The organism is Streptomyces sp. NPDC058051, from assembly GCF_042885475.1.
Lineage (GTDB): Bacteria > Actinomycetota > Actinomycetes > Streptomycetales > Streptomycetaceae > Streptomyces.
On sequence record NZ_JBHVRW010000003.1, the window covers coordinates 173015 to 531732 of the forward strand.

299 protein-coding genes, 2 tRNA genes, 4 pseudogenes and 1 riboswitch (1 of these 306 cut by a window edge) are annotated in these 358718 nt (G+C 70.2%); of the genes and pseudogenes, 133 read left to right on the plus strand and 172 right to left on the minus strand.

Translation table 11 applies throughout. The features are described 5' to 3' along the window. Nucleotides 1-2726, minus strand: partial view of a nitrate- and nitrite sensing domain-containing protein gene (locus ACFVUT_RS06430; RefSeq protein ID WP_389644840.1) — the 5' portion only. It extends 232 nt beyond the left edge of the window; 2726 of the gene's 2958 nt are visible here — the first part of the coding sequence; its start codon is at nucleotides 2724-2726; the stop codon falls past the left edge of the window. A gap of 365 nt (nucleotides 2727-3091) precedes the next feature. Here ACFVUT_RS06430 and ACFVUT_RS06435 point away from each other — a divergent pair, with 365 nt between their 5' ends. After that, a complete protein-coding gene (locus ACFVUT_RS06435; protein ID WP_389644416.1) occupies nucleotides 3092-3877 on the plus strand; it encodes a hypothetical protein in 786 nt (261 codons plus the stop codon). Between the two features lie 269 nt (nucleotides 3878-4146). Here the strand turns inward: ACFVUT_RS06435 and ACFVUT_RS06440 are convergent, their stop codons facing one another. Next, nucleotides 4147-4644: a MarR family winged helix-turn-helix transcriptional regulator gene (locus tag ACFVUT_RS06440; protein ID WP_389644414.1), complete on the minus strand. Its 498-nt coding sequence runs from the start codon at nucleotides 4642-4644 to the stop codon at nucleotides 4147-4149. Nucleotides 4645-4868: 224 nt separating this feature from the next. Between ACFVUT_RS06440 and ACFVUT_RS06445 the strand changes: the two genes are divergently transcribed. Together ACFVUT_RS06445 and ACFVUT_RS06450 are read left to right on the plus strand one after the other, a co-directional pair. After that, on the plus strand, nucleotides 4869-5726 hold the full coding sequence (locus tag ACFVUT_RS06445; protein ID WP_389644411.1) for a lysozyme: 858 nt from the start codon (nucleotides 4869-4871) through the stop codon (nucleotides 5724-5726). A gap of 278 nt (nucleotides 5727-6004) precedes the next feature. Further along, complete coding sequence (locus ACFVUT_RS06450) at nucleotides 6005-6757, plus strand: polysaccharide deacetylase family protein (RefSeq protein ID WP_389644838.1); 753 nt, start codon at nucleotides 6005-6007, stop codon at nucleotides 6755-6757. A 183-nt stretch (nucleotides 6758-6940) separates the two neighbouring features. Here the strand turns inward: ACFVUT_RS06450 and lon are convergent, their stop codons facing one another. Beyond that, nucleotides 6941-9370, minus strand: coding sequence for an endopeptidase La (lon, locus tag ACFVUT_RS06455; RefSeq protein ID WP_389644408.1), 2430 nt, complete (start codon nucleotides 9368-9370; stop codon nucleotides 6941-6943). Nucleotides 9371-9618: 248 nt separating this feature from the next. Between lon and ACFVUT_RS06460 the strand changes: the two genes are divergently transcribed. Beyond that, the gene (locus ACFVUT_RS06460) at nucleotides 9619-10062 is read left to right on the plus strand and encodes a hypothetical protein (RefSeq protein ID WP_389644405.1); all 444 of its coding nucleotides are present in this window, start codon (nucleotides 9619-9621) and stop codon (nucleotides 10060-10062) included. A gap of 148 nt (nucleotides 10063-10210) precedes the next feature. Here the strand turns inward: ACFVUT_RS06460 and ACFVUT_RS06465 are convergent, their stop codons facing one another. Further along, nucleotides 10211-10876 (minus strand): nitroreductase, encoded by a 666-nt coding sequence (locus ACFVUT_RS06465; protein WP_389644835.1) that lies wholly within the window; start codon nucleotides 10874-10876, stop codon nucleotides 10211-10213. Between the two features lie 416 nt (nucleotides 10877-11292). After that, on the minus strand, nucleotides 11293-12111 hold the full coding sequence (locus ACFVUT_RS06470) for a rhomboid-like protein (RefSeq protein WP_389644402.1): 819 nt from the start codon (nucleotides 12109-12111) through the stop codon (nucleotides 11293-11295). Nucleotides 12112-12435: 324 nt separating this feature from the next. On the opposite strand from ACFVUT_RS06470, the gene ACFVUT_RS06475 reads away from it, so the two are divergent. The 4 genes from ACFVUT_RS06475 to ACFVUT_RS06490 all read left to right on the plus strand — a co-directional run bounded on the left by ACFVUT_RS06475 (nucleotide 12436) and on the right by ACFVUT_RS06490 (nucleotide 19245). Further along, entirely contained in the window at nucleotides 12436-13137 is a 702-nt protein-coding gene (locus ACFVUT_RS06475) for a spermidine synthase (RefSeq protein ID WP_389644832.1), read from the plus strand. Nucleotides 13138-13379: 242 nt separating this feature from the next. Next, complete coding sequence (locus ACFVUT_RS06480; protein ID WP_014154105.1) at nucleotides 13380-14117, plus strand: response regulator transcription factor; 738 nt, start codon at nucleotides 13380-13382, stop codon at nucleotides 14115-14117. Further along, nucleotides 14114-15190, plus strand: coding sequence for an ATP-binding protein (locus tag ACFVUT_RS06485; RefSeq protein WP_389644398.1), 1077 nt, complete (start codon nucleotides 14114-14116; stop codon nucleotides 15188-15190). Before ACFVUT_RS06480 ends, ACFVUT_RS06485 begins: the two co-directional genes overlap by 4 nt. Before the next feature lie 257 nt (nucleotides 15191-15447). Then, nucleotides 15448-19245 (plus strand): multifunctional oxoglutarate decarboxylase/oxoglutarate dehydrogenase thiamine pyrophosphate-binding subunit/dihydrolipoyllysine-residue succinyltransferase subunit, encoded by a 3798-nt coding sequence (locus tag ACFVUT_RS06490; protein WP_389644396.1) that lies wholly within the window; start codon nucleotides 15448-15450, stop codon nucleotides 19243-19245. A 170-nt stretch (nucleotides 19246-19415) separates the two neighbouring features. On the opposite strand, the gene fxsT (ACFVUT_RS06495) is transcribed toward ACFVUT_RS06490, so the two are convergent. From fxsT (ACFVUT_RS06495) to ACFVUT_RS06555, 13 genes are all read right to left on the minus strand, one after another. After that, nucleotides 19416-23015 (minus strand): FxSxx-COOH system tetratricopeptide repeat protein, encoded by a 3600-nt coding sequence (gene fxsT / locus ACFVUT_RS06495; protein WP_389644394.1) that lies wholly within the window; start codon nucleotides 23013-23015, stop codon nucleotides 19416-19418. Beyond that, entirely contained in the window at nucleotides 23012-24331 is a 1320-nt protein-coding gene (locus tag ACFVUT_RS06500) for a CHAT domain-containing protein (RefSeq protein ID WP_389644391.1), read from the minus strand. Before ACFVUT_RS06500 ends, fxsT (ACFVUT_RS06495) begins: the two co-directional genes overlap by 4 nt. After that, nucleotides 24324-26270 carry a hypothetical protein gene (locus ACFVUT_RS06505; protein ID WP_389644389.1) on the minus strand — a complete coding sequence of 649 codons (1947 nt, stop codon included), beginning with the start codon at nucleotides 26268-26270 and terminating at the stop codon, nucleotides 24324-24326. The genes ACFVUT_RS06500 and ACFVUT_RS06505 overlap by 8 nt, the downstream gene beginning before the upstream one ends. Nucleotides 26271-26277: 7 nt before the next feature. After that, a complete protein-coding gene (locus tag ACFVUT_RS06510; protein WP_389644387.1) occupies nucleotides 26278-27243 on the minus strand; it encodes an AAA family ATPase in 966 nt (321 codons plus the stop codon). Then, the gene (locus ACFVUT_RS06515; protein ID WP_389644384.1) at nucleotides 27240-27653 is read right to left on the minus strand and encodes a CU044_2847 family protein; all 414 of its coding nucleotides are present in this window, start codon (nucleotides 27651-27653) and stop codon (nucleotides 27240-27242) included. Before ACFVUT_RS06515 ends, ACFVUT_RS06510 begins: the two co-directional genes overlap by 4 nt. 85 nt (nucleotides 27654-27738) lie before the next feature. Next, nucleotides 27739-30732 carry an FxSxx-COOH system tetratricopeptide repeat protein gene (gene fxsT / locus ACFVUT_RS06520; RefSeq protein WP_389644381.1) on the minus strand — a complete coding sequence of 998 codons (2994 nt, stop codon included), beginning with the start codon at nucleotides 30730-30732 and terminating at the stop codon, nucleotides 27739-27741. Between the two features lie 80 nt (nucleotides 30733-30812). Then, nucleotides 30813-32204 (minus strand): aKG-HExxH-type peptide beta-hydroxylase, encoded by a 1392-nt coding sequence (locus ACFVUT_RS06525; RefSeq protein WP_389644379.1) that lies wholly within the window; start codon nucleotides 32202-32204, stop codon nucleotides 30813-30815. After that, nucleotides 32201-33418: an FxsB family cyclophane-forming radical SAM/SPASM peptide maturase gene (locus ACFVUT_RS06530; RefSeq protein ID WP_389644376.1), complete on the minus strand. Its 1218-nt coding sequence runs from the start codon at nucleotides 33416-33418 to the stop codon at nucleotides 32201-32203. Before ACFVUT_RS06530 ends, ACFVUT_RS06525 begins: the two co-directional genes overlap by 4 nt. 178 nt (nucleotides 33419-33596) lie before the next feature. Then, nucleotides 33597-33872, minus strand: a complete 276-nt coding sequence (gene fxsA, locus ACFVUT_RS06535; protein WP_389644373.1) for an FxSxx-COOH cyclophane-containing RiPP peptide — start codon at nucleotides 33870-33872, stop codon at nucleotides 33597-33599. Between the two features lie 245 nt (nucleotides 33873-34117). Beyond that, nucleotides 34118-37627 (minus strand): SAV_2336 N-terminal domain-related protein, encoded by a 3510-nt coding sequence (locus tag ACFVUT_RS06540; protein WP_389644369.1) that lies wholly within the window; start codon nucleotides 37625-37627, stop codon nucleotides 34118-34120. A gap of 7 nt (nucleotides 37628-37634) precedes the next feature. Continuing rightward, nucleotides 37635-38675: an AAA family ATPase gene (locus tag ACFVUT_RS06545; protein ID WP_389644366.1), complete on the minus strand. Its 1041-nt coding sequence runs from the start codon at nucleotides 38673-38675 to the stop codon at nucleotides 37635-37637. A gap of 232 nt (nucleotides 38676-38907) precedes the next feature. After that, nucleotides 38908-41019, minus strand: a complete 2112-nt coding sequence (locus ACFVUT_RS06550; RefSeq protein WP_389644363.1) for a trypsin-like peptidase domain-containing protein — start codon at nucleotides 41017-41019, stop codon at nucleotides 38908-38910. Then, nucleotides 41016-41729 carry a CU044_2847 family protein gene (locus ACFVUT_RS06555; RefSeq protein WP_389644360.1) on the minus strand — a complete coding sequence of 238 codons (714 nt, stop codon included), beginning with the start codon at nucleotides 41727-41729 and terminating at the stop codon, nucleotides 41016-41018. The genes ACFVUT_RS06550 and ACFVUT_RS06555 overlap by 4 nt, the downstream gene beginning before the upstream one ends. A 183-nt stretch (nucleotides 41730-41912) precedes the next feature. On the opposite strand from ACFVUT_RS06555, the gene ACFVUT_RS06560 reads away from it, so the two are divergent. After that, the gene (locus tag ACFVUT_RS06560; protein WP_389644357.1) at nucleotides 41913-42113 is read left to right on the plus strand and encodes a DUF6104 family protein; all 201 of its coding nucleotides are present in this window, start codon (nucleotides 41913-41915) and stop codon (nucleotides 42111-42113) included. Between the two features lie 83 nt (nucleotides 42114-42196). Here ACFVUT_RS06560 and ACFVUT_RS06565 read toward each other — a convergent pair whose 3' ends face one another. Next, on the minus strand, nucleotides 42197-43036 hold the full coding sequence (locus ACFVUT_RS06565) for a hypothetical protein (protein ID WP_389644354.1): 840 nt from the start codon (nucleotides 43034-43036) through the stop codon (nucleotides 42197-42199). A gap of 173 nt (nucleotides 43037-43209) precedes the next feature. Here ACFVUT_RS06565 and ACFVUT_RS06570 point away from each other — a divergent pair, with 173 nt between their 5' ends. Then, nucleotides 43210-44067, plus strand: a complete 858-nt coding sequence (locus tag ACFVUT_RS06570; protein ID WP_389644351.1) for a DUF4097 domain-containing protein — start codon at nucleotides 43210-43212, stop codon at nucleotides 44065-44067. A gap of 1 nt (nucleotide 44068) precedes the next feature. Further along, the gene (locus tag ACFVUT_RS06575; RefSeq protein WP_389644349.1) at nucleotides 44069-45088 is read left to right on the plus strand and encodes a helix-turn-helix transcriptional regulator; all 1020 of its coding nucleotides are present in this window, start codon (nucleotides 44069-44071) and stop codon (nucleotides 45086-45088) included. A 128-nt stretch (nucleotides 45089-45216) separates the two neighbouring features. Here ACFVUT_RS06575 and ACFVUT_RS06580 read toward each other — a convergent pair whose 3' ends face one another. The 4 genes from ACFVUT_RS06580 to ACFVUT_RS06595 form a co-directional block, all read right to left on the minus strand. Next, nucleotides 45217-45780, minus strand: coding sequence for a Clp protease N-terminal domain-containing protein (locus ACFVUT_RS06580; protein WP_389644346.1), 564 nt, complete (start codon nucleotides 45778-45780; stop codon nucleotides 45217-45219). Beyond that, complete coding sequence (locus ACFVUT_RS06585; RefSeq protein WP_389644344.1) at nucleotides 45780-45989, minus strand: sigma factor-like helix-turn-helix DNA-binding protein; 210 nt, start codon at nucleotides 45987-45989, stop codon at nucleotides 45780-45782. The genes ACFVUT_RS06580 and ACFVUT_RS06585 overlap by 1 nt, the downstream gene beginning before the upstream one ends. 145 nt (nucleotides 45990-46134) lie before the next feature. Continuing rightward, nucleotides 46135-47100, minus strand: a complete 966-nt coding sequence (locus tag ACFVUT_RS06590; RefSeq protein WP_389644340.1) for a zinc-binding dehydrogenase — start codon at nucleotides 47098-47100, stop codon at nucleotides 46135-46137. A gap of 269 nt (nucleotides 47101-47369) precedes the next feature. Then, entirely contained in the window at nucleotides 47370-48605 is a 1236-nt protein-coding gene (locus ACFVUT_RS06595) for an NADP-dependent malic enzyme (RefSeq protein ID WP_389644338.1), read from the minus strand. A gap of 537 nt (nucleotides 48606-49142) precedes the next feature. Between ACFVUT_RS06595 and ACFVUT_RS06600 the strand changes: the two genes are divergently transcribed. From ACFVUT_RS06600 to ACFVUT_RS06610, 3 genes are read left to right on the plus strand one after another with little or no spacing between them, the layout of a single operon-like run. After that, the gene (locus ACFVUT_RS06600; protein WP_389644335.1) at nucleotides 49143-50099 is read left to right on the plus strand and encodes an ABC transporter substrate-binding protein; all 957 of its coding nucleotides are present in this window, start codon (nucleotides 49143-49145) and stop codon (nucleotides 50097-50099) included. Between the two features lie 29 nt (nucleotides 50100-50128). Beyond that, entirely contained in the window at nucleotides 50129-51079 is a 951-nt protein-coding gene (locus ACFVUT_RS06605) for an amino acid ABC transporter permease (RefSeq protein ID WP_389644331.1), read from the plus strand. Beyond that, complete coding sequence (locus tag ACFVUT_RS06610; RefSeq protein ID WP_389644328.1) at nucleotides 51076-51837, plus strand: amino acid ABC transporter ATP-binding protein; 762 nt, start codon at nucleotides 51076-51078, stop codon at nucleotides 51835-51837. Before ACFVUT_RS06605 ends, ACFVUT_RS06610 begins: the two co-directional genes overlap by 4 nt. Nucleotides 51838-52083: 246 nt before the next feature. On the opposite strand, the gene ACFVUT_RS06615 is transcribed toward ACFVUT_RS06610, so the two are convergent. The 3 genes from ACFVUT_RS06615 to ACFVUT_RS06625 form a co-directional block, all read right to left on the minus strand. Beyond that, the gene (locus ACFVUT_RS06615; protein WP_389644325.1) at nucleotides 52084-52851 is read right to left on the minus strand and encodes a hypothetical protein; all 768 of its coding nucleotides are present in this window, start codon (nucleotides 52849-52851) and stop codon (nucleotides 52084-52086) included. Then, complete coding sequence (locus ACFVUT_RS06620) at nucleotides 52848-53336, minus strand: SigE family RNA polymerase sigma factor (protein ID WP_389644323.1); 489 nt, start codon at nucleotides 53334-53336, stop codon at nucleotides 52848-52850. The genes ACFVUT_RS06615 and ACFVUT_RS06620 overlap by 4 nt, the downstream gene beginning before the upstream one ends. 148 nt (nucleotides 53337-53484) lie before the next feature. Next, nucleotides 53485-54174, minus strand: coding sequence for a class I SAM-dependent methyltransferase (locus ACFVUT_RS06625; protein WP_389644829.1), 690 nt, complete (start codon nucleotides 54172-54174; stop codon nucleotides 53485-53487). A gap of 162 nt (nucleotides 54175-54336) precedes the next feature. Between ACFVUT_RS06625 and ACFVUT_RS06630 the strand changes: the two genes are divergently transcribed. Next, nucleotides 54337-54966 carry a CGNR zinc finger domain-containing protein gene (locus ACFVUT_RS06630; RefSeq protein WP_389644320.1) on the plus strand — a complete coding sequence of 210 codons (630 nt, stop codon included), beginning with the start codon at nucleotides 54337-54339 and terminating at the stop codon, nucleotides 54964-54966. Here the strand turns inward: ACFVUT_RS06630 and sodX are convergent. Next, the gene (gene sodX, locus ACFVUT_RS06635) at nucleotides 54870-55364 is read right to left on the minus strand and encodes a nickel-type superoxide dismutase maturation protease (RefSeq protein ID WP_389670927.1); all 495 of its coding nucleotides are present in this window, start codon (nucleotides 55362-55364) and stop codon (nucleotides 54870-54872) included. The two genes, ACFVUT_RS06630 and sodX, sit on opposite strands and share 97 nt — an antisense overlap. A gap of 155 nt (nucleotides 55365-55519) precedes the next feature. Between sodX and sodN the strand changes: the two genes are divergently transcribed. Beyond that, nucleotides 55520-55915 carry a superoxide dismutase, Ni gene (sodN, locus tag ACFVUT_RS06640; protein WP_389644314.1) on the plus strand — a complete coding sequence of 132 codons (396 nt, stop codon included), beginning with the start codon at nucleotides 55520-55522 and terminating at the stop codon, nucleotides 55913-55915. Between the two features lie 7 nt (nucleotides 55916-55922). Here the strand turns inward: sodN and ACFVUT_RS06645 are convergent, their stop codons facing one another. Both ACFVUT_RS06645 and ACFVUT_RS06650 read right to left on the minus strand, forming a co-directional pair. Next, nucleotides 55923-57077, minus strand: a complete 1155-nt coding sequence (locus ACFVUT_RS06645; protein ID WP_389644312.1) for a tyrosine-type recombinase/integrase — start codon at nucleotides 57075-57077, stop codon at nucleotides 55923-55925. 24 nt (nucleotides 57078-57101) lie between these two features. After that, nucleotides 57102-57602: a helix-turn-helix transcriptional regulator gene (locus ACFVUT_RS06650; protein ID WP_389644311.1), complete on the minus strand. Its 501-nt coding sequence runs from the start codon at nucleotides 57600-57602 to the stop codon at nucleotides 57102-57104. A 120-nt stretch (nucleotides 57603-57722) separates the two neighbouring features. Here ACFVUT_RS06650 and ACFVUT_RS06655 point away from each other — a divergent pair, with 120 nt between their 5' ends. The 5 genes from ACFVUT_RS06655 (at nucleotide 57723) to ACFVUT_RS06675 (ending at nucleotide 62680) form a co-directional block, all read left to right on the plus strand. Continuing rightward, nucleotides 57723-57917, plus strand: coding sequence for a helix-turn-helix transcriptional regulator (locus ACFVUT_RS06655; RefSeq protein ID WP_389644309.1), 195 nt, complete (start codon nucleotides 57723-57725; stop codon nucleotides 57915-57917). A gap of 269 nt (nucleotides 57918-58186) precedes the next feature. Then, nucleotides 58187-59512, plus strand: coding sequence for a DUF3631 domain-containing protein (locus tag ACFVUT_RS06660; RefSeq protein WP_389644308.1), 1326 nt, complete (start codon nucleotides 58187-58189; stop codon nucleotides 59510-59512). Between the two features lie 315 nt (nucleotides 59513-59827). Further along, nucleotides 59828-60397 (plus strand): hypothetical protein, encoded by a 570-nt coding sequence (locus tag ACFVUT_RS06665; protein ID WP_389644826.1) that lies wholly within the window; start codon nucleotides 59828-59830, stop codon nucleotides 60395-60397. Beyond that, the gene (locus ACFVUT_RS06670) at nucleotides 60387-62066 is read left to right on the plus strand and encodes a relaxase/mobilization nuclease domain-containing protein (RefSeq protein WP_389644306.1); all 1680 of its coding nucleotides are present in this window, start codon (nucleotides 60387-60389) and stop codon (nucleotides 62064-62066) included. The genes ACFVUT_RS06665 and ACFVUT_RS06670 overlap by 11 nt, the downstream gene beginning before the upstream one ends. Nucleotides 62067-62140: 74 nt before the next feature. Next, on the plus strand, nucleotides 62141-62680 hold the full coding sequence (locus tag ACFVUT_RS06675) for an NUDIX hydrolase (protein ID WP_389644303.1): 540 nt from the start codon (nucleotides 62141-62143) through the stop codon (nucleotides 62678-62680). A 4-nt stretch (nucleotides 62681-62684) separates the two neighbouring features. Here the strand turns inward: ACFVUT_RS06675 and ACFVUT_RS06680 are convergent, their stop codons facing one another. Then, nucleotides 62685-63995: a helix-turn-helix domain-containing protein gene (locus ACFVUT_RS06680; protein WP_389644300.1), complete on the minus strand. Its 1311-nt coding sequence runs from the start codon at nucleotides 63993-63995 to the stop codon at nucleotides 62685-62687. Between the two features lie 149 nt (nucleotides 63996-64144). On the opposite strand from ACFVUT_RS06680, the gene ACFVUT_RS06685 reads away from it, so the two are divergent. The 8 genes from ACFVUT_RS06685 (at nucleotide 64145) to ACFVUT_RS06720 (ending at nucleotide 72444) form a co-directional block, all read left to right on the plus strand. Further along, a complete protein-coding gene (locus tag ACFVUT_RS06685) occupies nucleotides 64145-64597 on the plus strand; it encodes an ATP-binding protein (RefSeq protein ID WP_389644297.1) in 453 nt (150 codons plus the stop codon). Further along, nucleotides 64585-65697 carry a radical SAM protein gene (locus tag ACFVUT_RS06690; RefSeq protein WP_389644294.1) on the plus strand — a complete coding sequence of 371 codons (1113 nt, stop codon included), beginning with the start codon at nucleotides 64585-64587 and terminating at the stop codon, nucleotides 65695-65697. Before ACFVUT_RS06685 ends, ACFVUT_RS06690 begins: the two co-directional genes overlap by 13 nt. Nucleotides 65698-65700: 3 nt before the next feature. Next, nucleotides 65701-65838, plus strand: coding sequence for a hypothetical protein (locus tag ACFVUT_RS06695; RefSeq protein WP_266640844.1), 138 nt, complete (start codon nucleotides 65701-65703; stop codon nucleotides 65836-65838). Nucleotides 65839-65915: 77 nt separating this feature from the next. Further along, nucleotides 65916-66725, plus strand: coding sequence for an aminoglycoside phosphotransferase (locus ACFVUT_RS06700; protein ID WP_389644292.1), 810 nt, complete (start codon nucleotides 65916-65918; stop codon nucleotides 66723-66725). Between the two features lie 210 nt (nucleotides 66726-66935). Next, nucleotides 66936-69161: an ATP-binding protein gene (locus tag ACFVUT_RS06705; protein ID WP_389644289.1), complete on the plus strand. Its 2226-nt coding sequence runs from the start codon at nucleotides 66936-66938 to the stop codon at nucleotides 69159-69161. A 12-nt stretch (nucleotides 69162-69173) separates the two neighbouring features. Then, entirely contained in the window at nucleotides 69174-69890 is a 717-nt protein-coding gene (locus ACFVUT_RS06710) for a response regulator (RefSeq protein ID WP_389644286.1), read from the plus strand. Then, complete coding sequence (locus ACFVUT_RS06715) at nucleotides 69887-70969, plus strand: ComEC/Rec2 family competence protein (RefSeq protein ID WP_389644283.1); 1083 nt, start codon at nucleotides 69887-69889, stop codon at nucleotides 70967-70969. Before ACFVUT_RS06710 ends, ACFVUT_RS06715 begins: the two co-directional genes overlap by 4 nt. Nucleotides 70970-71109: 140 nt before the next feature. Continuing rightward, entirely contained in the window at nucleotides 71110-72444 is a 1335-nt protein-coding gene (locus ACFVUT_RS06720; RefSeq protein WP_389644280.1) for a hypothetical protein, read from the plus strand. A gap of 211 nt (nucleotides 72445-72655) precedes the next feature. Here ACFVUT_RS06720 and ACFVUT_RS06725 read toward each other — a convergent pair whose 3' ends face one another. Continuing rightward, complete coding sequence (locus tag ACFVUT_RS06725) at nucleotides 72656-73483, minus strand: DUF5677 domain-containing protein (protein WP_389644277.1); 828 nt, start codon at nucleotides 73481-73483, stop codon at nucleotides 72656-72658. A gap of 252 nt (nucleotides 73484-73735) precedes the next feature. On the opposite strand from ACFVUT_RS06725, the gene ACFVUT_RS06730 reads away from it, so the two are divergent. Together ACFVUT_RS06730 and ACFVUT_RS06735 are read left to right on the plus strand one after the other, a co-directional pair. Next, entirely contained in the window at nucleotides 73736-74086 is a 351-nt protein-coding gene (locus tag ACFVUT_RS06730) for a hypothetical protein (RefSeq protein ID WP_389644274.1), read from the plus strand. Nucleotides 74087-74129: 43 nt separating this feature from the next. Then, nucleotides 74130-74865, plus strand: a pseudogene (locus tag ACFVUT_RS06735) (transposase family protein); the annotation flags it as partial. A 446-nt stretch (nucleotides 74866-75311) separates the two neighbouring features. Here ACFVUT_RS06735 and ACFVUT_RS06740 read toward each other — a convergent pair. Further along, nucleotides 75312-76247 (minus strand): zinc-binding dehydrogenase, encoded by a 936-nt coding sequence (locus ACFVUT_RS06740; protein ID WP_389644268.1) that lies wholly within the window; start codon nucleotides 76245-76247, stop codon nucleotides 75312-75314. Nucleotides 76248-76346: 99 nt separating this feature from the next. Between ACFVUT_RS06740 and ACFVUT_RS06745 the strand changes: the two genes are divergently transcribed. Next, nucleotides 76347-77009 carry a TetR/AcrR family transcriptional regulator gene (locus ACFVUT_RS06745; protein ID WP_389644265.1) on the plus strand — a complete coding sequence of 221 codons (663 nt, stop codon included), beginning with the start codon at nucleotides 76347-76349 and terminating at the stop codon, nucleotides 77007-77009. A gap of 525 nt (nucleotides 77010-77534) precedes the next feature. Continuing rightward, nucleotides 77535-78014 carry a VOC family protein gene (locus ACFVUT_RS06750; protein WP_389644262.1) on the plus strand — a complete coding sequence of 160 codons (480 nt, stop codon included), beginning with the start codon at nucleotides 77535-77537 and terminating at the stop codon, nucleotides 78012-78014. A 212-nt stretch (nucleotides 78015-78226) separates the two neighbouring features. Here the strand turns inward: ACFVUT_RS06750 and ACFVUT_RS06755 are convergent, their stop codons facing one another. After that, complete coding sequence (locus tag ACFVUT_RS06755) at nucleotides 78227-79735, minus strand: MFS transporter (protein ID WP_389644259.1); 1509 nt, start codon at nucleotides 79733-79735, stop codon at nucleotides 78227-78229. A 102-nt stretch (nucleotides 79736-79837) separates the two neighbouring features. Between ACFVUT_RS06755 and ACFVUT_RS06760 the strand changes: the two genes are divergently transcribed. After that, nucleotides 79838-80455 (plus strand): TetR/AcrR family transcriptional regulator, encoded by a 618-nt coding sequence (locus ACFVUT_RS06760; RefSeq protein WP_389644256.1) that lies wholly within the window; start codon nucleotides 79838-79840, stop codon nucleotides 80453-80455. A 48-nt stretch (nucleotides 80456-80503) separates the two neighbouring features. Here ACFVUT_RS06760 and ACFVUT_RS06765 read toward each other — a convergent pair whose 3' ends face one another. The 4 genes from ACFVUT_RS06765 to ACFVUT_RS06780 form a co-directional block, all read right to left on the minus strand. After that, on the minus strand, nucleotides 80504-81127 hold the full coding sequence (locus ACFVUT_RS06765) for a nucleotidyltransferase domain-containing protein (RefSeq protein WP_389644252.1): 624 nt from the start codon (nucleotides 81125-81127) through the stop codon (nucleotides 80504-80506). A 255-nt stretch (nucleotides 81128-81382) separates the two neighbouring features. Then, complete coding sequence (locus ACFVUT_RS06770; protein WP_389644249.1) at nucleotides 81383-82354, minus strand: NAD(P)H-binding protein; 972 nt, start codon at nucleotides 82352-82354, stop codon at nucleotides 81383-81385. Further along, nucleotides 82351-82710 carry a DUF952 domain-containing protein gene (locus ACFVUT_RS06775; protein WP_389644246.1) on the minus strand — a complete coding sequence of 120 codons (360 nt, stop codon included), beginning with the start codon at nucleotides 82708-82710 and terminating at the stop codon, nucleotides 82351-82353. Before ACFVUT_RS06775 ends, ACFVUT_RS06770 begins: the two co-directional genes overlap by 4 nt. Nucleotides 82711-82891: 181 nt before the next feature. Beyond that, on the minus strand, nucleotides 82892-83848 hold the full coding sequence (locus tag ACFVUT_RS06780) for a LysR family transcriptional regulator (RefSeq protein ID WP_389644243.1): 957 nt from the start codon (nucleotides 83846-83848) through the stop codon (nucleotides 82892-82894). Between the two features lie 246 nt (nucleotides 83849-84094). Between ACFVUT_RS06780 and snpA the strand changes: the two genes are divergently transcribed. Beyond that, entirely contained in the window at nucleotides 84095-84772 is a 678-nt protein-coding gene (gene snpA, locus ACFVUT_RS06785; RefSeq protein WP_389644240.1) for a snapalysin, read from the plus strand. Between the two features lie 63 nt (nucleotides 84773-84835). On the opposite strand, the gene ACFVUT_RS06790 is transcribed toward snpA, so the two are convergent. Next, a complete protein-coding gene (locus tag ACFVUT_RS06790; protein ID WP_389644237.1) occupies nucleotides 84836-85195 on the minus strand; it encodes a GntR family transcriptional regulator in 360 nt (119 codons plus the stop codon). A gap of 2 nt (nucleotides 85196-85197) precedes the next feature. Next, nucleotides 85198-86181: a DUF1648 domain-containing protein gene (locus ACFVUT_RS06795; RefSeq protein ID WP_389644234.1), complete on the minus strand. Its 984-nt coding sequence runs from the start codon at nucleotides 86179-86181 to the stop codon at nucleotides 85198-85200. 157 nt (nucleotides 86182-86338) lie between these two features. Here ACFVUT_RS06795 and ACFVUT_RS06800 point away from each other — a divergent pair, with 157 nt between their 5' ends. Beyond that, entirely contained in the window at nucleotides 86339-87643 is a 1305-nt protein-coding gene (locus ACFVUT_RS06800) for a hypothetical protein (protein ID WP_389644231.1), read from the plus strand. Between the two features lie 363 nt (nucleotides 87644-88006). Here ACFVUT_RS06800 and ACFVUT_RS06805 read toward each other — a convergent pair whose 3' ends face one another. Then, nucleotides 88007-90556, minus strand: coding sequence for an ATP-binding protein (locus tag ACFVUT_RS06805; protein ID WP_389644228.1), 2550 nt, complete (start codon nucleotides 90554-90556; stop codon nucleotides 88007-88009). Between the two features lie 262 nt (nucleotides 90557-90818). Between ACFVUT_RS06805 and ACFVUT_RS06810 the strand changes: the two genes are divergently transcribed. After that, nucleotides 90819-93833, plus strand: coding sequence for a tetratricopeptide repeat protein (locus tag ACFVUT_RS06810; protein ID WP_389670929.1), 3015 nt, complete (start codon nucleotides 90819-90821; stop codon nucleotides 93831-93833). Between the two features lie 425 nt (nucleotides 93834-94258). Here ACFVUT_RS06810 and ACFVUT_RS06815 read toward each other — a convergent pair whose 3' ends face one another. The 4 genes from ACFVUT_RS06815 to ACFVUT_RS06830 all read right to left on the minus strand — a co-directional run bounded on the left by ACFVUT_RS06815 (nucleotide 94259) and on the right by ACFVUT_RS06830 (nucleotide 98363). Further along, complete coding sequence (locus tag ACFVUT_RS06815; RefSeq protein WP_389644222.1) at nucleotides 94259-94693, minus strand: nuclear transport factor 2 family protein; 435 nt, start codon at nucleotides 94691-94693, stop codon at nucleotides 94259-94261. A gap of 196 nt (nucleotides 94694-94889) precedes the next feature. Continuing rightward, the gene (locus ACFVUT_RS06820; RefSeq protein WP_389644219.1) at nucleotides 94890-95558 is read right to left on the minus strand and encodes a DUF6304 family protein; all 669 of its coding nucleotides are present in this window, start codon (nucleotides 95556-95558) and stop codon (nucleotides 94890-94892) included. Between the two features lie 212 nt (nucleotides 95559-95770). Further along, complete coding sequence (locus ACFVUT_RS06825) at nucleotides 95771-96766, minus strand: family 2 encapsulin nanocompartment cargo protein polyprenyl transferase (protein WP_389644823.1); 996 nt, start codon at nucleotides 96764-96766, stop codon at nucleotides 95771-95773. Nucleotides 96767-96956: 190 nt separating this feature from the next. Continuing rightward, nucleotides 96957-98363 carry a family 2B encapsulin nanocompartment shell protein gene (locus ACFVUT_RS06830; protein ID WP_389644216.1) on the minus strand — a complete coding sequence of 469 codons (1407 nt, stop codon included), beginning with the start codon at nucleotides 98361-98363 and terminating at the stop codon, nucleotides 96957-96959. Nucleotides 98364-98541: 178 nt separating this feature from the next. On the opposite strand from ACFVUT_RS06830, the gene ACFVUT_RS06835 reads away from it, so the two are divergent. From ACFVUT_RS06835 to ACFVUT_RS06850, 4 genes are all read left to right on the plus strand, one after another. Beyond that, the gene (locus tag ACFVUT_RS06835) at nucleotides 98542-99009 is read left to right on the plus strand and encodes an Rrf2 family transcriptional regulator (protein WP_389644212.1); all 468 of its coding nucleotides are present in this window, start codon (nucleotides 98542-98544) and stop codon (nucleotides 99007-99009) included. Nucleotides 99010-99115: 106 nt separating this feature from the next. Further along, the gene (locus ACFVUT_RS06840; protein ID WP_389644210.1) at nucleotides 99116-100312 is read left to right on the plus strand and encodes a globin domain-containing protein; all 1197 of its coding nucleotides are present in this window, start codon (nucleotides 99116-99118) and stop codon (nucleotides 100310-100312) included. 138 nt (nucleotides 100313-100450) lie between these two features. Continuing rightward, entirely contained in the window at nucleotides 100451-101041 is a 591-nt protein-coding gene (locus ACFVUT_RS06845; protein ID WP_389644207.1) for an N-acetylmuramoyl-L-alanine amidase, read from the plus strand. Between the two features lie 330 nt (nucleotides 101042-101371). Continuing rightward, nucleotides 101372-102307, plus strand: a complete 936-nt coding sequence (locus tag ACFVUT_RS06850) for a 1-aminocyclopropane-1-carboxylate deaminase/D-cysteine desulfhydrase (RefSeq protein WP_389644820.1) — start codon at nucleotides 101372-101374, stop codon at nucleotides 102305-102307. Nucleotides 102308-102316: 9 nt separating this feature from the next. Here the strand turns inward: ACFVUT_RS06850 and ACFVUT_RS06855 are convergent, their stop codons facing one another. Next, on the minus strand, nucleotides 102317-103921 hold the full coding sequence (locus ACFVUT_RS06855) for a Na+/H+ antiporter (RefSeq protein WP_389644204.1): 1605 nt from the start codon (nucleotides 103919-103921) through the stop codon (nucleotides 102317-102319). Between the two features lie 36 nt (nucleotides 103922-103957). Between ACFVUT_RS06855 and ACFVUT_RS06860 the strand changes: the two genes are divergently transcribed. From ACFVUT_RS06860 to ACFVUT_RS06870, 3 genes are all read left to right on the plus strand, one after another. Further along, on the plus strand, nucleotides 103958-104218 hold the full coding sequence (locus ACFVUT_RS06860; protein ID WP_389644201.1) for a UBP-type zinc finger domain-containing protein: 261 nt from the start codon (nucleotides 103958-103960) through the stop codon (nucleotides 104216-104218). 231 nt (nucleotides 104219-104449) lie between these two features. Further along, on the plus strand, nucleotides 104450-104863 hold the full coding sequence (locus tag ACFVUT_RS06865; protein WP_073781878.1) for an anti-sigma regulatory factor: 414 nt from the start codon (nucleotides 104450-104452) through the stop codon (nucleotides 104861-104863). Next, a complete protein-coding gene (locus ACFVUT_RS06870) occupies nucleotides 104860-105813 on the plus strand; it encodes an RNA polymerase sigma factor SigF (protein WP_389644197.1) in 954 nt (317 codons plus the stop codon). The genes ACFVUT_RS06865 and ACFVUT_RS06870 overlap by 4 nt, the downstream gene beginning before the upstream one ends. 185 nt (nucleotides 105814-105998) lie before the next feature. Here the strand turns inward: ACFVUT_RS06870 and ACFVUT_RS06875 are convergent, their stop codons facing one another. After that, nucleotides 105999-106376: a hypothetical protein gene (locus ACFVUT_RS06875; protein WP_389644818.1), complete on the minus strand. Its 378-nt coding sequence runs from the start codon at nucleotides 106374-106376 to the stop codon at nucleotides 105999-106001. Nucleotides 106377-106621: 245 nt separating this feature from the next. On the opposite strand from ACFVUT_RS06875, the gene ACFVUT_RS06880 reads away from it, so the two are divergent. Both ACFVUT_RS06880 and ACFVUT_RS06885 read left to right on the plus strand, forming a co-directional pair. Further along, the gene (locus tag ACFVUT_RS06880) at nucleotides 106622-107590 is read left to right on the plus strand and encodes a diacylglycerol/lipid kinase family protein (protein WP_389644194.1); all 969 of its coding nucleotides are present in this window, start codon (nucleotides 106622-106624) and stop codon (nucleotides 107588-107590) included. A 320-nt stretch (nucleotides 107591-107910) separates the two neighbouring features. Then, the gene (locus ACFVUT_RS06885) at nucleotides 107911-108168 is read left to right on the plus strand and encodes a WhiB family transcriptional regulator (RefSeq protein WP_003953983.1); all 258 of its coding nucleotides are present in this window, start codon (nucleotides 107911-107913) and stop codon (nucleotides 108166-108168) included. 240 nt (nucleotides 108169-108408) lie between these two features. On the opposite strand, the gene ACFVUT_RS06890 is transcribed toward ACFVUT_RS06885, so the two are convergent. Next, entirely contained in the window at nucleotides 108409-109875 is a 1467-nt protein-coding gene (locus ACFVUT_RS06890; RefSeq protein WP_389644815.1) for a sensor histidine kinase, read from the minus strand. A 627-nt stretch (nucleotides 109876-110502) separates the two neighbouring features. Between ACFVUT_RS06890 and nagB the strand changes: the two genes are divergently transcribed. Continuing rightward, nucleotides 110503-111288 carry a glucosamine-6-phosphate deaminase gene (gene nagB, locus ACFVUT_RS06895; RefSeq protein ID WP_389644191.1) on the plus strand — a complete coding sequence of 262 codons (786 nt, stop codon included), beginning with the start codon at nucleotides 110503-110505 and terminating at the stop codon, nucleotides 111286-111288. Nucleotides 111289-111455: 167 nt separating this feature from the next. Here the strand turns inward: nagB and ACFVUT_RS06900 are convergent, their stop codons facing one another. The 4 genes from ACFVUT_RS06900 to ACFVUT_RS06915 form a co-directional block, all read right to left on the minus strand. Continuing rightward, on the minus strand, nucleotides 111456-112997 hold the full coding sequence (locus ACFVUT_RS06900) for a glycoside hydrolase family 3 protein (RefSeq protein ID WP_389644188.1): 1542 nt from the start codon (nucleotides 112995-112997) through the stop codon (nucleotides 111456-111458). Nucleotides 112998-113006: 9 nt separating this feature from the next. Next, nucleotides 113007-113837 carry a carbohydrate ABC transporter permease gene (locus ACFVUT_RS06905; protein ID WP_389644185.1) on the minus strand — a complete coding sequence of 277 codons (831 nt, stop codon included), beginning with the start codon at nucleotides 113835-113837 and terminating at the stop codon, nucleotides 113007-113009. Then, complete coding sequence (locus ACFVUT_RS06910; RefSeq protein WP_389644182.1) at nucleotides 113834-114820, minus strand: carbohydrate ABC transporter permease; 987 nt, start codon at nucleotides 114818-114820, stop codon at nucleotides 113834-113836. The genes ACFVUT_RS06905 and ACFVUT_RS06910 overlap by 4 nt, the downstream gene beginning before the upstream one ends. Before the next feature lie 86 nt (nucleotides 114821-114906). Further along, nucleotides 114907-116190 carry an extracellular solute-binding protein gene (locus ACFVUT_RS06915; protein WP_389644179.1) on the minus strand — a complete coding sequence of 428 codons (1284 nt, stop codon included), beginning with the start codon at nucleotides 116188-116190 and terminating at the stop codon, nucleotides 114907-114909. Nucleotides 116191-116468: 278 nt separating this feature from the next. Between ACFVUT_RS06915 and ACFVUT_RS06920 the strand changes: the two genes are divergently transcribed. The 5 genes from ACFVUT_RS06920 to ACFVUT_RS06940 all read left to right on the plus strand — a co-directional run bounded on the left by ACFVUT_RS06920 (nucleotide 116469) and on the right by ACFVUT_RS06940 (nucleotide 123380). After that, the gene (locus ACFVUT_RS06920; RefSeq protein ID WP_389644176.1) at nucleotides 116469-117233 is read left to right on the plus strand and encodes a GntR family transcriptional regulator; all 765 of its coding nucleotides are present in this window, start codon (nucleotides 116469-116471) and stop codon (nucleotides 117231-117233) included. Nucleotides 117234-117491: 258 nt separating this feature from the next. Then, nucleotides 117492-117746, plus strand: coding sequence for a DUF3311 domain-containing protein (locus tag ACFVUT_RS06925; protein WP_389644173.1), 255 nt, complete (start codon nucleotides 117492-117494; stop codon nucleotides 117744-117746). Continuing rightward, on the plus strand, nucleotides 117743-119380 hold the full coding sequence (mctP, locus tag ACFVUT_RS06930) for a monocarboxylate uptake permease MctP (protein ID WP_389644170.1): 1638 nt from the start codon (nucleotides 117743-117745) through the stop codon (nucleotides 119378-119380). The genes ACFVUT_RS06925 and mctP overlap by 4 nt, the downstream gene beginning before the upstream one ends. A 266-nt stretch (nucleotides 119381-119646) precedes the next feature. Beyond that, nucleotides 119647-119781, plus strand: a riboswitch (cobalamin riboswitch). Between the two features lie 141 nt (nucleotides 119782-119922). Beyond that, nucleotides 119923-122358 (plus strand): ribonucleoside-diphosphate reductase subunit alpha, encoded by a 2436-nt coding sequence (locus ACFVUT_RS06935; protein WP_389644167.1) that lies wholly within the window; start codon nucleotides 119923-119925, stop codon nucleotides 122356-122358. Beyond that, complete coding sequence (locus ACFVUT_RS06940) at nucleotides 122358-123380, plus strand: ribonucleotide-diphosphate reductase subunit beta (RefSeq protein ID WP_389644164.1); 1023 nt, start codon at nucleotides 122358-122360, stop codon at nucleotides 123378-123380. Before ACFVUT_RS06935 ends, ACFVUT_RS06940 begins: the two co-directional genes overlap by 1 nt. Here the strand turns inward: ACFVUT_RS06940 and ACFVUT_RS06945 are convergent. Further along, entirely contained in the window at nucleotides 123377-123589 is a 213-nt protein-coding gene (locus ACFVUT_RS06945; protein WP_389644161.1) for a hypothetical protein, read from the minus strand. The two genes, ACFVUT_RS06940 and ACFVUT_RS06945, sit on opposite strands and share 4 nt — an antisense overlap. Before the next feature lie 81 nt (nucleotides 123590-123670). On the opposite strand from ACFVUT_RS06945, the gene ACFVUT_RS06950 reads away from it, so the two are divergent. Together ACFVUT_RS06950 and ACFVUT_RS06955 are read left to right on the plus strand one after the other, a co-directional pair. Continuing rightward, entirely contained in the window at nucleotides 123671-124645 is a 975-nt protein-coding gene (locus ACFVUT_RS06950) for a GlxA family transcriptional regulator (RefSeq protein ID WP_389644158.1), read from the plus strand. A 131-nt stretch (nucleotides 124646-124776) separates the two neighbouring features. Beyond that, nucleotides 124777-126660, plus strand: coding sequence for a family 20 glycosylhydrolase (locus tag ACFVUT_RS06955; protein WP_389644155.1), 1884 nt, complete (start codon nucleotides 124777-124779; stop codon nucleotides 126658-126660). A gap of 66 nt (nucleotides 126661-126726) precedes the next feature. Here the strand turns inward: ACFVUT_RS06955 and ACFVUT_RS06960 are convergent, their stop codons facing one another. From ACFVUT_RS06960 to ACFVUT_RS07000, 9 genes are all read right to left on the minus strand, one after another. Next, nucleotides 126727-127464, minus strand: a complete 738-nt coding sequence (locus ACFVUT_RS06960) for a D-Ala-D-Ala carboxypeptidase family metallohydrolase (RefSeq protein WP_389644152.1) — start codon at nucleotides 127462-127464, stop codon at nucleotides 126727-126729. A gap of 227 nt (nucleotides 127465-127691) precedes the next feature. Next, a complete protein-coding gene (def, locus tag ACFVUT_RS06965) occupies nucleotides 127692-128330 on the minus strand; it encodes a peptide deformylase (RefSeq protein ID WP_389644149.1) in 639 nt (212 codons plus the stop codon). A gap of 105 nt (nucleotides 128331-128435) precedes the next feature. Beyond that, nucleotides 128436-129428 (minus strand): tetratricopeptide repeat protein, encoded by a 993-nt coding sequence (locus ACFVUT_RS06970; protein ID WP_389644146.1) that lies wholly within the window; start codon nucleotides 129426-129428, stop codon nucleotides 128436-128438. A 90-nt stretch (nucleotides 129429-129518) separates the two neighbouring features. Continuing rightward, nucleotides 129519-130817: an HD-GYP domain-containing protein gene (locus ACFVUT_RS06975; protein WP_389644143.1), complete on the minus strand. Its 1299-nt coding sequence runs from the start codon at nucleotides 130815-130817 to the stop codon at nucleotides 129519-129521. Beyond that, the gene (locus ACFVUT_RS06980) at nucleotides 130814-132268 is read right to left on the minus strand and encodes an HD-GYP domain-containing protein (protein WP_389644140.1); all 1455 of its coding nucleotides are present in this window, start codon (nucleotides 132266-132268) and stop codon (nucleotides 130814-130816) included. The genes ACFVUT_RS06975 and ACFVUT_RS06980 overlap by 4 nt, the downstream gene beginning before the upstream one ends. A 246-nt stretch (nucleotides 132269-132514) precedes the next feature. Beyond that, entirely contained in the window at nucleotides 132515-132835 is a 321-nt protein-coding gene (rsrA, locus tag ACFVUT_RS06985; protein WP_389644137.1) for a mycothiol system anti-sigma-R factor, read from the minus strand. Further along, nucleotides 132832-133488 (minus strand): sigma-70 family RNA polymerase sigma factor, encoded by a 657-nt coding sequence (locus tag ACFVUT_RS06990; RefSeq protein WP_389644134.1) that lies wholly within the window; start codon nucleotides 133486-133488, stop codon nucleotides 132832-132834. The genes rsrA and ACFVUT_RS06990 overlap by 4 nt, the downstream gene beginning before the upstream one ends. Before the next feature lie 426 nt (nucleotides 133489-133914). Next, nucleotides 133915-134565 carry an alpha/beta family hydrolase gene (locus tag ACFVUT_RS06995; RefSeq protein WP_389644131.1) on the minus strand — a complete coding sequence of 217 codons (651 nt, stop codon included), beginning with the start codon at nucleotides 134563-134565 and terminating at the stop codon, nucleotides 133915-133917. 29 nt (nucleotides 134566-134594) lie between these two features. Then, on the minus strand, nucleotides 134595-135410 hold the full coding sequence (locus tag ACFVUT_RS07000; RefSeq protein ID WP_389644129.1) for an SOS response-associated peptidase: 816 nt from the start codon (nucleotides 135408-135410) through the stop codon (nucleotides 134595-134597). A 77-nt stretch (nucleotides 135411-135487) separates the two neighbouring features. On the opposite strand from ACFVUT_RS07000, the gene ACFVUT_RS07005 reads away from it, so the two are divergent. The 4 genes from ACFVUT_RS07005 to ACFVUT_RS07020 all read left to right on the plus strand — a co-directional run bounded on the left by ACFVUT_RS07005 (nucleotide 135488) and on the right by ACFVUT_RS07020 (nucleotide 139082). Beyond that, nucleotides 135488-136201, plus strand: coding sequence for a M50 family metallopeptidase (locus ACFVUT_RS07005; protein ID WP_389644126.1), 714 nt, complete (start codon nucleotides 135488-135490; stop codon nucleotides 136199-136201). A gap of 106 nt (nucleotides 136202-136307) precedes the next feature. Further along, nucleotides 136308-137648, plus strand: coding sequence for a 3-phosphoshikimate 1-carboxyvinyltransferase (aroA, locus tag ACFVUT_RS07010; protein WP_389644123.1), 1341 nt, complete (start codon nucleotides 136308-136310; stop codon nucleotides 137646-137648). 3 nt (nucleotides 137649-137651) lie between these two features. Further along, nucleotides 137652-138668: a ribosome small subunit-dependent GTPase A gene (gene rsgA / locus ACFVUT_RS07015; protein WP_389644120.1), complete on the plus strand. Its 1017-nt coding sequence runs from the start codon at nucleotides 137652-137654 to the stop codon at nucleotides 138666-138668. Between the two features lie 90 nt (nucleotides 138669-138758). Beyond that, on the plus strand, nucleotides 138759-139082 hold the full coding sequence (locus ACFVUT_RS07020) for a DMT family transporter (RefSeq protein ID WP_389644118.1): 324 nt from the start codon (nucleotides 138759-138761) through the stop codon (nucleotides 139080-139082). A gap of 212 nt (nucleotides 139083-139294) precedes the next feature. Here the strand turns inward: ACFVUT_RS07020 and ACFVUT_RS07025 are convergent, their stop codons facing one another. Beyond that, nucleotides 139295-139909, minus strand: a complete 615-nt coding sequence (locus tag ACFVUT_RS07025; protein ID WP_389644115.1) for a TetR/AcrR family transcriptional regulator — start codon at nucleotides 139907-139909, stop codon at nucleotides 139295-139297. A gap of 122 nt (nucleotides 139910-140031) precedes the next feature. Between ACFVUT_RS07025 and hisN the strand changes: the two genes are divergently transcribed. Then, the gene (gene hisN, locus ACFVUT_RS07030; RefSeq protein ID WP_389644113.1) at nucleotides 140032-140832 is read left to right on the plus strand and encodes a histidinol-phosphatase; all 801 of its coding nucleotides are present in this window, start codon (nucleotides 140032-140034) and stop codon (nucleotides 140830-140832) included. Between the two features lie 164 nt (nucleotides 140833-140996). Beyond that, nucleotides 140997-141401, plus strand: a complete 405-nt coding sequence (locus ACFVUT_RS07035; protein WP_389644110.1) for a cyclic nucleotide-binding/CBS domain-containing protein — start codon at nucleotides 140997-140999, stop codon at nucleotides 141399-141401. A gap of 69 nt (nucleotides 141402-141470) precedes the next feature. Here ACFVUT_RS07035 and ACFVUT_RS07040 read toward each other — a convergent pair whose 3' ends face one another. Next, nucleotides 141471-142922 carry a catalase gene (locus ACFVUT_RS07040; RefSeq protein ID WP_389644107.1) on the minus strand — a complete coding sequence of 484 codons (1452 nt, stop codon included), beginning with the start codon at nucleotides 142920-142922 and terminating at the stop codon, nucleotides 141471-141473. Between the two features lie 160 nt (nucleotides 142923-143082). Here ACFVUT_RS07040 and ACFVUT_RS07045 point away from each other — a divergent pair, with 160 nt between their 5' ends. The 4 genes from ACFVUT_RS07045 to ACFVUT_RS07060 all read left to right on the plus strand — a co-directional run bounded on the left by ACFVUT_RS07045 (nucleotide 143083) and on the right by ACFVUT_RS07060 (nucleotide 146709). Then, entirely contained in the window at nucleotides 143083-143502 is a 420-nt protein-coding gene (locus ACFVUT_RS07045; RefSeq protein WP_389644104.1) for a Fur family transcriptional regulator, read from the plus strand. A 293-nt stretch (nucleotides 143503-143795) separates the two neighbouring features. Continuing rightward, the gene (locus ACFVUT_RS07050; RefSeq protein ID WP_389644102.1) at nucleotides 143796-144623 is read left to right on the plus strand and encodes an ABC transporter ATP-binding protein; all 828 of its coding nucleotides are present in this window, start codon (nucleotides 143796-143798) and stop codon (nucleotides 144621-144623) included. Next, nucleotides 144620-145489 (plus strand): ABC transporter permease, encoded by an 870-nt coding sequence (locus tag ACFVUT_RS07055; RefSeq protein WP_389644099.1) that lies wholly within the window; start codon nucleotides 144620-144622, stop codon nucleotides 145487-145489. The genes ACFVUT_RS07050 and ACFVUT_RS07055 overlap by 4 nt, the downstream gene beginning before the upstream one ends. 74 nt (nucleotides 145490-145563) lie before the next feature. Continuing rightward, entirely contained in the window at nucleotides 145564-146709 is a 1146-nt protein-coding gene (locus ACFVUT_RS07060) for an ABC transporter substrate-binding protein (protein WP_389644097.1), read from the plus strand. Between the two features lie 62 nt (nucleotides 146710-146771). On the opposite strand, the gene ACFVUT_RS07065 is transcribed toward ACFVUT_RS07060, so the two are convergent. The 4 genes from ACFVUT_RS07065 to ACFVUT_RS07080 form a co-directional block, all read right to left on the minus strand. Further along, nucleotides 146772-146845: transfer RNA gene (locus tag ACFVUT_RS07065), tRNA-Met, on the minus strand. 394 nt (nucleotides 146846-147239) lie between these two features. Then, nucleotides 147240-149393: a sel1 repeat family protein gene (locus tag ACFVUT_RS07070; protein WP_389644094.1), complete on the minus strand. Its 2154-nt coding sequence runs from the start codon at nucleotides 149391-149393 to the stop codon at nucleotides 147240-147242. A gap of 215 nt (nucleotides 149394-149608) precedes the next feature. After that, a tRNA-Met gene (locus ACFVUT_RS07075) sits at nucleotides 149609-149682 on the minus strand. A 52-nt stretch (nucleotides 149683-149734) separates the two neighbouring features. Next, the gene (locus tag ACFVUT_RS07080) at nucleotides 149735-152665 is read right to left on the minus strand and encodes a UPF0182 family protein (RefSeq protein ID WP_389644812.1); all 2931 of its coding nucleotides are present in this window, start codon (nucleotides 152663-152665) and stop codon (nucleotides 149735-149737) included. 128 nt (nucleotides 152666-152793) lie between these two features. On the opposite strand from ACFVUT_RS07080, the gene ACFVUT_RS07085 reads away from it, so the two are divergent. Beyond that, on the plus strand, nucleotides 152794-153360 hold the full coding sequence (locus tag ACFVUT_RS07085) for a PPA1309 family protein (RefSeq protein ID WP_389644091.1): 567 nt from the start codon (nucleotides 152794-152796) through the stop codon (nucleotides 153358-153360). 30 nt (nucleotides 153361-153390) lie between these two features. Here the strand turns inward: ACFVUT_RS07085 and ACFVUT_RS07090 are convergent, their stop codons facing one another. From ACFVUT_RS07090 to ACFVUT_RS07105, 4 genes are all read right to left on the minus strand, one after another. After that, nucleotides 153391-154479 carry a PDZ domain-containing protein gene (locus ACFVUT_RS07090; protein ID WP_389644088.1) on the minus strand — a complete coding sequence of 363 codons (1089 nt, stop codon included), beginning with the start codon at nucleotides 154477-154479 and terminating at the stop codon, nucleotides 153391-153393. A 191-nt stretch (nucleotides 154480-154670) separates the two neighbouring features. Then, the gene (locus tag ACFVUT_RS07095; RefSeq protein ID WP_389644085.1) at nucleotides 154671-154841 is read right to left on the minus strand and encodes a hypothetical protein; all 171 of its coding nucleotides are present in this window, start codon (nucleotides 154839-154841) and stop codon (nucleotides 154671-154673) included. Nucleotides 154842-154969: 128 nt separating this feature from the next. Further along, nucleotides 154970-155431: a molybdenum cofactor biosynthesis protein MoaE gene (locus tag ACFVUT_RS07100; protein WP_389644082.1), complete on the minus strand. Its 462-nt coding sequence runs from the start codon at nucleotides 155429-155431 to the stop codon at nucleotides 154970-154972. A 175-nt stretch (nucleotides 155432-155606) separates the two neighbouring features. Continuing rightward, on the minus strand, nucleotides 155607-156749 hold the full coding sequence (locus tag ACFVUT_RS07105; protein ID WP_389644079.1) for an SDR family oxidoreductase: 1143 nt from the start codon (nucleotides 156747-156749) through the stop codon (nucleotides 155607-155609). A gap of 191 nt (nucleotides 156750-156940) precedes the next feature. Between ACFVUT_RS07105 and ACFVUT_RS07110 the strand changes: the two genes are divergently transcribed. Both ACFVUT_RS07110 and ACFVUT_RS07115 read left to right on the plus strand, forming a co-directional pair. After that, nucleotides 156941-158389 carry a zinc-dependent metalloprotease gene (locus ACFVUT_RS07110; protein WP_389644076.1) on the plus strand — a complete coding sequence of 483 codons (1449 nt, stop codon included), beginning with the start codon at nucleotides 156941-156943 and terminating at the stop codon, nucleotides 158387-158389. Continuing rightward, on the plus strand, nucleotides 158386-158931 hold the full coding sequence (locus ACFVUT_RS07115) for an NUDIX hydrolase (RefSeq protein ID WP_389644073.1): 546 nt from the start codon (nucleotides 158386-158388) through the stop codon (nucleotides 158929-158931). The genes ACFVUT_RS07110 and ACFVUT_RS07115 overlap by 4 nt, the downstream gene beginning before the upstream one ends. A 93-nt stretch (nucleotides 158932-159024) precedes the next feature. Here ACFVUT_RS07115 and ACFVUT_RS07120 read toward each other — a convergent pair whose 3' ends face one another. From ACFVUT_RS07120 to ACFVUT_RS07135, 4 genes are all read right to left on the minus strand, one after another. Then, complete coding sequence (locus ACFVUT_RS07120; RefSeq protein WP_389644070.1) at nucleotides 159025-159780, minus strand: AIM24 family protein; 756 nt, start codon at nucleotides 159778-159780, stop codon at nucleotides 159025-159027. Between the two features lie 18 nt (nucleotides 159781-159798). Continuing rightward, a complete protein-coding gene (locus tag ACFVUT_RS07125; protein ID WP_389644067.1) occupies nucleotides 159799-160479 on the minus strand; it encodes an AIM24 family protein in 681 nt (226 codons plus the stop codon). An 11-nt stretch (nucleotides 160480-160490) separates the two neighbouring features. Continuing rightward, on the minus strand, nucleotides 160491-162146 hold the full coding sequence (locus ACFVUT_RS07130; protein WP_389644064.1) for a TerD family protein: 1656 nt from the start codon (nucleotides 162144-162146) through the stop codon (nucleotides 160491-160493). Nucleotides 162147-162253: 107 nt separating this feature from the next. After that, on the minus strand, nucleotides 162254-162877 hold the full coding sequence (locus ACFVUT_RS07135; RefSeq protein ID WP_389644061.1) for a M48 family metallopeptidase: 624 nt from the start codon (nucleotides 162875-162877) through the stop codon (nucleotides 162254-162256). Nucleotides 162878-163094: 217 nt separating this feature from the next. Here ACFVUT_RS07135 and ACFVUT_RS07140 point away from each other — a divergent pair, with 217 nt between their 5' ends. Both ACFVUT_RS07140 and ACFVUT_RS07145 read left to right on the plus strand, forming a co-directional pair. Beyond that, a complete protein-coding gene (locus ACFVUT_RS07140) occupies nucleotides 163095-164240 on the plus strand; it encodes a ThiF family adenylyltransferase (RefSeq protein WP_389644058.1) in 1146 nt (381 codons plus the stop codon). 41 nt (nucleotides 164241-164281) lie between these two features. Further along, a complete protein-coding gene (locus ACFVUT_RS07145; RefSeq protein WP_389644055.1) occupies nucleotides 164282-165676 on the plus strand; it encodes an ABC1 kinase family protein in 1395 nt (464 codons plus the stop codon). A 282-nt stretch (nucleotides 165677-165958) separates the two neighbouring features. Here ACFVUT_RS07145 and ACFVUT_RS07150 read toward each other — a convergent pair whose 3' ends face one another. The 5 genes from ACFVUT_RS07150 to ACFVUT_RS07170 all read right to left on the minus strand — a co-directional run bounded on the left by ACFVUT_RS07150 (nucleotide 165959) and on the right by ACFVUT_RS07170 (nucleotide 169980). Next, on the minus strand, nucleotides 165959-166174 hold the full coding sequence (locus ACFVUT_RS07150) for a hypothetical protein (protein WP_389644052.1): 216 nt from the start codon (nucleotides 166172-166174) through the stop codon (nucleotides 165959-165961). Between the two features lie 217 nt (nucleotides 166175-166391). Next, the gene (locus ACFVUT_RS07155) at nucleotides 166392-166715 is read right to left on the minus strand and encodes a hypothetical protein (RefSeq protein ID WP_389644049.1); all 324 of its coding nucleotides are present in this window, start codon (nucleotides 166713-166715) and stop codon (nucleotides 166392-166394) included. Nucleotides 166716-166747: 32 nt separating this feature from the next. Beyond that, a complete protein-coding gene (locus ACFVUT_RS07160; RefSeq protein WP_389644047.1) occupies nucleotides 166748-167116 on the minus strand; it encodes a WhiB family transcriptional regulator in 369 nt (122 codons plus the stop codon). A gap of 173 nt (nucleotides 167117-167289) precedes the next feature. Continuing rightward, nucleotides 167290-167622, minus strand: a complete 333-nt coding sequence (locus ACFVUT_RS07165; protein ID WP_389644043.1) for a hypothetical protein — start codon at nucleotides 167620-167622, stop codon at nucleotides 167290-167292. A 165-nt stretch (nucleotides 167623-167787) separates the two neighbouring features. Next, the gene (locus ACFVUT_RS07170) at nucleotides 167788-169980 is read right to left on the minus strand and encodes an ATP-dependent DNA helicase UvrD2 (protein ID WP_389644040.1); all 2193 of its coding nucleotides are present in this window, start codon (nucleotides 169978-169980) and stop codon (nucleotides 167788-167790) included. A 391-nt stretch (nucleotides 169981-170371) separates the two neighbouring features. On the opposite strand from ACFVUT_RS07170, the gene ACFVUT_RS07175 reads away from it, so the two are divergent. Then, nucleotides 170372-170626, plus strand: a complete 255-nt coding sequence (locus tag ACFVUT_RS07175; protein ID WP_389644037.1) for a mycoredoxin — start codon at nucleotides 170372-170374, stop codon at nucleotides 170624-170626. A 184-nt stretch (nucleotides 170627-170810) separates the two neighbouring features. Here the strand turns inward: ACFVUT_RS07175 and nudC are convergent, their stop codons facing one another. Together nudC and ACFVUT_RS07185 are read right to left on the minus strand one after the other, a co-directional pair. Next, nucleotides 170811-171758 (minus strand): NAD(+) diphosphatase, encoded by a 948-nt coding sequence (gene nudC / locus ACFVUT_RS07180; protein ID WP_389644034.1) that lies wholly within the window; start codon nucleotides 171756-171758, stop codon nucleotides 170811-170813. Nucleotides 171759-171802: 44 nt separating this feature from the next. After that, the gene (locus ACFVUT_RS07185) at nucleotides 171803-173197 is read right to left on the minus strand and encodes a dipeptidase (protein ID WP_389644032.1); all 1395 of its coding nucleotides are present in this window, start codon (nucleotides 173195-173197) and stop codon (nucleotides 171803-171805) included. A gap of 173 nt (nucleotides 173198-173370) precedes the next feature. Here ACFVUT_RS07185 and ACFVUT_RS07190 point away from each other — a divergent pair, with 173 nt between their 5' ends. Next, complete coding sequence (locus tag ACFVUT_RS07190) at nucleotides 173371-174153, plus strand: hypothetical protein (protein ID WP_389644028.1); 783 nt, start codon at nucleotides 173371-173373, stop codon at nucleotides 174151-174153. A 33-nt stretch (nucleotides 174154-174186) separates the two neighbouring features. Here ACFVUT_RS07190 and ACFVUT_RS07195 read toward each other — a convergent pair whose 3' ends face one another. The 4 genes from ACFVUT_RS07195 to ACFVUT_RS07210 form a co-directional block, all read right to left on the minus strand. Continuing rightward, the gene (locus ACFVUT_RS07195; RefSeq protein WP_389644025.1) at nucleotides 174187-177981 is read right to left on the minus strand and encodes a UvrD-helicase domain-containing protein; all 3795 of its coding nucleotides are present in this window, start codon (nucleotides 177979-177981) and stop codon (nucleotides 174187-174189) included. 162 nt (nucleotides 177982-178143) lie between these two features. After that, the gene (locus ACFVUT_RS07200; protein ID WP_389644022.1) at nucleotides 178144-181716 is read right to left on the minus strand and encodes an ATP-dependent helicase; all 3573 of its coding nucleotides are present in this window, start codon (nucleotides 181714-181716) and stop codon (nucleotides 178144-178146) included. A 76-nt stretch (nucleotides 181717-181792) separates the two neighbouring features. Next, a complete protein-coding gene (locus ACFVUT_RS07205) occupies nucleotides 181793-182056 on the minus strand; it encodes a hypothetical protein (protein ID WP_389644020.1) in 264 nt (87 codons plus the stop codon). Beyond that, nucleotides 182043-182507 carry an MGMT family protein gene (locus ACFVUT_RS07210; RefSeq protein ID WP_389644017.1) on the minus strand — a complete coding sequence of 155 codons (465 nt, stop codon included), beginning with the start codon at nucleotides 182505-182507 and terminating at the stop codon, nucleotides 182043-182045. Before ACFVUT_RS07210 ends, ACFVUT_RS07205 begins: the two co-directional genes overlap by 14 nt. 221 nt (nucleotides 182508-182728) lie before the next feature. On the opposite strand from ACFVUT_RS07210, the gene ACFVUT_RS07215 reads away from it, so the two are divergent. The 3 genes from ACFVUT_RS07215 (at nucleotide 182729) to ACFVUT_RS07225 (ending at nucleotide 189296) form a co-directional block, all read left to right on the plus strand. Then, a complete protein-coding gene (locus tag ACFVUT_RS07215; protein ID WP_389644014.1) occupies nucleotides 182729-185632 on the plus strand; it encodes a lysylphosphatidylglycerol synthase domain-containing protein in 2904 nt (967 codons plus the stop codon). Between the two features lie 185 nt (nucleotides 185633-185817). Next, on the plus strand, nucleotides 185818-187422 hold the full coding sequence (locus ACFVUT_RS07220; RefSeq protein ID WP_389644011.1) for an alpha/beta hydrolase: 1605 nt from the start codon (nucleotides 185818-185820) through the stop codon (nucleotides 187420-187422). Between the two features lie 293 nt (nucleotides 187423-187715). Then, on the plus strand, nucleotides 187716-189296 hold the full coding sequence (locus ACFVUT_RS07225; RefSeq protein WP_389644009.1) for an alpha/beta hydrolase: 1581 nt from the start codon (nucleotides 187716-187718) through the stop codon (nucleotides 189294-189296). 73 nt (nucleotides 189297-189369) lie between these two features. Here the strand turns inward: ACFVUT_RS07225 and moeZ are convergent, their stop codons facing one another. The 12 genes from moeZ to ACFVUT_RS07285 form a co-directional block, all read right to left on the minus strand. Next, nucleotides 189370-190548: an adenylyltransferase/sulfurtransferase MoeZ gene (moeZ, locus tag ACFVUT_RS07230; RefSeq protein WP_389644007.1), complete on the minus strand. Its 1179-nt coding sequence runs from the start codon at nucleotides 190546-190548 to the stop codon at nucleotides 189370-189372. 85 nt (nucleotides 190549-190633) lie between these two features. Beyond that, complete coding sequence (locus ACFVUT_RS07235) at nucleotides 190634-191638, minus strand: spherulation-specific family 4 protein (protein ID WP_389644004.1); 1005 nt, start codon at nucleotides 191636-191638, stop codon at nucleotides 190634-190636. Continuing rightward, a complete protein-coding gene (locus ACFVUT_RS07240) occupies nucleotides 191626-192591 on the minus strand; it encodes an NAD-dependent epimerase/dehydratase family protein (RefSeq protein WP_389644002.1) in 966 nt (321 codons plus the stop codon). The genes ACFVUT_RS07235 and ACFVUT_RS07240 overlap by 13 nt, the downstream gene beginning before the upstream one ends. Nucleotides 192592-192793: 202 nt before the next feature. Further along, nucleotides 192794-193948, minus strand: a complete 1155-nt coding sequence (locus ACFVUT_RS07245; protein ID WP_389644809.1) for a hypothetical protein — start codon at nucleotides 193946-193948, stop codon at nucleotides 192794-192796. A 700-nt stretch (nucleotides 193949-194648) separates the two neighbouring features. Further along, the gene (locus ACFVUT_RS07250; protein WP_389643999.1) at nucleotides 194649-196577 is read right to left on the minus strand and encodes a DUF3492 domain-containing protein; all 1929 of its coding nucleotides are present in this window, start codon (nucleotides 196575-196577) and stop codon (nucleotides 194649-194651) included. A gap of 190 nt (nucleotides 196578-196767) precedes the next feature. Next, nucleotides 196768-198453, minus strand: a complete 1686-nt coding sequence (locus tag ACFVUT_RS07255) for a dipeptide ABC transporter ATP-binding protein (protein ID WP_389643996.1) — start codon at nucleotides 198451-198453, stop codon at nucleotides 196768-196770. Then, on the minus strand, nucleotides 198450-199439 hold the full coding sequence (locus tag ACFVUT_RS07260; RefSeq protein ID WP_389643993.1) for an ABC transporter permease: 990 nt from the start codon (nucleotides 199437-199439) through the stop codon (nucleotides 198450-198452). Before ACFVUT_RS07260 ends, ACFVUT_RS07255 begins: the two co-directional genes overlap by 4 nt. Next, complete coding sequence (locus tag ACFVUT_RS07265) at nucleotides 199436-200419, minus strand: ABC transporter permease (RefSeq protein ID WP_389643991.1); 984 nt, start codon at nucleotides 200417-200419, stop codon at nucleotides 199436-199438. Before ACFVUT_RS07265 ends, ACFVUT_RS07260 begins: the two co-directional genes overlap by 4 nt. A 2-nt stretch (nucleotides 200420-200421) precedes the next feature. Further along, on the minus strand, nucleotides 200422-202146 hold the full coding sequence (locus ACFVUT_RS07270; RefSeq protein ID WP_389643988.1) for an ABC transporter substrate-binding protein: 1725 nt from the start codon (nucleotides 202144-202146) through the stop codon (nucleotides 200422-200424). Between the two features lie 229 nt (nucleotides 202147-202375). Continuing rightward, nucleotides 202376-202471, minus strand: a complete 96-nt coding sequence (locus ACFVUT_RS07275) for an Ms4533A family Cys-rich leader peptide (protein WP_389643985.1) — start codon at nucleotides 202469-202471, stop codon at nucleotides 202376-202378. A gap of 168 nt (nucleotides 202472-202639) precedes the next feature. After that, a complete protein-coding gene (locus ACFVUT_RS07280) occupies nucleotides 202640-203902 on the minus strand; it encodes a DUF3152 domain-containing protein (RefSeq protein WP_389643983.1) in 1263 nt (420 codons plus the stop codon). Nucleotides 203903-203910: 8 nt separating this feature from the next. After that, nucleotides 203911-204870: an alpha/beta fold hydrolase gene (locus tag ACFVUT_RS07285; RefSeq protein ID WP_389643980.1), complete on the minus strand. Its 960-nt coding sequence runs from the start codon at nucleotides 204868-204870 to the stop codon at nucleotides 203911-203913. A 109-nt stretch (nucleotides 204871-204979) separates the two neighbouring features. Between ACFVUT_RS07285 and ACFVUT_RS07290 the strand changes: the two genes are divergently transcribed. The 4 genes from ACFVUT_RS07290 (at nucleotide 204980) to ACFVUT_RS07305 (ending at nucleotide 206971) form a co-directional block, all read left to right on the plus strand. After that, nucleotides 204980-205195, plus strand: coding sequence for a hypothetical protein (locus ACFVUT_RS07290; RefSeq protein ID WP_326767686.1), 216 nt, complete (start codon nucleotides 204980-204982; stop codon nucleotides 205193-205195). 168 nt (nucleotides 205196-205363) lie between these two features. Continuing rightward, complete coding sequence (locus ACFVUT_RS07295) at nucleotides 205364-206005, plus strand: TetR/AcrR family transcriptional regulator (RefSeq protein ID WP_164639039.1); 642 nt, start codon at nucleotides 205364-205366, stop codon at nucleotides 206003-206005. Nucleotides 206006-206147: 142 nt separating this feature from the next. Next, nucleotides 206148-206375, plus strand: coding sequence for a DUF3107 domain-containing protein (locus tag ACFVUT_RS07300; RefSeq protein ID WP_389643977.1), 228 nt, complete (start codon nucleotides 206148-206150; stop codon nucleotides 206373-206375). 326 nt (nucleotides 206376-206701) lie between these two features. Then, nucleotides 206702-206971 (plus strand): hypothetical protein, encoded by a 270-nt coding sequence (locus ACFVUT_RS07305; RefSeq protein ID WP_389643974.1) that lies wholly within the window; start codon nucleotides 206702-206704, stop codon nucleotides 206969-206971. A gap of 81 nt (nucleotides 206972-207052) precedes the next feature. Here the strand turns inward: ACFVUT_RS07305 and ACFVUT_RS07310 are convergent, their stop codons facing one another. Next, nucleotides 207053-207787 (minus strand): ferritin-like fold-containing protein, encoded by a 735-nt coding sequence (locus ACFVUT_RS07310; protein ID WP_389643972.1) that lies wholly within the window; start codon nucleotides 207785-207787, stop codon nucleotides 207053-207055. Between the two features lie 484 nt (nucleotides 207788-208271). On the opposite strand from ACFVUT_RS07310, the gene ACFVUT_RS07315 reads away from it, so the two are divergent. Next, nucleotides 208272-210122 (plus strand): DEAD/DEAH box helicase, encoded by a 1851-nt coding sequence (locus tag ACFVUT_RS07315; protein WP_389644806.1) that lies wholly within the window; start codon nucleotides 208272-208274, stop codon nucleotides 210120-210122. A 209-nt stretch (nucleotides 210123-210331) separates the two neighbouring features. Further along, the gene (locus ACFVUT_RS07320; RefSeq protein WP_389643969.1) at nucleotides 210332-211174 is read left to right on the plus strand and encodes an alpha/beta fold hydrolase; all 843 of its coding nucleotides are present in this window, start codon (nucleotides 210332-210334) and stop codon (nucleotides 211172-211174) included. A gap of 23 nt (nucleotides 211175-211197) precedes the next feature. Here the strand turns inward: ACFVUT_RS07320 and ACFVUT_RS07325 are convergent, their stop codons facing one another. Then, nucleotides 211198-212085: an NYN domain-containing protein gene (locus ACFVUT_RS07325; protein WP_389643966.1), complete on the minus strand. Its 888-nt coding sequence runs from the start codon at nucleotides 212083-212085 to the stop codon at nucleotides 211198-211200. Between the two features lie 282 nt (nucleotides 212086-212367). Between ACFVUT_RS07325 and ACFVUT_RS07330 the strand changes: the two genes are divergently transcribed. Further along, nucleotides 212368-212520, plus strand: a complete 153-nt coding sequence (locus ACFVUT_RS07330; protein WP_327177840.1) for a hypothetical protein — start codon at nucleotides 212368-212370, stop codon at nucleotides 212518-212520. Between the two features lie 76 nt (nucleotides 212521-212596). Here the strand turns inward: ACFVUT_RS07330 and ACFVUT_RS07335 are convergent, their stop codons facing one another. The 3 genes from ACFVUT_RS07335 to ACFVUT_RS07345 all read right to left on the minus strand — a co-directional run bounded on the left by ACFVUT_RS07335 (nucleotide 212597) and on the right by ACFVUT_RS07345 (nucleotide 215004). Continuing rightward, nucleotides 212597-213202, minus strand: coding sequence for a MarC family protein (locus tag ACFVUT_RS07335; RefSeq protein ID WP_389643963.1), 606 nt, complete (start codon nucleotides 213200-213202; stop codon nucleotides 212597-212599). A 177-nt stretch (nucleotides 213203-213379) separates the two neighbouring features. Next, nucleotides 213380-214246, minus strand: a complete 867-nt coding sequence (locus ACFVUT_RS07340) for a PHP domain-containing protein (RefSeq protein ID WP_389643960.1) — start codon at nucleotides 214244-214246, stop codon at nucleotides 213380-213382. A 119-nt stretch (nucleotides 214247-214365) separates the two neighbouring features. Further along, nucleotides 214366-215004, minus strand: a complete 639-nt coding sequence (locus ACFVUT_RS07345) for a DUF6758 family protein (protein WP_389643958.1) — start codon at nucleotides 215002-215004, stop codon at nucleotides 214366-214368. A gap of 157 nt (nucleotides 215005-215161) precedes the next feature. On the opposite strand from ACFVUT_RS07345, the gene ACFVUT_RS07350 reads away from it, so the two are divergent. Next, nucleotides 215162-216394: an MFS transporter gene (locus ACFVUT_RS07350; protein ID WP_389643955.1), complete on the plus strand. Its 1233-nt coding sequence runs from the start codon at nucleotides 215162-215164 to the stop codon at nucleotides 216392-216394. Nucleotides 216395-216571: 177 nt separating this feature from the next. Here ACFVUT_RS07350 and ACFVUT_RS07355 read toward each other — a convergent pair whose 3' ends face one another. Continuing rightward, nucleotides 216572-217156, minus strand: a complete 585-nt coding sequence (locus ACFVUT_RS07355) for a suppressor of fused domain protein (RefSeq protein ID WP_389643954.1) — start codon at nucleotides 217154-217156, stop codon at nucleotides 216572-216574. A 409-nt stretch (nucleotides 217157-217565) separates the two neighbouring features. On the opposite strand from ACFVUT_RS07355, the gene ACFVUT_RS07360 reads away from it, so the two are divergent. Both ACFVUT_RS07360 and ACFVUT_RS07365 read left to right on the plus strand, forming a co-directional pair. Then, nucleotides 217566-218681, plus strand: a complete 1116-nt coding sequence (locus ACFVUT_RS07360) for a magnesium and cobalt transport protein CorA (RefSeq protein WP_389643950.1) — start codon at nucleotides 217566-217568, stop codon at nucleotides 218679-218681. Between the two features lie 12 nt (nucleotides 218682-218693). After that, on the plus strand, nucleotides 218694-219212 hold the full coding sequence (locus ACFVUT_RS07365; RefSeq protein ID WP_389643948.1) for a hypothetical protein: 519 nt from the start codon (nucleotides 218694-218696) through the stop codon (nucleotides 219210-219212). A 165-nt stretch (nucleotides 219213-219377) separates the two neighbouring features. Here the strand turns inward: ACFVUT_RS07365 and ACFVUT_RS07370 are convergent, their stop codons facing one another. Further along, nucleotides 219378-220145 (minus strand): hypothetical protein, encoded by a 768-nt coding sequence (locus ACFVUT_RS07370; protein WP_389643945.1) that lies wholly within the window; start codon nucleotides 220143-220145, stop codon nucleotides 219378-219380. A gap of 204 nt (nucleotides 220146-220349) precedes the next feature. On the opposite strand from ACFVUT_RS07370, the gene ACFVUT_RS07375 reads away from it, so the two are divergent. The 3 genes from ACFVUT_RS07375 to ACFVUT_RS07385 all read left to right on the plus strand — a co-directional run bounded on the left by ACFVUT_RS07375 (nucleotide 220350) and on the right by ACFVUT_RS07385 (nucleotide 223390). Beyond that, nucleotides 220350-221624 carry a magnesium transporter MgtE N-terminal domain-containing protein gene (locus ACFVUT_RS07375; protein WP_389643943.1) on the plus strand — a complete coding sequence of 425 codons (1275 nt, stop codon included), beginning with the start codon at nucleotides 220350-220352 and terminating at the stop codon, nucleotides 221622-221624. Next, entirely contained in the window at nucleotides 221614-222171 is a 558-nt protein-coding gene (locus ACFVUT_RS07380; RefSeq protein WP_389643940.1) for a DUF1003 domain-containing protein, read from the plus strand. Before ACFVUT_RS07375 ends, ACFVUT_RS07380 begins: the two co-directional genes overlap by 11 nt. 85 nt (nucleotides 222172-222256) lie before the next feature. Next, nucleotides 222257-223390 (plus strand): Mrp/NBP35 family ATP-binding protein, encoded by a 1134-nt coding sequence (locus ACFVUT_RS07385; RefSeq protein WP_389643937.1) that lies wholly within the window; start codon nucleotides 222257-222259, stop codon nucleotides 223388-223390. A gap of 223 nt (nucleotides 223391-223613) precedes the next feature. Here the strand turns inward: ACFVUT_RS07385 and ACFVUT_RS07390 are convergent, their stop codons facing one another. The 5 genes from ACFVUT_RS07390 to sigE all read right to left on the minus strand — a co-directional run bounded on the left by ACFVUT_RS07390 (nucleotide 223614) and on the right by sigE (nucleotide 228648). Beyond that, entirely contained in the window at nucleotides 223614-224273 is a 660-nt protein-coding gene (locus tag ACFVUT_RS07390; RefSeq protein WP_389643934.1) for a hypothetical protein, read from the minus strand. 119 nt (nucleotides 224274-224392) lie between these two features. Further along, nucleotides 224393-224875, minus strand: coding sequence for a sec-independent translocase (locus ACFVUT_RS07395; RefSeq protein ID WP_389643931.1), 483 nt, complete (start codon nucleotides 224873-224875; stop codon nucleotides 224393-224395). Nucleotides 224876-224974: 99 nt separating this feature from the next. Beyond that, on the minus strand, nucleotides 224975-226756 hold the full coding sequence (locus ACFVUT_RS07400) for a trypsin-like peptidase domain-containing protein (RefSeq protein WP_389643929.1): 1782 nt from the start codon (nucleotides 226754-226756) through the stop codon (nucleotides 224975-224977). 111 nt (nucleotides 226757-226867) lie between these two features. Further along, complete coding sequence (locus ACFVUT_RS07405; RefSeq protein ID WP_389643926.1) at nucleotides 226868-227893, minus strand: anti-sigma factor family protein; 1026 nt, start codon at nucleotides 227891-227893, stop codon at nucleotides 226868-226870. Beyond that, nucleotides 227890-228648 carry an RNA polymerase sigma factor SigE gene (gene sigE, locus ACFVUT_RS07410; protein ID WP_389643923.1) on the minus strand — a complete coding sequence of 253 codons (759 nt, stop codon included), beginning with the start codon at nucleotides 228646-228648 and terminating at the stop codon, nucleotides 227890-227892. Before sigE ends, ACFVUT_RS07405 begins: the two co-directional genes overlap by 4 nt. A gap of 180 nt (nucleotides 228649-228828) precedes the next feature. On the opposite strand from sigE, the gene ACFVUT_RS07415 reads away from it, so the two are divergent. Next, on the plus strand, nucleotides 228829-229494 hold the full coding sequence (locus ACFVUT_RS07415) for an O-methyltransferase (RefSeq protein ID WP_389643920.1): 666 nt from the start codon (nucleotides 228829-228831) through the stop codon (nucleotides 229492-229494). Between the two features lie 280 nt (nucleotides 229495-229774). Here ACFVUT_RS07415 and ACFVUT_RS07420 read toward each other — a convergent pair whose 3' ends face one another. Next, the gene (locus ACFVUT_RS07420; protein WP_003966491.1) at nucleotides 229775-229942 is read right to left on the minus strand and encodes a DUF3117 domain-containing protein; all 168 of its coding nucleotides are present in this window, start codon (nucleotides 229940-229942) and stop codon (nucleotides 229775-229777) included. A gap of 313 nt (nucleotides 229943-230255) precedes the next feature. Here ACFVUT_RS07420 and ACFVUT_RS07425 point away from each other — a divergent pair, with 313 nt between their 5' ends. Further along, nucleotides 230256-231068 carry an enoyl-CoA hydratase/isomerase family protein gene (locus ACFVUT_RS07425; RefSeq protein ID WP_389643917.1) on the plus strand — a complete coding sequence of 271 codons (813 nt, stop codon included), beginning with the start codon at nucleotides 230256-230258 and terminating at the stop codon, nucleotides 231066-231068. A 33-nt stretch (nucleotides 231069-231101) separates the two neighbouring features. Here the strand turns inward: ACFVUT_RS07425 and ACFVUT_RS07430 are convergent, their stop codons facing one another. After that, entirely contained in the window at nucleotides 231102-231689 is a 588-nt protein-coding gene (locus tag ACFVUT_RS07430) for a DNA-3-methyladenine glycosylase I (RefSeq protein ID WP_389643914.1), read from the minus strand. Continuing rightward, complete coding sequence (locus tag ACFVUT_RS07435; protein ID WP_389643911.1) at nucleotides 231686-232174, minus strand: DivIVA domain-containing protein; 489 nt, start codon at nucleotides 232172-232174, stop codon at nucleotides 231686-231688. Before ACFVUT_RS07435 ends, ACFVUT_RS07430 begins: the two co-directional genes overlap by 4 nt. A 128-nt stretch (nucleotides 232175-232302) precedes the next feature. On the opposite strand from ACFVUT_RS07435, the gene folP reads away from it, so the two are divergent. Further along, a complete protein-coding gene (gene folP, locus ACFVUT_RS07440) occupies nucleotides 232303-233175 on the plus strand; it encodes a dihydropteroate synthase (RefSeq protein ID WP_389643908.1) in 873 nt (290 codons plus the stop codon). A 387-nt stretch (nucleotides 233176-233562) separates the two neighbouring features. Here the strand turns inward: folP and ACFVUT_RS07445 are convergent, their stop codons facing one another. Together ACFVUT_RS07445 and dapE are read right to left on the minus strand one after the other, a co-directional pair. Beyond that, the gene (locus ACFVUT_RS07445) at nucleotides 233563-234312 is read right to left on the minus strand and encodes a TIGR00730 family Rossman fold protein (RefSeq protein WP_389643905.1); all 750 of its coding nucleotides are present in this window, start codon (nucleotides 234310-234312) and stop codon (nucleotides 233563-233565) included. 97 nt (nucleotides 234313-234409) lie between these two features. Beyond that, nucleotides 234410-235489 carry a succinyl-diaminopimelate desuccinylase gene (gene dapE, locus ACFVUT_RS07450; RefSeq protein ID WP_389643902.1) on the minus strand — a complete coding sequence of 360 codons (1080 nt, stop codon included), beginning with the start codon at nucleotides 235487-235489 and terminating at the stop codon, nucleotides 234410-234412. Nucleotides 235490-235550: 61 nt separating this feature from the next. Here dapE and ACFVUT_RS07455 point away from each other — a divergent pair, with 61 nt between their 5' ends. Further along, nucleotides 235551-236498: a hypothetical protein gene (locus tag ACFVUT_RS07455; protein ID WP_389644803.1), complete on the plus strand. Its 948-nt coding sequence runs from the start codon at nucleotides 235551-235553 to the stop codon at nucleotides 236496-236498. A 366-nt stretch (nucleotides 236499-236864) separates the two neighbouring features. Continuing rightward, the gene (locus ACFVUT_RS07460; RefSeq protein WP_389643900.1) at nucleotides 236865-237251 is read left to right on the plus strand and encodes an ATP-binding protein; all 387 of its coding nucleotides are present in this window, start codon (nucleotides 236865-236867) and stop codon (nucleotides 237249-237251) included. A 137-nt stretch (nucleotides 237252-237388) separates the two neighbouring features. On the opposite strand, the gene dapC is transcribed toward ACFVUT_RS07460, so the two are convergent. Beyond that, nucleotides 237389-238486: a succinyldiaminopimelate transaminase gene (gene dapC / locus ACFVUT_RS07465; protein WP_389643898.1), complete on the minus strand. Its 1098-nt coding sequence runs from the start codon at nucleotides 238484-238486 to the stop codon at nucleotides 237389-237391. Nucleotides 238487-238622: 136 nt separating this feature from the next. Further along, complete coding sequence (gene fdxA, locus ACFVUT_RS07470; protein WP_065490770.1) at nucleotides 238623-238943, minus strand: ferredoxin; 321 nt, start codon at nucleotides 238941-238943, stop codon at nucleotides 238623-238625. Between the two features lie 117 nt (nucleotides 238944-239060). On the opposite strand from fdxA, the gene ACFVUT_RS07475 reads away from it, so the two are divergent. Together ACFVUT_RS07475 and ACFVUT_RS07480 are read left to right on the plus strand one after the other, a co-directional pair. Then, nucleotides 239061-240062 (plus strand): GNAT family N-acetyltransferase, encoded by a 1002-nt coding sequence (locus tag ACFVUT_RS07475; protein WP_389643894.1) that lies wholly within the window; start codon nucleotides 239061-239063, stop codon nucleotides 240060-240062. An 18-nt stretch (nucleotides 240063-240080) separates the two neighbouring features. Beyond that, entirely contained in the window at nucleotides 240081-240938 is an 858-nt protein-coding gene (locus ACFVUT_RS07480; protein WP_389643891.1) for a tetratricopeptide repeat protein, read from the plus strand. Between the two features lie 151 nt (nucleotides 240939-241089). Here the strand turns inward: ACFVUT_RS07480 and ACFVUT_RS07485 are convergent, their stop codons facing one another. Further along, nucleotides 241090-243465: a HelD family protein gene (locus ACFVUT_RS07485; RefSeq protein ID WP_389643888.1), complete on the minus strand. Its 2376-nt coding sequence runs from the start codon at nucleotides 243463-243465 to the stop codon at nucleotides 241090-241092. Between the two features lie 143 nt (nucleotides 243466-243608). Beyond that, nucleotides 243609-245627 (minus strand): GTP-binding protein, encoded by a 2019-nt coding sequence (locus tag ACFVUT_RS07490; RefSeq protein WP_389643885.1) that lies wholly within the window; start codon nucleotides 245625-245627, stop codon nucleotides 243609-243611. 599 nt (nucleotides 245628-246226) lie between these two features. Here ACFVUT_RS07490 and ACFVUT_RS07495 point away from each other — a divergent pair. From ACFVUT_RS07495 to ACFVUT_RS07510, 4 genes are all read left to right on the plus strand, one after another. Then, nucleotides 246227-247096, plus strand: a complete 870-nt coding sequence (locus ACFVUT_RS07495) for a hypothetical protein (RefSeq protein ID WP_389643882.1) — start codon at nucleotides 246227-246229, stop codon at nucleotides 247094-247096. A 227-nt stretch (nucleotides 247097-247323) separates the two neighbouring features. Continuing rightward, on the plus strand, nucleotides 247324-248046 hold the full coding sequence (locus ACFVUT_RS07500; protein WP_389643879.1) for a class F sortase: 723 nt from the start codon (nucleotides 247324-247326) through the stop codon (nucleotides 248044-248046). Between the two features lie 140 nt (nucleotides 248047-248186). Then, nucleotides 248187-249047, plus strand: a complete 861-nt coding sequence (locus ACFVUT_RS07505; protein WP_389643876.1) for an alpha/beta fold hydrolase — start codon at nucleotides 248187-248189, stop codon at nucleotides 249045-249047. 210 nt (nucleotides 249048-249257) lie between these two features. Beyond that, entirely contained in the window at nucleotides 249258-251030 is a 1773-nt protein-coding gene (locus tag ACFVUT_RS07510; RefSeq protein WP_389643872.1) for a coagulation factor 5/8 type domain-containing protein, read from the plus strand. A 120-nt stretch (nucleotides 251031-251150) separates the two neighbouring features. Here the strand turns inward: ACFVUT_RS07510 and ACFVUT_RS07515 are convergent, their stop codons facing one another. The 8 genes from ACFVUT_RS07515 to ACFVUT_RS07550 all read right to left on the minus strand — a co-directional run bounded on the left by ACFVUT_RS07515 (nucleotide 251151) and on the right by ACFVUT_RS07550 (nucleotide 259138). Further along, a complete protein-coding gene (locus tag ACFVUT_RS07515; RefSeq protein ID WP_389643869.1) occupies nucleotides 251151-251762 on the minus strand; it encodes a response regulator transcription factor in 612 nt (203 codons plus the stop codon). Next, nucleotides 251759-252949, minus strand: coding sequence for a histidine kinase (locus tag ACFVUT_RS07520; RefSeq protein WP_389643866.1), 1191 nt, complete (start codon nucleotides 252947-252949; stop codon nucleotides 251759-251761). The genes ACFVUT_RS07515 and ACFVUT_RS07520 overlap by 4 nt, the downstream gene beginning before the upstream one ends. Then, on the minus strand, nucleotides 252946-253701 hold the full coding sequence (locus ACFVUT_RS07525; RefSeq protein ID WP_389643863.1) for an ABC transporter permease: 756 nt from the start codon (nucleotides 253699-253701) through the stop codon (nucleotides 252946-252948). Before ACFVUT_RS07525 ends, ACFVUT_RS07520 begins: the two co-directional genes overlap by 4 nt. Beyond that, on the minus strand, nucleotides 253695-254633 hold the full coding sequence (locus tag ACFVUT_RS07530; protein WP_389643860.1) for an ABC transporter ATP-binding protein: 939 nt from the start codon (nucleotides 254631-254633) through the stop codon (nucleotides 253695-253697). Before ACFVUT_RS07530 ends, ACFVUT_RS07525 begins: the two co-directional genes overlap by 7 nt. A gap of 404 nt (nucleotides 254634-255037) precedes the next feature. Next, nucleotides 255038-256855, minus strand: coding sequence for a hypothetical protein (locus ACFVUT_RS07535; protein ID WP_389643857.1), 1818 nt, complete (start codon nucleotides 256853-256855; stop codon nucleotides 255038-255040). A 430-nt stretch (nucleotides 256856-257285) separates the two neighbouring features. Further along, on the minus strand, nucleotides 257286-257732 hold the full coding sequence (locus ACFVUT_RS07540; RefSeq protein ID WP_389643854.1) for a DUF6113 family protein: 447 nt from the start codon (nucleotides 257730-257732) through the stop codon (nucleotides 257286-257288). Beyond that, the gene (mshB, locus tag ACFVUT_RS07545; protein ID WP_389643851.1) at nucleotides 257729-258628 is read right to left on the minus strand and encodes an N-acetyl-1-D-myo-inositol-2-amino-2-deoxy-alpha-D-glucopyranoside deacetylase; all 900 of its coding nucleotides are present in this window, start codon (nucleotides 258626-258628) and stop codon (nucleotides 257729-257731) included. The genes ACFVUT_RS07540 and mshB overlap by 4 nt, the downstream gene beginning before the upstream one ends. A 315-nt stretch (nucleotides 258629-258943) precedes the next feature. Continuing rightward, on the minus strand, nucleotides 258944-259138 hold the full coding sequence (locus ACFVUT_RS07550) for a hypothetical protein (RefSeq protein ID WP_389643848.1): 195 nt from the start codon (nucleotides 259136-259138) through the stop codon (nucleotides 258944-258946). Nucleotides 259139-259305: 167 nt separating this feature from the next. Between ACFVUT_RS07550 and ACFVUT_RS07555 the strand changes: the two genes are divergently transcribed. After that, nucleotides 259306-261438, plus strand: a complete 2133-nt coding sequence (locus ACFVUT_RS07555; RefSeq protein ID WP_389643845.1) for a prolyl oligopeptidase family serine peptidase — start codon at nucleotides 259306-259308, stop codon at nucleotides 261436-261438. Between the two features lie 42 nt (nucleotides 261439-261480). Here the strand turns inward: ACFVUT_RS07555 and ACFVUT_RS07560 are convergent, their stop codons facing one another. From ACFVUT_RS07560 to ACFVUT_RS07585, 6 genes are all read right to left on the minus strand, one after another. Then, on the minus strand, nucleotides 261481-262482 hold the full coding sequence (locus tag ACFVUT_RS07560) for a hypothetical protein (protein ID WP_389643842.1): 1002 nt from the start codon (nucleotides 262480-262482) through the stop codon (nucleotides 261481-261483). 197 nt (nucleotides 262483-262679) lie between these two features. Next, complete coding sequence (locus ACFVUT_RS07565) at nucleotides 262680-263912, minus strand: ABC transporter ATP-binding protein (RefSeq protein ID WP_389643839.1); 1233 nt, start codon at nucleotides 263910-263912, stop codon at nucleotides 262680-262682. Further along, nucleotides 263902-264879 (minus strand): ABC transporter ATP-binding protein, encoded by a 978-nt coding sequence (locus ACFVUT_RS07570; RefSeq protein ID WP_389643836.1) that lies wholly within the window; start codon nucleotides 264877-264879, stop codon nucleotides 263902-263904. The genes ACFVUT_RS07565 and ACFVUT_RS07570 overlap by 11 nt, the downstream gene beginning before the upstream one ends. Before the next feature lie 13 nt (nucleotides 264880-264892). Further along, nucleotides 264893-265867, minus strand: a complete 975-nt coding sequence (locus tag ACFVUT_RS07575; protein ID WP_389643833.1) for an ABC transporter permease — start codon at nucleotides 265865-265867, stop codon at nucleotides 264893-264895. Next, complete coding sequence (locus ACFVUT_RS07580; protein WP_389643831.1) at nucleotides 265860-266783, minus strand: ABC transporter permease; 924 nt, start codon at nucleotides 266781-266783, stop codon at nucleotides 265860-265862. The genes ACFVUT_RS07575 and ACFVUT_RS07580 overlap by 8 nt, the downstream gene beginning before the upstream one ends. A 115-nt stretch (nucleotides 266784-266898) precedes the next feature. Beyond that, nucleotides 266899-268530: an ABC transporter substrate-binding protein gene (locus ACFVUT_RS07585; protein ID WP_389643829.1), complete on the minus strand. Its 1632-nt coding sequence runs from the start codon at nucleotides 268528-268530 to the stop codon at nucleotides 266899-266901. Between the two features lie 442 nt (nucleotides 268531-268972). Between ACFVUT_RS07585 and ACFVUT_RS07590 the strand changes: the two genes are divergently transcribed. Continuing rightward, nucleotides 268973-269509 (plus strand): hypothetical protein, encoded by a 537-nt coding sequence (locus tag ACFVUT_RS07590; protein WP_389643826.1) that lies wholly within the window; start codon nucleotides 268973-268975, stop codon nucleotides 269507-269509. Nucleotides 269510-269622: 113 nt separating this feature from the next. Here the strand turns inward: ACFVUT_RS07590 and ACFVUT_RS07595 are convergent, their stop codons facing one another. From ACFVUT_RS07595 to ACFVUT_RS07625, 7 genes are all read right to left on the minus strand, one after another. Next, nucleotides 269623-270768: an ABC transporter ATP-binding protein gene (locus ACFVUT_RS07595; protein ID WP_389643824.1), complete on the minus strand. Its 1146-nt coding sequence runs from the start codon at nucleotides 270766-270768 to the stop codon at nucleotides 269623-269625. After that, the gene (locus tag ACFVUT_RS07600) at nucleotides 270761-271819 is read right to left on the minus strand and encodes an ABC transporter ATP-binding protein (protein ID WP_389643821.1); all 1059 of its coding nucleotides are present in this window, start codon (nucleotides 271817-271819) and stop codon (nucleotides 270761-270763) included. The genes ACFVUT_RS07595 and ACFVUT_RS07600 overlap by 8 nt, the downstream gene beginning before the upstream one ends. A gap of 11 nt (nucleotides 271820-271830) precedes the next feature. Beyond that, nucleotides 271831-272775, minus strand: a complete 945-nt coding sequence (locus ACFVUT_RS07605) for an ABC transporter permease (protein WP_389643818.1) — start codon at nucleotides 272773-272775, stop codon at nucleotides 271831-271833. After that, nucleotides 272768-273697 carry an ABC transporter permease gene (locus ACFVUT_RS07610; RefSeq protein WP_389643816.1) on the minus strand — a complete coding sequence of 310 codons (930 nt, stop codon included), beginning with the start codon at nucleotides 273695-273697 and terminating at the stop codon, nucleotides 272768-272770. Before ACFVUT_RS07610 ends, ACFVUT_RS07605 begins: the two co-directional genes overlap by 8 nt. A 167-nt stretch (nucleotides 273698-273864) precedes the next feature. Then, a complete protein-coding gene (locus ACFVUT_RS07615) occupies nucleotides 273865-275508 on the minus strand; it encodes an ABC transporter substrate-binding protein (protein WP_389643813.1) in 1644 nt (547 codons plus the stop codon). A 434-nt stretch (nucleotides 275509-275942) separates the two neighbouring features. Continuing rightward, complete coding sequence (gene typA, locus ACFVUT_RS07620) at nucleotides 275943-277814, minus strand: translational GTPase TypA (protein ID WP_389643810.1); 1872 nt, start codon at nucleotides 277812-277814, stop codon at nucleotides 275943-275945. 404 nt (nucleotides 277815-278218) lie between these two features. After that, on the minus strand, nucleotides 278219-280642 hold the full coding sequence (locus tag ACFVUT_RS07625) for an ABC transporter family substrate-binding protein (protein ID WP_389643807.1): 2424 nt from the start codon (nucleotides 280640-280642) through the stop codon (nucleotides 278219-278221). A 281-nt stretch (nucleotides 280643-280923) separates the two neighbouring features. Between ACFVUT_RS07625 and ACFVUT_RS07630 the strand changes: the two genes are divergently transcribed. Genes ACFVUT_RS07630 through ACFVUT_RS07645 form a run of 4 tightly spaced genes read left to right on the plus strand, consistent with a single transcriptional unit; the run spans nucleotide 280924 to nucleotide 284822 of the window. Then, nucleotides 280924-281172 carry a hypothetical protein gene (locus tag ACFVUT_RS07630; RefSeq protein ID WP_389643804.1) on the plus strand — a complete coding sequence of 83 codons (249 nt, stop codon included), beginning with the start codon at nucleotides 280924-280926 and terminating at the stop codon, nucleotides 281170-281172. Nucleotides 281173-281181: 9 nt separating this feature from the next. Then, nucleotides 281182-282033, plus strand: coding sequence for a hypothetical protein (locus ACFVUT_RS07635; protein WP_389643801.1), 852 nt, complete (start codon nucleotides 281182-281184; stop codon nucleotides 282031-282033). Next, complete coding sequence (locus ACFVUT_RS07640; RefSeq protein ID WP_389643798.1) at nucleotides 282034-284049, plus strand: fumarate reductase/succinate dehydrogenase flavoprotein subunit; 2016 nt, start codon at nucleotides 282034-282036, stop codon at nucleotides 284047-284049. Further along, nucleotides 284046-284822: a succinate dehydrogenase/fumarate reductase iron-sulfur subunit gene (locus tag ACFVUT_RS07645; protein WP_389643795.1), complete on the plus strand. Its 777-nt coding sequence runs from the start codon at nucleotides 284046-284048 to the stop codon at nucleotides 284820-284822. Before ACFVUT_RS07640 ends, ACFVUT_RS07645 begins: the two co-directional genes overlap by 4 nt. A gap of 117 nt (nucleotides 284823-284939) precedes the next feature. On the opposite strand, the gene ACFVUT_RS07650 is transcribed toward ACFVUT_RS07645, so the two are convergent. Genes ACFVUT_RS07650 through ACFVUT_RS07660 form a run of 3 tightly spaced genes read right to left on the minus strand, consistent with a single transcriptional unit; the run spans nucleotide 284940 to nucleotide 287627 of the window. Beyond that, complete coding sequence (locus ACFVUT_RS07650) at nucleotides 284940-285494, minus strand: isochorismatase family protein (RefSeq protein ID WP_389643792.1); 555 nt, start codon at nucleotides 285492-285494, stop codon at nucleotides 284940-284942. A 49-nt stretch (nucleotides 285495-285543) separates the two neighbouring features. Next, entirely contained in the window at nucleotides 285544-287061 is a 1518-nt protein-coding gene (locus ACFVUT_RS07655) for an MFS transporter (RefSeq protein ID WP_389644801.1), read from the minus strand. Between the two features lie 59 nt (nucleotides 287062-287120). Next, nucleotides 287121-287627: a MarR family winged helix-turn-helix transcriptional regulator gene (locus ACFVUT_RS07660; protein ID WP_389643789.1), complete on the minus strand. Its 507-nt coding sequence runs from the start codon at nucleotides 287625-287627 to the stop codon at nucleotides 287121-287123. A 171-nt stretch (nucleotides 287628-287798) separates the two neighbouring features. Here ACFVUT_RS07660 and ACFVUT_RS07665 point away from each other — a divergent pair, with 171 nt between their 5' ends. Further along, nucleotides 287799-288854: a LacI family DNA-binding transcriptional regulator gene (locus tag ACFVUT_RS07665; protein ID WP_389643786.1), complete on the plus strand. Its 1056-nt coding sequence runs from the start codon at nucleotides 287799-287801 to the stop codon at nucleotides 288852-288854. 239 nt (nucleotides 288855-289093) lie between these two features. Next, the gene (locus ACFVUT_RS07670) at nucleotides 289094-289885 is read left to right on the plus strand and encodes a class I SAM-dependent methyltransferase (protein WP_389643783.1); all 792 of its coding nucleotides are present in this window, start codon (nucleotides 289094-289096) and stop codon (nucleotides 289883-289885) included. A gap of 231 nt (nucleotides 289886-290116) precedes the next feature. Here the strand turns inward: ACFVUT_RS07670 and ACFVUT_RS07675 are convergent, their stop codons facing one another. Then, the gene (locus tag ACFVUT_RS07675; protein WP_389643780.1) at nucleotides 290117-291106 is read right to left on the minus strand and encodes an acetylxylan esterase; all 990 of its coding nucleotides are present in this window, start codon (nucleotides 291104-291106) and stop codon (nucleotides 290117-290119) included. 253 nt (nucleotides 291107-291359) lie between these two features. Here ACFVUT_RS07675 and ACFVUT_RS07680 point away from each other — a divergent pair, with 253 nt between their 5' ends. The 6 genes from ACFVUT_RS07680 to ACFVUT_RS07705 all read left to right on the plus strand — a co-directional run bounded on the left by ACFVUT_RS07680 (nucleotide 291360) and on the right by ACFVUT_RS07705 (nucleotide 298934). Beyond that, the gene (locus ACFVUT_RS07680; protein WP_389643777.1) at nucleotides 291360-292610 is read left to right on the plus strand and encodes a sugar ABC transporter substrate-binding protein; all 1251 of its coding nucleotides are present in this window, start codon (nucleotides 291360-291362) and stop codon (nucleotides 292608-292610) included. A gap of 5 nt (nucleotides 292611-292615) precedes the next feature. After that, nucleotides 292616-293608, plus strand: coding sequence for a carbohydrate ABC transporter permease (locus tag ACFVUT_RS07685; protein WP_389643774.1), 993 nt, complete (start codon nucleotides 292616-292618; stop codon nucleotides 293606-293608). Beyond that, on the plus strand, nucleotides 293605-294513 hold the full coding sequence (locus tag ACFVUT_RS07690) for a carbohydrate ABC transporter permease (RefSeq protein WP_389643771.1): 909 nt from the start codon (nucleotides 293605-293607) through the stop codon (nucleotides 294511-294513). The genes ACFVUT_RS07685 and ACFVUT_RS07690 overlap by 4 nt, the downstream gene beginning before the upstream one ends. An 85-nt stretch (nucleotides 294514-294598) precedes the next feature. Next, on the plus strand, nucleotides 294599-295801 hold the full coding sequence (locus ACFVUT_RS07695) for a glycoside hydrolase family 1 protein (RefSeq protein ID WP_389643769.1): 1203 nt from the start codon (nucleotides 294599-294601) through the stop codon (nucleotides 295799-295801). A gap of 228 nt (nucleotides 295802-296029) precedes the next feature. Then, the gene (locus ACFVUT_RS07700) at nucleotides 296030-298144 is read left to right on the plus strand and encodes a TPM domain-containing protein (protein ID WP_389644798.1); all 2115 of its coding nucleotides are present in this window, start codon (nucleotides 296030-296032) and stop codon (nucleotides 298142-298144) included. Nucleotides 298145-298220: 76 nt separating this feature from the next. Beyond that, nucleotides 298221-298934, plus strand: a complete 714-nt coding sequence (locus ACFVUT_RS07705) for a PspA/IM30 family protein (RefSeq protein WP_389643766.1) — start codon at nucleotides 298221-298223, stop codon at nucleotides 298932-298934. 155 nt (nucleotides 298935-299089) lie between these two features. Here ACFVUT_RS07705 and ACFVUT_RS07710 read toward each other — a convergent pair whose 3' ends face one another. The 6 genes from ACFVUT_RS07710 to ACFVUT_RS07735 all read right to left on the minus strand — a co-directional run bounded on the left by ACFVUT_RS07710 (nucleotide 299090) and on the right by ACFVUT_RS07735 (nucleotide 306289). Continuing rightward, entirely contained in the window at nucleotides 299090-301639 is a 2550-nt protein-coding gene (locus ACFVUT_RS07710; protein WP_389644796.1) for a SpoIIE family protein phosphatase, read from the minus strand. 191 nt (nucleotides 301640-301830) lie between these two features. Next, nucleotides 301831-302259, minus strand: a complete 429-nt coding sequence (locus tag ACFVUT_RS07715; RefSeq protein ID WP_389644794.1) for an ATP-binding protein — start codon at nucleotides 302257-302259, stop codon at nucleotides 301831-301833. A 224-nt stretch (nucleotides 302260-302483) separates the two neighbouring features. After that, entirely contained in the window at nucleotides 302484-302891 is a 408-nt protein-coding gene (locus ACFVUT_RS07720) for a (deoxy)nucleoside triphosphate pyrophosphohydrolase (protein WP_389643763.1), read from the minus strand. A gap of 89 nt (nucleotides 302892-302980) precedes the next feature. Continuing rightward, nucleotides 302981-303148 (minus strand): SPOR domain-containing protein, encoded by a 168-nt coding sequence (locus ACFVUT_RS07725; protein ID WP_389644791.1) that lies wholly within the window; start codon nucleotides 303146-303148, stop codon nucleotides 302981-302983. A gap of 543 nt (nucleotides 303149-303691) precedes the next feature. Then, nucleotides 303692-304444, minus strand: a complete 753-nt coding sequence (locus ACFVUT_RS07730) for a GntR family transcriptional regulator (RefSeq protein ID WP_389643760.1) — start codon at nucleotides 304442-304444, stop codon at nucleotides 303692-303694. A gap of 261 nt (nucleotides 304445-304705) precedes the next feature. Next, nucleotides 304706-306289: a S8 family peptidase gene (locus ACFVUT_RS07735; RefSeq protein ID WP_389643757.1), complete on the minus strand. Its 1584-nt coding sequence runs from the start codon at nucleotides 306287-306289 to the stop codon at nucleotides 304706-304708. Between the two features lie 679 nt (nucleotides 306290-306968). Between ACFVUT_RS07735 and ACFVUT_RS07740 the strand changes: the two genes are divergently transcribed. After that, the gene (locus tag ACFVUT_RS07740) at nucleotides 306969-309653 is read left to right on the plus strand and encodes a discoidin domain-containing protein (protein WP_389643754.1); all 2685 of its coding nucleotides are present in this window, start codon (nucleotides 306969-306971) and stop codon (nucleotides 309651-309653) included. Between the two features lie 29 nt (nucleotides 309654-309682). Here the strand turns inward: ACFVUT_RS07740 and ACFVUT_RS07745 are convergent, their stop codons facing one another. Continuing rightward, nucleotides 309683-310603 carry a DMT family transporter gene (locus tag ACFVUT_RS07745; protein ID WP_389643751.1) on the minus strand — a complete coding sequence of 307 codons (921 nt, stop codon included), beginning with the start codon at nucleotides 310601-310603 and terminating at the stop codon, nucleotides 309683-309685. Between the two features lie 156 nt (nucleotides 310604-310759). Here ACFVUT_RS07745 and ACFVUT_RS07750 point away from each other — a divergent pair, with 156 nt between their 5' ends. Then, nucleotides 310760-311248, plus strand: a complete 489-nt coding sequence (locus tag ACFVUT_RS07750) for a MarR family winged helix-turn-helix transcriptional regulator (protein ID WP_389644788.1) — start codon at nucleotides 310760-310762, stop codon at nucleotides 311246-311248. Nucleotides 311249-311303: 55 nt separating this feature from the next. Here the strand turns inward: ACFVUT_RS07750 and ACFVUT_RS07755 are convergent, their stop codons facing one another. The 5 genes from ACFVUT_RS07755 to ACFVUT_RS07775 all read right to left on the minus strand — a co-directional run bounded on the left by ACFVUT_RS07755 (nucleotide 311304) and on the right by ACFVUT_RS07775 (nucleotide 318091). Next, on the minus strand, nucleotides 311304-312680 hold the full coding sequence (locus ACFVUT_RS07755; RefSeq protein WP_389643749.1) for a collagen-binding domain-containing protein: 1377 nt from the start codon (nucleotides 312678-312680) through the stop codon (nucleotides 311304-311306). A 242-nt stretch (nucleotides 312681-312922) separates the two neighbouring features. Beyond that, on the minus strand, nucleotides 312923-314230 hold the full coding sequence (locus tag ACFVUT_RS07760; protein ID WP_389643746.1) for an IPT/TIG domain-containing protein: 1308 nt from the start codon (nucleotides 314228-314230) through the stop codon (nucleotides 312923-312925). 260 nt (nucleotides 314231-314490) lie between these two features. Then, entirely contained in the window at nucleotides 314491-315237 is a 747-nt protein-coding gene (locus tag ACFVUT_RS07765) for an IPT/TIG domain-containing protein (protein WP_389643743.1), read from the minus strand. 797 nt (nucleotides 315238-316034) lie between these two features. Then, on the minus strand, nucleotides 316035-316946 hold the full coding sequence (locus ACFVUT_RS07770) for a PmoA family protein (RefSeq protein ID WP_389643740.1): 912 nt from the start codon (nucleotides 316944-316946) through the stop codon (nucleotides 316035-316037). Continuing rightward, entirely contained in the window at nucleotides 316937-318091 is a 1155-nt protein-coding gene (locus ACFVUT_RS07775; RefSeq protein ID WP_389643737.1) for a Gfo/Idh/MocA family protein, read from the minus strand. The genes ACFVUT_RS07770 and ACFVUT_RS07775 overlap by 10 nt, the downstream gene beginning before the upstream one ends. A gap of 722 nt (nucleotides 318092-318813) precedes the next feature. Between ACFVUT_RS07775 and ACFVUT_RS07780 the strand changes: the two genes are divergently transcribed. Both ACFVUT_RS07780 and ACFVUT_RS07785 read left to right on the plus strand, forming a co-directional pair. Next, nucleotides 318814-319425: a TetR/AcrR family transcriptional regulator gene (locus ACFVUT_RS07780; RefSeq protein ID WP_389643734.1), complete on the plus strand. Its 612-nt coding sequence runs from the start codon at nucleotides 318814-318816 to the stop codon at nucleotides 319423-319425. Between the two features lie 203 nt (nucleotides 319426-319628). Then, entirely contained in the window at nucleotides 319629-321866 is a 2238-nt protein-coding gene (locus ACFVUT_RS07785) for an MMPL family transporter (protein WP_389643731.1), read from the plus strand. A gap of 217 nt (nucleotides 321867-322083) precedes the next feature. Here ACFVUT_RS07785 and ACFVUT_RS07790 read toward each other — a convergent pair whose 3' ends face one another. The 7 genes from ACFVUT_RS07790 to ACFVUT_RS07820 form a co-directional block, all read right to left on the minus strand. Then, nucleotides 322084-322740: a response regulator gene (locus tag ACFVUT_RS07790; RefSeq protein ID WP_389643729.1), complete on the minus strand. Its 657-nt coding sequence runs from the start codon at nucleotides 322738-322740 to the stop codon at nucleotides 322084-322086. After that, nucleotides 322737-324050, minus strand: coding sequence for a sensor histidine kinase (locus ACFVUT_RS07795; protein ID WP_389643727.1), 1314 nt, complete (start codon nucleotides 324048-324050; stop codon nucleotides 322737-322739). Before ACFVUT_RS07795 ends, ACFVUT_RS07790 begins: the two co-directional genes overlap by 4 nt. Before the next feature lie 18 nt (nucleotides 324051-324068). Continuing rightward, nucleotides 324069-324878, minus strand: coding sequence for an ABC transporter permease (locus ACFVUT_RS07800; RefSeq protein WP_389643726.1), 810 nt, complete (start codon nucleotides 324876-324878; stop codon nucleotides 324069-324071). Then, nucleotides 324875-325801, minus strand: coding sequence for an ABC transporter ATP-binding protein (locus ACFVUT_RS07805; protein ID WP_389643724.1), 927 nt, complete (start codon nucleotides 325799-325801; stop codon nucleotides 324875-324877). Before ACFVUT_RS07805 ends, ACFVUT_RS07800 begins: the two co-directional genes overlap by 4 nt. 268 nt (nucleotides 325802-326069) lie before the next feature. Further along, the gene (locus ACFVUT_RS07810; RefSeq protein ID WP_389643722.1) at nucleotides 326070-327194 is read right to left on the minus strand and encodes a catalase family protein; all 1125 of its coding nucleotides are present in this window, start codon (nucleotides 327192-327194) and stop codon (nucleotides 326070-326072) included. A gap of 55 nt (nucleotides 327195-327249) precedes the next feature. Continuing rightward, complete coding sequence (locus tag ACFVUT_RS07815; RefSeq protein WP_389643719.1) at nucleotides 327250-328599, minus strand: Dyp-type peroxidase; 1350 nt, start codon at nucleotides 328597-328599, stop codon at nucleotides 327250-327252. Between the two features lie 152 nt (nucleotides 328600-328751). Beyond that, nucleotides 328752-329342 (minus strand): hypothetical protein, encoded by a 591-nt coding sequence (locus ACFVUT_RS07820; RefSeq protein ID WP_389643716.1) that lies wholly within the window; start codon nucleotides 329340-329342, stop codon nucleotides 328752-328754. A gap of 508 nt (nucleotides 329343-329850) precedes the next feature. On the opposite strand from ACFVUT_RS07820, the gene ACFVUT_RS07825 reads away from it, so the two are divergent. The 5 genes and pseudogenes from ACFVUT_RS07825 to ACFVUT_RS07845 all read left to right on the plus strand — a co-directional run bounded on the left by ACFVUT_RS07825 (nucleotide 329851) and on the right by ACFVUT_RS07845 (nucleotide 334482). Further along, nucleotides 329851-330528 carry a GAP family protein gene (locus tag ACFVUT_RS07825; protein WP_389643713.1) on the plus strand — a complete coding sequence of 226 codons (678 nt, stop codon included), beginning with the start codon at nucleotides 329851-329853 and terminating at the stop codon, nucleotides 330526-330528. A 24-nt stretch (nucleotides 330529-330552) separates the two neighbouring features. Beyond that, nucleotides 330553-330746, plus strand: a pseudogene (locus ACFVUT_RS07830) (type II toxin-antitoxin system RelE/ParE family toxin); the annotation flags it as partial. Between the two features lie 76 nt (nucleotides 330747-330822). Further along, on the plus strand, nucleotides 330823-332004 hold the full coding sequence (locus tag ACFVUT_RS07835; protein ID WP_389643710.1) for a hypothetical protein: 1182 nt from the start codon (nucleotides 330823-330825) through the stop codon (nucleotides 332002-332004). A gap of 287 nt (nucleotides 332005-332291) precedes the next feature. Beyond that, the gene (locus tag ACFVUT_RS07840; RefSeq protein ID WP_389643707.1) at nucleotides 332292-333023 is read left to right on the plus strand and encodes a L,D-transpeptidase family protein; all 732 of its coding nucleotides are present in this window, start codon (nucleotides 332292-332294) and stop codon (nucleotides 333021-333023) included. A gap of 199 nt (nucleotides 333024-333222) precedes the next feature. Then, nucleotides 333223-334482 carry a prealbumin-like fold domain-containing protein gene (locus ACFVUT_RS07845; protein WP_389643704.1) on the plus strand — a complete coding sequence of 420 codons (1260 nt, stop codon included), beginning with the start codon at nucleotides 333223-333225 and terminating at the stop codon, nucleotides 334480-334482. Nucleotides 334483-334615: 133 nt separating this feature from the next. Here the strand turns inward: ACFVUT_RS07845 and ACFVUT_RS07850 are convergent. Continuing rightward, nucleotides 334616-334837: pseudogene (locus ACFVUT_RS07850) on the minus strand (Txe/YoeB family addiction module toxin); the annotation flags it as partial. Nucleotides 334838-334846: 9 nt separating this feature from the next. Then, on the minus strand, nucleotides 334847-336286 hold the full coding sequence (locus ACFVUT_RS07855; RefSeq protein ID WP_389643701.1) for an ATP-binding protein: 1440 nt from the start codon (nucleotides 336284-336286) through the stop codon (nucleotides 334847-334849). A gap of 76 nt (nucleotides 336287-336362) precedes the next feature. Here ACFVUT_RS07855 and ACFVUT_RS07860 point away from each other — a divergent pair. From ACFVUT_RS07860 to ACFVUT_RS07885, 6 genes and pseudogenes are all read left to right on the plus strand, one after another. Next, nucleotides 336363-336506 (plus strand): annotated as a pseudogene (locus ACFVUT_RS07860) (CPCC family cysteine-rich protein); the annotation flags it as partial. 25 nt (nucleotides 336507-336531) lie between these two features. Further along, entirely contained in the window at nucleotides 336532-336906 is a 375-nt protein-coding gene (locus ACFVUT_RS07865; RefSeq protein WP_389644861.1) for a hypothetical protein, read from the plus strand. A gap of 194 nt (nucleotides 336907-337100) precedes the next feature. Continuing rightward, nucleotides 337101-338357 (plus strand): helix-turn-helix domain-containing protein, encoded by a 1257-nt coding sequence (locus ACFVUT_RS07870; protein ID WP_389643698.1) that lies wholly within the window; start codon nucleotides 337101-337103, stop codon nucleotides 338355-338357. Nucleotides 338358-338676: 319 nt separating this feature from the next. Beyond that, nucleotides 338677-339468: a toll/interleukin-1 receptor domain-containing protein gene (locus ACFVUT_RS07875; protein WP_389643695.1), complete on the plus strand. Its 792-nt coding sequence runs from the start codon at nucleotides 338677-338679 to the stop codon at nucleotides 339466-339468. Continuing rightward, entirely contained in the window at nucleotides 339465-341453 is a 1989-nt protein-coding gene (locus ACFVUT_RS07880; protein WP_389643692.1) for a hypothetical protein, read from the plus strand. The genes ACFVUT_RS07875 and ACFVUT_RS07880 overlap by 4 nt, the downstream gene beginning before the upstream one ends. Next, a complete protein-coding gene (locus tag ACFVUT_RS07885; protein ID WP_389643689.1) occupies nucleotides 341450-342790 on the plus strand; it encodes a hypothetical protein in 1341 nt (446 codons plus the stop codon). Before ACFVUT_RS07880 ends, ACFVUT_RS07885 begins: the two co-directional genes overlap by 4 nt. 174 nt (nucleotides 342791-342964) lie before the next feature. Here ACFVUT_RS07885 and ACFVUT_RS07890 read toward each other — a convergent pair whose 3' ends face one another. Then, nucleotides 342965-344383, minus strand: a complete 1419-nt coding sequence (locus ACFVUT_RS07890; RefSeq protein WP_389644785.1) for an ATP-binding protein — start codon at nucleotides 344381-344383, stop codon at nucleotides 342965-342967. 234 nt (nucleotides 344384-344617) lie between these two features. Between ACFVUT_RS07890 and ACFVUT_RS07895 the strand changes: the two genes are divergently transcribed. The 3 genes from ACFVUT_RS07895 (at nucleotide 344618) to ACFVUT_RS07905 (ending at nucleotide 345518) form a co-directional block, all read left to right on the plus strand. Further along, nucleotides 344618-344773: a hypothetical protein gene (locus ACFVUT_RS07895; RefSeq protein WP_389643686.1), complete on the plus strand. Its 156-nt coding sequence runs from the start codon at nucleotides 344618-344620 to the stop codon at nucleotides 344771-344773. A gap of 219 nt (nucleotides 344774-344992) precedes the next feature. Then, nucleotides 344993-345262 (plus strand): type II toxin-antitoxin system Phd/YefM family antitoxin, encoded by a 270-nt coding sequence (locus ACFVUT_RS07900; RefSeq protein ID WP_389643683.1) that lies wholly within the window; start codon nucleotides 344993-344995, stop codon nucleotides 345260-345262. Beyond that, nucleotides 345255-345518, plus strand: coding sequence for a type II toxin-antitoxin system RelE/ParE family toxin (locus ACFVUT_RS07905; RefSeq protein ID WP_072483972.1), 264 nt, complete (start codon nucleotides 345255-345257; stop codon nucleotides 345516-345518). The genes ACFVUT_RS07900 and ACFVUT_RS07905 overlap by 8 nt, the downstream gene beginning before the upstream one ends. Nucleotides 345519-346033: 515 nt before the next feature. Here the strand turns inward: ACFVUT_RS07905 and ACFVUT_RS07910 are convergent. From ACFVUT_RS07910 to ACFVUT_RS07935, 6 genes are all read right to left on the minus strand, one after another. Next, the gene (locus tag ACFVUT_RS07910; protein ID WP_389643679.1) at nucleotides 346034-347512 is read right to left on the minus strand and encodes an AAA family ATPase; all 1479 of its coding nucleotides are present in this window, start codon (nucleotides 347510-347512) and stop codon (nucleotides 346034-346036) included. Continuing rightward, complete coding sequence (locus ACFVUT_RS07915; RefSeq protein ID WP_389643676.1) at nucleotides 347509-348747, minus strand: DUF262 domain-containing protein; 1239 nt, start codon at nucleotides 348745-348747, stop codon at nucleotides 347509-347511. Before ACFVUT_RS07915 ends, ACFVUT_RS07910 begins: the two co-directional genes overlap by 4 nt. A gap of 122 nt (nucleotides 348748-348869) precedes the next feature. Next, a complete protein-coding gene (locus ACFVUT_RS07920; protein ID WP_389643673.1) occupies nucleotides 348870-351839 on the minus strand; it encodes a type I restriction endonuclease subunit R in 2970 nt (989 codons plus the stop codon). Between the two features lie 25 nt (nucleotides 351840-351864). Next, nucleotides 351865-353082 (minus strand): restriction endonuclease subunit S, encoded by a 1218-nt coding sequence (locus ACFVUT_RS07925; RefSeq protein WP_389643670.1) that lies wholly within the window; start codon nucleotides 353080-353082, stop codon nucleotides 351865-351867. Continuing rightward, the gene (locus ACFVUT_RS07930) at nucleotides 353079-354617 is read right to left on the minus strand and encodes an N-6 DNA methylase (protein ID WP_389643667.1); all 1539 of its coding nucleotides are present in this window, start codon (nucleotides 354615-354617) and stop codon (nucleotides 353079-353081) included. Before ACFVUT_RS07930 ends, ACFVUT_RS07925 begins: the two co-directional genes overlap by 4 nt. Then, nucleotides 354614-356161 carry an N-6 DNA methylase gene (locus tag ACFVUT_RS07935; protein WP_389643664.1) on the minus strand — a complete coding sequence of 516 codons (1548 nt, stop codon included), beginning with the start codon at nucleotides 356159-356161 and terminating at the stop codon, nucleotides 354614-354616. Before ACFVUT_RS07935 ends, ACFVUT_RS07930 begins: the two co-directional genes overlap by 4 nt. A 667-nt stretch (nucleotides 356162-356828) precedes the next feature. Between ACFVUT_RS07935 and ACFVUT_RS07940 the strand changes: the two genes are divergently transcribed. The 3 genes from ACFVUT_RS07940 to ACFVUT_RS07950 are packed head-to-tail and all read left to right on the plus strand — an operon-like array spanning nucleotide 356829 to nucleotide 358570. Beyond that, nucleotides 356829-357209 carry a CPCC family cysteine-rich protein gene (locus tag ACFVUT_RS07940; RefSeq protein WP_389643661.1) on the plus strand — a complete coding sequence of 127 codons (381 nt, stop codon included), beginning with the start codon at nucleotides 356829-356831 and terminating at the stop codon, nucleotides 357207-357209. Next, nucleotides 357206-357937: a HEAT repeat domain-containing protein gene (locus ACFVUT_RS07945; RefSeq protein WP_389643658.1), complete on the plus strand. Its 732-nt coding sequence runs from the start codon at nucleotides 357206-357208 to the stop codon at nucleotides 357935-357937. Before ACFVUT_RS07940 ends, ACFVUT_RS07945 begins: the two co-directional genes overlap by 4 nt. A 3-nt stretch (nucleotides 357938-357940) precedes the next feature. After that, complete coding sequence (locus tag ACFVUT_RS07950; protein ID WP_389286733.1) at nucleotides 357941-358570, plus strand: DUF6000 family protein; 630 nt, start codon at nucleotides 357941-357943, stop codon at nucleotides 358568-358570. Nucleotides 358571-358718 lie beyond the last annotated feature (148 nt).

The window sequence follows — 358718 nt, forward strand, 5'->3', positions numbered from 1 at the left end:
TCCGCATCGGGCGCCGTGCTGGGCTTGACGACCTTGGGGGTCCGCTTGGGCAGCCCCTTGTCCGTGATGCGCTCCTGCGGCTCCGGCTGCCGGGGGCCGGGCAGGGCGTCGACGGCGGACACGGGCATGGTGTCCGGCGCCGGTGCGGGAGCCGGTGCGGGCACGGCGTCCGGAGCCGGTGCGGTGCGGTGCTCCTGGAACTCGTCGGCGGCGCGCTCATGACGGTCGGGGCCGATGGCGTACGGGTCGGGCGCCGTGAACTCGGGACCGTCCGTGTACTCGGGGACGCCTGCGGGCTCGGGGACGTCCGCGACCTCGGGGACGTCCGCGGCCTCCGGGACCACCGGGAGCCGTACCTGCATCGTGGTCTCGGCCGCGGTCTCCACGGCTGCCGGGGCGGGTGCGGGGACAGGGTCCGCCTCGCGTCCGGGCGCCGCGGCGGCCTCGGACTCGCGGATCGTCTGCTCGGCCGCGGCGATCAGCGGATCCCCGGGCTGGGCGAGCGTACGGCCCGGCAGTGCGTTGGAGTTGGCCTCGGCGACCGACCCGGGCAGATTCAGCGCGGGCGCCTCCCCGGGGACCTTCACCGGCGGCGGTGTGGCGACCGGCGGCGCCTTCGGCAGCAGGGTCCGGGGCAGGACGACGACGGCTGTGACCCCGCTGCCCTTGTGGTCGCGCAGCTCCACCCGTACGCCGTGCCGCGCGGCCAGCAGGGAGGTGACCTGGAGGCCGAGGCCGGCCCCGTCCGCACTCTGTTCGCCGACCTCGAAGAGGGCGGGGTCGCCGAGCCGGGTGTTGAGTTCGCCCATCCGTACGGAGGACATCCCGATGCCCTCGTCCTGGACGGAGAGCATCACCTCACCGGTCTCCAGCAGCCAGCCGGACAACTGGACGTGGGAGTCCGGCGGCGAGAACGCGGTGGCGTTCTCCAGGAGTTCGGCGACGAGGTGACTGAGGTCGTCCGCGGCGAAACCGGCGATCTGCGCGTGCGGCGGCAGGGACTGGATGGTCACCCGCTCGTACCGTTCGATCTCCGAGACGGCCGCGCGCAACACGTCGACCAGCGGGATCGGTCCCGCGTGCCCGTGCCCGTGCTCGGCGCCCGCGAGGACCAGCAGGTTCTCGCTGTGGCGGCGCATGACCGTGGCCATGTGGTCGAGCTTGAAGAGAGTGGCCAGCCGATCCGGGTCGTGCTCCCGCTCCTCCAGGCCCTCGATGACACCGAGCTGCCGCTCGACGAGGCCGAGGTTGCGCAGCGAGAGGTTGACGAAGGTGTGGTGGACCGTGTTCTTCAGCCGCTCCAGCTGTGCGGTCAGGTCCGCTGCCACGACCTGGAGTTCCGCTCGCTGGACGGTGAGGGCCTCGCGTCCGGCGATCAGCTCGGCGCGCTCGGCCTGCACGCTGTCGAAGCGGCCGTTGAACTCGTGCAGCAGTCCGTGCAGTTTGCCGTGCAGGGTGTTGATGGACCGTACGACCTGGGCGAACTCGTCGTTGCGCCCGGTGTAGCGGACCGGTTCGGCCGTGTCGGGTTCCGCGGCGAGACGGCCGGCTCCGATCCGCAGGACGGCGAGCGGCTGGGTGAGGGTGCGGGCCACGGCCGTGGACACGCCGACGGCGATCAGCAGGCAGCCGCCGAGCAGCGCGATCCGCAGTTCGAGCGCGGTGACGTCGTCGTCGCGCAACTGCTCCAGGCGCTGGACCTGTGCGGTGCCGAGCGCGGCCTCGACGCCCCGCATGCGGTCGATCCGGGCGGAGAGCGCCGCGTCGACCTTCTTGCTGTCCGCCTTCTGGTCGGAGTCCGACAGCTCGGGACGGTCCGTGAGGGAGTTGAGGTACTTCTCCGCGCTGTTGACCTCGGGCCCGGTGACGGTGGACGAGAGTTTGTCGCGGGCGGTGGAGTCCGCGGCCTGGTCGAAGTCGGCGAGCGAGGAGAGTTCACCGACCCGGGCCTGCTGGGCGGCGGCGCTCAGTTCGTCACGGGTGCGTTCGTCCTTGCTGCTCGCCTGGTCCCCGGTCTGCACGGGCAGCCCGGTGATCGGGTCGAACTGCGGGACCGTGACCGTGCGGGGCACGGAGAGCGCGGCGATCAGCAGCCCGCGGGTGGCCGACGCCTGTTCGGTGGCGCGGCCGAGGGCGAGGGGGGCGCGGGTGGCCGCGGCGGCGCGCGGCGGGGTCTTCTCGGCGAGTTCCTCGGCGAGGTCGTGGAGCTTGGCGATGACCTCGGAGTACGCCTGATGGGCCGCCGACGCGCTGCCCTTGCCGCTGAGCGCGTCGCGGCGCAGGGAAGGAATGGTGGAGAGGTCACGGCGCAGTGCGGCGGGAGCCGCGTCCCTGATCTCGTCCACCTGCTGGTCGACGCGCGCGCTCCGGCTGCCGGGGTCGCCCTTGCCCTCCGCCGCGGGGGCGTCGTCCTCGTCACGGCCGGCCGCGATGTAGGCGGTGACTTCGTCGCGCTCGTCCGCGAGGGCGTGGGCGAGCGCGATGGCCTGCTGGTTCAGCTCGGCGAGGGTGACGAGCCGCTGCGACTCGTTGAGGTCGGAGGAAGCGCTGAGGGCCGCGGGCGCGCCCGCGGCGATGACCGTGACGCCGACGACCGCGACACCGGCGACCAGCCGGCTGCGTACGCGCACGGTGCGCCGGGGGCTCTCGCTCTCGGCGGGTGCCGGAGGCGTCACCCCGGAACCGCTGTGCTTGCTGCCCTTGCTCCGAGGCCGCTTCTTCTGCACCGGTGCTCGCATTCTTGACTCGTCCGCCCTTGAAGCAGAGGTGACGCACGGTCACATGTGAACGAGCGCCCCGTCGCCTGGTACGGCTTCTGACCATTCCAGCGCTTTTGAGAGGGGGGCGCACATCAACCACTCCGCCACCTGAACGAGTGAACATCACTCCTGAGTTGGCGAACAAGTCTCCCCACCGAGCTCATCTCGCACACCTGGGCCGTCGGCTGGAACTTCCGCCCGGGCTTTGGCAGGATGCCCGCCCGCACGCCGTACGGAGGCTTTCCTTCCGCTCCGGGCATCCCCCTGACCTGCTGGTACAGGCCAATTCGGGGCAGTGCAGGGCTCGTGAAGGCGTCGTGCAGACTGTCCGCATGCGCATGGAACTCGCCACCGCCGCCGGCAGCACCGACCGCCCGAACGAGGACTGGGCCGCCACCGCCCTGCCCGCTTCCGGCCAAGGTGGGGCGCTGGTCCTGCTCGACGGAGTGACCCCGCCGCGGGGTGACGACGGTTGTGCGCACTCTGTGCCCTGGTTCACCACACGACTGGGTGGCTCACTGGTCGAACTGTCCGGTTCACGGCTGGATCTGACCCTCCAGGAGATCCTGGCCGAGTCCATTCGGCGCACCGCCGACGCACACCGCTCCGGGTGTGACCTTTCTCACGTGAGAACACCGCAGGCGACAGTCGTCATGGCGCGCTGGGACGCATGCGAGATCGAGCACCTGGTGCTCTCCGACTCCGTACTGCTGTTCGAGAACTCCGAGGGGGTCGTGCGCCCCCTCCTCGACGACCGGCTGGACCGCCTGCCGCCGGGCTCACTGATCAGCGAGGCGGTCGCCGACGCGCAGGTGCGGAACAAGGAGGGCGGTTTCTTCACCGCCGCGGCCGATCCCTCGGTCGCGGCCCGCGCGGTCACCGGGCGCACCCCGCTCGACGAGGTGCGGGCGCTGGCCGCGATGACCGACGGGGCGGCCCGCTGGACCGAGATGTTCCACGAGGGCGACTGGGCGGACTGTCTCGGCGTACTCGCCAAGGAAGGCACACAGGGGCTCATCGACCGCGTCCGGGCCCTGGAGGACGCCGACACGGAGCGCAGGCATCTGCGTCGCAGCAAGACCCACGACGACGCGACGGCGCTCTACGCGGTGCTCTGACGCCGCACGGCGGACGCACGCGGCCCACGCGGTGCCGTAACGCCGCACGGCGGACATGCGCGGCCCACGCGGTGCCGTAACGCCGCACGGCGGACATGCGCGGCCCACGCGGTGCCGTAACGCCGCACGGCGGACATGGAGTCCGGGCCGAGCGCCCGAAGGGCCGGCACCCGCGCGCCGGGAGGGGCCGGCCCGCGACCGCACCCGAGAAGGCGGCGGGCACAGGGCCCGGCCGGGCCCGGCCGCCGCGCACGCCGGAGCGGGCCGCGTCAGTCCTCGGCGCGGGCGTTCAAGTGGTGCAGCAACCGGGCCAGTTCGGCCACCTCGACCCGGTCCCAGTCGGCGAGCTTGCGCGCGTAGCGGTCGCGGCGGGCGTCCCGGACGCTGCGGTAGCGGGCCAGGCCCTCGGCGGTCAGATGGACGAGGGAGGCCCTGCCGTCCGCCGGATCGGGCTCGCGCGCCACCAGTCCGAGCGCCTCCAGGGCGTGCAGTTGACGGCTCATGGTCGCCTTGCCCACCCCGAAGTAGGCGGCGAGGTCGGTGGCCCGCTGCCGCCCCACGGACTCCAGGCGTACGAGAAGTCCGTAGGCGGCGGCCTCCAGTTCGGGATGCACCTCACGCGCCATTTCGCCGGAATTGGCGCGCGCCCGACGCAGAAAGACGGCCAACTCCCGTTCCAGGGCGAGGAATGCGTGGTCCACACCACTTTCTCCGGTCGCGCCGGGTTCACTACCGCTTTCGCTCCCGTGCACGTCAACACCCCTCATGAGCTTTCCTGCCACTGAAAGTTTCTTTCGCCGCTGGTCATCGCCGCAGCTTGGCCAGTATTTCGCAGGCATAGACCAACGGCGGCACCCAGGCCCTCTTCCGCGCACCGGTCTACGTGCGTAGCGTCATGCATGGCATGTCCACACCATGACATGCGGCAGGGGTGCGCCCGACGCCCCCTGGGATCAGCACGTCCCCCCACCAAGGCCTCGGAGGCACTCACATGCCGGTGCTCAGATCCGGATCCGGAACGTCCCGCCGCTCGCGCTTCGCCGCGGCCGGAACCCTGCTCGCAGCCCTCTCCCTCCTCCTCACCCTGCCCGGCGCGGCGAGCGCCGCGGGCACCCATGACGCCGCCGCGGCGGCCGAGACGCCCGAACGCGGCACGGCCACAATGGGTATGGGCGTCGTGGACCACGACGGCCAGGGCGGACTGCCGCGCGACACCCGCGCGACCCAGACCGAAGGCGTGGACGTCGCCAGCTACCAGGGCAACGTCGACTGGGCGACGCTCTGGAACAGCGGCGTGAAGTGGGCCTACACCAAGGCCACCGAGGGCACGTACTACACGAACCCCTACTTCGCGCAGCAGTACAACGGTTCGTACAACGTCGGGATGATCCGGGGCTCGTACCACTTCGCCACGCCGGACACCACGAGCGGCGCCACCCAGGCCAACTACTTCGTGGACCACGGGGGCGGCTGGTCTAAGGACGGCAAGACCCTGCCCGGTGTGCTCGACATCGAGTGGAACCCGTACGGCGACCAGTGCTACGGCAAGACCCAGGCAGCCATGGTGTCCTGGATCCGTGACTTCGTGAACACCTACAAGGCACGCACCGGACGCGACGCGGTCATCTACACCGCGACCAGCTGGTGGACGACCTGCACCGGCAACAACTCCGGCTTCGGCACCACCAATCCTCTGTGGGTGGCCCGCTACAACACCACCGTCGGCACCCTCCCGGCCGGCTGGAGCTTCTACACCATCTGGCAGTACACCTCGTCCGGCCCCTACGTCGGCGACCACAACCACTTCAACGGCGCCCTCGACCGCGTGCAGGCCCTCGCCAACGGCTGAGCCGGCCCACCGCGTTCCCCCCGCCCGCCGCGCCCGACCGGCACGGCGCTCCACACAGCAGAGCCCCCGATGACGCACCCGGTCACTGGGGGCTCTGCCCTGTTCTCCCCGCCCGCCGTTCCCCGCCCACCATTCCTCGCCCACCAGGCATTTTCGTCCGAGCCGCTCACGGAGGGGCCACTATGCACCCCGCGTATAGGCGCTGTGTATAGTCCTGGCTCGCCGCACATCGTGCGCCCTGTTCAGCTACGGAGGAGTGACCCGCGTTGCCCATCAAGATGCAGTCGACCGGCGCGAAGTTGACCGCCGTCCTTGTGACGGCGCTCACTCTGACGCTGAGCGGGTGCTCCATGCAGACCACCGCTCCGGCTTCCGCCCGCGGTGACGCGGGCTCGGACTCCAAGGGCTCCTTCGGCCCGGTGGACTGCCGCAAGGCGAAGTGCATCGCGCTGACCTTCGATGCCGGACCGGGCGAGGACACCCCGCACCTGCTGGACATCCTCAAGGAGAAGAAGGTGCACGCGACCTTCTTCCTCCTGGGCAAGAACCACGTCAAGAAGCACCCCGAGACGGTGCGCAGGATCGCGGCCGAGGGGCACGAGGTGGCCAACCACACGTGGTCCCACGAGATCCTGACGGACAAGAAGCCGGACGAGATACGGGCCGAGCTGGAGAAGACGCAGGACGCGATAGAGGAGATCACCGGCAAGAAGCCGAGGCTGATGCGCCCGCCGCAGGGCCGCACCGACGACACCGTCTCGGACATCAGCAAGGACCTGGGGCTCTCCCAGATCCTGTGGAGCGCCACCGCCAAGGACTACTCCACGACCGACTCGGCACTGATCAAGAAGCGCATCCTGGACCAGGCGAGCAAGGACGGCGTGATCCTGCTGCACGACATCTACAAGGGCACGGTGCCCGCCGTGCCGGGCATCATCGACGCGCTGCAGAAGGAGGGCTACACCTTCGTCACCGTCCCGCAGATGATGGCGCCCGCCGAGCCCGTCCCGGGAACCATCTACCGCCCCTGAGCCGAGGGACGGCGGGTGCCATGCGCCGCCTGCTCCCGCCGTCCGCCTCCGTTCACCACCGCCGCACCCCGCACCCCGCACCCCGCACCCCGCACGCACCGAACGGCCCGCCGCCCGTTTCCGGGAAGGCGGACCGTCCGTACCGGTCGCACACGTGGTGCCGCGCCCGTCACTCCGTGGCACCTACGCCGCGGCCGGGATCCTCTCCTCGGGCCTGGCCGCGGAGGCCGGTGCGAGGGCGATCTCCAGCACCTGGCGGACGTCCGTCACCGGGTGGACCTCCAGGGTGTCCAGGACCTCGGCCGGGACGTCGTCCAGGTCGGCCTCGTTCCGCTTCGGGATCACCACCGTGGTGATCCCCGCCCGGTGGGCCGCCAGCAGCTTCTGCTTCAGGCCGCCGATCGGCAGCACCCGTCCGGTCAGCGAGACCTCACCGGTCATCGCCACGTCCGTACGGACCAGCCGTCCGGAGAGCAGCGAGGCCAGCGCCGTCGTCATCGTGATGCCGGCGCTCGGGCCGTCCTTCGGGACCGCGCCCGCCGGGAAGTGGATGTGCGCGCCGCGGTCCTTCAGATCCGCGACCGGCAGTTCCAGCTCCGCGCCGTGCGACCGCAGGAAGCTCAGCGCGATCTGCGCGGACTCCTTCATGACGTCGCCGAGCTGACCGGTGAGCGTCAGTCCGGACGCCCCGGTCTCCGGGTCGGCCAGGGACGCCTCCACGAACAGCACGTCACCACCGGCGCCGGTCACCGCGAGTCCGGTGGCCACGCCCGGCACCGCGGTGCGGCGCTCGGCCGGGTCCTGTGCGGACTCGGGGACGTGGTGCGGCCGTCCGATCAGACCGCGCAGATCCGCTTCGGTGACCGTGAACGGGAGCTCGCGGTCGCCCAGTTCGTGCTGGGCCGCGACCTTGCGGAGCAGTCGGGCGACGGCCCGCTCCAGGTTTCGTACCCCCGCTTCACGGGTGTACTCGCCGGCCAGCTTCCGCAGGGCGGACTCGTCGAGCGTCACCTCGTCCTTCTCCAGCCCGGCCCGCTCCAGTTGGCGCGGGAGCAGGTGGTCGCGGGCGATGACGACCTTCTCGTCCTCGGTGTAGCCGTCGAGCCTGACCAGCTCCATACGGTCGAGCAGGGCCTCCGGGATCGCTTCGAGCACATTGGCCGTCGCGAGGAAGACGACGTCGCTGAGGTCGAGTTCGACCTCCAGGTAGTGGTCGCGGAAGGTGTGGTTCTGCGCCGGGTCGAGGACTTCGAGGAGGGCGGCGGCAGGGTCGCCCCGGAAGTCGGAGCCGACCTTGTCGATCTCGTCGAGCAGGACGACCGGGTTCATCGAACCGGCCTCCTTGACGGCCCGGACGATACGTCCCGGAAGGGCTCCGACGTAGGTACGCCGGTGGCCGCGGATCTCCGCCTCGTCCCGTACACCGCCGAGCGCGACGCGGACGAACTTGCGCCCCATGGCGTGCGCGACGGACTCACCGAGCGAGGTCTTGCCCACGCCCGGAGGACCCACCAGCGCCAGCACGGCACCGCCGCGCCGTCCGCCGACGACGCCGAGACCGCGCTCGGAGCGCCGCTTGCGCACCGCCAGGTACTCGGTGATCCGTTCCTTCACGTCCTGCAGCCCGGCGTGCTCGGCGTCGAGGATCTCCTGGGCACCGCGGATGTCGTAGGCGTCCTCGGTCCGCTCGGTCCACGGCAGTTCGAGGACGGTGTCGAGCCAGGTCCTGATCCAGGAACCCTCGGGGCTCTGGTCGGAGGCCCGCTCCAGCTTGTCGACCTCCTTGAGCGCGGCCTCGCGGACATGCCCGGGAAGGTCGGCGGCCTCGACGCGCGCCCGGTAGTCGTCGGACTCGTCCGCGCCGGAACCGGGACCGCCGTTGAGTTCGGAGAGCTCCTTGCGCACGGCTTCGAGCTGGCGCCGCAGCAGGAACTCGCGCTGCTGCTTGTCGACGCCCTCCTGGACGTCCTTCGCGATGGACTCGGCGACGTCCTGCTCGGCGAGGTGCTCACCCAGCCACTGGATGGCGAGCTTCAGCCGGGCGACCGCGTCCACGGTCTCCAGGAGCTGCACCTTCTGGGCCGTGGTGAGGAAGGGGGAGTACCCGGAGTTGTCGGCGAGCGCGGAGATGTCCTCGATCTGCTGGACCCGGTCCACGACCTGCCAGGCACCGCGCTTCTTCAGCCAGCTGGTGGCGAGTGCCTTGTACTCCGTGACCAGCTCGGCGGCGGCTCCGGGGAGCGGATCGGGGACGACCGCGTCGACCCGTGTCCCTTCCACCCAGAGCGCGGCACCCGGTCCGCTGGTCCCGGCCCCGATCCGCACCCGGCCACGGCCGCGGATGAGCGCGCCGGGATCCCCGTCCGACAGCCGTCCGACCTGCTCGACGGTGCCGATGACACCGGTGCCGGTGTACGTCCCGTCGATCCGCGGCACAAGAAGCACCTCGGGCTTGCCGCCGTCGCGGGCTGCGGCCTGCGCGGCCTCCACGGCGGCGCGCACATCGGTGTCGGACAGGTCCAGAGGCACCACCATCCCGGGCAGCACCACCTCGTCGTCGAGCGGCAGCACGGGCAGGGCGAGCGGAGTGACCGCATGGGACTCGGTAGCCATGATCTCCCCTTCGGCAGTCAAGTTGAGTTATGCAGACTCAATGCTGCTGAGCCGTCCGTTGTTCCCCGCGGCCCGTTCGCTGTGAGCGATCAGCCGAACGCTGTCCTTTGACGTGGATCCCTTCGCTTTGCAGCTTCATGCTTCGTCTGGCCTTTCGTCTTGCAGGGAGACCTTTCGCCGAGGGCTCGGGTCAGTGAGTCGTGGCAGGTTCGTCAGGGGTGGTGCCGGGTGGTGTCTCTTGGGCGCCGTTGGCCGACGGCACCGAGGCCGAACAATCCCGCTTCTTCGCGGAGGTCAGCAGTCCTGTTACCCATCCCTACAGCCCGCCCGGTCGCAGCGGCGACGCCATCGCGCACTGGTCCCTCGCAGACTCCTGGCGCCCGCCCAGCCGGCCCTTGACGACCTACACGCCCGGCCGGATGCGCGGCACCCTTCCCGGCCTCGCAGCGAACCGCCTCGCTCGGCACGACAAGAGCGCGATGTGGTTCAGTCGCACCCGGCGGGAACAGGGCCGCCAACTCCTCTTCCACGGTCACCTCAAGCCGGTACTTCTACGTGACCCCGACCCCCAGTACGAGAAGTGGGAAGGAACCGTCTGGCACAGCACACGCACCGACGACCTCATGCGCAAAGAGGTCGCGGAAAAGCGCCGAGGTCTCGAAGCAAAGAACCCTGGCTGTGTGCGTGAGTAGTGACACCGCCTGTCGGTCGGCGACGACACCACCGGGTCTCATCGGGTAGCGGTATCGACTCCTTCCGCCTCGCCCAGACCCGAGCCCGCAATGAGCGGAGCGACACCGACTGACGACCCGTCTGCTGTGAGGATCACTGATCAGCAGGTCACGCTCCGATGAAGCTCACCGTTTCTGTCATGTCGGCCCGCCCGGTACGCAGCCGTGGCACGCCTTCTTCCTCGAATCCCACCGAGACACCGCAGAACAGCACGAGTTCGTCATCGGCTCCGACCGTCTGGCTGACGGTCTCGCGATACATCGTCCACATCACCTGCGGGCAGCTGTGCAACCCCTCCGCCCTCAGTAACAGCATGACCGTCTGCAAGTACATCCCCGCGTCCCCCCACTGCCCCGGCCCCATCGTCCGGTCGAGGTAGCAGAACAGCACGACCGGTGCCCCGAACGCCGCCGAGTTCAAGGCGGCGATCTTCACGGGCCGGGCGGGGTCGTCACGCTCGATTCCCAGCGCTTCGTATCGCTGGGCGGCTGCGGCGGAAAAACGGTCCAGATACGGCGAGGTCAGTTCGGCCGGGTACATCGGATACTCCCGCTCATCACCCAGGTCTCCCACCAGTGCCCTGGCCGTCGCACGCCTCTTCAGCTCGGCCAAAGGCTCGCCGGTCACGACATACACATGCCACGGCTGCAGGTTCCCACTCGACGGGGCCCGCGTCGCTGCCGCCAGCACACGTTCGAGGACATCTCTGGGCACCGGCTCATCGCTGAACGCTCGCACGGCCCTGCGACTGTCCACGGCTTCATACACATCCACGCCTTCTGGTCCTCTCACTCCATGGCGGGCAGCGAAGACACGAGGATGATCATCGCACCCGGCGAGCAGGCCGGGCGGAGCTTTGGCGCTGCCAAAACTGACCGACATGCCTCCGCCGACCGATCACGAAGTGCTGCCGAAACTCACCTGCGTGCGCTGTCGGTGGTTCTCAGCGACAAAGCCAGAACCCACCCCTGCCACATCAGCGGACGGAAAACGAAGAGTCACCCTGCACAAAACCTGATGGCACAGCGCAACCCATCTCTTCGCCCCGCAGCTAGGACATCGGAGCTGACGCAATGCGAAACGGCACCCGACAAACGCACCCCGCTCGACAGGGGCCGGCCCTGCCTCGGTACGTCCCGTCGCCCCTCCCCGCACGCTGCGCCCTTCGGCTCAGGCCGTCCTCGCGTTGCTCATGGCCGATCCGGCGCCCCGGCCGGCAGCCGAGTGCCTCGCGGCGCCCGGCGCGAAGGACCCGCGCCCCTGGCCGCCGCCCCGCCGGCCGCACCGACCCGGCGCAGCAGCGGCCAGCAGGCCACGCCCAGCAGCAGCGCCAGCGGATGGCCCCAGTTGGTGAGGGGGTCGCCGAGGTCGACAAGATCGCGGAGCAGCATCGCACCGACTCCACCGAGCACCAGCGTCCGCGTCCAGGGCGCGAGCAGCCCGGCGAGCGCGCCCACGCTCGCCATCAGCCCGAAGCTGATGCCGTAGTCGAGCCGGTGCAGCGAGGACTCCGGCAGATGACCGGCCACCACGGACAGCCCGACCGGGATCTCCGTGGCGAGCGTCGCCACGACATGGCCGAGCAGGAACACCCCGGCGGTGCGCCATCCCCCGATGCGGCGTTCCAGGGCGGTCAGCACGAGGGCGAAGCCGACGACGTACGGGGAGGAGAGCCCGCCGACGACCCAGACGGCGCTGGCGGCCAGGACGAGCAGCGGGGTCTCGCCGAGATGGGCGACATCCGTGCTCGATGCACGCAGCACGGCGGAGACGGTGTCCGGATCGGCGTACTCCATGAAGAAGGACGTGGCGACGAGGACCAGCAGGTACCCGAGCGTGAACGGCGTACCGCAGGGTGTCGGCAACAGCAGCAGCCATCTGCGGGCCCTCCCTTCCGACCCTTCCGGGGGAGCCGCGGACTCCTCCGTACGGCGCGGGCGGGGAAGGGCGTCGAGCAGCGGCGCCGCGAGCTCTTCGTCGCGAACCGCTCTGTCCGTACCCTGATCCACCGCGCGAGACCCTTTCCGCTTTCCGCACCGACCCCCGAAGCAGCGTTTCCCCTCCGCGATCATCTCCCGCGTCGTCCATGTCATGAGCCACATGAGCCCCTCAGGAGCCAACCGGTCAGATGTCCGAGGGAAAGGGTGCGCGAGGGAATGAGGGCGCGAGGCGGGTCGATGCGGTCGGGGGCGGCCCGTGCGGTGGGCGGCATCGCGGCCGTGGGCGGCATCGCGGCCGTGGGACCGCGACGATCCGGCAATCCGCTGGCACCGTCCCGGGCGAACGGTCAGGATGACGGGGATCCCGTCCGCCACCCACCGGAGATCCGCACCATGCCCGACAGCCACACCCACGGTCCCGACATCCTCGCCCCCGTCACGCTCGACCGCCGCGAGGGCCCGTACGGCGAGGTCGCGCTGCGGCAGCGGGGGGAAGACTTCGAGATCATCGCCAACGGGTGCTTCCTCATGGACACCTCCGACGGGCGTTCCGAGCGCCTCCTGATCGACGCGGCCCTGGCCGCGCTGCCCGCGGGCCGACCCGCTCCGGCGGTGCTCATCGGAGGTCTCGGGGTGGGGTTCTCGCTCGTCAGGGCCGCCGCCGAACCGCGATGGGGGCGGATCACGGTCGTCGAACGGGAGCAGGCGATCGTGGACTGGCACCTGGAGGGACCGCTGGCCGGGATCTCCGGGCCCGCGCTCACCGATCCGCGGACCGCCGTCCTGACGACGGACCTCGTGTCCTACCTGCACACGACCACGGATCGTTACGACGCCCTGTGCCTGGACATCGACAACGGACCGGACTGGACCGTCACCGAGGACAACACGAGCCTGTACTCCCCCTCGGGCCTGTCGGACTGCCGGGAACGGCTGACACCGGGCGGTGTTCTCGCGGTGTGGTCCGCGCAACCGTCCGCCGACTTCGAACAGGCCCTGCGGAATGCCGGATTCGACGGCATCAGGACGGAAGAGATCAGCGTGGCCCGAGGTGTGCCGGACGTGGTGCATCTCGCACTTCGGACCGACCGGTAGCCCCCACCGGGCATCCGCGGCCCCCGGACGGCCGGGGGCCAAGCGCCACAAGGCCGACACTCCGCCACCTCTTCGCATCCAAGCCGTTACACCCTGCGTAGCCGAGAGCAGTCCGCTGCCTTTACGCTGCTGACCGGTAACGGGGATCACCCACGAAAAAACGGGGATCACCCAAGAAATCCACGAGCGAAGACCGTGCGTCCGGGGGAATGGCCCTCGTGAGAACGGGCAGGGGCGGGGCGATGGAACAGACACACACCACCCACAACGGTGTCGCGGCCACGCCTGGCGCACAGCGCCGGGTGCTGGTGGTCGAGGACGACGCCACGATCGTCGATGCCATTTCCGCCCGGCTGCGGGCGGAGGGCTTTCTGGTGCAGACCGCGCTCGACGGGCCCGCGGCCGTGGACGCGGCCGAGGCGTGGCAGCCCGATCTGATGGTGCTCGACATCATGCTTCCGGGCTTCGACGGCCTGGAGGTCTGCCGGCGCGTACAGGCCCAGCGGCCGGTGCCGGTGCTGATGCTGACCGCCAGGGACGACGAGACCGACATGCTCGTCGGCCTCGGGGTCGGCGCCGACGACTACATGACCAAGCCGTTCTCGATGCGGGAGCTGGCGGCCCGGGTGCACGTCCTGCTGCGCCGGGTCGAGCGTGCGGCGCTGGCCGCGGTGACGCCGCGCAGCGGCATACTGCGCCTCGGCGAGCTGGAGATCGATCACGCGCAGCGCCGGGTCCGGGTGCGCGCCGATGACGTCCACCTCACGCCGACCGAGTTCGATCTGCTGGTCTGCCTGGCCAACACCCCGCGCGCGGTGCTCTCCCGGGAGCAGTTGCTGGCCGAGGTCTGGGACTGGGCGGACGCCTCCGGCACCCGTACGGTCGACAGCCACATCAAGGCGCTGCGCCGGAAGATCGGTGCCGAGCGGATCCGTACCGTGCACGGTGTCGGCTACGCGTTGGAGACCCCTGCGCCATGACCCGGCCCGGTTCCGGACTGCGCCCCTTCTCGGTCAAGGCGAAGCTGGGCACGCTCGTCGTGGTCTCGGTGTTCATCACCACCGGACTGCTGATGGTGGCCGTGCGCACCAGGACCGAGCTGCGTTTCATCACGGTGTTCTCGGTGATCGCGACGCTGCTGATCACCCAGTTCGTGGCGCACGGTCTGACCGCGCCGCTGGACGAGATGACGACCGTGGCCCGGTCGATATCCCACGGCGACTACACCAGACGGGTGCGCGGCGCCGGCCGGCGTGACGAGCTCGGCGATCTGGCGCAGACGATCAATCGCATGGCGGACGACCTGGAGGCCGTCGACCGTCATCGCAAGGAGCTGGTCGCCAACGTCTCGCACGAGCTACGGACGCCCATCGCGGCGCTGAGAGCCGTGCTGGAGAACGTCGTGGACGGGGTGTCCTCGGCCGATCCGGAGACGATGCGTACGGCGCTCAAGCAGACCGAGCGGCTCGGCAGACTGGTGGAGACGCTGCTGGACCTGTCCCGCCTGGACAACGGCGTGGTCACCCTGAGGGCCTCGCGTTTCGAGGTGTGGCCCTACCTGTCGGGTGTGCTGAAGGAGGCGAACCTCGCCGCCTCGCACCGCCGACTGCCCTCCGGGTCCGGGAACCACGCCCGCAAGGACGTACACCTGCATCTGGACGTGTCCCCGCCCGAGCTGACCGCGCACGCGGATGCGGAACGGCTGCATCAGGTGGTGGCAAATCTGGTCGACAACGCTGTCAAGCACAGCCCGCCGCATGGGCGGGTCACCGTGCTGGCCCGGCGCGGAGCCGGACCGGAATCCCTGGCCCTGGAGGTCCTGGACGAGGGTCCGGGCATTCCGGAGTCCGAGCGGCACCGGGTCTTCGAGCGCTTCAACCGCGGCGAGGTGCCGTCGCCGCACGGCCCGGGCAGTGACGGCGGTACGGGGCTGGGCCTGGCGATCGCCCGCTGGGCGGTGGATCTGCACGGCGGACGCATCGGCGTGGCCGAATCCGCTCGCGGCTGCCGCATCCAGGTCACTCTTCCGGGGATCCCGCAACCGCGAGGTTGACATAGAGTTCGAACCGGAAGGGCACGTTCTACGTGTTCTGTTGAACGGGTACGGTCCAGGGGGCCGTAGCCACGGTCCCGCGTACCCGACGCAAAGCGGAACCATGCTTGTTTCCCGCCATTTCTTGCGCCGAAACCCGCCTTCCGATGTGACTTGCACGACGAAGACCGGCCCGGCCTGCATGGAATGGTCAGGGGGGCGTAGCCTTGATTTCCGCTGTCCATCACCTTGTGAAGCGGAAGAGGGCGGTTGCCGCCGTGTCGTCTCAGTCCCCCAGTAACTCGAGCATCTCGACCGACCAAGCCAACCCGGGTTCGAACCCGGCTGCGGCGTTCGGCGCCAATGAGTGGCTCGTCGACGAGATCTACCAGCAGTACCTCCAGGATCCCAATTCGGTCGATCGCGCCTGGTGGGACTTCTTCGCCGACTACAAGCCGGGCACGTCCGGCACGGCGGACAAGCCCGTTCCCGGCGCCCCGGCCGCGGTGACCCCGGCCCCGGCCACCGCCGCACAGGCCCCGGCCCCGGCCGCGCAGGCCCCCGCGCCCGTGGCACCGGCACCCGCACAGGCCGCTCCCGCCGTCGCACCGGCGGCCCCGGCGAAGGCCGCGCCGGCCCCCGCCGCGAAGGCCCCCGCCCCGGCCCCGGCCAAGCCCGCCGCGGCACCGGCCACCGAGGCTCCGGCCGGCCCCGAGTACGTGACGCTGCGCGGCCCGTCGGCCGCCGTCGCGAAGAACATGAACGCCTCGCTGGAGCTGCCGACGGCCACGTCCGTGCGCGCCGTTCCGGTGAAGCTGCTCTTCGACAACCGCATCGTCATCAACAACCACCTCAAGCGGGCCCGGGGCGGGAAGATCTCCTTCACGCACCTCATCGGGTACGCGATGGTGCAGGCCCTCAAGGCCATGCCGGCGATGAACCACTCCTTCGCGGTGAAGGACGGCAAGCCGACCCTGGTCAAGCCGGACCACGTCAACCTCGGTCTGGCCATCGACCTGGTGAAGCCGAACGGCGACCGCCAGCTGGTCGTCGCGGCCATCAAGAAGGCCGAAACGCTCAACTTCTTCGAGTTCTGGCAGGCCTACGAGGACATCGTCCGCCGCGCCCGCAACGGCAAGCTCGGCATGGACGACTTCACCGGAGTCACCGCCTCGCTGACCAACCCCGGCGGCATCGGCACCGTGCACTCGGTGCCCCGCCTGATGCCCGGGCAGGGCCTCATCATGGGCGTCGGCGCGATGGACTACCCGGCCGAGTTCCAGGGCACCTCCCAGGACACCCTGAACAAGCTGGGCATCTCCAAGGTCATGACGCTGACCTCGACGTACGACCACCGGGTCATCCAGGGCGCCGCCTCCGGCGAGTTCCTGCGGATCGTCGCCCAGCTCCTGCTCGGCGAGAACGAGTTCTACGACGAGATCTTCAAGTCGCTGCGCATCCCGTACGAGCCGGTCCGCTGGCTCACGGACATCGACGCCTCGCACGACAACGACGTGACCAAGGCCGCACGGGTCTTCGAGCTGATCCACTCCTACCGGGTCCGCGGCCACGTCATGGCCGACACCGACCCGCTGGAGTACCGCCAGCGCAAGCACCCCGACCTGGACATCACCGAGCACGGCCTCACCCTGTGGGACCTGGAGCGGGACTTCGCGGTCGGCGGTTTCGCCGGCAAGTCGCTGATGAAGCTCCGCGACATCCTCGGTGTGCTGCGTGAGTCGTACTGCCGCACCACCGGCATCGAGTTCATGCACATCCAGGACCCGAAGCAGCGCAAGTGGCTCCAGGACCGGGTGGAGCGCACGCGCACCCAGCAGCCCGAGCGCGAGGAGCAGCTGCGCATCCTGCGCCGGCTGAACGCCGCCGAGGCGTTCGAGACGTTCCTGCAGACCAAGTACGTCGGCCAGAAGCGGTTCTCGCTAGAGGGCGGCGAGTCCGTCATCCCGCTGCTCGACGCGGTCATCGACTCCGCCGCCGAGGCCCGTCTCGACGAGGTCGTCATCGGCATGGCCCACCGCGGCCGGCTGAACGTGCTGGCGAACATCGTCGGCAAGTCGTACGCGCAGATCTTCCGCGAGTTCGAGGGCAACCTCGACCCCCGGTCGATGCACGGCTCCGGCGACGTGAAGTACCACCTGGGCGCCGAGGGCACCTTCACCGGGCTGGACGGCGAGCAGATCAAGGTCTCGCTGGCCGCCAACCCCTCGCACCTGGAGGCCGTCGACCCCGTCCTGGAAGGCATCGCCCGCGCCAAGCAGGACATCATCAACAAGGGCGGCACGGACTTCACCGTCCTGCCCGTCGCGCTCCACGGCGACGCGGCCTTCGCGGGCCAGGGCGTCGTCGCCGAGACGCTCAACATGTCGCAGCTGCGCGGCTACCGCACCGGCGGCACCGTGCACGTGGTGATCAACAACCAGGTCGGCTTCACCGCCGCCCCGGAGTCCTCACGCTCCTCGATGTACGCCACCGACGTGGCGCGCATGATCGAGGCGCCGATCATCCACGTCAACGGTGACGACCCCGAGGCCGTCGTCCGTGTCGCACGTCTGGCCTTCGAGTTCCGGCAGGCGTTCAACAAGGACGTCGTGATCGACCTCATCTGCTACCGCCGCCGCGGTCACAACGAGGGCGACAACCCGGAGTTCACCAACCCGCAGATGTACACCCTGATCGACAAGAAGCGCTCGGTGCGCAAGCTCTACACCGAGTCGCTCATCGGTCGCGGCGACATCACGCTGGAAGAGGCCGAGCAGGCGCTCCAGGACTTCCAGGGCCAGCTGGAGAAGGTCTTCGCGGAGGTCCGCGAGGCCACCTCGCTGCCGGCTCCGACGCACACCCCCGAGGTCCAGCCCGAGTTCCCGGTCGCCGTGAACACCGCGGTCTCCCAGGAGGTCGTGAAGGTCATCGCGGAGTCCCAGGTCAACATCCCCGAGCGGATCACCGTCCACCCCCGCCTGATGCCGCAGATGCAGCGCCGCGCGGCCTCGGTGGAGAACGGCACGATCGACTGGGGCATGGGCGAGACCCTGGCCATCGGTTCGCTGCTGATGGAGGGCACCCCGGTCCGGCTCGCCGGCCAGGACACCCGCCGCGGCACCTTCGGCCAGCGGCACGCGGTCCTCGTCGACCAGGTGACCGGCGAGGACTACACCCCGCTGCTCTACCTCGCCGACGACCAGGCCCGTTACAACGTCTACGACTCGCTCCTCAGCGAGTACGCGGCGATGGGCTTCGAGTACGGCTACTCGCTGGCCCGTCCGGAGTCGCTGGTCATCTGGGAGGCTCAGTTCGGTGACTTCGTCAACGGCGCGCAGACCGTCGTCGACGAGTTCATCTCCTCGGCCGAGCAGAAGTGGGGCCAGACCTCCGGCGTCACGCTGCTGCTGCCGCACGGCTACGAGGGCCAGGGCCCGGACCACTCGTCCGCCCGCCCGGAGCGCTTCCTCCAGCTGTGCGGGCAGAACAACATGACGGTCGCCATGCCGACCCTGCCGTCGAACTACTTCCACCTCCTGCGGTGGCAGGTGCACAACCCGCACCACAAGCCGCTGATCGTCTTCACCCCGAAGTCGATGCTCCGTCTCAAGGCGGCCGCGTCGAAGGCGGAGGAGTTCACCGTCGGCGGCTTCCGCCCGGTGATCGGTGACGACACGGTGCACGCGAACGACGTCCGCAAGGTCGTCTTCTGCGCCGGCAAGGTCTACTACGACCTGGAGGCGGAGCGCCAGAAGCGCGGCGTCACGGACACCGCGATCATCCGTCTGGAGCGCCTGTACCCGCTGCCGGGTGCCGAGCTGCAGGCCGAGATCGCCAAGTACCCGAACGCCGAGAAGTACCTCTGGACCCAGGAGGAGCCGGCCAACCAGGGTGCCTGGCCGTTCATCGCCCTGAACCTGATCGACCACCTGGACCTGGCCGTCGGCGCCGACGTCCCGCACGGTGAGCGCCTGCGCCGCATCTCGCGTCCGCACAGCTCGTCCCCGGCGGTCGGCTCGGCCAAGCGCCACCAGGCGGAGCAGGCACAGCTGCTCGCCGAGGTCTTCGAGGCCTGACCGGCAGCAGCGGCATTCCGAAGGGTCCGCTCCCGCGAGACGATCGCGGGGGCGGACCCTTCGGGGTTCCCGGGCTCGCGCCCCGGCCGCCGCTCCCCGGGGCGCCGCGCTCCCCCGCCGCTGCTTCCCGGGACCGCGCGCTCCCCGCCGCGGCACTTGTGGCCCGGCCCTCAGATGACGAGCGGTTCGAACGACTGGAACGGCGGCTCGCCGGTCGTCGGCGCCGTCGCGTAGGCCGCCCGGCAGGCGACGGCCAGCGGATGACCGGTCCCCAGCGCGGCGGCAGCCCTGGCCTCGCACGCGCGGCCCAGCTCCCGCGCGGCAGCCCGCTGCCCGGTCCGGATCCGTACGAGCGTCGTGTTCAGCCCCCAGCCGATCGCCCACGGGTGGTCCTCCCCCACCTCACGGGCCATCAGCGTGCGGGTCTCCTCGATCCCGCGGCACGCGAGGTCGTGATCCCCGAGCGTCCATCGCATCAAGGCCGTGTTGCCCCGCGTTCCGATGGTGTACGGGTGTTCCGGGCCCAGCATCCTCAGGTAGCCGGCCACCACCTGCTCATGGAGCGCCCACGCCCGCCCGGGATCGCCGGCCTCCCGCTCCACGCAGGCGTCGCTCGCCGTGATCTGCAGGGTGACCGGGTGATGTTCACCGAGCACGCGCAGGCAGCGCTCCCGTACATCGGTCAGGAGGGGCAGGGCCACGGCCGCTCCCGCTCCCGCGTACCGGCACAGGGCCAGACTGTGCTGAGCGCGCAGGGTCTGGGGATTTCCGGCCCCGAGCAGCCGCAGATGACTGCGGACCGTCCGGCTCAGCTCCTCCTCGGCCTCCTCGTGGTGCCCGAGAAGCCGCAGATCGATGGCACAGTTGATCTCCGAGTAGAGGGTCGCCGACGCACCCGTCCGCAGCACGGCCCGCCGCAGGGCGAGGGTGCGCCGGTCGAGTGCCAGGGCCTCCTCGTACCGGCCGAGCAGGCGCAACGACACGGCCAGGTTGTTGTCCGCGTTCAGCGTGCGGCCGTCCTCCTGCCCGAAGAGGGTCAGGCAGCGGTCTCTGATCGAGGCGGAGAGGTCCAGGGCTTCCCGGTAGCGCCCCTGCCCGCGCAGATCGGCCGCGAGCCCGCCGACCGCCCGCAGGTGCTCCGGGTCCGCTTCCCTGCCCTCGGCGCGCAGGGAGGCGATTGCGGTGCGCTCGACGCTCTCGCTCGTACGGTAGTCACCGAGCGCGCGCAGCAGATTGGCGTAGTGGTGGCTGAGGTCCCAGATCCTCGGGTGCGTCTCTCCGAGCAGGGACCGCCAGGAATCCATCGCCGGCTCGGCGAGCCGTATTCCGCTGCCGTACTCACCCGAAAGGTACATGTAACGCAGGCAGTTGAGGACGAGCAGCTGCACCGACGGCTCGGTGCTCTCCAGCACTTCCGCCCATTTGAGGTGCGGGGTGAGGGCGGCGTAGACGGGCCAGGCGCCGATGTCGGCGGGATCCCCGGGGTCGGACACGGCCAGGGCGTGCTGGGCGGCGTCGCGATAGCGGGCTCTGTGCTCGTCGGAGATCCGACCCCGCACGAGCTGGTGGAACAACCGGTGGAGCTGCAGCGCTGCACCGTCGCCGACCGGCCAGGCGCCGGTCTCCAGACGGACGGCCGAGTGACGCAGCAGTTGGCGCATGGCTCGGAGGCGGGCGGAGTCGTCATCGGGCGAGCCGAACTGCTGCGCGCGGTTCAGCAGGTACCCGGGGATGGAGCCGGGGGCGAAGAAGGCGCAGAGGCAAAGGAGTTCGAAGGCTTCCGGATCGCTGTCCTGCAACTGGTTCAGCTGGATCGCCCAGGCGGTCCGGAAGACGATCGGGAAGTCCACGGAGACCTTGACCACGTCCGCGTCGATGCCGTCTGCGAGAAGTTCGAGGTACGCGTCGACGGTCAGCCCGGATTCGTCGAGCCAGCCGGCCGTCTGGTCGAGCAGCAGCGGCAGGTCCTCCAGTGCTTCGGCGAGCCGGCCCGCCTCGGCCGGGGTGAGACGCGGGGCCCGGCGGCTGACGAAGTCGACCGACTCCTGGCGCCCGTAGACCGGGACCTCGACGAGAGTGGTGTCGTGCTCGCCCCAGCCCAGATGGCGTGAGGTGATCAGGACATGGCCCGTCCCGGCCGGCACCAGATCCCGAATCTGTTCGGGGTCGTCGGCGCCGTCGAGGACCAGGAGCCAGTGCGCGTACGGTTCGCCGCGGCGCAGGGCGTCGGCCACCGCGCGCAGCCGTTCGCCGTATTCGGCACCGGTGGACAGGCCCAGTTCGGGGGCGAGTTCGGAGAGCCGCCTGCGGCAGAGTGAGCGGCGTTCGGCGTCCACCCACCACACCACGTCGTACGCGGAGCCGAAGCGGTACACGTACTCGGCGGCCAGTTGGGTCTTGCCGACGCCGGACATCCCGTACAGGGCGACCGTGCCGTGTCCCTGCTCGGCGTCGGCGAACAGCTGATGCGTGCGGTTGAGGAGTTCGTCGCGTCCGGTGAACCGGGTGTTGCGACGTGGCACCCCGCCCCACACCTCGGGGACGTCGGCCGGATACCGGGGTCGCGCCCCGGCCGTGGCGAGTTCGGGCCGTGCGTCGACGGGCAGGTCCAGCCGGTGCAGCAGCCGCCGTTCGGCCTCCGCCTCGCTGATACCGACGAGGTCGACGGGATGCAGCACGGCGGTCGCCGCGGGCAGCGCCGAGGTGGTGAGGGAGACGGCCGCGAAACGGTCCGGCTCGGGTGCGACGACCTCGCGCAGGGCCCGGCTCCATTGCTCGTGGCTGTCCTGGCCGGGCTGGATGTACCCGTCGCTGAGCAGCAGCAGGATGCGGCCGGGCGACAGGAGCAGGTCCCTGAGGATCTCCCTCGGTGGCACGTCCGGCGGCAGGTCTTCTCCGGCGGGCTCCCGGCGTCGGAGCACCACCCATGCTCCGCGGCGCTCCAGAAGGTCCGCGATCCACACCGCCCAGGCCCGGTTGGAACCGACGAAGCTGATCGTGACCGCGCTGTCGGTGCCGGGTTGCGGATCGGGCAGCCTGTCGGGCGAGGTCCGGGGCCGGTCATCCGGTCGGTGCTCCGAGCGGTCCTCGGGCCGCTCCTCCGGCCGGTTCGAGGCGTCCGGTGGCCGCATCCGCTCGGGCTCCGGATCCGGCGACAGGGACGGCGGGGCGGCCGTGGCCCCGCTCGGCGGTGACGGCGCAGGACGGTGGGTGAGCCCCTCCAGGAAGGCACGCAGTTGCCCGGTCGGCCGCACGGCCCCGGCCTCCGCCGACCGGTCCACCTCCGTCTCCCCCGACCCGTCGGACGGCCCAGCGGTGTCCGGGCGTGGCCCGGGCGGCAACCCGGGCAGACGTCCGGCGACCGCTCGGGGCGTCTTCGGCTCCGAGGCCGCTTCCCTGATGCGGCAGGGCAGTTCGGCCTTGCGGACCGGCATGCCCCACTGGTTGGAGATGGTCAGCCGCAGCACGGCGGGACCGGCGACCTCGCCCGCCGTGACGACGAATCGCGCGGGGCCGTACGTACCTCCGAACCGGTGCAGTACGACGCCGGGGTCGTCGAGCACTTCACAGACGAAGTGCGGAGCACCGTCCAGCGAGACGCTGAAGGCCAACTCCTCCTCTTCGTAGGGCCATGCCTCGCCGTCGTACTCGCTGTCGGCGCCGAGGGGGCCGCGCAGGTCGACGCTGACGCAGTGGACAAGCCCCGGCTCCACCTCGCGCAGCCAGCCCACGACCGGTTCGATCAGCAGAGGTCGCTCGTCACCGCTCATGGTGAGGCCTCCTCCCGCACCCGCGCGCCGTGCTCGTGGGGGCCGGTGAGGTGCAGCGTGCTGAGGGGATGGCCGTAGTACTGGAACATCAGGCTGTAGAGCAGTCGCAGGACATGGCGCTGTCCTGGTGCGTCGAAGGTGCCGTCGTCCCTGATCCTGAGGGGGATGCCGCCCCCGGCCCGGAGCGGGGCCCCGCCCCTGGCCTCGAATTCGGCGAGCGCCCCGGCACGGAAGTGACGCAGCGCGCGGGCCACCGGGCGTGCGGGATCCGCGGTCACGGCCTCCACCAGGTGACGGATCAGCTCACCGGCCTCGGCCTCGCCGACCTTTCCGGCGGTGACGATGCAGCCGCCTGCCCCCTTGCCGAGGAAGATCTCGGTGAAGCCGCGCAGATACTGCCGGCCGTCACCGTCGTAGTCGAGCAGACCTCCGGAGTGGCAGGCGTTGAGACAGACCAGGGAACCGTCCCTGCGCAGCAGGGTCATCTCCTGGTCGCTGTACTCGGCCCAGGTGACGTCGGCCAGGGTGAGTGTGCTGAGCTGATCGGCGAAGGTGCCGTGGCAGCCCATGTAGACCAGTCCGGTCCGGTCGGCGTCGTGCGCGTCGAGACTGTTCAGGAAACTGACGATGCCGGTGTGCGGTCGGTGGTCATAGCCCTGGAAGACGGTCATGTCGGAGCGCATGTCGTGGTGGAAGTACCCGAGGACGCCACCGGCGGGAGCAGCCGCGTCGGCCGGGAAGTCGTCCCGCCCGTGCCGCACATCGAGCCAGCGGGCCATGTCGACGAGCGCCCCCAGCAGTCCGCCGGCGAGCCCGGCCTCCGGTACGGCGGGCAGGGTCAGTGCCTCCCAGGGCAGGTCGAAGCCCGTCTGGTCGAGGAACACGATCTGGAGGGCGTCACGGTGGGCGGCGCGGCAGCGGTTGATCCAGTCGGTCAGCGGACGCTGGTGTCCGGACCAGCGGCGGATGGACCGCAGGAGTTCGGACGGCGGCTCACCGCCCTGGCGGGCATGGCGGAGGCTGATGGCCTGCGGCCGTCGCTGGCCCTCGCCCGAGCGGTACTCCAGCGCGGGCACTTCGGGGCAGTACGCCTCGAAACCGAATGCCTCCGGCGCCCCGTGCGGTGTGTGGTGACGTTTCACCTTGACCCGCGCGTACGTCGTGGTGGGGGGCGCCTTCGCGTGCACGGGCTGCGCGCCGAGCCCCTGTGGTTGTCCGGTCGGGGCCCCTTCGGGGACGACGGCCCGTGGCGCGGGCAGCGCCTGCCCCGCCAGTCGGCCGAGACGCCGGATGGCCCGCAGCGGCTCCTCACGCACGGTTCACCGCCCCGTCGTCCGGCTGTCCGACGATCACGCTGCCGCGCAACGCGCGGGCGAGCTCGGCCGGCAGGGCGGTGTACGGACGGCGTCCCGGGTCGACGACCACGCTGTGCAACCGGGTCCGGCCCAGGGAGCCGATCCGTCCGGCCGCCGCCAGCGCGTCCTCGATCCCGGCCCGCCCCACGGGGCCGCCACCCGGGCGCCGGCCCCGGTGCGCCGCGGCGAGCGGCACGTTGCCGCGCCCGTCGGTGACGACCACCAGGAGTGCCTCGACGAGTCCGGCACGGTGGTGGTGAAAGGCGTGGCGCAGGGCGCGACCGGCCTGTTCGAGGCCGTGCGCGAGCGGGGTGGCCCGGCCGGGCGGCCGGGTGAGCGCGGCGACGATCCGGGGATCCCGGGTGGAGCGGGCCGCGAAGGACTCGGCCCGCAGCTCGTCGGCGGCGGTCGCGCTGCCGACCTCCACGACCTGGACGGAGGCCCGGGTGACGTAGGCCCACTGCAGGAACGGTTCGAGTGCCGGGTGCCAGTCCCATCCCGGGTGGCAGGTGTGGTCGAGTACGAGGGTGAGCAGGGTCACGGGTTCGGGCGCCCGGACGTAGCCGCGCAGGTCCTGCGGAGTGATGACCAGCCGGTCGCGGTCCTCGCGGACCGCACGGCTCTTGGCGGCCTCCATCGCCGTACGGACGGGGGCGAGGTCCCACAGGTCACGGGCGCGCCGCACACCGACGACGGGCCCCCGCCCGCTCCGCGACGCGCCGGCCGGGCGTGGGACGGGGTTGCGCAGCTCGCTGCCGTCCGCCCGAGGGCCTGCTCTGTCCTCCGGATACGGTGTCCGGTCCGGCACGCGGCCTTGCGACAGCGGTGCGGTGGCCGCTCCGATGGGCTCTTCGGCTCCTGGGGCGTGGACGGGGGTACCGAGGGCGCCGTGCCGGTCCTGGTCCGTGCCGGGCACGGGTTCGGTCTCCTCCCGGCGGGGCCCGGGCAGGTCCGGGCCGGTGGGGCCGGGGCCGGGCCCGGGAGGGTCGAAGGGCCGGTGCACGGTACGGAGCCGGATGAGCCGGGCAGCGCGGTCGACGTGACGGGCGGTGACGTGGTGCGGGCCGGGGTGCGGAACGAGACCCTGCGGGGCAGAGCCGTGACCGGCGGCTCCCTCGGGGTCTGCCTCGGCCGCCTCCAGCCGGGCGAGGGCGCGGGCGGTGCGGGCGAGGGCGAGTGTCCTGCGGTGCCCGGTGCCGTCGCGCGTGTCCAGCATCTCCAGTACGCGTGGGGGGACTTCGGTGTGGAGGGGCAGGGGCGGGCGGGGCGACCGGGGGTCCAGGGCCGCAGCCCAGGCGGTGGGGAGCGGTCCGAGGGGTTCGGGTTCCGGTGCGGTCCGCAGGCCGGGGACGGCGAGGCGGAGCGGGAAGCGGTCCAGGAGGTGCGGCGAGACCCGTTCGACGTCCTCGGTGCGGCAGACGGCGAGCCACCGCGTGCGGGGTTGCCAGCGGTGGCGGAATCCGGTGTGCTCGACGGTGGCGACATCGGCTCCGAGGAGTTGGACGGCGGCGCGCGTCCCGGGCACGCTCAGCCGGGCCAGATCGGGCACGACGACGAGCGAGGCGCCGGTGCCCGTCTCGGTCAACGGCCCGGGTTCGACGGTGAACTCGATGCCTTCGGGGCTGCGGCGGACACGGGGGCGCAGCCACAGGTCCTCGTCGATGGTGGCCGCGTTGAGCGTCGACCGCTGCACCGGGGTGCCCGGCGGATCCCCGGCGGCCATCCGGAGCAGTCCGGTGAACACGTCGGTGACGGCGGTGAGACGGTCCGGCGGCAGGTCGAAGAGCAGGACTCCGGGCAGCCCCGGTTCGAGGGCGGCGCAGACGAGCACGGTGAGCAGCCGGCGGGGCAGTTCGTCGGATTCCTGAGCGCGCACGGGCTGCGGCGGCCGGGCGGACATCGGCGGCTCAGCCGAACAGGTCGCTGACGGCGGCGTCCTCGTCCTGTCCCCAGCCGAACGCCGAACCGTGGGCGGACTCGGGCCGGCGATGGCGCAGGGCGAGCGGCAGCACACGGCGCACATGCGCGGGCTCCACCCGCCCGGCGTCGTCCTTGGCTGCCAGAGCGCGGGCGGCGCGGGCCACGAGCAGGTCACCGCGCTGTCCGACGGCACCCGTCCGCGCGGCGGCCTCCGCGCAGAGCCGGATCACCGTCCCGTCCAGCCGGACGCGGTGCAGCCGGTCGCGCGCGGCGAGCAGCCCGCCGCGCAACCGCTCGTTGTCCTGCTCCGCGGCACGGATCCAGGCGGAGTCCTCGATGCGGAGCTCCTCCTCGAAGGTGAGCACCGTGTCGATCATCCGGTGCCGGTCCTCGATGCCCAGCTCGGCCGTCGGCACCATCAGACCGAAGCGGTCCAGCAACTGGGCGCGCAGGCTGCCCTCTTCCGGGTTCATGGTGCCGACGAGTCCGAAGGAGACGTGCGCGGTGGTGTCCAGGCCCTCCCGCTGGACGGACAGGACTCCGGTGGAGACGACGTCCAGGATGATGTTCACGATGTGGTCGTCCAGGAGGTTGACCTCATCGACGTACAACAGGCCCTTCTCGTGGGCCTCTTCGAGCAGTCCGGGCTGCCTCTTCGGTTCCCCCTGCATCAGGGCGTCCAGCTCCCAGCCGCCGAGCACCCGGTCGTCCGTGGCGTTGATCGGCAGGGTGACGGGCAGTGCGCCCCCGGACATCAGCGCGAAGGCGCGGACGACGGTGGACTTGGCGGTGCCCCGTTGTCCGGAGACGAGGACGCCCCCGATGCCCGGGGCGATGAAGTTGAGCTCCAGCGCGAGTTTCAGTTCGTCCTGGCCGACGATCCGGCTGTACGGGAGGATGGGGATCGGTCGCGCCGGCCGGGGCGGGACGGCGGGCGAGGGGGCCCCGCTCATGAAGCGTTCACCACGGTGGCGTCCGCCCGCCCCTCCTGGCCGGGCTGCCAGCGGAAGGTGACCTGTATCTGGGCTTCCGCCCCGGCCTTCACCACCGCCGCCACGCCTGCCTCGAAGGTGATGCCGACCTGGAGCTCGACCTCGTCGGGCCGCAGTCCCTCCCCCAGATCACCGAACCGGCGCATGGCCTGGGACGCGCATCGGCGGGCCAGGTCGAGCCCTTCCCCGTACAGATCCCTGGCCGCGTCGAGAGCCCGCCGTCCGGCGCCGCCGTCCCGGGTCTCCTCCAGGTCGTACAGCGAGTCGGCGTCGGTGGGCGGCGTTTCGGCGCTCCTGTACGCCTCGGCGTCCACGACGACCGGGATCGGACCGTCCTCCCCCGGCACCACGGATCCCACGATGACCGCCATCCGCACCCCTTCCGCGCACCAACAGGCATGTTCCGCAAGGGTACTGACGCATCATCACTCACCACGGTGCTTTGCCCGATCCGCGTCAGACCATCTGTGGCTCGAAGTCCCAGTACGGACGGTTGCGGGAGCGCGCCGAGATCGTGTGGACGTGCTGGGCGCCCAGCGTGGCCACCAGATCGTCCAACGCCTCCGACTCGACCTTGTCCGCGCGCTGCAGGTCCCGGACACCGCGCAGGTCGGCGGCGTGTGCGATCCGGGCCGAGAGGGTCAGCGGGTGGGTCCGGCCGAGGACCTCGATCGCCCGGTTGATGACCGAGTCCGTCAGCGCGGCGGCGGACTCCGGGTCGCCCACCAGGTTGCGCAGCGCGGAGGCGTTGACGGCGCAGCCCAGTGTCCAGGGGTGGTTCTCCCCCACGGCGTGCGTCATATCGGCAAGCGCCTCCTCCAGGAGGCTGTGCGCGTGGTCCCGCTCCCCCACGTTGCGGAGGATCAGGGCGTGGTTGGCGCGGGTTCCCGCCACATAGGGGTGGCCCTCGCCGAGCATGTCCACATATCCGCCGACGACCCTTTCGCTTATGGCCCTGGCCTGGTCGATGTCGGCGTGCTCGCGGGCGAAGAAGCTCTGGCTGGCCGCGAACATCGTCGTCAGCGGATCGCTCTCGCCCAGCACGCGCTCGGACCGTTCGAGAACCCGGGTGAACAGAGTCGCGGCCTTCGCGCGCTCCCCCTCACGGTACTGGCAGAGCGCGAGGTTGTGCTCGGCGCGCAGGGTCTGCGGGTTGTCGGGCCCCATGACCAGCCGGTGGACCCGGACGCTCTGGTTCTGGAGCGACAGGGCGTCGCTGTACCGGCCGAGCAGGCGCAGGTCGGTGGCGTAGTTGATCTCGGAGTAGAGCGTCCAGCTGTGCCGTGGGCGCAGCAGTTGGCGCCGGGAGTCCAGGGTGCGCCGGTTGAGTTCGAGCGCCTGCTCGTACCGGCCGAGCAGCCGCAGCGAAGCGGCCAGGTTGTTCTGCGCGTTGAGGGTGCGCGCGTCCTGGTCGCCCAGCAGCTCGCGGTAGGCGCCGAGGATCCAGGTCGACATCTCCAGCGCCTCGTCATAGCGGCCGAGGCCGCGCAGGTCGGCGGCGAGGCCGCCGGCGGCGCGCAGGTGTTCCAGGTCCCGCGGACCGCGTTCGGTGCGCAGATGGTTGGTGGCGGCCCGTTCGATGGCTTCCGTACCGGCGTAGTCGCCGACGGCACGCAGCACGTTCGCGTAGTGGTAGCTGAGGTCCCAGACCCTGGGGTGGTCCTCGCCGAGGAGCTCCCGCCAGGCCTTCATGGCCCGTTCGCCGAGCTTGATGCCCGCCCGGTACTCCCCCGAGAGGTACATGTAGCGCAGACAGTTGAGCACCAGGGTCTGCACCGCCGGGTCGGTGCTCTTGAGCACGTCGGCCCACTTCAGGTGCGGGGTGATCTCGGCGTAGGCGGGCCACAGGCGGGTGTCGGTGGGCCGGCCGGGGTCCGCGGCCGCGAGGGCGCGGCGGACCACGTCGATGAACTCCTCGCGGTCGCGTTCCGGCATGTCCTTGCCGATGATCTGGTGGACCATGCGGTGCATGTAGAGCGATTCGCCGGACGACGCCTCTTCGCCACCCGATTCGTGGGACTCCAGCCGGACCACGGAGTACTGGCGGAGCTGGCCGATCGCCTTGTTCCACAGCAGCGGGTCGTTCATCAGGCCGGCCAGCTGTTCGGGCAGCTCGCCGGGCGGCATCTCCCTCAGCAGCCGGACGGGGATGGAGCCGGGTGCGAAGAAGCTGCACAGGCGCAGCAGGTCGACGGATTCGGGAACGGTGTCCTTGAGCTTGTTCAGCAGTATCGACCAGGCGGTCTGGAAGGCGAGCGGGAAGTCCGCGGAAACCTTGACGACGTCCTGGTCGATGCCGCCTTCGAGGAGTTCGATGTACTCCTCGACCGACATGTCGGAGTCGTTGAGCCAGCCGGCCGTCTGGTCGAGGAGCAGCGGGAGGTCTTCGAGCGCGTCGGCGAGTTGGTCGGCCTCGACCGGGGTCAGGCGCGGGGCCCGGCGGCGGATGAAGGCGACCGACTCCTCGCGGTCGTAGACGGGGACCTCGACGAGGTGACTGTTGTGCTCGCTCCATTCCGGGTTGCGGGAGGTGATCAGGACGTGGCCGGGGCCGGTCGGCACCAGGTCCCAGATGTGTTCGGGTTCGTCGGCGCCGTCGAGGACGAGGAGCCAGTGGGAGTGCGGTTCGCCGCGGCGCAGCGCGTCGCGTACCGCGCGCAGCCGTTCGCCGTACTCGGCTCCGGTGGACAGGCCCAGTTCGGGGGCGAGTTCGGCGAGCTTCTGGCGGTAGAGGGCGCGCCGGTCGGCGGGCACCCACCACACGACGTCGTACTCGGAGCCGAAGCGGTAGACGTACTCGGCGGCCAGTTGGGTCTTGCCGACACCGGACATGCCGTGCAGCGTCACGACGCCGGCGCCGGATTCGGCGTCCTGAAGGGACCGGTACGCCGTGGTGAGCAGTTCCTCGCGGCCCGTGAACCGGATGTTGCGGCGCGGTACCCCGCCCCACACCTCGGGGGTGTCGGCCGGGTACCGGGGGCCCTGCCGGGCGTCGACGGGCTCGGGCAGCGGATCGTCGGCCAGGCCCAGGCGTACGAGGATCCGCCGCTCGGCTTCGTCGGCGCCGACGTTGGTGAGGTCGGCGGCGCCGAGGACCGAGGTGGCTCCGGGCAGGGCGGAGGTGGTGACGCAGACGGCGGCGAAGCGGTCGGGGTCCGGGGCGACGACCTCGCGCAGGGCCCTGTTCCACTCGTCGTGGCTGCGGGGGCCGAGCTGGAAGTACCAGTCGCTGAGGACCACCAGCACCCGGCCGCGGGCCAGTGTCAGATCCCGCAGCGGCTCCTCCAGCGCGACCTCGACCGGCGGATCCCATCGCTGCAGGACGGCCGTCACTCCGCGGCGTTCCAGACGGTCCGCGATCCACGCCGCCCAGGCGCGGTTGAAGCCGGCGAAACTGATGGTGACGGGCTGCGTCCCGGTTGCTCCAACTTCCTTGTGCGTTCCGGGCATTCAACCGTCTCCCTGCCTCGATGCGAGCCTTGTCAACATACACCGGGGCGGGGTGCTCCGGCCGGTATCGCGAGGGCCGCTCACTGCCTTCGCGAACCGTTCCTCTGCTGCCATATCACCCTGGCGGTGGCCACGTACGCCTGTGCGCGCGCGAGATGACCCGTCGGGGGCGGACAATCGTCCAGACGGTGGTAGAGCGTGATCATCTCGTTGACCAGCACGCGTCCTTCACGGGTCAGCGCCGCCGATCCGGCCAGCACCGGGAGTACGGCGCCGACCTGTTCGCGGCAGCGGGCGTGTTCGGCCCAGGCCAGGTCGCGGTGGGTGACGCGCTGCGCGCCGAGGGCGAACCGCTGCCAGTAGTCGGCCAGCGCGATGTGCGAGTAGGCGCCCTGGAGGAGGCCGTCGAAGGGCCTGGGGTCGGAGCGCCAGGGGGCGAAGTGGCGTGGTGCGGCGTCCTCGTGGTGGAGCGGGACGAGCGCGCCGAGCGCGGCCAGTTTGGTGTGCTGGAGCTCGTGGACGAGGGTGGAGGCGAAGTAGGCGGGGGTGGCCGGCTTGCTGCTGAGGACGGCGCCGAACGCCTCCCGCCTGGTGCCGCTGCAGTGCGCCGCGCCCTCACCGCCCGGCCCGGAGCCGGGCGGCGGCCCGAGCGGCACCAGGCAGCGCAGCAGGACGGACGCCTCGGTGACCCGGTGCTCGCCGCCGATGCGGAGCAGGGGTTCCAGCCCGGACCAGGACTCGGTCCAGGCCTTGCGCTCCTGGTCGTCGATGTGGGTGGCGGCGCTCAGCCCGTGGTGGCGGGGTCCGCCGCCGTCGGTGCGGTACGGGTCGACGTCGTCCAGGGGGACGGGGCCGGTGCCGGGCAGTACGGCGGGCAGGGCGAGCACGGGCAGCCAGCGCGGGTCGGCCGAGCCGGTCGTGCCGTCCCGCTGGGCGTGCACGGCGAGCGGTGGCCGGCCGTCATGCGGACGTACCGTCAGTTCCCCCGCCGAGAAGGCGATGTCGACCGGGCCCGGGGCCGTGCGGACGGCTCCCAGGGTGGGCAGCGGGAGGAGTCCGTCGTGTGCGGTGAGACGGGTCGTGAACGGCGCTCCCGCCCGGATCGCGGCCGCGGCGGCCAGTGCGCTCAAGTGGTCGAGATCGGTGCGGAGTTCGGGGCCGGGCACCGGGCCGGTGAGGCCGCGCAGGCAGCGCTGCGCCCAGGGGCCCGTGAGGGGATGGAGCAGGACGGTGCGCACGGCGTTCCGGTCGGCGCGTTCGGCCGTTTCCAGCAGCGCCCAGTCCTGGCGGAGCCGGTCGAGCGCCCGGCGCGGACAGACGGTCGCGGGGGCGGCCTCGGCTGCGTCGAGCAGGGCCCGCAGGAGGAGGAGCCGACGGGTGTCCTGGCCACGTACGAGTACGTGGAGCGTGTCGGCGTCGCCTTCGGTGCGGCCGAGCCGGCGCAGCATGTGGTCCGGGAGTGGGGGGCTCATCGGTGTGCTCCTGCGGTCGCGTCGGACAGCCTGCGCGCGATGTGGCGCACGAGCCGTTCGAGATCGGCGCAGTAGACGGACGGGTTGGTGAATCCGTTGTCTGCGCGGTATCGGTGTGCGTAGTGGCCGCCGCCGCAGACGGCCAGCAGCGGACAGGCGCGGCAGGCTGCGGCCAGTGCGCCGGCGCCTGCCTGGCGGGCCGCGACGCCGGGGTGGCGCAACGCGTCGTCGAAGGTGTGGTGGAAGATGTCGAGCCCGGTGGCGGCTGCCGTGTCGTAGGCGGACTTGAGGGAGTCCACCTGCTCGATCGTCCCGTCGGTCTCGACCACGATCGCGTTGACGGGGTCGAGACCGAGGGATTCGGTGGCGGCGGGCAGGCCCAGCAGCAGGGCGATGCACTCCTCGAAGAGCCGCACCCGGGTCTCCCGCCGGCCGGCCGGCCACCAGCGGTCGAAGACGGCGGTGAGCCAGTCGCCGTACGGGGCGGGGCGGCCCGGTCCGGGCCCCGCGGCCGGCGCCTCGGGCAGGCCCGGCGGAGGTGTCGTCCAGTTGCCGTGCGGCAGCAGCAGGTCCAGGGCCGGGGGGTGCAGGGCGAGCAGCGATTCGTACATCTCGACCGGGTCGGTCCGCGGGTCGACGACGGTGAGGATGCCCGCGTACGCGTGGGGGTACCGGTCGGCGAGGAGCCGGGCGCCGCGCGAGGCGGCGGGCCAGGAGGGGCGTCCCGCGTGGTCGGTGCGCCGGGTGTTGTGGGCGGCCAGACCGCCGTCGAGGCTGATGCCGATGCGTATGCCGTGCCGCGCGAGGGTGGCGACGCGTGCTTCGGTGAGCAGCGTCGCGTTGGTCTGCACGGTGGTGTGGACGGTGCAGTCGGCGGGCGCCAGGTCGCGTACCCGGTCGGCGAGGGCGGCCAGCCGGTCGGCGCCCGCGAGGAGGGGTTCGCCGCCGTGCAGCACGAGGGCGACGTCGCGCAGTCCGTGGGCCGCGGCGTGTTCGGCGATCCGGTCCGCGGTGCGGGCGAGGACGGCGGGTGCGGCGGCGGCCGGGCGGTCGCGCCAGGTGTGGTCGGGGCCCTCGTAGAGGTAGCAGTAGCGGCAGGCCAGATTGCAGCGGCCGTGCACCTTGACGATGAACTGCCCGAAGGGGACCGGGAGCCGGCCGGCCGGCCCGGTCTTTGTGTGCGGGACCGTGTGCGGCGTCGGCGGTCGAGACATTCCGGCACCCCCGTGCTGCATGTCCATGGGGACGGTCCCCGTCGCCGGCCCGGGGCGAGTATCCCTGGTACGCCGCGCGGACAAACCCGTCCCGGGCCTCGATGTCCTGTTCAACCGGGCCCCGGACCGAAATCGTGCGGCTGCGGTGCAGCCCCGCGGGGCCCCGGGACGCGTTGCCTCAGAACGCGTTGGTGAATCCCCACAGCATCTCCCGCGGCTGCTCGGCCCGGCCCCGCAGATCCGCGACCACCTCGGCGAGCACCGGGTGGTCCAGTGTCCGCAGCGCCTCCAGGTCCAGCCCCAGGAGGTCCGGCAGCGCATCCGCCCCGCCGTCCGGCCCTCCGTTGTGCGTCGACTCGCTCATCACGCCTCCCCGTACCGCGTACTGCCGCGTCGGGCCCGGGGTGACGCGCTCGCCCTTGAGCGCGTCCCGTCGAGCCCATGTCCCTGACACACGTCCATCCGTTCGCCCCGGACGTCTACCCGCGTCACCCCGGCGCGCGTGCCGTCCGAGCGGCCCCGGTGCGGGGCTCGCCGGCACCGGTCGCCTCTGTACCGATGCCCCGCACGGTCCGGCCTACGCCTGTCCGGGCTCACCGGCGACCGGCGTCGGTCGTACGCGGCGCGCGTCGTCCGGGCCGCGTCACACCGGCGTCGGGCCGCCGGACGGATCGCCGCCCGGTCGTTCCCCTCCGGCACTCACCGCTCCAGCTCGGCCAGCCGCGCGGCGGTCGACTCGCCCGCCGCGCCCCCGCCGTCCGGCAGTTTGCGCCACTCCTCGCGGGCCGCCCGGTACGCCTCGCGTGCGGCCCGGGGGCGTCCCGCCCTCTCGTAGGTCATACCCCGCCAGTGGTTGGCTGTAGCACCCAACTCGACCGCTTCTCGGAGCTGTTGCGGATTGTCGAACTCCGCTTCGGCGGTGTTCGCCGCACCGGCCGCGTCCCGGAACGCCTCGGCCGCCTCGTCGAGCCGGGCCGGACGCTGCAGCACCCGGGAGGCATCGAGATGCGACCTGCCCAGTTCCAGCCAACAGTGCGCCTCGGTCAGCGGATCGGCCGCATCCTCGGCCGCGAGCCCGAAGAGATGCTCGGCCTCCCGCAGGTCGACCCGGTCCTCGGTGGCCCGGTGCCGCAGCATCAGCGCCCGCCCCAGCATCAGCAGCCGGTCGGCCTGACGCGTGTTCCCGGCCACCGTCTCCGTACGGCAGTCCCGCAGCACCCGCACCGCGGAGCCGATGTACGCGCGTCCGTCGGGGCGTCGGGCGCGACGCAGCAGGGTGCCGCCCCATTCGGCGAGCAGATCGGCGTGGGCCGGCGCGTCGCGCGGGATGCCCTGTGACGCGCGGGCGAACCAGTCGGCCGCCTTGACGAGTTCGCCCGGATCCCCGGTGTGCTCGTAGCGGGCGACCCGGACCCGGCCGGCGCGGGTCTGGAGCGAGGCGCGCAGTCGCTGTTCCCGTACGGTCGCCAGGGCCCGCTCGACCAGGGTCGCGGCCTCGTCCGGCTCCTCGCCGGCGGCGAGCAGGGCGTCCACCAGATCCAGCAGGACGCGCACCTCGGTGCCCGTGGTGTGGCGCCCCCCGCCCTGTTCGAACGCGGTGCGCAGGGAACGGACCGCCCGGCCCGCGTACACCCGCGACTGCTCGGTGTCGGCGGTGGCCCCGGCCAGTTTCAGCAGGGTCCGGCCGTGTGCCAGCGGCAGGGCGGCGGGCCGGTTCTCCTGGTCGGGCCAGACATCGGCGAACGCCTCCAGCATGCCGTACGCGGCCTGCAGCGGCGCGGTGTCGCCGTCGAGCCGCCACTGCGCCTCCAGGGCACGGACCCGCTCCAGCGTGAGGCGGAGGGCGTCGCCGGGTTCCAGGTCGGGGTCCGAGCAGGCGGTCGTGTACTCGCGATCGGCCCGGCGCAGCAGTTCCAGTGCACCACGCCGGTCGCCGCGCCGCCGCCGGTCGTCGGCAGCGGCGTGCAACACCTTGGCCAGGACGGCCCGTTCGCGGACCGCGCCGGGGTGGGCCACGGACCGCTCGGCGGCGTACTCCGCTTCGCGGAGCAGGTCGGCATCGCCCTGGACCTCCCACAGACGCAGCACGCAACGGGCGTACTCCGCCCACAGCCCGGGGTCGGTGCCCTGCCGGGCCTCGCGCTCGGCGGCGCCGCGCAGCAGTTGCACGGCGTCGATCAGGTACTGCACCATGCCGGCCGATTCGAAGTGCCGCATGAGGACGACGGCACTCTCCACCGCCGCGTTCGGAGTCAGTACGGAGCCGCCGCTGCCGTCACGGCCGGCCCGGATGACGAACTGTTCGGGCAGGGGCATGAATCGCTCCAGTACGCGGACCGCGACCTCGGCGAAGGGATGGGGGACGCGCGACCCGCCGCCTGCGCCGCTCTCCCCGTTCTCGTCACCCTCTTCGCCCTCTTCGCCCCCTGCGTCGGACGCGCCGCTCCCCATGGCGTCCGTCGTGCCGTCGGTCCGCACCGGCCCGTACCGGCCCTCGCCGAGCTGCGCGAAGGCGAGAGCGGGGAAGTTGGGCCCGCCCTTGCCGAACCGCTGCTCGATGTACTGCGAGCAGTGCTTGAGCACGAGCAGCGCCTCGTCCCGGCCCAGTGGCCCGAGCAGCGCCTCCCGGACCCCGGGGACGAAGGCGTACCACTGACCACCGTCCGCACCGCCGTCCTCGCCGCTGCCCCGTCTCAGCAGTCCGCTCAGCAGTACCTCGGCGAGTTCGGAGGGGCCCGAGTGGGGCAGCATCGTGCGCTGCACGAGCTGCATCACCGGCAGGTACAACGGGGCCGCCGCGAGATAGACGGCCAGCTGCCCGGCCCCCGGCGAGGCGGCGGCGCGGAAGCGGCTGACCAGTTGGAGTGAGGACAACCCGCCGCCCGGACGCTGGGCCGCCGCCGCGGGCTGATCGGCCCGTACCCAGCCGACCGCTCCGGAGATCTGTCCCGCGCCAGTACCGGACAGCAGCCTCGCCCAGGCCGCCAACGCGTTCGCCACCGGCGGGAGCACGGGAACAGCGAGGGCGCCCGGATGGACCGCGGGCCCCGTCCCCGGCTGTTCGGTGACCTTCAGCACGGCGGCTCCGCCCGGCCCGTCGCCGCGTGACAGAGAACCGTAGGTGACCGGCAGCCGGGTCCGGTTCCACATCCGCTGCGGGAGGGGCTGGAGCACGGCGGTCGGGGCCTGGCCGGCCAGCTGGTGCAGGAGCCGGTGGGCCCGGCCGCTGTGCCAGAGCGGCCCGGCGCAGTCGCTGACCAGGACGGTGACGCGGCGCCCGGTCGGATCGCTCAACCGGTCCGCGGAGTTCAGCGGCGCCGCGGCCGGGTCGCGGCTGCGGCTGACCGCGGCGGCGCCGTCCGGCCCCTGGTGCAGATAACGCACCTGGACATCGCGAAAGGCGCCCAACTGACCGAATATCTGCTGGAGTTCGCTGAACATCCGGTCCCACACCAGCATCGAGGACGAGGCGTCCATGACGCACTGGAGAACCGCCTCGCCCCGGGAGACGCCGCGGAACACCGGCATGATCAGCCCGCCGGCGCGGGCACTGCGTTCCGCGGTCGCCGTTTCGTCGAGGACGTGGCGCAGCGGCGGCGCGGCCGGACGGTAGCGCTGCAAGGGGCGCAGGGCCCGCTGGAGTTCGAGCGGCGCGGGCAGGGCGGGTGCGGCGGGCACGCCCAGTGTGAGCGCGCCTGCCCGGACGGAGGGTGCGGTGCCGGGCCGGGGCGCGGACCGGCCCGGGCCGCCGGTCCCCGAGGCGCGCGGTACGGGGTGCAGGGCGACGCGCCGGTCGCCTCCGCCGGCCTCCTGCCGCTGCTCGGGCAGCCCGTCGGCCGGTGCCGGATCCTGGTTCCCGTCGGGCCGGGCGGACGGCGCGGGGTCCGGGTCCGGCGGCCGGTACGCCTCCGGGTTCAGCGCCGGTACGGCCGCGCCGTCCTCTCCGTCCTCGTCGTCCGGAGCGTCGGGGTGGCGGGTCCAACGGGCCAGCCAGAGGGCGTCGCAGAGCTGTTCGGCGTCGGGGTCGAGTCCGGCCTCGCGCAACCGGGCGACGAACACGGGCAGCAGACCGCCGCCGCGCTCCCCCGCCCGCTCCGGGGCCTCCCCCGGACCGTCGCCATACGGCTGGGGCTCCTCCCGGGCCCTGCCCGGCGCTCCGGCCGGGGTGTCTTCCCCGTCCGGCCCGTGCCGTGGCACGCCACTGGCCATCAGCCCATCACCTCGGCCGGTCGAGACGCTGGATGAGCAGGTCGGCGAGGCGGTCGCGGCCGGCCGGGGCGGCGGCGTCGGTGAGATAGATCGCGTTCAACAGCTGGTCGGTGGCGAGGAGTTCGCTGCGGGACCGTTCCAGGAAGTGGGCGATGAGATCGTCCCCGGAGCGGGCCGCCTCGTCGCCGAGGTGGGCGCGTACGAAGGTGGCGAGCCGCTGGTGGTCGGGGCGTCCGAGCTCCAGGTGGATGCAGCGGCGCATCAACGGTGCCGGGAAGTCACGCTCGCCGTTGCTGGTGAGCACCACGAACGGGAAGGCCCGGCACTGCACCCGGCCGCCCCGCACCGTCACCTTGTTGCCGTCGTGGTCGAGGACCTCCGCTTCACCGCCGGGCAGCCGTTCGGCGATCCGCTCCAGCTCGGGGATGGCGAATTCGCCCTCCTCCAGCACATTGAGCAGGTCGTTCGGCAGATCGATGTCGCTCTTGTCGAGTTCGTCGATGAGCACGACGCGCGGCCGGTCCGAGGGCAGCAGCGCGGTGCCGAGCGGCCCGAGCCGGACGTAGCTGCCGACGTTCTCCGCCGATTCGGCACCGGACGCACCAGGCGCACCGGACGCCGCGCTGTGTGCGGCGATCTGCACGTCCTGGAGCCGGGCGATGGCGTCGTAGTGGTACAGGCCGTCCTGGAGGGTCGTACGGCTGACGACGGGCCAGCGCAGGACCCGGCCGAGGCCGAGTTCGTGGGCGACGGAGTGGGCCAGGGTGCTCTTCCCCGCGCCGGGACTTCCGGTGACCAGCAGCGGCCGGCGCAGATAGAGCGCGGCGTTGATCATTTCGAGCTCTTCGGCGCCGGGCCGGTGGAGTTCGGCGATGTGCCGGTACGCGCCGAGCCTACGGTCGGCCGATCCGTCCCCGTCCGACTCACCGGCCTCCGGGGCTCCGCGCCCCGCGAAGTCCCGCCAGGGCGGCGGAGGCGGCAACTGCTCGATGCCGCCGTGCGGTTCGCCGGCCCCTCGGTAGATGAGCCACTCGCTGGGTTCACTCATTGCGTGGTCCTCGTCGTCGTCCGCACAGGGGCAGCAGTCGAACGTGCATCACCGTAGCGATCCGGCCCGCCACCCGTAAGGGAGTTCACGGCGCCGGTAAGGGAGTTCACAGCGACCGTACGGGAGTTCACAGTGTCGGTACGGAAGTTCACGGCGCCCGTAGAGGAGTTGGCGCCGCCCGTACGGGAGTTCACCGCGCGGGTACGGGAGTTCGCCACGCCCGTACGGGAGTTCACGGTGCCCGCAGCTCGTCGTCGGAGCCGGGCAGCGGATGGGTCGGGTCGTCGAGGAGCAGGGCGACACCGTCCGACCAGAACGTCTCCGCACGGCCCGCGTGCACCCTCCTTCTCAGTTCATGGAGGGCGCGCGGCAGCCGATCCGCCGTACGGGCCCGGGTGACCGTCTCTCCGGCCCGGCGGTGGAACTCCGTACAGAACACGGCCGGTTCGCCTCTCGGCCGCCGCCACAGCACCACTCCGATGCCGCTGTCCAGCACCCTTCCGAACCCCGCGACGCTCCGGGCGTCCGTCCGGTCGCCGTGCCGGCAGAGCAAAGGGACGGTCTCGTACGCCGTTGCGCGCAGGTCCTCCACCACCGGTACGGGTACCCGCATTCCGTCCTCGCAGTCCAGGACGGCGGGGAGCATCGTGGTCGTCATGGTGCGGTGCCAGCGTGCCGCGCGTTCCCCGGCCTCGTCGTCGGACAGGGCGGGGCGGGCGTCCGAGCAGCGGATGACCACCGGCCGCTGGACGCCGAGAGGCCGCCCGTCCGGGGACAGCTGCCAGCGCTCCACCTCCAGCCCCAGCAACGACTGCGGGACCGAGACCTGGAGGACCGCGGGACTGTCGCGTTCGTCGCGCTGCCGGAACGCCTCCGCGAGAGGGGCGGCGAGCAGGGATTCGAGCGCGCGCACGGGTACGCGACGGCCGGCCCCGATGACGGGCTCGGCGTCGCCGGACGGGTGGGCCAGGATCCGCCAGTCGCAGAACTCCGGTTCCCAGCCGAGGTGTTCCAGCTCCAGCAGGACGGCCGGGGCACTCGGCGGCGGCCGGTCCGGATCGTCCGCCTGATCAGTGGTGTACGGGTGTTCGGGGTCGTGCCGGTCGTGGTGGCGGAGCCTGACCATCTCACGGCGGAACGGGCGCGAGAGCCGACCTTCCGCCGTCTGTCTCACCCAGTCCCACAGGGCGTCCTCCGCGACCTTCACGGACGGCGCCACGTGGGAGCGTTCGGCCGCGATGACGCTCATGCAGTAACGCAGGATCACCTCCAGCGCTTCGTCGCCCTCGCGCGCGTCGTAGAGGATGCCGAGCCCGTCGCGCCAGCCGCGCGGGGCCGGCGCACCCGAGACCCGGTACCCGTAGCCCAGGCCGCCGAGGACGCCGAGCAGGCTGTGCGTGCTGACCGGTGGCGGGAGCTCGGCGAGCCGGCCGAGCAGGTCGACGCGCTGCTGCGGGCTGAGCGCCGGGCCCGCACCGGCGCCCAGGTCGCGCTGGACGTCCGACCAGGTCTCCTCGTCGCCGACGGGGTTGTTGTGCCGGTCCGCGTGGTAACGGTCGTGTGCGTGGAAGACGGCCTGATACGGGTCGTCGGACTCGGGGTCCTCGAACGGGAACCCGGACTCGACGTCCGCAGGCGGAACGCCGGACCCGGTGTCCCGCGCCCGGACCCGCACGGGCAGCGTGCGCAGCCGCTCGACACCGATCGCCGTGCCGCCGCTCGCGTCGTTGGAGCGTGACTTGAGTACGCCGACGACCTCGCCCCGGGCCAGATCGACGACCGGGCCGCCGGACATGCCCGCGTACAGCTGGCTCGCCTCGATCAGCACCTGCTCGTCGCCGTCGGCCCAGTCGTCGACGGTGCCCACCACCCGGCACTCCCGGCCGAGCCGTCTGAGCGCTCCGGATCCGCCGTCCGCCCAGCCCGCGAAGTAGTACGCGCCGCGGTTCATCCCGGTGGAACGTTCGCTGAGGTACACGCAGGGGTGTTCCACGGGGCGCAGCAGCCGGATGAGCGCGAGGTCGGGGGCGGCCCAGCCGCCCGTGCGGGGCCGTTCCTCGGGCAGAGCGACGACGACCGCGCCCTCGACACTGACCGCGTCGCCGCCCCGGGCCGTCTTGTACACCACGTTCACCTGGCCTCCCCTCCCCTCCATGGCCACGTGCGCGCACGTGAGGACCCAGCTCGGGGCGATGAAGAATCCGCTCCCCAGGAAGTCGCCGTCGGATCCGTCAGGGACATACCCGGGCTCCGGACGATGGATGCGCACCGTCGCGTCCTTCACGAGGCTCATCAGTGCGGTCTCGGGATCCCGCCACGCGCCCCCGCCCAGCGGCTGCGTCACGGCCCGGTTCCGCCGTCCGGCTGCGTGCCGCCCCCATGCGCCGGTGCGCCGGTGGATGCCCCGGCGTCCGGATCGGCAGCCGGATCGACGGCGGTCGGATCGGCAGCTGCCGGATCGACGGCTGCCGGATCGACAGCAGGCGCCGTCGAGGGCCGGGCGGGTTGCGCGGCGGGAGGAGTCGGTACTGAAGGAGTCCCTGCGGGTGCCGTGAGCTGCGTCGGCAGGCCCGTCAGGGGTGGCATGAGGGGCACGGGCGGCGCCACCGGCGGCATGGCGGGGGGTGGCAGCGAGGGGGCGGCGGGCGGCCCCGGTACCTGCGCGGGCACCTGCGCGGCGGTGCCGGGACCGGCGGCCGTCCCGCCGCTCCACGTCAGGGTGACCTTGATGGACCCCTTGGCCTCGCCGTCCGCGAGAAGGCCCACGACCTTGCCCGCCTTCGCGGTGAGTTCGATGCCGAATTCGACGCTGACCTCGTCGGGCCGCACGGCGCGCAGCGGCTCGGCGAGCGACCGCGCCACGCTGGTCACGACGCCTGCCAGGCCCTCGACCCGGGCCTGCGCCCGCCGGCCCATGTTCCCGGCCCCGATGTCCGTGAACGACGGACCGTCCGCTGCCGGTTCCACCAGCTCCTCGGCGCCGGAGATCCGCGCCCAGACCTCCGTGCCGTCCGGCATCTCGATGCGCGTGACGGGCGCACGTTGCTCCCCCATGAACCCCCCGTTCCCCAACTACCCGCAGGCTAACGGCAGTACGCGGCCGGCGCGAGCGACATGGACCATGACGCCCGAACACGTCCGGCCGGTTCTCGGCGGGCTCGCGCGTCGACAGCGGAACGGTCCCGACCCCGCGCTCCCGACCTTCGCGGGGCTGTCACCAGGCATTAGGCTTGCCGCATGTACTTCACCGACCGCGGCATCGAGGAACTGGAGAAGCGGCGAGGCGAGGAAGAGGTCACTTTCGAGTGGCTCGCCGAGCAGCTGCGTACGTTCGTCGATCTCAATCCCGATTTCGAGGTGCCGGTCGAGCGCCTCGCCACCTGGCTGGCCCGCCTCGACGACGAGGACGACGACGAGGACGACGACGAGGACGCGTAGTCACTCCGCCGCGCCGCACCGGCTCCGAACCGTCCGTACGCGAAGACGATGACGTCGAGGACGACGACTATGACGCCGCGTAGTCACTCCGCCGCGGCGGCCCCGGCCCTGAACCGGTCGTACGCGAGGCCGAGCGATCCGTGTGCCGTCAGCAGCACCCCCGCGAAGGCCCAGCCGCCACTGCGGCGGCTCAGCCCCCAGAGGGCGAGCGGCAGTCCGGCCGCCACCTGCGCGCCACCCAGCACGCGGGCCCTGGGGCCGCGCATCCAGGGCCCGAGGCGGCTGCTCTCGACCGCGTCGAGCTCGACCTTCACCGCCTCGCGCCAGCCCGTCCAGGTGATCGGTTCCGCTTCGGGCCGGTCGCCGGCCGCCGCGTAGAGCCGGTCGCCCGGCGTGTCCGGGTCCAGGCCGGGCGGCAGCGCGAGTCCGGTGCGGGAGAGGACGGCGAGCAGTCCGCGCAGCCGGATGCGGGCATCGACGTCCGGATCCTGCCGGGTCAGCTCTTCGAGCGCCTGGACGTCCAGCACGGGATCGAGGCCCAGCCGTCCGGCGAAGGTGTGCATGGCCTCGTCCTCACCGGCCGGTGTGCCGTCCGCGAGCCAGATGTAGCCGACGGGGCGGCGGAATCCGTACGCGAGCGTGGTGCCGGCCCGGTCGCCGTCCCACCACAGGGCGAGGACGGGCCAGGACGAGCCGACCGCGAGCGCGGTGGCCCAGCCCGTCACGACCTGGTCGACCGACTCCGTGTCCGCGCCCCCGGCACCGCCGTCCCGCCAGGGCCTTCCCTCGGGTACGAGGACGGACCACCCGTCTCCGGCGGGCGCGAGCAGCATCCGTTCGCGCAGCAGATGGGCCACCGGCCGCACAGCCTCGGGTTCGGCACGGCACAGCAGCAGCGCCCCCGCGGGGGATGTCGCGTTCATGCCCTACACGGTAGGGCAATATGCCCAGATATGACGCGCTTTGGTCACCCGGTGACGCGTGAGGCCACCCACCCTCCACCCCCTCCCCTTGACTTCCCATTTCCGCGATATATCGTGTTCCGCAAGAGACGCGATATGTTGCGTCAATCCGTGCTCCTCGGGAGGTCAGATCCATGGCTGTGTCGACCTGGGCCATCTCCGAGCCCCAGAAGCTGACCTTCGACGACCCCGTGACGTCGCTCAAGGTGCGCATCGTCGGAGGCGCCGTCAATGTCGTCGGCACCGAGGAGCCGACCGCCCGGCTGGAGGTCTCCGCGATCGACGGCCCGCCGCTGATCGTGACCCGGAACGGCGGCTCCCTCACGGTCGCGTACGAGGGCCTGCCGTGGAACGGCTTCCTCAAGTGGTTCGACCGCAGGACGTGGCACCACAGCGCGGTCGTCTCACTCACCGTGCCGGCCGGGGCGGCGGTGGAGGTGGGCGTGGTCGGCGCAGGAGCCGTCGTGTCGGGAATCCGCGGACGTACGGACGTGCAGGGTGTCACCGGCGGCACCACGCTCGTCGGGCTCGCGGGTCCGGTCCGGGCCGAGACGGTCTCGGGCAGCGTGGAGGCCCAGTCGGTCACCGGCGCGTTGCGCTTCCAGACGGTCTCGGGCGATCTGACGGTCATCGAGGGCGCCGGGTCATCGGTCCACGCCGACTCGGTCAGCGGCAACATGGTGCTGGACCTGGACCCGACCGGGAAGCCCACGGACATCCAGCTGGCCACCGTCTCCGGCGAGGTCGCCATCCGACTGCCGCACCCCGCGGACGCGACGGTCGAGGCGAACACCACGAGCGGTGCCGTCTCCAACGGCTTCGAGGACCTGCGGGTCAGCGGCCAGTGGGGCGCGAAGAAGATCACCGGCACGCTCGGTGCGGGCACGGGGAAGCTGCGGGCGACGACCGTCACGGGGTCGATCGCCCTGCTGCGGCGCCCCCCGGCCGAGGACGAGCCGTACGACGCCGAGCCGACCGAAAAGGTGCTCTGACATGTCCCCCGTATTCGCCCACGGCCGCCTCCGCCTCTATCTGCTGAAGCTGCTCGACGAGGCCCCTCGCCACGGCTACGAGGTGATTCGGCTCCTGGAGGAGCGCTTCCACGGGCTGTACGCGCCCTCGGCGGGCACGGTCTATCCGCGCCTCGCCAAGCTGGAGGCGGAGGGGCTCGTCACCCATGCCACCGAGGGCGGCCGCAAGGTCTACTCGATCACCGACGCGGGTCGCGCCGAACTGGCAGACCGCACGGGTGAACTGGCCGATCTGGAACTGGAGATCAGGGACTCCGTGTCCGAACTCGCCGCCGAGATACGGGACGACGTGCGCGGCGCGGCCGGCAAGCTGCGCAGCGAGATGCGGGCCGCGGCGCACGAGACCCGGCACACCTCCTCCGGCACCGCAGGCCGCGGAACCGGCCGGGAGACCGCCTTCGGCAACCTCGGCGACTTCGGCAACCTCGGCGACTTCGGCGACTTCGGCGACTTCGGCGACAAGGAGACGTGGCGCGCCGCGAAGGAGGAGCTGCGCAAGGCCAAGCAGGAATGGAAGGAGCAGGCCAGCCGGGCGAAGGACGAGTCGCGCCGCGCCCGCGAGGACGCCCAGCAGGCCCGCCGCCAGGCCAAGGAGGCCCAGGAAAGGGCGCGCGAGCAGATGCAGAACGCCGCGCGCCAGGTCCAGGAGCACTTCGCCCGGGGCGACTGGCCCACGGGTGTACGGGAGGGACTGGCCGAGATCACCGGCCAGTTGGGTGCCTTCGCCAGGACGGGCAACTGGCCCCCGTACGTCAAGCCGGAGCCCGCCGACGCCGACCCGGAATGGGGCAAGGAGGCCGCCGGCACCGGTGACCCGGCCCGCGATCTGGACCGTCTGCTCGACCGCTTCCGCGACGACATCCGCGACGCGGCCCGGGACCGGGGCGTCAGCCAGGAACAGCTGACGGAGGCCCGCCGCCATCTGTCGACCGCCGCGGCCCACATCGGAGCACTGCTGCGCAAGGACGGCACGGACAGCTGACGCGGGGCCGGGCGTCCGCGCCCGGCCCCCGCCCCTCGGACCCCGGACGGGCCGGTACCGCCGCGCCTCCGTTCCGGCCCCTCAGGCGCAGGACGGGCCGGGGCCACCCCTGCTCCCGCTCCAGCCCCTCAGCCCCCGGACGGGCCGGGGCCGCCCTCGTCCCCGTACAGGGCACGGTTCACGGTCTCGTACGTCGCGCCATGCGCGGCAAGCACGTCGGCGACCACACCTGGGCGGGCGGTGAGCGCCAGGAGGAGGTGCTCGTCGCCGATGAAGCGGTCCTTGCGCCCCACCGCGATCCGGAGCGTCTTGGACAGGACCTCCTTCGATCCGTGGGCGAACGGGCGACGTCCCGCCCCGCGCCGCCGTGTCCTGTCCAGCGCCCCTTCCCCGTGGGCCCGCTCGACACGGGCGACGATCTCGTCGACGTCGATGCCGATGCCGGCGAGTGCGTCCGTGTCGGCGCGGGTCAGCCCGCCCCGTCGGCGCGCCGCGACCAGATCGGCCTCGACCGTTGCGCGCCGGTCGCCGAGGCCCAGCGAGGTGAGCGCGAAGGAGGCCCGGCCTTCCTTCCGGTCCATCAGGGCGAGCAGCAGATGTTCCTCGGCGACCGATGCGGCGTCGGTCCGCTCGGCGTGCTCCACGGCACCGTGCACGGCGGCTCGCGCGTCCTTGGTGAATCGTTCGAACATCAACGCCTCCCGTATTTCTTGTGTACGGCCTGCCGGCTGACGCCCAGTTCGGCCGCGATCTCCTGCCACGACCAGCCCTTCACGCGGGCGCTCCTGACCTGTACGGCTTCGAGTTGCTCCAGCAGCCGTCGCAGTGCGGCAACGGCACGCAACCCCACCCGGGGGTCCTGGTCACCGGCACGCGTGGCGAGATCCGTCGCTTCACTCATGATGTCAATCTAGGTTGACACGCGAGGGTGTGTCAACCACGATTGACAACGGTGCCGCTGCAACGGACCGGCCACCCGCCGCCGCTGCCACCCCGACCGTGACGGGCTCGCCCGGGGCGCGGAGGGGGTCCGCCGCCCGCGCCGCTCACGAGCAGGTGAGCACGACCTTCCCGAACTGGTCGCCCGTCGCCAGCCGTTCGAACCCCTCACGCGCCCGGTCCAGCGGCAGCACCGTGTCGATGACCGGCCGCACCCCCGTCGTCGCGCAGAACGCCAGCAGGTCCTCCAGCTCGTCCTTGGAGCCCATGGTCGAGCCGACGACCTTCAGCTCCAGGAAGAAGATCCGGGTCAGCTCGGCGTGCGAGGGCCGGTCGCCGCTGGTCGCGCCCGAGATGACGAGCGTTCCGCCGGGGCGCAGCGATTTCACCGAGTGGGACCAGGTGGCGGCGCCGACGGTCTCGACGACCGCGTCGACCCGCTGCGGCAGCCGCGCGCCCGGCTCGTACGCCTCGATCGCACCGAGTTCGACAGCCCGCCTGCGCTTGGCCTCGTCCCGGCTGGTGGCGTAGATCCGCAGCCCGGCCGCCCGGCCGAGCACGATCGCGGCGGTGGCGACGCCGCCGCCCGCGCCCTGGACGAGGACGCTGTCGCCGGGCCGCACCCCGGCGTTGGTGAAGAGCATCCGGTACGCGGTGAGCCAGGCGGTCGGCAGGCAGGCGGCCTGCTCGAAGGTGAGTTCCTTCGGCTTGGGCAACACGTTCCAGCTGGGGACGGTGACCTGCTCGGCGAACGTGCCCTGGTAGCGCTCGGTGAGGATGGAGCGGGGTTCCTTCGGGCCGACACCGTGCCCGGTCTGTCCGATGACGGAGTGCAGGACGACCTCGTTGCCGTCCTCGTCGATCCCGGCGGCGTCGCAGCCGAGGATCATCGGCAGCTTGTCCTCGGCGAGGCCGACGCCGCGCAGGGACCAGAGATCGTGATGGTTGAGGGAAGCGGCCCGGACCGCGACGGTGGTCCAGCCGGGACGCGCCTCGGGGGCGGGGCGTTCACCCAGTTCAAGGCCGTCGAGAGGGCGGTCACGGTCGATGCGGGAAGCGTAGGCGGCGAACATGGCCCTGACGATAGGCCGGGGCGCGGGCCGGCGTAACCGGCTGCCCGTGTGACGCGCACCGCGTACGCGGAGGCGATGCGATCAGCCCCCGCGGCGATCGGGAAACGGCGATCGGGGAGCGGGGTCCGGAGAGCGGGGTCCGGAGAGCGGCCCCGCTCAAGGAAAGGGACAGGCGGGGGGAGAGGGCCCGTTGCCGGCGCACGGCCACCCGCAGGCACACCCCGCACCCGCCGTGCACCCGGCCGGGGCCACGCCCCCCGCCCCGGCCCTCAGCGCCGGGCCACGCCTTCGGCACGCGCGGCGGCGGCCACCGCGGCCGTCACCGCCGGCGCCACCCGCTCGTCGAACGGCGACGGGATCACGTAGTCGGCGGCCAGCTCGTCGCCCACGACGTCCGCCAGCGCGTTCGCCGCGGCGATCTTCATGCCCTCGGTGATCCGGGAGGCCCGGACCTGGAGCGCGCCCGCGAAGATGCCGGGGAAGGCCAGCACGTTGTTGATCTGGTTCGGGTAGTCGGAACGCCCGGTCGCCACGACAGCCGCGTACTTGTGCGCGATGTCGGGGTGGACCTCGGGGTTCGGGTTGGCCATGGCGAAGACGAACGCGCCGGGCGCCATCGAGGCGACGGCCGCCTCGGGCACCGTACCGCCGGAGACCCCGATGAAGACGTCCGCGCCGGCCAGCGCAGCCTCCAACGGGCCGGAGATCCCGGCCCGGTTGGTGATCTCGGCCAGCTCGCGCTTGACGTCCGTCAGGTCCTGGCGGTCCCGGCTGACGATGCCCTTGCGGTCGGCCACGGCGACATCGCCGAGCCCCGCCTCCAGCAGGAACTTGGCGATGGCCACTCCGGCCGCTCCGGCGCCGGAGATCACCGCGCGCAGTTCGCCGAGGCTCCGGCCGGACAGCTTCGCGGCGTTGCGCAGGGCCGCGAGCGTCACGACGGCGGTGCCGTGCTGGTCGTCGTGGAAGACCGGGATGTCGAGCCGCTCCTGGAGCCTGCGTTCGATCTCGAAGCAGCGCGGCGCCGAGATGTCCTCCAGGTTCACGCCGCCGAAGGACGGTGCGAGCCGGACGACCGTCTCCACGATCTCGTCCGCGTCGGTGGTCGCGAGCGCGATCGGGACCGCGTCGACGCCGCCGAACTGCTTGAACAGGATCGCCTTGCCCTCCATCACCGGGAGGGATGCCTCGGGGCCGATGTCGCCGAGGCCGAGCACCGCGGTGCCGTCGGTCACGACAGCGACGACCTGCGACTTCCAGGTGTAGTCGTGGACCAGTTCCGGATTCTCGGCGATGGCGCTGCACACCTTGGCGACGCCGGGCGTGTACGCGAGGGAAAGGTCGTCCTTGTCACGGACCGGAACGGTGGCCTGAACGGCCATCTTGCCGCCGCGGTGGAGCGCGAACGCCGGATCGAACGGCTCTTCGGCGCCGCCGTCGGCAGTGCTGTCAGTAGGGTTGTCGGTGGTGCTGTCGCTGCGAGGATTGACGATCTCCGCTGCCATGGTGTCTGACCCCTTAGGTCTTCATCGTTTGAGGGTGGCCACTCCTGGTTGAGGAGGGGTGGGCGGGCACCGCGTACGTCCCCTGCTCCCGGCGGTTGGCCCGCCCCGGCAGGGGGATATACGTACGCGCGGGCGCGCCGCACACGCGCCCTGAGCCCCGGATGAGGGGTGTAAAGGTCTTTCTTACCGGACAGACCTCATTACGGACGAGTCCATATCGGCGCGGTGACGTGACTCATAGTCGAATACGTGGACAAGTCGACCACACGGCGAGAAAGCGTCCCCCTGTCACAACGCGCCACAGATCCTCCGGCGTGGAGATGCAATTCCCTGAGATGGTCCGGCCCTGACGTATCGGAACCCTTGAGGTTCCTCTGAGGTTCCAAGATCGCCCGTTACCCGATTTTGACATGCCTGGCCCCTTGTTCGAGCAAATCCGAATGGCAAGATGCCGTAATCGCACAGGCCGGTGGCATCCGATGCCGTATGTCCGCAGCCGCCTCGCGCCACGCCCTCATCCGCCGGAGGAACCCGATCATGACCGCAAGCATCACTCGTCGTACGGCCGCGAAGTCCCGGATTGCGGCGGCCGGCGCCGTCGCGGTCGCGGGCACCCTGCTGCTGACCGCCTGCGGTGACCAGACCAAGAGCGGATCCAACAGCTCCGACTCGACGAGGACCGAGAGTTCCGCGGCCGCCGCACTGCTGCCGCAGGCGATCAAGGACAAGGGCGTCATCAAGGTCGGTTCGGACATCGCGTACCCGCCGGTCGAGTTCAAGGACGGGTCCGGCAAGACCGTCGGCATCGACCCCGACCTCGGCGCCGCGCTCGGCAAGGAGCTCGGCGTGACGTTCCAGTTCGAGAACGGCACGTTCGACACGCTGATCACGGGCCTGCGCTCCAAGCGCTACGACCTGGCCATGTCGGCGATGACCGACACCAAGGACCGCCAGGAGGGTGTCGACCCCGAAACGAGGAAGAAGGTCGGCGAAGGCGTCGACTTCGTCGACTACTTCACCGCCGGTGTCTCGATCTACACCAGGAAGGGCGACGACCAGGGCATCAAGACCTGGGCGGACCTCTGCGGCAAGAAGATCGCCGTCCAGCGCGGCACGGTCTCGCACGACCTCGCCAAGGCCGAGTCGAAGAAGTGTACGGGCGGCAAGACGATCGCCATCGAGACCTTCGACAACGACCTGGAGGCCCAGACCCGCCTGCGCAGCGGTGGCGCCGACGCCGGCTCCTCCGACTTCCCGGTGGCCGCGTACGCGGTGAAGACCTCGGGCGGCGGCAAGGACTTCCAGCTCGTCGGCGAGCAGGTCCAGGCCGCCCCGTACGGCATCGCCGTCGCCAAGGGCAACGACCAGCTGACCGAGGCCGTCCAGGCGGCCCTGGCCGCGATCATCAAGAGCGGCGAGTACGACAAGATCATCGCCAAGTGGGGTGTCAAGGAGGGCGCGGTCACCGAGGCCAAGCTGAACGGCGGTTCCTGAAACGGCTCCGGGGCTGAAAGGTTTCGTCTGTGACTGACATCAAGAAGACGGGCGTGGCCGACCAGCCGGCCATATCCCCCACCCCGCCGACCGGACCGGAGGCCATCAGGGCCATTCCGGTCCGTCACTACGGCCGGTACGTCTCGGCCGTCATCGCCATCGCCGCACTCGTCGCGATCATCTACGCCTTCAGCCAGGGCAGGATCAACTGGGGCGCGGTCCCCGACTACTTCTTCGACGACCGCATCGTCACCGGCGTCGGCAAGACTCTGCTGCTGACCGCCCTGTCGATGGTGATCGGCATCGTCGGCGGCATCCTGCTGGCCGTCATGCGACTGTCGCGGAACCCGGTGACCTCGTCGATCGCCTGGTTCTACATCTGGTTCTTCCGCGGCACCCCGGTCCTCGTCCAGTTGTTCGTCTGGTTCAACCTGGGCCTGGTCTTCACCTATATCAACCTCGGGCCGATCTACAAGGACTACTGGTCGAGCTTCATGACGCCGCTGCTGACGGCGCTGCTCGGCCTGGGCCTCAACGAGGCCGCCTACATGGCGGAGATCTGCCGTGCCGGTCTGCTCTCGGTCGACGAGGGGCAGACGGAGGCGGCGCACGCGCTGGGCATGAGCCACAGCAAGACCCTGCGGCGCGTCGTGATCCCGCAGGCGATGCGGGTGATCGTGCCGCCGACGGGCAACGAGGTCATCAACATGCTCAAGACGACATCGCTGGTGGCGGCCGTGCAGTTCTACGAGCTGTTCAAGTACGCCCAGGACATCGGACAGGCGTCCGGGGCTCCGGTCGAGATGTACTTCCTGGCCGCGGCCTGGTACTTGATCATGACGTCGGTGCTGAGCATCGGCCAGTTCTATCTGGAGCGGTACTACGCACGCGGGTCGAGCCGCAGCCTGCCGCCCACCCCGCTGCAGAAGGTCAGGGCCAACCTGCTGTCCCTGGGCCGCCCGAAGGGAGGCATGGCATGACCGCCATGGTGAAGGCCGAGGGTGTCCACAAGTCCTTCGGCGCCGCGCACATCCTCAAGGGCATCGACCTGGAGGTCGCCCCGCGTGAGGTCTTCTGTCTGATCGGTCCCTCCGGCTCCGGCAAGTCGACCTTCCTGCGGTGCATCAACCACCTGGAGCAGATCAACGCCGGCCGGCTGTACGTGGACGGCGAGCTGGTGGGATACCGCCAGAAGGGTGACAAGCTCTACGAGCTCAAGGACGGCGAAGTCGCCCTGAAACGCCGTGACATCGGCATGGTCTTCCAGCGCTTCAACCTCTTCCCGCACATGACGGCGATCGAGAACGTCATGGAGGCCCCGGTCCAGGTCAAGCGCCAGGCGAAGGCTGTCGCCAGGGCCCGCGCCGAGCAACTGCTGGACCGGGTGGGCCTGGCCGACAAGGCGCGGAACTACCCCTCCCAGCTCTCCGGCGGCCAGCAGCAACGGGTCGCCATCGCCCGCGCCCTGGCCATGGAGCCGAAACTGATGCTCTTCGACGAGCCGACGTCGGCGCTCGACCCGGAACTGGTGGGCGATGTCCTGGACGTCATGCGCTCTCTCGCGGAGGACGGCATGACGATGATCGTCGTGACCCATGAGATGGGCTTCGCCCGTGAGGTCGGCGACGCGCTGGTCTTCATGGACGACGGCGTGGTGGTCGAGTCGGGGCACCCGCGCGACGTGCTGACCAACCCGCAGCACGAGCGGACGAAGTCGTTCCTGTCGAAGGTGCTGTAAGTCGCAGGCGCTGTAAGTCGCAGGCGCTGTAAAAGGCCGAAGGGGCCGTAAAAGGGCCGAAGGCACTTTTGGGACGCAGGAGGAGGGCGCGTAGGGACCGGTGGTCCGGTCCGGGGCGCACGAGGAGGGCGGTACGGGCCGGTGGATCCGGTTCCGTACCGCCCTCCTCTCCGTTCCCCCGTTCCCCCGTTCCCCCGCCTCTCCCTACTTCTTCACTTCTTCACTTCTTCTACGGCTGCGCTTCTTCTACTTCTTCGGCAGCAGCTCGGGGCTGAGCATGAACGTGCGCAACTGGGCGCGGGTGAGCGGCGGCGTCTTGAGGAGCGGGCCCTGGGCCTGCTTGCTCTTGATACCCGTACTGTCGCGGACGGCCAGCAGTCCACCGTCCTTCAGGGTGAGCCGGCCGACCAGCTCGGTCCCCCACAGGGGCGTGCCGGCGTACGTCATCGGGTCGCTCCAGATGGTCAGCACCCGCCCGTCCGGAAGTTCTTCGCGGACGCAGTCCGCAGGGGCCGTCTCCCCGTTGGTGGGCTCGCACAGGTTCGCGTCCGGGTCGGATCCGCCGTGCTTCTTCGCGACGGTTTCGGCCGTCATCGTGCCGAGGGTGAGGTAGCCGACGCCTCCGTCCCTACGGACGGCGTACTGCCCGTCGAGCGGCCCCACCGGGTGTTCCTCGGCCTGCTGGGAGGTGGCGTTCTTGATGATGACGGCCAGTGAGACCTGTTCGACGCTCCCCACGTCCTTGGGCAGCAGCCCCACCAGTTCCTTGGCCTTGCCGCTGTTCCCGGCGAGTTCGGCCGGGGCCGCCACCGACGACTCCTGCGGCTTCGCCCCCGAGGTGAGGCCCGGCAGCGCGACCCCTCCGGCGGCGACCACGGCGAGCGCGGCCGTCGACACGGTGACCCGGCGCCGCAGACGCACCCTGGCCGCCCTGGCGTACACCGCCTGGGTGGAAATGACCGGCTGCCCGGCGTCCTCCGCGGCCCGCCCCAGCAGTTCTTGCACGTCGTTCATACCAATTCCTCCGCCATCTCGGCGCGCAGCGCCGCCAACCCCCGAGCCGCGTGGCTCTTGACCGTGTTCTCCCGCATCCCGAGCAGTTCGGCCGTGGCCTCGACGCTCAGGTCCTCCCAGTAGCGCAGCACCAGTACGGCGCGCTGCTTGGCCGTCAGCCGGGCGAGGGCCGCCCGCACCGCGAGGCCGGTGTCCGTGTCGGGCGTGCGGCCCGCGCGGTCGGGCAGTTCGCCGTACGCCTGTTCGCGCCGCCAGAACCGGCGGCGGGACGCGATGTAGGTGTTGACCAGGGTCTTGCGCGCGTACGCCTCGATGTTGTCGAGCCGCCCGTGCCGCCGTCCGCCGAGCACCACTTTGACCAGCGTCGTCTGGACCAGGTCCTCGGCCTCGTGCCGGTCACCGCACAGCAGATACGCGCTGCGGAACAGTGCTGTACGTCTGCCCTCGACGAAGGCGTGCAGCGCGGCATCATCAGCGATCCGCATCGTCAGCGCCCCTCTCCAGGTCCGCGGGTGCGGACCGTCTCACCCTTCCAGTGCGGTGGGACGCGCGGCAGGTTGCGGCGGACGGGCAGAAAAAAGGAAGCGGCGGTGCGGGCCCAGCCCGTACCGCCGCTTCCCGTGCGCGCTGCCGCTACTTCACCGCGAGAACCAGGGTGTCCGAAGGGGATGCCCAGACGGCCCGTGCCTCGGCGAACCCCGCCTCGCGCAGGGTGTCGGCATGCCACCGCACGGACGGCATGTCGCCGTCCGCGTGCTCGCCGTAGATCCTGAAACGCTCGGCGGTCGGCCCGGCGAGGGCCGGGTCCTTCGCGGCGAGGGCCCACCAGTCCGCCCAGTCGAGCGCCCCGGCGGCCTTGGCGCGGTCCATGGCGGCGTGCCGGTGGGCACGTTCGGCCGCGTTGATCCTGGGGGTTTTGGTGTCGATCATGTGGTCGGCGTTCATGAACACCCCGCCGTCCCTGACGAGGCCGCCGACGCGGCGGTAGAGCGCGGCCAGCGGCTCGGTGTGCAGCCAGTGCAGGGCGGTGGCGGTGAGGACGGCGTCGTACGAGTCGTAGGGCAACCGCTCGGCCCAGTCGGGGTCCTTGAGGTCGGCGCTGACGAAGGTGACGCGCTCGTCGCCGTCGAAGTAGCCGCGTGCGATGGCGAGCAGCGCCGGGTCGAGGTCGACGCCCGTACTGACCGCCTCGGGGAACCGCTTGAGCAGCCGGTCCGTAATACTTCCTGTACCGCACGCGAGGTCGAGCACTCTCGGCCGGGATCCCACCAGGGCCTCGACCATGTCCAGCATCACCCGGAACCGCTCCTCGCGATCGGGCATGTACCACTCCTGCTGGCGGTCCCAGCTCTCCTGCCAGGCTGCCCAGTCAGGACCTGCCGTCGTCTCCGCCACGAGGGACCTCCCATGTAATACCCTGGAACCACAAAAGACCATTACATCGTTCGCCGCACCAACTCTAGACCGACGCCGTAAGGACTACAAGTGGAACTGGCCTATTACTCGGACTATGCCGTGCGCCTGGTCAACACCGAGGAGCCGGCCCGCAACAAGGACTCCCTCAGCTCCGTCGACGCGGTCCGGGAGCTGTTCGGTGCCGGCGGGCAGGCGGCCCGGCGGGCGACCGACGCGGATGTGACCCGCTTCCGGTCCGTACGGGCACGACTGCGCGCGGTCTTCGAGGCGGCCGACGGCGGTGACGAGACACTCGCCGTCGACCTGCTCAACTCACTGCTGCTGGAGTTCCCGGTCAGCCCGCAGATCTCCGGGCACGATGTCCGCGACGAGGACGGCAAACCCGACTGGCACATGCACCTCGCCGACCATCCGTCGAACGTCACGGCGGGATACGCGGCGATCGCGGCCATGGGCCTCGCCTTCCATCTCACCTCGTACGGCGTGGACCGGCTCGGCCTGTGCGAGGCGGCGCCGTGCCGCAACGCCTACCTCGACACCTCGACCAACCGCTCCCGCCGCTACTGCTCGGACCGCTGTGCGACCCGCGCCAACGTGGCCGCCTACCGGGCCCGCAAGCGCCTGGAGACGGAGCGCGCCGCCGACACCGGCCGCACCGCGGAGACCGCCCAGGCCACCACGGCCCAGACCGACCGCTGACCCTTCCTCAGCGGCCGGTAGCGCGCCCGGACCCGGGCGAGCACGAACTCCTCGGGCACCGTCCCGTAGTCCGTGCTGTCACCGCCCGCGAAGCTGTTGTCCGCCAGCACCCACCAGCCGCCCCGGCGACGCTCGGCCGCCCGCTTGACGATCAGCAGATCCTGCTGGAACGGATGCCGCAGAATCACCACGTCCCCGGGGCGCACCGGCGCCCCGTACTGCACGAGCAGCCAGTCCCCGTGATGAAGCGTGGGCACCATCGACGGCCCCGTCACCTCCACCACCTGGAAAGGCACACGCGCAGCCAGCCCTCGCCCGCGCTGCTCCTGCGTCAGCTCAGGCAACTCCGGCACCTCCCGCATCTCTCCGGCACCTCCCCGGTCCGTCCCGTACAACATCCGTACAGCGTCCCGTACAGCGTTCCGCATATTCGGCCACTGGACCCATCCTCACCCCGGACTTTTGGCCTAAGCCCATGGGGGCACCCGCTGAAAACCGTCCCTCACGGAGTAATGTCCCACCTGAGAAGACGATCACGAGGAAGGACAGCTCCATGCTTTCCCGCCTGTTTGCCCCCAAGGTGAAGGTCAGCGCCCACTGCGACCTGCCCTGCGGTGTGTACGACCCGGCCCAGGCCCGCATCGAGGCGGAGTCCGTCAAGGCCGTCCAGGAGAAGTACCAGGCCAACGAGGACCCGCACTTCCGGGCCCGCGCAGTGGTCATCAAGGAGCAGCGCGCCGAGCTCGCCAAGCACCACATCTCCGTGCTCTGGAGCGACTACTTCAAGCCCCCGCACTTCGAGAAGTACCCGCAGCTGCACCAGCTGGTCAACGACGCCCTGAAGGCGCTGTCGGCCGCGAAGGCCTCCACGGACCCGGAGACGGGCCAGAAGGCGCTGGACTACATCGCCGAGATCGACAAGATCTTCTGGGAGACCAAGAAGGCCTGATCTTCGATCATGCCCTTTGACCTGCGATTTTCTTGGTTGCAGTGTCTCCGAGTCCGCACCCGGTCCGCAGGCCGCCGAGCACGGCGTCCATGACGGCCCGGGTGCGGTCTTCTGCGCCCGGCCACAGGTGGGCGTAGATCCGCAGCGTGATGACTGCGGACGCGTGGCCGAGGCCCAACTGCACCTGCTTGACGCTCGCGTCACCGGCGATGAGCGCGGAGGCGTAGAAGTGCCGCAGGTCGTGAGTCACCATGTGCGGCAGGGCGACGGGCTTGCGCCCCTCGCGCTCGGCCGCGTCGTTCTCCTCCGACTGGAGCGCCCTACGGGCACAGTTCCACTCGGTCTTCCAGCGCTGGTAGTTGAGCGGCTCCCCCTCCTCCATCGTGAACAGCCACTCCTGGGAGGGGCGTGCGGCGAGGTGCGCGAGGAGCGCGTCGGTGACGACCTCCCCGACCGGCACCGTACGCCGGGACTTCGCGGTCTTCGGCGGGCCGATCTTCCCCGACTGGAGCCGCTGCCGCTCCACGCAAATGCTGCCGGCCTTGAAGTCGACGTCCGCCACCTTCAAGCCCAGCAACTCACCTATGCGCAAGCCTGACCCGGCGAGCACGACGATGGCCGCGCGGATGTAAGGCGGCATCACACGCGCCATCGCCTCGACCTGTGCGACGGTGGGCGGGGCGACCTCCTCGTCCGGCATGACCGGAAGGGTGATCCGGCGGCACGGACTGGAGGCGATGACCTTGTCGTCCACGGCCGCCGTCATGAGACGCACGAGGACGTCATAGACGTTTCGCACACTGCCGGGGGCGAGCTGATCGGACAGGTGCTTGAAGAGCACCTGTATGTCATTACGGCGTATCGCCGCCAGTGAGCGCACACCCAACGCCGGTACAAGGTGGAGCCGCAGCGCATTGTCCGTGATGCGCTCACCCGCCTCGCTGGCGATGAGCGAGCCCTGCCACCTCTCGGCGTATTTCGCGAAGGTGATGCGACCGGCGCGCGGGTCGACGTACTGACCGGTGACCACGCTGGCCGTGACCTCGTCGAGCCAGCGCTGGGCGTCGACCTTCCGGTCGAAGTGGCGGGCGTGCTCCTTGCCGTCGAGGTCGCGGTAGCGGGCCCGCCATTTACCGTTGGGCCGCTTCTGGACGTTCGCCAAGTGACTTCTCCTTCGTGCTGGTTGTCAGTAGTGGCCCCCGTCCTCGATGTCGCCGCTGAGGACGCGGGCGTCTCGCTCGTCTCCCATGAGGCGGAGGCATTGCTCGTGGATCGCCCGCGAGCTGTCTGGATGGGCCTTGATGTGGTCGGCAACCGCGACCACAGCACGGTGCAGACGATCGCGGGCGTCACGGGTTTCGTAGAACGCTTCGACGGCTTCCTGAACGAGCCGTCGGCTGTCGACGTCGAGCCCTTCGAGGGGCGGTGACATCAGCTCTTCGAGGGGGAGCTCGAAGACGCGGGAGAAGGCGAGCGCTTCGTCGAGGTTGATCCGCCTGCGGGGTGATCCGTTCTCGATGCGCCAGACAGCCGTCTGGTTCATCTTCACGCCCGCTCTGGTCACCCGCTCGGCCAGCTCGGTCGTGCTCCAGCCTCTGACCTCGCGCTCCAGGGCCACGCGGCCCGCCACGTTGCCTTCGCTGTAGAGCAGCGGCACTTCGCCGCCCTCGGCCTTCTCGCTTGCCATCGAACCTCCATCACGACCGTCGCTATCCAAATTGAAACATGGGCTTCCCGGTTTGGCTAACCGCCGATCATGAGGTACTGATTATGCAGATCGAATCGCCACCTAGCCGAATGGGAACGCATGCGATACCTGACCACCGCCGAGGTCGCCGAGCGCTACCGCACCGCCGAGAGCACCGTCCGCTACTGGCGCCAGCTCAAGAAGGGGCCGCGCGGCATCAAGGTCGGCAAGCGGGTGCTCTACCCCGAGGCCGAACTGCTGCGCTACGAGCGCGCGCTGATCGACGGCGGAAACGAGTGGGGCCTCGCCTCATGAGCCGCTGGCCCGCCCGGACACAGGAACGGCCCTCGGCGCGCCTACGCCGAGGGCCGGAGATCCTCTTGCACGTCGCCCATCCCTGAACGAACTGGTGGGGGCGAGACCTTGCCCGTCTCGCCCCCACCCGAGAGGAACATCTATGAAGGACCCTACGTCCCCCGCCACCTCGAAGGCATCCGGTGTCGCCTGGCCACCGATCGCGGTCCCGGGCCAGGGCCTGCCCCACAACCGGCAGACACGCCCCGCCATCGGAGGCCCGCCCGCCGATGCTCCGCACCGGAGCTCACGCGATTCGCGACCTACCGAAGCCAGCGCCCCGACAACAGCGTCGGACAGCGCAGGCGATCCTGCTCCAGACGGACCAGAAGCCCAATAGGGCAGCGGGCCGGCAGGCGAAGGCGGCAGGCGAAGGCGGCACGTTGCTGGACGACCTCCGTACGGCGATCGGGCGGTACGTGGTGCTGCCGAGCGACGAGGCCCTGACCGCCGTCACCCTCTGGGTCGCGGCCTCCCACATCCAGCCTGGCCTCCAGCACGCGCCACGGCTGGCGGTGGTCGGGCCGACCAAGGGGTGCGGCAAGTCCCGCCTCCTGGACGTCCTCTACGAGACCGTCCACCAGCCGATGATGACGGTGAACACCTCCCCCGCCGTCGTCTTCCGCGTCATCGGCAAGAACCCGCCGACGCTGCTGGTGGACGAGGCCGACACCATCTTCGGCCCCAAGGCGGGCGACAAGGAGGACCTGCGCGGCCTGCTGAACGCCGGGCACCAGCGCAACCGGCCCGCCTGGCGGATCTCCGGGCCGGAGCACAAGCCGACCGCGTTCCCCACCTTCGCGATGGCGGCGCTGGCCGGTATCGGTGACCTGCCGGACACGATCATGGACCGGGCCATTGTCATCCGCATGCAGAAGCGCAAGCCGGGCGAGTGGATCACCCCGTTCCGATCGCGGTGCTCCGTACCGGAACTGCACGCGCTTCGCGACCGGCTGGCCGACTGGCTGGTCCCGCTGCGCGGCACTATCGCGGGCGCGGTGCCAAAGATGCCCGTGGAGGACCGCGCCGCCGACACATGGGAGCCGCTCGTCATCGTCGCCGATCTCGCCGGCGGGCAATGGCCCGCGCGGGCACGTGCCGCCTGTGTGGCGATGACGCGCAACGAGGTGGTCCAGGACGAGCAGACGACGCTGAAGACACGACTGCTGCATGACATCCGCCGCGTCTTTAACCAAGAGGGCGGCAAGGATGCACTGCGCAGCCAGGACCTGCTCGCGGTCCTCATCCAGGACGCCGAGGCCCCGTGGGCGGAGTACGGCACGAAGGGGCTGAACGCCTACCACCTGGCGAACCTGTTGCGCGATTTCGGGATCAGCCCGGCCAACTACCGGTTCGAGAACGGCAGGCAGGCCAAGGCGTACGCCCGCAACCAGTTCGTGGACGCATGGGCCCGCTACTGCCCCGACCCCGCCCTGTCGGCACCCACCGCCGAGGTCCCGGCACATCCGACCCGGGGCAGGCCGCCCGCCCCTCCGTCCGGGACGCTGCCCACCGGCCCGCCGGGAGGGCCCGCAGGCCCCAGGCCCATTCGCTGACACCAGGTCCGCATCAATCCGTCGCATCCGTCCCCGCGCAGGTCAGCTCGGGGACGGATCTCCTCGGCGTTACGGATCACTCCGTACCTGCCTCCGTCTCCGTACCTGTGCTGACCAGCCACGCGACGGATGCGACGGATGCGACGACGGGCCACCCCACACGACTGACGGAGCACCACCATGCCCGAATCGAACGCCGACGACCCCACCTCCCGCCGCCGCAGGAAGTTGTTCAGGCTCACCCGACGACCAGCAGCAAGCTGGAGCGAACGAGCCTCTAACGAGGCTTCGTCCGCGCTTGCCCCTGCCTCAGGGATGGCGGAGGACAAGGCCGAGCACCAGGGGGCGCCCGAGCCGAAGGAGGGGGTGGCCGAGGACTCCGGCCGGCCCGCAGCCGACTCCGCTCCTCCCAGTAGTCCGGCCGATGCCCCACCGCTCGTCGAGCAGCTCTCCTGGCGGGATCTCGACGCCCCTGCCCTGCCCGCGCAGATGAACCGCAAGCGCACCGTGGAGAAGCGCGACCAGGAGAAGACCATCCGCTTTACACGCACCGCAGTCCAGGTGATCAGCGCCGCCGCTCACCAGCGCGGTCAGAGGTTCACCGGATTCGTCGGGGACGCAGCCCTGACTGTTGCGCAGGGCAAGGCGGGGATGGTCGGCAGCCCGGAGGACGATCCTCTCCGCCCGCTGATCGAGGCCGTCGAGGCGCACACCGTCGCACTGAACCGCATCGGCGGCAACCTCAACCAGATCACCGCAGCCATCAACCGAGGAACCGTGCCCGAGCGCGCCGAGGCGGTTCTCGACCGCGTCGAGCAAGCAGCACAGAACAGCTTCCACCTCATCGACCAGCTCTTGGCGGAAGGCACGGTTCATGGTTCCTGACGTCTCCACCGGCTCCGACAGCCGCGGACTGATCGCCTACCTCTTCGGCCCCGGCCGCCGCGACGAGCACACCAACCCCCACATCGTCGCCGCCTGGGACATGGCCGGCGCTCCCGACCCAGGCCGCGACCCGGCAGCCACCTACACCCAGCTCGCCAAACGACTCGACCACCACGTCGACCTCCGCACCCGCGAGCTGGGCGGTAAGAAGCCACCGCAGCACGTCTGGCACTGCCCGGTCCGCACCGCGCCCGGCGACCGCTACCTCACCGACACCGAGTGGGCCGAAGTCGCCCGCCGCGTCCTGCACGCCGCGGGCATCGCCCTCGACGGCGATGAGAAGGCATGCCGATGGATCGCGGTCCGCCACGCTGACGACCACATCCACATCATGGCAACCACCGTCCGCGCCGACGGCCGCATACCTCGAATCCACCGGGGTGGGCAGAGGGCACAAGCCGAATGCCGAAAGATCGAGAAGGAATTGGGGCTCCGGCAACTCAAGAAAGGAGATGCCACCGGACCCAAGACTCCGACTGGTGCCGAGCGCGCCAAGGCGGAGCGCCAGGGCCGTGCTGTGACCACTCGCGCCTGGCTGCGCGAACAAGCCCACACCGCCGCTGCGGCGTCATGCAATGAGGAGGACTACTTCTCGATCTTGACCGATCTGGGTATCACGGTCCACACCCGCATCGGTCCCGAAACTGGTGACGTCATTGGGTACAGCCTTTCAACCTCCGGTGACACTGCTGCCGGTGAGCCGGTTAAATTCGGCGGCTCCAAACTCTCACCTGACCTGTCGATACACCGCCTGCGCGAACGCTTCACCTCGCAGCCAGACGCCCCCTTGACCGCGCCACCGGCCCATCCGTGGCGCCAGGCCGAATGCTCTCTGCGCATCGCACACGCTGCCCTCACGGACCCGAACGGTGACGTGCACCGGGCTCAGGGCGAAATTGCGGCATTCGGCGACTTCCTCCACACAGCAGCCCTGCACGCACCCCATCCTCTGCGCGCTGAGATACAGGCCGCGGCCAGCGCATTCAATCGCGCCAACCGGTCCATGATCCGCGCCGACCACCGGGCGGGGTACGCCCTGCGCAAGGCAGGACAGGAACTTCTCTATGGCACCAACAGCGCGGGCGACTTCGTCATCGCCGTACTCGCCGCCACCGTCCACTTGGCCCTCGCCGCCTCCCACTGGCACGAGCAGCGCGAGCACCACCAGCAGGCAGCCGCCGCCCAGCAGGCCCACGCCCGCCTCCGCAGCACCTACGAGGCACAGGCTGCACCCATCCTGTCCGAACTGATCCGTCGTACCCCGCCCACCGAAACCGTCGCGCGCTACGAGGGCGTCCTGCGGGCGACTCTCCCCGCCCAAGCCGACCGAATCCTGGCCGACCCCGCGTGGCCTGCTCTGACCACTGCCCTGCGCCGTGCAGAGGATGGCAGCTACTCGCCGGCCTCTGTTCTCACCGCAGCCGCTGAAGGACGTGAACTCGACACCGCCGACCACCCTGCCCAGGTGCTGATCTGGCGGCTCGACAACGCGTCAAGCCGACGACTCGCAGCCGCGAAGGCAAGCAGCACAATGGCTATAGAGCCGAGCACGCTGGCGGTCGTGCCTGCCGACACCAAAGTTCCTCCCTCTCGTCGGCGTGGGCGATGATGCCCCAACCTGGCGATCGGATTCTCGTCAAAGTGACATGCTGGATACTTCACTGAAACAAGGGAGTTGGGCTCATGCAGTGGACCGTCCATGGCGAGCGGCAGATCTACAACAACCCATGGGTGAATCTCTGGCTTGTCGACGTTCAGCAGCCTGACGGTCGGCGGTGGGAACACCATGTGGTTCGGATGCGGCACCTGGCCGTAGCCGCCGTGGTCGACGACCAGAAGCGCGTGCTGATGATGTGGCGGCACCGGTTCATCACCGACACCTGGGGCTGGGAGCTTCCGATGGGCCTCATCGAGGCCGACGAGACCCCGGGACAGGCTGCTGCCCGCGAGGCCGAGGAGGAGACCGGCTGGCGGGTGAAGGGCGTCAAGCCGCTCGTGTACGCGCAACCAGCGAACGGCATCACGGATTCCGAGCACTTCGTCTTTCGTGCCGAGCCCGCCTCGTATGCGGGCCCGCCGACCGAATTGAACGAGTCAGACCGAATCGAGTGGGTTCCGATCTCGGAGATCAGGGGCATGATCGACCGTCGCGAGATCGTCAGCAGTGGCAGCCTGGTCGGTCTGCTGTATCTGCTGCTGGACGAGGCAACCGGCGGCTCGTAAGGGGTCAGCCGAGGGCCTCACGCATGCGTTGCTCGAAGGCGAGGACGGGGGCTTCGCGTGCGTAGGGCAGCATTCGGCGGTGAAGCTCTTGGACGTGGCCGCTCACTCGTGGCGAGTCGATGGCTGCGGCGAGGTCGAGGGCGAGGCCGGCGCTGGTGCATGCCTCGTCGAGTTTGCCCAGCTGGAGCTGGGCGCTGGCCAGCCAGTAGGCGTGGAAGGCCCGGCCTCGCTGCTGGTCGGTATTTTCTCGACGCAAGCCCTCGGCGATGAGGGGTTCGGCGCGGGCTGGTTCGCCGAGGCGCGCGTAGGCGATGCCTGTGTCCACGAGGAGTTTCGTCTCGTCGAAGTACTGGACCCAGTCAGGCGCCTCGGCCTCATGTCCCCGTGAGCGTTCGTACTGCGCACGGGAGCGATCAATGGCCTGGTGGCAAGCCTGAGCATCTCGAAGGGCAGCGTGGGCGAACGCTTCACGCAAATGCAGCATCGACATGACGAGCGGCTGTTCCCCGGCGGCGCGGGCGGCGTCCTGGGCACGGCATGCAAGGGCCACGGCATCGCTCGGGTTGCCGTCGTAGGTGGCCAGAAGGCTCATGCAGGACAGCACATTGGCCATGAAGAGGCTGTCGCCTTGGGTGTGGGAAAGCTTGAGCGCCTGAGTGAAGTAGGTGCGAGCGGTGCTGTACTGACGGGCATCGAAGTAGGCCCAGCCGGAGAGCCGTGCCAACTCGGCCGCGACCCCTTGGAGGTCGTGCCGTAAGCCACCCTCGGCAGAGTCGAGGAGGCGGCCGACATAGCGCAGGTGCCCCACGACGGCCGGCCGCAGGGTCGCACCGCCGTGTGCGTTGTCTCGCCGCCAGTAGTCCTGGACCGAGGAGCGCAGGGCCGTGAGGGTGGAACGGGATGCACGGCCGTCGACCAAGGCAAGAAGGTCATCCAATTCCTCTGCCGTTTCGGTGCGCTGAGGCTCGCGCGGTACAGCAGGAAGTGGCTCGGGCGGCCTCTCCTCGGTGATGGAGGAGGCAGGGATCTCCCAAGGGCGGTGGGCCAGGCCGAGCATTGCACCGGGGATGCGAAGGCCGTCAGCGACGCGTTCGATCACGTCGATATGTGCCAGGCCGCGTCGCCCCGCCATGATCTCGCCGACTCTGCTCGGCGTCATGCAGCACAGTGCCGCGACCCGCGACGGATAGATCCCGGCCTTGACCTTGACCAGCCGGAAGATGCGGGCGAAGTCCCTGCTGCGACAGGCTTCCTGCCATTCCGCACTGGCCAGCAGTCCGGCCGGCAGAGCCCGGTGTTCCTGCGAGCGTGCCACTCATCCCCCTCACTCGCCCGTCCGGACGGGCTGCCATGGGACCGACTGCCAAAGAGATTACCCACGTTGGGTAACCACGGTGACCTGACTCTGTGATCGTCGCGGCAGTGAACTTGTGTCTCACAACCCGCCCGCGACGAGGGGACGCGATGCACGCGATGACGACGTACGACCGACAGACCACCCCGCTGCGGTGGCAGATGCAGTTCAGCCCGGTACGCAAGTGCGTGCCTCTGGCCCGCGCCCTCGTCTCCAAGACGCTCGCCAGCTGGGGATACGGCCAGGAGTGCATTGATCGGGTGGTCCTCGTCTGCGGAGAGCTCTCCGCCAATGCCGTCGAACACGGCGGCAGACGAGGGCACCTCTTCGAAGTTCGACTGACGGTTGACGGCCCGCACTGCCTGGTCGAAGTCTCCGATGCCGGCCGCACCCCTCCCCGCCCCATCCAGGCCGGGGAGGACGACGAAGGCGGCCGGGGCCTGCTTCTCGTCGCAGCGCTCTCTGAAGAAACCGGCCATCACGACCGCCACCCGATCGGCAAGACCGTCTGGGCCCGCCTGGGCCTCAGCAGCCCGAGCGAGGAGTCCGTATGCACGAGCTGATCGCTGCCCCGTACCTCGACCACCACCTCCTCGTACGGCCGGGCAACCCGAAGGCAGCACGCCTTCCCGCCTCCCGGTACGACGAACTGCACTCCGAATCGGGTACCTCAGCAGTGCCCGCGTGGCTGGCCGACGTGGCCCGTCAGGCTTGGAAGATCGATCTCAGCGACCGACGCCTCGATGAAACTGTGCTGGTTCGATCCCGCTCTCCGTATGCATACGGGCGCGCCTCGTACGAGCTGAACCTCGGCTGCAACTACGACTGCGAACACTGCTACCTCGGCCTGAAGCAATTCGCCGGCCTGGAGTGGCCTGAGCGTGAGCGCCTGCTGTACGCCATCAGGGACTCGGGGGTGCTTTGGCTCCAGCTCACAGGCGGTGAGCCGATGATCGACAAGCTGTTCCCCGAGACGTACCGGCTGGCGTACGAGCTGGGCATGATGGTCGAGATCCTCACCAATGGCTCGCGTCTTGCCGCACCGAAGAACCTCGCCCTGCTGACTCGCTTGAGGCCGAACCGGATCACACTCAGCCTGTACGGGGCCACTGCAGAGTCCTACGACGGGCTGACCCGGCGCCGGGGCGCGTACCGCATGTTCGTCAAAGGACTGGATGCAGCCCACGAAGCTGGGCTACCTCTCGATCTCGCCTTGATCACCACGCGGCACAACGCCCATGAGGCCGACCAGATGCGCGCCTTCGCCGGTCGGTACGACCTGCCGTACCGCGAGTACACCCACATGTCGCCGACCATCTACGGCGGCGCGGAAACCCTCGCAACCCAGGCCCCGGACCACCTCGAAGATCGCGAACCCTTCAACGGCTGCAACGCCGGCCACACCTTCTTCCACGTCGACCCGCACGGCATGGCGACCATCTGCAAGGTCGGCCGTGACGAGGCGATCCCCCTCATGACCACGGGAGTCGAGGGCCTGAGCCGCCTCGGCGGCATCGCCGACTCCCTGATGCTTCGCACTGGTGGCTGCACCGGCTGCCAGCTCTCCGGCACCTGCCGGGTCTGCCGGCCGCTGGCCAAGGTCTACCAGGAGGCGAAGGCACCACTGGACAGGTACTGCCAACACGCGACTACAAGGAGCTGAACCATGACCGCCGTAGCAGTCGAGATCGCCCCCATCCGCCCGCCGTCCGAGCCTGATGCGGAGATCATCCTCATCGACGACGTGGACGCCTTCGCTGCGGCCACCACGCCCGGCTGCGGGGACGACAACCCGTACAACTGACCATCCCTTCAGGGGCTTTCGGCGGCACCTCGCGCCGGAGGCCCCTGTTGGCGCGTAGATCTGGAAACCTGACGGCCATGCCCGCACCCTCCATCACCTTCGCCGGTCTCCCCTCTGGCGCTCGTACCGCCATCGAAGCCGAGATCGGCTCGATTCTCAGAATCGAAGACGTCAGCACCGGTCTTAACAGCTCCCTCTCCGCGCTCGCACACACCGCCGACGGAGTCGTCTTCCTCAAGGGCCTGCGCTCCGACCATCGCTGGGTCTGGACGCAGCAACGCGAGGCAGACATCAACCCGTACGTGACCCCGCTCGCCCCGCGCCTGCTCTTCCACGTCATCGCCGGCGGCTGGGATCTCCTCGGCTTTGAGGCCATCGACGGCCACCATGCCGACTACTCCCCAGGCTCCCTCGACTTGCCCAAAGTGACCGTGGCCCTCGGAGAGCTTGCCGCTCTTCCTTGCCCTGACATCGAACTCCGGCTCGCCGAACAGCGCTTGGCTGGTTACGTGGCCGACCCCGCCGATGCGGAAGCTTTCGCAGGGGACGCGCTGCTCCACACGGACTGGAACAACCACAACGTTCTCATCACCCACGACCGCGCCCACCTCGTCGACTGGGGCTGGGCCACCCGCGGGGCCGCCTGGATCGACCCAGCTCAATGGATCATCTGGCTCATCGCGGCGGGCCACACGCCCGCCAGCGCTGAGGCGCTGGCCGGATGCCTCCCTGCCTGGGAATCAGCATCCCCACGAGCGGTGAATGCCTTCGCCTTGGCTAGCGTCAACCTGTGGGCCCAGATCGCAGGGGCCGCCCCAGATGAGTGGACAAAGAGTCTGCTCGCTGCCACAAAGCTATGGCAACGACACCGGAATGGTCGCTCCTGACGGGATCCGCCTTGCGACTGCTTGACCGAGCGTCAGGGCCCTTCGCCGAGGGCACCGCCACGTTCACCACTCGCTGCGACCGAACGGTACCGGTTCCTTGTCAGCAGCTACGGGCAACACAGGTGTCAACGAGCTGATGGAGGTATGGGGCGGCGCACAGCAAATCTCATTGCTCACGTTCGCCGCAGGGGGGGACGGCTACGATTCTCGATGGCCCGCCCGATCGACCGAACGGTGTGCCTGCCCGCGCCGCATGGGAGGAACGCCTTGACGCCTCACCACCTCCGCTTCGCCCCACAGATTCTCGCCCGACTCGGTGAAGAACTGGTGCCACACGCCGACTTGGGCATCATGGAACTTGTCCGCAACGCCTACGACGCGGACGCCACCCACTGCCAGCTACGGACGAGTGAAGCCGAGCAGCCCGGCGGCACGCTAATCGTCTCGGACGACGGCGATGGGATGACTGCCGAGCAACTCGCTAGCGGATTTCTCCTTATTGGAAAGTCCGGAAAATCGTCGAGCACTCACACCGCTAAACTTCGACGCAAGGTAGGGGAAAAAGGACTGGGAAGAATTGCTGCCCTCCGACTCGGCAGGAAAGCCACCATCCGGACGCGCTCCGTGGATGATCCCGACTTCGAGCACACCCTAACCATCGACTGGGATCGAATCGACAGCGCCGAGGCAGTGGAAGACGTCCCGCTGGAAGTCGCAACCCAGCGATGCGAGGGGAATAGCGGCACAACCGTCGAGATCACTGGTCTCCGCCACGGAATCAGCCGACAGGACGCCGATCGTCTAGCACGGTCGGTTCTTATGCTTACAGGACCATTCACCTTTGCGGATGGATCAGGGTTTCGAGTTTCCTGTGATTCGCCAGAGTTTGATTACCTTTCGAAGGTAATCACGGGGGATCTGCTCCAATGGGCAGAATTTCGCCTGGTAGCCGAGCTGGACGAGCAGGGAAAGGCTTCCGCGACCCTGCATAACTGGCGTGGCGAAGTCATTAAGGCAGCAGAACATGATGATGTGAGCAGGAGGCGCCAAGGGCGCGGAAATCGTGATGCCCCTCTCACCTTCTCGGCGCCAGCGGCTAAATTCGAAATGTGGATGTTTAATCTTAATCCTGGAGCCTCCAAAGAGGTTCGCCTCACGCAACAACCCACACCAGATATTAAAACGTGGCTGAGGCAGGTGGGAGGGGCTCACCTGTATCACAGGCAACTGCGTGTACAGCCCTACGGGGATATTGGAAATGACTGGCTGCTTATCAACCTGAGGCGTGCCGCGAGCCCTGAGGCGCGCCCGTCCACAAATAACTCCGTGGGTCGCATTCAGGTGGAAGATTCGGACGACCTCCTTCAGCCGAAGACAGATCGCAGTGGCTTCGTCGACAACCTGGCTTTCCTCGAACTGCAGGAGTTCGCAAAGCGCGCTTTGGACTGGTCGGCGGATCAACGACTCGAACTTCGAGAGCAGCGTCGCATCGGCGCAGCGCCGAAAGCTCGTGATCGGGTCAAACAAGCCGAGAAGCAGTTCCAGAATCTGCTAGAGGCTATCAGCCCAAAGGGATCCGAGGCGCCGACGCTAGATGGATCCGCCGATTCCGCCGTACTTGAGTCCTTCACCGCCGGAGCATCGGAGGTATTTGACTCACAGCGACAGGAAATCGAAGCGCTCCGCGAAGACCTGCTCCTATATAGAACTTTGGCTACGGTCGGCACCAGTACTGCGGTCTTTGCGCATGAGGCGATGAAACCGGCAGCGCGCATCATCAATGAAGTCAAAACAGTCAGTCGTCGGGTTAAACAACATGTCTCAGAGGACGAGTATAAAGAGCGCTTCCACTCGTCGGTTGAGAACTCAATCGACAGCGCCAAGACTCTGGAGACTTTCGCACGACTTCCGTTGACTCTCCTCGCAAAGAACAAGCGGCAGATCACTGACGTCATTTTCGATCGAGAGTGTCCACCCATCGTTCGACTGTTCTCCCGCTATCTCGACGAGCGGGCAATTCAGATCGAATACGATCTAGATGCGGAGGGGGTAATCGTTCGCAGCACGATCGCTGACATCGAGTCGATCCTGTCCAATCTGATCGTGAATGCTGCGCATGCCTTTACTCGTACGGATGTCATCCGGCCCGAGCGCACAGTCCGTGTTCGAACCCGCCTGGTCGAGGAGGGAGGAACAACTCGCCTTTGTCTCTGTGTCGATGATTCAGGGCCTGGGATCAAGGGGATCTCGCTGAGCGCGATCTGGTTGCCGGGCAAAACAACGCGCGACAACGGGACCGGGCTGGGCCTCACAATCGTCCGAGACATCGTCGCCGACCTGGGAGGAACCCAAGAAGCTCGTGAGCACGGAGAGTTGGGCGGAGCACGTATCATGGTCTGGCTGCCGGCCCAAGCCGCTGGGAGCCAAAGTGCATGAGCTGGGGGGGCAGTGAGCGTACATCTACTGACAGAGGGATCGTCGGTCGTCGTCATCGATGACGACGTCAATGATGCAGCTAGCCTCATCCCGACACTGGAGGACGCGGGTTTCCGCGCGGAGATGATCACCCACTTCACGCCGGGCCAGGACGCCGACGCGTTTCTTGCCTCCCTTGGCAATCGCTATGACGCCGTGGTGTGTGACCACATCCTTGCCGGACGCGGCAACGTGCGCTTCACGGGAGCAGAGTTGGTCTGTAAAGCTAACCGACGCGCAGGTACGCCGTTGCCCGCCGTGCTCATCAGCAGTCATGTGAACACTGAACAGAACGGCGCGATCCTGCGCTGGCGGGAAGGCATCCCGAGCGTTGTCGACAAGACTGATGCCTCCGACGAAGTAGTAGACGCGCTCCAATACACCCTGAATGAGCTTGCAGGAAACCTTGCCCGGGAGCGTCGGGCGTTCGCGACACCGATTGAAGTCCTGGAGGTCCAGCCAGGGGGTGAGGAACCTAAGGCAAGGGTCGTCGTGGTCGGCTGGAAGATCGACTCCTCCGTGTGGATGCCGTTGCGCCCCATTGAGGAGGCTACGGGGCTCCGTCCGGAGGAACTCTGCGGTCGGTGGCTGGAGGCCGAGGTGAACTGCTACGCGAAGGATGCCTCCGACCTCTTCTACCGCAACATCATCCTCGCTCCCGATCTGCCGCAGGAGTGGCTCAGCGCATGACCGACCTGCCCCCCTCCCCGGCCTGGCCTCTCGGCCAGCAAGTTGAAGACGATTTAGCCGTTACTGTGCTGGACGTTGGGCACGGCAACTCTGCGGTGGTACGCGACGGCTCAACCTGCGCCGTCATCGACGCAGCCCCTGGCGACATTGTCCAGCGCGAACTCGATCGCGTTGGATGCCAGCACATCGAGCACCTGATCATCTCGCACTCGGACCAGGACCACGCCGGAGGCGGGCCGCAGATCTTGCTAGACCCGCTGCGTACGGTGGGCATCGCTTGGTTCAACCCTGATGCGAAGAAAAACACCCGCATCTGGGATCGGTTGCTCCGAGCCGTTTACACCCGTTATAGACGCGGCGGCTTCGGCGGACATCAGATGCTGCACACGGAGACACCGCAAACGCTACTTTGCGGCCGGGCAAGGCTCGAAGTCTGCCACCCAAGCTTGCTGATGGCCGGCACCGGCCCAACGGAGAACTCCGCGGCCTTCGGTAAACTGGACACCAACACTGTGTCCATTGTGGTCCGAGTGCACCTTGACGAGAAGCCCGCCGTGCTCCTCGCAGCCGACATGGACGCTGTGGCGCTCAAGCACATTCAGGAGAACGGCCAGCAGCTCTCGGCGCCAGTGCTGGTCTTTCCCCACCACGGAGGACTTCCAGGAAAGGCCGATCCGCAGTCTTTCGCCAAGGATTTGACGGCGTTGGTTGCCCCTCAGCTGGTCATCTTCTCCATCCGGGGTGGACTGCGACCAGCCAATCCGAATAAGGCGATCATGGAGGGCGTGCGGTTGGCAGCTCCGGCAGCCCACATCGCATGCACGCAACTGTCCGTGCATTGCCACGACGAGAAGCAACTCGTCACTGATCGGCACCTGGCGATTCTCCCGGCAGCGGGCCGCAAGTCCGGCAGGGCCTGTGCGGGCAGCGTGACCGTGTCACGCGTCGAGGCAGGACTGCGTTTTGACCCGCCGTTGGAGACCCACAAGTCGTTCGTCGACGGCGGGTCCGTCACTAACCCGCTCTGCCGACTCCCGTTCCCGGGCCCACGCAAAGCTCCCGACAGTGTCGGCATGTAGGAAGTGGCTGGTGGGACGTAGGACGACTGGATTTGGCGATCCGTTCCCAGTGGCCGAATCCCTGCTGCAGAATGACACCGCAGCCAATCCAGATACTTGATCCAGGACGTCATCCCTTCCGGATCAGCAGGAGGGGACACATGAGTATTGCCGCCTATGGCGCCTACGCACGCCAGCTTGAGACCCTGGTGACCGACGTGGCCGCAGGCCGCTGGAGCCGCGTGGCAGACGACGTGACGCATGCTCTCAACGGCCAGGCGTCGGCGGAGCTGCGACGTATGGTTCCACGAGCCGACCGCCGTGCTAGCGGATCCTTCTTCACCACCGGTGGAGTCCGGCAGTCGTACGAGCAACTGATAACGCGCAGCACGGCATCCGTGCGGAGCCGAGTGATATGGGACCCCACCTGTGGCGGCGGCGACCTGCTCATCGCCGGCACCGCGCAGTTTCTCCTGGGGGCGACGCCAGCGGAGACTCTCACTGTGTGGAACCGCCGAGTGCGGGGCCACGACCTGCACGATCCCTTCGTAACGGTGACGCGCATGCGGCTGGTCCTGACCGTGCTGCAACGCCATTACGCGGTCGGATCCGATGCCCCGCTCAACGAACAACGGTGGCGTAACGCCTTCCCTCAGGTGCAGGTTGGCGATGGTTTGGATGCCTTGCTTCAAGTGTCGATTAGCCGTGGCTTCGGAGGCCAACTTCTTCTGAACCCTCCGTACGGCATGGATGCGGCACTCCCCGGCTGCACATGGTCGACGGGTAAGACGTCCTTGGCGGCAACGTTCACTGCTCAGGCATCAGCCGCGATGGCTCCAGGCGGGAGGCTTTTCGCAGTCCTCCCCGACGTACTGCGCAGCGGAAGCCGCTACCGAACATGGCGGGGCCAGCTTACCGAGCGGTTGGTGTTGGAGGAGATCCGCCCACACGGCCTCTTCGACGACCACACCGACGTAGACGTCTTTCTGCTCGCGGCCGTACGGAGAGCAGGCGGCCACCCCGGTGCGGCCGCCTGGTGGCCGCCGTCCGCCGCTACCACGAACAGGAGCATTGCCGACCATTTCCGTGTCGGAGTCGGCCCTGTCGTCGACAACCGAGACTCTCACGACGGGCCGGAGGTTCCCTATCTCACGGCGAGGGAACTCCCGGGCCAAGGCGAGATGGGCCTTCCGCTGCGAAGGCGCCGCTTCGGCGGGCGCTTGCTCGATCCCCCCTTCGTGGTGATGCGCCGTACATCCCGGCCAGGGCAGGGGGCTAAAGGAGGTGCCCGTGGAACAGGGATCCTGATTAAAGGTGACCAGCCAGTGGCTGTGGACAACCACCTGATCGTGGCCGAGCCGTTGACAGGTGGCGCGGCCCGTTGCCAAGAACTACTGGAAGTGTTGGACGGACCGAAAGTCGTCCATTGGCTCGACGAGCGCATTCGCTGTCGTCACCTGACAGTGACCGTTGTCCGATCACTCCCCTGGGACTGACCTGGCGCCAGCCCTCACGTCACCACCGGCCTGCGACGTTCGCTCTGGGGGAGCTCACTGGACGGAACTAAGTCTCGTGCGTTGCATGATGCAGGCGCGTCACCTGATCAGTGCCCATGTTGAAAGCGCGCACTGAGGTTTTTCCAACCTGAGGGACGGTTGAAAAAATCTCCTTGTGTCTACGGCGTCTCTTTGCTGACCCTGCCATCTCCTAACCGAAGGCACTAGAACTTTCATCGTTGCGGTAGCCGGGAAGAAGATCAAACTCGGGTACCGCCACGATCTCCATCATCCGACGCGTCCACGAAAGTACCTGGTCGCTCGACAGCGGAACGGCATGCGGAAGCACCCGCCACAGCGATAGGAACATCATCAAGGTCATACTGGCACTCTCGATGATCTTCTTGCTGTCCGACTCGAAGACCTCTTCAACCCACTGCTCGCCCGCATTGTGGAAGAGGTTCTCGATCAAGCTCCGGGGAGCAGCATGAGCCTGCTCCGACCAGCTGGTGAAGAGATGCTCGTACTGGTGCGCCCGCATCTTGTCCGGCGACAGATCAGCCAGCACCCTCGTGGACTTGCGACTCCATGACGGGACCCATCGAGTCGTCCCATCGGCCCTGGGCTGCCCCTTGAACTGATCGAAAGTGCTATCCAGCATCTTCTCCAGGAACGCAAGCCGCTCCGCCTCCACGGGACGGCCCGTCTCCTTGTTGTACAGAAGCTGCCGATGCTTCTCCCGCATGAACTGAAGGACGCCGAAGTGGCAATACTCAAAGGTCGCTTCGAACCGACTGGGCTGCGCCCCGAGATACTCCATATTGACCAGCAGCTCGAACAACTGCCGAGTGATTCCCGCCGCATGCTCCCAATGCCCGTGCTCCAGGAGCGCCTGCACCGACTTCAAACTGTTGATTGCTCGTACCAAAATCTCGGTATCGAAGCGGATAAGTAGATCGTCGGGATCGACGGGCGTCGCAAGAACAAGTCCGTCGGCCGCCGCTGCTACCTCAGCAAGAAGCTTGTGCAGCGGCTTCAAATGCGTCAACGGTGCAACAACAACCCGAGGATCCCTGGACCTCGTAGTCCCAGCCGCCCTCGGCTTCTTCTTCCTGTTCCTCTTACTGCTCGCCATCCCGGCACCCTAGCCGCTAACTCCACGTTAAACAGAGGCATTTACCGCGGTCAGCCACGGGCATGCTTCCACGCGCAACAAAAACAAAAGCAAAGTGAATATAATCGAACAAAAGTAAACATGCGCTGCCCGCAGGAGAGTTGCGGGAGGCAAGTTGTGAAGGTAAGCGCCAACAAGCGCGTCATCGCCACCCAAGCCGCCCGCGCCCCGGCGTTGACGATATGCGCACCCGCGAAGGGAGAACGCCTCCCGTACCTCCTCGACCGGTTGCACCCTGCCGTCACCGAAGGCGACCGCGAACCCATCAAGACCGACGACCGGCTCTCCGAGGCGTACCGGAGGCTCTACGGCCTCGACGCCCCCAAGCACCACCAGTTGCAGGTCCAGAAGGTCGCCCAGGGCGACCTGGAGTTGCAGGATATGACCCACGCCGCCCAGGCGAAGACGCAGCTGATCAAGGAGACACGGGCAAGTACCCTGGCGATGGGCATGAAAAGCTCCTGGTAAATGGGTTCACGACCAAGATCACCAGTCCGTCAGAAGCTTTCGCGTGCTTGTCTACCCGTCCGGTATCCATCTGTCCAGCCGCACCCTGCAGCATCTCTCCGGTCACCTCGCAGGTCAACGTCGTCGGATCGGCTTCCGATGGCAACGCCTTAACTACGGGCCGGCAGGCCCTGCTCGTCCTGGCCCACCTGCGCAGTGGCGACACCTACACCCGCCTCGCAGCAGGTTTCCGCGTGGGGATCGCGACGGCCTACCGGTATATACACGAGGCTGTCGACCTCTGGCCGCTCTCGCGCCCACGCTGGAATAGGTCATGAAGGCCGTCCGGAAGAAGGTTTACGTGATCCTCGACGGCACCGTGCTGCCGATCGACCGCCTCGGCGCCGAGAGGCCGTGCTACTCAGGGAACAAGAAGCACCATGGGATGAACGTGCAGGCCCTCGCGGATCCAGCCGGCCGCCTTATCTGGGCCTCGGACTCGCTCCTCGGAGCTGTGGACGATCTGACCGCGGCTCGGGCCCATGGCACCCCAGCCGCCCTGGGTGCCGACGATGTCAAGTGCTGGCCGGACAAGGCGTATCAAGCGCAGTCCTGCTGTCCGCGTCCCGTTCCGGGACAAGAACCCGCGTGGCTGGCACCGCCATCACAACCGCGAACACGCCAAGATCCGCAGTCTCGGCGAACGCACTATCGCCACCCTCAAATGCTGGCGAATCCTGCGGAAGCTCCGCTGCAGCACCACCCGGATCACCGCGATCGCCCGTGCCGTCGTCGCCTTGGACTCACCACCTGATCAAGATGGAGAAGGCTCACTGAGTCGCTGCCGAGCCGACATCAGTCCGCACACAGTCCGCAGGACACTCGATCAGAACCGTCGGACCCCATCGCCAACCATCAGCAAAAGGCCAGGTCAGCGCCCCACAGGGAAGATCCCCGCAGGTCACTGACCCGGCCCGCTACTTGGAGACCAAGAAGGCCTGACCGCCGCGCTGTTCGGTTTCCGACTGGACGCCAGGTCAGAGCCATCACGAGAGAGGCCCGTCCGCTGCGAGCGGACGGGCCTCTCCTGGCTTCGGGAACCTTGGGGAGTGATGGGGCTTCGTGGATTTCCCCAGAGCCGCCCTTCTCCCTCACTTGGTCACATGGTCAGCCGGTAGCCCACTCGTCCGCCCCAGGAACCGAGCGCCGAGCGCCGAGCACCGGGCACCGGGCGCCCATCGGGACTTCACTGGGGGATGTCGAGGACCGCTTTGCCATGGAGTCGGCGTTCGAGCAGGGCCGAGACGGCGTCTGCGGCCTTGTCCCAGTTGCCGCGCCAGGAGATCTGCGGGTCGAGGTCGGCGGCGGCGACCTGGCCGGCGAGCCAGGTGAGGTCCGGGGCGAGATCGGTGCAAGCGAGCAGGAAGAAGGTGACGACCGAGCGGTCGTGCCTTCCTTGGTCACCGAAGAACGTGCCGTAGGGGAAGTTCTCGCCCTCACCCGTCGCAGCGTGCCCGACCGATACCAGCGTGCCCCGCTCGGCCAGCATGCCGAAGGCGTCGACGAGTTGCGTACCACCCACCAGGTCCACGACGCCGTCCACCGGGACGCCGACTTCAGTGGGGCCGGCGACGACCTCGTGGGCGCCCAGGGCCCGCAGGCTGTCGCCGTGTGCGTCCGGGTTGCCGGTGGAGGCGACCACGTGTGCGCCGCCGCTTCGGGCAAGCTGGACGGCGTACCGCCCGACGCCTCCCGTGGCACCGGTGATCAGGATGCGCCTGCCGATGATCGGGCCGAGGCGGTGCAGGGCCCGCAGGGCGCTGGCGCCGGCGATGGGGACGGTACTGAGCGCACCGAGGTCGGCGCCGGCCGGTGCCGTGCCGATCAGGTCGGTGTCGACGGCGCGGAGTTCGGCCCATGCGCCATCGGCGCCGAGCGTCACCACCGGCGTACCGGCTGCCGGACCCGACCCATCGGCAGCGGCCTTCTCGACCACCCCGGCGGCGTCCCAGCCGAGCACGGCCCCGTCGGGCGCGTGCTCCAGGCCGAGTCTCACCTCTCCGTAGTTCAGAGAGGTCGCTGCCACCCGGACCAGCGCCTGGTTCGGGGCGAGTTCCGGGTCGGGTGCTTCACCGAGCCGCAGTCCGGCGGGCGCGGAGCGGTCGACGAGTAAGGCGCGCATGGGGTGGCCTTTCGGAGGGGAATTCACGAACGGTCCCAATGTGCCACTCAGTGGCGTAAGCCCACAAGAGGCGTTTGCCACTTCGCTACACTGGCGGTCATGAGTAGCGCGCTTCCGCCGCACGACCCCGACGGACCGCTGTCCCTGCGTGAACGCAAGAAGCAGCGCACACGGCAGGCGACGGTCGACGCTGCCCTGGAGCTGTTCTCCGAGCGCGGCTTCGACGGGGTGACACTCGACGAACTCTGCGGGGCGGTCGAGGTCTCCAAGCGCACGTTCTTCCGCTACTTCACCAGCAAGGAAGACGTGGCCATGGCGCCGACGCAGGACCTGTGGCTGGCTTTCCTCGACGACCTCGAATCCCGCCAACCGGGCAATCGCCCACTCCTGGAGATGCTGCAGGACGCCCTGCTCGCGGCGCTGGAGCGGATGACTGCCGACGGGTGGAGCCGCCGCGTCCTGCTCAGCCGACGACTGGCCGAGAAGACCCCTTCCATGGATGCGCACGGCCTTCACTTCTGTGACAGCACCACCCGCACCGCACTCGCCACCCTGCACCGCCGACTCGACATCGCCGACCCGCACGACCTGCGCCCAAGACTCGCCCTGGACATGCTCGTCGCCGCGTTCCACTGCGCATTGAGCACGTGGACATCTCGGCCGGACACCCCCACCCGCGACGACCTCGCCGCCGATACGCGCAACGCCTTCTCCGCTCTCCCCGGCAGCCTGACACTCAGCGTCGCGTCACGGGCCGAGTAGGCACGTAAAGGTCCTGGCCGTCGCTTTCAGGGCGCTGCGGTGCTGCCGGGCCGCCCTGTCGGCGCTGTCGATGCCGGTCGGCTGCGGAGCCGGCGGGATTCGAACCCGCGGACGGGGTGGGCAGGTCCGCCCGGACCCCCTCAGTCGGCATGCGGGGGACCTCCCGCACGCCGATCGCAATGGGCCGCTCTGCCACGCCTCCGCAGCCTGCGGGACCGCGCGGTCCCGTTCCGGGATCGTAAGATCAACTCCCCGGAAGGGCCAACCGTTTACTCGGCACCAGGCCGTGTCGCCCGACGGGATCCCGCCATCGACGCGACCTCCCGGCGTTCGGCCGGCACGACACCCCTGTGCCGGCCCTTCCCGGTGTTCGGCCGATACAGGGGCGTCGTGCCGGCCTCTTCCCGGCCAGCAGGTGGTACCGATTTTCTTATATATGCGACCGATGAGTTTCCGGGACGGGATCAGTCGGTATGGGTGGACATGCGCGCACGACGGGACGTGCGCTCAGGACGGGAGACAGCGATGACCGCTCAGGGCTTCACCACATGTCTGTGGTTCGACGGACAGGCCGAGGAGGCTGCGGAGTACTACCTCTCCGTCTTCAAGAACTCCCGCCTCGGGAGGATCGGCCGCTACACCGAAGCAGGTCCCGGCCCCGCCGGATCGACGATGGCGGTCGAGTTCGAGATCAACGGCCAGAAGTTCGTCGGGCTGAACGGCGGGCCGCAGTTCACCTTCAACGAATCCATCTCGTTCCAGATCCGCTGCTCGGACCAGGACGAGGTGGACTACTACTGGAACAGCCTGACCGACGGGGGCGAAGAGGGGCCCTGCGGCTGGCTGAAGGACAGATACGGGGTCTCCTGGCAGGTCGTCCCCGAAGCGCTGATCGATCTGATCGGCGACCAGGACGCGGCAAAGGCCGCCCGGACCACCGCGGCGATGATGGTCATGAAGAAGCTGGACATCGCCACGTTGCGGAAAGCGCACGCCGAGGGCTGACGGCGCAGGGGCGCCGGACGGAGGTTCGGTCCGTCCGGCACCCTCGCCCCGCCGGCTCCCCGTGCATGGCCGCACCGGCTCCGCATCCCTGCCCCTCCGGCTCTGCGCGCCGGCATCCTGACGCCCGGCGCCCGGCAGTTGGGCCCGCTCCCACCCCCGTGCGCAGCCCGCCCCTCCTCACCGCCGCGCCGTCGCGCACAGCCCGCCCGTCCTCACCGCCGCGTGCCGCCCCCTGCGTGACGCGGCCCCAGGAAGGCGCCGGCAAGCAGGGCGCCGATCAGGACCAGGGCGGAGTTGACCAGGATCGCGGCCGCGACCCCCGACAGGACCCCCTCCGGGCCGGTGTCGCCGAGAGCGGACGTCCGGGCGGCGACCACGGCACTCATGACCGGGATGCCCAGGGTGATGCCGATCTGCTGGGTCATGGTGGCGAGACCGGTGGCCAGGCCCTGTTCCTCGTCCGGGAGTCCCGAGGTCGCGGTGACCATGAAGCCGACGATCATCAGCATGTTGCCGATGCCGCCGATGAAGGTGGCCGCCAGCAGGAGCCATATCCAGGCCCCCGACGTGCCGAGCGCCACCAGGGTGAGGGTGGCCACCGCCTGGACGACCCCGCCGGTGACGATGGTCGTCCGGCTGCCGAAGCGACCGACCGCGCGGCCGCCGAACGCGCCGCCGAGCACGGTGCCGAGGCCCAGGACGCCGAAGGCGAGACCCGTGGCGAGCGGTGAGTAGCCGAGGACTTCCTGAAGGTAGAGGGTGAGCAGGAAGACCAGCGAGGTCTCGGTGACGAAGGCGATCAGACCCGCGGTGTTGCCCCAGACGACACTGCGCCGCTTCAGGATGTGTAGGGGTACCAGCGGCGCCTCGGCCCTCTTCTCGATGGCCAGGAAGCCGATGAGGAGCGCAAGACCGGCGAGGAGTGCGGTCAGGGTGGCGGGCGCGGTCCAGCCGGACCCTCCGGCCCGGGTCAGTCCGTGGACGAGCAGGAGCAGCCCACCCGTGACCGTCACGGCCCCGGGGACGTCGAGCCGCGGACGCCGGGCGGGACGCGAGTCGGTGAGGGTGGCCGGGGCGAGGGCCACCACCAGGGCGGCCACGGGCACGTTGACGAAGAACGCCCAGCGCCAGGAGAGCAGATCGGTGAGCAGGCCACCGAGGATGGCACCGGCGGTGAATCCGGCGGACATCAGTGCGCCGTTGAGGCCCAGGGCACGCTCCCGCAGTGGGCCCTCCCGGAAGGCCGTGGTCAGCAGTGCGAGTCCGGCCGGGGTGACCGCAGCCGTGGCGAGACCCTGCAGCACCCGGGCCGTGAGCAGGACTTCGGGCGAGGTGGCGAGACCGCCCAGGGCGGAGGACAGACCGAGGACGACCATGCCGGCCAGGAACAGCCTCTTGCGGCCCACGAGATCGGCGACACGCCCGAACAGCAACGTGAAGCCGGCGGCGGCGAGTGCGAACGCGGTGGCGACCCATTGCAGGCGGGAGAGGGAGAAGCCGAGGCCCTCGCCGACGACCGGCAGCGCGACGTTCAGGATCGAGAAGTCCACGGCGATCATGAACTGGGCACCGAGAAGGAGGGTGAGGACCAGTTTCTGCCGTCCGGTCATGCGGATTTTCGAGGGCGGCGCGGAGGGGATGGTGTCGGTGGTGACGGGAGATTCGGTGGTGCCGGGAGATTCGGTGGTGCCGGGAGATGGGGCCCGGCTGGGTGCGGACATGACGACCCTTCCTCAAGAGAGGTTCTAATGGGACTATCGTTCCGTTAAGATCAGGCGTCACCGTAGCAGAAAGTGGCTCGTTAATGGAACAGGAGACCCGTTATGACTTCTGAGGGTGTGGAGCCGGGCACCGTACGGCCCGGTGGCCGTACCGCCCGGGTCCGTGAATCGGTCCTGCGGGCCGCGGGCGACGCCCTGGCCGAACACGGCTTCGACCGTCTGGACCTCGCCGATGTCGCGCGCCGCGCGGGAGTCGGCAAGACGACCGTCTACCGGCGCTGGTCCACCCCCACCGGCCTGATCGCCGACCTGCTCGACGACATGGCCGAGCAGTCCTCACCCCGTACGGACACGGGTTCCCTGACCGAGGACCTCAGGGCGAACGCCCGGCTGGTGGTCGCCACCCTCACCGATCCGCGGCAGGGTGCCCTCTTCAAGTCCGTGATCGCTGCGGCGACCTGCGACCAGCGCACGGCCGAGGCACTGCACCGCTTCTACGCCCTCCGCATCAAGGAGTGGTCCGGCTGCGTCACCGCTGCCGTCGAACGCGGGGAACTGCCCGCGGGCACCGACGCGGACGAGGTGATCCGCACCGTCTCGGCCCCCCTCTACTACCGGCTGCTGGCCAGCGGCGATCCGCTCGACGAAGCGGTGGCGGACCGCGCCGCCGAGGCGGCTGCCGCGGCGGCACGGTCGGGCACGTATGTGACGCGTACGTGATGAGATGCCGGACGCGGACGACCGCCCTCGTCCCCCGTCCTCGCCGCGTCAGTCGGACGGGCGGGCGCGCAGTCGCGCGGCCCATGGGTGGTCGGCGCCCTGGGCCAGGGTGATCGTCTCGGTCAGCCAGGCGCGCTGGTCCGGGGTGAGGGTCGGCAGTGCCGTCGCGAAGTCCTGTTCGTCCTTGGTGCGCGGGGACTTGGCCTTGTACAGGAGCTGCACCTCGGGACAGAGGTACGGGACGCCGTCCTTCGAGACCCGGCCGATCCGGTCGAGCGGGAGACGGATGCGGGAATCGCGGCGGAACAGCCAGTCGGTGCCCTCCGCGTCGTCGAGCATCAGCTGGATGCGCCAGGGCTCGGCGGGGCCGGGGCGGCACCAGATGTCGTGCACGTGGCGCGGCAGGACCTCGCCGGGCAGCCAGGGGCGCAGGGTGCCGGGCGGATCGGCGGCCCACCACTGCCAGCCCGCCAGGATCTCCTGGGCGGCGAGTTGGTCGCGGCGCAGCAGGAGTACGTCGATGTCGCCGTGATCACGGAAGGGGCGGCCCACGGCGAGTTCGACCGCGTAACCACCCGCGATCCACCAGGGGACGCGCAGCGGCGCGAAGAGGCGGGCGGCCTCTTCGAGTGGTGGTGGATCCCAGGGGCCCCACGGAGTCTCCGTACGCATCAGCCGGCGTCCCCTTCCCCTCCGGTACGGCCTTCCAGCACGGCCTTCCAGTTCCCGTCCGGCACGGCCTCCCGGTACGGCCTTCCAGTTCCCGTCCGGCACAGCCTCTCGGTACGGCCTTCCAGCTCGCGTCCGGCACAGCCTTCCGCCGCCAGTGCCAGCGCCAGCGCCTGTGCCCTGTCCCGTGCGGTCCGCCGCTGCCCTTCCGGGTGCGGCTCTCCGGCGTCGCACGTCGGAGAACCGGCGAGCCGGGGGTCAGTCCTTCATCAGCAGATGCCGGTAGCTTTCCGGATGCTCTCTCAGATAGGCGGCCAGACCCGTCGCAGGATGTCCGGTGAGGGCCGGTACGGCGTCCGAGACCGTGGACATCTCACCGGCGGCGATGGCCTCGTACGAGGTCACCCAGCCGGCCACCTCCCAGTCTTCGGCACCGTACTGCGCCCGTGAGGCATAGGCCTCCTCGCGGGTCTCCGGTACGTAGGTGACGGTCCGGCCGACGGCCCGTCCGATCTCCTCGGCTGCTTCGGCGAGAGTGAAGGCCCCGGGGCCCGTGAGGTCGTAGGTGACCCCGTCGTGGCGGGTGTCGACGCCTCCGGTGTCGGCCAGCAGCACGGTGGTCGCGGCGTCCGCGATGTCCTCGTGCGCCACCGCAGCGACCCGGCCGTCGCCGCCCGGACCACGCAGCACCCCGTCGGCACCGGTCATCGCGGGGAGGCCGGCGAGGTACAGGCTGTCGCGCAGGAAGGTGCAGCGGACTTCGGCGATCCGGATGTGCGCCTCGGTGTGCCAGTGGTCCCGGGCGAAGGTGAACGTGGCGTCCGGCGCGGCGCCGAGGAACGAGACGTAGACGATGCGTTCGACGCCTGCGGCGACCGCCGCGTCCACGGCTGTCGTGTGCTCGCGTACCCGGTCCGGGCTCTCGTGCGCCGAGACGAGGAACAGCGTGTGTGCCCCGGCGAGGGCGCGGCGCATGGCCTCCCCGTCGCCGTAGGGGGCGGGTGGTGCGGCGACGGCGCCGGGCAGTCGCGGCAGCCGGGACGGATCGCGGCCGAGGAGCCGCACGGGCACGCCGGCGCGTGCCAGCCGCCGGGCGACACGCCCTCCGACAGCACCGCTCGCCCCGGTGACAGCGATGATGGGGGCACCCGGGTCCGTGGGATCCGCCGGGTCCGTGGCATCCGCCGGGTCTGTCGGGTCCGCCGGACCGTTGGGGGGTGGAGGGGTCATGCGGGGTCGCCTTCCTTGAGCGGCCAGGGGCGTACCTCCACGACCGCGTCCACCGGAATGGGTCCGTAGACGTGCGGGAACTCCTCGCCGCCCGGCGCGACGGGCTCGTAGCGTACGGGTGCCGGCAGCCGGTCGGGGTCGATGACCAGCACCACCAGTTCCTGGTCACCGGTGCCGGCCCGGCTGCCGGAGCCGTACAGCATCTCGGCCACACCGGTGAGCTGGTGCGGCAGTGAGCAGTGGATGAAGCCCACTTCGTGCAGGGTGCGGCCGCGGGTGGACATCTCGTACGTCCCGATCCCGCGGGCCGCCTCCCACAGGGGGCCTTCGGTGAGGTGCAGCAGCAGTTCGGTCATGGGCCAAAGTTAGCCGCGCCGACGCGTTCTGCGGGCCATCAGCGTGGCCGCTGATGTGGCCGCCGATGTGGCCGCCGATGTGGCCGCTGGTCCAGCGGTGAACAGAACTCGCCCGACGGAGCGACCAGGCCACTCCCGCACAAGCCCTCCCCGCCACCCGGCGGAGCCGGGCAGCGGTCCTTCACTGCACGCGGGCGAACGGGCTGTCGTTGCGCAGCATCCACTGGTGGTACCCGGCCGCCCGCTGGGCCGCCTCCCGGTAGGCCGCCTCCAACTCGCCGTAGACCGTCGCCATGTCGGCGGCGCCCGGCCGGGAGACCAGCAGCAGGCGCACGGCGAGGGGGTCGTCGCGCAGCGGCCGGATCGCCATGTCCTCGCGCGGCCCGGAGGTGGGCTGGCAGGGGGCGACCGCCTCGCCGAGCACGACGAGCGAGGCGGCAGTGAGGTAGTCGCCGTGCAGGACGGTCGGCGCGAGGCCCGCCGCACCGAACACCCTTCGCAGCCCGTCCCATTCACCGTCCACCGTGGGGTCCACCATCCACCGGTCGGCGGCCAGGTCCTCAAGGTCGACCACGGGCCGGGCGGCGGCCGGATGGTCCCTGGCCATGGAGATGAACTGCGGTTCGCGGTCCAGAAGCACCCGCTGCTCCAAGCCGTCCGGGACAATCAGCGGACATCCCTCGACCTCGTGCACGAAGGCGACGTCGAGCCCGCCGGCCTCGGCGGTACGCAGCAGCGCGCTGGCCGAGACGTCCACCCGCAGCGAGATGTCCGTACCGGGCAGGCGGATCCGGAGCCTGCGCAGCCAGCCGCCGATGACCCGGCTCGCCGTGCAGCCGATGCGCAGCCGCGGGCCGGAGGCACGGGCCGCGTCCGCCTCCGCCTTCGCCTCGCTGACCAGGGTGGACATCCCGTCGACCAGGGGACGTGCCCGGCTGAGGACAGCGAGGCCGAGCAACGTCGGTCGGCAGCCGGTCCGTTCGCGGCTGAACAGCGCGGCGCCCAGGGTGTTCTCGATCCGTCGCAGTTGGGTGGTCAGGGAGGGCTGGCTCACGCCCAGCCTGCGGGCCGCTCGGTGCAGGCTGCCCGCGTCGGCGATGGCGCAGAGCGCCCTGAGGTGTCTCACCTCAAGCTCCATGCCGTCGAGCGTAGGACGGCGGACGGCCCGCGCACCAGATGCCCCGGCGCCATCAACGGCCCTCCGCCCAGCGAGTGTTGGCGAGGGCGCCGACGAAGGTGCCGACGAGGGTGATAGCCCGGAGCTATCGCCGGTTGACATCATCCGCCACGGCCTCCGCTCCCCGACACTCTCTCCGTACCGCACCCCGTCCGCGTCCGATGACCGGACGGGTTCATCGGACAGGTAATCGGCAGGAGACCCCCCATGAGACACCCCAGGACCGTCATGTCGGCCGTGGTCGGCCTCGGCTTCGGCCTCGCAGCCGCGCTGGGCACCGCACCCGCCCTCGCCTCCACGCCCGCGCATACGGCGCCCCCCGCCGCGGCCTCACCGGCCCAGGCGGGCTACGCCCCCCACTCCGGCTCGCACGAGAACGCCGCCGCGAACAAGGCGTTCTTCGAGGCGGTCGCCAAGTCCGTCGCCGAGAAGCAGGCGGCGAACCCCGGCGCCCAGGCGGTCACCATCGTCTACAGCACGGCCAACGCTCCGAGTTTCCGCACGCAGATAGCCAACAGCGCGCAGATCTGGAACAGCTCCGTCTCCAACGTCCGGCTCCAGGAGGGCTCGAACGCCGACTTCGCCTACTACGAGGGCAACGACCCGAGTGGTTCCTACGCCAGCACCGACGGGCACGGCAACGGGTACATCTTCCTCGACTACGCGCAGAACCAGCAGTACGACTCGACCCGCGTCACCACGCACGAGACCGGTCATGTGCTCGGCCTTCCGGACCACTACTCCGGTCCGTGCAGCGAGCTGATGTCGGGCGGTGGTCCGGGCCCGTCCTGCACCAACCCGTATCCCGACGCGAACGAGCGCAGCCAGGTGAACTATCTGTGGCAGTTCGGCTTCGCGGCCGCACTCGCGCGCAGCGGCTCCTGACCGCAACCCGTCCGCCCAGGGACACCGGGGGCCACCTCGTAGGACGGGGTGGCCCCTGCGGGCCTACGGAGTGTGGAGTGCGGTACGGACCAGGGCCAGCAGTTCGTCCTCCGTCATCCCCAGTTCACGGGCGTCCGCGACGACTTCCCGTACGCGCTCCTGCAGCCGGGCCCGGTGCGGGGACGCGCCGCCGGTGACGACCGCGCCGCGCCCCCGGCGCAGTTCGATCAGCCCCTCCTCGCGGAGCTGTTGGTAACCACGCAGCACCGTATGGACGTTGACCCCGAGGGAATCGGCGAGCACCCGGGCGGCGGGCAGCCGCTCGCCCGGTACCACCGTCCCCTCGGCTACGGCACGGCGCACGGACGCGGCGATCTGATCGCCGAGTGGCACGGTGGAGGTGGGATCGACCCGGAAGAGCATGGTCAGCGCTCCGCCTGTCGCCGGTCGATCAGGGTGTTGAGGAGTGCGGCCCCGGTCGCCGAGTCGTCCACGGTCACCGCGAACACCCGGCCGCCGGCCAGCGTCGCCACGATCCCCTCACCGGAACGGATCATGAGACCGCTCCGTCCGGGACGGATGCGGTAGCCCCAGCCGCCGTACTCGGCAAGGGGGTTGATGTCCCGGCTGGTCGCCGACTCGATCCGGTCGAGCGGCACCTTGAGGCGCGGCCAGGGCAGCATCCCCGAGATGGTGATACCGCGCCGGTCCACCACCACGTAGGGCCGGGCGAAGACGGCGAGCAGCGCGCCGAGGATGAGTGGAGGCAGCGCGGCGACCCAGCCCGAGGCGAACAGCAGCACCATCCCGACGACCACGAGCCCGAGAGCGATCACCGGCAGCCACCAGCCCCCGGCGCTGCGCGCCCATCCGGCGACCTCCCCGTCGGCGAGCGCGATCCGCGCACCGTCCTCGGCCCGTTCGGTCGCCTCGGGCCGCTCCGGCGCGGGCGCGAGGGCGGCCAGCACGGCTCCCAGCCCTCCCGCGACCACGGCGACGCCCAGAGCCACGGCGAGCTGCCACATCGGGAACGAGACGCCGTACGCCTCCCCCTGGGCATTCTCCGCGGCATCCACGTTGGCGATCAGCGCGGCGGCCATCACCCAGCCGAAGAATCCGGCGACGGCGTATCCACCGGCGACCAGCCACCGGTACTCCCGCCCGTAGTACGTCCCTCGCGTCGCCATGAGGCCCCACAGCACACCGGTCACGGCGAACAGCAGGACGCCGGTCACGACGTACCAGACCTGCCCGGCGTGCCCGTCCGCCTGGCCATCAGCCCGGAAGTGGGAGGCCAGTTGCGCCGGAAGCCGGTCACGGAAGACAGCGAGCAGCACCAGATCGACGCCGAGCGCGAGCAGGAACGGCAGCACGACGAGAGTCGCGCGGCCCACGTTCTTACGCATCATGAAAACCTCCATTGTTCGCATGCTAGTAGAACAATGAGGAGGCAGCAAGGTTGTGGCAAGCGCCGGGCAAGCCTCCGCCGCACCTCATCGGGCAACTCTGGGCAAGGAAACGTCCGAAGCTACGACGGGGGATTCGATGTCTGCTGTGGAGAGGTCCGTGGACCTGACACCCACGCCCGTTCCGGCGCTGGTACCTACGCCCGCGCGCCTGCCCGCCCCGGCCGCGGCGCCTGTGCCGCGCACCCCACCGGTACAGCGCGATCCCGGGCAGTGGCTGACCCTGCCGGGGCGCAAGAAGGTCCTGATGGTCGTGCACACCGAGGTGTACGGGCAGCGCCTGAGGGACTTGCTGCCGCTCCTGGAGGCCGATCTGCGAATCCAGGTCGCCTTCACGATCGCCCCGCACGCGTTCAACAGCGGTGCGGTCCACTCGCTCCCCGGTCTCGGACCGACCGTCATGCCGTGGGAGGAAGCGATACGCACCACGTTCGACCTGGCGGTGGCCGCGGGCTCCCAGGGCATGGAACAACTGCGCGCCCCGCTGCTCCGGATGCCGCATGGCATCGGCCACATGAAACTGTCCCGGTCGGCAGACGGCCCCGCCGGTGCGCCCCGCAGCGTCGGCGGACTGGGGCGCTCCTATCTGATGTGGGACGGGAAGGTCGTCCCGAAGGCGTACGCTCTGGCCCACCACGAGGACCTCGCGGCCCTGGAACGGTGGTGCCCCCAGGCACTGCCGGTGGCAAAGGTGGTAGGCGACGCAAGCCACGATCGCATCACGGCGAGTCTGCCGCTGCGCGAGCGCTTCCGCAGCGCCCTGGGGCTGCGTCCGGGCCAGAAACTGGTACTGGTCTCCTGCACCTGGGGGCTCGGTTCGTCCTTCAATCGACTGGACGCGCTGCTGCCGAGGCTGCTGTCCGAACTGTCCGAGCAAAAGTTCCGCATTGCTCTGCTGGTGCACCCCAATGTGTGGTCAGGGCACGGCCGTCGTCAGGTGGGAGCCTGGCTCAACGCCTTCCACCGACGCGGGATCACCGTGATCCCTCCGGAAGCCGACTGGCGACCGGCCCTGATCGCGGCGGACTGGCTCATCGGCGACCACGGCTCCGTCACCCTGTACGCCACGCTGACCCGCGCGGCGATCCTGCTGGCCCGGTTCCCGGAGGCGGACATGAATCCGATGTCGCCGGGAACCGAACTGGCCCGGATCGCGCCGGCGCTCTCCCCCGCGCATCCCCTTCCGGAACAGTTGGCGTACGCCGCGGCCGAGTACCCCGCCGAGGAGTACCGGCGCATTGCCGCTCGGATCTCGTCCGAGCCGGGCCGGTTCCACCAGCGGATGCGACGGCTGCTGTACCGCATGATGGGACTCGGCCAGCCGGCCTTCGCCCCGGTGATCGAGCCGCTGCCGCTCCCCGCTCCCCTGGGACAGCGCACGGAAGGGGCGGAGGTCGGGGCATGACAAGGTCCTGCCGACCGTACGCGCACCCGGTGGTCGCGGCCGACGCGCCGATCACCGCGGACACGTGCGGGGCCCTGGCCGTCGACATCGACGGCCAGGCAAGCGAGGCGTGGCGCCAGTGTGCCGATGTGCTCCATGCCGGCCGTCCGCGTCCGTATGCCGAATCGACGCGGCTGGCCCTGCGGTTGCTCAGGAACTATCCGGGCTGTGTGCTGGCCGTGGTCCGACGTGAGGACGGCGGGTGCACCACGGCCACCCGGCTCCGCACGGAGGCAGCCGCGACCTCGCTGCCGCCCGCGGCCGGGAGCCGCGCACAGAAGTTCGCGGCGTCGCTCGGCGGACTCCCTCTGCCACCGGCCGCCGTCACTCCTCGGTACGGCGATGCCCGGCGAGTTCACGCAGACGGCCCTCCAGACGTCCCACGTCGGCCGCGCTGACCGGTGTGTACCGGGCCAGGGACTGCTCGTACCAGTACCTGGCCCCTGCCGGATCGCCGCCCTCGGCCGCCATGTCGCCCAGCATCTCGAGTACCCGCCCCTGCCAGTGCACGGAGCCGCTCTCCTCGAACTCCCGGAGGGACTGGAGGAGTTCGCGCTCCGCCTGCTCGCGCTCGGAGTCGTCCCTCCGCGCGCGGGCACGGGCGAGATGGGCAAGCGCACGTGCCGCGTCGTAGGGGTCGTCGACGGCGAGCAACTGGGCGCGTGCCCGGACGAGAAGGGGGAGGGCCTGCTCGGGACGGCCGTCGGCCAGTGCCACATCACCGAGGCAGAGCCTGGTGAGAGCGGATCCGCGCTCATGGCCGATGGTCTCGCGCAGCACCAGGGCACGCCGGAAGAAGTGCGTGGCCTGCGACAACCGGCCCGCGAGCCGGTGAGCCTGCCCCAGGCCGTGCAGCGCCTGGGCCTCACCCTTGCCGTCGCCGTCCCGCCTTGCCGCGTCCCTGGCCTCTTCGAACCAGGTGATGGCTTCGTCGTGGCGGCCCGCGTTGCGCAGTCCCGTCCCGCCGGAGGTGAGCATCCGGCTCTCACCCTCCCGGTCGCCGTCGCGGCGGGCGGCTGCGAGACCGATTTCGTGTGCCGTGATCCAGAGGTCGTACGGGCGCAGCCGGAGGAAGAGCGGCCACATGGCGTCCGCCAGTTGCCAGGCCGTGGCGTCCCATCCCTGTTCCGCCGCGGTGCGCAGCGCGACCATTAGGTGCAGCCGTTCGCTGTCGAGCCACTTCAGCGCCCCGGCCGCGTCGGTGAACGCCGGTGGCTGTTCGGGCTCGAAGGCGTAGCACCGGGCCAAGGTGCGGTGGCTGGGCGACAGGAGAGCCTCGGCGGCGGTGGCGGTGGCCAGATAGAGGTCGACGAAACGCCGTACGGTCTCCCGGCGGTCACGGGCATCCTCCGTGCGGGCCGCGAGGTCACCCGCGTGCGCCCGGACGAGGTCGTGGAAGCGGTAACGGTCCAGTCCGCTCGTGTGGTCCGGTCCGAGGTCCTCCAGCAGGTTGGTCTCGGCCAGGGCGTCCAGCAGCCGGTCGGCCTGCCCGGGGTCGACGGCACAGGCAGCGGCGGCGATCGGACCGTTGAACACGGTGACCGGTACGACCCCCAGCCTGCGGTAGCCGAGGGCCAGTTCGGGTGGTAGATGACGGTAGGAGGCGTCCAGGGCCGCACGTACCGCGTGCCGGCCTTCGACGCGCAGTGCCTCCAGCCCGCTCACACCGTCCCGGCCGAGCGCCCCGGCCATGGCCGCGAGGGGCTGCCTGGGACGTACGGCCATCCTCGCCGCGACCACGCACACCGCGAGAGGGAGCCCCGCGCACAGGTCCACGACCTGCCGTGCCGCCTCGGGCTCGCGCCGGACACGTCCGGCGCCGATTCTTCGGCTGAGCAGTTCGACAGCGTCGCCGGAGTCCAGCACTCCGAGCGGCTGAAAGACGGCGCCGTCGATACTCAGTCCGGTCAGGCGCAGTCTGCTCGTGACGGCGACCAGACTGCCCGCGCCGCCGGGAAGCAGAGGACGCACCTGGGCGGCGCTGAGTGCGTTGTCGAGCATGACGGCCACTCGGCGGCCATACGTACGGGAACGCCAGAGTGCGGCCAGTTCGCTCAGGTCCAGAGGGAGTTGGGTCACGCCGAGGGACCTGAGGAACTGGCCCAGGATCTCCGCCGGGGCGGCCGGTTCGTCGGCCGTGGTGTGACCGCGCAGGTCGGCGTAGAGCTGTCCGTCGGGAAATTCGGCGGCCAGATCGTGCAGCCAGCGGGAGGCCAGTGCGGTCTTCCCCACCCCGGCCGGTCCGCTGATCACGGCGACTCCGGGAGCGTCACGCGCCCGCCGCGCCAGGTCGTGCAGCGCCGCCAGTTCCTGCTCCCTGTTGATGAAATGCACCGGAACCGGCAGGAGTTGACACACAGCTGACGCGTCGGCGGACGATGGCACGGGCGTGGCGGGAGCGACAGGTGCAGTGTGGACGTGCACGTCGCCGTGGATGCCATGGGCCTGGATGACCGTGCCGGTGACGGTCGCGTGGTCGCTGACGGTGTTGCGCGCGGCAGCACCGGCGCCGGTTCCGGGAGCGGCCTCGGCGACCGGTGATCGGCTCCTGTCGCTCTCCGCGCGGCCGGGCAGTCGTGCGCCGTCGCGATCCTCTCCCGGCCTGCCGGGGACGGCCAGCCAGTGACGTAACTCCCGTGCCATCGGACCGTGTCGCGCCGCCTGTCGTGCCAACCCCTCGGCCAGTCGGCCGATTCCCGCGTGCTCGCGGCCCGAGGCCCCCGCCGCCTCCCAGGCGCGGACCAGTTCCCTCGCGCCCGGCTCGTCGCGGCTCGCTCCGGCGTGGACGATATCGGCGAGATCCTGCCACAGACGCGGCCGGGCAAGGGCCGCATTCAAGGCGGTTCTGAGCTCGGCAGCCGTCACCGTTTCCATACCTGTCCGCCTTCCCCCATACATCCGGAGCGGGCTCGATACCACGATGTCCCTGGATGGCAGGAGATTTACCCTCGCCACAGCTTTCCCAAGACCCAGGCTCTCCAGGAACAAAGCATTTGAGCCACCACATTGATCACATGACGCCATCTTTTGAACGATGTTGACATCGTGTCATCCTTTGGCATGCGCTTATTCCTTTGGTGCCGGCGGTTCGGCCGGCCCGGAGGCCAACGAAAGCCGACCGGCGATTGGGGCGCTGGTGGATTACGAGATCCTCGTACTCGGACCCGTCGAATTATGGGTGAACGGGCGGAGTGAACCTCTCGGTACGGCCAAGGAGAGGACCATGGCCGCCGCGCTCGCCGTCGACGCGGGCCGTCCGGTCACGATCGACACACTGATCCACCGCCTGTGGGACGACGCCCCGCCGGGAAAGCCCCGGGCGAGCCTGCACGCGTACGCCGCCAGAATCCGGCGACGGCTCCGCGGACCCGACGGTGACGGCCCCGACCACGTCGTCCAGCGAGCCCACAGCTACACACTGACCGTGGACCCCGGCCAGGTGGACAGTCACCGCTTCCAGAGCCTCAGCGCCGAGGCCCGCGCCTTGTCCGACAGCGGGGACGACACCCGGGCGCTCGCCCTGCTCCGCCGGGCCGAACGCCTGTGGAGGGGCGATCCGCTCGCCGGACTGTCCGGGCTCTGGGCGGAGAGTGTCCGCACCAACCTGATCGAGAAGCGCCTTGCCACCACCCTGACCCGTACGGGCATCGAACTGCGGATGGGACACTATGCGGAACTCGCACCGGATCTGGCCACACTCTTCGAGCAGTACCCGACGGACGAGACCGTCGCCGGTCACCTCATGATGGCGACCTACGGCTGCGGAAGGCTCGCCGACGCGCTGCGTGCGTACGACACCGTCCGGCACCGACTGAGCGAGCGGTTCGGATCGGACCCCGGCGAGGCTCTGACCCGGCTCTACCGGCACATCCTGAACCGGGCACCGCTGTCCGAACTGCTCAGCCGCCCCGAGCCGGCCGCCGGGGCGCCGAACTCCCTTCCCCGGCAAGGAGAGATGGTGGGCAGGGAGCGGGAGATGTCCGCGTTGCAGACACCGCCGACGGACGGAGCGGTGATCGCCCTTCAGACGATCAGCGGCATGGCGGGTGTGGGCAAGACCCACCTCGCCCTGGCCGCGGCCCACCGGTTCGCCGGACAATATCCGGACGGACAGATCCACCTCGATCTCGGGGCGCACTCCAGGGACCGGCGACCGCAGCCGCCCGAATCGGCCCTGGGCGCCCTGCTGAGGGCCTTCGGCGTCCCCGCTGCGTCCCTCCCCTCCGACCTCGGCGAACTCGTCTCGCTCTGGCGCACCCTGCTCAGCACCCGCCGGGCGGTGATCGTCCTCGACGACGCCGCCGACTCCGAACAGGTACGCCCGCTGCTTCCGGGCTCCTCGTCCTCCCTGGTCATCATCACCAGTCGCCGCAGGCTGACCGGACTGCCCGGTGTCCGATCACTCTTCCTCGACGTACTGCCGACCCAGGACGCGAGCCGACTCTTCAGACAACTGGCGGGCGAGGACCGCACTCCCGATCCTGCCGACGTCACAGAAATCGTACACCTGTGCGGATATTTGCCGCTCGCCGTGGAAATCGCCGCCGGGCGCCTGGTGTCCCGCCCGTCCTGGACCACGTCCCACCTGATCAAACGCCTGTCGCGCGAACACGGTCGACTCAGCGAGATTCGGGACGGATACAGGGAGATCGCTGGTGTATTCGAAATGTCCTTCGCCACACTTCCACCCGATCAACGCACAGCTTTTCGAAAGCTGAGTCTTCACCTCGGGCAGGATTTCGACCTGTATGCAGCCGCGGCCCTCACCGCTCTGCAACTCGGCTCCGTGGAACGCATTCTGGAGGCACTCCTCGACGCGCATCTCATACAGGAACCCTCGCCGGACCGCTATCGGTTCCACGATCTGATCGGAGAGTACGCGCGCACTCCCGGCTCCACCGACGAGCAGGAGGATCGGCGTCTCGCCGTCCATCGACTGATCGATTTCTATGTGCAGGCGGCCGAGCAGGCCGATTGGACGATCCATCCCCGACGTTGGCCGGATGAACCGCCGCCCGCACCCACCTCGTTGCTCCCGGAGTGGCCCGACGCCGCCGCCGCGACACACTGGCTGACCCAGGAACTCGCCGCGCTCCTCTCGGCGGAGCAGTACGCCCGTACCAACGGCCTCGCCCACCAGGCCGGTCGGCTCGCCCGCGCACTGGCGGGCTTCCTCGACGCGGCCGGGTACTGGAGCGCGGCCCGGCGCATGCACGAGCCCGCCGCCCTGTACTGGCGCGGCACGGGAGACGCCCGCGCCGCGACCCGCGCCCTGGTCGATCTCGGCGCCGCACTGACACGCTCCAGCGACTACGAGCCCGCGCTCGCCGCGGGCATCTCGGCCATGGAGCTCGCGGACACCCTCGACGACCCGGTGGCCGAGGCCGAGGCCCGGCACCTCCTCGGTGTCATCCACTGGAATCTCGGGAGCTTCGAGGACGCGCTGTCCTTCCAGAACCAGGCCCTGGAGAGACGGCTGAAATCCGGCGATGACCTTCAGCTGTCAAAGAGCCGCAACAACCTGGGGATCACACACCTTTACATGGGGAACTATGTCGAAGCCCTGGAGTGCTTTGCATCCGCACTCAGTGGATTCCGTCGGGCCGGAGATGTGCAGGAGGAATTGAAGGTCCTCAACAACATGGCCGACCTTCATTCCTGGACCGGCGATCAGGAATCCTCACGCCGTCTACTCAAGAAAGTTCTCAATAGCCCTCATGCGGCAGCGAATCCTTTGACCCGGGCAACCAGTCAGGTAAATCTGGCGAACACCATGAATACGACGGAAGATCTTTATGGCGCGTTGGACCTCTACCGTGACGCCCTGCTGACATTCAATCGTCTCGGCGACCGTCGCAATGCTTCCATCACTTTGCACCGCATGGGCCTCGCCTTCGAAGCAGCCGGAAACGATCACCAGGCGGCCACCCATCACGAGCTCGCCCTCGACCTGGCGACAGGCATCGGTGCTGCACACGACCGCCTTCAGGCGCTGTGCCGACTCGGTGCGGCGGAGCGCCGGCTGGGCCGCAACCGCCTGGCGCTCACGCATCTCACGGAGGCCGTCGATCTCGCCGACCGTATCGGAGCGGCCGAAGAGGGCGCCCAGGCGCAGGCAGCCCTCACCGCACTGCGCGCACCATTCGACTGAGCACGAGAAACAGGTAACGGATATCCTATATCGCAATGGGCGCCGGTCAATGCCGTTTGCCTGCGCGGCCTCTTTTGGTAAGGATGACTCCCAGACGGCATCGACGCCGTCCTAGTTCACGCAGATACCTTGGAGCACCAGCACCATGAACGACCGCGCTCTCAAAATTCTGGCATATGCCTGTGGCATTTCTCTCGTCGCCTTGATCTGCTTGCCATCGTTTATCGCCCCCACGACCGGGATAGACCAGACCACCGTCGCCTGACGACCACTCCGTAATCTGTGGCGGTCAGGGCACGTCCTCGGATGCGGTGTATCGCAAGGCGAAGGGACGTCCGCATACTCGATGTATGCGGGCGCTCCCGACAACACGGTGAGGTGCCGCAGCGGTCGTGGCACCCCCGCCAGGGATCATTGGACAGCCCTCAGGCACGCAGATGGCGGCTGGGGTCGCCGACCAGATGGATGCGAAGGCGGCGCTCCGTGAATCGCCAGCACCCGTCGCGGCGTTCGAATCGGTCGCTGTAACGTCCGGCGGTCACGGGCTGCAACGGAAATCCGGGCAGACCTTGAAACACGGTGATGTAGGAACGCGCAACGGCGGTTCCCGCTTCCTCATCGACGTCGACGGTGAAGTTGGTCGTGGCGTGGTGGGTGCGCAACGAGCCGTCCTCGTAGAGGATCACGGCATCCCTGAGTATCTTCTCGACAGCTTCCCGGCCATGGGCCGGTGCGCCACTGCCGACGAACGCGGCGTCCGTGAACAGTTCGCCGACACCGGCGAAGTCTCCGGTGTCGATCAACTCGGCGTACGTGACGATCAGATCCGCTATGGCGGTCGTATCCGCAGCTGCGCCCATCGCCCGAGGGTACGAGTCCGCTACCCCCGGGTGACCGGCGCTCCCAACCACCAGGACGGCCGGGCTTCCTGCGAAGCGGTCCGGCGGCAGGGCTCCCGCTTCGGCGGTATCAGATGGCGGCCGATGGTGATCTACCGACCGCCCCGTTCCGGTACGGCTCCGGCACAGGGCAGCATGAGTGGTCAGGCAGCGGAGATCAGGCGAGCTCCAGCGGGAACGCACCCCGGTGCCCGGTACCGGCGCCCCCCTCCGGGCGGGGTTCGTACTCGCGGCAGCTCCAGATCTCCTGGACGAAGCCGGTCCGCCGGTCCCACAGCTCCCGGACATCGCCCTCGCCGGCCGCTCCGCGGTAGGCGTCCTTCGCGCCCCGGAAGCATGCGAGACCGCCGGAGAGGCCGCGGCCGGGGGCCGGGAAGTAGTCCGAGAAGGCACAGGCGATGCAGGTCTGGAGGCGCATCCCCGGCGGCAGGGCGCGCTGGATCGTGGCGAGGGCTGAGGCGAAGTCGCTCTCGGCGCGATGCGATCCATAGGCCGCCCCACCGAACTGCAGCTCCAGGTAGAGATACGGATCGGGTCGGCGCAGCGACAGCAGGCAGCTGAGGGTGGCCTGATGGACGGCTTCGTCCCAGAGGACCGGGAGCGGCAGGTCCCATTCCAGGACGCAGTCGCCCAACGCGCCGTCCACCAGCGCGAACCGGTCACCGGCCGGTGGTGTTCCGGCCACCGGGGTGAGGCCGTCGAGGCTTTCGCCCTCGAAGTCGATGCCCCTGATACGGAGGCGGAGTTGCTGCCCGTCGGTGGTGAGGATGACAGCATCGGAACCCTGTCGGTCCCGGTACCACCCTGCCCATGACTCATCTGTCATGGGCACGGACTGTAGCCCGTGCCCATGACAGTCGCCCTGGCGGCCTCCCTTTCGTCTCACGGGCCTTGCGACCTGGGCACTTTGCCCCGTTCTCCTTTCTCCACCCCTTCGCCGTCTCCCGGCTCTTCGCTCCCTTCTCCCCACCCCCTCGCTTCCTCGGCCCCTCGGCCCCTGTTCGCGTACCGCTCCCCCCGCCCCCCTCCCCCGCGCGGTCAGTACGTCCGGCGGGTGACGAACTCCGCAAGCGTCAGGAGGTCGCCCGCCGCGGCCAGGTCGGGGACTGCCCGGGACAGGTGGTGGACCGCACGGGCCATTCGCTCCGCCGCTGCGGCCTGGGCCCAGTCCCGGCCGCCGGCCCGGTCGACCGCGTCGGCAGCGCGCCCCACCTCACCCGGTGTGGTCATGGACCCCCGGTAGAGCGCGGCGAGTTCGTCGGCCGCGGGTGTGCCGGAGGTCAGTGCGGCGACCACGGGCAGGGACTTCTTGTGGGCGGCGAGATCCGCCCCGACCGGCTTCCCGGTCTGCGCCGGATCCCCCCAGATGCCGATGAGATCGTCGATGAGCTGGAAGGCGAGTCCGGCCTCACGGCCGAATCCGTCCATCGCGCCGACCACCCGCTCTCCCGCGCCCGCGTACAGCGCTCCCAGCGCGCAGGCGCAGCCGAGCAGGGCGCCCGTCTTGGCGGTGGCCATGGTGAGGCACTCGTCCAGCGAGACCTCGTCCGGGCCTCGGTCCTCGAAGGCGCAGTCGGCCTGCTGGCCCGCACACAGCTCGATGACACATGACGAGAGTCGTGCCGAGGCGCGGGCCGAGGCCGGGTCGGTGTCCTCGGCAAGCAGCCGCTGGGCGAGGGCGAGCATGGCGTCACCGGCGGTGATCGCGTCCGGAATACCGAAGACCACCCAGGCCGTGGGCCGGTGCCGACGGGTCCGGTCCTCGTCGATGACGTCGTCGTGCAGCAGGGTGAAGTTGTGGGCCAGCTCCACGGCGACGGCGGCCCGTACCGCCTGGTGCGGGTCGCCGCCCAGCGCTCGGGCGGCGGCGAGGACGAGCGTCGGCCTGATGGCCTTGCCCGCCCGGCCCGACGACGGGGTGCCGTCAGCCCGCTGCCAGCCGAAGTGGTACATCGCGACGCGGCGGATCGACGGCGGCAAGGAGTCGACGGCGGCGCGCAGTGGGGGATCGACGAGGGCTCGGCTCTGTTCCAGGAGGGCTGCGGCGTCCTGCCCGTGCGTGGCGAGGGCGGCCGGATCGTCGTCGGCCGGGGCCCGGGGCGTGGGTGGTTGGGGTACGTGGTGGGTCTTCACGGGGGCGTCCTCCCGAGGCTGCCCCGAGCACGGTTGCCCGGTGGCGGAGGTTGACGGGGGCCGGACACTGCCCGTCCGGGCCCCCGATGGGCTACCGCCAGCGGCTGACCTCGACGTTTTCGAGTACGCCGAGAGCGTCCGGTACGAGGATGGCCGCGGAGTAGTAGGCCGTCACCAGGTAGGAGATGATCGCCTGCTCGTCGATGCCCATGAAGCGGACCGACAGGCTGGGCTCGATCTCGTCGGGGATGCCGGACTGCTGGAGTCCTACGACACCCTGCTCGTCCTCACCTGTCCTCATGCAGATGATCGACGTGGTCCGGGCGTCGCTGACCGGGATCTTGTTGCACGGGAAGATCGGTACGCCCCGCCAGGCAGGCACATGCTGTCCGCCGACGTCCACACTCCCCGGCACCAGACCTCGCTTGTTGCATTCGCGGCCGAATGCGGCGATGGCTCGCGGATGGGCGAGGAAGAGCTTCGAGCCGCGGCGGCGCGAGAGCAGTTCGTCCATGTCGTCGGGGCTCGGCACGCCGTCGTGGGGCTGGAGGCGCTGCCCGTAGTCGCAGTTGTTGAGCAGACCGAACTCGCGGTGGTTGATCAGCTCGTGCTCCTGGCGCTCGCGCAGCGCCTCGACCGTGAGCCGCAACTGCTGCTCGGTCTGGTTCATCGGCTGGTTGTAGAGGTCGGCGACCCGACTGTGGACCTTCAGCACGGTCTGGGCGACGCTCAGTTCGTACTCGCGCGGCGCCGATTCGTAGTCCACGTACGTGTGCGGGACGACGGCTTCGCCGACATGGCCGGCGGAGAGATCGATCGCCGCCTCGCCGTACTTGTTGGTGCGCTGCTGCGGAATGCTGAGCAGCCCGGCGAGATGGTCGCGGAGCGCGTCCGCGCGCTCGGCGAGGTTCAGCACATCGGCCCGGCGCAGCGTCAGCACCGTGCAGGCGGTGACGGCTCGGGCCGTGTACTCCCAGACGGCGTCACCGTCGATGAGAGCCTGGTCGCCGAAGTAGGCCCCGTCGGCGTGGACCCCGAGCACCGTCTCGTCCCCGTACGGGCCGGTGCCGATCTTCTCGACCTTGCCGTGCACCAGCAGGAAGACGCGGTCCGCCGCGTCCCCCGAGGCGGCCAGCACCTGGCCCGCCGCGATGTCGCGCTGCTCACACCGCCGGGCCAGCTCGCCCAGCACCTCCTCGTCGCCGAACTCCCGCAGGGCGGGCAGCTCTCCGAGTTCGGCGGGAATGACCGTGACCCGGTCACCGGTCTGCACGAAGGTCACCCGGCCGTCGCCGACCGCGTAGCTCAGCCTGCGGTTCACCCGGTAGGTGCCACCTTGTACCTGCACCCACGGCAGCATCTTCAGCAGCCACCGTGAGGTGATCTCCTGCATCTGCGGAGCGGACTTGGTGGTCGTCGCGAGGTTCCGCGCCGCCGCCGTGCCCAGACTCTGCTGCGGCGGCACCGGCACGTTCTGAACCTCTTCACCAACGGACATCTGACGTCCTCTCGATCATCGGCTGACCTGCGAGAAGAAGCCTTTCAGCACGAAGAGTCGGCACGCCATTACACAAAAGAGTGTGACTATTCGGGCTTTGGGCTGGGCACAACGCTCAGCGATACCCGTCAGGGCCCTTAAGTTGCATCTTCGATGCAACTTATCTAGCGTGGCCGCCATGCGGCTGACGAGATTCACCGACGTGGCGCTGCGCGTACTGATGCGCCTCGCCGTCGTGGAGAACGAGGAACCGCCGACCACCCGGGAGGTGGCGGCGACCATGCAGGTGCCGTATACGCACGCCGCGAAGGTGGTCGCCAAGCTCCAGCATCTCGGCCTCGTCGAGGCACGCCGGGGTCGCGGCGGCGGTCTCACCCTCACCGGAGCGGGCCGGTCCGCATCGATCGGCGGGCTCGTCCGGGAGCTGGAGGGGCCCGGCGACGTCGTCGAGTGCGAGGGCAGCACCCCCTGCCCCCTGCGCTCGGCCTGCCGACTGCGCGGCGCGCTGCGCCGCGCCGAGGAAGCGTTCTACGCCTCGCTCGATCCCCTCACCGTCACCGAACTCGTCAGCTCCCCCACCGGACCGCTGCTGATCGGACTCAGCGGCAGCCGGCCGGGACCGGCCCGGGGGCCGGGCAGCCCCTGAATCACCGCACACTCCACCGCACCCACCCGCCGGGCGCCATCGCCCGGTTCCCCCCTGCCCAAAAATACGAATCCAAGATACCAATTCAAGAACCGAGGAGTCACCGATGCTCTCCGAGACCTCGACCGCCACCGTCCGCGCCACCCTCCCCGTCGTGGGAGCGGCCATCGGAGACATCGCCGATCTCTTCTACCGCAAGCTCTTCGAAGCCCACCCCGAGTTGCTGCGCGACCTCTTCAACCGCGGAAACCAGGCGTCCGGCACCCAGCGCCGGGCCCTCGCGGGCTCCATCGCCGCCTTCGCGACCCAGCTGGTCGAACACCCCGACACCCGCCCCGATGTGATGCTCGGCCGGATCGCGCACAAGCACGCCTCCCTGGGCGTCACCGCGGCGCAGTACGAGATCGTGCACACCCATCTGTTCGCCGCCATCGCCGAGGTGCTCGGCGACGCGGTCACCCCGGAGGTCGCCGCCGCCTGGGACGAGGTCTACTGGCTGATGGCGAATGCCCTGATCGCGATCGAGGAGCGGCTGTACGCCCAACAGGGCGTCGTCGCCGGTGATGTGTGGCGCGAGTGGGAGGTGGCCGCCCGGATCGAGGAGACAGCGGACGTCGCCACCTTCCAGCTCCGCCCGGCCGACGGCGCACCCGCTCCCGCCTTCCGCCCCGGCCAGTACGTGTCCGTACAGGTGGAACTCCCCGACGGGGCCCACCAGATCCGTCAGTACAGCCTCTCCAGCGCCCCCGGCTCGCCGCTGCGCTCGATCACCGTCAAGCGGGTGCACGGCGGGGACACCCCGGACGGCGAGGTCTCCCGCCACCTGCACGCACAGGTCGAGGCCGGCGACCGGCTGCGGGTCTCCGCACCGTACGGCGATCTCGTGCTCGACTCAGCCGACGCCCCCCTCCTGCTCGCCTCCGCGGGCATCGGCTGCACCCCGATGCTCTCGATGCTGGAACATCTCGCGGCGGCCGGTCACCGCGCCCCGGTCACCGTCGTGCACGGCGACCGCTCCCCCGCCGATCACGCGATGCGCACCGACCACGCCGGGCTCACCGGCAAACTCCCCGACGCCGCCGCCCACTTCTGGTACGAGAACCCGGAGTCCGGCCACCGGGCCGACCGCACCGGCCGGGTCGACCTGAGCGGCCTCGCGGTCGCCCCCGGCACCCACGCCTACCTCTGCGGCCCCCTGCCTTTCATGCGCGCCGTACGCGCCCAGTTGCTGGCCAAGGGTGTCCCCGCCGCCGACATCCACTACGAGGTGTTCGGCCCCGACCTCTGGTTCGCCCAGAACTGAACCCGGCCCGCCACGCGCGGACATGACCGAATCGGCTCGCACACGGCCCGAACAGCCGCTTCGGAGATGGCCCGGAGACCGACATTCCGGTACAAGCGGAGACAAGGCCCGATCGCCCACGCGCAAAAGGAGTCGGCCATGTCATCACCCATGTCCGCGAGCACCTTTCTGGAAGTCCTGACGAACGAGGGGCTGACCGTCGTCCAGACAGGCGGCTGGCGTACGCACAACCGCAACCACAAGGGCTCTTGGGGCCCGGTCAACGGCGTGATGATCCATCACACGGCCACCAGGGGCACCGACTCCACCGTCAGCATCTGCCGCGACGGCTATCCGCAGCTGCCGGGGCCGCTGTGCCACGGCGTGATCGCCAAGGACGGCCGGGTCCACCTGGTCGGCTACGGCCGCGTCAACCACGCCGGGCTCGGCGATGACGACGTACTGCGCGCCGTCATCGCCGAGAGGCGCCTCCCGTCCGACCACGAGGCCAATACCGACGGAAACCGGCACTTCTACGGCTTCGAGTGCGAGAACCTGGGCGACGGCGAGGACCCCTGGCCCGCCGCCCAGCTCGAAGCCATCGAGAAGGCCGCCGCCGCTGTCTGCCGGCACCACGGCTGGACGTCGCGTTCGGTGATCGGTCACAAGGAGTGGCAGCCGGGCAAGGTCGATCCGCGCGGCTTCACCATGGACTCCATGCGGGACCGGATCCACGAACGTCTGAAGTGACCCGCAGCCGACTCCTCGCAGGAGCAGCGGCGGGTGCACAAGAAGCTGGTCCCGGCCGAAGGCCGTGGCTGAGGCCCTGGCCGTAGCCCTGGCCGAAGGCCGTGGCTGAAGCCCTGGCCGTAGCCCTGGCCGAAGGCCGTGGCTGAAGCCCTGGCCGTAGCCCTGGCCGAAGCCGAGGCCCTGGCCCCGACCCTGTCCGCAGCCCTGTCCGCAGCCCTGTCCGTAGCCGTACGGGAGCGCGCGACGACCGGTCGCGACACGAGTCCGCGGAACCGGGGCGTACCCGGAGGCCGTGAGGGCGCGATCCGCCGTCCCGGCGACAATGGCGGGGTGAGCCAGCCCGCAGATCCCGCCCTCGCACTCCGGCCCCGGCCGCCGTCCCCGCTGGAGGAAGTCCACGACAGCAGGTTCGAGCGCGCCGGCGTCCGGTTGCTGCTCAAGCGGGACGACCTGATCCACACCACCATTCCCTGGGACACCGACGTACTCGGTCCCGTGGAGCTGTGCCCCGCCGGCAACAAGTGGCGCAAGCTCTCGCCCAACCTGGAAGCCGCCGCCGGGCGCACGGTGCTGACCTTCGGCGGCGCGTACTCCAACCATCTGCGGGCCACCGCCGCCGCCGGGCGGCTGCTCGGGTTCCCCACCGTCGGGGTCGTACGCGGGGACGAACTGGCCGACCGCCCGCTCAACCCCTCGCTGGCCCGGTGCGCCGCCGACGGGATGACCCTGCGTTTCGTGGACCGTGCGACGTACCGCGCGAAGGCCGATCCAGAGGTCCTGACGCGGCTGCTGAGCGCCTTCGGGGACTGCTTCGTCATCCCGGAGGGCGGCAGCAACGCCCTGGCCGTACAGGGCTGCACGGAGCTGGGCCGCGAGCTGCGCGGGCAGGCCGATGTGGCCGCGGTGGCCTGCGGCACCGGTGGCACCCTCGCCGGACTGGCCGCGGGCCTCGCGCCGGGGCAGCGCGCCCTCGGCATCCCGGTGCTGCGCGGCGGCTTCCTCGGCGACGCGGTGCGGGATCTCCAGCAGGACACGTTCGGCGGACCCGCCGGGTCATGGTCCCTGGACGAGCGTTTCCACTTCGGCGGGTACGCCCGCACGACCCCGCGGCTGCACGCCTTCGCGGAGGACTTCGAGCAGCGGCACGGGCTGCCCGTCGAGCGGCTCTATGTGGCCAAGCTGCTGTACGCGCTCACCGCACGGGCCGAGGAGGGCTCGTTCCCTTCGGGAACCACCGTCGCGGCCGTCGTCACGGGGCGGCCGTAGGGCTCCCGCTCACGGCGCCTCCGACTCCTCGCGGTAGGCCGCCGCCTCCTCCAGGTCCAGCCGCCTGAGCAGCGTCCTGAGCATCTCGTCGTCGATCTGCCGCTGGTCCCGCAGCCTCACGAAGACCTCGCGCTCGGCCTCGATCATTTCCCTGGCCAGACGGCGGTACGTGTCGTCCGCCGTCTCCCCGGTCACCGGATTGGCGGCCCCCAGCCGCTCCCACACGGAGTTGCGGCGGCGCTCCAGGACGGTACGCAGCCGGTCGGTGAGCGGTCCGGGCAGCGAGTTGCGCCGATCGGTGAGCAGCTCCTCCAGGCGCGCCTCGGCGGCCGTGGACGCCTCGCTCTGCGCCTGGGCCTCGGCCAGCGTCTGCGCCGTCGCGTCGCGCCCCGGAAGCTTCAGGACGCGTACCAGCAGCGGCAGGCTGAGCCCCTGGACGACGAGGGTGCCGATGACCGTGGTGAAGGTCAGGAAGAGCACCAGGTTGCGGGCCGGGAAGGCCGTCCCGTCGGCCGTAACCATCGGGATGGAGAAGGCGATGGCGAGCGAGACGACCCCGCGCATCCCCGCCCAGCCGACGATCAGCGGCCCCGTCCAGTTGGTCTCCGTCTCGCGGTCCCGGATCCGTTTCGAGAGCCATCTGGGCAGATACGTCGCCGGGTAGACCCAGAGGAAGCGGACCACGACGACGGCGAGGAACACGGCCACCGCGTACCAGAGGGCGTCCGCCACGGCGTAGGTGCCGAGCCCCTTCAGTACGAACGGCAGTTGCAGGCCGATCAGCGCGAAGACCGCGGACTCCAGGACGAACGCGACCATCTTCCAGACGGCCGCCTCCTGGAGGCGGGTCGCGAAGTCGACCTGCCAGGACCGGTGGCCCAGATACAGCGCGACGACGACCACGGCGATCACCCCGGAGGCGTGCACACGTTCGGCGGCCGCGTACGCCACGAAGGGGATCAGCAGCGACAGCGTGTTCTGCAGCAGGGCTTCCTTGAGATGCGTGCGGAGCCAGTGCAGCGGCACCATCAGGGCCAGGCCGACCGCGACACCGCCGACCGCGGCGAGGAAGAATTCACCGATGCCGGCGCCCCAGCTGATGCCCTCCCCCACGGCTGCGGCGAGCGCCACCTTGTAGGCGGTGATCGCGGTGGCGTCGTTCACCAGGGACTCGCCCTGGAGGATCGTCGTGACCCGGCCGGGCAGCCCGACACGGCGGGCGATCGCCGCGGCCGTGACGGCGTCCGGCGGGGCCACGACCGCGCCGAGCACCAGCGCCGCGGTGAGCGGCAGGTCGGGCACGAGACGGTACGCCAGCCAGCCGACCGCTACGGTCGCGAACAGGACGTACCCCACGGACAGCAGCGCGACCGGCCGGAGATTGGCGCGCAGATCGAGGTACGAGCTGTCGACGGCGGCCGTGTAGAGCAGCGGTGGCAGCAGCAGCGGCAGCACGACGTGCGCGTCCAGGGTGTACGTGGGCACCCCGGGCACGTACGAGGCGATCAGCCCCGCCGCGACCAGCAGCAGGGGGGCCGGCACAGGGGTGCGGCGGGCTGCCCCCGCCACGGCCGCGCTGGCCGCTACCAGTGCCACCAGCGGCAATGCGTCCATCTTCACGGTCCTCGCATCCGTCGTAACCTGACAATCATGAGTGACTGTCCGCACGTGTCCGAACTGCCGCGCCCCGAGCCGGTCCCGCTCAGCGGCACCTGCCTGGGATGCCTGGAGGCCGGCACCCACCCGGTGCAGCTGCGGCTCTGTCTGTTCTGCGGCCACGTCGGCTGCTGCGACTCGTCGCCGTTGCAGCACGCCACCGCGCACTTCAAGGAGACCGGTCATCCGGTGATGCGGAGCTTCGAATCGGGCGAGAACTGGCGCTGGTGCTTCGAGGACGGTTCGATCGTCTGACGCCTGGGTACGTCAAACCGGCGCCGGTTGTTCGTAATTGACCACGGCAAACCTCTACCCACCGTGTGTGCTCATGGGCTTACCATGAGTGACAGCCATGGGCTGGGGGTTCGGCGACACGGCATCATGGATCGCGATAGCGTCGCGGGACCAGAACCGAAGACGTACCACATGGGTCCGGGGCGCCCTCCCCGGATCCTCGAAAGAGTTTGTGCCACCTTGGAGGTGAGGGTGTCCCAGATCGCAGGCGAGCCCGGGAATCAGGACTTCGTAGAGGTCCGGCTGCCCGCTGCGGGTGCCTACCTGTCGGTGCTGCGCACGGCCACGGCCGGTCTCGCAGCACGCTTGGACTTCACCCTCGACGAGATCGAGGATCTTCGTATCGCGGTCGACGAGGCCTGCGCGATCCTGCTTCAGCAGGCCGTGCCCGGCTCCGTCCTCAGCTGCGTATTCCGGCTCATCGAGGATTCTCTTGAGGTGACGGTGTCAGCCCCGACGACGGACGGCCGGGCCCCTGAGCGGGACACCTTCGCCTGGACGGTGCTCTCCGCACTGGCCGGAAAGGTCGACTCCTCGGTCGCCGACGACCGTACTGTCAGCATCAGCCTCTACAAACAGCGCGGCGCGGGACCCGGGCCGGCGTGAGCAACGGGAACGGGGACGGTCCTGTGCGGGACGAGACGATCCGACCAGGGGTGGTGCGCGCAGCAGGCATCCCGGAGCAACAGGCCCTGCCTCATCCGGAGGACGGGGTCGAAAGGCCTGCGGGCCGTACGGTCGCGGTGGAGCAGTCGCAGGCGAAGCAGGCGGGCCAGATGAGCGAGCACGGGCACCACGATCCACACGACCGCAGCGGGGCGCGGGCGCTCTTCATCGAACTGCGCGAGCTTCCCGACGGGTCGCCCGAGAAGGCGGAGCTGCGCAACCGGCTGGTGCGGATGCATCTGCCGCTCGTGGAGCACCTGGCCCGCCGGTTCCGCAATCGCGGCGAGCCGCTGGACGACCTGACCCAGGTCGCCACGATCGGCCTGATCAAGTCGGTGGACCGGTTCGACCCGGACCGCGGCGTGGAGTTCTCTACGTACGCGACCCCCACGGTCGTCGGCGAGATCAAGCGCCACTTCCGGGACAAGGGCTGGGCGGTCCGGGTGCCGCGCCGGCTCCAGGAGCTGCGGCTCTCGCTCACCACGGCCACGGCCGAGCTCTCCCAGCAGCACGGCCGCTCGCCGACGGTGCACGAGCTGGCGGAGCGGCTGAGCATTTCCGAGGAAGAGGTCCTGGAGGGTCTGGAATCGGCCAATGCGTACAGCACGCTCTCGCTGGACGTGCCGGACACGGACGACGAGTCCCCGGCGGTCGCGGACACCCTCGGCTCCGAGGACGAGGCGCTGGAGGGCGTCGAGTACCGGGAGTCGCTCAAGCCTCTGCTGGAGGATCTGCCGCCGCGCGAGAAGCGGATTCTGCTGCTGCGCTTCTTCGGCAACATGACCCAGTCGCAGATCGCCCAGGAGGTCGGCATCTCACAGATGCACGTCTCCCGGCTGCTGGCCCGCACCCTGGCGCAGTTGCGCGAGCGGCTCCTCGTCGAGGAGTAGGGCGAGGGACCGCGGCCGGGGCCGGTCACGGGCGCGGTGCGACCGAGCGCGGCACCGGGCGTGGACCGGTGGGTGAACGGGCGGCAGGTCCCCGGTGGACAGGCGCGTCCGCCCATGGACCGGCGCCGCCGGAAGACCGTGCCGCCCCGGAAACCCCGGGGCGGACGCCTCAACCGGGCAAGCGGTCAGGCGTCCGGTGTGGTGCCCGGCCGGCGGATGCCCAGCGCCTCGACCGTCGTCGGCCTGACCAGCTGGTAGAGGGCCGTCAGGACCACTGCGGCAAGGACGATCCCGGTCGGGATCAGCACGCCGTGGGACCTCAGCAGCGTCCAGGCCACCGGGAGCGCGATGATCTGCGTGATGAGCGCGGGGCCGCGGCTCCAGCTGCGCCGGCGCAGCAGACCACGCGCGGCGAACAGCGGGATCAGGCCGAGCGCGACCAGCGTGAGGCCCCCCATCTCCGCCTGCTGCGGGCTCTCGGGGCGCCCGAGCAGCCCCATCACCAGCATGTAGATCCCGCCTGCGACGAGCGCCACCCCTTCGAGGGCGGTGAGTCCGGCCACGAGAGTGATCCTGCTCGGTTTCGCCGGTTCGACGGGAGTCGAGGGCGACGACGAGGAGGGTGTGTTCTGCTGAGTACTCACCCTTGCAGGTTGACATCCCGGCCCCGCGAAAGCGAAGCCGGGGTCGGCGGTGGCACGGGGATCCCTGCCCCGGTCCCGTCCGAACGCATGCGGGACGTCACCGAGCGTGAAGGTCAGGGGACAGGACTTCAGAGGGATACCACGCGGTAGGTAGTCTGGCCGTCATGCGCGCACTCCTCGTGGTCAATCCAGCTGCTACCACCACCAGTGCGCGGACGCGTGACGTGCTCATCCACGCACTGGCCAGCGAGATGAAGCTGGAGGCCGTGACCACGGAGTACCGGGGCCACGCCCGGGACCTGGGGCGGCAGGCCGCGGACTCCTCGGAGATCGACCTGGTGGTCGCCCTGGGCGGAGACGGCACGGTCAACGAGGTCGTCAACGGACTGCTCCACAACGGCCCCGACCTGGACAACCTGCCGAGGCTCGCCGTGGTTCCCGGCGGATCCACCAATGTTTTCGCGCGCGCACTGGGCCTTCCCAACGACGCGGTGGAGGCGACCGGCGCGATCCTGGACGCACTGGCCAACCGCACCGAACGGACGGTCGGTCTCGGACTGGCGGCCGGCACCCCGGACAGCGAGGACGAGTCGGTCCCGGAACGCTGGTTCACCTTCTGCGCCGGACTCGGATTCGACGCGGGCGTGGTCGGCCGAGTCGAACAGCAGCGCGAACGCGGCAAGCGGTCGACGCATGCGCTGTACGTACGCCAGGTGGTCCGGCAGTTCCTGGAGGAGCCGCACCGACGGCACGGGATGATCACGCTGGAGACCCCCGGACAGGAGGCGGTCACCGACCTCGCGCTGTCCATAATCTCCAACACCGCTCCCTGGACCTACCTGGGGAATCGCCCCATGTACGCGTCCCCGAAGGCCACCTTCGACACCGGCCTGGACGTGCTCGGACTGAAGCGGCTCTCCACCCCGGCGGTCGCTCGCTACGGGACTCAGCTGCTCACTTCGAGTCCGGAAAAAGGCCCGTCCGGCAAGCACGCCGTTTCACTGCATGACCTCACGGACTTCACCTTGCATTCAAAGGTTCCACTGCCCTTCCAGATGGACGGAGACCACCTGGGAGTGCGTACGAGTGTGACGTTCACAGGCGTACGCCGTGCACTGCGTGTGATTGTGTGAGCGGAAGGGTCCAAAGTCCTTTAACTCGAACGTTTGGGCTGGGCTCCACCCCATGGAAGTACGGCTGTGACCTAGTCGACACCGAGGAATCAAAAAAAAGTTTCCGGAAGGGGTTGTATCCGCCGCCGAGGTTTGCGAATCTCTACGTGGCGATCGGGACGGCCCGCAACAACGGCCTCCACTGAGAGCCAGAACCCCTCCTCACATCACAGGACCACAACCAGTTCACCTGGGCGTCGGCCCTACGCCTGCGGGGGGATTCGTGAAAGCGTTCACATTCACAAGCAACAGTTATGTAATACCAAGGAGAGGTAGCAGCCATGGACTGGCGTCACAACGCCGTTTGTCGTGAGGAAGACCCCGAGCTGTTCTTCCCCATCGGCAACACCGGTCCTGCGCTGCTGCAGATCGAGGAAGCCAAGGCCGTCTGCCGTCGCTGCCCCGTCATGGAGCAGTGCCTGCAGTGGGCGCTCGAGTCCGGCCAGGACTCCGGCGTCTGGGGTGGCCTCAGTGAGGACGAGCGCCGCGCCATGAAGCGCCGTGCCGCTCGCAACCGGGCGCGTAACGCCAGCGCCTGATCCGACGCCACCGCTACGAGCCTCGGCCAGGCGGCGCGTACAGAGCGTACGCACCATCCCGCCCCACGAGTCGCAGCGCGCAGTACCCCCGAAGCGCATGCATGAACAGTGAGCCCGGACCGTGATAGACGGTCCGGGCTCACTGCTTCGCGCGTTCTGCCTGCCGCGTGCCGTACCGGCAGTCCGTCGGCGATCGGCGGGCGGGCTCGCCGCCGCGTGCGCACCGGCGGCCGGTCGGTGCTACTTCTCGGCGCGCACCGGGATGTCGAGCACGACATGGGTGCCGCGGTCGGGGGCCGGGACCATGTCGAAGGTGCCGCTCAACTCGCCTTCCACCAACGTCCGCACGATTTGCAGCCCCAGGTTGCCGGCGCTCTGCGGGTCGAACCCCTCGGGCAGTCCGCAGCCGTCATCCTGGACCGTGATCAGCAGCCGCTTCTCGACGGACGAACCGCCACGCACCGCCGACACCTCCACCGTGCCGGACTCGGCGAGGCCGAAGGCGTGTTCCAGGGCGTTCTGCAGGACCTCGGTGAGCACCATCGCCAGCGGCGTGGCGACTTCGGCGTCGAGTATGCCGAAGCGTCCCGTGCGGCGACAGGTGACCCTGCCCGTGGAGATCTCGGCAACCATCGCGATGACCCGGTCGGCGATCTCGTCGAACTCGACGCGCTCGTCCAGATTCTGGGACAGCGTCTCATGAACGATGGCGATCGAACCGACGCGCCGCACGGCCTCGTTGAGCGCCTCGCGTCCCCGCTCGGAATCCATCCGGCGGGCCTGGAGCCGCAACAGGGCGGCGACGGTCTGGAGGTTGTTCTTCACCCGGTGGTGGATCTCCCGGATGGTGGCGTCCTTGGTGATCAACTCCCGCTCGCGGCGACGCAGTTCGGTGACATCCCGGAGAAGGACCAGGGAGCCGATCCGGACCCCCTTGGGCTTGAGCGGGATCGCCCGCAGCTGAATCACCCCGCTCGCGCACTCGACCTCGAACTCCCGGGGCGCGTAACCACTGGCCAGTTTGACCAGGGCCTCGTCGACCGGGCCGCGGGACGGGGCGAGTTCGGCGGTGATCCCGCCCAGGTGCTGGCCGACCAGGTCGGAGGCGAGGCCGAGGCGGTGGTAGGCGGAGAGGCCGTTGGGGCTGGCGTACTGGACGACTCCGTCGGCGTCGAGCCTGATCAGGCCGTCCCCGACGCGCGGCGACGCGTCCATGTCGACCTGCTGGTCCGGGAACGGAAAGGTCCCGGCGGCGATCATCTGGGCGAGATCGGAGGCCGACTGGAGGTAGGTGAGCTCCAGCCGCGACGGCGTGCGGACGGTCAGCAGGTTGGTGTTCCGGGCGATGACCCCGAGCACCCGGCCCTCACGGCGCACGGGAATCGACTCGACGCGCACCGGCACCTCCTCGCGCCACTCCGGGTCGCCCTCACGCACGATCCGTCCCTCGTCCAGCGCCGCGTCCAGCAGCGGGCGACGGCCGCGCGGCACCAAGTGGCCGACCATGTCGTCCTGATAGGAGGTGGGGCCGGTGTTGGGCCGCATCTGGGCCACGGAGACGTAACGGGTGCCGTCGCGGGTGGGAACCCACAGCACGAGGTCGGCGAAGGACAGGTCGGAGAGCAGCTGCCACTCCGAGACCAGCAGATGCAGCCACTCCAGGTCGGTGTCACCGAGAGCGGTGTGATGGCGGACGAGGTCGTTCATGGAGGGCACGTGTGCGAGGGTACCCGCGGAAGGACGATGGATCCGAACCGAACGGGGCAGCCGTACGTGTAAGGGGTGGGGCCCGAAAATTGCGGTGCCCCGATGGATGGACACAGGAGAATGGTCTAGTCCACAATGCTGTCATAGGAACGTCCGCTCTCCCCGCACAGGAGGGCGGATCGAGGAGCCCGCGCTCTCTGCCCTGACTGCGCAGGCACCTCCCCCGGCCGGGGGCACCGCACACCGCCGGCCGAGCAACTCCGGGCTGCGGTGCCGGACGGGCTGAGGGTCCCGTCCCGGCGCCGCGGCCCGCGGGTGTCTCAGGGCCCCGCCCGCACCCCACCGCATCCCGCCCCGCGATCGACAGGTCCCGGCACCCCCGTCGGTGCGCCGGCCGTCCGCGTCGCCGACCGGGCCGGATCACGGCCGGATCACCCAGCGCGTCGCAGGGGCCTCCCGGCCCCGGGACCACCGCTCGCCCCGGTCGGCCGCGGGCTCCGGATCTCCCGCCGACAGGCTCCGGTCGCAAGGGTAAAGGCCACTGTGTCCCCGTTACCGGATTCTGCTAGATTGGACCCAGATTGGTCTATACCACATGATCCACCTCTTCAGATCGGCAGGCCACGCGTGGAAGTTGTCATCGTCCCGGACGCCAAGGCAGGCGGCGAACTCATCGCGGAGGCCATCGGCGCCCTGCTGAGCCGCAAGCCCGACGCCCTTCTCGGCGTTGCGACCGGCTCTACCCCGCTGCCCATCTACCAGGCGCTGGCGGCCAAGGTCCGCTCCGGCGCCGTGGACGCCTCGCGCGCCCGCATCTGCCAGCTCGACGAGTACGTCGGGCTGCCGGCGGGCCACCCGGAGTCCTACCGCTCCGTGGTGCTGCGCGAGGTCGTCGAACCGCTCGGGCTGTCCGAGGAGTCCTTCATGGGCCCCGACGGCGCCGCCGAGGACGTCCTGGCCGCCTGCCAGGCGTACGACAGGGCACTCGCCGAGGCCGGCGGGGTCGACCTTCAGCTCCTCGGCATCGGCACCGACGGACACATCGGTTTCAACGAGCCGTGCTCCTCGCTGGCGTCCCGTACCCGGATCAAGACGCTCACCGAGCAGACCCGGATCGACAACGCGCGCTTCTTCGACAACGACATCACGCAGGTCCCGCACCACGTGATCACCCAGGGCATCGGCACCATCCTGGATTCCCGCCACCCGATCCTGCTCGCCACCGGTGAGGGGAAGGCGGACGCCGTGGCGCAGACGGTGGAGGGGCCGGTGGCCTCGATCGTGCCCGCGTCGGCGCTGCAACTGCATCCGCATGCGACCGTGGTGGTGGACGAGGCCGCGGCGTCGAAGCTGAAGCTGGCCGACTACTTCCGGGCCACCTATGCGGCGAAGCCGCTGTGGCAGGGGCTGTAGTCGTCCCGGACACGGGAAGAGGGCCGGGGCACCCGTCGGGTGCCCCGGCCCTCTCGTCCGCCCTCGCGTGCCCTGTCGTCACACGTCCTGCGGGCGCTCGTCCTCACGCGCCGGACAGGCCGGTCCGGGCGTGAGGCGACCCTGCGGGCCGGATCACGCGCCGCTCGTCAGGCCCGGGGGCCGTCCGTGCCCCTGGCGATGATCTCCGCGGCCGCCAGGCCGCAGACGCGGGCCGCTCCGTGGGTGGCGATGTGCAGGGCGCCCGTGGGGGCCGCCTGCGGGACGCCCATTTCGACGACGACCGTGTCGGGACGCTGCGCCACCAGGGTGTCGAGGGCTTCGGACATCCAGGCGTGCCGGTGGACGTCGCGGACGACGACGACGATGCGCCGCTCCCCCGCGGCCCGCAGCACGGCGGCCGCGGGTGCCTCGGTCTCGCCGCTGTACGTGCCGGTCTCCGTTCCCGGCAGCAGCCGGCCCAGCTCCGCCCCGACGCCCCAGGGGGTCTCGTCGCCGACCGCGATGTTCGACGCGGACGTGAACGCGGCGACGTAGGCGGGCTCGGTCAGCGGCTCGGCGGAGCCGGTCGCCTTCACCGCGCGGCGGGCGGCGACCAGGCCGATGTCGGAACCGACTCCGGTGCCGGGCGCGGTCCCCTCCTGCGCTGCCGTGCCCGGCTCCGAACCGGCCCCCTTGGCCCTCTGCGTCCAGGACGCGAGGGCGCGTACCCGTGCGGCCGCGTCCGCGAGCCGCTCCTCGGCGAGCTCACCGCTGCGCACCGCCGTGACGAGCGCGTCGCGCAGCCGCTGCACCGTGCCGTCGTCCTCCAGCCCGCCACCGACGCAGAGCGCGTCGGCCCCTGCGGCGATCGCGAGGACGGAGCCGCGCTCGATGCCGTACGTCCCGGCGATGGCCTGCATCTCCACGGCGTCGGTGACGATCAGGCCGTCGTATCCCAGTTCCTCGCGCAGCAGACCGGTGAGGATCTGCGGGCTCACCGTCGCGGGGCGGTCGGGGTCGAGTGCGGGCAGCAGGATGTGGGCGCTCATCACGCACTGGGAACCCGCGGCGATGGCGGCCCTGAACGGCACCAGTTCGCGGGCGTGCAGCGTCTCCAGGTCCACGTCGATGCGCGGCATCGCGTGGTGCGAGTCGATCGCGGTGTCGCCGTGCCCGGGGAAGTGCTTGGTGCAGGCGGCGACTCCGGCGGCCTGGAGACCTTCGATGTACGCGGCGGTGTGCCGGGCCACGAGCCCGGGGTCGGCGCCGAAGGACCGTACGCCGATGATCGGGTTGCCGGGGTTGGAGTTGACGTCGGCGGACGGCGCCCAGTTGAGGTTGACGCCGCACTCGGCGAGCCGGCGGCCCAGTTCCTGGGCGACCTCGCGGGTCAGCGCCACGTCGTCGACGTGGCCGAGCGCGAGGTTGCCGGGGAAGGAGGAGCCGGTGCGCACCTCCAGGCGGGTGACGTCACCGCCCTCCTCGTCGATCGCGACGAGGAGGTCGTCGCGCCCGGCCCTGAGCTGGGCGGTGAGCGCGGCGACCTGCTCCGGCGTCCGGATGTTGCGGCCGAACAGGGCGACGGAGGCGAGGCCCTCGTCGACGCGGCGCAGCACCCAGTCCGGTGCGGTGGTGCCGGTGAACCCGGGCTGCAGGACGGCGAGGGCGTCGCGGGTGACGGTGTCCGTGGTGGATATCAGGGTGGTCATGGAGCGGTGTTATCCCTTCACGGCGCCGTCGGTGAGGCCGCTGACGGCCTTGCGCTGCAGGTAGATGAAGAGGACCAGGATCGGGATCGCGAAGAGCGAGGAGGCGGCCATGGTCGCGCCCCAGTCGTCACCGAAAGCGGTCTGGAACTGGGAGAGCCAGAGCGGCAGGGTCTGGGACTCGATGTCCTTGTTGAGGATGAGGACCAGCGGGAATTCGTTCCAGGCGGTGATGAAGCCGAAGAGCGAGGTCGCCATCAGACCCGGGCCGAGCAGCGGGAGGATCACCTTCATGAAGGCCTGGGGGCGGGTGCAGCCGTCGACCATGGCCGACTCCTCCAGCTCCTTGGGCACAGCGGCGACGTAGCCGCGCAGCGTCAGGATGGTGAAGGGCAGGACCATCATCATGTAGAAGGCGGTCAGCGGGACCAGGCTGTTCAGCATGTCCGCGTCGCGGACCAGCATGTAGACGGCGATGACCATGACTTCCCAGGGCGCCATCTGCGCGACCATGAAGGTCAGCAGGATGCCCCGCCGGCCCTTGAAGCGCATGCGCGCCATCGCGAAGGACGCCAGCAGCGCGATCACGAGTGAGGCGAGCACGGAGACCAGGGTGACGGTGAGCGAGTTGGCCACCAGGGTCCAGAAGTGGTCCGCCCGGACGGCCTTCTTGAAGTGCTCGAAGGTGATGTCGGTGGGGAACCACACCGGGGTGTCGGTGATGATGTCGCCGGTCGGCTTGAACGCCGTGCTGAACATCCAGTAGACGGGGAAGGCGAAGCCTATGAAGAGGACGACAGCCGTCGCGTTGGGCCAGATCCGGCCGAACAGTGAGCGCCTCACAGCTCGTCCTCCTCTTGCTTCAGTACCGTGCGCAGGTAGTAACCGGTCAACACCAGCAGGACAATGATCGTCAGGAACGAGATGGCGGCACCCATGCCGAAGTGCTGGTTGCCGACACCTTCGACGAAGGCGTAGACGGGCAGGGTCTCGGTGAGCCGGTCGGGGCCGCCACCGTTGATCGCGAAGAGCTGGGCGAAGGACTTGAAGACCCAGATGACTTCGAGGAACGTCGTGGCCAGCAGGAACGGCTTGAGGAACGGGAGCGTCACCGAGGTGAAGCTCTGCCAGGTCCCGGCGCCGTCGAGCGAGGCGGCCTCGTACAGTTCCTTGGGGATCGTCGTGGACGCGGCGTACAGGTTGATCGCCACGAACGGGATGGACTGCCAGACGATCAGCAGAGTGACCAGCGAGAAGGTGGAGAACTGGCTGCTCGTCCAGTTGTAGTCGGCCATCGAGTGCCAGCCGAGGCTGTCGAGCACGTAGTTGACGACACCGAAGCGCTGGGCGAACAGCCACTGGTACACCGTGGTCGCGGCGATGATCGGCATGGCCCAGGCGAGCACGAGGCCCAGCATGAGCAGCAGACGCATCTTCTTGCCGAGGCGGGCGAGCAGCAGGCCGACCAGCGTGCCGAGCAGCATGATCAGGACGACGTTGGCGGCGGTGAAGAAGACCGACCGCTCGACGACCTTCCAGAAGTCCGAACCGCCGAGGACTTCCTTGTAGTTGTCGACGCCGTTCCACTCGGTCAGGTGTTGGATCAGCTGGCGCGGGTTGAGGTTCTGGAACGACAGCATGCCGTTCTTGACCAGGGGGTAGCCCAGCAGCAGCGCCGTGGCGAGCAGCGCGGGCACGAGGAGCAGGTACGGGGCCGAGCCTCCGCCCCGCTTCTTTCGCGAAGCGGCTGGGCCGCCGGGAGGCGCGTCATCCTTGCGGACACCGGCTGCCGGGACCGAGTCCACTTGTTCGGTCTGCACTGACATGCTCGCCATCTCTTCTTGGGCCGTACACATTCAAGACACGCGGGTGCGCCGGGGGGCGGTCGGTGCCCGCCCCCCGGCGCGTGCGATCAGCTCTTCTGCGAGAGACGCTTGTTGATCTCGGCCTCGACCGCCTTGGCGGCGTCCTCGGGGCTCTTGCCGTTCAGAACCGCGGTCATGTAGCTCTTGATCGGGTTCGGCGCGTTCTCGACTGCGGCCCACTCGGGGATGAGCGGGGTGGTGCCACCGGCGGTGGCGGCCGGGGCGGCGGCCTCGGCGGCGCCGTTGCCGGTCAGGTTGGAGTTGAGCGACTCCTTGTTCGGGATGACGCCGTTCTCCTTGGCCAGCTGGCCCTCGAACTGGTCGGACAGGGAGAGCTTCAGGAACTCCTTGGCGAGGTCCTGCTTCTTGCTGCCCGCGGCGACCGCGAAGTTGGAGCCACCGAGGAAGACGCCCTCGGGCTTCTCGGCGGTCTCACCCGGGATGGTGAAGTAGCCGATGTCGCCCTCGATCGCCTTGTTGGCGGCGATGGCCGTACCGGCCTCCCAGCCCATGCCGATGAAGGCACCGACGTTGCCCTTGGCGAAGACCTCGGCCTGCTGCGGGGTGGCCTCGTCCTTGTCCTTGGGGGCCTTGGAGTAGGACTGGTACTTCTTGTAGAGCTCCATGGCCGCGGTGACCTTGGGGTCGGAGAGGTTGGAGACGTACTTGTCGCCTTCCTTCTTCACCAGGTCGGCACCCTGGCCGATGGTCAGACCGTCGAAGAAGTACCAGTTCTGGCCGGGCAGGTAGATCGGCTCGGCCTTGCCCTTCTTCTTGATGGCGTCGAGGTCCTTGAAGAACTCGTCACGCGTCTTCGGGGTGTCCGTGATGCCGGCGTCGGACCAGACCTTCTTGTTGTAGATGACGACACGGTTGGCGAAGTACCACGGGGCCGCGTACTGCTTGCCGTCGAAGACCGAGGACTCGTTGAGGGACTCGGTCCAGTCGCCGCCGATCTCCTTCTTGAGGTCGCTGAGGTCGGAGAGGCCACCGGTGGCCGCGTAGGCGGGGGTCTGGGTGTTGCCGACCTCGATGACGTCCGGCGGGGTCGACTCGGAGAGCGCGGTGGTGATCTTCTGCTGGATGCCGTCCCACTTCTGGGTCTCGAACTTCAGCGTGGCGCCGGTCTTCTTCTCGAAGGCCGCGGTGAGGTCCTTGGTCCAGCCGGGAGGCGTGGAGCCGTCCATGGCCCAGACCGTGAGGGTCTCACCCTTGTAGCTGTCCGGACCCGTCTTCTTGCTACTGTCGCTGCCGCCGTCGTCCGACCCGCACGCCGCAAGGCCGATCATCATGCCCGCGACGCCGACCGCCGCGATGAGCTTGCGCTTCACGCCAAACCCTCCTCAGGGATACTGCAACCCCGCCCACCGCGAAGACATTCGACGAGTACTGCTGGGGCTGGACCTGGTCTTTAATGGTTTAGACCAGTACCGGGAGCTTGGCCTAGACCTTTAGGGGTGTCAAGGGTGTATAAGAAGTGCACTCGCGTCCGTTATAGGACCGACACCTAAGGGAGGGCGACGAGCCGTGGCCGGACCGTGCCACCATGTGAACGCGACAGACGGAGGAGCCGGTGACGGCAGCAACGCAAGCGTCGGGAAGGCGGGCCATGAGCGCCGACGGGGGCAGCACGGGGAACGAGTCGGGCACGGCCACGCGGACGGCGCGCGTCCCGAAGTACTACCGGCTGAAGCGGCACCTCCTCGACATGACGGACACCATGCCCCCGGGCACCCCGGTGCCGCCCGAGCGGACCCTGGCCGCCGATTTCGACACCTCGCGCACGACCGTGCGCCAGGCGCTCCAGGAGCTGGTCGTCGAGGGCCGGCTGGAGCGCATCCAGGGCAAGGGCACCTTCGTCGCCAAGCCGAAGGTCTCGCAGGCCCTGCAACTGACCTCGTACACCGAGGACATGCGCGCCCAGGGACTGGAACCGACGTCCCAGTTGCTGGACATCGGTTACGTCACGGCGGACGACACCCTCGCCGGGCTGCTCGACATCACGGCCGGCGGGCGGGTGCTGCGGATCGAGCGGCTGCGGCTCGCCAGCGGGGAGCCGATGGCGATCGAGACCACGCACCTTTCGGCCAAACGCTTCCCGGCGCTGCGCCGGTCGCTGGTGAAGTACACCTCGCTCTACACCGCCCTGGCGGAGGTGTACGACGTCCGGCTGGCCGAGGCCGAGGAGACCATCGAGACCTCGCTCGCCACCCCGCGCGAGGCCGCTCTGCTCGGTACGGATGTGGGCCTGCCGATGCTGATGCTGTCCCGGCACTCGCTCGACGGGCGGGGCGAGCCGGTGGAGTGGGTGCGGTCGGTCTACCGGGGCGACCGGTACAAGTTCGTGGCACGCCTGAAGCGGCCGACGGACTGAGCCACGGCGCGGCGGCCGGCCCTGCCCGGCCCCTCTCCGCACGACCGTCGCGGCCCTCGTGGGATCTTCCCCACGGGGGCCGTTCGCATGCCCCGGTACGGACCGGAGTCCGCACGGCTGACGACATTCCGAACATACGCACCCACCACAGGACCGTTTCCGGAACGCAATACGGACAGGGGGTGACGCTGAACGGGAACCTCCCCTAGATTTCCTGCGCATTACACCAGGTGATCAGCGAGGGGACGGAGTCACCGTATGCCGGCAGATCCAGAAGGAAAACCACCCGTCATCACGCCCGTGCGCGTCGTCATCGCCCTCTGCCTCGTCGCGCCGTTCGTGGCGATGCTCTGGGTGAGTTCCTACGCCAAGGTGGATCCGACCTTCATCGGAATCCCTTTCTTCTACTGGTACCAGATGCTCTGGGTGCTGATCTCCACCGCACTCACGATGACCGCGTACAAGCTGTGGCAGCGTGACCAGCGCGCCCGCAAGGGGGGTGCGTCGGCATGAAGGACGGCGTGAACGGCGTCGCTCTCGGCGTCTTCATCTTCTTCTTCGTGGCCGTCACGGTCATGGGCTTCCTGGCGGCGCGCTGGCGGAAGGCCGAGAACGAGGCGAGCCTCGACGAATGGGGCCTGGGCGGACGGTCGTTCGGAACCTGGGTCACCTGGTTCCTGCTCGGCGGCGACCTGTACACCGCGTATACCTTCGTCGCCGTTCCCGCGGCGATCTACGCGGCGGGCGCGGCCGGCTTCTTCGCGGTGCCCTACACGATCCTCGTGTACCCGCTGATCTTCACCTTCCTGCCGCGGCTGTGGTCGGTCTCGCACAAGCACGGGTACGTGACCACCTCGGACTTCGTCCGGGGGCGCTTCGGTTCGAAGGGGCTCTCGCTGGCGGTCGCCATCACCGGCATCCTCGCCACGATGCCGTACATCGCGCTCCAACTCGTCGGCATCCAGGCGGTGCTGGACGTGATGGGCGTCGGCGGTGGCGAGAACACCCACTGGTTCATCAAGGACCTGCCGCTGCTGATCGCGTTCGCGGTGCTCGCCGCGTACACCTACTCGTCCGGGCTGCGGGCACCCGCGCTGATCGCGTTCGTCAAGGACGGACTGATCTACCTGGTCATCACGGTGGCGATCATCTACATCCCGATCAAGCTCGGTGGCTTCGACGACATCTTCGCCAAGGCCGGCGAGGCGTTCGCGCAGAAGAATCCGGACACCGGCGCGCCACGCGGTGCCCTCGCACCGGGCGAGGCGGGCCAATGGGGTTACGCCACCCTGGCGTTGGGTTCGGCCCTGGCCCTCTTCATGTATCCGCACTCGATCACGGCGACGCTCTCCAGCCGTAGCCGCAACGTGATCCGGCGCAACACCACGATCCTGCCGCTGTACTCGCTGATGCTCGGCCTGCTGGCCCTGCTCGGGTTCATGGCGATCGCCGCCGGAATCAAGGTGGAGAACGGGCAGTTGGCCATTCCGCAGCTGTTCGAGACCATGTTCCCGGACTGGTTCGCGGGCGTCGCGTTCGCGGCCATCGGCATCGGCGCGCTGGTGCCCGCGGCGATCATGTCGATCGCCGCGGCGAATCTCTTCACCCGCAACATCTACAAGGACTTCCTGAAGCCGGACGCGACCCCGGAGCAGGAGACCAAGGTCTCCAAGCTGGTGTCGCTGCTGGTGAAGGTGGGCGCGCTCGCCTTCGTCCTCACCATGGACAAGACGGTCGCGATCAACTTCCAGCTGCTCGGCGGGATCTGGATCCTCCAGACGATGCCGGCCCTGGTCGGCGGCCTGTTCACCCGCTGGTTCCACCGCTGGGCACTGCTCGCGGGCTGGGCGGTCGGCATGGTGTACGGGACGGTGGCCGCGTACGGCATCCATAGTCCGACCCAGGAGCATTTCGGCGGCTCGTCGAAGAAGATCCCGGGCATCGACGAGATCGGCTACATCGGCCTGACCGCGTTCGTACTGAACGTGGTGGTGACGGTGGCCCTCACCTTCGTCCTGAACGCCCTGAAGGCGCCCGCCGGGGTGGACGAGACCTCCCCGGCCGACTACACGGCCGACGCGGGCGACAAGGGCGTCCAGGTGGAGCTCCCGCCGGCCACGGCAGGAGCTCCGGGCAGCGGCCACTGACAGCCGCCACCCGGACCGCGTCGACGGCCCGTCGCACCCCTCCCACAGGGGGCGCGACGGGCCGTCCGTCGTATCCGGGGACATCCGGGAGGGTGCACGGCTCGTTCCACCGGCCCTTCCTGCCGCCCCATCCGGTCGCACGGCTCGTTCCACCGCCCCTGCCTGCCGCCCCATCCGGTCGCACGGCTCGTTCCACCGGCCCTGCCTGCCGCCCCATCCCGGATGACGTGACACAACATGTGGGGGCTGCTCCATCCAGCGGCCCCCACATGTATGCTCATGCTCGCTGTCGCCGCAGGGGAATCCGGTGCGAATCCGGAACTGTCCCGCAACGGTGTACCCGGTGTGCTTTTGCGCACCCTCAGGAAGTCCGAGGACCTGCCGACGGCGCATCCGGCTCGACCGAACCGGATGCCAGACGTCCGGGCCTCGCGGATGGGCCGGCGGACGCCGTGACGGAGTGCTGCCCCGAACCGGGCCTGCCGCCGTCCCGGCGACCCCGTTCCCCCGCCGGCCCCGAGCCGAGCGAGGGAGAGCACCACGTGACCATCGCGCCAGCCGATCCGGCTTCAGTCGCCGTGTCCGAAGCGGCCGAGTCCGAGGCAACCGCACACGACGGTCCGGGGACCGCGCTGCTGCGGACCCTGACGGACCTCACCGCCGATCTGCCCGACACCGACCCCGGCCGCGTCGCCGCCGCCGCGCTGCGCGGCCGCAACGCCCGGTCGGACGAGGCCGAGTTGCGCTCGCTGGCCACGGAGTCCGCCGCGGGGCTGATCTCCGAGGACCCCGCCTACTCCCGGCTCGCCGCCAGGCTGTTGACCCGCACCATCGCGGACGAGGCGTCCGGCCAGGGCGCGGTCTCCTTCTCCGCCTCCGTCGCCGTCGGGCACCGCCAGGGCCTGATCGCGGACCGTACCGCCGCGTTCGTCGCACGGCACGCTGCCGCGCTCGACGCCCTGGTGGAGCGTTCGCTCGCCGACGGCGCCGACGACCGGTTCGGCTACTTCGGGCTGCGGACCCTGTACAGCCGCTATCTGCTGCGCCACCCGCACACCCGCCAGGTCGTCGAGACGCCGCAGCACTTCATGCTGCGCGTCGCCTCCGGGCTCGCCGAGAACGAGTCGGAGCAGGCCCTGGACGACGTCGCGTCGCTGTACGGGCTGATGAGCCGGCTCGACTACCTGCCGTCCTCCCCGACCCTGTTCAACTCCGGCACCCGGCACCCGCAGATGTCCTCCTGCTACCTGCTGGACTCCCCGCTCGACGAACTCGACTCGATCTACGACCGTTACCACCAGGTGGCGCGGCTCTCGAAGCACGCGGGCGGTATCGGCCTCTCGTACTCCCGGATCCGCGCCCGCGGTTCGCTGATCCGCGGCACCAACGGGCACTCCAACGGCATCGTGCCGTTCCTGAAGACGCTCGACGCCTCCGTGGCCGCCGTCAACCAGGGTGGCCGCCGCAAGGGCGCCGCCGCCGTCTACCTGGAGACCTGGCACGCGGACATCGAGGAGTTCCTGGAGCTGCGCGACAACACGGGTGAGGACCAGCGGCGTACGCACAATCTCAACCTGGCGCACTGGATCCCGGACGAGTTCATGCGCCGGGTCGACGCGGACGGCGACTGGTCGCTGTTCTCGCCCGCCGATGTGCCCGAACTGGTCGACCTGTGGGGAGACGCGTTCGACACCGCGTACCGGGCCGCCGAGGCCGAGGGGCTGGCCCTCAAGTCGCTGCCCGCCCGTGAGCTGTACGGCCGCATGATGCGCACCCTCGCGCAGACCGGTCAGGGCTGGATGACCTTCAAGGACGCCTCCAACCGGACCGCGAACCAGACCGCCGAGCCGGGCCGCGTCGTCCACTCGTCGAACCTGTGCACCGAGATCCTCGAAGTCACCGACGACGGCGAGACGGCCGTCTGCAACCTGGGTTCCGTCAACCTCGGCGCGTTCGTCGCCGGCGGCTCGCTCGACTGGGAGCGGCTGGACGCCACCGTCCGCACCGCCGTGACCTTCCTCGACCGCGTCGTCGACATCAACTTCTACCCGACGGAGCAGGCCGGCCGCTCGAACGCCCGGTGGCGCCCCGTCGGCCTGGGCGCGATGGGCCTGCAGGACGTCTTCTTCCAGCTCCGCCTGCCGTTCGACTCCCCCGAGGCCCGCGCGCTCTCCACGAAGATCTCCGAACGGATCATGCTCGCCGCCTACGAGGCGTCCTGCGAGCTGGCCGAGCGGTCCGGTCCGCTGCCCGCCTGGTCCGAGACGCGCGCCGCCCGCGGTGTGCTGCACCCCGACCACTACGACACCGAGCCGAACTGGCCGGAGCGGTGGGACGCGCTGCGTGCCCGGATCGCGAGGATCGGGATGCGCAACTCGCTGCTGCTCGCCATCGCGCCGACAGCGACGATCGCCTCGATCGCGGGTGTGTACGAGTGCGTCGAACCGCAGGTGTCCAACCTCTTCAAGCGCGAGACGCTCAGCGGTGAGTTCCTCCAGGTCAACGCATATCTGGTGAAGGAGCTGAAGCAGCTGGGCGTGTGGGACGCGCGGACGCGTGAGGCGCTGCGCGAGGCGAGCGGCTCCGTCCAGGGCTTCGCCTGGATCCCCGAGGACGTGCGGGCGCTGTACCGCACGGCGTGGGAGATCCCCCAGCGCGGTCTGATCGACATGGCGGCGGCCCGTACGCCGTTCCTCGACCAGAGCCAGTCGCTGAACCTCTTCATGGAGACGCCGACCATCGGCAAGCTCTCCTCGATGTACGCGTACGCCTGGAAGCGGGGGCTGAAGACGACGTACTACCTGCGTTCCCGCCCGGCGACCCGGATCGCCCGCGCCGCCCCCGGCCGGACCGCGGCCACCGCCCCCGTTCCCGCCACCGCCCCCATTCCCGTTCCCGTACAGCAGGCGCCGATGGCTGACGCCGACGCGATCGCCTGCTCCCTCGAAAACCCCGAGTCCTGCGAGGCCTGCCAGTAATGAGCTCCACCGGAAAGACCGAGAAGAACCTGCTCGACCCGGGCTTCGAACTGACCCTGCGGCCCATGCGCTACCCGGACTTCTACGAGCGCTACCGCGACGCGATCAAGAACACCTGGACCGTCGAGGAGGTCGATCTCCACTCGGACGTCGCCGACCTCGCGAAGCTCTCGCCGGGTGAGCAGCACATGATCGGGCGGCTCGTCGCGTTCTTCGCGACGGGTGACTCGATCGTCGCGAACAACCTCGTCCTCACGCTCTACAAGCACATCAACTCCCCCGAGGCGCGGCTGTACCTGAGCCGTCAGCTGTTCGAGGAGGCCGTGCACGTCCAGTTCTATCTGACGCTGCTCGACACCTACCTGCCCGACCCGGACGACCGGACAGCGGCGTTCGCGGCGGTCGAGAACATTCCGTCGATCCGCGAGAAGGCCGAGTTCTGCTTCAGGTGGATGGACTCGGTCGAGAAGATGGACCGGCTGGAGAGCAGGTCCGACCGGCGGCGCTTCCTGCTGAACCTGATCTGCTTCGCGGCGTGCATCGAGGGGCTGTTCTTCTACGGCGCGTTCGCGTACGTCTACTGGTTCCGCTCGCGGGGCCTGCTGCACGGTCTCGCCACGGGCACCAACTGGGTGTTCCGTGACGAGACGATGCACATGAACTTCGCGTTCGAGGTCGTGGACACCGTCCGCAAGGAGGAGCCGGACCTCTTCGACGACGAACTGCGGCAGCAGGTCACCGACATGCTGAAGGAGGCCGTCGCGGCGGAGTTGCAGTTCGGCCGCGATCTGTGCGGTGACGGCCTGCCGGGCATGAACACCGAGTCCATGCGCCAGTACCTGGAGTGCGTGGCCGACCAGCGGCTCACCCGGCTGGGCTTCCCGGCGGTGTACGGCTCCGAGAACCCGTTCTCGTTCATGGAGCTGCAGGGCGTTCAGGAGCTGACGAACTTCTTCGAGCGCCGGCCGTCCGCCTATCAGGTGGCGGTGGAGGGCTCGGTCGCCTTCGACGACGATTTCTAGATCCTGGCCCAGCTTCTGAGGTAGGGGCGCCGCGCGGCCGTCACGGGCTGTGCGGCGTCCGCCCTTTCCGGGGGCGTGTCCCCCCGTTCCCGTTCCGCTTCCCGCAGCTGGCGGTCGATACGGCGCTCCCTGAAGAGCCCGGCGAGGGCGGGCAGCAGAACGAGAGCGACAAGTGCGGATACGCCCAGGATGTTCAGGAATATGTTCATGGCTCTACTCTCGTCCGCGCGGACAGAATCCGGCAGTGGCAGGACTGTCATAGAGCGTCGAATTACTGCCACACTGGTTCCATGCTGAAGAATGTCGCCGCCCTGCTGCTCGACGAGGTCCATCCCTTCGAACTAGGTGTGCTGTGTGAGGTCTTCGGCCTCGACCGCAGCGACGAGGGCCTCCCGGTGCACGATTTCGCCGTGGTCTCCGCCGAGGGCCCGGTGCTCCGGACCCACGCCGGCTTCACCATCACCACGCCGTACGGCCTCGACCGTCTGGAGGAGGCCGACCTCATCGCCGTGCCGGCCGGCAGCCACTTCGCCCGGCGGGAGTACGCGGAGGAGATCCTCGACGCGCTGCGCCGGGCGGTGGACCGGGGCGCACGCGTGATGAGCGTCTGCTCCGGTGCGTACGTGCTCGGCGCGGCCGGGCTGCTGGACGGGCGGCGCTGCACCACGCACTGGCGCCACGCCTCGGAGCTGGCCCGCCGCTTCCCCCGGGCCGTCGTCGAACCCGACGTGCTGTACGTGGACGAGGGCCCCGTCATCACGTCGGCGGGCACGGCGGCCGGGATCGACGCGTGTCTGCATCTGGTCCGGCAGGCGTACGGCCCCGCTGTCGCCAACGCGATCGCCCGCCGCATGGTGGTGCCGCCGCACCGGGACGGCGGGCAGGCGCAGTACATCAAGCGGCCGCTGCCCCACACCCGGTGCGACACGGTCGGCGACACGCTCGCCTGGATGGAGCGCCACCTCGACCAGGAGATGACCGTCGAACAGCTCGCCGCACAGGCGCACATGTCGCCGCGTACGTTCGCCCGCCGCTTCCAGCAGGAGACGGGCACCACTCCGTACCGTTGGCTGCTCCGTCAGCGGGTGCTGCTGGCACAGCACCTGCTGGAGACGTCCGACGAAACGGTGGACGCGATCGCCGGGCGGACCGGCTTCGGGACGGCCGCCGCGCTGCGCCATCAGTTCGTACGGTCGCTGGGCACCACGCCGAACGCCTACCGCCGTACCTTCCGCGGTCCGAACGCCCTTTCCGAAGTCGCCTGATCAGCAACGGACCTGATACCCGATCATTCGTCCAACCGTCCGCCACGTCTGTCCATGGACCGCGGCTCACGTGACCGAAGAGGGTCGGTCGCATGGACATGCGGAGGGCAAGACGAAGGACCATCGGGGCCGTGGTGGCTGCGCTCGCCGCCGCGCTGCTGCCCTGGCAGAGCGCCTCGGCCGAGGACTCCTCGGCCACCGCACCTCCGCCCGAGGTGCTGCCTACACTGCGGCAATGGCAGGCCGCCGAGGGCGAGTTCGTGCTGACCGACCGGGCGCGGATCGTGCTGGACGGGGTACGGGACAGCCGTACGGCCGCCGATGCGCGCCGTTTCGCCGGTGAGCTGCGGGGGAAGGCGGCGGTGACGCAGGGCCGGGCGTCGGCCCGCTCCGGTGACATCGTGCTGCGCCAGGATCCTTCTCTGAAGGGCGCCTTGGGTGCGGAGGGCTACCGGCTCGACGTCGGCGACCGGGTCACCGTCACCGCCGCGACCTCCACCGGCGTCTTCTACGGTTCCCGGACCGTCCTCCAACTGCTGAACGACGACGGACTGGCCGCGCGCGGTTCGGCGACCGATGTGCCCGCATACCGTGAACGCGGGGTCGGGGTGTGCGCCTGCTACATCAACGTCTCCCTCCCGTGGTTCGAGCGGATGATGAAGGACATGGCCTCCCAGAAGCTCAACCAGCTGTGGATAGAGGCCAAGGTCAGGAGCGACACCGACCCGGCGTCGGCGTTCTGGGGCTACTACACGAAGGCGCAGGTCCGCACGCTGGCCGCGCTGGCCGAGAAGTACCACATCGAGCTGGTGCCGGAGATCAACTCCCCCGGCCACATGGACACGTATCTGGAGAACCACCCGGAGCTCCAGCTCAAGGACAGCGACGGGGTCGCCTCCCCGCCCCGGCTCGACATCTCGCGGCCCGAGGCGCTGACGTACTACACCTCGATGGTCGACGAGGCGCTGGAGGCGTGGGGCACCCGTACCTGGCACATGGGCGCCGACGAATACATGCTCGGCTCCTCGTACCCCGACTATCCGCAGCTGCAGACCGCCGCCACGGCGAAGTTCGGCGCCGGCGCGACCCCCGACGACCTGTTCGTCGACTTCATCAACCAGGTCAACGCGCATGTGAAGGCCGACGGCCGGTCGCTGCGGATCTGGAACGACGGTCTGGCCGGCCGGAACGGCGTCGTGCCGCTGGACCGCGACATCACCGTCGAACACTGGCTGGGCGGCGGCACCATCCAGAAACCGTCCGCGCTGCTGGCCGAGGGCCGACCGGTCATGAACTCCGCCTATGCGCTCTACCTGGTGCGCGGCGGCTACACGACCGACACCCGCGCGCTCTACGAGAGCGACTGGACACCCCTGCGCTTCGAGGGCGAGACCCTGCCCGCCCCGGCCGCGAACCTCACCGGCGCCAAGATCACCCTGTGGCCGGACAGTGCGGCGGCCGAGACGGAGAACGAGGTGGAGGCGAAGACCTTCATGCCGCTGCGCTTCCTGGCGCAGGCCACCTGGGGCGGCCCGAAGCCGAGTGAGACGTACGCCGGATTCGAGGCACTGGCCCGGAGGATCGGTCATGCGCCGGGCTGGTCGAACACCGACCGCACCCCGCTCGCCGACGGTACGTACCGGCTGACCGCGGGCTCCGGGGCGCTGGCCCCCGGGGCGGACGCGGGCGTGTCCCTGGTCCGCGGCAGCACGGCCTCCTGGACGCTGACGGCCACCGCCGACGGGTACTACACGGTGCGGTCGGCCGAGACCGGGCAGTGCCTGGACGCGGTGCGCGGAAAGAAGTACCTGGGCGCCCCGCTGGAGGTGGGGGCCGAACTGTCGCTCGGGGCCTGCTCGGCGGCGGCGCGTACACAGCGCTGGCAGCTGGACACCGGCGCCGGGGCGCTGACCCTGCGCAACGCCATTTCGCAGCTCCGCCTGACGGAGCGGTCCGCGGACGGCGTCGCGGTCCAGACGACGGGTGCCACGCGGTTGACGGCGAGGACCGCCTGACGCGCGTGGCGCGGAGAAGGGCCCCGGGTGCCGGTCCGGCCGACCGGCACCCGGGGCCCTCGTGCGTCAGATGCCGCAGTTGGGCGCCGACCAGTAGTGGCTGGGGCCCTGGTTGACGTGGATGTGGTCGTTGTGGCCCGGGTAGCCGGGGCCGAGGATTCCCCTGAACCCGTGGTAGCGGGCCTGCTTGGCGAGGGTGCACAGGGCGTGCGGTCCAGCGCCGAGGTCGGCCGCGTCCCCGTACAGATGGCGGCTGTTGGACGCGCCGCCGACCGCGCTGTTGCAGGACGTCGACCGGAAGCCGCTGGTGATCCGGATCGGCTGGTCACCGAGCGCGTGCCGCAGCGCTTCCAGCTTCCACATGGTGCTCAGGGCGTTGGCCTTCGCCGTCCCCGCCGCGACGGCACCACCCGCCCAGGTCGAGTTGCACTGGTTGTGCTCGGCGTAGGTGAAGTGGGCCGGGGTGCAGTCGTTGTCCTGGAGGGCGTAGAGCTTGGCCTGGGTGTTCGGGCCCGCGATGCCGTCGGCGGCGAGGCCGTAGGCGGCCTGGAAGCGTTTGACGGCGGCGGTGGTGGCCGGCCCGTAGGAACCGTCGATGGCGAGCACCGAGTTGTAGCCGGGATAGCCGGCCACCCGGATCTGGAGCTGGACGACGTCATTGCCGGTGGCGCCGGGGGACAGCGTGCGGGTCCAGGTGTAGCAGCCGTCGGCCTGCGCGGTGCCGGCGGTGACCACGGCCCCGCCCAAGGCGAAAGCCATGGTCATGACAAGGCCGAGCAGGAGTCGTGCGGTACGTCTGAGCATGTGGGGGCTCCCTACCACTACAGAGATGTGGTGAGAGAGCTTGTCGGACGAGTCGACGCGCGTCAACTACCCATGGGAGAAGGCCAGTTGACGATCAACCCAGAGCCGAAGAACGGTGGGCCCGGACTCCCTGCGAGGGAGTCCGGGCCCACCGGGGTGACGAGCGCCGTGGAGTCGCCCGCACCATGCCGCGTCCGCCTTCCGACCGAAGGCCACTCGACAGGTTCTCAGTCGTTCGGCACGATCTCGTAGCGCGGAGTGTTCTCCGCCATCTGCCGCAGCGCGTCCTTGCGGTCCCGCTTGGAGAGGCGGTCGATGTACAGGTACCCGTACAGGTGGTCGGTCTCGTGCTGGAGGCAGCGGGCGAAGTAGCCGTTGCCCCGCACCTTGATCGGGTTGCCCTTGGCGTCCTGGCCGCGGACCACCGCGTAGTCCGGGCGGGCCAGCGAGGCGTACGCCGTGGGGACGGAGAGGCAGCCCTCGTTGGAGTCGTCCAGGATCCGGTCCTCGGGCGGAAGCTCCTCCAGCACCGGGTTGCAGACGGCGCCCACGTGCCGCACGCCGTCGTCGTCCGGGCAGTCGTAGACGAAGACCTTCAGGTCGACGCCGACCTGGTTGGCGGCCAGGCCCACGCCCTCCGCCGTCCGCTGGCTCGCGAACATGTCGTCGATCAGCCGGCCCAGCTCGTCGTCGAACTCGGTGACGTCCTTGCACTCCGTGTGCAGCACCGGGTTGCCCACGACCGTGATCGGACGGGAGGTGCCACGCTCGCGATGTGCCGTCTCGCGCGCCTCACAGTCCTCCGTGTCCACGACGAATCCCTCGTCGTCGACGCTGATCTGCTCGTCCGTCTCCTGCTGCGCCATGTCCGCCGTACGCCTTCCTCAAAACCTGAAACCCGGACGTCCGATGGACCGGGGCCCGGGCACCCGAGCACCGCGACCGGTGCCCGTACAGCCTACGGGCACCGGTCAGCAGACTTCTTCGAGATCCCGCCACTCACGGCTGTCCGGGCTGTCCGCCACCCAGCCGTCCAGCAGGCCGCGCACCAGCCCGGCCGGGGCCGCTATCCCGCACTCGCGCTCCGGCACCCACAGCTCACCGGCCGTGCGGTGCCCCAGCGGACCGGGGTGTCCCGGCTCGCTGTGGTCGTGCGGGTCGAGATGCTCGCCGTCGCCCTCGTCGCTCTCCATGCGGCTCTCCGAGCAGGCCCGGCAGAGCAGCCGCACGGAGGACGACCAGTCCTCGGCGGCGAACCCGGCGTCGGACGCCAGCCGCTCCAGGGCGTCCCGGTCCGCCTCGGTGGCCGCTTCGAGCAGCACGACCCAGGTGGGCACCGGGGACGGCGCCCACAGCTCGATCTCGTCGAACACGGGGTAGGAGGGGCCGGCCGCGGTGACCCGCTCCCCGTTCGGCACGCCGTCGTGCAGGACGACCTCGCCCCAGCGGCGGCCGGACGACGGCAGCGGGATGGAGAGCACTTCCATCCGCGCCGGATCGAGCCGACGGCCCCACACGACCTCGGCCTCGCCCTCCGGCGACAGCCGCACCGCGGCGCTGCCCAGCTCCATGCCGGTCGGCTCGCTGTTGGCCGCGGAGGTGTGCGGGCCCGCACCCGGCACCTTGAGGCCGTACGCCTGCCAGGCGCGGCGGGCCAGCGGCCAGTCCTGCAGTGCGGTGGCGGCGATCCCGACGTTCCACCAGTCGGGAGCGCCGGATTCCTTGTCGAGCAGCGCGACGGCCCGCAGGCCGGCGGCTCTCGCCTGTTCCCAGTCATGCCGGAACTTGTGCAGCAGCGCCAGGTTGAACCACGACTCGGAGAGCCAGGGCTCCAGGTCCGCCGCACGCGTCAGCAGCGCGCCCGCGTCCTCGTACCGGCCGTCGCCGATCAGCGTGAACGCGCGGTCCGTGGCCTGCCGCCAAGAAGCGGAGGGCCGATGCCGTACCTTCCCGAAGATCCTCACGATTCCCGCCTGTCCCGACTGGACACCCTCGTTTTCCGCTCTCTTCGCATCCAACCATGCCGGGCCGGACACCCGCTCATTACCCATGGGTTACCCGGGCGGGACGGGAGTCAGACCGCCCCGGGCCAGAACCCGGGCCAGTGATTCCACGACTTCGGGCTGGTAGTCGTGCCCGGTGCCGAGCCTGAGTTCTTCCAGCGCACCCAGCGGCCCGGTGAGACTTTCCCCGCAGAGGTCGTCGTATGCGTTGACCGCTCTGACGATCCTGGCGGACAACGGCTGCTCGCGGTAGGGGTCGGCCTGCCGCTCCACCACGACGGCGACCCGGGTGTCCACCCCGGTCTGCCGGACCACGGCTCCGCCCAGCAGCGCGATGCGGCGCTGCTCGGCGGCGGGCAGGGGGGCGGTCGCCCCGTCCGGGACCGGGTCGACGAGCGAGAGCTGGCCGATGTCGTGCATCAGGGCCGCGTATTCCAGCACGGTCAGCTCGCTGCCGGAGAGCCCCAGCTCACGTCCGACGGCCGTGCAGAGCACCGCGACCCTGCGGGCGTGCCCGTGCGGGGTGTATCCGGCGATCTCGGTGGACCGTGCGAGCGAGGCGATCGTCTGCCGATAGGTGGTGCGCACGGCGGCGAACCGTCGGAACGAGATCTGGGTCAGGAGCAGTGGTACGCACAGGACGGGCAGCGCCCACAGCCCGGCGACGGCGACGCCGAGGGCCATCACGACCCCGGTCGCGCAGACCGCCGAGCCGATGCCGATCAGGCCGCGCAGCTCGTCGCGGAGCAGCGGCCCGTAGGGCGGAGGAGTGCCTCCTCTGCTCCTGAAGCCGTGCGGGACGCAGCGCGAGCGCAGCAGCAGGGCGGCGAGCACGGCGTCGCACAGAGCGGTCAGGACGAGAAGCAGGAGCATGAGGAGCACGTAGGACGGGCCTTCGCCGAACCAGTCGGCGGCGCGGCCGGAGTTGTGCAGGGGCTGGAAGCACACGGCGGCGAAGGTGACGGTCAGGACGCGGCGGGCCACCCGGTCGGGGGTGGGGCCGCTGCCGCGCGCCACATGGGGCACGCAGGCGACGAGCTGGGCCGCGACGAGTACGGCGATGACCTGGAGGACGCCGTGGGTGGTGGGTGCGCCGCCGCTGCGGCCGAGGAGGGCGTACGCCAGTGCTCCGGCGGCTCCGAGCGGCGCGGGCTCGCGCTCGCCGGGCAGCGCGCCCCAGCGGGCCAGTTCGCCGACGGTGATGAGCACCCCGAAGGCGAGCGCGTGTCCGGGTTCGTGGACGCCGTCCCAGAGGGTGTGGCCGAGCCCGGCGGCGGCGAGCACCACGGCCGCGCCGTGGACGGCGAGGACGGCGCGAGGCGGTCGCGCCGCGGTCCGGTCCGCGCTCACCGGCGACGGTCCGCCGACGGCCGGGGACCGGGCGTGGCAGGGTCGGGCCCGTGCGGCGGCCGAGGCTGAACGGGGACTCGGGCGGCTGCCGCACCGCCGTCCGCCGCCGTGGGCCGCGGTGGCCCCACCCGCGCCTCGTCCGCCGTCACCGCGGTCATCGCGCTCGTCGCCGACCATCCGTGCCGGTCCACCGCCCGCACCAGCGCCCGCACCATCTGCGGGTCGAACTGTGTGCCCGCGCACCGCTCCAGCTCCTCCAGCGCCGCGGGCACCGGCCTCCCTCGCCGGTACGAGCGGGTCGATGTCATCGCGTCGAAGGCGTCCGCCACGGCGACGACCCGGGCGAACTCGGGGATCTCCCGTCCGCTGAGCCCGTACGGATAGCCGCTGCCGTCGAGCCGTTCGTGGTGGTGGAGGATCGCGGCCCGTGCCTCGCCGAGGAAGCCGATGCCCCGGACGATCTCGTGCCCGTATTCCGGGTGCAGCTCGATCACCCTCCGTTCCTCCGGGGTGAGCGGTCCGTCCTTGCGGAGCACGCGGGTGGGGACGCCGAGCTTGCCGACGTCGTGCAGGATTCCGGCGAACCGGAGGACCTCCAGCCGGCCCTGGTCCATGCCGAGTTCGCCGGCGATGAGGACGGATGCCCGCCCGACGCGTTCGCTGTGGCCGCGGGTGTACGTGTCCTTGATGTCGACGGCCTGCACCAGGGCCCTGATGGTGGCGCGGTGAGCGGCGTGCTCCCGGTGGTACTGGGCGAAGACCCAGCAGGAGAGGTACATCGGCAGCAGCACGATGAGCGCGGACAGCGGCCCGTACGGACCGCGCCACAGGACGGCCATCATCAGTCCGGCGAGTCCGTGCACCAGGTGCGGTCCGAGCGAGCGGGGCAGCAGTCCCTTCCAGGCGCGCCGCAGGGGCAGCCGTTCGGCCGCGACGAGGATGGAGCCGTCCAGAGCGGCCAGGACGAGGCTGAACGCCAGGGCGGCGGCGCAGGCGGGAAGCACGGCGTAGGGAAGGTCCGGGAGCCGATCGGTGCCTGTGCCGGTGCCACCGAGCGCCGCGGTGCCGCCGAGCAGGCCGTGTACGGACGAGGCCGCCCAGACGGTGACGGCGAGCTGCGCGGCCCGCCAGATCCGGCGCGCGGTGACGGGCGCGGTCTCCACCCGGCCGATGAGTGATCCGGGGATCGCGACCAGGGCCGCCGCGGCGGGCGGCAGCAGAAAGGCGGCGGCGAGCAGGAGCGGAAAGAACGATCCGGCACTGACCGGCACGGAGCCGCCGAAGAAGGGGCGGCGCCCGGGGAGTTCGCAGGCCAGATGGAGCGCGGTGAGCAGCCCGACGGTGGCCCACGGAATCCCGGCGCCCGTCCTCAGCACGGGGAGCACACAGGAGAGGGCGCCGATCACGGCCGCCAGAATGTATGCGCGCGCCGCCCCGCGTGTGGTCCTCACCCGCCCCGCCCGCCCCCCACGATGGTCAATGGAGGCGCCAGGCTAGCGAGTTGCGGATCCCGCCGAGCCTCAACGAGCCCGATTAGCACATTCGGGTGATAAGCGCGGGATCCGGGTGCTGCCTGGGGGCGGGGCGGCGGCGAGGCGGGGGCGGGGCTGCGTGGGACGGCCGGCCGGGGTCACTTCCCGGCGGCTACGCGGGGCGACCGGAGGACGTCGTTGCTCCTCGGCGGTGCCCGGACGTCATTACTCCTTGGCGGCGGCGGGCCGGCCGGCCTCGGAGGCCGTCACGTCCTGCTCGGGCACTGCCTGCCCCGAGCGGATGAGATCGATCCGGCCCAGCACCTTGGAGCGCAGATCGGTCGGTACGTCGTCCTGGCCGCAGCAGCGCTTGACGAGCTTCTTCACGGCCTGTTCCAGGCCGTACTTCTCCAGGCACGGGGAGCACTCCTCGAAGTGCACCTCGAACTTGGTGCAGTCGCTGTCGGGCATCTCGTGGTCGAGAAACTCATACAGATGATCGAGGACTTCTGAGCAGTCCGTCTCGTGCGGCTCTCCGCAGCTCATGAGCCCGAGCCTTTCCGATCGTCCGACTCTCCGGCACCGGCGGGGACGAGCCCGCGCTCGCGGGCGTAGTCCTCCAGCATGCCGCGCAGTTGGCGGCGGCCCCGGTGCAGTCGGGACATCACCGTACCGATGGGAGTCCCCATGATGTCCGCGATCTCCTTGTAGGCAAAGCCCTCGACATCGGCGAGATACACGGCGATGCGGAACTCTTCGGGGATCGCCTGCAGAGCGGACTTCACATCCGAGTCGGGCAGGTGGTCGAGAGCCTGCGACTCCGCGGAACGCAGTCCGGTCGACATGTGCGACTCGGCCCGCGCCAGCTGCCAGTCCTCGATCTCCTCAGCGGCACTGCGCTGGGGTTCGCGCTGCTTCTTGCGGTACGAGTTGATGAACGTGTTGGTGAGGATGCGGTACATCCACGCCTTGAGGTTGGTGCCCTCACGGAACTGGTGGAAGGAGCCGTACGCCTTGGCATACGTCTCCTGGACCAGGTCCTCGGCGTCCGCGGGGTTGCGCGTCATGCGCAGCGCGGCCGAGTACATCTGGTCGAGGAAACCGAGGGCGTCCCGCTCGAAGCGCGCGTTGCGCTCGGCGGCCGTCTCCTGCGCGCGGCCGTCGTCGGTCCCTGTGTCGGTCCCAGTGACCGGACCCACCTCCTCCAACGCTGTGGCGGATCCGATGCCGGAACCGCTCGAATCGGAGAATAGTCGACCTTGCTTCGAGACGGGCTGTCGATCCGATCCGCTCAGTGCCCGCTCGGAAGTGGTACTGGCCGCGTGAAGGACCGTCCACTCCAGGTCAGCGGCGTTCGAGCGGCGCGGGCAGATGGTCGAACCCATGCGACGGACTCCCTCTCCACTTACGACGTTGATGTACCGATGACATGCACAACAGCGGCCCCTCGTTCAACATTCCCGGGGGAGGCGATCCGGTGCCGCCGCCGACGGGCACGACCGGCGGAACCCGCAGGGGGTGTACGTCGTACGACTGGCAGAACCCGCACAGGACGTACGTCGTACGACCGGCGGAAACCGCGGCGAGTGCACGTCATAGGACCGGCAGAACCCGCAGGGCACACGTCATACGAGGGTGGACAGCCACTCCGTCACGGCGGTGGTGAGGATCTCCATCGCCTGATCCTCGGTCAGGCCGGCCTTCTTCGGTACGGCGAACCCGTGGTCGCCGAAGGGCACCTCGGCGATCTCGTACTCCCCCGGAGGGAATTCGGCGGGCCGCCCGAACGGATCGTTGCCCCCCTGTACGACGAGGGTGGGTACGCCGGAGCCGAGGAGCTCGTCCTTGCGGGACTTCTCCGGCTTTCCCGGCGGATGCAGCGGGAAGCTGAGCGCGAGGACGGCGTGGGCGCCGAGTTCCGCCGCCGTGCGGCAGGCCACCCGTGCCCCGGCGCTGCGTCCTCCCGCGACGACGGGCAGGCCCGCGGCCGTGAGCGCGGGCCACACGCCCCGCCATCCGGTGTCCAGCGTCCTCGGGGCGGGCGCGAGTTTCTTGCCGGCGACCCGCCACGGCTGCTCCACCAGGGCGACGGTCACCCCGTGGACGGGCAGCGCGGCGGCCAGGGCCCGGAGGTCACGGGCCTCGACGCCGCCGCCCGCACCGTGGCTGACGGCGAGCACCAGGCAGGCGTTCCCCGCGGGCAGCCAGGTGATCCTGGCCGGCCCGGCGTCCGTGTCGACCGTCTCGGTCCTGCGGCCTGTCTGTGCGGTACTCACGTGCCCCATCCTGCCCGGTCACCCCGGGGTCAGAACAGCGTGCTCGCTTCCGGCGCGGCCAGTTCCGCCAGCAGCTCGGGACCGTTGTTGCGGACGTTGCTGACGGCCGTGGCCACCGGATAGGCCCGCATCAGCCCGCCCGGCGGCGGCGCGAGCAGCGCCCTCAGCTCCTCGACACCGGTGTGCGACGGGTCGAGCCAGGCGTCCCACCGGTCCGGGGTCAGCATCAGCGGCATCCGCGGGTGGATGTCGGCGAGCGCGGCCGGGCCCTCGGCGGGGGCGACCGCGAGCGGGGTGGTCTCCGCCTCGGTCGTGATCACCGAGCAGGTCGCCCACCAGGCCATCGGGTGGTCGTCCGGCAGGGTCCGGTCGCGCCAGAACTCGTACAGCCCGGCCATCGCGAAGACGGATCCGTCGGCCGGTGTCACGAAGTAGGGCTGCTTGCGCGGCCGCTTCCGCTTCCCCTTCTCCTCCAGCTGCCGTTCGTCCGCACCGGTGACCCACTCGTAGTAGCCGTCGGCGGGCAGGATGCAGCGCCGGGAGACGAAGGGGCGGCGGAAGGACGGCTTCTCGTGGACCGTCTCCGCACGGGCGTTGATCATCCGTGCGGCGCCCTCGGGCGACTTCGCCCAGGACGGCACGAGCCCCCATTTCAGAGCACGCAGCTGGCGAACCGGACGCGGGTCGTCTGCGTCTTTCACAGGACGTTCCAGTACGGCGTAGACCTCCTTGGTCGGCGCCACGTTCCAGTCGGGCGCCAGGCTCTGTGCCGGTTCCCACTTCTCGACCCGGAAGAGTCCGGTCAGGTCCTCGGGCCGCCGACTCGCTGCATACCGTCCGCACATAAGTGCCAGACTGCCACGACCGTCCCGACGACAAGACGCCGATACCGAAGCCGATGCCGCAAGGAGCCGCCCACACCATGAACAGCACCGATCTGGGCAATCTGTGGGACCGCGTCTTCGGCACCCAGCCCGCACCCGAGCAGTGGCTGGTGGTGGTGACCGGAACGCTCGCGCTGATAGCCGTCGTACCGAACCCGATATGGCGGCTGACCCGCAACGCGGTCACCATCGCGCACGAGGGCGGGCACGGACTGATCGCCCTGCTCACCGGACGGCAGCTGTCCGGCATCCGGCTGCACTCGGACACCAGCGGGCTGACCGTCAGCCGCGGCAAGCCGACCGGCATCGGGATGATCCTCACCGCGGCGGCGGGCTACACCGCCCCGCCGCTGCTGGGCCTGGGCGGGGCGTGGCTCCTGGTCGACGGCAGGATCACGCTGCTGCTGTGGCTGGCCACCGCGCTGCTCGCGGTGATGCTGGTGATGATCCGCAATCTGTACGGGGCGCTGACGGTGATCTTCACCGGGTCGGCCTTCCTGCTGGTGTCCTGGCTCGCCTCGGCCGCCGTGCAGTCCCTGTTCGCGTACACCGTCGTCTGGTTCCTCCTGCTCGGGGGCGTGCGTCCGGCCTTCGAGCTCCAGTCGAAGCGGCGGTACGGCGGTGCGCCGGACTCGGACGCGGACCAGTTGTCGCGGCTGACGGATGTGCCGGCGGCGCTCTGGTTGTTCCTCTTCCACGCGGTGTCGCTCTGCTCGCTGATCGGCGGCGGGCGCTGGCTGCTCGGCATGTGAGGACGACCGCCGCCACCCGCCGGCACGTACCACACGTTCGTTACTCACCGGTTTCTTCTCATTTGGTCGAGATTCGGGATTGCGGTGTGCCACTAAAGTGAGGTCCATGACCGAAAGTTCCGTGCACCCCGCCCTCTGGCCCGCCCCCCGAGCGAGCGGCCCCGTCGACGCCACCGTCACCGTGCCCGGGTCGAAATCGGTCACCAATCGCGCTCTCGTGCTCGCCGCTCTCGCCGCCGAGCCCGGCTGGCTGCGCCGCCCGCTGCGCTCCCGCGACACCCTGCTGATGGCCGAGGCGCTGCGCGCGATGGGCGTCGCCGTCGAGGAGACGGTGTCGTCCAGTTCCTCCGCGGCGGGCGGCCCGGACGGCTCCGGCGAGGCATGGCGGGTCATCCCGGCCGGTCTGCACGGCCCGACCACGATCGACGTCGGCAATGCCGGAACGGTCATGCGCTTCCTCCCGCCGGTCGCGGCGCTCGCCGACGGTCCGATCCGCTTCGACGGCGACCCCCGTTCCTACGAACGCCCGCTGAACGGCGTGATCGACGCGCTGCGCGTGCTGGGCGCCCGGATCGACGACGACGGGCGCGGCTCACTGCCGATGACCGTGCACGGCAGCGGGGCGCTGGACGGCGGACCGGTGGCGATCGACGCCTCCTCGTCCTCCCAGTTCGTCTCGGCGCTGCTGCTGTCGGCGCCGCGCTACAACCAGGGGGTGGAGGTGCGCCACACCGGCGACAGGCTGCCCTCCCTGCCGCACATCCGGATGACCGTCGACATGCTGCGGGCCGTCGGTGCCCAGGTCGACGAGCCGGAGACGGGCGGCGAGCCGAACGTCTGGCGGGTCTCCCCCTCCGCCCTGCTCGGCCGCGATCTGACGATCGAGCCCGACCTCTCCAACGCCCAGCCGTTCCTCGCCGCCGCGCTGGTCACCGGCGGCCGGGTCACCATCCCCGACTGGCCCGAGCGCACCACCCAGCCCGGTGACGCCCTGCGGGAGATCTTCACCGCGATGGGCGGCAGCTGCGAGCTGACCGAGCGCGGCCTCACCTTCACCGGTTCGGGGCGTGTCCACGGCATCGACGTCGACCTCGGCGAGGTCGGCGAGCTCACCCCGGGCATCGCTGCGGTCGCGGCGCTCGCCGACGGTCCGTCCACCCTCAGCGGCGTCGCCCATCTGCGGCTGCACGAGACGGACCGGCTCGCCGCGCTCACCAAGGAGATCAACGATCTCGGCGGCGATGTCACCGAGACCGCCGACGGACTCCGCATCCGGCCCCGGCCGCTGCACGGCGGTACCTTCCATACGTACGACGACCATCGGATGGCAACCGCGGGGTCGATCATCGGCCTGGTCGTCCCCGGAGTGGAGATCGAGAACGTGGCGACAACCGCCAAGACCCTGCCCGACTTCCCGCAGATGTGGACCGGAATGCTCGGGGCCTGAGACATGCGCCGCTACGGCAAGAACCCCGACGAGGACGACATCCGGATCCGCCCCAACCGCAAGGGCAACCGACCCCGGACCCACATCCGCCCCAAGCACGAGGACGCCGAGGAAGGCATGGTCCTCACCGTCGACCGCGGCCGTCTCACCTGCCTCGTCGACGGCCGTACGGTCATGGCGATGAAGGCCCGTGAACTGGGCCGGAAGGCCGCCGTGGTGGGTGACAAGGTCTCCCTCGTCGGCGATCTGTCCGGCGACAAGGACACGCTCGCCCGCATCGTCCGCATCGGTGAGCGCCACTCGGTTCTGCGCCGGACCGCGGACGACGACGATCCGTACGAGCGGGTGGTCGTCGCCAACGCCGACCAGTTGGCGATCGTCACCGCACTGGCCGATCCGGAACCCCGCCCGCGGATGATCGACCGCTGTCTGGTCGCCGCGTACGACGGTGGGCTCTCGCCGCTCCTGGTGCTGACCAAGTCCGATCTCGCCTCCGCGGACAAGCTGCTGGAGGCGTACACCCCGCTGGGTGTCCCGTTCGTCGTCACCAACCGTGAGGAGCTGGAGAACGGCGACGCGGCCGAGCGGGTCCGCGAGCAGCTGAACGACCGGGTGACCGCCTTCGTCGGGCACTCCGGTGTCGGAAAGACGACGCTGGTCAACGCATTGGTACCGAAGGACCGGCGGCGTACCACCGGGGTGGTCAACGCCGTCACCGGACGTGGCCGGCACACCACCACGTCGGCGCTGGCGCTGCCGCTGCCCGACTATCGCGGCTGGGTGATCGACACCCCCGGGGTGCGTTCCTTCGGGCTGAACCACATCGACCCGACCCGGGTGATCCACGCGTTCTCGGACCTGGAGCCCGCCGCCGCGGACTGCCCCCGCGGCTGCACCCACGACAGCCAGGAACCGGAATGTGCCCTGGACGCCTGGGTGGCGGCCGGTCACGCCGATCCGGCGCGGCTGGAGTCGCTGCGGCGGCTGATGGCCACCCGGGAGCGACGCGAAGGCGACTGATCCGGGCACGTTTGCGATCTGGTGTCGTCGGTAAGTGCATAATCACACCCAGCGAGGCAAGGCGGTCACCGACGTGGGAGGGCACTGACGATGGCGTGGCTGCTGGTCGTGGTCGCGGGATTTCTGGAGACCGGCTTCGCCGTCTGCCTGAAGCTCTCACACGGTTTCACCCGGCTCTGGCCGACCATCGCGTTCTGCGTCTTCGCCCTGGGCAGCTTCGGTCTGTTGACGCTGTCGCTGAAGAAGCTCGACGTGGGGCCCGCCTACGCCGTGTGGACGGGGATCGGCGCGGCGGGCACCGCGATCTACGGCATGGTCTTCCTCGACGACGTGGTCTCCACCCTCAAGCTGGTCTCGATCTCCCTGGTGATCGTCGGTGTGATCGGGCTGCAGCTCTCGGGCTCGTCCCACTGACCGAACGGCGGCCGTCCACCACCGCTCCCCACGCGCGCCACCGAGCACGCAGTCGACACGCCGACGCTCCATCACCGCACGCCGAGCGCTCAGCCGGCGGGCCCCACTGCCCCACTCCGCACACCGGGCGCCCACCTGGCAGACCCCACTCCCCCACCTCACGCCCCGAGCGCTCACCCAGCGGGCCCCGCTCCACCCCGCACACCGAGCGCTCAGCCACCGGACCGGCGCCCCACCACCTCGCGGACCAGCGGTGCCGGATCCCTCTCGGTTCCGGTGGGAGCCGGGACCAGCGCGTAGCTCAGTGCGAGCCGCAACGCGATCTCGCAGGTCTCGGCCGGCACCACCGGATCGTGCGGCGACCGCCCCTCGTCGAGGGCTGCCACCGTCCGCGCGGCGGCTTGGCCGAGCAGTTCGGCGGGCGTCGGCATCCCCGCGTCGGCACGCCGCTGGGCGGGTACGAGCGAGTCGGTCGGCGGCGCGGGGCGCTCGGGACGGGGTAATCGCTCGCTCCAGCACCCGGTGAGCAGCCCCCTGACCAGGCCGTCCGCACGGACGGCCCGGACGGTCCAGGCAGCGGTGGCGGCCAGCCTGTCTTCCGTACCGCCCGCTGATCCCAACGCCTGTTTGACTCCGGCCAGATAGCCGTCGGCGGCGCTGCGGACGAGGGCGCGGGCCAGGCCGTCCTTGCTGCCGAACTCGTTGTAGAGGGTCTGCCGGGAGACTCCGGCGGCGGAGGCCACATCGACCATGCGCACCGCCGACCAGGGCAGGGTGGCCAGCGCCGAGCGGGCGGCGTCCAGTAACGCGTCTCGCGCTGTGCGCATCGTCGCCTCCCGTGCCAAGGGCTCCGCGTCCCAGAGTTGACGCGCTCCCGGAGGCTGTCAATGGCCCCGGCGGGCCGCGGGGTCCTGTGGCTCTGTTCACCCGCGGTCGATACTGTGACGACATGCCCGATTACCACGATGATCTGCGCCTTGCCCATGTACTGGCGGACGCCGCCGACGCGGCGACGATGGACCGGTTCAAGGCTCTGGACCTCAAGGTCGAGACCAAGCCGGACATGACACCGGTGAGCGAGGCCGACAAGGCCGCCGAGGAACTGATCCGCGGCCATCTCCATCGGGCGCGGCCTCGCGACGCGATCCTGGGCGAGGAGTACGGAATCGAGGGCACCGGCCCGCGGCGCTGGGTCATCGACCCGATCGACGGCACCAAGAACTATGTCCGCGGTGTGCCGGTCTGGGCGACGCTGATCTCGCTGATGGAGGCAGGGGAGGACGGCTTCCAGCCGGTGGTCGGCGTGGTGTCGGCCCCGGCGCTGAACCGGCGCTGGTGGGCGGCGAAGGGCGCCGGGGCGTTCTCCGGCCGCAGTCTTACCTCCGCGACCCGGCTGCGGGTGTCGAAGGTCGGGCGGATCGCGGACGCCTCGTTCGCGTACGCGTCGCTGAGCGGCTGGGAGGAACAGGGCAGGCTCGACGGGTTCCTGGATCTGACCCGGGCCTGCTGGCGCACGCGCGGGTACGGGGATTTCTGGCCCTACATGATGGTCGCCGAGGGATCGGTCGACATCTGCGCGGAGCCGGAACTCTCGCTCTGGGACATGGCCGCGAACGCGATCATCGTCCAGGAAGCGGGCGGGACGTTCACCAGCCTGGACGGGGTGTCCGGCCCCAGCGGCGGAAACGCGGCGGCCTCGAACGGACCCCTTCACCACGAACTGCTGGGCTATCTGAACCAGCGCTACTGAACGGAATCGCGCCCCCGAGGGGCATCGCGCACCACCGCACGCCCCTCGGACGATCCCTTCTCCCCTTGTTCCCGTCGCGCATCGATGCAACGCTGAGAGTTCCCCCGCTTGTGAACTTGTGAACCGACTCACTCAGTCGCTTCACGTAGGAGGTGGCTCTCTTCATGCTCGTCCGTGACGCCATGAGCACGCTGGTCCTCACCATCGGCCCCGCCCACACACTCCGCCAGGCCGCCCGACTCATGTCGGCCCGCCACATCGGAGCCGCGGTCGTCCTCGACCAGGACACCAGCGGGCTCGGCATTCTCACCGAGCGCGACATCCTCCACGCGATCGGTTCCGGCCAGAACCCCGATATCGAGACCGCCGCCACCCACACCACCACCGACGTGGTCTTCGCCGCGCCCACCTGGACCCTGGAAGAGGCCGCGGAGGCCATGACACACGGCGGTTTCCGCCATCTGATCGTGCTGGACGACCACGGCCCCGTCGGCGTCGTCTCGGTACGCGACATCCTGCGCTGCTGGACGCCCACCAGGCGCCGCCACCACAAGGAACTCGTCGGCTGAGCCCCGCGAACGACCGGCGGGCCGGCCCTCTCCGAAGAGAGGCCCGGCCCGCCGTGGTGCAGGCACCGCCTAGCCGCGCAGAGCCTGGACCGCGGCCTCCAGGCGCTTGCCGAAGTCGCCGTCCGCCTGACGGAAGTTGTTGATCGCACGCTCGGCGATGTCGTCGCGCGACACCTTGGCGATGAACCCCGCGAGGTTGCCGATCAGCCGGGCCTTCTCGTCCTCGGAGAGGAGCCGGTAGAGGTTTCCGGCCTGCACGAAGTCGTCGTCCTCGGCGTGGCGCGGAGCCTCGTGCGTACCGGTTCCGCCCGTGACCGAGGCGGGCTCCCACAGCGGCCGGTCCGTCTGCGCCGGACCGCCGAAGCTGTTCGGCTCGTAGTTCTTCGCGCCCTTGTGGCGGCCGTCGTACAGGTACCCGTCACGGCTGTTGGTGCGCGCCTCGGTGGCGTGCGGACGGTTCACCGGAAGGTGGTCGGCGTTGATGCCGACGCGGTAGCGGTGGGCGTCGCCGTACGCGAAGAGACGGCCCTGGAGCATCTTGTCGGGCGACGGACCGATGCCCGGCACGAAGTGCGCGGGGCTGAAGATCGACTGCTCGACCTCGGCGAAGATGTTCTCCGGGTTGCGGTTGAGCTCCAGCTTCCCGATCTCGATCGGCGGGTAGTCCTCGTGCGGCCACACCTTGGTGAGGTCGAACGGGTTGAAGCGGTAGGTGGCCGCCTCGGCCGCCGGCATGATCTGGACCTGCACCGTCCAGGACGGGAAGTCGCCGCGCTCGATCGACTCGCGCAGATCGCGCTGGTGGCTGTCCGGGTCCTCACCGGCGAGCACGTCGGCCTCGGCCTGGGTGAGGTTCTTGATGCCCTGGTCGGTCTTGAAGTGGTACTTGACCCAGAAGACCTCGCCGGCCTCGTTGTTCCACTGGTACGCGTGCGAGCCGTACCCGTTCATGTGACGCAGCGTGGCCGGAATGCCGCGGTCCCCGAAGAGCCAGGTCACCTGGTGGGTGGATTCGGGCGACAGGCCCCAGAAGTCCCAGACGTTGTCCGCCTCCTGCGAGCCGGTGTAGGGGTCGCGCTTCTGGGTGTGGATGAAGTCCGGGAACTTGATGGCGTCCTTGATGAAGAACACCGGGGTGTTGTTGCCGACGAGGTCGTAGTTGCCCTCTTCGGTGTAGAACTTCAGGGCGAAGCCGCGGGGGTCGCGCACCGCGTCGGCCGACCCGAGGTTGCCCGCGACGGTCGAGAAGCGCAGGAAGGTCTCGGTCTGCTTGCCGACCTCGGAGAGGAACTTCGCGCGCGTCCACCGCGAGACGTCCCGGGTCAGCGTGAACGTGCCGTACGCGCCGGCGCCGCGGGCGTGCACGACGCGCTCCGGTATGCGTTCGCGGTTGAAGTGCGCGAGCTTCTCCAGCAGTGACTGGTCCTGGACCAGGACCGGACCTCCGACGCCCGCGGTCTGACTGTTCTGGTTGTCCGCGACCGGCGCCCCGGCCTCCGTGGTGAGCGGTCCCTGCGTCACGTGCGCCTCCTGCGTCGATCCTGCATATTTCGCCACGTTCTGTACGGGCTGTTCTTCGGCGTATATCGAGTTGATCCTACAATGGACTAAGTCCAAGTCAAGCTGGCATCCAATGTCACACTTGTTCGGAGTCCGGCCTCCCGCTGTTAGGCTTGTTCTCATGAGTGACCTGCTGGAACGACTTCGCGGACGCGGCTGGCGCATGACCGCCCAGCGGCGCGTCGTGGCCGAGGTCCTCGACGGCGACCATGTACATCTGACGGCCGACGAGGTCCACGCCCGGGCCGTCGCCAAGCTGCCCGAGATCTCCCGCGCCACCGTGTACAACACCCTGGGCGAGATGGTGACGCTCGGTGAGGTCATCGAGGTCTCCACGGACCGCCGGGCCAAGCGGTACGACCCGAATGCACACCGCCCCCACCACCACCTCGTCTGCGCGCGCTGCGGCACCATCCGCGACGTCCACCCGGCGGGTGACCCGCTGGCGGATCTGCCGAGCGACGAGCGGTTCGGTTTCACGGTGTCCGACGTCGAGGTGACCTACCGCGGCATCTGCCCGAACTGCGCCGCGACGGCCTGAGCCGACTCCCTGCCACGGAGGCACCCGCCGAGGACGACACCTCGCGCGGGCAGGCGTACGCGGAGGACGACACCTAGTGCGGGCAGGCGTACGCGGAGGACGACACCTCGTGCGGGCAGGCGTACGCGGAGGACGGCACCCGCGAGGGCAGACCCCGCGGAGGCGGGCACACCTCCCCACACCCTCACCACGCGCACACCCCCTTCCCGAATCTGACGGGTAGTCATATCGTCGGCGGCGATCGCGTCCGCCCCGCGGCGGATCCGCACCTCGATACGCGCGAGGAGAGACCCGTGGGAGATCCGCACCCGACACCAGCCACGCCCACAGCCGCAGCCACCGCCCCGACCACCCGTCCCAAGCTCCGCGCCGAGGCACTCACCCGCTCCTTCGGGCTCGGCGCCAAGGCCCTGCCCGCCCTGGGCCCGCTCGATCTCTCCCTCGCACCGGGCGAGTTCACCTGTGTCGTCGGCCCCTCCGGCTGCGGCAAGTCCACGCTGCTCAGGATCGCCGCCGGACTGCTCCGTCCCAGCTCCGGCGAGCTGTCCATCCGCACGGCCTCGCCCCGCCCCACGGCGATGATCTTCCAGGACTACGGGATCTACGACTGGAAGACCGTGCTCGCCAATGTCCGGTTCGGCCTCGACATCCAGCGGGTACCGCGCAGGGACGCCGATGCCCGGGCACGCGACTGGCTGGCCCGGATGGGGCTCTCCGACTTCGCGGGGGCGTATCCGGCGGCGCTCTCCGGCGGAATGCGTCAGCGGGTCGCGATCGCCCGCGCCCTCGCCGTCGAACCCGAGATGCTGCTCATGGACGAGCCGTTCGCGGCGCTCGACGCCCAGTTGCGCACCATCCTTCAGGACGAGCTGCTCGACCTCACCCAGACCACCCGTACCACCACGCTGTTCATCACCCACAGCCTCGAAGAGGCCATCGTGCTCGGCGACAGGGTGCTGGTGATGTCCGCCAGACCGGGGCGGATCATCGCCGAGCGCCGACCGCCGTTCGGCCGGCCACGCACCGGCGAGGTCCGGTCGGCGCCCGAATTCACCGCGTTGAAGAGCGAGCTCTGGGAACTCCTGCGCGGCGAGGTGCGCAGGGAGGCGATCCCGGCATGACCGCCACCGTGAACGCCACGAAACCCGACGACGGCGTCCTCATCCGCAGACCGGGCCCGCAGGAACTGCACCCGGCGCGCACGCATCGCAGGCGCCGCGCTCTGGAACTCACGCTCGCCGTCGCCGTACCGCTGCTCCTCGTGCTCCTCTGGCAGCTGGCCGCGGCACAGTCCTGGATCGACGACCGGGTCTACCCCGCCCCCTCCACCATCCTGGCGGACGGCTGGGACCGGGCGGGCGCCGGTGAACTGTGGCCGGATGTGTGGGCCACGCTCAAGAGAGTCCTCGGCGGCTATGCGATCGGCACCGTCACGGGGTACGCGCTCGGGCTGCTGATGGGCTCGCTCTCACTCGTACGGGCGGCGTTGGAGCCGTTGCTCGACGCGCTGTACGTCGTGCCGAAGCTGGCTCTCCTGCCCGTCTTCCTCAACATGTTCGGCCTCGGTGAAGGGCCGCAGATCGCCCTGGTCGCCACGACGGTCTTCTTCTTCGTCTGGATCTCCACCATGGCGGCCGTGCTCGCCGTCCCGGTCGGCCACCGGGACGCCGGACAGGTCTTCGGCGCCTCACCCTGGCAGATGTTCCGCCATGTGCTGCTGCCCGCGTCGCTCCCCGCGGTCCTGGTCGGAGCACGCATCGCGGCGGGGGTGGCCGTGCTCGTCATCGTCGCCTCCGAACAGATCGCCGCAGCCGACGGCCTCGGCCATCTGATCTTCGACTCCCGGGCGCTGTTCCAGAACGACGTGATGTTCGTCGGCATCGTGTGTGTGGCGGTCCTCGGTGTCGTCTTCTCCGAAGCGGTGCGGATCGCCGGGCGGCTGCTCACGCCATGGGCCCCGCGCGACCGTGGCCGCGGCCAGTCCTGAAGCTCCTCCGCCACGCTCCCCCGGCGTCCTCCAGGATCGCCACCGGCTCCCCACGTTCTTCGTACGGAGGCACTGTGCGTACACGTACCCCCTTCACCTGCACCGTCGTACTCCTCACGGCATCCCTGCTCGGCGCGGCGGGCTGTGCCCAAAACGACTCCGCCGACGACAGCGGTGCCACCGCCGCGCCGCGCACCGTCAAGCCGGTCGCGGGCTGTGGCACCGGCAGTTGGACCGACCCGGCCGACCTCGCCCCCGACCGGAGAACGGCCCGCTGTGACAAGGGCGCTCCGGCCCCTCAACCGCTGGAGAAGAAGCGGAAGATCACCGTCGCCACCGGCACCCTGAGCGCGGAGTACGTCGCTCCGCTCCAGGTCGCGGTGGCGAAGGGCGAGTTCGCCAAGGAAGGACTGGACGTCGAACTGAAGGTGCTGCCCACCCCGGACGCCCTCCCGCTGCTCGCCAAGGGGAATGTGGACGCGCAGTGGGCGGCGCCCGAGGCGGCCGTGATGAACGGCATCAACGGCGGCTTCGACATCAAGTGGGTGGCGGGGAACTTCTCTCCCGACCCCACCTCCAAGAGCGGCCTGTGGGTGCGTCTCAAGGACGGCGAGAGCGCTGATCATGTCGATATGGCAGGCCGGAGGATGGGCACGATGATCGGCAAGGGCTCGGTCATCGCGTACCCGATGGACACCTCCCTGAAGAAGCACGGTGGCGGCCTCGACAAGATCAGCTTCCAGCAGCTCGGCTCCGCGGACGTCCTGACCGCGCTGCGGAACGGCGGCGTGGACTCGGCCTGGCTGCTCGACCCGATCTGGCGCACGGTGGACGGCGACAGGAAGTACGCGTTCCTGGGCGGCCAGCCGGTCGGCGAACCGCTCGGCGGTCTCCTCTTCGGCCCGACGTTGCTGAACAAGGACCCGGACGCGGGCGTCGCGTTCCTCCGTGCCTACATCCGGACGGTGAACACCTATTTCGCCGGCGACTACAAGGCGGACCCCGGCTTCGTGGCCGAACTGGCCACACTCATGAAGACCGACGAGGCCACCCTGCGGTCGACCCCGTCGATGCGCATGGACTGGGAGATACGGAAGGGTACGACGGACCGCCTCCAGAGGGCCTACGTCGACGCGGGCGTCTCGAAGGGCACCCCGGTGCCGGAGACGAAGGCCGTCGACCGGGCGTTGTACGCGGAGGCGGTGGGCCACAGACTCTGAGGCGCACGCGGGAACACGCACGGAAGGCCGGATCCTTCAAGGATCCGACCTTCCGTCTTCAGTAGCGGGGACAGGATTTGAACCTGCGACCTCTGGGTTATGAGCCCAGCGAGCTACCGAGCTGCTCCACCCCGCGTCGTTGTGGTTCCACCGTACGTCACCGCCCCGGACCAGCGCAAATCGATGGCCGCCCCCCACCTGCGGCCGGGCGCCGGGACCGCCCAGAAGGATCGGCCCCTCGCACGGGAAGCATCGGCCCCTCGCGCGGACAACCCGTGCCTCGCGTGGAAGGCCCGCCCCGCGCGCTCGCACGAGGACAGCCCTCGGCCCCACGCCGGACCACGAGCCGGAAGGCACGTCTCCCGCACGAGCGCCGGAGCGCGGCTTCCCCGACGCCCGCCCCGCACACTCGCCTCACACGACAGCCCGCACACTCGCCTTACGGCGGCACCTCGCACACTCGCCTTACGGCGGCACCCCGCACGCTCACCCGCCCCGACGCCCCGCCCACTCGCCTTCGCGTGCTCGCCCTATGCGGTGAGTTCCTGGTGCAGGGCCTCACGCAGCCGGGCGGCCCGCTCGGCGACCTCGGCCGGGCCCAGCTCGACCGCGCGTGCGCACCACCGCTGCCCCTCGGTGAGCTCCCCGCGGCGCGCGGCCAGCAGGGCAAGACGCAGGGCGGCCCGGCCGTGACCGTCGTTCGCCGCTCGACTCCACCACAGCGCGGCCTCGCGCTCGCTGCCCTCGCGGGCCAGCAGCAGCCCGAGGTTGAAGGCGCCGTTGCGGCTGCCGGACTCGGCGGCCTCGCGATACCAGCGGGCCGCGCTGTCCACATCGCCACGGGCCGCCGCGAGCATGCCCACCCGCACCTGAGCGCGGCGGTGCCCCTGCTCGGCAGCCCGCTCGTACCACTCCTCGCACTCGGTCTTCTCCGGCATCGGCTCGCCGAGCGCGGGAGGTCCGGGCGGCGGCTGCCGCGAGTCGAGCACCCCGGCCAGCCGGAAGGCGGCCTCGGCGCTGCCGCCGCCCGCCGCGCACCGCAGGTGGCGCTCGGCCTCCTGCTCCTCGCCCTGGTGCAGCAGAGCCATGCCCACCTGGAGCGCGGCCTCGGTGTGGCCCGCCGCCGCGGCCCGCTCGTACCAGACCAGAGCCGCACGCTCCTCGCCGCGTCCGGCGTACAGGATGCCGAGATTGAAGGCCGCGTCGACACTGCCCGCTTCGGCCGCCTTGGAGAACCAGGGCTCGGCACCGGTCGCGTCGTCCGCCTGGAGCAGGAGCACGGCCAGTGCGTTGGCGGCCTCCCGGTGACCCGCGTACGCGGCGCGGCGGTACCACTGCTCAGCTTGCGGCGTACGGTCCTGGGCCGCGCAGAGCAATCCGAGGTTGTAGGCGCCGTTGACGTCGCCCGCGTCCATGGCGGCGCGGTACCAGCGCTCGGCGGTCTGCTGCTCGCCACGGGCGGCGTGCAGGGCGCCGAGCGCGTTGGCGGCGTTGCCGTCGCCGTCCTGGGCGGCACGCAGCCACCACACGGCGGCGCTCTCCTCGTCGCCCGCGTCACGCAGCAGGAACCCGAGTGCACAGGCAGCCCGCGCCTCGCCCGCCTTCGCCGAGATGAGGTACCAGCGGCCGGCCTCCTTGGACTCGCCCCGCTGTTCGAGGATGGCGCCGAGGTGCAGGGCGGCATGGCGGTGGCCGCGCGCGGCAGCCTGTCGGTACCACTGCTCGGCCTCGCGCACGCGCCCGGTCGCCGTACCGCTCACGGGGCCGTCGCCCTTGTGTCCCCCGGACCGGACAGCGGCGCCCGGACGATCGGCCGCACCTGTGCCGTGGCCGGGCCCGGGCGCCAGGCCGGGGCGACCGAAGGCGTCGTGCGGATCCCCTGCGGCGTTGCGGTCCAGCATGCGGGCCAGGCGGTACGCGGCCTCGCGGTGCCCCTGCTCGGCGGCGGCACGCAGCCAGCGCTCGGCTCCGACGTCGCTGCGGTGTTCCAGCAGGTCGGCGAGGGCGTACGCGCCGAGCGCATGACCCTGCTCGGCGGACTGCCGCAGCCAGTACTCGGCGCCGGGCTCGTCGCCGCGCTCGCGGTAGTGACGGCCGAGGGCGTGTGCGGCGGCGGCCGAACCTGCGACGGCCGCGATACGCCACCAGCCGGCCGCGTCGTCGGTGTATCCGCGCTGGTGGAGAAGGACACCCAGGTTGTTGGCCGCGGCCCGGTCGCCGTCGGCGGTGGCGGCGCGCAGATAGGGTTCGGCGCCGTTCAGATCGCCGCGGCGCAGCAGCAGGGCGCCGAGGACGCTCATGGACGTGGTGTCCCCGGCGTCGGCGGCGCGGCGATGGCGCGCCTCGCTCTCGGCGCTCTCCGGGCTCTCGGCAGGGTCGATGGCCCCGGCGCCCGCAGCCCCGGCTCCCCGGCCGGCTCCGTCGGCCACGGAGCTCTCCGCACCCTCTGCACTCTCGACGGTCGCAGCACACCCCGCAGTCTCGGCAGTCTCGGTCGTCCCGGTGGTCTCGGCCGTCCCGGTCATCCCGGTGGTCTCGGCCGTTCCGCTGGTCTCAGTGGTCTCGCTGTTCTCTACGACGGCAGCAGCAAAAGCCTCATTCGTCACGCTATCCGCCCGATGAACGCGACACTGCACAAACCGCCCTGTCTCCAACAGAGTTGCCCTGTCCCCCATAAATACCATCGTCGCACCGCCTACGACCCGCGTACATCCGGTATATCGCGGCCGGTGAGGTCACTTCAGCGTTTTGTCGACATGCCCACAGGGAGATAAGTCAAACACGCCCAGGGCTCAACGCGTGCCCCGCGAACCGCCCCTTCACACTCATCGCACAAGAAACTCGTCACAACACGATGAAGGCCCGGATCCTCGAAAGGATCCGGGCCTTCATCTTTCAGTAGCGGGGACAGGATTTGAACCTGCGACCTCTGGGTTATGAGCCCAGCGAGCTACCGAGCTGCTCCACCCCGCGTCGTTGTGTGGAAACCGTACCACGACGCGGGGGTGAGCCTTTACCGGGTTACTCAACCACCGCCGTCGGCATTGGATGCTTTGTCGGCTTTATCTGAACTACCCGCGTTATTGGCGCTACCCGACGCGGGCTGGGCCGCCGCCGCGCGCCGCAACGCGTCCTGCAGATCCGCCTGAGCCTTGCCGTAGGCGCTCCAGTCCTGCTTCTTCAGGGCTGCCTCGCCTTCCGCATAGGCCTTCTGCGCATCCGCGATCGCCTTCTTCAGCGCCGCGTCGCCGGTGGCCGGCGGCTGTGTGGTCTCGCCGGGTGGGGTCGTCTCCGTGGGCGGCTCGGTGGTGCCCGAGTCCGTCACACCGAAGACCGAGTTGAGCGCCTCCCCGAGACTGTTCTCGAAGACCGTCTTCGACCCGTACGAGGCGGCGACCTTGCGCAGCAGCGGATAGTTCTGTGTGCCACCGCGCGTGTACACCGGCTCGATGTAGAGGAAGCCCCCTTCGAGCGGCACGGTCAGAAGGTTGCCGTACTCGATGTCGGAGTCGGTTCCCTTGAGGTTCCTCACGAACTCGGCTACATCGTCGTTGCCGTTGAGCTCGCTCTGTACCTGTCCGGGGCCCTTCACCGTGGTGGTGACTCTCAACAGTCTTATCGTGCCGTAGTCCTTGCTGGCCGCGTCCGCGTCCACCGCCATGAACGCCCCCAGGTCGGGCCGCCCCTTCGGAGTGAACGTCGTCGTCAGCGAGAACTTCTGGGCCGTCTGGTCCGGCATCTTTATGCTCAGGTAGTACGGCGGGACGGCGCCGGACTCCTTGTTGGTCGGGTCGTCCGGGACCTGCCACGCGTCGCTGCCGCTGTAGAACTGGGCGGGGTTGGTGACGTGGTAGCGGGTGAGCAGTTCGCGCTGCACCTTGAACAGGTCCTGCGGATACCTCAGGTGGTCCATCAGGTCCTGCGGGATGTCGGCACGCGGCTCCACCGTCCCCGGGAAGGCCTTGCGCCAGGTCTTGAGGACCGGGTCCTCGGTGTCCCACTCGTACAGCTTGACCTTGCCGTCGTACGCGTCGACGGTGGCCTTCACCGAGTTGCGGATGTAGTTGACCTGGTTCTGCTGGGCGACGACCGCGCGCTGGTTGGTGGTCAGCGAGTCGGCCGTGGTGTCACCGAGCGTCGTACGGGAGGCGTACGGGTATCCGTTGGTGGTGGTGTACGCGTCGACGACCCACTGTATGCGGTGGTTCACCACGGCCGGGTAGGCGTCGCCGTCGATGGTCAGCCATGGGGCGACCGCCTCGACGCGCTCCTTGGGCGTGCGGTTGTAGAGAATCCGCGAGCCCTCACCGATGGCCCCCGAGTAGAGGATCTGCGGCTCACTGAACGCCACGGCGTACGCGGCGCGGTTGAAGGCGTTGGCGAGACTGACCCCGCTGTCGCCCTGGTAGCTGGTGGTCTTCTCACCGTCCTCCTCGTAGTCGAGCTCCTTCTGGGGCCCGCCGACGATGGAGTACTGCTCGGTCTTCTCGCCGTAGTAGATCTGCTGCTCGTACGTGCCCAGCTCGCCCGTGGTGGGCAGGCCGGACTCGGTGAAGTCCGGGGAACCCTTCGGGTTCTTGCCGGTCGTCGTGCCCCGGGCCGCGATGGCGCCGTAGCCGTGGGTGTAGGTGAAGTGGTCGTTGATCCAGTTGCGCTTGGGGATGCCGTCGAGGTTGAGCTCGCGCAGGCCGATGACCGTGTCCTGGTCCTTGCCCGAGGCGTCCTTGTAGCGGTCGACGTCCAACGTCTTGGGGAACTGGTAGTAGTTCCTCTTCTGCTGGAGCTGCTGGAAGGCCGGGGAGACGACGTTGGGGTCCATCACGCGGTAACTGGCGGCATCATCCGCGCTCGCACGCAGTTTGGCGTCGTCGGTCGTCGTGCTCTTGCCCGAGTAGTCGTCGACCTTCGCGTCGTCGATGTCGTACGCGTCACGCGTCGCTTCGATGTTCTTCCTGATGAACGGCGCTTCCTTGGCCTGCTCGTTCGGCTGGACCTGGAACTTCTGCACGATGGCCGGGTACAGCCCACCGATCAGGATCGCCGAGAGCACCATCAGACCGAAGCCGATCACCGGAAGCTGCCAGGTACGGCGCCAGAGCGTCGCGAAGAAGAGCACGGCGCAGATCGCGGCGATGCAGAACAGGATGGTCTTCGCCGGAAGGTAGGCGTTGGCGTCGACGTACCGCAGACCGGTCCAGTTGTCCGTGGCCTTGAAGTCGCTGGACTTCACGGCCAGGCCGTACCGGTCCAGCCAGTACGCCACGGCCTTCAGCGAGACGAAGACACCGATCAGCACCGACAGATGACCGGTGGCCGCACCGGTCGCCCGCGCGCCGGGGCTGGTGATCCGCAGCCCGCCGTACAGGTAGTGGGTCAGCGCGGCGGCGATCAGCGACAGCACCGTGGCCGCGAAACCGAAGCCCAGCAGGAAGCGGTACCACGGCAGGTCGAAGGCGTAGAAGGACACGTCGAGATGGAACTGGGGGTCCTTCTGCCCGAACGCCACGCCGTTCACGTACATCAGCCAGGTACGCCACTGGCCGGAGGCGGATGCTCCGGCGATCAGTCCGACGAGCGCGGTGATCGCGAGCAGCACCCACTTCTTGTACGGGGCGAGGCTCATCCGGTAGCGGTCCAGGCTCTGCTGTTCCAACGACATCGCACTCAGCGGCGGCCGGAGCCGGTGCGCGAGCCAGATGTTCAGGCCGACGGCGATCGCCATCAGCAGCCCGAAGACGAGGAACAGCCCGATCTTGGTCCACAGGGTGGTGGTGAAGACGGATGAATACGCGACCGACCTGTACCAGAGCCAGTCTGTCCAGAACCCGGCGAACATGACGAACGCCATGGCGAGAACCGCCAGGACGCCCAGTGTCATGAGCAGGGTACGGGCACGCCGGGACGGGCGGCCGACTCTGATCCGTGGCCCGGTCGGGCCTCCGCCGCGGTCCGGCATCTGGAAAGCCAACGTGCGCACCTCGAAGTTCGCGGGTCGTGTGGAGCGGGCCCAGCGATCGTAGAGCCCACCTATGCAACTTACTGAGGCTTTACCTAGTTCCCGTTTCCGGGGCGGAAGGAGGCAGGATGTTGGCCATGCCCAACGTTTCCCCCTCAGGCCCCCCGATGGCCGCGAGCCCCCTCACCGTCGCCGTGCTCGAAATCGACGAGTACATCTCCGGCCTCGGCTGGGACCAGCCGGCCCGGCTCTTCGCCCTCGTCGACACCGCCCGGTTGCGGGCCCAGGAGCCCGGCCTCGCCACCCAGCTCGGTCTCGACAGCTCCGACACGACCGCCCCACTCACCCCCGTCGAGCAGGAGGAGCTGCCGCCGGGCACCGCCCTGGACGAGTTCCTCGCCACGATCGCCTGGCCCGACGCGGTGATCGGTTGCGCGATGACGGTGGAACGGCTGATGCTGCCGCCGTCCGCCGAGTCCTCCGTGCCGGAGGGGCTCAGCGATGACCAGCTGACCAAGTGGGTCGCGAAGCACCCAAAGCGCCAGGAGGTGCGGATGACCGTGGCCGTCCTCCGGGACGGTACGCGCGAATCGGCCGTACGGCTGCGGGAGAAGGACTCCCCGAGCGAGGTGCGGACCGGCGCGGGCCTGGTGCCCGGTCTGGCCGACGCACTGGCCGCGACCTTCGAGGTCTGACCCCGCCGCGCCCCTCGCCGAGGGGCGCGGTCAGCCTGCCGAGCAGCTGGGCAGACCGGCCGTGTCCCCCGCCCGGATCTTCTCCAGCGACTTCTTCGCGTCGTCGATCGTCTTGACCTTCACCAGCGTGAGACCGCTCGGGGTGTCGGAGGCGGCGGCCTTGCAGTTGTCCTGCGGCGTGAGGAAGTACCGGGCGCCCGCGTCGCGCGCGCCGACCAGCTTCATGTTGATGCCACCGATCGGGCCGACCTTGCCCTGGTCGTCGATGGTGCCGGTCCCGGCGATGAACTTGCCGCCCGTGAGCCCGCTCGGCGTCAGCTTGTCGATGATGCCCAGGGAGAACATCAGGCCGGCGCTCGGACCGCCGACGTCGGCGAGCTTGATGTCGATCCGGAACGGGAACGTGTGGTCCGTCCCCGCCTGGATGCCGACGATCGCCCGGTTCTCCTTGGGAGCCTTCGTCGTGGTGATGACGATCTTCCGGCCGCCCTCGGGCTCCTTGCCGGCCTTCTCGGCCGCCTGTGCCGTCTTCGCCGGGATGATCGTGAACGTGACCTTCTCGCCGGGCTTGTGGCGGGTGACGAGCTTCGCGACGTCCTCGGGCTGCTTGACCGCGGTGCCGTCGACCTGCTTGATCACATCGCCGGCGTGCAGCGTGCCCTGGGCCGGGCTGTCCTTGACGACCGTGGAGACCACGACGCGCGACGACACCGGAATGCCCAGCTCGGTCAGGGCGGCGACCTTGGCGCTCTCCTGGGACTGGCTGAACTCCTCGGCGTTCTCCTGCGTCGACTGCTGCTCGGTCTTGCCGTCGGGATAGAGCGTGTCGTGCGGCACGATCACGCTGTCGTGGGCCAGCCAGCCGTAGACGGCTTCGACGAGGTTCATGTTGTAGTCGGCGCCGGTCACCCTGACCGTGGTCATGTTCAGGTGGCCGGACGTCGGATACGTCTTGTGTCCGGCGATCTGCAGGACCGGTTCGCCGTCGACCTTGCCGAGCGTGTTCACGGTGGGCCCGGGAGACATTTCCGAATACGGCACTTTGATCAGCACGCCTGCGCAGAGCAGCGCGATGAGGATCAGCGTGGAGGCGAGCATCGTCGCGGTGCGGCGTGGCATGGAACGACAGTACGGGAAGCGCCTGTCAGTGCACCGTCGGGGCCGGTCCGTACGGGCACGGAAACGAGGCGGGCGGAGCTGTTCCAGGCGTCGAAGGAAGCGGCCGATCCGTACGGCGCGAGGACCCGCCGGGAAGAAGCCGGCCACCGCAACCACTGTGCGGATTGGCGACTGCGTACGTTCGGCAGAGGTCAGACAACATCGGAACCGGAGTGCGATTTCTCCATCGCCTCACGGAATCGGGCATACCCCGCGAGCTCCGATACATCGCCGGTCGTGCGATTACGGGTGGCCCAGCTACCCCATATCGCAGCGCCGAGCGCAGCGAAAACCGGAATCAGCAACCAGGCGAGTGCCGCCATGACGACCTCCCTACCCCATGAGCGACCGCAACTGACCGATCAGCAGATTAACCGTCTGCAGGACCAACGCTCACGGCAGGGGTGCGGTTACGCAAATCGGGGCGCACAACCACCCGATCGGCTTGCGCTCAGCAGGCCCCGACCCACCCCTCGGTGCCGTCCGAGAAACGCTGGTTCTTCCAGATCGGAACCTCGTGCTTGAGATCGTCGATCAGCCTGCGGCACGCTTCGAACGCCTCGGCGCGGTGCGGACAGGCGACGGCGACGACCACGGCGAGGTCACCCACTCGGAGGTCACCCACTCGGTGGACGGCGGCCAGCGCCCGGACCGGGAAGTCAGCAGCGACCTTCTCGGCGACCCGGCGCAACGCGTCCTGCGCGGAGGGGTGGCACGAGTACCCGAGCGCGCCGACGTCCTGTCCTTCGTCATGGTTGCGCACCGTGCCCACGAAGAGCGCCGTGCCGCCCGCGGCGTCGTCCCCGACCGCCCGGAAGACCTCGTCGACCGACAGCGGCGTGTCGCGGATGGCCAGCAGTCGGACGGGGTCGGTTGCCGCCCGCTCGCCGGGGTGGTCATGCGTGGGAGCCATGGGTTCATCGTGCCGCACCGCACGGACGTCGCGGAACAGCGGTTCCACCGGCGGACCGTCCCTGACCGCGGAGCCTCCTGCGGACGCCCCGCAGCTCCCGGGCCTGTCGGCTCCGCGCCGCCCACAGCACCGCCGAGGACTGCCGTCGCCGCCCGGAGGCGGTTCCACGGCAGTCCTAGAGCCGACGGCGGGCCTTGCGGGCGCGGCGGACCAGCGCGGCGGTGCCGAGCAACGCCACGGTCGCACCGGCGGCACCCGCCGCCGTGGCGTCCTTGCGGCCGAGGCGGCGTCCGGCGACGGTGTGCCGGCCCTCGACCTCTTCGAGGAGCGCGGCGAGCACCTCCTCGTTGGTCCAGCTCGGCCGCCAGCCCGCGTCGTGCAGCCGGCTCACGCTGACCACCCAGGGGTGCATCGTGTACGCCAGATCTCCCGCCGGGGACGGGGTGAGGCCGATCCGGTGCAGCCGGGCGGCTGCGCCGAGTGCCACGGCGGAAGGCAGTTCCATCCGGCGGATGCCGCTGAGCTCCTCGACCTCCTCCTGTTCCAGCCAGCCGTCGCAGCCGACCGCGAACTCGCCGTCGATCTTCTCCAGCGCGGCGCACTCCAGGGCCGTGACCAGGTCGTCGACGTGGCAGAACTGCCAGGTGGGGTGCGATCCGGCAACGACCAGAAGACGCGGCGACTCGAAGTAGCGGGTCAGCGCCGTGTCCGTACCGCCGACCAGGACGGTGGGCCGGACCACGGTCACATTGAGTCCGGGGTGGGCGCGGGGCGCGCGCCGGCCGAGGCGTTCGATCTCCAGGAGATCCCCGACGCCGGTGGCCTCGGCCGTGGCACGCAGCTCGGCGTCCTCGGCGAGCGGGATGTCGTTGTCGGGCAGCGCTCCGTAGACCATCGCCGAGGTGCACAGCACGACCCGGTGGACCCCGACGGCCGCGGCGGCCGTCAGCACCGTCTGGGTTCCGCGCACGTTGTAGGCGGTGCGGGCCGCGGGGTCGGTCTCCAGGTCGAGGTCGACCGCCAGATGCACGACGACATCGGCGCCGCGCAGCTTCTCCGCGATGGCGGGATCACGTACGTCGAGGATGTGCCAGGTCGCCTCGGAGACCTCTCCGCGGCGTTCATCGATGGCGATGACCTGCTTGATCTCCTCGGATGCCGCGAGGCGTGCGGTGAGCAGCGCACCGACGCCCCCCGCGGCTCCGGTGACCGCGACGACGGGGCCACGGCTCCGGGAGCGGCTCTTCGCGGGCTTTTTCTCGGTCGAGGGGTCGGACAGGTTTCGCGCTGCGCGAACCTGAGGATCTGGGGAACTCACCGGGCGTCTCCAGCGGTTGTCTTCAGTACGTACCCGAATGACGCGTACGTACCAGGTGGCGTCCATCCTGCCGCAGGCCGGGAGCCGGCGGAGCACTGAGGCCCCAAGGGGCTTTTGGTGTCTACGCTGGATGGTGATGTCGGGCAGTCGCCGTCGGTTCGATCCGGCGGCCCTACGAGCCGAGGAAACCCGTGAGTGACACCCCATTCGGATTCGGCCTTCCGCCGGAGGAGCCGGAGAACGGCGACGAGGGCAAGAAGAAGGACCCCACCGGAGGTGGGCAGGGTTCCGGCGGGCCGGCCAACCCGTTCGGCTTCGGGCCCGGAGCGGGCGGGGACAACCCGTTCGCGGCGATGTTCGGCTCGATGAACCCCAATGACCTCGGTGCGGCCTTCCAGCAGCTCGGCCAGATGCTGAGCTACGAGGGCGGTCCCGTGAACTGGGACATGGCCAAGCAGATCGCCCGCCAGACGGTCTCGCAGGGCACGCCGGACGGCTCCAAGGACGCGAGCGTCGGCCCGTCGGAGCGGTCCGCGGTCGACGAGGCGCTGCGGCTTGCCGACCTCTGGCTGGACGGGGTGACGTCATTGCCCTCCGGCTCGGTCTCCACCGTGGCGTGGAGCCGTGCGGAGTGGGTCGAGGCGTCGCTCCCCGCCTGGCAGAAGCTGGTCGACCCGGTGGCCGAGCGCGTCGGTCTCGCCATGGGCGACGTGCTTCCCGCGGAGATGCAGGCGATGGCGGGCCCGCTGATCGGCATGATGCGGTCGATGGGCGGCGCGATGTTCGGCCAGCAGATCGGGCAGGCCGTCGGTGTGCTGGCGGGCGAGGTGGTCGGTTCGACCGACATCGGGCTGCCGCTGGGCCCGGCGGGCAAGGCCGCGCTCCTTCCGCTGAACGTGGAGAGGTTCGGCAAGGACCTCAGCGTGCCGCAGGACGAGGTACGGCTGTATCTCGCGCTGCGCGAGGCCGCCCACCAGCGGCTCTTCGCCCATGTTCCGTGGCTGCGCTCACACCTGTTCGGCGCCGTCGAAGGGTACGCGCGCGGTATCAAGGTCGACACCAGCAAGCTGGAGGACGTGGTCGGTCAGTTCGATCCGTCGCAGCCCGAGCAGTTGCAGGAGGCCCTTCAGCAGGGCATGTTCCAGCCGGAGGACACTCCGGAGCAGAAGGCGGCTCTGGCCAGGCTGGAGACGGCGCTCGCGCTGGTCGAGGGCTGGGTGGACGCGGTGGTGCATGAGGCCGCGAAGTCCCGCCTGACCTCGGCGGACGCACTGCGCGAGACCATGCGCAGGCGCCGTGCCTCGGGCGGCCCCGCCGAGCAGACGTTCGCCACGCTCATCGGCCTTCAGCTGCGTCCGCGACGGCTGCGTGACGCCTCGCGCCTGTGGGCCTCTCTCACGGACGCCCGCGGTCTCGACGGGCGCGACGCCCTGTGGGCGCACCCCGACATGCTGCCGACGGCACACGACCTGGACGATCCGGACGGCTTTGTGCACCACGAGCAGCTGGACTTCTCCGAGCTGGACAAGATGCTCGGCGAGGCCGCGAAGGGTCCGCAGAAGCCCGAGGCCGATACCGGCGAGGCGGACTCCGAAGGAACCGACCCGAAGAGCGACGGCAAGGGCGACAGCGACCAGTGAGCCTGTACGACGACGCCGTTCTCGTGCTGAAAAGCTACGAGCCGGGGGATCCGGCCCAGGAGGAGCTGCGCCAGGTCTATCTGGACCATCTGGCCCGGCATCCCGACGCCATGTGGAAGGCGTGCGGAGCCGGGCATCTGACGGCCAGCGCACTGGTCATCGATCCGGATCGCGGCCGGGTTCTGCTCACCCTGCACCGCAAGCTGCGGATGTGGCTCCAGATGGGCGGCCACTGCGAGCCTCAGGACACCGCGCTGGCGGCGGCGGCGCTTCGTGAGGCCACCGAGGAGTCCGGCATCAGCGGCCTGACACTGCTCGCGGGCGGACCGGTGACGCTGGACCGCCATCCGATCCCCGCACCGTGTCACTGGCATCTGGACGTGCAGTACGCGGCGCTGGCGCCGTCGGGGGCGACGGCGCAGATCAGCGACGAGTCGCTGGACCTGCGCTGGTTCACGTACGACGAGGTCGCGACGGTGGCCGACGCCTCCGTCGTAAGGCTGCTGACAGGCGTCCGAGCCGTTCTGGAGCAGCGCGCGTAAGCGCGATACGCGGCACGGGTGAGGGGCGGTCTCCAGAGAGACCGCCCCTTACTTACCGCCCGTTACTTCTGGTCCGTCGCGGTGCGCCGCTGCTCAGTTCCAGGCGTTGTTCTGGTTCTGGCCGTGGGCCCCCTGCTGGCCCATTCCGTACTGCGCCCGGATGCCCTGACCGATCTCGTGGTTCTGCGGAGGCAGCACCTCGCTCGGCTGGACCAGGGCGAAGCCCTGGCCGAGGAAGCTGAGTTCCCAGCCCTCGCCGGTGCTGCCACGGCGTCGCCAGACGCCCGAGGAATGCGTCTGGGCCTGCATCTGCACACGCAGCGAACTGGACCAGGCGACGATCGCGTCCGCGTCGGCGTTGACGTACTTGTCGGGCGTGACCTGCATCATCAGCGGCCGGCCCGAGGTCATCAGGGCGACCTTGCCGGTGCCGGAGATGTTGAGCTGGTACTTTCCGGTGCCCGAGATGCCGTACTGGCTGTCCACGGCGATGACCTCGGTGTGCAGCGAGGAGTCGAGCGCCAGGACGTAGGCGCTGTCCACCGTCATGCCGTCGTGGTCGACGTCCACGACATGGATGTACTGCGCGAGGTTGGCGAAGTAGACGGTGCCCTGCCCGGAGCAGCGCATCAGTTCGAGACCTTCGCCGGTGCTCGCGCGGGCGCGATGCTGGGCGTGCGACTGGTACTCGCCGTCGAACTCCATCAGTCCCTGGTACGCGACCATGGCGCCCTTGCGGGCGAGGACATCGTCCTGACCGGTCAGTGAGACCCGCAGAAGCTGCGGGTTCTGGACGGCGTACCGGTCCGAGGTCTGCTGTTCCGTGTAGTTGAAAAGCGGACTCTGCATGGTGTGTTCTCCTCCCCCTCAGTTCCGGACCCGCAGGCGGTCGGTACTGTCCTCGCTCGGCTGTACGACGACGATGCCCTGCCCGGAGAAGGCCATCTGATAGGCCTCACCGCTGCCCCGTCCGATGAGCGAGCCTGCCTTGAAGCTGCGCTTTCCCTTCACCTTGAGGTTCGGGGACCACGCCACGAGGGCGTCCGGGTCGACGTAGGTCTCGTCCTCGCCGCGTCCGCAGTCGACGACGATCGGTGTGCCGCGTGAGGTGATGGCGACCCAGCCGGTACCGGAGATGCAGACGTTCCACAGGCCCTGGCCGGCGAACTTGGCAAGGCCCTTGACCCGCTCCACGCCCCAGGTGAGATGGCCGTCGAAGGCGAGGACATTGGTGCCGTTGACCGAGAGGGAGTCGTTGTTGAGGTTGATGACGACCACGTCGGCGCCGTAGTCGGCGAGGTAGAGCAGCCCGTCGCCGGAGCACTTCATGATCGGTGTGCTCTCGCCGGTGATCCACTGGGAGGCGATCTGACGGACGGCGGGCGGGTTCGGTTCGTACTGGATGAAGCCCTCGTAGGCGACCATCGATCCGGTGCGTGCGTAGAGGTCCTGCCCGGTGGCCATGGCGACCTTGAGCATCGTGCTGCCGTGGTTCTCCATGCGGGCCGTGACGGGGGTCGGGGCGTATCCCGCGAGTTGCTGGTTCATGACGGGCTCCCTCAGACCTCGTAGGGCTGAACGACGATGAAGTTGCCGGGGGCACCCCGGAACTGAAGGTTCACGGTCTCTCCGCTGTGTCCCGGGTAGGCGTTGCGGCGCAGCCGGACCTGGCTGGAGATGATCACCTGGGAGGCGGACGACCAGGCGACGACGGCATTGCAGTCGGCGAAGGTCGTCGGCGTCACGGGCAGGACGATGGGTACACCGTGGGTCTTGACGACGACCGTGCCGGTGCCCTGGAACTGCATGGTGAACAGGGCACCACCGGGGATGCCGTGCCCGTCGATCCTGCGGACCTCGTACTGCAGCGTCTCGTCGAAAGCGAGGACGTTCTCCGCCGAGACACAGATGCCGTCGCCCTGTAGCTCGATGGCGTGCAGATGGGAGCTCTCCTCGGCGAAGAAGACCTGCCCACGGCCGGTACAGCGCATCAGCTGCATCTCCTGGCCGGTGGCGTTGCCGACGAGGCGGCCCGCGAAACCCGCACCCTTGTAGCTGAAGTCGACCTTGCCCTGGTACATCACCATGCTGCCCTGGCGGGCGAGTACGGGCATGCCTCCCATAGTGAGGTCGACCCGCATGAGCTGCTGGTTCTGCGGGGTCCAACGCTGTCCGGTGGCCGTCTCCTTGTACTTCTGGAGCGCGGCCTGGAGACCGGCGCCGGCCTGCGGCACACCTTGCGGAACCCCTTGGGGCACGCCGGGCGACTGCTGACCATACGGAGCCGGGGCCTGCTGACCGTACGGAGCTGCGGCCTGCTGGCTGTACGGGGCTGCGGGCTGCTGGCCGTACGGAGCGGCGGGCGGCTGGCCGGGGATCTGGCCGAACTGCGGCTGCTGGGGCGGTTGGTTCGGCTGCCCGTACGGAGCCGGTGCGGGGGCGGGCGGCGGGACCGTGGCACCGTGCGGAGCCAGCGGGGCTGCCATCGTCGGTGCGGCATGCATCTGCTGCTGCGGCGTGGGAGCCGGAGCGGCCGGACCGCCGAAGGAGGGCGCCGGCGGCGGGACGTGGGGCGCCTGCGGCGCGGCCGGGGTGCCGAAGGAGGGGGCGGGAGCCGGTGCGGACGCCTGGCCGGGCGGGGCGAACGACGGGGCGGCGGCCTGCGGCTGAGGTGCTGCGGGCTCCTCCTCGGCGACCTCGCCGCCGAAGTTCTTCAGCAGCGCCTCAAGGCCGCCGTCGAAGCCCTGGCCCACGGCGGCGAAGCGCCAGACGTCCTTCAGGTAGAAGTCGCCCAGCATCACCGCACGCTCGGTGGTGAACTCCGAACCGGTGAAGGCGTACCTGACGACTTCCTCGCCGCCCGCGACGATCCGGATGTAGCCGGGTCCGACCTGGGACATCTGCCCGGCGCCGTCGACCGTCGCCGTGAACGACAGCTTGTGGATGTGCGTCGGAATGCGGTCCAGGGTGACGCGGAACGACTCGGTGTCACCAGCCTGGGCGCCGAGTAGCTGAATCGACTCCTCGGGCGATTTAGGCTGATTGAAGAAGATGAAATAGCGGTCGTCGGAGAGCTGTTCATTGGCATCGAGGCCGAAGCAGCTGATGTCAAAGGTGAGTCCCGGACCGGCGATCTGCACGCCTACGTACAGGTCCGTCCCCGGCGTGAGATCGCTGATCTTGGCCTTGTGGCCGCGTTGGAATTCCCTGGCCATGCGTAACGACCGTCCCCCATCCCGAATGTGTATGCGTCGCGTCAGGCTAACCGCAAACTCCGGCATTGGGCCAAGTCGGTACACACCCGGTACAGAACCGCCGAGCGTCACTCACCACGGGCCGCGGGCAGATGCGGCAGCCGGTCGGCCGCCACCACGCCCTCCAGGTACCCGCGGGCCCGCTCGGTGCGGGGATACGCCTCCAGCAGCCTCCAGAAACGGGGTCCGTGGCCGGGGACGAGCAGATGGGCCAGTTCATGAACCAGCACGTAGTCGACGACGTACTCGGGCATGCCCTGCAACCGGTGTGACAGCCGGATACTGCCCTCCGCCGGGGTGCAGGAACCCCATCGGGTGTTCTGATTGGTCACCCACCGCACCGACGCGGGCCTGGCACGGCCCGCGAGGTACTGGGCGGACAACCGCTCGGCCCGCTCGGCGAGTTCGCCGTCGCCGAGGATGCGTTTGCTCTCCTGGGCGGCGAGCTTGTCGAGCATCACATTCACCCAGCGCCGTTCCTCGGTCGCGGACATCCGGGCGGGGATGAGCACGATGGTGCGGTCCCCTTCCCGGTACGCCGAGACCGTTCTGCTGCGGCGGGAACTCCTGCGGACCTCGACCGCGCTCGTCGCCGAGGCGCGGGGCGGACGCTCTGCCGCGCTGCGCTGGGGGGTTCCGGCACTGCGCACGGGAGTCTCCCCGGCATATCCGGGTGACGGGTCGGCGGGCACACCCCGACGTTACCCGGTGCCAGTGGAGGAAGTCCCGCCTCCGGGACGGTTCGCTGCCGATCCGCTTCGCCGCGCACCATTTGAACGACTAATACCGCGTACCTGTGGATAACTTTCTGCACGTTTCGGCGCCGGCCTGCATTCTGACGAAGGATCTCGCGGGATCCGGGCCACAGCCCACACACAGAAATCAGGGAACACGGACCGGGGGAAGACCATGTATCCGATGTTGAAGCCCGCACTGCGCCGCGCCTGGCGTGGCCGGGGCACCGTGCAATTCGGGGTGACCCCCGCGCATGCGGTGAAGCTGGGTCCGATGGATATCGCCACGGGCTGCTTCCTCGAACTGCTCGACGGCACGCGCGGCCTGCCGATGCTGCGCGAGGAGGGCCGCGCCCTGGATCTGTCGGGTGGTCAAGTGGACACGCTCGTCGACCTTTTGACGGATGCGGGCCTGGTCGACGATGTGCGGGCTGCCGGACCGGAGACCGATGCGTTGCGCGACCGGCCCGGGGTGCTGGAGCGGCACCGCCCCGACCTGGCGTCGCTCTCCGTCGTCCATCCCGAGCCGGGCGGCGGGATGCGGCGGCTGGCGGCCCGCCGGGCGATGCGGGTCCAGGTGCGGGGGGCCGGCCGGGTCGGTGCGGCGATCGCGGCGGTGCTGTCCGGGTCGGGGGTGGGCCGGGTGGAGGTTCTGGACGGCGGGTGCGCCGAGCCGTGCGACGTATCGCCCGGAGGGCTCCCCCCGACAGCCGTCGGCGAGCGCAGAGACACCGCTGCCCGGCAGTTGGTGCGCAGATCCGCCTCGGGGCCGGCTCCCCGGGGGCCGGAGGCGGCGGGATCCCCGGCGGGCGGTGAGCCGGGACTGTCGCTGGTTGTGGTCGCCCCTCGCGACGGCCTCGCCGTGTACGCCCCCGACCCGCGTCCGGCAGAGCCGTGGATCGCTTCGGGAACCCCCCATCTCTATGCCGGAGTACTGGAGGCGACGGGTGTGGTCGGGCCCCTGGTCCTGCCCGGGGGTACGGCGTGCGCGGGGTGTCTGGCGCTGGGGCGCGCGGACCGCGACGAGCAGTGGCCCAGGATGCTCGCTCAGTGGCAGTCGGGGCGGCGCACCGCCGTGCAGGCATGTGACCTGGGGCTGGCGACAGCGGTGGCCGGTTTGGCGGCCGCCCACGCACTGTCCTTCCTGGACGGGGACCTTCCGGCCAGTACGGGGACGCGCTGGGAGGCGGCACTGCCGCTGTTGGACTGGCGGTCCGAGCGGATCGGGGCTCACCTCGGCTGTTCATGCGGAGCGGCTGGGCACACTGTGAGGGAGCGTGCCTCCGGGGTCGAAGCGGCACACGACACAATGGCCGGGTAACCGCCGCACGCGGTACGGCAGTCTGGGATTTGGAGGGGCTCATGTCTGATCTTCCCCGGAAGGCGGTCACCCGTACCGCCAAGCTGGCCGCCCTGCCACTGGGTTTCGCCGGCCGTGCCACGTGGGGTCTGGGCAAGCGGATCGGCGGAAAGTCCGCGGAGCTGGTCGCCCGGGAGGTCCAGCAGCGCACCGCGGACCAGCTCTTCAAGGTCCTGGGCGAATTGAAGGGCGGGGCGATGAAGCTGGGGCAGGCCCTGTCCGTCTTCGAGTCGGCGCTGCCCGAGGAGGTCGCCGGACCGTACAGAGCGGCGCTCACCAAACTGCAGGAAGCCGCCCCGCCCCTGCCCAGCGGCACGGTGCACGCGGTGCTGGCGGAACGGCTCGGCGAGGAGTGGCGGGAGCTGTTCCTCGAATTCGAGGACAGGCCGTCGGCCGCCGCGTCGATCGGTCAGGTGCACCGGGCGGTGTGGCACGACGGGCGGGACGTCGCGGTGAAGGTGCAGTATCCGGGCGCCGGGGAGGCGCTGCTCTCGGATCTGGCCCAACTCAGCAGGTTCGCCCGGCTGCTCGGCCCGCTGATTCCCGGAATGGACATCAAGCCGCTCATCACGGAGCTGCGCGACCGGGTCTCGGAGGAACTGGACTACGAGCAGGAGGCACGGTCGCAGCGGGACCACGCCGAGGAGTTCGCCGCCGACCCGGATGTCGTGATCCCCGGTGTGGTGCACCAGTCGGACCAGGTGCTGGTGACGGAGTGGATGGACGGTGTTCCGCTGGCCGACGTGATCGCGGAGGGCACGCCGGAACAGCGGGACCGGGCCGGTCAGCTTCTGGCGCGCTTTCTCTTCTCGGGCCCGGCGCGCACCGGGCTGCTGCACGCGGACCCCCATCCGGGCAATTTCCGGCTGCTGCCCCCGGACGATGAGGCCGGCGAGGCCGGTCAGTGGCGGCTCGGAGTCCTTGACTTCGGCACAGTGGACCGGCTGCCGGGTGGTCTGCCGCACCCCATCGGGGACTCCTTGCGGCTGACGCTGGCAGGTGACGCGGACGCGGTGTACGAGTTGCTGCGCGCGGAGGGCTTCGTCAAGGAGTCGATCGACCTCGACCCGGACGCTGTGCTCGACTATCTCCTCCCGATCATCGAACCGGCGCAGGTGGAGGAGTTCACCTTCACCCGGGGTTGGATGCGCAATCAGGCGGCGCGGATCGCGGACCCCCGCTCGCCCGCCCACCAACTGGGCAAGCGACTGAATCTGCCGCCTGCCTATCTGCTGATACACCGGGTGACGCTGAGCACGATCGGAGTGCTGTGCCAACTGGGGGCGACGGTCCGGCTCCGCGACGAACTCGAATCCTGGGTGCCGGGGTTCCTGGCGGTGCATGAGCAGGAGTCCCCGGTGCAGGAGTTGGCGGGTGAGGCTGCTGCAGGCGCGTAGGCCGGTTCCCGACCCCAGCACCGGGACCGGGTCGCAGATCAGGCCCCCGCACCGGCACCGGCACCGGGGCGTCGATCAGGCCCCGGCACCGGTCACGGGCGTCACTCGCGACCACCGGCACTGGTCACGGGGCGTCACTCGCAACCCGGGTGCCCGGCACGCGTTCTCGCTCACGCCCGGGGCGCGGCACCCCGGGGCGCATGTCCTGCGCTCCTGCGCGCCAGGCCCACGTCCTGCGCGGCCGTGTCCCGGGGCCGCCGTGTCCCGTCGTCGCCCCGGCTGTCACCACCGGGCTGAGTCGAGACGGCTCTCGATCGCCCTGATGTGGGTGCGGGCGCACCCTCCGCAGAAGTACCGGCGTCGGCCGTTCTCCACAGAGCAGATCCAGGTCGGCGGTGCGTTCTCGCTGTCGGCGGGGGTACGGCACAGGGCGCAGAGGACCACGGAGGTGTCCCCCTGCGCGGGTTGCGAAATCCGGTGATGAGTCTCCTCGTCCACCTCGTGACGATAACTCCGCCGCGGCTGGGCCGCACGGCAACCACACAGCACGACCGCGCAGCACGACCGACCGCGCAGCACGACCGCGGGGGCCGGCCCGTTCGGACCGGCCCCCGCGGAAGGGGTACTGACTATCGGTACTGACTGCTGCCGGGCGGAGCGGTTGCCCGGCAGCGGATGTTGCTGGTGTTCGGCCTGGCAGGCGCCGGGAGGGGCACTAGTGCATGACGGCCATGGCCAGCGCTCGGCGGGCGCGCATCGAGGCGCGCTCCGCCCTGCGCTGCATCCGACGCGAGGCGACCAGGCGCACGGCCTGGCGTTGCGTGTCGGCCTCCCTCAGGCGGTCGTGCATATGGGCACGCGCCATGGCTTCTGGGATGAGTTGCATCTCGCGGGTCCTGTTCTGACGCGAGTCGTTCGCGCCGATGATCGTGACGTTCGGTGTTGCGGAGCCGACGGGCTCATTCGTGGGGACGGACATGGGTGCCTGATTTCGGGGATCGTGGGTGTGGGGGCGGTCGATGGTTCCGATGCGTTTCATGGGTGTGGGGGCCGTGACCCCCAGTCCGGCGGTCACGCCGCGACCGGGTTCTTGCGCGGACGGCCACGCGGCCGCTTGCGGGCAACGACAACGCCCTGGATGAAGAGCTCACCGCCCCAGACGCCCCACGGCTCGCGACGCTCCTTGGCCCCGGCGAGGCAGGCCTGGACGAGCGGGCAGGTGCGACAGAGGGACTTGGCGTACTCGACATCGGCCGGCGACTCCGCGAAGAAGACCTCCGGGTCGTAGGAACGGCAGGGGACGGGCACGCCGAGGTTCTCGATGGCGTCGTCGAGCGCGGTGAGCGCGGTGAGGGGGATCAAGGTGGAGTCCTCCGTGGGGCCGGGCGGCGGGATCGTTTCGGAAGGCGGTACGGACGGGGCGTGCGTTTCGAGTTGCACGGTGGGTGGTGTCCTCGTCTGGTCGTTCCGGTCTGTTGACCGGGGGGCGGCTGGTACCGGGTGCTGCTTGTCCCGAGGCTCCTTCGCGCTGTCTCGTCCGTTTGGACAAAACAAAAGGGCCGCGGATCCCGAGTGGGGTTCCGCGGCCCTGAAGGCGCCGGCCTGATGCTGAATCAGGCTGGATGACTCCAGGGTTCAGGCCCACGGAAGGCCCACATCGTGTGATGCATCGTCTGCTTCTTGGTGCCGAATTCCGCTCCTGCACCGACGGCCGCGAAGGCATAGGCCTGGGCCTGTCCCTTCACTACTGCTGCTGCCGGTGCCTGGGTCGGTCGCTCATTGCGCTCCCGCACGGGGAGACCTGACAGGGACAGCGGGCTGACGGCGGAAATGCCGGACAGACCGGTGCCACGCAGCGAGGCCGCCGAAGAGCGGGCGAGGCCGAGCGAGCAGGCGGAGACGACCGAAAGATCGGTCATTTTGTTGGTCTTGATGATGCTGATCACTTCAATCGCCTCCTCTCGGCGTCTCGGGCGGACCGGTGGATCGGTCCTGCCTATTCGGATAAGTACAGCACAGGACCAGGGCTTCAGAGAAGTCGCTGTTCCCGTGGTTAAGAACCTATGGTGATGACTGGGGCGGGCGCAAACTATTTTTCCGACGAGTTTTTCTCACATCTCGTCAACGGCGTCACCGAGCTCGTCCCCCACCGTCTCACCTGCGCACATGGCGAGGACCGCGGTCCCGAACCGGTCCAGCTTCCGCGTGCCGACCCCGGAGATCATCGCCAGTTCGCCCGCGCTGCCGGGCACCGCCTCCGCGATGGCCATCAGCGTCTTGTCGGTGAACACGCAGTACGCGGGCTGGCCGATCTCCTTCGCCCGGGCCGCCCGCCAGTCGCGCAGCCGCTCGTACAGCGCCTCGTCCATGTCGGAGGGACAGTCGTCGCAGCGCATCAGCTTCATCTCGCCCGCGTCGGTGAGGGTCTTGCCGCAGACCCGGCACCGGGCAGGCCCGCGACGGCCGCGCTTGGCGACCGGCCCCGGACCCCGTTCGACACCGCCGCCTCCGGCCGCGCCGCGCGTGCCGACAGCCGCCGAGCCGGGACGCAGTCCGTTCAGGAACCGGCTCGGGCGTCGTCCGGCACGGCCACCGGGTGAGCGGGACAGCGACCATGACAAGGACAGATGGAAGCGCGCCCGGGTGGTGCCGACGTACAGCAGCCGACGCTCCTCCTCGATCTGCTCGTCGGTCTTGGCGTAGGTGATCGGCATCATGCCCTCGGTCAGCCCGACCAGGAACACGGCATCCCACTCCAGGCCCTTCGCCGAGTGCAGCGAGGCGAGTGTGACCCCCTGGACCGTGGGGGCGTGCTGGGCGGCTGCGCGCTCGTCGAGCTCCGCCACCAGATCCGAGAGCGTCGCCCCCGGCCTGGCCCGCTCGAAGTCCTCGGCGAGCCTGACCAGTGCGGCCAGCGACTCCCAGCGGTCGCGCACCGCGCCGGAACCCGCGGGCGGTTCGGTGGTCCACCCCTTGGTCGAAAGCACCGCGCGCACCTCCGCAGGCAGCCCCTCCGCGTCGTCGAGCAAGGAGTCGTTGTCCCCCGCGCGGGCCGCGCCGCGCAGGGCGACGCCCGCCTCCCGCACCTCCGCGCGCTCGAAGAAGCGCTCCGCGCCCCGCAGCTGGTACGGCACCCCCGCGTCCGCGAGGGCCTGCTCGTAGACCTCGGACTGGGAGTTGACCCGGTAAAGCACGGCGATCTCACCTGCCGGGACGCCCGCGGCGATCAGATCGCGGATGCGGCGGGCGGTGCCCTCGGCCTCCGCGGGCTCGTCCGCGTATTCCGTGTAGCCGGGCTCGGGGCCCGGCTCGCGCTGGGAGACGAGTTCCAGCCGGTGTTCGGCGGCGCGGCCACGGGCTTGGCTGAGCAGCCCGTTGGCCAGATGAACGACCTGAGGGGTGGAGCGGTAGTCCCGGACCAGCTTGACCACCGTCGCGTGGGGATGACGGGTGCGGAAGTTCAGCAGATGGTCGGGGGTGGCTCCGGTGAAGGAGTAGATCGTCTGGCTGGCGTCACCGACGACGCACAGGGTCTCCCTGTCGCCGAGCCAGAGATCGAGCAGCCGCTGCTGGAGCGGGCTGACGTCCTGGTACTCGTCGACGACGAAGTGCTGGTACTGGCGGCGGACATGGTCGGCGATGTCATGGCGGTCCTGAAGAATGGCGACGGTGAGAAGCAGCACGTCCTCGAAGTCGATCACCGAGCGGTCGCGCTTCAGCTGCTCGTACATCCCGTAGATCTGGGCGATCTCGGCCGGATCGCGCGGGGCGTCGCGCTGCGTCTTGGCGACCACGGCCGGATAGTCGGCAGGCACGGTCTGGGTGACCTTGGACCACTCGATCTCACTGGTGACGTCGCGCAGCTCGGTGCGGTCGAGCCGGATGCCGCAGCGAGCCGCGGCCTCGGCAACCAGCTGGACCTTGCGCTCCAGCAGCCGGGGCAGCTCGCCACCGACCGCTCTCGGCCAGAAGTACTGGAGCTGGCGCAGGGCGGCGGAGTGGAACGTCCGTGCCTGGACCCCGCCGGCGCCGAGCTGGCGCAGCCGCCCCCGCATCTCGCCCGCGGCCCGGTTGGTGAACGTGACGGCAAGCACACTCGCCGGCTGGAGTATCCCGGCGCGCACCCCGTAGGCGATGCGATGGGTGATCGCACGCGTCTTGCCCGTACCGGCTCCGGCCAGGACGCACACCGGGCCGTGCAGGGCCGTCGCGACCTCGCGCTGCTCGGGGTCCAGGCCGTCGAGCACGGCGTCGGCCGACTCGGGAACCTGCGGGAAAAGGGAGGAATGCGTTGCTGCTGTCACCCCGCCATGCTGCCAGGTCGGAAGAGGCGGGCGCGGAGGTTGTCCACAGGGGGACCGCATCTGTCGTACTAATGCGGGGCGACGGCCCGTCGACACAGGAGTGACACCGACCGGACACAGGAGTGACGGCCGGACACGGGAGTGACGGTCGACTGGCGCCTGAGGGACGGCCTACGCCGACACCGGAGAGTCGGGCCCCTGACGCGCGGCGTCAGCGGGGCGCCAGCGGGCCGATGCTGGGGTGGTGCTGGGGTGGTGCCGGGAATGGTGCTCGGCTCACGTACGTTCCTCTTCCGTGCGGTGACGCACTTTCCAGCTTCTCCGCGTGACGGATGAGACTGAGAAGACCGACGGGTCTGACACGACCGAAGAAACAGAGGAGCGCGAGAATATGCCGGGCACTGTGACGATGTACAGCACCACGTGGTGCGGCTACTGCCGTCGGCTCAAGGGCCAGATGGACCGCGAAGGCATCGCGTACAACGAGATCAACATCGAGCAGGACCCGGACTCCGCGGCCTTCGTGGAGAAGGCCAACGGGGGCAACCAGACCGTTCCCACCGTCCTCGTGGTCGGCTCCACGGGTGTCGAGGCCGTCATGACGAACCCGTCCCTGGCCCAGGTGAAGCAGGCGCTCGCAGCCTGACCACACGGTTCCGCGGCGTGGTGACGCCCTCTCCGGTCGCGGCCGGAGAGGGCGTCGCTGTACGCGCCCGCCCGGTGCGCGTCCGGGGCACGTGCTGCCGGGCGGTCCCGTACCTGTCCAAGGGCACGCCGCCGCCGTACATGTCCTGGGGGTGCTGCACGCCCCTCGTGCGGTGCGCCGCGGGTCAGCCGACGGCGCCGGGCTTCGGGAGCGGCTTGCCGTACCAGAGTTCGATCAGGCGGGCCGCGATCGAGATGCCGAACGGGGGCATGACCTCGCCCGACTCGAAGGCCGCCGTCAGGTCCTCGCGGGAGAACCAGCGGGCCTCCTCGATCTCCTCACCGTCCACGTCGATCTCCGCCGACGTGGCCCGTGCCATGAAGCCGAGCATCAGGCTCGACGGGAACGGCCAGGGCTGGCTGGCGATGTACTCGACCTTGCCGACCGTGATGCCCGCTTCCTCGAACACCTCACGGGCCACGGACTGCTCGATCGACTCACCCGGCTCGACGAAGCCCGCAAGCGTCGAGAAGCGGCCCTCGGGCCAGTGCACCTGGCGGCCCAGCAGGGCCCGGTCCTGGTCGTCCGTCACCAGCATGATGACCGCGGGGTCGGTGCGGGGATAGTGCTCGGCGCCACAGGCCGGGCAGCGGCGGATGTGCCCGGCGGCCGCGATGACCGTGCGCTCGCCGCAACGCGAGCAGAAGCGGTGCAGGCGCTGCCAGTTCTCCAGGGCCACCGCGTGCACCATCAGACCCGCGTCGCGGGGGCCGAGCAGCAGTCCGGCCTCGCGCAGCCCCGCCGGACGGGCCGGCTGGTCCATCCGGCCGGGCAGGGAGTCCTTCTGGAGTGCGAAGTAACTGACGCCGTCCTCGTCGGTGCCGAGGAAGTAGCGGTGGGTCTCGGTGAGCGGCGCCTCGAAGGCCGGGGTCATGACGATCTCCGTGCCCCCGTCGGCCGTGTCGTCGATCAGCACCTGCCCGCCGGAGACGACGAACACACGGGTGGTCGGGTGGCTCCACGCGGCGGACAGCCATGCCTCGTCGAGGCGGTGGTGCGCCGCGCGGTCGATGCCGCTGGGCGCGGTGAGACCGATGGGCCGGTCTGCGGTGGCGTTGTCGAAGGTGCTCACAGGTGCTTCCTACTCCCCCGGGACGGATCGGGTGTTCAGAGGATTCAGCGGAGGGCGGCGGCCAGCTCGCCCCAGAGGTGGGCGGTTGTCTCCACGCCCTTGCACAGGAGGTCGATCTCGACCTTCTCGTTGGGGGCGTGCCAGCCGTCGGACGGTACGGAGATGCCCAGGAAGAGGACGGGTGCGCCGAGTACGTCCTGCAGGTCGGCGGCCGGTCCCGAGCCTCCCTCGCGGGTGAAGAGGATCTTCTGGCCGAAGGCCCGTCCCATGGCGCGGGCCACAGCCTGCAGGGCGGGGTGGTCCAGCGGGGTCAGACAGGGGCGGGTGGCCGGAGCGAAGGTGATCCGGTGCCGGACACCGGCCGGGATCTGTGTCCCGGCCCAGGTCCGCACGGCCTGCTGGATGTGGTCGGGGTCCTGGCCCGCGACCAGCCGGAAGCTGATCTTCACCAGGGCGGAGGACGGGATGATCGTCTTGCTTCCGGCGCCCTGGTAGCCGCCGCCGATGCCGTTGACCTCCGCGGTGGGGCGGGCCCAGATGCGTTCCAGCGTGGAGTAGCCCGCTTCGCCCGACGCCGCTCGCGACTTGGCGGTACGCAGCCAGGTGGCTTCGTCGAAGGGCAGCTCGGCGAAGAGCGCGCGCTCGGCGGCGGTGAGTTCCGTCACGCCGTCGTAGAAACCGGGGATCGCGACCCGGCCGTCCGCGTCGTGCAGCGCGGCGACGAGCCGGGCCACCGCCGTCGCCGGGTTGGGGACCGCGCCGCCGAACGAGCCGGAGTGGATGTCCTGCTCGGGGCCGTACAGCTCGATCTCGCACTCGGCGAGGCCGCGCATGCCGGTACAGACCGTGGGGGTCGTCTCGTCCCACATGCCGGTGTCGGAGACGATCACGGCGTCGGCGGTGAGCCGGGCTGCCCGCTCTTCGACCAGGGCGCGGAAGTGCGGTGAGCCGGACTCCTCCTCGCCCTCGACCAGCAGCTTGAGGTGGACGGCGGGGGTGGTGCGGCCGGTCGTGGCGAGGTGGGCCCGGACGCCGAGGGTGTGGAAGAACACCTGCCCCTTGTCGTCGGCGGCGCCCCGCCCGTACAGGCGGCCGTCGCGGATCACCGGCTCGAACGGGTCGGTGTCCCAGCCGTCCTCGCGGGCGGCGGGCTGCACGTCGTGGTGCCCGTAGACGAGGACGGTCGGAGCGTCCGGGTCGGCGGACGGCCACTCGGCGAAGACCGCGGGAGCGCCGGGCGTCTCCCAGATCTCGGTGACCGGGAAACCGGTCTCCCCGAGTTTGGCGCACAGCCACTCGGCGCTGCGTCGTACGTCCCCGTCATGGACCGGTTGAGCGGATACGGACGGGATGCGCAGCCAGGCGGCGAGGTCGTCGAGGAAGGCTGTGCGGTGCTGCTCGGTGTACGTACGGACAGCGTTGTCCGGGGTCTCGCTCATGGCCTTGAGCCTAGTGCCTCGCCCAGGGAGGTCCGCCCGCGCGCGACGCCGGGCCGCACTGCCCTCGCTGTGGCCGGATATCTGTCGGCAGCGCCGCTCCTCCCGTTGAATGGTTTCCGTCGAAGGCTCCGCGGGACAGCGCTCGGCGCCCGGCCGCGAGGGAGGAGAGGGAGTTGAGCAATTCAGGCGGGGGAACGCCGCCGATTCGGCGGGCCGGGGAAATAGCGGCGTGGGTCTCGGCGATCACCGCTGTCTTCGGTCTGCTGCTGGCAGTGTTCGGGGTTCCGCTCGTCGGCGGCTCCTCGGTCAACCGGAGCATCGCCGACCATGCCGGCGCCCCAAACACCTCGTCCACGCCGGCTCCGCCGGAGACGGACGCCCCCGGCGCCCCGGACGCGACCGTCGACCCCGACACCGCGCCCTCGGAGTCCTCACAGCCCTCGGGGTCGTCACAGCCCTCCGTCCCGCCGCAGCCCTCCCCGCCGGCCGTGCCCAAGGGCTGGCACCGTGTCGACGAACCCGGCCTCACGGTCGCCTTCGCCGTGCCGGACGGCTGGAACCGGAAGGAGCGCAACGGCATCCAGAGCACCTGGACCTCCCCGGATCGCGCTCATGACATGAGCGTCAAGCGGGACACGTCGTACGGGGCGACCGCCCAGGCGGCCTCCGCCGGGCAGCTCGACTGGTACCGCGACACCGCCAGGTCGTCGATGGCCGGTCTCAAGGTCGTCACGCACACCACCCGGCAGAACGGCCGCGACGCGCTCTGGCTGGAGATCGACTACCACTGGGCGGGTCAGAGCGGGCCCCGAAAGCGTGTCGAGGTCTTCGTGGCGGGCACGGCGGGCCGGGTCTACCAGCTGCTCCTCGACACCGCCGCCGACTCCGGGAAGCTCGCCACGCAGCGGCGACTGTTCGCGACCGCGCGCGCCCAGCTGCTGATCGACAGGTCTTAGGACAGCAGGCGCGTCGGGCCGCGACGATGCCGGCTACCCCGTGGGAGGTGGTTCGTCCAGCAGGAGCCGTTCCAGCTCCGCCCGGCCCGGGAGGCGGGTGGGGCGGACGGTCTCCCCGCTGCGTACGTACAGGAACGTGGCGGTGACGTCGGTGAGCGGCAGATCGTGCAGCTCGGCCCAGGCCAGGCGGTAGACGGCGAGCTGGAGGGGGTCGGCGGTGTGGGCGCGGGCGGTCTTCCAGTCGACGATCTCGTAGGTGTCCCCGGTGCGGTACACCGCGTCGATACGGCCCCGGATCACACGGCCGGCCAGAGTGATCTGGAACGGTGTCTCCACGCGGTACGGGGTGCGGCGGGCGTACGGGGTGCGCTCGAAGGCCTCCTTGAGTGCGGCGAGGTCGCGCTCGTCGGCGATCTCGGCGTCGCTCTCGTCGCCGCCGGGCAGCTCGTCCGGCCCGAGCATGGGCAGCGGCAGTTCCTCGAAGCGCGACTCCACCCAGGCGTGGAAACGGGTGCCCCTGCGGGCCGCGGGCTGCGGGGGCCTCGGCATGGGACGGGCCAGCTCCTGGGCGAAGCCGTCGGGGTCGTCGGCGAGGCGCAGCAGCTGGGTGGCGGAGAGCGAGGCGGGCACGAGGACGTCGCGCACGGTGGCGCGCGCGCGACGGAGTTCGCCGGTGAGGGCGTCGAGGTCACGGTCCCAGGAGGCGAGCGTGCGGGACTCCTCGGGGGTGAGGCGGCGCTCCCCGGCAGGCTGGGGCACGAGACCGTGCTCTTCGGCGGGCGGGGGCGTGCGCGCGGCCGGGACGGACGGCGCAGGGGCCGGGCGCGGGCTCGGGGGCGCGGGCGCGGTGTGGGCCGGCGGGGGCTCCGTCGACAGTGCCTCCCAGTCGCCGGTCTCTTCGGGGAATGCCTCGTCGTCGGCGAACGAGCCGTTGTCCGAGAACGCCTCGTCGTCGGCGAACGAGCCGTTGTCCGAGAACGCCTCGTCGCGGGGGAACAGGCCGTTGTCCGGGAACGCCTCGTCGTCCGGGAACGGGCCGCCGTCCGGACCGTCCGCGTACGGGTCGCCGTACGGCTCGTCGGTGTACAGACCGTCGTCGGCGCAGGAGCCGTCGTACGGATCCGGGGCGTCGGCCGCTGTCCCGTACGCGTCCGGTGTGCTTCCTGTCGCGGCCAGGGCCTCCAGGTGTGCCATCACCGTGTCCGCAGCGGCCCGGCGGCGGGTCAGGGCGGTGCCGTCCAGGGGGAGCGGCCACGCCCGGTCGACGTCCTTCTCGGCGAGCGCGGGGTTCTCCTCGTCCTCGTCGGGTTCGTCCGCCCATGCCTCGATCTCGCCGTACCCTGCCGCGCAGTGCTCGTACAGCTCGTGCAGGAAGGCGGACGGGCCGCGCGGCTTCTTCTGGGTCGGGCCCCACCAGTGCCCGGAACCGAGCAGCAGGGTGCGGGGGCGCGTGAAGGTCACGTATCCCAGGCGCAGCTCCTCGGTGTGCTGGTGCGCCTTCATCTCCTCCTTGAAGCCCTTGAGCCCCTTGGCGTCCCAGGAGTGGACGGCGGGGAGGGTGGCCGTGTCCCCGCGCAGGGCGTGCGGGAGGACCTTGGGCTGGGAGGTCCACGCGTCGCGGGACTGGCTGCTGGGGAACTGGCCGGTGACCAGGCCGGGCACCGCGACGACGTCCCACTCCAGACCCTTCGACTTGTGGGCGGTGAGGACCTTGACGGTGTTCTCACCGCCGGGCAGCGCGTTGTCCAGGCCCTTCTCGTACTGGACGGCGGTGCGCAGGAAGCCGAGGAAGGCGAGGAGGGTGGCGTCGCCGTCGGTGGCGGCGAAGCGGGCCGCGACGTCGAGGAAGTTGGCGAGGGTCTCGCGGCGCCGGGCCGCCAGCGCGTGCGGTGACGCGGAGAGCTCGACCTCCAGGCCCGTGGTGGCGAGGACGCGGTGCAGTACGTCCATCAGGGGGTCGGCCAGCGAGCGGCGCAGGTCGCGCAGTTCGGCGGCCAACCGGGCGAAGCGGACACGGGCGTCGGCGGAGAACGGAAGTCCGTCGTCCGCCCCGCCGCCCGACGCGAGGAAGGTGTCCAGCGCGTCGGCGAGCGAGATCACTTCGGCCGGGTCGGTGCCTTCGACGGCCTCGGCGAGGCGGCGGTCGACGTCGAAGCCGTCCTCGTCGCCGGGGGCCGCGCGGTGCACGAGGAGACGGGCACGGCGGCCGAGGAGCGCCAGGTCGCGGGGGCCGATGCGCCAGCGCGGGCCGGTGAGCAGCCGGACCAGCGAGGCGTTGGCACCGGGATCCTGAAGGACCTCGCAGACCGCGACGAGGTCGGCGACCTCGGGCAGGTGCAGCAACCCGGACAGTCCGACGACCTCGACCGGGATGTCGCGGGCGACCAGCGCGGCCTGGATCTCCGGGAAATCGCCCGCTGTGCGGCACAGGACGGCGATCTCGCCCGGCGCCTTCCCGGTCCGCACGAGGTGGGCGATCGAATCGGCGAGCCAGTCGATCTCCTCGGTGTGGGTACGGAGGAGCGCGCAGCGGACGATGCCGTCGCGCTCGGCGCCCGGGGCGGGGCGCAGCGCCTCGACGCCCTCGTGCATGGCGCGCAGCGGCTCGGCGAGGCCGTTGGCGAGGTGGAGGAGGCGTCCGCCGCTGCGGCGGTTCTCGCTGAGGGAGTACCGGGTGGCGGGCGTTCCGTCGGCGTGCGGGAAGTGGAGCGGGAAGTCGTCGAGGTTCGCGACGGAGGCACCGCGCCAGCCGTAGATCGCCTGGCAGGGGTCGCCGACGGCGGTGACGGCATGACCGGTGGGCCCCGCCCCGGCCCCTTCGCTCGCCCCTTCCGCCGCCCTTTCCCCAGCCCCTTCCCTCGCCCCTTCCCTCGCCGTCGTGACCGCCGCCGTGGCTGCCTCCCCGACTGCCTCCGTGACTGCCTCCGTGACTGCCTCCGTGACTGCCTCCCCGGGGCCACGGCCGAAGAGGGCGGAGAGCAGCAGGCGCTGGGCGACCGAGGTGTCCTGGTACTCGTCGAGCAGGACGACCCGGAACGTGTCGCGCAGGATCGCGCCGACCTCCGGTCGGGTGAGGGCCAGCTCCGCGGAGAGGGCGATCTGGTCGCCGAAGTCGAGGAGGTCGCGGCTCTTCTTGGCCTCGCGGTAGCGGCTGGTCAGCTCCAGCAGCTCGCGACGGGCCCGGGCGGACTCGGGGATCTTGCGCAGTTCGGCGTTGGTCAGCCGGGCCGTCTCCAGCGTGCGGAGCAGTTCGGTGTCGTGGTCCGCGAGCTGTTCGGGGCGTACGAGATGCTCGGCCAGCTCGGCGTCCAGCGCCAGCAGATCGCTGACGAGCGTGGGGAACGACCTGGTCAGGGCCGGATAGGGGCCGGGGGCCTCGCGCAGTACCCGGGCGGCCAGCTGGTAGCGGGTGGCGTCGGCGAGGAGACGCGTGGTGGGTTCGAGTCCGATGCGCAGGCCGTGCTCGGTGAGAAGTCGGCCGGCGAACGCGTGGTACGTGGAGATGCTGGGCTCGCCCGGGGGATCGTCCGGATCGATGACGTCCGGATCGGTCACACCGGCCGCGATCAGGGCCTTGCGGACACGCTCGGCGAGCTCACCGGCCGCCTTGTTGGTGAAGGTGAGTCCGAGGACCTGTTCCGGGGCGACCTGGCCGGTCCCCACCAGCCACACCACGCGCGCGGCCATCACCGTCGTCTTGCCCGACCCGGCTCCGGCCACGATCACCTGCGGGGCGGGCGGCGCGGTGATGCAGGCCGTCTGCTCCGGGGTGAACGGGATCCCGAGGAGTTCCTTCAGCTGCTCGGGATCGGTGATACGTGAGGACACCCCACAGAGGCTAACCGGGCGCACCGACAACGAGCCGGGGCTGCCGCACCGCCCCGGACCCGGCCGAGGGCACGCAGGCGCTCGGACACCCCGGCCGTAGGCGGTAGGCGGTCAGGCACCCAGACGGTCAGACGGTCAGACGGTCACTGCAGGATGTGGCGCTCATTCCAGAATGTGGCGGCCCTCCGGCTGTGCGCTGCACGCGGCCCGGAAGGCGCAGTGTGTGCAGTGCGTGCCGGTCGTGGGGGTGAAGCGTTCGTCGAGAACCCGGCCGGCAGCCGTGGCCAGCAGGTCGGACACCCATGCTCCGGAGAGCGGTTCCTGGGCCTGCACCTTGGGGAGGGCTTCGCCCCCCTCCTTCTTGGGTGCGGGCTGGCGCAGTTGTACGAGTTCGGCGCCGCCGGGCAGAGGACGACGGCCGTCGAAGATCTCGTCGACCGCTCCCTCCTGTACGGCCAGCTGGTACACGGCGAGCTGGGGGTGGCGGGCGACCTCGTCCTTGGTCGGGGACTGCTTGCCGGTCTTGAAGTCGACGACGTACGCCCGGCCCTCGGCGTCCTGTTCGACGCGGTCCATGGAACCGCGGATGCGTACCTCGTACTGTCCCGCTGCCAGCGTCACGTCGAAGTCGTGCTCGCTGGCGGCGGCGGTGCGGCCGACCCGGTCCATGACATGCCAGCGCAGGAAGCGTTCCAGGGCGGCCCTGGCCTGTTCCTTCTCCTGCTGGGACTTCCAGGGGGCGTCGAAGGCGAGACCGTCCCAGACCGAGTCCAGCCGCTCCATCAGGACGGCCAGATCGGCCGGGGTGCGTCCGGAGGCCACTTCGTCGGCGAGGACGTGGACGACGTTGCCGAAGCCCTGCGCGGCTGTCGCCGGGGCATCCGCCTTCACCTCGCGGCCGAGGAACCACTGGAGCGCGCAGGCGTTGGCGAGCTGGTCGAGCGCGCTGCCCGAGAGGGCCACGGGCTGGTCGCGGTCGCGGAGCGGGACGGCGGAGCGGGTCGGCTCGTACAGGCCCCACCAGCGGTAGGGATGCGCCGCCGGTACGAGCGGCTGGCCCTCGTCGTCGGTGAGGGCGGCGAGGCGGGCGAGGCGATGGGCCGCCTCCTCGCGCAGCGCGTCGGAGGCGTCGGGGTCGACAGTGGTGGCGCGGAGCTCGGCGACGAGCGCGGCGACGGCGAGCGGGCGGCGCGGCCGGCCGGTGATGTCGCGCGGTTCGACGCCGAGCTCGGTGAGGAAGCGCGACGGCTGGTCGCCGTCGTCGGCGGGCGCCTTGACCGCGGTGACGACGAGACGTTCGCGGGCACGGGTCGCGGCGACGTAGAAGAGGCGGCGCTCCTCCGCGAGGAGCGCGCCGGGGACGAGTGGTTCGGCCAGGCCGTCGCGCCCGATCCGGTCCGCTTCGAGCAGCGAACCCCGGCGGCGCAGGTCCGGCCAGAGCCCCTCCTGTACTCCTGCGACGACGACGAGGCGCCACTCCAGGCCCTTGGACCGGTGCGCGGTCATCAGCCGTACGGCGTCGGGGCGCACCGCGCGCCTGGAGAGGGTGTCGGCGGCGATGTCCTGGGCGTCGACCTCTTCCAGGAAGTTGAGGGCGCCGCGCCCGCCGGTGCGCTCCTCGGCGCGGGCCGCGGTGTCGAAAAGCGCGCAGACCGCGTCGAGGTCGCGGTCGGCGTTGCGGCCGCCCGAGCCACCGCGCAGCGCGGCACGCTCCAGCCGCCCCGGCCACTGGGTGCCGGCCCACAGCTCCCACAGGGCCTCCTCCGCGGTACCGCCTCCTTCGAGCAGCTCACGCGCCTTGCGCAGGAGCGCGCCGAGGCGCTGGGCGCCGCGGGCGTACGCCGGGTCGTGTGCGACGAGGCGTTCGGGTTCGGCGAGTGCGCGTGCCAGGAGGTCGCCGGAGGGCGCGGGTACACGATTCCCGGCGGCCCGCTCCTCGTCACGCAGGGCCCGGCCCAGTCGGCGCAGGTCGGCGGCGTCCATGGAGCCGAGGGGGGAGGCCAGGAGCGTGAGAGCGGTCTCGGTGTCCAGCCAGGAGGACTCCGCGAAGGCGGGCGCCTCCCCGCCGGACCCGGCAGATGCCTCATCGAACACTGCAGATGCCTCGCCGGGAGCCCGGCCGGGAGAAGCGGAGGCTTCCAGGACCGCAGTGCCCGCGTCCACCGAGTCCGCGTCCCCCAAGTCCGCGTCCACCGAGTCCGCGTCCACCGAGCTCGTGGCCTCCGCGCCCGCCGAAGCCGGAACCACTGTCTCCGCACCCACCGAAGCCCGGACCGCCGGGACCGTCGTCTCCGCGCCCGGCGCACCCGGGCGCAGCGCCGCTGTGGCGACCGCGCGGAGCGCCGTCAGGAGCGGCGCCACCGCCGGTTCGTGGCGCAGGGGGAGGTCGTCGCCATCGATCTCCAGGGGGACGCCCGCCGAAGTCAGCGCCCGGCGCACCGAGGGGATGGTGCGGCCTCCGGCCCGTACGAGCACGGCCATCTCGTTCCACGGGACGCCGTCCTCCAGGTGCGCGCGGCGCAGCAGATCGGCGATGTTGTCGAGCTCGGCGGAGGCCGTCGGGTAGGTGTACGCCTCGACGCTGCCGCCTTCCCGGACCGCACCGAGCTCCCGGTGGGCGCGGACCTTCGCCGAGGGCAGCCGGGTCAGCGGCATACGGCGGGTGAGCAGCCGGGTGGCGGCCAGCAGTGGTCCGCCGGACCGGCGCGAGGTGGTGAGGACTCCGACGGGTGCCGGGGCGCCGTCCGCCCGCCGGAACATCTCCGGGAAGTCGAGGATGCCGTTCACATCGGCACCCCGGAATGCGTAGATCGACTGGTCCGGGTCACCGAAGGCGATCAGGTCCCGCCCTCCCCCTGTGCCCGGCGCACTCCCCCGGTTGCCTGCCAGCGCGCGCAGCAGCCGTACCTGCGCGGGGTCCGTGTCCTGGTACTCGTCCACGAACACCGCGTCGTACTGTCCGGCCAGCAGCTCCGACACCTCGGGGCGTTCGGCGAGCAGTACGGCCCGGTGCACCAGTTCCGCGTAGTCCAGCACTCCCTGCGCGTCCAGCACGTCCAGGTACTCGGCGAGGAACTCGGCGGCGGCGCCCCAGTCCGGCCGGCCGGTACGGCGGGCGAAGTCGGCCAGTGCGTCCGGGCCGAGGCCGAGCTCACGGCTGCGGGCGAGCACCGCCCGTACCTCGTCGGCGAAGCCACGCGTGGTCAGGCAGGCCCGCAGCTCGTCGGGCCAGCGGATGTGCGCGAAGCCGTGCTTCTCCAGTTCGAGCTGGCCGGCGAGCAGGTCGCGAACGGTCACGTCCTGCTCCGGTCCGGAGAGCAGCCTCATCGGTTCGGCGAAGAGGTCGGCGTCCTGATGGGCGCGAACCAGCGCGTAACAGAAGGAGTGGAAGGTGGTCGCCTGCGGGCCGCGGGCGGCACCGAGCCGGGCGGCCATCCGGTCGCGCAGTTCCACGGCGGCCTTGCGGCTGAAAGTGAGGACCAGGATGCGGGCCGGGTCGCCGCCCCGCGCGACACGTGCGGCCACCGCCTCGACGAGCGTGGTCGTCTTGCCCGTGCCGGGTCCGGCGAGCACCAGGAGCGGGCCACCGGGATGATCAACCACCGCGCGTTGTGCTGCGTCCAGAAGAGGGGGTTCCACGGAGCCCGGCGGAGTACGCACCAGTCGGTACGCGCCCGCGGTCCGCTGCCGTGCGTGACGGTGCGGACTGTTCCGGGTGGAGGAGGAGGAGCTCACGTGGATCGCCGGTCCTGGGGGGTGTGCTGGTGATGAAGGTGCGGTGCGTGCCGCGAACTGTCGACGCTACGCCGACTCAGGCGCGGTACGGGGCGAGTCCGCTGCGTGCCTCGTCACGTTCCGCACGGTACGGAGCGGGTCCGCCGCGTCCCTCGTCGCGCTCAGCGGCACAGGTGCCGCCGCGTCCCTCGTCGCGCTCAGCGGCACAGGTGCCGTCGAGTCTCTCGTCGCGCTCAGCGGCACGGGTGCCGTCGCGTACTGCTTCGTGTTCCGCATCACGCGCCTGGCCCGGCGCCACCCGTTGCGCCCCCGAATGGCCGAAGCTGTCAGATGTGAGCACCTCCGCCCTCGTTCCTGTCCGCGTCCGTGTCGCCGGTCACGCCGTCCCACCGCGCCCGCTTCATGTCGAGTCGCGGCAGATGGCCCTCCGCGGCGCGCGACGCCTCGCGCAGCGGCGTGCTCTCCTCGCGGTAGTGGCCCAGCGCCCGCAGCTCGTGGCCCGGCAGCAGCGCCCCGTCGGCGCGCACCACGCGCCACCACGGCACCGCGGCCCCGTACAGCGCCATGACCCGGCCGACCTGGCGCGGGCCGCCGTCGCCCAGCCACTCGGCGACATCCCCGTACGTCATGACACGGCCTGGTGGAATCAGCTCGGCGACATCGAGCACCCGCTCCGCGTACTCCGGCAACTCGTCGCTCGGCCGAGCGTCACTCGGCCGTTCGTCGCGCGGCCGTTCGCCGCCCGCTGGGTCGTTGCTCGTCCGGTCGCCGCTCGTCCGGTGTTGGCTCATCCGCCCCATCCTGCCGTACGCCACCGACAGCCCGGCCCGATCCGTGCGTGCCCTTCCACGAGGCGTGCGTGCGGATGCAAAGCAGCGTATGTTGCGCTTCGCGTGTCCGCGCAGTGCACCCTGATGCCCTCGTCTGTCGCCGGGTCGTGCCACCATCATGCGGACGGTGACCGGTGATACGAGAACACGAAGACCCATCAGAGGCGACGAAGGAGCAGGGCGTGCAGCCACCGAAGGCGGCGGACGCCCCGGACGCGTCGGGCGGGCCCGCCGACAAGCCCGGACGGAGGCAGGGAGCACCGCCCGGTCCGGACCACGCGACGCCACCCGGTCCGGAACAGGGTGCACCGCCCGGTCCGGAACAGGGAGCGCCGCCCAGCCCGGACCACGCGACGCCACCCGGTCCTGAACGAGGAACGCCCCGCGCCGAGCCGGAGGAGTCCGGTCCGCGACGGGGAAGGGTTCCCGAGCACCTGTCCGGTTCGACGCTGTCGACCGTCGCGGCGGACCAGGCCGACCGTGTCTCGGGGGACGAACCGCTGCTCCCGGCCCGGGTGCACCGCCCCTCGGATCTCCTGCGCCTCCTCATCGGGGTGCTGGCGATCGCCATTCTGTTCTCGATCGCCGCGTTCGCCCACGGCACGACGACCGGCCTCGAACAGGACATCAACAAGGGCACCGGCCAGGCGCCCGACATCCTGATCAAGCTCGCCGGCCTGGTCTCCAGCATCGCCGTGCTGCTCGTCCCCGTCGCCTTCGCCATCGAGCGGCTGATCAAACGGGACGGACTGCGGATCGCGGACGGCGTGCTCGCCGCCGTACTCGCGCACGGCGTCACGCTCGCCGCCGACCTCTGGGTGGCCAAGTCCGCGCCCGGCTCCATCCAGGACGCCCTGACCCAGCCGCAGCCCGGCGACGCGCTCACCGATCCCGTGCACGGCTATCTCGCCCCCGTGATCGCCTATATGACGGCGGTCGGCATGGCGAGACGGCCACGCTGGCGGGTCGTGCTGTGGGTGGTGCTGCTGCTCGACGCGTTCGCCATGCTGGTCGGCGGTTACACGACCCCGTTCTCGATCATCCTCACCGTACTGATCGGCTGGACCGTGGCGTACGGCACGCTCTACACGGTCGGCTCGCCGAACGTACGGCCGACCGGTCAGCATCTGATGGCCGGTCTGCGTCATGTCGGCTTCCGGCCGGTCACCGCGATGCGGGCCGAGGACGCCCCCGACTCCGGCGACCAGAGCGACCGCGGGCGTCGCTATCTGGTCACCCTGGAGGACGGGCCACCGCTCGATGTGACGGTTGTCGACCGCGAGCAGCAGGCCCAGGGCTTCTTCTACCGGGCGTGGCGCAGGCTCACCCTGCGCGGCATCACCCAGCGCCGCTCCATCCAGTCGCTGCGTCAGGCGCTGGAGCAGGAGGCGCTGCTCGCGTACGCGGCGATCGCCGCCGGGGCCAACGCGCCCAAGCTGATCGCCACCTCCGAGCTCGGACCCGACGCCGTGATGCTGGTGTACGAACACATCGGCGGCCGCTCGCTGGACGCGCTGGAGGACTCGGAGATCACCGACGAGCTGGTGCGCGGCGCCTGGCGGCAGGTGAAGGCGCTCCAGTCGCGGCGGATCGCGCATCGCAGGCTCACCGGGGACGCCATCCTGGTGGATCGTTCGGGCAAGGTGTTCGTCACCGATCTGCGCGGCGGCGAGATCGCAGCCGGTGACCTGGTCCTGCGCATGGACGTCGCGCAACTGCTCACCACGACCGGTCTGCGGGTGGGCGCCGAGCGGGCCGTCGCCGGTGCGCTGGAGGTGCTCGGTCCCGATGCCGTCGCGGACTGTCTGCCCCTGCTCCAGCCGATCGCGCTGAGCCGCTCCACCCGTGCCGCGCTGCGCCGGCTCGCCCGGGAACGCGCGCAGCGTGAACGTGAGGCGGTGCTCGACGCGTCGGACGCGGCCAAGCGTGCCAGGGCGCTCGAACACGGGGCGGCTCAGGATGCCTCCGCCGCCGGTCCGGTCCCCGACCGCAAGGCCGCCCGCAAGTCGCTGCGCAACCAGAAGCAGGCCGAGAAGCGGGCCATGGACGACGCGCTGGACGAGGCGCGCGAGGAGGACCTGCTCGCCCAGATGCGGCAGCAGGTCCTGCTGATCCGGCCGCAGGCGCCGGTCGAACCGGTACGGCTGGAGCGCATCAAGGCGCGCACCCTGGTCAGCTGCATCGCCGGTGCGATCGCGGCGTACTTCCTCATCTCGCAGTTCACCCAGGCCGACTTCGGTGCGGTCGTCGAGCAGGCGGAGTGGGGATGGGTGGCGGCGGCCGTCGGCTTCTCGGCCCTCAGCTACGTCGCGGCGTCGATGAGCCTGCTGGGCTTCGTGCCGGAACGGGTGCCGTTCGGCAAGACCGTGCTGGCGCAGGTCGCCGGATCCTTCGTGAAGATCGTCGCCCCGGCCGCGGTCGGGGGTGTGGCGCTGAACACCCGCTTCCTCCAACGCGCCGGGGTGCGTCCGGGGCTCGCCGTGGCGAGTGTCGGAGCCTCGCAGCTGTTCGGTCTCGGCTGCCACATTCTGCTGCTGGCGGCGTTCGGCTATCTCACCGGCACCGAGAAGACCCCGTCCTCGCTCACCCCTTCCAGGACCGTGATCGCCGGGCTGCTGACCGTCGCGGTACTGGTGCTGGTGGTGACAGCGGTTCCGTTCCTGCGGAAGTTCGTGGTGACGCGGGTGCGGTCGCTCTTCGCCGGAGTCGTACCGCGCATGCTGGACGTGGTGCAGCGGCCGCAGAAGCTGCTGACGGGCATCGGCGGAATGCTGCTGCTGACCGGGCTGTTCGTGATGTGTCTGGACGCGTCGGTCCGGGCGTTCAGCGGTCCGGATGTGCCGCGGCTCAGTTATGCGAGCATCGCGGTCGTCTTCCTGGCCGGCAACGCGCTGGGGTCGGCGGCGCCCACACCGGGCGGCATGGGCGCGGTCGAGGGCGCGCTGACGCTGGGCCTGATCGCGGTCGGCCTGCCGAAGGAGGTGGCGGCGCCGGCCGTTCTGCTGTACCGCCTGCTGACGCTCTGGCTGCCGGTGCTTCCTGGCTGGCTCTGCTTCAACCATCTGACCCGCAAGGGTGAACTCTGACCCCTGAGGCGAGCGTCGGCTCCCGGGGCGAGCGCCGGTCCACTGAAGCAAGCGAGCCCTGGTCCCCGGGGAGTGCTGGTTCCCACCGCCTGCCCGTCAGGCGATCGGGCGAGCGGTGGGCCCCCGGCCACCCGCTTGGACCGGTGCCTCGTGCACCGGTCCGGATCCCGCCTCACGATGAGGCCATGAGGACCTCCCCCGCCCTGCGCGCCGCCGCTCTCGCCGCCGCCGTCACCGTGCTCCTGCCCCTCACCGCCTGCTCGAAGAGCGGCCGCGGGGGCGACCCGGGCGGACCGGGGCGCTCTCCGGTTGCGGCGAACGCCGCCGAGGCGAGCAGCACCGGTGGCCTCGCCTCCCAGAAGCTGACGTGGAAGTCCTGCCCCGCCCCGACCCCGGAGCAGGGCAGCGGAACGGCCCCGTCGCCCCTGCCCGGCGGTACCCGCTGGGAGTGTTCCTTCATGAAGGTCCCGCTCGACTACGCGAAGCCGGGCGGCGAGACGATCGAGCTGGCCCTCATCCGGGCCAGGGCCAAGAACCCGGCGAAGCGGATCGGCTCCCTCATCTTCAACTTCGGCGGCCCCGGAGCCTCCGGCGTCGCCACCCTGCCCGCCTTCGGCACCGACTACGAAAAGCTCCGCGCCCGCTACGACCTGGTCAGCTTCGACCCGCGCGGGGCGGGCGCCAGCGCGGGCGTGGAGTGCGAGACCGATCAGCAGCTCGACGCCCGTTACGAGACCGACGGCACTCCGGACACCACCGCCGACGTGAACGCCCTCCTCGAAAACACCAAGATGTTCGCGTTGGCCTGCAAGAAGAACTCCGGCAGAGAACTCCCTTACGTCGGCACGACCAACGCCGCCCGCGACTTGGATCTGATGCGCCAGGTCCTCGGCGACAAGAAGCTGTACTACTTCGGCATCTCGTACGGCACGGAACTGGGCGGCGTCTACGCCCACTTGTTCCCGAAGAACGTCGGCAGGGCGGTGCTGGACGGGGTGGTCGACCCGACCCTGGACTACGAGCAGTCCTCGCTCGGCCAGGCCAAGGGGTTCCAGCTCGCGCTGGACAACTTCACGAAGGACTGCGCGGACCGCGGCGCCGCGTGCAAGCTCCCCGGCTCCAACGGGAAGGAGATCGAGCAGGGGATCTCCGAACTGCTCGGCCGTCTGGAGAAGAAGCCGATCCCGGGGCTCGGGAGCCGGCAGCTGACGCAGACCCTGGCCATCACCGGCATCGCGGCCTCCCTCTACTCCAAGGAGACCTGGCCGCTGCTGGAGCAGGGAGTGGACGAGGCCGACGGCGGGAACGGCGCGCTGCTCCTCGCCCTCGCGGACTCGTTGAACGGCCGTTCCAACGACGGCCGTTACAACAACCTCATGGCCGCCAACACCGCTGTCAACTGCGTCGACTCCAAGCTGCGCTACACCGCGGACCAGACCAAAGCGAAGCTTCCGGAGTTCCGGTCCGCCTCGCCGGTCTTCGGTGACTACCTCGGCTGGGGCCTGATGACCTGCACCGGCTGGCCGGTGGCCGGCACCTGGGACACCCCGGACGTCAGCGCCCCGGGCGCCGCCCCGATCCTCGTCATCGGCAACACCGGCGACCCGGCCACCCCGTACCAGGGAGCGAAGGCGATGGCCGACGCGCTGGGCAAGGGTGTCGGTACGGAGGTGACGTACGAGGGCCAGGGGCACGGCGCGTACAACAGCGGCGACGCCTGTGTGCAGCAGGCCGTGGGCGGCTACCTGCTGGACGGCAAGGTTCCGGCGGCCGGAACCGTCTGCGAGTAGGCCACCTCCGCAAACCACCCGGCCCCGGCGCACTCCCGCCCCGGACGGACCGCCCCGGCCCCGGCGCACGCCCCACCCCCACAGACCGCTCAGCCCCGGCGCACACCCCACCCCCACAGACCGCTCAGCCCCGGCGCACGCCCCACCCCCACGGACCGCTCAGCTCCGGCGCGCACCCCACCACCCCTACGAACCGTCCGAGGGCTGTCCCGCAATCCCCTGCGGGACAGCCCTTAGCATGGGCGCACTTTCTGTACGTCGTACGTACAGGCACATCGGGGAGGGACGTACACGTGGTCGGACACGCACGCGCCGGGGCTCTGGCCGGCGCCGCACTGCTGCTGACGGGGCTGCTCGCGGGCTGTGGCGGGGGGACGGACGACAAGCCTGCCGACGGAACGGACCACGGTGCGGCGTCCTCCCCCGGCCGGTCGTCCGCCACACCGGGCGGGCAGTCCACCGCACCGGGGCTGCCTGCCGCGCTCACCTCCCAGCGGCCGGACTGGAAGCGCTGCAAGGCCCCGGCGGGTGGCAGCGCGCCCGGTGCCGACTGGCGTTGCGCGACCGTCGAGGTGCCGTTGGACTACACGAAGCCGGACGGCGACACCATCGGGATCGCGCTGATCCGCAAGGAGGCCCGGGACAAGGGCCGGCGCCTCGGCTCGATGCTGTTCAACTTCGGCGGGCCGGGTGGTTCGGGGGTCTCGATACTGCCGCAGGCCGCCGGCTCGTACGAGCAGCTCAACGCCCGCTACGACCTGGTCAGCTTCGACCCGCGCGGGGTCGCGGGCAGCGCGGGGGTGAACTGCCGGACCGACAAGCAGTCGGAGGACGCCTACCGCGATGTCGACATGACTCCGGACACAGCGGCGGAGGAGGCGGCGTTCATGAAGGACGGCGCGGACTTCGGCGCCGGCTGCGCGCGCCGCTCCGGGAAGGTCCTGCCGTACGTCGGTACGACGAACGCCGCCCGGGACATGGACCTGATCCGTGGCGTACTCGGCGACAAGAAGCTCACCTACTTCGGCATGTCGTACGGCACCGAGCTCGGGGGCACCTACGCGCACCTCTTCCCGAAGAACGTGGGGCGCACCGTCCTGGACGCCGTCGTCGATCCGACCGCGGACACGATCGGGCACGCCCGCAACCAGGCGACCGGCTTCCAGCGGGCACTGGAGAACTACCTCAAGGACCGCGGCCAGGACCCCGAAGCGGGTACGCAGCGCATCGCCCGGCTGCTGAAGCAGATCGACAAGAAGCCGCTGCCGACCGCTTCCGGCCGCGAGCTGAACGAATCGCTGGCCATCACCGGCATCGTCATGCCGCTCTACTCCAAGAGCAGTTGGCCGTATCTGACGCAGGCGCTGGACGAGGCCGAGAAGAGCGGCACCGGCACCATGCTGCTCCAGCTGGCCGACGCGTACAACGGCCGTGACGAGAAGGGGCACTACGACACCCAGAACCACTCGCAGCGCGCGATCTCCTGCGCGGACAGCAAGCTCCGGCCGACCGTCGCCGAGGCCAGGGCCATACTGCCCGAGTTCCGGAAGCTGTCTCCGGTGTTCGGCCCGTTCCTGGCGTGGGACACGGCGGGCTGGTGCGCGCAGTGGCCGGTGGAGGGAGAGCACGTGACCCCGGAGGCGAGTGCTCCGGGCGCCGGTCCGATCCTGGTCGTCGGTACGACCGGCGACCCGGCGACGCCCTACGAGGGTGCGCAGAAGATGGCGGACGCGCTGGGTGAGGGCGTCGGCGTCATGCTCACCAACAAGGGCGAGGGACACGGCGCGTACGGCGAGAGCACGTGCGTGACATCGACCGTGAACGCGTACTTCCTCGACGGGAAGGTCCCGGCGGACGGGAAGACCTGTTCCTGACACGGAACGCGTGGGTATGCCGAGGGGGCCGGTCCGCAGTGCGCGGACCGGCCCCCTCGGCATGCTGAGTGTCTCAGTACACCGGCTTCTCGGGCTCGATCTGGTTGACCCAGCCGATCACGCCACCGCCGACGTGCACCGCGTCGGCGAACCCCGCCGACTTGAGGACCGCGAGGACCTCGGCGCTGCGGACACCGGTCTTGCAGTGCAGGACGATGCGCTTGTCCTGCGGGAGGTCCTGGAGGGCGTTGCCCATCAGGAACTCGTTCTTCGGGATCAGCCGGGCGCCGGGGATCGAGACGATCTCGAACTCGTTCGGCTCACGGACGTCGATGATCTCGATCTTCTCGTCCGCGTCGATCCACTCCTTGAGCTGCTTGGGAGTGATCGTGGAGCCGAGGGCCGCCTCCTGGGCCTCTTCGGACACGACGCCGCAGAAGGCCTCGTAGTCGATGAGCTCGGTGACGGTCGGGTTCTCGCCGCAGACCGCGCAGTCGGGGTCCTTGCGGACCTTGACCTGGCGGTACTGCATCTCCAGGGCGTCGTAGATCACCAGTCGGCCGACCAGCGGGTCGCCGATACCGGCGAGCAGCTTGATGGCCTCCGTGACCTGGATGGAGCCGACCGAGGCGCAGAGCACCCCGAGCACGCCGCCCTCGGCGCAGGAAGGAACCATGCCCGGCGGGGGCGGCTCCGGGTAGAGGCAGCGGTAGCAGGGGCCGTGCTCGGACCAGAAGACGGACGCCTGGCCGTCGAACCGGTAGATCGAGCCCCAGATGTACGGCTTGTTCAGCAGGACGGCTGCGTCGTTGACCAGATACCGGGTCGCGAAGTTGTCCGTGCCGTCCACGATCAGGTCGTACTGGGCGAAGATGTCCATCACGTTCTCGGCTTCGAGCCGCTCCTCGTGAAGGACCACGTTCACGTACGGGTTGATGCCCAGCACCGAATCCTTGGCGGATTCGGCCTTGGAACGGCCGATGTCGGACTGGCTGTGGATGATCTGGCGCTGCAGGTTCGACTCGTCGACCTCGTCGAACTCCACGATGCCGAGCGTGCCGACACCGGCGGCGGCCAGGTACATCAGGGCCGGCGAACCGAGACCGCCGGCGCCGACACAGAGCACCTTCGCGTTCTTCAGCCGCTTCTGTCCGTCCATCCCGACATCCGGGATGATCAGGTGGCGGGAGTACCTGCGGACCTCGTCGACGGTGAGCTCAGCAGCTGGCTCGACCAGGGGTGGCAGCGACACAGGAACCTCAACAATGCAGGTGGTCGGTTTCTACGTACTTCATCTACGTACGGTTCTACTCCCCGTAACACTGCCACGCCCCTCCTCATTCCGAGATACCGGGTCCGATCCGCGAGACGATTTCGTCCCAGTAACTGGGCAGCGCCGCAAATGGATCCATTTGCCCGCGTTCCCCCCTCGGCCCGTGCTGACGGTCCGGCCCGAGCCTGCCGTCCTGCGCAAATCCGTGGTCCGGCCCGGGCCCACCGTCCCGCGCGAGTCCACGATCCGATCCGGGCCCACCGCCTCGCGCGTGTCCACCGTCCTGCGCGAGTCCGCGATCCGACCCGTGTCCGCGATGCGGTCCGGGCCGGCCGTCCCGGTCCGTGAAGAAGATGGTGCCCGCGCCCTGCCAGCGGGCGATCCGCATGGCCTCATCGAGATGGCTGCGCGGAACTCCGTGGACGAAGTGCGCGAACCGCTCCGGCGGATAGTCGGCGGTCCATTCCGCCACCTGGGACCAGCGGTAGTCGGTCCACGGTCCGCTGAAGGTGACCAGTTGGTCGGCGGCCTCGGCATAGCCCGGATGCGGATGGGTGCCCAGTCCGAGCACCAGCTGTCCGCCCCTCACCTCGCGGTCGACGTGGTCGAGGAGTGTGGCGAGTGTGCCGGTGAGACGGCGGACCGCCGGAAGATCGGCGCGCCCGGCCGGGCACCGGGCCAGATAGAAGCCGTCGACGCGGTACCAGCCGAGGAAGGACTGCGCGTCGGCGATCAGCTCCCCGTAGCGGCGGCTGCCGAAGGCCAGATCGAGATGGCCGAGCAGCCGCCCGCCCGCGGCCCGGACGGAGTCCTGCGGGGCCCCGCCGTGCAGGGCCCTTTCCCGTGCGTTGCGGAGTCGGCCCGCGGCCTCCAGGCAGTGCGGGTCGGGGCGGGCGCCGGGGCCGTTGTCGATGTTGAGAACGGCCCAGTGCAGGGGCGTGCCGGGGCGGGTGAGCTCGGCCCACTCCGTGGGGGCGAGCAACGGATGCGCGTAGCCGGGGACGCCGAAGCCGAGCTGTTCGGCCTCGCCGGTACGGCGGGCGGTGTCGGTGGGAGTCAGATACGGCATGCCGCCTCCATCCAGATGTCGGCGAGGGACTCCTCCAGATTGATCCGGGGGCGCCAGCCGAGCCGGTCCCTGGCGGTGCGGACGTCGGCCTGCTGCCAGGCACCGCAACCGTCCGGGTAGGGGGACGGGGTCGCCGCGAGGTGCTCGATGACCGATTCGCTGGAGGCGCGCGGGGCACCGATGGGCAGCCGGGGCGGGGGTGAGTCGAGCTCGTGGAGTGCGCCCGCGTATCCGGCGACCCGGGAGAGGACGGCCGCCGCGTCCCGCAGGCGCACGGCGCGACCGGTACCGATGTTGACGACACCCTGCGCGGCGGAGAGCGAGGCGGCGTGCACGGCGCGCGCGACATCGCGTACGTCGACGAAGTCGCGCTGCACGCCGAGGCCGCTGAGTTTCAGTTCGCCGTCGCCGGACTGCATGGCCCGGCGCATCGCCTCGGCGAGCCTGCCGAGCGGTGAACCGGCCGGGGTGCCGGGGCCGACCGGCGAGAAGACCCGCAGCACGACGGCGTCGAGGCCGGAACCGAGGACGAGTTCGGTGGCGGCGAGCTTGCTGACACCGTACGGACCGCCGGGGCGGGGAATGGCGTCCTCCGCGGTCGATGAGCCGGGCTGCGAGGGTCCGTACTCCGATGAACAGCCGACCTGGACGAGCCGGGCCGTACAACCGCTGCGCCGCATCGCCTCGCAGACGGTGGCGACGGCGACGGTGTTGTGGCGGGTCAGGTCACGGGCCCCGCCGCGGGTGGCGCCCGCGCAGTTGACGACGACTCCGGGGTGGACGGCGTCCAGGAAGCGGGTCAGCGCACCGGGGCTGCCTCCGGCGAGGTCGAACCGGACGTCGGCGTCGTCGCCGCGGCCGAGCGCCGTGAGGTGCACGGCGGGGTCGGCCAGCAGGCGGTCGGCCACGAACCGGCCGAGGAATCCGTTGGCTCCGAGCAGCAGCACCCTCATCGCGCGCCCCCTTGGTGCCGACGGCGGCCTGCCGGTGCGGGGGATTGGGGGGTCATGTCCGGTGTCTCCTTGAGAAAGAGTGGTGCGGTACGGGAGAAGGACCCGCGGCGTCGGCTCCGCGGGGCGTGCGGTTGGTTCCTGTGCGGGTGGTGCGGTGATGCGGCGGTGCGGTGGTACGGCGGTGTGGTTTCGGGCGCGCGGGTTATGCGCGGGTGCGGGTCTCGTCGCCGGGTGTGTGGGCGGATGCCCGGGAGAGGGCGACGGTGGCGGTGATCAGCAGCCCGAGCGCGGCAGCGCCGCAGGCGACTGCGGGCACGGCTCCGGTGCCGGCCGCCACGACGAGGACGTCGACGGGACGGGCGAGGAAATGCAGACCGGGCAGCCGGCCGGCCAGGATCAGGGCGGGTGCCAGTGCTTCGAGGGCGCAGGCGGTGGCGAGGCCGACAGCGGCGGGTTCGGGGAAGCCGTGCACCGTGAGCAGCCGGGCCAGCAGGAGCAGCACACCGAGCGCGGCGGCCCCGCCGAAGGCGCCGCCTCCCCCGTATCCCAAGTGCGCGACGTACAGCAGCACGACGAGAACGCACAGGTGGAGTGCGACGGCTCCGAACAGCAAGGGGCGCACGCCGGCGGCGAACTCCTCCAGCGCGCGGCTGCCGATGAGTTTGCGGTGCGCGTGTACGGAGAAGAGGTGCGCGCACCAGGCGGCCGGGGCGACGGAGAGGGCCAGCCCCAGCAGCGGTGCGGGGGTGAGCGCCCACGGTCCTTCGGGGCCGCCGCTGAGGACCTGGTCGAGCAGCTCCTCGCCGTACAGGACGTAGCCGAGGAGCCAGCAGCCGTACACATGGGTGGTGCCCGGCGGTCGGCCTTCGGCCCGCAGGGGGCCGCTCCGCAGGGTGAGGGCGAGTCCGGCGACGGCGACGAGTGTTCCGGCGAGGGCGATCGCCAGCCGTCCCTGACCACCGAGCACGCCTTCGGTGAGCCTCAGCGCACCCAAGGTCGCGATGCAGGCGGCACCCGGTACCAGCGCGCGGAGCGACCAGGCAGCGCGCGTCTCGGTGTCGCGCTCCGGCGCGCGGGGCTCTGCCGCGGGCTCCCCCGCGACGGCGGGAACCCGGGCGAAGAGTTCCTCGGCGAGCGAGAAGACATCGCGGTGCCGGTAGTGGGCGGCGGCGCGGTCGGTGACGCCACGGGCCTCCAGTCCGGCGGCGATCTCCAAGGGATCGACGGCCCGCTCGCACAGTTCACGATGACGGTGCATCAGCGATTTCACGGGATCGACGGGCCCGCGGCGCGAGGGACCGAGCCGGCGCGCCGGAACGGCCCGCGCGATCTCGGGGGCGCGAGAGAGCGGGGGCATCGCGACCTGCTGCGAAGCGACCCGTTCCTCCGCGCCTCTCCCGGTGGCGGCCTTGCCGGCGGTGGTCTTCTCAGCCACGCTCGGATCAGCGGCTCTCGGATCAGCCGTTCTCGGATCAGCCGCGCTCGTCCCGCCCATGCTCTTCTCAGCCATGCCCGGCTCAGTCGCGCTCGTCCCAGCCATGCCCGGCTCAGTCGCGCTCGTCCCCGCCGTGTCTTCCGGCGCGAGGGCGAGGGCGAGGTCGGTGTCCGGAGCCGATACGGGGGCGGCCTCGGCCGATACGTCCCCGGCCTCGGTGCCCCGAACGGTCGCGTCGCGAACGGCCGCGCTCCGACCAGCCGTGTCCCGACCAGCCGTGTCACGAACGGCCCTGTCTCGACCAGCCGTGTCACGAACGGCCCTGTCTCCGGGGGCGTCGGCCGCCTCGTCCGGAGGCCGGAGCGACGCCGTCGCTGACGGATCCTGGCTCGGCGGCCCCCACACCGGCGCGGGCGTCTCGGCTGCGGGGGTCCGGGAGACCAGGCCCCGGGAGCGGAGGTCCCAGCTTCCGCCGCTGGTCGGCGTGGCGGGGGCGTCGCTCACCCCGGTCGGGCGGCCCATGGTGCTACCTCCGTGATCGATTCCTCCGTGGTCGTCGCCGGCCGCGCCGGGCCGCCCCGGTCCGCCGTTGCGCCCCGGGCCGGCCGTACCCCGTTCCTGTTCACCCATCGCCGCCACCCGCTCTCCGCGATCCCGCGCAGACGGCCGGGGGCTCGGTGGCCCAGCCGGGTGTGCGGTGGGTCGTGATCGCCGGAGCAGGAGCCGAGGCCGTCCACGGACCCAGGACATGTGCCTCGGGCGGAGTGGCGAACGGACGCGGTACGCCGTCGCCCTTCGCCGGGTCGGCCGCTCTGCGCACCGGCGCCTGCGAGATCAGCTCCAGATAGATGCCGTGAAATGCCGCGAGGTTCTGTTCGACGGTGAAGAGTTCGAGCGCCCGGGCGCGCGCCGCCGCTCCGAGCCGCGCGCGCCGTTCGGGGTCGCGCAGCAGCGCGAGGCAGGCGTCGGCGAGCGCCTTGGGGTTGCGCGGGGGGACGACGAGCCCGGTGCCGCCGATGACTTCGACCACCGCGCCGACGTCCGTCGACACGGTGGCCCGGCCGCAGAACATCGCCTCGACGAGGCTGATGGGGAAGCCTTCGACCACGCTGGAGAGGACGACGACCCCGCCCGCCGCGTAGGCCTCCGGCAGATCCGGCACCTCGGCCGTTCCGATCTCCTCGAAGGAGACCGGGTTGTCGCCGACGGCGTGCGCGTCCGCTGCCTCGTCGGGGAACAACTGGGCGGCGAGGGCCCGGCAGTGCGCGAGGTAGGTGGCCCCTTCCGCGCCCTGCTCCGGAGCACCGATGATGCGCAGCCTCGTGTCCGGCTCGGCCTTCCGTACGTCCGAGAACGCGTGCAGCAGTGCGATCAGGTCCTTGGCGGGCTCGATCCGGCCGACCCAGACCAGCGTGTCGTCCAGGCCGCTGTCCCCGCTCTCCCCCAGCGCCGCGAACCGGCCGGACGCCATGCCGGGGTGGACGGTGCGCAGCTTCTCGCGCGCGGCACCGAACCGCTCCTGCCAGCGGCGGGCGTGGGTGTTGCCCGGGGTGATGATCGCGGCCTGCCGGTACACCTCGGTGGCGAGCCGTCTGTGGAAGTTGGCGAGCAGGGCGCGCACCGGCGCACTCAGCGGGGAGTCGGTCGCGGTGAGGTAGTGCGCCCGCACCTGCGTCCCGTGCTCGGTCACCAGCAGCGGAACCCCGAAGAAGCGCTTGGCCAGCAGTCCCGGCAGTGCCGCGGCACCACCGGTGGTGGCATGGCAGAGGTCGACCGCGCCGAGACTCTCCTCGTCGTACCAGTCGAGGGAGAGCGGACGCAGCACACGGTCGAGTTCCCGGGCGAAGACGAGCAGGTCGGGCACGGTGGCGGTCTGGACGGTGCGCCCGGTGCCCGGGGCCCGGCAGGCGGCTTCGAGCACGCGGACTGCGGCCTCGGAGCGGAGAGCGGCGGAGAGCCCTCCGTGCTCCCGGGCCAGTTCGGCGAGTCCGTACAGGCCGTCGGTGAACCGGATGTCCGCGATGCCGGCGGCCGCACGGGCACCGCCGGGCGTACGCCGGTCTTCGCTCCGCCCGCCGGGAACCACGCCCGCGCCGGCGCTCACGCCCCCACCCGCGCCACCGCCACTGCCCGCGCCACCGCCACCGCCACCGCCACCGCCACCGCCACCGCTCACGGCATCGTCCTCGCCGCTCGTGGTCTCCGCCATACAGACGGAGGCGGCGAGAGCCGTGAAGTGCGCCGTGAAGCGCTGGCGTTCGCGCCGTCCGTACGCGCGTCCGCCCCTGCCCGTCACCATCCGGGCGAGCAGCCCCTTGGGGGTGTGGGTGCGCAGCACATGCTCGTCGGCCGTCCACAGCGGTGCCGTCCGCACCCGGCCCACCTGCGCCGGGAGCTGGACCCAGCCCTGCGCCTCCTGCTCGGCGGAGCGGCTGAGCGCGTAGAGATCGAACTCGTGCTGCGCGAGTCCGCGCACCAGACGGTCGCACCAGAGCCTGGACTCACCGTTCGCATACGGATAACCACCATCGGTGAGGAGTCCGATCCGCACGAGTGCACCCCCGATCTCCTGTGTGGGCGGCCACCGCTGGAACGGCGACTCACAGCGGGACGACCGTAAGCGGATACGCCGGTGGTGCGACGGACGGTTGTCCGTCGCACCACCGAAAGGGGTGAACCGTCGTAACTTTCCCACCCCGATAGCGTTCTGTCGCGCTATGAGGGCGCCCGGTCACGCAGGGTCAGGTAGCGGCCAGCTCCTTGCGGGCTGCGCGGCGCACCGCCGCGAGCGCCGGATCGAGCGCGGGCACGGCCGCGAGGAGCTGCTTGGTGTACGGATCCCGCGGGTCCGAGTACACCTGGTCCACTCGGCCCTCCTCGACCACCCGGCCCCGGCGCATGACGGCGACCCGGTCGCTGACCTGCCGGACGACGGCGAGGTCGTGCGCGATGAAGACGAGGGCCAGGCCCAGCTCCCGCTGCAACTGCGCCAGCAGGGCGGTCACTTGGGCCTGGGTCGTCACGTCGAGCGCGGACACGGCCTCGTCGCAGACGATCAGTTCCGGCTCGGCGGCCAGCGCCCGTGCGATCCCGACGCGCTGACGCTGGCCGCCGCTGAACTCGTGCGGGTAGCGGTCGTACTGCTCGGGGTCGAGCCCGACCCGCTTCAGCAGATCCCGTACCCGCGCCCGGATCACGGCCTCGTCCCGCTCCCCGGAGGCCCGCAGCGGGTCGGCGACCGATTCGCCGATCGAGCGGCGCGGATTGAGGGAGGAGACGGGGTCCTGGAAGACCATCTGCACCCGGGCCCGGCGGCTGATCCGCCCCGAGGTGGGCTCCAGCAGTCCGACGAGCATCCGTCCGAGGGTGGTCTTGCCACTGCCGCTCTCGCCGACGATGCCGAGGGTCTCACCGCGCCGGACGGCGAGCGAGACACCGTCGACGGCCGTCAGGGCGGACTTGCCCCTGCCGAACACCTGCCGGACATCGACGGCCTCGACGAGCGGCTCACCGACCACGAGCGGTTCACCGACCACCAGCGCCCCGCCCGCGCCGGATGCCCGGCCCGAGCCCGCCGCCTTCACGCCCGCGGCCGGTTTCACGCCCTCGGCCTTCACATCCCCGCCCGGATGCACGTCAACTGCCTCCCGGCGGGCCGAGATGCGGGGTACCGCGGTCAGCAGTGCACGCGTGTACGGTTCGCGCGGCGCCACCAGCACCTCGCCCACCGGCCCCCGTTCCACCGCTCGCCCCGACTGCATGACCAGCACCTCGTCGACCGACTCGGCCGCCACGCCCACGTCGTGCGTGACCAGCAGCAGCCCCATGCCCGTCTCGTGCCGCAGGTGGTGCAGCAGATCCAGGATCTGGGCCTGGACGGTGACGTCCAGGGCCGTCGTCGGCTCGTCCGCGATCAGCAGCTGGGGCTCGCAGGCCAGAGCCATCGCGATCAGTGCCCGCTGCCGCATCCCGCCGGAGAACTCGTGCGGCCGGAACCGGGAACGCCGTGCCGCGTCGGGGATCCCGACCCGGTCCAGCACCTCGACGGCCCGGGCCCGTGCCGCCCGCCGGGAGGCACGGTTGTGGACCCGGTACACCTGGGCGATCTGGTCGCCCACCGCGTAGTACGGATCCAGTGAGGACAGCGGGTCCTGGAAGACCATCGCGGCCTTCGCGCCCCGCAGGGCCCGCAGCTCCGCGTCGTCCGCCGCGTTCACGTCCACCCCGGCGACCCGGATCGAGCCGCCGACCCTGGCGCCGGTCCCCCGGTGCAGTCCGAGCAGGGCGTACGCCGACGCGCTCTTGCCGGAGCCGGATTCGCCGACGACACCGAGCGCGCCGCCCGCCTCCAGCGAGAACGACAGCTTCTCCACCGCTCGCACGTCGCCGAACGCGATCGAGAGATCCGTGACTTCGACCAGGCTCATGCCAGCACCACCCGTCGGTCGGCCATCGCCTGCAGAACGTCCGCGACGGCATTGGCAAGGACGACGAAGAACCCGGTGACGAGCACCAGACCGACGACCACCGGAAGGTCCACATGCTTCACGGCGTCGACGAGTTCGCGTCCGACCCCCGGAATCCCGAAGAGGGATTCGGTGAGTACGGCGCCGCCGAACATCGAGCCGATGTCCAGTGCGCCGAGCGCGATCACCGGCGCCAGCGCACCCCGCAGCGCGTGCCGCCCGACGAGCGCCCGCTCGCTGACCCCGTACGCCCTGAAGGTGCGCACATGGTCCTCGGCCAGGGTCTCCAGCATCGACGCCCGGGTCATCCGGGCGTACGGGGCCGCGGACACGAGCGCCAGCGAGATCCAGGGCAGGAGGAGGTTCCAGGCCCACTGTTCCGGGTTCTCGGTCAGGGGCACATAGTCCGGGAACGGCAGGATCTGGAGCGCCGTGACCAGGACGATGATCAGCAGCAGGCCGATGACGAAGACCGGGGTGGCCATGCCGGCCAGGGTGATCGCGGTGAGGACGCGTTCGGTCAGCCGGCCGCGCCGCCACACCGAGAGCAGCCCGGTGCCGACACCCAGCAGCATCCACAGCACGAACGCGCCCACGGCGAGTGAGGCGGTGGCCGGGAGCTTGGCCAGGATCAGCTCGGTGACCTGCTGGTCGCTCTGGTACGAGAGCCCGAGGCACGGGGCCTGGCAGTGCAGCACCCCGGTTCCGGTGGAGTAGTCGCGGCCGACGAAGAGGGCCTGGAGGAAGTGCGCGTACTGCGTGTACAGCGGGTCGCCGAGGTGCAGCTGTTCGCTGACCTGTGCCACCTGTGCGGGTGAGCAGCGCGGGCCGCAGGCGATCTGCGCGACGTTGCCGGGGGCGACGTAGAAGGCCGCGTAGACGACGACGCTGAGCGCGAGCAGCACGAAGAGCGCTCCGCCGAGGCGTCTGAGGAGGAACCATCTCATGCGTCGGCCTCCTTCTTCCGGCCGGTGCCGATCCTCAGCCGGGACGCGGCACGGGGGTCGAGTGCGGTGCGTACGCCCTCGCCGAGGACGGTCAGCGCCAGCACGGTGACGAAGAGCAGCAGGGCGGGGATCAGCAGATATGTGGGCGCCGCCTGGTACCAGGTGTCGGCGTCGCTGAGCATCTGCCCCCAGGACGGGGTGGGCGGCTTGATGCCGACACCGAGGAAGGACAGCGCCGCCTCGACGACGATGTCGGCCGGGAAGAGCAGCACGGCATAGGTGATGACCGGCGCGGCGAGCGCGGGCAGCAGTTCGCGCCTGGCGATCTGCCAGGAGTTCCATCCGCTGAGCCGTGCGGCGGCGACGTGGTCGAGCGATTTCAGGGCGAGCGTCTGGGCGCGCACGATCTTCGAGATGCCGGACCAGCCGACCAGACCGATGATCAGGGCGATCAGGACGGGGCGCGGGAAGCTCGTGGGGACGACGGCGAGCGCGCCGAGCGCGATCACCATCACGGGCAGCGCGACCACGACGTCGGTGATCCGGCTGAGCGCCTGGTCGACGAAGCGGTTGCCGAGCCCGGCCGCGAGGCCGACGCAGAGCCCGATGATCACCTGGAGCAGGGTGGCGGCGAGCGCGACGCCGAGCGAGACGCGTGCCCCGTAGACGACGCGTGCGAACAGGTCGCGCCCGGTGAGCGGTTCGACGCCGAGCCAGTGCTCGGCGCTGATCCCGCCGAAGGAGCCGAGCGGCACCCCGCCCGTGGCGGAGTCGACGAGATCCGGGTGGTAGGTGGTGGGGTCCTGGCCCTCGATGCCCGCGAGCAGCGGTGCGGCGAGGGCGACGAGGACCAGCAGGGCGACGACGGCAGCCGCCACGAGGGCCGCGCGCCGGGTGCGCAGACGCCGCCAGAACGGATGGGCGCCGGAGGCGGGGGCCGTGACGGCCCCCGCCTTCTCGGCCGGCAGAGCTTCGGCCATGGTTACTTGACCGCGACCTGCGAGATGTCGAGCACGCCGGTCCAGTCGCTGATCACGACGTTCTTGATGGACTCGCCGTACAGGCGCTTGTAGACCGGGTGGAACAGCGGCACGGTCAGCGCCTGCTCACCGACCTTCTTGTCGAGCGCGCCCCAGCGTTCGGCGGCGGCGCTCAGGTCGGTCAGCTTGTTGATCTCGTCGATCTCCTTGTTGACCGCGGGGTCGTTCAGCTGGGCGGAGTTGAAGTTGTAGCCGGCCTTGACGATCTGGCGGCCGTCGAAGATCGGCGCGAAGAACGGGCCGCCGGACGGCCAGTCGGCACCCCAGCCGCCGAGGAAGAAGCCGGGCTCGCTCTTCACGTTGTAGACCGTGTCGGAGTAGTCGTTGCTCTCCAGACCCTGGAGCTTGACCGTGATCCCGGCCTTCTTCAGTGCCTCCTGGATCGCGGTGGCGATCTCCGGGCTTGTGGCGAAGTCCTTGTCGTTGGAGTGCGTGAGGGTGACGGTCAGCCCGTCGGGGTAGCCGGCCTCCTTCAGCAGTTCCTTGGCCTTGGCCGCGTTGCCGGACTTCCCGGCCGGGAAGTGGTCGTACGGGGTGTAGCCGAACGCCTTCTGGTCGGGCAGGAAGGTGGTGGCGGGCTCGGCGAGCGAGGAGCCGCCGGCCGCGTTGACCACGGAGGAGCGGTCGACGGCGTACGAGATCGCCTGGCGCACCTTCGGGTTGTCGAACGGCTTCACCTTCGGGTTGAAGGCGATGTAGTTGGTGAAACCGAAGTGGCCCGTGCCGACCCGGGCGGCGAGCTTCTTGTCGCCGGTGACCTTGGCGAGTTCGGCCGGGCCCAGGTTGGTGTCGGTGGTGACGGCGGCGGCGTCGGCGCCCTGCGACGCGGACAGGCGCTGGTTGATGACGGCGGAGTCGAGCCCGGAGCGCACGTCGATCCGGTCGGGGTAGGCCTTGCGCTCGTCGTCGGTCGCGGCCGACCAGTACGGGTTGCGTTCCAGGATCAGGCGCTCGCCGTCACCCTCGTTCTTGACGACCTTGTACGGCCCCGAGGAGAGCGGGTGCTCCTCGTACTTGGTGCCTGTGTCCTTGGCCTTCGGCACCGGGGTCGTCTGGGTCTGCGTGGCCAGGAAGGGGAATTCACCCTCCGGCTTGTTGAGGTGGAAGACGATCGTCTTCGCATCGGGCGTCTCGATCGAGTCGAGGCCCTTCTTGTCCTTGTACGGGCCCTGGTAGTCGGCCCCGCCGATCAGCCAGTCGCGCAGGTAGGGCGCGCCGCCGGAGAGCTCGGCGGCGAAGGAGCGCTCGATGCCGTACTTGATGTCGGCACTCGTGATCGCGGTGCCGTCCTCGTACTTCAGACCGTCCTTGAGGGTGTAGGTCCACACGGTGGCGTTCTTGCTGGGCGTGCCCACGTCGGTCGCCAGGTCGGGGACGACCTTCGCGCCCGCCTCGCCGTCCTCCCGGTTGCGGGTGGTGAGCGTGCGGAAGACGAGGGAGGGGACGTTGCCGCCGCCGGAGGTGTAGAGGCGCGCGGGGTCGAAGTCGTCCTGCGGCTTGCTGTTGAGGACGGTGAGCGTGCCGCCCTTCTTGGGCGTGCCCGCCGCGCCGGAGCCGCCCTCGGTGTCCTTGCTGTCCTGGGGCCCGCAGGCCGCGGCGCCGGCGGCCACGACGAGTACTGCTGCGGCCGCTGTCACGCGGCGCGATATGACGGACGGTTGACGCATCGGAAGGTGACCTCTCGGAGTACTGCCTGAAGAAAGGGGCGGAAACGGATGTCCGCGCAGGCGGCAACGAGAGCGCGTGCACACAGCCGGTCGACACGTGGAAGAAGGGACCGGAACACACGACAGTGCCGCACCTGCGGACGGAATACGCCCGGGCGCGGCAGCCAGGAGTGGCCGTCCGGACCGGTTCAGGGTTCGGACGGGGAGCCGACGCGCGCTCGGGCGGGCGTCAGCAACAGTGGATGTCGGCGACGCTGTGCCGGGTCACGCCGATCAGCGCCAGCTCTATGGCGGCGCGTTCAGCGGTGACGGGGCTGCGTGACATGTCGAGAAATATGAATCAGCGCCCAGGGGATGTCAACGCGGGACGAGACGGCAATCCCAGTATGTGGACGACATGGGTGCGTGGACGCACGGTCCGGCAGATGACGGCGGGCGACCGGCCCGGGCGGGAGGACGGCCGGGCATACGCCCCGGCTCGCCCCATTTTGACTCAACTGCTCGGATACACCCAAGCGTTGGGCCGGCACTTGATCCCGTCGATGTCCAGGGACTTGGTCTGCTGCTGCATCACCGGAGCGAGGGCTCCCGGCGTGCGACACGTCACATGGTTGTGGCCCAGCCGGTGGCCGACCTCATGGTTGATCAGCATCTGCCGATAGGCGAAGAGCCGGTCCGGACCGAACGTCGACGACCCCTGTGCCCAGCGGTAGGCGTTGATCATCACGCGTTCGGTCGACGCGGAGTCGCACGAGACGTTGTCCACGGTCGTGTCCAGGCCCGATTTTTGGCACCAGTCCCCGGTGGTCCCGGGGCTGGCCAGGGTGATCACGAAATCGGGGTCACCGGTGGAGATCCGCTCGAACGTCATGGCGCCGTCGTGTGCCCAGCTGCGGTCGTCGTTGAGCGTCTCCTGGACCGCCCGGGCGAAGAGCGCGGCATCGAGGCCGAGCCCCTCCTCGACATCGATCCGGTACCGGTACGTGTGGCCCTTGCCCGGAGCCTTCGCCGTTCCCGCGACCGCCTCGAACTTCCCCGAGCCGTGGAGTTCCGGGGACAGCGGATAGGCCTTGGCCATCTTCTGCGCGTACGAGAGGGGCTTGACCCGTGTCGTCTCCGGGGTCGGCCGGTCGTCCGAGCGGGAGGCGCCGTCGGTGTCCTCCCGGTCGACGCCTGCGGACTGTGCGGCGCCGCTCGCGGCGCCGTCGTGGGCGACCTGCCCGGCCACGACCACCGCGAGCACGGTGGTCACCGCCGCGGCCGCGATACCGGTGAAGGTGCGGCCCTTGGCGCCCTTGCCGTCCCTGGCGGGCGCCGGGGCTCCGGTGTCGTCCGGCGGCTGCTCGTCCCACGCGCCGACCGAGCTGTACGGATCGGCCGGCCGGGCCGGCGGAACGGAGGGCTCGCGAGGCGCGGGGGGTGCGGGAGGCGTGTCGAACGCCTCGACGAACTCGCGCCGCGGCCCGGGAACCAGTGGCCGGGTACCGGTCCGCTGCGGGCGCACGGCGACCGCCCGCTGACGTGCGGTCCCCCAGCCGCCGCCGGGTTCCCGCTGTTCGGGGTGGCCGCCGCGGACTTCACCGGTCTGCCCGGACGGACTGTGCCCGTCCGCACCGGCCGGAGCACCGGCCGGTCTCCGGCGCCGCCCGTTGCCGGGCCCGGACTCCATGCCCTGGCCTTCGCCACCCACGTTCGCGGACGCGGCCCCGGTGTCGGACCCCTTGGGTGCGGGGCCCTTTCGACTATGTCGTCCCACTCCCCGGATCAGCTCCCGCCGCGTTCGTCGAGCAGTTCCCGGAACGCCTGGGCGACCGCCTCCGGGTACTCCATCATCGCCACGTGCCCCGCGTCGGGCAGGGTCAGCAGCCGCGCGTCGCGGAAGGCCGCGGACGCCTTGCGTGCCATCCGGTAGGAGACCAGATGATCCCGTCCGCCGTACACGAGCTGGGTCGGCGCGAGCACCCGCTCGGCCTGACGCCACAGCCCGTGCTGCCCGCCCAGCGTGTACGCGTCGACGATGCCGCGCGCCGACCGCGCCATCGCGTCCCAGAAGTACGGCAGTCGCAGCCGGCGCTCCATTTCGGCGACCGCTTCACGGAAGCCGGCTTCGGAGACGCGCGCCGGATCGCCGTAACAGAGTGCCATGACACCGCGCGTGCGTTCCTCCGCGGTCCACTCCCTGGTCATCCGCGCGAACAGCGTCGCGACGCCCGGAACGGCGAGCAGCCCGGTCGGCACGGCGGGCCACTGCACCCGGATCTCGGGAAGCGCGGGCGAGACGAGGGTGAGGGTGCGCACCAGGTCGGGACGGACCGCGGCGACCCGGGTGGACACGGCGCCACCGAGCGAATTGCCGAACAGGTGGACGGGGCCGCGTTCCTGGGCGTCGAGGAGCCGGATCACGGCACGGGCATGCCCCGTGACCGAGTAGTTGCCGTCGTCCGGCGGCGGCGAGTCACCGAAGCCGGGCAGGTCGACCGCCTCGCCGTCCACCAGGTCCTGGAGCAGCGGCATCAGCGCCGACCAGTTCTGCGACGAGCCGCCGAGCCCGTGCACATAGAGCGCGGGCGGCAGTCCGGCCCGCTCCGGCGGCCTGGACCGGACGGCCAGCGTCAGTCCGGGCAGCGCGACGGAGCGCAGCTTCTCCCCTTCCGCGACCCTGACGGCGCTCACCGTGGGGGCCGGCACGGCGGCGTTGACTCCCGGCAGCTCGGTCGAAGACATGCGGCAATGTTACGAGACGATCACACCACGGTTCATGTGTTCGCGGTCACAGACCGCGTAGCGGCTTGCGGGGGTAGCTCCTAGGCTCGAAGCGAGGAAGGGAGTCACCATGACGGTCGACCCCAGCGACCCGGAGACCTTCGAGGACATCCAGCCGGACGAACCGGACCAGGAGACACCGCGGGCGGACGCCGCCGAACAGCGGGCCGATCTCCAGCAGCGGCGGGACGAACCGCTGACGGACATCGACCGGGACAGCGCCAACGAGGCGGACGCGGCGGAGCAGGCCCGTGTGGTCACCCAGGATGAGGATGATTACCGCTGATACGCCCGGCTTTGCCCCATCGGTCGGCGAATCTGCGGCTACCGCAGCCGTCCGGTCCGTGAAATTCTGCGTCCGCGCCGCGCACACCCGGGTTACCCAAAAGTACGATGGCTGTGTGGCGCAGCGTGCACAGAGAGGCTGTGTCCGATCACATATTTGGGAGGCGGCGTGACAGCCATCGAGCAGACCGAGGCGGCGCGCCCGCGAGGCACTCGACTGCCTCGCCGCGCCCGACGCAACCAGCTGCTGGGCGCCGCGCAGGAAGTATTCGTGGCGCAGGGATACCACTCCGCCGCGATGGACGACATCGCCGAGCGGGCCGGAGTCAGCAAGCCGGTGCTCTACCAGCACTTCCCGGGCAAGCTGGAGCTCTATCTGGCCCTGCTCGACCAGCACTGCGAGTCGCTGCTCCAGGCGGTCCGCACGGCCCTGGCGTCGACGACCGACAACAAGCTGCGGGTCGCCGCGACGATGGACGCGTACTTCGCGTACGTCGAGGACGAGGGCGGCGCCTTCCGGCTGGTCTTCGAGTCGGACCTGACCAACGAGCCCGCGGTGCGCGAGCGGGTCGACCGGGTCTCGCTCCAGTGCGCGGAGGCCATCTCCGACGTCATCGCCGGTGACACGGGACTGTCCAAGGACGAATCGATGCTGCTGGCGGTCGGGCTGGGCGGTGTCTCCCAGGTGGTCGCCCGTTACTGGCTCTCCAGCCAGTCGTCCATTCCGCGGGACACGGCGGTGCAGCTGCTGACGTCACTGGCCTGGCGGGGCATCGCGGGCTTCCCGCTGCACGGCATCGATCAGCACTGATCCGAGCGGCCGGAGGCGGTCTGTGCCCGTGTTCGCTGCGGGCGTGGCCCGCCGACCGCTGGCGGTTCCCCTCAGCGGGCTAATGTGTGCTGCGTACGGCGCGGTTCACCGCGCAGGGACTGACCGTCGGAGGGACATAGCCGTGGAGGTCAAGATCGGGGTGCAGCACACTCCCCGGGAGATCGTTCTGGAGAGCGGACTTTCCGCCGCAGAGGTCGAGAGCAGCGTCGCCGACGCTCTCAGCGGTAAGGCGCAGCTGCTCAGCCTCACGGACGAGAAGGGCCGCAAGGTCCTGGTGCCGGCCGACCGGATCGCGTACGTGGAGATCGGCGAGCCCAGCACGCGCCGCGTGGGGTTCGGCGCGCTCTAGGTGTATTGATCACGAGCGTTGTTGACGCAGGGGTCTTGATCAATACACCTAGTGCCGCGGCAGGAAAGGTCTGCGCGAGCCGGTGAACCTTTCCGGTCGCGGTACCGGGCGGCACGCTCGACGCGTTGACCGTGGCAGCGGCCCGGTGGGGGATTCCCCACCGGGCCGCTGCCCGTTCCCGTTCCGGCCCGGTTTCCGGTTCCGCCTGTGCGGCGGCCGGGCGATTCCTGTGCGTACTCCATGCGAGGAGGGTTGCGTTCCGCACCCCTCGGGTAGTACCGCTAACGACCGCTTTACCCGCCCCGCAACTCGCGAGGTGATCACCTGTGATCCTGGAACCCCTCGGCTCCGTCGTGCTCGGACTCGCGCTGGCCTGGACGGCGCTCCGCTCGCTCCCGCACCGGCTCCCGTCCCGGTCGACCGTCTTCGCCACCGGCGCTCTGGGCGCCCTGTTCGGCGCGTTCCTGATGCGCTCGGTGCTGGGCCCGGGCCACGTCGTGGCCACGCTGGTCGGTGCGGCGCTGGTCGGGGCCGTGACGCTTTCCCTGCTGGTCCGCCCCAGTAGCCGTCGGCTGCGTCGATCAGCGGCGGCCTGAGGCCGGCCGTCCGGCACCCCGGGCAGCGACCAGCCCGTCCGGCACCCCTGGGAGGGTGGCCGGACGGTCCCGGTGAACCGACTACGCGGCCAGCCCCAGTGCGGCCATCCGCTTGGTGTGCGCCTCGGTGATCCGCGAGAACATCCGTCCGACCTCCGCCAGGTCGAACCCGTCGGCCACGCCGCCCACCAGCATCGTCGACAGCGCGTCGCGGTCCGCCACCACCCGCTGTGCCTGCGAGAGCGCCTCGCCCATCAGCCGGCGTGCCCACAGCGCGAGCCGCCCGCCGACGCGCGGGTCGGCCTCGATCGCGCCGCGCACCTTCTCGACGGCGAAGTTGCCGTGTCCCGTGTCGTCGAGCACGGCGAGGACGAGGGAGCGGGTGTCCGAGTCGAGCCGGGCGGCGACCTCGCGGTAGAAGTCACTGGCGATCGAATCGCCGACGTACGCCTTGACCAGGCCCTCCAGCCAGTCCGACGGCGCTGTCTGGCGGTGGAAGTCGTCGAGCGCCTTGGCGAACGGCTCCATCGCGCCCGTCGGCTCCACCTCGATCGCGGTCAGCCGGTCCGTCAGCCGCTCGAAGTGATGGAATTCGGCGGAGGCCATCTTTGCCAGCTCCGCCTTGTCGGCCAGGGTCGGCGCGAGTTTGGCGTCGTCGGCGAGCCGCTCGAAGGCTGCCAGCTCCCCGTACGCAAGTGCTCCCAGCAGGTCCACGACCGCGGCTCGGTACTGCGGCTCCACGGATGCGGTGGCCCAGTCCTGGGCGGCGATACCGGTGAGCACGGGGGTTGCGTTGGCGTTGTCAGGCGTCTCCATGAAGCGCAGAATAGCCCGCCCGGCGGGGGATGGAAGGGCCTGGTCAGCCGGTGCCATCACACCGTTCCGATGAATTCGCCCAACACACATGCGCGATTCCGGGGTACAGTGGTATTGCGCCTACTGAGTATTTTGGATGTACCTGTGGCGCGAACATTGGTGAAAACGAATGAGGATGCTCGGTCGGTGGCCCGATCGGCTCCGACCCGACAGCCCTCCGCGCGGGTCGTACGCCACGTACGACCGCAGATGAGGGGCCCCCTCAGCGGCACGAGCGCTCGAGCGACGGCAGTGGTCCCGCGCCACCCGGCCCATCCGCGGCCGGATGACCAACCCGGCACGGTACGACCCCCAGCGTTCGCCTCGGACCGCGTCTCACAGAAGAGGCAGCACCCTGACTACGTTCCGAGAACTCGGGATTCTTCCCGAGACGGCCGAGGCCCTTGAGGCAGTCGGCATCGTGTCCCCGTTCCCCATCCAGGAGATGACGCTCCCCGTCGCGCTCTCCGGTTCCGATGTCATCGGCCAGGCCAAGACCGGCACTGGCAAGACCCTCGGTTTCGGTCTGCCGCTGCTGGAACGCGTCACCGTCCCCGCAGACGTCGAGGCGGGCCGGGCCGCGCCCGAGCAGCTGACCGAGGCGCCGCAGGCGCTGGTCGTCGTCCCCACCCGTGAGCTCTGCCAGCAGGTCACCAACGACCTGCAGACCGCCGGCAAGGTGCGCAACGTCCGCGTTCTCGCCATCTACGGCGGCCGTGCGTACGAGCCGCAGGTCGAGGCCCTGAAGAAGGGCGTCGACGTGATCGTCGGCACCCCGGGCCGCCTGCTCGACCTGGCCGGACAGCGCAAGCTCGACCTCTCGCACGTCCGCGCGCTCGTGCTCGACGAGGCCGACGAGATGCTCGACCTGGGCTTCCTGCCCGACGTCGAGAAGATCATCACCATGCTTCCGCCGAAGCGGCAGACGATGCTGTTCTCGGCGACCATGCCGGGCGCCGTCATCGGCCTCGCGCGGCGCTACATGTCGCAGCCGACGCACATCCGCGCCACCTCGACCGACGGCGAGGGCGCGACCGTCGCGAACATCTCGCAGCACGTCTTCCGGGCCCACTCGATGGACAAGCCGGAAATGGTCTCCCGCATCCTGCAGGCCAACGGCCGCGGACTCGCGATGATCTTCTGCCGTACGAAGCGCACGGCCGCCGACATCGCCGAGCAGCTGGAGAAGCGCGGCTTCGCGTCCGGTGCGGTCCACGGCGATCTCGGCCAGGGCGCCCGCGAGCAGGCGCTGCGCGCGTTCCGCAACGGCAAGGTGGACGTCCTGGTCTGCACCGACGTGGCGGCCCGCGGTATCGATGTCGAGGGTGTGACCCACGTCATCAACTACCAGTCGCCGGAGGACGAGAAGACGTACCTCCACCGCATCGGCCGCACCGGCCGCGCCGGCGCCAAGGGCATCGCGATCACGCTGGTCGACTGGGACGACATCCCGCGCTGGCAGCTGATCAACAAGGCGCTCGACCTGAAGTTCAACGACCCCGTCGAGACGTACTCCACGTCGCCGCACCTCTTCGAGGAGCTCGACATCCCGGCCGGCACCAAGGGCGTCCTGCCCCGTGCCGAGCGGACCCGCGCCGGTCTGCGGGCCGAGGAGATCGAGGACCTCGGCGAGACGGGCGGCCGGGGCCGCAAGTCGTCGGCGCCCGCCGTCCGCGAGGAGCGTGCGCCGCGCACACCGCGTCAGCGCCGTCGTACCCGGAGCGGCGAAGCGGTCGCGGAGACCGGCGGCGCCGTGGTCGCGGAGACCGCAGCCACCGCCACGGTTCCGGCCCCGTCCACCGAGGTGGCCGACGACCCGTCGCAGCCGCGCACACCGCGTCGCCGCCGCCGTACCCGCGCCGGTGCCGCGGAGGTCGCGGCCGAGGCGGCGGTGAGTGCGGTGGAAGCGCCCGCGGCCGTCGCGACGAAGGCCGAGGACGAGCCCGCCGCGACCGAGGCCAAGCCGCGCCGCCGCCGCACGCGGGTCGCCGTGAAGCCGGTCGCGGAGGAGGTCGACTTCCAGATCGCCCCCGTCGCCGAGCCGGTGGCCGAGGTGAAGACGGTCACCAAGCCGCGTCGCCGCCCCCGCGTCGTCAAGCCGGCCGAGGACGAGGTCGACTTCCAGATCGCGCCGATCGCCGAGCCCACGCCGGAGACCAAGCCGCGTCGCCGTCGTGCGCCCGCCAAGCCGAAGGCCGAGGCCGTGGTCGCGGCCGAGGCCCCGGCCGCCGAGGGCGAGGCGAAGCCCCGCAGGCGACGGGCGCCCCGCGCGGCTGCCGCCCGGACCGAGGGCTGAGCAACGCGACACCGATCGCCCGGGGCGCTGCCCCGGGCGATCGGTGTCGTTGCTCGCGCTCCCGCGGCCGTGACGGCCCGGAGGGCACCAGGAGTCTTGAATGTGCCGGACGGGCTTGAGGACATCCTCAAGCCCGTCCGGCGTTCGAGGACATCCGTACGAGGACATCGCTTGGCCCGACCGGCGTTCGGCGACATAACCTCGTCCTCATGAGTCGGCCTCCCACCTTCACCCCGCCCCCCAGCGCCCAGGCCCGTCAGCTCCGCACCCCGCGCGGGGATTTCGCCGTGCTGGACGCCTCGCCGCGCACCGCGCCGCGTGGCACCGCCCTCCTGCTGCCCGGCTACACAGGCAGCAAGGAGGACTTCATCGCACTGCTCGAACCGCTCTGCGCCGCCGGGTACCGGGCCGTCGCCGTGGACGGTCGCGGACAGTACGAGACCGAGGGGACGGTCCGTCAGAATGCCTACGATCAGAGCGAGTTGGCTCTGGACGTGCTCGCGCAGACCGCCGTCGTCGGCGACGGGGAAACCCTGCATCTGGTCGGGCACTCGCTCGGCGGGCAGATCGCCCGCGCCGCCGCGCTCGTGGACGCCACGCCGTTCCGTTCGCTGACCCTGATGTCGTCCGGACCGGCCGAGGTCGCCGAGGCTCAGCAGCTCAAGGTGAAGATGCTCGGCGACGCGCTCGCGGCGCTGAGCATGGCCGAGGTGTGGGAGGCCATGCGCGCCCTCGACCCGCCCGAGGACGCGACGACGGACGGCGAGGCACTGCGCCGGCGCTGGCTGCGCCACCAGCCCGCCCAGCTGATCGCCACCGGCCGTCAGCTGGCTTCCGAGCCGGACCGGGTGGCCGAACTGGCCGCCACAGGGCTGCCCGTCCATGTGCTCTCCGGCGAGCGCGACGACACCTGGCCGGTGCCACTGCTCGACGACATGGCCCGACGGCTGGGCGCACACCGCACCCGGATCGCGGGCGCCGAGCACTCCCCCAACACGGACCGTCCGGAGCCGACGGCGGCCGCGCTCGTCTCCTTCTGGAACAGCCTGTAGGCCGCGTGACGGGTCGCGGGGCTTCAGTACTGCGCCTGGAGGTGCTGCCAGAAGCCGTCCCGCAGCGCGCGCCGCAGATGCGCGTGGCCACGCAGCGAATGCTGGAGCAGCCGTTCGGCCTCGACCAGCAGGTCCTGGTCGACCGAGCCCGGCAGATACGGGTGTCCGGGCAGCAGATCGGCCAGCGACTCGCGGCCCCGGGCGACCAGCCAGGCCGCGGCGATCTGCGCACCGACGAAGCGGACGTTCTCGCGCGAGGGGGCGGGCGTGTCGTCCTCGTAGGTGGTGACGGGGCGTCTGGTGACGTAGGGGCGGCAGAAGTCCAGGTCGAAGGTGCGCTGGCTGTCGACCTCCCAGAGCAGTGGTTCGGCCTGGTTGCGCCCCTCCGCCGCCTCGATGCCCCACAGGTGGACCCGCGCCCCGTAACCCTGCGCCGCCTCGACCGCGGACACCAGGTCCTCGTCCCCGCCGACCAGGGCCGCGTCGCTGATGGCGCGGTGCCGGGCGAGCGATTCGAGGTCGGTGCGGATGAGTGAGTCGACGCCCTTCTGCTGGTTGTTGGCATTGAGGTTGCCGAGTCTGACCTTGACGTCGGGGAGTTCGGCGATGGACTGCTGCTCGACGGTATGGATGCGCCGTCGGGCTCCGTCGTACCAGTACACGCGCAGCAGCCTGCTGTCCGCGAAGATCGTGCGGGCCTTGTCGATGAAGGCCTCGATCATCCCCTCCGCGTCGAGGTCGAAGGATCGACGGTCCTCGGTGCCGGTGACGAGCAGTCCGGCCGCCGCGTACACATAGCCCGCGTCCACGAAGATCGCGTGGGTCGACGGGGTCTTCGACACCTCGGCGAGCACGCGCTGGAGCAACTCGTTGGTGCGGTCCAGCCGCTCGCTGATCTCTGCCTCGCTCACTCGGGCCTCGCCGTGGACCTCGTGGCGAGCCTCGCGGCGGACCTCGTGGCGGACCTTTTCGCGTGCCTCGCCGGGGGCCGAGTCGCCGGATCGTGCGCGGTGACCTGCTGATACTTAGACATCCAAAACTTTTCCTTAGCGTAGGGAATGTTTGCAGGAGACAAGCCGTTGTACACCTTGTGGAGCGCGAGACAGCGGTGTTGAGCGCTCTCATCCTTGCGGACGGGTCACCCGTCCTCCCATGTAGTTCTCCAGCAGGAGGATCAGACGAAGGGAAGCCGTATGCGCTTCGAGATCATGCGACTCGACGATGTCGACGGTACCGCCGTGGACAGCACCGTCGTGGACGCCGCCTCCGTCAACCGGATCGTGCAGCAGGCCGCAGCCATGGGTCAGCGCATCTACATCCGCCCGGCCGAATCGCCGGCTTCGTAACGCACACGACGCACAAAGACGAAGCGCCCCCGTACGGAAGGTCCGTACGGGGGCGCTGTGGTGTCCGGGGACACGGTCAGGAGTTCTGGACGACCTGGGTGACGCCGTTGATGATCTGCTGTACGGCGATGGCGGAGAGCATCATTCCGGCGAGCCTGGTGACCAGCACGACACCGCCGTCCTTGATGACCCGGATGATCAGCAGCGAGTAACGCATCGTCAGCCAGAGCACGACGTGCATGGCGATGATCGCCGACCAGACCGAGAGCTGGCTTCCCAGGCTGTCGGCGTGCTGCACCGCGAGGATCACCGACACGATCGCACCGGGCCCGGCGAGCAGCGGCATGCCCAGCGGTACGAGCGCCACATTGACGTCCTTGGTCTGGGTCGGCTCGTCGGTCTTGCCGGTGAGCAGGTCGAGCGCGATCAGCAGCAGGAGCAGTCCGCCCGCGATCATCAGGGCGGGTACGGAGACATGCAGATAGTCGAGGATCTGCTGGCCGAGCACGCCGAAGACGGCAATCACGCCGAAGGCGACGGCCACCGCCTGCAACGCCATCCTGCGCTGCATCCTGGCGGGGCGGCCCGCGGTGAGGGCGAGGAAGATCGGAGTGATCCCGGGGGGATCCATAATCACAAATAGCGTGAGAAAAAGGGATCCGAAGACAGCGACGTCGAACACAGTGAGCCTTGCGAGAAGAGAGCGGAAAACAGCGTGAAGGAGGGGCGCCCCGGAGCCATGACGGCGGTCTGACGCCCCGGGAGCCGGGGAGGAAGGGAGGGGACGCGGAGGTGGGCCGGGCGGCGGTCCGCGTCCGGTGACGAGGGCGCGCACGCCTCGGCGGCGGTGCGTGCGGCGTTACGCGGCGCGGGGTCCGCCGGCGCCCGGCACCGGGAAGGCTCCCGTGGCGCGCCGGGTGATCTCGCCGTAGATCTCGGGGTCGGTGGTGTACGCGCCGAGCGCGACGGTCTTGCGGCTGCCGTGGTAGTCGCTGGAGCCGGTCGTCAGCAGCCCCAGCTCCCGGGCGAGCCCGCGCAGCCTGGCCCTGGTCGGCTCGTCGTGGTCCATGTGGTCGACCTCGATGCCGTCGAGGCCGGCGGCGGCGAGCTTCGCGATCGACGCCTCGGGCACCACCTCACCGCGCTTGACGGCGAGCGGGTGGGCGAAGACGGTGACGCCTCCGGCGTTCTTGACCAGCCGGATCGCGTCGAAGGGGTCGAGTTCGTGCTTCTCGGCGTACGCGCGTCCGCCGTTCGCCAGCCACTCGGGCGTGAAGGCGTCGGAGACGGTCTCGACGACGCCCAGCTCGACGAGCGCGGCGGCGATGTGCGGCCTGCCGACCGATCCGTCGCCGGCGATCCTCGCGACCTGCTCCCACTCGATCGGCACGCCGAGCGCCTGCAGTCTGCCCACCATGGTCCGGGCACGCGGCACCCGGTCGTCCCGCACCAGCTCGCGTTCGCGGGCCAGTTCGGGCTCGTCGGGGTCGAAGAGGTACGCCAGCATGTGCAGGCTCACGCCGTCGATCCGGCAGGAGAGCTCGGCGCCGGGGACGAGGGTGAGCCCTTCCGGAAGGGCGGCGATCGCCTCGGCGTGCCCGCGCACCGTGTCGTGGTCGGTGAGGGCGACGACGTCGAGGCCCGCGGCGGCGGCGTTCCGCACCAGCTCGGCGGGGGTGTCCGTACCGTCCGACGCGGTGGAGTGGGTGTGCAGGTCGATGCGCACGACGCGTACTCCAGTGCTCGGGCCGGACAGGGGGACGTCCACAGGATAACCGGCGTTCGAACAGCGCCCGGCCGGCCCCGGATGTCCTGGCGCAGCCCCTAACACACGGCAGACACGGCCTAACCGAGCAGGCGCGGTGTGAGCGCCCCGCACGGCACGAGGTCCATCTCGCCCCCGGCCTCGCGCAGATCGGCGAGCACCAGCTCGTCGTACATCAGAAGCCCCGACTGTTCGGGCCAGACGATCGCCCAGAGCCAGAGCCCGCGCGCCTCGCCCGCGAAGACCGCCCGGTCCTCCGGGGCGTCCTTGACGTGCCACAGCGGGGTGGGGCGTCCGGCGGCGAGCATCTTGACGTCCGGCGGGCCGTCGACGTCCAGGTAGGGGCCGGGGTCGAGGCCCTCGATGCCGGCGTAGCGCGCTCCGAGTCCGACCCCGAGTTCCTCGGTGACGAGCAGCAGCTCGCCGATACCGCCGACGGGGCCGGGGCCGGAGCAGGCGACGACGGTGGCGCGTCCGCCGCTGGGCTCGTCACCCGCACTCGCCGCACCCGTGAACAGCCACCCCACCGGCAGCGGCCACGGCATCCAGACCGGGACCTGGGCGCGCTGCACCACGACACCGAGCGCCTCGACGCTGGGCGGGACGACCGGTTGCAGCGGCTGCACGCTGCCGTGCACCGCGCACTGCCAGGTGTCGGCGAAGAGACCGGGCGCCCTGACCCGGCCTCCGCACTTCGGGCAACTGGGTTCGCCCCTCATAGCGACCAACGGTCCTCCAGGACCGCCGCCTCGTCAAGGATGATCACCCGTCCGCAGCAGGGCCCCGACCGGCACATTTAGATGTAGCTTGCATTCATTAGATCCTCTAACTTATTCTGTGTATAACACAACGATCTACTGGAGAGCGAGAAGTCCCATGCAGGGAGAGGATCCGTTCGATCAGGGAGCGGGCAGCATCCTGCGCCAGCCGAAGGCCGTCTGGGCCACGGCGGGCGCCTCCGTTGTCGCGTTCATGGGAATCGGCCTGGTGGACCCGATTCTCCCGTCCATCGCCAAGGGCCTGGAGGCGACTCCGAGTCAGGTGTCGCTGCTCTTCACCTCCTACTTCCTGATCACCGCCGTGGCGATGCTGGTCACCGGCTTCGTGTCCAGCCGGATCGGCGGACGCAAGACGCTGCTGGCCGGCCTCGCGCTCGTCGTCGTCTTCGCCGCACTCGCCGGCACCTCGTCGTCCGTCGCCGAACTTGTCGGCTTCCGGGCCGGCTGGGGGCTGGGCAACGCGCTCTTCGTCTCGACCGCGCTCGCGGTGATCGTCGGCGCGGCGGCGGGCGGCAGCGCGGCGGCGATCCTGCTCTACGAGTCGGCACTCGGCCTCGGCATGGCCTGCGGCCCGCTGCTCGGCGCCCTGCTCGGGGACGCCAGCTGGCGCTACCCGTTCTTCGGCACGGCCGTTCTGATGGCCGTCGGCTTCCTCTGCATCACGGCGTTCCTGAAGGAACAGCCCAGGCCGGCCGCGAAGACGTCACTGCTCGACCCGGTCAAGGCCCTGGGTCACGGCGGCCTGGCCTCCGTCGCCACCTCGGCGTTCTTCTACAACTACGCGTTCTTCACGATCCTGGCGTTCACCCCGTTCGTGCTGAACATGACGCCGTACAAGTCGGGCGCGGTCTTCTTCGCCTGGGGTCTGCTGCTCGCCGTCTTCTCGGTACTCGTCGCCCCCCGGCTGCAGAAGCGCTTCGGTTCGCTGAAGGTGCTCGGCGCCTCACTGGTGCTGCTCGCCGTCGACCTCCTGGTCCTGGGATACGGCAACCACACCGCCGCCATCGTCTGCACGATCGTCTCCGGCGCCTTCATCGGCATGAACAACACGGTCTACACGGAGCTGGCGCTGGGCGTGTCCGACGCACCGCGTCCGGTGGCGAGCGCGGGCTACAACTTCGTCCGCTGGTTCGCCGCCGCGGCCGCTCCGTACCTCGCCCCGAAGATCGAGGAGTGGAGCGACATCCACATCCCGTTCGTGGTCGCCGCGATCGCGGCCGTCGTCGGTGCGGTCGTCGTCTGGATCCGGCGTACGGCGCTGACGCACGAGGCGGAGGAACTGGAGCCGAGGCACGCCACCGAGGACGGCGTCACGGCCTTCGCCAACTGACCGCGGCGCCCACCCGATTCCGCCCCGCCCACGGCTCCCCTCCTGGCCGCGCGGCGGGGCTTCCCGCCTGCCCGGCACGACGCGGGCCCCGGTCCGGCGTCACCGAGCCCACGTCCCGGTCCGGCGTCACGGAGCCCCTGTCCCGGTCCGGAGCGGCGGACACACCCGGGTCCGGGATCAGTCCAGCGTCACGGAACCACGCAGCGGATCGCGCAGATCCGTACCGTGCGAGAGCCATCGCTCCCGGAGCTCCTGCGCACCGTGGACCCGCTTCCACGCGGCCTCGTTGTGCGTCATCGGCAGCAGCGGCAGGAACCGCACCGGCTCCATCCGCTCGTCCGCTTCCAGATCCTCCACGAGGCCGCCCGGCTCGGCGACCAGTACGGAGCTGAACGGCGCCCCGGGCCAGAGCGGTTCACCGACGTCCAGCGAGGCACCGGGCGTCACGACCACCCCTTCGACCTGCGGGGTGGCGGCCAGCACGGCCAGCGGACGCAGCACCTTGTCGGTGTCGGCGAGCCCGGCGCGCACGGAGAGGATCAGCTCGGCGCGCGGACCCTTCACCGGGTCCGCGACGGCCGCGGTCGGATCGGCCATCGGCTGCGCGGACATGCCGAGCGTGGCGTAGCGCACCACGTCGCCGTCGACGAAGCGGAGCACGTCGATGCGGTCCGTCCCGAGAAACGTCACTGCGGCACGAGCGTCCGGTTCGCCGAGGGCCGTCAGCAGCCGGGCCTCGACCAGAGCAAGAATTTCTCCCATCCAGCGAGCATAGGACGCGTATGGAACGGGCAAAGTAAAGGATTGGCCCTCAGTCGGCTGATAGTCTTGGCCGCTGGTCGGGGCAGCACGCAGAAGCGTCGCTCTCAGCCCCGACGACACGTCATCCCCCAAGGGGGACCGGCTGGAGGAGGTGGGGCTGCCATGGATCGAAGTCGATCGGGTAGTACCAACCGCTCTTCCGACCTTCACCTCTCTCCGGTGATCTGAGGCCTTCCCGGTCAAGGCCCGCGGCATTGCGCACGACGGAAGAGCACTCCTTTTTTGCCTGTCTGTAGCGAACGCCGTCATCGCGCCGATGCGGTGCCGCCCGCTTTGCGGACGTGAGCACACGTCCTCGTTCCGGGCTGTTCCACGTGCCCGACGACGGCCCTCCGTGAAGGAGTCAGCCATGTCGATGATCCGCGACCTGCGCGCCGCCGTGCGGCCCTCTCTGCGCAAGAGCAACCCCCTGCACAGCAGTTACGACACCACCCGTGACCCGTCCACCTCCAGCGCGGTCGTCGACTGCGCGGTCTACCGCGACGGACGGCGCGTGGAGAGCTCCTCCTGCCGCACACCGCACGAGGCGATGATCCAGGTGCGGGAGGAGGGCGGCTTCGCCTGGATCGGCCTGCACGAGCCGACCGAGGAGGAATTCGCCGGTATCGCCCGGGAGTTCGGCCTCCACCCGCTCGCCGTCGAGGACGCCGTCCACGCCCACCAGCGGCCGAAGCTGGAGCGGTACGACGACACGCTGTTCACCGTCTTCAAGACCATCCACTACGTCGAGCACGCCGAGCTCACCGCGACCAGCGAGGTGGTCGAGACCGGCGAGGTGATGTGCTTCACCGGCCGGGACTTCGTCATCACCGTCCGGCACGGCGGCCACGGTTCGCTGCGCGCGCTGCGGCACCGGCTGCAGGACGACCCCGAGCTCCTCGCCAAGGGGCCCTCCGCTGTCCTGCACTCCATCGCCGACCATGTCGTGGACGGCTACATCGCGGTGGCGGGCGCCGTCCAGGACGACATCGACGAGGTGGAGATCGAGGTCTTCTCCACCCCCGCGAAGGGCAGCCCGCGCGGCTCGGACGCCGGCCGGATCTACCAGCTCAAGCGTGAGGTCCTGGAGTTCAAGCGGGCCGTGTCGCCGCTGCTGCGGCCGATGCAGCTGCTGAGCGAGCGGCCGATGCGGCTGATCGACCCCGACATCCAGAAGTACTTCCGTGACGTGGCCGACCACCTGGCGCGGGTGCATGAAGAGGTCATCGGCTTCGACGAGCTGCTGAACTCGATCCTTCAGGCCAACCTGGCGCAGGCGACCGTCGCGCAGAACGAGGACATGCGCAAGATCACGTCCTGGGCGGCCATCGTCGCCGTACCGACGATGATCTGCGGCGTGTACGGCATGAACTTCAAGCACATGCCCGAGCTGCGCTGGCGGTACGGCTACCCCCTGGTGCTGGTCGTCATCGGAGTGGTCTGCTTCTCCATCCACCGCACGCTCAAGCGCAACGGCTGGCTCTAATAGAGTTCGGGCATGACTGCTGCTGCCGGTGACGTACCGGGCCGGGCCCTCGTCGAGGAAGCCACCAAGAAGTCCGGTCTCATCTGGGTGCGCGGCACCGGGCCCGCGCGGGCCCTGTGGCACGTATGGCACGAGGGGGCGGCCCATCTGGTCGGCGACGGCCCCGGTGAGCAGCCGCTCCCGGCCGGCCTCGGCGACGGGTCCAGCGCCGAGGTGACCGTGCGCAGCAAGGACAAAGGCGGCCGGCTGGTCGCCTGGACGGCAGCCGTGACGGAGCTCGCGCCCCACTCGGAGGAGTGGGAGGCCGCCGTCGCCGAGCTGAAGGGCAAGCGGCTGAACGCACCGGACACCGAAGAGATGACGGAGCGGTGGGCACGCGAGTGCCGGGTGCTGCGACTGGCGCCGGGCGAAGTCCGTACCCGGCTGCCGGACGGCTCGCTGGCCGCGGCGCCCCTGCCGACGCCCGCGACCACACGGCGTCCGGTGCCCGCCGGGCTGCCGCGCCTGCTGAAGCGGGGACGCAGGAGCTGACCGGCGCGAGGCGCGGCCCGCCCGGTGCCGCGCGTAGCCCCTGGTCGACCCACCCTCACCGATCCCGAACCGCGGCCCGGCGCCCGCCGGCGCGGGATGCCGTCCTGGGCAGCGCCACCGGTCAGCCCGCCGATGCCCCCGGACCGCGGACTGTGCAGCCCGCTGTCAGGACGATGTCTTGGGCAGTTGCTTCCCGTAGTCGACCGTGTCGGTCTTCGCCGGGGCCTCCAGCGCGAAGTCGTGGCCCCAGTCCGACAGCGTCACGGTTCCCCCGCCGCCCCCGCGTGCGAAGCGCAGCGGATACGGAGTGCCCTCCAGCGAAACATCGAGGGTGCCGCCCTCGCCCTCGCCGCCCTTGATCTGAACGGTCCGGGTCTCGTCCACCTTCTCCCGGTCGCCCTTGTTGACGGTGCCGTGCAGCGTGAGGAGGCCGTCGAGCAGGACCTGCTTGTCCGTGAAGCCGCGCAACTGCTTGTACGTGGGGTCGTCCTCGGGCACCTTCACGTACTTGTTCTGGAGCTTGTCCGCCGCCGCGCCACCCGCTTCGCTCTCGGCTCCGGACTCCTCGTCGTGGCTCCAGAACCCGGAATCCGCCTTCAGATAGAGCTCGTCACCGATGCGCAGCAGCTCGAAGGTGCTGTCCTTCGAGACCACGGAGCCGACGCCGCCCTTCTCCCTGAGCCGCATGTTCAGCTTGTACGTGCCGCCCTTGCTGACCAGCGTCCCGGCGAGACGCACCGCGTCGGCGGAGTCCGCCGCGGCCTGTGCCTTCTTCTCGATCTCCGTGGCGGCGAGCTTGCCGACGCCGTTGGTCCCCTGGTCCGGATCCTCGCTCCCGCACGCCGTGAGAGCCGCGGTCAGCCCCGCGCACAGCGCGACGGCGAGGGTGGTCCGGCGACGCCGGGCCCGGACGGGCGGGACGGAAGAGGTCACGGGCGCACTGCCTCTCATCTGCATGGTGCGGGGTGGCAGACGGCAGCGTACCTGTGCCGCACACGCCGTCCGGCAGAGAGCCGTACGGACGGATCCGCCGGGGCAGCCCGGAGCGGTACGGGCTAGCCTGATTCCGTCATAACGGTTAATTAGCTGTCAAACGGACCGGACAGCGAAGTCGTACACGGAAGAAGGAGGCGCATCATGGCGGCCGGCGCCCCCCGCGTCTTCGTCTCGCACCTCGCCGGCGTCCCGGTCTTCGACCCCAACGGTGATCAGGTGGGCCGCGTCCGCGACCTCGTCGCGATGCTGCGGGTCGGCGGCAGGCCGCCCCGGCTGCTCGGCCTGGTGGTCGAGGTGCTCAGCCGCCGCCGCATCTTCCTCCCGATGACCCGGGTGACGGGGATCGAGTCCGGCCAGGTCATCACCACCGGTGTCGTCAACATGCGGCGCTTCGAGCAGCGGCCCACCGAGCGCCTGGTGCTCGGGGAGTTCCTCGACCGGCGGGTGCGCCTGGTGGAGACCGGCGAGGAGGTCACCGTCCTCGATGTCGCCGTTCAGCAGCTCCCGGCCCGGCGCGACTGGGAGATCGGCAAGTACTTCGTCCGCAAGGGCAAGGCCGGGGCACTGCGGCGCAAGGGCGAGACCCTGACGGTCGATTGGTCCGCGGTCAGCGGATTCTCGCTGGAGGAGGACGGGCAGGGCGCCGAGTCCCTGGTCGCCACGTTCGAGCAGCTCCGGCCGACCGACGTGGCCAACGCGCTGCACCATCTGTCGCCGAAGCGGCGGGCCGAGGTCGCGGCCGCGCTCGACGACGACCGGCTCGCGGACGTCCTGGAGGAGCTCCCCGAGGACGACCAGCTGGAGATCATCGGCAAGCTCCAGGAGGAGCGCGCCGCCGACGTCCTGGAGGCCATGGACCCGGACGACGCCGCCGACCTGCTGTCCGGACTCCCCGAGGAGGACAAGGAACGGCTGCTGACCCTGATGCGGCCGGACGACGCGGCGGACGTGCGGCGCCTCATGTCGTACGAGGAGCGGACCGCGGGCGGCCTGATGACCACCGAGCCGATCATTCTGCGACCGGACGCGACGGTCGCCGACGCGCTGGCGCGGGTCCGGCAGGCGGATCTGTCCCCGGCGCTCGCCGCGCAGGTGTACGTGTGCCGCTCCCCCGACGAGACCCCGACCGGCATGTACCTGGGCACCGTGCACTTCCAGCGGCTGCTGCGGGATCCGCCGTACGCCCTCGTCAGTTCGATCGTCGACAGCGACCTCATTCCCCTCACGCCCAACACTCCGCTGCCGGTCGTGACGAGCTATCTGGCCGCGTACAACCTGGTCTCGGTGCCGGTCGTGGACGAGAGCGGATCGCTGCTCGGCGCGGTGACCGTCGACGACGTCCTCGACCACCTGCTGCCCGAGGACTGGCGGGAGACCGACTTCCATGGTGAGAAGGAGATCCCCAGTGGCCGGTGAGGACCGTGCGAAGGGAGCGCCGGCGGGGGCCTCGGGGATCGCGCGCCCGTCCCGTTCCCGGCTGGACCAGCCGAAGGCCCCGCGGCGCCGGCTGCTGCCCGACTACGACCCCGAGTCGTTCGGCCGGCTCTCCGAACGGATCGCCCGGTTCCTGGGCACCTGGAGCTTCATCGCCTGGATGACCATGGTCATCATCGTCTGGGTGGTGTGGAACGCCTTCGCGCCCGTGGCGTGGCGGTTCGACGCGTACCCGTTCATCTTCCTGACGCTGATCCTGTCGCTCCAGGCCTCGTACGCGGCCCCGCTGATCCTGCTCTCGCAGAACCGGCAGGCCGACCGCGACCGGGTCACCTACGAGCAGGACCGCAAGCAGAACGAGCGCTCCATCGCGGACACCGAGTACCTCACCCGGGAGATCGCCTCGCTGCGGATGGGCCTCGGCGAGGTCGCCACCCGCGACTGGATCCGCTCCGAACTGGAGGACCTCGTGAGGGACCTGGACGACCGGCGGACCCCCTTCCCGGCCGAGAGCGACGAGGACGGCTGACGGGGCTACTCGCGCGTAGCGCGGGTCCGGTGACACCCCCACCACTCTTGCGGGGAGCGCCGCGCGCACCCGTACTATCGACAGTATGGCTACGGAAGACGCGGTGCTTGAGGCACTGGCGACAGTGAACGACCCGGAGATCCACCGCCCGATCACCGAACTCGGCATGGTGAAGTCGGTCGAGATCGATGCTGACGGTGCAGTCGCTGTCACGGTCTATCTCACGGTCTCCGGCTGCCCGATGCGCGAGACGATCACCAAGAGCGTGACCGACGCGGTCGCCCGCGTCGAGGGCGTCTCGCGGGTCGATGTCACGCTCGACGTGATGAGCGACGAACAGCGCAAGGAGCTCGCCTCCTCGCTGCGCGGCGGCACCGCGGAGCGCGAGGTGCCGTTCGCCCGGCCCGGCTCGCTGACCCGGGTCTACGCGGTCGCGTCCGGCAAGGGCGGCGTCGGCAAGTCTTCGGTCACGGTGAACCTGGCGGCCGCGATGGCGGCCGACGGCCTCAAGGTCGGTGTGGTCGACGCGGACATCTACGGGCACAGCGTGCCGCGGATGCTCGGCGCGGACGGCAAGCCGACACAGGTCGAGAACATGATCATGCCGCCGTCGGCGCACGGCGTGAAGGTCATCTCCATCGGGATGTTCACCCCGGGCAACGCCCCGGTGGTGTGGCGCGGACCGATGCTGCACCGAGCGCTCCAGCAGTTCCTCGCCGATGTGTACTGGGGCGACCTGGACGTCCTGCTGCTCGACCTGCCGCCGGGCACCGGTGACATCGCGATCTCGGTGGCACAGCTCGTGCCGAACGCCGAGATCCTGGTCGTCACGACCCCGCAGCAGGCGGCGGCCGAGGTGGCCGAGCGGGCCGGTTCGATCGCCGTGCAGACCCACCAGAAGATCGTCGGTGTCGTCGAGAACATGTCGGGACTGCCGTGCCCGCACTGCGACGAGATGGTCGACGTGTTCGGTACCGGCGGTGGCCAAAGGGTCGCCGAGGGCCTGACGAGGACGGTCGGCGCGGACGTGCCGGTGCTCGGCTCCATCCCGATCGACGTGCGGCTGCGCGAGGGCGGCGACGAGGGCAAGCCGGTCGTCCTGTCCGACCCGGACTCCCCGGCGGGCAAGGCGCTGCGCACCATCGCGGACAAGCTGGGAGGCCGTCAGCGCGGCCTGTCGGGCATGTCGCTGGGAATCACCCCGCGCAACAAGTTCTGAGCGATCACCCCGCGCAACACGTGCTGAGCGGGCGCGGACATCGCCGGACGGGCCGCGGTACCGCGGCCCGTCCGGACCGGGGCCCGGCCCCGGGACCGGGCGCCGGCGTCGCCGGGTGCGCCCGGTACCGCGGCCCGTCCGGGCACCGGGGTTCGGTCCTGGGCGCCCGTCGCCACCGGGGTGCGAGAGAGCGGTCGGCCGCGATCGGCCGCCGACCCACCCGCTACGCGTACGCCGTGATGTCTCGGATCACCGAGAATCCCAGCCCGTACGCACTCATTCCGCGCCCGTACGCCCCGATGTGCACCCCTCTGGGCGCCGACCCCGCCAGCACCCAGCCGAACTCGGACTCGCGGTAGTGGAACGCCACCGGGGCACCGTCCACCGGCAGTGACAGCGTCGACCACGCGGGGCCGTCCAGATCGTCGGCGAGTTCGAACGCCGTCTCCGTCTGCTGGTCCAGCCAGTCGTCACGCAGTGTGTGATCCATCTGCGGGGGCCATGTGCAGGCGAGCAGACCGGACCCGGCCAGCCAGGCCGCGGAGGAGACCGTGGTCGCGTCCAGCACCCCCGTACCGTCACCGCTGTGCCGCACCGGGCTGCTGGCCACCGTCACGACGACAGCGAATCGTTGCTTCTCGGCACCCGCGTCGGCCCGTGCCGACGGCTCGTCGCCGTGTCCGACGGAGCCGTGCTGCACCGTGCCGTCCGCCGCGGTGCCCACCTGCGCCAGCCGGCGCGGCCCGGTGAAGGCCTCGTCCAGTCCGTACCAGGGAAACGGAGCTGCCAGAAATCCGTCGACGGTACACCGGGCCGCCGGCATGGCCTCTGCGGTGGCTGTACTCGGCCCGTCCTCCGCGTCCACCTGACTGCTCGTCCCCATCTGCCCGGCCGCCTCCTCGATCCGTTGGGTCCGGAGCGGCCCGCCCCCCACGGGCGTCCCTCACATCCGGACAGATGGAGAATAGCCATACCGTCCGGACGAGTCGGGATTGACCGGCGTCAGGTGGCGTCTGCGTCGAACGGCGGACGGTCGTCCTTCGCGGGCTGGTCACGCTTCTTGAGCAGGTCCGGAGCACCGCCGGAGCCGTTGGTCGCGGTGATCGGCGAACTCGACACGCCGCCCCGGGAGTCCGCGGACTCCACGGCGGCGCTCTCCCGGCCGTTCACCGCGTCGGTGACCTCGGCGAGATCCTTGCGCAGATCGAAGCTCTCGCGGATCTCCTTCAGCCCCAGATCGTCGTTGCCGTCCATGAGCTGCTTGCGGACGAACGTCTTGGGGTTGAGGTCCTCGAACTCGAAGTCCTTGAACTCCGGGCCGAGCTCCGTGCGGATGTCCTCCTTGGCGCTCTCCGAGAACTCACGGATCTTACGGATGAAGCGCGAGGCATCCTGGATGACCTTGGGCAGCTTGTCCGGGCCGAAGATCAGCACGCCCAGGATCACGAGCGTCACCAGCTCAAGTGGGCCTATGTCATTGAACACCCTGTTGCTCCTCGTGTTCTCCGAGACCAGGTCGGTTGTGGTCCGGACCCGGCCCACGGTACCGGTCGGGACTGCCCGCGCGGTAGCGTGCCGTGGCCGTCACGTGCCGGTTGCCGAACCGAGCGTCAAAGAGATGGACAGGTCTTTACCACCGCGGGTCAGGCCGAGGTCCAGATGGTCGCCGGGCCGGTGGGACCGGATCTTCACGATCAGTTCCTCGCCGCTGTGCACCCGCCTGCCGTCGACCTCGGTGATGACGTCCCCCGGTTTGATCCCGGCCTTGGCCCCGGGCCCGCCGGGCGTCACCGAAGACCCGCCGGCCGTGCCCTTCGCGCCGACCTTGGCGCCATCTCCGGTGTACTCCATGTCCAAGGTGACGCCGATCACGGGATGCGTGGCCTTCCCGGTGTTGATCAGCTCCTCGGCGACCCGCTTGCCCTGGTTGATCGGGATGGCGAAGCCGAGACCGATGGATCCCGCCTGCCCGCTCTCGGCGCTCGAACCGCTGTCGGCGGCACGTATGGCGCTGTTGATGCCTATGACATGGGCATCGGCGTCGACGAGCGGGCCGCCGGAGTTGCCCGGGTTGATCGGGGCGTCGGTCTGCAGGGCGTCGACATAGCTGATGTCGCTGCCGTCGCCCTTCTCGCCGCCCGCGGTGATCGGCCTGTCCTTGGCGCTGATGATGCCGGAGGTCACGGTGTTGGACAGGTCGAACGGGGCACCGATGGCCACCACGGGGTCGCCGACCCGCACATTGTCGGAGTTGCCCAGCGGCAGTGGCTTGAGGCCGGAGACACCGGTGACCTTGACCACGGCCAGGTCGTACCCGCTGTCCTTGCCGACGACCTGGGCGCGCGCGGTCTCGCCGCCGCTGAACGTCACGGTGATGTCGCCGGAGGCCCCGGCCGGGGCGACGACATGGTTGTTGGTGAGGATGTGCCCGGAGCCGTCGAGAACGAAGCCGGTGCCCGTGCCGGATTCGGTGGTACCGCGCACATGGAGCGTGACCACGCTGGGCAGGGCACTGGCGGCGATGCCCGCGACGCTGTCGGGGGCGCGGCCGCCGCTGTTCCGTCCGGTCTGCTGGAGCTCGACCTGGGTGAGGCCGCCGTTGCGCTCGATGTAGGCACCGATGCCGCCGCCGATACCGCCCGCCACCAGAGCGAGCAGCAGCGCACCGACGAGGAGGGAGCCTCGGCGGTTCTTCCTGCGCCCGCCGTCGGCCCCGAGCGGCGGGCCCGCATGGGTCAGGGGCCGGCGGGGCGCGCCCCAGGGGTCGTACTGAAGCCACTGCGACTGCGGTTGCGGTTGCGGTTGCTGAGGCACGTGCGGCGGGGGCGGAAAGCCGAGGGCCGCCGTGGCGGGGGCGGGGGCGGCGGGGATGCCCCCGCCGTTCGTCCCCGCGTACTGCGGGGGTATGGGGGTGCCGTGCGCCGGGGTCGGGACCGGTCGCTGTACGGGCGGTGCGGGCGCCCAGGGGCCGGGCCCGCCGTACGGCGGCGTGCTGTACTGATCGGGCTCGTGCAGGGGCGCGCCGGGCTGCTGCCCGGCCGGGACGGGCGCCACAGGCTCCGGGCCGGGCGTTCCAGGCACCGGCTCGGGTGCCACGGGCTCGGGTGCGGGCGTTCCCGGCACCGGCTCGGGCGCGGACGGCTGGGGCGGTGTGCCGGCCGCGGGTGCGTCCGTGAGGTGCGGCGCCCCGGCCGCGGGCGTCGGCGGGAGGCCGGGCGTGTCGGCCGCGGGTGCTTCCGCGGCGTCGGCCGCGGGCACCGCGTCCTCGACGGGGGACGGCTCGTCCGGCGTGGTGCGGGTGGTGGATCCCGGCGTGGGCCGACTCCACCACTTCGCCTTCGGTCCGGTGGACTTACCGTCTTCCATACTCTCCCCGCAACTGCCGCGACTGGCCTCTGCACGCCCCGGCAGGGGGCGCCCCTCCCGGAATTCCTCCCAGAATTCAACCAGGTTCGCGCATGTCTGCGCAGACTCCGGTCAGCGCTGGGCGGAAAGTGGCAGACGGCGGTCGGCGGGGGTGGGCAGCGCCGAGGCCGACGGAGGAGGCGTCCAGGACGGCTGCGACGAAGGCTGCGGCAAGGACTCCGAGGGCTGTGCGGCGAGCCGCCCGAGCACCCGGGCGAAGAGCGGGGTGGTGCCGGTCGGGCGTATCAGAGGGGGCGTGGAGACATTGCTCAGGAGGTGCACGGCGAGGGCGTTCCCCGCGAGATTTCCCGTGGAGAGCAGGGTGGGGGCGGGGGCGACCGCCGTCGTCGCGGGCTCCGGTACCGGGGACGGCGGGGCAGCGGCGGCGGTCGAGCGGTCGCTCGCCTCCGTCGCGCCCAGGGCGCCCTGGCTGCCGCCGCCGCGACGGCTCGCCGAGGTGCCGCTCTCGCTGCGGGTCGTGGCGTCGAGCGGGTTCACCGCGTTTCCGCCGCCCGCGGCCCGGGCGGGGCCGGACCCCGCACCCGTCGGCAGGGCTCCGCCCAGGGCGATGGCCGCCAGCGACACGGCACTGGCGGCTGCGAAGGCGAACCTCCGGCCGCGCCGGGGCGACCGCTCCGCCTCGCGGCCCACCTCATGGATCCGGAAGCCGGAACGGGCGGAGCCTCCCGGCAGGACGGCCGTCGAGCCGTGCGGGGCCGGAAGGAAGCCGAATCTCCCCAGCGGTGCGTCCTGCGGCGATTCCGAGCGGCTACCGGACGGCTGGATCACGGGGAAGGGCCCGTCGGCGAAGCGCCCGGAGCCGCCGAATGGTTTCCCCCGGTTGTCGTCGTCACCCCCGGGTCCTCCGGGAAGGCCCTGCAGGCGGGCGAGGAAGCCCTCGGACGGCGAGGGCGGGGCCGACTGTGCGAAGACACTCTTCAGGCGCCGCTGGGCGGCAGCCTCGGCCTTGCACTTGGTGCAGGTCGCGAGGTGGGCGAGCACCCGCTCGCGGGCGTCGTGTTTCAGTTCGCCGTCGACCAGCGCGGCGAGCCGGTCCCCCAGGTGCTGTTCCGCGGGGGTCGGGACTGTGCCACTCACGCCGTTCCGCCCTCCCCTGCAAGGAGCGCGCCGGCCAGCGAGCGGTCGGCACGGGCCTCGGGCGAGCGGTGCTGGAGCGCCTTGCGCAGGTGCGAGCGGCCGCGGTGGATGCGGCTGCGCACGGTGCCGAGCTTCACGCCCAGCGTCGCGGCGATCTCCTCGTACGAGAGGCCCTCGATGTCACAGAGCACGACGGCAGCCCGGAATTCGGGCGCGAGGGTGTCCAGCGCCTGCTGCACATCCGCGTCGAAGTGGGCGTCGTTGAAGACCTGCTGCGGGGACGGCTCACGGCTCGGCAGCCGCTCGGCGGCGTCGTCACCGAGGGAGTCGAAGCGGATCCGCTGCTTACGACGGACCATGTCCAGGAACAGGTTGGTCGTGATGCGGTGCAGCCAGCCTTCGAAGGTGCCCGGCGTATACGTCGACAGCGACCGGAACACGCGCACGAAGACCTCCTGCGTCAGGTCCTCCGCATCGTGCTGGTTTCCCGTCAGCCGGTAGGCAAGGCGGTAGACACGACCGCTGTGCGTGCTGACGATCTCTTCCCATGAGGGCGGCGTCCACGCCTGGGATTCCGCATCTGAGGCGAAGGTCGCGGTCGGTGCGGAGTCGTTGGAAGAACGGTCAGCGATGTTGGTCACGGATTTCGGCTCACCCGCCGATCCGAGGAAGCGCCGCAGCGCTCCTCTCCGATCCACAGGCGCAGCCGCACCTCCCCTATCGGCTCTGGTGGTGTCCAGTGGAGCCCCTACCATAGCCACCTCGCCCGTTAGCTCCGGATAAGCCTTTTTCCTGTTGGGGCCGGGGATCACCCCGTCCTCACAGCCCGTGGCTCCCGGACCCGACCTGCGGGCCGATTCCACGCGCTCTCCCCTGTCTCTCCATAACGCCTGGTCCCATCTGCGGGTTCCCGGGTGCAGCGGATACAGTCACGGTTGCGCCAACTACGGGGACAGGAGAGCGTCATTACCGCCAACCGGCAGACGAGCTGGGCGTTCGCCGACGCCTTTGTCGCCGAGGACGAAGCAGTGCGCTGGGCCCGGGACCGGGCCCGGGAGGCAGGGCTCCGCTCGGTGTCACCAGGTACCGGCGCCGCGCTGCGCCTGCTCGCTGCCACGACGGACGCCAAGGCGGTGGCGGAGATCGGCACCGGGACGGGCGTGTCCGGGCTGTATCTGCTGCACGGCATGCGGCCCGACGGCGTGCTGACCACGGTCGACCCCGAGCCCGAGCGCCAGCAGTTCGCCCGTGAGGCGTTCCGGGCTGCGGGGTTCGCCACCAATCGGGCCCGCTTCATCCCCGGCCGCGCCCTGGACGTACTGCCGCGGCTCGCGGACGGCGGGTACGACCTCGTGTTCTGCGACGGCGACCGGCTGGAGAGCCTGGACTGCCTCGCTGAATCGTTGCGCCTGCTGCGACCGGGCGGCCTCGTCTGCTTCGAGGGTGTCTTCGCGGACGGCCGTACGGTCGACTCGGCGGCGCAGCCCGCGGAGGTGCTGCGACTGCGGGAGCTGCTGCGTGCGGTGCGGGAGAGCCAGGAGCTGATGGCCACGTTGCTGCCGGTGGGCGACGGCTTGCTGTGCGCGGTACGGCGGGGCTGACGGGGCTGACGGGGCTGACGGGGCTGACGGCGTGATCCGGGCCTACGCCCGGCGCCCGGCCGGACAGCGCGAGCGGACGAGAATCCTGCCGATCGGGAATCGCGCCCGGCCGGGAATCCGCGCATGACCGGGAATCGTGCCTGCCAAGATCCGTGCCCGGCCGAGATACTGCCCGCCAAGATCCGTGCGTGGCCGGGGATCGCGAGCGGCCGGCCGCAGACGCATCACTGCCCCGGCACGGACATCGTGCAGGGGCAGTGTGAAGTGTGGGCGCCTCTGGTCAGCCGACGACCTTCTTGAGGGCGTCGCCGAGGGCATCGGCCTCGTCCGGAGTCAGCTCAACGACAAGCCGACCGCCGCCTTCGAGCGGAACGCGCATGACGATGCCCCGCCCCTCCTTTGTCACCTCGAGCGGGCCGTCGCCCGTCCGCGGCTTCATGGCCGCCATGCTCGTTCCCCTTCCTGAAACCAGCTCATAACAACCGGCGGCCCCATGACAGGCGCTGTGTCACCGGCATCGAACACGTTGCTTCCTGCCTATTATCCCGCATGACCGGCCCCGATGACCAACATCGGTCGGCATCGCTTGCGCAACGCGCTCACTCAAAACCACCCAATTCGGCGATCCAGCTGCGATACTCCGTCCCCTTCGCCCCTCCAACGGGGCGCAATTGTTAGACGCAGGTCACATGTTCGCTCCGGCCCAGGTCGGCCATGCTTGCCTGGACAGGCATTGCCCGAGGCGCGGAAGGGACAGCGAAATGGCCGATCAAGTGGCGGACAGTGTGCTCTACGAAGTGAGCGACGGACTCGCGACGATCACGATCAACCGTCCCGACGCGATGAACGCCATGAACACCGAGGCGAAGGTCGCGCTCCGTGACACGCTGAGGTCCGCCGCGGCCGACACCGCCGTACGGGCTGTCCTGCTCACCGCGACCGGGCGGGCCTTCTGCGTCGGCCAGGATCTGAAGGAGCACGTCGGCAAGCTCGCCGAGGCCCGGGAGTCCGGTGGCGGCAACGCGCTGAGCACCGTGCAGGAGCACTACAACCCGATCGTGCGGGCCATCACCGAGATGCCCAAGCCGGTCGTCGCCGGGGTGAACGGCGTCGCCGCCGGTGCCGGTTTCGGATTCGCGCTCGCCTGCGACTACCGGGTGGTCGCCGACACCGCCTCGTTCAACACGTCCTTCGCCGGGGTGGCCCTCACCGCCGACTCGGGCGTCTCCTGGACGCTGGCCCGTCTCATCGGCCAGAGCCGCGCCGCCGACCTGCTGCTCTTCCCGCGCTCGATCTCCGCGCAGGACGCCCATGCGCTGGGCATCGTGAACAAGCTGGTGCCCGCCACCGACCTGGCCGCGGAGGCCGCCGCCGTGGCCCGCACCCTGGCGTCCGGTCCCACGGTGGCGTACGCGGCGCTCAAGGAGTCCCTGGCCTACGGCGCCGCCCACACGCTGCGGGAGGCACTGGAGAAGGAGGACGCGTTGCAGACGAAGGCGGGGGTGTCCGAGGACCACGCGATCGCGGTGCAGGCGTTCCTGGACAAGGAGCGGCCGAAGTACCTCGGCCGCTAGGCCGGAGGGGCTCACCGGCTCCGGCGACCTGATCTACGCCCCGGTGCCGCGGGCCACGCAGTCGGCCAGGTGGTCGTCGACCAGGCCGCACGCCTGCATCAGGGCGTAGGCCGTTGTGGGACCGACGAAGCGCAGGCCGCGCTTCTTGAGGTCCTTGGCCAGCGCCGTGGACTCCGGGGTGACCGCGGGCACGTCACCGAGGGTGCGCGGGGCCGGGCGGCCGGCCGGGTCGGGGGCGTGCGACCAGATCAGTTCGTCCAGCTCGTCGGCGCGCCAGCCGGCGAGCACCTTGGCGTTGGCGAGGGTCGCCTCGATCTTCGCCCGGTTGCGGATGATGCCGACGTCGGCGAGGAGGCGCTCCTTGTCCGCGTCGGTGAAGTCCGCCACAGCGGGGATCTTGAACCCGGCGAAGGCGGAGCGGAAGCCCTCCCTGCGGCGCAGGATCGTCAGCCAGGAGAGCCCCGACTGGAACGCCTCCAGGCAGAGCCGTTCGAAGAGGGCGTCGTCCCCGTGGACGGGGCGGCCCCATTCGGTGTCGTGGTACCTGAGGTAGTCCTCGGTGGAGAGGCCCCACGGACAGCGCAGGGCGCCGTCCGGAGCCGCTACCGCGCCGCCGCTCATCGCCGGGGCTCCTCTCCGGGCCGCTCCGTCTGCCGCGGCTCCTGTACGGGCGCCTGCCCCGGGGCCTCCCACGGTGCTCTCGGACGGTCCTCGGGCCGCTCGCCCGTCAGCTGCGGTCGCTCCCCCGGTGTCTGCGGCCGGTCCTCCGGCCGCTTGAGGAGCCGGTCGCCGCCGACCGCGGTCGCCTGCGCGCCGGCCAGCGTCGACTCCAGTTCCGCGATCCGCGCGTCCCGCTCGGCGAGCTCGGCACCGAGCCGGGCGAGCGCCTCGTCGACATCCGTCATGCGGTAGCCGCGCACGGCCACCGGCAGTCGCAGCGCCTCGACATCCGCCCGGCTCACCGGGCGCGACGCGGGCAGCGGGTCGGTGAGGTGCTCGGGCGCCACATCCTGCAGAACGGCACTCTTCCCCCCGCCGACCACCGCGAGGGTGACCGCGGCCACGACCACCACCATCGCCAGCAGCAAGAACCAGAACACGTGCATCTCCCCGGAAGCGGAAACCTGTCCAGGTCCGATCGTGCCATGCGGCAGTGACAGTTAGGGTCGCAGGCGACCCACGGGACGATCCACCAGGCGGCCCGTGGAGCGATCTACCAGAGGAGAAACACGGGATGCGAAGCGGTGCGCTCAGGCTCGGGCGGCGTGAATTCGGTGCGCACGAGCCAGTGATCATGGCGATCGTCAACCGCACCCCGGACTCCTTCTACGACCAGGGCGCGACGTTCCGGGACGAGCCGGCGCTGGCCCGGGTCGAGCAGGCGATCGCGGACGGCGCGGCGATCGTGGACATCGGGGGTGTGAAGGCGGGGCCCGGTGACGAGGTGACCGCCGAGGAGGAGGCCCGTCGCACGGTGGGGTTCGTCGCGGAGGTGCGGCGCCGCCACCCGGATGTGGTGATCAGCGTGGACACCTGGCGCCACGACGTGGGTGCGGCGGTCTGCGAGGCCGGCGCGGATGTGCTGAACGACGCGTGGGGCGGCGTCGATCCGAAGCTCGCCGAGGTCGCCGCACGGTACGGCGCGGGCCTGGTCTGCACGCACGCGGGCGGCGCGGAGCCGCGGACCCGGCCGCACCGGATCGCCTACGACGACGTGATGGCGGACATCCTGCGGGTGACGGTGGGGCTGGCCGAGCGCGCGGTGGCCCTCGGGGTGAGGCCGGACGGCATCATGATCGACCCCGGTCACGACTTCGGGAAGAACACCCGGCACTCGCTGGAGGCGACGCGCCGGCTCGGCGAGATGGCGGAGACCGGCTGGCCGGTCCTCGTATCGCTGTCCAACAAGGACTTCGTCGGCGAGACGCTCGACCGGCCGGTGAAGGAAAGGGTGATCGGGACGCTGGCGACGACGGCCGTGTCGGCGTGGCTGGGGGCGCAGGTGTACCGGGTGCACGAGGTCGCGGAAACGCGGCAGGTGCTGGACATGGTGGCGTCGATCGCCGGGCATCGAGCGCCGGCGGTCGCGCGGAGGGGCCTGGCGTAGCCAGGGCGCAGCCGGGGCGTAGCCAGGGCGCAGCCGGGGCGCAGCCGGGGCGCAGCCGGGGCGCGAGACGACCGGCCTGTCTGCCCGAGGTCCGAGAGGCGGTCACCGCACCCCGCGGCTCGGAGAGACGGCCGGTTCGGCCACGGGCGAGGCCAAGGGAGCGACCAAGGACGAGGCCAAGGGGGGCCAAGGACGAGGGGCGGGGCGCCCACGGGTCGGACTCGGCGCCTCCGGCCCACCCCTTCCCGCCTTCCCGCGTCCGGGGCTCCGGGGCCCGCTCAGGACCCGCTCAGGACCCGCTCAGGACCCGCTCAGGACCCGTTCAAGGCCCTCTCAGAACTCCCTGCTCGGCCGCCGGACGGGCCCCGACCGGTGTCCCTCCCGGCGCTACCGGCCGACCTCCTTCGTCACGAGGTCGACCGCCTCGTCCACGTCGTCCGTGACGTGGAACAGCAGCAGGTCGTGCGCGGACGCCTTGCCCTGCGCCACCACCGTGTCCCGCAGCCAGTCCACGAGCCCGCTCCAGTACGCGGTGCCGAACAGCACGATCGGGAAGCGGGTGACCTTGCCCGTCTGGACGAGGGTCAGGGCCTCGAAGAGCTCGTCCAGGGTGCCGAGGCCGCCGGGCAGGACGACGAAGCCCTGGGCGTACTTCACGAACATCGTCTTGCGGACGAAGAAGTAGCGGAAGTTGACGCCGATGTCCACGTGCGGGTTGAGGCCCGACTCGAAGGGCAGCTCGATGCCGAGGCCGACCGAGACGCCCTTCGCGTCCCGCGCCCCCTTGTTCGCCGCCTCCATCGCGCCGGGACCGCCCCCGGTGATCACGGCGAAGCCGGCTTCCACCAGGGCTCTGCCGATGCGTACACCCGCCTCGTAGTCCGGCCCCCCCGGCTCGGTACGGGCCGAGCCGAAGACGCTGATGGCGCTCGGCAGCTCGGCCAGCGCACCGAATCCTTCGACGAACTCCGACTGGATGCGCATCACCCGCCATGGGTCGGTGTGCACCCACTCGGAGTCGCCCTCGGTGTCCAGCAGCCGCTGATCGGTGGTTCCGGGCTGCACCTGCTCCCTGCGGCGCAGTACCGGTCCCTGCCGCTGCTCCTCGGGGATGTGCGCTCCCTCGGGGTTGCCCATGACCTGCTCCCTCCGACGACGATCGACGACGATCGATGACGATCCGTGTCAGCTCAGGGTAGATCGACGGAGGTTACCGGCAGGACAATGCCGTGGGTCAGCCGGTGAGCCAGGAGCGGAGCCGCTCCTCGCAGTGGGTGATCCGGTCGACCTTCACGTGTTCGTCGCGCTTGTGCGCGAGGAGCGGGTCTCCGGGGCCGTAGTTCACCGCGGGAACGCCGAGGGCGCCGAAGCGGGAGACGTCGGTCCAGCCGAACTTGGGGCGGGCGGTGCCGCCGACCGCCGCCATGAACGCCTTGGCCGCCGGGTGGGCGAGGCCGGGCATGGCCGCACCCGAGTGGTCGTCCACGGTGAATTCGACGACGCCGCAGTCCGCGAAGACCTCGTGGACGTGGGCCAGGGCCTCCTCCGGGCCGCGGTCGGGGGCGTACCGGTAGTTGACGACGACGGTGCACGCGTCGGGGATGACGTTGTTGGCGACGCCGCCCTCGATCCGTACCGCGTTCAGGCCCTCGCGGTATTCGAGCCCGTCGATGACCGGCCTGCGCGGTTCGTACGCGGCGAGGCGGGCGAGGACGGGGGCCGCGGCGTGGATGGCGTTGGACCCCATCCAGCTGCGTGCGGAGTGGGACCGCTCCCCCTCCGTACGGAGGAAGACCCGCAGGGTGCCCTGGCAGCCGCCCTCGACCTCGGCGTCGGACCCTTCGAGGAGGACGGCGAAGTCGCCCTCCAGCCAGTCCGGGTGGGCGTCGGCGACATGGCCGAGCCCGTTGAGGTGCGCGGCGACCTCTTCGTTGTCGTAGAAGACGAAGGTGAGGTCGCGGTTGGGCTCGGGCACGGTGGCGGCGATCCGCAGCTGCACGGCGACGCCGGACTTCATGTCGGAGGTGCCGCATCCCCAGAGCACGCCGTTCTCGTCGAGCCGGGACGGCACGTTGTCGGCGATCGGCACGGTGTCGATGTGTCCGGCGAGCACGACGCGCTCGGCACGGCCCAGGTGCGTCCGGGCCACGATGTTGTTGCCGTGCCGGTCGACGGTCAGGTGCGGGAGGGTGCGCAGCGCCGACTCGATCGCGTCCGCGAGCTCCTTCTCCTGCCCGCTGACCGACGGGAAGTCGACGAGCCGGGCGGTGAGCGCCGGGCCGGCGAGGGTGAGGTCAAGGCTGCTTTCAGGCATGGAACCGACCCTAAGGGACTGGGCCATCGGCCCCGGCGGGGCACTCCAGTACGGTGGCCCCGTGCCCCGGACCGTCTCCCCCGCCCGCCGACACACCGGCCGCAGCCGTCTCTTCCGTGTCACGGCCGCCCTTGTCGTGCTCGCCGCACTGGCCGGCTACCTGCTCATGCAGTACATATCGGGCAGCAGGGTCATCGAGGGGTGCACCGTGAAGTCTGCCGACGATTCGGCCGACAAGGGCCACACGTATCGGCTGACGCCGGAGCAGGCATCGAACGCCGCGACGATCTCCGCCGTGGGCACCTCGCGCGGGATGTCGGAGCGAGCGGTGACGATCGCGCTGGCGACCGCGTTGCAGGAGTCCGGGCTGCGCAATATCGAGCACGGCGACCGGGACTCCCTCGGGCTGTTCCAGCAGCGCCCATCGCAGGGCTGGGGCACCGAGCAGCAGATCCTGGACCCGGTCTACTCCGCGGGGGAGTTCTACCGCCACCTGGCCAAGGTGCCCGACTACGAGCGGCTGCCGCTGACGGACGCCGCGCAGCGGGTCCAGCGCAGCGGCTTCCCGGAGGCGTACGCGAAGCACGAGCCGGACGCGACGTTGCTGGCGGCCGCGCTGACGGGCCGTGCACCGGCCACGCTGGACTGCGCGCCGCCGCGGGCGACGGCGGCGAAGGCCGACGCGGCGAAGGTGCGGGCGGAGCTGGTGCGCGCCTTCGGCAAGGACGTGCTCCCCGCGAAGAAGGCGCCGACGGGGGACGACGGGGCCGCGGCCGGTGCGGCGGCGACGAGCACGGTCTCGGTGCCGGTGCGGGCGGCCGGCAGCACCGGGAGCGACGACCCTGCACGGCGCGGCTGGGAGCTCGCTCAGTGGGCGGTCGCGCAGTCCGAGACGCTGGGCCTGGAGAAGGTCACGTACGCGGGCCGGGTCTGGGAGGCCGAGTCGGGCTGGCGGACGGACCGTAACGCATCGCGCACCACCGAGGTCCGCCTGTATCTCGTGCCCTGACTCGATCTTCAACCGGCGCGGCGTGGACGCGGGGCCGTCGTCGCCGGTCACGGCACTGGTTTCGCGACTCGTTCACCAGTGCGCCCGATCGTCGCCAAGGGTGATCCGGCCGTTTCCGTACGGCACTCGGCGCATCGCCTCCCACCACCCCTCCTCCACGCACCGGATTTCCTTGTGGCGCAAGGGATGCGACGACTCATCGGCCCTACCGGGAATGCGGCGTCCGTCCGGGTTCCTCCGTTGCGGATTATGTGACGTATTGCCGACTCTTTACCTCGGCCCACCGCAACCTCCCCGGCCCTCACGACGGTTGTCATGGCGTCCGTTCCGCGGACAGCACATTCCTCACCCCGTCGAAGGAGCATCATGTCCCTCCCCCTGACCCGCCGGATCACCCGTGCCGCGCTGCTGATCGCCGCGGGTGCGGCCCCCGTGATCGGTGCGGCCGGTGCCGCGGGGGCCGCGGAGCTCCCGCAGGCCCCGGAGCTCGGCGGTCTGACCACCGTCGACGGCGCCGGTCTCGGCAAGACGGTCGACGGCGCGACCCAGCAGGGCACCGAGGCGGCGGGCGAGACCGGCGGCAGGCTCGTCGGGACGGCCCTCCCGGTCGCGGGCCGGACAGGCGCCCAGGCCGCACCCGTCGTGCAGGACGCCGCCGGTGACGCCGCGGGCAGCGCGGGCCAGGTCCTCGGCAGCGCCGCCGGTGCCGCGACCCAGGGCGCCCTGCCCACGCAGGGCCTGCCGATCGGCTGATCCGGTCCGCCCGCACCTCATGCGTGAGGGGGCCCCGGGAGTACGTACTCCCGGGGCCCCCTCACGTACGACGTCCGTTCCCCCGCCCGCGGGCGGACGACCGCGGTTCGACGACGCGACCTGTGCCGTGAAGGGCGCTACTGGGCCAGCCGCTTGACCGCGGCGGCCACCCGCTCGTCCGTCGCCGTGAACGCCACGCGTACGAAGCGGTCACCGGCCTCCCCGTAGAAGTCGCCCGGCGCCACCAGGATGCCGAGCTCCGCCAGGTACGCCACGGTCTCCCAGCACGGCTCGTCGCGCGTCGCCCACAGGTAGAGGCTCGCCTCGCTGTGCTCGATCCGGAAGCCGTGGGCCTCCAGCGCCGTGCGCAGGGCGGCGCGCCGGTCCGCGTAACGGGTCCGCTGCTCGGTGACGTGCTCGTCGTCGCCGAGCGCCGCGACGGTCGCCGCCTGCACCGGGGCCGGCGTCATCATCCCGCCGTGCTTGCGGATCAGCAGCAGCTCGCCGAGCACGGCCGCGTCGCCCGCGATGAAGGCGGCGCGGTAGCCGGCCAGGTTGGAGCGCTTGGACAGCGAGTGGACGGCGACGACGCCGTCGTACGTACCGCCGCAGACGTCCGGATGCAGTACGGAGACCGGTTCGGCCTCCCAGCCCAGCTCCAGGTAGCACTCGTCGCTGAAGACCAGCACGCCGTGCTCGCGTGCCCAGGCGACGATCCGGATGAGTTCGTCCTTGGGCAGGACACGGCCCGTCGGGTTGGACGGCGAGTTCAGCCAGAGCAGCTTCAGCCCCGCCGGGTCCAGCTCCGTCGGGTCGTCGTAGACGACGGGCTCGGCGCCGCAGAGCCGGGCGCCCACCTCGTACGTCGGGTAGGCGAGGCGGGGGTACGCCACCTTGTCGCCCGCGCCGAGACCGAGCTGCGTCGGCAGCCAGGCCACCAGTTCCTTGGAGCCGACGACCGGCAGGACGTTCTCGTGCGCCACCCCGACCGCGCCGAGGCGCCGCTCCACCCAGCCGGTGATCGCGTCACGCAGCTCGGCGGTCCCCCACACCGTCGGATAGCCGGGGCTGTCCGCGGCGGCGACGAGCGCACGCCGGATCAGCTCGGGCACCGGGTCGACGGGCGTGCCGACGGACAGGTCCACGATGCCGTCCGGGTGGGCGGCGGCCGTCGCCTTGCAGGGCGCGAGCTTGTCCCAGGGGAAGACCGGGAGGCGGGAGGAGACTGCGGACACGGATCTCTGCTTTCTCGTACGAGGGCGGCTCGTACGGTGTCACGAGGGTTGCTCTCGGGCCGGGCGAGCAGAAACGTCCCGGCCCCGCACGGTGACGAGCCGTACGGGGCCGGGACGACGCACGTGCGGCCGCTGACTACTGGTTCTGCGGCGGCAGCGCGGCGACGAACGCGTGGTCGCGCTCGATCAGGCCCAGCTTGGAGGCGCCACCGGGCGACCCGAGGTCGTCGAAGAACTCGACGTTCGCCTTGTAGTAGTCCTTCCACTCCTCCGGGGTGTCGTCCTCGTAGAAGATCGCCTCGACCGGGCACACCGGTTCACAGGCTCCGCAGTCGACGCATTCGTCCGGGTGGATGTACAAGGACCGCTGGCCCTCGTAGATGCAGTCGACGGGGCACTCTTCGATGCAGGCCTTGTCCTTCACGTCGACACAAGGCTGCGCGATGACGTAGGTCACGCTGTCGTTCCTCCTCGGTAGGGCGTTGGCTCTCGCGCGGGAGCGCGGCGTCGTCGATGCCCGCACCTAGTATCTCCGTTCCTGGGCACTAACCGAACAGGAGGGGCGGACAGAGCTGTGGAATTCACCATCGGCGGACAACTCGAAGTCCGAATCACACCGGCTGACGTGGGCAAACGGGTATCAGTCCGGCGCACCTGGGAGCGTGGCCCGCAAGGACCGAAGTTCACCGACACGGTCGGTGTTCTCACATCATGGGACAGCGGTGTGCTGTCGATCACAACAAAGGGCGGCGATTCCGTCAATATCGCCGAATCGACGCTGGTGGCGGGCAAGGTCGTGCCCGCCGCTCCGGCCCGGCGGCGCGGCCCCGCGGCCTCCTTCGAGGAGCTCGCGTCCGTCTGTGCCCGCGCCTGGCCGCCGGTGGAGAGCGAGCCGCTGGGCGACTGGCGGCTGCGCGCCGCGGGGGGCTTCACCCGGCGCGCCAACTCCGTGCTGCCGCTCGGCGATCCCGGCGTGCCGCTCGACGAGGCGCTGCGGCGCGTGCAGGAGTGGTACGGGGAGCGGAGTCTGCCCGCCCGCGTCCAGGTCTCGACCGGCGCCGAGGGCACCCAGGAACGTCTCTGCGCGGAGCTGGAGCGGCGCGGCTGGCGGCGCGAGGTGACGGCGGAGGTGCGGATCGCCGCGCTGGCACCGATCGGTGATCTGGACGCGGACGTGTCGCGGGTGCGGCTGAGCCGCGACCTCGACGAGAGGTGGCTCTCCCGCTATCAGCGCTCCCGGACCCCGGACCCGCAGGTGCTGGAGGTGCTGCGCGGCGGGCCCTCGGTGTGGTTCGCCTCGGTGCCCGGTGACACCGCGGGCGAGGCGCCCGCGGCGATCGGGCGGTGCGTGGTGGACGGACGGTGGGCGGGCTTCATGGCCGTCGAGGTCGACCCCGCGCACCGGCGCCGAGGTCTCGCCACCGCCGTGATGACCGCGCTCGCCCGCCAGGCGCTGGACGAGGGCGCCTCGGCGGCGTGGCTCCAGGTGGAGACCGACAACGAGGCGGCGCGGGCGCTGTACGAGGGGATGGGCTTCGTCGTGCATCACCTGTACCACCACTTCCGGCCGGCGTGACGGGGACGGGCGACCCCGATGAATCCACACCACCCCGAGCAGCCAGGACAACCGGACCCGGACGAAGTGCGCCGGCGGTTCGCCGAGGAGGCGCGCGCCGAGCGGCCGGACCTCGCGCTGCTCTGCCTGCTGCTGAGCGCGGTGGCCGACCCGGCGTTGGACACGAACGGGATCGACAGGGCGCAGATCGAACTGGACGAGCTGGCGGGCCGGCTTCCCTACGGCGTGCGGGGCGGGCGCGCCTGGGCCTCGGCCCTGGCCGAACTGCTCGGCGAACGGTGCGGCTTCGCGGGCTCGTCCGCGGACTACCGGCGGCTGGAGTCGTCGCTGCTGCACGAGGTGCTGCGGCGACGCCGAGGGCTGCCGATCCTGCTGTCCGTGGTGTGGATCGAGGTCGCGCGGCGGGCGGGCGCTCCGGTGTACGGGGTGGCCCTGCCCGGTCATTTCGTCGTCGGGTTCGGTGATCCTTCGGAGCGGGTGCTGGCCGACCCGTTCGACGGCGGCCGGCCGATGACCGGGCAGGACGCGGAGCTCCTGGTGGCGGGGGCGACCGGGGAACCGCTCGACGAGTCGATGCTGGTGCCCGCGCGGCCCCTGGAGATCATGCTGCGGATCCTGAACAACATCAGGGCGTGGGCGGCGGCCCGTCCGGAGCGGACGGATGTGGCGCTGTGGGCGGTGGACCTGTCGCTGCTGCTGCCCTCGCACCCGGCCCGGCTGCGCTTCGAGCGGGCGCAGTTGCTCGTACAGAGCGGGCAGTTCCTGCGCGGGGCGGCGGAGATGGAGGAGTACGCGGACGTGGTCGACGGGGTCGAACCCGAGGCGGCGGAGGCGATCCGGCGGAGGGCGCGGGCGGCACGGGCATTGCTCAACTAGTGCCGCAACAGGCGGCGGGGGCGTTGCTGAACCAGCGGGGCGGGCGCGGCACAGGTGCCGCACAGACCGGCCGTACAGTCCGGCGCACAGACCGGCCGCACAGTCCGGCGCACAGGCCCGATGCCTCGCCCTCCCCGCCCCTCTCTACGGCTCAGTCCCGTTCGGCCACCACCGCCGCGAGGACCGCGGGCGCCGGCCCCTCGTGCACGATGCCCAGCCGTTGTGTCGCCCGGGTCAGTGCCACATACAGGTCGTTCAGGCCCCGCGCCGACCGGCGGAGCACGGCCGCGGGGTCGGCCAGCAGCACCGAGTCGAACTCCAGCCCCTTGGCCTGCCGCACGCCCAGGACCACGACCCGGTTCTCCAGGTCGGGCTCGTCCCCGTACACCGCCTCCGGAACCTCCCGGGCCACCGCGGCGCCCAGTTCGTCGCGCCGCGCGTCGGGGACGATCACGGCGAGCCTGCCCTCGTCCAGCGCCGCCGCCTCCTTCGCGGCCAGGTCGGCGAGGGTGCGGGCGGTGTCGTCGGTGCGCAGCCGCCAGGGCGCGACGCCCGTCTCCCGTACCGAGCGCGGCGGTTCGAGCCCGGGGCCGAGCGCGGCGAGCACATCCGCGGTGGACGCCATGATCTCGGCGGGGGTGCGGTAGTTGACGGTGAGCGACGCCTGCCGCCACCGGTCGCCGACGTGCGGGGCGAGCGCGGACGCCCATGAGGAGGCCCCGGCGGGGTCGCCGGTCTGCGCGACATCGCCGACCAGGGTCATGGAACGGGTCGGGCAGCGCCGCATCAGCAGCCGCCAGGCCATCTGGGAGAGCTCCTGCGCCTCGTCGACGATGATGTGCCCGAAGGCCCAGCTCCGGTCGGCGAAGGCCCGTTCGGCGACGGTACGGACGGCGCGTTCCTCGTGGCGGTCGGCGAGGGTCCGTGCGTCGACCAGCCCGGCGAGGCCGCCCTCCTCCCCCTCTTCCTCTCCGTCGCCCGCCGCGAGGTCGAGGACGCCCTGCGCGTACGCGACGCCCTCGGCCCGCTCGCGCGCGGCGGCGGCCTCGGCCGCCCGGTCGTCCCGGCCGAGCAGTTCGGCGGCCTCGTCGAGCAGCGGTACGTCGGCGGCGCTCCAGCCGCCGTCCTCCGGACGGCGGAACAGCAACTCCCTTTCCTCCTCGGTGAGTCCGGGCGCGGCCGAGACCAGGCGGGGGCGCTCTGCGTACAGGCCGGCGAGGAGCTGCTGCGGGGTGAGGGGCGGCCACAGGGCGTCGAGCGCGGTCCGTACGTCGGCGTCGTCGGCGAGCAGGCGTCGGACGTCGGCGATGTCCTGCGCCTCGGTGCGTTCCCGCGCGGTGGCCGAGTCGTCGTCGCCGAGCAGCCCCGGCAGGGCGTCCAGGTCATCGCGTACGGCACGGTCGAGACCGGTCTCGTCGAGCACGTCGGCGATGTCCGCCTCCAGACGGTCGGCGAGCGCGCGGGTGGCTTCCACCGAGCGCCGGGCGAGCGCGTCCACCATTTCGCTCCGGAAGACGGGCGCGGCCAGGTTGTGCGGCAGCCGGGTCGCGCGGGCGGTGTCGGCGGCGCGTACGCACTCCTCGTGGTCGAGGCGGACCATGTCCCCGTCGCACTCGACCTGGAGCCCGGCACCGGACGGCACCTGCCGGTCCCGTATCGCGGCGGCGAGCACGGCCGCCATGTCCGTACGCCCCTTGAGCTCGGCGGTCCGTGCCGGTTCGGACCGGTCGGCGCGGACCCCGGGGAAGAGTTCGCCGACCGTGGACAGCAGCACGCTGTTCTCGCCGAGACCGGGCAGCACCTGGCCGATGTACCCGATGAAGGTGGGGTTCGGCCCGACGACCAGCACGCCTCGGGAGGCCAGCCGCTGGTGCGTGTAGAGCAGGTACGCGGCCCGGTGCAGGGCGACCGCGGTCTTGCCGGTGCCGGGCCCGCCCTGGACCACGAGGACGCCGCGGTGGTCGGAGCGGATGATCGCGTCCTGCTCGGCCTGGAGCGTGGCCACGATGTCGTGCATACGGCCGGTGCGCCCGGCGTCGAGGGAGGCGAGCAGGGCGGCCTCGCCGGTCAGTTCGCTGTCCGGTACGCCGTCCCGGTCGAGGACCTCGTCGTCGAGCCGGACGACTTTCCGGCCCCGGGTGGTGAGGTGGCGGCGTCTGCGCACCCCGTGCGGGGCCGCGGGCGTGGCGACGTAGAAGGCGCGGGCCGCCGGAGCACGCCAGTCGAGCAGCAGCGGGTCGTCGTCGGCGGACTCGGCCGGCAGCCCGATCCGGCCGATGTAGTGCCGGTCCCCGTCGCACAGGTCGAGCCGCCCGAAGCAGAGCCCGTTCTCGGCGGCGTCGTACCGCGCGACCTGTCCGGCGTAACGGGCGGCGGCGGCCTCCCGCTCCAGCCGCCCCTGCCGGGTGCCGCCGGTCTCGCGCAGCACGCCGGCCAGTTGCCGCCCGGCGTGTTCGCGCAGGGCCTCCACCCGGGCGTGGAGTCTGTCGACATGGTTCTGTTCGTGGGCGATCTCGGCTCTGGACAACGTGGACCGACTCCCTGCGGGCGGTGGTGGGGGGCAGACAAGGGTGCCCTACATCGGGGCGGAACGGGAGCCGTGCAGGTCGGGGCATGTGCGCACGTGCCGGGGCCGCGCGTGGCGGGCGGCCCCGGCCGGCCCGTGGCCCGTCAGCGCCCGTCCTCTCCACGTCCGGGGATCCGGCGCAGGGTCTGCAGCAGGTACTCCTTGCGGTTGAGCGGATCGCGGTCGGTGCGGGGCCGGTCCGGCGGCGTTCCGACGACCGCCCGGTAGGAGTCGAAGTCGGTTTCCAGGACCCCTTCACCGCGTGTCAGGGCCGGGAGCCGCTGGTGCAGTTCGTGGACCCGCACCGCCGGAATCTCTCCCTCCAGCACGCAGACCGCACCCTGCACGGCCGGGGGCCCGGGGACGGCGTTCAGCTGTGCCAGGACGGGCAGGAGCGGGCCGAGCACGTCCGCCGGGAGTTCCAGACGGAAGCGGTGCATCGGCTCGTACACCGTGGTGCCGGCCTCCTTCAGGGCACTCATCAGCACGAGAGGGGTCAGGTGGCGGAAGTCCCCGGCGGTGCTCGACATGCTCTTGTCGAAGGTGGCGTGGGAGTGGCTCTGCCGGGGCCAGTAGCCGGAGTGCGTCATGGTCACGACGCAATCGGTGACCCGCCAGCCGTGGAGTCCCTGCCCCAAGGTCTCCGCGACCGTCTCCTCCACCGCTCTCATCAGGGAGAACGGCATCGATCCGAGCTCCACCTCCAGCCGGTACGCGATACCGCTGCCGATCGGGGCGGGATCGACCCGAAGACCGATGGTCGCGAGAAAGGGATTGAGGTCCTGATCGCCGACCTCGTACGCCGCACCGCTCCCGCTCGGCCGTTCCACGCAGATGGTCGTCGTCCTGCGGAAGGTGACATCGATACCGAATTCGTCGGCGAGCGTCGCCTGGATGACTTCCTTCTGCACCTCTCCGTAGAGCGAGACGGACACTTCCTTCCGGATGTCGTCCTGCCGGAGATTGATCAAAGGGTCCTGTTCGGCGAGTTGTGCCAGGGCGAAGTGCAGCTCGCCCCTACTCGCCGGAGCACAGGGGACCACGACCGATTCCAGTGTCGGCGGGGCGAACCAGCGGCCCGGCGCGGTCGTGTCCGCCGCGCCGACCGCGTCGCCGATCCGGATGTCGCCGAGGCCCCGGAGCTTCGCGATCCGGCCCGCGCCGACCGATGCCGCGCGCACGTCCGAGCCCCGGTCGAAGACACTGATCGCGGTCACCTTCCCCTCGGAGTGTCCGTCACCCCGGCCGAACGGCAGCCGGTCGCGGGTCCGTACCGTGCCCGAGAACATCCGGACGTAGGCGCTCTTCTCACCGCCCGGACCCCTCTCCACCTTGAAGACGGTTCCCGAGACCGGGCCGTCGGCGTCGCCCTCGTCCGCCGGCAGCAGTTCCTTGATTCCGCCGATCAGGGCGTCCACTCCGGCGCCGGTGATCGCCGAGCCGAAGAACACCGGATGCGCCAGCGCACGCCCGGTCTGCTCCGCCAGCTCTTCGCGCAGTCGGCTGTACGGGAGCGGCGCCGCGTTCTCGACGTACGCGGCGAGCAGCGTGTCGTCGTGATCGGCGAGCAGCTCCGTCAGCCGGGCCGTGAAGTCCGTGTCGGCAGCGGTGTACGGCGCACAGCGGGCGCCGGGACCACCGGGGTGCTCGACCGCTCCCATGGCCAGCACGGCCGGGGTCAGCTTCTCGGAGATGCCGCGCAGTACGGACCGGGGCCGCGCACCGCCGCGATCGACCTTGTTCACGAAAATGAGCGTCGGAATGCGCAGGCGTCGCAGCGTCCGCATCAGCACACGGGTCTGCGCCTGTACGCCCTCCACGGCGGAGACGACCAGCACGGCGCCGTCGAGCACGTTCAGCACCCGTTCCACCTCGGCGATGAAGTCCGGGTGGCCGGGTGTGTCGATCAGATTGACCGTGATGTCGTCGAGGGCGAACGAGACGACCGCGGACTTGATCGTGATGCCGCGTTGCCGTTCCAGCGCCAGAGAATCGGTCCGGGTGCTCCCGTCGTCGACACTGCCGATTTCGTCGATGACACCCGTGGTGTGGAGCAGTCGCTCGGTCAGGCTCGTCTTACCGGCGTCGACATGCGCCAGGATTCCCAGATTCAGCGTGTGCACGAAACTCCATGTTTTCGAGATCGGTGGCAATTTCCGTCTGAATGAACATGAGAGTTCCGCGCATGATCTTCTCCTTGGTCGATCGAGTGCTGCGGGCATTCCAGCAGGGGGCGGCCCGCCCGACAACCGAATTACCGGCCGGGGCATCGGACAGCTATGCGTCGCGTTCGCCGCCGGGCAATTCCGGGGGAGTGGATCCGAGAGGCGGATCCGGGCAGCGGCCGGCCTGGTGCCGCGCACGCACCACGCGCCGGAAGTACCGGATGCGGCACGGAGCCCGGCTCAACTCCCCGTCCAGAGAAGGACTTTGACGTGCCAGGAAGGCCACCGCAGGCCGGCGGGGCGATCGCGGCCCCCTGCACGGGAGTCGGCACACGGGTGGACGACCGCCACCCAAACCTCGGGCGGCATTCGGTGCGTACCAACGGGTGATTATCCGCATTTCGCCACCCGAAGAGCCCCACAGCCTAGCTCCAATGCGGCAGTCCCCGATGGCGCGACATCAAATTTCGGCTAACGGTGGATCATGTCGCTACTGCGCCACCCTGAGTCGACACCCAGTCACTCTTCGCAGTGAGCGGCGGAAGGAATGTGTTCAGATGCGCTCTGCCCGCACACTGTTCGCTACGGCCGCTGTCACAGCGGTCCTTGCCATCACTGGTCCCTCCGCCTACGCCATGGCCTCGGCCGAGGACTCGGGTCACGGAAACGGTGCCTCGTCCTCGCGCGGTGACGAGCACGGAAAGTCCGACCACGGAAAGTCGGACCACGGAAAGTCCGACCACGGAAAGTCCGACCAGGGCGGTCGCGACGAAGGCGGCCGCGGTGACGACGAAGGCGGCTACGGCGACGACGAAGGCGGCCGCGGCGGCCACGGCGACGAGGAGGGCGGCCGCGGCGACCGGCCGAGCGGTGGCGTCCAGGCCGGCGGCGGCTTCATGTCCGGCGCCCTCACCGAAGACCGCGGCGGACGCGGTGGCGACGAGGGCGGTCGCGGCGACGACGAGGGTGGCCGTGGCGGCGACGAAGGTGGCCGTGGCGGCGACGAAGGCGGTCGCGGCGACGACGAGGGTGGCCGTGGCGGCGACGAGGGTGGCCGTGGCGGCGACGACGAGGGCGGCCACGGCAAGCGCGGCGGCAAGCCCCAGGGCGGCGTCCACGCAGGCGGCGGCTTCATGGCCGGTGTCGTAGCCGGCGACCGCGGCGACCGCGGTGGCGACGAGGGCGGCTACGGCGACGACGAGGGCGGCCGCGGCGGCTACGGCGACGACGAAGGCGGCTACGGCGACGACGAGGGCGGCCACGGCAAGCGCGGCAGCAAGCCCCAGGGCGGCGTCCACACCGGCGGCGGCGGGATGGCGATGTCGAGCAGCAGCCTGGCCGCGGGCTCGGTGCTGCTGCTCGGTGGCCTCGGCGCCGGTGCGTACAAGCTGCGCCGCCGCCAGTCGTCGGGGGGCGCGATCGCCTGACCCGACTGAACTGCTGACCGGTCGTTCCATGTGTCGCGGCCGTCGTCCCTCGGGGCGGCGGCCGCGGCGGCTTCGTTTACGCACCCTTGCACCCCGCACCTCCTGCGCCCCCGCACCTCCTGCGCCCCGCACTCCCGCACCCCCAGCTTGCCTCTCCTCTCCCTTCAGACTGCCTCTCTTCTTCCCTCCCGCAACGCGCACCAACGCACGACCGAAAGGCACGTCCCATGGCCGCCCCGCAGTCGCCCGGCTCCACCTCTTCCCGGACTTCCCCCGGAACCACGCCAGGCCGCGCCTTGATGTGGCCCGCCATGGCAGCCGGGCTCGGCGCACTCCTCATCTACAACTCCATCAACCCCACGATCGACGACAAGCCGCCGACCCCGCCCGCCACCCTCGTCGCACCCCCGGTACCGGAGGTTCTCGGCTCCCACGGCGCACCCCGTCCCGTCATCTCGTCGGAGCCCGCCGTCGGCCCGACGATGACGCGTTCCGTCCCGAAACGGCTGCAGATTCCGTCCCTCGCCGTCAACGCGCCGTTCACCGACCTGGCCATCGGGCCCACCGGTCAGCTGAACGCACCGCCGCCGAACGACAGCAACCTGGTGGGCTGGTTCAAGGACGGTGCCACCCCCGGTGAGCGCGGCACCGCGGTCGTGGCGGGCCATGTCGACACGACGACCGGACCTGCCGTGTTCCTCCAGCTCCAGTTCCTGAAGCCCGGCTCCACGGTCGACATCACCCGTGGCGACGGCTCGGTCGCCACGTTCAAGGTCGACTCCGTCGAGACGTTCAAGAAGGCGGAGTTCCCGAACAAGCGGGTGTACGCCGACACGTCGTCCGCGCAACTGCGCCTGATCACGTGCGGCGGCCCGTACAACAGGACCGCCAAGGACTACGAGGACAACGTGGTGGCCTTCGCCCACCTCGAATCCTCCAAGAGCGGCTGACGGCACGACGGGCGCCCCAGGGCCGGGAGACCGCTCGGGCCGCCGCCGTGGACCGGAAGACCGCTCGGCCCGCAGCGGCTGCTCGGGGCTGCGGCGGCCGAGCACCCGCGCATGTCCGTGCCCGTCAGTAGGCTCGGCGCATGCTGACTGTGACGGAGACGGATCTCGACCTGCGTGACGGTCGGACCCTGCATGTCTACGACGCCCGCACCGAAGGGGCCGACGCCGGCCTCGCGGTCGTCTGGCACCACGGCACGCCGAACGTCGGCGCGCCGCCCGAGCCCCTCTTCCGGGCCGCCGCCGAACACGGGATGCGGTGGGTGTCGTACGACCGGCCCGGCTACGGCGGTTCGACCCCGCACCCGGGCCGCGACATCGCGTCGGCCGCCGTGGACGTGGCGGCGGTCACCGACGCCCTGGGCATCGAGCGGTTCGCGGTCATGGGCCACTCCGGCGGGGGTCCGCACGCGCTGGCCTGCGCCGCGCTGCTGCCCGAGCGGGTCCTGGGCGTGGTCACCGCGGCGGGGCTCGCACCGTTCGACGCCGAGGGTCTCGACTGGTTCGCGGGCATGGCACCGGCCGGTGCGGGCGAGCTGCGCGCGTCGGTCCGGGGGCGGGCGGCGCTGGAGGAACTGCTGACGGCGACCGCGTTCGACCCGGAGATGTTCACCCCCGCTGATCACGCGGCGCTGGACGGCGCCTGGTCGTGGCTGGGAGCCGTGGCCGCGAAGGGCGTGGAGAACGGCATCGGCGCGATGGTGGACGACGACCTGGCCTATGTCCGCCCCTGGGGGTTCGACCCCGGCCAGGTGACCGCACCCGTACTCCTCCTGCACGGCGGTCTCGACCGGATCGTGCCCGAGGCGCACGGCGCGTGGCTGGCGCGGCACTGCCGCACGGCCGAACTGTGGCGGCGCCCGGACGACGGACACATCTCGGTGCTCCACTCCGCCGCGCAGGCGCTGGAGTGGCTGCGGAAACACCATCTTCTGAAGCCATGAGCCCGGTGAACTGAGTACAGAACACGCCAATTGCCGCACCAGTGGCGTCAATTGTTGCCCTCAAGGTGGATCCACCGAGCGCACCCCTTCACACCTATTGACGTGTCCTGCACAACAACGGAACCATCGACAGCCATGAGAGAGCGCTCTCAGAGCGCTCTCTCGTCCATCTGTCGTGCACCCGTACCACGACTCAGGAGACGTGTTCCCATGCAGGCTCCCCCCACAGCATCCTCACACCGCCGGTACAGAGCGCTCGGCTTGGCCGCGCTCGCCGTCGCACTCCTCATGACCGCCTCGACCGCCCGGGCCGCGTCCGGTCAGGACATGCCGCTCGTCCCGGGCGGGGGCGATCTCGGCCCCAACGTCATGGTCTTCGACCCCTCCACGCCCGACATCCAGGCCAAGGTCGACGACGTCTTCAAGCGGCAGGAGTCGGCGCAGTTCGGCGACGGCCGCTACGCGCTGCTGTTCAAGCCGGGCACGTACAACAACATCAACGCGCAGATCGGCTTCTACACGTCGATCGCGGGTCTCGGGCTGAACCCGGACGACACCACGTTCAACGGCGATGTGACGGTCGACGCCGGGTGGTTCAACGGAAACGCCACGCAGAACTTCTGGCGCTCGGCGGAGAACCTGGCGCTCAACCCGGTGAACGGCACGGACCGCTGGGCCGTGTCCCAGGCCGCCCCGTTCCGGCGGATGCACGTCCGGGGCGGGCTGAATCTGGCACCCGACGGCTACGGCTGGGCCAGTGGCGGCTACATCGCCGACAGCAGGATCGACGGCCAGGTCGCACCGTACTCCCAGCAGCAGTGGTACACCCGCGACAGCTCGGTCGGCGGCTGGCTCAACGGCGTCTGGAACATGACGTTCTCCGGTGTCGAGGGCGCGCCCGCGCAGAGCTTCCCGGAGCCTCCGTACACCACGCTCGACACCACCCCCGTCTCGCGCGAGAAGCCGTTCCTGTACCTCGACGGCGACGCGTACAAGGTGTTCGTGCCCGCCAAGCGCACCAACGCGCGCGGCACTTCATGGGGCAACGGCACACCGCAGGGCGAGTCGATACCGCTGGACCAGTTCTACGTGGTGAAGCCGGGAGCGAGCGCCGCCACCATCAACGAGGCGGTGCGGCAGGGGCTGCATCTGCTCTTCACCCCCGGCGTCTACCACGTCGACCAGCCCCTCACCATCGACCGCGCCGACACGGTCGTGCTCGGCCTGGGTCTCGCGACCATCATCCCGGACAACGGGGTCACGGCCATCAGGGTGGGCGACGTGGACGGCGTGAAGCTGGCCGGGCTGCTCGTCGACGCCGGTACGGCCACCTCGGACCGGCTGATCGAAGTCGGCCCCGACGGCGCGTCCGCCTCCCACGCGGCCAACCCGACCTCGCTCCAGGACGTGTTCGTACGCATCGGCGGGGCCGGTCCCGGCAGGGCGACCACCGCCGTCGTCGTGAACAGCAACGACACGATCATCGACCACACCTGGCTGTGGCGGGCCGACCACGGCGACGGCGTGGGCTGGGAGACCAACCGGGCGGACTACGGGCTCCGGGTCAACGGTGACAACGTGCTGGCCACCGGGCTGTTCGTGGAGCACTTCAACAAGTACGACGTCGAGTGGGCCGGCGAGAACGGCCGGACGATCTTCTTCCAGAACGAGAAGGCGTACGACGCCCCGAACCAGGCCGCCATCCAGAACGGCAGCATCAAGGGGTTCGCGGCCTACAAGGTCGACGACTCCGTCACCACCCACGAAGGGTGGGGCCTGGGCAGCTACTGCTACTACAACGTCGACCCGACGATCCGTCAGGACCGTGGCTTCGAGGTGCCCGTGAAGCCGGGCGTACGGTTCCACGACCTGCTGGTGGTCTCGCTCGGCGGCCAGGGGCAGTACGAGCACGTCATCAACGACACCGGATCCGCCACGTCCGGGACGAGCACCGTTCCGTCGCAGGTGGTGTCGTTCCCTTAGCCGGGGGACGGAGCGGGCCCCGGTCGCGGTGACGGCGGCCGGGGCCCGCGTACGACGTCACGCCGGGCCGCAGGCCCCCTGGTCACCCGTCGGCGCACGCGCGTCCCGGTCGCGTCCGCTCTACAGCCAGCCCTTCTCGCGGGCGATGCGGACCGCCTCGGCGCGGTTGCGGGCGGCCAGCTTCTGGATCGCCGTGGAGAGGTAGTTGCGGACCGTGCCCTGCGAGAGGTGGAGCGCGGCGGCGATCTCCGCGTTGGTGGAGCCGTCCGCCGCCGTGCGCAGCACATCGCGTTCGCGGTCGGTGAGCGGGCTCGCCCCGTCGGCGAGCGCGGCCGCCGCGAGCGTGGGGTCGATGACCCGCTCCCCCGCGAGCACTTTGCGTACCGCCGCCGCCAGTTGGACGGCGGGGGCGTCCTTCACCAGGAAGGCGTCGGCGCCCGACTCCATGGCGCGGCGCAGATAGCCGGGGCGGCCGAAGGTCGTGACGATGACGATCTTCACGTCCGGGAGTTCGCGCCGCAGGGCCGCCGCCGCGTCGATACCGGTCATGCCCGGCATCTCGATGTCCAGGAGCGCCACATCGACCCGGTGCTCGCGGGCCGCGGCCGGCACCTCGTCGCCCCGGGCGACCTGGGCGACCACCTCGATGTCGGGTTCCAGGCCGAGGAGTGCCGCGAGGGCCTCGCGCACCATGGACTGGTCCTCGGCGAGGAGGAGTCTGATCATGCTCATTCCGTGGATCCTAGGCCGGAACCCAGCGGAACACTCAAGGTCAGGCCGAAGCCCTTGCCGGAGCGGGAGTCGGCGACCCGGATGGAGAGTGTGCCGTCGACCGCCGCGAGGCGTTCGGCGATGCCGGTGAGGCCGTTGCCCGGTTCCGTCCCGGCGGCTCCGACGCCGTCGTCCACGACGCCGAGTTCGAGGATCCGGCCGCCGAGGGTCTGGCGCGGGGTGAGGGTGACGGTGCAGTGCCGGGCGCCGCTGTGGCGTACGACATTGGTGACCGCCTCCCGGAGCGCCCAGGCGAGCGCCTCCTCCTGCTTCTCGGGGACGCCGTCGGCGATCTCTGCCGGGACCTCGGCCGGGACGTCGGCGGCGATGCCGGCGGCGGCGAGTGCGGTACGGGCTCCGGCCAGTTCGCCGGGCAGGGTCGGCCGGCGGTAGCCGGTGACGGCGCCGCGCACGTCGACCAGGGCCTGGCGGCTGACCTGTTCGATATCGGCGATCTGGGCGGCGGCCCGCTCCGGGTGGTCGGGGAGCATCCGCCCGGCCAGTTCGCTCTTGAGCGTGATGAGGGAGAGCGAGTGGCCGAGGAGGTCGTGCAGATCGCGGGCGAGCCTGAGCCGCTCCTCGTTGGCGGCGAGCTGGGCGACGGTCGCGCGGGCCTCGCGCAGCTGGACCGTCGTACGGATCAGCTGCCGCACTCCGGTCATCGAGAACCCGCCGAGCAGGGCCGGGAAGGCGAGGGTGGTGATGATCTCGCCGGGGTGGTCGCCGGTCAGGCCGACGCCGGCCATGACGGCGGTGACGCCGGGGATCAGCCAGCAAGCCGTCCTGAACGGCATGGAGGCGCCGACGGAGACCGCCACGTACACGAACAGGACCAGCCACGAGGTGCCGAGTGTCAGGGAGAGCACCACGGCGAGGGCGCCGAGGAAGGCGATCGCGGACTGCACGAGACGCCGGTCCAGGTCCCTCGCCGTCTGGCGGAACACCAGCACGAGATAGGCCCCGACGAACACCACCAGGCCGAGGACTCCGAAAGCCGTCGCCCATCCGGAGTGGTCACCGTCGGCGAGGTCCCTGACCGGAGCGGTCATGAACGCGAGCCAGATACCGATCCACAGCAGCTTGATCGCGAACTGGCGGCGCTCCGTGGGCGGGCGCCCGATGCCCACTGCCGTCTCGTCGTCCTTCACGCCTTCAGGGTGTCCTTCCGATAGAGCCAGGCAGCGGCGCCCGCGAAGACCAGGAAGTAGCCGCAGAGGAGGGCGACGTCCTTGGCGTGCGGCGAGCCGCCCGCCTCGATCGCCTGGCCGAGAGAAGCGTACGCGTGGGTGGGAAGCCACTCCGAGATGTTCCGCAGCCACTGCGGGAAGGTCGTGCTGGGCATCCACAGGCCGCCGAGGATGGAGAGCCCGAAGTAGACGATCATGGTGATCGGGCGGACCGCGTCACCGCTGGCGACGTAGCCGATGGCGACCCCGAGCGCGGCGAAGACCAGTGAACCGACCCAGATGACCCCGGCCAGCGCGCACCACTGCCAGGCGTCCAGCCGTACGTGCTTGACGCCGGCCGCGACGAGGAACACGACGACGATGCACGGCAGCGTGACGATGGCGGCACCGGCGATCTTCGCCAGGACATAACTGCGGCTGGGCAGCGCGGTGAGCCGGAGCTGGCGGACCCAGCCCTTCTCGCGCTCCTTGGCGATGCGTTCGCTGTTGCCCATGAGGACGGCGGTCAGCGCTCCGAAGGAGGCCATCGAGACCATGAAGAAGGCCTGGAGGGTCAGGTCGCTGTGCGGGACGGTGTCGGTCGTGTTCTGGGTGCTGGAGATCAGCAGATAGATCACCGACGGATAGATGACCGAGAAGAACATGAACTTCTTGTTCCGCAGGGTGCGGGTCACTTCGAGCCTGATGAGAGCCCCTGAGAAAAGCTTCAGCATGTGGTCCTGGCCTCCTCGGCCTCGGTGATGGCGACGAAGGCCTGTTCCAGGCCGAGCCCCGCGACTTCGAGTGTGCGCGGGTAGAGGCCGAGCGCGTAGACGGCGTGGACCGTCGCGTCGGCGTTGCGCGACTGGATCCGGATCCGGCGGCCGGTGATGTCGAGCGCGGAGAGGAACGGCAGCGCGCGCAGCGCCCCCTCGTCGACCGGGCCCTCCAGCTCGAAGGAGATCCGCCGGGCTCCGGCCCTCGCCTTGATCTCGGCGGCGGTGCCGTCGGCGAGCAGCCGGCCCTTGTGGAGGACGAGGACACGGTCGGCGATCGCGTCGGCCTCTTCGAGGTAGTGGGTGGCGAACAGGACGCTGCGGCCCTGATCGGCCTGCTCGCGCATGGTGGCCCAGAAGGCCTGGCGCGCGGTGACGTCCATGCCGGTGGTCGGCTCGTCGAGGACGATCAGGTCGTTGGCCCCGGCGGTGGCGAGCGCGAACCGTACGCGCTGTTCCTGCCCGCCGGAGAGCTTGTTGACCAGTCGGTCTGCGAACTGCGTGATACCGGCCCGGGCCAGCACCTCGCCCACCGGATGGGGCCGGGGGTGCAGATCGCAGGCCAGCCGGACCAGTTCCCCGACCGTGACGCCCTCCATCAGACCGCCGCTCTGCAGCATCGCGCCCACGCGGCCCGCCGCGATGGCGTTCTGCGGAGTCGTGCCGAACACCTGGACGGAACCGGAGTCGGCGGTGCGCAGGCCGAGGAGCAGGTCCAGGGTGGAGGACTTTCCGGCACCGTTGGGTCCGAGGAGCGCCACGGTCTCGCCGGGGTGCAGTTCGAGGGTGAGTCCGTCGACGGCCCGTACCTCTCCGTACGCCTTGCTGACCTGGTCGAAGCGGACCACGGCGGTCTTCGCCGGGGTGGCCTCGGTTGCTGTCGTTGTCATGTGTCCAGCGTGCCGGGGGGCGGGGTGCGTCCGGCAGGGTCGCGGATCGTGAAAACGGGATGACAGATGTCATGCCGCGCGCATGACGCCGTCGTCGTGCCGGCACCGTGCCTGGACGGATGCCGCGCCGTACCTGACGCCTGTCTGCTGACCTGCGGGGTACGTGACCGTCCCGCCCCGCGTCGGCATCGGCGTCCGCGTCCGCGTCCGCGTCGGCGTCGGCGTCCGCGTCGGCGTCGGCGTCCGCGTCGGCGTCGGCGTCCGCGTCGGCGTCCGCGTCCGCGTCGGCGTCCGCGTCCGCGTCGGCGTCCGCCGGGAACGACGCCGCCCCCGGCCGGGGATCCGGGCGGGGGCGGGCGTGCGGTGCGGGGTGCCGCGGCGGTGCGGGGTGCCGCGGCGGGCGGCTATCCGTTGCCGTCCAGGTTGATCGTGACGGTCCGCTCGGCGGGGGTCTTGCCGAGCAGCGCGGTCTGCATGGCATGCGCCACGTCGTCCGCACTGAGCTGGTGCTTCTTGCCGTCACCCTTGGTGATCATGATGCCGTCGAACACGCCCTCGCAGAGGGTGTCGATGGCCTGCTTGTCGTAGTGCTCGACGAGCGTGCCCTTGACCGGCACCATCGTGAGGATCTGCGGCAGCGACTTCGCCGGGCCGAACTGGATCTGCTTGGCACCGGCCTTGATGGTGACCAGGCCGGACATCGCGGGCTGCGCGAACTCCTTCATCGCCCGGTCCAGTTCGGCCTGGCCGATGGTGGGCTCGCGGGTGGTGAGGGGCAGTTGGACGGTGGTCCTCCGGCCGGTCTGCACCTGGGCCCGGTAGGCGTCGCGCACCGAGATCATCGACTGGTTGACGTCCAGTGCCTTGCCGGCCTTCCCGGGTACGGCGACGACCTTGCCCGGCTCAAAGGTGATCGTGCCCTCGTTGGCCGAGCCCGAGGCGCCCGCCAGATCCGTCAGCGCGACGCCGAGCTTCTCCTCGTCGACCGGGATCACCGGGTCGACGGCGCGCTTGCCGCCGAAGAGGGAGCCGATGACGGAGACGGGGTTGTAGTCACTGCCCGCGGCGGAGCGCACGGTCTGCTGGCTGTCCAGGCCGAGTCCGGCCTTGTCCGGCACCAGCTGGGCCTTCTTGCCGTCCACGGACAGTTCGAGGGGGGCCACGGCGCGCTTGCCGAGGGCGGCGTCCAGCTTCATGACGCCCTCCTCCTTCGTGCCGCCGCCGATGTCGACACCTAGGACGGTGGTGCCCTTGGGAACGTCGGAGTGGTTCACCAGCAGCCCGGCACCGTAGGCGACGCCGAACAGGGCGACGACTCCGGCACAGAGGAGGACCAGCTTGGAGCGGCCCTTCTTCTTCGCGGGCGCGGGGGCCGGGGCGGCGGCGGGCGTGGAGGTGGACGACGGGGCGGCGGGACCGCCCGGGCCTGCCGGTCCGGTGCCCATCGCGTCGTCCGGGACACGGGACGTCAGATCGGACCGCCCGCCACCCGGACCGCCCGGGGTCGGGAACAGGGACGGCGCGCGGCGCTCCGGCGGAACGACGGGGATGCCGCTGGTGAGCGTGTCACCGGAGACGTTGCCGCCCGGACCGCCGGAGGCCGGGGCCGCGAACTGGGGCGTGAGCACCGCCGTGTCGTCGGACATCCGCGGGACCACGCCACCGGGGACGCCGGAACCCTTCGGGCCCGCGGGACCACCGGCGCCGCGCGGACCGCCGGGGCCGCCCGCCGCGTCGAGGTTCGGGGTGAGGGACGAGGTGCCGGAGCCCGGGCCCGTGGTGGGGCCGGAGGGGCCGGGCGTGCGCACGCCGAGGTTCGGGGTGGGGCGCGAGCCGTCGGCGCCGCCCGCGGGTCCACCCGGGCGGAACTCGTCGGACGCGCCGCCGGGGAGCGGGGCGTCCTCGCCGCCGGTGCGCTGCGGGCCGTCCGAGAAGTACGGCAGGTCGGCGCGGGGCGGGGTGGGCACGGCGCCCGTGGGGGCGTCGGCGCCACCGGCCGGGCCACCGCCGACGACCGAGGTGTTCGTGGGGGCCTTGCGCGGGGCGAACCAGTCGCTGTTGCTCTTCTCCCGGGCCGGCTTGTCGGCAGCCGGTTCCACGGGCGCGGCGGCGGCTCTCGCCTCGGCGCCCGGCACGGCGTCGGCCGCACCGCCTGTCGGGGGCGAGCTGGGCCGCGGAATGCTGCCCGTGCGCTCGGCGTCCGCGGCGTCGGCGTCATTCATGGGCGTACGCATGACGACCGGCGGGATGGGACGCGAGCCCGGAATGTTGATCCGGATGCGCGTCGTCAGCGTCGTCTCGGTCCTCGGCTCCTCGGGCCGGGGCGGGTCCGCAGGCTCCGGGGCCCCCTCCGGGGCGTCCTGCGAAGGGTGCAGCGACGGATACTGGCGGGATCCGTACGGCGGCGTCCCCGAAGGGTACGCGGCTCCTCCGCGCCCCTGGGGCCCGGAGGACGAACTGTCAGTTTCACGACTCAAAGCAGGTTCTCCCGATTGGCTCCGCCGCCCGTACTTCCCCCATGCCGCAGGCCAGGGGACGGCTCGGCGCGCGAACCACCATACTGGCCGCCGCCGGCACACACCCCGCGACCGGGGGAAAGGACGGTGCGACCACCGGGCGGCCAGGGGGCATTACGGGATCGGAGGTGGCACATTACTTGCCAGGTCTGCCGCTGCCGACGCCCGGTTGGGGCGACCGCGACATGGTGGCACAGATCACAGCGATCGCCATCCCGCCCAGCAGGAAAAGGGTGAGGCCCAGTTCGTCGCCGAAGACATAGTCACCCTCCGGTCTGCCACCCAGCAGAAGAACGACCGAAATCAGCCAGCCCGCCGCGGGTGCCAGCGCGCCGAGCTGGGTGCCGAAGAGGCAGCGTCCGCCGTAGAACAGTCCCGCGCAGGCGAGCAGCGCAAGCAGCAATCCGCCGGGGAACCAGGCGGCTTGGACGAGTGCCCCGGCGATGCCGACGAGCGCGCCGAGGACCGCGAGGCCCACATAGGCGGCGATCCGCCCGGGGTTGAGGGGTGCGGCGAGGCCGGTGGGCCGGATGTCCCCGGGGGGCGGGCCGGGGCGCGAGGCGCGCTGCTTTCCGCCGCTCATCGCTCCGCTCCCGGTACCCCGGCGAACAGATCGTCCTCGCGCGCCCCTTGCGGGGCCCCCGAGGCGCCCTGCGCCAACTCGTAGTACTCGGTGGTGAGGAGCGGCTGGCCGAGATCGTTGGAGAGGGCGAAGAACGGGCCGTCCACCGAGATCTGTGTGGCGTGGGCCCGCATCGCCGCGGCCTTGGCCGCCGCGTGGGCGGAGCCGTCGATCTGCGCGGTGATCCCCAGGTCGTCGACGACACCCGGGACGTCGTCGATGGCGGCGATCCCCGGGAAGGCGTCCGGCGCCGTGTCCCGCAGACGCGCGAAGCCCTCTTCGGCGACCGGACGCGGCACCCGGTTCCAGTAGATCTTGGCCACGGTGTGCACCGCACCCGCTCCGGTGCGGTACGCGGGATCGGCGGCGAGTTCCGCCGCGCGCATCGCGACACGGTGCGCCTGGACGTGGTCGGGGTGCCCGTAGCCGCCGTCGGGGTCGTAGGTGACGAGGACCTGCGGGCGCACCGAGCGGATCACCTGCACGAGGTACCCGGCTGCTTCGTCCACGTCGGCGCTCCAGAAGGCGCCGGGGCGGTCGTTCTGCTCGGAGCCCATCATTCCGGAGTCGCGGAAGCGGCCCGGGCCGCCGAGGAGGCGGTGGTCGGTGACCCCGAGTTCCTTCATCGCGGCGGCGAGTTCGCCCCGGCGGTACGGCCCCAGGGTGTCGTCCCGGTCTGCCGTGAGATGGGCGAGCGCGGGCGGGATGACCTCGCCCTCCTCGCCGAGCGTGCAGGTCACCAGGGTGACCTGGGCACCTTCGGCGGCGTACCTGGCCATGGTGACGCCGTTGTTGATCGACTCGTCGTCCGGGTGCGCGTGCACCAGGAGAAGACGCCGGGCGGGATGGTCCGTCATGGGGACCACCCTACGAGCCGGACGCACCCCGCTCTGCCGCCGGAGTGCCGTCGTCGCCCGAAGGGCGGTGCGGCGGCCGGTCCGTGCACCCGCAAGGCAATGAACCACCCCCACACCGAACATATATGGACGAATCCGCCACTTCGGTGCGGGTACTCACCGCACGCCGCGCAACGGACGACCATCCGACGGACGACGATTCAGCGGACGCGATTCGACAGACGGCGATTCGACGGACGCGATTCGACAGACGACGATTCGACGGCAGGGCCCGGAGCCGATCACACCTGCACACGGGCCGCCGACGAACCGGGATCAGAACTTGATACTTCCGATCACTCCGGCCACATTCGTGGTCAGGTCCGAGATGGTGGGCGCAATGGACGAACTGGCCAGATAGAAACCGAGCAGCGCGCAGACCGCCGCATGTCCGCCCTTCAGTCCGGCTTTCCGGATCAGCAGGAAGACGACGATCGCCAGCAGCACCACCGCCGAAATCGAGAGTGCCACGGCGGTTCACCTCCATCAGTACGGTCGGGTCGGGGCGGCACACAGGGAGCCAGCAGGTTCATACCCACCGGGCGCTACGGATCATAACTATCCGTGCCACCGCATTGATCGGGGCACAGCAGCACGAGGGGCGCACGACCGAGCGGTCGGGGACTAGGTTCGGGCCCATGACTTCGCAGAAGCTCTCATTTCCCCGTCAGCACGCCAGGACGATGCGATTCACCCTCGGCGCACCCCGCTCGTTCACCGTTTCACCCGACGGTGAACGGGTCGTCTTCCTGCGGTCGGGCTCCGGCACGGACCGGACGGGCCGGCTGTGGGTGCTGGACCTGCCGGCGAACGGTACGCCGAAGGAGCGTCTCGTCGCCGATCCGGAGCGGCTGCTCGGTGGTTCGGCCGAGCGCCTCTCGCCCCAGGAGCGGGCCCGGCGCGAGCGCAGCCGTGAGGGTTCTTCGGGGATCGTCGGCTACGCGGTCGACGCGGCGGCCGAGTTGGCCGCCTTCGCCCTCTCAGGGAAGGTGTACGTCGCGGAGTTGCGGGCGGGTACGGCGCGCGCGCTGCCGGTGCCGGGCCCGGTGATCGACCCGCGGCCGTCGCCGGACGGGCGCCACGTCGCGTACGTGTCGAAGGGCGCGCTGCGCCTCATCGGCGCCGAGGGCGACGGGGACCGGGCGCTCGTGGAGCCGGAGGACGGACAGGTCACCTACGGCCTCGCGGAGTTCATCGCGGCCGAGGAGATGCAGCGCTCGCGGGGCTTCTGGTGGTCGCCGGAGTCGGACCGGCTGCTGGTCGCACGCGTCGACGACAGCCCCGTGCGACGGTGGTGGATCGCGGACCCCGCGCACCCCGACCGCAAGCCGGCCGAGGTCGCCTATCCGGCGGCGGGAACGCCCAACGCGGACGTGCGGCTCTTCGTGGTGGGGCTGGACGGCTCCCGTACCGAAGTGGTCTGGGACCGGGCGCGCCACCCGTATCTGGCTCAGGTGCACTGGTCGTCGGCCGGGGCTCCCCTGCTGCTCGTGCAGGCCCGGGACCAGCAGAGCCAGCTCTTCCTCGCGGTGGACACCGAGAGCGGTGCGACGCGGACGGTGCATGTGGACGAGGACCCGATCTGGCTGGAAATCTTCCCTGGCGTGCCCGCCTGGGCGCCGGACGGTCGGCTCGTGCGGATCGCGGACGAAGGCGGGGCACGGGTCCTCGCGGTCGGTGACCGGCTGCTGACCGGGGCGCAGTTGCAGCTCCAGGCGGTGCTGGACATCGGCGAGTCGGATGTCCTGATCTCGGCGTCGGCGGGTGAGGAGGCCGCCGATCCGGAGATCGGTGAAAGCCATGTGTACCGGGTCAACGAACTCGGCGTCGAACGCGTCTCCGAGGAGGTGGGGGTGCATTCGGCCGTCCGCGCGGGCGGCGTGACGGTGCTGGTCTCCCACACGCCCGAACGGCCGGGGGCCCGTGCCGACGTGCTCCGGGACGGCAAGCGGATCGCCACCGTCGCGAGCCACGCGCAGGAGCCGGTCCTGTCGGCACGGGTTCGCCTCACCGAGGGGGGCGCACGCCGGATTCCGTGCGCCCTGCTGCTCCCGGAGGGGTACAAGGAGTCGGACGGCCCGCTTCCGGTCCTCATGGATCCCTACGGCGGCCCGCACGGCCGGCGGGTGCTCGCCGCCCACAATCCGCACCTGACGTCGCAGTGGTTCGCCGACCAGGGCTTCGCCGTGGTCGTGGCGGACGGCCGGGGCACACCGGGGCGTTCACCGGGCTGGGAGAAGGCCGTCAAGAACGACCTCGTCCTGACCGTGGACGACCAGGTCGAGGCGCTGCACGCACTGGCCGAACGGTTCCCGCTGGACCTCGGGAAGGTGGCGATCCGGGGCTGGTCGTTCGGCGGCTACCTGGCGGCCCTGGCCGTGCTGCGGCGGCCGGATGTCTTCCACGCGGCGGTGGTGGGAGCGCCGGTCACCGACCAGCGGCTGTACGACACCCACTACACCGAGCGCTATCTCGGCGACCCGGCGAAGCAGCCGGAGGTGTACGCGCGCAACTCGGTGCTGACGGACGAGGGGCTCTCCGAGGCCGCGGACGAGGCCCGGCCGATGATGATCATCCACGGTCTGGCGGACGACAACGTGGTGGTCGCCCACGCGCTCAGGCTGTCGTCGGCACTGCTCTCGGCGGGACGCCCGCACGAGGTGCTGCCGCTCAGCGGGGTGACGCACATGACACCGCAGGAGCAGGTGGCGGAGAATCTGCTGCTGCTCCAGGTGGACTTCCTGAAGCGGTCGTTGGGGCTCGCGGGGTGACCTGACCGCTGCCCGCGCGACGGCCGGTTCCGGCCGCTCCCGTCACCAGCCGGGCGGCGGCTGGGACGGGGGCGGCGGGCCGAAGACACCGGGCCGCGGATAGCCGTACCCCTGGCCGTATCCCTGCGGGTGCGGGTCGGGGGCGTCGGTGGAGCCCCGCCGGGCCAGCACGACGAGCACCACCACACCGACGACCGTCTCGAAGATCGAGGTCATGACCGTGAGCTGGTCCTCGGTCGGCAGATCACCGAAGTGGTCGAGCATCTGGTAGTGCGCGGCGCGGGCCACTCCCGTCACCCCGCCGGTCAGCAGCAGGGCGGCGGCGATCAGGCCGAACGGCCGTGTGTGCACGGCGCGGGGGAGCGCGCTCACGGCCGCGAACAGACACAGCAGGGCGACGACGGCGGAGACCCAGCCGGGTGGCGGGTCGATCAGCCCCTGGAGGATCCGGCTGTCGCCCACGTACCACTCCGGGAAGAGGACGGGGAACCGCACCATCCGACGGATCTCCCAGGCGATCACGAGCGCGCCCGAGGCACCCAGCAGCAGAAAGGCGGTCACGCTCGCGCCCTGGGCCGGCCGCGTCGGTGCGCCTTCGGAGACGTCGTGCGAGGGTCCGCGTCCGGCACCGGCGGTGATGATGAGCGCGATGCCCGCCGCGAGGGCCGCGAAGGCGCTGATCAGGGCGCGGGTGCGGAGGTCGTCGGAGAAGCGGGTGCTCATCGCGGACTCACCGATGCCCCAGAGTGCGGGCAGCCGCACGGCGAGCGTCACCACTCCGGTGGCGACCAGTGCGGTGGCGGCCACCGAGGCCCGCAGGGCCGCGACGGCGGCGACGAGATACACCACGAGCAGCGCCACGTCATTGGCGGAGGTGGTGGGCACCGCGGAGAGCCGCACCTCGTAGTAACCGGCCCAGTACCGCACCAGTTCCGCGGGATCACCGACCGCCGTGAAGTCCCGTACGAGCCAGCCTGCGACCATCACCGCGAGCAGGGCGCAGAGAACGGCGCCCGTGATCCTTGCTCCCCGTGTGAGTATCACGCCGGCGATCCTCACACCGTCGCCGCCCGCGGGGCAAGGGGTGCACCCGGAGCGTGCGCGAACGGGCAACCGGCCGGGGGACGTTGAAGTCCCCCGGCCGGTTCACGGCACCCGCACGGCCGTACGCAGACCATGCTGGCGCGTTCGTATATCGGACGTGCGACGGTCAAGTTGCCCGCACGTTAACGTGCGCGCGGTCAGTCGGCCCGACCGCTCCCGGCAGGCGGCGGCCCGTTGACGTCGCCCCCGTCGCCCCGCCCCTCCGGCAGGTCCACCCCCTCCGCACCCCCGTCGCCCTGACGCTCCGGCAGCTCCGCCCCCTCCTCGCCCCGGGCTTTCTCCACGACCGTCGCCCCCGGCGTCTCCAGCAGTCCCTCCGGCGGCACCACCCGCTTCTCCTCTGCGAAGTGGCAGGCCGAATCGTGCGCGGCCGGGGTGTCCGCCAGCCGGAAGACCGCCGGGACCGCCAGCAGCGGCACCTCCAGTTCGCAGCGCTCCTGCGCCTTCCAGCAGCGCGTACGGAAGCGGCAGCCGGAGGGCGGGTTGGCGGGCGAGGGGACATCGCCGTGCAGGATGATCCGCTCCCGGTGCCGGCGGGCCGTCGGATCCGGCACCGGGACGGCGGACAGAAGGGCCTGGGTGTACGGATGCGTGGGGTGGTCGTAGATCTGCTCGTCGGTGCCGATCTCGACGATCCGGCCCAGATACATCACGCCCACCCGGTCGGAGATGTGCCGGACGATCGACAGGTCGTGCGCGATGAAGACATAGCTCAGCCCGAACTCCGTCTGGAGCCGGTCCAGCAGGTTGACGACCTGCGCCTGCACGGAGACGTCGAGGGCGGAGACGGGCTCGTCGGCGACGATGATCTCGGGGTTCAGGGCGAGGCCGCGGGCGATGCCGATGCGCTGGCGCTGGCCGCCGGAGAACTGGTGCGGGTAGCGGTTGATGTACTCCGGGTTGAGACCCACGACGTCCAGCAGGTCCTGCACCCTGCGGCGCCGGTCACTCTTCGGGGCCACCTCGGGGTGGATCTCGTACGGCTCCCCGATGATGTCACCGACCGTCATCCGGGGGTTGAGCGAGGTGTACGGGTCCTGGAACACCATCTGGATGTTGCGGCGCACGGCCTTCAGGGCGCGCCCCGACAGCTTGGTGATGTCCTCGCCCTTGTACCTGATCGCGCCGGCGGTCGGCTCTTCCAGATGCACCAGCATCCTGGCCACGGTCGACTTGCCGCAGCCCGACTCCCCCACGATGCCGAGCGTCTCGCCCGCCGCGAGGTCGAAGGAGACCCCGTCGACCGCCTTGACGGCACCGATCTGCTTCTTGATCAGGACGCCCTGGGTCAGCGGATAGTGCTTGACCAGGTCGCGGACCTCCAGAATGGGTTCGCCGCCCGCGCGGGGGCTTCCCGGTTCAGCGCGCATCGAGCGTCTCCTTCCAGAAGTAGCAGGCGCTCTCGCGGTGCTCCGCCACCTCGAAGAGAGGCGGCACCTCGCCCCGGCAGATCTCCTGGGCCATCGGGCAGCGCGGGTTGAAGGCGCAGCCGGGCGGGATGCGCAGCAGGTTGGGCGGCAGTCCCTTGATCGCGTACAGCTCCCGGCCCTTCTGGTCCAGGCGCGGGATCGACTGGAGCAGCCCCTTGGTGTACGGGTGGGCGGGGGCCCGGTAGATCTCGTGGACGGGGGCGGTCTCGACGATCCTGCCCGCGTACATCACGGCGATCTTGTCGGCGACGTCCGCGACGACGCCGAGATCGTGGGTGATGAGGATCAGGCCCATGTTCAGCTCACGCTGGAGCTCGGCGAGGAGGTCCATCACCTGGGCCTGGACGGTCACGTCGAGGGCGGTGGTGGGTTCGTCCGCGATGATCAGCGAGGGTTCCAGCGCCAGCGCCATGGCGATCATGATGCGCTGACGCATACCGCCGGAGAACTGGTGCGGGTAGTTCCCGACGCGCTCCTTCGCGGCCGGGATGCGGACCCGGTCCATCAGCTCGACGGCCTTCTTCCTGGCGTCCTTGCGGGACAGGCCGTGGTGGACGGTGAACATCTCGCCGAGCTGCTCCCCCACGCTGAGCACGGGGTTGAGGGAGGAGAGCGCGTCCTGGAAGATCATGGCCATTTCCTGGCCGCGGATCTTCCGGCGCTCGTCCTTCTTCATCTTCAGCAGATCGCGGTCCTTGAAGAGGATCTCGCCGCCGCTGATCCGGCCCGGCGGCATGTCGAGAATGCCCATGACCGCCTGCGCGGTCACCGATTTGCCGGAGCCGGACTCGCCGAGGACGGCCAGCGTCTCGCCCTCGGCCACCGAGTAGTCGACCCCGTTGACGGCTTTGGCCACCCCGTCGCGGGTGTGGAACTCCACGTGCAGATCGCGCACTTCGAGCAACATGGCAGCGGGCTCCTCAGCGCAGCTTGGGGTCGAGGGCGTCGCGCACCGCGTCGCCGAGCATGATGAAGGCGAGCACGGTGATCGCGAGCGCTCCGGCCGGCCAGAGCAGCATGTGCGGGGCGTTGCGGATGTACTGGGACGCGGCGGAGATGTCGATGCCCCAGGAGACGGCCGGCGGTTTCAGGCCGACGCCGAGGAACGAGAGCGTCGCCTCCAGCGCGATGTACGTACCGAGGGCGATGGTCGCGACGACGATCACGGGGGCGACGGCGTTCGGGGTGATGTGGCGCAGCATCATCCGCGCGTTGGAGGCGCCGAGCGCCCGTGCCGCCTGCACGTAGTCGTTCTGCTTGGCGGTGATCACGGAGCCTCGGGCGATGCGGGCGATCTGCGGCCAGCCGAGCAGCACGATGAAGCCGATCACCGGCCAGACGGTGGAGCTGGTGACCACGGAGAGGAAGACCAGGCCGCCGAGGACCACCGGGATACCGAAGAAGACATCGGTGATGCGGGAGAGGATCGCGTCCCACCAGCCGCCGAAGAATCCGGCCAGGGCTCCCAGGACGCCGCCGAGCAGGGTGACGCCCAGGGTGGCGCAGACGCCGACGGTGACCGAGTTCCTGGCCCCGTAGACGGTGCGGGTGTAGACGTCGCACCCCTGTCCGTCGAAGCCGAAGGGGTGGCCGGGCTGGGAGCCCTGCTGGGCCTTGGCCAGATCGCAGTCGAGCGGGTCCTGGTCCGCGATCAGCGACGGCCAGATCGAGATGATCACCAGGAAGAGGATGATCAGCGCGGAGATGATGAAGACCGGGTTGCGGCGCAGGTCCCGCCAGGCGTCGGACCACAGACTGCGCGGTTTCTCCGCCGGGCCGGTGCCTTCGGGGCCTCCCGGTGTCTTGTCGAGGGAGGCGCCCTCCTCCAGGGCGAGATCCATCACACCTCCCGCTCCGGCCGACGAGATCGCCTCGTCCGGTGTCTGCTCAGGCATAGCGGATCCTCGGGTCGAGTACGGCGTACAGCAGGTCGACGATCAGGTTCGCGGCCAGGAAGACCAGGACGAGGATGGTGACGAACCCGACGACGGTCTGGGAGTTCTGGCGCAGGATGCCCTGGTACAGCTGGTAGCCGACGCCATGGATGTTGAAGATCCGCTCGGTGACGATCGCGCCTCCCATCAGGGCGCCCACGTCCGTGCCGATGAAGGTGACGACCGGGATCAGGGAGTTGCGCAGCAGGTGCCGGATGACCACGCGGCGGCGGGGCAGTCCCTTGGCGACGGCGGTACGGACGTAGTCGGCGCGGGCGTTCTCGGCGATCGAGGTCCGGGTGAGCCGGGTGACGTAGGCGAGGGAGACCGAGGCGAGGACGAGCCCGGGAACGATGAGTTCGTCGACGGGGGCCTCCGGTGACACGGAGGGCTTGATGACGCCCCACTCCACTCCGAGGAGGAGCTGGAGCAGCAGGCCGGTGACGAAGGTCGGGATGGAGATGACGACCAGGGTCAGGATGAGCACGCCGGTGTCGACGGGGCGGCCGCGGCGCAGACCGGTGACGACACCGAGGCTGATGCCGATGACGATCTCGAAGACGATCGCGACGATGGTGAGCCGGATCGTGATGGGGAAGGCGGTGGCCATCAGCTCGGTGACCTTCTGCCCGTTGAACGCGGTGCCGAAGTCGCCGGTGAAGACGTTCCCCATGTAGGTGGCGTATTGCTGCCAGACGGGCTTGTCGAGGCCGAAGTCCGCTCGGAGTCGGGCCGCGGTCGACGGATCGCACTGGCGTTCGCCGCAGAGACCCGCGATGGGGTCACCCATCACGTTCACCATGAGGAAGATCAGGAGCGTGGTGCCGAAGAAGACCGGGATCATCTGCAGCAGCCGCCGGATCACATAACGTCCCATGAAGGGCTCCGGGGGTCGCGGGGACGGCGGCGCGGGGCCGGGTGATGACGCGCCGCGGGGATGCGGAAGCCGGGCGCCGGTGCCAGGAAGGCACCGGCCGCCCGGCCTCGACGGGTCACTTGACCTTGATCTGCTCGTACACGGGGACGCTGAACTGGTTCAGCGACACGTTGGTGACCCGGTCCGAGTAGCCGGCGCTGCCGTTCTGGTACCAGAGCGGGATGACGGGCATCTGCTGGACCATCACCCGCTCCGCGTCCTGGAAGGTCGTGACGGCCTTGGCCTTGTCGGACTCGGCGTTGGCCTTGTTGACGAGGTCGTCGAACTTCTTGTTGCTCCACTTGCCGTCGTTGGACGAGGCGTTGGTGTAGTACACCGGCTGGAGGAAGTTCTGGATCAGCGGGTAGTCCATCTGCCAGCCGGCCCGCCAGGCACCGGTCAGCTTCTGCTGGGAGACCTGGCTGCGGAAGTCGGCGAAGGTGCCGACCGGCCCGCCGACGCACGCCTTGTTGTTGCCCAGCACCCTGTTGATGCTGTTGCAGACCGCGTCGACCCACTCCTTGTGGGAGCCGGTGTCCGCGTTGTACGAGATCTTGAGCTGGCCGCCGGGGATGCCGCCGCCCTCCTGGATCAGCTTCTTGGCGTTCGCCGCGTTGTACTCGCAGGGCGCGCCGCACAGTCCCTTCTTGAAACCGCCCTCCGCGCCGAGGACGGGCGAGGTCCAGTCCGAGGCGGGGGTGCGGGTCTTCTGGAAGATCTGATCGGTGATCTGCTCGCGGTTGATCGCCATCGACAGGCCCTGCCGGACCTTGATGCCCCCGGGGGTGTCCCACTTCTTGTCGTAGAAGGGGAAGGAGAGGGTCTGGATGATGCCGGCCGGGGTGTTGATGTACCGGTCGCCGAGGTCCGACGCGACGTTCTTCAGCTGCGAGGCGGGCACGTCGTCGACGAGATCGAGATTGCCGGCCGTCAGGTCGGTGTAGGCGGTGTTGTTGTCGGTGTAGACCTTGAGGTCGATGCCGCCGTTCTGCGCCTTGTCGTTCCCCGGGTACCCGTCCCACTTGCGCAGGTTCATCGACGAGCCCTTGGCGTACGAGTCGATGGTGTACGGACCATTGCCGACCGGCTTGGACAGCCAGGCGGCGTGGTCGGTGAAGAAGGCCCTGGGCAGCGGCGCGAAGGCCGGGTAGCCGAGGGTGTCCGGCCAGAGGGAGAACTTCTGGGACAGCTTGACCTTGAAGGTCCTGTCGTCGACGAGCTTGAGGCCGGAGAGCGTGTTCGCGCTCGCCGAGCCGGTGTCGGGGTGGACCTTGTCGTATCCGTCGATGTACCCGAAGAAGTAGGCGTTCTTCTGATTGTTCTTCAGCAGGGCCCCGTAGTTCCAGGCGTCCACGAACGACTTCGCGGTGACCTTCTCGCCGTTGCTGAAGGTCCAGCCGTCCTTCACGGTGATCGTGAAGTTCTGGTTGTCCTTGGTCTCGATCTTCTCGGCGAGCATGTCGGTGGCCGCGCCGGTCTTCGGGTCGTACCTCTTGAGCCCCCGGAAGATCATGTCGAGGACCTTGCCGCCCTGCACCTCGTTGGTGTTCGCGGGCTCCAGCGGGTTCTGCGGGTCACCCCAGGAGGAGCTCACGATTCCGTTGGCACCGCCGCCACCACCACCGCCGCCCCCTCCGCCGCATGCCGTCGCCGCGAGGGCGACGGCCACCGCACATGCGGCCCACTTGACCTGTGTGGCTCCGCGCATGGAGTGCCTCCTCTAGGTCTTCATCACACGTAGAGCCCAATATCACCTCATAACGACATCAATGCACCCTATCTACGCCCGTACGTGTGCATGTGTCACGGATCCGGGTGCTCCGTGCGACGAAAAGACGGCCCGCGCCGGCGCGGCACGGGCCGAAGGTGGCCGGGGCGGCCGCCTGACGGCCCACCAGGCCGCATGGCGAAAAAGGGGGCCGAGCGGCGCCCGCAGGGCCGCACCGCCCGCCCCACGGGCCCGTGACGACCCTCGGGCGCGCGACGGCCGCACGCCGCCGGACCGGCACCCGGCCGGGGCAAAGTCACGAGAGCGTCCGCACCCCACCGCCAAAGCTCAATAACCCCTCAAGTCCCATGCATTACGGCGAACTTACTCGCCAGAATGTGACGCGTACCGCACAAGAACACCTCGGATCCGGAGGATCTACGTGAAGCTTGTCCTGAGCACCGTTCTCACCACCGCGCTGCTGAGCGCCGGTGTCGTGGCGGTGTCCGCCGGCTCGGCCGCGGCCGGCACCAAGTGCGACGACTCCCCCATCTACTCGATCGGGAACAAGAAGACCGTCTGGCGCGCGACCAATGTGCACAGCGACTGGGCGAAGCCGGGTGTGACCATCAGCTACGCCAAGAACAAGACCGGGACGTGGACGGCCACCGGCACCGCGACCGTGGGCGCCGAGGCCGGTGTCATCTTCGCGAAGGCCTCGACCTCGTTCAGCGTCTCCGTCGGCAAGTCCTGGTCGAAGTCCGACACCTGGACCTACGCGGCGACCGTCAAGAAGAAGAAGGGCAAGAGCCGCGGTCGCCTGATGATGTACCACCAGGCCAAGGGCTTCAGCGTCACCAAGTACCGCCTGGAGCCGAAGGCCGGCGGTGGCTGCAAGAAGGTGAAGGTCTGGAAGAAGTCCAACAACGTCGCCCCGGTCAAGAAGAGCACCAACCTGTGGGGCATCCAGTACGCGTGACGCTCGCACCACAGGCATGATCCACCGTCAGACAAGCGGAGGGTGACGGTGGGCCGGTCATGACGAAAGGCCCGGAACCAGTGGTTCCGGGCCTTTCACGTCACACCTTCGTCCTACGACGCGGCGCCGACGACGTCCTTCTCCTCGGCGAAGTGGCAGGCCGACTCGTGCGCGGCCGGCGTGTCCGACACCTTGAAGCGCTCGGGGACCGCCAGCAGCGGAACCTCCGTGGCGCACTTGTCCTGGGCCTTCCAGCAACGCGTACGGAAGCGGCAGCCCGACGGCGGGTTCGCCGGCGACGGGACGTCACCGGAGAGGATGATCCGCTCGCGGCGGTCGCGGGCCTCGGGGTCCGGAACCGGAACCGCCGACAGCAGCGCCTGGGTGTAGGGGTGCGTCGGGTGGTCGTAGATCTCCGTGTCCGTACCGATCTCGGCCATCTTGCCGAGGTACATCACACCGACCCGGTCCGAGATGTGCCGGACGATCGACAGGTCGTGCGCGATGAAGAGGTAGGAGAGGTTGAACTCGTCCTGGAGCTTCTCCATCAGGTTGATGACCTGTGCCTGCACCGACACGTCGAGCGCGGAGACCGGCTCGTCGCAGATGATGATCTCCGGGTTGAGCGCGAGGCCGCGGGCGATGCCGATGCGCTGGCGCTGGCCGCCGGAGAACTGGTGCGGGTAGCGGTTGATGTACTCCGGGTTGAGACCCACGACGTCCAGCAGGTCCTGCACCCGGCGGCGCCGGTCGCCCTTCGGAGCCACCTCGGGGTGGATCTCGAAGGTCTCCCCGATGATGTCGCCGACCGTCATGCGCGGGTTCAGCGAGGTGTACGGGTCCTGGAACACCATCTGGATGTTGCGGCGCACGGCCTTCAGCGCGCGGCCGGACAGCTTGGTGATGTCCTGGCCCTTGTAGAAGACCTCGCCGGCGGTGGCCCGCTCCAGCGTCATCAGGAGCTTGGCGACGGTGGACTTGCCGCAGCCGGACTCACCCACGATGCCCAGCGTCTCGCCCTGGTACAGGTCGAACGAGATGCCGTCCACGGCCTTGACCGCGCCGACCTGCTTCTTGAACAGGATGCCCTGGGTCAGCGGGAAGTGCTTGACCAGGTTGCGCACCTGGAGGATGGGCTCGCCCTTCGACACCGGTGCGTCGATCGCGGCGACCGCCTCCTCCTCGGTGGCGGCGTCGACCGTCTCCACTTCGGTGACGTTCGGGGTGGCGTCCACGGACTCCTTCGAGATGTCAGCCATGGATCGTCTCCTTCCAGAAGTGGCAGGCGCTGCCGCGGCCGACCAGCTCGGTGCCGTCCTGCTCGGTCACCGGACGCAGCGCCGGAATCTCCGTGCGGCAGATGTCCTGGGCCATCGTGCAGCGCGGGTTGAAGGCACAACCCGTGGGCACGTTGAGCAGGTTGGGCGGCAGCCCCTTGATCGCGAAGAGCTCCTGGCCCTTCTGGTCCAGGCGCGGGATCGACTCCAGCAGCCCCTTGGTGTAGGGGTGCGCGGGGCGCTTGTAGATCTCGTGGACGGGGGCGGTCTCGACGATCCGGCCCGCGTACATCACAGCGATCTTGTCGGCGACGTCCGCGACGACACCGAGGTCGTGCGTGATCAGGATCAGACCCATGTTGTACTCGCGCTGCAGCTCCGCGAGGAGGTCCATCACCTGGGCCTGGACGGTCACGTCGAGCGCGGTCGTCGGCTCGTCGGCGATGATCAGGTCCGGCTCCAGCGCCAGCGCCATGGCGATCATGATGCGCTGACGCATACCGCCGGAGAACTGGTGCGGGTAGTCCGAGACCCGGGCCGCGGCGGCCGGGATCTTGACCTGGTCCATCAGGTCGATGGCCTTGGCCTTGGCTTCCTTCTTGGACAGGCCCTGGTGGACCCGGAACATCTCGCCGAGCTGGTAGCCGACGGTGAGCACCGGGTTCAGAGAGGAGAGCGCGTCCTGGAAGATCATCGCGATCTTCTGGCCACGGATCTTCCGGCGCTCCTCGTGGGACATCTTCAGCATGTCCTGGCCGCGGAAGAGGATCTCGCCCTGCGGGATCTTGCCGGGCGGCATGTCGAGGATGCCCATGATGGCCTGCGCCGTCACGGACTTTCCGGAGCCGGACTCGCCGAGCACGGCGAGCGTCTCCCCCGCGTTGACGCTGTAGTTCACGCCGTTGACGGCCCTGACCACACCCTCGCGGGTGTGGAACTCCACGTGCAGGTCACGGACGTCGAGCAACGGGCCGACGTGGTCGTCACCCGAGCGCGCGGCCGGGACTTCGGCGGTCTTGTCGATGGTAGTCACGTACGCCCTCCTTATCGCGACTTCGGATCGAGGGCGTTGCGGACGGCTTCGCCGAGCATGATGAACGCCAGAACGGTGATGCTGAGCATGATCGACGGGTACAGCAGGATGTGCTGTGCGACGCGGATCTGGCTGGCACCGCCGGAGATGTCGATGCCCCACGAGATGGTCGGGGAGGCAAGGCCGAGACCGAGGTACGACAGCGTCGCCTCGGCCGAGATGTACACACCGAGCGAGATGGTCGCGACGACGATGACCGGGGCCATGGCGTTCGGCAGGATGTGCCGGAACAGGATCCGGGACGTGCCGGCTCCCAGCGCTCTGGCCGCCTGGACGTAGTCGGCCTGCTTGACGGTGATGACCGCGCCGCGCATGACGCGCGCGATCTGCGTCCAGCCGAGGAACGCGAGGGCCAGGATGACGACCCAGACCGTGCGGTCGGTGAACGCCTGGAGGACCACCATGGCGCCGAGCAGGAACGGCAGGCCGAGGAAGACGTTGGTGAAGCCGGACAGCAGGGCGTCGACCCAGCCTCCGAAGTAGCCGCCCAGCATGCCGATCAGGCCACCGAACACGGTCACGAGCACGGTGACGGACACACCGACGAGCACCGAGGCGCGGGTGCCGTAGATGACACGCGCGTAGACACTGCGGCCCTGGCCGTCGTAACCCAGCCACTCGGGCGAGCCGATCTTGCCGAGCTCGGGCTTGCTCAGGAAGTGGTGCACCAGGTCACCGTTGGTCGGCGAGGCGCTGGTGAACAGTCCCGGGAACGCCGTCATCACGAGCAGGATCACGATGAGGACGGACGAGACGATGAAGTACCAGTTGGTGCGCAGATCGATCCACGCGTCGCCCCAGAGGCTGCGGGGCTTCTCCGACTTCACGGCCACCGGCTCCGCCACGGCAGTCTTCGGCTCTTCGGTCGCGGGTGCGGTCTTGATCGCGTCAGGCATAACGGATCCTCGGGTCCAGGACCGCGTACAGCAGGTCGACGATGAGACTCATGACGAGGTAGACGATCACCAGGATGGTGACGAGTCCGACCAGGGTGGTGCCCTCGCGTCGGACGATCGACTCGTAGATGGTGCCGCCGACGCCCTTCACGTTGAACAGGCCCTCGGTGATGATCGCGCCGCCCATCAGGGCGCCCAGGTCGGTGCCGAGGAAGGTGATGACGGGGATGAGCGAGTTGCGCATCAGGTGCACACCGATGATGCGGCGCTTGGGAAGTCCCTTGGCCACGGCGGTGCGCATGTAGTCCGACCGCAGGTTCTCGGCCATCGTCGTACGCGTCAGACGTGCCACGTAAGCAAGGGAGAGCGATCCGAGCACGATCGCCGGTGCCAGCAGTTCGCCCCAGTTGGCGTCCACCGAGACGTTCGGCTCGATCCAGCCGAGCTGGAACGCGAACACCGTCTTGATGATGAACCCGAGGACGAAGACCGGAATGGAAATGATCAGCAGGGTGAAGACCAGGATCACGTTGTCCGTGAGGCGGCCGGCCCGGAGACCGGCGACCATGCCGAGGCCGATGCCGACGACGATTTCGAGGATGAACGCCATGCTGGCAAGCCGGAGGGTAACCGGGAACGCGTCACTGAGGACATCCGTCACCGGACGGCCACTGGCGATCTGCGTGCCGAAATCACCGTGCAGGAGACCTGTCATGTAATTCCAGTACTGCTGCAGGATCGGCTGATCCAGCCCCAGTTGATGCCGTATGGCGGCCAGGGTGGCAGGGTCCGCACCCTTGTCCCCGAAGAGTCCCCGCACGGGGTCGCCGGGCAGCGTGTAGACCATCAGGAAGATCAGCAGAGTTGTCCCGAGGAAGACCGGGATCATCTGGAGCAGTCGTCGTGCGACATAGCGCCCCATGGTGCCTCCATGTAAGTGGCAAGCGGCAGCCGGACGGGCCCTCCCCCGTCACCGCCCCCCTGTGGGGTGGTCGGTGTCAGGAAAGGGCCCCCCGGCCACGGCGTGCAGGCTGATGCGAAACCGATGTCAGTGTCGGTCCCGCACCGGCCCGCGGACTACGTCGGTGGTTACTTCTTGACCTGAACTTCAGTCAGGATCGGGTCGCCGTCCTGCGCGTAGTTCACGTTCTGGACCTTCTCCGAGTACCCGGCGTTGACCTTGTAGTACCAGAGCGGAATGGTCGGCATGTAGTTGACCAGTTCCTTCTCGATCTCCTGGTACCCCTTGACCGACTCCTCGAGCGTGGCGGCGGAGTCCGCGGCCGCGATCTTCTTGTCGAGTTCCTTGTTGGAGAAGAAGCCGTTGTTGCCGGCCGCACCGGTGCGGAACAGGTCGCTGATGAAGTTCGCGTTCACCGGGTAGTCGAGCACCCAGCCGGAACGGTAGAACGACTTGACCTGCTTGGCGTCACGGGCGTTCAGGTCGGCCTGGAAGTCGGCCTTCGAGTCGCCGACGCACGCGACGCCGGTCGCCTGCGTGATGCTGTTGCAGACGGCCTCGACCCACTCCTTGTGGCCACCGTCGGCGTTGAACTGGATGTAGATCTTGTTGCCGGGAACACCGCCGCCCTCCTTGATGAGAGCCTTGGCCTTCGCCGGGTCGTACTTCGTGACGTCACCGGCGACGTTCGGCTGGTAGCCGAGGACGCCCTTGGCGACCCAGCCCGTGGCCGGCTCGCGGGTGCCCTGGAGCACCGTCTTGGTGATGGTGTCGCGGTCGATGGCCATCGACAGGCCCTGGAGGACCTTCGGGTCGGTGTCCTTCCACTGCTTGGTGTACATGGCGACACCGATGGTCTGGATCGCCGAGTAGGCCTGGTCCACGGCGCGGTCACCGAGGTCGGACCGGTAGACCGGGAGGTCCTTCGGCGCGATCTGGCGCAGCACGTCGACGTTGCCGGACTTCAGGTCCTCGTAGGCGGTCTCCAGGGTGGTGTAGTTCTTGAAGATCACACCACCGTTCTTCGCCTTGTCGGGGCCCTTGTAGTCGTCGTTGCGGACGACCTTGATCTGCTTCTTGTGGTCCCAGCTGACGAACTTGTACGCGCCGTTGCCGACCGGCTTCTCACCGGCGGCCTTCGGGTCCGCGTAGAAGGACTCGGGCAGCGGCGAGAACACCGTGTAGCCGAGCTTGTACGAGAAGTACGGCAGCGCGCTCTTCAGCTCGATGGTGAAGGTGTAGTCGTCGACGACCTTCAGGCCGGACATGGCGTCGGCCTTCGGCTTGGCCTTCTCGTCCTCGGGGTGGACGTCGGCGAAGCCCTTGATGTCGGCGAACCAGGACGCGTTGGTCTGGGCGTTCGTGATGTTCGCGGCCCAGTTCCACGCCTTGACGTAGGACGTGGCGGTGACCGGCGTTCCGTCGTGGAACTTCCAGTCCTTCTTGAGCTTGACCGTCCAGAGCTTGCTGTCCTTGGTGTCGACAGACTCGGCGTTGATCATCTCAAGCTTGCCGGACGGGTCGTAGTCGACCAGCTGCGAGAAGATCGCGTCGGTGACGATGCTGCCGTTCGACTCCATCGTGTTCGCCGGCTGCAGCGGGTTCTGCGGCTCGCCGACCTCGACGGAGAAGATGCCGTTGGCGTCAACAGCGCCCTTGGCGCTGTCGCCCCCCTTGTCCTTGCCGCTGTCGTCGCCGCCACCACAGGCGGTCGCAGCCAGGGCGATGAGTGCCGCTCCCGCGACCCACTTGGCGCTCTTGGCACCACGCATGGGTTTCCTCCTCATGAGTCCACTTTTGACTACAAGAGGGGCACTGGAGTGATACACCGACACCCCTGACGGTGATCGTTTCAGTGCCCCGAGTGTGCTCGTGAGTCGGCACTCCCCACAGTGCGTGACCCATTGACCCGAGCTCAATGCAGCCAACTATTAAGTACGGCCGGGCCGTAAACCACACTTAAAGGGTCTCGGTTTGACAACATCGATAGGGCGCGGTTGCCCGAAATCCGGACAAACTGATCCCAGACAGACACGCCCGAAACGGACCGTTAACACATGTTCCGGAGAGCGACGCTCGATTACCGGACACCGCGGGCAAGAAATCAAGTTGACGAAAAACGCCCGGGCCCCCAGTTCAGCGGGGGCCCGGGTTTCATGTCAATGGCTCCGGCGACTCTTCCTGCCGGGCCGTCCGTCGAGCGACGTCAGCGCTTGGCGCGCGACGCGGCGCGACCGCGCTCCTTCTGGTCCAGGACGACCTTGCGGATGCGCACGGTCTCCGGGGTCACCTCGATGCACTCGTCCTCGCGGCAGAACTCCAGGGACTGCTCCAGGGAGAGCTTGCGGGCCGGCACCACGTTCTCCGTGGTGTCCGCCGAAGCCGCACGCATGTTGGTGAGCTTCTTCTCCTTGGTGATGTTCACGTCCATGTCGTCGGCGCGGGAGTTCTCGCCGATGATCATGCCCTCGTAGACCTCGGTGCCGGCCTCGGTGAAGATCACACCGCGCTCCTGGAGGTTGACCATCGCGAACGGCGTCACCGTGCCCGAGCGGTCGGCGACCAGCGAGCCGTTGTGCCGGGTGCGCAGCTCGCCGAACCACGGCTCGTGGCCCTCGAAGATGGAGTGCGCGATGCCGGTGCCGCGGGTCTGGGTCAGGAACTCGGTACGGAAGCCGATGAGGCCGCGGGAAGGAACGATCCACTCCATGCGGACCCAGCCCGAACCGTGGTTCGTCATCGTCTCCATGCGGCCCTTGCGGGTCGCCATCAGCTGGGTGATCGCACCGAGGTGCTCCTCGGGGGAGTCGATCGTCATGCGCTCGATCGGCTCGTGCGTCTTGCCGTCGATCTGCTTGGTGACGACCTCCGGCTTGCCGACCGTGAGCTCGAAGCCCTCACGGCGCATCTGCTCGACGAGGATGGCCAGCGCGAGCTCGCCGCGGCCCTGGACCTCCCAGGCGTCGGGGCGCTCGGTGTCCAGGACGCGGAGCGAGACGTTACCGATCAGCTCGCGGTCGAGGCGGTCCTTCACCTGGCGGGCGGTGACCTTGTGGCCCTTGCCGCCCTTGCCGACGAGCGGCGAGGTGTTCGTGCCGATGGTCATCGAGATGGCCGGCTCGTCGACCGTGATCAGCGGCAGCGCGATCGGGTTCTCGGGGTCGGCCAGGGTCTCGCCGATCATGATGTCCGGGAAACCGGCGACGGCGCAGATGTCCCCCGGGCCCGCCTTCTCGGCCGGCTGGCGCGTGAGCGCCTCGGTCATCAGCAGCTCGGTGACACGGACGTTGGACATGGTGCCGTCGCGCTTGATCCACGTGACGGTCTGGCCCTTGCGCAGCTCGCCCTGCTCGACACGGCAGAGCGCGATGCGGCCGAGGAAGTTGTCCGCGTCCAGGTTGGTGACGTGGGCCTGCAGCGGCGCCTGGTCGTCGTACTCCGGGGCCGGGACCGTGGAGAGGATGGTGGAGAAGAACGGCTCCAGGTTGTCGCTGTCCGGCGGGACGGTGCCGTCCTCGGGCTTGGTCAGCGACGCGACGCCGTCACGGGCGCAGGCGTAGACGATCGGGAACTCGATCTGGTCCTCGTCGGCGTCCAGGTCGAGGAAGAGGTCGTACGTCTCGTCGATGACCTCGGCGATCCGGGAGTCCGGACGGTCCGTCTTGTTGATGCACAGGATGACCGGCAGCTTGGCGTCGAGCGCCTTGCGCAGGACGAAGCGGGTCTGGGGCAGCGGACCCTCGGAGGCGTCGACGAGCAGGACGACCGCGTCCACCATCGACAGACCACGCTCGACCTCGCCGCCGAAGTCGGCGTGGCCGGGGGTGTCGATGATGTTGATCGTGATCGGGTCCCCGCCGTCCTTGGGGTGATACTTCACCGCCGTGTTCTTGGCGAGGATCGTGATGCCCTTCTCACGCTCCAGGTCGTTCGAGTCCATCATGCGTTCGTCGAGGTTCTCGGCGGCGTGCGCGGCGAAGGCACCGGCCTGCTTGAGCATGGCGTCGACCAGCGTGGTCTTGCCGTGGTCGACGTGGGCGACAATGGCTACGTTACGGATGTCGTGGCGCGTGGGCATGGGTGGCTTGCGCTTCTCTCGGATCGTGGGATCAGGCGTCTCAGTCGCTCTCGGGTCCTCGTACGCCCGCCGGGCGGACGCGCCACGGCTGTCCCTATGGTACGGGCCTGGCGCGTCCGGGGCTTCCCGGGCCGATCCGCGAGACCGGTCCCGCGCCACTCTTCAGCCGCTGTTCGCCCGCAATTCCCCTGGCCCCGGGGTCACGCCGCATGGATACGCGTGACAGAAGAAGAGGGTGCGGAGGGATCCGTGGGGGGATCCGTGGGGGCTCCGCACGGTCCGGTGCGGGGGGTGTGGGGAGGGTGAGCGGCCCAGTTCCGGACGGGACACGACCTTGCCCGCCGGGGGCGCCGGCGGGCAAGGGACTTGAGCCAGTTCTGAGCTTCCGGCCCCGTTCCGACCTGCTACTTCTTCTTGTTCGCCGGAGGTCCGGCGGGCTGCGGCTGCTTGAAACCGATGTCCTGGTAGTGGGGTGTGCCGAAGCCGAAGGCGCCGACGTTCACCAGCTTTGTGTCGGTCGCCACGAGCTGCGGACGGCGGTAGAGCGGAATCGAGCCCGCGGCGGCCCAGATCCGGGCGTCCGCCTGCTTCATCAGATTCTGCGCGGTTCCCTCGTCCAGTTCCGAGACCGCCTGCTCGAAGAGCTGGTCGATGTGGTCCGTACCGACGCGGGTGTAGTTCTGCTCGACCAGCAGGGAGCCGTCGGTGGCCGGCACCGGCTTGGCGAAGATCGGGCGGTCGTCGGTCGCCGGGTAGGCGGTGGCGGGCCAGGAGTACAGCGCCAGGTCGTAGTCGCCGGAGGCGATGTGGTCCTGGAAGTAGCTGTCGTCGGAGACCTTCGTGATGGCCGTGCTGATGCCGATCGTGTCGAGCATCGCCGAGATCTGCTGTCCGACGGCCCGCAGCGGTTCCGAGCCGGGACCGGCCGGCAGGACGAAACGCAGGGACAGCAGCTTGCCGTCCTTGCCGAGCGGGCCCCGGCGCGCGTCCGGGGCCTGCGCGGGGGCCGCGGTGCCCGCGGGGGCGTAGGCGCCGGTGGCGCCGTCCGGCCGCTGTTCCCGGGTGGCGGCCTCGGAGGAGACGCCTTCGGAGGCCGCGGTCCCGGCCAGGTGTCCGGCCTGCCGCAGCAGGGCGGTGCTGTGGAGCGCGGCGGCATGGGCGGGGGCGAGGACCTGGGAGGCGCCGCGGGCCTCGGTGCGCTCGCCGGGCCTGTCGTCGCCGGGCCTGTCGTCGCCGGGCTTGCCGTCGCCGGCCTCACGCCCGGGGGCGGCACCGCCGGACTTGTCGTCAGCCTTATCAGCCTTATCAGCCTTGTCGGCCTTGTCTGCCTTGTCGGGCTTCTCGGACGGGTTCGCCTTGTCACCCTTCCCGGCGGCGCCGTCCTTGTCCTTCGCTCCCTTCTTCTCCCCCTTCTCCCCCTCGCTGCCCGCCTTGGCACCGTCCGGCTTCTTGACCGCGCCCTCCCGCGTCCAGCCGGCGTCGGCCAGCAGCGCGCGGGCCTCTTCGGTGTCCTGGCCGCCGAGTGCGCTGCTGCTGTCCTTGTACGCCGGCTGTCCGGCCAGGGCCAGGTGGCTGCCGAGCGGCACGGCGGGCAGGCCGAGCGGTTTGAGAACGGTGTCGGCGAGCTCCTGGCGGTTCAGGGCCCGGGCGACCGCCCTGCGGACCCGGTCGTCGGCGAGCGGACCGGACTCGCCGTTCAGCGCGAGCTGGGTGTAGGCGGGCTCCAGTGACTTGCGGACCGCGTACGCGCGCAGCTTGTCCTGCTCGGCGGTGTACGTCTCGGCGGCTGCCCGGCTCTTCTCCCTGGCCGCCTGGGCGGCTGCCGCCTCCTGTTCGTTCGAGCCGTGCGCCTCGGCCCAGGAGCGCAGTGCGGCGGCCGGGCCGCTCCCGGAGCCGGGGCCCTGGGCGAGCGGCTGCCCGTTGCCGCCCGTGTCATGGGACGCCTGCGCGATCCGGTGCGCCGCCGTGGCGTCGATGTCGGCGACGTCGACCTTGCCCGCGGTGAGGGCCTCGGTGCGGTCCTGCGGCTTGACGGCCCGGAAGACCAGTGAGTCGAGCTTGGCCCGGTCGCCCCACCAGCGCGGATCGCGGACCAGGGTGACCTCGCCCTTCGCCGTGTCCACACTGCCCAGGCGGAACGGGCCCGCGGTGGCCTTGAGCGTGGTCCGCGCGCCGTCGTTGAAGGCGCCGGGCGAGCCGGTCACCTCCTTCGGGTACAGCGGGGAGAACAGCGAACGCCAGTCCGCGTACGGTGTGGCGAAGGTGACCCGGACCTCCTGGTCGTCCGCGCCGCGCTCGATCTTCTCGATCCGCTCGTACCCGGCGTTGCGGGCGGTCCAGAACGCCGAGTCCTTGCCGTTCAGCGCCCGCCACTGCGCCACGAAGTCGGACGCCCCGATGTCCCGGCCGTCGCTCCACACCGCCCGCGGGTTGATCCGGTAGAGCACCACCTGCTTGGGCTCGCGCTCGACGACCTTCGCGGACTTCAGATAGTCCCGGTTCATCCGCGGCCGGCCCGTGGCGTCCAGCGGGAAGAGGGTCGGCAGCAGAGCGCCCGTGACACGGGCGGTGGAGCTGTTCGCGTCGGCCTGGAAGGCGTTGAGGGTGGTGGGCACGGCGTCGACCGCCCAGTGGACCGTGCCCCCCGAGGCGACCGCGCTCCGGGCCGCGACCGCGATGTCCTGGGGCGCGGCGGCCCCGGCCGATCCGTCGCCGCTGTCGTCGGAGCTGCAGCCGGCCAGTACCGGGAGCGCCAGCACGCCCGTCGTGAGGAGCGCGAGCGAACGGCGCTTTCGGGCCGTCCCGCGCGGGACGCCGACGTGGGACATGGCTCATACCTCCGGGGCCGGCCCGGCCACCCGTACACGGAGGGGCCGGATTGTGCTTTTTAGTGGCATATGCAGTTGATCACACTGATTCCGTCCCTCCACTGAAGTCGCCCTCGCGCGAGAGGCGGCGCAGACACGGCGTCGGAGCCTCGAACCTCACCCGTGCGGCGGAACCGGCGACGCGTCGGGGCGGTGCGCACTCTTCACAACACGGGTGTGACGCGCGACACTCTCAGGCGCATGAACATGACCACCCGCGACCGCAGAAGTGAGAGCAAGTCATGTCACTGCACGATGAGTTGACGGCTGTTCAGCACTGCTTGGAGGACTTGGTCCGCACCGTCGCACGGCTGGAGCGGAGTCTCGCGCGGCTGCGCGAGACGCAGGCCGGGCCGGTGCCGATCGAGGCCGCCGGTCGCACGGACCCGGTCGGCGACGCCATCACGATCAGCGATGCGCCGTACGACGCCACCCTGTGGACGGACTCGGACGACGAAGGTCTGGGCGTCCCGGGCCGGCACGCCTTCTAGGAGAGTTCCTTGGCCACCGGTACGGAACCAGGTACGGAACCACCCCGAGCGACGACGGCGCGGGCGCGCCCGACGGGCGTCCATCACGCCTCCCGGGCCGCCATAGCCGCCCGCCATCTGCGCACCGACCGCTGGTGGCTGGCACCCGCCACGACGGCCGGCGGGCTGCTCGCGTTCATCGTCTACTCGACCTGGCGGGCCTTCTCGAACGCCGACTACTACGCCGCCCCCTATGTGTCGCCGTTCTACTCGCCCTGCCTGGCGGAGAGCTGCGCCCCCATGCGGCACGGCCCGAACTGGGAGCTCTTCGGCAGCTGGTGGGGCCTGTCCCCCGCCCTGCTGATCCTGGTCTTCCCGCTGGGCTTCCGGCTGACCTGCTACTACTACCGCAAGGCCTACTACCGGGGCTTCTGGGCGTCGCCCCCGGCCTGCGCGGTCGCCGAGCCGCACACGGCGTACAGCGGGGAGACCCGCTTCCCGCTGATCCTGCAGAACCTCCACCGGTACTTCTTCTACGCCGCGGTGCCGGTCGCCGGGATCCTCACGTACGACACCGTGCTCTCCTTCCGGGACGAGCACTACGCCTGGGGACACATGGGTCTCGGCTCGCTGATCTTCCTGGTCAACATCGGGCTGATCTGGGCGTACACCCTGTCCTGCCACTCCTGCCGGCACATCATCGGCGGCCGGCTGCGGCACTTTTCCCGACACCCCGTGCGCTACCGGCTGTGGAGCTGGGTGGGCCGGCTCAACGCCCGGCACATGCTGCTCGCGTGGGCCTCGCTGATCAGTGTGGCTCTCGCCGACTTCTACGTGTATCTCGTCGCCTCCGGTGCCTTCGACGATCCGAGGTTTTTCTGAATGACAGAGCTCGAACGGCAGCAGTGGGACGTCGTCGTGGTCGGCGCCGGAGGCGCCGGGCTGCGCGCCGCCATCGAGGCGCGGGAACGCGGTGCCCGTACCGCGGTCATCTGCAAATCGCTCTTCGGCAAGGCGCACACGGTCATGGCGGAGGGCGGCATCGCCGCGTCCATGGGCAATGTGAACTCCGGGGACAACTGGCAGGTGCATTTCCGCGACACCCTGCGCGGCGGGAAGTTCCTGAACCAGTGGCGGATGGCGGAGCTGCACGCCAAGGAGGCGCCGGAGCGGGTCTGGGAGCTGGAGACCTGGGGTGCGCTCTTCGACCGTACGCCGGACGGCAGGATCTCCCAGCGCAACTTCGGCGGCCATGAGTATCCGCGGCTGGCGCACGTCGGGGACCGTACCGGCCTCGAACTGATCCGTACGCTCCAGCAGAAGATCGTCGCGCTCCAGCAGGAGGACTACCGCGAACACGGCGACTACGAGGCCCGGTTGAAGGTCTTCCAGGAGTGCACGGTCACCCGGGTGCTCAAGGACGGCGACCGGGTCGGCGGGACCTTCTGCTACGAGCGGGAGACCGGCCGCTTCTTCGTCCTCGAAGCGCCCGCTGTCGTCCTGGCCACCGGCGGCATCGGCAAGTCCTTCAAGGTGACGTCGAACTCCTGGGAGTACACCGGCGACGGCCATGCTCTCGCGCTCCTGGCGGGCGCTCCGCTGCTGAACATGGAGTTCGTGCAGTTCCATCCGACCGGCATGGTCTGGCCGCCGTCGGTGAAGGGCATCCTCGTCACCGAGTCGGTGCGCGGGGACGGCGGAGTGCTGCGCAACTCCGAGGGCAAGCGGTTCATGTTCGACTACGTCCCCGATGTGTTCAAGGAGAAGTACGCGCAGTCGGAGGAGGAGGGCGACCGCTGGTACGAGGACCCGGACCACAACCGCCGCCCGCCCGAGCTGCTGCCCCGCGACGAGGTCGCCCGCGCCATCAACTCCGAGGTGAAGGCGGGCCGGGGCTCGCCGCACGGCGGGGTGTTCCTGGACGTGTCGACCCGGATGCCCGCGGAGACGATCCGGCGCCGGCTGCCCTCGATGTACCACCAGTTCAAGGAGCTGGCGGATGTCGACATCACGGCGGAGGCGATGGAGGTCGGCCCGACCTGTCATTACGTGATGGGCGGGATCGCCGTCGACTCCGACACCGCGGCCGCCGAGGCGGTGCCCGGCCTGTACGCGGCGGGCGAGGTCGCGGGCGGCATGCACGGCTCCAACCGGCTGGGCGGCAACTCCCTCTCCGACCTGCTGGTCTTCGGGCGGCGGGCCGGGCTGCACGCCGCCGCGTACGCGACCGCGAGCGGTACCCGGCCGGCGGTGGACGCGGAGCAGATCGAGGCGGCGGCGGCAGAGGCCCTGCGCCCGTTCAGTGCCGATGAAGCGAGCACGGCCGGAGAAGCGGGCACGGCCGGGGGGCCGGCGGGGACCGGGGGGCCGGCGGAGAATCCGTACACCCTGCACCAGGAGCTCCAGCAGACGATGAACGACCTGGTCGGCATCATCCGGCGGGAGCCCGAGATGGCCCAGGCCCTGGAGAAACTGGCGGCCCTGCGGGTACGGGCGCGGCGCGCCGGTGTCGAGGGGCACCGGCAGTTCAACCCGGGCTGGCACCTCGCCCTGGACCTGCGGAACATGCTGCTGGTCAGCGAGTGCGTCGCACGGGCCGCCCTGGAGCGCTCGGAGAGCCGCGGCGGTCACACCCGCGAGGACTGTCCGACGATGGAACGCTCCTGGCGCCCGGTGAATCTGCTGTGCCGGCTGGCCGACGCGTCCGCGGACGGTGCGTCCACGGATGATCCGTCCACGGATGATGCGTCCACGAACGATGCGTCCACGAACGATGCGGACGGTGGCCGGATCGAACTCGTGCGCAGGACGACCGAACCCATCCGTCCGGACCTGCTCTCCCTCTTCGAGAAGGAGGAGCTGGTCAAGTACCTGGCCGAAGAGGAGCTGTACGAGTGAGCAGCTACAACGCGCAGTTCAGGGTGTGGCGCGGGGACGGGGACGGTGGCGGCCTGGAGGACTTCCGGGTCGAGGTGAACGACGGCGAGGTCGTCCTCGACATCATCCACCGGATCCAGTCGACCCAGGCGGGCGATCTCGCCGTGCGCTGGAACTGCAAGGCGGGCAAGTGCGGTTCGTGCAGCGCGGAGATCAACGGCAGGCCGCGGCTGATGTGCATGACGCGCATGTCGGTCTTCGACCGGGAGGAGACGATCACGGTCACGCCGCTGCGGGCCTTCCCCGTCGTCCGCGATCTGGTGACGGACGTGGCGTTCAACTACGCCAAGGCACGGGAAGTGCCCGCCTTCGTACCCCCTCGGGGCGTCGAGGCGGGCGACTACCGGATGCAGCAGGTCGATGTGGACCGCTCGCAGGAGTTCCGCAAGTGCATCGAGTGCTTCCTGTGCCAGGACACCTGCCATGTGGTGCGCGACCACGAGGAGAACAAGGCGGCGTTCGCCGGACCGCGCTTCCTGATGCGGATCGCCGAGCTGGACATGCACCCTCTGGACGCCGCCGCCGAGTCCGGACTCGACCGGAAGGCGACGGCCCAGGAGGAGCACGGGCTCGGCTACTGCAACATCACGAAGTGCTGTACGGAGGTGTGTCCCGAACAGATCAGGATCACCGACAACGCGCTGATCCCGCTGAAGGAGCGGGCCGTGGACCGGAAGTACGACCCACTGGTGTGGCTGGGCAACAAGATCGGCCGCCGCGGGGACCGGACGTGACCGTCAGAGCCTGTCGGGTGACCTCTGATCGGGCGGCCACGCCCTGGCACGCACGTGATCGGGCGGCCACGCCCTGGCACGCACGCTTCCGGCGACCGAAGGTCACCCGACGGGCTCTCAGCCGAGCAGCTTGACGATCGCCTCGGTGGTGTCCGTCTCGCCGAGGCGCGGGAAGACCTTCTCGACGCTGTTGCGGTGGGTGTCGGCGTCCAGGTCGGTGACCGCGTCCGTCGCGACGGTGACGTGGTAGCCGTGCTCGTGCGCGAAGCGGGCGGTGGACTCGACGCCGATGCTCGTCGCGACGCCGGTGAGGACGACCTGGGTGACGCCGCGGCGACGCAGCTGAAGGTCGAGGTCGGTGCCGTGGAAGGCGCCCCAGTTCTGCTTCGTGACGACGATGTCGCCCTCGTGCGGGCCGAGTTCGGGCACGATGTCCGCCCAGTCGGCGGGCGGCTGCGCCGCGCTCCTGGCGCCGCCCTCGATGCGGCCGGGGGAGCCGCCGGTGACCCGGACCAGGACGACCGGGAGGCCCTTGGCGCGGAAGGCGTCGGCGAGGGTCACCGCGTTGGCGACGACACCGGCGGTGGGGTGGGCGGTGGGCCGGCTGACGATGCCCTTCTGGAGGTCGACGACGACCAGGGCGGTCTTCGCGTCCAGGGTGGTGGCGGTCATGGGGGCGCTCCTCTGAGGGGATGTGTGGGTCGGTGGGACGGGTGAGGTGTCAGGCGCGGGTGCGCAGGGCACGGTCGGTGACGGTCAGGACGATCAGCAGCAGGCCGAGCACGACGGAGACCGCTGCCATGAGGTGCAGTCCGCTGTTGCTCGCCGACTGTCCGTAGGCGAGGGCGATCAGGCTGGACGCGGTGATCGCCCCGATGTACTGGGCGGTGCGCTGGAGTCCGGCGGCCGAGCCGATGTTCTCGGGCGGGGCGTACGCCTGGACGGCGGCCTGATTGCTCGTACCGATCAGCCCCTGCGGTATGCCGAAGCACGCCCCGGCGAGCAGCAGCAGGGCGAGCAGGGTGGAGCCGGAGAAGAACACCAGCGTCGCGGCGCCGGTGGTGACCATCACACCGGCCAGCGTGAGCGGGCCGCGGATGCCCTTCGTACGGGCTCCGAGCAGCGAGCAGACCAGTGCGGCGAGCGACATCGGCAGCATCAGCAGTCCGGTGCGGCCGGAGGAGTAGCCCCGTGCCTCTTCCAGCCACTGCGTGTAGCCGTACATCACGCAGTAGATCAGCAGATAGCTCACTCCGTGCCGCAGATACGTCCGGGCGAGCGCCCCGTTGCGCGCGAGCATCCGCAGGTCGATGAAGGGCCGCGGACAGCGCAGCTGCCACCGGATCAGGGCGGCGGTCAGCACGGCGAACGGCGCGAGCAGCCACCACAGGGGGTGGGAGAGGTCGAGCAGGAAGAAGACCAGCACAGTCAGCGCGGTCGAGAAGAGTCCGATGCCGAGCGGGTCCAGGTCCAGCTTCGGCCTGCTGCCGTCGGACGCGCGCCCGCGCGGCGGGTCCGCCGGGATCCAGAGCAGTGCGGAGCCGAACGCGACGAGTGCGACGGGCACGTTGACGGCGAAGATGCCGCGCCAGCCGACGGCCATGACGAGCACGCCGCCGAGGGTGGGCCCGACGGCCGCGCTGCCGAGCGCGGCGAAGGAGAGCCGGGCCAGGACCGGGCGCGGGGTGATGCGGCCGATCCGCCGGGACTCGTCGCGCAGGACCGCCATGGCTGCGGGGTACGCCGCCGACGTGCCGATCCCGAGCAGCAGCCGGGACACCAGGAGTCCTCCGAAATCCCGCGCGAACATCCCGACCAGGCCGGACACCACCACGACGGCCAGACCGGCGAGGAAGACGCGTCGGGGTCCGAGGACGTCGGCGAGCCGGCCGAGGACGGGCTGGGCGACGGCGCTGGCGAGATACAGGACCGAGATCAGCCAAGCGGTGTCGGCGGCGCCGATACCGAAGTCGTGCCCGATCGCCACCAGGGCCGTGGAGATCATGGTGGTGTTGAGCGGATTGAGCAGGGAGCCGAGGAGGAGCGGGGCGGTGAGGCGGGCGCCGAACCCGGAGACGGGATCCGAGACGGGATCTGAGGCGGAGCCCGAGACGGAACCCGAGACGGAACCCGAGACGGAACCCGAGGCAGGAGCTGAGACAGAACCCGAGGCGGGAGCGCTCGCGGGGGTCTGTGCCGGCGCGGGTGCCGGCGGGTCCGCAGGGGCCGCTTCCGGCACCTCGCGGCCGGACGCGGGGGCTGTTTCCGGCGCCGCCTCGTGGCCGGACGCCCGGCTCGTCACTTCCCGACCAGCCGGTCGATCAGCTCCGCGGCCTCGGCGACCGTCCGCCGCTCGGCGCCGTCGAGCTCGGCGGCGATGGCCTCGGCGAGCCAGTCGCGCTTCGCGGCCCGGACCGCGCCGAGGGTCCGGAGTCCGGTCTCCGTGATCGACATCACCGACTTCCGGCCGTCGGCCGGATCGGGCGTCCGCTCGACGATTCCCTGACTCTCCAGGGCGCCGAGGGTCAGCCGCATGGACTGCGGACGCACATACTCCGCGCGGGCCAGCGCCGCCGTGGTGGCCGGGCCCTCGCGGTCGAGCCTGGAGAGCACCGAACGCTGCGTGGGCGTGAGCAGGCTGTCCGACGAGCTGCTGCGCAGCCGCCGCAGCAGTCTGCTGACCACGTCGGTGAGCTGCGCCGCCACCTGCTCGGCGCCGGGCTCGTCGCCGCCCGGCCCGTCGCCCGTCTCGGCGAGGAGCCCGGGGCGGGGGTCTGCGGGGGTGGCCCCGGTCGGTTCCGGCATGCCTTCAACGTAAAAGGTGTACAGGAAAACTTGCAAGGTTACCTGTCTATATTTTGCCCGCCCTTGCCCGTCACATGGCCTGCGATCTAGGGTGAATGCGCTTTCAAAAGAGGGTCGGCACATGCAACAGCAGGTGCTTCGGTACAGAAGAAGAAGCGGACGGTCGGTCGAGTGAGCGCGCCAACGGTGTACGACGTCGCCGAGCGGTCCGGCGTCTCCATTGCCACGGTCTCGCGGGTCTACCGCACCCCCGATTCGGTCCGCGCCCAGACCCGCGAGCGGGTTCTGGAGGCCGCCCGCCAGCTCGGTTACGTCCCCAGCGGGAACGCCCGGGGCCTGGCCAGCCGGACCACCGGCGTGCTCGGCCTCTGCTTCCCCGACTACGCCGACCCCGACGCCGAGGCCGACGCGGAGGCGGACAGCGACGCCGACGACGCGGTGATGCTCTACTCCGACCAGATCATCCGCGGCATGGAACGGGCAGCCCGCCGGCACGGTTACGCGCTGCTGATCGCCGCCTCGCTGGAGGGCGGGCCGGAGAGCCTCGTCGCGAAGGTCGCGGGACGGGTCGACGGCTTCGCGGTGCTGGCGCAGACCGTGCCGACCGAGGACCTCGAAGTGATCTCGCGCCGCCTTCCGGTGGTGATGCTCGCCGGTCCCCGCGAGATCGACCACCTCGATCACGTCGTCGTCGCGAACGCGGACGGGGAGCGGGAACTGACCCGCCACCTGATCGAGGACCACGGTCTGCGCAGGCTCGCCTTCGTCGGCGGCGACCCCGAATCGCCGGACGCCGAGGCACGGTTCCGCGGCTTCCAGGAGGCGTGCCGCGACGCCGGGCTGCCGGTGCCGGACCAGCCGGATCTGCGGACCGAGATGATGACGCAGGCCGAGGGCGCGCGGGCGGCGGAGGCGCTGCTCGACCGGGACTCCGAGCGGCCGCAGGGTGTGCTGTTCGCCAACGACCAGATGGCGGTGGGCGCGCTGCGCGCACTGGAACGGCGCGGGGTGCGGGTGCCCGAGGACATCGCGGTGACCGGCTTCGACGGGATTCCGCTGAGCCGGATCGTACGGCCGCCGCTGACGACCGTACGCCAGCCGATCCGCCAACTCGGCGAGCAGGCGGTCGAGTTGCTGGTGCAGCGGCTGCGCAACAGCGGGCGCGAACCGGCGTCGCTCATGCTTCCGGTCTCGCTGATCCGCCGCGCCAGCTGCGGCTGCGGCTGAGGAAGGACCGGCTCACCACACGATCGGCGGGCCCTGCCGCAGGCCACCCTGGTCGTGGACCACTTCCACCTGGTGCAGCCGGCGAACCAGACCCTTCCCGTTGTGCGACCACCCGTCGAGCCCGTGGACACCTCGATGCCCGCAAATTTCGTTGAGCCCGCACCCTGCGATCGTGTTGGCTGGCGGCGCCGAACCGTCAGTACCGCAGGTGTCCGCTCGGCTGTAGCAGGGAGTTGAACGTGCAGGACATTGTCGTCGACCCCGTTGCCCACAATCGGGCAGCCTGGGACAGGTACGTCCAGGAGGGCAACGAGTGGTCGAGGCCGGTGAGTGCTGAGGATGTCGGGCGCGCCCGCATGGGCGACTGGTCGATTGTTCTCATCGGGCATGAGCCGGTCGACCGTTCCTGGCTGCCGACGGACCTGACCGGCAAGGACGTGTTGTGCCTGGCCTCCGGCGGTGGCCAGCAGGGTCCGATCCTCGCCGCCGCAGGGGCGCGGGTCACCGTATTCGACAACTCACCCCGCCAGCTCGGCCAGGACCAGATGGTGGCGGCGCGCGACGGACTTGAGCTGCGCACCGTCCTGGGCGACATGCGCGACCTCAGCGCCTTCGGCGACGCAACATTCGATGTCGTGTTCCATCCGGTCTCCAACCTGTTCGTACCGGACTTGGCACCGGTGTGGCGTGAGTGCTTCCGCATCCTGCGACCGGGCGCAACTCTGCTCGTGGGCTTCCTCAACCCTGATGTGTACTTGTTCGACCACGAGGCGCTCGACGAGCGCGGCGAGCTGACCGTCGTGCACAAGCTGCCCTACAGCGACGTCACGCAGTACTCCGCCGAGGAACGCGCCACGAAGTTCGGCGCGGATGCCCCTCTTGAATACAGCCACACGCTCACCGACCAGATCGGCGGGCAACTCGCCGCGGGGTTCGTCCTCACCGGCTTCGCGGAAGCGCCGCACCAATCCAACGCATCCGCTCCATACATGTCGCACTATTTTGCGACGCTGGCGGTCAAGCCGGGCTGACCCAGCCGTGGGGCCGGCCGAGACGGCCGTGTCTCCGAATGGCCAAGTGGAGCGCCGCGCCGGCCCGACCCCCACCAACGTCGCCGAGCCGGCATTCCACGGGCCGCCGGACGCGCGGCCCGTACCCTCCGACCATCGGCCCCGCGCCTCCGCGCCCCCCTTCCGCGCGCCCCGAGCCGTACGCGCCGCGCGAGCTGTACGACGTCGCCCGAGCCGCCCCCGCCGCCCTCCTCAGCGCCCCAGGTGCTCCGCGAAGAAACGGCGCCGCGCCGCGCGCAGGTCCTCCTTCTCGGCGTCGAGCCCCGGGTACTCGAAGTGCCCCGCGTTCAGCACCAGCAGTTCGCGTTCACCGGCCAGCGCGTTGTACACGGCGAACTGGCCCGGCGGCGGCACCGAGGGGTCGAAGAGCGCGGCGGCCACCAGCGTGGGACGGGTGAGCCGGGTCGCGGCCGAGGCGGCGTCGAAGTACGGCAGCACCTCGGCGACCTCCGGGTGCTCCTGGTGATGGCGCCTCACGGCCTCCCCGCTTCCCGCGCACTGCAGGGTGAGCCGCAGCGGATGGTTGCCGAAGGTCGGAACCGTCAGCTGCGCGGCCCCGAAGCGGTCGTCCCACGGCACGGCCAGCGCGCCGAGCCCGCCACCGAAGCTCTCCCCCAGGTACCCGAGCCGCGGACCGCCCTCTTCGGGCGACAGTTCCGGGACCAGCTCGTGCAGCGCCGAAGCCGCGCACCACAGGTCCGCCACGCAGTCGCCGATGACGTAGGTGTCGCGGGACTCGATGCCGTGCAGCACATGGCCGGCGGACATGTCCGGGATGCCCGGCTGCTGTCCGCGCTCCTTCATGCCCCGCACGCACGGCAGGATCGCCGCCGACCGGGGCAGCGGCAGCGGCACGTCGGGGCCCGGCTCCTCCCGGCCGCCGTAGCCGTGCCCGATCACGAATCCGTGCTCAGCCGCCCCCTCGGCGGGCAGCGCGACCCAGCCGCCGAGCCGTATGCCACCCACGGAGTCGAAGGTCACGGCGTGAATCCGCACACCGTCGCGCACCTCCTCCAGCGGGCCGAGCTCCGGCCGGGTGGCGACCTTGCGGGCCTCCTCGTACCGGGAGCGCCAGAAGGCGTCGAAGTCGTCCGGCGCCGCGGGGGCGGGGACGCGCATCAAGTCGTCGATCGTGCGCCCGTAAGCCGGATCAAAGGGGAAGTCGTGTTCGAACTGAGCCATGATCACGACAATAGCGCCCGCCTCCGCACCGACAGGAACCCGTGCCCACCTGGACCAACGGCGCGAAATCGGTCACATCCTTACCAATTTCACACACGATGCACTTACCGTGCCAAGTCGAACATCCAGATGTCCGGCACGTTGCACGAGTGTGACCTATCACCCTCTTGCGGATTTCCGAACGCCTGCCGCAGAGTGATGTATGCGCTTACAGACAGCGCATACATCCGGATTGCTCAAGGAGGAGCCCTCCATGTCCCGCACCGCCAGAAACGCCTCGGCCGGCATCGCCGCCGCAGTCGCGCTCACCTTCGGTGTCACCGCGTGCGGAAGCTCCGGTGGCGAGGATGTCGCCGCGGACAAGAAGCAGACGATCACTGTCTGGGCCATGGGGGCCGAGGGCGAGAAGCTCGCGGATGTGGCCAAGGTCTACGAGAAGGCCAACCCGAACATCACCGTCAAGGTGACCCCGGTCGGCTGGGACGTCGCCCACCAGAAGCTGGTCTCCGCGGCCGCCGCCGGCACGCTGCCGGACGTGGCTCAGATGGGCGGCAGCTACATGGGCGAGTTCGCCGAGCTCGGCGTCCTGGAGCCGGTCGACACCAAGACCTTCAACGAGAAGGACTACTTCGCGTCCGGCTGGAAGCAGGGCGAGGTGGACGGTCAGGCGTACGGCGTGCCGTGGTACGTCGACACCCGCGTCCTCTACTACCGCACCGACCTGGCCGAGAAGGCCGGCATCACCAAGGCTCCGACCACCTGGAAGGAGATGCAGGACCTCGCGTCGGCCTACCAGAAGAAGGCCGGAACGAAGTGGGGCCTGTCCATCCAGCCGAGCGGCCTGGACACGGTGCAGAACTTCTACTCCTTCCTGTACTCGGCCGGCGGCGAGATCGTCAACGACAAGGGCGAGGCCGTCATCGACAGCCCCGAGGCCGTCAAGGCGCTCAAGGAGTACGGCTCGTACTTCGACAAGGGGCTCTCCAACAAGTCCGTGCAGCCCGGCTACGACGTCGTGAAGGACTTCGGCAACGGCCGCGTCCCGATGTTCTTCGGCGGCCCCTGGCACGTCACCCTGCTCAACGAGGGCCAGCCGCAGATCAAGGGCAAGTGGGCGGTGGCCAATGTGCCCGCCGACAAGTCCTCCGTCTCCATGGCCGGCGGTTCGTCCCTGGTGATCTCCAAGGACAGTGAGCACAAGGCCGCCGCCACGGAGTTCATCAAGTACCTGACCGACACCAAGGGCCAGGCCGACTGGTACCAGCGCACCAAGGACCTGCCGGCCAACACCTCCGCCTGGACCTCCGGCACCCTCGCCGACGACGCCGACCTCCAGGTCTTCAAGAAGCAGATGGACACCGCCAAGTCGTCCCCGTCGCTGGCCAAGTGGACGGAGATCACCGACAAGGTCGACCAGGCCATCGCCAAGGTCACCCAGGGCAAGGCGTCCGCCGAGGACGCGCTCAAGACGGCCCAGTCCGAAATCGAAGGCCTCGTGAAGTAGGAGTCATGCGCACCATGACCTCAAAGGCCGCTCAGTCGGCCACGGCGGAGGCCGGGCCGGGGATCTCCGGATCCCCGGCCGCCGGGGCCGCCGGTCGCCAAAGGGGCAGGAAGCCCTCGATGGGCGTGCAGAACGTGGCCGGATGGCTGTTCTCCACCCCCTTCCTCGTGCTCTTCCTCGTCTTCATGGCGTTCCCGATCCTCGCGACGCTGGTGATGAGCTTCACCGACTTCGGGCTGCGCAATGTGACGCACCCGCTGGACGCGAACTTCATCGGCTTCGAGAACTACGTCAATCTGTTCAGCGACGACAAGTTCCTCAAGTCGCTGTTCAACACGGCGTACTTCGTGGTGATCGGTGTCCCGCTGACGATCTTCCTCGGGCTGATCGTCGCCGTGCTGCTGAACAACGGCATCGACCGGGCCCGGACCTTCTTCCGCGTCGGCTTCTACGCACCGGTGGTCACGACCATCGTCGCGGTCGCCGTGGTCTGGCGGTTCGTGCTCGACCCGAGCGACGGGCTGGTCGCGGGGCTCTTCTCCGAGGTGGGCCTCACCTCGCCGGACTTCCTGGGCTCCGAGACGCTCGCCATGCCCTCGATGATCGCGATGGCGGTCTGGCGCAACCTCGGTACGGTCATGGTGCTCTTCATCGCCGGTCTGCAGGCCATTCCCACCGAGGTGCGGGAGGCCGCGCGGCTGGACGGCGCCGGTCTCTGGCAGGAGTTCAAGGGGATCACCGTGCCCCTGCTGCGGCCCACGCTGCTGTACGCCACGGTGATCACGACCATCGGCTACCTCAATGTCTTCGAGGAGCCGTTCGTGATGACCCAGGGCGGTCCCTCGGACTCCACGCTGACCGTCTCGCTGAACATGTACCGCGAGGGCTTCAACTTCTTCCACATGGGCTACGCGAGTGCCATGGCGTATGTCCTCTTCGTGGTGATCATGGGCATCACGGTGCTACAGCTCCGACTGCTGAAGGACAACACGAAATGAGCGCCACCAGTGCACCGGGCGCCGTCTCGGCGGCGCCGTCGAAGAAGCCCGGGGACACACGGCCGTCCCCGGCGAAGAAGCCCCGCAACCCGAAGCGCCCCCTCGTCTACGTCCTGCTCTCGGTCGGCCTGCTGATCATGTCGGCGCCGTTCCTGTGGATGGCGGTCTCGGCCTTCAAGACACCGCAGGAGCTGACGGCCAGCCCGCCCGTGTGGATCCCGACCGACTGGACCCTGCAGAACTTCCGGGACCTGCTCGACAAGCTGGATCTGCCGCTGTACTTCATGAACTCGGTGATCGTGGCGGTGCTGGTCACCGTCTCGAACCTGGTGTTCTGCTCCATGCTCGGGTACGCCCTGGCCAAGCTGAACTTCGCCGGCCGCAACAAGATCTTCGGCCTGGTTCTCGGCGCCCTGATGGTGCCCGGCAACCTCATGCTGCTGCCGCTCTTCGTGCTGATGAGCAAGCTGCACCTGATCGACTCGTACGCCGGTCTGGTGCTGCCGTTCGCCGCCGGAGCGTTCGGTGTGTTCCTGATGCGGCAGTTCATGCAGTCGATCCCGGACGAGCTGCTGGAAGCGGCCCGGATGGACGGCGCCGGTGAGTGGTACATCTTCTGGCGGATCGTGATGCCGCTGGTGAAGCCCGCGCTGGCAACGCTCTCGATCTTCACGTTCCTGGGCTCCTGGAACAACTTCGTCTGGCCGCTCATCGCGACGAACGACCCCGACAAGTACACGCTTCCGGTCGCCCTGGCCACCTTCGCCACCGACCCCAACAAGGCGGGCGGATCCAACGGCATGCTGATGGCCGGTTCCCTGCTGGTCGTCGTGCCGGTCGTGGTCCTGTTCATCGCGCTCCAGCGGCACTTCACCCAGGGCATCGCCACGGCGGGCATGAAGTAGCCCGCCCGCCGGCCCACCGCAACGTATCCGGCCGCACCCCGCACCCGTCGGCCACACCCCTTCGTCACCAGAAAGACAGTTTGCGATGACTCACACCCAGGTTCCGTTCCCCGAAGGCTTCCTGTGGGGCGCCTCCACGGCCGCCCACCAGATCGAGGGCAACAACACCAACAGCGACTGGTGGGTCAAGGAGCACGCCGCGGGCACCCACATCCAGGAGCCCAGCCTGGACGCCTGCGACAGCTACCACCGCTGGCACGAGGACATGGACGTGCTCGCCGGACTGGGCTTCACCGACTACCGGTTCTCCATCGAGTGGGCGCGCATCGAACCCGCCGAGGGCCGGTTCTCCCGGGCCGAGCTGGCCCACTACCGCCGCATGGTCGAGGGGGCCGTCGCACGCGGCCTGCGTCCCATGATCACCCTGCACCACTTCACCGTGCCGCAGTGGTTCGAGGCGCGGGGCGGCTGGACCGCCGACGGCGCGGTCGAGCTCTTCGCCCGTTACGTGGCGGCCTGCGCCCCGGTGATCGCCGAGGACGTCAGCCACGTCTGCACCATCAACGAGCCGAACATGATCGCCGTCATGGCCGGCCAGGCCAAGCGGGGCGACAACAGCTTCCCGCCCGCCGGTCTGCCGACCCCCGACGACGAGACCACCGAGGCCGTCATCGCCGCGCACCACGCGGCCGTCAAGGAGGTCCGGGCGATCAACGCCGGCATCCAGGTCGGCTGGACCATCGCCAACCAGGTGTACCAGGCCCTGCCGGGAGCCGAGGAGGTCACCGCGGCCTACCGCCACCCCCGCGAGGACGTCTTCATCGAGGCCGCCCGCGGCGACGACTGGATCGGTGTGCAGTCCTACACCCGGACCAGGATCGGCCTCGACGGCCCCATCCCCACGGCCGAGGGCGCCGAGCGCACCCTCACGCAGTGGGAGTACTACCCGTCCGCGGTCGGCTACGCGCTGCGCCACACCGCCGAGGTCGTCGGCAAGGACGTGCCGCTGATCGTGACCGAGAACGGCATCGCGACCGACGACGACAGCCGCCGGGTCGACTACTACACCGGGGCCCTGAACGAGGTCGCCTCCGCGCTGGAGGACGGCCTGAACATCCAGGGCTACCTGGCCTGGAGTGCGCTCGACAACTACGAGTGGGGCTCCTACAAGCCGGCCTTCGGCCTGATCGGCTGGAACCCGGAGACCTTCGAGCGCCTGCCCAAGCCGTCCGCCGTCTGGCTGGGCGAGATGGGCCGCACGCGCGCGCTGCCGCGCGTCGCCGACTGACCTCGGCCCCTGACCGGGAGCAACCTGACAGCTCCCTCCCGTACGGGAACCGGCGGTATCTGACGGACGCCGGTTCCCGTACGGCCTTTGCCGGGCGCCTCATCCGCCGTGCGCACGCCCGTACCCCCGCGTGCCGGTGTGCCGTCGCAGGAGGGGCGGCGTCGTCCCGGTGCGGTCCCGGTCGCCGGGTCGCGGGGCACCGAGGGCAGACATAACCTCACAAACGTGATGCCGCTCGTGAGCCGTACCGGGATGTCCCCACCGGGCCGGGCCGTCCTCGCCGTGCTCTCGGCGGTGTGCTGGCTGGCCCTGTCCGCCGTGCCGGCCGCTCACGCGGACGGTCCCGTCACGCTGTCCAAGGACGGGCAGATCACCGACCGGGTGGGGGCGCTCGGGGACCGCAGGAACCAGGTCACGGCCGCACTGGACCGCCTGTACGACGACGACCGCGTCCAGCTCTTCGTGGTGTACGTACGGGACTTCTCCGGCCGGTCGGCGCAGAGCTGGACCGACGAGACCGCCGACCGCAACGGCCTCGGCCGCGACGACGTGCTGCTCGCCGTCGCCACCCACGACCGGCGGTACGCCTACACCGTCGACCAGGACGCGCGGCTCACCGACGCACAGCTCGGGGACGTGGCGCGCACGGCCGTGGAGCCCGCGCTCAGGGAGCACGACTGGGCCGGCGCGGCGATCGGCGCCGCGAACGGGTACTCCGCCGTACTGGCCGGCAAGGCGGTACCCACGCCGACGATCACCCCCGGCGCCACCGATCCCGGAACGGGGAGTTCCGGCGGGACGAGCGGCACGGACCTGATCCTGCCGGTGGTCGTGGTCGGCGGGGCGGCAGCGGTCGCCGTCTATGCCGGCACCCGGCGCAGGCGACGGGCCACGACCCGTACCACGCCCGGTGCGACCGGCTGGGGACCGCGCTCCGCCGGACCGGGCGGGCCGCACCGCCCGCCCGCTCCATTGCCGGAGCTCGACGCCCGGGCGAAGCAGACCCTGGTGGAGACCGACGACGCGGTCCGCACCAGCGAGGAGGAACTGGGCTTTGCCACCGCCCAGTTCGGCGAGGAGGCCGCTGCCCCCTTCACCGAGGCCGTCACCTACGCGAAGGGCGAGCTGACGGCCGCCTTCCGGTTGCGTCAGCGGCTGGACGACGCCTTTCCCGAGGACGAGGCGACGCGGCGCCGGATGCTGGACGAGATCATCGGCCGCTGCACGGACGCCAACACCCGCCTCGACGCCGTGTCCGAGGACTTCGACCGGCTGCGCGCACTGGAACGCGACGCTCCGCAGGCCCTGGTCACCGCCGAGACGGCGTTCCGCGCGCTCGCCGGCCGTGTCTCCACCGCCGAGGCCGCGCTGACCGCGATGCGCGGCCGGTACGCGGAGTCGGCCTCCGCGCCGGTCGGCGGCGCCGTCGAACAGGCCAAGGACCGGCTGGTCTTCGCCACGTCCTGCCTCAATCGGGCCCGGCAGTCCGTGGACAGCGGGAACAACGCCGCGGCGGCCGTGCACGTACGGGCCGCCGAGGGCGCGGTCGACCAGGCGGCCATCCTCGTCGACGCCGTGGACCGGCGAAGCCGCGAACTCGCGGAGGCGGCAAGCAGGCTGTCCGCAGCGCTCACCGAGACGCAGACCGACCTGGCCGATGCGGGCGGGCTCCTCGAAGGCACCGCGGAGGGCGTGTCGACGGCGGACCTGCGGGGCCGGATCGCGCGCGCGACCTCGGTGCTCGACGACGTACGAGGGGCGATGACGGCCGGACCGTACGACCCCATCGACGCGCTGCGCAGGGTGGAGGAGGCCGATACGGCGCTGGACGAGGCTCTGGCCGGGGCCCGCGAACGGGAACGGGGCGACCAGCGGGCGCGCTCCCTGCTCGACCAGGCCACGCTCACCGCACGGTCGGCGATCGGCGCCGCGGCCGACTACATCACCACGAACCGCGGGGCCGTGGGCAGCCAGGCCCGCACCCGCCTCGCGGAGGCCCAGCGACGCCTCGACCGGTCCGCCGAACTGGCCGGCGGCGACGATCCCCAGGGCGCGCTGGCGCAGGCGCAGCAGGCCGACTCCCTGGCGGGGCAGGCCCGCAGCCTGGCCGAACAGGATGTGCGGTCGTACGCGGGCCGGGGCGGTCCGGGCGGTGTGCCGGGCGGCGGGGCCGGTGGCGCGTTGCTCGGCGGAATCATCCTCGGCGGGCTCCTGGGCGGCGGGGGCGCTCGCGGCGGGGGTCACGGAGGAACTTTCGGCGGGGGGCCTGGCGGGGGCGGCGGTCCGGGCAGTTTCGGCGGCGGGGGCACGCGCGGCCGGCGGGGCGGCGGCGGCCGTTTCTGAGCGGGTGCCCGGGCCCGTCGGCAGGGGCACCGGTTCACGGTTTCATTCGCACGCATCCACCCACAGGAGAGGCGCCATGACCAAGCAGACCATCCTCGGCCGCGTCACCCAGTTGGCGAAGGCCAACATCAACGCGTTGCTGGATCAGGCGGAGGATCCGCAGAAGGTGCTGGACCAGCTGATCCGCGACTACACGGCCAACATCGCGGAGGCCGAGCAGGCGGTCGCCGCGACCCTCGGCAATCTCCGGCTGATGGAACAGGACCACCGGGAGGATGTCGACGCGTCCGGGGAGTGGGGCGACAAGGCGCTGGCCGCCAGTCGCAAGGCCGACGAACTGCGGGCCGGCGGGGCGGGGGCCGAGGCGGACACGTTCGACAACCTGGCCAAGGTCGCGCTCGGGCGTCAGCTCCAGGCGGAGAAGGAGGCCAAGACCGCGGAGCCGACCATCGCCTCGCAGACCGAGGTGGTGGAGAAGCTGAAGTCCGGCCTGGACCAGATGAAGAACAAGCTGACGGAGCTGAGGTCCAAGCGGGACGAACTCGTCGCACGCGCCAGGTCCGCCCAGGCGCAGAACCGGATGATGGACGCCGTCAAGAACGTCGATGTGCTCGACCCGACCAGTGAACTCAGCCGTTTCGAGGAGAAGGTACGCCGCGAGGAGGCGAAGGCGCTGGGCAAGCGGGAGCTCGCCGCGTCGTCCCTGGACGCCCAGTTCGAGCAGCTGGACAGCCTGGGTGACCGCGCCGAGGTCGAGGCCCGTCTCGCCGCCCTGAAATCGGCCCCCTGACCGGCGGCTCCCCCGGCCGCGGCGCCCGGGAGGGCCGGCGCCCGGCCGCGGCCTCCGTAAGGGCCGGGCCGCAGCCTCCAAAGGAGCCGGACCCGGGCCGCAGCTCCCGGATGGCGCCGTGCCCGACACCCGCCGCGGCAGCCAGGCCGTTCCGCTCAGAACATGCTCAGCAACTGCTCGACCGTGGGCTCGGGGGCCGGCCTTCCGTCGGGCAGCTCCAGTTCGAACCACACGGTCTTGCCGCGCGGTGTCCGTCGGGATCCCCAGGCCGCACTCAGCATGCCGACCAGTTGCAGCCCGCGTCCGCCCTCGTCGGTGTCGCGTGCCCGCCGCCGCCGCGGCTGTACGAGGCCCGCGTCCCACACCTCGCACACGAGCGTGCGGTCGCGCAGCAGCCGGAGTCTGATCTCGCCCTCCCCGTACCGCAGGGCGTTGGTGACCAGTTCGCTGACCAGCAGTTCGGTGGTGTCGACCAGTTCGCCGAGTTCCCAGGCGAGCAGCCGGTCGCGGGCCAGTTCACGGGCACGGCCGACGGAGCGGGGCTCCCGGGGCAGCCGCCAGTCGCCGACGGCTTCGGCGGGCAGCCCCTGGATACGCGCCATGAGCAGGGCGATGTCGTCCTCGCCGTGCCGGGTGTCGAGGGAGGTCAGCACGTGGTCGCAGACGTCTTCGAGCGGCCGTTGCGGTTCGACGAGCGCACCGCGCAGAGCGTCCAGCCCTTCGTCGAGCGGATGGTCGCGGGACTCCACGAGGCCGTCCGTGTAGAGGGCGAGCAGGGCGCCCTCCTTCAGTTCGACCTCGACCTCCTCGAAGGGTTCGCCCCCGACGCCGAGCGGCATCCCGGGCGGGACGTCGAGCAGCATGGCCGGTTCGCCCGGCTCGGCCACGGCAGGGGGGAGATGGCCCGCGTTGGCGAAGGTGCACCGCCGGGTGACCGGGTCGTAGACCGCGTACACGCAGGTCGCCAGGTACACCTCGGAGAGGTCCGCCTCCCGGGACCGGTGGGCGGCCCTGGAGGGCCACTGGACGCCGCCGCCGAAACCGTCGGACGCGGAGGTGCCGCCGCCGGGCGTGCCGAGGCCGCGGGCGACCTCGTCGAGCGCGGAGAGCACCTCGGCGGGTTCCAGGTCCAGGAGGGCCAGGGTGCGCACGGCGGTGCGCAGTTCGCCCATGGCCACGGCGGCCCGCAGTCCGCGGCCCATGACGTCGCCGACGACGAGGGCGGTGCGGTGGCCGGGGAGTTCGATCACGTCGAACCAGTCGCCGCCCACCTCGGTGGCCGTGTTGCCGGGGAGGTAGCGGCAGGCGATGTCCAGACCGGCGGCCACGGGGTCGCCGGGGGGAAGAAGGCTGCGCTGGAGGATCAGTGCGCGCTCGTGCTCGCGCCGGTAGAGACGGGCGTTGTCGATGCAGACCGCGGCGCGGGCGGCGAGTTCGGTGGCCAGTGCGCGGTCCCGCTCCCCGAAGGGTTCGCTGCCCTTCGTACGGGAGAACTGGACGAGGCCGACCACCGTGTCGTGCGCGACCATCGGTACGGCGAGCGTGGACTGGACGAAGCCCCGGTCGTCGCCCGGCACATGCTCGACATGACCGGTGCGCAGGGCGATGGCACAGGGCGAGTTGAACGAGAAGCGGTGTACGGCACCGAGCGCGGGCGGGCCGGTGCGCGTGGCGGGAACGGTGGCGGGCAGGGCGTCCGACACCGCGCTGGCGAGGGCGACGCGGCGCAGTTCGGCGGAGCCGCCGACGGATTCCTGACGGAGGGAGTCCCAGCGGCCGGGCGGCGCGTCGTCGCCGGTGAGGAGCCCCTGGTAGAGGTCGACCGAGGCGAGGTCGCAGAAGCCGGGCACGGCGACGTCGAGGAGTTCCCGCGCGGTGGTCTCCAGGTCGAGGGAGGTGCCGATGCGGGCGCCGGCCTCGTTGAGGAGAGCGAGATTGCGGCGGGCGCTGGCCGCCTCGCGGGCGGCGAAGTGCCGCCGCGTCACATCGGTGGCCAGCCCGGCGATGCCGACGGGGCGGCCCGATCCGCTGTGCACACGGTAGAGGTTCATGGACCAGTGGCGGTTCTCGCTGTCGCCGGGAGCGGTGCCGACGAGCTGGAGATCGGTGACGGATACACCTGTCTCCAGGACGCGTTCCAGGGTGGCGGTGAGCCGGTCGGCCTCGGGGCGGGACAGGTAGTCGTCGACCCTGCGGCCGCGGTGGTCGGCGGCCTCGCCGCCGAAGACGGTGGCGAAACGCTGGTTGGCCCGGACCACCGTGAGGTCCGTACCGAACAGCACGAAGCCGAAGGGAGATTGGCCGAATATGGCCTGTGACGCGGCAAGGTCCGTCTCGATGCGGCGCAGTGCGCGGACGTCGACGACGATGCAGAGCGCCGCCCGCTCCCCGGCCTCCGTCCCGCTCGGCATCACATAGATCTCGGCGAGCCCCTCCACGGGGTCCTCGCCCGGCGTCCGGAAGGGGACGAGACCCGTCCACTCCTTGCCGTCGAGGATCTCCACGACCCGGCGGTGACCGTCCTCGCGCAGTTCGGAGGGCATGAACACCTCGACCGGATCCGTGCCCACCGCCTTCTCCGCGGGAATGCCGAAGAGACCGGCGGCCCGCCGGCTCCACTGCTCGATCAGGCCGTCGGGGCCGATCGAGAAGGAGGCGACCCTGATGTAGTCATAGATCGAGCCAGGCGGGCTGCTCTGCCACACGATGTCGCCCGCTGTCCCAGCTATTTCGCTCACGCGACCGTCCCCTCCAGCTCACACACCGGACCGGTCCTTCCCGCAGTATTCAGCACTACGGGCCCCACCGACACGGCGTTCACGATCACAGCACGGTCTCAGTCCCTTTCGTCCAGGTTCCGCCGACCTCTGTGATCGCTGTGCGTCCCACCCCACTCCTAACCAGGCAGGGCCAGCTCGAACCACACGGTCTTGCCGGTCTTTCCGCGCCGGGTTCCCCAGCGGCGCGCGGAACAGGCCACGAGCTGCAGTCCCCTGCCGCCCTCGTCATCGGGTCCGGCGCTGCGTTCGGTGGGCGGATCCGGAAGCGGATCGGAGACTTCCACCAGCAGCCCGGGGCGGGCGGCAGGGGCATGGCCGTTGGGATGGGGGCGCAGCAGTCGTACGCCGACGGGGCCCGACGTGTACTGCGTGGAGTTGGTCACCAACTCACTGACCAGCAGAACTGTCACATCCCCGAGGGCGGCGTCGAGACCCCAGTCGCGCAACGTCTCATGAACGGCCTCCCGCGCGGAACGCACGGCGCCGGGCTCAGCGGGAAAGGTCCACTCGGCGCTGTCGCTCTCGGTGCCGATCACGCCGATCACTTCCCAGGACAAGCAACGGGGACGCCCTGCGTACGGGGGCTAATCAGCACATACCCGATATATGGGGTGAACTACCGCCAGGGTCGACACGTGGGGCGTACGGACGTATGACCGCGCACGCGAACGGGGGTACGCAGGGAGAGGGGCGCACGGGGCCTTCGGTACGCGCCTGCGCGGTCCACGGCAGCGTTCCGCATCGACGCGGCGCGCCACGGCTCGCCCGGTCACCGGAGCGAGCCGTCCGGCAGTCGGCGCATCGCCTCCTCGACCGCGGGCAGGTCCTGGTCCAGCCAGTCGACCGTGCCGCTCTCGCCCGGTCCGAGCCAGCGCAGCTCGTCGTGGTCCTGGAGCGGTGCGGGCTCCCCGGACACCAGACGGGCCGTCCACACGCGGAGCACGTACCCGGGCTTCAGCGGCCATTCGCCGGGGATGCGCTCCAGCGGTTCCGCCTCCACGCCGAGTTCCTCGCGGAGCTCCCGCACGAGCGCCTGCTCACCGCTCTCCCCCGGCTCCAGCTTCCCGCCGGGCAGCTCCCACCGGCCGGCCAGCTCGGGCGGGGCACTCCGGCGCGCGGCCAGCAGACGGCCCCGGTCGTAGACGGCCCCGGCCACCACCACCACGCGATCGTTCATGAGCCGGAGCGTAACGCCCCGGCGCGCCCCCGGCGGACACCCCTCCACGACCGGGCCCCTGCGGCCGGCACCCTCTGCGAGCGGGCGCCCTACCCGATGTGCTCCACCCAATAGAGCTGCTCGCGGCCATGGATGTCGAGCTGGTCGGCAATCTTCTGGGCCTCGCCCTGCGTGGCGTATCTGCCGACGCGGTAGCGATTGCCGTTGTCGTCCTGCCGTATCACCAGCCAGAGGAGCTCGGCACCGCTGTCGCTCATCGCGCCCCTGCCCGGCATCGCACCCCTCCTCCGAACGGCATGCATGTCTCTAAGGATCCCCAGGAAACCGCAGTACGCATATGCCGGAGCCTACGCCTGACCTTCACTCAGCGGATACGTAATTTCACAAAGAGACACCGATCCGGCCATAAAAGGGGGCGCATCCAGGTGGATGCGCCCCTCGGAGGCCCTGCCCCCGGCCGGTCTCGCCGGGACCAGTGCCGCACCGAACCCCGGGAGCGCCGGGAGCCCCGGGAGCGCCGGGAGCGCCGGGAGCGCCGGGAGCGCCGGCCGGAGCCTCCTCGCCTCCCGGGTTCCCGCCGGCCGGTGCCTCGGGTCTCCGGCCGATGCCCCGGCCGTCTTCGGTGTGGCCGTGTCCGCCATCGGCGGCTTCCCGTTCGTCGTCCGGCGTGCGGGCACGAACAGGAAAGCAGGACCGGGACATGACAAGTCGTTACCGTCGGCGATTGCCCGCCGGTTACGGAAACCGCATGGGCGACGACGTGTGGTCGCTGACGCCGGACGGCGCCTTCCGGGTACGGGTCACCTGACCGGCAGGTGGTAGGCGATGCGGAAGCGGTCCGCGGGCACCACCACGTCCGCCGTCTCGACCGGGCGGCCCGACGCGAAGTACGTACGCTCGATCACCATCACCACGTGCCCCGGCACGCCACCGAGCGCCAGGAGCTCCTCCGCCAGCCCCGGGCGCGCGCCGACCTGCTCGGCCACGTTGTCCACGACGACGTCGATCGCGGCCATCCGCTCGACCACCCCGCAGCCGCCCAGCGGCCCCTCCTCCGGCAGCATCACCGGCGTACGCCCCGTCACGGAGAGGGGCTCCCAGGAGGTGGAGAGCATCATCGGCTCCCCGGCCTCCCGGAAGGTGTATCTCGTACGCATGACCCGGTCGCCCGGCTCGATGCCCAGGCGCTCGGCGATCTCGGCGCTCGCGTCCTCCTGCTCACTGCGGGAGTCCCAGGTCCCGCGCGCCCCCTCCGCCGTCTGCTCCTGCCGGAACGGGCTGGCCCCGGCCCCGGGCCGGTAGCCGGAGCGCGCGATCCGGCGCGGGACGGGACGCTCACGCACATACGTACCGGAACCGGAGCGCCCCTCGACCAGGCCCTCGGCCATCAGCACCTTGCGCGCCTCCAGCGCGACGGTGTCCGAGACCCCGTACTCCTCGCGGATACGGGCCTGCGAGGGCAGGCGCGTACGCGGCGGCAGCGAACCATTGACGATCTTCTCTCTCAGATCGCTCGCCACACGCAAATAGGCGGGCTGCTCGCCGAAAGTCACAGGCCACTCCCAACAGGTTGACAGTCTGCAACAGCCTGGCAACCGTCGGTTGTGGACCGCAAGTGCAGGCCAGAGTTTCACCCGAAGTGATGACGGGGACACGGCCGGCGGCGGGTTGACGACGGTGCTCCGTTCGGGCCCCGACGCGCCCGTGCGGGACGGCCGCGGACGCGGCCGCCCCGCACGGGCGGTTCACTGGTTCACGCAGAAGTCGTCAGACCCACGGTGCCCCGGAGAGGGTCCTCCCGGGCGCGGAAGTCGTCAGAACTGCAGGGCCCAGGAGTTGATCCTCCCGGTGTCGGCCGCGGCGTTGTCGCTGACCCGCAGCTTCCAGGTGCCGTTGGCCACCTCCGACGAGGCGTTCACCGAGTAGGTGGTGACGACGTCGTCGCTGCTGCCACCCGTACCGGACGCCTTCAGGTTGTAGACCGAACCGTCGGGCGCGACCAGGTCGATCTTCAGGTCGCCGATGTAGGTGTGCGTGATGTCGACGGACACGCCCAGCGAGGCCGGCGCGTTGCCGGTGACACCGGTGACGGTGATCGGCGACTCGACGGTGGCGTTGTCACTGATGGTGTAGCTCGACGTGTTCTCGAACTTGGCGCCCGGCGGCGTGGTGGTGCCGCTGCCGATGTTCAGCAGCCGGTTCGGGGAGCCCGTACCGGGGCTCGTCACCACTCCGGTGGTGGCCGCGGAGACCAGGGCCGCGGAGACCTGTGCCGGGCTGTCGCTCGGGTGGTCGGCGAGGTACAGGGCGGCGGCGCCCGCGACGTGCGGGGTCGCCATCGACGTACCGGAGATCGTGCTGGTGGCGCTGTCACTGGTGTTCCAGGCCGAGGTGATCGACGAACCCGGGCCGAAGATGTCCAGAATGCTGCCGTAGTTGGAGAAGCTGGAGCGGGCGTCGGTGTTGGTCGTGGAGCCGACCGTGATGGCCTCGGCGACCCGTGCCGGGGACTTCGTGGAGGCGTCGGTGGACTCGTTGCCCGCGGCCACCGCGTAGGTGATGCCGGAGGCGATGGACCTCTGCACGGCCGCGTCGAGCACGGAGTCCGCCCCGCCGCCCAGGCTCATGTTGGCGACGGCCGGCTTCACGGCGTTCGCCGTCACCCAGTCGATGCCCGCGACGACCTGGTCGGTCGTGCCGGAGCCGGAGTCGTCCAGCACCCGGACGGCGACGATGTCTGCCTTCTTGGCCACGCCGTAGGACGAACCCGCGACGGTGCCGGCCACATGGGTGCCGTGGCCGTAGCCGTCGTCCGCGGTGTTGTCGTCGTCGATCGCGTCGTAGCCGTACGAGGCCCGGCCGCCGAAGTCGTTGTGGGTGATCCGCACACCGGTGTCGATGATGTAAGCGGTGACACCCTCACCCGCGTTGTCGGGGTAGGTGTAACTCTGGTTCAGCGGCAGGTTCTGCTGGTCGATCCGGTCGAGTCCCCACGAGGGCGGTGAGGTCTGGGTGTCGGCCACCCGGAAGGTCCGGTTCTGCGAGACGGACTCGACGGCGGGGTCGGCGGCGAACTTCTTCGCCTGGGACTCCGAGAGTTCGACCGCGTAGCCGTTGAGGGCCGCGTGGTAGGTCTTCTTGATCTTGGCGCCGTACTCCTTGGCGAGCGCCTTGCCCCGCGAGGAGTCGGCGTCGGCCGCCGATTCGTCGAGCGTGACGATGTAACTGCCGCTGATGACACCCGGGGCGCCCGCGTTCTCGATCAGCCCTTCCGCCGACGTACCCGCCGCGGTGGCGGGGAAGGCCGCCGCGGTGGAGAGCACGAGAGCGGCACCGGCTATGACGCCCGCTGCGGCCAGTCTTCGACGCGCGTGGGGGGTGTGACGCATCACGGACATGTGGGGGGTCCTCCTAGATTGCGGTGCTCTGGTGGGGGGTTCCACGTGGTGCGGAGTGGATCAGGACCGGGCCGAACCGAGCCGAATGGACTCGAAAGTCATGGGCATGACAAATCCTCCTACCGGATTCCGCGCTGCCCACGACCCGGCCGACAGCGAAAGATTGACCGATCCATGGGAATCGCACAAGGGTGCGTTGACGCGTGTTATACCTTCGCCATTCAGCCGCCACACGCCTGACATGCGGAGAGACGTGACCATGCGCCTCTGCCCGCGGGACGGCACGCGCGCCGACACCCCCGCTCTCACCTGGTGCTGCCCGGCCTGCCGCGACCCCCGGGGCCGCGATTTCGGGGTGGCCGGCTCGCTCTCTTTCAACTTCCTGACCGGCCACGTCAGTTCACTGTGACGTTACGAAGAGGTGTTGTTGTTCTCCGCGCCCACACCCCCTGCCGGGCGGCGGTCGGCGGCCAACCGGAGCGTCCCCGTACTCCTGTGCGACGCGGGCCTGAAAACGTGCCTGACGGGCCGGCAGGACTGACGGGGCTGATGACTGACAGGCCGACAGGACTGACGGCTCGACGGGCCGACGGGCCGACGGGCCGACGGGCCCAGCCGTTCACCCGCGCGCCGCGCGCCGTGCACCGCCACCCGGCGCGCGCGTCCCTACCTTCGTACGGTGAGCCTCTCCCGCGTCTGCCTCCTCACGTCCCTGACGTCTCTGACGTCCCTGGTCGCGGGCGCCCTGATCGCGCCGCCGCCGCCCCTCTCCTACGCGGCGGCCGCTCCCCCTGCCGCGGCCGGCACCTGTGGCCGGGACACCGACCCCGCCTGGGCGCTCTCCTCCACCCGGTTCGGTGAGGCCGGCGGCTACGACCCGTACACCGGGAACGGATACCTGGCCCACCGGGTGCCCCCCACGGGTGCCGGATACGCCGCGACGGGCGCGAAGACCGGCTGGCCGCTGTTCACCCCGCGCTACGACGGCGCCTTCGTCTCCGGCCTGTTCGGGCGCGAGAAGGGCCTCGCCGGCGGCCGCGAGGTGGTCGCCGCACTGCCGAGCTGGACGACCCTCGACGTACGCGTCGGCAGCGAGACCTTCGGCTCCGCGACACCCCCGGGCCGGATCTCGCGCTACCGGCAGACGGTGTTCCTGCGCTGCGGCCTGGTGCGGACCTCGCTGCGCTGGACCACGGCCGACGGGCGCGCGACGGACCTGGCGTACGAGGTCCTCACCGACCGGTCCGATGTGCACACCGGCGCCGTGCGGCTGCGCATGACACCGCACTGGAGCGGTGAGGCCACCGTCACCGGCCGCCTCGACGCGCGGGGCGCACGCCGGATCACGCTCGCCGGGGACGGAACGTTCCGGACGGCGGGGACCGGAACAGCGGGCGCGATCGTCCAGACGATGCGCACCGGCGTACCGGAGACGGCGCGGAGCACCGACCGTGCACGCGGCACGACCCAAAGACGCCTCATCGAGCAGGAACAGGGCACCGCCCGGGTCCGCAGCACGAACCGGGTCCGCGACGGGCGCACGTACACCTTCGAGAAGTACGTCGGGGTGGACACCTCGCTCACCTCGTCCGCCCCGCGCACGACCGCCCGCGAGGCGTCGCGGCGCGCGGCCCGGCGCGGCTGGTCCCCCGTCCTGGCCGCGAACGGCGCCGCCTGGCGCCGGGCCTGGGCGGCCGACATCTCCGTACCGGACAGCCCAGGACTTCAGAAGTGGCTGCGATCGGCCCAGTACGGACTGCTCGCCTCCACCCGGGCCGGTTCCCGCGACAGCATCGCGCCGGCCGGACTGACCAGCGACAACTACGCGGGCCTGGTGTTCTGGGACGCCGAAACCTGGATGTACCCGGGACTGCTGGCCGCCCGTCCCGAACTGGCCCGCCCGGTCGTCGAGTACCGCTCCCGCACGCGCCCGGCCGCCCGTGCCAACGCGCAGTCGCTGGGCTTCGGGGGCCTGTTCTACCCATGGACGAGTGCGAGCAGGGGCGACCTCCGGTCCGAGTGCCAGAGCTGGGATCCTCCGCACTGCCTCACCCAGGTTCACCTCCAGGGGGACATCTCGCTCGCCGTCTGGCAGTACTACCTGGCGACCGGGGACCGCGGCTGGCTGGCCGGACACGGCTGGCCGCTGCTCCGGGGCATCGCCGACTTCTGGGTGTCACGGGTCACCGCGAACGCCGACGGCAGCTACTCGCTGAAGGACGTCGCGGGCCCCGACGAGTACAGCAACGGCGTCACCGACGGGGTCTTCACCAACGCGGTCGCGGCCACCGCCCTGCGCAACGCCACCCGCGCGGCGCGGCTGCTCGGTCACCCGGCACCGGCAGAGTGGACGAGGGTCGCGGACGGTCTGCGCATTCCGTACGACCCGAAGCGGAAACTCTTCCTCCAGTACGCGGGTTACAACGGCTCGACGATCAAACAGGCCGACACCGTGCTGCTGATCTACCCCCTCGATTGGCCGATGGAGCCGGGCGCCCGCGCCGCCACGCTCGACTACTACGCCGCGCGCACCGATCCGGACGGCCCGGCGATGACGGACTCGGTCCACGCGATCGACGCGGCTGCGATCGGTGCAGCCGGCTGCGTGACGTACACCTATCTCCAGCGCGCCGTGCGCCCGTTCATGCGCGGCCCGTACGCCCTCTTCAGCGAGGCCCGGGGCGCGAAGGCGGGCGCGCAGGACCCGCTTTCGGGTTCGCCCGCCGAGGACTTCCTCACCGGGAAGGGCGGATTCCTCCAGGTCTTCACGCACGGCCTGACGGGTCTTCGGCTGCGGGAGGACGGGGTGCGGCTGGACCCGCTGCTGCCGCCGCAGCTGGGCACGGGCGTCACGCTGACGGGCCTGCGCTACCGAGGGAGGACGTACGACGTCGCGATCGGCCCCCTGACGACGACGGTCCGGCTGACCTCCGGCGCCCCTTTCACCGTCCACACCCCCACCGGCCCCCGCCTGCTCACCGGCTCGCTCTCCCTCGCCACCCGCCGCCCCGACCTCGCCCGGACGACGGACGCGGCCCGCTGCCGCCCGGCGACGGCGACCTCCGAGACCCCGGGGCTGTACGCCGCCGCCGCGGTGGACGGCAGCCCGGCCACGTCCTGGTCCCCGGACGGCGCGACGGGCACGCTGACGGTGGACCTGGGACGCGCGGCCCCGGTGACGTCGGCCGAGCCGGAGTGGACCGACGCGCCCGTGTCCTCCTACGGGCTGGAGACCTCGGTGAACGGCACGGACTGGCAGCCGTACCGGCCGGGGGCGACGGCTCGCCAGGTCCGGCTGACCGTCGCGTCGGACGATGCGCGCAAGCCCGTGGGCGTAAGGGAGTTGAGGGTCACACAGCCTTAGCCCCGACCCACCGAACGGTGGATCGAGGCTCAGACGCGGGGGTCGACCGCCGACGCACCGGACGCTTCCGCCTGCTCCGGCGCACGCAACTCCTTCCCTTTCCTCCTGGACACCGGTTGCCCCAGGAGGATTCCGGCCAGCACCAGGAGCAGCCCGCACAGCTGCCTGAGGGTGAGCGGCTCCCCCGCGACCAGCGTGCCGAGCAGCACACCCGTCACCGGGTTGAGCAGTCCGACCAGGCCGACCGTGGCAGCGGGCAGACGGCGCAGGCCCGCGAACCAGGCGGCGAAGGCGAGCGCGGTCGCGACGACCGCGACGTAGCCGAAGCCGAGCGCGGCCGGTGCGTCGAGTGCGGGCGGTGCGCCCTCCACGACAGCGGCGAGGGGCAGCAGCAGAAGCCCTCCCGCGATCAGTTGCCAGGCGGTCGAGGCGAGCACGTCGACCTCGGCGCCCCACCGTTTGGCCAGGACGTAGCCGAGGGACGACATGAGCATCGCGGCGACCGAGGCCAGCACGCCACGCACATCGACGGCCACCGCCCCGGTGAGCAGCATGAGACACACCCCGCCGAGCCCGACAACGGCCCCGGCCGACGGAAGCGGACGCGGACGCTCTGAGAGCAGCGCCCAGGCGATCAGCATCATGACCACGGGCGAGGTCGCCATGACCGTCGAGGCGGTACTGGTCGGGAGCAGCTGGGCGGCGATGTAGACCAGGGCGAAGAACCCGCCCATGTTGAGGGTTCCGAGCACGGCGGACTTCCACCACCAGGAGCCGCGCGGCCGTTGCCGTCGCAGGGCCAGAAGCAGCAGCCCGGCAGGAAGGGCCCTGATCACGGCCCCGTACAGCGGATGCCCGGCGGGCAGGTAGGCGTGGGTGACGAAATAGTTCGTCCCCCAGGCAACGGGGGCGATCGCCGTGATCAGGACCCATCGCAAGGTAGCTTCCATGGAAGCCATTATGCCTTCCAAGGAAGCTATAGTGCACCCATGCAGGCCGACCCCGCCCCGACCACTCCTCCCTCCTCTCCCTTGTCCACCCCTCCGACCACTCCCTCATCCGCTCCTTCGACCTCTCCCCCGTCCGCTCCTCCGCTCCTCGACCACATCGCCCGCATCCAGGCCGAATGGGCCCGGGAGCGACCGGACCTCGACGTGAGCCCCCAAGGTGTGATCGGCCGCCTCCACCGCCTGGCCGGCATGCTCACGGAGCAGCTCTGCGTGGTCTACCGGCGGTTCGGCCTGAGCGAGGGCGAGTTCGACGTGCTGGCGGCGCTGCGCCGCGCGGGAGAGCCGTTCGAGCGGGCCCCGGGGGAGCTGGCGGTGCACACCATGGTCACCACGGGGGCGATGACGAAGCGGATCGACCGCCTGGAACGGGACGGTCTCGTCACCCGCCGCCGCTCGGCCGACGACGGCCGGGGCCGGGTGGTCGCGCTCACCCCCGCGGGACGGGATCTGATCGACCGGGCCTTCACCGAGCACATGCGCAACGAGCGCCGCCTCCTGGACTCACTGTCCCCCCAGGAAGCGGCGCAGCTGGCGGCGCTCCTCACCGCGTGGCTGGGCCGCGTGGAGCCGCCGCAGGGCGCGTGAGGCGGCGCTCCGGCGACTCCGCGACCGGGGTGCGGAGTTGTGACACCGACCGCGCTCAGTGACGCGGCCTGCGGCGCCGTCCCAGCAGCAGCGCACCCGCCACGACCGACGCCAACGCCCCGCCCGCCGCGAAGAGGGCGGCCGGCGCTCCGGTGTCGGCCAACCAGCCGCCCGGCGGCCGATGATGCCCGCCGTCGTGACCGGGCGGGACGGAGTACGGGCGGGTCGGCCGGTGCGACGGGGTCGTGGACGCGGGCTCGGACTCCGAAGGAGACGGCGTCGGCTCGGATTCCGAAGGTGTCGGCGTCGGCTCGGACTCCGAGGGAGACGGCGTCGGCGAGGGTGAAGGAACGCTTTCCCTCCCGCAGTTCACCTCGGCGGCGAACGGGAGCTCGTGGATCTCGCCCGCCGTGACCGAGCCGGTGCCCCCGGCGGTCAGCGGACCGGCCGTCAGCTCCTTCACGACCACGGTCCCGTCGATGTTCGACGGGTCCAGGTCCGTGAGGTGCGCCCGCGGCGCGAAGATCGTGCCCTCCAGGGAGTCGCCGTCGGCCATCGTGATGGCGGTCGCGTCGGGGAAGTTCCACAGCATGTACGGGGCCTGTTCGTCCGAGATCCCGGCGTGCCCGGCCACGTGCCAGGTGTAGTCACCGTTCGTCCCGGTCGTGTCCACGTTCACGATGAAGGGTGTCGTCGCCGACGGAAGGGTGGCGAAGTCCATCTCGGAGATGTTGTTCAGCGCGTCACCGGTCAGGTGCAGCACGTTGGTGCGCCCTTCGGTGAGATCGACGTGCACCCTGGTTCCGGGCGGGATGGTGTCCGGATCGAGCGCGTTCCCGTCGTCGTCGCGCAGCACCACGTCCGTACCGCAGGTGCCGAGGGCGTCCGAGCGTTCGCGGTACGTGGCGAACAGCGTGTCCAGGTCCGGGAGGCCGGTGGTGGCGGTGACCGACGCGGCGGGCTGGTGGACCGTCTGCTCGATCCGTGGTGTGGATTCGTACGCCGCTCCGGCCGGCACCTCGTGCGTGCCGGCCCTCGCACCGTTGGAGTCCTCGTCCAGGACGGAACCGCCGGTCGGGTCGCCGATCTTGACGTAACCGTCGTTGAGCACCCGCAGGACGCCTTGCGGCGCGCTGTCCACGTAGTCGACGCGCCCGCCCACGAGGAGCGCGGTCGGATGGTCGTCGCCGGGTGCGGTGAACGATCCCGGAGTGTGCAGGGCCACGTTGTACCCGGGCCCGAACGTCAGATCGCCTCCGACCGCCACCGCCCCCTCGGTCTCGGTGCTGCCCAGCGTGGCGTCGTCCTGCACGAGGACGCCGAAGCCGTTGTTCCCCGCGATCGGATTGCCCGAGAAATCGGCCGACGCGGGAACGGCGGCGGACAGGCACAGGACACAGGCACTTGTGACGACGAGCATGGTACGTCTCATGCCGGGACCGTAAGCACGTTTATCCGACCGGACGGGGACGGCGCCCCGCGCGGAACCCCGTGTACGCCATTCGGCGGATGTCCGTACGGCCCGGAGCCCCGGCCGCGCCGCTCCTCGCTCGGCGAGCGCCGCCTGAGCCCTCCGGACCGGACGGCTCAGTCCTGCGGTGCGATGGTGCGTCACGGCGCGCGGGGGCGCGTCCGCCGACGCCGTGCACCGACGGGTTCTTCGTACCGGACCGCTCAGATGCCGGGTGGGACGACTCGGGTGTAGGAGACGCCGACACCGGTGCCGCCCGGGGTGACGACCCTGACGGTGACCGCGCCCACCGCACCGGACGGTGCCGTGGCTGTCAGCTGGGTGTCGGAGGCCACCGTGAAGCCGGCGGGCACGCTCCCGAACAGTACGGCCGTGGTGTACGCCAGTCCGACACCGGTGACGGTCACCGTGTTCCCGCCCGACGCCGGCCCCTGGTCGGGTACCGGACCGGCGATGACCGGTGTACTCAGATACACGTAGGACACACTGTTGCTCGTGCCGCCGGGCGTGGTGACGGTGACCGGGACGGTGCCGGCGGCACCGGGCGGCGCCGTCAGCCTGATCTCCGTGGCCGAGAGAACGGTGTAGGTGGTCACCGCCGTCGCGCCGAAGCGAACCGCCGTGGCCTGAAGGAGATTCGCGCCGGTCAGTGTCACGGAGTTGCCACCGGCCACCTGCCCGGCCCCGGCGATGACACTGCTGAGAACCGGTGCGCCGAGGTAGTAGTAGAAGACGGACGGGCCGCTGGTGCCACCGGGCGTGGTGACGGTGACGGCGACCGGACCCGCGCCTCCGGTGGGGGCGACCGCGGTCAGCTGATTCGCGGAGACGACGGCGAACGAACTCGCCGCGTTCGCACCGAAGAGGACGGAGGTCGTTCCGGTGAAGCCGGTCCCGGACAGGGTGACGCTGTTCCCACCCGCGAGGGGCCCCTGGGACGGAGTCACACTGCCCAGGACCGGAACGGCGACATACGTACAGGGGACGCCGGCGCTGGTGCCGCCGGGAGTGGTGAGCGTGACGTTCACGGTGCCGGCGGGCGCGGCGGGGGCGACCGCGGTCGCCTGCGTCGCGGAGACGGCGAGGAAGGCGGCGGCCACGGTACCGAAACGGACCGAAGTGGCGCCGGTGAAGCCGGTTCCGGTCAGCGTGACCGTGTTCCCGCCCGCGACCGACCCCTGGTTGGGGACGAGGGAAGTGATCACGGGCACCGGGATCGTGTAGGTGAAGTTGATGCCGTTGCTGGTCCCGTCCGGCGTGGTCACCGTGATCTGCACAGTGCCCGCACCGGCCGGGGCGACGGCGGTGATCCCGGTCGCCGACACCACGGTGAACGAAGCGGAGGGCGTACCGCCGAAGGCGACCGCGGTAGCGCCGGTGAATCCGGTGCCGGTCAGCGTGACGACTGTTCCGGCCGCCCCCGAGGCCGGGCTGCTCGTGGTGATGACGGGGGCCGCCGCAGTCGTCGACGGTTGCGTGGCATGGGACATCGGGCTTTCGTGGCTCTCCACTGCCGTTCTCCTGTCGGGGTGATGTGATCGTCGGGATGCGATCGGGCGTGGTGGAAGGGGTAGGGATACGGAGATCGGAAGGTGAGGATCGGGGCGCCGCCCGGACCTTCCGGCCGGGCGGCGACGTGCGGGGTGCCGAGTCGGCTGCCCGCCCGGCCGGGCACGTCGTGTCCCTGACCGGGCGGACATCCTGCGTCGACGGGAGGCACCGGCGCCGGGCGATGTCCCGCGCCGGCAACCGGTGCCGCGGACCTGGCGGATCAGATGCCAGGACCTGCCGCGTAGGTGAAGGCGCCGACGTCCGTGGCGGTGCCCGCGGGGTTGGAGAGACCGACGTCGACCGCGCCGACGGTGCCGGGCGGGGTGACGGCGGACACCGTCGTGGAGTTGATCACCGAGAAGGGTGCCGGCACCGCGTCGAACGTGACCTGGTTCGTCGAGGTCAGGTTGGTGCCCGTGATGGTCACCGCCGTTCCGCCGGATGTCGGTCCGGACGTCGGAGTGATCGCGGTGATGGTCGGGACGTCGATGTACGTGTACGACAGACCGTTGTTGGTGCCTCCGGCGGTCGTCACACTGACGCCCACCGGCCCGGCTGCCGCACCGGCGGGCACGACGACACTGATCTGGCTGTCCGACAGCACCGTCGGCGTGGAGCTGTTGGCCCCGAACGACACAGCTGTGGCGGTGGACAGGCCGGTGCCGCCGATGATGGTGGTGTTGCCTCCTGCGGTGGGGCCCGAGCTCACGCTCAGACCGGACTTGAACGGCGCGCCGACGTAGAAGAACGGCAGCGGGTTGCTGGTCCCGCCCGGGGTGGTCACCGTCACACCGACCGTGCCGGCGCCCGCCGGCGAGACAGCGGTGACCTGGGTGGGGGAGACGTTGGTGATGGCAGTGGCCGGATTGCTGCCGAAGAGCACGGCGCTGGTGCCCGTGAGGTTGGTGCCCGTGATGGTGACGGTGGTGCCGCCACCGGTGGAGCCCTGATTCGGACTGATTGGCATGGTCGTCCTCCATGTACGTGAACGTGACTCTCTGATGCGGGAGTTGGATCCGCGCCGGATCCCGGTCGGAACCCGGGGCCGCGATGTGGGCCACCGGGCCGCTGTCGGGCCCCGGCCGCCCTCGCCCGCCTCCTGGCGGTGATCCCGCGGGGACGCCGCTGGGCGCACCGGGGGGAACCTCCGAAAAGTGCCTGCTGGGGGAAGGCACCGTCAGCGGCCTTCGCCGCGCGCGGAGTTGGGGGTGGTGATGAGCCATGTCGCAGGCCGCCGGCCCCGGATGTCATGGCCGGCGGCTGCGCTCGTGGCCTCGTGGGCGAGGTACTCCCTGTGCGCGGATGGATCGCGCACCGCTCTCTTACAGAGGCCGGGGACTGTCGCACCCGCCCCTGCGCATTCCGGCAGGGGCTACTGGTCGGATCCAAGTCCTCCACAGGGGCGCCCATCGCGGCCGTCCGGAGCAAACGATGCCGAGGTCCGTCATACGTCGACGGCCGGCAGACAGAACGGTGCCGCGCTCCCCCGGAGAGGGATGGGCGGCCCACCGGTTCGGTCACCCAAGTGACCCACACAGAGGGAATACGACACAAGCGCCTCTGACGGCTGACCACCTGAATGGACGAGGGTACAGGGGGCGGTCAATCGGTACGTCGGGGCAGCTGAATGCGCCGTCCGCACCACCGCGCGCCCCCAGTTCGCGGTCCGGTACGAAGCCGGCACGGCCGCGGACGGAACGATCAAGCCGCCCGGGCCGGCCGCGCGCTCTTCCGAGCGATTCCCTCAGGACGTGGCGGCGGGGGTCACCACGGGTGAGCCCGGAGGTGCGAGACGACGTCCTCGCGGGACCAGCGTCCGTCGGCCACCACGATCCGGTAGCGCCGGGCGAGCGTGGCCCCGGGGGCGAGGACGAGCTCGTCGTGGAAGGCCCAGGACGGCGCGACCGCGGGGATCGGGTCGTTGCGGACGAACCAGTGGGCCGGGTGTGCTCCCCCCTCACCGAGGTGGTCGTTCTCCGGAGCGTGGGCGAAGACGAGCGTGGCGTGGCCGTCCCGGTCGTCGAACTCGCCCGAGTAGGCGAGCCACGGCGACTGCGTCCCCATGGCCTGCGCCCCCTCCCCGTCAGCGGTGAGGACCACCCCGTCCCTGAAGGCTCGCGGCCCGCGCCAGAACAGACCGGTGTACCCGGCCGCCTCACGGCCGGCGGTCGTGGGGCTGCCGAACCGCAGCTCCTGACCTCGCCGGTTGGTGATGCGCGTCGCGAAGGTCAGGTGCCACGCGGAACCGCCCTCGTCGGGGAGCGAGATCTCGATACGGCGCTCCTCGTCGGCCCACGCCCCGCCGTCGTGCTCGCGCCACACGAGCCGCTCGGCGATCACCGCGCTGTCGTCGTTCGCCGAGACCTCGTCGAAGCCCTCGTGGGTCATGGAGCCGACGAGGTCGGGTCTGACGACGTAGCCCTCGCCGTGGACGTAACTGTGGCCGCCCCACAGGTTCTGGCCGGACAGGTGGGAGGCGGTGAGCTGGAGGCCCTTGTGCCAGCGGTGGTCCCAGGGCCGGTATCCGGTGACCTCTCCACCGGACAGGGTGGTCAGCGGATGCAGATACGGCTTGGGGGCCTCGTAGGCGTCCTCGGGGGCGTAGACGTAGGACAACAGGCGCACGTCGCGGTGTTCGAGGTCGATGCGTTCGCCGTGTACGTGGGTCAGCCGCATGCGGTGTCTCCCGTCGTGCCGCGCGGCGCCCAGCCGGCCGCGTCTCCGTGCAGTGCCGTGTAGAAGGGGTCGCCGGGCCGGATCTCACCCGCGCGGACGGTGGCGCCGAGGAAGGCCGCCTTGTAGATCGCCGTGACGAGTTCGAGCGTGGCCCGGCCGTCCTGTCCGCTGGAGCGGGGACGGCGCCGTGCCCGTACGTCCGCGGTGAAGGACCGGAGCTGTTCCAGGTGGGAACTGGGGATGTCGGCGCCGAAGTCGCGCCAGGCGGCGGCCTCTTCGGCCGGCACTCCCGGCGCGGGTGTGATCCGCCAGTCTGCGTTGGAGTGGCCGTACAGGTGCGTGACCTCGATCGTGGCTCGCTCGCAGTCGATCCGGATGCGGCTGACCTCGTCGGGGCTGAGGACACTGTTGACGATCGTGCCCAGAGCGCCGTTGTCGAACCTGACCAGAGCGGTGGACACGTCCTCGGTCTCCACGTCGTGCACCAGTCGGGCCGCCATGGCCGTGGTCTCGGACCACGGCCCGAGCAGGTCGAGGAAGTGATCCATCTGGTGGATGCCGTGCCCCATGGTGGGCCCGCCGCCCTCCGTCCGCCAGCGCCCTCGCCACGGAACCGCGTAGTACTGCTCGTCACGGAACCATGTGGTCTGGCAGTGGGCGACCAAGGGCCTGCCCAGCGCCCCGCTCGCCAGCAGACGGCGGACGTGGGCGGAGCCGGAGCCGAAGCGGTGCTGGAACACGATCGCGGCGTACGGGCCGCCGTCCCGTTCCCCGGCCGTCATCGCGTCGAAGTCGGCGAGCGAAGGGCAGGGCGGTTTCTCGCACAGCACCCAGCTGCCCGCGCCCAGCGCCGCCGCCGTCTGCTCCCGGTGCGCGGCGGGCGGCGTGCAGATCACCACGAAGTCGGGGTGCTGCTCGGCCAGTAGCTCGTCGAGGGACGTGTAGGCGTGGGGGATGCCGCCCCGTTCGCAGAACTCGCGCACGGAGTCGGCCGACACGTCGACCGCCGCCACCACTTCCACGCCGGGGCCGAGAGCGCGCAGGGCGGGCAGATGCGCACCCCGCGCGATGGCTCCGGTGCCGACGACGGCGGCACGCAGCGGGACCTCGCCGGGCGCCGGGTCCGGCGCCGCACCCGGGGTCACCGGGGGCACCTTTCCCGGATGGTGAAAGCGCTTGCTCGACAGCGTGGGGTTTCCATGGATGCGACTCCTTGAGTGGGGCCTGTTCTCCGCTGCGGAGGACCGGCCTGATGAGAGGCGCCCGGGCGGTGGCTGCCCGCTGCGCGTGGAGTGAACGGCATGCGGGGCCAAGGCTAAGGACGCGGCTCGCGGCGCCCGAGCCCCTCCCCCGTACGGCTCTCAGTCGTAGCAGGGTCACGGCCCGGATTGCCTCGTCGAGGCACTGCGGCTGCCCCCTGCCCTGACCCGCGTTCACGCCGTGCTGCTGGCAGGACGGACAGTCGCGCGTGTACGTGGCGGAAGATCTGTTCCAGCTGTTCGCGCTCTCCCGGTCCGGGCAGGATGATGTCGCGTGCCCAGTCGTGGTCGCCCGCGCGGCGGGCGATCCTGGGCCAGTCGTGGACCATGCCGCCTCCTCCGCGAGAACGCTGACGCCGCGCGGCCGCCTCACCATCCTGTGGGACCGCGCCGACGGCTACGTACTCCACCAGAACGGCCACGACGGGAACCGGTTTCCCGCCCCGGGGGCGTGGCAGACCACGCGGACCCCGGGCTCGGAGCCGACACCCGTGACTGACGCCACCGGCGCCGGAAGACAATCGAAAATCGCAGTTTCGAAAACTTGATTTTCGATTCGCCGGGTGGCTAGAGTTCTCTTGTCAGCTACGGACGGATCAGGAGCAGTCATGGCCGAGGCACCGGCGGCGACGCGCCGCCGCAAACTCACCGCGGAGCGGGAGCGCGAGCTGCTGCGCGTGACGGCCGAGCTGGTCGGTGAGGTCGGTTACGAGCAGGTGACCATGGCCGCGGTCGCGCAGCGGGCCAAGTGCAGCACGGCGACGCTCTACCGGCAGTGGGAGAGCAAGCCGCGGCTGGTGATCTCGGCGTGGAAGGCCCTCAGCAGCGAGGCCGGGAACGACCTGTCGCAGATCGACACCGGCAGTCTGCGCGGTGACTTGACGGAGGTGGCGCGGTACCTGGTGACCGATGACCAGGTCAAGGACACCTTCACGTCGGTACCGCCCGCCATCGTCCAGGACGAGAGCCTCATGGAGATCGTCCGCGAGATCCTGATCCATCCGATCCTGCACGACCTTGCTCAACTGTTGGACCGCGCGGTGGCCAGGGGGGAAATCGAGGCCGGGCACCCGGTCATCGGTCTGGCGGACCAGATCCTGCTGGGCCCGTGGCTCGCGCAGATCATCCTCCACGGAACACCGGCAACCCAGGAACTGATGGAATCCGTCGTCGACTTGGTTCTCCTCCCGGCCCTCACCACGCAGCCCGCCACCGTCTGACCCGACTCCAGCCCCGACTGCCGCCCCGGCCGCGCCACCCCTGGCCCTGCCGGCGACCACCCACACCCTGACAACGGCTGAGCGCCGCTCGTCCACTTCCGCATGCCCTCCCAGGGCCCCGCGCCCACGTCGCCGCCGGGCTCAGGGCACCGCACGTCCAAAAACACCATCGATACACACCATCGATCCGGAGCATCTCCCTCATGGCTACCTTCCTGCACAAGATCGGCGGGGCCGCGTTCAAGCGGCGCCGGCTGGTCGTCCTCCTCTGGGCACTCGTCCTGGGCGCACTGGGCGTCGGCGCCGCCAACAGCGCGGGCCCCGCCAGTTCGAGCATCTCCCTGCCCGGCACAGAGGCCCAGCGGGCCTTCGACCTCCTGGGGGACAAGTTCCCGGCCGCCAACGCCGACGGAGCCACCGCCCGCGTCGTGCTGCGCGCACCCGACGGCGAAAAGATCAGCAGCCCGGAGAACAAGGCCGCCCTCGAAGCGACCCTGGCCGACATCAAGGACTCCTCCGCCCGCATCGGGCAGATCAGCGACCCGTTCGCCTCCAAGGCACTCAGCGCGGACGGCACCACCGCCTACGCCCAGGTCACCTACACCGCCAAGGAAGCCGACCTGACCGACGGCGACCACGAGAGCCTGGACAAGGCCCTGGAATCGGGCCGTGCCCAGGGGCTGACGGTGGAAGCCTCCGGCAACGCGCTGGCCGCCCCCGAGGAGAGCCACACGGCTGAGGCCATCGGTTTCGCCCTGGCAGCCGTCATCCTCCTCATCACGTTCGGCTCCCTCACCGCCGCCGGGCTGCCCCTGCTCACCGCACTCGTCGGAGTGGGCGTGAGCATCGCCGCCATCACCGCGCTCAGCGGTCCGCTCGACCTCAACAGCAACGCCTCGGCTCTCGCCACGATGCTGGGTATCGCGGTCGGAATCGACTACGCCCTCTTCATCGTCTCCCGCTACCGCTCCGAACGCGCGGACGGCTACGACGCCCGTGAGGCCACCGCTCGCGCCAACGGCACCGCGGGATCCGCCGTCGTCTTCGCGGGACTGACCGTCGTCATCGCCCTCGCGGGCCTGGCCGTGGTGAACCTGCCCATCCTGACCGCGATGGGCCTCGCCGCCGCCGGCGCCGTCGTCATTGCCGTCCTCGTCGCCACCACCCTGGTCCCCGCGCTCCTGGGCTTCGCCGGAGAGCGCGTCCGGCGCCCGGCACGCAAGAAGACCGCCGCCGCCCCAGCCACCGCCACCGAAGGCGCCAAGCCGGGCAAGCCGGGACTGGGGCAGCGCTGGATCTCCTCCATCCTGCGCAGGCCGGCCAGGATGCTGCTCCTGGCCGTGATAGCCCTCGGCGTGATCGCCCTGCCCGCCACGAAGCTTGAACTCGGGCTGCCGGATGACGGCTCCAAGGCCGCCTCGTCCACCCAGCGCAAGGCATACGACATGCTGTCGCAGTCCTTCGGGCCCGGCTTCAACGGTCCGCTCACCGTGACCGTCGACGACCAGGACCCGGCCGTCGCCCGCAGCGGCGCCGAAGGCATGGGCACGTCCCTCGCCGGCCTGCCGGACGTGGCCGCCGTGACCCCGGCCGTCTTCAACCAGAGCGGCGACACCGCGATCATCACGGTCATCCCGAAGAGCGCACCGGGCAGCGACGCCACCAAGAAACTCGTCGCCGACATCCGCGTCCTGGCCGGTGACCTCCGGTCGGACACCGGTGCCCGCTCCCTGGTGACCGGCACCACGGCCCTCAACATCGACATCTCCGACAAGTTCAGCGCGGCCATCGTGCCCTACCTGGCCCTCGTCGTCGGCCTGGCCGTCCTCGTGCTGATCCTGGTCTTCCGTTCCATCCTGGTCCCCGTCAAGGCCGCCCTCGGGTTCCTGCTCTCCGTGCTGGCCTCCCTGGGCGCCCTCGTCGCGGTCTTCCAATGGGGCTGGCTGAAGGACCTCATCGGCCTGGAACAGACCGGCCCCATCATGAGCCTGATGCCCGTCCTCATGGTCGGCATCGTCTTCGGCCTGGCCATGGACTACCAGGTGTTCCTGGTGACCCGCGTGCGAGAGGCGTACGTCCACGGCGCCGACGCCCGCACCGCGGTCGAGACGGGCTTCAAGCACAGCGCCACCGTCGTCACCGCAGCGGCCCTCATCATGATCAGCGTGTTCGCCGGCTTCGTCGGCTCCCACGACGCCATGATCAAGGCGCTGGGCTTCGGCCTGGCGGTCGCTGTCGCCTTCGACGCGTTCGTCGTCCGCATGACGATCGTGCCGGCGGCCCTCGCGCTCCTCGGCAAGCGCGCCTGGTCCCTGCCCGCCTGGATCGACCGCGTCCTGCCCAACGTCGACATCGAAGGCGAAAAGCTCGCCCGGCACGCCCCCGCCGCTCCCGCGGACCGCGAACCCAGCTTCGCCGGCTCCCCGGACAGCAGCCGCTGACAGCTGACCCTCCCCACAGGCCCGCGGCCGCCTCGGCGCCGCGGGCCCGGCACGTGCCCGAAGGACGCCGGCGCACCACCGGGCACTCCTCGCGGGCGGCCCCACACTCCACACCCGTCCGTGACGCCCACGCGCACGGGCGGAGCCGGCATCCCGCTCGGCGGGGGCAACCGTCAGGGGGCGCGAAGGCGGTGCAGACCGCTTGTGGGCGGTCCCTTCACGGGGTGCGTGGGGTGACGAGCCCGAAGTCGTACGCGGCGATGACGGCCTGGACGCGGTCTCGGGCGCCGATCTTGGCCAAGAGGTTGCTGACGTGCTTCTTCACGGTCGATTCCGTCAGGTGGAGGTGCTGTGCGATCTCGCTGTTGGACATGCCGTGCGCGATCGCGACGAAGACGTCGCGGGCGCTGAGTTCGTACGGCATCGGCCGCGGGGCACGGGCCGCGGCGGGCTTCTGCAGGAGGTGGGTGGTGAGGAGGCGGCGCGTCATCCGGGGGGAGATGACGGCGTCGCCGACGGCTACGGAGTGGATGGCGGCGAGGAGCTCCTCGGGGCGCGCGTCCTTGAGGAGGAAGCCGCTGGCACCGGCGCGCAGCGCCTCGTAGGCGTATTCGTCGAGGTCGAAGGTGGTCAGCACGATGACGCGGCTGCGTGCGCCCGAGGCCACGATGCGGTGGGTGGCCTCGATGCCGTCGAGGCCCGGCATGCGTACGTCCATCAGGACCACGTCGGGCCGGAGGTCGGCGGTCATCCGGACGGCCTGGAGGCCGCTCTCGGCTTCGCCGACGACGGTGACGTCGGGGCGATCGGTCAGGAGCATGGTGTAGCCCATGCGCTGGAGCGGCTGGTCGTCGACGATCAGGACCGTGGTCACGAGGGCTCGCTCTCGTCGGCGGGCGTCGGGGGTGAGTCGTGGAGGGTGGCGCGCAGGGTCCACCCTCCTCGGGGGTCGGGGCCGGCGGCGATGTGGCCGTCGAAGAGGGCGACCCGCTCCTTCATGCCGATCAGCCCGTGGCCCCCGCCGGGCGTGGAGGCCGGGACGTCGGCGCGGCGGGTTCCGGTGTCGGTGACGGTGATGTCGACACGGTCGGCGTCCCGTCGGATCCCGATGGTGAGGGGGGCGCCGGGTGCTCCGTGTTTGAGTGCGTTGGTCACGGCTTCCTGAACGATGCGGTAGGCGGCGAGCTGGAGTCCGGGGGTGATCGTGTCCGTGTCGTCGGGCAGGTCGAGGTGCACGGGGCTGCCTGTCGCACGCACCCGGTCCGCGAGGGCGGGCAGGTCCCGGAGACCGGACTGGGGAGCCAGGTCCGGGCTTTCGTCGTCCGGTCCGCGCATCACGCCGACGAGGCGGCGCAGTTCGGTGAGCGCCTGGCGGCTGCTGTCGGCGATCATCCGCGAGGCCCGCGCGGTCGCGGCGGGCTGGGATCCGGCGAGATGGGCCGAGCCGTCGGCGAGGCTGACGATGACCGCCAGGTTGTGTCCGACGATGTCGTGCAGTTCTCTGGCCATGCGCGCACGTTCCGCGGCGACGGCTTGCTCGGCGCTTCGGCGCCGCTCCTCTTCGAGGTGCTCGGCCCTGGCTTCGAGGGCCGTGATGTGCATCAGGCTGCCCCGTAGCGCAAGGCCGGCCAGGACAGCCGCGCTGGTGATCCCGACGAGCGCGGCGATGCCGCCGGCTCTCGTGTCGAAGCGGAAGGCCGAAGCCGCCAGCGCGCCTGTCGTGGCGGCCCAGGCCCACAGGCTGTGGCGGGGACGTGCGTGCAGGCCGACGTTGAACAGCGCCGGCACGAGGGCGATGCCGCCGCTGAGCCACACTCCCTGCATCCACTGGCCGAACGAGACCGCGACGATCACGGCCGTGACGACGAGGGGAGCGCGTCGCCTCCACCACAGCGGGACGATGAGGGGGAGCTGCGCCGCCAGGACCGTGGCCTCGGACTGCTCACCGGGATTGATGTGCAGGAACTGCGGCTGGAAGGGGCCGGCGGCCAGGGCGTCGGGCAGACCGATGAGGAAGAACGCGGCCACGATCACCAGGTCCCACACGGCCGGCGCACGTTTGTCGAACGCACGGACCCGGGCGGCACCGGCGCGCAGGACACCCGGGAGGGCGGAGCGCCCACCGGGTCCGCGCCAGGCGTCGGCGGGCCGGTCCGGGCGGGTCTGGGGGCGTCCGCTCTTCATCGGTCTCTCTCGTTCGGGTCACACGTCGCTGCGGGTGAGGCGTACGGCCCCCGCGGCCAGTGCGACGACCGCCCACGCGGTGAGCACCGCCGCTCCGGCACCGGGACTCAGCAGGTCGCCGTCACCGTGCAGGGCCATCATCGCCCGTCCCGCGTGGCCGGGCAGGTAGGGGATCACGGCGTCGGCAATGCTCGCGGGGAGGATGAAGGTGAGGCTGTCGATCACGAACACCACGCCCGCGATCACCGCGACGCCGCCCGCCACGGACCGCAGCAGGAAGCCGAGCGCCACTCCGATCACGCCCACGAGGGCGAGATACGCCATCGTTCCGGCCAGTGCGCGCAGGACACCGTCGTCGGACAGCGACAGGCCGAACGCGGTCCCGTCCAGGGCGGCGGCGCCCAGGAGGAACGTCACCATGGCGGTGACGCCCGCGACGAGGAGCGACGCGACGGCGAACACGAGGGCCTTCGCCCACAGGACGGGGATGCGGCGGGGCACCGCCGACATGGTCGACCGGATCATCCCGTTGCCGTACTCGCCGGCACTGAAGATGACGCCGAGCACACCGAAGCACAGCTGGGCGAGCATGGCTCCGTTCGTGGCCAGTGAGACTCCGTCCGTGCCCGCCTCGGCGGGCGTCTTCCCCGCCGGGTCGAAGACGAAGCAGGCGACGGTTCCGATGGCCGCCATCAGGATCGCGGCCAGACCCATCGTGAACCCGGTGGAGCGCACACTCCAGAGCTTGATCCACTCGGAGTGCAGGACCCGGGCGAACGAGACCTTCGCACGGGGCGAGGAGGCCCTCGCGGCGGTGACGGCGCTCACAGCGTGACCTCTTCCATGTCGGCGGTGACGTATTCGGCGCTGTCGCGGGTCAGCTCCATGAACGCTTCTTCGAGGGAGCTTCCGCGAGGCGTGAGTTCCACCAGCGCGATGTCGTGGGCTGCCGCGACACGCCCGATGTCCCGGGAGCCGAGCCCTTCGACGAGCAGCCGGCCCGCGTCGGGACCGGCGGTCACGGACACCCCGGGGAAGTCCAGCAGGCCGCACAGCCGGTCGGCGTCGTCCGTGACGACCGTGACTCCCTTGCCACCCGCGCTGCGCACGAACTCATCCATGCTGCTGTCGGCGAGCAGCCGCCCCCGGCCGATCACGACCAGCCGCTCGGCGGTCAGGGCCATCTCGCTCATGAGGTGGGAGGAGACCAGGACGGTACGCCCTTCGCGGGCGAGACGCTGCAGGAGGTGCCGCACCCACAGCACCCCTTCGGGGTCGAGGCCGTTGACCGGCTCGTCGAGCATCACCACCGCCGGGTTTCCGAGCAGCGCGGCCGCGATACCGAGCCGCTGCCCCATCCCCAGCGAGAACTTCCCCGCCCGCTTGTCCGCGACGCCCTCAAGACCGACGAGGTGCAGCACCTCGTCCACCCGCTTCCCGGAGATGCCGTGCGTGGCCGCGAGGATCCGCAGGTGACCGCGGGCCGTACGCCCCGGGTGCAGCGCCTTGGCATCGATGAGGGCACCGATCTCGTGCAACGGCGCGGGAAGCCGCGCGTACCTCTTTCCGTTGACCGTCACCGATCCCGAGGTCGGCGTGTCCAGCCCCACGATCATGCGCATCGTGGTGGACTTGCCGGCGCCGTTGGGGCCGAGGAATCCGGTGACGGTCCCCGGCTTGAGGGAGAAACTCAGACGGTCCACGACCGTCTTGTCCCCGTAGCGTTTGGTGAGCTGCTGCGCCTCGATCATGACCTCGGACTCTCGTTGTTGCTGGTGACCTGGGCGCTTTCACGCTACGTACGGTCCCGGCCGCGGAGGATGGGTCGCAGGTTCCGTCTCCGGGGGCGCACCGGTACGGAAGTACCAGTGGGGGGCCGTGCGGGACGTGAGGCGTCGGCCGAGTCGTCGGCCAGGGCGGCGGGCAGCTCCCTGGGGTCCACGAGCAGCAGCAGGCCGGGATCGGCTCCCACGAGGGCCGACCGCCTTGGTCGACGCGCCGTCGCGGGGGTGGGCCGGGTCAAGCGCCGAGCACCTCGTCGGCGCTTCGCGGCTCTGCGCGCGGCTGCTGGTTGAGCTTGTGGCGCGCGAGGGAGGATCGTCGGTAGACCTCCTTGCGGGCCCGCATGATGTTGCCCAGGGGCGCGTGCTCGGCGGTGACCCGCCAGGGCGTGAAGGACAGCGTGTCCATCTTCTCCAGATTCTCCGGGCCGGAGATGTCCTGCCGGGGCAGCCGCAGCTTCGCCACGGTGACGGACGGCATGAGCTGCTCGGGCCACTCCACGGTGGTGTCCTCCACCGGCATGCGCTCCAGGTCGGTGCAGAGCTGGACCTGGATGTCGAAGGCGTAGGGCCGCTCCTGCAACTCGGCCTGCAGCGCCGGTCGGAAGACCTCCGCTGCCGAGGCCGGGTCGATGGCGCGCCGGACCACCGCGGCAGCGGAGGACGGGTCGGGGGTGATACGCACCTTTGCGATGTAGTCCCCGTGCCGGACCGCGCCCATCGTCCAGTAGCTCGACAGCAGCAGGTTCGCCGGAGGGATCCTGGACAGGCGCAGGAAGGCCAGGAACTCGTCCCACGCCCAGTTGTCCTGGTCCAGCGTTCCCTTCCCGGTCACGAACTCGGTGAAGAAACGACGCGCACCGGGTCGGCCCTGCGAGAAGTAGGCCGGCGCGTTCAGGAACAATTCCTGGATGAACAGGTAGTGCTCGACCGTATTGCAGAAGAAGATCGGTCCGTTGATGTTGGCGTAGTCGAATGTGCCGGTGTCCGGTTCGTCTTCCAGCAGGGTCGGGCCGGGGAGGTCGAACATCTTCAGCGCCAGTCCGGTGGCGGCGCCGAGTCGCGCGTCGGCTCCGGCGTGAGGCGAGCCGTTGGAGAAGCGGATGAGCGCATCGTGGGTTCCCGGAGTCGCGTAGATGCCCTGGGCGTACTCGGGGGACAGCCCGTCCAGGATCTCCACTTCCCCTCGGACCAGCCCGTAGCCCTTGGCATGGGCGTCGCGAAGGGCCCGTCCGGTACCACCGGCCTTGACCGACTCGGCGATGTAGCTCTCGGTCCTTTCGATCACTCTCTGCACGTCGCGGTCGAAGTTCGGGTCGTCGTCCTCGACGTCAGGCGTGTAGCGGACGAACTGTGCTGCCATGACTTCGACCTCTTCTCGGAGAGCGTGATCGGACCTCAGGGGGTGGGAGTCGTCGTCAGTCCTCCAGCTCGGTGAGCCATCGCAGGGCACGCAGACCCGGCAGGAAGCAGTACTCGCCGCCGCGGGTGACCACGAAGCTGGGCAGGTTCTGCAGGCGACGCCGGACCGGCCTCTCCGGGATGGTGACGCTGCCGGTTCCGCCGTGATGTCCGGCCACCGGATCCTTCTCGCCGGGGTGGCCGATGAAGTTGCCGTCGTTGACCCATTCGGCCTTGATGAACTCAAACTGCCGTTCCAGGTGGGCCCCGATGAATACGCCGACCAGGCCGCGGTCGGCGCCGTCGTCCTCCAGCACGCCCTCGGGCAGCGGTGGGCCGTAGGTGGTGCCGCGGCGGATGAGGCGGTGCATCCGTGCGTCGCCGATGATGGTGGCATCGCGGGGGTTGGTACGCCGGATGTGCGCACCGGCGGGGCACCGGAACCCTCGGTCGTCGTTCTCCCGGTACAGGAAGTTGTTGACGCGGTGCGGATCGGCCGCCAGCTCCGGATCGTCGTGCTCCGGCGCCAGCGTCAGCGGCGCGCCACTCGGCCAGCGCCCGACCATTTTGGCCGCCAGGAGTGCCTCCTCCTCGGCACTGGACGTGTGCGCGCGCAGGTACCGGCGCCAGGCCGCCACGTTGGTGTGGATCTTGCGAACGGCTACGTAGGTCCCGTTGCGCCCCAGCACATCGGGGCTGGGCATGGGCGGCAGGCTGCCGGTTTCGTCGAGGTAGCCGAGGATGAACTCACCGGCCTTGACGGGGGCTTCCCGCGGGTTGGAGCCGGGCAGTCCGACGCCCTCGATGTTCGGATGGCTGATGCCGTCGCGGAAGCCGAAGGTGGTGCGCCCGGTGGGGAGCTGGTGGACGTCCTGCTGCCAGATCACCTGGACACCGGGTGTGTCCTCGTAGGCGATGCGAGCCCGCTCAAGCTCCTTGTCCAGCTGTGCCGTATCGGAGGAGAGTGCGCTCAACGCGATGTGGACATCACCGGTACCGAACGGTGCCTCCCAGTGGGCCGGCGCACTCTCGCCCGTGTCACCGATCAGCTCGGCGCGCGCGGCCATGCCCTCACGAAACGCCTGCGGAAAGCTGTCCAGCGATTCCTGAGGAACCCCCAGGGCCCTCAGCCCCTGGTAGGTGAACGCCACAGCCACCCAGGCGTCCCGGTGGGGGTCCACGCCGGGCAGACCACCCGAGGTCACCGGAAGCAGCCGCCGCAGCAGGGCCCGTCCGGCATGGCGGTCATCCACGCGCAGAAAGATGAACCTCCCCTCGTACGGCACGGGCCTCGGACGCAGTGCCCCGCTCTGGACGTCGTCGATCTCGACCCGCACGGCCGCGCTGCTGCCGTCCGCTGTGTTCATGGTCGCTCGTGCCTCCGCATCGGTCTCTCCCGGACAGCCTTGCAAGGGCCGACTCGCACGCGCACCGGCCGACTCGGTCCACCGACGGTGGCTGGGCTCCGCGGGTTGGCTGTGTCCGGGTTCGCGCCCGCCACGGATTACGGGGACAGGTCTCAGGCCGAGGCCTCCTCCAGCAGCTTCCGGAAGGCCGGCGTGGCCACCAACTCCGCGTTGGCCGGGTTGTCCAGCGCCGCCCGGAACTGGGCGGTGTCCAGCACCTCCTGGAACGCGTCGTCCACGCGGTGGTCCTTGTAGATCTGCTGAACGGTCAGGTCCGGATAGGCGCTGACGAAGACCCCCGCGGGCTCCTGGTGGGCGACGAACCAGTCCTTCACCCCTGGATCGGTGATGCCGGGGAACCCTTCGCTGTGCGAGAAGACCTTGTCGAAGCGGGATCCGACCACCGTCTGGGCGAAGTCGTCGATGTAGGTGTCCCAGGAGCCGTCGAAGACGCTGGCGAACATGAACCGGGTGTCGTTGTCGAAGATCACGTGCCGTGCGTCATGCAGGGTGCCGATCTGGCGCACCGCCGCATGGACCTTCTCGTCATCCGCCGTGTCGGCGAGCGTGGCGAGATCCCTACGCAGCGCATCCGCGTGGCCCGGCTTGATCTCGGTAAAGACGGTGAACTCGCTGCAGACCCCATCCGACCTGCCCGGGCGCTCGGGGTGAGCCGATGGGGTTGCGCCTGTCGTCGCAGTCATCGTGACGTCCTCCTGCTGCGGTCGGTGCGAGGGTCACCAAGCGCTCGAACACGAGGCGCCATGGTCCTCACCTCTTCATCCTGACCACATACAAGTCGCCTCGCATCCCCGGTCCGGGATAATGCGGTTACGGGGGCGGAGTGGCGGAGTATCGAGAGGGTCCGGCACCACGAGATCCAGCCTGATCGGTTCGCTGTTCCCCGACATCGCACGGCTACGGTCCGCACCCGCTGGCTGGCGAGGTGCGCCCCGTGAGCCGGAGGGGCGTCGAGACGCTCAGCGGTCCGGAACATCCGTCCGAGCTGCGCGACGGTGCAGACCGCCGAGGACCGCCGTCCGGATGGACCGCTTCCGGACAGGCTGCGGCCCCGGTTCCGGACCCCTTTCCCACACGTCCCGGACGCGCCCGCCACAGTCCCACGGCTCCGCGTTCAGGCGGTCGGGTCACCCACTTCCGTGAAAGGTCGCCCGACTCGACAGCCGCCTCGACTTCTGTCTGGAGGCAATCATGGGCAAGGTTCTCGGTGACGTACTGGGTCTTGCAGCCGGCGTCGCGATCAGCCCGCTCCCGATCATCGCCGTCATCCTCGTACTCGCCACGCCCCGGGGACGCCTCAACGGAGTCCTCTTCACCGTCGGCTGGATCCTGGGGCTCTCGGCGCTGGGCGCGGTGATGCTGGCGATCGCTTCCCCCGCAGGTGCCTCTGGCCACAGTCACCCAGCCACCTGGGTGGGAGCCCTCAAGCTCGCCCTGGGCCTGTTCCTCCTCCTCTTCGGCGCCCGGCAATGGCACCGGCGCCCAAGGGATCCGTCGCAGGCCCAGCTGCCGAAGTGGATGGGCGCGATCGACCGCCTCGCGCCGGTCAAGGTCTTCGCACTCGGACTGGCCCTGGCCGCGCTCAACGCCAAGAACGCCCCGCTGACCATCGCCGCTGGTGCCGCGATCGGCTCAGCCGGACTGCCGGCCGGACAGCAGATCGCATCGCTGGCGATCTTCGTCCTGATCGCCACCCTCGGCCTGCTGGCCCCCCTGGGAGTTTTCCTGCTCGGGGGCGAGCGGGCCAAGACCACGCTCGGCAACTGGAAAGACTGGGCAGCCCAGCACAACGTCGCCGTGATGGCGGTCCTGTTCTTCGTCCTCGGGCTGAAACTGCTCGGAGACGGCCTCTCCGTCCTCACCTCCTGACAGGCGGGTCTCACGCGTGCCGGCGTGGTCCGAATCCTGGCCAGGCCGACCGAACCGGAAAGCGATCCGCTCGGGTCAACACCACCGCACTCGTATCGCAGCCGGAGCGGCGTCGACCGCCGGTCGGCGACGATCGCATCCTCTGCACGATCGGCAACGGAGGGCCGGTGGTGTGGGTCGCACACGTCGGACATCGCTCCACCGTTGACGACACCTGATCTCCGTCAGAAGGAGCGGTGCCGCTGTCCGCACCGGCCACGCCGGGCTGTCGGTAAGGGCTGCTTTCATGGCGCCATGAGCACTGTGCACGAGACCGCCGCCCTCCTCCCCGCCCCCGCCGAACTCCGCGCCCACCTGAGCGCGTTGGCCGTCCTGGACGCCACGATCGGCGACGATCCGCAGTTCCGCCGCTACACCTTCGACACGGCTTGGGGCCCCGGCGAAGAGGCAGCCCTGATGGAGAACGGCTCGGGGGACGAGTTCTCCGTCCTCTTCACCCCGGCCGGGGTGCTCATACGCGGCTTCGACCACGAGTCGGAGATGAGCCCGTACGCGACGGACGACGAGCGGGTCTGGCCCGGCGTCATCGACGAAGTCCCCGCCTCACTGCGCCCGCTCCTGGACGAACCCGCCTTCCATGACGAGGGCATCGACGCCCCTCGGGTCACCGCCTGTCTGTGGCGGGAGACCGGAGACACGGCCTGGCACGCCGGCTCCGCCATCGCCTTCCCGCCCGGCAGTGAGGACCCCGACGGCTCCGGTTTCCTCTTCCACCTGCTCACCGACCGCTCCCCCGAGGCGGTCCGGGCCCACTTCGAGGACTACTACGAGCGCCCCGTCCCCCTCGACGCCGTCCGCCATGTCCTCGCCGGGCGTCCCCTCACTCCCGCGATCGCCGCAGCCCTCAACCCGGACGCGCTCTCGGACAACGCCCTCCTCCGCAGGATCGCCGCGCATACCGAGGCCGCTTCCCACCTGGCCTGCGACGGCGAGTTCGACGTGGCCCGCACCGACCCGATCGAGCCGATCACCCTGCCCAACGGCCTCCCGGTGGAGCCCATCGCCGGCTGCAACGCGGGCGGCACCCACTACCTCTGTGGCCCGGCCGACCTCGGCGGCCCCCGCCCCGTCCTCTACACAGACTCCGAGGGCCAGGCCTCTCTGATCGCCGAGTCCCTCGCCGAGGCCCTGACCCTCGTCGTCGTCCTCCCGTCCTGGCACGACGCCCTGGCCGGCTTCCGACCCCCGGCCCTCAGCTCCGACTACCTCGACGACCACCCGGACCACCCCGCGGTCCGTGATCGTCTCCTCGCCGCCCTGCGGCTCCCCCCGGCCACTGAACGGGAAGTTCTGGACCGCCTCCTCACCACCGCCGCCCGCACCGTTCCCGACGGCTTCCTCCCGCACCGGCCCGATGAGGAGGGCTCCTCCTTCCAGTCGATGCTGGCCCAGAACCCGGCGACCAGAACCCGGTGACCAGAACCCGGTGACCAGAACCGGGTGACTGTAGAACCGGGTGACCAGAACCGGGTGACTGTAGAACCGGGTGACGGCTTCGACCCGCAGGAGACCGATGCCGCGGACACCGGTTACGGCGCGAACGCTGACTTCCGCCACGCCCTGGAGGGCCGTGGCCCGGCCTGCGCACTCCAGGTCAAGGGCGAGTCGACCGGGGGATCCGTCGCTCCGCGGTCATCCTGCGGGCAGCCCCGGATGGCCGTGTGCGGTAGCGATGCCAGGTATGCCGGGTCGAGGCTGGGACCATGCGTGCGAGACATGATCGTCGAAGGTTCCACCGCAGTCGTGCAGGGGGGCTGGTCGGGCTGCTGTGTACGGGTGCGCTGTCGCTCCTGGTGCCGCAGGCCGCGGCCCAGCAGCCCGCAGGTGCCACGCCCTCCGGGAGCGAGGCGTGCTCGGCGAGTACCGGACCGTATCAGCGACAGTTGGAGGAGTTCCTGAAGCGGCCGGCGGACGGGCGCCAGTCACCGCAGGACTGCGCGGCCATCCGTGACTTCCAGCGCACGCACCAACTGGGCCGCCAGGACGGCTACGCGGGCCTGGAGACGTACCGTCAGACGCAGATCGTGCGGGCGGGCACGCATCCGAACGCTGACGGATCCTGCCCGGTGGATGTCGGCAGGGTCGTGTGTGTCGACATGACACGCCAGTTCCTGTGGCTGCAGAACGGCAAGAAGCTGGAGTACGGCCCGGTGGCCACACGTACCGGCCGCTGGGGCGAGGAGACCCGCCCGGGCATGCACAAGATCTTCCGGCGCGTCCGCGATGACTACTCGCAATTGTTCGACAACGCGCCCATGCCGTACGCGCAGTACTTCGACGGCGGCCAGGCGATCCATGGCCGGTACGACGACTTGTTCGACGGCAGCGGTTCGGCCGGCTGCGTCAATCTGTCACTCAAGGACGCCAAGGTGCTGTGGGACCGGCTCGGCATCGGCGCCCCGGTCTTCGTCTGGGGCCGGAAACCCGGCACCTGAATAGGCCGAGAGCACGTGCCGGGCGCGACCTCGTGCGCCGGAGGCAGCGATCGGCCCCGTAGCTCATCGCGTGGGCCCCGCATGACGGGCCCAGCCTTCCGGCAGGCACTTGATGACGCGGTACCACCATTCAGGTGGCGACACCGCCCCCTCCCCCCGCCTCACATGAACATATAGAACATTTGCCTATGGTGCGCGCATGAGACTTGCACAGACACGCCTCGTGAGCCTGGCGCTCACAGCTTCCGCAGCAGTGTTCTTCTCTCCCGCAGCCCAGGCGTCCGCCGCCGGCTTGCCGGCGGCGCAGCAGCCGGGTTCACAGACGTTCGTTTTCACGGGCGCTCCCCAGCAGTTCACCGTCCCCGAGGACGTCTGCTCGCTGTCCGTCACGGCGTACGGGGCCGCCGGAGGCATCGGTCAGTACGGGGTGCCGGGCGGGCAAGGGGCGCAGGTGTCCGCGTCGCTGGACGTGACGGCGGGCCAGGTCCTCACCGTCGATGTCGGCGGTGCGGGCCGTGCCGGAGACGATCCCGACGCGCCCGTCCAAGGCGGCTACGGCGGCGGAGGAATGGGCGGCGCCTACCGAGTGGACGGCCAGATCAGGGGGATCGCCGCAGGAGGCGGCGGCGGGCGGACGGTCGTCAGCGCCGGGTCGACTCCGCTGATCGTGGCGGGCGGAGGAGGTGGCGGGGGCGCGTCCCACTTCTCCTCGGACATCGGCGGTGGGGACGGCGGAGAAGCCGGCGAGCCGGGCACCGGGCTGTCCGGGGACGACGAGGGCAAGCCGGGACGCCCTGGTGGGGAAGGCGGCCAGGGCGGCATCAACGTCCCGACCGCGGAACCGAACGGTGAGAACGGTTCCGCGGCCGACGGACCGGTCGGTGGGCGCGGCGGCGACAACCTCGGCGACCCGCACGGCGGCGCAGGCGGCGGAGGAGGCGGCGGCGCGACCGGAGGCGGTGGAGGCGCCGCATCTCCGACCGCCCACAACAGCGGGGCCGGCGGCGGCGGAGGCTCCAGTACGGGCCCCGAAGGCGCCACCTTCGTCACCGGCGCCCGCCAAGGCAACGGCGAAGCCACCGTCCAATGGGAGCCCTGCGCCACCGCCACCGGCGAACTGACCGTCACGAAGTCCGACCGGACGAACGGGGCGCTGCTGCCGGGCGCGGTCTTCCAGCTGTGGCGGGAGACCAACGACACCGACGGCCTCCAGACCGGCGGCAGCGACCCCGACACCAAGATCGGCAGCGCCTGCGCCACCGACGAGCAGGGCCTGTGCACCTTCGACACCCTGGAGCCGGGCCTGTACTACCTGGAGGAAACCGGCGTCCCCGAGGGCTACCAACTGCCCGAGAACCCCATCGCTGGTCCCTTCGAGCTGACCGAACAGGACCCCGCCCTCTCCACCACCATCAGCAACACCCGCGGCGAACCCTGCAAGGGCAAGCACTGCAAGTGACCCCGGGCCCACCCGCGCCGCGTCGGGGCCTGGCGACGTGTCGCGCCGGTCACCAGCCACGCGCTGATGGGACCAGAAGACCGCGAAGGCGGACGCCCACCCCCAGGCCATCAGCTCGGCCGCGTCCGCGACAACGAGCCGCGAGAATGACGATTTCCTTGTCCGTGACCACGTGGACGAGGCGGTGCTCATCGTCGATCCGCCGCGACCACGCCCCGGGCACGTGGTACTTCAGCGGTTCGGGCTTGCCGATTCCAGTGAAGGGGTCGCGTGTGACGTCTTCGACGAGCTTGTTGATCCGAGCGAGCATCTTGCGGTCGTTCTTGAGCGAGGACGTGTAGTCCTCCCAGCCCTGACTTCGCGGTTATCGGGGCTGCCACGCCCGTACGAGGTCCTCCGGTCCCCAGTGCGCGGTGAGCGGCAGATCATCGGTCACCCCACAGCGGGAGACCGCGACCAGTGGAGTATCCGGAGAGGCACCGGGGACGGCCAGCATGTCGCGCACCAAGGCGTCGTACTCATGACGGCCGAAGGGCTGGGTCTCCAGCCACTTGACCGACCCGACGAGGGACACCTGCCGGGCCACCGGCTCGCGGTCTGCACCGATGAGGTCGATCTCCGGGTTGTTCTGACGGTTCCACCAACCGCCGATGGCCTCGGTCTCGGGCCACTCGTCATTGGGCATCAGACGCAGCAAGGACGCGCGGATCAGTGGCTCGACCGCTCGCCCGCGCCAACTGGTCCATGACCGCTCGATGCGTTCCAGTGCCAAGTCACCGCGGCCTCGCTCGATGAGTGGGATCGCGCGGGCCAGGAACGCCAGCCAGAACCGCAGATACGGGTCGGCGATCCGGTAGCGCTTGTTCTTGCTGTCCGACTTGACCGACAGGGGGAGATCAGCAGCCAGGACTCGCTTGGCCTGCAGCATGGCCAGCAGCGGGGAGAGCGTGCCGGACGGCAGAGCGGCGGCGCCGCCGGCCTGGGCTGCGATTGCACTGAACGTCCGCTCACCGCTGCCCACCGCTTCCAGCACGGCCCGTGAGTGCGAAGCCTCGGGGAATTCGCCCAGCAGGGACAGTTCGCCGGCCACCAGCAGGGGCGAGAGAGGATTGGCGACCGACGCCTGCAAGAAGGCCGTACGCCCCATTCCCGGCCGCCACGACTGCACGATCTCGGGGAATCCGCCAGTGATCAACTGGGCGTCGACGGCCCCTGCGGCGTCGAGTTCGGTCATGGCCTGTACGTCGGCCAGGTTCAAGGGGTGGACGGTCATTTTCGCTGCCCGACCGAAGAACGGCCGTCCGTACGACTGCAGTGCCTCCATCACCGATGTATCGCTGCCAACCAGCAGCAGAAGCACGGGCTTGGAGGACAAGTGACGGTCCCAGACCGTCTGGAGTGCGCCCTCGAATTCCTGGTCCTGCTCGACCAGCCAGGGCACCTCGTCGATCACCGCGATGCTGGGCGAGTCATCGGGGACCGCGAGCGCCAGAGAGCGCAGGGCCTGGTTCCAGTCCTGCGCCTGGAGGCCGGCGACCAGCTCCGCCCCAGGCAGTAGCGACTGCGCGAGCGTCGCGGCAAAGTCGGCGCGCTCCGTCACAGGGTTGCGCCCACGGGTGGCCTGAAACACCACGTACGGCGCTCCCGAGCGGTCGCAGAACTCCTGGACCAGTCGCGACTTCCCTACGCGGCGCCGGCCCGTCATGATCACAGCCCGCCCCCGAGTGGCCCCAACCGCCTCTACCACTGTCCGGTACTGCTCAGCCAGCAGCTCAAGATCTCCGGCCCGACCTTGAAACTCCACGACGCACCCCTGAAGGCAATTAACGTAGATAGATTCTTACGTAGATTGAATCTTACTTCACCTCGCAACCTGATGGATGGATCGAACGGGAAAACCCTGGGGCAACGAGACTGCGCAGGTGAGCGACCGCTACCCCTACCCCTGCTGCGGGCGTCGCGTCCTGGACGAGACGCCCGGCGCGTACGCCATCTGCCCTGTCTGCTTCCGGGAGGACAACGCCATCCAGTCTCGGTGGCCCACCATGGATGGCGGAGCGAACAAGGTCTCCCTCATCCATCAACGACCTGGCCGACCACGCCCAAGTGATCCTCCACTCCCAGTTCTGGCAGGTGGACGCCAGCTGCACATACGGCGTCTCCGGCACCGGCCTGGACTGGGAACTCGACTGGACTGAGCCCTGGGAGCACCTGGCCGAAGAGTCCCGCACCTGGCCCCTGCCGAAAGCCTCCGAAGCTCCCGCCGACGACAACATCTTCGTCGCCCCCACCTGGATCGACGAGCGCTGCGACTTCGTGAACGACTGGACCCCGCCCGTGATCCTGTCATTCTCGATCGCTATGTACCGATCACGGTCGACCCCGGTCACTCCAAGAAACGGACCGGGAAACAACGGAGAATGAAAGAGGCAACGGGCAACACCGCCGAACCCCGATTCTCCAGGCGCGCGTCGTGCCAGACTCACTTTCGGATGCGGACCGAAACGACGCCGTCACAGCAGGTGTTCGCCGTCGGGTTTCGTGTCGACCGGTGATCGTCGGATGACGGCTCCCGTGAGGGCGGACGGCTCTCGCGGTCACTGTTCAAGGGGAGGCTGATGATGAGCACGACTTTATGTTTTGGCCCGGAACTTCGCCGTTTACGAGTAGAAGCGGGCCTGACTCTGACTGAGTTCTCCGTGGCGCTCAACTACGACAAGGGGCACATAAGCAAGGTCGAGCGCGGGGAGCGTTCCGCGTCCTCCGAACTAGCCCGGCGGTGCGACGCCTTCCTCGGCGCGGATGGCGAGCTGCAGCGCCTGGTCACCCGACCCGAGACGGACTCGGACTCGGGCACCGCCGAATCCCCCGCCGGTCCGAGCCGCTGGCTCGTCGGGCGCCGGGCGGTCCTCTCGGCGGGTACGGGAGCGCTGATCGACCTCGGCCTGAAACTCGGCAGTCAGGCGCTGTCCTCCGCCGACGACCCCCTCCTGCCCTCCTTCCGCATGCAGTTCGACCAGCTGCGGAAGCTCGGTCAGTCCACCGCACCCAAGGTCCTGCTGCCCCTGCTGGAGACGCAGACCCGGATGATCGCCGGACTGGCCACCGACGCCCGGTCCGCGTCCCGGGCCCCTGCGCTCCTGCTCGCCTCGCGGTTCGCGGAGTTCACCGGCTGGATGGCCCAGGAAGCCGGGGACAGCGACGCGGCACTCGGCTGGACGGGCGAGGCCGCCGAACTGGCGCGCGCCGGGGGTGACCCGTACCTCGGTTCCTACGCACTGGTGCGACGCGCCCTGGTCACCATGTACGGAGGGGACGCCGCTGGCACCGTCGCCCTGGCCCGCCGCGCCCAGAGCAGCGAACTCCCGCCGCGCATCCGGGGACTCGCGGCCCAGCGGGAGGCCCAGGGGCACGCGCTCGTCGGCAACGAAGTCGACTGCCTCCGCAGCCTCGACAGGGCGCGGGAACTGCTCGCCAGCGACGACGCCCGCAATGGCGCTGAGCCCGTGATCGGCACCTCCCATGTGAGCGATCCGGCGGCGATGTCGACCGGCTGGTGCCTGCACGACCTCGGCCGCCCCAAGGCCGCCGCCGAGGTACTCGACCGGGAGTACCGCCGCCTCCCGCCGCACGCGCTGCGTACCCGCGCCCGGTACGGCTTCCGCCGGTCCTTGGCCCATGCCGCCTCCGGGGAGGTCGAGCACGCGTGCGCGATCGCCGGGGATCTTCTGGGAGTGATGCCGGCCGTGCCCTCGGCGACGGTGAACAGCGACGTCCGGCGTCTCGCACGGGAACTCTCCCGGTTCCGGAGCAGCCGCGCCGTACGTGATCTGCAGCCCGCGCTGGCACGCGTGCTCGCCCCCGCGCACGACTGACAGCCCCTCCACGAGCGGCACAGACTCGAGCCGCCCAGCTCGCCGGACTACCCGGTCCCTCCGGCCCTCCGACCCTCCGGATCCCACGATCCCCGGCGGAATCCTCTGACCACCGCTCGACGCGTCGCATCGCGCCCCCGGCTTCTTCGGGCTGCCCGCGACCAGTGACGCACCAGGCGGCGCCCCTCCATCCGCACGCCCTCCCGTGGATGCGCCATGCGGTCCACACAGTCGGGACCTCATGGCCCGGGCGGACCGGAGCCCCGGTCCACAGCCCCGTGCCCGTTCACCCCGTCTTCCTTTCACGAAGGGAACCTTCATGTCCGACGTCTTCGTCAACTACCGCACAGGCGACGAGGAGTCCGCAGCGACCATGATCGCTCGGGAACTCGCCCGTCGGTTCGGCGACGAGCGGATCTTCTTCGCCAGCAACTCGATCGAGCCCGGACGCCGTTTCCCGGTGGAACTGGTCAGGGCGGTGGAGGAGTGCGAGGCTCTCCTCGCCGTGATCGGCCCGCGCTGGGCGGAGGTGCGGGGGGCCGACGGCCGCCCCGCCCTCGAAGCCGAGCAGGACTGGACCCGTCGCGAGATCCAGACCGCGCTCGACCGCGGAGTCCTGGTGATCCCCGTGCTCGTCGGAAAGGCCACGAGGATCGACCGCTCCGTCCTTCCGGACGATCTGCTGGAGCTGGCGGACTGCCAGTACAGGCGGTTCGACCACCGCAACGCCGAATCGGACCTGACGGCGCTCGGCGACACCCTCGCCCGGCTCCTGCCCGAGCTGGGTGCGGTGGACCGCGACGCCCGTGCGGCGCGGGAGCGGGCGGAGGCGAAGTCCCGCAAGAAGTCGCCCAAGGATGCCAGGCACACCAGAATGCGGACGCGCGACGTCGAACAGCGCGTGCGCGGCATCGGAAACCTCAACGGAAATCTGTCCGGCACCTTCGTCAACGAACCGCAGGGGCCCGTGAACACCGGTGGGGGGCACCAGTACAACGCTCCCCACTTCCAGGGCGACAACACCGGGGTCCAGTTCACCGCGGGCGACAACAGCGGTACGGTCCACCAACGCTTCGAGCGCGAGCGTCGGCGCTCGGACGACGGACGATGACCGAGCAGGACCGAGTCACCGTCAACGATCCGCGTGGCCCGGTGAACAATGGCGCAGGGCCCCAGTACGTCTTCTACGGTGGCGCTGATTGGATGATCCGCAAAGGGGTCGAGTCTCTCCGGATCGTCCGAGAGGACCGGGTGCGCCTGGCCGACCGGTTCGTTCGGCCGGTCGGCTATCGCATCGCGGCCGGCTGCCTGGAGAAGCCCGGATCGGTGGTGCTGCTGGAGGCCGCGCCCGGCAGCGGCCGGCGCGCCGCAGCGATCATGCTGCTGCACGAGCTCGGTGAGGACGCAGGCGCTGAAGAGGAGCAGGAGGAGGACCGGTTCGAGGAGCTTCCCGCCACGGACAAGGACGAGCCCACTCTCGCCCCCGGCAAGGGGGACCGCTTCCTCCTCGACCTCTCCGGGATCGCCGACGAGGAGGCGTATGCCAAGGCCCAGCGCCTCCTGGTCGTGCGCCGGTCACAGGTCCAGGAGGCGGGGGCCCACATGGCGGTCGTCCTGCCGTCGGGCATGGAGCACGCCCACGCGCCGGAGCTTGAACCGCACACGGTGGCACTGGGGCGCCCTCGGGGGATCGCCGTCGTCACCCGGTACCTCCGTATGGACCGGATGGCCTTCCACTCCACGGACCTGGGGAGCTACGACCTACAGCGCCTGTGCGAACGCTCCCCCATGCGGGAACTGGCGCGCCTCGCGGGGCTGGTGAGGTCTGCTCGCGACAGCGGCCGGTTCGGCGTCGACTTCGCGGGATGGCTCGACCAAGCGATGCACGCGGTGACCGACCGTGCCGGTGAGGTGGGTCGGCAGGTGGCCACGGTCCGCACCGCGCCCGAGCGGGCCCTGCTGCTTGCTGCGGCAGTCTTCGAGGAGGCCCGCGCCGACACCGTCTACGAAGCGTGGCACGGCTTGATGAGGACGGTGAGGCACGAGGAAGAGACGACAACCGAGCTCGCACAGACGGATTTCGGGGAGCGATTGGCGACGCTCGGGATCGAGCGGGACCTGGAAGGGCGGCTCCACTTCGGCCGGCTGGCCTACGCCGACGCGGTACGGACGTACTTCTGGGCGAACTTCCCCGGGACGCGCGACGACCTCAGGAATTGGATCGGCCATGCCGCCGGGCTCCACGGTCTGACCACCGACGACCGGGTGAACGTCGTTGTCCGCTTCGGCGAGCGGTCCCTGGCCGTCGGGCGGCCCGACCACCTCTTCGACCTTGTGGTCCACTGGGCGGACCACGCGACCGGGACGTCCTGCGACCCACGAGCCGTGGCGGCCCTCGAACTCGGTCTCAGCCACGAGCGGTTCGGGGGATGGTTCCGCAGACGGATGTACGAGTGCGCGAGGTCCGGCCCCTTGTCGGACGGTCTCATTCGCGTCCTGACCGCTGCCTGCCTCCAGAGCCTCGGCGCGACGCACCCGGATCAGGCGATGGTGCGGCTCCATTACCTCGCCGTACGGAAGGGGGAGGCGGCACGCGGGGCCCGGGAAGTACTTCTCGACCTCGCCGGCCGCGACCGTCGGCCCTACCGGCTACTGATCGACCGCCTGCGGGACCGGGCGCGTCGGGAGCCGCGCGGGACAGAGCTCCATCTCCAACTGCTCGCTGAACTGTTGAGGAGCGACCGGGCACCGGAGCCGCCGTCGTGGCCGGACCTGTTCCTGGGCTGGGAGACGGTTTTCTCCCATCCGCCGACGGAGCTCTGGAACCCGCTGGTGAGCAGTTGGCTGAACGCCGCGGCGGGCGACAGTACGCGGGAGATGGCGCTGGGCGTGATGGTCGGGGCGACACACGGCCGCACAGCCGCTCTGCACCGCCTCTACGCCATCGCCTGCGACTGGGCGGGGCCCAGGCACCACCCGTCCCGGGCGGCCGTCGCCGCCCTCTTCTGGCAGCACATCGACAACGCGCAGTACGTCCGCACGGAGAGTGCGAAGCGTGCGGGCGCCGGACCACGGACCACGGAAGAGGCACGATGAAACACCGCTTTCCCAGCCTGCTGTCCGTTGCTCTCTGCGGCCTCGCACCGGCTGTGCTCGGAAACCTCCTGCACTGGTCGGCGTGGCTGTGGGGCTTCATGTCCATGGTCACATCCTCGGGCTCCCTACTGCTCGTGATGACGGTCCTCAGCGGTGGCCGCGCGTCGGCCGATCCGTACGAGCCCGAGGAAGCTGAGCCGCCCGCGGCGCCGACGGAGCAGCCGTACCAGGAGACTCGGGTGGTCGACGCGGCGCTGCCGAGCGCAACGGACGGCTACGACTTCCTCTTCTCCGCCACCGTGTGGTGGAGGCCGGTCCCCGACCACGCCGACTGGTCCGACGGCGCCTCCCCAGCCCTCGCCGTTTCCTCGGTCGTCAGCCGGGCCCTGCAGGTCGTCCGCCACGAGGAGCCCGGCCGGGCGAGCTTCACACGGTACCTCCTGGAAGGGGAGCTGGGCGCCCCGCTCTCGGACCGGAGCGGACGAGTGAAGGCCCTGGCGGCCGATGTGACACTGACCCTCGCCCCCGCCGACCGTGAGCGCCTGCGGAAAATGAACGACCTTCGCAAGGACGAGGAACTCTGGGAGTACGAGCGTCAGCACGAGCGCAACAAGCGGGGCTACCTCGGTGACGACGTGCTCAAGAGCACGGGCAGCGCCGTGGTGTGGTGGCTGGCCCGTCACGAGGACGACATCGAGAAGGCAGTCGACATGATCGGTCCGCTCGCCCAGATCTCGGCGGCCGCCAAGAACGAGGAGGTGCCCGAGATCTTCCGGCACCTGCTCGTCCCGCCCGTGGACGCGCGGACCGAAGCAACCGTCGGAGGCCCGCTGTGGGACGGACACGCCCAGGGAGGAGGGACGTTCGACCGCGAGGAGGAAGTGGGGGTTTCGGATCGGCTGCTCCTGCTGCTGGCGGCGGTAGGCCTGAAGCCGGACATGGATGAGTACACGGTGTTCGTGCACCGTGTGGTGCGGAGCCTGGAGGCGGCCGGGCTGGACGAGGCCGCCGAGGAGATCAGGCGGACCCTTCTCCCGGCGCCCGACGAGGGGCCGGAGGGTGAGCCTCCAAGCGAGGGGGACACCACCGGGCCCTGGTCGCCGCGCTTCCAAGCCCCCGAGGGCGCGCCATTCACCAACGCGGCCGCGGACCCGGATGCCGACGCGGACACGTTCACGCCGGGGTCCGCGGAGAGCGGCGCAGGCGAACGGAACCAAGACCGGCAGGAGACGAGCGAGGACGACATGGCGCCTCCCTACTTCTGGGACACCTCGCACAGCCCGCACCGGCCCGCCGCACCTCGCGCACAGGACGAGGACGACGAGGACAGGAGCTGATCCGGTAGACGGTCGGTCCTCCGAGGCTCCCCCTTCACCGCACACCGCGGCGGGGGAGCCGTTCCTGTCCCGGTACCTGGGCACGAGGAGGCTCAGGACCGCCAACGCTGCACAACAGCGCCGGTAAGCGACCAAGGGCTCACCGACTCCCGTACCCCACCTGACATCCGCCACTCACAGCGGCCAGGCGGTCAGCAAATCGCCGGGGCCGTAGGTGGCGTCGAGCCCCGGACAGTCGACTCCACTACGCGAAACCGCCACGACTGGAACAAGTTCGTCGGTGAGGGCAGCCCGGTGCCGATGCAGAGCGGCCAAGTCATGCCGGTCGAAGGGCGACTGCTCCAGCCACTTGATGGAGCCGACGAAGAACAGCTCCTTGGCGATGGGGGCGCGGTCGGCCCCGACGATATCGATCTCGATGTCGTTGGTGCGAGTCCAGTAGCCGCCCACTGCGGGGGCCGCGGGCAGCCGGTCGTCGGGCAGTATCCGCGCCAGGGCCTCACGGACAAGAGGCTCGACGGCCCGACCACGCCAGCTGGTCCAGTTCTCCCGGATGCGCGCCAAGGTCAGATCGCCCCGCCCCCGCTCGATCTCCTCCATCGACGGGCCGAGCAGGTGCAGCCAGAACCGCAGGTAGGGATCTGTCACCCGGTAGCGGCGGTCCTTCGACGGGCGCAGCGATACAGGCAGCTCGCCGGCGACGATCCGTTTGTCCGTAAGCAGCTCCAGAGCTCGCTGCAGCGGCGTGGCCCCGATCCCGCCGGCTGCACGGGCGATATTGGTGAAGGTCCGCTCGCCACTCCCGATGGCCGCCAGCACCTTGCGCGCCTGTACCTGCGGGGGAAATTCGGCGGCCAGCGAACGCTCGGCCGACACCAGCAGGGCCGAGACCGGATCGCTCAGCGCCTCGCCGAGGAAGTCCCACAGCCCTGCGCCGCGCGGCCACTCTGCGCAGATCAGCGGCAGCCCGCCGGTGACCAGTGCGGCGTCGAAGGCTTCCGCCGGATCCAGCCCAAGCATCTGCCCCACCTCGGCGGGGTTGAGCGGTCCCAGCACCATCTCCCGGCCACGCTGATGGAAGGGGCGTCCGTAGCTGTTCAGTGCCTCCATCATCGACAGATCGGAGCCGATGAGGACCAGCAGCACCGGCTTGGTCTCCAGCACCCGGTCCCAGGCCCGTTGCAGCATCCCTTCAAAGGCGCCGTCGGTATCCATCAGGTACGGCACTTCGTCGATGATCAGAACGCTCGCCCGGTCGGCAGGCAGCGCCGCGGCCAGCACATCGAACGCGGTATCCCAGTTCTCCGGCCGCGCGGCGGCCACCAGCCCCGCCAACGGCAGCGTTGACACTTGGGCGTCCCTGGCCAGCCGTGCCAGATCATCCCTGGGGGATGCACCAGTCGCAGCGAAGAACAAGAAAGGGGCTCCGGAACGCTCCGCAAACCGCTCGACCAGCCGCGACTTGCCCACCCGGCGCCGCCCACGCAACATCACGCACCGACCGGGCCGCTCCCCGCCGATCCCTGCCGCCACCTTCTGCAGCTCTCGCTCCAACGTCGCCAGCTCCTGGCGACGTCCTACAAAATCCACCACGTCTGGTCGACCTCCACCCATGACACTAACAATAATGTTAGCAACATAGAGGTTAGTAATTGCCTTCGTGACCCTCGGGAGACGTGTCGACTGAGTAATACCCGCGAATACCTGCAGCAGAATCGCTACTTCATCGGCCACCACGCCGCCGAACTCGACGACGTCGAGGTGATCAAACACCTCACCCGGGAAGCGAGCGGCGAAGCGATCAGCGCTGACGCGTTCACTGCAGCCATGCACCCCGTTCGGATCGGGCCGTGGCACCTGATCGGCAAGGCCAAGGTCCGGATCGTCATGGACTACACGATCGACGCTGCGACCAGTGACGAACTCCTCGCCGCCAAGGTGGCCCGCGACGGGGCCGCGGTTTCCCTCGACTGGGAAAGCTGACGGCGTCAGCCCCTCCTCGGTGGTGGCAACCTTGCGGCACCGAACGGGGCGCGGCGCATCGATCCTGGGCGCTGAAGACCCGGACCGCGCCGGCGTGGGTAACAGAAAGAACTGCTCCCGGATCTCTGTCCCGGAATCAGCCACCCAATCGGCAGCTCATCCCAACGAGTGCACGCAACCCAGATTGTGTACACATGGCACACTCGGTACCCTTGGGGCATGACTCAGCCGCTGCCCATAGAGTCCATCCGCGACGTACGCGCTCACTTGGCCGAAGTCGTCGAACGGGCCGACCGCGAAGACATGCCCACTGTCATCACCCGCCGCGGCAGGCAGGTCGCCGCAGTGGTCTCGATCGAGGTGCTGCGCAAGTACCAGGAGTGGGAAGAGCGCGAGATCAACCGCATCATCGACGAACGCATGGCGAGCCCGGCCGCCGGCGTCCCGATCGAGGACGTGATGAGGGAGACGCTGGCACGCAGTGAGTGACTACCGCACGGTGTTCCGACCCGAGGCCCAGGCCGAGCTTCGCAAGATCCCTCGCGACATGGCGCTTCGTATCCTGGCCAAGCTGACAGAGCTGGAGAGCGACCCTTTCGGCTTCAACACCACGGCACTTGTATCCCAGCCTGAGCGCCGCCGCCTACGAGTCGGCGACTATCGCGTCTTCTACACCATCGACAACGGGGAACTAGTGGTGTGGGTCGTACACGTCGGACACCGCTCCACGGTCTACGACACGTAGCCGCTTCAGGTTCTGCGGACTACTCCGGACAGCACAACGGCCTGACCTGCCTTCTCGCAGGTCAGGCCGTTATTCACGTCCAATCAGACGCTGAAGCGGAACTCCACCACAAGGCTCTGACCTGCGGGAATGTGGGCGCGTCCCAGCACCATCCCAGCACGGGATTCACGACAACGTACGAGAGGACTCAGAATCGCCAACGCTACATGCCAACGGCAGCAATGGGCGATGTCCGAGGACTTCTCTGCGACGTCTGTTCCCCTGCTGTGCCTGCCATCCGCTACTCCTAACCAGAGATGCGCTTGTCTCACTGCGCAGCAACCTGGGCCAGCCGGACGAACTCCACACCACTCGCCGGAGAGCAAGGAGAGATGCAGTGTTGCTACCTCAGTTGACCAAAGTGCAGGTCGACGAGGGTCGTGGGCGCAACACTCTGTGCTGCCAGTGCGTGCCTGAAAGTCCTGTACGCCATACGCCTGGAATTCGTGGTCCGTGCTGCTCCTGGCTGGCCGGGCTCAAGGTGAAGGCGCCAAGAGAGTGCGAATGCGTTCCATGAGCCGGTCAGTATCCTTGCGGAAGCCTGGCACAGAGCGGATCCTCCGCACCGCGAAGGAAATCAGCCGTACCTCGTCCACACCTGTGTGTTCGCTCACGACTGCAGGTTGGTCGTGAATGTTGGAGACGTATGCTTCTTCCAGAGCGTACTTCAGGGTGTCCTCTGTCACGCCCAGCTCTTTCGCCGCTGCCCCCGTACGTGCCTGAAGCAACTGAATGACGACCGCCTCGGGATCGTGATGGCCCGGCAGGTACTCCAACCACTCTCCTTGACGGCCTGGTTCGGAACGTGTGTCTCCGTCCAGCACGCCGAGAAAGGCCACGGCCGGTCTGGTCGGTCCGAGGACGCGAGCGACGGTCGCGACAGTGTCGGCGCCGCGCACGTCCTGCACGCACAGATGCGGGGCCAGCTCCGGCAGGTGGCATCGGAGCAGTTCCTCCAGCATCAGCCGGGCGAAACGGTCCTCGACCAGCAGCACTGCCTCGGTCCGCGGAGCCATGCCCAGCTTCCGGCTGACCTGAGCAGGAAGGGCTCCAGCGGAGATGGTCGCCTGAGCCGCGGCGCCCGCACCGCGCTCAAGTGTGCGGAGGGAAGTGCTGGGCAGGCGGTAGGCGAACTCCGGAGAGTGCGAGGCGAGGACGACCGACAGCTCCATTTGGACCGCACGAGCGACGATGATGTCGAGCAGCCGTTCGCGAGCGCGGGGCGAGAGAAAGTTTTCTGGCTCGTCGAGCAGCACGATGCTGCCCCGCCCCACCCCACGCAGGGCGCGCAGGATGACGCAGGAAGCGAGCTCCCCCAGGCTCATCTGTTCAGGCCCGTAAGTTTCGCCGTGACGGCCGAGCTCGTAGTAGAACCAGGTGGGTTGCTCGCCAGAAGCAGGGGAGCGGCGATCCAGCTCCTGGTGGGTGACCAGGTCGTAGGGGCGTCCCATGATGGAGCCCAACGCATGGTCGAACCAGGCGCTGCGGGGGGCCTTCTCGGCCGTGGCGCGCTCGCTTTCGAGCTCGTGTGCCGGAACTCGACTCACTTGGGTCAGCACATCGAAGCACTCCCGTGCAGTGTCGATGTACACACACGGGGCTTTGGCCTCGGCGAGTTCTACATCGCCCGACGCCGGTCCATTGCGGTCGCTCTTCTGATGTCGTGACTGGCCCGTCAGCCGTACCGTAGCGGGATGCGGCACGCTTTCCGACGGGGATTGCTGCCGCAGATGGCGTGCAAGCGTTCGCAGGAACTGTGTCTTGCCAGCGCCACTCACCCCGCACAGAAGGGTGATGCCCGGGGCCATCTCAGCGGCGAGCGAGCCGAGATGCGCGTGCCCGTCGATCTCGACCCTGCGCAGGGGTGAACGCACCTGGCCACTGGCCAGTTTGCGGTAGTGATTATTGATCTGGGCCCGGCGGAGGACCTCCTCATCCGCTGCGTCCCGGCTCAACTCCACTCCCCCCAGGACTTCAGCACCCCGTCTTCCCACAGCACTTGATCGATCCTGTCTTCCGTGAACGGTGCGTCATCTGCGCCGGTCAGCGCCGCGTACATGCGCAGCACGTCCGGCACGGGGGAAGTCCGGCGCGACGGGGCGCCGCCTGTCGCTACAAGAAACAGCCAGCCGATGGCATCCCTCAACACCGTCGACTCGGGGGTGTGCGCGCCCACCGCAGCCACTTCGTTGAATCGCTCTAGCAAGGCATCGTACGGCAGTTCACGGAAGCCGGTCCTGAGTGGTGGAGTAGCTCCAGGCCCGAGCTCCGCGGCTCGCCTCCTGCGTTCCGGCTCCAGCCATTCGAGGAGAAACCCGAGGTGATGTTCGGCGCCAGGGCCGAACGCGCGCCTGGCCCGGACCATCACCAACATCCAGCTCAGTAGAGTCGGTTTGGTGAACCGAACGGCCGGCATGTCGAGTGCGGGCAGAGACAACAGTCCCTTGAGTGCGTCAGCCACCGCGTCTCGGGTGTGGTCGGCCACCGCGTCACCGGAGCGCAGCCGGTGATTCAGTTGTTCGCTGCCGACTGCCGCAGCCTGGATGCTACCTGCCTCTACGGCGACCAGCACTCTGCTGATCACGTCCTCGTAGGCCAGGCCGACGTTCCCGAAGCCGATGCGTTCTTCCCCCAGGCCCCAGTCAGCCGCCGAGGCCACGAGGGTCCGGACTTGCTCGCCAAACGAACCCGATTCGACGAGTTTGCGTCCTGCTGCGGTCAGTCCGGCTTCAGAATTGAGCCGCAGCACCGCAGTTCGCAACTCGGCAGGTGGCAGTTCGTCGAGCTCCAGGAGCACCAAGGGGTAGTCGTCGATGGCAGTGCGCAGCCCCTGCGGCAGAGCGTTGTATGTCTTTCCGTCGGATTCCCGCAAGGCACGAGCCGGAGGGGTGAGTCGGCCGTCGACCAGTAGGTCACCGCGTACGAATTCCTCTAGCGCTGCCAGGCGTCGCTGGCCGTCGAGCAGGACTCGTGATCCGTCCGCTTCACACGCGACGAGTAGCGTGCCGATGGGCCAGCCGCGCAGCACGGAGTCGAGGAGCACGTGCTTGCGGTGGTCAGACCACTCTGCGCTACTGGACGGCTCGGAGGGCTGGCGCAGACTTCCGTCGCGGAGCTGGGCGAGCGCCTCGCGCACGGTCACGACGGTTGGCCGGGTTGCCGACACGCGCAGGTCGTGAGCTGGGGTCATGACGGTCGCCTCCTCTCGCGTCTGGGCTGGGTGCCGGCCTGGAAGGCGGGGGTGAAGTCCATGCCTGATGGCACGATACGGCCGAGCACTGACATCCGGTGGGTCATGATCCGAGGGCCGCCTCAGTAGTACTGCCGGATGTAGTCGTACGCCTTCTGGAACAGCTCTTCGTCCCGTTGCAGCTGGTAGCGGACCAGTGTGCGGCGCAGAGCCTTCTTCACCTCGCGCTCACCGCCCGCAGTGTGCTGCCACCCCGGGAACCTCACCGCGTCGACGATGCTGTCGATCTCCTCCACGAGCTTCGCCACCGCCACAGGTGTGCCCTCCGGGCGGGACGATTCAAACAGCCGAGTGAGAGCGTGCTTACCCTGTTCCCTAGGATTCTGCTCCTTCTCATCAGCCTCTGTCTGAGCCTCTGCCCGCGCGGTCTGTTCCGCCAGGCCCAGCAACTGATAGAGATACTCACGGCTCACAAGCTGACCCGCCTCGTACTGCTGACGCAGTCGCTCCAGCTTCTGCGCCAGAGAGTCGAAGCGCGGTTCACCACGGCGACGGCCAAGCCGGTCCTGAAGCTGGGGCTCAAGCTGCCGGATCCCTCGGTCGGGGACGCGCTGCAGGTACTCGGCCATTTTGGCGTCGATGACGAGCGTCTCGAGCCGTTGGGGTGGCACGTCCGCGTGGATGTGGGCGTTGACCAGCTCGCGCGTTTTAGGGCCGAGCACCCGCCACAGCAGAGGGCTCGTGGCGTTGCTGGGCCGTACGGAGTGGTGCACCTTCGCAAGCCAGCGGTAGTCAGCGACGTGCTCGCTCAGCCGCTCATCCGGGGCTAGCGCCTCCCACAGCCGGGACAATCGGGCGAACGCCTCTGCGAACGCCTGTCGTGTCCCGTCGTCGGGCAGCTTGTCCTGAGCCGCGAAGAGGGCCTCGTAACCGTCCTCGGCACGGTCAACCCCAGGGAAGAAGTCCAGGCACTTACGAAGGGCACCGGGGAACTGATCCCACAGCTCCTTGATGCTGGTAACCGCACGCTCGACAGCCCGCTCATCGAATCGCATTGCCTGCCCGAGGCGGGCGAAGACACCGAGGTAGTCCACGATCAGACCGTGCGACTTCGCCTGATCGCTCCCCGGCCGACGGTACGGGCGGTTCACCCGGCAGACGGCCTGGAGCAACGTGTGGTCATGCATGACCTTGTCCAGGTACATCGTCTGGGCGATTGGGGCGTCGAAACCGGTGAGGAGTTTCGCCGTCACGATGAGGATCTTCAGCGGATCGTCCGGGGCACGGAAGCGATCCAGCAGCGCCGCCTCCTCGTCCTTGTCCCGCCCGAAACGCTCCTGGATCTCCTCAGGCTGCCCCTGGGTGGACATCACGACCTCGCTGGTCTCCGGTCCCAGCAGCGCGTCCAGTTCCTTCTTGTACAGGACGCACGCTTCCTGGTCGAAGACGACAACCTGCGCCTTGAAGCCCTCGGGCTCCACTTTCTCCCTGAAGTGACGTGCGATGTCCTCGCACACCATGCGAATGCGCCCATCGGCCTTGATCAACCACCCCATACGAGCGGCCCGATGGGTCACAGCGGCCTTCTCGCGCGGGGACAGACGCTCGGCGAGCTTCTTGAACTCAGCATCAATGACATCGCCGTCGATCTGGAAGCGCGCGTCGCGCGGCTCGAAATGCAGCGGGAGCGTCGTCCCGTCACGCAGTGAATCGGCCTGAGTGTACTGCGAGAGATAGCGGCCCGCGTCCTCCTCGTTACCGAACGTCTTGAAGGTGTTGACGTCGGTTCGGTTGATTGGAGTGCCGGTCAGACCGAAGAAGACCGCGTTGGGCAGGGCTTCGCGCATTCGCTGCCCCAGATCCCGGTCCTGGGTGCGATGCGCTTCATCGACGAGGCAGACGATGTCACGTCGTGCGGACAGAACGCGGTCCAGGTTCTTGAACTTCTGGACCGTGGTGACAATGATCTTCCGCTGGCCCGTCGCGAGCATCTCTCCGAGATTGTCACCGGAGCCCGCCGTGACCACGTTCGGGATGTCCGAGGCACCGAAGGTGGAAGTGATCTGGGTGTCGAGGTCCAGCCGGTCCACCACTATCAGCACCGTGGGCGCACCAGTGCGCGGATCGGTGCGCAGCGCCTGAGCTGTGAACACCATCAGCAGAGACTTGCCAGAACCCTGGAAGTGCCACACGAGTCCCTGCCGGGGCGCGTCCGGGTCGTGCGCCGCCGCGGCGGCACGGTCGGCCATCCGCCTGCCGGCCTCGTACTGCTGATAGCGGCAGATGTTCTTGATCTTCCGGTGACGGTCGTCAGTGCTGTAGACCGTGAAGTTCCGGATGATGTCCAGAACCGTCGACGGACTCAGCAGACCGTCCACGGCCTGGCGGAGGTAGTCGGGGCCGGGCTCGGGATGCTGCTTCCGCAACCCCGGGGACCACCACGGGCTCCACAGGTGAAGGGGTAGCCGGAGGCTGCCGTAGCGCAGATCGCGTCCGTCGATGGCGAAACACAGGGCGTTGGGGACGAAGAACTCCGGTACATCGTCCTGGTAACCGTCGAGTTGGAGCGCCCCGTCGGCCCAGGTTATGCCAGCACGTGTGGCGGACTTCGCCTCACCCACGACCAGGGGAATCCCGTTGACCCACAGCACATGATCGAAACGGCGCCGGATGGCACCTCGGCAGAAGGCAACCTCTGTGCTGAGGTGGTAGCGGTTGCGGGTGGCGTCATCGAAGTCGACTAGCTGGACGGATACATACTCGTGGTCCGGCCCGAAGGGCATCGACTTCTCGCCGAGCAACCAGGAGCGGAAGTTCTCGTTGGCCTTGACTACGCCTTCACCACGCGCCGACCGGATCAGCGCGGTGAGCTGGTACAGCACCTCGTCGGCGAGCTCGGGATCGGCCGAAATGGCCGGGTTAAGACGGACCAGGGCGTCGCGCAGCTCGGACTCGACGAGGACATCCTGCTCGATCCGGTCCGGCTGAGTGTCCTGCTGAACCCACGCGAGCTCCGGCAGGGCAGTGAGCCGGTCGGTTACGAATGCCTGAGCCGTGGCCTTCTCGCTGAACATCCCCCGCCCCTCGCTCACCCTCAGTCGTCCCTCACTCCACATCTCACGCGCTGCAGTCGACCGCCGCCGCCGTCGTTGTTTCCGCCGACGCGCCAGGGCCCTGCAACAGCACGTTCAAGGTGCGTTGCATCAGATTACGCGTCTGTGTCAGGTCCTCGGCGAGGGTGGTGCGCAGTTCGCGGGCGGCTTCGAGCCGCTCGATCACACGTTGTTGGATGGAGAGAGGCGGGACGGGGATCGGCTGGGCCGAGAGAAGGCCGGCAGGGAGGTGGGCCATCGACGTGGTGCGTTTGGCCACTCGGGCAAACGCACCTAGACGCTGACAGCGGCGGAACCAGCCGAGGGCGAACTCCGGCAGAACCTCATCGCCCGCGCGGAAGCGAAGCAACGTCTTCTGGAAGCAGCAGTCCTCAATCTCTCCGCGATACATCGCCGCCCGGCCTACATACTCCAGGCTCTGCCCTTCATTGAGCAGCACGTCCTTCGGCCGCAGCGCGTACTTGGCGAAGGCTGCAGCATTAAAATTCATGTCCTGCACGTCGTCCAGAAACAGCTCGTCGTCCCCCACGTTCGCGACACGGAGGTACGGGCGCATGTCTGCACCTGCGTGCACCTTGGGCGACCGCATGAGCCCCAGCTGCACCTCCCCCGCCTCACCCACTCGCTGCACGGGCCACCCCGGTTCGTCATACAGCTCCGCGAGTGCCACGAGCTCTGCCTGCCGCGCGGCCTCCAGCGCGGTGGCCTTCGCCCGCGCGGTGCGCTCGAACGACCACAGAAGGTCAGCGATCCGCCGCTGCTCGGACAGCGGCGGGAGAGGGAACTCGTACTTGGCGATGTCAGGCCAGTTCACATAGGGGTTGACTGACCCGCGTGACCAGTACTCGGAATGACGGTGAAAAGAATCCGCCGTCATCAAGAAAGGCAGCATCTCCGGGAGAAGCTCACCTGGCGCCGCACTTTCCAGCACGAAAGTGGTGTTCGCGCAGACTCCCTCGAACTCTGCGTAGGAGACCTTGCGTAGATAAGTCCGTCGCGATCCGTAGAGCACCTGACCTGGGCGGAACCTGCGGTGGAACGCAGGTCCGAGGGAGCTCCCCTTCACGTCTCCCCAACGGGCGATATGCAGCTGCCGGGAGTCCATATGTTCCCCAGCCACGAACTGCTCCAACCCGTCTGCCGCGGGATCTGTCGAGTCCTTCACCTGCCGGACCAGCGATCCGAACCGCACGGTGGGCCAAGCCTCTTGCTTCACGTTCACTCCCCTCCCTTCAACTGCGCGATCAGCCCGGTCACGTGACGAGCCGTGTTGGTGGTGCGTGCCTCCCACTCCGCGAGCGCCTGTCGCAGGGGCACCTGTTCGCTACTCGTACTGTCCGACGGTGGCGTGCCGATGATGCGATTTAGAGCCAGGTCGGCTTCTCTGCTGAGCAGCATGTCCAGGTCCATGTCCCGCGAAAAGCCGTCAATGTTCTGGCACTCGCGATACGCGGTCAGAATCTCCGCGATGTGCTCCTCGCTCAGGAATGACTGGCCTTGCACCCGCTCGAACAGGTGCGCCGCATCAATGAAGAGGACCTTCCTCTCCCTCTCCGGCCGCTTTCGGGTGCGCAGCACCACCACGCACGCCTCCATCGGCGAGTTGTAGAAGAGCCCGGGCCCGAGCCCCAGCACACACTCCAGGAGATCGGACTCGATCAGCTTCTCCCGCATGGCCCGCTCGTCCTCCCGGGAGAGCACACCGTGGGGGAAGAGGATGGCGCACCGACCCGTCTCGGGGTCCAGTGAGGCGGCGATGTGCTGGAAGAACGCGTAGTCCGCTCTCCCCTGGGGCGGCACACCCCACATGTTGCGCTGGTAGGGGTCCTTAGCGAAGAGCGGGCGGTTCCACTGCTTGATCGAGTACGGCGGGTTGGCGAGCACCACATCGAAACGTTGCAGCCGGTCGCCCTCGAAGAACAGCGGTTCGGCGAGGGTGTCCCCGCGCTCGATGCGGAAATTCTCAATGCCATGCAGGTAGAGGTTCATGCGGGCGATCGAGGAGGTCATCACGTTGAACTCCTGCCCGTACAGGGTGAGCTGGCGATGGTCCTTCCCCTGGCGCTTCAACTCGGCCGCCGCAGTGACCAGCATGCCCCCTGTGCCGCACGTGGGGTCGTAGACCGTCTCCCCGGGCTCCGGTTCGAGCATCCGGGTCATGAGCTGGACCAGCGTCCGGTTCGTGTAGAACTCCTGAGCCGTGTGCCCGGAGTCATCCGCGAACTTCTTGATCAGGTACTCATAACCTCGACCGAGTTCATCCTCCGGAACCCGGGCGAGGGAGAGCACCTGGGTGGAGAAGTGTTCCAGCAGGTCACGAAGTGTGGCGTCCGAGAGCCGTTCGGTGTTTGTCCACTGCGCATCCCCGAAGACTCCCCAGAGCTGCTCCTGGTTGGCCTTCTCGATGGCCTTCATGGCCTGGGCGAGCGCCAAGCCAAGCCCAGAACGGGCCTCCCTGACGTCTGCCCAGTGGTGCCCCTCGGGGATCTGAAACTGGTAGTTCTCCTCCTTCACCACCAGCTCCGCGTCCCCGTCGTAATCGGCAAGGGCCAGCTCGCGCTCCTCGTCGTGCACGTCACAGATCCGCTTGAAGAAGAGCAACGGGAAGATGAACTGCTTGTAGTCACCCGCGTCGATGAGTCCCCGCAGCCGGACTGCCGCACCCCACAAGTAGTTCTCCAGCTCCCGCTGCTCCAACTGCCCCACTGTCACATCCGTACCAGGCAGCACGTCCGCCGCGATCCTGCCGTCGCTCATCCGAGGAGCCCCCATTCCTTGAGCTGGCCACGCAGTTCGTTCTCGGCCGCCACAGCGTCCGTCAGGGCGCTTTCCAGGGCAGCGACGGCTTCACTCAACGAAGGCAGTTCAGCCGCGCGGTCCTTACCGACATAGAGCGGGATGTTGAGGTTGCCGTCGTTCCTCTCGACCTCCGAGAAGTCGATCAAACGGCTGCGTTCCTTGATGTCCGCGAAGGCGCGGTACCAGCCCAGGATGCGGGAGGTGTGTTCGGCCTCCAGCACGTTCTGCTTGCTCGCCTTGCGCAGCTGGTCGGAAGCGTCGATGAAGAGGATCTTCCCTCGTCGCTCCTTCGGCTTCTGCGCGCGCAGCACGAGGACACAGGCGGCCAGGGGCGCGCCGTAGAAGAGGCGTTCCCCTAGTCCAATGACTGCCTCGATCGCATCCGACTCGATGATCTTCCTGCGGATACGGGCTTCGGTGCCGTCCCGGAAGAGGATGCCCTGCGGCAGGACGACAACCGCCCGGCCGGTGTCGGGCCGCATTGAGGCGAGCATGTGCTGGACCCAGGCCCAGTCGGCCGTGCTGCGCGGGGGCACTCCAGTCGCACCGCGCCCGTAGGGGTCCCTGGCCCATCCCGTCTCGCCCCACGCGGCCAGCGAGAACGGCGGGTTCGCGATCACGCAGTCAAAAGTCCGCAGACCTCCATCCGAGGCAAAGAAGCGGGGCTCGCGCAAGGTGTCTCCGCGCTCCACCCGGAAATCATCGATCCCGTGCAGGATGAGGTTCATGCGGGCAATGCCCGAAGTCGTGAGGTTCTTCTCCTGGCCGAAGATCTTGCCCCACAGCAGCTGGGGAGCCACTCCCTTTCGAGCGAAGTGGTGGGTGACCTCGATCAACATCCCCCCGGTGCCGCATGCCGGGTCGTACACGGTCTCGCCCGGTTCCGGGGCGAGGATGTTGACCAGCAGCTCGACCACGGCGCGAGGCGTATAGAACTCGCCGGCCTTCTTGTTAGACAGATCCGCGAACTTCTTGATCAGGTACTCGTACGCCTGCCCAAGAAGATCCGCGTCTGCATGCGCGTCGCCGAGGAAACGTGCGGAGAAGTGGTTGAGGAGCGCCCGCAGCACGTGGGGTGGGATGCGGTCACGATTGGTCCACGGTGTGTCGCCGAAGATTCCATCGAGTGTGTCCGGGTTGGCCTTCTCGGTCGCGCGGAGCGCGTCAAGGAGCGCACGACCGAGCTTCGTATCAGGTGCCGCTACGACATCGTCCCAGCGATGCCCCTCCGGGATGACGAAACGGTGCTGATCCGCCTTGGCCGCGAATTCACGGTCACCATCGGAATGCGCGAGAGCGTCGTCGAACTCCTCGCCATAGACATCGCACAGACGCTTATAGAAGAGCAGCGGGAAGATGTAGCTCTTAAAATCTGCCTGATCGACCAGCCCCCGCAAGAGATGGGCAGCGCCAAGCAAATGCGACTCCAGCTCACTGAGCGTGAGCCCTCCGGCCGCATCCGGCAGCAGTTCCAGCTGCTCAGACGCTTCCTGCTGGGCCACAGTGAGACTCCATTCTGCACGTATCGGGCGAAGATGCCCGAAGCGTAGCGCTTGACTACCGCAAGTCCGACCGCCCGTCAGGATATCCCGGGAGCCTCAGCGGTAACTGGCGTTCAAGATCAGGGCCTGCCAGAGCCGCACAGACTCACCGTCTGGACTCGGACGCCACCCGTTGCCCTTGCCTCTGCCCTTACCTGAGGTAAGGGCAGAGGCAAGGGCCCACGTGGTGGACGAGTCGGGTCGGACGGAGGGATATGGATGCAGTCCCAGCACCGTAGGCGACCCGTGTCCCAGCACGATCCCAGCACAGTAAGGATGACCAGGGATGACGACAGGTGACGAGGGGCCAGCTATCCCAGCACCATCCCAGCACGGGAAGAAACGAAGGGCCCGACTCGGAGAACCGAGCCCTCCCTGACCTGCATGTTTGCCAGATCAGCGACGTGGTGATATGTCTGCCGCTACACGTTGAAGCGGAATGTCTGCGGTCTGATCCTGACCTGCGGCGGAGCTCAGCACAGGGACCTGACCTGGGATTCCTCGTTGGCATACGTTGGCTCCCGATGGCCGTTTACGGGTGTCCTGCGGACTGGCTGCGGACTGGCTGGGCACCCCGAGGCAGAGAAATCCATGGCACCCCGGCGGGAGCTGCAACGAGACTGCGCGGGTGAGCGACTCCTACCCCTGCCCGTGCTGCGGGCACCGCGTGCTGGGCGCGATGCCTGGCTCGTACGAGATCTGCCCCGTCTGCTTCTGGGAGGACGACGGGGTCCAGTTCCGATGGCCGACCATGGCAGGCGGGGCGAACAAGGTCTCCCTGATCGAGGCCCAGCGGAACTACCGGGACTTCGGCGCCTGCGACGAACACGGCCGGCGGTACGTCCGCCCTCCGGCCGACAACGAGCCCCTCGACCCCGCCTGGCGCCCCATCGATCTGGCGCAGGACTCCTTCGAGGACTGGGCGGCCGAGGACCGCGCCCCCTGGCCCGATGACCACTCGGTGCTCTGCTGGTGGCTGCCTACTTTCTGGCGCCGGGACCACCCATGACCACTCACATCGAGAGACTCATCCAGCAGCTCGACGACTCGACTGGCCCGTCGTACGACGCCCGCGCGGAACTGATCGGCATCGGCTCCAACGCCATCCCCGCCATCATCAACGGACTGCCCTCCCTCGGCGGCTTCGGTCAGCTGACCGCCATCGAGGTTTTCGAAGAGGTGGCGGACCCACGCTGCGGCCCCATCCTGATCACCCTCCTGCGCAGCGACGACTCCACCGTCCGGGAATGGGCGGCGATGGCCCTGGCGAGCCTGAAGATCGACGGCGCGGTCGAGCCCGTGCGCCGCGCCTATCGCGCCTGCCTGGAGCGGGCGACGCCACCGGACTGGAGCGAGCCGGAAGGCATCCGCTGGGCCCTGACCGAACTCGGCGCACGCACCCCCGTCGTCCCGCCGCTCACCGCGCGCCTACGCCCCACTGCTGCGGACAACGTCCCTGGCTGGCCCTCGGCCCACTTCACCGAGATCATCAACGACCTGGCCGACCACTCCCAGGTGATCCTCTACTCCCAGTTCTGGCGGGTGGACGCCGGCAGCACATACGGCGTCTCCGGCACCGGTCTGGACTGGGAACTCGACTGGACCGCGCCCTGGGAGCACCTGGTCGAAGAGTCCCGCACCTGGTCCCTGCTGGAAGCCTCCGAAGCCCCCGTCGGCGACAACATCTTCGTCACCCCCATCTGGATCGACCGCACCGACCTGCACCCGGAGAGGTGACCGATGCCGTCCCAGCACCCCGAGGAAGTCGGCTACGGCCATGTGGTCGAGAGCTACGTGACGAGGACGTACGGCGGCCTCCCGCGCTACCTCGTACTGAACGGCGGGCGGTTCCTGGGCCCCCGGTGGTGGCACACCACCCGCTTCACCCGACACCTGCTGAATGACGCCGCCGCGATCACCGACGAGGAACTGGAAGCCCTCCTCGGGTACGAATGGCGCTCGCGCCTCACCGCCGCCTGGCTGATCGGCGTCGACGGCCGCGAACGGTTCCGGGCACGCATCGGCGACCTGCTCCTGGCCAGCGAGGTCTGCTACTCCGGCAGCGCATACTGCTTCGCCCTGGCCCGCTTCGGCACCCACGCCGACGCCGAGATCCTCACCGCCTACCTCGACCACTACCTCCCCTGCACCGACCTCCACTACGACCAGCCCGCCGCCCTCGGTGCCCTCCTCCGCCTCGACGCCTTCCTCGGCACCCACCACGCCGACCGCTTCACAGAGCCCGACGGCCTCTGGGACGAGTGGGTCAAGGGCGTGGGACGCCTCGGCTACCCCAGCCACATCCCCGCCGAACAGCGCCGCTGGACGGACCTCCAATGCGAGTTCGCCAACGGCTGGCGACGCCTGTAGGCCGCGGTGCAATCACTGCCCCCAGGCCCCCTAGTTCCCACCAGTTAAGAGCTCGTAACACGATCATGAGCGGGCTTTCTTGAGGCGTCTGTAGCAGATGAGGCTGCAGGCGAGGGAGACGAAGGCGTCGTGGAGTTCGGTGCGGCGT

Bases quoted from the DNA above. Each gene is read 5' to 3' on its own strand.
- ACFVUT_RS06435 (WP_389644416.1), top strand. From the start codon at position 3,092: ATGCGCATGGAACTCGCCACCGCCGCCGGCAGCACCGACCGCCCGAAC.
- ACFVUT_RS06440 (WP_389644414.1), bottom strand. From the start codon at position 4,644: ATGAGGGGTGTTGACGTGCACGGGAGCGAAAGCGGTAGTGAACCCGGC.
- ACFVUT_RS06445 (WP_389644411.1), top strand. From the start codon at position 4,869: ATGCCGGTGCTCAGATCCGGATCCGGAACGTCCCGCCGCTCGCGCTTC.
- ACFVUT_RS06450 (WP_389644838.1), top strand. From the start codon at position 6,005: ATGCAGTCGACCGGCGCGAAGTTGACCGCCGTCCTTGTGACGGCGCTC.
- lon (WP_389644408.1), bottom strand. From the start codon at position 9,370: ATGGCTACCGAGTCCCATGCGGTCACTCCGCTCGCCCTGCCCGTGCTG.
- ACFVUT_RS06475 (WP_389644832.1), top strand. From the start codon at position 12,436: ATGCCCGACAGCCACACCCACGGTCCCGACATCCTCGCCCCCGTCACG.
- ACFVUT_RS06480 (WP_014154105.1), top strand. From the start codon at position 13,380: ATGGAACAGACACACACCACCCACAACGGTGTCGCGGCCACGCCTGGC.
- ACFVUT_RS06485 (WP_389644398.1), top strand. From the start codon at position 14,114: ATGACCCGGCCCGGTTCCGGACTGCGCCCCTTCTCGGTCAAGGCGAAG.
- fxsT (WP_389644394.1), bottom strand. From the start codon at position 23,015: ATGAGCGGTGACGAGCGACCTCTGCTGATCGAACCGGTCGTGGGCTGG.
- ACFVUT_RS06505 (WP_389644389.1), bottom strand. From the start codon at position 26,270: ATGTCCGCCCGGCCGCCGCAGCCCGTGCGCGCTCAGGAATCCGACGAA.
- ACFVUT_RS06510 (WP_389644387.1), bottom strand. From the start codon at position 27,243: ATGAGCGGGGCCCCCTCGCCCGCCGTCCCGCCCCGGCCGGCGCGACCG.
- ACFVUT_RS06515 (WP_389644384.1), bottom strand. From the start codon at position 27,653: ATGGCGGTCATCGTGGGATCCGTGGTGCCGGGGGAGGACGGTCCGATC.
- fxsT (WP_389644381.1), bottom strand. From the start codon at position 30,732: ATGCCCGGAACGCACAAGGAAGTTGGAGCAACCGGGACGCAGCCCGTC.
- ACFVUT_RS06525 (WP_389644379.1), bottom strand. From the start codon at position 32,204: ATGAGCCCCCCACTCCCGGACCACATGCTGCGCCGGCTCGGCCGCACC.
- ACFVUT_RS06530 (WP_389644376.1), bottom strand. From the start codon at position 33,418: ATGTCTCGACCGCCGACGCCGCACACGGTCCCGCACACAAAGACCGGG.
- ACFVUT_RS06540 (WP_389644369.1), bottom strand. From the start codon at position 37,627: ATGGCCAGTGGCGTGCCACGGCACGGGCCGGACGGGGAAGACACCCCG.
- ACFVUT_RS06545 (WP_389644366.1), bottom strand. From the start codon at position 38,675: ATGAGTGAACCCAGCGAGTGGCTCATCTACCGAGGGGCCGGCGAACCG.
- ACFVUT_RS06555 (WP_389644360.1), bottom strand. From the start codon at position 41,729: ATGGGGGAGCAACGTGCGCCCGTCACGCGCATCGAGATGCCGGACGGC.
- ACFVUT_RS06560 (WP_389644357.1), top strand. From the start codon at position 41,913: ATGTACTTCACCGACCGCGGCATCGAGGAACTGGAGAAGCGGCGAGGC.
- ACFVUT_RS06565 (WP_389644354.1), bottom strand. From the start codon at position 43,036: ATGAACGCGACATCCCCCGCGGGGGCGCTGCTGCTGTGCCGTGCCGAA.
- ACFVUT_RS06570 (WP_389644351.1), top strand. From the start codon at position 43,210: ATGGCTGTGTCGACCTGGGCCATCTCCGAGCCCCAGAAGCTGACCTTC.
- ACFVUT_RS06575 (WP_389644349.1), top strand. From the start codon at position 44,069: ATGTCCCCCGTATTCGCCCACGGCCGCCTCCGCCTCTATCTGCTGAAG.
- ACFVUT_RS06580 (WP_389644346.1), bottom strand. From the start codon at position 45,780: ATGTTCGAACGATTCACCAAGGACGCGCGAGCCGCCGTGCACGGTGCC.
- ACFVUT_RS06585 (WP_389644344.1), bottom strand. From the start codon at position 45,989: ATGAGTGAAGCGACGGATCTCGCCACGCGTGCCGGTGACCAGGACCCC.
- ACFVUT_RS06590 (WP_389644340.1), bottom strand. From the start codon at position 47,100: ATGTTCGCCGCCTACGCTTCCCGCATCGACCGTGACCGCCCTCTCGAC.
- ACFVUT_RS06595 (WP_389644338.1), bottom strand. From the start codon at position 48,605: ATGGCAGCGGAGATCGTCAATCCTCGCAGCGACAGCACCACCGACAAC.
- ACFVUT_RS06600 (WP_389644335.1), top strand. From the start codon at position 49,143: ATGACCGCAAGCATCACTCGTCGTACGGCCGCGAAGTCCCGGATTGCG.
- ACFVUT_RS06610 (WP_389644328.1), top strand. From the start codon at position 51,076: ATGACCGCCATGGTGAAGGCCGAGGGTGTCCACAAGTCCTTCGGCGCC.
- ACFVUT_RS06615 (WP_389644325.1), bottom strand. From the start codon at position 52,851: ATGAACGACGTGCAAGAACTGCTGGGGCGGGCCGCGGAGGACGCCGGG.
- ACFVUT_RS06620 (WP_389644323.1), bottom strand. From the start codon at position 53,336: ATGCGGATCGCTGATGATGCCGCGCTGCACGCCTTCGTCGAGGGCAGA.
- ACFVUT_RS06625 (WP_389644829.1), bottom strand. From the start codon at position 54,174: ATGCCCGATCGCGAGGAGCGGTTCCGGGTGATGCTGGACATGGTCGAG.
- sodX (WP_389670927.1), bottom strand. From the start codon at position 55,364: ATGTTGTACGGGACGGACCGGGGAGGTGCCGGAGAGATGCGGGAGGTG.
- sodN (WP_389644314.1), top strand. From the start codon at position 55,520: ATGCTTTCCCGCCTGTTTGCCCCCAAGGTGAAGGTCAGCGCCCACTGC.
- ACFVUT_RS06650 (WP_389644311.1), bottom strand. From the start codon at position 57,602: ATGGCAAGCGAGAAGGCCGAGGGCGGCGAAGTGCCGCTGCTCTACAGC.
- ACFVUT_RS06655 (WP_389644309.1), top strand. From the start codon at position 57,723: ATGCGATACCTGACCACCGCCGAGGTCGCCGAGCGCTACCGCACCGCC.
- ACFVUT_RS06660 (WP_389644308.1), top strand. From the start codon at position 58,187: ATGCTCCGCACCGGAGCTCACGCGATTCGCGACCTACCGAAGCCAGCG.
- ACFVUT_RS06665 (WP_389644826.1), top strand. From the start codon at position 59,828: ATGGCGGAGGACAAGGCCGAGCACCAGGGGGCGCCCGAGCCGAAGGAG.
- ACFVUT_RS06670 (WP_389644306.1), top strand. From the start codon at position 60,387: ATGGTTCCTGACGTCTCCACCGGCTCCGACAGCCGCGGACTGATCGCC.
- ACFVUT_RS06675 (WP_389644303.1), top strand. From the start codon at position 62,141: ATGCAGTGGACCGTCCATGGCGAGCGGCAGATCTACAACAACCCATGG.
- ACFVUT_RS06685 (WP_389644297.1), top strand. From the start codon at position 64,145: ATGCACGCGATGACGACGTACGACCGACAGACCACCCCGCTGCGGTGG.
- ACFVUT_RS06690 (WP_389644294.1), top strand. From the start codon at position 64,585: ATGCACGAGCTGATCGCTGCCCCGTACCTCGACCACCACCTCCTCGTA.
- ACFVUT_RS06695 (WP_266640844.1), top strand. From the start codon at position 65,701: ATGACCGCCGTAGCAGTCGAGATCGCCCCCATCCGCCCGCCGTCCGAG.
- ACFVUT_RS06700 (WP_389644292.1), top strand. From the start codon at position 65,916: ATGCCCGCACCCTCCATCACCTTCGCCGGTCTCCCCTCTGGCGCTCGT.
- ACFVUT_RS06705 (WP_389644289.1), top strand. From the start codon at position 66,936: ATGGCCCGCCCGATCGACCGAACGGTGTGCCTGCCCGCGCCGCATGGG.
- ACFVUT_RS06715 (WP_389644283.1), top strand. From the start codon at position 69,887: ATGACCGACCTGCCCCCCTCCCCGGCCTGGCCTCTCGGCCAGCAAGTT.
- ACFVUT_RS06720 (WP_389644280.1), top strand. From the start codon at position 71,110: ATGAGTATTGCCGCCTATGGCGCCTACGCACGCCAGCTTGAGACCCTG.
- ACFVUT_RS06740 (WP_389644268.1), bottom strand. From the start codon at position 76,247: ATGCGCGCCTTACTCGTCGACCGCTCCGCGCCCGCCGGACTGCGGCTC.
- ACFVUT_RS06745 (WP_389644265.1), top strand. From the start codon at position 76,347: ATGAGTAGCGCGCTTCCGCCGCACGACCCCGACGGACCGCTGTCCCTG.
- ACFVUT_RS06750 (WP_389644262.1), top strand. From the start codon at position 77,535: ATGACCGCTCAGGGCTTCACCACATGTCTGTGGTTCGACGGACAGGCC.
- ACFVUT_RS06755 (WP_389644259.1), bottom strand. From the start codon at position 79,735: ATGTCCGCACCCAGCCGGGCCCCATCTCCCGGCACCACCGAATCTCCC.
- ACFVUT_RS06760 (WP_389644256.1), top strand. From the start codon at position 79,838: ATGACTTCTGAGGGTGTGGAGCCGGGCACCGTACGGCCCGGTGGCCGT.
- ACFVUT_RS06765 (WP_389644252.1), bottom strand. From the start codon at position 81,127: ATGCGTACGGAGACTCCGTGGGGCCCCTGGGATCCACCACCACTCGAA.
- ACFVUT_RS06770 (WP_389644249.1), bottom strand. From the start codon at position 82,354: ATGACCCCTCCACCCCCCAACGGTCCGGCGGACCCGACAGACCCGGCG.
- ACFVUT_RS06775 (WP_389644246.1), bottom strand. From the start codon at position 82,710: ATGACCGAACTGCTGCTGCACCTCACCGAAGGCCCCCTGTGGGAGGCG.
- ACFVUT_RS06780 (WP_389644243.1), bottom strand. From the start codon at position 83,848: ATGGAGCTTGAGGTGAGACACCTCAGGGCGCTCTGCGCCATCGCCGAC.
- snpA (WP_389644240.1), top strand. From the start codon at position 84,095: ATGAGACACCCCAGGACCGTCATGTCGGCCGTGGTCGGCCTCGGCTTC.
- ACFVUT_RS06790 (WP_389644237.1), bottom strand. From the start codon at position 85,195: ATGCTCTTCCGGGTCGATCCCACCTCCACCGTGCCACTCGGCGATCAG.
- ACFVUT_RS06795 (WP_389644234.1), bottom strand. From the start codon at position 86,181: ATGATGCGTAAGAACGTGGGCCGCGCGACTCTCGTCGTGCTGCCGTTC.
- ACFVUT_RS06805 (WP_389644228.1), bottom strand. From the start codon at position 90,556: ATGGAAACGGTGACGGCTGCCGAGCTCAGAACCGCCTTGAATGCGGCC.
- ACFVUT_RS06815 (WP_389644222.1), bottom strand. From the start codon at position 94,693: ATGGGCGCAGCTGCGGATACGACCGCCATAGCGGATCTGATCGTCACG.
- ACFVUT_RS06820 (WP_389644219.1), bottom strand. From the start codon at position 95,558: ATGACAGATGAGTCATGGGCAGGGTGGTACCGGGACCGACAGGGTTCC.
- ACFVUT_RS06830 (WP_389644216.1), bottom strand. From the start codon at position 98,363: ATGTCCGTTGGTGAAGAGGTTCAGAACGTGCCGGTGCCGCCGCAGCAG.
- ACFVUT_RS06835 (WP_389644212.1), top strand. From the start codon at position 98,542: ATGCGGCTGACGAGATTCACCGACGTGGCGCTGCGCGTACTGATGCGC.
- ACFVUT_RS06840 (WP_389644210.1), top strand. From the start codon at position 99,116: ATGCTCTCCGAGACCTCGACCGCCACCGTCCGCGCCACCCTCCCCGTC.
- ACFVUT_RS06845 (WP_389644207.1), top strand. From the start codon at position 100,451: ATGTCATCACCCATGTCCGCGAGCACCTTTCTGGAAGTCCTGACGAAC.
- ACFVUT_RS06855 (WP_389644204.1), bottom strand. From the start codon at position 103,921: ATGGACGCATTGCCGCTGGTGGCACTGGTAGCGGCCAGCGCGGCCGTG.
- ACFVUT_RS06860 (WP_389644201.1), top strand. From the start codon at position 103,958: ATGAGTGACTGTCCGCACGTGTCCGAACTGCCGCGCCCCGAGCCGGTC.
- ACFVUT_RS06880 (WP_389644194.1), top strand. From the start codon at position 106,622: ATGCGCGCACTCCTCGTGGTCAATCCAGCTGCTACCACCACCAGTGCG.
- ACFVUT_RS06885 (WP_003953983.1), top strand. From the start codon at position 107,911: ATGGACTGGCGTCACAACGCCGTTTGTCGTGAGGAAGACCCCGAGCTG.
- ACFVUT_RS06890 (WP_389644815.1), bottom strand. From the start codon at position 109,875: ATGAACGACCTCGTCCGCCATCACACCGCTCTCGGTGACACCGACCTG.
- ACFVUT_RS06900 (WP_389644188.1), bottom strand. From the start codon at position 112,997: ATGACCACCCTGATATCCACCACGGACACCGTCACCCGCGACGCCCTC.
- ACFVUT_RS06910 (WP_389644182.1), bottom strand. From the start codon at position 114,820: ATGTCAGTGCAGACCGAACAAGTGGACTCGGTCCCGGCAGCCGGTGTC.
- ACFVUT_RS06920 (WP_389644176.1), top strand. From the start codon at position 116,469: ATGAGCGCCGACGGGGGCAGCACGGGGAACGAGTCGGGCACGGCCACG.
- ACFVUT_RS06925 (WP_389644173.1), top strand. From the start codon at position 117,492: ATGCCGGCAGATCCAGAAGGAAAACCACCCGTCATCACGCCCGTGCGC.
- mctP (WP_389644170.1), top strand. From the start codon at position 117,743: ATGAAGGACGGCGTGAACGGCGTCGCTCTCGGCGTCTTCATCTTCTTC.
- ACFVUT_RS06940 (WP_389644164.1), top strand. From the start codon at position 122,358: ATGAGCTCCACCGGAAAGACCGAGAAGAACCTGCTCGACCCGGGCTTC.
- ACFVUT_RS06945 (WP_389644161.1), bottom strand. From the start codon at position 123,589: ATGAACATATTCCTGAACATCCTGGGCGTATCCGCACTTGTCGCTCTC.
- ACFVUT_RS06950 (WP_389644158.1), top strand. From the start codon at position 123,671: ATGCTGAAGAATGTCGCCGCCCTGCTGCTCGACGAGGTCCATCCCTTC.
- ACFVUT_RS06960 (WP_389644152.1), bottom strand. From the start codon at position 127,464: ATGCTCAGACGTACCGCACGACTCCTGCTCGGCCTTGTCATGACCATG.
- def (WP_389644149.1), bottom strand. From the start codon at position 128,330: ATGGCGCAGCAGGAGACGGACGAGCAGATCAGCGTCGACGACGAGGGA.
- rsrA (WP_389644137.1), bottom strand. From the start codon at position 132,835: ATGAGCTGCGGAGAGCCGCACGAGACGGACTGCTCAGAAGTCCTCGAT.
- ACFVUT_RS07000 (WP_389644129.1), bottom strand. From the start codon at position 135,410: ATGTGCGGACGGTATGCAGCGAGTCGGCGGCCCGAGGACCTGACCGGA.
- ACFVUT_RS07005 (WP_389644126.1), top strand. From the start codon at position 135,488: ATGAACAGCACCGATCTGGGCAATCTGTGGGACCGCGTCTTCGGCACC.
- aroA (WP_389644123.1), top strand. From the start codon at position 136,308: ATGACCGAAAGTTCCGTGCACCCCGCCCTCTGGCCCGCCCCCCGAGCG.
- rsgA (WP_389644120.1), top strand. From the start codon at position 137,652: ATGCGCCGCTACGGCAAGAACCCCGACGAGGACGACATCCGGATCCGC.
- ACFVUT_RS07020 (WP_389644118.1), top strand. From the start codon at position 138,759: ATGGCGTGGCTGCTGGTCGTGGTCGCGGGATTTCTGGAGACCGGCTTC.
- ACFVUT_RS07025 (WP_389644115.1), bottom strand. From the start codon at position 139,909: ATGCGCACAGCGCGAGACGCGTTACTGGACGCCGCCCGCTCGGCGCTG.
- hisN (WP_389644113.1), top strand. From the start codon at position 140,032: ATGCCCGATTACCACGATGATCTGCGCCTTGCCCATGTACTGGCGGAC.
- ACFVUT_RS07035 (WP_389644110.1), top strand. From the start codon at position 140,997: ATGCTCGTCCGTGACGCCATGAGCACGCTGGTCCTCACCATCGGCCCC.
- ACFVUT_RS07045 (WP_389644104.1), top strand. From the start codon at position 143,083: ATGAGTGACCTGCTGGAACGACTTCGCGGACGCGGCTGGCGCATGACC.
- ACFVUT_RS07055 (WP_389644099.1), top strand. From the start codon at position 144,620: ATGACCGCCACCGTGAACGCCACGAAACCCGACGACGGCGTCCTCATC.
- ACFVUT_RS07070 (WP_389644094.1), bottom strand. From the start codon at position 149,393: ATGGTATTTATGGGGGACAGGGCAACTCTGTTGGAGACAGGGCGGTTT.
- ACFVUT_RS07080 (WP_389644812.1), bottom strand. From the start codon at position 152,665: ATGCCGGACCGCGGCGGAGGCCCGACCGGGCCACGGATCAGAGTCGGC.
- ACFVUT_RS07085 (WP_389644091.1), top strand. From the start codon at position 152,794: ATGTTGGCCATGCCCAACGTTTCCCCCTCAGGCCCCCCGATGGCCGCG.
- ACFVUT_RS07090 (WP_389644088.1), bottom strand. From the start codon at position 154,479: ATGCCACGCCGCACCGCGACGATGCTCGCCTCCACGCTGATCCTCATC.
- ACFVUT_RS07095 (WP_389644085.1), bottom strand. From the start codon at position 154,841: ATGGCGGCACTCGCCTGGTTGCTGATTCCGGTTTTCGCTGCGCTCGGC.
- ACFVUT_RS07100 (WP_389644082.1), bottom strand. From the start codon at position 155,431: ATGGCTCCCACGCATGACCACCCCGGCGAGCGGGCGGCAACCGACCCC.
- ACFVUT_RS07120 (WP_389644070.1), bottom strand. From the start codon at position 159,780: ATGCAGAGTCCGCTTTTCAACTACACGGAACAGCAGACCTCGGACCGG.
- ACFVUT_RS07125 (WP_389644067.1), bottom strand. From the start codon at position 160,479: ATGAACCAGCAACTCGCGGGATACGCCCCGACCCCCGTCACGGCCCGC.
- ACFVUT_RS07130 (WP_389644064.1), bottom strand. From the start codon at position 162,146: ATGGCCAGGGAATTCCAACGCGGCCACAAGGCCAAGATCAGCGATCTC.
- ACFVUT_RS07140 (WP_389644058.1), top strand. From the start codon at position 163,095: ATGTATCCGATGTTGAAGCCCGCACTGCGCCGCGCCTGGCGTGGCCGG.
- ACFVUT_RS07145 (WP_389644055.1), top strand. From the start codon at position 164,282: ATGTCTGATCTTCCCCGGAAGGCGGTCACCCGTACCGCCAAGCTGGCC.
- ACFVUT_RS07155 (WP_389644049.1), bottom strand. From the start codon at position 166,715: ATGAAACGCATCGGAACCATCGACCGCCCCCACACCCACGATCCCCGA.
- ACFVUT_RS07175 (WP_389644037.1), top strand. From the start codon at position 170,372: ATGCCGGGCACTGTGACGATGTACAGCACCACGTGGTGCGGCTACTGC.
- ACFVUT_RS07185 (WP_389644032.1), bottom strand. From the start codon at position 173,197: ATGAGCGAGACCCCGGACAACGCTGTCCGTACGTACACCGAGCAGCAC.
- ACFVUT_RS07210 (WP_389644017.1), bottom strand. From the start codon at position 182,507: ATGAGCCAACACCGGACGAGCGGCGACCGGACGAGCAACGACCCAGCG.
- ACFVUT_RS07220 (WP_389644011.1), top strand. From the start codon at position 185,818: ATGAGGACCTCCCCCGCCCTGCGCGCCGCCGCTCTCGCCGCCGCCGTC.
- ACFVUT_RS07235 (WP_389644004.1), bottom strand. From the start codon at position 191,638: ATGCCGTATCTGACTCCCACCGACACCGCCCGCCGTACCGGCGAGGCC.
- ACFVUT_RS07240 (WP_389644002.1), bottom strand. From the start codon at position 192,591: ATGAGGGTGCTGCTGCTCGGAGCCAACGGATTCCTCGGCCGGTTCGTG.
- ACFVUT_RS07245 (WP_389644809.1), bottom strand. From the start codon at position 193,948: ATGCCCCCGCTCTCTCGCGCCCCCGAGATCGCGCGGGCCGTTCCGGCG.
- ACFVUT_RS07255 (WP_389643996.1), bottom strand. From the start codon at position 198,453: ATGAGCCTGGTCGAAGTCACGGATCTCTCGATCGCGTTCGGCGACGTG.
- ACFVUT_RS07260 (WP_389643993.1), bottom strand. From the start codon at position 199,439: ATGAGATGGTTCCTCCTCAGACGCCTCGGCGGAGCGCTCTTCGTGCTG.
- ACFVUT_RS07265 (WP_389643991.1), bottom strand. From the start codon at position 200,419: ATGGCCGAAGCTCTGCCGGCCGAGAAGGCGGGGGCCGTCACGGCCCCC.
- ACFVUT_RS07270 (WP_389643988.1), bottom strand. From the start codon at position 202,146: ATGCGTCAACCGTCCGTCATATCGCGCCGCGTGACAGCGGCCGCAGCA.
- ACFVUT_RS07275 (WP_389643985.1), bottom strand. From the start codon at position 202,471: ATGTCACGCAGCCCCGTCACCGCTGAACGCGCCGCCATAGAGCTGGCG.
- ACFVUT_RS07285 (WP_389643980.1), bottom strand. From the start codon at position 204,870: ATGTCTTCGACCGAGCTGCCGGGAGTCAACGCCGCCGTGCCGGCCCCC.
- ACFVUT_RS07290 (WP_326767686.1), top strand. From the start codon at position 204,980: ATGACGGTCGACCCCAGCGACCCGGAGACCTTCGAGGACATCCAGCCG.
- ACFVUT_RS07310 (WP_389643972.1), bottom strand. From the start codon at position 207,787: ATGGAGACGCCTGACAACGCCAACGCAACCCCCGTGCTCACCGGTATC.
- ACFVUT_RS07315 (WP_389644806.1), top strand. From the start codon at position 208,272: ATGACGCTCCCCGTCGCGCTCTCCGGTTCCGATGTCATCGGCCAGGCC.
- ACFVUT_RS07320 (WP_389643969.1), top strand. From the start codon at position 210,332: ATGAGTCGGCCTCCCACCTTCACCCCGCCCCCCAGCGCCCAGGCCCGT.
- ACFVUT_RS07330 (WP_327177840.1), top strand. From the start codon at position 212,368: ATGCGCTTCGAGATCATGCGACTCGACGATGTCGACGGTACCGCCGTG.
- ACFVUT_RS07345 (WP_389643958.1), bottom strand. From the start codon at position 215,004: ATGAGGGGCGAACCCAGTTGCCCGAAGTGCGGAGGCCGGGTCAGGGCG.
- ACFVUT_RS07350 (WP_389643955.1), top strand. From the start codon at position 215,162: ATGCAGGGAGAGGATCCGTTCGATCAGGGAGCGGGCAGCATCCTGCGC.
- ACFVUT_RS07355 (WP_389643954.1), bottom strand. From the start codon at position 217,156: ATGGGAGAAATTCTTGCTCTGGTCGAGGCCCGGCTGCTGACGGCCCTC.
- ACFVUT_RS07360 (WP_389643950.1), top strand. From the start codon at position 217,566: ATGTCGATGATCCGCGACCTGCGCGCCGCCGTGCGGCCCTCTCTGCGC.
- ACFVUT_RS07365 (WP_389643948.1), top strand. From the start codon at position 218,694: ATGACTGCTGCTGCCGGTGACGTACCGGGCCGGGCCCTCGTCGAGGAA.
- ACFVUT_RS07375 (WP_389643943.1), top strand. From the start codon at position 220,350: ATGGCGGCCGGCGCCCCCCGCGTCTTCGTCTCGCACCTCGCCGGCGTC.
- ACFVUT_RS07385 (WP_389643937.1), top strand. From the start codon at position 222,257: ATGGCTACGGAAGACGCGGTGCTTGAGGCACTGGCGACAGTGAACGAC.
- ACFVUT_RS07390 (WP_389643934.1), bottom strand. From the start codon at position 224,273: ATGGGGACGAGCAGTCAGGTGGACGCGGAGGACGGGCCGAGTACAGCC.
- ACFVUT_RS07400 (WP_389643929.1), bottom strand. From the start codon at position 226,756: ATGGAAGACGGTAAGTCCACCGGACCGAAGGCGAAGTGGTGGAGTCGG.
- sigE (WP_389643923.1), bottom strand. From the start codon at position 228,648: ATGGTAGGGGCTCCACTGGACACCACCAGAGCCGATAGGGGAGGTGCG.
- ACFVUT_RS07420 (WP_003966491.1), bottom strand. From the start codon at position 229,942: ATGGCGGCCATGAAGCCGCGGACGGGCGACGGCCCGCTCGAGGTGACA.
- ACFVUT_RS07425 (WP_389643917.1), top strand. From the start codon at position 230,256: ATGGCCGATCAAGTGGCGGACAGTGTGCTCTACGAAGTGAGCGACGGA.
- ACFVUT_RS07430 (WP_389643914.1), bottom strand. From the start codon at position 231,689: ATGAGCGGCGGCGCGGTAGCGGCTCCGGACGGCGCCCTGCGCTGTCCG.
- ACFVUT_RS07435 (WP_389643911.1), bottom strand. From the start codon at position 232,174: ATGCACGTGTTCTGGTTCTTGCTGCTGGCGATGGTGGTGGTCGTGGCC.
- folP (WP_389643908.1), top strand. From the start codon at position 232,303: ATGCGAAGCGGTGCGCTCAGGCTCGGGCGGCGTGAATTCGGTGCGCAC.
- ACFVUT_RS07445 (WP_389643905.1), bottom strand. From the start codon at position 234,312: ATGGGCAACCCCGAGGGAGCGCACATCCCCGAGGAGCAGCGGCAGGGA.
- dapE (WP_389643902.1), bottom strand. From the start codon at position 235,489: ATGCCTGAAAGCAGCCTTGACCTCACCCTCGCCGGCCCGGCGCTCACC.
- ACFVUT_RS07460 (WP_389643900.1), top strand. From the start codon at position 236,865: ATGTCCCTCCCCCTGACCCGCCGGATCACCCGTGCCGCGCTGCTGATC.
- ACFVUT_RS07480 (WP_389643891.1), top strand. From the start codon at position 240,081: ATGAATCCACACCACCCCGAGCAGCCAGGACAACCGGACCCGGACGAA.
- ACFVUT_RS07495 (WP_389643882.1), top strand. From the start codon at position 246,227: ATGCGCTCTGCCCGCACACTGTTCGCTACGGCCGCTGTCACAGCGGTC.
- ACFVUT_RS07500 (WP_389643879.1), top strand. From the start codon at position 247,324: ATGGCCGCCCCGCAGTCGCCCGGCTCCACCTCTTCCCGGACTTCCCCC.
- ACFVUT_RS07505 (WP_389643876.1), top strand. From the start codon at position 248,187: ATGCTGACTGTGACGGAGACGGATCTCGACCTGCGTGACGGTCGGACC.
- ACFVUT_RS07510 (WP_389643872.1), top strand. From the start codon at position 249,258: ATGCAGGCTCCCCCCACAGCATCCTCACACCGCCGGTACAGAGCGCTC.
- ACFVUT_RS07515 (WP_389643869.1), bottom strand. From the start codon at position 251,762: ATGAGCATGATCAGACTCCTCCTCGCCGAGGACCAGTCCATGGTGCGC.
- ACFVUT_RS07525 (WP_389643863.1), bottom strand. From the start codon at position 253,701: ATGCTGAAGCTTTTCTCAGGGGCTCTCATCAGGCTCGAAGTGACCCGC.
- ACFVUT_RS07530 (WP_389643860.1), bottom strand. From the start codon at position 254,633: ATGACAACGACAGCAACCGAGGCCACCCCGGCGAAGACCGCCGTGGTC.
- ACFVUT_RS07535 (WP_389643857.1), bottom strand. From the start codon at position 256,855: ATGAATGACGCCGACGCCGCGGACGCCGAGCGCACGGGCAGCATTCCG.
- ACFVUT_RS07540 (WP_389643854.1), bottom strand. From the start codon at position 257,732: ATGAGCGGCGGAAAGCAGCGCGCCTCGCGCCCCGGCCCGCCCCCCGGG.
- mshB (WP_389643851.1), bottom strand. From the start codon at position 258,628: ATGACGGACCATCCCGCCCGGCGTCTTCTCCTGGTGCACGCGCACCCG.
- ACFVUT_RS07555 (WP_389643845.1), top strand. From the start codon at position 259,306: ATGACTTCGCAGAAGCTCTCATTTCCCCGTCAGCACGCCAGGACGATG.
- ACFVUT_RS07565 (WP_389643839.1), bottom strand. From the start codon at position 263,912: ATGCGCGCTGAACCGGGAAGCCCCCGCGCGGGCGGCGAACCCATTCTG.
- ACFVUT_RS07570 (WP_389643836.1), bottom strand. From the start codon at position 264,879: ATGTTGCTCGAAGTGCGCGATCTGCACGTGGAGTTCCACACCCGCGAC.
- ACFVUT_RS07575 (WP_389643833.1), bottom strand. From the start codon at position 265,867: ATGCCTGAGCAGACACCGGACGAGGCGATCTCGTCGGCCGGAGCGGGA.
- ACFVUT_RS07580 (WP_389643831.1), bottom strand. From the start codon at position 266,783: ATGGGACGTTATGTGATCCGGCGGCTGCTGCAGATGATCCCGGTCTTC.
- ACFVUT_RS07585 (WP_389643829.1), bottom strand. From the start codon at position 268,530: ATGCGCGGAGCCACACAGGTCAAGTGGGCCGCATGTGCGGTGGCCGTC.
- ACFVUT_RS07595 (WP_389643824.1), bottom strand. From the start codon at position 270,768: ATGGCTGACATCTCGAAGGAGTCCGTGGACGCCACCCCGAACGTCACC.
- ACFVUT_RS07605 (WP_389643818.1), bottom strand. From the start codon at position 272,775: ATGCCTGACGCGATCAAGACCGCACCCGCGACCGAAGAGCCGAAGACT.
- ACFVUT_RS07610 (WP_389643816.1), bottom strand. From the start codon at position 273,697: ATGGGGCGCTATGTCGCACGACGACTGCTCCAGATGATCCCGGTCTTC.
- ACFVUT_RS07615 (WP_389643813.1), bottom strand. From the start codon at position 275,508: ATGCGTGGTGCCAAGAGCGCCAAGTGGGTCGCGGGAGCGGCACTCATC.
- typA (WP_389643810.1), bottom strand. From the start codon at position 277,814: ATGCCCACGCGCCACGACATCCGTAACGTAGCCATTGTCGCCCACGTC.
- ACFVUT_RS07625 (WP_389643807.1), bottom strand. From the start codon at position 280,642: ATGTCCCACGTCGGCGTCCCGCGCGGGACGGCCCGAAAGCGCCGTTCG.
- ACFVUT_RS07630 (WP_389643804.1), top strand. From the start codon at position 280,924: ATGTCACTGCACGATGAGTTGACGGCTGTTCAGCACTGCTTGGAGGAC.
- ACFVUT_RS07640 (WP_389643798.1), top strand. From the start codon at position 282,034: ATGACAGAGCTCGAACGGCAGCAGTGGGACGTCGTCGTGGTCGGCGCC.
- ACFVUT_RS07650 (WP_389643792.1), bottom strand. From the start codon at position 285,494: ATGACCGCCACCACCCTGGACGCGAAGACCGCCCTGGTCGTCGTCGAC.
- ACFVUT_RS07660 (WP_389643789.1), bottom strand. From the start codon at position 287,627: ATGCCGGAACCGACCGGGGCCACCCCCGCAGACCCCCGCCCCGGGCTC.
- ACFVUT_RS07675 (WP_389643780.1), bottom strand. From the start codon at position 291,106: ATGGCTCAGTTCGAACACGACTTCCCCTTTGATCCGGCTTACGGGCGC.
- ACFVUT_RS07680 (WP_389643777.1), top strand. From the start codon at position 291,360: ATGTCCCGCACCGCCAGAAACGCCTCGGCCGGCATCGCCGCCGCAGTC.
- ACFVUT_RS07685 (WP_389643774.1), top strand. From the start codon at position 292,616: ATGCGCACCATGACCTCAAAGGCCGCTCAGTCGGCCACGGCGGAGGCC.
- ACFVUT_RS07690 (WP_389643771.1), top strand. From the start codon at position 293,605: ATGAGCGCCACCAGTGCACCGGGCGCCGTCTCGGCGGCGCCGTCGAAG.
- ACFVUT_RS07695 (WP_389643769.1), top strand. From the start codon at position 294,599: ATGACTCACACCCAGGTTCCGTTCCCCGAAGGCTTCCTGTGGGGCGCC.
- ACFVUT_RS07700 (WP_389644798.1), top strand. From the start codon at position 296,030: ATGCCGCTCGTGAGCCGTACCGGGATGTCCCCACCGGGCCGGGCCGTC.
- ACFVUT_RS07705 (WP_389643766.1), top strand. From the start codon at position 298,221: ATGACCAAGCAGACCATCCTCGGCCGCGTCACCCAGTTGGCGAAGGCC.
- ACFVUT_RS07720 (WP_389643763.1), bottom strand. From the start codon at position 302,891: ATGAACGATCGCGTGGTGGTGGTGGCCGGGGCCGTCTACGACCGGGGC.
- ACFVUT_RS07725 (WP_389644791.1), bottom strand. From the start codon at position 303,148: ATGAGCGACAGCGGTGCCGAGCTCCTCTGGCTGGTGATACGGCAGGAC.
- ACFVUT_RS07735 (WP_389643757.1), bottom strand. From the start codon at position 306,289: ATGTCCGTGATGCGTCACACCCCCCACGCGCGTCGAAGACTGGCCGCA.
- ACFVUT_RS07745 (WP_389643751.1), bottom strand. From the start codon at position 310,603: ATGGAAGCTACCTTGCGATGGGTCCTGATCACGGCGATCGCCCCCGTT.
- ACFVUT_RS07755 (WP_389643749.1), bottom strand. From the start codon at position 312,680: ATGAGACGTACCATGCTCGTCGTCACAAGTGCCTGTGTCCTGTGCCTG.
- ACFVUT_RS07765 (WP_389643743.1), bottom strand. From the start codon at position 315,237: ATGCCAATCAGTCCGAATCAGGGCTCCACCGGTGGCGGCACCACCGTC.
- ACFVUT_RS07770 (WP_389643740.1), bottom strand. From the start codon at position 316,946: ATGCGGCTGACCCACGTACACGGCGAACGCATCGACCTCGAACACCGC.
- ACFVUT_RS07780 (WP_389643734.1), top strand. From the start codon at position 318,814: ATGGCCGAGGCACCGGCGGCGACGCGCCGCCGCAAACTCACCGCGGAG.
- ACFVUT_RS07785 (WP_389643731.1), top strand. From the start codon at position 319,629: ATGGCTACCTTCCTGCACAAGATCGGCGGGGCCGCGTTCAAGCGGCGC.
- ACFVUT_RS07795 (WP_389643727.1), bottom strand. From the start codon at position 324,050: ATGAAGAGCGGACGCCCCCAGACCCGCCCGGACCGGCCCGCCGACGCC.
- ACFVUT_RS07805 (WP_389643724.1), bottom strand. From the start codon at position 325,801: ATGATCGAGGCGCAGCAGCTCACCAAACGCTACGGGGACAAGACGGTC.
- ACFVUT_RS07810 (WP_389643722.1), bottom strand. From the start codon at position 327,194: ATGGCAGCACAGTTCGTCCGCTACACGCCTGACGTCGAGGACGACGAC.
- ACFVUT_RS07815 (WP_389643719.1), bottom strand. From the start codon at position 328,599: ATGAACACAGCGGACGGCAGCAGCGCGGCCGTGCGGGTCGAGATCGAC.
- ACFVUT_RS07820 (WP_389643716.1), bottom strand. From the start codon at position 329,342: ATGACTGCGACGACAGGCGCAACCCCATCGGCTCACCCCGAGCGCCCG.
- ACFVUT_RS07825 (WP_389643713.1), top strand. From the start codon at position 329,851: ATGGGCAAGGTTCTCGGTGACGTACTGGGTCTTGCAGCCGGCGTCGCG.
- ACFVUT_RS07835 (WP_389643710.1), top strand. From the start codon at position 330,823: ATGAGCACTGTGCACGAGACCGCCGCCCTCCTCCCCGCCCCCGCCGAA.
- ACFVUT_RS07840 (WP_389643707.1), top strand. From the start codon at position 332,292: ATGCGTGCGAGACATGATCGTCGAAGGTTCCACCGCAGTCGTGCAGGG.
- ACFVUT_RS07845 (WP_389643704.1), top strand. From the start codon at position 333,223: ATGAGACTTGCACAGACACGCCTCGTGAGCCTGGCGCTCACAGCTTCC.
- ACFVUT_RS07865 (WP_389644861.1), top strand. From the start codon at position 336,532: ATGGCGGAGCGAACAAGGTCTCCCTCATCCATCAACGACCTGGCCGAC.
- ACFVUT_RS07870 (WP_389643698.1), top strand. From the start codon at position 337,101: ATGATGAGCACGACTTTATGTTTTGGCCCGGAACTTCGCCGTTTACGA.
- ACFVUT_RS07875 (WP_389643695.1), top strand. From the start codon at position 338,677: ATGTCCGACGTCTTCGTCAACTACCGCACAGGCGACGAGGAGTCCGCA.
- ACFVUT_RS07880 (WP_389643692.1), top strand. From the start codon at position 339,465: ATGACCGAGCAGGACCGAGTCACCGTCAACGATCCGCGTGGCCCGGTG.
- ACFVUT_RS07885 (WP_389643689.1), top strand. From the start codon at position 341,450: ATGAAACACCGCTTTCCCAGCCTGCTGTCCGTTGCTCTCTGCGGCCTC.
- ACFVUT_RS07895 (WP_389643686.1), top strand. From the start codon at position 344,618: ATGCACCCCGTTCGGATCGGGCCGTGGCACCTGATCGGCAAGGCCAAG.
- ACFVUT_RS07900 (WP_389643683.1), top strand. From the start codon at position 344,993: ATGACTCAGCCGCTGCCCATAGAGTCCATCCGCGACGTACGCGCTCAC.
- ACFVUT_RS07915 (WP_389643676.1), bottom strand. From the start codon at position 348,747: ATGACCCCAGCTCACGACCTGCGCGTGTCGGCAACCCGGCCAACCGTC.
- ACFVUT_RS07930 (WP_389643667.1), bottom strand. From the start codon at position 354,617: ATGAGCGACGGCAGGATCGCGGCGGACGTGCTGCCTGGTACGGATGTG.
- ACFVUT_RS07945 (WP_389643658.1), top strand. From the start codon at position 357,206: ATGACCACTCACATCGAGAGACTCATCCAGCAGCTCGACGACTCGACT.
- ACFVUT_RS07950 (WP_389286733.1), top strand. From the start codon at position 357,941: ATGCCGTCCCAGCACCCCGAGGAAGTCGGCTACGGCCATGTGGTCGAG.